Source organism: Brevibacillus fluminis, assembly GCF_052072235.1.
In the GTDB taxonomy this organism is placed as follows: domain Bacteria; phylum Bacillota; class Bacilli; order Brevibacillales; family Brevibacillaceae; genus Brevibacillus_D; species Brevibacillus_D fluminis_A.
In genome coordinates this window covers 5,450,001-5,888,559 of the sequence record NZ_CM125436.1, presented here as the reverse complement: position 1 = coordinate 5,888,559, position 438,559 = coordinate 5,450,001, and the positions used below count along the sequence as shown (strand labels likewise).

The following is a 438,559-nucleotide window of genomic DNA, read 5'->3' as shown; positions in this document are numbered from 1 at the left end:
CAAAAAGCCCCTCCTTTCTTTCGTAATCTAAACAAAAAATATCATTCACACGAAATGTGGATAAATGAATTAAGATGAAAAAGGATAACTAATGAAAGAGAAAAAAAGTAGACGGTTATCCGCAGACGTGTGCATAATGAAATGCACAAGGCATTAGATTCTGTCCACAATTTTATCCACATGCTGTGGATTATTATTAGGAAGCAGAATACTTATCCACTCTTCAAAACATACACATGATAACAAAAAAAATAAGCAATATCAATGGTTTTTTAAGACTTATCCACAAACACTACCACTTGTGTACGACAGATATTCACACCCCTATATTTTGTGTAAAACCTGTAGAAAAACTTGTCGAAACATGAAATGTGGATAAAAAATCTATCCACAACCGGCTGGATAAACTTGTGAATGAGGATGGCTTCCAAACCACTTGACTTTTTGCCTATTTGTTTCTATAATCCAAAAGAATGCCTTTTAGGGACGGAGGTGTAAAAGGTATGAAGCCAAGTTTTAACCCAAATAATCGCAAACGCAAAAAAGACCATGGTTTCCGTAAGCGTATGAGCTCTAAAAACGGTCGCAAGGTCTTGGCTGCACGTCGTCGCAAAGGTAGAAAAGTTCTTTCTGCATAGGCCACAAGTTAAGTGGCCTTTTTCTATACATAAAATTAGGGAAAAAAAGAGTGAAAAATCGTCTATACTGAGTGGATGAGTTCACTTTTTTCCACTATAATGTTGATGTTAGGGGTTGTTCGCCTTGCATCATTCGCATCGGCTGAGAAAAAATGAGGAGTTTCAAGCCATTTTTCAAAAAGGAAAATCGGCCGCGAACAAGCAGTTTATTGTATATTCCTCTTTATCTGGCCAAGCTGGATACCGCATTGGCATCTCTGTCAGCAAAAAGCTCGGAAACGCTGTTGTGCGCAACCGGGTGAAACGACTGATCCGGGAAGCCTGCTCCAGATTGGAAGATAAGATTCAAACAGGGATAGATCTGATTATCATTGCACGACCGGGCACAGAATTGATGGATTTTCAATCATTGTGCAACTCGCTTCAGCATGCCATGAAGCGGGCAAAAGTGTTGAATGCGCAGACGCTGCCCAAAACGCACGAATCACATGAAAAACATGACGCAAAAAGAGGATAAAACGTGATGGCTGCCGTTTTTGTCTGGCTGATCCGATTCTATCAACTCTTCATATCTCCATTAAAGCCTCCGACGTGCCGGTTCATGCCGACTTGTTCGCACTATGCTTTGGAAGCGGTCCAAACGCATGGGGCTGTAAAGGGAGGATGGCTTGCCGTGAAGAGAATCGCCAAGTGCCATCCGTTTCACCCGGGCGGATTCGATCCCGTCCCGTCAGAAAAGAAAAAAGGAGGACCATCTCATTGAAGAAACATCTTTTCCTTATGGTCCTGTTAGGCCTGATCGTATTGGTCTTATCGGGTTGTGGCACGAATGTTGCCAGCCCGCAGCCAATCGGGCCGGATGCTACCGGGATATGGGACAAGTATTTTGTGTATCCGCTTTCCTGGCTGATCAAGGAAAGCTCGATGATTTTGGGCGGAAGCTATGGATTGGGTATCCTGGTTGCCACCATCATCATTCGCTTGATTACGCTTCCTCTGATGGTGAAGCAGATCAAGAGTTCGAAAATGATGCAGGCGATTCAGCCTGAGCTGACCAAGATCCGCGAAAAGCATAAAAACGACCCGCAGAAAGCGCAGCAGGAAACCATGCAACTGTTCCAAAAGAACGGCGTAAACCCGTTGGCCGGATGCTTGCCGATGTTTGTGCAAATGCCGATCTTGATTGCGTTTTACCATGCGATCGTACGCACGCCGGAAATCAAGGCCCATTCGTTCTTGTGGCTTGAGTTGGGTGTGAAAGACCCGTATTACATCTTGCCGATCCTCGCTGCGATTACAACGTACTTCCAGCAAAAGATGATGGGTTCGATGACATCTGCAAACAATCCGCAAATGCAGATGCTGACGGTGATGATGCCGCTGATGATCCTGGCGATTGCCGTGACATTGCCATCCGCATTGTCGCTTTACTGGGTATATGGAAACTGCTTTACGATCGTTCAAAGCTACTTCTTGTATCGCGATCGTACGCCGAAAGTAGGACCTAAGGAGGGAACCGCCAAGTGAAAAAGGTGGTGGCCATTGCAAAGACGGTTGATCTAGCTGTTCAAAAAGCCTTGTCAGAACTGGGTGTTCCACGCGAACGGGTTTCGGTCCGCGTCCTGGAAGAGCCGAGTAAAGGATTGTTCGGTTTGATCGGCGCCCGGGACGCAAAAGTTGAGGTCGAGTTTCAGTATGATCCTCTTGAAGAAGGGCGCCGCTTTCTTGCAGATGTCCTGCAGCAAATGCAGGTTGAGGCCACGATCGAATCACGAAAGGCGGACGATGGCACATTGTTTGATATCCAGGGCAAAAACCTTGGAGTCACCATCGGCCGCCGCGGTCAAACCCTGGATGCACTTCAATATCTCGTAAATGTTGTAGCCAACCGCCATGCTGAGAAACACGTCCGCATCGTCTTGGATGCAGAAAATTATCGGGCGCGCCGGAAGGAAACATTGGAGCAGCTGGCTGACCGGATCGCCAAAAAAGCGCTTCAGATGAAACGAAACGTTCGCCTGGAGCCGATGTCGGCAGCGGAACGCAAAGTGATTCACGCCTTCTTGCAAGCCAGACCGGATGTTGTGACGTTCAGTGAAGGGGAAGAGCCGCACCGCTATATCGTTGTTGCACCAAAAGAAGCCTGATTGATCGGGCTTCTTTTTTTCGTCCCAACGGTTTCATCATATGAGCCTCTCTGGTTCGCCGAACTGCGGCACGATGTTTTTAACCGATTGGTTCGGATCATACTGAGGGTAAATGGAAAGGGGCAGCGGCGGTCGAATCTTTCGCGTGCTGCACATTGTGAATAAGTGGGGCGCGCTTTCGTTGCTGTCTTTTGAACGGATCCTGTGATATTCTAGTTAGTTAGAGGAATTGCATTTTTTCGAGGTGAAAAAAGTGGAAATGGATACTATCGCAGCGGTCGCGACGCCGATGGGTGAAGGTGGGATCGCCGTCATCCGTGTGAGCGGGACCGAGTCGCTGGAGATTGTGGATAAAATTTTCCGGGGCAAACAGCAGTTATCCACTGTGGATACCCATACGATCCATTATGGAAAACTGGTTGAGCCGGATACAAATGAGGTTGTGGAAGAAGTGCTTGTCTCCGTCATGCGTGCGCCGCGTACGTTTACGCGTGAAGATGTCGTGGAGGTCAATTGCCACGGGGGACTTGTTTCTGTGCAGCGCGTGCTGGAGTTGATCTTGTCCAGCGGGGCGAGATTGGCGGAGCCGGGCGAGTTTACGAAACGGGCGTTTTTGCATGGGCGCATCGATTTGTCGCAGGCGGAAGCGGTCATGGACTTGATCCGCTCGAAAACGGATCGGGCGATGAAGGTCGCATTGTCGCAGGTAGAGGGGAAACTGTCCCGCTTGATTCGCGACTTGCGCCAACTGCTGATTGAAGCGATGGCACACATCGAGGTTACGTTGGACTATCCGGAGCACGATGTCGAAGATTTCACGCAAAATCTGCTTCGAAACAAGTGTCTGGAAGTTAAAAAAGAGATTGGCGCGCTGCTGCGAACGGCCAGTCAAGGGAAGATTTTGCGAGAAGGGTTGTCCACAGCGATTGTAGGGCGGCCAAACGTGGGGAAATCGTCACTGTTAAACAGCCTGGTGCAGGAAGAAAAGGCGATCGTCACCGATGTGGCGGGAACGACCCGCGATGTGATTGAGGAATATGTGAATGTGCGAGGCGTGCCGCTGCGTCTGATCGATACCGCAGGGATTCGTGAAACGGAAGACATCGTGGAACGCATCGGGGTAGAGAAGTCGCGCAAGCTGCTGCAGCAAGCCGATCTGATTTTGATCGTGCTGAATTACAATGAACAGCTCCAGGCGGATGATTACGCGATTTTTGAAGCGGCGAAAGGATTGCCGGTCGTTTTGATCATCAATAAATTCGATCTGCCGCAAAAAATCGATTTGGAAGAGGTTAAAAAACACTTCCCTGATCAGCCGTTGGTGATGACCTCCGCGCTTCAGGAGCGAGGGATCGACCTGCTGGAAGAGGCGATCGCGAAAATCTTTTTCAGCGGTCGCGTAGAGCAGGGCGACATGACGTATGTAAGCAATGCGCGGCATATTCATCTCTTGAAACAAGCGGCAGCCGCCATGGACGAGGCGCTTGTCGGAATTGACGACCACATGCCTGTGGATATGGTCCAGATCGACATAAAAAAGGCTTGGGAGCTTTTGGGCGAGGTTATCGGCGAAAGTGTTGGCGACGATTTGATTGACCAGATTTTCTCGCAGTTTTGTCTGGGGAAATAGGAGGAGAGCAAGATGAATACAAACTATGAAGCAGGACATTTTGACGTCATCGTCATCGGTGCGGGCCATGCCGGCTGTGAATCGGCGCTGGCTGCAGCAAGAATGGGCTGCCAAACGCTGTTGTTGACCATTAACCTCGATGCGGTTGCCTATATGCCATGCAATCCATCGGTCGGCGGTCCTGCCAAAGGGCATGTCGTGCGGGAAATTGACGCGCTGGGCGGCGAAATGGGCAAAAACACCGATAAAACGCACATCCAGATGCGCATGCTGAATACCGGAAAAGGCCCTGCGGTCCACGCGCTCCGAGCGCAAGCCGATAAATTCGCGTATCAGCATCAAATGAAGCAGACGATCGAGAATACGCCGAACCTGATTTTGCGTCAGGCGATGGTTGAGGAACTGATTGTGAATGACGGCGTCTGTGAGGGCGTCGTGACGCAAACAGGCGCGCGCTACACAGCAAAAGCGGTTGTTTTGACGACAGGAACGTATTTGCGCGGAAAAATCATCATCGGCGATTTGCAATATGAAAGCGGCCCGAACAACATGCGTCCATCGGTACGTCTGGCTCACCATCTGAAGGAATTGGGCCTGGAGATGGTGCGTTTTAAAACGGGAACACCGCCACGTGTGCATAAAAGCAGTGTGGATTTCTCCAAAATGGAGATCCAGCCAGGTGATGAGGTGCCGCGGGCTTTCTCTTATGAGACAACAGAATTCATTACGGATCAGCTTCCTTGCTGGTTGACGTACACCAATGAAGATACACATGGCTTGATCAACTCCAACCTGCATCGTGCTCCAATGTATTCCGGCGCAATCGAGGGCACTGGCCCACGCTATTGCCCTTCGATTGAAGATAAGGTGGTTCGCTTCAATGACAAGCCACGCCACCAGATCTTCCTTGAACCGGAAGGCCGCAATACGGAAGAGATGTATGTACAAGGCCTCTCTACCAGTTTGCCGGAAGATGTCCAGCTCTCCATGCTTCGCTCGATGGAAGGAATGGAAAACGTCAAAATGATGCGTCCCGGCTATGCGATCGAATACGATGCGGTCGTACCTACACAGCTGTGGCCGTCCCTGGAAACGAAAGTGATCGAAGGGTTGTTCACCGCGGGTCAAATCAATGGAACCTCCGGCTACGAAGAAGCAGCTGGGCAAGGACTGATGGCCGGCATTAACGCCGCACGGAAAGTGCAAGGCAAAGAGCCGATCGTGCTGGGCCGCGAAGAGGCGTACATCGGCGTATTGATCGATGATCTGGTGACGAAAGGGACGAGTGAGCCATACCGTTTGCTGACTTCCCGCGCAGAATATCGCTTGCTGCTTCGTCATGACAATGCGGATCTGCGTTTGACTGACATTGGCCATGAGATCGGTTTGATCAGCGAAGAACGGTACCAGCGCTTCCAGAAAAAACGCGCGTTAATTGAGGCGGAAAAGGAACGTTTGCATACCACTCGCGTGCGTCCTGATCAAGAAGTGGTACAAGCGATTTTGAAGGAAGTCAATTGCCCTGAGCTGACCGAAGTTATCGATTTGGCGCAAATGCTGCGCAGACCGGAGATTTCCTATGAGCATATCCACAGAATGGCACCTGCGCCGGAAGCGCTGCCAGCAGACGTTTGCGAGCAAGTGGAAATTCAAATCAAGTATGATGGCTACATCCGCAAATCACTCCAGCAGGTTGAACGAATGAAAAAAGTGGAAGAGAAACGGATTCCGGCAAACATCGATTATCAGCAAATCTCCGGCATGTCCAAAGAAGCACGCGAAAAAATGGGGAAAATCCGTCCGCTTAACATTGGGCAGGCATCGCGCATCTCCGGGGTGAATCCGGCTGACATTTCCGTGCTGATGGTCTACTTGGACCAATATCACCGCGTGCTTGCCGGCACAGGCACAGATGAATAAGGAGCGTACGGATGGATAGAGAGCAGTTTGTCACAGCCCTTGCGGAAAAGGGAATCAACCTGTCAGCTGAGCAGTCGGAGCAATTCGCCACCTACTATCGCTTGCTGGTTGAATGGAATGAAAAAATGAATTTGACCGCCATAACCGAGGAAAAGGAAGTGTACAACAAGCACTTTTATGATTCGGTTTCCGGAGCGTTTTACTTCCCGTTTGATCAAGTGGAAAGTGTAGCCGATATCGGGGGAGGCGCTGGTTTTCCCAGCGTTCCTCTCAAAATATGTTTTCCACACCTGAAAATGACGGTGATCGATTCACTGAACAAACGGATGAACTTTTTGAATCATGTTGGCAAAGAGCTGGGCTTTACCGACTTTACGCCTACGCATGCGCGAGCGGAGGAAGCTGGTCAAAATCCGAAGCTGCGTGAATCGTTCGATGTCGTAACAGCGCGGGCCGTTGCGCGACTGAATTTGCTAGCCGAGTTCTGCCTTCCTTTCGTTCGCCTGAACGGCACGTTTTTGGTGATGAAAGGAGCAGGCGCATCGATTGAGCTGGCAGAAGCCAAGAAAGCGATCAAGCTGCTCGGCGGAAAAACGCAAAAGGTAGAAACCTTCGAACTCCCGGAAGAGGCAGGAGAACGCAACATTATCATCGTGAAAAAACAGGAAGCAACGCCAAAAACATATCCGCGTAAAGCGGGGATTCCTGCCAAAAAGCCGATTCTTTAACAATAGACGTCACCCTTCAGACTGCAGTTGATGACTGCAGTCTTTTTTTGTACAGTTAAGTGCAACCTCGGCTTAAGCCAAAAACGTGGCGTAGCCAGGTTTTCTAAGTTATTGGCGATTGTGGCGAACAGTGAGATAATCGAGTTGAAAACATACATAACCTCCTGATTTGATGTTTGATTTAGCAAGACCGGCATATACATACTAGAGAAACCACCTAAGGGGTTGTCGAACAAATGAACGTATTGCTATCTACATTTTTCCCTCCAGAACTGCCCATCATTTTGCTCCGGCTTTTTCTCGCCTTCGTAGCCGGAGCGATCATGGGATTGGAGCGGGAACGATTCAACAAAGACGTACATCGAACAAAAGCAGCGGGTTTTCGAACATACAGCCTGGTTTGCTTTGGCTCATGTTTGTTTGGGCTGGCATCGATCTACGGTTTTTCATCCAACGGAACGAACAATGACCCGGGGCGGGTTGCAGCACAAGTCGTCACAGGTATGGGCTTTCTCGGCGCAGGGGCAATTATGAAATACAATGGGGAAGTGAAAGGGCTGACCACAGCTGCCGGCATGTGGGTCGCTTCTGCCATTGGTCTGTTATTCAGTGCGGGGATGTATGTGACAGCAATTATTGCTGCTTTTTTTGCCTATCTGGTTTTGGATTTCCATCGGTTGTTTCCTCATCTTTTTACTTTTCTTAAGGATAAGCATGTTGAGGATGAGCCGGCAGAGGAGCCGGTCAAAAAAGCGAAGCCCGTTCAAGGCGGAGATGAGGACGATTGAGCGGGATGGTTGTGTTTCACGTGAAACGATAGGAGATCGGGTACTCGGTTTGGGGACATCTTGCGGAAGACTGAGATTCCTTTGTTAGTTGGGATCGATGATTGGAACGATGAGGCAGCATCTCATCTGCATGTAGTTGGTTGGTCGTTTATAAGGGCAGCTATGGCTTAAGCCAAAAGCTTGGCGTAGCCAGGTTCTCTAATCGTATAAGAATGTATAAGTGCGCGCGCTTATACATTCTGGAACGCAAGACGGAATACCTCAGCGTTACTTCCAGCATGAGCATCGGTAAAAACCTCCATAGATCGAAGGACCTGCTTCTCGAAAGAGTTTTTGAAAGACGTTTTTCTTATAACACGAAAATGAAACGTTCTCCGTATGAGCCATTCTGAGATGGAAACGGGGGACTTTTTTATTTTTCGATAAGTGTGATTTGAACATGGGAATCATGAGCTTCATAGATGACCTTGATTCCGTGAATGATCGGGCAGCAAGGACGAGGAATGCGACCGTTCAGACATTTACAGAAGGTGGGCAATCAGGAGCGAGCAAAAATCATGCTCTCCAAACTCAGCAGTAGTTCCTTTTTCCTGATTTCATGATGGTCATGCCGACATACGGATAAAAAGTCGCTTTCCGCACTGAAAAACGCGAAAAATCAAGAGAAAATCAGTGTTTTATCGTTGGGGAGAAAGAAGCTTTTCAAAGGGAAATCAGCAGGATTTTCCTGAGCGCATGAAGAATTAAGTAGGCGAGTGGAACGTGTTTAGAATTGGGGGATCTTCGATATGACAGTAAAGGATCAATTTTCAAGGATGTTCGGGTTTTCTGATAAATCGGAGAATGAAGAGGTTCGTCAGATTCCTGTAGATACCATTGTTCCTAATCCCTATCAGCCCCGTACGGTTTTTGATGATGAAAAGATAGACGAGCTTTGTCAAACGATACGAACGCATGGATTGATTCAACCGATCGTAGTGCGCCTGCGTAATAACCAATATGAAATTATTGCGGGCGAACGCAGATGGCGCGCAACCAAAAAGCTGGGTCTGGAGCGTATTCCCGCGATCGTAAAGGACTTGAACGATACACAGACAGCATCTATCGCATTGATTGAGAACTTGCAACGTGAGGGATTAACCGCAATTGAAGAAGCGATTGCTTATCAAAAGCTCATCGAGCTGCATTCATTGACACAAGAAAGCCTCGCGCAGCGGTTGGGTAAGGGACAATCGACCATCGCCAACAAGCTGAGGCTGCTGCACTTGCCACAGAGCGTCCAGGAAGCGCTTATGGCACGCACCGTTACCGAGCGTCATGCGAGAGCGCTGCTGCCGTTAAAAGATGCGGAATGGCAGGAGAAGGTGCTCCAGGAAATCATCGAACGGGAATTAAACGTAAAGCAAACCGAAAATCGCGTAAAACTGCTGCTTGAGGCGATGGAAAACCCCAAGAACGAAAAAGAAAAGAAGCCGCGTTGGAAAGCATTTTCAAGAGACACGCGCATTGCGATCAATACGGTTCGTCAATCGATCGATATGGTCATGCAAACGGGGTTGCCTGTCGAAACGAATGAAGAGGATAATGAAGAGTATTTCCAATTTACCATTCGGATTCCGAAAAAACGAGAGTAGCGGAGGGTTTCCGGCGGAAAGAGGCGGCAGGTTTTCTGGTTGTGGAAGAAACACTTCGAAAAGACTTCTGAAAGAAGTTTTCTTTTTGTTTAGGAACGATCTGATAATCTTTTTGCAGTCCCACATTCAGCTAGGGAACATTGAATTGGAATTTTTCGCAAAGACACCGAGAACATACGTAAAGCAATCGTCCTTATTTGATTGATACCAGAAAGAATCAATTATCAAACATAGCTGCCGATGACAAGAACTTCGAAGAGAAGTTTTTCTTTTTTCGGTCGGAAATATGACTCTCAGACGAGGGAAATCGCGTGTTGAAAAGAAACAGCAGCACAATTGAATGCTGAATCCAGAAACCCACATCCATTTTTACCGGTAGTTACATTCCTCAACAGCTTTTCCTATGATTTCTTCTATTTTTTAGCAATAAAGTACGTTAAGATAAGAAAGTAGAAGTAGATTCGTTAAATGAGGTGGAGAAGGTGGGCAAAGTAATTGCTGTAGCCAATCAAAAAGGAGGCGTTGGGAAGACGACGACAGCCGTCAACCTGAGCGCGTGCCTCGCTTCTCTAGGGAAAAAAGTATTGTTGGTTGATATCGACCCGCAGGGGAACGCAACCAGTGGAATTGGCGTAAATAAAGCAGATGTTCATTACTGTATTTATGATGTGCTGATTAATGATATTAGTCCGGTGGAAACCACTTTGCCAACCGATGTAGAAGGATTAAAGGTGATTCCAGCTACGATTCAACTGGCAGGAGCAGAAATCGAGCTAGTGCCAACCATTTCCCGTGAAGTCCGGCTGAAGAAAGCGCTTGAAGTGGTCAAAGATAAATATGATTATGTGATCATTGATTGTCCGCCATCCCTGGGGATTTTGACGGTTAACTCTTTAACAGCATCCGATTCGGTTTTGATTCCGATCCAATGCGAATACTATGCGCTGGAAGGATTGAGCCAGTTGCTCAATACGATCCGCCTGGTTCAAAAACACCTGAATGCGCAGCTTACCATTGAAGGCGTTCTGTTAACGATGTTGGATGCCCGCACCAATTTGGGAATACAGGTGATTGAGGAAGTAAAGAAATACTTCCAAGACAAGGTGTACCGGACCATCATTCCGCGTAACGTGAGATTGAGTGAAGCTCCGTCTCATGGACAAGCCATCATCACTTACGACCCTAGGTCCAGAGGTGCTGAAGTTTATACCGATCTGGCGAAGGAAGTGGTAGGGATATGAACAAAGGTTTAGGAAAAGGGCTTGGGGCGATTATTTCTTCGAATGTCGAGGCAGAAAGTGATCAGGTGACAGAAGCTCCTGTTGCCAAAATTCGTCCAAATCCGTATCAGCCGCGCCGTGAATTCGACGCGGCTGCGTTGCAGGAATTAGCTGAGTCGATAAAGGAGCACGGCATTATTTCTCCTTTAATCGTGCGGAAAAGCATAAAAGGCTTTGAATTGGTTGCAGGGGAAAGACGTCTGCGTGCAGCGAAGGAAGCAGGTCTGGCCAAGGTACCGATCATTGTCAAAGAGTATACCGATCAGCAACTCATGGAGATCGCTCTCATCGAGAATTTGCAGCGTGAAGACCTGAACCCGTTGGAAGAAGCAGAAGCGTATGAGAAATTGATCCAGCATTACTCCTATACACAGGATGCGTTGGCAAAAAAACTTGGGAAGAGCCGCCCACATGTCTCGAACATTCTCCGTTTGCTCCAATTGCCTGATAAGATCAAGCAATTGGTCACACAAGGAGCTTTGTCGATGGGGCATGCGCGAGCGCTCATTGCGGTTGAAGACCAAGAACTGCAATGGAAGCTGGCGAATGAGACCATCACAAAAGGGTTGAGTGTGAGACAGTTGGAAGAGCTTGTCCAGCAAATGAATGTTTCACGTGAAACAAAGGCGAAAAAGAACGCCAAGAAGGATAAGGCTTTGGTTCAGTTGGAAGAGCGCTTGCGAAATCGACTGGGCACATCGGTCCACATCAAAAAGGGCAATAAAAAAGGAAAAATCGAAATCGAATTCTTTTCACAGGAAGACTTGGAGAGAATTTTAGAATTGCTTCAAGCCGAATAACGCGCACTTCCAAGGAGGAACACATGCGAATTATTTATTTGGATAACGCTGCTTCTACATGGCCGAAACCAGACGGCGTAAAAGAACGGATGGCAGAGGTTATCGAAGGATATGCGGCAAATCCAGGCAGAGGCGGCCATGCGTTGGCAATGAAGGCAAGTAAAGTCCTGTTCCAGACACGATTGCAAGTGTCCCGGTTATTTGGGATTAAAAACCCGAATGACCTCTTTTTTTATATGAACGCGACGCAGGCGCTAAATCAGGCGATTAAAGGATTTGTAAAACCCGGCGATCATGTCATTACCTCGACGGTGGAACACAACTCGGTCCGTCGTCCGTTGGAGTTTTTACGCAAGACGAAGCAGGTGGAGCTTACGTACATAGAGCCTCGAGAGAATCAGCTCTTTGAAGCGCAAGATTTTCTGCAAGCGATTCGCCCTGAGACGAGATTGATTGCGATCAGCCATGCCTCTAATTTGACAGGTGTCATTCTGCCGATCGAGGAAATTGGCAAGATTGCAAAAGAACGTGGCATCGCCTTTCTTGTTGATGCGTCGCAATCCGCTGGCGTATTGCCGATCGACGTGGAGAAAATGGGCATCCACATGCTTGCTTTTCCTGGACATAAAGGCTTGTACGGGCCACAGGGAACAGGTGGCTTGTACGTGCACAGCAGCATTGACCTTGAACCATTGATTCATGGCGGTACCGGGAGCCAGTCTGAGGCCATCGATCAACCGACGACAAGGCCTGACAGATACGAAAGCGGGACGGCAAACACGGTTGGCCTTGCAGGATTGCTTGCTGGCATCCAATTCGTAAATGAAAAGGGAGTCGAACAAATTCACCAGCACGAGTGGGGGTTGGCGAAACAGGCGATCACGCAGCTGCTTGCGATCGATGGTGTGGAGGTATATGGTCCATCCCTTGACGTGGAGAGGGTTGGCGTTATCGCATTTAACGTGAAAGAGGCCGATGCTGCAGAAGTATCGTTTATTCTTGACCAGCAGTTCGGGATCGCTACAAGAGCGGGCTATCATTGCACGCCATTGGGCCATCAAACCGCTGGCACCCAGCAAAGAGGGGCCGTTCGCGCGAGCTTTGGCGTATTCAATACCGAGGCGGACGTAGATGCGCTGGTTGCCGCAATTAAAGAAATCGCCGCAGCATTTTAATAACAGACAGAGACATACACCAGGGGAAGTGTTGACATGGTATTGCTTGGTACGCTGGCAAATGTGGCGGCCATCATCGTGGGGGCTTTAGCAGGAAAAGTATTATCCGGAATACCGGAAGGCATCAAAAAGACAGTGATGCACGGTTTAGGGCTTGCGGTCATTATTCTTGGGTTGAAAATGAGCTTTGAATCGAAAAACTTTTTGTTGATGATCATCAGCCTTGTGGTAGGGACCATTTTAGGCGAACTGATCCAAATTGAGGATCGGCTCAATCAAGTAGGCAAATGGCTGGAGAAAAAGCTGGGCGGAAAAGAGGGTGGCATAGCCAACGGTTTTGTGACTGCGACGCTTGTCTATTGCGTCGGGGCCATGGCTGTACTAGGCTCCCTTGATAGCGGCTTGCGTGGAAATCACGATGTTTTGTACACCAAATCGCTGCTTGATGGCTTTTCAGCCGTCATTTTCACTTCAACGCTCGGAATCGGTGTGCTGTTTTCAGCCATTCCGGTACTGCTTTATCAAGGCTCAATCGCACTGCTTGCGACACAAATCAATCAATTTGCCGGAGAAGACTTGATCAGTGCCATGTTGGTTGAATTGACGGGTGTTGGCGGGCTCTTGATCATTGCGATTGGGATCAATGTGTTAGGCTTGTTGAAAATAAGAGTCGCAAATATGCTGCCATCTTTGTTTATCGCCGCAATCGGGGTACCGGTTGTTACATGGTTGACAAAACTGTTGGGAGCATAGAAATGGGAAAAAAGGCGAGTTCACGGATAATCGTGAACTCGCCTTTTTGTTCAGATAAAAATTTATCAAATTTTTATCCAGTAAAGGGCAACCGCGGCTTAAGCCAAAAGCATGGCGTAGCCAGGCTTTCTAATGCAACGGAGGGGTGGGAAAGCAAAGTATTTTTGAGCGAAGCAAGTCGGTGAAAACGTAAAAATCAGTGCTGAATGGATGACAAAAGACGTGTGCAAAGGTTAGAAGTAGCAGGTCCCGGGTGCTAAGCTCGAATAGAGAAAGAATCGTAGCAAAAGGCTTTATGGTTCACAGCGAAAGCATGGAATAGCCACATAGCAAAAATGGTTGCTGGCAATCAAAGCGAAGTTACGAACGCAGTGCACATGGACAAAAATCAAGAAGGTCATAGCATGTACAGAAAATCGACATAGCAGCATAGCAAATAAAGGAAAAGTAGAGTCCAGCAGCATATTCAGCATTACGAGCAAAGTTTCATACGTTGAAAAAGGAATGAGGGCTTAAAAGAAATGGATCACATAGGAAAATTCAGCAAAAGCTCATCAAGTAACCAGCAGCAGAAACAGAAACATCATAAAACAACCGTTGCCAAGATGGCGGTCAAAACACCAATAAGATAAAAAAATCATTCATCGTTATATACGCCAATTGAGACGGTTTTAGAGGCGGTTGCAACAAAAGGGAAGGGTGGGGTGCCGGGTCACAGAAAAATAGCAAAGTCAACATTGTCGAAAGAGGGAGAAGCGTGGAAGAAGGAATAGAGAGAAAGCGGGCGGAAACAAACGACATTTGTCTAAATGAAACAAGCAAGGGCAAAATGGGGACAGAAAGACCGGAATTTCAACAGAAGTCGATGATGGAAACGGGAAAAAATGAAAAACGAGCGCGAAATGGCGATTGAAACGAAACAAGGTTGAACTCACAACGAAGAGGCTTCCTAGTTTGAAATGAGCTAGCATCATTCCAAAAAATTCAGCCGCAGTTTGTTCACGTCATTTAATCAAGGGAAAACGTATTATAACGCTTTTCTGTTTTGAGCAATTGCGTGTCGGCGTATTTCAATGAGGCCGCGATGACCTCTGCCATGCGCATGACCAGGAACAGCCGGGTGTTTTGCAGCACAAAATACTCCATAAAGCCGCCTACATTTACGATGCCTGTAATATGAAAGCTGCCGACCGATGGAAGCTCTTTTTTTACACCCGCTCCAGGCTTTAACGGTCCATCTGCGACATGAATGGAACCAACATTGCTGTATTGCCCCAAACAAGCATCGATGGCGATGACCAGCGGATTTTGATGAGTATGTGTGATCAGTTCAATCTTTTCAGCCAGATTGACTGCGTGTACAGGCTCTTCCAATGTGCCGTAGACGTGCATTTTATGCAGATATTGATCTTTCAGTTTGGTTCCAACCAAAGGGCCGAGGGCATCACCGGTCGAGCGGTCCGTTCCGATGCACAAAACCACGATGTCTTGGTCATAGGAACGCAATGTCAGGCAATGATAGAGGTGCTGAGCCAGGAGATCCACAGCATTATCATTTCGATGCTCGACTTTTATGGAAGGATAGGAAACCGGATAAGATGGATTCAGATTGCTCATGGCTACCTCCTGTAGAGAGAAGTATTCACAGTATATGGACAGAGCACGAATTTTATACATATTTCGGAAATTTGCCGCCGGATTGGACAGAAAAGAGGGAGAAGTGGTGCTAAGGCTGGAAACCTAAGCAACCAACAAGTAAAATGGTGAGAGGAAAGGGGAGACGAGCAGTGCCAGACGATACGGTTTTGATCGCATTTGATTCCACACAGCAGGCGTTGCGCGCAGAAATGCTGCTGGAGTATGCTGACATCGATATCGATACGCGGCCAACGCCAAAAGAGGTTACGGCTGGCTGCGCGTTATCTATAGAATTTCCACTGACGGATTACCCGACTGCCCGAGAGATCGTTGTTGAACAACAAGTAGAGATCCGCGGATTTTTTCGCAAATTCTCAGATGGCTATGTAGAGATAGATCAGCAGGGAGAGAGAAAAGAATGAATGAAGAATTGAAACAGGTGGACAAAATAACCGATTTTTTGCTTAACCCCGATTTATGGGTGAAGATTGGGAGCGTCTGTATCAAAATTCTCCTGATCATCGTCGTTTCGCGCGTTTTGGTTACTCTTTCGCGAGCTGCGATCAACCGGATCTTCCGCAACCGTGAAGGCGGCAAACTGCAGATTGACCAGCGGCGTTTGGAGACGCTGCGCGTATTGGTGAACAATGTTTCGCGCTGGGTGCTGTTTTTTCTGACCGTTCTGCTCGTGCTCGACCAGCTTGGTTTTGACTTGCGCCCGGTGTTGGTCAGCGCGGGGGTTTTGGGCCTGGCCATCGGCTTTGGCGCCCAAAGTCTTGTGCGGGATGTCATCACTGGATTTTTCATCATTTTCGAAGACCAGTTTGCAGTGGGAGACGCGGTGACGATCAATGCGTTTAGCGGGACGGTGATGGAAATTGGCTTGCGCATCACCAAATTGAAGAGCGCAACCGGTGAAGTCCACATCATTCCGAACGGGACAATCACCCAGGTGACCAACTTTTCTTTGCAAAATACCGTCGCATTGGTTGATGTCGCGGTCGCGTATGAAGAGAATCTGGATCGGGTGCAGGAAATCATCGCCGAAGTCGCTAAAAAGGTGAAAGAAGAAAATGAAAACATTGTGAGCGATCCGCAAGTGCTGGGGGTACAATCGCTCGGTCCGGCTGAGGTTGTCATTCGGGTTACGGCAGAATGCAAACCGAATACGCACTATGGAGTGGCAAGACAGTTGCGTGCGAGCATCAAATCGGAATTCACCGCAAGAGGCATTGAGGTACCATACCCGAGAATGATCGCCATGCCGAATGCGAAAGAGCGCGCTTGAGAAAGGGGTATGGATGTGGAGAGAAAACAGTTTCAATTAGGTGATGTGGTGCAGATGAAAAAAGCGCACCCGTGTGGCACAAATGCATGGAAGGTGATTCGGATGGGGATGGATATCCGGATCAAATGCACAGGATGCGATCATAGCGTCATGATTCCGCGCCTGGAGTTCGAACGCAAAATGAAAAAGGTGCTGCAGTCAACGGAGCCCAAAGAAGAATAAGCCTGAAAAATATTTGCACCCCCTTTTTTTCTTTTCCTATAATTCGGGAACAAGGAAAAAAGGGGGTTTTGTTATGAGGCTGTGGAGTGTGAAGCGGTATCTGCTGGTGGTGGTTGGCATCCTTTTGATCATAATGCAATCGGTATCACCGGTGATGGCAAAAGAAGCGGAGAAAAGCATGGCGACATTCATCCCCGTTCACGGCGCATCAGCTATTTCGGTGAAAGGGGAGATAAGCCTGACGTTCCGCTCCAAGGTAAAGCTTGCAAACGGCGAGGCGCTTACCTCCAAAAAGGCGGAAACCATTGCTGCACTGATCGATGCGCGGACAGGGAAGAAGCTTGAAACCACATACAGTTGGAGCCCTACGAAACGAAAGCTTACGCTAAAACCGGTACAGCAGCTTCCCTATCAAACCGATTTTGCCCTAAAGCTTTTTCCCGGGACGGTAAAAGATGCGGATGGAAAGCTGAATGGTGCGGAGGAGGCACGGTTTACGACCGAGCCGCGGGAGCCGGAGTTCCTCATTGTCACTACACCCTCAAACTTGGCGCAGAATGTAGCAGCCAGCAGCCCCATCACTCTCACCTTCAACAAAGCCATTCAACTGCCGAGCGGCAAGCCGATTACAAAAAGCACGTGGGAAAAGGCGATTGAAATAACCGATAAAGATCAGAAAAAAGTAAAATTCGAGCCGTTTTGGGATGCAAAAAGCATGCGGGTTACGCTCGATCCCGAAGGAAACCTGCAAGCGGGGATGCGCTACACGGTCGTACTGGCAGAAAAATCGCTAATGGATCGTCAAGGCTCAAAAAACGGCCAGTTTTCTTTCTCTTTCACAACAGCAGCACAACAGGATCTCATTCCTCCTGCAGTGACAATTTGGCCGGCGAATGGTTCAAAAAATGTGTCTCTCAATTCGAATGTAACGATTCAATTCGGCGAGAATGTCGTGGCGGCAAATGGTGCCGAGCTTGCCAATGCGGAGGTGATCGGGCTGGCAATCTGGAAAGATGAGCATGGAGGGATGGTATCCTATTCGGCTACATGGAACAAACAATCACGGACGATTACATTGCGGGCGAAAGGAAAACTTGCTCCGTACACGACGTATTCCATATTGTTTCCGAACAGCCTGGTCAAAGATGAAGCGGGCAATCTGAACCGGTCGACACAGATCATGTTTTCCACAGGCGGAAAATAACGAATCGGAAACAACAAAGGATGCAGCACACAATCGGCTGGCATCCTTTGTTTTTAGCGGGGACGAATTAATTAGCGGAACCGACAATAACGAGCAAAATGAACAGGACGAGGATCAAGACAAAGCTATTGTTGTTGTTGTTAAACGGACTCATCGCAAGCACCTCCAACGAACTTTTCACATGCTATCGTATGAGAGGAATAGGCGAACGGCTATGGGCAGGCGCCCATTTTGCAAAAATCGCTTGAGGAGTAGGGAAGCCGGCAAAACGCAGGAGAGAATGAGCAACCTGCCACTTTGTTAACAGTCCATTCGAGGAGGTTAAGTTATGCACAACTAATCCACAAAAAATGTGGATAAAAAAGCAGCTTTTGTGCCCAAACTAAAAGATATCCCCAAGGATAACCGGAGTGGACAATAGTTTTATCCACAAAGTTATCAACAAGCGGGGATAGTTTCTCGATTTGTGATATCTGATTTATAAAAATTTTCTGCTTGGAGCCTGTGGATAGGAGGAACACGCTATGAAAAAGTCAGTATTGTTTGCGGTGACGGCCGCGGTTTTTTCGTTTGCCGTTGTATCAGCACCATTCATTCCATTGAGTCAGGCCGCTGCAGGCAAGCAAGTCCCGCACTATAAGACGAGAACGGAGATTCCGGGAAAGTACAAATGGGATCTTACACATATTTATCCCGATAAAAAATCGTGGGAAGCCGATTACCAAAAAGTAGAGAAGCTGGCCAAAAGCTTTGGGAAAAAACAGGGGACGCTTGCCGCTTCCGCTGCGAATCTGGCATCCGTTCTGCGGGATTATGCCGATTTAATGCGCATGTTTGAAAAGGTTTCTTTATACGCATCGCTGTCTTTTGACGTGAATTCAGCAAATCCGGAGCTGCAAGAAATGAGTGACCGGGTCAGCAATTTGCAGACACTGATCAGCGAGAAGACAGCTTGGGTGACACCTGAGATCGTGGCCGTTCCAACCGCCACAATCCAAGCCTATCTGAAAGAAAAGGAACTGGCTGATTTCCGGGTGTTTGTTGGCAACATGCTGCGCACCAAACAGTATTCACTGCCAAAGGAAATGGAGGAGCTGCTGGCACAATCAGCACCGCTTGCCGGGATGCCCGAAGGCGTGTTCCGAATGCTGTCCAAAGACGTGAAGCTGCCAAAGATCAAAGATGAAAAAGGGCAGGAGGTCCAGCTGACTCCGGCTAACTATGTCTCCTATGTTGAAAGCCAAGACCCGCGGGTAAGAAAAGATGCCTTTATGGCGTATTACCAGACGCTGGCAGGCTTTCAGGATTCTTTCGCCCAAACGTTGGGGGCTCAAGTGAAAGCAGACAACTATTATGCAAAAGCCCGCAAATTCAAATCTGCCCTGGAAGCGAGCCTGATTCCGAACGATATCCCGCCGAAAGTGTACGATGAGCTGATCGAAACGGTCCATGCTCACTTGCCGCTGCTTCATCGGTATATGGGGCTAAAGAAAAAACTGCTCGGGGCAAAAGAATTGCACATGTACGATATTTACACGCCGATCGTCAAGGCGGATACGGCGTACATTCCGTATGAAAAGGCAAAGGAACTGGTATTGGAAGGGCTGCAACCGTTGGGCGATCCGTATGTAAAGGCGCTGCAGGAAGGCTTTGATGGCGGCTGGATCGACGTTTATTCCACAGAAGACAAACGCACAGGGGCCTATCAAATGGGTTCCTATGACGTTCATCCGTATTTGCTGCTGAATTATCAAGGCACCTTCGATGACGTCTCAACGCTTGCCCACGAGTTGGGCCATGCAATGCATTCGTACTATACAAACAAAAAACAACCGTATACGAATGCCGGTTATGCCACCTTTACCGCCGAGGTAGCCTCCACGTTGAATGAAACGCTGCTGTTCAAGAGCATGTATGCCAAAGCCAAAACAAAGCAGGAGAAAATGTACCTGCTGAATCATTACCTGGACACGTTCCGGACCACTTTGTTCAGACAGGCGCAGTTCGCTGAATTCGAAAGGCTGATCCATGAAAAGGAGCAAGCGGGTGAATCGCTGAATGCCGAAGCGCTCAAAGGACTGTATCTCGAGCTGAACAAAAAATATTACGGCAAAAACGTGGTTTCCGATCAGGAGATCGCCATGGAATGGGCGCGCATCCCGCATTTTTATTCCGATTTCTATGTCTATCAATATGCGACGAGCTTCGCTGCATCGCAAGCGTTGGCCAAACAGGTGCTGGATGAAGGCAAGCCGGCGGTGGATCGCATAAGGGAAAACTTTTTGTCTGCTGGCAGCTCGGATTCGCCCATCGCGATTTTGAAGAGAGCGGGTGTGGACATGTCCACCTCAAAGCCGATCGATCAGGCGATGAAAATCTTTGAGGAGACGCTGAATGAGCTGGAAAAGCTCAGTGCGGAAAAATAACGGATCGCGTATTTCCAACTTTTCTTGCACAGGCCTTTGTCTTCTGCGATTGTAATCATAGAAACAAATCTTTATACTAAGAAGGATGTGATTACGGAAATAAGGAGTGTATTATAGATGGGTGCTTCATGCGGTATTGTTGGTTTGCCGAACGTAGGTAAATCGACGTTGTTTAACGCCATTACCCAAGCAGGCGCGGAGTCGGCCAACTATCCGTTCTGTACGATCGATCCAAACGTAGGTATCGTGGAAGTGCCAGATCCGCGTTTAACCAAATTGACCGAGATTGTTGTGCCAAACAAGGTTGTTCCAACTGCGTTTGAATTCGTCGACATCGCCGGTCTGGTTAAAGGGGCAAGCAGAGGGGAAGGATTGGGCAACCAATTTCTCGGACACATTCGTGAAGTGGATGCGATTTGCCAGGTTGTTCGCTGCTTTGAAGATGAGAACATCACACACGTAGCGGGCAAAGTAGACCCGCTCAGCGATATCGAAACGATCAACCTTGAGCTTGTTTTCGCAGACCTGGACTCTGTAGAGCGCCGCATCGAGCGGATCGGCCGCAAAGTAAAAGCCGGCGACAAAGAAGCCAAACAAGAATTGGACGTTTTGGAAAAGCTGAAGGCTGCTTTCGAAGAAGGAAACGCTGCGAGAAGCATAGGGCTTGATGAAGAAGAAACGAAACTGGTTCGCGATCTGCATCTTTTGACGATCAAGCCGATGCTGTATGTATGCAACGTCGCTGAGGACGGAATTCATACGGCTGACAGCAACCCGCACGTGCAAGCGGTTCGTGAGCATGCAGCAAAAGAAGGCGCGCAAGTCGTCATCATCAGTGCAAAAGTAGAATCCGAAATCGCCGAGTTGGAAGGCGAGGACAAAGCAATGTTCCTCGAAGAGCTGGGCCTGCAAGAGTCCGGACTCGACCGTCTCATCCGTGCAGCCTACGAATTGCTTGGTCTGGTGACGTATTTCACGGCTGGCGTACAAGAAGTGCGCGCGTGGACGATCCGCAAAGGAATGAAAGCTCCGCAAGCGGCTGGCGTGATCCATACTGACTTTGAACGCGGCTTTATCCGTGCAGAAGTCGTCGCCTATACGGACCTTGTCGATGCTGGCACGGTAGCCGTTGCACGCGAACGCGGCAAATATCGCCTGGAAGGCAAAGAGTATGTTGTGCAAGATGGAGATGTCATGCATTTCCGTTTCAATGTATAAGAAAAAATCTTGCTTGACTGGGCACGGTTTGATATAATATCGAAATGCGAGTATTTTTTGGGGTGCATAGTTTATGCGTTTCAGCACTCGCTCCTTGCCCGAACAGGGCCGTTTAGTCCAAAAGGAGGTGAACAAGGATGCGTCAATACGAGGTAATGTACGTGTTGCGTCCAGACCTTGAAGAAGAGAAAGTGAAAGCGAACGTTGCGCGTTATAGCGATGTCGTTACTAACTTCGGTGGTGAAATCACCAAGCTTCAAGAAATGGGCAAGCGTCGTCTTGCGTATGAAATCAAGAAGTTCCGTGAAGGCTTCTACGTTTTGATGAACTTCAAAGCTAACGCTGACGCTGTTGCTGAAGCAGAGCGTTTGATGAAAATCAATGACGACGTAATTCGTTTTCTCTTCGTTCGTGAAGACCAGTAATTCGTCGTTTTGAGGGAGAGAGGGACCCGCGGTGAATCGAGTCATTCTTATCGGTAACCTGACAAAAGATCCAGAACTGCGTTATACTCCTAACGGTGTAGCTGTTGCAACCTTTACATTGGCCGTCAGCCGCCCACGTGCAAACCAAGCGGGAGAACGCGAGACTGACTTCATTAATATTGTTGTTTGGCAAAAACTAGCCGACCTGTGCGCATCTTATTTGCGTAAAGGAAGACAAGCTGCCGTAGAAGGTCGTTTGCAGACTAGATCTTATGACAACAAAGAAGGCAGAAAAGTATATGTAACTGAAGTTGTAGCAGAAAACGTCCAATTCCTGGGCGCGCGATCTGGCAATGAAGGCTCCGGTTTTGACCCTGCTTTTGGCGGGGGCGGAGGCGGCGGAGCAAAACCGCCTGCTAAAGGTAATGACTATGATCCGTTTGGTGATCCGTTCGCCGATGCTGGCAAGCCGATCAACATTTCTGATGATGACTTGCCGTTCTAAAACGTAAGATAACTTTCACATTCCTGCAAAGGAGGGACTTACATGGCACGCAAAGGACGTCCGAATAAACGTCGTAAAGTTTGTTACTTCACTGTTAACAAAATCAAGAAAATCGACTATAAAGACATCGATCTCTTGAAAAAATTCATCAGTGAGCGTGGTAAAATTTTGCCACGTCGTGTAACTGGTACTTCTGCGAAGTATCAACGTGCCCTGACAATCGCGATCAAGCGTTCCCGTCAGGTAGCATTGTTACCATATACAGCAGAATAATCGTTGCTCATACGATTGCTCGAAGGCAGTGCAGGGAATCCCTGCCTGCCTTTTTTACATGTAAGAATATATAAGCGTTCGCGCCTGTGAGGAGCATTCTGTTTGGGATTCATCGCCACGGGCGGCAGTTTGCTTTTTTGTCGAGAGATGCTAGAATTATGTAATGCCCAGTACAATGAAACGGGATATTTGGAGAAAAATTTGTTTACCACGTTCGGGAGGAGTAGCGGTCAATGTCTACTCGCAATAAACCAATTGTCGAAAACGTAATCCTGCTGGTCGTTGCACTGGTCTTGTTGTTTATTAGCGTACATACGATTTTAGGAATGTTTGCCTTTTTGCTTGTGCCAGTACCATTTGTTTTGCTGGCATCGCGAAGTACCGGACGAGAGCTGCTTTTGTTTATCGTGCTGTTTGCGATCGTCAGCTATTTCTTTGCCGGGCTTGGCGGTAGTTTGATGGCCATCATGTTTGGCTTCATTGGTGGCATGATGGGAAGGACGTACCAACGGCGACGGTCGGCGCTTCCTGCGATCGTCATCGGTGCGGGAGCATCATTTGTATCCCTTGTTCTCGGGCTTGCGCTCACCAAGTATGTATTCGGGGTCGATCTCATCACCGGGATGGAACGGACAACGGAACAGCTGATCAGCGGTCCGGGCTCGCTGCCGACACCAGGATGGCTGACCAAGGAAGAGTGGAAAAGCGAGATTGACATGCAGCTGAAGCTGTTTGAATTGGTGCTTCCGTCGATCATCGTCGCCACCAGCTTTATCATGAGTACGGTTGTTCACTGGTTCGCAAGGCTCACCTCCAATCTGCTCAAGCGGCCGTTGCCTCGCTTGCAGCCTGTTCGGGATTGGAATTTTCCTCGTTCGCTCATCTATTATTATTTTGGGGCTTTGCTCCTACTCTTGATGTTTGGTAACGCGACCGAGAAAACCTTTCTGTCGAGTGCCTTGAACAACGTCAAGGTGATGCTGGACATGGTGTTTATGCTGCAAGGGCTGTCGTTCTGTTTTTACGTTTTATACCGCAGGGGTTGGAAAAAACTCTCTCCAGTGCTTGTAGTCGTTCTATTTATTTTTCCATTACTAACTTATATACTTAGCTTACTCGGTATTTTGGATTTAGGGGTCGGATTGCGAAAGAGAATGGAAAAGAGAAAGTGAAGAGGGGCTGAAGGAATGCCCAAGTTTCTATTGAAGCGTTGGTATGGGCTGCATATGGTTTTAGCTCTCAGCTTTTGCTTGCTGCTGTTAGCGATTTTGACACTGTTTCATTGGATGTATGGGGCTATCGGCATCGTTTGCCTGATCGGGCTTATTTTATTCGCATTGCAGGCGGAAAAAGGGTTTCAACAAGATTTGCGCCTTTATTTGGCAACCATCTCCCATCGTGTAAAAAAGGCGGGGGACGGCGTCATCCAGGAAATGCCGATCGGGATCGTTCTCTTTAATGAAGAAAAAACGATTGAGTGGACCAATCCGCTGATGCAGGTCATCGCGGACGAAGAGTCCTTGATCGGAAAAAACTTGGCTGACGTGCTGCCTGGACTGGTCTTGAAACCGGATCAAAAACGAATTGAATTTTCATTTAATGATCATGTATACGAAGTGCTCGTTCGTTTGGAGGAGCGCTTGCTCTATTTCCGCGACATCAGCGAGCAAAAAGAATTGCAAGGCCGCTACCAGCGGGAAAAGACCGTGCTCGGCATCATTCATCTGGACAACCTGGACGAGTTGGCACAGGTCATGGACGATCAGAGCCGCACGCTGCTGTCGACGAGTGTCTCCGGCGTCATCAACGAATGGGCGACAAAGCATGGCGTTTATTTGCGCAGGGTGACTGCCGACAAGTTCCTGGCCATGATGGACCGTCAAACGTTGGATAAGCTGGAGGAAACCCGCTTTGACATTCTCGATGTCGTGCGGGAGATGACGGCTGACAACAAGATTCCGATCACGCTCAGCATCGGGATCGGGGCTGGCGTTACCTCCCATATGGAACTAGGCCAAATTGCTCAGTCCAGCCTCGATATTGCGCTTGGCCGCGGCGGCGACCAGGCTGCCGTGAAGTCAGGGAACAAAATCACGTTCTACGGCGGCAAGTCAAATGCTGTCGAAAAGCGCACCCGCGTACGGGCAAGGGTTATCGCTCACGCGCTGCGCGATTTGATTCACGAAGCAGAGCAAGTCATCGTGATGGGACACAAGCAATCCGATATGGACTCGATCGGCGCGTCCTTGGGCGTGTTGAAAACGGTCCAGGTGCATAATAAGCCCGCTTACGTTGTACTTGATGAAATCAATCCTTCCATCGAGCGATTGATGAAGGAGATTAACGGCAGCCCCGAGCTTGCAGAAAGCTTTATCACGCCCGAGCAGGCTTTGCGGTTGATTACAGGGCGCACCTTGCTCGTCGTCGTCGACACGCATCGTCCGTCGCTGGTGATCGAACCGCGTTTGCTGTATGAAACAAGCCGGATCGTGGTGATTGACCATCATCGCCGCTCGGAAGAATTCATTGAAGATCCGGTGCTGATCTATCTCGAGCCGTACGCATCCTCCACTGCGGAGCTTGTCACCGAGCTATTGCAGTACCAAAGCGACCGGATCAATATCGACACACTGATCGCGACCGCGCTTTTGGCCGGGATTGTTGTCGATACGAAGAGCTTTGCTTTCCGCACAGGGTCGCGTACATTTGAGGCTGCTTCCTTCCTGCGGCGAAATGGCGCGGATACCGCTACGGTGCAGCGCTATCTCAAAGAGGATTTGAGCAACTTTGTCAAACGGGCTCGAATCGTGATGAATACGGAAATTTACCATACGAATATGGCGATCGCTGTCGGCAATCCGCAGGAGAGCTACACGCAGGTGCAGGTCGCACAAGCGGCGGAAGTGCTGCTTACGCTATCCGGGATTCAAGCGGCATTTGTCGTCGCAAAACGGTCCGATGATACCGTCATGATCAGCGCCCGATCCCTGGGCGACATCAACGTCCAGTCGATCATGGAGCAGCTTGGCGGCGGAGGACATCTGACTGGGGCAGCGACACAGATTGAGGGCATCAGTCTGAACGAAGCGGTCAGACGGTTAAAAGAAGTCATTGACGCGTTATGATAAAGGAGGTCTTTTGCCATGAAAGTCATTTTCTTAAAAGATGTGAAGGGTCAAGGCAAAAAAGGCGAGCTGAAAGAAATTTCCGAGGGGTATGCACGTAACTTCCTCTTTCCAAAAGGCCTTGCCAAGGAAGCGACAGAAGGCAACATGAAAACGCTGGAAGCGCAGCAAAAGAGCGAGGAAAAGCGCAAAGAGCGCGAAAAACAGGATGCACAGGAATTGGCATTGAAACTGAACGAATTGACTGTTAAGATCAAGGCGAAAGCAGGAGAAGGCGGCCGTTTGTTCGGTGCGATTTCCAGCAAGCAAGTGGCGGAAGCATTGGAGGATCAGTTCAAGATCAAGCTGGACAAACGCAAGCTGGATATGGATTCGATCCGCGCCCTTGGCGTTACCGAAGTCAAAGCAAAGCTGTACCATGATGTGTCGGCTGTTTTGAAAGTCCATGTAGTGGAAGAATAATTGATACGAATGAGGGGTGTGACGTGAGCGACCTGTTTTTGGACCGAGTGCCACCGCAAAACATTGAAGCTGAGCAATCCGTTTTAGGTGCCGTTTTCTTGGCGAAGGAAGCTCTCATCACGGCTATCGAGTTGCTGCGGCCCGAAGACTTTTACAAGCCTTCGCACCAACGCATATTTCAAACGATGCTGGACCTGTATGAAAAAGGAGAGCCTGTCGACCTCGTGACAGTGACTGCCGATCTGCAGGATAGTAAGTTGCTTGATGAAGTTGGCGGCGTCGCGTATCTGACAAGTTTGTCCGGATCGGTGCCGACCGCAGCGAATATCGAGTATTACGCCAAGATTGTTGAAGAAAAGTCGCTTTTGCGGCGATTGATTCATACGGCGACGAAAATTGCGAATGACGGTTATGGCCGTGATGATGAGGTAACGGAAATCATCGCGGATGCCGAAAAATACATCATGGAAATTGCGCAAAACCGCAATAGCGGCGGTTTTGCACCGATTCGGGACGTTTTGCTCGAGACGTATGAGCGCATCGAGTTCATGAGCCAACGAAAGGGCGACATCACCGGGATTCCTTCCGGGTACCCGGATTTGGACAGAATGACTGCAGGCTTCCAACGTTCTGACCTGATTATCCTGGCCGCTCGTCCATCCGTAGGGAAAACGGCCTTCGCCCTCAATGTGGCGCAAAACATCGCGGCTCGCGCGAATGAGACGGTCGCGATCTTTTCGTTGGAGATGGGTGCCTCCCAGCTGGTTCAGCGTATGCTGTGCGCCGAAGGGAACCTGGATGCGTCCAAGATGCGGACAGGGAATCTGGAGGAAGATGACTGGCAAAAGCTGACGATGGCGATCGGGACGCTTGCGAAGGCGCCGATCTACATTGATGATACCCCTGGGGTAACGGTTCAGGACATCCGGGCAAAATGCCGGAGATTGCAGACCGAGCGCGGCTTGGGGATGATTCTGATCGATTACTTGCAGCTGATCCAAGGGCGCGGGAAAGGGGACAACCGGCAACAGGAAGTTTCCGAGATTTCCCGAACGTTGAAAGGGATCGCACGTGAATTGAACGTCCCCGTCATCGCTTTGTCCCAGCTGAGCCGTTCGGTAGAGCAGCGGCAGGACAAACGTCCGATGATGTCTGACATCCGCGAATCCGGTTCGATCGAGCAGGATGCGGATATCGTTGCGTTCTTGTATCGTGACGACTACTATGACAGAGAATCGGAAAGCAAAAACATCATCGAGGTCATTATCGCAAAGCAACGTAACGGCCCGACTGGTACGGTAGAGTTGGCCTTTTTGAAAGAGTTCAACAAGTTCGTCAGCCTGGATCACCGCTATCGGGATCAGGCCAGCTAAATACATCTTGAACGAGAAGAAATGCCGCAATCGGGCGTTTCTTCTTTTTTTCATTTATATTCCGAACCTTAATGCAGAAGTGTATTTTTATTGTTCGGTTTTTTCGTTGACATCGTGGAACGGGTTTAGTACACTAAGATTGTTTGTTTGCCTAGATAAGAAATATGACTAGGAAACTAGGATCAGGAGGTGTTTGTCGATGTCAACAGTTGTTGTCGTCGGAACCCAATGGGGCGATGAAGGTAAAGGTAAGATTACGGATTATCTGGCGGAAAGCGCTGAGGTTGTAGCGCGTTACCAAGGTGGTAACAATGCTGGGCATACCATTATTTTTGGTGGGCAGAAATACAAGCTTCACTTGATTCCGTCCGGTATCTTTTATAAAGACAAAATTTGTGTGATCGGTAATGGTATGGTTATCGATCCAAAAGCGTTTGTAACCGAATTGGAATACCTCCATGGCTTTGGTGTCTCTACGGATAATCTGCGTGTCAGCGATCGCGCTCACGTCATCATGCCGTACCATATCAAATTGGACAGCGTGGAAGAAGACAGCAGAGGCTCGAACAAAATCGGTACGACTCGCAAAGGGATCGGACCTGCATACATGGATAAAGCGGCGCGCATCGGTATTCGTATCGCTGACCTGCTCGATCCGGAAGAGTTCAAAGCCAAGCTGGAACGCAACCTGGCTGAGAAAAACCGTCTGTTTGAAAAAATGTATGACACCACAGGCTTTGATTTGAACGAAGTCCTGGAAGAATACTTGGGTTATGCAGAAATCATTCGTCCCTATGTAACCGATACGTCTGTCGTATTGAACGATAAAATCGACAACGGAAGCCGTGTGCTGTTTGAAGGCGCGCAAGGCGTTCTGCTCGATATCGACCAAGGGACGTACCCATATGTTACATCGTCCAACCCGATTGCCGGCGGCGTAACCATCGGTTCTGGTGTAGGTCCATCCAAGATCCATCAAGTGATCGGGGTAGCGAAAGCGTACACCACTCGTGTAGGCGACGGTCCATTCCCAACTGAGCTGCATGATGAAGTTGGCGACCAAATCCGTGAAGTGGGTGCGGAATACGGTACGACAACAGGCCGTCCGCGCCGCATCGGCTGGTTCGACAGCGTGGTCGTTCGTCATGCTCGTCGCGTCAGTGGCATTACCGGTTTGGCGATCACCAAGCTGGACACGCTGAGCGGGCTTGATACACTGCGGATCTGCACGGCTTACAAATACAACGGTCAAGTGTTGGAGTCCTTCCCGGCAAGCCTGAAGGTGCTGGCTCAATGTGAACCTGTGTACGAAGAATTGCCAGGTTGGCAAGAAGACATCACGAACGTGAAAAACATTAACGATTTGCCAGAGAATGCGCGTCACTACGTGGAGCGTATTACCCAGCTGACTGGCATCCCGCTGTCCATCTTCTCGGTCGGACCAGACCGTGAACAAACAAATGTAGTACGCGGCATTTACGTGTAATTGGTGCCGTTTCTGAACAAAAGCAACCGCTTCGTAGTCCGAGTGGTTGCTTTTTTTTTCTCAAGCACAGTTTTGGGGACAGACACCAGATGCGCCCATCTGGGCATATGGTATCCCATATCAAATGCGAATGGGGTGCTGAATCAATGGGATTCGATCAAAAAGCAATGACACTGGTAGGCAAACAAGTAGAGGTTAAAATGTTCAACGGGCTGGTAATCTCCGGAACAATGTCGCACGTCAGCAAAGGATATGTATGCTTTATTCTCAAACCAAAAGAAGAAGAGCAAAAGAAAACAGCGATCCGCCGGTTGGCTCTCCGCGATATTACTTCAATGGTAGAGGTTTAGTCATCATATGATTGCTCATTCAAAATAGCCACCTTCCTTTTCGCAGAGAAGGTGGCTTTCATTCCTCTTTTTTATTACGCGAAAGAATTTATAAGCGTTCGCGCTTATGAATTCTGGAGAGCAAGAAAACTTTCCTATAAACCGCGGTCGCTCATCCTTGAGAAGTCATCGATAGAAGTTAACTTACACCTCTCCGCCACATGCGCGGATAATTGCCACAGCTTCATCGCCTCTTTCTTCCGGCACGACTGCAATCAGTAAGACGGTTCTGCCGACACCGTCATGGGAGCCGTCAGCCATTCCGCTCGCACTCGGATTTGCCGCTGCCAAAATGCTCGCGTCTTTTGACGAAAAATCACCGGCAAGCGTAAGGGAACCGAGACTGGGAATTTCCCCGGAAATGGGATTCATAATCTTATCCGATCCATCTCCCGGAAACAAACCGATGTGATCTACCTGTACGGTTTCAAAGCCCTTTTGCTTCAGCTGCTTGGCGGCCTTTTCCGCATCTTCCTCCGTAAAAAAACCAGCCAAAATGTTGCGTTCCTCCAATGCTACCCCTCCTGTTGAACTGTTGGATAAAAATATGACCATTTATTGACCATATTATTAAACTTATTCTTTGAGCTTATTCGACAGCATTTTACACTTGATGCAAGCACCTTTTTTATGGTAAATTCGACATAGTTGTTGTCTTTAGGCACATAGTCAGATTTGTTTGACATTTCAAAAGAGGAAAAAAGTACCATTTTACAAATAGCTAGTAGGCACAAAACAATGGGGGTATCTTATTACAGGAGGGGTAAAATGTCGTTTTCCAACTGGATGGAACGGTTGAAGCAGCGAACGAAACCGATGCTTCAATCCATTAATCATCATACGAAAACTATTACAAAGACTGCATCCACATACATAGCTACCAACAAAAAAGCCGCATTATCCGTATCAGCAGGTCTTGTGCTCACCGTTGTCGGAGGAGCAGCCGCAAGCGCATACTATCAGTCGAATGTCATCCCGGTTTACCACGTTTCCGTGAACGGCAAGGAAGTGGGCATTGTAAGCAGCCCTGACGTGGTTCGACAATGGGAGAAAGAAAAACTTCAACAAGAGCAGGAAAAACATAACGGATTGACCCTTAAGCTATCTGACTACATAAGTTTTACAGAAGAGAATTTGTATAAGGGAAAGTTTGACAACGAAGCAACACTCAAAATGTTAGATCAAACGGCAAAAATCCAGGTGCAAGCAACCAAGATTATCGTCAACGGTGACGTAGTCGGGTATGCGGCAAGCCAGGAGCAAGCTGACCTCGTTTTAGCCACCCTCAAAGACAGACTATCCGGCGTGAAACTGAACGCTTCCGGTAAAAAAGCTGTAGCCGCTGCTTCCCTGGAAAGTGTAGCAAAAAACAGCGCCATCAAGCAGGTGAAATTTAAAGAAGAAATCAGTATGGAGGAAGAGTCCGTTCCTGCCGATGAAGTTTTGACTGCGGACAAGCTGGAAGCTTTGCTGAGCAAAGGAACAGCGCAACAGGTCGTCCATACGGTTGAAGAAGGCGACTGCATCACATGCATCGCAAAGCGTTACGGAATTACGTCGAAAGATATTTATGCAAACAATGCCGGCATGAATGAAAATACCGTGCTGCAGTTGGGCCAGAAGATCAATGTTACGGCGATCCGCCCAAAAGTGACCGTTCAGGTTGTAGAAGAAGTGAAACAGGATGAAATGATTGACTATGCGACAGAGACCCGAACGAATGCCAAAGTGCCAAAAGGGGAAACGAAGGTCATTCAGGAAGGGAAAGAAGGAAAGAAACAGGTCACATACAAAGTGACGAGAGAAAACGGCGAAGTGGTTGACCGCGAAATGCTTTCGCAAAAAGTCATCGCACAGCCGGTAACCAAAATCATCGAGCGTGGTTCCAAGGTGATTCCTTCACGCGGGACAGGCCGCATCAGCTGGCCAGCTGGCGGTTATATCAGCAGCGGATTCGGTTCGCGCTGGGGACGCTTGCATGCAGGAATCGACATCGCGGGATCAGGTATCGCGCGTGCAGCCGATAACGGCCGTGTAGTTGAAGCGGGCTGGCATGGCGGATATGGAAACATGATTTTGATCGACCATGGCAATGGTCTGCAAACTTTATATGGTCATTTGAGCAAGATCGAGGTAAGAGTCGGCGAAGTTGTCGAGCAAGGGAAAGAAATCGGTGTAAAAGGTTCTACAGGCGATTCCACAGGCGTCCACCTTCATTTCGAGGTGCGTAAAAACGGTGTTCCGCAAAACCCGATGAGATACTTGAGCCGCTGATCGATCAAACGAACACATGAATACACAAACGTTACGACGTTTTTAATCGAAATAGGTACAAATGGGGGTTCGCTGAATTTGCGAATCACATAAAAAGATGGTAGGGTCATACTCAGAAATGAGGATGGCCCTTTCCTGCTTCTGGGTGCGGATTTGGGCAGGAAAAGCGTTTTTGCAAGTGGAACTGATAGTAGATACATTGGCTGCGCTATTTCTTTTGGTGGAGCCGTAGTTGCATAAAAAGGAGTGTGAAAAGGATTGAAACTCCTGGTAGTCGATGATGAACGGCCCATCGCCGATATTTTAAAATTTACGCTTGAAAAGGAAGGGTACCAAGTCGTCTGCGCGTACGATGGCGACGAGGCAGTCCGATTGGTGGAAATCGAGAAGCCGGATTTGATCTTGCTCGATGTGATGCTGCCGGGACGCGATGGGATGGATGTTTGCCGTGCTGTCCGCCAATCGTTCGACATGCCGATCATCATGCTGACGGCGAAAGACTCGGAGCTGGATAAGGTGCTGGGACTGGAGCTGGGCGCCGACGACTACGTGACGAAGCCTTTTTCCGCGCGTGAGCTGGTTGCTCGCGTGAAGGCGCATCTGCGCCGACAAAAACCGAAACAAACGGACCGTGACGGTCACTTGCTGCGCGTGCATGAGCTGGAAATCGACATGCACTCGTATACGATAGCAAAACTTGGCGAAATTCTCGATCTGACGCATCGTGAATTTGAGCTGCTGGTGTATTTGGTGCGGCACCAGGGCCAGGTCTTGACGCGCGAGCATTTGCTGCAGGCGGTTTGGGGTTTTGATTACTACGGCGATGTACGCACCGTCGACGTCACGATTCGACGTCTGCGCGAAAAGATCGAGGATGATCCCAGCCAGCCGAAATACATTATTACGCGACGCGGATTGGGTTATACGCTGCGTAATCCCGTCGTGGGGGGAACAGCGTAAATGCGGCTTGGCTTTCTTCGAACCATCCAATGGAAAGTCGTCGTCATGTACATGCTGCTGATTTTGCTGGCGATGCAGTTCATCGGCGCTTATTTTGCTCGAGAGGTCGAAAGCTACTATACGAATAACTTTTCGGAGACCTTGAATACGCAGGGCACGCTGCTCGCGGCCAACGTGGAGCGGTATTTCCGCGCAGCGCGGGACGGCAAGGACCAGTCGCAGGAAGACAAGGCAGGAATCGACAATCTGGTCTACAGCCTGGTCAAGACGGGCGATGTGCAAATCATCGACCAAAACGGCAAGGTGATCAGCACCAACCGAAACGATAAGAGCATCATCGGTCAGCGGACGACGCAGTCGGAAGTGACGGTCGCGCTGCTGGGGACGCGCAATGAATCGCTGCGCATCGATCCGCGCACCGGTGAGCGGGTCAAAGTATTGGCTGTACCGGTAAAAGGCGACAATATCATCTATGGGGCGGTCTATATGGTCGCATCGATGGAAGGCATGTATGTGACCATCCGCAAGATCATCAACATTTTGGCCACGGGGACCGGGATCGCCCTGCTGTTTACCGCTGGCCTCGGTGTCGTGCTGGCGCGGACAATCACCACGCCGGTGAAGGAAATGACCAGACAGGCCAAGGCGGTTGCCGAAGGAGATTTTGATCGGGCCGTGAAGGTGTACAGCGGGGATGAAATCGGTCAGCTCGGTGTCGCCTTTAACCATATGACGATTCGGCTGCGTGAGGCGATTTTGCAGCAAGAGGAAGAGCGGGAAAAGCTCGCGGGAATCCTCAGCAACATGAGCGACGGGGTGATCGCCGCCGATCGGCATGGGCAGATCATCTTGATGAACCCTTCTGCCGAGGATATGCTGCAAACCAAAATGACGGATGTGGTGACAGCCGGCAAAACGCTGCATGATGTATTGCGGCTGCCGCCCGAAGATGAGATGCCGCTTTTTGCGGAGGAGCCGTTGCTGATTGAAATGATGCTGGCAAACCGGGAGATCGTCATGCTCAGCGTGAACTTTACTCCGCTGCAGCAAAATAGCGGGAAGAAGGGCGGGATCATCGCGGTGCTGCAGGATGTCACGGAGCAGCAGCGTTTGGAGCAGCAGCGCCGCGAATTCGTCGCCAACGTCTCCCATGAGCTGCGGACGCCGCTTACCACGATCAAAAGCTATGTCGAGGCATTGGTCGATGGGGCTGTGGACGATGCAGAGCTGTCCAATCGTTTCTTGCGCGTCACGATGACGGAGACGGAGCGGATGATCCGGCTGGTCAACGACTTGCTGCAGCTCTCGCGCTTTGACTCGCAAGGGATTCGTTTGCACAAAAAGGAGATCGACATCGGGCGTTTGCTCAAGTATGCAGCTGACCGGTTTGCGATGCAGAGCGAGCAGCAAGGAATTTCCTTTGCGCTGGAGATACCAAAGGAAGTGCCGCACGTGCTGGCTGATCCTGACGCGCTCAATCAAGTGCTCGACAATCTGATCTCCAACGCGATCAAGTATACGCCCGAAGGAGGCGCGATTCAGCTCGGCTTGAGCTTGAATTGGCAGCAAAAGCGGATTTATGTCAGCGTCAGGGATACCGGAATCGGAATTCCCAAGCGCGATTTGAAGCGTATTTTTGAGCGGTTTTACCGGGTGGACAAAGCGCGTTCGCGCAGTCAGGGCGGTACAGGTTTAGGGCTGGCAATCGCCCGTGAGCTGGTTCATGCGCATGGTGGCGAAATCGCGATTGAAAGCGAGTGGAACGAAGGGACGACCGTCACCTTCTGGATATCGTTTGAGAAGCGAGGTGAGGGCCGATGAGGAATTGGCTTGAGTCAGGGAAGACCGTTCTGCTGAATCTGCTGATCCTCACCAGTTTTGTGTTAACCAGCCTCTTGTGGAATAACCAGCCGGAGTTCCAATACATCGAGCCGGTGACCTATACAAAGGCGAAGCAAGTCCAGGAAAAGCAGCTGGAAGAGCTGCTGCGGCCCGATTCCATTGTTTTTCACTATGGTGAGAACAAGCACACGCGGGCACTCGCCAACAACGACTGGTACCGCTATATTACGAAAGAAATGGCCAAGTGGTATTTTTATGATTTCACGCCGCACCCGCTGTCGAAGACGGAGTGGGAGGATTTGACCCAAAACCGAATCGGCCTGGAGATTTTGTACCGCGATTCCGTGCCCATTTCCATCATTAATAAGGTTTTTACATTCCGCGGCGAAGTGTATGATCAACTCAAGCAGATGGATCGGCTGTGGCTGTACTATGATAAAGATAACGACGTCGTGTTTGCCCTGTTCATGTCCAAACGCGATAAGCAGGTCGTCCGCGCGCGGACGGTCGTGAGCGTGAAAGATTTGCAGGAGTCGTATTTGCCCGTGGGCAAACGGCTTCCCGAGCAGATTTTGAAGGTCGTCGCCGACAATACCATGCAGGACAAGGATGTTCCGGTGTATGACCGCCCGAATCCCTATTGGCAAATCTATTATTTGCCGAAAGATCCTTTGACCATGCGACAGTATCGCTACAATTACTTGCCGATCACGGAAACCGAGCTGATGGATGCGTTCTTCCTGGACCGCGCATTGGTCAGGCAGATTGTCGAGCGGGACGGGACAACGATTTATACCGATGGCAGCCGGGCTATTCAGATGGGGCAAAGCGCGCAATCGATCACCTTCACCGATCCGGCTTTCCAGCAAGGGAAATCGGATGTCACCGAAGAGGAGAAGGTGCGGGCAAGCGTATCGTTCATTAACCAGCATTTGGGCTGGACTGATGACTATTTGTTTGAAAAAATCGAGGATGGCGACGGGCAGGGCGATGAGATCACGTTTCGGCTCTTTGTCGGCGCCTATCCGCTGATCGGCATGAACCGCGACCAGATCGATTCGATCCGCGTCACGCTTGAAGATGGACAAGTCGTCAGCATGAAGCGCTCGCTGATGGATTTGGACAAGTATATCGATTATCAGGAATGGACGATTTTGTCAGGCAGCGAGCTGTTCAGCTATTTGCGGACAAAAGACATCGATACGCGGCGGGTCAACAATGCGTATCTGGCATACCAAATCAAGATGTTCCAAGGCTATGTGGAATTAAACCCGGTATGGGTCGTAGAGACGGTCGATGGCAGGCAGTATGTCATCAGCGCCCGTTCGCTGAAAGCGGGGGGGAAAGAACATGGACTGGAGTAGAGCGAAGACGATTTTGATCTGGGCCTTTCTTGTCCTCGATCTCTTCCTCGGGTATCAGGTTTCGGCGACGCGCCACTTGCAGTGGGCCAATCCGGAAGCGGCCAAGGGAGCGGCGGGCGATATTGAGTTTTATGCCAAACAGCAAAACATCATGCTGTTGACCGAGATTCCGCAGGAGACGCCGGAGATGAAGTATTTGAATGTCGAGTACCAAGGCTTTCAAATCCCGATGAACATGATGCCGGGCCAGCGGATCACGCTGCAAAAAACGGCGATTGTCTCTTATTTTAACCAGCCGTATTCAGCGAGTGACGTGAAAAATCTGGACGATTGGCTGCAGATGATGGGCCAGCGCGTCATGTATGCTAGCAGCTACCATCCGGACAGGTTCCTTTCCAACAAGGACCGTCTGTTTTACTGGCAGTACAACGGCAAGTACCCGTTATTTGTCGCGCCATTGGAATTCGTGATAGAAGATAATCTCATCAAGCGCTATCGGCAAACCTATGTCCATATCCGCAATCAAGGGTCGGGACGGCAGGTGATTTCGGCCTATACCGCACTCCGGTCGCTGGTCGAAAACGAGATTATCAAGCAAGGCGAAAAGATTGAGGATGTCACGCTTGGCTACTATGGCTATTACTACGATGCAGATATTCAGGTGCTCGCGCCTGTATGGCGCTTCATCCACGATGGCAGAACCGATTATATCAACGGCTTCACCGGCGCGATCGAGCGTCCGCCGGATGAGAAGCACAGCGTACAGCAATGAGAGAAATGGGAGAAGGCGATGAAGGTTGAGATTTAGCGTACTGGCAAGCGGAAGTACGGGCAATGCCATCTATGTCGGCACCGACCGTACCTCCGTCTTGATCGATGTGGGGATAACAGGCAAGCAGGCAGATGCTTCGCTGAAAGAGGTCGGCGTCGATCCGAAGGAAATTAAAGCGATTTTGGTCACGCATGAGCACGTCGACCATATCAAAGGGATCGGCGTTTTCGCCCGGCGCTACGGCATCCCGATTTATGCTAACCAAAAAACGTGGGGCGCCTTGGACGGACAGATCGGTACGATCGCGCCGGAGCATCAGATGTTTTTTGAGATTGGCGAGAAAAAGGAATTCGAAGACTTGGGGATCGAGTCGTTCGGTATTTCGCACGATGCTGTCGAGCCCATGGGGTTTTGCTTTTATCACGGGCAAAAGAAGCTCAGTGTCGCGACCGATCTGGGGTATGTCAGCAACAAGATCAAGGAGACGATTCGCGGGGCGGATGCCTATGTGTTTGAATCCAATCATGATGTAGAAATGCTGCGGATGTCCCATTACCCGTGGAGTATCAAACGGCGCATCCTGAGCGACGTGGGGCACTTGTCCAACGAGACGGCGGGCGAGGCGCTGACCGATTTGCTGCAGGGCCAAGCAGAACGAGTCTACCTCGCGCATCTGAGCAAAGAGAACAACATGATGGAGCTGGCGCAGCTGACGGTGAAGAACATCCTCGAGGAAAAAGGGCTGAAGGTCGGCGATGATGTTTTTTTGCGTGAAACCTACCCGCACCGCCCTACGAAAATGGAGGAGCTGTAGGCGTCGAGAAAGGCACCACTTTATTGGCAGAAGGCAGTTGTTGACTTAATTGCGTATCGATTTGGCGTGCTGTGGCGAGTAGCTCTTCTCTCGTCAGCACGCCTTTTTGGATGAGCAGCTCGATGATGCCGTGGAGCAAAACGGTATTGTGGTATTCGGTCTCTTGCAAATCAGCCAGCTTGGCCAATACATTGACTTCCTGAAAGGGAGAAAAGGGATTGCTCACGATTGGTCATCCTTTCCATTGCGTTTTACTTCCTAGTATACGCCGGCCCTTGTGGTTCTATGCTTTCAGCAAATCGGCGATTCCACAAGCTTTCCATAATTCTCACGCCACTTTGCCGAAAGTGTTTCGTATACTAAGGGTGTCGAAGGAAGTATAACGAACTGCTGAAGCAGATAAGCTAGTAACGTGTGGAAGGAGAGAAGAATAATGGGATACTATGATGACATGTACGAAAAAACGGAACGACGCAAGCGCAGGGATCTGGGAGTCGGCAAAATGGTCATGACCTCCGTGACCTCCGCTGTCATCGGTGGTATGGTCGTTCTCTTAATGCTCCCGGCTATTTCAAAATCAGGATATATTCCAGCAATTCAATCGGGTGCGTCTGCAATGGCGATGGGCAACTCGATCATGCCAACGGCAGTTTCGCAGCCAATCTCGGTTAATGTCGATACAGCAACAGTCCGCGCAGTAGAAAAAGTTGAAAATGCCGTGGTTGGGATCGTCAACATCCAAAAGCAAACCGACATGTGGTCCAACCAATCGAGCAATGTGGAGACAGGTGAAGGCTCCGGCGTTATTTTTGAAGTGAAAAACGGCAAAGCCCACATCATCACCAACAACCACGTAATCTCTGGCGCGCAAAAGGTAGAAGTGTACCTGGCAAGCGGAGATAAAGTGGATGCGAAAATTTTGGGCGCCGATCCGCTGAGTGACTTGGCGGTGCTTGAGATCGACGGTTCCAAAGTGACCAGCGTCGCTGAACTCGGCGACTCGTCCACATTGAAGGTAGGAGAACCTGCAATCGCGATCGGGAACCCGCTCGGCATGAAATTTTCCCGTACCGTTACACAAGGGATCGTCAGCTCGCTGAACCGCTCGATGCCAGTTGACCTGGATGAAGACGGCCAACCGGAATGGGAGCTGGACGTGCTGCAGACTGACGCAGCGATCAACCCGGGTAACAGTGGTGGCGCTTTGGTGAACATGTACGGACAGGTCATCGGGATCAACACGATGAAAATTTCCAAAGAAGGCGTTGAAGGTCTGGGCTTCGCGATCCCGATCAACGACGTGAAAAAAATCAGCGCCCAGCTGATGAAAGACGGCAAACTGGTTCGCGCTTATATCGGTATCACGCCGCGCGACCTGACCAATATTCCGCGTTACCACTGGACAGAAACGCTTCACCTGCCAGATAACGTCAACACCGGTGTCGTCATCATGAACACCGAGCAATTCTCGCCTGCAGCCAAAGCGGGCTTGAAGGAATACGACGTGATCACCAAACTGGATGACACGGACATCACAAGCAGCGCTCAATTGCGCAAATACCTGACCCTGAACAAAAAACCAGGCGATGATGTTGTGGTAACCTTCTATCGTGACGGCTTCAAAAAGACAGCGACTGTGAAATTGAGCCAGCAGCGAGGCGGCAATAACTAATAAGGTTGGAAGAGGTGCCTGAGGGGTGCCTCTTTCTTTTTTGTGCAATGGTGGCGAATTGGGTAGAATAGGAGCAGAAGAATCGAGGGAAATGAGGACGAATGACATGATGAAACATGAAGATATGAAAGAACGGACACTCCGGATTCAAGGGAAAGACGTAGAGCTGCAGGCGGGATTTCCGGTTGTGGTGAGCTGCATGGAAGACGCGGAAGTCGCGATTGATGAATATGTGGATCAGTATGAAACAGCACCTGATACGTTCCGGCGCTCGGACGTGGAAGATGAGACGGTGCCGCATGTCTGTGGCGAGTGCGGTGGCGCAGGCGAGATTGTGCTGCTGAAAGAGAAGGGGCTGTAAGGAACGTGCAGATTACGATTGTGACGGTTGGGAAGCTGAAGGAGAAGTATTTGAAGGAAGGGATAGAGGAATACAGCAAACGGTTGACGGCGTATTGCAAGCTGCAGGTCGTTGAGGTCGCGGATGAAAAGGCACCGGAAGAGCTGAGTGCGACGGAGATGGAGCAGGTCAAGCGCAAGGAAGGTGAGCGCATTTTGGCCCAGCTGAAGCCGGACCAGCATGTGATTGCGCTGGCGATCGACGGGCAGATGTGGTCGTCGGAGAAGCTGGCGGCGGAGCTGGATCGGCTCGCGACTTATGGGAAGAGTCAGGTGGCGTTTGTGATCGGCGGGTCGCTGGGGTTGTCGGCAGAGGTGTTGAAGCGGGCGGATGCGCAGTTGTCGTTTTCTAAGATGACGTTTCCGCATCAGTTGATGAGGCTTATTTTGGTGGAGCAGGTTTATCGGGGGTTTCGGATTGTTAGGGGGGAGCCGTATCATAAGTGACGGATAATTTTTTTGTTTTTTCAGCCTGGGAGGGAAAAATGAGTAAAAACAAGGATAACGTAAACGAAATTTTCCGTGAAAAAGTTATTACTGAAAAACTGAATAAAGAAACACTGACTCCTAAGGATATTCGGAGTATTTTACGGGTAAGTGAAGACACGTTTGAAAATTGGCTTACACGTTTTTACGAATTGTATAACTTTGTTAAAAGTGACTTTAAACCATCTACACGATATGAATATGATAAAGATTGGCATGGCTTTTTGCTAGTATTGCTTGACTCATTGATATTACATCCAGAGTTTAGTCGTGACAAGGCCAAACAGATATACTCTTTGGACAGGGTAAAGGAATACAACGAAAAATTGTTTCAAAGCATCGAAACATACGTTCCTAATCATTTGCAGACAGCAATAAAAAACCATGCCTCTTATGTTCGTGCTGAAAAGGAAACAGAATTAATTGTGGAGCTTGAAAAAAAGGTAGCCCAAGTAATGGCTGTTATTCAGATGATGCCTGCGTTACTTCGGTTTCAGGTGCTTTTGAGGATGAACAAGGCTCTGGATACTTACCATCTAAATCTATCTAAGCAACTATCAACGTATTACATTAAAAACACACTTGAATTAGGACATTGTGATGAAGAAACTCGAAAACAGCGGGAAATTGAAGAAGAGGAACTGGATAAGCTGATTAGCTACCTGTTAAGAAAATCGATTGATAATCAAAATAAGAAATTGGAACCAAGCAAAGAACATTTAGCAGAAAATAATATCAATGACAAAGATTATGAACGACAAGTAATCGAAGCTCTGTTTGAGCAGGTTGTATTAGGAGAGTTCAAAGAACGGGCTAACAGCAGAATACAGAAGTTGATAGAGGACACGGAAGCGGCTATACTAAGTCATCCATCAAATGAGGAGATCGTTACTAAGGTTATTAACGTGTTGGACAACCCAGACAACCCAAAGGAAAAACTAGTTCGGTCTTGGCTAGAACAGGTGCTAAAAATAATTGCTCTGAGTGATCGAAAAGGAGACAGAAATAATCAGGAAGCAAAACAGATTTTACAACAAATCATGTATGAAAATTTTCTACAGGATTTTAATAATTGACTTCAAAGGTTTAGGGGGAAAGACGCTCAGACGTCTTTCCCTTATTTTGTTTTCGGCATTGTTTTAAATTAAATAACATAATCCGATGAGCGCACATCAATAGAACAGGGTAAGACATGCTCAGTCTACTCATCGGCAGTTTAATTCTACTAGTAGAAAATAGATCGGAGGTGAAATTTATGACGATGTCTATTGTAGGATACAAGGTTACGTTCCATGAAGGCAATGTTCGATTTGAACCGGGTTTGCTCCAACGTGAGGACCCGAAAGTGGTTCAGGAATACATCTATCACAAGATGCTAAAAGATGTGAAAAAACTAAAGCCAAAACCAAATCGAGTGAGCCTGACATTCCGAGGTGTGCAAGCTGAATGGGTATTGCCAAAGCCGATAACGTTTCACACTCAGGATGAGGTAGATCGGTTTGTAAATCAAATCAATAAGGGCTTCAAGAAGAACTGGTTTGCACGACAATTCTCACTCGACTTGATACCAGTGTGTAATTGTTAGCTAGCAAGATCGAATATGGCAAAGGGGTATATCCCTGTTTGCCGCCTGATTGCACTATATGTAATGGGAAATCCGGCCAAGTACGATAAACCACAATCATTAAACGGAAGGAATGAAAAATATATGAAACACAACGTAACTTTCATCGATACTCGCAATGAAGTTAAAGACACTTTCAACTTCATGTATGAGCATGTTCGTTATCAGCAGGGTACTTTTTTGCAAGAAATTCAAGTTGTTATTACAGGCTTCAATGGGATACGTTTTGCTAAAGTTACGGACCCCATTGAAAAAGATTGTATGATGCATCAACTTTTATGGGAACTATTTTACATTACTGACCATTGCACAAGTAATGTTACTATCTCTGATTCTGAAATAATTGTAAGTTGGGCATTACCGCTTCATATCAACATAGGGTGCTTTACTGCTAAAGAGATTAATGAAATAGAAGACAATGTAAAATTGTTCCTAATGCAGATAGACGGAATCATTATTGAAGATTGTAGCTTACTTATGGTTACGGACGCTAGTACTGATGAAGAGTTGGCTTATTTCCGTGACACCGTCTTTTTCCAGAATCAGGTTTGCAAAATGCTTGGGCTTCAAATGTCAATAAAAGTAAATCCTCATGTAACTAGGTAAAATGGCATTAATGGTCGGCAAAGTGGCTTTAGCCACTTTGCCCAAGTCATCGCAAAAAATGCAATAAAGAGGGATAGTAATGCATAACACCGACCTTGTAAACAACTTAGCTGATAATAGTGCAGGAAATTATGCTTCAACTCAAGACAACGATTCATCTATTAAGTCATACGCCGTTTGGTATGCCGAAAACAACTTTCCCATCATCCCACTTTGCCCGCATAACCATGAAGGGATTAGTGAGCATCACCTTGGCGTTTGCAGTAAACCAGGAAAAACGCCACTACTAAAAGGCTGGTCACAGCGGGAAGTTCCTTTCCTAGAAGAGATAGAAAAATGGTACCGATACTGGCCAAAAGCAAACATTGGTCTGATTTTAGGCAGCGTCTCCGGTTTGGTTGCTGTCGATGTAGACGGCGAATTCGGGGAACTTACACTGAAAGATTGGAGTCAAGGTAATTTGCCCCCTACATGGGAGTTTACAACCCCAGGCGGTGGGCGCAGGTTGCTTTATGCTATCCCAGAAGGAGTTACTTTGACTAAACATTTCGAAGCAGATCGCAACAATTATCATGAAGAGTGTGCTTTGCTTGGAGAAGGCCAACAAACGGTCGTCCCGCCCTCCATTCACCAGAACGGAGGTATTTACGAATGGGTGGAAGGCAGAGCTCCGTGGGACCTAGAATGTACCGAAGCACCTGAGTGGATGATTCAGAAGATGACAAAAAAACAAACGACAGCTAATAAACCAATTGGTCAACAGGATCAAGTCAACATTGACGTAATCCAAACCTTGTCAGAAAAGTGTCCCATGTTTCGGCAGGCAGTGCAGGTGCAAAACGGGACAGGCTTGTCTGAAGAAGAGTGGTTTCGCTGGGTGTCGATGCTTGTCAAAGCTGGATATGCTGAACAAGCTCTACATTTTTCAAAAGTATCCACCAAACATGATAGACGTAGTTCCAGTCGGATAGAAGAACTAAAGTGTTCAAGCAATGGGACGTACGGACCGACACGTTGCTCAACAATTGGTTGTGATGAATCCCAGATTCAGCATTGTTTCGGTAAAATTCGTACCAATGAGCAAAATGAAATCACAAACAGTCCAGTTCAATTCATCATGCAAAACTCAAAAAAGCCAGCTTCTCAAGGGATGGAGAAGTGGGTGCAGCTTGTAAAAAATACAAAATATCACATAGATCAGCAAGGTAACCTATGTGGGGTTTCTTACAAGAAGGACGGATTCCCTAAATATACACCATTGGCCAACTTTATGGCGAAAGCGACAAGGATAGTTTGCAAAGATGACGGGGTGGAGCGGCAGATGCACTATCAAATGGAAGGAATCATTATAAAAACACAGCAAGAACTCCACCCCATTCTTGTCCCTGCTGCTGATTTTCCTGGCTTGACTTGGCTACATCAATGGGGATTGGCTCCCAATATAGAACCAGGTCATTTGGCAAAAGATCAGGTTCGGCATGCCATTCAGACGTTTTCTCAGGATCTTCAGAATGAAAATGTGTATACCCACTTAGGTTGGCGTAGGATTGACGGACAATGGTGCTATCTCCATGCTGGAGGATGTGTTGGCCCAAGTAATGTAAAGGTTGAAGTCGACGACCGGCTCCGTAGGTACAAGTTGCCTGAAAATGTGGACGATCCAATCGCAGCCATGAAAGCCAGCCTCAGTTTGTTGGATCTTGCACCTAAGAAGGTCACTTTGCCTTTGTTTGCCTTGATGTTCCTTGCCCCATTGTGTGAATGGCTACGTTCTGTGGATTTAGAACCCGCCTTCATCCTTTGGCTACATGGGGAATCGGGTGCACGAAAATCATCATTGGCGGCACTTTTTCTGTGTCACTTTGGATCGTTTACGCCTAAAACACCTCCGCTTAACTTCAAGGATTCAATGAACTCGATGGAAAAAAGGACGTTTGATTGCAAGGATTCTGTATTGCTGATCGATGACTATCATCCTTCGGCAAACCCACAGGACGCAAAGAAAATGGAGCAGACAGCCCAGCAATTGATGCGTACCTACGGAGATCGGGTCAGTCGAGGGCGAATGAGACAAGACACATCCTTGCGCCGGGACTATCCGCCTCGGGGATTGGCACTTATAACGGGTGAAGACCTAATTAGCGGTCAATCGAGTAACGCCCGTTACGTCAAAACAGAACTTCGACCTGGTGAGTTAGATTTAGTGAAATTAAGCGAAGGTCAGTCTCAATCGAATCTGTTGGGACAGGCTATGCGCGGGTATCTGGAATGGCTGGCGATAACCATGGAAGAAACGCCTAAAAATGAATTATATACTCAATTCCAAGAAAAAAGAGATTCTGCGCTTCCAAGCCAGCAGCATGGAAGATTGGCTGAAGCGGCAGCATGGCTCTTTCTGGGTCTCCACTTTGCTTTAGAGTACGCGAGCAGTATTGGTGCTGTAGAAATAGTAGAGAAAGAACGATTGTTGGACGTGGGGTGGAATGTGTTTCTTTCACTTTCTGAACAACAGGGTGAACGAGTCTCGGATGTCATGCCAAGCACCCGCTTCCTCAGCGTAATCTCTGAACTACTGGCAAACAAATCCATCCATACTCTGCCGACTGAAGCAAGGACTGATGACCTCTCACTCGCACCGACTAATAGCACACTGGTAGGCTGGCATGACAAAGACTACTACTATTTCCTTCCTGATGTGATCTACAATACGGTTTCCAGCTTTCTGGCTAGACAGGGAGAGCATCTCCCAGTAACATCTAGCACTCTCTGGCAACAGTTGGAGCGGCAAGGAATCATACGTGTAGAGGAAGAGGAAACAGATGGAAAGGTGAGAACCCGCCGACTAATCAAAAAAAGGGTGGGGACTAATAATCGTCCTAGATTGCTTTGGATCAAGGCTGAACACATTCGAGGCGAAGAAGCTGGTAGACGAACAGCTAATAAAGGGAGCCAAAGATCCATTCTCAGTCACCAGTCACCTGAAATCCAACAAATCTTCGAAGTGGAATAATGGGGCAATACCCCCTCAGCACTCGGGTCAGGGGGCGCTAACTTCTCTATGGGAGGCAAGGGCTTCTAGCAATTTCGCCCCCAAAGCCCCCAGTAAAATGATAAATACAATAAAAATGCCCTCCCCTCTGACAAAATAATCTCCCTGTCTACAGCAAGGCAGGGGGGGAAATGGGGGCCCAATGGGAGTGTTTGATAAAGCATCAAGGAAAATCTAGTACCAAAACACCAAACAATAGGTGGGTGTCTCCACTTTTTTAGGGGCTGGGTACGGTTCTCCGATCCTGATTCAACTGAGAAAAAGGAAAATGAATTATCGGAAAATTCAAATATTTAATATTTCCTTGAATCTGCTGCTAACACCTGATCAGGAGGGATTTCTTTGAGAATTATCATGACAGCGGCTGACATAGCCACATTGCAACGAGCAAATGCACTTCCACTTGACTACATGAACTACCTGGAAGAAGAGTTTCTCGGACTCTACCACGCTCTCGGATGTGATCAACCATTAGAGGGCTGGTCTCTTGAAAGAGATGGCTACATGGTTGTGATCGAAGCAGGTGACCACAATTTCCAGCCAGTCGGGCTCACGGATGGCTTGCGCCGATCCATGCCAGAGTTTGTGGAACTGGTCACAACAGGGAATCAGCCACTCTACCGGATCGGCGTACTTTACAACAATGACTTTATGATGTTGTTCTACACATTGGTTGGTATCCATGACGCTGAAACGGAAACATGGTTGCGAGAAATGGCAGAACAAAATGGGAGGGGGGAGAAGTCATGATACTTTGCAGAAAGTCCTCCTCTAATTTCTGCTATAGCCAAATGCGAGACGACCAGTTGCTCGCGTCCATTGTTTCCGAAACATCAGCCCAGCACTTGCTTAACAGGTACGGCAATCTAAAGGAAGTGTTTCTCTACACTCATCAGCAGGAACTTGAGCGGATTCCTGGCATCGGGAAGGCTAAGGCGATTCAGCTAAAGGCAATTGCCGAGTTGGTAGCTCGAATTATCCAGGGAGAACAGAAGTCCAAAATATTTGTCCGGTCACCAAGAGACATCATGGACCTTGTGTCAGACATGCAATTGTTGCGGGTGGAACAATTTCGGGTTTTATACTTCAACACCAAAAACAGGCTTATGCATGTAGAAACGATCACGCAAGGGACAGTAGATGCAACGGTAATTACGCCGAGAGAAATTTTTTCTCCCGCTGTTCGGCTCCTAGCAAGTTCCGTTGCCCTCGTTCACAATCATCCATCGGGAGACCCAACCCCTTCCTATGAAGATCGTGAGGTAACCCAGCGAATTGTAGATGCGGGTGCGGCTCTCTGCATTCAGGTGCTTGATCACGTAATTATCGGAGCAGGGACCTATTACAGCTTCAAAGAGCAGGAGGCAGTCATATAACATGTTTTCCTCGAATCGCTACGTTACCAAGGGTGTACATGACGAAGTGGGAACAGATATTCAACAATTGCTATGGAGCATTATCGATGTTCGCAAAAATCGCGGCGATACAATGGATTATTTACAGGTGTTTGAACTGTTCGTTGAAGTACAAGAGGGACGAGCAGTACAAAAAGTGTGTAACCGGCAGGAGCAGCCTTATCACCAAGAAACGATTGCATTCAAGTCCATTGAACGCCCTATACAAACTACCATCTGGGTCATCGACAGCGGTGATTACTGTACGATGCTGTACCCGCATGAGTACTAAGGTGGTGAGAAGATGTTGTGTAAAATTCTCCGCATTGTCTTGATCATTCTGCCCGTTATTATTCAGGTGCTTTGTTCCGACAAGCTCATAACAGATAAACCAGTAACACCAATTGATTAAAGTGCCACGTCCCCCTTCCGAAAGTGGAAGGTACGGAAGGGGGGATTGCTACAGAAAGGAGTTCTTCATATGATCACCCATGCGCAAACTGCGAACCATCGGTATTCACTGATGCTTGATATCCTCTCTGACATGATTTTGAATCATGCCAGCAAACTTGAAGCAAAGGACAAAATGCCAAAGAATCCACGTCCCGATTGGAGTGCCTTTCTCCAGAAGCTGGATCGTGAGGCTGACGACGAAATGGATCGCGAATTGACTGCACAATTGCTTGGCACCTATGACTATAAGATTATCGCCTGATGGAGTGTTGGGACATGCCAGATCAGAACAGTGTTGCCATCTACGTCCGGGTCAGTACGGAAGAACAGGCGGAGTATGGCTATAGTATAGAAGCGCAACTTGAACTCCTTCGGCAATATTGCCAGGCTCATCACAAAACGATTTTCAGAGAGTACGTGGATGGTGGGGTTTCAGGCAAGTCGGTTGACGGCAGAAAAGCATTGCAGAGTCTCCTGCGGGATGCAAAACAGCACCGCTTTCGGGAAGTGCTGATCTGTAAAGTGAATCGCATGGCCCGAAATGTTGTGGATTTGATGGAGATCGTCCAAACCTTGCACGAACATGACTGCACGCTCCATTCCCTTAGCGAAAGCTTTGACAGCCAGACTCCGATCGGCAAATTTATCTTGCAAATGCTAGGTGCGACAGCAGAGTTTGAGAGAAATACGATAATCGAAAACACGAGAATGGGGATGCAGCAACGGGCAAAGGCAGGTATTTATTGCAATACCCCGATCCTGGGTTACGAACTTGTGTCAGATGACACGGGAGAGACTCGTTTTTGTGTACACGAAGAAGAAGCCAATGTAATCCGGCATATTTTTCAGTTGTATGCCCATGGCAATGGATTGAAAGCCATTGTCAATCAGTTGAATAGCGAAGGATTCACTACCAAGAAGGGCAAACACTTTTCGATTGGGATTGTTCGGGATATACTTCTGAATCCCGTGTATATCGGCAAGGTTCGTTACACCTCATTTGATGGACAGAGTGTAGTCGTTGACGGCCAACATGAAGCAATTATTTCGACCGAGTTATGGGAGCAAGTGCAGCAACAATATGCTTCTGCTCCCAGGTCGGTCAAAAAAGTAGTAAAACGCAGCTATCCATTGACAGGCATCTTGAAATGCCCCTCATGCGGAAGTGGAATGATTGCCCATCACATTAAGAACAGGAACAAAAACGGTAGCATTCGCTTGTACCATTACTATATATGCAGTAATTACACCAACAAAGGCGGAACAGTCTGCAAACCAAACAGCATACCGGCTGAAAAAGTGGAGGAAGTAGTCTGGTGCCAGGTTGGACACTTTCTTTCCAACCCTGTGTTGGTTCAGGATATTGTAGAGCACGCAAACAGTAAACAACGGGAACGAATTATTCCATTGCAGCTAGAGTTGGAGCGAATGGAAAAGGACTTGGAACAGCTTCAACAGCGGAGACAAAAGTACCTTGTTTTGTTTGAACAGGATGGCATGGAACAACGTGATTTGGTGGAAAGACTGAGGGAGCTAAAGGATCAGATCCAGGCTCTCATGCAGAAAAAGCAGGGAATCATTGAAGAAATCGAGACACAAGAAAGAGAACTTGTTCCGCTGCCAACCATTCTGACTGCTCTCAATCAATGGAAAAAGGTTCTGAGTGTTGCCTCCCCAGAGCAAAAAAACTCCTTGTTACGTGTATTGGTTGACCAAATTACGATCAATGCACAGAGGGAATTGGAGAGCGTAACCGTAGATTTCGGAGAGGCATTGCGCAAGCAACGTGACGTGTCAGCGTAGAAAGGAGAAGAAAATGGAACACAAAACTGTTCGTGTCGCCATATATGCACGTGTAAGTACAGAGGAACAGGCGGAACACGGTTATAGCATAGATGCTCAATTGGACACCTTGCGAAATTACTGCAAAATGTACGGCAAGACCGTTTATGGCGAGTATGTTGATCGGGGCGTATCCGGTAAGTCCGTTGAAGGACGTTATGAACTGCAACGCTTGCTTCGAGATGTAGAAACAGGTGAAATTGACGAGGTAATCGTGTGGAAGATGAATCGTCTTGCCCGAAAAACCATCGACCTTTTAAAGATGGTGGATCATTTCAGCAAATACAAAGTCGCTTTCCGCAGTTTCACCGAGAACTTTGAAACGGAAACGGCCATGGGCAAGTTTGCCCTACAAATGCTTGCCGCTGTTGGTGAACTGGAGCGCAACACCATTGTGGATAATGTAAAGATGGGCTTGAAGCAAAGGGCGAGAACAGGCAACTACAATGGCGGACTTGTGCTCGGATATAGAAGCCTTGCTACAGGCGATAAGCGAAGCAAAGGAAGTAGCCTGGAGATTGTACCGGAAGAAGCCGCCATAGTCAGAAAGATATTTGAACTGTATGCTTCCGGGAAAGGGTTGCGTGCCATTGCTAACCAACTGAACCATGAAGGCAACAAAACGAAACTGGGCAACCCGTTTAGTACGACCGCTGTTAAAGAAATCGTGACCAATCCGCTCTATGCGGGCATTATAAGATACAACCGATTTGAGAACTGGAATGAAAGACGACGCAAAGGCAAAAATCCTGATCCCATTATCGTAGAAGGCAAACATGAACCAATAATTCCGAAAGAACTGTGGGAAAAGGTTCAGGTGCTTCACAACGAAAAGTCCAAGGTGAATCCCCGTGTGTTTGATGGTCAATACCTTCTTACCGGACTGATCCGCTGCCCTGAGTGCGGAGCGCCAATGGTAGCGAACCGAACCAAGAACAGGCTGAAAAATGGTACGTTTATCATTCGTCGATACTATTCATGCAGCAACTTCCGCAACAAAGGCTCAGCAGTTTGTCATGCCAACAGTGTGGGTGCTGATTATGCCGAACAGTACGTCCTTGACCGAATTCGGGAAGTTATATCAGAGCCTCGGATTTTGCAAGACCTTTTGGAAACGATTAACCACCGGAAGTCAAACACGATTGGTCCGCTCAAGCAGGAATGGCAGTCAATCGAAACGAAACTTGCGGCCATCGATGAGAAGCGCAAGAAATATTTCGCTTTGTATGAAGAGGATGCCATCGACAGAGAGATGTTTGTCACACGAATTGATCAGCTTTCGGATGAATCAGAAGCCTTGCTCCAACGCAAAGCGGAGATCAACCATGAATTAGGAGCTGAAAATGATGAGCCAATCACAGCCGAATACATCCAGGGCGTACTGCAGCAATTTGATTCCTTAATTCAATTGGCTACCCTGGAACAAAAAAAGTCGTTGCTTCGCTTAATGATCAAAGAGATTCACATCAATGAGAAACGAGAGATTACTTCTATTGTGATGACATTCGACGAACAATCGCAAACGCTTTTTTTAGGAGTAGACCCTTCCGCCATGCAAGCGGAAGGGTCGTCATTTTTGTCCAAAGAGAAGGTACATTTGTTTCGTGCACCAAACAGATTTACCATCATTTTGTAACAATTAGCCAAGAACGGAAGGAGGGACGTACTTTTTCATCTGGCAGGAGAGAATAGTTTTTTCGATTCGTGTCTGCAAAAGGTCGCCGCGCAGCTTTCCCTCCATGTTGTGTATGGACTGAATGATCTCACTCATCGTATTTCCACGCAAATCAAGATTTTGTTTGTAGATGTAGTCCAGCAAAAGAGAAAGAATCTCCTCGCAGGTTTGGATGTTACGGATCAATTCATCTTCCTGGCAAACCAAGTGTTCATACTGTTCAGACAGATTTTGCATCGCAGAGCCTCCTTATGTCTAACCGATTTTAGAACATTTGTTCTAGATGTTGATTCACAGGATAGCGGTAGAATCCTACTTCTGCTTTGACAAAAATGAAAAAATCCTCCTTCTTTACTTGCAGAAGGGGGATTTACTTTCGTTTCCGGTCATCCCATGCCAATATGGTTTGGACCAGATGCAGCACCATCGCCTGATCTTCAACCGGTCGCTGGGACAGCAGTTCAACAATTTTGGTTAGACCCGTTTGTCGATGCTTGGGGTCAATAGACTGAAACAGTTCTTCCAAAGAAATGCCTAGTCCTGTTGATACTTTATACAGCGTTTCGATGGTGAGGTTCTTTTCGCCGCGTTCAATTTGTCCAATGTAGTTCGTATGGAGGCCAGAAAGTTCAGCCAATTTGTCTTGACTCCATCCTTTTTCTTTACGCAGAAAACGTAACTGTTCGCCTAGCTTCTGCAAGAGATCGTCCATTGCCGTACCACCTCTTACTCAGCTTAAAGCAGGGAAATAGTGTTTTTAACACACGATAGATGTTATTTGACCATACAACAACATTTATAGATAATATTTAGTAAGAATTTACTATCTATAGTGTTACTTTTTAAAGTAAAGAACTACTATTTATGACTTGACTAACGGAATCGGAAGAAAAAAGGAGTCTGTCAACCATGTGGGATGTTTTGGCGAGTACGGGTTTTTTCGGCTGTATCTTCTGTGTAATAGGGACCGTGATCTTTGCGATTAAACGAAGGCCCCTTTGGAAAAAGTGCTTGGCACTCGGAGGACTATGTTTTGTGATCTTTGTAGTCGCAGTAATGAATATACCTCCAGATCCAGAAAAACGGAAAAAAGAGTTAGCAGCTTCTCAGGCTTCGTTTGCTCAGGGTAGTAAGGCTCTCGAAGCGAAGCATTATGAGGAAGCATTAACAGCGTTTCAACAGGTAGCAAAGGAGGACACGAAAAATTACCAGGAAGCCCAGTCCAAGATTGCGGAACTTTCCCGTCAAGTTGCGCAAATCAAGTTGGAAAAAGCGATCCAGCTTTATGAAGCAGAAAAATACAAAGAGGCACAAGGTCTGCTTGAGCAGGTGGTTGAATTAGACCCAAGCATCGCACGAGCCCATTTGTATCTTGGGCTAGTGAACCTTTATCCCTTGGAATCAAACACGAGCAGTTATGGACAAGTGAATCAGGCTATCGAATCTTCTCCGATACTAACCTACGGTGATCTTGTTCGAAGGGAGGAATCCATTGAAAAAAATGAATCCCTCCACAAACAGGCCAGAGAGTATATCGACTCCATGCAGGATGCCATTGATTCCAGCGAAAAGAGCGTGACAAAAGCCACCGAACTTGACCCAACCTATAAGGAAGCGTTGGGGGCATCGGATGTTCTACGAATGCTGGAGCAATTTCTGGACAAAATTGATCAGTACCATAAGAAATGTATAGAGATTGCGGAGAAGCATCAGGACATTCTCGCTTTGGAGAAGAAGTGGAAAAAAACCTGGGATTCTGGCGATTTTAAAAAGTTGGATGAAATTGACCCGGAAATAAGACAAGAGATTCAGGAAATTCAAGAGGAGTTAGAAAAAACGAAGGCCGAAGCAGCGTCGCTTTCCGAGGAGATTTCCTCTATTCAAAAGCAAGGACAAGCCAAAATGAAACAAATGAAAATAATATTCCCCAATCTTTAATGAAGGTGAATCTGCAACATTTATAAACTCAAACTTCCATGAACGGAGAGAAACATTATGAAAAAGAATCTAGTCGTTTTCTTGTTAATTGTTCTTGTCGCAATAGGCGGATTTATGGGATGGCAACAGTACAGTAAAAATGAATACACCAAGAATCTTAAAAATGCAATGGCTCTGATGATAACTGAAAGTTGGAAAGCCCAAGAAATGGCTGAAACGTATAACCAAGTATGGAGACAAGCCATAGATGGCGGAGTTGAGATTGATGGCCAGACAACGGATGATTTTAACCATGCCTTGAATTTGCAGGCCGAATCTTTCAAGAAACAGGGGAAAATTGATCAAGTGAACAACGGAAAAAAAGAAGTCGATAAGGCAATGCAAGCCGTGAACAATCCACCTTCCGATCTGAAAAAGGCATACGAGACAGCATTTGAGCTCTATGGCACATATTCGGAAATGGTGAAACTAGCCAATTTCCCATCCGGTACGCTACTTGAATTCAACAGGAAAATCGATGACTTGGCGGCTAACATCGACAAGCAAAAGAGCCAATTTAATGTACTGATTCCGATAGATGATATATCAAACGCAAAAGCATCAAATGGCGGCGATAACCACAGTAATCCCGGTTCCGCTAATACGAACCAAACGGAAGCCCCTGCAAAAGAATCTATAGGCGTGAGTCAACCAACAAGTACTACAACATCTAGTGAACCCAGTAGCACAGACTCCAGTTCAAACAATGCTGATACTGATTTGATAAAAGACCTGACACAGTTTAACGGTACTTGGAATGATCAGACTGAAGATGGAGCGGGTGATGCCATCACGATTACTTTTAAGGACGGACGCAATGCTACGATTTCGTTAGGCTCCTCAACAAGTGGTGCGGCTATGTTTACCGATACGGGTGATATTGAGGTAACATTTAATGAAAAAGGTGAAGCGAATTTTAACTTTACAGATAGTTATTCAGGAATCACAGGAAAAGGCACTGTTACACTCGGAGACAAACAAGTTACGGTGACGACGAAACTCGATTCTGAACCACAAGAATTCAGTATCTTTCAAGGAACCAAAACTTTCACTAAAAAGCGGTAGTGGAAACAACATATCACTAAGACCCTTTTCGCATTGATGCAAAAAGGGTCTTCTTTTTGCTGTTTTTCAAAACTTGGCCAAAATCTTATGAATGATAAAGGAGCGAAAAATTCATGAAACAAGTACATGAGCTAATTCTGGATCGACTTAAAGCAGAATTCGAACATAACCATTTGAAACCCGACAGTACTGAATTCGATACGAACGTCTGGGTCTTAGCGGCTGCTATTATTCCTTTTGAAGAGAAAATCGAGAACTCGGCCTATCTGCCTTATACCCTTAAGGGAGCCGAGTATTATGATGAAAATAACGATATTCTGGCAAGAGAATATTATTTATCCCAGGGAACCCCGACACACATCGTTAGAGTCGTTCTTGGCATGAGTTCACCGGCTGGCATTTCGCCATATGTTGATGGAACAGACGTTTACTTGGTTGTAGATGGCGAAAAGCAAACAGTTGATTTTATATGGGAAGAAGTTTGGGCGGAGGGATTACCTAAGTTTCATGGGGGGACTATTCCAGATTCTCTGAAATGGGTAAAGCAGATGAATGAGCCGTTTTGCTTTCAGAAAGATGATCCATTCATAAGGGAGAAGCAATAAATGACCAGGTAAAAAAAACGTAAGGAGTTTTAAAAAGTAATCGTTTCCTCGTTTTTATGAGAAGGAAGTGTTATAAAAAATTGCCATAGTGGAAAATATCTTTCGGATACAGGGCTCTCCCATATTATTCCTTCTCTTTTTTTTATTTAAAATTCTCGTGAGCTGTTAGTAAAAATTTTAATTACCCCGAAAAATAAAATATTTACTTTTTTGAGCAAAGGCAATATAATGCCAATAACAAGTAAAAAATAAACGATTAACTTTTTAAAGTGAGGGATGTACAATGGAAAATAACCATCAACTTAAGAGGCAAACCAAAGAGAGAGTAATACCCCAAAGTACTTTGCAAGCAGTACGTGATCTGATTTATCAGGGAAAAGGCTCTATCGTTCCACAGTTTCGCAAACACTTTGAATGGAATTCATTAATGGTGGCACGGTTTACGGATACCCATGAAGGGGCACCGGATGTGTTAGACCTTATTGCGTTTAAAGACCCGGAAGAAAAACGCTATCTTCTGGAAATGCAATTGGGAAGTAAGGATATCCCGATGGAGTTTGAAAGAAGAATTGTGGATAAAGACATGTTCTTAGTCGTCGCCATCCGGGGGACTTACAACTCATCTAAGCTAGTTTTTCTCACTTGGGTGGATCGCCTAGAAAAACCATCGATTGTTGAGTCCGTGTACGATCGTCACTTGCTCGCCGACCAATTGTTCTTACATACAGAGAAAGGGGAATTGAACTTCCAGCGATGTGTCCGTAGGTGAAAAACGAATAACAAGGAGATGATAGTACAATGAAAGTACAATTCTTCGGTTTGATCGATAAAGTCGTAAGAAACGCTTTACCCATATACCAATATGACCCAGTGGTTATGCCTTTGTCGGCATTACGTTATGCGCACTTACATCAAGAGAAATTAGGCTTGCACTTACCGTTCTCATGGGAAGAATTATCCTATGATCGGTCAGGTGAATTGATTCATCGGGGATTGAATGATCTAGCCCATCAGAAGCCTAATATTAGCCTAGGATTGAGTTTGTTTAACGCAGAGAGTGTTAGAAGTATTTTACCTGAACTAGTCTATCATATTGGAAAAATGGAATTTCCTGAAGATAGTCGTGAGCTTCTGGATGCATATTTTGAAGCTGGAGCAAAGTCTAAAGGTAAGGTCGGAGTTATGATCGAACCTAAAGAACTTAGTGTAATTGGCACAAGAATTCTAGGTATTAAGCCAGGATCATCCGTATACGATTTTTCCTGCGGTTATGGCAGAACTCTCGTAGAGGCCGCACGATTCAATTCCAATGTTTCTGTATATGGCAATGATGTTAATCATGAAGTAGTGGGGATTGGGCAATTATACTGCTTTATGAGCGGGATACAAGAATTTGAGTTGGATCAGCAAGATGTACTTGAGTTGTTAACCTATGAGAAGGTATTAGATCGGAAATTTGATTATGTCATTTCGCATCCCCCTTTTGGGCTTAAACTTGACCAAGAAATTCGCACAAAATATGGGGCAGTAAGAAGAGATGCCACTATCGGGTTTGTTATTCACGCATTGGACTCCCTAAAGGAGGATGGGAAGGCGGTAGTAACGGTAACAAATGGAGTACTATTTCAAGGGGCTGCTACCGGGCAGATAAGAAGAACATTAGTGGAGGATGACCTGATTGAAGCAGTTATTACGTTGCCAGGAGGTATCTTCTCAGGAACTGCTATTCCCGTGACAATGCTCGTACTTAATAAGAAAAAAGAGGCCGATCGTAAAGGAAAGGTCCAAATCATAGATGCTACCTCGCTAGGTGAACGAAAACGAGGGGTGACGGTCATTTCTAGTCATGAGATTGATCAGATTCTGGATTGTTATTCCGAATTGAAGGAGGACAAAAAACTAAGTCGAATCTTGGATGTATTTGAGATTCGGGAAAACGGCTATAATCTGTTACCCAGTTCTTATGTACAGATGGAGGATGCAGAATCGAACATTGGGGACGTACAAATTGATCGTTCTATGTACGAAAAGAGCACACCGACAATACCATTAAAACAACTTGTAACTATTTACAGGGGACTAAATACAGCAAGTAGTATAGATGCTGATGCTATTCAAGCAAAAGTCATACAATTATCGGACGTTAAAGATGGGGTGCTGCACTTAGAAACTGTTGAGAATTACGGAATTAGGGCAACAACGAGAGAAGAAGAAGCTGAGATACAAACTGGGGATGTGCTACTTACGAGCAGGGGAATAGCCATGAAGTTTGCCGTGGTTCCTGATTTGGAGGGGGACGAACCGTTTTATTTGTCAGCTAACTTCATAGGTCTTCGTCCGCTTCCTGGGGTCAATCCATATTTTCTATTAGCGTTCTTTGAGAGCCCTATTGGAGAATCCTACATTCGTGCCTTGCGGAAAGGAGCTTCATTACCAATACTAAACGTGAAGGACATTCAAGATATCCCTATACCTAAACTAAGTGCAGAAGAGATGGTACTGGCGGGGCATAGCTACAAAAAGGCAAAGGATGACTATACCCAAGCTCTAGAAGCCGCTGAACAAATGCGTATTGCCAAATTAGAACAGGTCTATGAGAAAACTGGTCTAAGTAGAGGCTATAAGAAGAAACGATAGGTTAATCACCATTAGAGGGTTTATAATTGATTGTGTGGTTTTAAACCCTCTTTGATAATCGGAAATCAAATTAATTCTATCACATCACATGATGAGAATGTTGTTAATGCATATTGTAATAAGCTGAAGATATGAAAACAAGCAACTTTGCTTTTCGTGTGGAAAGATGGCCGATTCTTGCATCACTCGATCAATTAGTGAAGGAATACCTTCATAAAGACCCTAATACAGCGATGGTCAAGTTTCGTGGGTTTAGGAAAAACGCTGGAGCAGCTGATCGCTAAACTCTCCAATCACGAGAATGTCAGTATGGTCATATTGATAAATGTTTGTATCGCTCTGGGTGTCGACTACGGTCACATTGTGGAATTAGCGCCGGACAAGCAGATAATTAGTTATTATTAGGAAGGAACGAAGTAAACTATGGCAAAAAAAACTGTAGCGAAGGAACAATCGCTTGAGAGCATTTTATGGAATTGCCGGAACGCCCTTAGGGGAACGGTGGGCGGCAACGAAAAAAATCGCGACGCCGTTTTGGGATTGGTTTTTCTGAAATTTGCCGGTGATAAATTTGAAAAAAGGCGCGAGGCAATAAAGGCCCAGTACGGTGATGTACCGGCGTTTCTTGAAAAACCCTCTTTCTACCTCTCTGAAAATGTGTTCTATTTGAGCGAAACTTCACGATGGTCATACATTGTAAAGAACGCGAGCTCCGATGACATTGCAGTTATCATAGACAAGGCGATGGCAGATATTGAAGATAAGAATAAATCCTTAAAAGGTGCGCTACCGCAGAACTTCTATGCGACGCTTGGTGCTAGAAGTGCATCTATAAAAGGGTTGATCGACGAAATAAATAAGATAGACGAGAAGAAATTTCAGGACAAAGACCTCATCGGCAGGGTGTACGAATACTTCTTACAGGTGTTTGCAATTGATGCCGGTCAGGGAGCTGAAAAAGGAGAATTTTATACTCCCGCCAGCATCGTAAACCTAATTACTGAACTCATAGAGCCTTACAGTGGACGGGTCTACGACCCATGCTGCGGAAGCGGCGGTATGTTTGTACAGTCAGTTAAGTTTGTGGAACGGCACAACGGCAACCGACTGAAAATCTCCGTCATCGGGCAGGAATCCAATCCCGACACATGGAGGCTAGCAAAAATGAATCTGGCTATCCGAGGTATTTCCTATGACCTCGGCGACAGGGCAACTTCAACATTTATTGACGACCGCCACAAGGATGTAAAGGTCGACTTCATCATGGCGAATCCTCCTTTCAACCTGAAAAACTGGCGAGGCAAGGATGAACTCACCGACGATTACCGTTGGAAAGGCTATGATGTACCTCCCGTTTCTAACGCTAACTATGCGTGGATTCTGCATATGCTCTCTAAACTAGACGTATCTAATGGTATTGCAGGCTTTCTGCTTGCCAACGGCGCTTTGAACGCAGGAGGCGAGGAATACAAGATTCGCAAACAGCTTATCGAAAACGATAAAGTTGAGGCAATTATTGTCCTTCCTCGTGATATGTTCTATTCGACAGATATCTCGGTTACGTTGTGGATTGTCAATAACAACAAAAGAGCTCGTACGCTGAACGGGCGCGAGTTGCGTGACCGACAGAATGAGGTGTTGTTTATTGATCTGCGTCGATGGAATCAAAATGTCTATGAAAAAAAGTATGTGATGTTCGACGAGAATCAAATTGCCGCCATCAAGAAGATTTACAACGATTGGCAGAGTACAGATAGGTCGGCTTATTCCGATGTGCCGGAACTTTGTAAATCGGCGACGCTAGAGGAAATCCGCTTACGGAACTACTCCCTCGTCCCGAGCAAATATATAGAGTTTATCGACCACGATTTGGAGATTGATTTTGCCGCTGAAATGGCACGGATTCAGGGCGAGATGCGAGAGATCCTGAAAGCAGAGAAAGTCTCGCAGGCCATGTTGGAAACTGCGTTTAAGGGGATTGGCTATGGGATTGAGTAGGCTGGGCGAGTTAATCGAACAAGTAAACAGGAAGAACAGCGCCTTGCAATATGGCATTGACGATGTCCGGGGCGTGATGAACACAAAGGGTATGATGCAGACGAGAGCCAATGTGACTGACCGCTCTTTTGACAAGTTTTACATCATCGAACCCGGCGAATTCGTCTTTAATCGCAGGACTACAAGAAATGGTGAGCGGTTGGGTCTTGCTTTCAATGACACTAACCGCGCTTACATTTTCACAGAAGACTACGTTGCATTTACCATCAAGGATAAAGAGAAACTGTTGCCTGAATACCTTTACATTTTCTTCCAACGAGATGAGTTTGATCGGCTTGTTAGGTACAGCTCTTGGGGAAGCGCAACAGAGTTCTTTAACTGGGAAGACATGTGTGATATCGTAATCGACCTTCCGCCGCTGTCCATCCAGCAGAAGTATGTAGATATTTACAATGCCCTGCTCCAAAATCAAAAGGCATATGAAAGTGGGTTAGAGGATCTTAAATTAGCCTGTGACGCCTATATTGATGAGTTGCGACGGACTTTGCCGCATAAAGCTATTGGTGAGTATATAGAATTATCAGAAGCGAAAAATGAAAATTTACAGTATGGTATTGATGCGTTAAGAGGCGTATCAATCAATAAAGTCTTCATCGAAACGAAAGCTGACATGACCGGCGTTTCTCTAAAACCATATTTACTTGTTGAACCGGATGCTTTTGCTTATGTACCAATCACGTCGCGTAACGGTGAAAAAATTTCGCTTGCTCATAACAGCTCTGACGAAACCTATATTGTTTCGTCGTCTTACATCGTATTTAGGGTAAATCAAAAGGATAAGCTGATCCCCAGTTATCTGAATATTTTTTTCGGTCGCTCAGAATTTGACCGATACGCTCGCTTCAATTCATGGGGCAGCGCACGTGAAGCGTTCGCGTGGGAGGATATGTGCGAGGTAAAAATCCCAATCCCCGACATTAAAGTTCAGCGTTCAATCGTAAATATTTATAACGCTTATATCACGCGCAGGGACATCAATGAGAAATTAAAAGCCCAAATAAAGGACATCTGCCCAATTTTAATAAAAGGATCGCTGGATGAAGCTAAAAATACTGGCTCTTCGAGGTTAGCAGTAATAACTTGAAATTGCTAGGCTTGACTCGGAGTCTTTGCGGGCATGATTACTTGCGAACAATGGCGTAACTGTGTGGCATGATAGGTTAATCGCCCTATCATGCCAACACCCCAAGTAATGTCAAGCTTGGGATTCGATTGTTAATAAGCAAAATACCTAAAGAATGGAGGTCGAACATGGATATTAAATTTATAAGGGGTCAATTTACCGAGGAACAATTGGAAAAAGCCATAATCGAGTTGTTTTTGGCGCAAGGCTATACCCATGTGTTAGGCGATTCCATACACCGTAAATTTGAAGACATTTTGCTTGAGGATGATTTGCGTGCATATCTTGCCAATAGGTATAAAGACGAAAGTCTGACTGAAAATGAAATACAAAAGATTATCAATCGCCTGAAACTTATTCCACCTGAACCACTGTATCAAGGCAACCGTGAGGCGTTTTGGCTTGTAAACGAGGGTTTTGACCTCCTGCGCGACGACGCAGGGAAAGTTGCACTTCACGTGGGTTATATTGATTATGATGTACCTGAGAACAATATCTTTAAGGTTGTCAATCAGTATTCCGTTCAGGGCGAACGCCTGCGCCGCCCCGATATGCTATTGTTCATCAATGGCATACCTGTCGCAATATTTGAGTTCAAATCGGCAATCAAGGAAGATACGACCATCCATGACGCTTGGGAACAGATTCATATCCGCTACTGTCGTGACATCCCCAAGCTGATGAAATACTGCTTCCTCTCCGTCATTACGGACGGTGCAAACACAAAGCTTGCGAGTATCTTCACGCCTTACGAGTATTATTACGCATGGAATAAGGCTAGCGACGAGGAGAAGGTTTCTAACGGCATTAGTGCGCTGTTTACCATGATTAAGGGCGCTTTCGCCAAAGACAGGGTGACGGCTATTCTCCGCGACTTCGTGTATTATCCTGACGAGAGCAAAAGCGAACTCGCAGTCATTACCAGGTACCCGCAGTTTTTCGCGGCGAACAAGATGCTTGCGAATATCAAGGCGCATCTGCGTCCGTACGGCGACGGTAAAGGGGGTACTTATTTTGGTGCGACAGGCTGCGGGAAAACTTATACTATGCTGTTTCTTTCCCGTTTGCTTGCACTTCGGGAACGGGAAACATTCAATAACCCTACTATCGTCATAATAACGGATCGGGAAGATTTGGATACCCAGACTTCCGAGTTGTTCGTCGCGTCCAAACGCTACCTACACGATAAGAATGTGAGAAGCATTGAAAGCCGAAAAGATTTGCAGGAGGCACTTGGTAGTGCAGCAAGCGGTGGCGTTTACATCACAACGATTCAGAAGTTCTGTGAATCGACGGGGCTTCTCTCTGACCGTAGTAATATCATCTGTATCTCGGACGAGGCGCACAGAACACAAACGAATACAGGAGCAAAACTGAAAGTGACCGACAAAGGCGTTACAACCACTTTTGGTTTTGCGAAATACCTTCGTGATTCTTTCCCTAACGCGACCTACTGTGGCTTTACTGGAACGCCGATTGACGAGACCATAGCTGTGTTCGGCGACGTGGTTGACAGTTATACCATGAAAGAATCCAGTGACGACGGCATAACCGTCCGCATTGCCTATGAACCGCGACTTGCGCGGGTTATCCTCTCCGAAGAACAAGCGAAAGAAATCCAGCGATATTACGAAAAATGCACGGAAGAAGGCGCGAATCCAGAGCAGGTCGAGGAGAGCAAGCGTGCTATGAGCGAAATGAAGCGCGTTCTCGGCCATCCCCACCGACTGAAGCGGCTGGCGGCGGACATTGTGTCCCACTACGAAGCGCTATGCGCCGAAAAGCCCGCTATAGTACAAAAAGCCATGATTGTCTGCGCGGACAGAACGCTGGCTTTCAAGCTGTATAAAGAAATCATTGCTATTCGTCCTGATTGGAACATCCCAAGAAAATCAGAAAACGAAGCCTCACTATCCGAGGAAAAGCTGGCCAAGCTGATTCCGCTTGAAAAAATAAAATTGGTGGCAACGCAGGGAGACAACGACGAAAAAGAATTATTCGACCTATGCGGCAACAAAGAATACCGCGCGAAATTGGACAAGCAGTTCAAAAACAACGATTCCAACTTCAAAATTGCAATCGTAGTTGATATGTGGATTACCGGTTTTGACGTGCCGTCTCTTGCCGTGATGTACATCGATAAGCCTATCCAGAAACACACTCTTATTCAGACAATTTCACGTGTCAACCGCGTGTTCGAGGGCAAGGATAAAGGCTTGGTGGTTGACTATATCGGCATCAAGGAAAATATGATGGAAGCCATCAAAATTTACGGTGGCCCGCAGGAAAGCCCGATTGATGAACTGCGGATTTCTCTTTTGGTGTTCCGCAATCATCTGTCTTTGATTGACGCGCTCATGAACGGTTTCAACGCGGATAAATTCTATTCCGGGCAGCCCCTGGAGCGGCTTGTTTGTCTGAATGCGGCCGCCGAATATGTGCAGATAAGCAAAGAAGTCGAAACGCGTTTCATGGATTTATCGCGCAAGCTGAAAGCTGCCTATGAAATTTGCTTCCCGTCAGGCGAGTTGACCGATGAGGAAGTTACAAAAGCGCAATTCTATCTCGCAATTCGCTCTATCATCTATAAGCAGACGAAAGGCGACGCACCGGACGCGGAAATAATGAATCGTGTGGTCGAGAAAATGGTGCAGGAGGCTATCACATGCACCGGAATCGAAAACATTGTCAACGCCAATAAACCGGAAGATGTTTTCGGCAACGAGTTCCAGAAACAATTGGATAAGATTGACCTTCCAATATCGAAGTTTAACGCTTTGCTTAAGCTGCTCAGGAAGGCGATTTCAGGCTACGGGAAAACCAATAAGGTCAAGGCAATTGCCTTTGACGAGCGGTTAAAAAAGGTTGTCGACACCTATAATAACCGCGACAAACTTGTTTTCACCAGCGAGGTCGTGGCGGACTTCATCAATGATCTATCTGACGAACTGATTAAAATACTGACCGATTTACAGGAGGATAAGGCATCCTTTGAGAAACTCGGCATAACTTATGAAGAAAAGGCTTTCTATGATATTCTGGTCAAGGTGCGTGATGAACACCAGTTTAAATACGAAGATGAAAAATGCCTCTTACTTGCCAGGAAAATCAAAGAGTTGGTTGACGATAAAGCTCAATACGCCGACTGGTCAACGCGCGACGATATCAAGAATCAGCTTAACATGGATTTGACGGTTCTGCTTTATGAAAACGGTTATCCGCCGGAGTGGGACGAGGAAGTCTTTGAGCAGGTGCTGGAGCAGGCGGAGAATTTTAAGAAATACGCTTAGTAAAGCATGCCGGGAAGGTAAAGACGGTGGCAAGTACGTTTGAATCAAACGATTAACTTGTATCGGAAACCTTAAAGGAATTAGATATTGGCACGACCAAATACCCCAATGCGTTGTGATGACGGTCGAAACGCATTGGGGTTTATAAAATTTTATGCTACTTGCCAGAATACCGATTAATTTAAGAACTGATTAACGTAGTGATCGTCTTTAGAGAATCCAGGTAGGAAAAGGTTGATTACCTCATCTTTACGATAACGCCAATAATTATCAGCGCAATATTTTTTCGTTTCTCCACAAGCTTGTGCTATTCTCTTTCCTTCTGCAGGATGCATATCACTATAAGCTCTAAGTTGCCGAAGAGTCATATCATCAAACTCAGCTGTTCTTTTTCTGGCCATTTATGTCACCTCGATTTTCTGGATAAGGCTATTTTCCCCTATGTACAAAAAAATACTCGCGATTTGGTAATAAAGGGAACGGCGGAAATTGTTATGGGCGATTTTTGAATACAAGTTCCCTCAGCAATCACTTTTAATACGAACAAACGTTTGGTATAATGTTGGAAACGGATGTTCAGGGGTTATTCTTTACGGTTTAACAAGTAGCTGTGGCACTGTTATAACGTTCTTTCTCGCCAACAGTAAGTCAAATTACAAAATTAAAAGAAAGGAGGAGTGGAAACACCTTACGTTCACCCGATCTCAAGAGTTCAAAGCCGATTACATCGCAGGTAAGCTCGATGACAAGTTATTTTTTCATGCTGCGGTACATTGGTATCAACCAAGATATATTAACGCAGTTGTTCTCAAGTTCAGATATTAAGCAGTTCACCATATCAGGGTGGTGTGGAAATCGTTTTCTAAAGACAGGATGAAGCATTGTCTGTTCTAGGAAACCCATGGTGCCCGAGTTCATTAAAATATGGAGAACTCAGCTTGCAGGGATTATTCTCCTCTTTGTCGAAGAACTGGGCAAAAAGGAGGATGTCGAAAGTGCCAGATAAAAAGAAGAACTTCTATGCGTATCAGATTGACTTGCATTATCTGAAAGGACGTCAACATCAGGTCGATGCTGTTAAGTGGGACGAGAAAATCGTATGCGACCTGTTCGACCATATTAGTCAACTGCCGGATAATCAGAAGACGCAACGGTTTCACGATTCATGGTTGATCTACTTGGATCATTTCTCAATTGAAACTAACTATTTATTTGGGCGATTTGCATATGCTGAGTATGGAACAACAGGGGAATTGATTCATGCCGATAACCTTACTCGTCGTCCTAATCCGAAGCACTTGAGGGAAGGTGAGACGCTATACACTTATTTCTTGATTCGTAAAAGTGATGGCCTCCTCTTGCTCCAGTCACATATGAAGTTAAACAGGCCGCGTGTAGAGGAGTATTTAGAACAGCTTGGGAAACCTGTGATTCGGAATAACCAATTGACTTATATCCAAATCTGCACCCTGTTGGACAATTCATTCTTTGATAATATTCAGGCGTTAAACTCAGTTAATAAAGTCTCGATTGAGGTCACGACCGCCCAGGCTGCCGCTGACGAGAACGCTGCTGTTCAGATGCTTCAATCAGAAGCTGATCGAATGGACGCGACAACAGTTAAGCTAGACTTCTCTGCAAAATTCAGGAGGAGTGGATTAGCTGGCGCAGTACCTTTCATCAGAAGATACAAGGATAAACCGGGGGTTACTAAGATTGTGGTAAAAGGCAAGCTAGCCGGTGCCGAAAAGGTGATTCGCATGGACGAGTCACAAGAAAAATATACACGGAGCGTAGAAGTTGATGGGACTGGGCAACCTACATTACGTTCTGCTGAAGCTGTATTAAGCCAAATTGCCCAAACCAGAGCTCCGTTAAGGAGAGAGGACGAGGATGCGTAAATTAAAAGCGTTCTATAAGGCGAATAACTTCCCTATAGTAACGTTTAAAAGGTATTGGAAAGACGCGTCGACATCCGAACTAATAGTCGACTTGTTTTTTCCGGTTGTGTTAGCAGTAGTCCTGCTATATTTCACCTCGTTTACTGCCGATAAGCTTTCGATGTTGATTGAAAAGTTTCAACAGGTAAGCGGACAGGTTATTGCGGCGATTTCAATATTAGCCGGATTTAATATTGCGAGTATAACAATTCTTTCCACAATAACTGGGGGGCCAACAAGAAAACTTAAAGAAGCAAAGACGGCTGACAACAAGATGAGGCTTTTTGATACCGTAGTGTGTTTCTTTACTTGGGCTGTGATTATACAGCTCATCGTTGTCTTTACAAGCATCATTCTTTTTTACGTTGGCTCGTTTATTCCAGATTCATTGAAGAAATGGCCGATCTATTGGTGGGCTTGGGGCTTGGCTGGTCTTTGGCTATTAATCACGATACATTCGATACTTCTTTCAATTCGGAATATGAAGACCCTCTACTTATATCTAACATACAAAGAAGAGGAAAATAAATCAAATCAGAATACGAGTCCATAAGCAAATCAACGAAGGAGCATGCCGCGGCGGCTCCTTTCGTAATTTTCGTCGTTTCCTCCGTTACGGTGAAAAGAATCACAATTGATTTACATAAAGCTGATATTTATACCATACAATGACTTACGGCAAAATAAGCGAAGAATTATGGTTTAGTATTTCTGAACTCGTTTCTGCGAAAATCTACAGTGATAACCAGAATCATCATTTGATGCATGACGGATTTTTTGTAGAGCCAAAGAGAACGGGATGGTATAATTTAACTAATTTCGTCGCGGGGAGAGGGTTGCATGATAAGTACTACTGCCCTTAATTATCAAGAGTTTAAGGATGAGTGGCTAACAGATGTTATGGATGGTAATCCATCATCTGTAGAACTAGGTAAACGTTTTTCTACTAAATTGGTAACTCAATGGCTAGAATTAGATAGCTATTCAGATGATTTTGTATATTGTGATGGAGCTGGTGACGGTGGTATTGATTTAGCCTACCTTCTTAGAGGTGAAGATAGTTTACAAGATGATGCAGAGGGCGACACATGGTATTTAATACAAAGTAAGTATGGTTCCGCTTTTGCAGGAACAGCAACACTATACGAAGAAGCTGTTAAAGTTATTGATGCCATCGAAGGATTAAGAAGTAGCCTATCCTCTCTTTCTTCAGATTTAATTGACAGATTGAGAACTTTTATTTCTTCATCCTCAGAAAAAGACAAACTTGTGTTGGTTTTTGCTACTGTTGATAATTTAACCGAGGAAGAAAAGAGGGCTGTAGAAGCAATACAGTTAATTGGCAAGAATAGAATAGGCTCTATCTTTAGCGTTGAAACTGTTTGTATCGAGACGATATATCGTAGGGTTTTGGAGGAAACAACATCCTCTAATCAAAGGTTGACAGTAAAATTAAATGGTCAACTTGTTCCATCAGGAGATGAACTATTAGTTGGCTCTATACGACTCGTAGATTTATATGAGTTTCTTAAAAGCTACAAACATAAAACAGGGGACTTGGATTTAATTTACGAAAAAAATGTAAGGAAATTTTTAGGGAATAAACGGAAGGTTAATAAAGGTATTGAGAAAACACTTCTTGAGAAACCTGAGCGTTTTGGTCTCTACAATAATGGTATTACAATTGTTGTGCAGGATTTTGAAAAACATGCTGAAACCGAATACGAGTTGACTGAACCATTCATTGTTAATGGTTGTCAAACTACTAAAACAATTTGGAGTGTTCTCCTTAAAAAGTTAGATAGTGGGGGGACAGGTTCCAATCCGGAATTAGATGATTATAAATATAGACTAGGGAAAGGCATTGTCATCTTAAAAATCGTTAAGGTAGGTTCTCAAGGAGAGGACTTACTAATTGAAACAACAAGGTACACAAATAGCCAAAATGCTGTAACCGAAAAAGACTTTTTAGCACTTGAAAGGGATTTCAGATCGTGGGCAGATCAAATGGGATCCAAGTACAATATTTATCTTGAAATTCAAAGAGGTGGATGGGATTCAAGGAAGGCACAGCAGAAACAGAATCCGTCAATAATCCCATTTTTTACAGAACATGCTAATTGCTTTGACTTATTAAAGGTATATTCTGCGGGCTGGCTTGCTGAAGCGGGATTAGCATTCGGTAAAAATCCCCCCTTTGCACCTGGAGGGAGTATCTTTACGCAAATAGTTAATGACTCTAATTTTGGGCTTAACGATCTTTATGCTGCTTATATTCTAAGTAAAGAAGGTGAAAAGTATAAGTTTGGTAGAGGTGCTGAAAAACCAACCAGGGGCCAAACTAGATATCTGTATTTCTTTGTACTTATGGAACTTCTAAAAGATTGTATATTACAAGCTGGCCAGAATAGCTACTATGAAGATAGATCGTTTTACACTAAATGTATTCTTAAGCTAAATGACATTAATAACAAGGATGCCTTTAATGAATTGCAGGAAAATGCAATTGCAGTAATAGATGAATACATGTTGCCAAGCGGAGACTGTACTTATAATAGAGAACCAAAATTCTCAGGGGATATTAACTCATTCTTGAAGTGGGAACAACTTGGAAAGGGAGACCACACACCAATATTAAAGGAACTTATTGGGCTTTATAAAAGACAACTAAGAAGGCGACCCGAATATAGCTCAATAATCGAAACTATTAAAGAGACAGCATCTGAAATCTAGGCAACTTTCCCAATACCAAAACAGTAATAGACCGACAAATTTTTCTTTTTTCACAGCCATGGATTAGCGAAATGAACCACTGCTATTAATATTTAGGCACCTGAGAGGTGCCTATTAATTTTACTGTTAGAGAGTAAAGTGGAGATTTTTTAACATGTCAAACAGATTTTATTAGTTAGTAAAGAAAAATTGAACCTCAGACCTGTTACGGACAGGCGTATCATAAGTGACGGATTATTTTTTGGTGGGAGAGAAGGACAAAATTGACCGTCCGACCCGTTACGGTGAACCGTATCACAAGTAACGGAAAGTTTTTTGGGAGGGGAGCGGGCAGAAGCCTCTAAAAACGGCTTATGTGTCATGGGTTTACCTTCCTTCACATTTGCAAGAATCCTTTGTTTTAGGGGCAAATTCGGGCGTATTTTATACTAGATTACGAGGGTGTATCGGTAGGGGGGCTTTTGCTTGGGGAAAGCAAAAGCCCCCTCCACCTTATTGGTGGAAGGGGCTAAGGTTAAAAAATACTTTTTGATTCCTTCGTCGAATTCCAGCTCGATTCCCTCTATTTCTTTGCCAGCCTTCTTGATGTGTACTTGCTTGATTACCGTTTGCAGGAGGGTTTTCTGCGTGTTGTGCGGCGAACTCTCCAGCAAGTTGTGGAACTTCGTCATTACGGCACGGACTTCCTTGATGGAAATGGGATTGGACGAATTCGATTCCAATTGCCTTTCAGCCTCTCTCTTGCGCTGGGTAAGCGTGTCGTATTTGCCCTTCAGTTCGTTTAGTCTTTCGAGCAGAAAGTCGTTGTCAATTGTGTCGCTTTCGTACAGCCTGAAGTACTTTTGTTTCTGAGCATCGAGCGTTTTCAGTTCCTTTTCCAAGAACGCAATTTCTTTTTGGAGTGGAGTGACACTTTTCACACGGTCCTTGTTGATCTTATTTACGATGTCGTCGAGTACCTTGGGATGTTGAACTACCTCAGCGATTCGCTCCAGCACGTAGCTTTCAACGAAGTCTGCACGTACGGAATTGGAACTGCAGGCGCGACTCCCGTTGTTCTTGAACTTGTTACACACGTAGTAGCGACGGACGACAACAGTACCATCTTTGAGCGTGTCTTTGACCCGGTGTGCGCCAAGTGTACCGCCACATTGTGGGCATCTCATCAGTCCGGTCAGGAGATAGGTTCCCTCGTACACCCTAGGAGACGTTTTGGACTTTTTGCCGTACAGTTTCTGAACGGCCTCCCACATGTCCAGGTCTATGATGGGCTCGTGTTCTCCGTCTGCTATTATCGGGTCGGGATTGATCCCCTTGCGACGCTTTTCGTTCCAGTTTTCGCGGACATTGTAACGGATTTTGCCAATGTACACAGGGTTATTCAGGATGGTTTTGACCGCAACCGTGCTAAAAGCGTTGCCTGGCTTTGTTTTGTAGCCTTCTTTGTTAAGCTGGTTGGCGATGCTTCTAAGACCTTGGCCAGCGGCGTACATGCGGAAAATTTTACGAACCAGTTCCGCTTCCAGAGGATTTATCATGAGGACGGAATCAGTGCCTTTTCCTGAGGGAACTTCCACGACGTCGTAGCCAAGGACGTTACCGCCATTCCATTTGCCGTCCCGAGCCCTCTGTTTCATGCCCATTTTGACGTTCTCGACAATGCTATTACGTTGGAATTCGGCAATTGCTCCAAACATTTGAAGGTTGAGTTTGCCTGATGCTGTTTTAGTGTCGTATTGCTTTTCCGAGTAGCTGAGAAATTTTACGTTGTGGTGATCCAACTTGTCGAGGATGCTCAACAGATCGGACATTTTACGGCTAATCCGATCCATCCTCCAGACCACAACTTCGTGGATCAGGCCTTGTTCCACATCACGTAACAATTCCTGGATAGCAGGACGTTTATCAATGCTTTTTCCGGAGATCCCAGCATCAATATATTCTTTGAAAACGACCTTTTGTTCGGATTTGCACAATGCCCGTAAAAGTTCTATCTGAGCGGGGATACTGTATCCCTGCTCTGCCTGCTCCTCAGTGCTAACACGGGCGTAGATGGCGACATTTATAGCGATCGGTTTATTTTTTGTCTTTGTGTTGACCATGTAACTCTCTCCTACGTTATGCAATTTGACGGAAATCTCGTGTACCAAGCAGTTGTGCCGTCAGTTCAAAGTCAGCGAATTCATCATCTTCGCGCTCCAACTGAGCGCAGATGTACTGGATTGTTCTTTCATCAACAGAAGCCTTGGCTGACCGCTTGTGTGTGGAAAAGTAGCTGGTGACCATTTCAGCCAAAATTTGTACCATCGCATTGTAGTTATCCTGCGTGGTTGGTTGCATGGCGCATACCTCCTGGGATATTGTTACTATTTTGACTGTAGTCTAGGTGTTTGAGCCAGCACCGCCTGAGATCGTGGAATCTCAGGACAGTGCAGTGCAGTCGAGTTCAGCAGTAGAGCAAAACGGAAAACAGTCTCTCACCTTGCGTTGCTTGGAAAGTACACCAGAGCAGCCAGAGCGTCTAGGAAGCGTCGTTGTTAGGTGAGGAAACAGGTTTGCGCCTTTCAGTTAGACCTTTCGGTACTACTAGTGGTTTAGGAGGCGTTTTCCTCGTTTGCTCAGGCGATTCAACTGGAAATACTTGTTGCGGTTCCGGTTGCAGATCGCTTGTTGGAAGTACATCGTTGTCATCATCATTCTCAAAAAGCTTGGAGACATCATTTTCGACCGAAGGCTCCGAGACGGGTACTTTAACAACTGGAGTTTTCTCTGTTTTCACAGGCTTTGGGCGTTGGTCAGTCCTTTTTACAACGGACTTTGGCCTAGCTTGCTGTGTAGTGCTCACAGTGGTATTGCTAACCAAGTGGGGTGCGTTACTGTCGATGTCATCATCGTCGAAGAGTTTAGAGATATCGTCTTTCGGCTCTTTCGTCAGTACAAGTCCGGGGTAGTATCGCCAACCGTTACTCATTTTTATTTCAGGTATCGGTAGCCCAGCTTCCAAGAGTCCCGTTTTAAAAGCTGCATAAAACAGCTTACGGTTCCTGAAAGCTGTTGCGGCAAACTCCGCTTCGCCAGTTCTTCTGCACCATACTTGAAAAAACTCGAACAGGTCGTTTGTACCAAGCCGATCCTCTGGCCTGCCAGCATGTATGTGATCGGCAACGAAAGGAATGGCCGGATTTTGCTCATTTTTATAGTTAGAGACAGCCTGGTTGATGGCATTCGAAGTGGAAAAACTGAAATCTTGCTCTTTCAGCCGTTTCAGGCCTTCCATTGCGAAATTGAAGATGCCAGGAAGCTCTTCAACTAGCTTTTGAAGAAGATTTTTGTCAACTTCGTTAGCTTTGAACACTCTACGGAACGGAACGATCACTAACCTTCTGTAGAAACCGTGAGACTTGTCAATGGCCACCGGAAGGGCATTGAGACCAAATACCAGTTTGCAAATCGGTTTGTAGCTGAATCCTTTTTCGTGTTTGTTCTCCACCCGAATGTTGTCACCGGATACAATCGTTTTGATTTGTTGTGTGTTAATCCCTTTTTCACTAAATTCATTTTCTGCCGAAACATTGAGGATTTTACCGACCAGTTCAGCACGGGCAAAGGGCTGGTTAAGCTCGTTCATGGCGACGTGCGAAACATTAAGACGTCCAACCAGGTGTTCGATTAATTCGATCAGTACAGATTTACCGTTTGACCCAATTCCCTCGAAAATGAACATTTTATGTGCACGTGTTTCAGAAGTGCAGCAGTACCCCATGATTTCTTGGACAACCTTTATGGTTTGCTCGTCGCCTTGGAAGATTTCCTGGAGAAATTGCAGAAACCTCGGGGCCTGAGCTTGTGGGTCATACGAAATGGGATTCTGGATGCTGGAGAGGTATTTCGGGTCATGTGGTTCGAGCTGAAATGTATCGGTATTGTACATGCCATTGGCTAGATTGATGTAGCTTCGGTTACAATCAAACTCTTCCACAAACGGGGACGCTCTGAGTATGGTAGCCATGTAGCCAGCCTCCCATTTCGGGCTCCAGATGTTTTTTTGTACATTTTCGATCTCTCGATACAGGAGTCGATGCAACTGTTTTTCACGAAATGGCTTCCACACAACATTCTCGTAGTAGAAAAAGCGTTCCCCCGTGGTTAGTCGTAGGTTATACTTGGTAATCATGCGTTTGGCAAAAATACTGGTATTCAAACGAAATTCGCCTTCGTGAGCGTCAAATTCAAAGCCTAGTTTCTCTAGCTCGGCCAATTTTTCAGGTGAATAATGTGGTTGCCCAGCCGACTTGGCAGAAGTATTGTTTTCTGCCTCCACTATTTGCTTCCATGCATCGCTGAGGTCTCGTGAGGAAACTCCAGCACTTGTAAGCTGTGCCTTCATCCGTTGGAATTCGGCTCGATCACTTTCTGCAAGCTGGCCCAGGGCTTTCAATACTGGAAGTTCAAAGGGAGCACCTTTATCGCCTGCCTGCCATTTTTCTAGCACGTCATTAATCAGGGAACGAATGTTGTCCAGTGTTTGTGTTGTTACCACGTTGGTCTCTCCTCTCGTGAAAAAGTAGAATCAGAATACCAATTGGAGATGGAGTTTCGCCAACGACACAGGATGGAGCAATCGGGAGAAAAAATTACACCGCCACAAAACGCCGACACAGGTTTTGCTGTGGAGAACGGGCACAAAAGGTTCGTTAAAAGGGTGAGGTCGGACGAAAAATGACCCTTGAAATTTGTGGAAATCAGCTTTTTTGGCACAAAAGTAGGCAATTTTGGACTTCGTATTTTTGGGAGCGGGTTCGATACTCTTTTTGTGGCGGAAATCCAGCCTGAAACCGATTGTGGTAACAGCGAAAATATTTTTTAAAAAAGTGCCCTTCAACCGTGTGAAGGGCAGGTGCAGAGGGGGAATGTTCAGCTTTTCCCTTTACCAAGTAACACAATGACCTCAGCGACGAGAATCACGATTTTTACAATGGTCGCTGGATTCATAGTTGTTGCTCCAGCCATTGCAGAATCTCTGTATCTCCGGCAACAGCAGCTTCGGGAGCATAGAAAGCCATTGCGTATTCGTTCGAGTAGATCACTACGATTTTGTACCAGCATTCTTCGTACCGTTCCACTTTCTCGACAAACTCGGGCAAACTGCCAAGCAAGCCCCGATCCTCTCTGAATAGTCCGACCACGGACAGGTCACGAAGGTTATCCCCCTTCTCCAGTACGACCATGAAACCATAGTGATCCAGCGCAAACTTTTCGTCCAGGCCGTCAAAATCGAACGCCTCTTTTAGTCCAAGAAACTCCTCCTCCAGGTATGCCTGGAAGCATTGGGAAAAGACTTGTGCTTCTCGTAAGCATCGTACATCTTCCAGCATTTTGATCGTTCTCATATTACATGTCACCTTTCTTCATCTGGTAGGCAAGCAGTGCCTTTTGGATTTTTGTGTCCAGCCATTCCTGCCGAAGCCGTTGCTCGACCTCGTGTATGATGGTCAGGATTTCGTTGTACGTTTGTTGCTTGAGTGGTTGTCCCGTTTGGTAGAGGTTGTCCAGGAGTAGCATTGTGCACAGCTCACAGGTCTGGATGCCGAAAACGATGTTGTCCTCTTGCAAAACAAACTGCTCGTATTGTTCGGCTGGCATTGTCATGCTCGTTCACTCCTTTTTTGACACGAAAAAACACCGCTTCGCTTGGATTTTTGCGAAACGGTGCTTTATGTTACGGTTTATTGACTTACATCTTTCTTTGCTTTACCCAGTCCAGCAATCCACTTGATTATTGCAAATGGTAGTGTGACTACCCGCCAGACAAAACGAAGCAGTCCAAAGAGGAAATCAATAATCATCGAGAGCCATCCCATCAAAGCTCTGAAGAGAAAAGAAAGAATACCCAGTGCGAGGATTATCAGGATGCCGTAAAACAAAATGTCTGTCATGGTACCATGCCTCCATTATTGTAATATGTAAAGAAACACACGGATTTTATGAAAAATGCCCCACACCGATTATTGGGTGTAGGGCTGTTGGTTTGTTCGCTCTGTGCTTTTACTCTGACACGGTATATTCCGATTCTTTACTTCCAAGCCATAGAATTTCCGTAAATGTAGCTTTACCGCCGTATTGACAAGGTTGTTGATCCGATCAATTTCCCCTGATTCGTACAGCTCCTGTACCTTCTCGTACACGTCGTTTTCGAGGTAGGTTGTAACCCGTTTGAACCGTTCCTCAAAGCGAGCCCTCCTTCTTGGAAAATTCCTTTCTACTTCTTGATGTTTACCACGATATTCGTTCTCTAATGCAGTAGTCTGACTAGGACTCTTTACCTTGGTGCTGGCTGGGTACGCTATCACAGTTGATGTAGCCTGTTCTTCTGGTTTTAGTTTCGGTGCAAGAATTCTATTTTCTTGGACTTTATGCCTAGCAAACTTATCGCCTTCTATGGTTTCTTTCTCTGGGGAAGAATCCGAAGGTGTTTTATCAACCTCCCTTACTGTTTTCTTTGCATGCTGATCTGCTATTATTTTTGCAAAACTTATCTTTCTGTTGCTCATTATTCCTTTTCACTCCTACCGAATTTTTCAGATGCATAAACGTGTACAAAACGTAAATGTAATGTTTATGTATTTGTTTGAAGAAAGTGAATCGAAAGTGAGCCTGTTTTTTACCCCCACCCTTCAGGTAATTTCAGGAAAATGATATGTTTATGATTTGAATTGATACATTCACGTGTGAGTGCGTGCAATAGCAGGATAGTAGGGCAATATGATAGAGTGTGAGTAGATGATGGTATTCTGGTGCAGTACAGTTTGCAGTACAGGTGTAGATCAGCTACGATCCCTTGTATGATAGGGAAGGTCAGCAGTGCAGCACCTCCTTAAGGAATTGGTTACATTTAGGACAACATATTTCGTTTAAGAGATATATCTTAGCAAAGATGAATTCTCGGTAGGAAAATTTAGCAGTATAATGAAGATACGAGTGAAAGGGGCTGGAGTGTTTGCTATGAACTACTCAGATTGGACGGAAGTTAGTGTTAATATTTCACAAATATTGCTTGATTATGATAATCCTCGGATTTTTCTAGATGATCCGAATCAGGATAATATATTGAAATTTTTAATGGAGGAAGAAGGTACGATTGAGTTAGCAAAAGAAATCAGTATTAATAGGGGATTGCCTCCAGCAGAAAAGCCTGTTGTCATAATGGAAAACGGGAAATATGTGGTAGTTGAGGGAAATCGGAGAGTATCTGCTTGTAAACTGCTTTATGAACGTTCACTCGCAAAGGACCAAGCCAATAAGGTGCCCATTATTGATGAAAACCTGAGATCTTACCTAGAGAATTTTCCTGTGGTGCTTGCACCAAGTAGAGATTCGGCTGAACCTTATATAACGATGCGCCATTCAGGTGAAAAAGGCATTAAGAGATGGTCAACGATTGCAACTACAAAAAGGTATATAAATAGATTCAGAAAAGGAGAGTCTATTAACCATATATCCAGAGTACTTGGAGAATCAGCAGTTACTGTTAGAAAAGGTATTAGGTTTTTTATATTCCTAGAATTTGTGAGAAATGAGCTTTCTTGGACGGATGAAGAAAAGAAAAACTTAGAGATTTATAAAATGGAAACAACAAAACTAGATAGATTTCTTCCTTTTTCAAAAAAGGCGAAAGAAATATTGCAGATTGACTTTTTAGCCGATCAAAGTATTACAACTAGTTTACCTTTAGAAAAATTTAAGGAAGCACTTAAAATAATTATTAGACGTGTTTACTTAGATAATGAAATAGATACTCGTTCGAGTATAGATGATGTTTTCAACTCCCAGATTATTAATTTGTGTTCGATTACTCCAGAGGAAACTGAAAGTGATGCAGGCACGCAGGGTGGAGCAGGCACGCAGGGTGGAGCAGGCACGCAGGGTGGAGCAGGCACGCAGGGTGGAGCAGGCACACATGGTGGAGCGGGTACACAGGGTGGAGCGGGTACACATGGTGGAGCGGGTACACAGGGTGGAGCGGGTACACAGGGTGGAGCAGGTACACAAGGTGGAGCAGGCACACAGGGTGGAACAGGTACACAGGGTGGAACAGGTACACAGGGTGGAGCAGGTACAGAAGATGGAGCAGGTACAGAAGGTGGAGCAGGCACAGAGGATAGTGGAGGGAATCAAGGTGGACCAGGAGGACGATCTGCTCCTGATGTAGAAAAGTATAGCTATCTAACAGGAGCCTATCCTTTTACAAACAAATACAGAGAAAACAAGAGAATTAATGCCTTACTAAAAGAACTTAAAAACATTAAGTATAAAGAGAATAGAATGGGTTCTATGTATTTGATACGTTCGTTACTTGAAACTTACACACATGAATATATCGATCATTTTACCAAATTTGAGAGAGATATATACAGAATGAAGGGTGTAGCTAGAGAAAGAACAAAACGTAATCAAAAGTTAAGAGAGCTTTTATTAGACCATATTAAAGTCCATATAAAACAACACTTTCCATCTTATGAAGAGGAAATTGAATTGATTGAGATCACTTTCACAGAAAATAACAACACTGCAGCAACGAAAATTATAAACTTTTATATACATTCACAAACTCAGGTACCGGATTATCATGAATTACTTGATGCGTGGAAAAAGGTATCAAAAATAATATTCTGTTTAGACGAGATATTGTATGAAAGGAAAACTCAATAATTTTTTGTATAGAGAAGTTTTGCAAGGAGGAACATCAATTGCCTATTACTCACTCACCGCTTCGTTATCCAGGAGGAAAGACTCAATTATACAAGTTTGTTAGAAATATAATCAAACTGAATAATATTTCCTCACCAATTTATGTAGAGCCTTTTGCTGGAGGAGCTGGGTTAGCAATTGAGTTGCTTCTAAAAGGGGATGTCGATTCAATAGTAATTAACGATTTTGATGAGGCTATATACAAATTTTGGCACAGCGTTCTTTATAACACTGACAACCTAATAGATCTTATCGAAAATACACCTGTTAATATCGAAGAATGGGAAAAACAAAGAGACATCTATAATAATCAAAATAATTATAGTAGTCTCGAAGTTGGTTTTTCTACCTTTTATCTGAATCGGACGAATCGTTCTGGGATAATAAAAGGAGGGCCAATCAGTAGAGATAACAGTGGGAAGTACACCTTAGATTGTCGATTCAATAAAATTGATCTAATAAACAAGATAAGACGTATAGCCGATTTGAAAGATAAAATTAGACTTTATAATTATGACGCAATATATTTAATTCAACATGTTTTGCCCACTTTTCCTACTAGACAGCTTTTTATATTTTTTGATCCGCCTTATTATAAACAAGGGAAAAACCTTTATACTAATTTTTATAGTCATGATGACCATAAAGAACTTTGTTTTATAATTAAGGGGATAACGAAGAGTAATTGGATAACAACTTATGATTATCACGAGAATATTGCTGATCTATATAAAGACGTACCCACAAAAATATACCAAATTAAGTACTCTGCAAATAAAAAAAGGAAAGAGGTAGAATACCTGTTTCATAATCAGAATACTGTTGTTGAGTCATTCGATAAGGTACAGTTTATAGTTCAGAAAGAAGGTTGACCATCGAGAGAGGGTCAACCTTCTTTTTAGAATGATTTTAGGAGATTTGCTACTCCCTATTCCTCACATTCAACGCACTTCGCACCATTTAATGAACCTTTCGGAAATAGCATTCCACAATCAGAACAAAAGTCATAGCGGTCTTTATGATTTTCGCATACACGAAAGCCATCGTTTGTAAAATACTCTGACTTTTTATTGTCACAATGAATGCACTTGGCCATGCGCATCGCCTCCGTCTGGACGTAATGATTTTGTAAATCTATTATATTATGAGTTGTTTCCATTTACCAAGTAAATACAAATGTAGTCACAACTAAAATTTTGAGCGGTAATTTAGTATTTCAAGGCATCATATCCCAAAGAATGGTCTTGAAACTTGCCGTTACAGACTGCGCGGAGAACCGTATCATAAGTGATGTATTTATTTTGTTGGAAAAATTTACAGCATAGTATATATTTAGTTGTGTGAGTCAAAAGTCATGATATTTCTTTGTATTATTTAAGGTGGGATGAAAATGAGAGCAATAGCAATGTTTAATAATAAGGGCGGGGTCGGAAAAACTACCCTTGTTTGCAATTTAGTTAGTTATCTATCTCTAAGATTGGGAAAAAGAATATTAGTTATTGACGCAGATCCTCAATGCAACACAACAATAAATATACTCCCTGAAGAACAATTTGAAAGGTTCTATTACAAAAGAGAGGGTTTTACCATATATGATATTTTGAGACCACTGCACAGGGGACAAGGATACTCAGAAAAAATTAATTTTTACCCCGTTGAGAAGTTTGGTGTAGATTTTCTTATTGGTGACCCCCGCTTGTCCTTAATGGAAGATTTACTATCAAATGATTGGAAGGATGCAACATCTGGTGAGCCAAGAGGGCTAAGAACAACTCTTGTGTTCAGTGACTTATTAAGAAAGTGTGAAGACTACGACTATGTTTTTTTTGATATGGGCCCTTCGCTGGGGTCGTTGAACCGAGCAATACTACTTGCTTGTGACTTCTTCTTAACTCCAATGTCGTTAGATATTTTTAGTTTACTAGCCCTAGAGAATATTGGTCAAACAATGGATGCTTGGAGACGGCGGTTCTCACAGGGGATAGAAAATAACTTGGATCCGGATGCTATTGAAGGGTTAAGGAAAGAATTTAATATTAAATTTGTTGGATACGTGACTCAACAGTACACAGCAAAAACGGTTGACGGTGTCAGGAGGCCTGTCAAGGCATTTGATCAGATATTAGACTCTCTTCCAATTGTTCTTAAACAAGAATTAATAGATAAAGTCAATGGAGATATAAAGGGTATTCAATACGAACTCGGGTCAATTCCTAATTTGCATAGTTTAATTCCAATTTCACAATCTGCCCATAAGCCAATTTTTGATTTAGAATACAAGGATGGAGTTGTAGGTGCTCATTTTTCAAAAGTGGAAGAGTTTAATCAAATTATACATGAAATTTCTATCCATCTCTTGAGGAATATGGAGGAGATGTCATGATTACTTGGCCGAGGGAACTTATTAGAGACATTGCAAGAAGAAGGACTGTTATTTTTATTGGGTCGGGTATCTCGAGCAATTCACAAAATAGGCAGGGTTTACGACCACCAACATGGGAACAGTTCCTTTTAGAGGCCCTAGAAACTTTGCCATCTGGAAAAGAAGACATTAGAAAGTATATTGATGAGAAAGATTATTTAACGGCATGTGAGATTATTTATAATAGAATGGGAAGAACTGCATTTAACGATTTCGCAACGCAAAAGTTTCAACGTCCCGGTTTTGAAAGCCATGAAATTCATGAAGCTATATTTAAATTAGATTCAAGAATAGTGGCTACCCCCAATGTAGACAAGATATATGAAACCTACGCGAATAGTGTCACGCGAGGTACGATTGCAGTAAAAAATTACCATGATTCAGATCTTGCAAATAAAATCAGATCTGAGGATTTTGTAATTATAAAGGTTCACGGTTCAACCGAGAGTCCAGATGGAATGATTTTTACTAGAAAACAATATGCCGAAGCAAGATATAAGCATGCTTCTTTCTATCAAATTATGAGTGCATTAGTAATGACCCATACTTTTGTGTTTTTAGGATGTGGTTTTTCCGACCCTGACATTAGGTTAATTTTGGAAGAATATACTTTTACTCATCCTGGTTGTAGACCTCACTTTTTTGTAACTCCTACTGAAAATATTAATGCTGAATTTAAAAGAATGATTGAAGAAAATTTAAGTTTAAAAGTATTAACCTATAGTTCAGCAAACAGTCATAGGGAATTATCTTTATCATTAGCAAATTTAGTATTGCTGGTTGAGGAAGAGAAGGATGAAGTATTAAAAAATCTGGTTTGGTAGCATAAGTGTTTCTTATAGTTTTTTCAATGAAAAAAATAGGTAAATACTTTTTTAGCTTAAAGGGGCTGTCCAATAAGTCCCTAAAATAAAAAGTTGGGCGGAAAAACGTCATGTTTTCCGTCCAACTTTTTTTGTTCTGTCGCGTTTGCAGTAAAGTAGCTTGGCGGATGCCCGCCACCTTCAGTAGATTGTGGGCCAAAGCCACAATCCCAAACTCGGTGTGAACCTTCTCTAGCCCTCGCAAGGAGAACCGCCGGAACGACCTGTTGCCCTTGATGTGACCGAATACGCTCTCTACCTCCACTTTACGTCGAGCATAGATGGCGGATTTCTCGTCATCCTCAAGAGCTTTTTTGGCCTTTGCTTTTACCTCTTCCCAGATCGTATTCCAGTGTACCTGGCGGTTCCCCTTTGCCTTGGTGCAGCTTGCCTTGAATGGACAATCACTGCAATCTTCACATTCATAAATCTTAAAGCTTTGTTCCAGGCCAGAAGTGTTTTTTTTCGTTTGGTATTTCTTAAAGCGAACGTACCGGCCATTTGGGCAAACAAATTGGTCATCGCGCTCTTCATACATCCAGTTGGAGGCGTGCCGGATGTCTTTCTTGTATCGACGTGTTTTCTCTTTCATGTAGCTGCCGTAAGGAATGAGAAAATCAAAACGCGGCTCTTTTTCTTCGCCCACCGCATACAAATAGTTCTCTTCGCTGCCATAGCCCGCATCGGCAATCACCATTTTCGGCATGGGCAAAGAAGACGCGGCTAATCGCTCCATATGTGGCATAAAGCAACGCGTATCTGTAGGTCGCTGATGAAGGCTGTAAAACAAAATGAATTGGTTTTCCGTGGCCATTTGCACATTGTAGCCCGGCTTCAGTTGGCCATTTTTCATGTGATCTTCCTTCATCCGCATAAACGTGGCGTCCGGGTCTGTTTTGGAATAGCTGTTGCGATCACCAAAGCAGGCTTTCTGCTGCTCATACTTGGCGAATCGGGGAAGAAAATCCTCCCGAATTTGTTTCAGCGGCTGCTTCAAGGCACTGCGCTCTTTGCGTAACTCTTTCCGCTCTTCGCTGCCGTTTGCCTCCGCTATTTGTTCCGTCAATCTTTCCACCTTTTCCTCCAGCACGACTGCTGCTACTTCGAGCTTGGTAGGCAGTTCATCTGGTTCCGCCGCCGCGTATTCGCCAGCTTCTTGCTGCGTGAGCGTATGAATATGTGCAAGGGCAGCCTGTACTTTTTCCTTGAGCTTCTCCTCGAAGCGTAATGTCGATTTCTTCCACACAAACGAATACTTGTTAGCGTCAGCTTCGATCTTCGTACCATCTAAAAAGTACTGCTCCATCGTGATATAGTTGTCTGCGATGAGCGTTCGGATCATCGTTTCAAACAGCTCGTCCATGAGCGTTTTCATGCGCACACCACGAAAGTCGTTCAGGGTACGGAAGTCGGGCTGTTGCATCGCTGCCAGCCACATGGCCGGGAGATTTTCTTGCAGTAGCTTTTCGATGCCACGACAGGAATAAACTTTTTGTGAGTAGCCGTAGAGCATGACTTTGAGCATCATTTTGGGATGGTAGGCACTTCGGCCTCCGCCTGTATAGTGAGCAAACAACTGCTCATCCGGGATGGCTTCAATCATCTCGTCAATCACGCGGGCTACGTGATGGGGAGGAATGTACATCTCCAGATCCAGAATCATCTGAGCCTGTTTGTTGTCATAGTCTTTAAAGGTAGGTGCAAGGTTTCTTTTGGAAACGATCTTTTCTTCCAAATCCCCTAGAGGAAGGGTCAGCCCTGTGGTATACTCTTCTATAGTAGTCATTTGATGAAGCATAAAAACCGTCCTTTTGTAGAGTGTGGGTGTGGTAACTTCCATTCTACAGGAAAAGGCGGTTTTTTTGTGCCTTATTTTAACATGTAACAAAAACGGGGCGTCCAGCGGTCAGTTTTCACTGACTTTCTGGACAGCCCCTTTTCTTTAAAAAGCAAACTACCGATATCCCCCCATCCCTTTACTTAATCTCCCACGTAAAAACCACTGTCACCATCAAAGGCGTCTTCTCTATTCCAAAATATCTCTGGAAACTCATCGATAGCCAAACAAAATCGCAAATTATTGTCTCGGTTTAAATTAAAGCTAGTAGTAAAATAGAGCTCCAATGCCCTGTAAAAAGTAGGCAAACGTAAAAGGAAATGCAAAATTAGGAGTCTTCCAAAAGGAGGCTATGGACAACCCTTCTGTCTTTATCGTCAAACGATGGACAAAGTAAAAAATCTTTTGGCATGGAAAGTTTAATCGATAGATTATTTTGAGGAACGATATCATACCCGTAAACTCGCTACTGGCAATGCACAAATACCTGCAGCACAACAGAGCCATTTCATATGCCCTCGTTCTTTTTGCTATAATGTACCCAAAGCAAAATTAACTACCATAACCCAAGGAGAACCGAATGCCCAACCTACCCAATTGCCCAAAATGCAGCTCCGAATACGTATACGAGGATGGCAGCCTCTTGATTTGCCCGGAATGCAGCCACGAATGGTCGCCTGGCGCAGAGAGTGAGATCGGCGAAGAGAAAAAAGTTGTGAAAGACGCCAATGGAAATGTGCTAAGCGATGGTGATACGGTTACAGTCATCAAAGACCTGAAAGTAAAAGGAAGTTCGTCGGTCATCAAAATCGGCACGCGTGTCAAAAACATTCGTCTGGTGGAGGGCGACCATGACATCGACTGCAAAATCGAAGGTTTCGGAGCGATGCAGCTGAAATCGGAGTTTGTGAAAAAGGTATAGGTGCAATGCGCAGTGCGAACATCGCAAGCTGATGTATGTAAAACTACAGAGATAAAACAGATGCAAACGTGGCCTGCATGCATATAATCAAGGGAGTAGGGATTGTCCTGACCGTTTTGAATGATCAATGACGGTTGGGGCAGTCTTTTTTAATTGTGTAAGAATTGATAACCGCTAGCACATATACATTTTGGAGCGGAAGAAAAACTTCCACAGATTGATGGGCTGACTTCGCTGAAATGACTTCTGACAGAAGGTTTTCCTATCGGTCAGTTTTAGCACGAGTGAACTATCTAGAAACTGTAGTCCCGGGAATGATGCGAAACGCCTTTCAACAACCAGCTGTTAGGTTTACCCGAAAGAATCCCCTCCATCAATAATGTACAGCTATCGCCACCACCCCAACAAATCTACATTTTCCCCCAATTCTTCGCTACACCCTTACAGGAAAATTGCGCCCGGTTGTGTAAGATAGTATACCGTGAGAGTCATAGCATCATTTACCCGTGATCAAGGTGGAAAAACAACATGCGACTAATATCATTGGATCAATGCCAGGCAGGCATTAAACTCGGACGGCCGATTTATAATGAAAATGGCGTCGTTCTTTTGGCTGAGGGTGTCGAGCTTACCGACAAGCTGATCGATAAGCTGAAACAATATAACGTTTCCACCATCTATATCGAGGATGCTGCATCGGAAGGCATCGAGATTGTCGATGCGATTCCTGAGGAGCTGCGGATGGAAGCGATCAATACGATCAAAGTGGGGCTGAGCGATATTGCGCAGCTCAGTGTCGCGCATTCGAATATTCAAAGCATGATGAAATCGGGGCGGGCGATTCGCAGCTTTCAAAAGATTTTTCGCGGTATCATTTCAAACCTGACCGAAAACCGCATGGCGATCAATTTGCTGGCGACGACCAAAATCCAGGAAAGCTATGTCTATACCCACAGCTTGAATGTGGCGATCTATTCGTGCCAGTTGGCGCTTGAAAACGGTTTGCCGCTCAAAGACATCGAGGAAATCGGGCTTGGTGCCATGCTGCATGATTTGGGCAAGCTGTACGTTTCCCGCGATATTTTGCAAAAGCCCGGCAAGCTGACAGACGAGGAGTTTGAGCAGGTCAAACAGCACTGTCAGCTGGGCTTTGATACGATCCGCAAAGTGCACGAGATTCCGTTGCCTGTCGCGCATTGCGCTTTGCAGCATCACGAAAGAATTGACGGTGCCGGCTATCCACGAGGTCTCACGGGGGATGAGATCCATCGGTATGCCAAGATCATCAGCGTTATCGATGTGTTTGATGCGGTGACGAATCCGCGCCCCTATCGGTCGGCGGAGCTACCGCATAAAGGGCTGGAGCTTTTGTACGCTGGAAGCGGAACGCAGTTTGACAGTCGGCAGGTGGACATGTTCAAAAAATGCATTGCGATCTACCCGCCAGGATTGACGGTGAAGCTGAATGACGGCCGCGTGGGCATCGTGTCCGAGTACAATTTCCACGCCGTCGGACGGCCGCAAATCCGGATCATCCAGGATGCTGAGCAACAAAAAGTTAAACCATATGAAATCGATTTGACTTTGCAGGAAAACCTGACGCTGGAGATCGTGGAAGCAGCGGCGTTGCTGCCCTCATAGGCGACTTTTTGCGAAAAGATTGGAGAGGAGCTGTGCCGTATCATGACTGAAAAAAATCTGTTGACGGCGTTTAAACAAACCATGTTCCGTGGGGTTGGCCATGGGCCGCGAACGCTTCACGCGTTGAAAGAGTCTTTGCGCGACCTGGATGATAGTGTGGAAAGCGATATGTACGGGAAAGGCGCGATTATCGAAAATTTTCAACAGAAAATGGCGCAGCTTTTGGGCAAGGAAGCAGCGGTGTTTTTCCCGAGCGGAACGATGGCCCAGCAGATCGCGCTGCGCATTTGGTGCGACCGCAAAGGGCTCAAACGGGTGGCGTACCATCCTCTTTGCCATCTCGAAATTCATGAAGAAGACGGTTTGAAAGAATTGCACCGGATTGAACCGATTTTGCTAGCGGACAAAAACAGCTTGATTCGCCTGGAAGATGTGATGAACATCGGCGAGGATATCGCCTGTCTGCTGCTGGAACTGCCACAGCGCGAAATCGGCGGTCAGCTGCCGGATTACGAAGAGCTTGCCGCGATTTCGGCCTACTGCCGCGAAAAAGGGATTATGTTGCATCTGGACGGTGCTAGACTGTTTGAAATTCTTCCCCACTACCAAAAGACAGCTGAAGAGATTTGCCAACTGTTTGATAGTGTGTATGTCTCCTTTTATAAAGGAATTGGCGGGATTGCGGGCGCTATTCTTGCGGGAGAAGAAAGTTTCCTGAAAGAATCGGTCGTGTGGAAAAGGCGCCATGGCGGCGATTTGATCAGCTTGTACCCGTATATCGTCAGCGCCGATCATTATTTTGAACAGCGTTTGCCGAAGATGGGGCAATACTATGACAATGCAAAAGAGCTGGCTGGATTCTTCAATCAATGCCATGGGGTGGAAACGCGTCCGGCTGAGCCGGTGTCCAACATGTTCCATGTGCATATCTCATCGCCAAAAGAAGTTGTCGAACCGCTCCTGATAACGATTTATGAATCGACGGGAATTGGGCTGACGGGGAATTTGAAGGAAAACGATGGCGGAGGCTGTTATTTCGAGTTGAGTGTGGGCGATCAATACGACCACATCCCGAAAGAGGGATTACAAAAGGTATTTTTGCTTCTCGAAGAAGGGCTGAGGGCAGCATCTTCCTCAAGATAATACGGGGGATTTCCGCAGAGTTGCATAAATGGCGGTTGCGAAGAGAGTCATCCATGATCAAATGACTTGATAGGCAGCCGTCTTTTTTGTATGTGAGTAAAACGGGCCATTCGTTAACGCGCGAAAATTTCCCCGGCAAAAGGGAGGCAAGTTGCGGCTGGGGCTGGCATTTATAACAATCTTACCGGAAGCTGTTCATGGTGAAAAAAGGAGCGATGGAACATGGAGCTTATCGAACAATTCGGCGCGATCGACATTTACCTGTTCGATCAGTTGCTAAAGGGCAGGATTACAAAAGACATGCGCATCCTCGACGCCGGCTGTGGCAGCGGGCGCAATCTTCCTTACTTTTTGCGGAACGGATACAACGTCTATGCGGTAGATCGTTCGGCGGAGGCGATTCAAGCGGTGCAAAAGCTTGCAGCGGAGCTGGCACCGCATTGGTCTGCAGATCAGGCCAGGGGGGAGACGGTCGAGCAGATGAGCTTTGAGGCGGACAGTTTTGATTTTGTGATCAGCAGTGCTGTGCTGCATTTTGCCCAGCATGAGGGGCATTTTCTGCAAATGCTCCATGAGCTGTGGCGCGTGCTATTCATACGCCTGGCGTCTTCCATTGGAATTGAATCGCAGGTGGAGCCGTTGGGGAATGGTCGATACCACCTGCCAGACGGAAGCGATCGTTTCCTCGTGACCGAGGAGATGATGATGCAGCTTACGGATGAGCTGGGCGGAAATCTCATCGAACCGTTGAAAACCGTGCAGGTCGCTGGCCTGCGCAGCATGAGCACATGGGTCTTGCGAAAAGGCAGCCTTCCATCCCTCAATTTAAACGGAGCACGTTCAATCATGTTAAAACGTTGGGAGGAGATCGATGGAGGCAACGCTTGGCGAATGGTTTCGCCCCATACTAGCTAACGGCCGCGATTCTTCTTCCCATCATTGAAAAAAGAGGCAACCCGCGGTCTGATTGGACGTAAGCGAGCTGCCTCTTTTCGTTTTTGGTACCTAAGCTCCGGCCTGTTCAGGCTCTTCTTCTCGTTTCGACAAAATTTCTTTCTTCAAAAACCATGTGACGATAAAGGAGGCGATGACAAAAAACAGCGAGATGAAGAAAATGTGTTGGAACGCTCCCGCAAAAACGCTTTGAATCTTATCCACCAAATCAGGCGCCAAGCCTGCGGGAATTCCGCCTGTGGCAATGTTCTCCACTTTCCCTGCCGGAAGCTCACCAGCTAAACCGGAAACGCCTTCCTTGATGTTTCGCGAAAGCAGGCTGCCGAAAATGCTGAGTCCGATGGTTGCCCCGAGCGATTGGAACAGTTGCACCGTACCGAGCGCGACCCCGCTGTTCTCTTTTTCGACCGATTCTTGCACGATCAGGTTGTCGCCTCCAAATAACGCGCCGATTCCAAGGCCGATGATGAAGAAGGTGATGACGATATAGAGCACGCTGGTGTCGACGCCAATCTGCGACAGCAGGTAGAAGCCGATGATCGGCAGGATGAAGCAGGTGATGAACAGGTTGCGGTAGGGCACTTTTGTGATCAGAAAGCCGTTTACGATGCTGGACGGAATCGCACCCGCCATGAAGGCGAGCGTCAGATAGCCGGCAGCCGTTGGCGTCAGGCCCATGACGTTTTGGGCAAAGAACGGGAAAGTCGCAATGCCGCCCATGATACCGAGCATCAGAATCAGGACGAGAGTCGACAGGACAACGACATTTCGGTTGCGGAACAAGTGCAGCGGAATGATCGGTTCCTTGACTTTGGCTTCGATCCAGATGAACAACGCGATGAACAGTGCAGCCAGTACGAGCATGCCGATGATGATCGGGGACGACCACGACAATCCGTTGTTATCGATGAGCACCGGTGCGAGCAACAGCGAAAGCAGGGCGAAAACCAGGGTGATGGCACCTGCCCAGTCGATGCTGCGCTTCTCCTCGCTGCGCGATTCGCGCATGCCGATCGACAGGACGACAGCAGCCAAAATGCCGACGGGGATGTTGATTAAAAATACCCAGTGCCAGTTCACGTGCCCGACCATGTAACCGCCGATCGTAGGGCCGAGCAGCTGTGGAAGAATCATTAACGGCCCGAAAAGGCTTTGGATTTTGGCCCGCTGCTCCAGTGGATACGTATCCCCAATAATGACTAAGGCGAGCGGCATCAAACCGCCTGCGCCGATCCCTTGTATCCCCCGGCCGACCAGAAGCATGATCATCGAGGTGGCGAGGCCGCTGACGATGGAACCGGTGATGAAAAGCGCCATGCAGCTGAGATAAACGCGTTTGCGGCCATACAGGTCTGCGAGTTTGCCGAGGATCGGCATGAACATGGTCACGGCCAGCATGTAGACGCCAGCGACCCAACCGTACAGCGACAATCCGTGCAATTCGCGGATTATGGTCGGCATGGCCGTCGAAACAACGGTTTCGTCCAGCTCGGCAAAAATCAGGCCGATCAGCAAGCCGGTCAAGACGAGCTTTTTGTTGTTTTCCTTTTGGATGGTCATTACGTACACTCCTATTTCCAAATTTATTCTCAGGCAAGAATAAGCAGTGTTTATGAACTGAATATGAACAAGGAAAAACGCCTGATGACGCGACCAATGAGCAATACCTACCTGATTATAGTGGAAGTGGATGGATTTTCCCTCATCCTCGAGACGGAGTTGTGTGAGATGGCATGCAATCGAAGCTGCACAGCGCATTTTGGGATTACGCTTCTTTCATCCCCAATTCCTGAATGCGCCGAATCCAACCTTCCAATTTTTGTGCGGTCGAGGTTTTCACCATGCCGATCTCTGTAATTCGCACCGGATTGACGCCGCAAAATTGCAGGATACCGCGCTTCATGATGCGATGGCCCGCCCGCTTCAAAAAGAAGCGGTAGTACCAAAGGGGAGAATTGTACGTCCTCCTTGATTTACGCATTTTCTTACTGTGAAGTGACCGATCCTGTGGTTCAATGATAATAAGCACCTGTGATATGGAACATGATGCCAAACGCCGAATTCATGATCATTTGCGCAAAGAAAGGAATGATGCTATGAAAAATCATGGAGTGGCAGCTTCATTCCTGCTTCCTGTCATGAGAACGATTGTGCGCAAAGGGCTTCGGTGGGATTCGTTCTGCATGATGGCAGCGATCGATGCGAATTTGCTCCACCAGGAGGACGCGCGTATTCCTGAGGTTGAATATGAGCGGATCGTTCAGGCGGCAGCCGCTTTTACGGGGGATGACGCTTTTGGCCTGCATCAAGGCCAGGGGATGAATCCATCCGATTTGGGCGTGCCGGGTTATGTCATGCTTCATTCCAAAACGCTCGGTAAAGCGCTGGAAGCTTATCAAACGTACAATCTGATCGTCTGCAGCAACTTTAACGCGACATCTCGCCAAACCGGAGTTGACGGTCGCGGAAATCGCCTATTTGCTTCATTTTTCAGAGCCTAGCGCATTTCATACGGCGTTCAGGAAGTGGACGGGGAGGGCGCCGGGGGAATACCGGCAGCAGCTTCAGGAGGGAAGAGGCATGGAGGACTTCGTTCCTTGGAAATGATTTACCAGCCAGAGGAGATACGGTATTCTTGTTGATAGGTTAACACGGATAGTAGACAACGCAAGGAGGCTCGAAAAGAGGATGAGCTGTTCTTTTTTTGCATGTGCATCCGAGATGGACTTTCAGCATTATCTCGAATTTTTGCTTGAGCATTACCGTGACTTGCACCTTCCTTATCCGTTCCCGGTCTCGCTCAGCTTCATTGGCAGTCCGGTCCTGATGCAGCAGGGCTCGATTCTCTGCTATGACGAACATGAAGACAGCGTTATCGGGGCATTGGGATACATCTTGGGAACCGGGGAAAATCACTATCAGGATACGCATGTCGTCCAAATACAAGCTGTTTGTCTGCATGAGTCATATCGTGGTCGTACCGTCTTTCGCAAAGGGCTCCAATTTTTCACGGACCATCTTGCGCAACAGTACGAGGTAAGCGAGATTCGGTTCTTCGCCCCAGCAGACGACAAGCTGCATCGGCTGCTTACCAAAGTGTCCGAGCAGATTGCCACTCGTGAAACAGACTTCGGGCCACTGAATGAATATCGGGCAGCGTTCTCCGAGTGGCAGGCAAAGGTTGCGAGGTTTTCCCCATGAAACGAACGATGATTTGGACAGGGAGACGCATTTATGCTGAAGGTCATTAAAAATCTGCTGCGCTATTTGCAGCCTTACAAGCTTTCCACAGCACTGTTTTTCTTGACGATGCTGCTTCATTTGGCATTCATTTCACTGGCGCCGCTCAGCTTTCAAATCTTGATCGATAAAGCGATCGAGCCGCATGACAGCGCGTATTTCTTCATGGTGATGAAGGTGCTCGGCATCAGTGGCGTGATTTGCGTTGGCTGCGGAATTGTGAGCGATTATGTGCTGGCACGATTAAATGCCCGCGTGCAGGCTGATCTGCGCCGAAAGATGTTTACCCAGATGCAGCACCTTCCGATCAGCTATTTCCAAAAGGCCCGATCCGGCGACTTGCTCTCCTATTTTTCCACTGATTTGCCGTCCATCGAAAATGCGATGACGGCGATCCTGACCATTGGCATTCAATCGTTCTCCGTCGTGCTGATCAGCACGCTGGTGCTGTTTTATTTACAGTGGAGCATGGCGCTGCTGATCCTGATCGGGGCTGCCCTGATCTTTATCGGCCCTTATTTGCTCGGGCGGCGCGCCCAGGCGGTGAACACGGCGTATCGTGAAAAAATGGCAGCGATGCTTGGTGTCGTGCAGGAGAACATCAAGGCGCAAAAGGTGATCAAAGGCTTTAATCTGCAAACGGACGTGATTGAGTCGTTTGCTGCGAGGCTCAAATTGTTTTCCGTCGCCAATTACGGCAAAAACCTCATGAGCGCGCAGCTCGAACGCATCCCGATGGTTAGCCTGCTGCTCATCAACTTCACGATTATCGGATTCGGCTCCTATTTGGCGCTTGAAGCATACATCACGGTAGGCGCGCTTGTCGCATTTTTCACCATGTACACGTCGATGGGCAATTCAGTCTTCAACCTGACGTATATCCTCCCCGTTTTTACCGATGCGCTCATCAGCATGGAGCGGATCGACCAGCTGTTAAGCCACCCCCGGGAGGCGCAGGGGGGAACTGCCTCTGCCCGTTTGGAGGAGCGGCGCCCGGATATTGAAGTGGATCGCTTGTCGTTCGCCTATGATGACAAGCGGCAGGCGCTGCAGCAAATCAGCATGTGCATTCCGGCGGGAACAACCGCTGCATTCGTAGGCTCCAGCGGTTCGGGGAAAAGTACGATGATGCAGTTGCTGCTCGGCTTTTATGAGCCTGACGAAGGAGAAGTCCGAATTAACGGCACGCCCTTTCAAGACGTGGAGCGCAAAGCGTTTCGCGAACAGATCGGCGTAGTTTTTCAGGAAAACTTCCTGTTCCAAGGAACGCTGCTGGACAACATTCGCGTAAGCAAGCGCGACGCTAGTCTGGATGAGGTGATCGAAGCGGCGAAAAAGGCGGAGATTCATGACCATATTGCCAGTCTTCCCGACGGCTATGAGACGGTTGTGTACGACGACGGAAACAATTTTTCCGGGGGACAGCGGCAGCGGCTGGCAATCGCCCGGGCGATTTTGCGCGATCCGTCCATCTTGTTCTTAGACGAGGCGACCTCGGCGCTCGACCCGATTGCGGAAGCAGCAATTAACCGGACGTTCGCAGAGCTTTCCCGCAACCGGACCGTCATCACCGTTACCCATCGTCTGGCATCGATCAAGGATGTTGATCATATTTTTGTGTTCCATCAAGGGAAGCTGGCGGAAAGCGGGAGCCATCAGCAGCTGTTGGACAAGGGCGGTCTTTATCAAAAGCTGTGGGAGAAGCAGAGCGGACTGTCTATTTCCTCCGGCGGGCAGGAAGCGACCATTGACGAAGAACGGCTGTCACTGCTTCCGTTTTTCCGCGGTGTCGATCGTGACGTTCTCAAAGATGTCGCGCACCTGTTCAACACGGAGACCGTTTCGGCCGGGCAACCGATCATTCAGGAAGGAGATGTGGGCGAAACGTTTTATTTGATCGCTCGCGGCAGAGTGGAGGTCACCAGGAAGACTCCCGATGCGGAGGCCGGCTTCACTCGGCTTGCTGTACTGGAGGACGGAGACCATTTCGGGGAGATTGCGCTTTTGGAAAATGCCCCGCGCAACGCGACCGTGACGGCGTTGACCCCATGTGTGCTGCTGACGCTTCAGCGCAAGGTGCTTCACTATTTGTTGGCAAAGCATCCTGAAATCGACGCCCATGTCAGACAAACGATCAAGGCACGGCGGAACTAGGAGGTGTATTCAATGGCATTGCATTTCAGGCGTTGTTTGACCGATGAGGATCGAGCGAAATACGTGCTCTACTTCATCCGCAACCGCGCTGATTTCCATTCGGGCTGCTCGCTGGCTGATGCACTCATGCACATCCTGCACGCGATTCATGACTCGCATATTATCATGATTGAAGACGATTGTGGGGGCATGGCCGGGTGGGGTCATTATCGGTACATCACAGACAATCCGGAGACAGAGTCGAAAGAAAAGATCGCATTCGTGGAGTCGGTCATGCTGGAAAAGGCGTATCGGAGCAGCCGGCAATTTCTCATCGGTTTCCGTTTCCTCATCAACCAGATCGCTGACGAATCACCTGATGTCGACACGTTCCAGTTTTACGCCCGGGAGGATCATGCCTACCTGAACCGGCTTTATGGCAAATTCGCGCAAGTCATCGGCAAGCGTGAGGGGTACTTTGGAAGCGAAACTCTCTTTTCTGCCAAATTCGCCTGTTTGCGTGAATATCTGAACGGATGAAAATGTGAAATAGGTAACGGAATGAATAATTGACGGTATGTAATTTGGAATGATATATTTTTGTTAATAAGTACCAACGGAGATTTGAGAGAGGAGGATGAACAGGATGGTCTATATACCATGGCCTAAAAAAGATGGCAGAAAACCTTTTCAAGCATCTTTTCTGGACTTGCTGAAGCAAAACGAGCAGTTGCGAGCGGCGGCGACCGCGCCAGTAGTTGCCGCAAAATAATAGCAAATCGGAATCTACTATACGCGGGATGGTAAGCTGTCGTCTGAGGATGCCAGCTTATTTTGTTTTCCGGCAAAAAACGCCTATCATATTTGGCATGTCAAAGGAGGAGTTGTCTTGGAGAAAACGTACGCGTTGGAAGTTGCGGGGATCACTCGTCATTTGCCGATCATCCCGATCACGGAAAACCTTAGCATCGCCAGTTTTGTCATTCTCGGCGATACCGAGCTGGTCACGGCTGCAGCACCGCTGCTCGCCGCAAAGCTGCCTGAGGTCGATCTGTTGATCACCGCGGAGGCAAAGGGGATTCCGCTGATTCATGAGATGTCCCGCGTCATGAACATGAAAAAATATTATGTCGCACGCAAAAGCACCAAGCCGTATATGGAGTCGCCGCTGATCAATGAGGTGGAATCGATCACAACGCAGAAGAAGCAAATTCTTTGTCTCGACGGAGCTGACGCCCGGGAAATCGCTGGCAAGCGCGTGGCGATCATCGATGATGTCATCAGCACGGGCAAATCGTTGCAGGCGATCGAGGATTTGGTCGTCAAAGCGGGCGGAATCGTTGTCGCGCGCGCGGCGATCCTGGCCGAGGGAGATGCTGCAAACCGCAGCGACATCCTCTTTTTGCAGGAGCTACCGCTGTTCTTGCATCCGCAAACCAAATAAATCGCGTGAGTTTTGCATGAAAAAATCCCTTTCTTTCGTCTTTCGTAGAAAGGGATTTTTCCGTTGATGTGCGATTCAAGCGTTAGCCCCCGAGTAACGAACGCGACAGCTTCAATGCATTGATGACGATTTTAAAGCCATTTTCTTTTTGGGTGCGGATGACGGAAACCGCTTTTTCCTCATCCTTTTGGCGCAGGGCTTCCACTAAAGCGTGGTGCTCGGCGTTGGAGGTACGCAGGCGGGCCGGATCATGGTGGAAAATCATCTTGGAATTTTCGCTGCGCATGAACAGATTCTCGATCATCTCGATCAGGATAGGCGAGTGAGAGGCGCGATAGAGCAGCTGATGGAATTGGCGATTCGTCGCGGTGTAAGCAGGAATATCGTCTTTTTCGATGCTGTCGTCCATGCTGTGGACATAGCTCTCCAGCTGCTCCAGCTCCTCAGCTGTCGCAGCGTGTACCGCAAGCCGGGTGGCGAGTGTCTCCAGCTCGACGCGTATCATAAAAATTTCTTCCAGGTTGTCGATGTTGAGCGGTGCGATCCGGGCGCCACTGTGCGACTTCAATTCGAGCAGTCCATCTGACGCCAGCTTTTTGACCGCTTCCCGAACAGGAATATCGCTGACGCCGAGCTGACGCGACACTTCCCGGATCACCAGACGATCCCCGGGCTTGTAGTGGCCCGTCAAAATTTTTTCTTTCAAAAACTCGTAGACTTTATCTGATTTGGTATTTCCTTCGAGATCACCGATCGTCATAATGTGCGCTCCCTTGCATGGAATCAATGTGCCGATGCGAGGTATCGGCCAAAAATAGAAACCAACTAAAATATATCATCAGTAATTGAAATTATATATGATTCAGGCGATTTTGTACATTTTTCAATAAAAAGCGCTTGAAGTTTCGTGACAATTCTTATAATATACACTCATCGAGTTAATTATATATAATATTACTACACATTATATGTTATTGTGAAATGCTTCCAATTCATTCCGACGAGAAGGCGAGTTGATACGATGTATGCAGAACTGCTTGAGGGCGCCTATGACCTCCATGTACACACAGGACCGGATGTAAACGAACGAAAGCTTGATGACCTGGAAATGGCCGAGCGAATTCAACGCATAGGGATGAAAGGGTTCGGGATTAAATCGCATTACTTTTGCACGGCGGAGAGAGCCCGACTGGTGAAAAAGCTGTATCCTGACGTTCATCCGATCGGGGCGATCGCGCTCAATTACCCGGTTGGCGGGATTAATCCAATGGCAGTCGAGATGGCTGCCCGAGATGGCGCAAAGATCGTTTGGATGCCTACCTTTGATGCAGCCAATGAGCTGCGCTATTTATTGGCTCAGGATAGCTACGGCGAGCTGCCGCCTTGGGCAAAGGTGCAGCTGGAATTGAGTCAGCAAGGGAAAACGAAAGCGGGCATTACCATTTTGGCGGATGGCGAGTTGACGGAGGCGGCGCAGGAAGTTTTGGCGATCATCGCACAGCACGACCTCATTCTTGCCACGGGTCATTTGGGCAAAGACGAGATTTATCCGCTCGTGCGTGCCGCCCGTAATCAAGGCGTGAAAAAAGTGGTCGTTACGCATCCGACGTTTTCTTCTGTAAGCCTTTCCAAAGCGGAACAGAAGGAGCTGGCTGATCTCGGTGCCTACATGGAGCAGTGTTTTGGTGTCATCACGCCAACGTACGGAACCGATTGGGATGAACTATTTGAAATGATTCGCTTCGTCGGGCCGGAACGGACCATTCTGTCGAGTGATCTCGGCCAAGTGAACAATCCGTATCCTGACGAGGGAATGGCCACTTTTGTCGCCAATTTGCTGAACAACGGTTTTTCCAAGGAAGAAATCAAGCGAATGACAACGGTGAATACGACCTTTTTGGTTGAGGGCTAGGAATAGGAAAACGACAGGGGACTACCAGGAGGGATATAAATGGGGAACGCAACAATCAAGGCGGCGAACTGGAACACGATGCAGGAAGTGATGGTGCGGGAAGGCGTGACGAGAAAAGCCTTCAGCGGGGAAGGCGCGACGCTCGCCTTGCATGTCCTGCACCCGGGGCATGAGCCTAAGCCGCACCATCACACATATGAGCAGATCGTCTACATTTTGAGCGGCAAGGTCAATTTTCACGTGGGCGATGAGATTGTTTATTTGGAAGCGGGCGGGCTGCTGGTCGTTCCGCCGAATGTGGAGCACTATGCGGAAGTAGTGGGCGACGAGCCGGTCTATAATCTCGACGTTTTCACACCGAAAAGAGCGGAATACGATGCGTAAACAAGCCGGTCACTCATCGTTCAAGCAGTTGTTGGCAGAAGGCAAGCCGCAAGTGGGGACATTCGTCAAAATCTTTTCAGCCGAAATCATCGAGCTGTTGGGCATGGCCGGGTTCGATTTCATCGTGATTGATATGGAGCACACCACCTTGAGCTTTGCACAGGTCGAGCAAATGGTTCGGGTAGCTGATCTGCATGGCATGAGCAGCATGGTGCGGATTCCTGACGCGTCGAGGAGTTCTGTGCTCCGGGCACTCGACCTGGGTGCGACAGGCATCCAGGTTCCGCAGCTGCTGGATGAAGGAGAAGTGCGTGATGTCGTGGACAAAGCCAAATACCCGCCGGATGGGACACGTGGTGTCACCTATGCCCATCGGGCGGCGGGGTTCGGTCACACGCCGAAAAATTATTTGGCACAAGCCAATGAACAAACGACGATCGCCATCCATATCGAAACTGAAAGCGCTTACGAAAAAGTTGATGCGATTTGTCAGACCGCAGGCGTGGATATCGCGTTTATCGGACCGGTTGATCTCGGCATTTCACTCGGGAAGGGACCGGACTATCTGCATGGTGAGCTGGCCCACCCTGTCCGACGCATCCTAGCGGTTTGCCAAAAGAGGGGCGTGCAGGCGGGCATCGCTGTCGCAAACGAGGAGCAGTACCGTTTTGCCATCGAAAACAGGATTCCGTACATCGTCTGGTCATCGGATGTCGCGTTGTTCAAAACAGCGGTCGATGGCGTCGCAAACGTCACAGCTTTGCGTGAAAATGTGTAACACAATTGCATTGAGGGGGGATTGTCCGTGGGAAAAGCAATGACAAACAACATGGCTGTGGCCGAAGAGCGGCCCAATGAAAAATTGAGTGACGAAGGCAAAAAGACGTTACTCGCAGCATTTTTTGGATTCACTGTGGATATGATCGACGTGTATTTGCCGATCATCGCCTTAGCGCCTGCGATGGTCTATTTCCAGCCGGCGGACCTGTCGCCGACCGTATCAACGACTTTGTATTTCCTGGTGTTTGTCCTGTCTCTCATCGGACGTCCCGTCGGCTCGATGATATTCGGTTATTTCGGCGATAAGATCGGCCGCCGGAAAACGACGCTGGTTTCCATTTTGGGCATCGCCGTTTCCACGCTGCTCATTGCACTGCTGCCCGGCTATGCGGCCTGGGGGCTCGGCGGAATCGTCACGATGGCGATTCTGCGCCTTGTGGCCGGGATTTTCATGGGGGGCGAATATACGTCGGCGAATCCGTTGGCGATGGAATATGCGCCCAAGCGGAAACGCGGATTGTTTGGCGGATTCATCAATGCGGGCTTCCCAGCTGGAACGATCGTTGTGTCGGTTGTGACTCTTGCTACCTTAAAGCTTTTCCCGGCGGGTGACGCTACTTCTGCGTATGCGGTCTGGGGCTGGCGGATTCCTTTCGTCATCGGTGCTTTGCTGTCGTTTGCCTTATTCTTATACTCGTACTATAAAGTGCCGGAATCTGAGGTGTGGAAGGAATCGAAAAAGGCGGAGAATCCGCTCAAAGACCTGTTCAGCAAGGCGAATCTGGCCCAGCTCGGCCAAGTGTTTCTCGTGATGAGCGGCGTCTGGTTTGTCACGAATGCGATCATTTCGTCGCTGCCAGGCATGCTGAAAATGCTCAAGGTGGACAGCGCTGTCTCCACGAATGCACAGCTTGTGACCAATATCATCATGTTCGTGCTTTTCATCCTTGCGGGAGCGATCAGCCAAAAGATCGGACGAAAAGCAGTTCTGGTTATATTCGGGATTCTCGGCTTCACCGTCGCACCGCTTCTCTACTATTACTTGCTCAGCAGCGGTTATCAAAATACCGCCACCCTCATCCTGCTGGTCGTGCTGGTGAACTCGCTGGTTATTCCGGTGTTCGGCGTTTTGACCTCCTATATTACGGAACGGTTCCATACCGGAGTGCGGGCATCGGGGTACGGGGTAGGCTACAGCCTGGCGTTGATCGTCCCGGCACTGACGCCATTCTTCATGCTTGGTCTGCAAAACGTGATGCCTTATTTGTATACGCCGATCGTCATCCTCGTCGTTGGCGGACTCTTCATTACGGTAGGCGCACTGCTTGGACCGGAAACCAAAGATGTAGATTTTTAAACACAAGAAACGAACCGATGGCTGTCACCGGTTCGTTTCGTTGTGCTTGCAGGTGATGTCGGGTAGGAAATTTCTTGGTGTTTTGCTGCAAACATTCGTTTTCTCGGCAGCGTTTTGCCCATGATGACCGGACCGAGACCGGCAAGGCCAAAAGACAGGCCGAAAAAACAGACATGCAACGGTGTCGACGTACGGCATCAGAAGCGAGAACGGAGCGGATGCCGGAAAAATATCGGGCAGAAACGCGTTATACAAAGTGGGTTGGGAACCGCGGAAAGCTCCCAACCCACTTTGTTTATCCTTACAAACGAGCCATACCCATCGCACGCTCTACTTTGTGCAGCATGTCATTGGCGACTTTGTTTGCCTTTTCTGCGCCTTCGGAAAGAATGTCATCCAGCTCGCTGGAATGGAAAAGCTGTTCGTAGCGCTCCTGAATCGGGCGGAGCGTCTCGACGACAACCTCAGCCAGTTCGGTTTTGAATGCGCCGTAGCCTTTGCCCTCGTACTGTGCCTCGATCTCATCCAGCGATTTGCCGGAGCAGAGGGAGTAGATGGTCATCAGGTTGGAGATGGCAGGCTTTTCGGTCTTGTCAAAGCGCACGACGCTGTCTGAATCGGTTTGCGCACGCTTCATTTTTTTCACGATTGTGTCGGCATCGTCGAGCATCGAGATGAAGGCACCCTGGTTCGGGTCGGATTTGCTCATCTTTTTGGTGCCATCGGCAAGGGACATGATGCGAGCGCCCACTTCCGGCAGGCGAACTTCCGGAATTGTGAAAATCTCGCCATAACGGTTATTAAAGCGTTCAGCCAGATCGCGTGTCAGCTCCAAATGCTGCTTCTGATCCTCGCCCACCGGTACAAAGTCTGTTCCGTACAGCAAAATGTCCGCAGCCATCAGTGGAGGATAGGCCAACAGACCGCCTGGAATCGATTCGCCGCGACCGTTCGCCTTGTCTTTGAACTGGGTCATGCGCTCGAGTTCGCCGAGGTACGAGCTGCAAAGCATGATCCAGCCGAGCTTGGCATGCGCTGGCACTTCCGATTGGATGAAAAGCGTGACTTTTTTCGGGTCGAGCCCGACTGCGAGATACAGCGCGGCCAATCGGCGAATGTTTTGGCGCAGCGTCTCAGGCTCTTGGGGAACGGTGATCGCATGCTGGTCGACGATGCAGTAATAACAGTTGAATTCTTCTTGCAGCGGTACGAAATGCTTCATGGCCCCGAGGTAGTTGCCCAGGGTCAGGATGCCGCTTGGCTGAATGCCGGAAAAGATCGTTTTCATGAGAATGATGCTCCTTTCAATGCTTTTTTTAGGTCATACAAATACAAAAAGGTCCATCCGCCCTGGACAGGGACGAATGAACCGTGGTGCCACCCTTGTTATTTCACGCATGACAAGTAATTCTTGCACATACGCAAAATCGCTTTAGCCGTACCCGATGATACGGTGTCCTCTGATAACGTACGGACGCAACGCCAAAGCCTACTGCTGTTCCGAGAACAGGTTCGGTTTGGAGCTCGGAAGCCCATTCAACATCCACTCGACACTGATTCGCACCAACCATCAGCTCTCTGGGGTCTCGTAAAATGCCTACTCTTCTTCCTCATCGCATGAAAAATCATACCCTTTGAGCAAACATTTTAACCAGTCATCGAAGAAAATGCAAGAGGCTGGTTCTCCTTACTCCTTGATTTTCTCGAAAGAGGCGTTATTAAGCCGGAACATCGTCTTGTAACCCGATTCATCCTATATTTGGTTAACCGGGTGTAAAAATCGTGAAGCACACTGTGGTGCTAGATCCGGTCTGTATCCGTTTCAAACAAGACTTTAAGCAGACCTGGAAAAAGCGCTTCCAGATCTTCGGTGCGCAGCGAGTAAAAATGCTGCTTGCATTCAATTCGCACTTTGATGACACCCGACTCCCGCAAAACCTTGATATGGTGGGAGAGCGTAGATTTGGCCACATTGACCTGAAACGTTGCACAATACAGTTCATGTTTATTGTACAGGCACTGGGCAATTTTAAACCGCACGGGGTCACTTAAGGCGTGCAGGACAGAAGTCAGCTTAATGCTGTCAATAGACGGTTGGAATGGTGTTCTCATAAAAAAATTGTAGCAAAAGTAACGGTAAACATCAATGTTTGATAAATATCGAACATTAGAACTTGAAAAAAAGAAGTACAACGCCGAGCAAGTCAACCAGCCGCTCGCAAGGCTGGTTTTTTCGCGTTTTTCCAATGTCCGAATTGCGTGTGGGGGGAACACTTTTTAGAAAATTAAAAAGAAAAAATTAATAACACTGTCTTTTTCAGTAGTTTCCGGTAGAGCTGTGGTTACGATATGTCTAGAAAAAGAGACAGAAGGGGGAACTTGGTTGATCAGCTTTCATCAAGTGAATAAACATTACGGGAGCTTCCACGTCCTGAAGAACATTAATCTGCACATCAACCAGGGTGAAGTTGTCGTGGTTATCGGTCCATCAGGTTCCGGCAAAAGCACGCTGGTCCGGTGCATCAATCGGCTGGAGACGATTACAAGCGGAGAACTGGTGGTCGACAACGTCAAGGTTAATGACAAGCAAACCGACATAAACAAGCTCCGGCGCGACATCGGCATGGTGTTCCAGCATTTCAACCTGTATCCGCACAAAACGGTGCTGCAAAACATCACGCTCGCTCCGATCAAGGTGCTGGGCATCCCTGAGAAAGAGGCGATTGAGACAGCGACCTACTATCTCGAAAAGGTAGGGATCCCCGATAAGGCGGAGAAGTTCCCGACCCAGCTGTCAGGCGGACAGCAGCAGCGTGTTGCGATCGCGCGCGGGCTGGCGATGAAGCCCAAAATCATGCTGTTTGATGAGCCGACTTCCGCGCTTGACCCGGAAACGATCGGGGAAGTGCTCGATGTCATGAAGAAGCTGGCCAAGGAAGGCATGACGATGGTCGTCGTCACGCACGAGATGGGCTTTGCCCGCGAAGTTGCGGATCGCATTGTTTTCATGGACCAGGGCCAAATCTTGGAGGAAGCGCATCCGCGGAACTTTTTCGCCAATCCGCGTGAAGAGCGGGCTCGCTTGTTCCTGAGCCGCATCTTGAATCACTGACCGAATGTAAGCGGTCTCATAAAGAGAAAAAACAAAAGAAAAGGGGAAATCAATTTGAAAGCGAATCGGATGTTGAAAAAAGTGGTAGGTTTTGGATTGGCAGCGATGCTTGGCGCGACGATGCTGGCAGGCTGTGGCGCAGGTAAAACAACAGAGGGTGCGGCTCCTGCAGGTCAAGGACAGGCGGCAGCGGCCGGCACGCTGGCGAAAATCAAGGAAAGAGGCAAATTCGTTGTCGGCGTCAAGTATGACCTGAACCTGTTCGGGCTGAAAGATCCTACATCCGGCAACGTCGAAGGGTTCGATATCGATATCGCCAAGGCGATCGCCAAAAAAGTGCTGGGCGATGAAAATAAAATCGAGTTGAAGGAAGTTACCTCCAAGACTCGCATTCCGATGCTCAAAAATGGAGAGATCGATGCGATCATCGCAACGATGACCATTACGGAAGATCGCAAGAAAGAAGTCGATTTCTCTGACGTCTACTTCCTGGCAGGCCAATCCCTCCTGGTGAAAAAAGACAGCCCGATCAACGGCCTGGCTGACATCAAGAAAGGCATGAAAATCCTCACTGCGAAGGGTTCTACCTCCGCTAAAAATATCCGCGAAAAAGCCCCCGATGCAGAGATCCTCGAATTCGAGAACTATGCAGAGGCGTTCACAGCGCTGAAAGCAGGTCAAGGTGACGCTCTGACGACCGATAACGCGCTCTTGTACGGCATGGCCAAACAAGATCCGAACTACCGCGTCACGAGCGAAACGTTCACGGAGGAGCCTTATGGAATCGCGGTAGCCAAAGGCGACTCCGAGTTCACTGCCACCATCAATGATTTGCTGAAAGAAATGAAGCAAAACGGTGAATACGACAAGATTTACGAAAAATGGATTGGCGAAAAGCCAAAGAAATAACCGATTCAGATGAGTTGCCCAGGATGAGCGGTCTCCCTACCGCTCATCCGCTCATTTCCATACATAGACAGGGGGATTCGCAACGCAGATGCTTGATTTTTCCATCCTTTTCGATCACTGGGACTATTTCCTCCAAGGCTTTGGGAATACGCTGAAAGCCAGTTTGCTTTCGCTCGTGGGCAGTTTCTTGCTGGGGACCATCATGGCCATTTTCCGGATCGCCCCGCTGCGCCCTTTGCAATGGGTGGGAACCGTGTATGTTGAATTCATCCGCAATATTCCGTTGATTCTCGTCGTCTTCTTTTTCTTTGTCGGGCTTCCCGCCATCGGTATCCGGCTTGAACCGTTCGTTGCCGGTACGCTTGGTCTGACGGTTTACACAGCGGCTTTCATTGCGGAGACGATCCGTGCCGGCATTCAGGCTGTGCCCAAAGGGCAGACCGAAGCGGCCCGCTCCTCGGGGCTGACTTATGGGCAAACCATGCGCCTGATCGTTTTGCCGCAAGCGATGAAAATCGTCATTCCGCCGATGGGCAACCAGTTTATCAATCTGGTGAAAAACTCATCCGTGCTGGGCGTGATCGCCGGCCTCGACCTGATGTATTTCGGCGATCTGATTTCCGCAGATACGTTTGTCACCTTTGATGTGTACATCTTTGTCGGTATTTTTTATCTGATCTTGACGCTTCCGCTCAGCATGATCGTCGGGTATTTCGAACGGCGACTGGCGAGAAGCCGATAAAAGGGAGGGAAAACCATGGATTTTATCGGCGCATACGCTCCCTCACATCTGACCTTTTTGCTGGAAGGCTTTCTGGTTACACTGGAAGTGGCTTTCTTGTCCATCGTGTTCAGCTTTGCGATCGGCATCATCGTAGGGACGCTTCGTTACGCGAAAATCCCGGTCGTCTCGCGCATTCTCGCGGTCATCGTTGAGCTTGTCCGCAACTTGCCGCTTCTGCTGATCATCTTTTTCACCTACTTTGCGCTTCCAGAAGTGGGACTCAAGCTGGAGAAGTTTTACGCAGCGATTTTGGCGCTGGTCATTTTTGAATCGGCGATGCTGTCGGAAATCGTCCGCAGCGGCTTGAATTCCGTAGAGAAAGGCCAGTTGGAGGCTGCGCGCTCCTCCGGTCTTACCTATAGCCAGACGCTTTGGCACATCGTGCTGCCGCAAGCCTTGCGCCGCATGGTGCCGCCGATCGTCAGCCAGTTTATCTCGCTGCTCAAAGATACGTCGCTGGCCGTCGTCATTGCGCTGCCTGAGCTGATGAACCACGCGCAAATTTTGAATGGACGCAATGTCAATTATGTCATTCCGACCTTTTTGATAGTGGCGGTCATGTATTTTGTCGTAAACTATGCGCTGTCTGTATTCTCAAAGCGTCTGGAAAACAAACATGTATAATCATTCCGGTTTTGCAGATCTCCATTTCCTAGTAATATAGGAATGGGAGATCTTTCATTTTGGGAAAGGGGTATCTATGCGCGATCGCCTGTTTATGCTTGTGATCATCATGCTGGCTACTGCCTTTTTTGGTGAGATGAAAGTGAACCCGTTCGGGGGTTCCTTTCGTTTTTCCCTGGGGATTGCCGCATTCTTTTTTGGGCTGCTATGGTTTCAATCGCTGCCCGTTTTGCTGACCGGTTTTTTGACGGGGACGTTTATTTGCGGCTTTCGGGTTGGGTTGGACATGATGATCAGCCATACCGCCCTGCTTGACAGCTTGCAGGCCCATTTGCCGTCCGCCTTTTACTATTTCAGCTTTTCCCTGCTGATCCATTTGAGCCGGGCGCGGCAATATCTGGAGTTCCCGCTTGGAGTAGGGCTGATCGGAGCCACCGTCGATTTCGCCTCCAACATGGTTGAGCTGTTCGTCCGCCAGCTGTTCGGCGATTTTCCCGACATGACGTTGCAAAGCATTTTGATGCTTCTCTTTTTCGGGGCTCTCCGCAGTTTTTTTGCTGTTGGCCTTTATAATAACTTTATGATTCGCCAGGTCCGGGCTGTCGGCGAGGTGCGGCAGCAGGAACTGGAGAAGCTGCGGATGATCAACACGGAGCTGTACGGGGAAGCGTTTTATTTGCGAAAATCGATGTCCCATCTTGAAGAAATCACCCGAGAAAGCTATCAATTGTATACCCGTTTGCTCATGTCAGAAAATACTGAATCTTACAAGGCGCTTCAAATTGCAGAGCATGTGCATGAAGTGAAGAAGGATTCGCAGCGCATGCTGGCCGGTTTGTCGAAAATCATCAACCAGGAAGGGCTGGATTCAAGGCTTGCGATTACCGATTTGTGCCAGCTCGTGATCAGGGCCAATCAAAAATATGCCGAAATGATCGGGAAGCGGATTCAGTTCATGATGACGTGCGAAGTGGACTTGTCAACCAGCCAAATCTATGAGCTGTTGTCGGTGCTGAACAATCTGGTGGCCAATGCGGTCGAGGCGATTCCGTCGGCGGGCTGGATTGAGCTGGCCGTCGAGCTGAGGCAGCGGGACATCGTGTTTCACGTGCTGGATAATGGACCGGGAATTCCGCGTGAAGAGCGGGAATGGGTATTCGAACCAGGCTACACCACCAAATACGATCAGGCCGGCAATGCCTCGACGGGAATCGGACTTACGCATGCGCGGGGCATTGTCCATAGCCTGCAGGGCAACTTGAGCATTGTGAACGACCACAAGCAATTGACTCATTTCGAGGTAACCATACCTACGGATCAACTGTTGCGGAAGGAGAGTGTGCTATGATTCGTTTCTTCCTGATCGAAGACGATGCGGTTGTGCGCAGAATGCTGGAGCGCATCATCAATGAAAGCGGTTTGGGCGAAATCGTCGGACAAGCGAGCGACGGCATCAGTGTCTCGATCGACCAGCTGTTCGGGGTCGATGTCATCCTGATCGATCTCTTGATGCCTGGTATGGACGGGATTCAAACGATCAAAAAGCTGAAGGGCGAAGGATTTGGCGGCCGTTTCATCATGGTGTCACAGGTGGAAAACAAAGAGATGATCGGTGAAGCGTATTCGCAAGGAATCGATACGTTCATTCAAAAGCCGATCAACCGGCTGGAGGTACTGTCCGTTCTCAAGCGGGTAGCCGACCATCTGTCGCTGGAAGCGTCGCTTCAATCGATCCGCAAATCGCTGCAAATTTTGGACGTGAAGGTGATGGACCAAGCCAGTCACGGCTTCGCGAAAACGCCCACCTATGGCATCGGGGCGTATGAGCAGACGAATCTGGAGCAAAAGGCCCGCCAGCTGATGCTCCAGCTGGGGATTGCAGGCGAGGCGGGGGCGCCTGATCTGCTGTTGCTTGTCCAATGGCTTACACAGGAGGAACGCAGCGAACTGCTGCGCGATCTCCAGCTGAAGGAAGTGTATGCACAAATTTTACATAAGCTTCATGGAGGATTGGACGTTCAGGCAGCTGGAAAAGAAGTCCGGGCGATGGAACAGCGCATCCGCCGGATGGTGCTGCAGGCGTTTAACCACTTGTCATCGCTTGGCTTGACCGATTATGCGAACCCAACCTTTGAGCATTTCGCGCCGCGCCTGTTTGATTTCCAGGAAGTGCGCCAGCGCATGCAGGAGCTGGAGGCGGGGGAAAAAACGACGAAGTGCCGCATCAGCGTGCGCAAGTTTTTGTCTGTCTTTTTACTGGAAGTAAAGGCATAGCAGTACACCGAGAAGGAGCGCGTGGGAACCGGATGTTTCGGGGCCGACGCGCTCTTGTGCTTCAATCTTTTGCAAAACCGCCACAAAGCTCGTTTGGATCAGCCGCTTGCTTTCTATATAATGTGTCTAACGATGAGTGGCAGGAGTAGAGGCAGAATGGAACGAAAACAACGGATCGAGGCAGCTGAACGCTTCATTCAGGCATGCTATAAAGAGCTGGGCAAAACAGACGAAGTGATGGCAGCACGACTGCAAGAAATACGCGAAGCGGTGGCTGAACGCGGCTACTACGAGCATACGAGCGAAGAACTCCAGCATGGGGCAAAAATGGCATGGCGCAACAGCAACCGCTGCATTGGCCGGCTATTTTGGGAATCCTTGCAGGTTCTGGATGCGAGAGAATGCAAGACGGAGGAAGAGATGGCGCAGGCGTTATTTCGCCATATCGCATTCGCTACCAACGGCGGTATCATACGCCCGACCATTACGGTTTTCCGCCCGCACGTCACGGAGGAAACGCAAATACGGATCTGGAATGACCAGCTGATCCGGTACGCAGGGTATGAGACAGAGGACGGAATCATCGGCGATCCCATTTCGGTCCCACTCACAGCTTACTGCCAGCAGCTGGGGTGGCAGGGGGCAGGGACGCATTTTGACATCCTACCGCTCGTGCTGCAGATGGGCAACAGACCGCCGCAGTTTTTCGAGATCCCGCGGGACATCGTGGTGGAAGTGCCGCTGACACATCCGGAAATCCCTGCTTTCGCCGATTTGCAGCTGCAATGGTACGGGCTTCCGGTCGTCTCCGGCATGAGGCTGGAGATTGGGGGAATCGATTACACGGCAGCTCCGTTTAACGGCTGGTACATGGGGACGGAAATCGGTGCGCGCAATCTCGCCGATGCGGACCGCTACAACATGCTGCCCAGAGTAGCCGACATCATGGGGCTGGATCGAAGCCGCGAAGCCACGCTTTGGAAGGACAAGGCGCTGATTGAGCTGAACGTAGCGGTGCTGCACTCTTTTAAGGAGCGCGGCGTCATGATCGTCGATCACCACACCGCAAGCCAGCAGTTCCAACGGTTCGAGGAGCGCGAGCAGCGTCACGGTCGCGGGATCACAGGCGATTGGACCTGGCTCATCCCGCCGATTTCCCCGGCGGCCACCCATATTTTCCACAGTGCGTACGAAGATCGCATCGAGACGCCGAACTTTTTTTATCAGGAAAAGCCATATGAAAAGAAAAACTGAAGATATTAGGTCAGGCGAAAAAGATCATCCGTTCCTCGTTCGGATGATCTTTTTATTTGGGTTGTCGTCAAGCGTTTCACTGTGTATTATATTGATAATGATAATCATTATCTTTATAAAAGGAGCTGGATTGACTATGTTTCGATTTGCAAAAATCGGTGCCCCTGCATTGATGATGGCACTTCTCTGCGTTTTGGCGGCATGCGGCCATTCAGCCGGGAGCAGCACTGCGCAGCCATCAGCGGAACCGGCATTTATCACCTACAAAGCGGCAAACGGCGAGGTCAAGGTTCCGAAAGATCCGAAGCGCGTGGTCGTGATCGCCGACAGTTACACAGGTGATTTCATGGCGCTCGGAATACAGCCGATCGGAACAACCCAGGGGGCACTGGAAAACCCGTATTTCAAAGGGAAGACCGACGGGATGGAGAACATCGGAGAAGGGACATCGATCGAAAAGATTCTCGAGTTGAAGCCGGATCTGATCATTGCTTTCACAGGAACGGAAAATCTCGACCAATTGGAAAAAATCGCACCGACCGTAGCGATTGAGTATGGAAAGCTCAATTACAAAGACCAGCTGCGCGAATTCGGCAAAATGACCGGACGGGAAGCGCAGGCGGAGGCATGGATCAGCGGCTGGGAGAAAAAAATCGCTGCGCTCAAGCCGAAGGTGGAAGCGGCGGTGGGGGACAAGACGGTTTCGATTCTCCAGCCTTATGCAAAAGGCATTTATGCGTTCGGTGACAAATACGCGCGGGGCGGAGAGATCATTTACGGCGAATTCCACCTGAAAGCGCCGAAGGCGGTCCAGAAGGAGACGATCGATAGCGGGACAGGCTGGGCCAATGTGTCGCTGGAGACGCTGCCTGATTTTGCCGGCGATTATATTTTCACCAGCGCCTGGTCAGGCGACGATGCTGATCCCGGCGCCGTCTATGACACCAAAGTGTGGAAGGCATTGCCGGCAGTGAAAAACAACAAGGTTTTCGCGATTGACCGAAAAGGTTCTTTATACAATGATCCGATCTCGCTGGAAGCGCAGCTGGACGATATTGTAGCGAAGCTCACCGAGAAATAAGCGATGCCATCCGGAGCTTTTCCTCTTTGTAACGTGGGAAAGCTCTGTTTGAAAAAAATGGCAAAAAATCAATTCCATTAAAAAATTGTTTTCTATACTGTTTGTGCTGGAGATGATATATAATAGTATTGAAATAGTAAGTCGTATTGTAGGAGACTTTGTGAATTTTGTAACAAAGTCTGCGGCCTTTTCGATTGTACAGATAAGAATTTCATAAAATCCTTATCCGGAATTCGTACAACTAAGGCCCCGCAAAAAGCTTGGCGGAGCCAAGTTTTCGAAATAAGACGCACAGCATCAGACTTTATCACAACGTAAAGGAGTTAAGTTATGTCTGAACAAGCAGTAGTTACCAAAGAAGAGACAGTTGCACGTGTGGATGTACTTGATCAACTGATGAAACCTGAAGTACAGGAATCCTTGACTGTCTTGGTTGACAACCTTCCCAAGCTGGCAGAAATGGTGACCATGCTCACCAAAACGTACGATATTGTACACGGTCTGGCTACCGACAAAGTATTCGTTGAAGATTTGAAAGGCGGCGTGGAGGAGTTCGTGAAACCGATCCAGGAAAAAGCGATGGGAATCGCGGCAGCCGCTTTGGAAGCGAATGAGCGCTCTCAAGAAGCGACAACGACCGTGGGCCTGTTCGGCATCCTGAAAATGCTGAAAGACCCTCAAGTGCAAAAAACACTGCACTTCGCACAAGCATTCCTTGAAGTATTGGGCGAGAAAAACAAACAAAAATAAGAGAAGCGATCTTACAACAACGCTGATGAAATAAGGATGGAGGATTCGTATGTCAAAGCAAGTATTGATCTTGGGCGGCGGATATGGCGGTTTGTTGACCGCATTAACAGCGAGAAAACATCTGTCTGCTGAAGAAGCTACTATCACAGTGGTGAACCGTTTCCCAACTCACCAAATCATTACCGAGCTGCATCGTTTGGCTGTAGGCAACCTGAAAGAGAACAACGTAGCGCTGTCTTTGGACAAGCTGCTGAAAGGCAAAGACGTTAATCTCGTAATCGACACGGTTGAGGCGATCAAGCCAGAGGACAAACGCGTGACATTGGCAAGCGGCGAAACGCTGAGCTACGATGTGCTCGTTATGGCGCTTGGAAGTGAAACGGCTTTCTTCGGAATCCCAGGTCTGCAAGAGCACAGCTTCACGCTCAAATCGGTCAACGATGCAAACAAAGTTCGCCGCCATGTGGAAGAGCGCATCGAGGCGTACAGCAAAACCAAAAACAAAGCGGACGCTACAATCGTTGTCGGCGGCGGCGGATTGACCGGGATCGAGCTGGTTGGCGAATTCGCTGACATGCTGCCAACCTTGTGCCGCAACAAAGGAGTAGATTTCAAAGAAATCTCCCTCTACTGTGTTGAAGCAGGTCCTTCCATTCTGGCTGGCTTCAACCCTGAACTGGTTGAGCGTGCGAAAACCAGCTTGGAAAAACGCGGCGTTACGTTCCTGACCGGCGTTGCGATCACCGAAATGAAGGAAAAATCCGTATCCTTGAAAGATGGAAGCTCCATCGAAACGAGCACGCTCGTATGGACTGGCGGCGTGCAAGGAAATGCTTTGGTTGGCGCTTCCGGCATCGAGTGCAACCGTGGCCGTGCAACCGTTAACGCATTCCTGCAATCCACGTCCCACCCTGATGTGTTCGTAGCTGGCGACAGCGCTGTTGTTTTCCCAACAGGCCAAGAGCGTCCTTATCCTCCTACAGCACAGCTGGCATGGCAAATGGGTGAAACTATCGGATACAACATCTTCGCTTCGTTCAAAGGTGCACCGATGGAAGAATTCAACCCGGTATTCTCCGGAACACTGGCTAGCTTGGGCCGCAAAGATGGTATCGCGACTCTCGGTGCGAGCCAAACTCGCCTGAAAGGCATGCCTGCTTCTTTGATGAAAGAAGCGAGCCATATCCGTTACCTGACTCACATCAACGGCTTGTTCTCGCTGGTTCACTAATACGATTGAAAAACCCGGCTGACCGTTATGGTCTGTCCGGGTTTTTTTGTGTTTGGTTTACTTCAATACATACCGTGCGCGGGAAGCGACAAGCCCTTTGGCATTTGTATCCTTGTCATCGATTTTTCCTTCCACAAAGGGGATGCCCGCCTCTTGCAAGCGAAGCCTGTTGGAGTTGAAATGATGGAAATCGATGAGCACGGTTTTCTTGCTGGCTTTGATGTCGGCAAGCTGCTGTTTGGCTGCCTCATTGACCCAGGACTGGTCGGAGATATGGGAGCTATTGACCATCACCATGTTGATCAGCAGTACGCCAAGCAGCATCCGGCTCGCATTCCGGGAAAAAACGCTTCGCGATTCCAGTCCGGCAATCGCGATCAGCACAGGGATTATCCAAAGCTGCGGCACATAGCGCGCCCACCACGATTCCGGATTGACGAGTACGCTCGCCAAGAGAATGCCGCTGATCAACAGCACCGGTGCTGCCTTGCGCCTGTCTCCGGCGAGCACCGTGACGAGTACGACCAGAAGAAGCAGGAGCGCTCCGCCAAACAGCGGTCCGAATCCGGCAACGCGCACATCAGGCGCATTGAATACTTTTAACTCCGCAGATGTGAGGGTAAAAGGCAATTTCAAGGAGGTTTCGTCTTTTCCCGCGATGTTTTCCGATTTGGCGAACAAAGAAATCGCGAGTTTTTCGATGCTGCTTTTTCCCCTGAAATCATGCGGGCTGTTGTAGGTCATAATGTCGACGGCATGCGGCCCTGCCAGCGGATAAAAGGGATGGCCCTTCGTCAGCGTGTTGGTCACGTACGGATTGTAGCCCACTACCGCGACGGCGAGCACAAAGCTGGCGGCGAAAGCGGCCAGCAGCCTTTTCCAGCGCCTCTGTTTGTCGTAGAAGAGGAACAGGAGAAAGATGCCTCCTCCAAGCAGCACCGCATAGACCAGTGCCGTGAATTTGACCTCGGCCAGCAGCATCAGCGCTGCGCACAATGCGGCCAGCACCCAGCCGTGATAACGCTTGAACAAAAGAACGCCGAGAGCGCAAATGATCAAGATGAGCGACCCGAGCTGACCATCGATATAATACGATGTCGCCTGACAAATCACGACCGGATTGCAGGCGAGCAGCAGCGAAATCAGCACGGCCCGCGTCTTTTTTTCCGGATAGGCGGCAAGCATCGCAGCCACACTGAGCAAAAATGAGGAGAACAGAAGCAGCAGGTTGAACATTTTGCCCAGCTCGATCTGATTCGTCACCTTGTACATGACCGCATCCAGCAGCCACGGCCCTTTGGCGTAATGGTTAATCCACAGATAGAAAGCCGTCAAAATTTCTTTTCCGTCCATTTTCGCGATCTCTTCCTGGCTCGGTGCCAACAAGGGCGGATCGACAACGGGGTTCCAGCCTTGGGCCAACAGCATGATGGCCTCCTGGTGATACGTTTGGCCGTCAAACGACAGGTCGTAGGTTGTGGCGCTGACATACCAGCACAAGCCTGCGATTACCAGCAGACCAGCCAGAGTCCACACCATCCAGCGCCCCCGGAAAACGGGAACAAATGTATAAATGGCTCCCACTAGGCAAATGAGTGCTGCAGTTGCCGATAGCCAGAAGCTGAATGCCGACACCGGGACACCGAACAGGAACAAGACGGAGGTCGAGGTGACGATGGCCGCCATGAACAGCAGCAGGGTGATTCCGAGCAGCAAGGTATAGGTGGCAGTACGGTTTTTCATCGCAGTCACTCCCTCCCGCTATCCCAGCAGCCCTGGGACAAGCTTGGCGAGGGTGTGCAGTACGAAGGCGAGCAATACGCCAAGCACAATTCCTCCGACGATCTCCCATTTCGTATGCCCCATGCTTTCCCGCAACGGTTTGCTTCCCGCCGCTTCCGGGTGTTCCTTTGCCAATTGATTCAGCAGCGCAGCGTGTCTCCCAACCGCTCTGCGCAAGCCGGTTGCATCGATGATGATGATGAACGTCACCGCCACACCCAGTCCGAATACAGGATGCGTAAAGCCTTCTTGCAGGCCGATCAGACAGATGGTCGTCACCATTACGGTCGTATGGGTGCTGGGAAAACCGCCGTTTCCCACACGATGACGCGCTTCTTTTCCGAAACGCAGATAGTTGATGATAAATTTGGTCGTGCCCGAAACGAGCCAGCCGATAAACGGCGCCAACACATATAGCATGAAAAAAACTCCTTCGATTTGATGCTAGGACTGCGAAATCACAACAACGCCGACAACGATGATCGCCAGGCCGGCAATGCGCATCGGTGACATCGGCTCATGGAAAAACCACACCGACATCGCAGCGACCAAGACATATCCCAGAGCAGCCATCGGGTAAGCGTAGGATAGCTGTACTTTTTCGATGGCAGCGATCCAGACAAATGCGGAAATGCCGTACAAGGCCAGCCCAACCATGATCGGGAGGTTGGTCAGGTAGTGCACGAATTTCATTAGCAGCATGTCATTTTTCCCGGAAAGCGAAGAAGCCCCCATTTTCATGGCGACTTGCCCCGATGCGCTGAGTATGACGGAAATGAGGATGAGAAGCAGTGATGGCATAACGGAATCCACAACCTTCTGTGCTGTTATTCAAAAAAGTGAATGATGCCGGCCACGGCGATGACGTACAGCATGATCGTCACGAAAATGGGCTTGTCCTCCAGCAATACCTTTTCGGGGCTGCCTCCCTTGTTGGTGATCGTAATCAGGTAGAGGTAGCGGAAAATGCCAAAGATGACAAACGGGATCGTCCACATCAATTGGACCGTCCGGCCCGAGGTAAAGGTGAACAACGAGTAGCTGATGATGGTGGCCGATGTGACAATCGTATTCAATTGATTCAACAATTCGGGCGAATAGCTCTCCAGCACTTTGCGGTGAGCCCCTTTTTCTGTCTGCAAAAGATGCAGTTCATGCCGCCGTTTGCTGATTGCCAAAAACAGCGCGAGCAGCATGGTGCAGAGCAAAAACCAAGGCGTGAACGGGGTGCCGATCATCAGGCTGCCGCCAATTGCGCGGAGCACGAAGCCAGCGGAAATGATCATGACATCCAGGATTACAACGTGCTTCAGCTTGAACGAATAAGCGACATTGAGCACGAAATAGAATGCCAGTACAGCCCCGAAAAGCCGGTCAAAATAAAATGCGGCCAGCAGCGAACCGATCAAAAGAAATGCGCCAAATGCAATCGCAAGCGCAGGATTCAGCGCGCCAGACGCCATCGGCCGGTGTCGTTTCTCCGGATGGTTCCGGTCATTTTTGATGTCGGCGAAGTCATTTAATATGTAGACACAGCCCGAAACGAAGCAAAACAGGAAGAAGGCGATGACGGACTTGCCGACGACGTGAACGCTCACCTTGTTCAGCGAAAAGAGCAAGGCAGCGAAAACGAGCAAGTTTTTCGTCCATTGATGCGGACGGAGTTGGCGAATCAATAAAAAAACTACGTTTTGCGCAGGTGACTTTACTTTTACTTCTACTGAGTTTGATGTAGCCCCCATAAGTCTCTCCTAATCAAAAGAATAGTGTATCGTAGTAATGACGATTTTTGTAAGAATAACGTTACATGATCGGATACAAATTGGCAAAAATTGTAGAATTGTCATGATTCTAGCAATCCCTGCCCGCTGAACAGATGTGCAGGCCAGGCACGGCAATCATCATACCATACAAGTGCTTGCAAGAGGAGCCACTTTCATTGCGAAAAACGTACCATTTGCAGGGGAAAAGCGTCTATACCGCTTGTTGTCTTCTCTTCACTGATGTAGCATATATTTTCGAGGACAAAAATTGTTCATCGACGTTGTGAGGGCAGGATCGCTTGCAACCACACGATGTCGATTGTTGCATATGCACGTGGAGAAAGCGAGGAAAGGAGGGATCATGATGGAAGAACATCTTCATGGTACATACAACTGGCTGTTGATCACCTTATCGTACGTGATTGCGGTTACGGCTTCTTACTCTGCTCTGGATTTGGCGGGCAGAATCAGCACTTCTGCCGGAAGGGAACGCTTGCTTTGGTTGATCTGCGGTGCGCTGTCGATGGGGATCGGGATCTGGTCCATGCATTTCGTCGGCATGCTCGCCTTTTCTCTTCCCCTGAGGATTTCCTATGACAGCAAAATGGTTATCGTATCGGTATTGCTGGCGATTTGTGTTTCATTCATCGCGCTCATCGTCGTCGGACGCAACGAGCTGAAACGAATGCAGCTGATCATTGGCGGACTTCTGATGGCGGCTGGAATCGTGGGGATGCACTATGTTGGAATGGCCGCAATGAGCGTCGATATTCACTATAAGCCGGTGTTGGTAGGATTGTCGGTCGCGATTGCAGCGACGGCGTCGCTTGCCGCACTTTGGCTGTTGTTTTATTTTCGCAAGGATCAGGCGCGCCACGTCGCATTGTCCAAGCTGATCAGCGGGATGATCATGGGTGCGGCGATTGCAGGCATGCACTACACAGGCATGGCCGCTGCGGAATTTCAGCCGAGCACGGGAGCCGAGCTGACGGCGCAGAACGGCATTAAGCCGGGGATTCTCGCCGTTATCATCGCGGCGAGCACGCTGTTCATGCTCGGTTTAACGATGCTCGGTGTCGTGATCAACAAACGACTGTCGCAAAAGGATCTGGTTATTCGTGAAAATGCGAGATGGTACCGTTCGCTCTATGAAAACAATGAAGACGGGATCATTTCAATCGACACAAAAGGACGCATCTTGAGCTTCAATCCGGCCATGTCGCGCATCACAGGTCTTCAAAAGAAAGCTTACGTTGGCCAGCATATTTCCCGCATCGGCCTCGACCAGGTGATGGCAGGGGAAACAATGCCGGAAGATACGCCAAGCAGGCGCGAAACGAGCATCCTGCATCAAAACGGCGATCCGCTTGCATTGGCCGTCACGCAAATCCCTGTGCGTATCGATGGGAAAGTCGCAGGGTACCATATCATTGCCAAAGACATCACCGAAGAGAAGCGAATCAAAGAATCGATTCAGCATTTGGCTTATCATGATGAGCTGACGGGATTGCCGAACCGCCGCAAGTTCAATAGTCTGATCGAGGAAGCGATCGAACAGAACCGGAAGCAGCGAGCGCCATTCGCGGTGATGGTCGTTGACATCGATCGGTTCAAGATGATCAACGACTCATTGGGGCATGCGTACGGTGATTTGTTTCTGCAGATGGTCAGCGAGCGGATGCAGGCCAGCATGAAGGACCATCAAGCGATTCTCGCCCGAATGGGGGGAGATGAGTTCACATTTCTTTGCTTTCATGATGAGGTGGAGCGTGATGCGGCCGTGTTGGCGAAGCGGATCATCGCGTCCATCCAGGTTCCCTATCATCTGAAGGACAATGACTTTTACGTGACGGCCAGCATCGGGATCGCGATCTATCCCGAGCATGGCACCGATGCCGGCGAATTGCTGAAAAACGCAGATACCGCCATGTATGAAGTGAAGAAAAGAGGCAAGAACGATTACGAGTTTTATTCGGATGAGCTTGATGTGTTCCTTCGCGAAAAGATCGAGCTTGAAGACGATTTGCGCAAAGCCATTGAGCGCAACCAGCTGCATATTCACTATCAGCCGCAAATCAGCACGGTACATAATCGGATCACGGGGGTAGAGGCTTTGGTCCGGTGGAACCACCCGACAAAAGGCGAAATCCAGCCTGGCGTCTTCATTCCGATTGCGGAGGAAGCCGGCATCATTTTCGAGATTGGATCGTGGGTGCTTCGCGAAGCATGCAGCCAAATGCGCAAATGGCACGATGCCGGAGGGCCGCTTATTCCTGTCTCCGTCAACTTGTCGTCACAACAGTTCCACCATTTGAACCTGCCGAAATATATCCGCCAGATTCTTGAGGAAACGGGCTTGAAACCGGAATATCTCAACTTGGAAATCACCGAAAGCATGATGATGGATGCGACGGTATCGACCACCATTTTGCAAGAGCTGGCGGAATACGGGGTCCGATTCAGCCTGGATGATTTCGGAACCGGGTATAGCTCGCTTGGATATTTGCGTAAGTTCCCGATCCACAAGCTCAAAATCGATCGCTCCTTCATCACGGACATAACGATGAACAAGCATGACCAGGCAATCGTGGCGACGATCATTTCCATGGCCAATCATTTACAGCTGGATGTGATCGCCGAAGGGATCGAAACGCAGGACCAGCTCGACATTTTGATGAGCAATGACTGCAAAGAAATCCAAGGCTACTATTTCAGCCGACCGCTTCCGGCAGCAGAGGTGGAGGAACTGCTCTTTGCCCATGCAAAAACAGAACAGACAAGCTGATGTCGTTGATTGCGGCATCGGCTTTTTTCGTTCAGGATGTCACGAAGTGCAGCTGTAAAAAATTTTAACTGGCTTCCTTCAGTAAAATGATTTTTAATTAAAGGTATCAAAATAGATAGCATGACAATTATACAGCAAAGAAGGAATTAACATGCCGTTTTTACGTTTTAAAGGCTTTGACAAAGAAAGGCTCACGGCTGTGGCTCCGCAAATGATCGAACGCTTTGCGGCGATCGCCAACATTCCGGAGGAGATCGTCAAGCTTGAGCTTTTACAGGTGGAGGCGATCAATAAGACGCCGCTCTCGCTGGAAATTTTCATGTTTCAACGCGAGCAGCAAGTACACGATGCGATCGCTGCCATGATGAACCAGCTGCTTGAGGAGCATGGTTTTGCCAACGTGCACATCTTCTTCATCATCTTGAATCCATCGCTTTACTATAAACAGGGACAGCCGCTGAAGGAAGTGCCGCGACTGCCGGTGTCCCATTCATAACAGCGAAAAAACCATTGGGCTCCTATCGTCCAATGGTTTTTTTTACCCCCGTATTCATCGAACGAACAATCATCCGGGCGAACTTGCCAGACATACAGGTAACGACACAAATGATTATTGATTATTCCGGACGACATGATTATAATCATAACTGTCGGTTTATATGATAATGAGAATCATTACCGAATAGAAATTCATTCCTCTGGATGAGGAGAAGTAAGGAAGAGCTATGAAAACAAGATATTTGGTTCCGCTCCTGATTCTTTTATCTCTGATTTCGCTGTTTATCGGTGTGAAGGACATATCCCCGCTCGATTTGTTCAATTTGAGTGAGGATAAGACACAGGTTTTGTGGATCAGTAGAATTCCGCGATTGATCAGCATCGTGATTGCCGGAGTGAGCATGAGCGTGATCGGATTGATCATGCAGCAGCTGACCCGGAACAAATTCGTTTCTCCGACGACAGCCGGAACGATGGATTCGGCCCGCTTCGGGATCTTGATCGCCATGCTGCTTTTCACCAGCGCGACGACGATCCAAAAAATTACCGTCGCCTTTATTTTCGCGCTGTTGGGAACATTCGTATTTATGAAAATCCTCGATCGCATCAAGTTCAAAGACACGATTTTCATTCCGCTGGTCGGGCTGATGTATGGGAATGTCGTCGGTTCCATCACCACTTTTTTTGCTTACAAGTATGACCTGATTCAAAACATGTCTTCCTGGCTGCAGGGCGATTTTTCCATGATTCTCAAGGGGCGCTATGAGCTGCTGTATATCAGCATCCCGCTGCTGGTCATTTCGTATCTGTATGCCGATCGGTTTACGGTGGCCGGGATGGGAGAGGAGTTTTCGGTCAATTTGGGGCTGAACTACAAGCTTGTCGTCAATATCGGCCTTGTGCTGGTCGCGCTCGTCTCTTCTGTCGTCATTTTAACCGTAGGGACGATCCCGTTCCTCGGGCTGATCATTCCGAACATCGTCACGCTGTACCAAGGCGATAACCTGAAAAAAACCCTTTCACATACCGCATTGCTGGGAGCTATCTTCGTCCTCTTTTGCGACATACTGGGCCGCATCATCATTTATCCATACGAGGTCCCGATCGGTCTGACCGTCGGCGTCATCGGAAGCGGCATTTTCATTTTCTTACTCATGAAAAGAAAGGCATATGCGTGATGAAAACGAAGATTTGGATTCTTGTCGGCATTGCCGTGGCTTTGATCGCGACCTTCCTGTTGATCAATGCAAACGGAAACTGGGACTATGTGCTGCCGCGGCGGACGAAGAAAATAGTGGCGATGATTCTTACCGGCGGTGCCATCGCCTTTTCCACCATGGTGTTTCAAACCATTACGAACAACCGGATTTTGACCCCGAGCATCATCGGGCTGGATTCGCTCTATCTCTTTTTCCAGACGTTTGTCATCTTTGTCTTTGGTTCGGCCAGCATCACGATGTACAACAGCCACCTTAATTTCATTTTGTCGGTTGCGCTGATGGTGCTGTTTTCAGGACTTTTGTTCAAAATTTTGTTCCGGCGAGAAGGGCAAAACATTTACTTCCTGCTGTTGATCGGCTTGATTATGGGGACCTTGTTTCAGAGCATGGCGACCTTTATGGAGGTGCTGATCGACCCCAACGAGTTCAGTTCGCTGCAAGGCAAGATGTTCGCCAGCTTCAATAACATCAATACCAACATTTTGGCGATTGCCGCAGTCGGTATGCTGGGCACCACGCTTTACTTCATGCGGTATGCCAAATATCTCGATGTGCTGGCGCTCGGTCGGGAGCAGGCTGTCAATTTGGGGGTCAATTATGACCATGTCGTCAAGCGGCTCTTGATCGTCATCACCATCCTTGTTTCGATCGCGACGGCGCTTGTCGGCCCGATCACATTCCTGGGGCTGCTGGTCGCCAACGTTGCGCATCAACTCCTGAAAACGTATCGGCACAACGCTTTGATTCTCTGTTCCATCCTGGTCAGCATCATCGCTTTGGTTGGAGGGCAGCTGATTGTCGAAAGAGTGTTCACCTTCGCAACAACGCTGAGCGTCATTGTCAATTTTGTAGGCGGTGTTTACTTTATCTACCTTTTGTTAAAGGAGAATCAATCATGGTAGAGGTCAAACATGTTTCCAAAAAATACGGCAGCAAATATGTGATCGAAGATGTGTCGCTCACGATCGCCAAGGGCAAAATTACGTCCTTCATCGGGCCAAACGGTGCGGGGAAAAGCACGCTGCTCTCCATGATCAGCCGTCTGATCACAAAAGACAGCGGCAGCATTCGCTTGGAAGGCCAGGAAATCTCCGCGTGCAAAAGCAGCGAGCTGGCCAAAAAGATTTCCATCCTGAAGCAGTCCAACCACATCACGCTCCGTCTTACCATCCGTGAGCTTGTGCGCTTCGGCCGCTTCCCGTATTCGCAAGGCAAGCTGACGAAAGAGGATACGCGCTATGTCGACGCTGCGATCCGCTACATAGAGCTGGAAGACATTCAGCACAAGTATTTGGACGAATTGAGCGGCGGGCAAAGGCAGCGCGCGTACATTGCGATGGTCATGGCCCAGGATACGGAATATATCCTGCTCGACGAACCGTTGAACAATCTCGACATGAAGCACTCGGTGCAAATCATGAAGGTGCTGCGCCGTCTGGTCGATGAGCTGGGCAAAACGATCGTCATCGTGATTCACGACATCAATTTCGCCTCTTGCTATTCCGACTATATCGTCGCGCTCAAAGACGGCAAGATCGTGCAGGAAGGGCCGACAGAAGAGATCATCGCTTCTCCGGTTTTGAAAGAGGTCTACGATATGGACATCCAGATCGAGGAGATCGACGAAAAAAAGATTTGCGTCTACTTTTCGTAAAGCGTCATGCAAGCCTGGTTGAAGTTAGCAGAGTAGCCGGCTAGCAGGCTGTTCCGCTAATTTTACAACAACAATACTTTTATTGAGGTGAATCAAAGTGAATAAAAAAATGCTCCTATTCATCGTAATGGTTGCTATGGCAATCATCGCGGCAGCATGCGGCTCTGGCACCAATGGCGCACAAGCGCCGGCAGCGCAAACAGAAGCCCCAAAAGAGGCGGCAACACCAGCACCGGAAGAATTGACGATCAAGCATAAATTGGGTGAAGCCAAACTGAAAAAGAACCCGCAAAAAGTCGTTGTATTCGATTACGGTGTTCTCGACTCTCTGGATAAGCTGGGCGTGGAAGTAACAAGCGTCCCGCAAAGCAGCTTGCCAAGCTACCTGGAAAAGTACAAGGACAGCAAGTATGTCAATGCAGGTACATTGTTTGAACCGGATTTTGAGAAATTGAACGAGATCAAGCCGGATGTCATTTTCATCTCCGGCCGTGCACAAGACAAGTATGAAGAGTTGAACAAAATCGCGCCAACCATCTTCCTCGCCGTAGACACGACCAAGTATATGGACTCGTTTGCAGCAAACATGAAAACGCTGGGCGAAATTTTCGGCAAAGAAAAAGAAGTGGATGCGGAACTGGCGAAAATCAACGACGAGATCAAAGCGGTTCACGATAAAGCCGCTGCAAGCGGAAAAGCGCTGGTTGTTCTCGCGAATGAAGGCAAGATCAGCGCGTATGGCGCAGGCTCCCGTTTTGGAATCATCCATGATGTACTCGGATTTGCGCAATCCGATGAAAAAATCGAGGCATCCACGCATGGCCAAAGCGTTACGGCAGAATATATCGCAGAGAAAAACCCGGATTACCTCTTCGTCATCGATCGCGGAGCAGCAGTCAAGTCCGATAAGAGCGCGCCATCCGGCAAGCAAACGATTGAAAACGATTTGACCAAAAAAACAAATGCAGCGAAAAACGGCCGCATCGTCTACCTTGATCCGAACTATTGGTACCTGTCCGGCGGCGGACTGATCTCGGTCGCGGAAATGGTGAAAGAAATTTCTGCAGGTATTAAATAGAAGAAAGGCAAAAAAAAGAACCCTTTTCATGCATGCGAGTGCGATGGGAAGGGTTTTTGCGCCAAAAGTCAGGCTTGACCTAATCGTAGGAAAGCTCTTCGTTGGCAACATTCTTTTTGGCGCTGAATGCAAGCAGTTTGCCAAACTGTGTCTCCAGCTTCTGGCACATCCACAATACAGCGATCAAGCCAGCGAGTGTTACGCTAAGGGAGAGCGGAAAGAGCCACATCATCGTAGGGTGAGCAAAGAAGGGGATGACCGCGACAGCAAGGACGGGGGCAGCCGTAATTTTATAATAAAGGATCAGCGAGATCGTAATCAGGCTGGCAAACAAAAAGGAAAACACGCCTGGATCGATGAAAAAGAAGATGCTTCCGATCAGAGAAGCGGCAATGGCAGCAGCGCTGATGGTGAACAATTCCTTCATTTGATTGACGCGGCTCATGAAAAAGAATGCGATTGCCGCCAAGGTTGGAAAGAAAAACATTTTCAGCATGGGATTTACGGAAGATAGCCAGTAAGCGAGCGCAAGATAAAAACAAACAGCGATAGGTTTCAATGTCATTTGATCGTATTTCCTTCTATTTTGATAGGAGCAATATGTAATGAATCACAGAAGATTTTACAGGGATGCCCGGATGCTGTCAATTGAATTCGTTATCGAATGTTGGAGCGTTTGACAGGAAAATAAACTTGACGAAACAACTTTTGTGTAACTAAAATAGTTACACCATTGATAGAGAGAAGGAAGGGGAGGAAAAACCATGAGCAATCTTGCGGATGGAATCGAGGCCGCATCCGTTGCGACAGCCCGTTCCCGCAGGCTGTGGATGGCGATCATTTTGGGTTCGCTGTCTGCATTCGGACCGCTTTCGCTCGATATGTATTTGCCAGCTTTCCCGGTGATTGCCGACGAGCTGCACACCAGCGCTTCGCTCGTGCAGTTCAGCTTGACGGCATGCTTGCTGGGGCTGGCGCTTGGACAGCTGTTCGCGGGGCCGATCAGCGATGTGCGCGGCCGCCGGAAACCGCTGTTGATCGGACTGATCGTTTACGCCGCTGCATCGCTGCTGTGCGCATTCGCACCGTCGATTTGGAGCCTGATTTTGCTGCGGTTCGTTCAAGGCGCTGCCGGTTCGGCCGGAATCGTCATTTCACGCGCGGTTGTCCGCGACATGTATTCAGGATCGGAATTGACCAAGTTTTTCTCCCTCTTGATGCTGATTAACGGGGCAGCGCCTATTCTGGCCCCGATCGCCGGGGGCCAACTGCTGCGGGTGACCCCGTGGGAGGGCGTATTTTACGTATTGTGCCTGATCGGCCTGCTGATGTTTTTTGTCGTATTGTTTGGGCTGCCGGAAACATTGCCCGCCGCCAGCCGTTCCAAAGGCGGTCTTACCAATACGCTGCGCACGTTCAAAGGCTTGCTCGGCGACCGGCTTTTCATGGGCTATGCATTGTCCCAGGGGCTTGTTTCAGCCGCGATGTTCGCGTATATTTCCGGGTCGCCCTTTGTGCTGCAAGACTATTTCGGCGTATCTGCCCAGACGTTCAGCTTGATGTTCGCCATCAATGGCGTGGGAATCATCATTGCGGGCCAGGTGACGGGACGGTTAGCCGGCCGGATCAGCGAAACCAAGCTCTTGGTCACCGGTCTCACGCTGGCTGCTGTCGGCGGTGTTACGTTGCTCATTACGATCCTGACCGGTGCCAGCCTGGCGGTCTTCTTGCCGCCGCTGTTTGTAGTCGTTTCGTGCGTTGGGATCGTATCGACCACAAGCTTTGCCTTGTCGATGCAAAGCCAGGGTAAAAATGCGGGAAGCGCATCCGCGCTCATTGGCGTGCTTTCCTTTATTTTCGGCGGACTGGTCGCTCCGCTTGTAGGGATCGGCGGAAGCCATACGGCAGTACCGATGGGCGTCGTCATCGCAATCGCCGATGTCGGCGCGATTCTCTGCTACTTCCTTATGGTTCATCGCAAAAAGGCAACTGCCGCCACTCGTGCCCAAGCATAGCGAAAAAGCCGTCAGAGGCTAGGAATCCTTGCCTCTGGCGGCTTTTTGCCGTTACTGTTCGCGAACGTAACATTCGCTCGGAAGCGCTTCAAGAAACGGGCTTATTTGACCCAGCGAGCAGAGATGCAGCTCATGCATGGCGCGCGTGCACGCGGTGTAAAAAAGCTTCCGCTCCTCCTCGCGGCTGTATTGCGCAGCGGATGCGTCATAGATGATCACGGCATCGAATTCCACTCCCTTCGCCAGATAAGCGGGGATGACAAGCGTACCTGGCTCAAAGGACACGGTTTCCTTCTCAATCAATCGGATCGGCAGTTCGCGTGCCAAGAGATCATATGCCGCTTGGCTTTCCTGCGCGGTTTTGCCGATCACCGCGATGGTCCGATGACCGGACTTTTGCAGCGCCAAAATCCGCTCTTTGATTTTGGCCGCATGTTCTTCAGGCGATGCGGTTACAGTCAGCGTCGGCTTTTGACCATCCCGGTTGAATGGCTCAATCGCTTCCCCTCCATCGATCAATCTTCTCGTCAGCTCGACGATCGGGCGGGTAGAGCGGTAGCTTCGCGTCAAAATGATGGTCTCTGTCTCATCGGCGCCAAAGAACGTGGAAAATTGATCGAGGCTGGCATCAGCCCGCACATGCGCATAGATCGCTTGATTCAGATCGCCCAAAACAGTCATTTTCGCGTAAGGAAACAGTTTTTTGAGAAAGGCGAACTGAAAAGGCGAATAATCTTGCGCTTCATCGATGAATACGTGTCTGACCGAGGTGTTGGTATGAAAGCCCTCGATTCTTTCTTTCAAATACAAATAAGGCGTCGCGTCCTCATAGGCGAGCTGGGCTTTGCCCAGTTTTTCTAGCGTGTGTGAACAGATCGCATCCCATTGAACAGGTGCAGCCTCGACAGCCACAGTGGATTGTTCGGACTTGGCAAGCGTAAACAACTGCTGATACACAGCCGGCATGTCAATGAAGCCAAGCCGCTTTACCTCGGTCCCGATCGGCGCAAAATGCTCGTTGATGACAGAGGCCGCAAGCAGCTTCCGTTCCATTTCATAGTCGTCAAACGTTGCGCCGGACATGCGTTTTTTCTTTTGCAGCTGTTTGTAGACACGGTGAAAATCTTCGTTATCCAAAAGCTCAAGCTCATCTTCGACCCATGGCTTATTGCGTTCCCGGCGGGCAATTTCTTTCAATTCGCCAAGCAGCCATTCCGCAAGCAGCCTCATGCGGTTCGGGATCGCAAGCGACGGATCAAGCGAATAGAACCGTTGGGCGATCGTGTCCGCAGCAATCAGCGTGCGATCACGAAAACGAATATCTTTAAATCGCATGTTTGCTTTGCCAAGCGTTTCGAGATAGCGGTCGATCGTCCGCATGAACGGAAGCGAGGCTTTATATTGAATCGCAGTAACGCGTGTTTTGTAATGTGGGTCGTGCATGGCGGTGTGAACATATTCAAGCTGGGTGAAAGGGTCCTCCAGCTCGAACGTACTGCCGAGCCGATGCTCGAGATATTCATGAAACGTCGTCTGCTGCATGTTTTTCTCGCCCAGCTCAGGCAGCACGGTAGAGATATAGCTGTTAAACAGCGGATTGGGTGAGAAAAGGACGATTTGTTCGGCTTGCAGCGTATCCCGGTAACGATACAGCAAATAAGCGACGCGTTGGAGCGCGGCTGATGTTTTGCCGCTGCCTGCCGCTCCCTGCACGATGAGCAGGCGGCTTCGTTCATTGCGGATGATCCGGTTTTGTTCGCGCTGAATGGTTGCGACGATGCTTTTCATCTGGGAATCCGATTGTTTGCCCAGCACTTCCTGCAGCAGCTCATCGCCGATTGTCACACCAGTGTCGAACATGCTGCGAATGTGTCCCTCTCGGATGATAAACTGGCGTTTCAGTTCCATCTTGCCGGAAATGGTGCCGCCGGGCGTCTCGTATTCCACCGGTCCAGGCGAATAATCGTAATAAAGGCTGGCGACAGGTGCACGCCAGTCGTATACAAGAAATTGCTCATCCTGGTCATCGAGAAGCGACGCGATGCCGAGGTAAATCTGTTCGGACGACACCTCGCCATCTTCAAGCAAGTCGATCCGACCGAAATAGGGGGAGAGCTTGAGCCGCTGAAGTGTTTTGAGCTGCTTTTGTGCGTGCCGATGAGTGCGTTCCCGCTCTGAAAGCACTTCCGCTTGCTGCTTCATGCTCGCGTATGTTTCCGCCGCTTCATGTGCGTCATCGAAATTGACGGTCACATCGTCCCAGAAATTCCGGCGGATTTCGACAATATCGGTTTTTATGTCGGTCACATTCTGCTGAAGCGTAATGATTTGATTGTCGATCTCAATCATTACCTGATCAAGCCGCGTCTGTTCCTGACGCAATTCTTGTCCGTCCGTGCTCACGGAATCACTCCTTTTCGTAATCAAAGGGTTTGACAACAGCTCATCCATTGTGGTACAATTATTTTGGATAGATACAGTCTGTTTAGATGGGCTGTAAGCGATCGTTTTCTAATTGTACCATAAGCAGGATGCTAATACTATAGCGTTTTTTTTCGCATGTAATAAAACGGAGCCGTTCATGACGCCTCCGTTTTTTTGTTGCGTAAAAAGGTGGTTGGCTGTGGAATGTGATCTATACAAGCACTGGCGGCCCAGGTGCATGAGTGATGATCACTGTCATCGCCGATGGCAGGCGGGTCGTTGCCTTTTGGCGATCAACTGCATGGGGGAATCCGCGTATGGGCAGCGATGTCTCGTTTCTAAGGATGCCGGATATAATCGAAAACGGAAACTGTGATATAATAAGCCAATCATTTCAAGGAACGTCCAAGCGAGACGGCAAGCCGTCTAAAGAGAGGGATCGCTTTTCATACGATGGATACGTTGAACAAATTTCAAAAGGTAGGGATTCGCACCGAGTTTGTCCATACGCTGCGCGATTATGGCATTCTCGAACCGACGCCGGTTCAGGATCGGACCATTCCGCTTGTTCTTGCCGGGCGCGATGTCATCGCGGAAGCCCAGACGGGGACGGGGAAAACATTGGCCTTTCTTTTGCCGATTCTGGAGAAGGTCGATCCGCAAAGCAAGCGGATTCAAGCGCTGATTGTGTCGCCGACGCGGGAGCTGGCTCTCCAAACCACGGCGGAGGCCAAAAAGCTGGTTGCCGATGTAGCGGACATCCATGTTCTGCCGGTGTATGGAGGCCATGATGTCGAACAGCAAATGAGGCAGTTGGAAGGCAGCGTCCATGTTGTGATCGGGACACCGGGGCGCTTGCTCGATCATTTGCGACGCGGCACGATCACTCTTTCCGATGTGAACATGCTGGTGCTCGACGAGGCGGACCAAATGCTGCACATGGGCTTTTTGGGTGAAGTCGAGCAACTGCTCGAAGCGACGCCCGCCACGCGGCAGACGATGCTGTTTTCCGCTACGCTGCCCGAGCCGATCCGCGAATTGGCGACCAAGTTCATGCGTTCGCCAGAGGAAGTTCAGGTACGGGGCAAAACCGTTACGGTGAAGGATATCAAGCAGGTCGTGGTGGAAACAACGGATCGGGCCAAGCAGTCCGCCTTGTGCAGCTTGATTGACATGTACCGCCCTTATTTGGCGATCATCTTTTGCCGCACGATTCGCCGGGCGAGCAAACTCAACGCAGCCCTGCAGGAGCGTGGGTACCATTCCGACGAGCTGCACGGCGATTTGTCGCAGGCCAAGCGGGAGCAAGTGATGCAGCGCTTCCGTGATGCCGACATCCAGCTGCTGGTCGCAACCGATGTCGCTGCCCGCGGGCTCGATGTCGATGGCGTTACGCACGTTTTCAATTACGACATTCCGCATGACGTGGAAAGCTACATTCACCGCATCGGGCGCACGGGCCGGGCAGGCGGAAAAGGGCTTGCCATCACGCTGGTGGCGCAAAAAGACCAGATGTTTTTGCAGCTGATTGAAGCGGGAATCGGGCAGTCGATCAAACGAAAAATGATGGATGGAATGCAGGAGATAGGCGATAACAAAGCCCGCACAAGCGGCAGATCGGCGGAGGCGGGCAACAAGCGGCAACGGCACGGCGGTCGGTCCGGTGAAGACAACGGACAAACGCGCACAAGCAGCAGACCGTACGGGAGCGACGGCAAAAGTTCTCGTCAAAAAGGCCAACTTTCCCCGCCTTCCAGACAAAGCAGAAATGTTGCTGGGAAACCTAATCAAAAACCAATGCAAGGCAGCGCTCGCCGGCCCGGTCGGAGTTCATCTCCAAAACGGGGACGCTAGCCTGCCAAACGGAAAAACCCGGGCTGCCGATGAGTGACAGCTCGGGTTTTTTATGAATGGCGTTATTCCTACATGGTCTGGTCCTTATCTGTGTGGTTGACCACCGGATTCGCATCGGTCTGTCTGGCATTGCCCGATTTCAGCTGTTTTGCTCCTCGAAGCTTGCCCTAAAATCGACACATTAGGAGAGAATCACACAAATTTCGATAATAATAGAAAAATTATGAAATCAATTACAGAATTTTTGTCGGAACCCATGTAAAATAGTAGGTGACGAGCCGTGTGTTACTAGCAGATACAAAATCCGATGAAATGGGTGACGTACATGCAGGAATGGGCAAAGGCAGAGCAAGTGGTTACGAGAGATGACTTGTGGAAGATCGTACTGGGAGCAGCGTTTTTCGGGAGCGGAGGAGGAGGCTCGATCGACGGAGGCAAACGATTGATCGAAGACATTCTCCAGCAAGGCAAACCGATCTCGATCATTTCGCCTTCACAGGTGAAGCCGCAGCAAATGGGCGCAGGAACTGCAATGTTGGGATCGCCTTCCGCATTAAAAAAAGCGACTGATTTAGGTTCTACCAAACTGGCATTGGATGAGCTTGAAAAAGCGATGCAGGTGACTTTTTCCTTCGTTATGCCGATGGAAGTCGGACCGGTCAACAGTTTGGTGCCGATTGGCGTAGCTGTCCGCAAAAATATACCGGTTGCCGATGTGGATGGGGCGGGCCGCGCTGTGCCTGAGCTGGAAAACACCACGTTTACCGCCGCGAACATTCCCGTTTCACCTACAGCTTTAGTAAACGCACCTTCTGCTGTTAATCCGCAGATCAAAACCATTTTGGAAATCGACACGTCTTCTATCAAAGGAAGCAGTGCGGCAACCAATATGGAAACATTGGCACGGTCGATCGTACAAGCATCCAACTTCGGTGAGATGGGCGGTTTGGCGACGTACCCGCTCAACGGAAGCCAGCTGTCAGGCGCAACGATTGCCAATACGCTGACGCTCGCACATTACGTCGGTGGAATCATCAGCCAAGCGGTCGATAGCCACCAGGACCCTTTGCCGAAAGTGCTTGCTTTCCTGCGCTCAATCGGTATGCCTTCTTACACATTTGGGACAGGCCGGGTCATCGAGGTTAAAAAGCCGTCCGGGCAAGGCGGTTTCGATGTCGGTTATGTCAAGGTGCAGAACCAATCGGGCGATGTGCTCGTCATCAACTATCAAAACGAAAGCTTGTTTGCGTATGTGAATACACCATCAAATATTTGGGCGATGGCACCTGACCTGATTTGTTACATGACGCCGACCGGTCCGCTGACGAATGTCGAGATCGAAGAAGGGCTGGTTGTAACCGTCGTCGGGTTGCCCGCAAATTATAAAATGAGGCAAACCGTGATCGTAGACAGCTTCCTCGACGTGCTCAAAACGCTGTGCGGCTACGATGGCCCGTACATTCCAATCGAAAAGCTGCATGCAACCGGAGTAGAAGAAACGGTAGAAAGCACGCAATAGGATGATAGACAGCAAGCGGCTGGACCAAAGAAAGGTCCGGTCGCTTTTGTTTTCGCAAAAAGGCGAGATTGGGACAAAATTCAAGGGAGTTGCTATTTTTCAAAGACGCTGTCATGTAGTAGGATGGGGAAAAGAGCAAAAGCAAGGGTGATACGATTTTGTTACAGAAAGCGGAGGATGTCCTGAAACGTTATTTTGGCTATCCGTCCTTTCGGGAGGGCCAAAAGAAAATCGTCGGCAGTCTGCTTGCAGGCAAAGACACGATCGGCATCATGCCTACAGGTGGCGGGAAATCGATTTGTTACCAGGTTCCCGCGCTGGTGCTCGACGGGGTTACGATCGTCGTGTCGCCGTTGATTTCGTTGATGAAAGACCAGGTCGACGCGCTGAACGGCATGGGGATTTCGGCTGCGCAGATCAACAGCTCGCTCGATCTGGGAGAAGTGCGGATGCGCCTTGCCAAAGCGCGCCAGGGAGAGTACAAGCTGTTATACATCGCTCCGGAGCGGCTGGAGTCAGACAGCTTCCGCGCCTTGCTCCAAGAGCTGCCGATCTCATTGATCGCGGTTGATGAGGCGCATTGCGTATCGCAGTGGGGCCATGATTTTCGCCCGAGCTATCTCGCTGTTGCGGACGCGATCCGGTCGCTTCCTGTCAGGCCGATTGTGGCGGCGCTGACCGCGACGGCTACACCTGAGGTCACAGAAGATATTCGCAAGCAGCTGTCGCTTATCGACGAGGAAGTATACATTACCGGCTTTGGCCGCGAGAATCTCATTTTGTCCGTGCGTAAAGGCGAAGACAAGCGTTCGTTTGTCCAAGAGTTTTTGGATGCCAACCGGCAGCAGGCGGGCATCATCTACGCCTCGACCCGGAAAGAGGTGGATGCACTGCACGATTTTTTGGCGGGTAGAGGATATTCGGTCACGAAATACCATGCGGGGCTGTCAGAAACCGAGCGCGCGCGCAACCAGGAAGCGTTCCTCTATGATGACATCCGAACGATGATCGCCACCAACGCATTCGGAATGGGGATCGACAAATCGAACGTGCGATATGTGATCCATTACAACATGCCCAAAAACTTGGAGGCTTACTATCAGGAGGCCGGTCGTGCCGGACGGGACGGGGAAATGAGCGAGTGCATCCTGCTTTTCCACCCGCAAGATATCCAAACCCAATCGTTTTTCATCGACCAAAATCAGCAGAGCGAAGATCGAAAGGCTTATGAATACAAAAAGCTGTACGCCATGATCGACTATTGCCGGACGCCAAGATGCCTGCAGCAATCGATCGTCCATTATTTCGGCGACCTGTCAGCCCCTGTCTGCGGCCGATGCGGCAATTGCACGGACACGACAGAGCCGGTCGACATCACCGTTGAGGCGCAAAAAATCTTTTCCTGTGTGAAGCGGATGGGAGAGCGATTCGGGGTCGCATTGATCGCGCAAGTTCTCAAAGCGTCGAAAAACAAAAAGGTGAGCCAGTTTGGCTTTGACAAGCTTCCTACCTATGGCTTAATGAAGGATTTCACCGAAAAGGAAATCGCTGATATGATTCATCTTTTGATCGCGGATGGATATTTGGGCGTAACCGAGAGCAAATTCCCGGTCGTGACCCTTGCACAAAGAGCGATCCCCGTTTTGAAGGGCGAAGAGAAAGTATGGCAAAAGGTCATGCTGAGACCGGTCAAGCAGCAGGTTGAAGACGGTTTGTTCGAGCGTCTGCGCGATCTGCGCAAAACGATTTCGCAGCAGGCCGGTGTTCCGCCTTATGTAATTTTCCACGATAGCACCTTGCGCGAGCTGTGCAATGTGAACCCGCAAGACAAGCGTGCGATGCTTACCGTAAAAGGTGTCGGGGAAGCGAAGTTCGAAAAATACGGACAAGCATTCCTGGAATGTCTGCAAAACTATGCCGAGGAGAAGGCGTCGGCTCCGATCAAGTAATCGATTGGGAGCCGATGGAAGCCGCTCTTCGGCTTCTTTTTTTGGGGGCCAAACTGAATTGTGTTTTAACGTAAGGTGATTTTGTGAATACTTTTAAACAAATAATTGAACAAAATGTGAACATCATCCAAGAAGTGTGGTAATATAGTAAAAGGAAGAAAAATCCATTTTCTGCGAAGGAGTTATTTTACATGCAAAATGACGGGTTGAAAGCCTCCGAGATGCTCCGCTGGTTCGCATGGATCGCGATTGGAATCGGTTCGTTATTGCTCATCGGAAGTGCAAGCGATTTCAGCTCCTCGAATCTTCCTTTCATGGTGTCCATCGGCTTCCTGATCGCTGGTGTGAACATTTTCGTGCTCAGCACCGCCTTCAAATTGCTGATCATCCGGACAGAAGACAACTAAACATTGATCCTTCACAAGTGTTCCACGCAACGTATGGGAAGTCTGCCAAAATATAGGCGGGCTTTTTTATTTTGTACAGTAATCACAAAGTGACAAAACGAACGACCCTTTCACAAATGTGACACAAAGGTAAAAAGTAACAACAGCGCAGCCAATAGGATGTCGAAAGAAATTATGACAAATTTATAATAAAAATTTGAATAAAAATTGAACAACAAGTGAAAATTGTGTTACAATGTGTTCATAAGAAAAAAACGAAAATTTAAGCGGACAAGGGGTCTTGCATGATGAATAACGAAAGAAAAGCAGCAGACATGTTGAAATGGATGGCTTGGACAGTAGGAATCATCGGTGCTTTGTTAATGGCTTTCAGTGTAAGCGATTTCAGATCGAGCAACTTTCCATTGATGGTGTCGATCGGCTTCTTGATCGCAGGCATGAATATCTTCATCTTAAGCACAGTATTCCGTTTGATGACACTCAAACACAAAGAAGTGTAGGGAACAGCATGAAAAACATACGATAGAGCCTCCCGCTGCGCAGCCAAAAATGGGAGGCTCTTTTTATATGGAAGGAACGCTTTGTGACGAATCGACCTGGCATGCACGCACGCATGCCGGGTTTTTTGTTTTGCAGGCAAATCGATCTGGATGTGAACGGAAAGTCCTTTAAAAATAGTTGGGTATTGAAACCAGTAATGGATTCGATTGTTCATCGGAGGAGATTCGTAACAATATTATGATCAACTCGTGACCGACTCGTGAACACTTTGTAACAAAAAAGCTACGAAATAATGAACGTAGCAAAAAAGCGGTTCAAAAAAACTACGGCTCTGATACCATGTAGAGGCGGTAGTAACTCGTGTTTATCTATATTGAAATTACGCCACGGCTTGTAATGCTTTTGCAGTTGTTGGGAAAGAGGAGGGACTAGGAGAATGAGTGGAAGAAAAATGCTGAGACAAATCTCTTTTTGGGTCTTGGCAGTGCTGGCAAGCGTCCTGTTGTCGGGGTGCGGAAGTGAGTATGTTGTCCTGAATCCGAAAGGACCGGTAGCCGAGACACAGTACAATCTGATCGTCATTTCAACGATCTTGTGCGCAATCATCATCATTCCGGTATTTGTCATCACGGCTTTTATCATTTATCGATACCGCGATACAAAGGACAACAAGGCCCCATACAAACCTCAATGGGCGCATAATACAGCGCTCGAGGTAATCTGGTGGAGCATTCCGGTCGTCGTTATTGCGATTTTGGGTTACTTTACAGCTCGCGACACGTACGCTTTGGTCGAGTCGCCAAATAAGGAAGTGAAACCGATCACGATTCAGGTTACTTCGTTGGATTGGAAGTGGATGTTCACTTACCCTGAACAAAACATTGCAACTGTCAACTATTTGGAAATTCCGGCTGGCGTTCCTGTTCAATTTCGTTTGTCCGCAGATGGCCCGATGAACTCGTTCTGGGTACCGGAGCTGGGCGGTCAAATTTATGCGATGTCCGGTATGGCAACCAAAATGTACTTGCAAGCTGACAAACCAGGCGAGTATGAAGGATTGGGCGCCAACTTTACCGGTAAAGATTTTGCCCATATGCAGTTCAAGGTAATTGCCAAGCCGCAAGCAGAATTCGATCAATGGGTGAAGGAAGCGAAAAGCTCCAACAATCCTGTTATGACCAAGCAAGATTATGAACAGCTCAGAAAGCCTGGCTTGTCTGATGTGAAGACATATTCTGCTTTCCCGAAAGGTCTGTTTGAAGAAATCGTGATGAAATATAGCCATGGTCATGATGGCCATATGAGTCAAGAGCAGTCTGCAGGCGATCAAAAAGCTGAAGGCAGTGCAAGTGAAGCCCATCAAATGCCCGGCATGGATATGAGTCAGATGCCTGGTATGGATATGAGTCAGATGCCTGGTATGGACATGAGTAAGTAGTAAGGGGAGGAGGAATACCAAGTGTGGGAGAATATTAAAGAGTTTGCCTCGACGTTCTTTGTAACAGGCGATCCACTGATCTACGGTGCGGATGTTTCCATCGGTCTCACTGTGGTAGCAATCGTTTTCGTTCTCACCAAGTTTAAAAAATGGGGTTGGCTGTGGCGCGAATGGCTGACTACCGTTGACCATAAGCGGATCGGGATCATGTACTTGATCGCCTCGCTTTTGATGCTGTTCCGCGGTGGGGTTGACGCCCTGCTGATGCGTGCGCAGTTGGCATTCCCGAATGTAGAATTTCTGCATTCCGAGCACTATAACGCAATTTTCACCACACACGGAACGATCATGATCTTGTTCATGGCGATGCCGATGATGTTTGCCTTGTTCAATATGGTCGTTCCGCTTCAACTCGGTGCGCGCGACGTTGCGTATCCGTTTTTGAATGCTGTCAGCTTCTGGATGTTTATGCTTGGCGCAATGCTGTTCAACCTGTCGTTCGTTATCGGGGGCTCCCCGGATGCCGGCTGGTTGTCGTATCCGCCGCTGTCAGAAAATGATTTCAGTCCGGGACCGGGTCAAAACTTCTGGATCTGGGGGATTCAGATTTCCGGTATCGGTAGTTTGGCTACGGGGATCAACTTCATCGTAACCATTCTGAAAATGCGTGCCCCTGGCATGAAATTGATGAAAATGCCATTGTTTAGCTGGTCTGTTTTGTCCAGCTGCGTCATGATCATCTTCGCTTTCCCGATTTTGACTGTGACGTTGGCTTTGCTGTTCCTCGACCGTTTTGCCGGCGCTCACTTCTTTACAATGGGCGGCGGAGGAAATCCGATGATGTACCTCAACCTGATCTGGATGTGGGGTCACCCGGAAGTATATATCGTCGTTGTGCCAGCCTTCGGTATTTTCTCTGAAGTCGTGGCTACGTTCTCGAAGAAAACGATTTTCGGTTACAAATCAATGGTCTTCGCCCTGATGGGTATCGCCATTTTCTCCTTCTTTACCTGGGCCCACCACTTCTTCACGATGGGTACAGACGCGAGCGTTATCGTATTCTTTGCGATCTCGACGATGCTGATTGCAATCCCGACCGGGGTGAAAATCTTCAACTGGCTGTTTACGATGTTCCGTGGACGCATATCCTTTAAACAGCCAATGCTGTGGACGATTGCCTTCATCCCTTGCTTCCTCGTAGGGGGAGCGACGGGTGTCATGCTGGCGGTTGCTCCGGCAGACTATCAGTACCACAACAGCTACTTCCTGATTGCCCACTTCCACCAAGTTTTGATCGGTGGGGTTGTGTTCGGTTACCTGGCCGGTATTTACTACTGGTGGCCAAAACTGTTCGGCTTCAAGCTGGATGAGAAATTGGGTCAATGGGGCTTCTGGTTCTGGAATATCGGTTTCTATGTGTGCTTCATGCCGCAATACGCACTTGGCTTCATGGGTATGACTCGTCGTTACTATACGTACGGCTGGGACCGCGGTTGGGCTGACCTCAACCTGATCTCCACAGTCGGCGCATTCTTGATGGGTGCGGGCTTTATCTTCCAGGTATGGCAGATCGCGTACAGCATCAAACATGGCGAGCGCGATACAACAGGCGACCCATGGAATGGTCGCACGCTGGAATGGTCGATTCCTTCTCCAGCACCGTTTTACAACTTTGCCGTCGTTCCTGAAGTGAAGGATGCCGATGATTGGTGGCTGACGAAACAAGAGATGGCAAATGGTACGTACAAGAAAAAACCTGTGCATCTGGAACCAATCCATATGCCGAAAAACTCGGGAATTCCGTTTATCATGTCTTGCTTCTTCTTCCTGGTCGGATTTGGCTTTACGTTTGGTTGGGTATGGATGGCCGTGATTGGATTTATCGGCGTGGCCCTGTCGATGTGGGCGCGTTCCTTCCAATACGATACGGATTATTACGTACCGGTGGATGAAGTGCGGAGCACGGAAGCTTCACTGGGGAGGGTTATATAATGCAACAAGTGGCAAAACATCATGACCATGGTCACGGGCACGACCACGACCATGGCCATGAGGATCATGAACAGCTTAAGGTACTTGGTTTTTGGATCTTTGTCGTAACCGACTGCATTCTGTTCGGCAGCTTGTTTGCCACCTATGCGGTGCTGATGCACAACTACGCAGGTGGACCGACCGGCAAGGAACTGTTTGAATTGCCGGGTGTTATCGCCGAAACCTTTATCCTGTTGACGAGCAGCTTCACCAGCGGTTTGGCTGTGCTGGCAATGAACAAAGGAAATGTGAAACAGCTGATCGGCTGGCTGGTTGTCACAGCGGTGTTGGGCTTGTCCTTCGTCGGTTTGGAGGTAACAGAGTTCGTCAACATGGTGCACGAGGGTGCAACCATCGCGACCAGCGGCTTCTTGTCCGCGTTCTTTACGCTTGTTGGTACGCACGGTCTTCACGTGTCGGTCGGTTTGTTCTGGATGGTGGCGCTGATGATTCAGCTCGGCCGCCGCGGTATCACGCCGGTTACACGCCGCAAAGTGACCAACTTGAGCTTGTACTGGCACTTCCTCGACGTCGTGTGGATTTTCCTCTTCACCGTCGTCTACTTGATGGGGGTGATGTAGGATGACGCAACATGAAAACCATGGAGATCACCACAATCACGGGTCGCTCAAGTCGTATGTAATCGGGTTTGTTCTCTCGATCGTGCTGACGATTATCCCGCTGGTGCTGGTCATGAACCAAATGCTCGACAAAACGGCTACCGTGATCACGATCATGGTCATGGCGGTTCTGCAATTCGTTATCCAGTTGTTCTTCTTCATGCATGTTCGCGAAGGTGAAAAACCGCGCTACAATGTGCAAACGCTGATCCTGGGGCTTGTGATCGTATTTACGATCATCGCGGGTTCGATCTGGATTATGGCGTTCAACAACTTGAAGTAAAAGAAGGCAAATTCATCGATCGAGGCAGGGCACAAGCGAGTGTCTTGCCTCTTTTTTACGTACAATCGTCTGGAAACAGCGTGTACCTTGACTTTGTGACCGCGCTGTAACTATAATGGTTGCATCGAAGGGATGAAGCGTATGAAAATCAGTAGCCGTTTTACCGTAGGTGTGCACATTTTGTCGTTGCTTGCGACTTCAGCGGGCGGCCCCTGCACGTCGGAATGGATTGCGGGCAGCGTCAATACCAATCCGGTCATTATCCGGAGACTGACAGGGCAATTGAAAAAAGCTGGTTTGGTGAATGTACGTCCGGGCACGGGAGGCGCTTATCTCGTAAAGGACGCTTCCGCTATTACCCTGCTCGATGTGTATCGTGCGGTGGAAGTGGTGGAGGAAGGGCAACTGTTTCATTTTCATGAAGAGCCGAATCCGGAGTGTTTGGTTGGGGCGAATATTCAAGCGGTGCTGCGGCTGATATTGCTGCGCGCACAGTCAGCGATGGAGCAGATATTGGCTGATGTCACGCTGGAGGAATTGGTCACCACCATAATCGAAAATAAATCCACTCGTTCGTAAACCCGCTGATTGAGCGGGGTTTGCTTCGTCCAACAAGGAAAAAGGGGCGTCTCCAAGTCGAAAAAACGACTTTTGAGACAGCCCCTTTTTTGCATGCATTCACTATTTCCCCTCCACATGATAACGACGCTGCGAAGGGATGTTGACGAAAAAGCGAAGGTAAATCAGGAACAGCAAGAGTACGATGCCTTGCGCAACGATCGCACCCGTAACAGAGACGCCAAGGTAGACGATGATGTAATAAATGCCGGAGCCGACAACCATCAGCAAGTTTTCGATGAAATTTTGCACGGCGATCGTTTTCCCGGAACCGACCATTTCTTTGCCTTCTTCCTGCAGGACGGTGTTCATCGGTACGATAAACGCGCCGCCTGTAAAACCGATCATCAGCAGGAACAAAATCGCGACAGGCGTGATATGGAACCACGGGAACAAGACGATCAGGAAAAACAAGCCGAATCCATACGAAAGGGAACGGGTGAAACGGTTGAGTGGAATCAGCTTGGGCGCGAGAAACGCACCGTTGACAATCCCGATCGAGGTTGTGGCAAAAATCAGCGAAACGGCAAAGCTTTTCGGGTCAATGGCCAATGAGACGGGAATCCAGGCAAGCGCCGCCACCCGCAATACTGCCGAGCACATCCAGAATGAGCCGGTACCGATCAGCGACAGCTTGGTTTCCGGTTTGCGCATCAACAGGTTTACGTCTGCAAAAAATCGCCGCGCTTCCTTGCCGTAACGGATCGCTTCATTTCCGTGCATCCGTGGAATGAAAAAGGTCATGAGCAACGACGCGCAATACAGCGCCAGGCAAATCAATGATGATAAGGTAGGCGATGTCATGGAAGCGATGGTTCCACCGCCTCCGATCCCTGCCAAAATCGCGATGATCGTATAGGCTTCAATGCGGGCATTGGCTTGGAACAAGGCGGATTCATTGTCCGTCAGCTCAGGCAAGATGCCGTATTTGGCCGGTGAGTACACAACCGCGCCTACGCCCACGGTGAAGTAAGCCAGCATCAAGAACAAAATGTGTGTGTGATCGGTGATCAGCAGCACCACAACCCCGATCCCTTTGATCAAATTCCCGATGATCAGGACGAATGATTTCGGATGTTTGTCGGCAAAAGGTCCGACAAGCGGGGCCAAAAAAAGATAAGGCAAAAAGAATGAAATCGATACGAGTGCAAGCGATGAGGGTGAAAAACCGTTGTCCGTCAGCAAATTGTTGATGACAAACAAGATCATGTTATCGGCAAAGGCGGATAAAAACTGGGTAAAATAAAGGGCTTGCAGCGGTTGTAAACGTGCCTTCATGATTTCACCATTCCTTGTTCGGCGATTTGTTTCAAGGTGACATAGTCGGTTTTTCCACTGCCCAAAAGCGGCAATTTTTCAATCCGTTGGACGGACGCGGGCAGAAGCAGCGGAGAGTATTGCTTCTCTGCCAAAAAGGCACGCAGCTGTTCAAGGCGGACGGTTTCGTCAGAGGTATAGAGCAGCACTCTTTCGCCTTTCCGTGAATCGGTGACGGTGACCGCCGCAAAATCGGAGTGACCGTAGCATTGTGCCGCCAGCTCTTCCACCAGATTGAGGGAGACCATTTCGCCGCCGATTTTGGCAAAACGTTTGATCCTCGATTTGATCGTGAGGTAGCCATCCGCATCCATCTCCACCAAATCCCCCGTTTTGTACCATTCCGGAGCAGGCTGGAATCCGGAGCCGTGAATCAGATACCCTTTCATCACATTCGCTCCTTTTACAAGCAGCTGGCCACCTGTAGCGATTCCTTCCACCGCTTCTAGCTTGCTTTCAATGCCCGGCAAGAGACGGCCTACGGTTCCCGACTTGTTGGCCAAAGGTGTGTTAAGCGACAAGATCGGAGACGTCTCGGTTGCCCCATAGCCTTCAAAAATGCGGATACCGAACTTATCCATCCACATCTGCCGTACATCGGCTTTCAGTTTTTCAGCGCCAGCGAAAACATAGCGCAATGAGTAAAAGTTATACGGATGTGCATATCTTCCGTAGCCGGCCAGGAATGTCGATGTGCCAAACAACATGGTGATATTCTGATCGTAACACAATTCTGAAATCACTTTGTAGTGCAGCGGGCTCGGATACAGAAAGACAGGGAATCCGGCGATGACTGGCAGCAGCGTGCCCGCCGTCAAACCAAAGCTGTGAAACATCGGCAGCGCATTGAAAATGTTATCCTTTGACGTCAGGTCGATAACGCTTCTAACTTGCTGAATGTTGGCAAACAGGTTGGCGTGTGTCAGGATGACACCCTTCGGTTTGCTCTCGCTGCCGGAAGTGAACAAGATCAGCTCGTTGACAGCGGCTTCCGCCTTCTTCCCGCTTGCCACCTGAACGAGCGCGGTGAGTTTATCTGCTGCGGTAGCAGAATTTTTGATGTCTTCCAGGTATAAAAAGGTCACTTGTCCCCGCATACCTTCAATCAAGTGCTCAAGTTTGCCTTTTTCGATGAACTGGCGGGACGTCAGGACCGTATCGATGCCCGCTGTTTCACAGCAATCGAGCAAGGAGCGAATCCCGAGTGAAAAGTTCAGAATCGCTGGTGTCGTTCCGTTGCGGAACAGGGAAAACAGCGTGACGACATGGCCGATGGCATTTGGCAGCAGCACCCCGACGGTTTGCTTTCCGTCCAGCGCCTTTTTCAACTTGTTTCCGAGCAGATGGCTGCCGATAATCAGCGTCCGGTAGGTGATGCTGCTGGCGGTATCTTTGGCGATCTGCGTCTTGCGTCCGTTGAGGCGGGCAGCCTCCAGCATCTCGTTGAAAAGATTGACGTGTTCCTTGTTTCGCGCCAAGAAAAGCTCATGCTGCATCGTTGTGAGGATTTTGTCGCTGGCAGCAGCTTTTTGCTCGCGAATGGAAAGCTCTTCTTGCCTGTGCAAAACAAAGGGCGTTCCGACGGACAACGTGACGCGCGGAAACCAGGAGAGGCGCAGCTTGCCTTTCAAATACGAGAAAATCGAGCGTTCCAGTCCTTGGATGATGATCGGGTATACCGTCGCACCTGTGCGCAGCGCCAAATATCCGACGCCGCTGTACATTTTCATCAGACCGCCCGTCGTGGTAATCCGGCCTTCCGGGAAAATGACCAGCGACTCGCCATTTTTGATCACCCGGATCATTTGGCGAATCGAGTATGGGTTGAGCGGATCGACGGCCAGATGTTTTCGGAAGCGGAGAAAGAACGAAAACTTCTTGGCGATCTCTGTATTGGCGACAAAGGTTGTCTGTTTGGGGAGAGAAAAGGCGAGAAGGATGGCGTCAAGCAGAGAGACATGGTTCGGGATGATGATCGACGGCTTGGAAAAGTCGATTTTGTGCAAGCCAGTCAGGCGGGGGCGGAACCAGGCTGTCAGGATCAACTTGATGAGTGCGTGTATAAGAAACATGAAACAACACACCTTTCCGAATGCGAGTATTGCCTTCATTCTACGGCGTGGGGGGAATAAAAAAAGTACCAACATTCATTGGTACCTGATGCTAATACGAGCCTGCAGCGTTCGGAAATGGCGCTAGAACAGCTTTTTTTGCTTGGCCTTGGCGGCAGCTTCCTTGCTCGTCTTGGCGCCCATTTTTTTCAGGATGCGGTTGATATGGTTTTTGATGGTCCGCTTTGTGATGAACAGCGTTTTTTCGATTTCTGACTGGGTCTGTCCCTTATGGATCAGCTGCAAGATGTCGCGTTCGGCCGGTGAAAGCAGCTTTTTGCTCTCTTCCTGCTTCAGACGCAAAAATTCATTGCGCAATGCGGCGGCGGCAGTCGGATGAATGGCGGATTGACGGTTGTACGCCGCACGAATCGCGTCGGGAATTTCCTTGAAGTCGGTCTTGCTGATATAGTTGACTGCGCCGGCCGCGAATGACTCGACCATGACGTCTTCCGCAGTCAATGAGGTGAGCATGATGATGCGGCAGTCGGGCTGCAGTTCAGTCAGTTCAAGCGCCGTTTCAATCCCGTCCAGATTGTTTTCCGTCAGGTTGATATCCATCAGGACGACATCGGGTCTGTGCTCGGTAAAAACTGCGACGGCTTCCTCTTTGGTCGAGGCTGTTCCTGCTACGGTCATGTCGGTTTCTTTGTTGATATACGAGGTCAGGCCCTCGCGCCAGGTGTCGTCGTCTTCGACGAGCAGCACGTGAATGCGCGTCATGTCAGTTTCCCCTCCTTTTCTGATCGTTTAGTTGGTCACCAATCGTTTACGGGGAAAATAGAGATAAATGGTCGTGCCTTCGCCATGGAAGCTGTAAATTTCCAGGGTGCCCTGGTGTTTTTGCATGACGTTGAAGCAGTAGGATAAACCCAGACCAAAGTTTTGCCCGGTTTTTTTGGTTGAGAAGAACGGGTCCATGACATGGGGCAGATTTTCCTTGGAGATGCCTACCCCGGTGTCTGTAACCGAAATGACCAAATGTTTTTTGGATAAATAGAATCTGAGAATCAGCGTGCCTCCGGCTTCTTTCATCGCTTCAAAGGCATTCATGCACAGGTTGGTCAAAATTTCTCGCAGCTGCACGGGATCGCCGCGCATCGACAGGCCCGCGTCGAGATCGGTCTCAAGGGCTACCGCGTATTTTTCCGCATACGGTTTCAGGTTGCGAAGAACTTCGTCGATCAGTTCGGCCGGGCGAATTACCTCTTCTTTAATCGTGATTTCCTGCAGCTGCCCTTGAATCCGGTTCATCATGTCCAGTATATGCTGGGAAGACTGGATGAGGATATCGATATCTTTTTTCAAGTCCGGCTGATTCGTCTCGATGGCATACGATTGAATGCGGTCGGCGAACAGGGTGATCTTTCCGATTTCGTTTTTGATCGTATGATTGACGATTTGGGCGCCGGATGTCAACGCGCGCAGCGTGCTGTTCAACCGGCGCCTCTCCACCCGGAACTTTACGCCGAGAAAGCCGTATTTGACACTGATAAACAAAATGAGAAGAAACTGAATCCCGACGATCAGGATGTTGTAGCGCCAGGCTTCGTACTGATTTTGCGTCCGCATGATGTAGATGGTCGTGAACACGAACATCAGGGGGACGATGACCAAAATGTTGGTGAACAGGCGGCTCCGGCGCAGCTGCGGGTCTTTTTCCTTGCGGTACAGCACAATCAGAATGACGCTCGCTGCGAGGAAATACGGCAGCGCCCAGCTGACCATCACCCAGTAATTAAACGAAAGCACCGGGTAAATCGGCGTCGTAGCAAGCACGAAAAGAGGCGGGATCAGGGCGAGATACTGGATCAGCTTTTTCGTTTTGCGTGCGATGAAATCGCCGGAATGAATCGCAAACATAAAGAAAGCATAAGGCAGACCCACCTGGCAAATAAAAGAAGAGAGTCTGCTGACAAACATCAAAGCAGGCTCTACGGCCAGTTGCACATTGGCAAAATGATCGAACAGCGGGTATAACGATTCGTCCACAACCGCTGAAAAAAAGCCGCAGCCGCCGATAAAGGCTGTGGCGCTGGCCCAGCGGATGGAGGTTTGCTTCGGGTCGGTGAACAAGACGAGAAAGCCGAGGGTCCAAATGACCAGCCATATGATTACCATCATGTCGGACCCCTCCCAACTAGCGAATATACAAGTATTATAACGCACCGTCCCTGTTCAGGTCTCATCGGATTGACGGGGGCCGAGAAGGGACCAAGGAAAATAGATAAGCATGTGGAAATAGAGTAGTGGAAGATCACGTTTTAAGGAGGCATTCATGAAACCGATCATCGAAATTGCGCAACGAGCAGGGGTTCCGGAAGAGGACCTGGAGCTGTACGGAAAATACAAGGCGAAGCTGGCTCCTGAATTGTGGGACAAAGTCAAGCATCGCCCGAACGGAAAGCTGATTTTGGTAACGGCGATGAATCCGAATCCGGCAGGAGCGGGGAAAACGCTCACGACCATCGGGCTGTCGCAAGCTCTCAATGTGATTGGCAAAAAAGCGATTGCTGCACTTCGCGAACCGTCTCTCGGCCCATGCCTCGGCATGAAAGGCGGAGCGACAGGGAGCGGCAATGCGGAGTTGCTTCCCGCTGATGATATCAACCTGCATTTTACCGGCGACATCCATGCGATCACGACCGCGCATAACCTGCTGGCAGCGATGATCGATAACCATATCCATCACGGCAATGCACGCGGGCTCAACCCGAAAAAGATCGTGTGGAAACGGGCGATGGACATGAATGATCGGGCTTTGCGCACGATTGTCATAGGGCTTGGAGATGGGAACGGGACGACGCGGGAAGACGGCTTCATGATCACGACCGCTTCCGAAATTATGGCGATCCTGTGCTTGAGCGAGAATATGGATGACCTGCGCGAGCGGCTCAACCGGATCATCATCGGCTACGATTTCGTCGATCAGCCTGTCACCGCAAAGGAAATGAATGCGGTGGAAGCAATGTGCGTTTTGCTCAAGGATGCCTTGAAGCCGAATCTGGTGCAGACGACGGAGGGCACTCCGGTCATCGTCCACGGTGGGCCGTTTGCCAACATCGCACACGGCTGCAGCAGCGTCATCGGCACCAAGCTCGCCTTGAAGCTGGGCGATTATGTCGTGACGGAAGCGGGATTCGGCGCTGACCTTGGAGCGGAGAAGTTTTTTAACATCAAGTGCAGGAAAGCGGGTTTGACGCCATCGGCGGCTGTGGTCGTCATCACCGTCCGCGCCTTGAAATACAACGCGGGCATCGCCATTGCCGATCTGCAAGCTGAAAATCAGGCGGCGCTGGAAACAGGATTCGCCAATGTGCTGCGCCATGTGGAAAATTTGCGCGGATTCGGGATACCGGCAGTCGTGGCGATCAACCGGTTTGCCACTGATTTGCCGTCAGAGCTGGATGCGGTCATCGCCATGTGTCAGCACAACGGCATCGAGGTAGCGGTTTCCAATGTTTGGGCAGAAGGGGGAAAAGGCGGCAGGGAGCTGGCGGAAAAAGTGGTTCGCGCGGCAGAATCGAACGCAGACACCTTCCGTCTCCTCTACGAAGACTCCCTATCCGTAAAGGAAAAAATCGAAACGATCGTCAAAAACATCTATCGCGGCTCATCGGTCGTCTATACCGCGGCTGCGGTGAAAACGCTGAAGCGCATTGAAGAGATGGGCTTGTCCCATTTGCCTGTATGTATGGCGAAAACGCCGTATTCGTTTACCGATCAGGCAGATCGGCTGGGCGCGCCCACCGATTTCGAGATTCACGTCAGCGAGATCCGCGTATCGGCGGGAGCCGGGTTTATCGTCGCATTGACGGGAAGCATCATGACGATGCCGGGCTTGCCGAAAAAGCCAGCCGCAGAAACGCTCCGCTTGGAGACAAGTGCGGAAGCCATCAAATAAATAAAAAAAGCCCCTGTTGTGCGGGAAGAGTTGGTTTGACGCTGGTCAAAGCCTATCCTCGCACAACGGGGTTTTTGTTATCGTGTAAGCGTACTATGTCAAATACTTTTTTACTCCGTTTGGGTATAGCAAATACACCTAACGTATTGTTTGTAAAAAAATTACAATCAGCAACTGACAAGGAAGCTGTATGGTATTTGTCAGCCCTTCTTGACACTAAGATGGGTGTAGCCCTCGCTTACAAACCTGCATGGATGCATTCTGGCACGAGTACGGGTTCTTTTCCAACGTACAATTCGCATTTACAGGACGAGGGGGATAAGGCTTATCACCGAGGTCTATGCCTCCAGAATTTGATTCGATCTCCCCTTGGTCCAAGAGGGACTGGCAAATACATTTGTTTTTTTGATGTTAAGAAGCCGTTAAGTGATTCGCTATGCTATGGTATTTCAGTTTCTTGTTCATCTCATCTGCATATTGCTTCTGAACGTTTTGGGACAAAAATGGTTTTTTGTCACGTAGCATGGCAAAGGCGATCTTGAGGAACTTGTTACCCATCGCAATGTGAATCTTTCGTGCGTGCTTTCCTTTTTCCTTCAGTCGTTCGTAGAAGGGGCGAAGGTCAGTGTTGTGTAATGACAAGCTTTTTCCTGCCGTATACACAACAAACCGAAGGTGATCATTTCCTTGTTTGGAGATGGATCCGTAATACCCTTTCCCTCCACCAGATTGGATGACAACAGGATTTGTCCCTGCCTTTTTTATGATCTGATGAGGGTTCTCGTACTGAGAAACATCGCCCATTTCGGCATATGCTTCTGCTGCCGTTACAACGGCGATTCCAGGGATGGAAAGCAGCAGTTTTCCATCGGTTTGAAGCAGGACTGATTCAATTTCACATTCAAGGCGACAGATCTTTTGGTCGTATCGTTCTAAATCCTCCAGCTTCATGGAGAGGAGAAGCAACTCAGCGGCCAGTTCCTCCTTAGGGCGTGACAACGCTTGATTTGCGGCATGAAGCAGCTTTTGGATGGTGGAGGAACGAATTTTAAGATTGTGCTTCCGTGAGCTTTCCCGAATTCCCTGTTCCCCTAACGCCAACACCATAGACGGATGAGGGGAGTATTTCATGAAAAAGAGCGAGGATTTGCCCCACATATCACTGAAGATTTTCGTCTTGATTGGCTTGTGGTGGTCATCGGGGGAGAAGCCTTGAAATTCCCTCCAAATGACGTCCATAATCCCCCTGATTTCCATTCGCAAGGAGGAGCGTTTGCGTACTTCTGACCTTCTTGCCCGCGTAAGGGTAAGAAGCTCACGGTACTTCCCCTCTGGAAGTTTTGTTTCCGTTGCTTTGTTGCCTACAATGGCATGAGCAATGGCGACTAAGTCGAGATCGTCGGTTTTGCACCAATTCAAGGCGCTTGCACGTTCTTCTTTTGTCGTATAGGGGTTGATGATTTGAACGTCATACCCGTGCTGACCAAGAATTCGAACGATGTCCTCATAATAATGTCCTGTCGCTTCGATGCCGAGGAAAATGCGAACCGCGTTGCAATCCTTTTCGGCCTGCTTGATTCTGTCACATAGCGATTGAATCCCGTCCCTATTGACGGAGAAGAAAAAGGGTTTTACAATGATGTCGCCGAAATAATTGCATATGAGGGCCTTTTGGTGGAGCTTTGCGGCGTCAATTGCGACGATGAGCACCTGCTCCAGGTTGACACCTCTAAGATGTTGACTGAACTTGTTCCCTTTACGCCCTTGAATATGTGAGGATTTCCCCATGCGACTCCAACCTCCTATTGTGGTGATAGGTGTGTTTGATTGAAGTTCCCTGTCAGGTACTTCTTTCTTTCGTAGTCGCTGGGGATTTTCCTTTTGTTTAAGGACATTATTTCATACACCAGAATTTATAAGTGCATGCGCTTATAAATTCTGGAGCGGAAGAAAAACTTCCACAGATCGAAGGATCTGCTTCTTGAAAGGACTTCTGAAAGAAGTTTTTCTTATTTTACAGTGATTGTGCCTGTCATGAACGTATGCGGTTTGCAGTAGATTTGATAAACGCCCGGCTTGGAAAAGGTGACAGAGTATGAGTTTCCTTTGCTGATCGGGCCGCTGTCGAAGGAGCCATCCTTGGCGGTCACGGTATGGTTGACATCGTCCGAATTCGTGAAAGTAACCGTTGAACCGGCCTCCACGGTGATTTCCCCCGGCATGAACATGTAGGAATGGATAGCAACGGTATACGTTTTCGCCGCTTGCGCAGGAGCGGGCTGATCCGTTGGAGTCACCATCGTTTGGAAATGGACAACCTGCTTCACTTCAGGGACGATTGGCTTATGGTCATTGCCGACCAACTGGACGGTCAGCGTATGGTTTCCTGGCTGCACGTTATCGAATACAGCCGGTTCTCCCGAGATCATTTTGTAGGCTACCTTTGGATCTTTGGGGTCTGTGTCAAGCCATACGTGGATGTGGCCTTGCCCGGCTGCGGCCTGCATGTGCTGACGGAAGTCAACGAGTTGATGATGGAAGGCAGCGATGCCTACCTTGATTTGAGTGGTATGCAGGACGTCGCCTTCTTTTGGCGAGAGAATGCGGAAGGAGGCGGCATTGTCCGTTTTCACCGCTGCAGTCCGAGTCGCCGCTTGATAGGTTACCCCCATGCCGAGATATTCGCCGAGGAAGCGCAGCGGTATGTAGGGAACCCCGTTCATCATCGTGGCCGACACATCCGTCGAAACCGGAACGCCATTGATCGTGGCGGAATTGCTGTCGATGGGGAACACATAGAGATTGGAGGCCATTTTGAGCGTGATCGTTTTCTTGCCGGCATCGTACTCGTACGTCATCCCCAGGTGGTTCGACATTGCTTCAGCCGGGACGAGCAGGCGGTTTTTGACCAGCACGGGCTGTGCAGTGAAATGGACTTCCTTCCCGGCGACAAGCACTTTTACGGGAACCGTTGAGGCGGCTGCTGCGGGATGCGCTTCGCTCATCGCCCCCAACCCCAGCATCCCTGTGACGATTGCGCCGGAAAGAAGCAGAGACATCATTTTTTTCATGGTTCATTCCTCCTCTTGAGCGTTTGTTACTCAAGATAACGATGGAAAACCGGAAGCGGTTTGATCGATCAGGCTACGTTCCCAAAACTTTTTTTCCGCGCGGTTTGGTACCCGCCGCATCAGGCTCCAGTGTAATGCCGATCGCTTCAAATGCCACTTGGTCTTTTCCCATCTCGTACGTCATGAAGCCATTCCCGTTTTCATCGACGCGGAAAACACCTGCGCTTTTGCGTTTGCCTTCATGGATCAGCCAAACCTGATACGCTTCCGGTCCATCGGTGCACGTCAGCCCTTGCACCTGAAAGACAAGTTTTTTTACTTCTCCCTGCGTGTACAGCCATGCTTTTCCTTGGGCTTGCGGCGGCGTGTCCGCTGTCGGCTTGAGCGCGTATTCCTGCAAGACCTGTGACGGGAGCAGCGATTGCTGCTGCAGCTGGGCAAGCTCGTGGCGAAGACTCATGTTATGGGCGAAGGTGATGATCAGAAAAAGCCCCAGTGCTGCGCTCATCCAGTGCGGATTGAAAGAGAAGGCATGCGCCAGCCGTTTTTTCCAGGATTTTTGTGCGGGGGGATCAGCGGGGAAGATGGAACTCATGACTTCCTGCTTCAAATCAGCTGGAACAGCGACTTCTTCCATATGGTACGGTATCAATTCCCATGCCTCCTGTAGCTCTTTTGCTTCTTGCCGGCAAGCGAAACAAGCGGTCAGGTGGGACTCGACATGTTTTTTCTCTTGATCCGTAAGCTGACCGGCGATATAGGAAACCAGCTCATCAGCTGATAAACAGGTACCGGGTATTCTCATGGGTCATCCCTCCATTTACAGTACGAGATGATGGCGTAAAATTTTCAGTGTTTGATGCAAGCGGCTTTTGATGGTGCCAATCGGTTCGTTTCGCATCTTGGCGATTTCGCTCAACGAATAGCCCTCCCAGTATAAATGCTGGATGAGTTCGATTTGGCTTGTGGAAAGAAAGCGGTATGCTTTTTCCACTTGCTCGCGGATCAGCTTGCGGGAGGTGACCTCTGCAGGATCGTTTGCGGGATGATCGGTAATGGCTTCCCATCGCTCCGGCTCGAGCGGAATGACGTTGTGGTAACGCTTTTCCGCGCGCAGATGATCAATGGTGATATGCCGGGTAATCGTTAAAAGCCAGTTGACGAACTGCCCTTTTTCAGGGTCGTAGCCTTTTTCCGTTGTCCATAACCGTGTAAATACCGCCTGTACGACGGCCTTAGCCTGCTGCTCGTCGCGCGTCGCTTTCAGTGCGAAGGAGTAGACCAATTTGATGTGGCGGTCATACAGCTCCTCTAGTGCTGCCCGCTGTTTTTGCATGACCAGCCGCATGATGTCAGCGTCGCTCAATGTCTTCATGAGACAGCTCCCACCTCTTTTTCCTGATCGCTTCTATTCTCCCTAAGGTAACGTGCAAAAGTCCAGATCGGTTTGACTGTTTTGCACATTGTTTCGGCGTTTCTCTGATATTCCTCTGACGTTTCCCGTTTAGTCTACTAGGTAAAGAACATGCGAGGAGAGGAACGCGATGACAAACATTTTCGATCTTGACCGGTTGTGTGCAATCGACAAAGAAGCTGCATGGAAAGAGGCGTATGAGGAGGAACTGCACAAGCTGGATGAAAGCTTCCGGTTGGTGACGCTGCTGGAATATGAGGCGATCACCCGCAATCAGGAGGATGCCCGTTTGGAGGAGTTGCAGAAGCAGCATTTTGCCCTTTTTAGCGATCCGCGGTTCGCCCAGGTGCTCGGCAAATGGGAGCAACTGCTTGCGGATGGTACGTGGAAACGAAGGCTCAAAGTGCTGCAAAACGCTGCGCGCGAGAAGGAGATCGAGAATCACCCGACGGTAGCAGCGTTGAAAAACAAGCTGCAAACGCACCTGACCAATCAGAAGTTTACCCATCAGGGAGAATCGTACCCGTTTTCGTCGGTGCAGTCGCATTTGATGGCGAATGCAGACCGCGACCTGCGCAAAGCGCTATTTGATCAGGTGAATCACGCAGCCGTCGAGATGGAAGAGGAGTTCCGGGCGCTGATCAAGGCGCGCAACGAGCTGGCGCGGCAAAAAGGCTATCCGACCTATCACCGCTACCTGTTTGAGGGAATTATGCAGCTCGATTTCGAACTGTACCGAGCGGAAGGTTTTCAGATGATGGAGGCGACAAGGGCGATTTCCCGGGAATGGTCACAGCGCTTCCAGGAAAAGTGGGGCTACGCGGGTACGCAATACTACGACGCGTTTTACGCTGCTTTGAACTTTTTGGAGATTCCCCGTTCGCTATTTCCGCAGGATCGGATCAAAGAGGCGCTTCATTTCACCTGCCGCCATTTTGGGCTCGAGCCGGAGCGGATGCCGCTGCAAATCGAGCTGCTTGACATCCCGTTTGGCGGGATGATGAACGCGATCGCGACGGATGACCTGCGCATCGTCTTGAAAAAGCAGGATGGCTTTTCCCGGTATGGCGTGGCGCTGCATGAGCTGGGCCATGCGCTGTACGAATTTTTCTCGGCGCAGCAACCGCCGGAGCTGTTCCGGTTTAAAAACATTATCGGACATGAGGCGATGGCAGAGATCGTGATGACGATCGCTTCGCAGAAGGAATGGCTGCGGGATTTTCTTGGCATGGAAGAAGCGGTGTTGGCACAGACTGCTGAGGCCGAGCATCTTTTTTCACTTACATTGACCAAATTCTATTTCTATCAAAGCATGGTAGAGCACGTCTTGTATGAGAATCCCGATGGCGATCTCCAGGCAATGGCGGACCGGATGTTCCAGGAGATCTTTGGCGGGGACAGCGTGGGCTTGCACCCTGCTGCGGAAATGATGTTTCTTGCATATCCGGTATATGTACAAGATTACATCTACGCGGATGGCGTGCGGGATATGATTCGCGAGCATTTTGCCATCTCCGGCCTGTATGGGCAGGCGGAAGTTTTTGCGGCGATCAGGAATGTATTTATGGAACCGTCCGAGGCGCAGACGTGGCAGGAGAAAGTGGAGAAGCTGTGCGGAAAACGTTTTTCGCTGCAAGCGTTCGCGCAATTTCTCGCAAAAGAAAAGTCGTTTTGATCGGCGGGCAGGTCCTCTACCTTGTCAAAGTGTGCAATGACTGGTATTTTCATTGAAAGACAGTAATTGCACAGCGATGAAGGAGGAGAACCATGCATACGTTTGAACATATCGAGGAAGCACGTGACTATATTTTGCAGCAAACCGACTACCGTCCGACCATCGGGCTGATCCTGGGCTCGGGTCTTGGCGGTCTGGCTGGAGAAATCGAAGAGGCGGTCGTGATTCCGTACGGCAGCATCCCTCATTTTGCCCAATCGACAGTGGAATCCCACGCAGGCCAGCTGGTGATCGGCAAGCTGGAGGGAAAAGTTGTCGTGGCGATGCAAGGCCGCTTCCACTACTACGAGGGGCATTCCCCAGCGGCTGTCACCTTCCCGGTGCGCGTGATGAAGGCGATCGGCGTGCATGATCTGATCATCACCAACGCGTGCGGCGCTATCAATGAAAGCTTCCAGCCAGGCGATTTGATGGTAATTTCCGACCATATCAACATGATGGGCATCAATCCGCTGATCGGACCGAATGATGAGCGGCTGGGCGTGCGTTTCCCGGATATGTCCGCCGCTTATCACCCTGAACTGCGTGCGCTCGCACGGAAAGTTGCGGACAAGCAGCAAATCGACATTCAGGAAGGCGTGTACGTATCGTGGAGCGGTCCGGCATTCGAAACACCAGCGGAAATTCGGATGATGCGGATTGTCGGCGGCGATGCGGTCGGCATGTCGACCGTGCCGGAAGTAATCGTAGCGAACCATGCAGGACTGCGCGTGCTGGCCATCTCCTGCATTTGCAACATGGCTGCAGGAATCTTGCCGCAGCCGATCACGGCGGATGAAGTGTTTGAGGCGGCAGGCAACGCCCGCAACAAGTTTGCCGCGCTCTTGAAAGGCATTTTGCAAGAAGTGTAATTGAAAAAGAAAGCCCACTGATCGGAGCAATCCTTGATCAGTGGGCTTTTTTCATCGTTTAAGCAGCGTTATGGTTTCCAGGCGGTACCTGCTTTTTCATCCGCAGATTGTAGAAGAGATAGCAGAACAGCATGAACGGAATGCCGAGGTACAGCGCGATCCGTTGGTCAGGATCAAACGCCAAGCTGACCAGAACGGTGATGTTCAAAATCAAGGCGATCAGCGGCAAAATCGGGTAAAGCGGTGTAACGAACTTGAGGTCGGCCACTTTTCCGCCTTTGGCCAAATATTGCTTGCGGAACGCGAGCTGGGATGCCGAGATGGAAATCCAGCCGACTTGTGCGCCCAGACCTGCGATCGACAAGAGCCACATGAATACGGTATCTTCCGCGATGACGCCGGAAATGAGCGAGAGAAGCGCGATTGCGAACGTCAGCAGAAGCGCATTCATCGGAATGCCTTTTTTATTGACCATGCCCAGCTTCGGACTGGTCATGCCGTTTTTGGACAAGGAGTACAGCATCCGCGTAGCGGCATAAAGACCGGAGTTTGCTACCGACAAGAGCGCTGTCAGCACGACGAAGTTCATGATGTCAGCTGCATAAGGGATACCGATCTGATCAAAGACAACGACAAACGGGCTTTCGATAACGCCTGCCTGTTCGGTTGGAATCAAACCGGACAGGACGAAGATGGCAAGAACGAAAAAGACCAATGTGCGCCAAACGGTCGTACGGATCGATTTTGGAATGGTTTTTTCCGGCTCTTTGCTCTCGCCAGCCGCAATCCCGATCAACTCGGTTCCCTGGAAGGAGAAGTTAACGGTGATCATGGTAAGAAGGAGCCCGGTAATGCCATGAGGCAAAATCGACGCATTCATAAAATTGCTTAGCATCGGAGCCGGTTGTCCGCCTTTCAGGTGAATCAGGCCGAACATCGCACAGCCGCCCAAGATGATAAACAGGATGATTGTCAAAACTTTGATGCTGGAGAACCAGAATTCAGTCTCACCAAAAGCGCGTGCGGACAATGCATTTAACAGGAAAAGCACAATCCCGAAAATCAGGCACCAGAGCCACACGGGGGAGTTAGGGAACCAGCGCTGCATCGTCAATCCTGACGAGAGCAGTTCCAAGGCAACAGTGACAGCCCAACCAAACCAGTAGATCCAGCCGACGGTAAATCCGGCAGCAGGGTTGATGAACTTCGTGGTGTAGGTTTGAAACGAACCGGAAACAGGCATCGCAACGGAAAGCTCGCCCAAGCAGAGCATGGTTAAATACATGATGAAACCGCCAACCAGATAGGAAATGATCGCGCCAATAGGGCCTGCCTGACCGATCGTATATCCGGAACCGAGGAAAAGACCGGTACCAATAACTCCACCCAGGGAAATCATGAACAGGTGTCTGCTGCTCATGGAACGTTTCAACTCGTGACTTTGATTGTTCAACGCTGTCATGAAACCTCTCCTTTTAATCATTTTCTTTTTCGTTGCAGAGTTTGATGCTTTAATGAATGCGTTTTCAGCGTTTAGTATTGCAGTTTTTGTGCCAAGTCATTTTAACAAATTAAATGCGGGAAAAGCGAAAAAATTTTGTACAAAAGTGCAAAGAAACTTTCCTTCGGTGCAAAGAAACTGTGCAAAGAACCACGGCGCATAAATTACGGTAATTTTTTTGCAGTGGCTGGTTTGTCTTGATCAAAGAGACAAATAATAACTTCCGTGTGCATCGTTACTAGGAACGAGACAAGCATGGGGAGGTAGCCAGTGATGAAAAACGATTCTGCACAAAAATCAACGTTTGTGCCTTATGTACCTGCATCCAAATCGCTCCCGGAGCTAACGGCGGTGGCGATTGTTTTGGGCATTGTGCTGGCGGTCGTTTTTGGAGCGGCCAATGCCTATTTGGGCTTGAAGATCGGCATGACCGTCAGCGCATCGATCCCCGCTGCGGTGATCTCGATGGCCTTGTTGCGCGGGGTATTCCGGCGCCAATCGATTTTGGAGAACAACATCGTCCAGACGATGACGACGGCAGGCGAGGCCGTTGCTGCCGGTGCGATCTTCACGATTCCGGCGCTGTTCCTTTGGAACCTGACCCCGAGTCAGTCTGTCCTGGCGTTTATTGTCCTGACGGGCGGTTTCCTCGGGGTATTGATGATGGTGCCGCTGCGCCGCTTGCTCATCGTCAATGAGCACCATACGCTGCCCTATCCGGAAGGGACGGCATGTGCGGAGGTGCTGATCTCCGGCGAGACAGGCGGCGTGAGCGCGCGCCTCGTCTTTGGCGGGTTTATCGTCGGAGGAATTTTCAAGGCGCTTGGGGACGGCTTCCTCTTGTTCAAGACGGAAATCGAAACCAATGTGGCCCGGTTTAAAAATGCGGTCATCGGGATGGACACCTATCCCGCTTTGCTGGGTGTCGGCTATATCGTCGGTCCGTCCATCGCCGGGCAAATGATTGCGGGCGGGTTATTGGCATGGCTTGTCTTTATTCCCATGATCAGTTTTTTCGGCATGGCGGGAACGACGCCCATTTTGCCTGCGAGCGATCCGATCAGCAAAATGGACGCCTGGGGCGTCTGGGGCTCATACATCCGCTATATCGGCGCGGGCGCCGTCGCAACCAGCGGGTTAATCACGCTGGCGCGGACATTGCCGATGCTGGGGCGCTCGCTGCGCGATACGTTGCAAGGCATTCAGCGCGGCGGGCAAAACGGCGGGGGAATTGCCGAGCGCACGCAGCATGACATTTCCTCCAAGTGGCTGTTCGGAGGCATCGTGGTCTTGTTGCTGGTCATCGCGTTTGCGCCGTTTACGAACGTAGGCATCTTGGGGGCCATTTTTATCGTCATTTTTGGTTTCTTGTTCGTGACCGTGGCATCGCGCATCGTCGGTGTGGTCGGCAGCTCGTCCTCCCCGGTTTCCGGAATGACGATCGCGACGCTTTTGATCGTCACCTTTGTCTTTCAGATGGCTGGTTATACCGGGCAGGACGGCATGGTGGCCGCATTGACGGTCGGGGCGATCATTTGCACGGCGCTGGCCGTGGCGGGGGACATTTCCCAGGACCTTAAAACCGGGTATCTCGTGGGCGGGACGCCGTGGAAGCAGCAGCTGGCGATGTTGATCGGGGTGGCTGTTTCCGGGCTGGTGATCGGGTTCATTCTCGCGGTGCTGCATGCTACATACGGAATGGGCTCTGAGGCGTTGCCCGCACCGAAAGCGGTGCTGATGAAGGTCATTGTGGAAGGGATCATGGCGCACAATCTTCCGTGGGACTTGATCATGATCGGTGCCGCGACTTCCATCGCGCTCGAATTCATGGGCTTGCAGTCGCTCACGATCGCGGTCGGCATCTATTTGCCGATCCATGTAAGCACCCCGATCATTGTCGGCGGGTTCGTGCGCTGGCTGATCGAGGCGTTCACCAAGGATGAAGGGTTGAAAAAGAGCCGGGTGGAAACAGGCACCCTCTTTGCATCGGGTTTGATCGCCGGCGAGTCTTTGCTGGGCGTGATCATCGCGATCATGATTTGGCTCAAGGTGGCGATGCCTGAGCATGTCCTGTTTGCAAACGGGCTGGTCTCGCTCGTCCTCTTCCTCATCGTTACGCTTGTGCTGTGGTGGGTATCGCTGCGGGCGAAGCCATCGGAGGGGCGGTCATGAGAAAGCGGCATAATTTGCTTGCCATGTCACCGGTTTTGACGGCAACGGTGCGACTTGACCGCTCGGAGGATGCCTCCATTCTGCTTGTCGAGCGAAAAAGCTGGCTCGAGCGACTGTCCGTCCGGTTTCTCAAGCAGCCCGCCCACTTCCGCATCCGCCTGGATGATTTGGGGACACAGGTGCTTTCGCAATGCACGGGGAAACAGACGGTCCAGGAAATCGCCGACGAGCTGGGGACGCGGTTCGGCGAAGCGGCAGAGCCTGTTTTGCCCCGTCTGGTCATGTTTTTGCAGATCGTGGAAGAACACGGCTGGATTCGCTGGGAAAAAGAAAAACGGTAAAGGATGGCCGGTCAGCCTGTCGGATTTGATAGGTGCACCGGCTGTTTTTTTGCGGAAATGAAGGTATTTTCCGTTCTATTGTGCCGATTTCGTAGATTTTGGGAATCGGACGGATGGCAGTTCTCTTTTTGGGCATACAGTTGATAAGGGAAAGATAATGTTTATCCGCTGATTAAGTTGAACTCGTGCCGATGAATCAGTATTATTTATAAGAAGAAGTTCGTGTACGATGATTTTTTGCGAATGAAAGGTTGAGCGAAATGGAAAAGACGATTCCATCGAATTTTATCAAAAACATCGTGATTGATGATCTGGAGTCAGGTCGCGTCAATCAGGTTGTCACCCGTTTCCCCCCAGAGCCGAACGGTTATTTGCACATTGGCCACGCCAAATCCATCTGCCTCAATTTTGAGCTGGCGGATGAATTCAAAGGGAAGACCAATCTGCGCTTTGACGATACCAATCCGTTGAAAGAAGACGTGGAGTATGTAGAATCCATCAAGGAAGATGTCAAGTGGCTCGGCTTCGACTGGGACAACTTGTTTTTTGCTTCCGATTACTTTGAAGAAATGTATGAACGGGCTGTGCTATTGATTAAAAAGGGCAAAGCATTCGTTTGCGACCTCTCCGCCGAGGAAATGCGCCAACTGCGCGGAAGTCTGACCGAGCCGGGCAAAGAAAGCCCGTATCGCAATCGGTCGGTGGAAGAGAATCTTGACATGTTCACCCGCATGCGCAATGGCGAGTTCAAAGACGGTGAAAAGGTTCTGCGCGCCAAGATCGATATGAGTTCGCCAAACATTAACCTGCGCGATCCGGTGCTGTACCGTATCTCGCATGCGACCCACCACAACACCGGCGACAAATGGTGCATTTACCCGATGTACGATTTCGCCCATCCGATTGAGGATGCAATCGAGGGTGTTACGCACTCCATCTGTACGATGGAATTCGAGGATCACCGCCCGCTTTACGACTGGGTGATCCAGGAGTGCGAAATGCCGCACGTGCCGCACCAATATGAGTTTGCGCGTCTGAATGTGACCAATACGGTCATGAGCAAGCGCAAATTGAAGCAGCTGGTTGATGAGCAATATGTGGACGGCTGGGATGATCCGCGCATGCCAACCATTTCCGGTCTGCGCCGCAGAGGATTTACACCGGAATCGATCCGCGCTTTTTGCCGTGAGATCGGCGTCGCCCGCAATTACAGCGTGGTCGATGAGAAAATGCTGGAGCATTTCATCCGCGAAGATTTGAAATTAAAAGCGCCGCGGACAATGGGCGTGCTGCGTCCGCTGAAAGTCGTCATCACCAACTATCCGGAAGGGCAAGTAGAATGGCTCGATGCGGAGATCAACTCCGAAAATCCGGAGATGGGCGTACGACAAATTCCGTTTTCCCGCGAGATTTACATCGAGCAAGACGACTTTATGGAAAACCCGCCGAGCAAATATTTCCGCTTGTTCCCAGGCAATGAAGTGCGCCTGAAACATGCCTATTTCATCAAATGCAATGACGTTGTGAAAGATGAAGCGGGCAATGTGGTCGAGCTGCATTGCACCTATGATGTGGAAACCAAGAGCGGAAGCGGCTTTACCGGCCGCAAAGTGAAGGGGACGATCCACTGGGTAGATGCGACCCATGCGTTACCTGCGGAATTCCGCCTGTATGAGCCGTTGATCATGGACCACCAAGCGGAAGAAGGCGAGTCTTTCCTCGATCACGTCAATCCGAATTCCCTGGAGATCGTGAACGGATTCGTGGAGCCAAACATGAAAAATGCGAAAGCCCATGACAAGTTCCAGTTTTTCCGTCACGGTTACTTTAACGTCGATCCGAAAAACACGACCGCAGAGAAGCTTGTGTTCAATCTGATTGTATCCTTGAAAAGCTCGTTCGAGCTGCCGAAATAAATCTGCTTCGCCAAAAACCGCTGATGCCGGATGTGCATCGGCGGTTTTTTTGTTGGACAAAAACTTTTATTTTTCAGACAAAAGCACATTGTTGATTTTTTCTGAGTATTTACACTTGCTGTTTTTGTCTGTTATAATCCGAATATCTTAAGTATCAAATAATGAACCATTGTATCACTATTTGATACACATAGAAAAATGGGGGGAGTAAATGTGAGAAAAAGGTTTGGCTTACCAAAAGTTTTGTCATCCGTTGCCGTACTGTCGATGCTTGCTTTGGCAGGATGCGGCGGTGGACAATCGGCGCCAGCGCCTGATGCTGGCTCTGCGGCTCAATCCAACCAGCAAGCTGCACAACCAAGCGGGCAGCCAAAAGATGGCGGTATTTTGACACTCGCGCTTTCCGCGAATGCGAAAACGCTTGATCCGATCAAGTACACCGCTGTTTACGAATCAAATGTGATGCGCAATATTGCGGACACGCTTGTTGTGTACAACCAAGATTTGTCCAAACTCGAACCGTCTCTGGCAACGGAGTGGAACGTTTCTGACGACATGAAGGTGTATACCTTCAAGCTGAGAGACAACGTATACTTCCAGCCCGGCAAATTCCAGGACGGCCGCAAAATGACGGCGGAAGATGTGAAGTACAGCCTGGAGCGCTCCGCACAGCATTCGGCGATGAACCGTCTGCGCGGTGTCGAAAAAGTGGAAGTAACGGGGCCGAATGAAGTGGCAGTACACCTTACTGCGCCAAACGCTGCAGTCCTCGCTGCATTGACTGACGTAGGTAACGTGATCGTTCCGAAAGAGGAAGTGGAAGGCTGGGGCGATGATTTCGGCAAGCATTTGGTCGGTACCGGTCCTTTCCAATTGGAAAGCTGGGCAAATGATGGCGACGTGAAAGTAAAGCGCTTCGACAAATACTGGGGCGAAAAGCCGCACTTGGACGGCATCACCTTCAAGTTCATCACCGACGGAAACATGATGACAAACGCGCTGCGTTCCGGCGACATCGATATTGCAACCGACATCAAAGGCCAAAACCGCGCGATCGTGCAAAAGGATGACAAGCTGTCCTTGCTCACTACGCCAGGACTTTCGATTTCGTTCCTGGGCATGAACATGAAAGAAGGCCCGACGAAAGACGTGAAAGTGCGCGAAGCGATGGCGATGGGCACAGACGTGCAAGGCTTGATCAAAGCGGTTTACCAATGGGGCGGAGCAGAGCCTTCCATGCTGCCGTTGCCAAAAGGCTCCTGGGGCTATGATGCTTCCGCAGAAGCAAACGTACCGAAGTATGATCCGGCCAAAGCGAAACAGCTGTTGACGGAAGCAGGCTATCCAAACGGATTCAATACCGAGATTTATGTAGCGCAATCCCGCGTGCCGGAAGCAACGATTTTTGCGACACAAATGAAAGAACATTTGGGCATTAATGTGGAGATCAAAACGGTTGAATGGGGTACTTTCAGCGACATCGTCTCCAAAGGAAAAGCGCCGTTGTACATCGCTGGTTGGACCTGGTATCCGGACCCTGACTTCTTCCTCTTCCAAATGTTCCACAGCAAGCAAATCGGCGCGCTCGGAAACGGCTACGGCTTCAACAATCCAAAAGTCGATGAGCTTTTGGATCGCGCAACAAGCGAAACAACCGATGAAGCAAAACGAAAAGAACTGTATTCCCAAGCGTTGAAACTGATCGTTGACGAAAGACCTCGCATCGAGCTTGGTCTGATCGAAATCGTTGCAGGGACTCAAAAACATGTACAAGGCTTCAATGTGAAGGCCGACAACTCCATTGTCATCGCTGGTAATGGCGTAAACGTCTGGTTGGACAAGTAAGTATTAGCCCTCTGAAGATGGGGAGGAGATCAAGTTGCTCAAGTTAGTGTTAAAACGACTGATTGATTTGATTCCCACTTTATTCGTAGTGGCCATTACAGTGTTTATCATTACGCGGTTGATTCCTGGGGATCCGGCAGCAGTCATGCTGGGTCCACAGGCTTCTGTGGAAGATATCAATGCCCTGCGCGAAAAATTGGGATTAAACGAACCGCTTTACCTTCAATTCATTCATTACATCGGTGATTTGCTGACCGGGAATCTGGGCTTCTCGCCTAACTACAACCAGTCGGTTACCTCACTTATTCTTGAGCGTTTTCCAAGCACGCTGATGCTTGCCGGAAGTGCCTTGCTGATTTCGCTTCTGATTGGAATTCCAGCCGGCATCATCTCTGCAACAAAACCGAATTCTTTCTGGGATTACATCGTGATGATTCTTTCCTTGGTCGGTGTATCCATTCCGATTTTCTGGCTGGGCGTCATGCTCGTGTTGTACTTCAGCGTCAATTTGGGCTGGCTGCCGGCGACCGGTATGGGATCGATGGACCAAGGCTTGGGCGATGTGATCAAGCACCTTGTTTTGCCCAGCGTGGCGCTCAGTACCATTCCGATGGCGACGTTCGCGCGCATTACCCGCTCCAGCATGCTGGAGGTCATCAAACAGGATTACATCAAGACAGCCCGTGCCAAAGGGCTTTTGGAATTTTGGGTGGTTTGGAAGCATGCTTTGAAAAATGCGTTAACGCCGATTTTGACCGTGTTGGGGATGCAAATTTCCATGCTGTTGGGCGGCGCTGTTTTGACCGAAACAATCTTCAGCTGGCCAGGAATGGGGCGGTTGGTGGTCGATGCCATCGAAAGCCGCGACTTCATGGTCGTACAAGGAACCGTTTTGTTTATTGCCGTTATCTTTGTCGTCGTCAACCTGTTGGTTGATATTATGTACGCTGTGGTGAACCCGCGCGTCAATCTTTCGAACAAGGGGAGGAGTTAGAACGTGAACAGCAACATGACGTCCGTCTCAACCGCCGACGCTCCGGTTTCCCCGAAAAAGCAAAAAAATGAAAACAGCATCATGAGAAGGTTGCTCAAAAATCGATTGGCATTCATGGGCATGATCATCATCTGCATCATGATCATCTCGGCGTTGTTTGCCCCGCTGATCGCAACGCATGACCCGCTGAAAATGGATTTGACAAACACCCTGACAGAACCGGGCGTAAATGGACACCTGCTTGGTACAGACAACTATGGGCGCGACTTGTTCAGTCGGATTGTATATGGCGCACAAATTTCGTTGGTCGTCGGCGTTTTCGCTGTAGGCCTGGGCGGCATTTTGGGGACGATCCTCGGCTTGCTCGCCGGTTATTACGGCGGCCGCATCGACGCCATCATCATGCGCACCATGGACGGATTGTTCGCCTTTCCGTTCATCCTGCTTTCCATCGCTTTGATGACCGTGCTTGGCTCCGGGCTGTTTAATGTGATTTTGGCAATCGGGATCGCCAACATTCCCGGCTTCGCCCGCATCGTTCGCGGACAGGTGCTTTCCGTCAAGGAGGAAGAGTATATCGAGGTTACGCGTTCGCTTGGCGCCAATCATTCCCGCATCATTTTCAGCCATATTTTGCCGAACTGCATGGCGCCGATCATTGTCTATGCAACGATGAACGTGGCCGGGGCGATCATTTCCGAAGCGGCCCTGAGCTTTTTGGGGCTTGGCGTTCAGCCGCCGACGGCTTCCTGGGGAAGCATTTTGAAGGACGGGAAAGATTTCCTGGTCTTATCTCCGCATATGGCCACCTATTCCGGCTTGGCGATTTTGCTTTCGGTGCTTGGTTTCAATCTGTTCGGCGATGGTTTGCGCGATGCTCTGGACCCGAAAATGAAGGTGTAAATGAGGTGATGAACAAGTGGCACAGCCAAACGTTTTACTTAGCGTAAAAGATTTGGAAGTATATTTTTACTCCTCGGGCGTGGTGAAAGCCGTCAACGGTGTCAGCTTTGACCTGGGGCAAGGGGAGAGCATCGGGATCGTGGGCGAATCCGGCTCGGGGAAAAGCGTGACGGCTACCGCTATTTTGGGATTGATTCCATCACCTCCCGGCAAAATCGAGAACGGTAGCATCGAATTTGAAGGCAAGGACCTCACCAAGCTGTCCAACAAGGAAATGCGGCATATTCGCGGCAACGAAATCTCGATGATTTTCCAAGACCCGATGACGTCGCTCAATCCGGTTTATACCGTGGGCAATCAGATCATGGAAGTGATTCGGCTGCACCAGAAAGTGAACAAGCAGGAAGCGAGAAAACGCGCGGTCGAGATGCTGCAATTGGTCGGCATCCCCGAGCCGGAACGCCGCCTGGATCAATACCCGCATGAGTTTTCCGGGGGCATGCGGCAGCGCGCGATGATCGCGATCGCACTTGCGTGTAACCCCAAGCTGCTGATTGCCGACGAACCGACGACGGCGCTCGATGTGACGGTTCAGGCGCAAATTTTGCAGCTGATGAAAAATTTGCAGGAAAAGCTGAAAACCTCGATCATCATGATTACCCATGACCTTGGCGTCGTCTGGGAAAGCTGCCACAAAGTGCTGGTGATGTATGCGGGCAATACCGTCGAGTACGCCACCGTCGAGGAGCTGTACCGCAATCCGCGCCACCCGTACACATGGGGACTGCTGGATTCGCAGATCAAATCAGACACGAAGGACAAGGGCAAGCTTCCATCCATTCCCGGCAATCCGCCCGATTTGCGCAAAGCCATTTCCGGCTGCCTGTTTGCGCCGCGCTGCCGCTATGCGAAGGACAAATGCTTTGCCGAAAAGCCAGGCTTGGTGGATGTGGGACAAGGCCACATGGTAGCATGCCATTTCCAAACCGCAGCGGAACAGCTCGTCAGGGAAGGAGGAGAATAACATGCGCGAAACCATTTTGCAGGTACAAGATTTGAAAAAACACTTCCCCGTGAAGGATGGCATGCTGTTTTCCAAACCGTCCCGTTTCGTGAAAGCGGTCGATGGCGTCAGCTTTGATGTGTTCAAAGGCGAAACGTTGGGCATCGTGGGCGAATCCGGCTGCGGCAAGTCGACAATGGCCCGGCTGATCACCCAGCTGATCCGTCCGACGGCAGGCTCTGTTCGGTTTAAAGGCAAGGATCTGGTCACTCTTTCCGAGCAAGAGATGAAAAAAGAGCGCAAATCGATCCAGATGATTTTCCAAAATCCGTACGCTTCGCTCGATCCCCGCAAAACCGTCGAGCAGCTGATCATGGAGCCGCTTTTGATCCACGGCGTCGGCACCAGGCCGGAGCAGAAGAAGCGGGTAAAAGAGCTGCTGGAGGTTGTCGGCTTGAGCGAATACCATGCGCAGCGTTATCCGCATGAATTCAGCGGCGGCCAACGCCAGCGCATCAACATCGCCCGGGCGCTGACCCTGAATCCGGACCTCGTGATCTGCGATGAGTCGGTATCCGCTCTGGACGTTTCGATTCAAGCGCAGGTGATCAATCTGCTCAAAGATTTGCAGAGTCAATTTCAACTGACCTACATGTTTATTTCCCACGATTTGAACGTGGTGCGCTATATCAGCGACCGGATTGCCGTCATGTATCTCGGCCGCGTCGTCGAGCTGGGAACCTATGAGGAGATTTACCGTTCCCCGCAGCATCCTTATACGCGCGCTCTCTTGTCCGCGGTGCCAAAAGAAAGTCCATTCGAGGAAAAGCAGCAAATCATTTTGTCGGGAGATGTGCCAAGCCCGATGAACCCGCCGTCCGGCTGCCATTTTCACAAGCGGTGTCCGTATGCGACGGAGGCATGCAAAACCGACAGCCCTGTGCTGCGCGATTACCAAAACGGCCACATGGTGGCGTGCCATTTGGCTGGCGAAATCTAGCCATCTGGCTAAAACGTGGAAGAAAACGGCCCGGTACCCGGTGTCTTGGATAGATTCGAGAGGATGCTCAACACAACACGCGTAACGTCAGGAGGAACAAAACGATGTCTTTGAAACATGTGATGGAAATGTTCGATTTGCTCGACAGCTCGACTGCGAGCGGTGAGGCGATCAAGCAATATTTTGCCGATCGAGGCTTTACGAATGTGGTCGTGCAAACAGTCGAGGGGGATAAAGGCTCGACGGATTTTATCAAGGTGACCGTGCCGGGCAAAAACGGCAAAAGCAACGGCGGAACAGCGCCAACGCTCGGAATCGTCGGTCGTCTCGGCGGTTTGGGCGCTCGCCCGGAGCAAATCGGATTTGTTTCCGATGGCGACGGCGCGCTGGCTTGCCTGGCCGCAGCTGCCAAGCTGGTGGAAATGCAGCAGCGCGGAGACGTTTTGGCGGGCGATGTCATTTTGACCACCCATGTGTGCCCGGATGCGCCGACACAGCCGCATGACCCGGTTCCGTTCATGGATTCGCCGGTCGATATTTTGACCATGAACAAATATGAAGTCGTAAGCGAGATGGACGCGATCCTGTCGATCGATACGACAAAGGGCAACCAGGTCGTGAACCATAACGGATTCGCGCTTTCGCCGACTGTAAAAGAAGGATACATTTTGCGCATCAGCAACGATTTGCTCGATCTGATGAAGCAAACGACAGGCAAGATGCCGGTGACGTTCCCGATAACGACGCAAGATATTACGCCGTATGGCAATGACTTGTATCATATCAACAGCATTTTGCAGCCGTGCGTGGCGACAAACAGCCCGGTCGTCGGCGTGGCGATCACAACGAGCGTGCCGGTGGCGGGTTGTGCGACGGGTGCGACCCATCTGATCGATGTGGAGCAGACCGTTCGTTTTGTCATCGAAGCGGCGAAATGGTATGGCGTGAACAAGTGCTCGTTCTATGACGAACAAGAATTCGAGCGCATCGTTTCTTTGTACGGCACCATGAATCACTTGCAAACCCTCGACGGAAAGGTGAAGGTACAATGAGTGAAGCAATCCGCGTTCTCAAAGACCAAGCAATCGCAGCCGTAGAAGCCAACCAGCAAGAGTTGATCGATCTTTGCTGCAGGCTGATTCAATTCCCAAGCGAAAACCCGCCGGGAAATTCCACCCCGATCAGCACGTATATCGCTGATTATTTGGCGACGCACGGCATTGAAACCGCTTGGCATGAAGCGGCCCCGGACATGTGGAATCTGATCTCGCGTATCGGATCTGGCGACAAAGGGAAAAAATTGATTTATTGCGGTCATACCGATGTCGTTCCAGCCGGTGACAGAAACAGATGGGATTTCGACCCGTTTGCCGGGGAAGTGAAGGATGGCTGGATTTTGGGTCGGGGTGCGAGCGATATGAAGGGCGGCTTGGCAGGAATCATTTTTGCCATGACGATCTTGAAGCGTCTGGGTCTCGAATTGCCAGGTGAGTTGGTGCTGGCGATCGTGCCGGATGAAGAAACGGGCGGCGACCTCGGCGTGCCGTGGCTTTTGGAACGCGGATTGATTCAGGGCGATGGCGCGATGATCGCGGAACCATCGTCTCCGCTGAATCCGACATTGGGTCAAAAAGGTGCCTGCCACTTCCGGCTGACGGTAAAAGGTACGCCTGGCCACGGCTCGCTCGCGCCTCTTGCCGGGAAGAACGCGATCACCGATGCATTCCGCGCGATCGAGGAGATTCGTCAGGTGTGGAATTATCCGGTGAACATTCCTGAGGAAATGAAGCCGATTATTGAGATTTCGAAAGTATATATGAAGGAAAATGAGCGGATCGAGTATAAAGAGATACTTGAGCGTATTTCTTGCAACATTGGTACCATTCAGGGCGGCACGAAATCGAACGTCGTTCCGGACACATGCGTCGTCGAGGTGGACACGCGTCTGCCATTTGGCGTGACGGGCGATGAGGTGCTAGCGTTCGTACGCGACAAGCTCGACCAATTGGGCATCGATTACGACATCGAACCGTTCGGCTTCCGCAGCAATGCGAACTACTCCTCGCCGGAAGACCCGGTCTGCCGGGCGATTGTAGACAACATTTCGTACGTTACCAATGAACATGCGTATGGCGTGCTGCAATGGGCTTGCAGCGATGCGCGCCATTTCCGCAACTATTCCATACCTGTTTTGCAGTATGGGCCTGCCTATCTGCCAAGCATTCATAATTTTAATGAGAAGGTGCTCGTGGAAGATGTGATTCGCTGCGCGAAAGTGTATGTTGCGGCTGCGATCGACTTCCTGCACCAAGGCTAATATCGGAGAAGGGGAGTTTTTCATTGTTAAAAACGCTGGATCTTGCACTTAATATTTTGCTTTGCTTCACAAAAGAGAAAACCTCGTGGGGAGCACGGGAGTTGGCCAAGGAGCTTGGAATCAGCCATGCCAATGTCTATCGTATTCTCAGCACGTTTGAGGCCAATCGATTTCTGGTAAAAGATCCTGAGACAAAGAAATACTCCCTTGGTATCCGCTTCTGGGAGCTGGGGCTGTTAAGCTATGACGCGATGAATGTGGGCAAGCTGCTGCGTCCGGTTTTGCAACGATTGATGGAAGCGACCAGTGAATCGGTCATGGTGACCAGCCTGGATGATAACCAGGGACTGACATTGGAGGTTTTGGAGCCGGACAATGTCGTGCGGTATACCGTAACGGTGGGGAGCAGAGCGCCTTTGTATGTGGGCGCTTCCTACCGCTCCATCCTGGCATTTATGCCGGAGGAAAAAGTCGAGCAGATCATTGCCCAAGGCTTGGTGCAATATACACCGAAGACGATGACGAACCCGGATGTATTGCGTGCCGATCTGGCTACGATTCGTGAGACCGGAATCGCCCGCAGCGAGGGGGAGTACACTCCGGATATCATCGCGCTGGCCGTGCCGATTTTCCATTATAACGGTAAAATCATGGGCTCGCTCACCATCTCGGGACCGACGTATCGGATGACGGACGAGAAGGTGGAGCATTGTATCGACATGCTGAAAAAAGCGAAAGCAGAGATCGACGAGATCGTGACCAAGTACCAGCTCGACTTATCGCATTATTTCATCTCAGAATAGGAGCTGGCGGAGAGAGGAGAATGTTCCGTGCTCGAAACCATGTATGACCAATTGGCGGAGCTGTACCAGGAAATGGTGGAGCTTCGCCGTTATTTTCATATGCATCCGGAACTGTCGTTTGAAGAGGTGGAGACGCCGGCAAAGATTGCGGCATATTTGACTGAGCTGGGAATTGAAGTGAAAACGGGTGTAGGCGGCAATGGAGTGCTTGGTTACATCCGCGGCGGCAAGCCGGGCAAAACGGTCGCCTTGCGAGCCGATTTCGACGCGCTGCCGATCCAGGACGAGAAGGACGTACCGTACAAATCGCAGGTTCCGGGCGTCATGCACGCTTGCGGACATGACGGGCACACGGCCACGCTGCTCGCTGTGGCCAAAGTGCTGCAAGCCAATCGGGAAAAGCTGGCCGGAAATGTCGTGCTGATCCATCAGTTTGCCGAGGAGGTCGCGCCAGGCGGTGCCAAAGCGATGATTGAGGCGGGGTGTCTGGATGGAGTCGACGCCATATTCGGCACACATTTATCCTCCAGCTTCCCTACGGGTGTTGTTGGGTACCGCAGCGGCTCCATCGCGGCCGCTTCCGACCGCTTTTCCATCGTCATTCAAGGCAAGGGCGGGCATGGCGCAGCTCCGCAGGAGTCGATCGACCCGATTGCGGTGGGCGCTGTGCTGATCACGCATCTGCAGCAGATCGTCAGCCGCCGGATCGATCCGCAAAGGCCGGCGGTTTTTACGATCGGGTCCTTTCATTCGGGCGAAGCGTTCAATGTCATTCCCGATACGGCGACCATTCAAGGCACGGTGCGCACCTATCATCCGGAGGTGCAGGAACGAATCATGGGGGAATTGGAACGGATCGTAAAAGGGACGTGCGAAGCCGCCAATGCCAGCTATTCGCTGCACTATACAAAAGGGTATCCGGCGGTGATCAACCATAAGCAAGAGACGCTGCTGCTGGCCGAATGCGCCAAGCAAGTGCTGGGCGAGGAGCATGTCTTTGAAATGGAGCCGTTCATGAGCGGCGAGGATTTCGCCTATTACTTGCAGAAAGTGCCGGGCACATTCTTTTTTACCGGAGCCAGCAATGAAGAGCTGGGCAGCTCGTACCCCCACCATCATCCGCGATTTGACATCGATGAAAAAGCGATGCTGGCGGCAGCCAAAGTCATGGTCACGGCAACGGTGCGCTATCTGGAAAATGCCGCTGCCGGGAAGGATGGAGGGAGTCGGTAATGGGGATGGCAAAACGGAAGGTCACGCCTGAAGATTTGTTTTCGCTGCAGTTCGTCGGCGATGTACAAATTTCACCGGATGGTAAAAAAGCGCTCTACGTCCATACAGCAGTAAACGGGGAGAAGGACGGCTATTTTTCCTCCCTTTGGCTGACCGATTTCACGGACCAGGGAAGCCGCTTCACACATCCACAGCCGGATCGCCTGGTCAAAGACCACAGCCCGAGATGGTCGCCGGATGGACAAAGCATCGCGTTTCTCTCCAATCGTTCAGGAATGGATCAGGTGTGGCTGATTCCGGCTGATGGCGGCGATGCGAAACAGCTGACCGAGTTGCCGACCAATGTACAGTCCATTGCATGGTCGCCTGATGGCAAACGGCTGGCGTGTCTCATCCAAGACGTTGAGGATACGTCAACGACCGATGTGAAGGTGATCACCAAGCTGCGCTACAAACACGATTCCAAAGGGTTCCGCGGACACCATATGAACCACATTTGGGTCGTGGAGGCAGCATCAGGTGAGGCTAGGCAAGTAACATCTGGCGATTGGGAAGATATCGACCCGGTCTGGTCGCCGGACAGCCGCTCGATTATCTTTCTGTCGGACCGCTCGGAAACGCGCGATTTCAACCATGTGCCCGCACTATGGAAGCTGGATGTGGAGACGGGAGAATGCGTGAAGCTGGTTCAATGCGCAGGTTTTACCTTGGCGCCGCGGTTTTCGCCTGACGGCAAGTGGATTGCCTACTTCGATCACCAATACGGGGAAACCAATGCATGCAATGATGAAGTGTGGCTGATTCCCGCTGAGGGCGGCGAAGCACGCAACTTGACAGGGATGCTGGACCGTTCGACCGCCAACTGGGTCGGATCGGATGTGAAATGGGACGCCGGCGTGCACCAGCCGACATGGTCCAAAGATGGCCGCTATCTTTACTTCCTGGTAACCGAAGGCGGAAACTGCTGGATTCACCGGGTGGAAGTCAAAACCGGACTCATTGAGCCTGTCGTTACCGGCGATCGTCTGGTCGTAACTTCCTTCGCGATGCATGATGACGGTGTGGAGCCGTTTTTGGTCTATGTGGTGGCACATCCGCAATCCACCGGCGACCTGTACGTCGAATCGCTGGGAAGAGACAGGGAAAAACGGCAGCTCACCGACTTCAATCAGCAGCTGTTTTCCGAGCTTGCGCTATCAGAGCCGGAACGCATCCGTTTTGAAGGTGCTGATGGCTGGGAAATCGAGGGCTGGCTACTGAAGCCGCCGAATTTTCAGCCTGACGCGAAATATCCTTTGATTTTGCAAATACACGGGGGGCCGCACACGTGCTACGGCTTTTCGCTGAATCACGAGTTCCAGATGCTCGCCTCGGCCGGGTATGTTGTCTTGTACACAAATCCGCGCGGCAGCCAAGGGTACGGCAAAAAGTTTGCCCGGGCTGTTTTGGGCGATTGGGGCGGCAAAGACTATGAAGATTTGATGCGAGCGGTAGATTATGCCTGCACGCTGGATTACGTCGACGCCGATCAGCTTTTCGTGTCCGGCGGCAGCTACGGCGGTTTCATGGTCAACTGGATCGTGGGGCACACCGATCGCTTCAAGGCGGCGGTGACGCAGCGAAGCATTTGCAACCTGTACAGCATGGCCGGGTCGAGCGATATCGGTTTTTATTTCATCGACACGGAATTTGCGGGCGCAGATTTATGGGAGCATGAGGAGTTCATCATGTCGCGTTCCCCGATCCGTTACGCACGCCATGTCAAAACCCCTGTCCTGATCGAGCATAGCGAAAACGACCTGCGCTGCCCGATGGAGCAAGCGGAGCAATGGTTTATCGCATTGAAGCGCCTCGGCGTCGAAACCGTGCTGGTCAGGACGCCGGATGAAGGACATGAGCTTTCACGCTCCGGGAAGCCGAAGCACCGCATTGAGCGGCTCAAGCATATTTTGAACTGGTTCGAAAAGCATCGGAGCCAAGCCTGACAGGCAGTTCAGTTATCATGTTGAAAGAGTGAAGCAAGCGTTTGGCGGCCTTCACTCTTTTTTTATTTTGTTTGACATTATTTCTAACTTTTGGTAAATTAGAAACAGGAACATATGTTTGTTATCGGGAGGATACAAGAATGCCAATTGTCGAAACGAAGGAAAGACTGGTCATCATGGGGATTGCCGCCAGCACGACAAACGAGGCGGAGTGCAAAGGTGACGGGGAAATCCCGAAGCTGTGGCAGCGATTTTTTCAAGAACAGGTAAGCGAGAAGACCCCGGCCAAGGTTGACCAAGCGCTTTATGGACTGTACACCGACTATGAGGCTGACGTGAATGGCCGATACACGATGCTGATTGGACATGCTGTGGAAGAGCACGCCGAAGTACCGGAAGGGTCTGTGAAGAAAGAGGTGCCTGCCGCCAAATATCTCGTTTTCACCTCCCAGGAGGGACCCATTACAGAGGTTGTGCCAAAGCTCTGGCAGCAAATCTGGGATTATTTCGAGCAATCCGATGAAAAGCGGACCTATACGGGTGATTTCGAGCGGTATGACGAACGCTGCATGAATCCTGAGCAAGCCGTCGTCGAAGTGTACGTGGCTATCGCGTAAGGACAATATTCAAGAGGAAAGGAACCCGTAGTATTAGGGTTCTTTTTTTCGTGTAACGGCGGTTGCTTGGCGCAATATGCATCTTCGGCTATGATTAAGACTATAGTTAACCTAATGACAATTAGATAAAGGACGGCTAACATGCGAAATTGGAAGAATATTCTGTGGTTGTCGATTCCGTCCGTTGCTTCGTTCGCAACGGGGACCGTGACAGGAACCGTGAACCTGATCATGGTGGGCCAATTGGGCGTCTTGGCGATCGCCATCGTGGGAGTCTGCAACATTATCATGTATAATGTATGGGGATTTATTTCAGGGATCGGCCATACCGTCAACTATCTGGTTGCCCAAAATTACGGAGCCAACGACAGCAAGAAAGCGGTGGAGCGCACCCATATCGCACTTTATCTTTGTTTGCTCATCGGACTGTTCGTCTTTTTGCTGGGGACGTTCGGCGCAGGGTGGCTGCTGAAGTTGATGGGCGGCTCCCAAGAATTGATCGAGCAAGGCGAAGATTATTTGCGCATCCGCTTCTGGGCGATGATCTTTTCCACGCTGAGTTTTGTCTTCCACGGCTTCATGCGGGGAATCGGTGACACGAAGACGCCGATGGTGTTCTCGATCACGAGCAACGTGCTCATGATCTTCTTCACCTACACGCTCACGTATGGAAAATGGGGCTTGCCAGAACTGGGCTTGCCCGGTGCTGCCTGGTCGATTTTTATCGGCGAGCTGGTCGGGCTGATCGGCTGTATCCTTGTCTATTTCGTCAAGCTGCACCCGCAGTTCCACACGAGAACGGTGATTCCGATCAATCGGCAGGAAGCCAGGCTCATCAGCTGGGAGAGCTTTAAGCTGGGTGGGCAGGAATTGGCGCTGGCGCTTTCCATGTTTATTTTTACGATGTTCGTGACCCGATTGGGCACGGTTCCGTTGGCAGCCAATGAAATCGCGTTGAGCGTCATGGCTTTCGGTTTCATGCCGGCATTTGCCTTCGGGTCGACGGCTACGATTCTGGTCGGTCAATATATCGGCAAGGGCAATGCGCAGATGGCGAGGAGAATGGGGACGGAAACAGCGACGATCGGGAGCCTGTTCATTTTGCTGCTCGGCTTGGTCGAGTTTTTGCTTGCGGAGCCAATCGCCCGCATTTATACGGCTGACCCGGACGTGTACCATCTCGCTGCGTTTTTGATCGAGATTTCCGCGTTTTTGCAAGTGTTCGACGGCTTGCTTAACTTTTACGCAGGAGGTTTGCGCGGAATCGGCGACACCGGCTTTCTGTTCAAAACGTCACTCGTGCTCTGCTTTGTCATGTTTGTCCCGCTAACCTATTTGCTGACATTTGTTTTCGGGTTGAACAGCGTGGGCGCGTGGATTTCCCTGTATACCTTTTTAATGGCATTCGGCATCATCGTCATGATCCGCTTTTACAAGGTGGATTGGGCCAAAGTCATGCCAAAATCAACTGAAGCGTAAGGTGGTTCGTACAATTATGACCAAGCTAAAAAACGACTGGTCTCCCCTGCTGGAAGATGAGTTTACCAAGCCATACTACTTGAAGCTGCGTCAGTTTCTGATGGAAGAATATCGATCGAGACCTGTGTTTCCCGATATGTACGACATTTTCAACGCACTGCACCTGACGCCGTACAACGATGCCAAGGTGGTGATTCTCGGCCAGGACCCTTATCACGGTCCCGGGCAAGCCCACGGCCTCAGCTTTTCGGTCAAACCGGGCGTCAGCACGCCGCCATCGCTGCAAAACATCTATAAAGAGCTGCAGACCGATCTGAACTGCTACATCCCGAACAACGGGTATCTGGTCAAATGGGCGGAGCAAGGCGTACTGCTGCTGAACACCGTGCTGACGGTTCGCGCCGGGCAAGCCAACTCGCACAAAGGAATGGGCTGGGAGCAGTTCACCGACCAAATCATCGCGACGCTCAACCGCCGGGAAAAACCGCTTGTTTTCATCCTATGGGGCCGACATGCGCAAGAGAAACGCGAGTTGATTACCGGCTCGCATCATTACATCATCGAGTCGCCGCATCCAAGCCCCTTTTCCGCCAACCGCGGCTTTTTCGGCAGCAGGCCGTTTTCGCGCGCCAATGCGTTTTTGGAGAAAATCGGCAGCACGCCGATCGATTGGCAAATCCCCAATCTTGATCCTGCCGAGCTTGCGGCAGCGAATGAGCGGGAAAAGGTGAAAACAATCGAATAGTAGACGGATATACGGTGCTGACAAATTCGCCATTCGGGCGGGTACATTGTCAGGCCGTATTTTTTATGTGCAACGATGTCACAGCCATTGACTTGGCGGGGAAACAAAAAAACCATCCGGGACGAATCCCAAATGGTTTGCTTGTGTTGTATGGTGCCGAGGACCGGACTTGAACCGGTACGGGAGAAACTCCCGACAGATTTTAAGTCTGTTGCGTCTGCCTATTCCGCCACCCCGGCAGAAATAGTCAACACAAATTTATCATTTTTTACCTGGACAAGTCAAGAGTTTTTCATCATGTCTAAAAGAATAGAAATACACTAAACACTGCCCATGTTCGCCGTATTCGAAATGCGATACTCTTCCATTTTTCGATAGAGGGTATTGCGTCCAATTTGCAAGAGCTTAGCCGCTTTGCTTACATTCCCGCCACTCGCGGCCAGCGATTTTTGGATCGCGGCAATCTCGGCTTCACGCAGCGATAAAATCGGTTGGCTGTCATCGTAGGCAACGTGATCGGGGAGATCGAGCTGCAGGTGGTGGGCTTCAATCTCACCGCCATCGGCCAAAAAAGATGCTTGCATCAGCACGCTTTGCAGCTCCCGGACGTTGCCGGGCCACTGGTAGGATCGAAGAAGCTTCTGGGCATCCGGCGCGAGGACCGGAACAGGAGCGTCCTCGTCGTTGATCTGGCGCAGCAGATGTTCCGCCAACTCGATCACATCGCTCCGCTCGCGCAGCGGCGGCAGAGTAATCTGGATGCCCTTGAGCCGGTAATAAAGGTCGGCGCGGAAACGACCGGCCTTGATCTCTTCGGGCAGGTTGCGGTGCGTGGCGGCAATCACGCGGGCATGCACTGGTCTTGTGCGGGTGCTGCCGACAGGGGTGACGACTTTTTCTTGAAGCACGCGGAGCAGGGCGGCTTGGGCCCGCAAAGACATGTCGCCGATCTCATCCAAAAAGATCGTGCCCTGCTTGGCGGCCTCGAATTTGCCGATGCTGCCTTCCCGGTTAGCTCCGGTAAAAGCGCCGCTTTCGTAGCCGAACAATTCGCTTTCGACCAGGTTGTCCGGTATCGCGCTGCAATTGACGGCGATAAACGGCTGTGCCGCCCGTGTGCTGGCCTGGTGGATCGATTGCGCCACGACCTCTTTCCCGGTGCCGCTTTCACCGAGCAGAAGCACGGGGTAATGGGTCAGCGCCGCTTTTAAGGCGAGTTCCTTCGTTTGGACGATGCGTTTGCAGGACCCGGCCAGCCGTGAAAAGCTGGTCAGCAACCCGCGCTGATCAGGAGTGTCTGTTTTTTTATGAAGGGCGACAGAGCGCCACATTTTGCTGGTTTGGTCCGAAATCGTTTGGGTCGTATAGCCCTTTTTTCCGACAAATTCTTTTCCCAGGCAATCTTTGCCGAGTATCCCGACGGCAGCGGCGTTTGCGCGGACGATGCGCCGGTCGCGATCAAGCGAGACGAGCGGCGTCTGATGACTGGCAGAAATTTGGTCGAGTTCCTTCAATGTCAGCAGATGCTCATGCCTGGATGTTTCCAGCAGCAGCTTGTTCTGCAGCGAATCAGCTGCCAGACTGGCCAGCGAGAGGATGTACGGATGAAACCCTTCCTTCTGCCCGCTGATGTTGATGACGCCCAGAAATTCGCCTTCTGCGTCGTAAATGGGGGCCGCGGCACATGTGAGGAACTGATTTTCCCTGAAAAAGTGCTGTTCCGCATGAATCCGCACGGGGCGGGCTTCAACCAGGGCGGTGCCGATCGCATTCGTTCCTTTGCGGCTCTCTTCCCAGTTGGCGCCGACTTGAAGCTGCACGCGCTGGGCATGGTCGGCAAAATCAGGGTCGCCGATCGTGTGGATGATGTTTCCCTGGCGGTCGACGAGCATGGCGATATGTCCCATTTGATGGATGAACGGAAAAAGCTTTTCGAAAATCGGCACGGTGTATTGGATCAGCGCCTGATTTTCCTTGATGATTTCTTTGATTCGCTTGCCTGTGATGATTTGATCATTTGCTTGGTCTGTCGGGTGTAGGCCGGTTTGATGACAGCGCTGCCATGAACGGGTAACCAAAGCGGAAGAATCCGCATACTGCAGAAATGCCAAGGAATAACCCTCCCTTACGCACCTAAATGATCTTTGTCATCAGTATAGCATGTTTGTCCGATCACTGTCTGAATAGTCTAAAGTTGTTCGAAAATGGAACAGTTCGGTGTTCGAAAGTGGAGCATTTGGATAGTGTCGCCGTGAAGCGAAAAGCGCAAATTCAGCCATACGGACGTTGGCATAATACGTGCTATTTAAGAAAGCGAAAGAAATTTACATATGGGGAGGGTTTTTTGATGATTTATGCTCAACCTGGACAACCTGGATCAAAAGTGACTTTTAAACCACGTTATGAAAACTACATCGGTGGCAAATGGGTCGCACCGGTTAAAGGCGAGTATTTTGAAAACGTTTCACCGGTGACAGGCAAAGTGTTTTGCGAGATCGCGCGCTCCACGTCTGAAGATATCGAACTGGCGCTGGATGCCGCACATGCCGCAAAAGATGCATGGGGACGCACATCGGTAACGGAAAGAGCCCTCATTTTGAATAAAATCGCAGATCGCATGGAAGCAAATTTGGAAACGCTTGCGGTAGCGGAAACATGGGATAACGGCAAGCCGGTAAGAGAGACGCTGGCTGCGGACATTCCGCTGGCGATCGACCATTTCCGTTATTTTGCCGGCTGCATCCGTTCGCAGGAAGGCGCACTGTCCCAAATCGATGATTCGACAGTGGCTTACCATTTCCATGAGCCATTGGGCGTAGTGGGTCAAATCATTCCTTGGAACTTCCCGATCCTGATGGCGACATGGAAGCTTGCTCCTGCGCTTGCGGCGGGCAACTGCGTCGTCCTGAAACCGGCAGAACAAACGCCTGCATCGATCATGGTACTGTTGGAACTGATCGGCGATCTGCTGCCAGCTGGCGTTGTGAACGTCGTCAACGGTTTCGGTCTGGAGGCAGGCAAACCGCTGGCATCCAGCAACCGGATCTCCAAAATCGCCTTTACGGGTGAAACCACAACCGGCCGCCTGATCATGCAATACGCATCGCAAAACATTATCCCGGTCACATTGGAGCTGGGCGGAAAATCGCCGAACATCTTCTTTGAAGACGTGTTTGCGAAAGACGATGCGTTCTTCGATAAAGCGTTGGAAGGTTTCGTCTTGTTTGCACTGAATCAAGGCGAGGTGTGCACATGCCCATCCCGCGCCCTGATCCAGGAAAGCATTTACGATCAATTCATGGAAAGAGCGATTGCGCGCGTGGCAAAAATCAAGCAAGGCAATCCGCTCGATACGGAAACGATGATCGGTGCTCAAGCATCGACGGAACAGGTAGAAAAAATCCTGTCCTACATCGATATCGGCAAGCAAGAAGGGGCAGAATGCCTCATCGGTGGTCAGCGTCAAGCGCTTGAGGGCGATTTGGCTGGCGGCTACTACATCCAGCCGACCGTCTTCAAAGGCCACAACAAAATGCGCATCTTCCAAGAAGAAATTTTCGGACCGGTCGTTTCGGTTACAACGTTCAAAGATGCCGAAGAAGCACTGTCCATCGCAAACGACACGCTGTACGGTTTGGGCGCAGGCTTGTGGACGCGTGACATCAACACAGCATACAACCTGGGCCGCAGCATTCAGGCAGGTCGCGTATGGACCAACTGCTACCATGCATACCCGGCACATGCTGCGTTCGGCGGCTATAAAGTTTCCGGTATCGGCCGCGAAAACCACAAAATGATGCTGAGCCACTACCAACAAACCAAAAACTTGCTGGTTAGCTACAGCCAAAATGCACTCGGCTTCTTTTAATAGAGGCTGAAGATGGAAACGGTAAAGCGTGTTTTAGCAACCGATACGGCTTTGGCGTTGATTGAAAAGCTGCAAGCCAAGCATGGCCCCCTGTTGTTTCACCAGTCCGGGGGCTGCTGCGACGGCAGTTCGCCGATGTGCTATCCGAAGGGGGATTTCCTGATTGGCGATTATGATGTGCTCCTCGGGGAGATCGGCGGTTGCCCGTTTTATATGAGTCAGGCGCAATTCGAGTATTGGAAGCATACGCAGCTGATCATTGATGTCGTGCCTGGTCGCGGCGGTATGTTTTCCCTCGAAGGACCGGAAGGAGTGCGCTTTTTGACTCGCTCCCGCATCTACACGGACGAAGAGTGGAAGGCGCTCAATCCATAAACAAGACGTTCGTAAATAAAAATGGAATGATTGTCAAAAATGTTAACAACCAGCGATTCTGGTTGTTTTTTTCTTTGTTCGCCTGAAAATTGTCCGGCTTGTAACAAAGTGGACGAATGATAGACGGGGTTTATAGCCCGGTTGGGCCATACGAACCGAACGGGTAATTTGCTATGATCGTAAAGGAAAAAGATGAGACGGATGGGGTGATGGCGATGAAACACATCAGGATGGTTCTCACGTTCGCTATCCTTTTTCTCCTGTGCTTACAGACGCTATGCGTATCGGCACATGCCGGATTGGTGGAAACAAGCCCGAAAAACGGGGAGATTGTCAAAGATGCGCCAACGAAAATAGCGTTGCGTTTCACCGAAACGTTGGAACCGGATTTGGTTTCCATCCGCTTGTACGATTGGAACGCAAATGAAATAAGCATTGAAAAGCCGAAGCTGCAGCGCGGCGATGCATCGACGGTTTACGCCGATCTGCCCAAGCTGGCGCAGGGCTCCTATACGGTTGTATGGTCGGTCGTCTCGGAGGATGGTCATCCGGTCAAAGATACGCTGCTGTTTTCCGTCGGTGCCAAAAGCGCGAGTGTGAAAATGCCGAATGAAAACCCGAATGCGAAATACGCAGCATCGCTGAACAACCTGTTCTTGATTGTGATCCGTTATGTGACGCAAGGATTGATCCTGTTGATGGGCGGTTTGGCTTTTGTCTCATGGCGGGCAGCCAAGCATTCGCTGCCGTCCTTCCGGGAGATACTGGGCAAAAACGTGATGTACAGCTGGTTGCTGCCATTGCTTGGCATGCTTATGCTGTGGCTGCTGTATGAGGCGACATTGCCGGAAGTCAATCTTACGAAAGCGCTGCTGAATGGCGACTGGGGGTTGCTTGGGCAGTCGCCGTTTGCCGTCATGATTCTCGTATCGACGTTGCTCCTGCTGCTTATGGCAATTCCGAAGATGGAAACAGGATGGTACATCACCATGTGGCTGCTGGCCGTGACGGTCCAGGCATTGGGCGGCCATGCGTGGGGAATCGAACCGCTGGCACTATCGATCCTCGCGCGCGTCATGCATGTTTGGACCGTGTCGCTCTGGCTAGGGGCCCTGCTTTACCTGGTGTTGATCAGCGTGCAGGGCAAGCGTGACAATGCGTCGTTCAAAGCGTTTTTCCTGCGCTTGGTGGCGGTTGCCGCTTTCTGCACATTGGCATCCGGTGCGGTGCTGCTTGTGATCCAGACCGATTGTGCCAGCATCATCGGCAGTATTGGAACATGGAGCTGCCTGCTGCTCGGCAAGCTGCTTGTTGTGGCTGCAATGCTTTTCCTCGCTTGGCGCCAGACGAGAAGCTGGCGTGGCGGCGAATCTTTGAAACAGACGCTTTTGCGCGCAGAAACAATCTTGGGGCTGATCGCCCTGCTGGCAGGCGTATGGATGAGCCAAACGCAGTATCCGCTTCCTGCCGCTTCGCACGATCATCAACATGTGGAATACGAACAGGGGGAATCGAAATGAAAGTACAAAGATGGTTGAGCAGTATTCTGTTGTCGGGCGCTATTTTGGCACTGGCCACTACAGCGCAAGCGCACGTGAACGTGTACCCGAAAGAAACGAAGACCGGAGCCTATGAAAAATACACTGTCCGCGTACCGGTTGAAAAAGATGTGAACACCACAAAAGTGCGTCTGGAATTCCCGGACAATGTGAAAGTAAGCACGGTAATGCCGATTGCCGGGTGGGACTATGCTTTCGAGAAAGACTCGGAGGGGCGGAACAAAGCCATCACGTGGACGGCGACAGCGGGTGGTCTGAAGCCGCATGAATTCATGGAGTTCGCGTTCGTGGGCGCCAATCCGAAGGAAACGGGCGAACTGACATGGAAAGCGTATCAAACGTATGCGGACGGGGAAACGGTCGAGTGGACCGGTGACAAAGATTCCAAAACGCCGGCATCGGTAACGACCGTGAATGCAGGTGCGGGCGAGGATGATCACGGGGCTGCGCAAACGGCTGCACCAGCCCAAGCCGCCGCACAAACGGGCGGAAGCAGCAATACGCTGCCGACCGTGCTTGCAGGCTTGGCTCTGCTCGTTGCGATCATTGGTTTTTTTAGAAAGAAAGCATAAGCAAGCATGAAAGAGTTAGCAAATCGACTATAGCTAACAAAAACAAGCAATTGAATACAATGTTAACTATTTTATAAAGGGATGAGAAATGCATGGAGGGTATTACCTCTTTAACATTTCTCATCCCTTTGATCAATTGCCTAATGATGCACCAATATTTTAAACGGAATCAGGAACGCCAATTACGTAATCTTGTATCCACTTGAACCATAGACTTTACTATTTTTGTTAATTGCTCTGGTGTTGTTCGTCCAGTGATAATGTACCACGTTTTTCCGTTATCATAAGACCAGCCAGCATCCGAACAGACGCACTCATTTGTTTCAATGACTGTAATTTGTCCTTTTGTCGCACCAGTAACAGGAGTAGTTCCCTTTGGTATGGTTGCCATAACACGCTTTATGATCGTAAAAGCATTGTTGGTACTCTCTGCCCATACTAAGTATTCCCAGCCATTGGCCTTCCAGATAAATGCCCTCTTGTTAGCGAAGTAATCCATCTCAAACCCGTTGAACGTAATGGTTCCTTCCGGTATCTCAAATGATTCGTATGTGGAGAAAGGCTGTTTTCGATAATTAGGTAAAGTTCCTGCTGACATCGTCATTACATCGAAAGTAAGAGTTCTTGATTGTCCATCAAGGACTCTTTGTCGCGAAATTTGGAACAAATAACGGTCTTTGCTTGCTTCCAACTTGCTCACGAATAAAGGCCCCAGCTGTCGAGAAAATTTAGATGATGCTACATGAGAAGGAATATATACGGGAATATCTACTTTTTTTAGTACGTCGAGAAACTTTCCATCCCATGTAAATGGTTCGACTTCGTCGTCTTGACTAGCGTTAGCAACAGGTACAAAAGCAATGAGCAAAGCTACGAATAACAACATAATTTTCTGCATGAAGCACCTCCATACTTATTTTCTAAGTTGTGGTAGTTTCTATGCAGAACGATCATTCACAATTTAACGCAGAAACCCTCGCGTTTTTAATAAAACTATGCGGGGATGCCTTTTCCTTCTGTCATGGCCATTTTACGGAAGCGGCTGTGGAAGCGGAAGAACAGGAAGATGGCCCGGACATATACATCAAGGGTAATGCCCAGCCATACGCCGGTAATGCCCCAGCCCAAGTGGATTCCGAGTAGATAGATGCAGGCCATCCGCACGAGCCACATGCCGATGAAGGTGCTGTACATCGGTGTCTTCGTATCGCCGGACCCTTGGAGCGAGCTGGTGAGTATCAACAGCATCGCCAATCCAGGCTGATAGGCGGCCATAAAGCGCAGGGCGATCACGACCATGTTGGCAATCACCGGGTCAGTGGTGAAAAAGGAAGCGATCAGGGGGGCGAACACAAAGAGCAGGATGCCCACGATCGTCATCAGACAAGTCGCCAAGCCCATGTTGAGAAAGGCATAGGATCGCGATTCAGAGAACCTTTTTGCGCCCACCAGCTGTCCAACCAGGATGGAGGTGGCCACCTCGAAGCCGACACCAGCCAGCACTACCATCATTTCCATGTTAGAAGCGATCATATGGGCGGCATAGGCGTTGGTGCCGATATTGATGATCAGGCTATAGTAGAGAATGACGCCGAACCGCATCAAGAGTCGCTCGATCATGACCGGCGTGGACAGCTTGAGAATCGGCATGGTAAACGGGCTTCTGGTATACGGAGGGTCACTCGGATGCTTGGAAAAAATAGCGAGATCGGATTTTTTCAGCGAGTACAGCAAGGCGACGCTGCCGATCGCGCGGGCGAGGACTGTCGCACACGCTGCACCGGACACGCCCAGACCGGCGAATTGCCCGATTCCGTAAATGAATATATAATCGAACGGAATGTGGATCAAATTGACCCACAGGCTCACTTTCATCGGCGTTTTGGTATTGCCGCTCGCTCGAATGATGCTGCCGGCGATAATCATGATCGACATGAAAATAGTGGGAATTCCGACGATTCGGAAGTAGGCGGCTCCATCCTTGAGCACGGTGGGTTCTGCCCCCATCAGCTGCAGCAGCGGTTCGGCAAACAGAAACGTGATGATCCCGAACAAAACGCCCAACAGAACAGCCAAAAAGATCGATTGCCGGGCAATCCCGCGCGCCCGCTCATAATCTCCGGCACCGATGCTGCGGGTGATCAGGGAAGAGGCCGATACCCCCATCGCCAGGCTGACGGCCATATAAACCGACATGAACGCGTTGGCGACGCCGGCAGCGGCTACCTCGACGCTGCCCAGCCGGGAAACGAACAAAATATCGACGAAGCCGACCAGTGCCTGCAGGATTTGCTCCGTCATGGCAGGCAATGCTAAAGTGAGAATGATAGAAATTTTGGTGCGGAGGGAAGTTTGCCCCTCCTCCCCCAAAGCGGTTGGCACAACGATCACTTCCTCATGTTTGCTCCCTGAAATCATAACAGAGAAACGCCAAAATAGCTTCTATCGATTGTATTTTTTTTATGAAAAACGTCTCGACGTTTTTCATTAGATTGAATGTGACCGCTTGCGGTCAGCACTTTTGTCCCCCGATGAGAGGGGGAAAACGGTTATGACCGTTTTTGCAAGGCTAAGACGAAGAAGGTGAAAAGCTTCCGATGAGGATCAACAAATTCATTAGCGAAACGGGTGTCTGTTCGAGGCGTGAAGCGGACAAGTGGATCGAAAGCAAGCGGGTGACCATCAACGGGGTCATTGCCGACCTGGGCAGCCAGGCAGAGCCGGGCGACGATGTGCGGGTCGACGGCAAACCGATCGGTGCGAAAAAAGCGCCGGTCTACATCGCCGTGCACAAGCCTGTCGGCATCACCTGTACGACAGAGCAGCACGTTCAGGGCAATATCGTCGATTTCGTCAACCACCGCGAGCGCATTTTCCCGATTGGGCGGCTGGATAAGGATTCGGAAGGTCTGATTTTGATGACCAATGACGGGGACATCGTGAACAAAATTTTGCGCGCCGAGAACAATCATGAAAAAGAGTACATCGTCACGGTAGACAAGCGCATCACGCCCGAGTTTTTGCGTGGCATGGCCTCCGGCGTCAAAATTTTGGGGACGGTCACCAAGCGCTGCAAGGTTCAACAGGTGGATGAGTATGTCTTCCAAATCATCTTGACGCAAGGGTTGAACCGGCAAATCCGGCGCATGTGCGAAGCGTTTGGCTACCAGGTAAAGCGGCTGAAGCGCGTGCGGATCATGAACATCCAGCTGGGCAACCTGAAAAAAGGGACATGGCGCAATCTCGAGCCGAAGGAACTGAAAACGTTGTTTGCCCAAATCGGGTATCGGCAGTAAGTCTACACGTAAAAAAGCATCCCTTTCCACATGACAACGGTGGAGCGGAATGCTTTTTTGCGTATAGAGGGTTAATCGCGGCTTTGGATGACAAGCAGATAGCCGCTGTCGATCTCTACCGTCCCCGTATCGGCAACCAGCACATTGCTGATGCCAAGCGACTGTCCGATGGTGAGAGTCGCCTTGTGCAGCGGGTATTGAAAGCCTGTGAGCGTGATTCCCGTCACATCCATGGTGAGCGGCAGGAGTGAGACGTGGGAGAAGCGGCTTTTGCGAAGCTGCACCGTGCGATCGATCAAAAGCAGCTCGTTGGTTTCGTCGACGATGCGGCACGGAATGCCTTGCTCCAGGGCGATGCGCAGCAGATGCACATTCGCCAGGCTATGGTCGAAGCGGGTGCCAAGCACACCTAGCAGAACGATTTCCCGAGGCCGATGCCTAAGGGCCCAGAAAAAGCCCATCTCCGTATCGGTCAGATCCTTCATGATCGGATCGCAGGCGTCCAGCTCCGGGCAGCTGTTTTTGATTTCCTGCAGCTCTTCTGCGGTAACCGAGTCGAAATCGCCCAAGGCAAAATGGGGGGCAAGGCCGCGCCGGACCAAAAAGAGCGCACCGCGGTCGATTCCCACCAGAACATCGTCTGGCTGAATGTCCGTTACGGCCCAGTCGCCCAGATTGCCGCCGCTAAACAGTAAAATGCGTCGATTGGCATACATGTTGTCGTCCCTCTTTGTTTCTAACGTTCGTGTTGATTTGAAATGATCATACCACGATCGGGGAGAGGGAACAAAGCGCGAATGGGCGATGTGACGTTCTATACGCCCACGTGTCGGATGTACGTATTGATGAACTGATGAATGTTGGTCAGAAACGGCGGAATGTACCATTTTTCAAAGCCGTACGCGAGCAGTTTCTTCGTCTCGATAAAGCGTGCCGTCTCGTCGGATGCACCCATGACGACGGAAATCAGCCGTTTGTTTCCGAGTTTGGCCGTTCCTGCAAAGCAATAGCCGGCTTGGTTGGTATAGCCTGTTTTGAGGCCGTCTACTCCTTCGAATTGAATATCGGGATTGTTGGACGTGAGCATCATGTTGGTGCTGGTCACGCGGATGCCATCGTAATCGAGCTGGGTGGAGGACAGCCGCGTCGTCTCCAGCACTTCCGGGTAATCGTTGATCAAGCGGTAGGCGAGCTGGGCGACGTCATGGGCGGTCATCACGGTCGATTGCGTGCCTTCCAATCCGGTTGCATTCACAAAGTGCGCATCGTCGGACAATCCCAGTTCTTTCGCTTTCTGATTCATCAGCTCCGCGAAATTGGCCTCGCTGCCCGCGATTTTTTCCGCCAGCGTCACCGCTGCATTGTTCGCGGACGAGATGACCATCGCCTGATAAAGATCGCGGATGGTTAAGGTGTCTCCATGATGGACGGCGATTTTGGCTGCTTCCTCTTCAAGCCGTGCATGGGTGATCGGGACGCGGTCATCCCATTTGAGCGACCCGTCATGAATTTTTTCCAGGACGATGTATTCCGTCATCATTTTGGACATGCTGGCAGGCGGCAAGGGAGTGTCGCTATTGAGGGAATAGAGCAGCTTGCCGGTGTTGGCGTCCATAAGAACAGCTGCTTTTGCGACGACGGTAGGTGTATTTTCACGCCAATGGCGAACGGTAACAAACAAGATGACGAGGACCAGGATGAAAAGGAATAAGCGCCGGGTAGAAAATTGCATGCTCTTGAACTCCTTCTTGTAAAAAATCGCTTTGCTCCATACTTGGAACAGTATAGAAGGCAAAGTACAAGAAGGCGGAAAGAAAAAGTAAAGAAAAGCTAAAGATTTTCCTAAAAAAATAAGCCCCTTTTTAAGAAGGGGCGGCTCCATTCAGACTCTTCAATTTGACGGTAAAAATCGTTTTTTCCGAGTCGCTGTAGGCGGTGATGCTGCCTTCATGCAGGTCGATGATGCCTTTGGCGATCGCAAGTCCCAGGCCGGTTCCCCCGGTATACGCCGAACGCGATTTTTCAATACGGTAAAAGCGCTCAAAAATGTGCGGCAGATCGATGCTGGGGATCGGTTCGCCATAATTGGTCACATCGATGACGATATGCTCGTCCTCTTCGCGGGCAGAGACGTCGACATAACCGCCGCTTTTTCCGTAGCGGATGGCGTTTTGCAGCAAATTCTCGAATACGCGCGCCAGCTTGTTGCTGTCCCCAAGCACCATCAGCTTGTCCATGGAGATGTCGGAGCGGCATTCCATCTGCGCCTCTTGCAGCTGCAGGCGGAACTGGACGATCAGCTGGCCCAGCATTTCGGCCATGTTGATCGGAATTTTGGTGATGGCGAGACCGGTATTTTGTACACGGGTGTATTCGAACAAGTCGTTGATCAGCGTGTTTAAACGCGTCACTTTTTGATAGGCGATCTGAATGTAATAACGCAGCTCCAGCTCGTCTTTATAACGGTCTTGCTCGATGAGCCCGAGGTAGCCGATGATCGAGGTCAAAGGCGTGCGCAAATCGTGCGACACGTTGGTGATCAGGTCGTTTTTCGCCTGTTCGGAGCGTCGTTCCTCCTCAACAGCGAGCTTCAGCTGGGCGACAAGTCGATTGATGTCTTTCGCCAATTGCTTGGTATGCTCGTTACCGTACGTGGTGATGCAGACCTGGTGATCGAAATGGCCGTCCGCAATGAAACCGATCTCCGTGATCAACTGCTGCAGGCAGCGCTCCTCGTATTTGCGTTTTTCATAACGGTAAAACAGGTAGAGGTAAAATAAAAAAATGCTGAACAGAAACAAATAATACAGCAAGGTGACGCCGAGCGATTCGGTCAGTTGATAAAATTTTCCCGCGCCGACAAGGCTGATGAAAGCATCAAGCAAACCGCTCAGCGTGATGGAACTGTCGATGAAGCTGAGCACGATGCGGTACATCAGGCTGATGGTCAACGCCGTCAGGCCAATGGAAAGGACCAGCATGCGGATGATACGCCATTTGGGCAGGGAGAGCAGGAAGCCGAGCTGGTTATTTTTCAATTTTGTACCCCACGCCCCAAACGGTTTGAATCAGCTTCTCCCCGTTTGTCGCTTCTTCCAGCTTTTCCCGCAGGTTGCTGATATGAACCATGACCGTTTTGCTCAAGCCCGCGCCGTTTTCTTTCCACACCAGTTCAAAAATTTCATCGGAGCTGTACACCCGGCCAGGATGGCTGGCAAGCAGGTACAAAATATCGAATTCGATCGATGTCAGCTTGATGAACTCGTTTTCCACCTTGACCGTATGATTTTTTTTGCTGATTTCCAACGAATGAATCCGAATGCAATCATCGCTGCTTACCTGTGGCGCACTGCTTTGGAAGGAGGCGCGGCGCAGCAAGGCTTTGACGCGCACCACCAGCTCCAACGGATTAAAAGGCTTGATCATGTAATCGTCGGCGCCTGTCATCAAGCCGATGATCTTGTCCATGTCCTCCGCCTTGGCGCTCAGCATGAGAATCGGGATATTGGAGGTTTTGCGCACCTGCTTGCATACCTCCAGCCCGTTAAGCTTGGGCATCATCACATCCAGCACCATGACGTCGATTCGCTCCGCAGCGAGCTTGGCCAACGCTTCTTCACCATCATAAGCCTTATGAATGTCATAGCCTTCATTCCGCAAGTAAACATCCAGAAGATCCACGATCTCTTTGTCATCGTCAATGATCAAGACACTTTTGTTCATAACAACGTGTTCTCCTAACAGCTTGTCATTTGTCTGCTACTATTTTTATACAGATCAGCCGTGATGACAATGCTTATCCCTGTTGTAAAAAAAAGCAAACAGGGGAGTTGTGTTTTTTGATAATTTGGATTAAAGTGAAATCAATTGATAAAAAATATTTTATCGGAGGGCTGCGAAGTGGTTACGATCAAAAAATTGAGCGAATGCACGTTTCTTCAAGCAGTGGAGGCATGGAACAAAGGCTTTGAAGGCTATTTTTTTGATGCGACGACGACGGTTGACCGATTTATTACCCGTTTTGCGTATGAAGGCTTGTCATCGGATTTATCCATTGTGGCTTTCCAAGACGATCAGCCAGTCGGATTGATCCTGAGCGGTGTCCGCACGATTGACGGGAAAAAAGTAGCGTGGAACGGCGGAACCGGTGTCGCATCGGCATACCGAAAACAAGGTGTCGGACGGGAAATGATGAAAGCGCTGATCGGGCTGTATGAGGAAGCGGGCATCGAGGTGGCGATTCTCGAAGCGTTTCGTCAAAACGAGAAAGCGATCGCGCTGTATCAGCAAATGGGCTATGAGATTATCGATCAGTTGCTTTTCCTGCAACATACAGAAGCGTTCGAGACCAATCCGTTTGCCGGGGCAGAGCAGCTGCCTTTTACGGTGAAGCACGGCATTCCGCAGGATGTGCGTCATCTCGGCTTCTCTGACACGATGTATCCTTGGCAGACCCAATGGCAAGGCGTTCGGGACGGGGAATCGCTGATTGTGCTGGATGCGGCCGGACAAGAGGCTGGCTACGCCATTTACAAGCGGAGTTTTGATGAAGCGGGCAAACTGCTGCAGATCAGCTTGCTTCAGTGCGAAGCGCGGCCGGGACATGAGCAGGCGGACGAAATCGTGCGTCTCGCACTGTCGCACGTGTTTGCCCCGTGGGATGCGGCGTGCAAGCGCACGACATTTAACCTGCCGGCATCGAAGGAGCGCGTTGTCCAGGCACTTGGCTCTGCCGGGTTCACTCCCGCGATGGAGCAGGTCTATATGCGAAAAGAGCTTTAAAAAACAAGCGGATGCGCCTCGGAAAAATCGGGGACACATCCGCTTTTCTTTTTTTGTTATGCCTTGGAATTCGTCCGATAGCGGTCGTACAAGGCGGTTTTGCGGTCGAAATAAGGGGAGACACCGCCATTTTTGCGATTCTCCTGAAGCAAATCCAAATCAAGCGTATGGATGATCACGCTGTTTTTATTGGTTTCCCCGACGGCCAGCGTACCGCTTGCCGGGAAGGGGTGGTCGCTTGGCGCAAAAAAGCCTGCCTGGCAGTAGCCGGCGTCGATTTGCGGAACGTGCGGCAGCTCGCCGACGATGCCGCCCAGCACCACGAACAGCTGGTTTTCGATCGCACGGGCTTGGGAGCAATGGCGCACGCGCCAATAGCCCGCTGCGGTATCCGTATAGGATGGGCACAAAATGATTTCGGCGCCCATGTCGGCGACGATGCGCGAACCTTCCGGAAATTCGATGTCATAGCAAATCTGGATGGCCAGCTTGCCGTGCTCGGTATCATACACGTTGTAGCTGTCACCGGCTGTCAGGAACCATGAACGGCGTTCCTCCGGTGTCGGGTGAATCTTGGTCTGGCGCTCGATCCGGCCGTCCGGGAAGAACAGGAACGCCGTGTTCAGATAGCCGTCATTTTCTTTATGGATATGGGTTCCGCCGAGAATCGTCATACCTGTCTGGCGGCTGATCTCGGTAAATGTCGTCATATATTCGTCTGTGTGTCGATCCAGGTATGCACATGCATCCGGCGTGCTCATCTCCGGCTCCAATGCCAGCAGATGGCCGGTCAGGTACTCGGGGAACATCAGCAGGTTGACGCCGTTCTCTTTTGCCGTTCGCACATGCGCGTTTACCTGGTCCCAGAATGCTTCTTTTGCTTGCAGCGGACCGATTTCATATTGTACGGAACCGATTGTCGTCTTTGCCATCGTAAGCGGCTCACTCCTTTATAGCGGGGTTTCTCCATTCCACCAAAACGGCTTTGTTGAGAGATTCCTCGTCTTCTACATAGTTTTCGAGAATCTGAATCGGGGTCAGGCCCTGTTTGAGCATGAAGCTGAGCACTTGATCGTAAAGCTCGCCTCGGACGACCCGCTCCACATACGCTTGACCGCTCATGTGAGCGGCATGTTGATGATAGCCGGGAATGCGGCATCCCGCGAGAAAACGTTTGAGGCCCAATTGTGTGACCAATTGCTTGCGTGCCTCGTATAAAGCTTTGGCTACGCCTAATTTGCGAAACGCCGGCCGCACGCATACATCGATGCCGTACAAGCTGTCTCCATCAGGCTGGTGACTTTTGCGTATATATCCATTGTCCGCGACTTGTGCCCACGTATGTGGCTTTCCGTCATAGTGAATGATCAGCGAAGTGGACGATCCTGCGATGGTTCCGTCCGGGAGTACAGCAATCATCGCGCCTTCCGGAAAGGTTTCGATATGGGCAGCGATTTGCTCGCGGCTCCACCAAAGCTCTTCGGGGAAGGGCGGAGGAAATGCTTCTCGCTGCACATCCAAAAGACCGTCAAAATCGTTCAGCGTATAAGAACGGATCAGGATGCTCACATGGTTCACTCCCTTTCATGAAAGACTATCATGCATAGTATTGTACCACGCACGGTTTCATTCGGGTATGATAGTCATGGTATAGTGAGTAGTGGGATAACACACCCAAGGACAGGAGTATGGAGTATGCAAAAAGTTGAATTGATTGCCACCGCCACCTTTGGTTTGGAGTCGGTTGTTGCGGAAGAAGTGAAACATTTGGGCTATACGGACGTCAAGGTAGAGAACGGTAAAGTCATGTATACCGCTGACCTGTCCGCGATTGCCCGCTCCAATCTGTGGCTGCGCACGGCAGACCGCGTTCGTGTGAAGATCGGGGAATTCCGCGCGACGACCTTTGACGAGCTGTTCGAGCAGACAAAGGCGTTGCCGTGGTCCGACTGGATTCCGGCGAACGCAACGTTTCCTGTGGAGGGAAAATCGGTCAAATCAACGCTCTTCAGCATTTCAGACTGCCAGGCGATCGTAAAAAAAGCAGTGGTGGAAAGCCTGAAGAAAACGTACAAGCAAGACTGGTTCGAAGAGCAGGGGCCGCTCTTCAAGATTGAAGTGGCGCTTCTGAAAGATATTGCAACATTGACGATCGATACCTCCGGAACAGGCTTACATAAACGGGGATACCGCGAACGGATCGGGACTGCGCCATTGAAGGAAACGATGGCGGCTGCGCTGATTCTGTTGTCGCGCTGGAAACCGGACCGCGTGCTGATCGATCCGTTTTGCGGGTCCGGCACGATTCCGATCGAAGCCGCGCTGATCGGGCAAAATATTGCCCCGGGAATGAACCGTGAGTTCGCCTCGGAGAGTTGGCCGATTATTCCCAAGGATGTATGGCGCCAAGCGCGCGCGGAAACGCATGACTTGGCCCAGTATGACCGCAAGCTCGAGATTGTCGGGACCGACATTGACGAGGAAGTGCTCCGCATCGCCCGTGAAAACGCGCTGGAAGCGGGCGTCGAAGATCAAATCCACTTCCAGCGGATGGCGATGAACGAGCTGCGGACGAAGAAAAAATACGGATATATCATCTGTAACCCGCCATACGGCGAACGGCTGAGCGAACGTCGCGAGGTGGAACGCCTTTACCGCGAAATGGGACAAGTATTCGGCAAGCTGGATACATGGTCACATTACGTCATCACCTCCGACGAGCAGTTTGAACAGTTTTTCGGCCGTCAGGCGAGCAAAAAACGGAAGCTGTACAACGGCAACATCAAGGTGGATTTCTATCAGTTTTTCGGCCCTAAGCCGCCGAGAGTCCAACGGCCTGAAACAAATCAGGACGAAGAGTGATGCATGTACAGCAGGCGCCGCTAAATGAGCGGTGCCCTCCAGTTTTTTACAGATAAGAGGAGGAACCATGAAACGAGGAAAGCATCTCGCCGGTAAACTCGCTGCGCTTGGCTTATGCGCGGCGCTCCTGGCCAATTCGGCCTGGGCAGCAGAGGGCACCACTCCGGTGACGATGAACGGAACACCCAATGCAACGTCTGAGTCGAATGTCACCGCACCTGTGCTTTTTACCGATTTGTCTGGCAGCTATGCCCGCAAAGCGGTGGAACAGCTTGCAGCCAATCAGTTTTTGAGTGGAAAAGGGGATGGGAAATTCAGACCGAACGACCCGATTTCCCGACTGGATGCGGCCACATTGCTGGCAAAAATCGTTGGCTTGCAGCCGAATGCGCAGGCTGAGCCGCAATTCGAGGACGTCCCGCATGAGGGGCTGCAGGGAGCCTATGTCGCGACTTTGGCAGAAGCGGGAATCATCAAAGGAAGAAGTGAAGCAACATTCGGCGCCAGAGACAGCATGACACGCCAAGAGCTGGCCGTGGTGCTTCACCGGTTGATGGAGCTGGCCGGGGAAAAAGCTCCGAAAGGCACAGCGACGGTGGCGTACCAGGATGAGCAGGAAATCGCTGATTATGCCCTGGATGCGGTAGCCGCTGTCACATCGATCAAATGGATGCAGGGGAACAATGGCCTGTTTTCGCCGACTCGTGTCGTTTCACGGGGAGAGGCTGCCGTCATTGCCGACCGTATTTTCGCGGCAAGACAGGCAAAGCTCGCCAAGGTCGATTTTGAAGTGGACAAGTCCAAGCTGACGATGGTAGCAGGGACGAGCGAACAGATTCATGTGACGCCGAAAGACGGCGAAAAGCTGTATTTTTCCCCGATCTTTTCTTTTGACCAGGCGGAGGTTGGCCGGATCTTGTCTGACGGAACGTTTATTGCCGGACCGAAAGCGGGGAAAGGGACGATTACGGTTACCGTCGGGCAAAAAAGTGTCACCATCCCCGTGGAGATTACGCCGGACGGCACCCCGAAAGAAGGGGAGGCAGCGGCATCGACCGAACAAAAGAACACGCTGCCGACGGACTGGTTAGCGGAAGAAGGATTTACGAATTACGGACCTGATAGTTTTACTTCCATTCAGACGACAGGACCTGTTGATACGTTTTTGAGCGATATGGAGAAAAAATACCCCGGACCGGTGGGCGGGTTGACCAAGCCATCGGACGCATGGACAGGCTATTTCCGCCAGATTGGTCGGGAAGTGACGGTGGCCTTGCCTGAGGCGAAGCGAATTTCGCACATTCTGCTCACATTCCGCCAAGAGCGCAAGTCAGGTGTCGAGCTGCCGCCCGGCATGGAGGTCGAGCTGTCCCAGGACGGGAAAGTTTGGTGGTATGCGGGGAGTGTGACTAACGATTTTTCTCCGTCTGACATGACCCCGATGAACCATACCATGATGGTCAGTCTGCCGGAGATGGAGGCGAGCTATGTGCGCGTCCGATTCCCCGTCAAGGTGATCGTGTTCGCGCGCAACTTGCAAATTTGGGGTTCGGATGAGCCGCAATCAACCGGCTCTGCTGCTCTTGCCCCTGTCCTGCTTGGCCCCGCCAAAGAGCGCACATCGCTCGAAGACCAAAAAGCGGGCGACCGACTGCAAAACATGCTGCTGGCGTATTCAGGCGGCTATGCCGAACGCGGGGTGTGGACGAAGGATGACTTCCTCCCGTTTGTCGGGTATATCTCACAGGACGGCAAAGTCTTGGACCAAATGTTTGACAGCATCCTCTTTTTGCCGTATCCCAACCTGCAGACGACGCAAAAAGGCTGGAAAGCGTATCTCGACGACCTGTTCCTGGGGGGCAGACAGCTTGACGCGCTGAATGAAGCGATGCGGGAATACAACGAGCGGCGCGGCACGCTGGTCAACAATCCGACGAAGGAAAAAGTCGTGCTGACACTGCCGTATCCGGCGCCGACGCAAAACGACTTCGGGCAAGTTTACAGCGACATGGTCCCGTTTTCCTTTGCAGCCGACAAAGTGGGCGACGAGCGGGCTTACAAGTTCCGCAAAATGGCGTTGGAATGGTATTTCAACGATATGATGAAGCGCTGGAAGAGCGCGGACTTCAAGTATCTGCAGCTGGAGGGAATCTATTGGTTCCATGAGTTTGTGGATGACGGGGCGCCGCATGAGCGCGAATTGATCCGGGACGCTTCCACGATGGTGCACCAAAATTCGCTGCGCTTTTACTGGATTCCGTACTTTGGCGCTGCCGGGCTGACCGAGTGGAAAACGCTTGGCTTTGACTATGCGTTCCTGCAGCCGAATTTCTACAGCGACAAGGAAATCCCGGTTGACCGGGTGGAAGGTACCTTGGCTGTGGCCAATCAGTACGGGATGGGCATCGAGGTGGAAGGCGACGAGCGGATGGTTCGGGACATGCGCTTCTACCGTACGTATTACAACCAGTTGATTGCCGGGCACAAGCTGGGGATCGATAAGGATAAGGTTCACGCCTACTACTACGGTTCCAAAAGCTTGCTGGAGGCGTTCCGCAGCAAATCGCCGCAAGCGCGCGCCGTTTATGACGATACGTACCAGTGGATGCGCGGGCGTTTTCAGCAAACGGATTATTTGATGCCGGAAGTGGCGCCGGTACCGCCTGCGGATGGTTCGGCGACCACGCCGGGTACGACGACCGCACCTGGCACGCCGTCAACACCAGGCACGCCGCCGCCGGTGGCACCAGCTGCACCGCAAAACAAGTAACGAAAAAGGGTTAGAGGCATACCAATGGCCGCTAACCCTTTTTTGTATAAACATCGATCCGACTAAGCCTACATGCTCGCAGTCGTTCCCTTGTCATGCGTCTCTCCTGTTCCAAACGTCGCGGGAAGCTTGCGGAACATGATGACATACAGATACGCGCTGATAAGACCGCAGAGCAGGATGATGCCAAACACCCCAAGCGGCGGCATCCACTGGGACGCGGTGATCAGCAGCGGGGCAAAAAAACGGCCGATCGAAAATTGCAGCGTGGTCGCACCCATGTATTGCCCCCGCTGGTCTTCCGGCGCATATTTGCTGACGAAGCTTTGCGCGACAGGCGTACGGATCAGCTCACCGAGTGTCAATACGGCGATACAGCCGAACAGCAGCCACACATTTGTCGTCAACCCCATCATTGCCATCCCGAGTCCGAAAATAATCGAAGAGATGATGAAGGCGCGGCGATCATTCCATCTGGCTGTCCAGTTGGTCACAACCAACGTAAACAAAACCACCAGCAGCCCGTTCAGGCCGACCATCCAGCCAAACAGCTTGGTTCCGCCAATCATGAAGGAAAAATCACCCCAGCTGAACAAAGGCTGCACCGGCACATATTCCTTGATGTAGACGGCCATGTAAAGGTCGAGCTGCATCATGATGATTGCGACCAAAATTCCGCTGATGATGTAGAGCGCAAACACTTTGTCGCTGAAGATGACGGAATAACTGCGCCATTGCTCCTTCAGGCCAAACGTAGAACGGGCCGCTTGGTTTTTCACCTCGCCCGGCAGCGACTCCTTGATGATGAACAAAATGGCTAGCGTATAAAGCAAGGTGACCGCTGTACAGACGATCAAAAGCGGCGTGCGATAGTAAATGTAAAAGAACGAGCCGAGGACGGGACCGAATACCACCCCAACGTTCATGGCCGTATAAAACGTGGCGAAGACATGGCGACGATCCTCCTCAGGCGTCAAATCCGCAACCATTGCGGAGCTGGCAGGCCAGTAGAGAGACCCGCCGACACCAAGGCCGATAAACGCGATATAGTCGATCCAGGGGGAACTCGATAGCGTAAACAGGCCAAGCATGACCGTTTGCAGTCCTGCTCCAAGCAGCATCGTGGGGCGTCGCCCCAGGCGATCCGCCATTTGCCCCCCGATCAAGCTCGCATACACACCAAGAAGCGGAGGAAGCATGAGCAGAATGCCTGCTGTATCCTTGCCAAACGCTTCGCTAAAATGAAGGGCCATAAAGGGGAAAAACATCCAATAACAGACGTGGAACAGCGTTTCCCCCAGCAGGCGTACTTTCAGATTGACATCCCATGTTAGCCAGCTCATCATGGCCACCTCCATAACTCATTTAGTTTCAAAACAAAACCGCGCACGAAGGAAAAAAGCGGTCATCAGATACTAGACCCATCCCTTGTGCGCGGTTTAGTCGCATTCCCTTGCCAGGTGTGGCGGAAAACACGAAAGGCGAAAGCTCACCCTGCCATCGAACGATAGCAATCGAGCCGTTCGCCCCCATATCGATTCATATGGAAACGTCGGATGGATCAAGCATCCTGTCAATCAGAACGTCTTGACGGATATTCAGGGAGATCGCAGCTCCCCGAACGGGAACCGCCTACAACATTGATTTGACAGGAATGAACATTGATCCAACCTCCATTTCAACAAATAATTGGCAATTTCGCTTAAGGAGTAGCGTACCTCAACTGTCACATGAAAAGCAAGAAAATTTTGTCTGACAGGAAAATTTCTTTTACAATAAAGAAGCTGGGGTGCTTTGCGGTGGCGAGAGAACCCACCCATGGCTTGCCCTGTGATAGACTAGAAGTAGAATCGAAACGATGGAAGGGGTTATGAGGAATGTTGGACCCACGCATTAGCAAGCTGGCGGAAAATTTGGTCGCTTACTCCGTTGAGTTGAAGGAGAAGGAAAGTCTTTTGATTGAGGTGCGCGGAGAAGGGCACGTCTTGGCCCGCGAGCTGGTCAAGCAAGCCTACGCGGTTGGCGGATACCCGTATGTTCGCTACATTGACGAACAGATTCAGCGGGAAATCTTGCTGGGAACATCCGAAGAGCGCACGGCGAATCTGCGGAAATGGGAAGAGCAAATGATGGCTGACATCGATGCCTATATCGTGATCAACGGCTTCACGAACGACAGCGAAATGGCTGACGTTCCTGTGGAGAAGCGCCGCATTCATCAAGTGGGGATGCGTCCGATCATGGACCCGGTCATCAACAACAAGCGGTGGACTCTGCTCAACTTCCCGACAGCTGCGATGGCGCAAAACGCAGGGAAGCCAACCGCTGCATTCGAGGACTTTTATTTCGATGTATGCTCGCTTGACTACGCCAAAATGGGCAAAGCGTTTGAACCGCTGAAAGCGCTGATGGAACGTACGGACAAAGTGCAGATCAAGGGGCCGGGCACAGACCTGACCTTCTCGATCAAAGGCATTCCGGCGGTCATTTGCGCGGGCGAACGAAACATTCCAGACGGGGAAATCTACACGTCTCCTGTGCGCGACTCGGTGAACGGCACGATCTCCTTCAATGCAGCGACGGTCTATATGGGCACCAAGTTCGAAAACATCCGCCTCACGTTTGAAGCGGGAAAAATCGTGGAAGCGGTCGGCAGCGATACCAAGCGTCTGAACGAAATTTTGGACAGCGACGAAGGCTCCCGCTATATCGGGGAATTCGCGATTGCGGTCAACCCGTACATCCTTCATCCGATGGGCGACATCCTGTTTGATGAAAAGATCGACGGCAGCTTCCATTTCACTCCCGGCCAGGCTTACGAGAGCGCAGACAATGGCAATCGCAGCGTCGTTCATTGGGACATGGTCAATATCCAGCGCGCTGATTACGGCGGCGGGGAAATTTGGTTCGATGACGTGCTGATTCGCAAGGACGGCCTGTTCGTTTTGCCGGAGCTGCTCGCGTTGAACCCGGAAAACCTGAAAAACTAGAGTTTTGCCCCTCAATCCGCTACAATGGGAAAAAATGCGCGGATGTGAGGGGTTTTTTTGTGAGTCAGAGCAGATGGCGGGAATATGTGGCGACGGAAGCGGACACCGAGCTGACGGTCGAGCAGGTGATTCGGGAAAAATTGATGGTGTCTGGCAGAATGCTGCAGCGTTTGACCCGCAGCAAAGGTATCCAGTTGAACAGAAAGACCCCGTTTTTGGGACGGAAAGTAAAAGCGGGCGATCGAATCAGCGTGCGGGTAGTAGACAAACCGGACCCGGCAGCAGGTGCAGGAGCACAGAAGCTGCTGGTGAATCCGGATTTGCCGGCTCCCGACGTCTTGTATGAGGATAACGAATACATCATTATCAACAAACCGGCCGGAATGATGGTTCATCCGGTCGGCGAAGGGCAAAATGAGACGCTTGTGCATGTGCTGACCGCATACTGGGCGGCCAAAGGAGCACCGGCTGTTCCTCATCCGGTCCATCGACTGGACAAGGAAACATCGGGCACCGTGTTGATCGCCAAAAGCAGCTACGCCCACCAGTTGGCAGACCGCCTGCTGCGCGACAACAAAATCAGCCGGGAATATGTGGCGGTTTTGAGCGGGGTCGTGGCTTCTGACGACGGGGCGGTCAACGCCCCGATTGCGCGCGATCCTATGCATAAAGTGCGCCGCCGCGTGCATGACAAAGGCGAGAATGCCGTTACCCACTACAAAGTTTTGGCACGGTCGGAGTCGATGACACTGGTGGAAGCGTGGCTGGAGACGGGACGTACCCACCAGATTCGCGTTCATTTTGCCCATCTCGGCCATCCGCTGCTCGGGGACACCCTCTACGGCGGCGAGCGAAGCAAAGCGACGGGACAGGCGCTTCATGCGCACCGGCTATCGTTTGTTCACCCGGTCACAAACGCTCCGATTGCCGTCGAAGCCAAGCTGCCGGCAGGGCTGGCTGCTTTTATCGAACAGGAATTCAAGCAGAACATCTAACAGCAGGCTGCGGAAGCTGAAGGAATGACTTCAGGCTTTTGCGGCCTGTGTTTTTGTCTTGTGATCGGATTGAAGTGAGCGGCAAAAAAATTTTTTGATGAAAGCGCATGCAAGTGTTTACACGCATAGGGGGCGAAGGTATAATCTGGATGTTGCTAGTCATGAAAGCAAGTAACTACTTGCTTGTGCTGGAGGTTTGAAAGAATGAATGAAGACTATACGGATATACACGAGGGCAAGGGAGCCGAACAGGAAACGCGGCAGCGCATCATCGCCGCCGCCAAGCAGCTCATGGCGGAAAAAGGCTACAAAGGCGCAACCACACGTAAAATCGCTGGGCTAGCGGGCGTAAACGAAGTGACGATTTTCCGCCATTTCAAAAATAAAGAAGGGCTCCTCGATGCAGCACTGGTGGAAATGACCGCGATCCGCGAGCCGCTGGAAGCGTTTCTGAAAGATTTTACCGGCAGCGTTGAGGAACTGCTTGCTGCCTATGCGAGACGCTACTATGAAATTTTGGTCGAACGCAAGGACAGCTTCATCATCTGCATGTTTGAAGCGCGCGACAGGCCGGAGCTGGCCCAGTTGTTTTGCCGCATACCGGAAGCAGCCATCGAGGTTTTGCGAGCCGAGCTGGGGAAATTGGCGAGCCAGGGCATTCTCGACGACCAGAAAGACCACGGCGTTGCTGCCCATATGCTTCTGTCTACGGTTTTAATCGAATTTATTGTTCATCAGCACATTGGATTGGAAACGGCTTGTCCGATGGACGAATACCAGGTCATGCAGCATGCGTCTAACATCTTGTTCACCGGGCTACGAAAATAAAGCGCACGAATGGAGCGAGAGCGAACCATGAAAAACAAATGGCTCACCGTATTGTTACTTTCCGGGCTGGTTGTCACGACGGCCGCATGCAGCCAAAAAGATAACCCGACAGCCCAACAAGCCCCGGTGGATGCAAAGCAAGTTGAGGCGATGCCGGTCAAGCCGGAAAAAGTGGGACGGATCAGTGAACTGTCGGCCACACTGCAGCCTTATGAAGAAGCGACAATATCTTTTGAAGTAGGCGGGCGCATCACCCAGCTTGCAAAAGAAGAAGGGGATGCGGTCAAGGCAGGCGAAGTGCTGGCCAGTCTCGATTCCCAGGATTATTCCCTCCAGCTAGCCTTGGCGGACACGACGGTGAAGCAGTCGGGAGCCGTGCTGAGCAAGGTCAACAACGGAGCGCGCGAGCAGGAACTGCTGCAAGCCAAGCTGCTTGTGGATAAAGCGACCATCGGCTATCAAAAAGCGCTGGACGACTTCAATCGCGTGCAAAAGCTGTTCAAGGAACAGGCTGTTTCGCAAAACGATCTGGACAACGCGAAGGATGCTTTGGACATAGCCCAGAAAGATTTGGAATCAGCCAAACAGTCATACTCGCTGACCACGCAGGGCGCGCGTGTCGAGGACAAAGCGGCGCAGCGCTCCACCTATGATCAGGCGCTGGTTGCCAAGCAGCAGGCGGCACGGACGCTTTCAAAAACGCAGCTGGCTTCCCCGATCCAGGGGACTGTCCTGGCGAAGCTGAATGCGGCCGGTCAGATGGTCAGCCCAGGGGCTCCCGTTTACAAGATCGGCATGATCGACACGTTGAAAACCGTCCTGCCCGTTCCGGACTATGAGATCGGGGCGTGGAAGGTAGGAGATTCGGTTGAGGTGGCTCTCTACGACCAGAAGCGTACGGGCAAGGTAGCGAAAATATACCCGGCGACGAACGAAAGCACAGGCACGATCGGGGTGGAAATCACAATTCCCAACCCTAAGCATGACTGGTTTGCGGGGCAGGTGGTCAAAGCGAGCAAGACGATCGAAGGAAAAACCGGCATTTTTGTCCCTGCCGCAGCCGTCATCAGCCAAGGGGAAGCGCAGCCGTATGTGTTTGTCGTGAACGGCGGGAAAGCGGTCAAAACAAGCGTCACCATCGGCGAGCTTATCCAAAACAAGCTGGAGATCACCTCCGGTCTCAAGGAAGGGGAGCAACTGGTGACCAAAGGGGCTGACCGGCTGTTTGACGGAGATGCCATCGAGCTGACGGGAGGGGCCAAGCAGTGATCGGATATATCGTTAAAAAACGCAAAATCACACTGCTATTCTTTGTCATGGTCGCCATGGTTGGCTTCATGAGCTTTTTCCAGCTTCCCAGGCAAGATTACCCTGACATCATCATAAACGTGGCGACGGTCACGACCGTATTACCCGGTGCGTCGCCGGAAAAAGTGGAGCAGACGGTCACCAAAAAGCTGGAGGAAAAAATCAACGAGCTGCAAGGCATCAAGTCGATTCAATCGACCTCCAGCCTGGGTGTTTCGGTCATCGTGATCGAAACGGAAGGCGATGTCGAGCCCAAGCAAAAGTTCGACGAGCTGCGCAAAAAAGTGCAGGATGCCAAAGCTGATTTGCCGGATGACGCCAAGCAGCCGATCATCAATGATGACCTGAATCGTACCTTTATTCAGTCGATTGCCGTCTATTCCGATTCGCGGGAACAAGTAAACAGCCTGCGCGATTTGCTGAAGACGTGGAAGGATCAGCTTCGCACCATTCCCAATGTCGCCGATGTTACGATCGGCGGGTTGCCGGAGCAAGAGGTGCGTATCGATGTCGATACGCAAAAGCTGCAAAACTACGGGCTTTCCTGGGCACAGGTCATGTCCGCAGTCAAAACGGAAAATGAAAAAATTCCGCTCGGCGATTTGACGGTGAGCGACCGCACGTATCAGCTCAAAATTAATGAGACGCGCAGCGTCGATGAGCTGAACAACATCATCCTTTCCAAAACGCCGGAAGGTTTTCCGGTCTATCTCAAAGACATCGGTAAAGTCACCATGTCGACCGAGCAGGTAAAAACATATTCGTACTACAACGGGAAACCATCTGTCACGCTGAGCATCAACGCAGAGACGGGCAGCGATGTTCCCGATCTGCAAAAACGGGTTGACGCGATGATGGAGACGCTGGGAAAAACGCTGCCTGCCTATGCGCACATGGAGTCGATCTATTCCCAAAACGAGCGGGTTAACGAGCTGTTCAGCGAGCTGGTTCGCGAAATGGGCATTGCGATCGTGTCGGTGCTGCTGGTATGTACGCTCGGCTTGAACGTGATCACCTCGCTTGTCGTGGCCATGGCGATTCCGATTTCGATCGCCGTTGGTCTAATCTTCCTGCCGCCGATGGGCATCACGCTCAATTTTATCTCGATCGGGGCGCTCATCATTGTCTTGGGGATTTTGGTCGATGACGCGGTCGTCGTCAATGACAACATCGAGCGCAGATTGTCCGTACTGCGTGAAAAGCCGTTCGACGCCTCCGTCAAAGGCGCGAAGGAAGTATCCATCTCGATTCTTACCGCGACCCTCGCGACCATGGCATCCTTTGCCCCACTGATGTTCCTGAGCGGAAACACGGGGCAGTTTATCAGACCGATGCCAGCGATCATTTCGTTGACGATGCTAGCATCCATGATTATGTCGCTCACGATCATCCCGATTTTCCGGGAATGGTATGAGAAACGCAGCAGAAAGAGCGTCGATTCCTATCGCAAGCCAGCAGGGCTTTTAGGCGTCCAGATTCATCAGCTCACACAGTGGTATGCCAACCGCTTGATGCCCCGAATGCTGAAGCGGCCGCTTTTGACCGGGATGGTCGGCGTGTTGATCGGGACCGCTGCATACGGTTTGATCCCGCTCACACCGGTTCAATTGTTCCCCAAATCCGACCAAGAGGTGTTTTTGGTCAATATCCGCGTGCCGGTAGGAAGCAGCATTGAAAAGACCGACAAGGTGGTTAGCGACGTTTCCGATTGGATCATGCAGCAAAAAGGCGTTACCGATGTAGCCGCTTATGCAGGGGAAAGCGCCCCGAAAATGTTCAGCGGAGATACCGATAACGGCTCGGGCATCACGGTGGGACAAATTGTCGTTAAATATGACTCGCATCAAATGCATGCTTCCGATATCATTGAACCATGGCGCAGCGAACTGAAAAAACGGTTCCCGGAAGCCAGCGTCATTCCGAAAGAGCTGGATATGGGACCGCCGGTCGGCACGCCGATCGCCGTGCGCATCTACGGACAAAACATCGATACGCTGCGCAGCATTTCCAAAGAGTTGAAGGAGAAAATCTCCAAGGTTCCCGGTACCCTTGATATTCAGGATGACATGGGAATCGAGCGGTACACGCTTCAGTTCGAGGTGAACAAAGACCTGATGCAGCAAAAGCTGGTCAATTACACCGAGCTGTCCCGCACGCTGCGGCTGGTCAGTGAAGGGATCGAGTTCAGCCAGTTCGATACCGGGAACGATCTGATTGACATGAAAGTATATTTGGAAAAAACGGATGAAGATCCGTCGATGATTTTCCAGCGTTTGACCGTCATGAATGCGTTGGGACAACAAATCCCGCTTTCGCAGCTCGCGCAAATCAAACCGACGTTCAGCATTCAGAAAGTGCTGCACCGCAACTTGTCGCGTGAAGTGACCATTTACGGTGACGTGAGCGGACGCACAGCCACCGATGTGATGAAGGATATTTTGCCGATCGTCAAATCGACACAGCTGCCGGAAGGCTATCGCTATGAAATTGGCGGGGAAACATCGGAGCAAACCGACATCTTCCTTGATATGGGCAAGCTGTCGATCATCGTGGTGTTCCTGATCTTGATTTTGATTGCGATGCAATTTTATTCGTTGACCATGCCGGTGCTGGTCATGAGCACGATCTATCTTGCTTTTGCCGGCAGTCTGATCGGGCTGTTCATCACACAGACGCCGCTCGGCTTCATGACGATGATGGGCGTGATCTCGCTGTCCGGGATCGTGGTGCGAAACGGTATCGTGCTGATCGAATTTATCGAAGAGGCGCGCCATGCCGGCACAGAGCTGAAGGAAGCGGTCATCCATGCGGGTGAAGCGCGGTTGCGGCCGATCTTGCTTACCTCCTTTACGGCGGTAGCCGGACTGACGCCGCTTGCCCTGACAGGCGATGTGCTGTTCAAGCCGCTGGCTGTGACGATTATTTTCGGTCTGCTTTTCTCCACGATGCTGACGCTGATCGTCGTGCCTGCTTTCTATATGGTATTGGCGAGAAGGAAGGCAAAAAGGCTCGCGAAAAAAGCCGCAAAACGGCCTGATTTGTATGGAGAGCAGGTCGAAGTATAAAATGAGAGTGGAATGAGCAAGGGGGCCTGGTTACAGGTCCTCTTGATTCCTTTCCAAGAAAAGGATGGTGGAGCATCGTGCTGCAGGAGCCGGAACTGTTACATGAGGAAAAAGTATTCAAAGACCCGGTGCACCGCTACGTCCATGTCCGGGAAAAGCTGATTTGGGACCTGATCGATTCCCCCGAATTCCAGCGTCTCCGCCGCATCCGTCAGCTGGGGACAAGCTATCTCACCTTTCATGGCGGCGAGCATAGCCGCTTCAACCATTCACTGGGCGTCTATGAAATCATGCGCCGCATTTTGGAAACCTTTGAAGGCAGAATTACGCTGACGCGGGAAGAGAAGCTCCTCTGCCTCTGCGCCGCGCTTTTGCATGACGTCGGGCACGGGCCGTTTTCCCATTCGTTTGAAAAGGTGTTCCGCTTCCATCATGAAGAATGGACCAAGGAAATCATCACAGGCGATACCCACATCAATCAAATTTTGCGCAGAGTCAGTCCACAATTCCCGCAAAAAGTGGCGGAGGTCATTGCCAAGACCTACAACAACAAGCTGATCATCAGCCTGGTTTCCAGCCAGATCGATGCTGACCGGATGGATTACTTGCTGCGAGATGCTTATTTCACGGGCGTCAATTACGGCAATTTCGATATCGAGCGCATTTTGCGCGTGATGCGTCCCCATGATGAAGGGATCGTGTTCAAATTCAGCGGCATGCATGCCGTGGAAGACTACATCATGTCCCGCTACCAAATGTATTGGCAAGTCTACTTCCATCCCGTGACGCGCAGTGCGGAGGTTGTCCTGAACAAGATTTTTCAGCGGGCGAAGCATTTGTATCAGCAAGGCTTTGCTTTCCAGCGGGAACCGGTCGATTTGCTGCCGTTTTTCCAGGAAAAGCCGACGCTTGCAGATTATTTGGCGCTCGATGAGTCGGTTGTGTTTTACTTCATGCACCAGTGGAGCCGTGACGCTGACCCTATCTTGTCGGACCTGTGCAACCGCTTTCTTAACAGGAATCTCTTTCAATACGTCGAATATAATCCGAGAGATTTTCGCCGTTTGAGCGAGCTGAAACAGATGCTCACCGACGCCGGAATCGACCCGGCCTATTATCTGGAAGTTGACTCTTCCTCCGATCTTCCTTATGATTTTTATCGCCGCGGAAAAGAAGAGGAGCGCATTCCGATCATGCTCCTCATGCCGAACGGCGAAGTTGCGGAACTGTCGACCAAGTCGGAGATCGTCGAATCGATTAGCGGCAAGCGCCGCTTTGACTATAAACTATTTTTCCCGGCGGACAAGCTGGATGCGTTGCCGCGCAATGTCGCGGATGAGATACGAATACGTCTAGGAGTGATGGAGGATGCTTAACGGTCACGCCAAAATTTTGCGCCTGATAGAAATCGCAGGTGAGGTAAGCGGCCGCAAGAAATTGCACAAGATGGTGTTTATCGCGAAAAAGCTGAATGTAGATTTCGATGACCGTTTTCAATTTCACATGTACGGACCGTATTCGGAAGAGTTGACGCTGCGTGTTGACGAGCTTTGCAATCTGGGCCTGCTTGACGAAGAGATGGAGACAAAGGGCGCGATTCAAAAGTATCGATACATACTCAACGAGGTCGGCAGCGATTTCCTCCGTTTTCACGAGGCGGACCTCGGCTACGGGGAGGCGTTGATTCGCCGGATGAACCAGGAGAATTCCCGGTTTCTTGAGTTGGTTTCTACCATTCTCTATTTCGATACGCTGACGTATGAGGAAATGAAGGAAAAAGTCTTTACGCTAAAAAGCAAGCAAAAATATACAGAGGAAGAGATTTTGAAAGGACTCGCTTTTGTGGACGAGCTTCGTGGATTACAGCACTGATCAGGAATTTATTATGTTGAGCGTGAAGTCGTTTGAAAAGCCACACCTGCTGATTTTTTAGAGCGGGTGTTTTTTGAGTATGCGAATGGGGAAAGCTCTGCTGCACGATGCGGCGGAGCTTTTTTTCTTGCAAGTAACCCGGCTTTTTTTGTCCCAACCCGGGAAGCGATAATGGGTTAAACGTTGGGGGAGGTAACAGGATGAACAAGCTCATGGAAAGGACGGGAACCGTACGGAAATGGGTCATCGTGATTGTGATTTGCGCACTCTCATTTGTCGGCGGGCTATTGGCAAGCAAGGCGGAGGAAGTCGTGGATATCGGCGACCTGTCGCCTCAATCGGATATGCAGTGGGCGATGGAAAAGGGATTTCTCGATTCGGGATTGCAGGAGAAGGACCCGATCACACAGGCGGCTTTCATCAAGATGCTGGTGCTTGCCTATGCCCCGAAAGAAATCGGGCTTATCGTGCCAACGGGCGCGGAAAATCATTGGGCTGCCCCATATTACGCGACAGCCAAAAAGGAAGGCATCATCGGCTGCTCCTGCATCATCAAGCCCGACAGCCCGCTCTCTGTAAAGGAGGCAGCCGATCTCGTCACGCAAGCCGTCACACATGCAAGGAAGGGAGACATCGGTGTCGGTGTAAACGAAATAGCCGGATGGATCAGGAAACAAAATCAGGAGGAAAATCAAATAAATGTAAAGGAATCGGCGGGGCTCATACGGAAAATGGAGGAGACGATTCATGGAACCAGTTGATGGAAAATAGAGATGGACGATGGAGGGGGATTTTTTATGAAAAAAAGCATGCAAATGGTAGTGGCAGTAAGCGTCATTTTGGGGACAACAGCAGCCTATTCGCCGAGTTTGGCCGCAGAAAAACCTGCTGCGGCGGTAGCCCAATCGGATTATGCTGGGCATCCGTTGAAAAATAGCATTGATTACGTACTGAAGAATCGGCTGATGTGGACGTACCCGGATGGAAGTTTTCGGCCGGAGCAGGCGGTGACGCAGGCGGAGTTGGTGTCTGGTCTGGTGACGATCAAAGGCTTGAAAAAAACCGCGCCCGTGCCTGAAATTGCAGCGGGTCACTGGGCAAAGGCGGCATATGAGAAAGCGAAAGCGGATGGCATGCTGGATGGGGTGACGATTCGGTCGTTTGCGGTTTTGACTAGGGAAGAGGCGGCTTTTTTGGTTATTAATGCGATGCAGAGTGTGAGGAATTCTCGGGGGTTAAAAGATAACGAGGATTATTACAAAAATCTCCCCAACATTCAGTTTGTAGTTGGTTATAGGTGGATTCCGAAGAAGGCAGGGAAATTTCCAAATGGGGTATCTACAACAATTTTTGATGGGATGTCCAGCTTTACTCGAGCGGAACAAGCCTATACCTTAAAGGAACTTTCAAATGATATAGACGAAATGAACCTAGCTAATCAACTTGCAGATAAATTTCACGCTTCTTTAAAAATTGAAAAGGGAGCTCTTGTTGGAACAGTTCCATCGGGAGCGAATCGATTTATGATTATGGGTTCAATCATATATACAGACAATTCCTTTAAATTGTTACAGCCCGATTCTGTTTTCAAAGAAGATCTCTCCAGGATTTCAAGAATTGTGTTTACGATAGGTACGTCTTATAGAAAAGGACTTGTAGAGTATCGGTATGATAATTTTAATCCTCCAACAAGGGTTCGAAGGTGGTTTTAATGGTATTCAAACTTTACTCAAAAAGATTGTATTTTTTAATGATAACTATAATATTGCTATGTAATGCAATATTAACTTCAGATTTTTTTGTTAATGCTTCAAGTGGGTCACCTAATTCGCATTCAATAACATCTGGTTATATTAACGTAGACAAATCTGTTACCGGGACCAACGACCTTTCAATACAGATATTGGGAAATATCGATATTGGACCGGGTGATTTTGCAAAATTATTTGTAGCTGATGTTGCTGTAGACGGGTATGTTAGAGGTCGTTCGAATGTTTTTAACATATACACTAGAGGCGGGGAAATCGTCAAAGATGAAAACGGCTACCCCTATGTTGATAGTTCTGAAATATCCGAGTGGGCAAACATTTTAGGCGGGAATCCTAGCTTTATGACCGATGCCAATGGTTTACATTCTTCGACGATTTCGGGTGGTGTAAACCCATCCTTCACCCCCTACAAAGCCTACCTCCTCTCCCGCATCGCATCCATGTCCGGCGGGAAAGGAGAACCCATCACCTACAAACTAAAACCCGGGGCGGACCCAAAAACAAAAGACCGTGACGAAGAAGTCTACTACGCACAGCTAAACTTCAAAACATCCCCCCGCCCCCAAGGCGGCATCGACATCGGCCCCAAAACAAGCGTCAACGTCGGAGAAGCCGTCCCCATCAGCTTTTGGGCCGAAGACTACAGCTACTATGATCGCGGCATCAAAGTTCTCAGCTACTACATTTACAACCTCGACACTGGAAAAGTTGAAGTAGAATTCCGGGATCAGGCAAAAGAATACAACGACCCCAGAGGCGATGGAGCGAATTACGGAGGCACAGCGAGCCCGTACAAACTGGCGATAAGCGGTCAATCGTTCACCCCAACCAAGCCGGGCCGCTATGAGGCGCGTGTGCTAATTACGGACCTGCACGCCCGCAACAGTCAAAACGCACCTGCGGTCGATGGGATAGGTGTCCCTTATGCGAAGCCGTTCACCGTCGGGGGAGGCATTTGTACCCCGATCCAATCAACCATTAAAATTTCCGGCCAATCCGATCAACCGTTAACCTCCGGCGGCACCTACAAACTCCCCCAAGGAAAAAACACAATCAACAGCATCACCTTCCCGGTCGCGGGCACATTGCGGATCGACGGCACGACGATCGGGACAGGCACAACCTTCAGCAGCATTTTGATCGATACGGATCGGTCAGCAACGTTCATTCCAACGGATTCGACAAAATGCGAATGGACCTTCCGATTTCTGAAAGCGGACCCCGTTTCTACAGAGTGTGCGGACTGCAAGGGCGTGCTTGCTGTTCAAACTTATACGGCCAGCGGAAAAGGGGAATTGAACGCGATGATTCCCTCGGGCGGAACCCAGTTTGTCGCCAGTGATGCAGACTACTTGCGGATTGAGACGACAATCCCCGGCAAATGGTATGACGGCAGTGGAAACATGATTCGGATGTCTGCAAATGTGAAGCCAACCAGTTTCACCGATGCTTCCTTCTATCACAGCAGCTTCACGATCAAATTCGTCAGTGACGATGGCAGCTATTGCTGGTGCAAAACATTCGAGCGGAAAGGAGCGGAAGGCAGCGTTTCATGCCCGACTGTTTATCGGGAGGGATACGGCACCGTAGATAATGGCGCAACGATCACGGATATCCCGTTGGGAGGATCGCTGAAACTGTCAGCCACTTATGTAGATGCCAACCGGGACAAGCAGTCGGCAAATCTTTACTGGCAGATCAAGAAGCCGGATGGCACGACTGTGAAACAGGTTTGGACGTCTAATGAGAAAGGCGGATGGGGGCTGTTTCCCAGCAGCTTCTTGAATTTGCCGATTACAAACGGCTATGCACCATCCGACCAAATCATTCAATTCGATAAAAAAGGAACTTATACGATTTCATACAGCTATGAGGGGCTGGTTGGGGAGCCGTATGATTCGTGGCGGGCCAAAAATTGCGTGTGGTCCATCACGGTGACGATTATTGACTCGCAGAATACAGTGTGCAGTGATTATTCCTACGATGTCGAGCTTGATGGGCAAAAAGTGATGCTGACCGGAGCAGGCACGCAAAGCTCGCCATTTGTGTTGAAAGTGCCAAAAGGCGAGCCGAACGAGGCGATTTTCCGATTGCTCTACAAAGGCAAACCACAGCAAGCAGAAGGGTACTTTGAAATCAATTCGACGTATGGCAAGCAAGGAGCATGGGGGACTGCATTCTCCTATGATTTTGGGCCAAACAAGGCGAATGTCCCCGAATTTACGCTGTTTGCCTATCCGCGCGATAAAGAAGACTGCAAAACTTATTTCAAAATCATCTGGGGCGAACCGAATCCATTCGTGTGCAGCGATGTGTACGTAACGGCGAGCGTAAATGGCGCAGAAATGCCGTTGACAGGTACAGGTACACCCGCTGATCCGTACAAAATGGAGCTGCTTGTGAACAAGGATTACACCGTCGATTTTAAAGCATTGCTGCACAAAAACGGCACAGGGACAACCAATGGCATCGAAAGCGTAACGTGGGAGCTGACAAATGGAAAAGGTACGACATCTGTTGGGACCGGCACCACGTATACGCGAGCATTCAAGGAAATTTCAGCAGGAACGTACACGCTCAAAGTCCGCGTGAAAGGGAAAGGACAGCTTGACCCTTGCCCCGATAAGCAGTTGATCATCGAATTCCGCAGCCTGACGTGCAAAGACTTGTTCATCCAATACAAGTTTTCCACCGACAGTCGGTGGTCGTTCGACACGGGGAGCGCTATCACGACAGCGCCCGGCAAAATCCACCCGATTCTGATTGATGCAAACACAGGCATCAAGCTTGCCGTGACCTCTGATAGTCAAACGCCTTCCGCGCAAAATCAGCTGAAGGTGACGTGGACGATGACCGACACGAAGACGGGTAAAACCATTACCAACGATTCGGCGTCTCCCAGTGTGTTTTTTGAGAAAAACAAGCTGGCTGAAACGAATTATCTGGTCAAAGTGAAAGTGACCGATGCCGCCAATCCTGCCTTCACCGGTTGTGAGCTGTACATCAGCTTCGATTTAACCAGCAAAAATTCCGCCTGTGACTCGTTTTTTATCCATGTTTATGCATTTGCCAACAAGAATCAGACGATCGATCAGGCGCAAAGCTTCCACAACTACAATGGCAAAACGATCAAACTGGACAAATCGGCAGCGATGTATTTGATCGCCATCAGCAAAAGTCCGAACGACATCGATGACGGATATTCGGAGTCGATAAATGTCGATTGGACAGTTCCGACGCCATGGATAGATAGTCCGCTGTTCGATGACAAGGAAGTGAACTGGACTGTTTTCCAAAAAAGCCCCGTCCCAGAGGGAACCTACAAGATAACGGGCAAGCTCAATGACAAAAACTTCACGGCAAAGTGTGACTTTGAAGTTACCATTGTCGTGGGCGATAAGACGGCCCCCGAAGAACCGACACCGTGCACGACCTGCAATCCAGGCGGCGGTGTAGACGGCGGAAGCATGAAAATCAAGGTATACGATTCGAGCAATCGGCTGCTGGTCAGCACGGCGGATGGCGTGTGGGAAAGGGAGCCGGCACGTATCGATGTAGAGATCGACCAAAACAAGCTGGATGCTGCTTTTGTCAAAGTGGACAGCGAAATAAAGAAAGCGATAGACGACAAAAAAGCCGAGCTGCTTGCGAAATATGCGGACTCCGCCTATGAAAAAGTGAAAGTGACTCCCAAGCCGGAGTCGTGGGTGGCCAAGACGGATGCCAAAACCGTATGGCCGACCTCCATTCCGCTAACGGTGACAGGTCCTGGAATCAATAAGCAGTTTTCACTTTCACCAAAAGTCGAGAAACAAAGCAGCATGTATGAAGGAACAATCACTCCTACGCTCACGACCTGGAATCAAACGTTGAACAGCGCTGATTATGTTGTCAAAGTCGATCCGTTCGCCATCGATGTCCCTTATCAGGTAGACTTCGCCGTCACCTATGAAAAATGCGAAGAGATTGACGACCCGAATTGGGTGCCAGATCCGGATCATCCGGATGAAACAGCGCCGACCATAAAAAAATGCACGCCAGGCACCGAGTCGGCATCGATCAGCAACCGGTTCGCAATCACTGTTTTGGGGGATCAAACCAGTTTTGAAGTGTACGAGCCAAACGCGACCGGTTCATTGGGGCATACAGCGGAATGGACGGAATACCATGCGCGGGATCGCTACGCGAACAACCAAGCGAATGATTTTTACGCCGGGGAGCGGATATTGACGAAGATTGAACTTTTGCCGAAGCATATGCATCCGTTCAGCAAGCAGTATCCCAAAATCATTGCAGCGCAAGCGTGGATTCTGGAAACGGGAAAACGGAATACGACACTCCAATCCAATCTCAACCTGTTGGCATTCTCACCGACTTTATGGAAAGGTGCACAGCAAACGATCGCGAAGCTCGGTGCACGTGAAACCGGTGTGGATACACCTTTGATGGGAGACAAACAGAAAGGATTTGAAAAAGGGGGCAGTTACGCCGTCTATTTTCACATCCAATTTGCCTATCAGGTAGAGAAGGGCTTCGCGTTTGGCAATAAAGTCGGGATGTCAGGCCATGAACAAACGGACTACAAAAGCGTTTTCCGGATCATTGCCAATGCATGGGAGCGCCAGGGAATCCGTAATCACACAAAGCAGTAAATATTTTTGCGACCTCCTCTGTCTTTTTATACCGTTAAAGGTAGAAACAAGGAGGAGGGGGTCTTTTCATGGCGAAACTGTTGAAATCGATGATATGGATGCTTACTCTCGTGCTCGTCGCCATCCAACCTGTCGCAGCTGCAGCTTTTGCGAAAGCGTTACAAGAAGAAGAGCTGTTTATCAAAGAGAAGGCAGCTTGGATGGAGAATGGGCAGCTTCATGTCCAGGTCGAGCTTGACCGCGAATACCCACGCATCGCGCTTGCAGTCTCAACGGGTGAGGAGACAGAGGAGATCAGTTTTGAGGATACCGACCGCATAGCTGTTTTGGTCGATACGCAAGAGCGTTTCGGTCAGCTCCTCTTTTCAATAAAAGCTTATGAGAAGCAGGAGATGGTCGCCAGTTCGTTACTCCGAATCGCAGACCATGAATTATCGTCAGTAGGAAATTCCTCAGTCCTTCAAGTCGAACAAGCGAATTGGAGTGATCAGGCTGAGCCGGCCGAACCACTTGAACTGGAGTTGCTCACGAGTGCAGCTGCGATACCACAAGCCACGATTAAAAAGCAGGCTGAGCGGTACGAGAAAGACTGGAAAAAAAGTAAGCAGAAAAACGAGCGTATGCCAGGGAAGGCATCCAATCAGGACCGTTATGAAATTGAATCGAACGACACCATGAGCAAAGCGGATTGGATTACGGCGAACCACAATGGTTATGGGAGGATCGGCAAAGCGGGAGACATAGACTATTGGAAGGTAAAGCTCCCTGAGAGCGGGAAGTTCACCGTTTGGCTTGGCGAGATGCCTGCCAACCAAAACTACAATGTCTATGTTTACGATTCCGGTGGGAATGAAATGAAGCGCTCGGAAAACAAGGCAAGCATGGATGAGTGGATTGATGGGCTTTCAGGAGAGAAAAACCAGTTCTTTTATCTTTTGATAAAAGGTGAGGACGACTCTTTTGACAAGTACGTCTATTATCGATTGAAAATCGACTTTGCAGCAGAAGGCGTTGAAAACAAACCGGATGAGCATGAACCAAACGACGATGCAAAACAGGCAACATTGATTCAATCTGACCAAACCGTGCCTGCCACCATCCATACGTTAAAGGATGTTGATTACTATAAACTATCGTTGAACATGCCTTCCACGATTTATCTCGAATTAAGCGATATTTCCGAGGAAATGGATTTGGATTTGTTTTTACTTGATTCGACAAAAAAACAGGTAGGTCGGTCGGAAAATCCCAAAAATAAAAACGAAGCCATCTCATACAGCGGAAATCCCGGTGATTACTACATAAAGGTGGCTGCCTCGCAAAAGTCAAAACCTTCAAGCAAGCCATACAAGCTGTCTGTAGGTGCCAAAACCATCCCCGTTATTCTGATCCCCGGAATCGGTGGCTCACAGTTGGCGGTGGATAACGGGAAGGTGACGTGGATTAACGAAGTGGACGTTGCGAGCAACCAGATCATTGAGCACAACCTCGCCTTGACTCCTGTCTCACCCGGAAGCAATAAGGTTATATCCAAAAATGGCGTAACCATCACCCCTGTTACGGGGGAGTACGGGCTGGCTGGAATCGAGAATCTCACGGTCATGTCGAAGATGGGCATGCAATATCATGATCTGATAAATGATCTGCAGGATGCAGGCTATGAAAAAGGAAAAACGCTCTTTGGTTTCCCGTATGACTGGCGGCTTGATATCCGAGAGCAGCAACCCCTTTTCCAAAGCAAAATCAAGGAAGCCCTGGCTGCATCAGGCGCCGAAAAGGTTCAATTGGTCGCCCACAGCATGGGGGGAATTTTGGTTAAGGACTATCTGTTGGCTGATTCAAAGCGTGCGGCACAAATTCACAATGTCATAACGATTGGTACACCTTACCTTGGCGCTGCTGCTGCTTCCAAAGCTTTGCTTCAAGGATACAACTTCGGAATTCTGCTCCTCATGCCGCTCACAGGATTTAAAATTGCCGAAAATGCACCTGCGGTATATCAATTGGCCCCTGGAGATGAATATGAAAGGCAAATGCTCGCCCAATTCAACCGCACTGTCTACGGGTATATCGATCGGTTTCAAAAATTCAACCCATTGCCTCTTTCCGAATTGAAAAAAGAGTATCCCAACAAACCGCTAACGGCTTTGGCGCAGAGCCGTAGAGCGGTATGGGACAAAAAATATCCCAATGTGAAGCAAGCACATATTGTCGGTGACTCGCAAAATACGATTATCGGAGTAACCCGATGGGGGGAGCTGCCAATCAATCAAAATCCAAGTCTCTATATCGAGTACATTTTTGGCCTCGGTGATGGTACAGTTCCGCTTTTCAGCGCCAATAATCCGGGAAGTGCGAAAGCGAACATTTACTATACAAAAACAGATGGGCACATGGAATTGCTGAAAGAAACGCCTGTCCGGAAACAGGTGATGAGTCTTTTGCAAGGAAATGAAGAAACGGTCGCAGGAATCCAAAAAACGCCGCACAATGTAAAGCAACAGTCGCTAACTGCGTATTCATTCACAGGCGATAAGAGCGATTTCCGCGACTTGCAGCTTCAGATTCGAAATAAGGAAAATGATCAGATAGAACTGGTTCGGTTTACTGCAGAAGGTGATTTGGACCGCGAGCAGTCTACGAAAAATTATCTGCTTGAAGATGCGGTGGGTAGTGGAGACCGTTATAACCTCCAAATTATCGTCGAGACAAAAGCTGAGCTTGAAATCATCGTGGATGACGGCAGAACGAACGGGTTGTCTATTTCTTCCTATGACAGTAAAGATGGCCGAACCGCCAATCAATTGCTTCTGAAACAGGCAGGAATGAAGGCACCACAAAAGATAACGATTGAACATAATCGAAGCCAGCGAAATGTAAAGGCGGACGGAAAGGCACTGAAAGTAATGCCGCTTCAATTCAACTGAAGGGTAAAGGGAGAGGGGAGCAATGACGAAAAGATTGGGTATTTTGGTTATGAATTTAGCCCTTTTGTTTAATGGATTCATTCTTTGGGCGGTCACATCTATCACGATCACGGGAAAGTCGTCTATTGATCCATTGCCGGTTTTTGCTGCCTTCTTTTTCTATGCGATCACGGCGATCGGCGCGAATTACCTGTTATTTCGAATGGCGGGAGCAAAAGCAAGAAAGGACGCCTTCACATTCTCGCTATTTATGGTTGGGGGTGTGGCGTTCATCATGGTCATTACCCACCTCATGTAGATTGTAAGAAACGAACAGAATGAAAACTGCTGCTGCGAGCCACCTTTGTTTCTCGATGCAGCAAATGTGGGGGGAAGTATGAATCGGTCATCAAAACGCATCGCACTGACCGTTGTCGGGTATCTGTTTCTTTCCTTGGTTGGGTATTGGTTTATCGGCGTGTATCAGATCATCCCATTGCAGTTCGGATTTGAGACAAGAGAAGATGTGATCGCGACGTTGGTGACCCATATTCTCTACGCCGACTATGCGTTTTCCTGTTACTTTCTCGGTTGGTTTCTCCTCTGCAGAAAGGACAGCAGGCTGAAGGGATTCGTCTACACGCTGGCGACAATCGTGGTGGTGAGCATGTACATCGTTGCAACAAAGGTATCCGCGTAAACAGGCTGACACCCCGAGGGCGACAGCCTTAATCCACCCACCCCCAACTGCTATCGCCTTCAAACCTGTCTGTTCTACCTAAAAATTGCACATCCTCTGTTCTTCACGGTACAATAGAAGTAATGAAAGATCCGGTACAATACGGGATACCGATAAGGATAGAGGGGTGTGTGAAAAAAGTGGATCTGTTCGATAACAAAAAGAACTCAGGCTTTACGATCCTCAGCGGAAAAACGGATGTCCACGGTGGATTCGGGCAGGGAGTGCTGGATTTGAATGCCGTGTCGTCGGTAATCATTGACGGCGAGGAAGCTTATATCGACATGGGGGCGCTGCATGCAAAAAGCGTCGTAGAAAAAGGAATCAAATGGACAACGAATAAAGAAGAAGTGCCAAACGGCAAGCCGTACTGGCTTATTTGGGTGACAGTTGACCGCAATGAAGCAGGGCCGTATTACGCAGGCGCGACTGCTTGTTACATGGAAATCGATCGGGAAGCACGCCGCGGCTACAAAATTCTCGCCGACCATGTCAATCGCATGGATTACTCGATGAAGCGCCGCATCATGCTGAGCGAACTCGATGAGACCAGCAAGAAAGCGCTGAAGAAACTTTTGATCGATAATAATGAGACGATGTGGCAAAATTCTTCTGACGAATTGAAGGAAGCTCTCGCTTAACAAAAAGTCAAGAATCAAGCCGATTCGTACAATAAAATTGAACGGTATGTGAACAAACGGTGAAATCAATTGTACGAGGCTTCCAACTCAGGTAAACTTATGTTTACAACTGCATACATGTTATACTAGGTCAGCAAACAGGGAAAGAAACCGTCATCTTTCCCTGTTTGTCTTTATTATGGCTGAAAAAGTAAGCGCTTTATATTTGGGTTGAAAGCGGTTTCTGCTGGAAAAAGACTTTCCCGTAATGAGTAAGCGGAGATTACGGCACACTACTTCTGTATGAGCGAATGATGCCTATAAAAAAGGAGTGTCATGCCTTGGAAACGTATAACCAAATTCCGGATCAGGAGCAGTCTACCCAGTCGGCAGGAAACGCTGCAAACGATAACTTTGCGAGACATGGCGGCGTCCATTTCCGCAATAATGCGTCTGCGCAAGAAATCAACAACTACGTACGGAAGCTGCCGGCTGGAAAGCGGGAAAGCCTGTTTGAGGTTCTCGAGCAGTTGGATCAGGCCGGCCTGATTACAGTTCTTAACGACCATGTCTTCATGGATGGCAACGGTGTAGTCGGCGGAGACACGGGGAGCGAAAAAGGCCAAAGCGGACAAGCGTGAAACAACATAGCTGCGAGACGCGCGTCATCGCGGTTCAAGCCAAGCCATATTACCGCAAAAAAACAAAACCGTCAGCTCGATCTGCTGACGGTTTTCACAATCAATGGCGTTGTTCAATGCTTATCCATCAATGACTAGGGGTTCCATAAACCTCTGACGCGCTGCCATACCGATGTTCCTTCCGGGGGTGTGATCGGCTTCGGCTTTTCGTTCGGGTTGGGCAAATGGTCTGTGCAATACTCTTGCGGTTCTGATCCGAGCGCAAAGTATACCAGCTTTGGTGTCGGGCAATGCTCGGTAGCCAGTTTGCCTGTTTCCATGTCCACGTAAACCGAAGTGACCCCGGCGGGTATATCGAAAAGGGCAGGCGGCTGCTCTTTTAAGGCGCTCTCCATGTAATCCGCCCAGATCGGAGCGGCTACGCGCGCATCCTTGATCGGATCGATTTTTTTCCCTTCATCGTACCCGACCCAGACCGTTGTGACCAGCTGCGGCGAAAAGCCGACAAGCCAGGAATCATAATCCGTTGAACCGGTTTTCCCGGCAACCGGACGGTTTAACATGTTGGCGACACGATAAGCAGTGCCTTGCGGTTCGAATACACTCTGCATCATGTGCGTCAAAATAAAGGTGGAAGCGGGATCGACGACCGGGGTCTTGGCCGCAGTCTCTTCGACCAGCACCGTTCCTTGGTTGTCTTCAATTTTCGTGATGGCCGTCAACGGAATCTTTTCGCCGTTATTCGCCAGCACGGTATAGGCAGCTGTCATCTCAAATGGTGAGACGGGCGATGTGCCCAAAGCTAGTGAAGGAACAGCTTGCAATGGGCTTGTAATTCCCAACAGGCGCGCCTCGTCGACGACTTTTTGCGGGGTGATCTGCTCAATGGTTTTCACTGCATAAATATTGTCTGACGTTGCGATTGCTTGCTGCATGGGAATGAAAGCATTGGCATAGTGATCGCCAAAATTGCTCGGAATGTATTCTTTGCCGTTGTCGTACTTGAATACGGTCGGCTCGCTTTTCATCAAGGTCAGCGGTGTGAACCCGTTTTGCAAAGCGGCCAAATACAAAATCGGTTTGAACGAAGAGCCGGGCTGGCGCAGGCTGAACACCCTGTCATACTGGCTTTTTGCATAGTCCCGCCCGCCGACATACGCCTTGATTTTACCGGTAGAAGGTTCTACGGAAAGCAAGGCTGCTTGCAGGTCGGCATTTTCTTTCGGCAAATGCTTGGCGAACGATTCCTCCGCTTTTTTCTGCATGTTGTAATCAAGGGTCGTGTAAATTTTCAAGCCGCCATGTAAAAATTGATCTTCATCAATCCCGTATTTGCTTTTCACCAACTCGGCGATGTAGTCGCGGAAATAAGGTGCACTCAGGACCTGGCGTTGGGCGCTTTTGTCGCGGAACACCAGATTCTCATGGTAAGCGGCTTCCGCCTGTTCGGCGGTGATGACGCCATCTGCCTGCATGGCTTGCAGGATCAGCTTTTGCCGAGATTTGACCTTGTCCATATGTTTGTATGGATTATAAATCGACGGACCTTTTGGGAAGCCCGCCATCGCAGCGCTTTCTGCCAGCGTCAGCTTGTCGGCATCTTTGCCAAAATACGTTTGGGCAGCGGCTTGCGCTCCGTATGCCGATTCTCCGTAATAAATCTGGTTCATGTACATCTCAAGAATTTCTTCCTTGCTGTAGTTCAGTTCCAGCTGTACCGCGAGGATCGCTTCCTTGATTTTCCGTTCCCACGTTTTATCCATGGTCAAATACAGATTGCGGGCAAGCTGCTGCGTGATCGTGCTCGCTCCCTGCACTTTGTCCATGCTGGTAACGTTGATGTAGACGACTTTTGCCAGACGTTTAAGGTCGAAGCCGTAATGTTCGTAAAAGCCTTTGTCCTCGATGGCGATCGTGGCTTGCACCAGGGATGGGGCGATTTTGGACAAAGGCACGACCACCCGGTTTTCTCCTTGGTGAAGCGTATCGAGCACTTCGCCACCTTGGGCGTAAATGGTTGTCGTTTGGTTGATTGTGGCCGCAGGTAGCGGTTGTGAGCGAAGATAGAGAATAAACAGCAATAAGACAAAAGAGGCGCACAAAACCAGAAAAATCCCCAGCTTGATCAGCCGTTTCACTCGGCGGAGCATGCGGAGCAACGAGGACTCGCGAATAACCTCCATAGGTCGTTTTCCCCCTCTCGATGTGGATGGGATCATTTTTTTGTTATGCGTGAGCAACACGCATAACGGACATACTAAGCCGAAAACCTTTTACATAGCAGTATGGGTAAAACTAGCAATTGTTATACTTGTCCGATCACTTCTGACAGGCTTGGGAGACGCATGGCTCCGCCGTTTCTGCAAGCAGAAAATTTACTTGCAATTTGGATGGTAGCCACTATAATTCAATTTGATGTGAAGAAACCCAAAAACCCTAAAGTTCCGGGCAAAACCATCAAAGAATGTTTGGTTTTTATCTAAAGGAGGTTTGGTGTTGTATGAAAATGGAATTGTGGTATACCGAAAAACAAACAGAGGACTTTGGCATTACGGCCAAGATCAGCGAGACCCTATATAGTGAGCAAACTGAATTTCAGCAACTTGATATTATTCAAACAAACCAGTTCGGACGCATGCTGGTGCTCGACGGCTGTGTTATGACGACCGATCTGGATGAGTTCGTGTACCATGAAATGATCACGCACGTAGCGCTCAACACCCATCCAAACCCGAAAAAAGTTTTGGTCGTAGGAGGCGGCGACGGCGGAGCGATTCGTGAGATCGTGAAGCATGCTTCTGTCGAAAAAGCCGTTTTGGCTGAAATCGACGGCGGCGTTATCGAGCACAGCAAAACCTACTTCCCGCAAATCGCTTGCGAACTGACTGGCAATCCGCGCGTTGATGTGCAAGTCATTGACGGCATCAAGCATATCCACGATCACAAAGGCGAATACGACGTGATCATGGTTGACTCCACAGACCCGGTTGGACCGGCAGTCGGCTTGTTTGAAAAAGGTTTCTATCAAGGCATTTACGACGCGCTGAAACCTGATGGCATCCTGGTTGCGCAAACCGAATCTCCTTGGTTCCACAAAGAACTGATCAGCCGCGTGTTCAAAGATCTGAAATCGATCTTTCCAATCACCCGTCTGTACACTGTGAGCATTCCAACTTACCCATCCGGTCTGTGGAGCTTCACCATCGCTTCCAAAAAGCATGATCCATTGGAAGTGGATGCAAGCAAAATCAAAGACCTCGATACGAAATACTACTCGGCTGACATCCATCACTCCGTCTTCAAGCTGCCGAAATTCGTAGCTGATCTGACTCGCGAATAGGAGGAAACCATTCCATGCGCTTTGATGAAGCATACTCTGGCAACGTATTTATTCGCAGTCATGCCAACTATGAAGAAAGCCAAGCGGTAATCTACGGCATGCCGATGGACTGGACCGTCAGCTTTCGTCCGGGCTCCCGTTTCGGCCCTGCCCGCATTCGCGAGGTATCGATCGGTCTGGAAGAATACAGCCCGTATTTGGATCGTCTGCTGGAAGAAGTGAAATATTTTGATGCTGGCGACATTCCATTGCCATTCGGTAACGTGGAAGGCAGCATCGATGCGATCCGTTCGTTTGTAAGCCAAGTGCTGGCTGACGGCAAAATGCCGATCGGCTTGGGCGGGGAGCATCTGGTCACATGGCCGGTCATTCAGGCTGTGTATGAAAAATACAAAGACCTGGTGATCTTCCACTTTGATGCGCATACCGACCTGCGCGACAGCTATGAGGGGTATCCGTACTCGCACTCCACGCCGATCAAGAAAGCGTGCGACCTGATCGGCGGCAAAAACGTCTATTCCTTCGGTATCCGCAGCGGGATGAAGGAAGAATTCGAGTGGGCAAAGGAAAACATGCACCTCTACAAATACGATGTGCTGGAGCCGGTGAAGCAAGTGCTGCCGACAATCGGCAACCGTCCGATCTACTTGACGATCGACATCGATGTGCTTGATCCATCCGCCGCGCCTGGCACGGGAACGACGGAAGCGGGCGGGATCACGTCCCGCGAACTTCTGGACACCATCCATTTCATGGCGCAAAACGGCGCCAATGTGATTGGCTGCGATCTGGTGGAAGTCGCTCCGGTTTATGACAACAGTGAAATGACACAGATCGTTGCATCCAAAATGGTGCGCGAACTGATTCTCGGATTCGTCAAATAATAGCCGTTTTCGCAAAGAACAGCGGTGTGCTTTATAAGAAAATGCTCGGGGAAAAATCCTCGGGCATTTTTTGGGCGATCGTCTTGATCGTCGCGGTGACAATCGGCGTTTCCTAACAAAAATGGCTTTGCAGATAACGGGCTGCGTCAAATTTTTTGGCGTAGCCTTCGCTTTATCGACTGACAAACCGATGGAGGTATGAATGATGCGCACAACGATCGAGCAATTGAAGCCGGCTATTTTTTCCCTCTATGAGCATTTGCATCAACATCCGGAAGTGAGCTGGAAAGAGGAGAAGACGACCGCTTTCATCGCAGACTTGCTGGAGAAGCATCAGTGTCGTGTCACAACTTTTGACGATGTGACCGGCGTGGTAGCCGAATGGGGCGATTTGACACCGGGGAAGCTGACGGTCGGGGTACGCGCAGATATGGATGCCCTCTGGCAAGAGGTGGACGGCGTTTTTCAGGCCAACCATTCGTGCGGACACGATGCCCACATGACAATGGCGCTGGGTGTCCTGATGGTCTTGCAGGCGGAGGGTGTCAAACTGCCGGGACGACTCAAGCTCATCTTCCAGCCGGCAGAGGAAAGCGGGAGCGGGGCTCTAGCGATGGTGAAGAAGCAAGTGGTGGATGACATTGATTTCTTGTACGGGGTCCATTTGCGTCCGGTGCAGGAAATTCCCTGCGGAACAGCCTCCTCTGCCATCATGCACGGTGCGGCGGGCACCATTTTCGGACAAATCAAGGGGGCCGATGCACACGGCGCGCGCCCGCATCTTGGCGTCAATGCCATCGAGGTGGCGGCCACGATCGTCGAGCAGCTCAAAGGCATTCACCTGAACCCGCTTGTACCGTACTCCGTCAAAATGACCCAGCTTTCTGCGGGCAGCAAAAGCAGCAACATCATTCCCGGCTCGGCGCAATTCCACCTGGATTTGCGCGCGCAGACGAATGAAATCATCGACGCCCTGGTTGCCAAAGTCGAGCACATTTTGCAACATGTGGGCCGTTTATACGAGACAGACTTGTCTTACGAAATCACCGAGCGCGTATACGCGGCAGAGGTGAATGAAGAAGCGCGGAAAATCATGGCGGAGGCCATCATCGAGACGTTGGGGGCGGAAAAGCTCGAACCGCCGATTCTGACACCTGGCGCGGAAGATTTCCACTATTACACCAAAGAGCGCCCCGGCCTGCGGGCGACGATGCTCGGGCTGGGCTGCGGCTTGTCGCCTGGGCTGCATCATCCGCACATGACATTTGAAAAAGAAGCGCTGCTCGATGGCATCGAGATTTTGACACGAACGGTACTCAGCACCTTTGAGCACCACGCAGCGAAGTGAACAAATTGCTAGAGATAGAGAGAGTCCTGCAAAAAGCAAAAAGGGCTCTCTTTTTTGACGATGTACGGAAACCCCTCGCTATTTTATAAACATTTTTATTTACAAAGTATAATTTTTCAACTATCATAATGGCAGGAACTTTTTGGATGGGGGAATTACCGTGAAAGAGGTATTCGGCAACCGCAATTTCCGCAAGCTGTTTTTTGCCAATCTGTTTTCCGGCTTCGGCCAGGGAATGAGCATGATCGGAATCTCCTGGTACTTGGTGGAGACGACGGGTTCGGCCCAGCTGTTAGGCTCTACGATGCTGATTTCGGCCGTGCTGATGTTTTTTGTCGGCCCGTATTTGGGGACGCTGATCGATCGGTTTTCACGGAAAAACATCTTGCTGATTGAAAACATCGTCGGCTTCACGGTGCTGATCATGCTTGGCGTCTGGGGATTTTTCGCTCCGTATGGCGAATGGATGCTGATTCTCATCTATATGATGACCGGTCTGATCTTTCAGGTGCATTATCCGGCCCAATCGGCTTTGGTTCAGGAAGGCTTCGCGGCGAAGCATTACAACGACATCAACAGTCTGCTCGAAATCGAATCCCAGACTGCCAGCGTTCTGGCGGGGGGATTTGCCGGAATCATCTTGAGTAAAATGGGCCTGCATTACGTCCTGCTTTTCAATGCGCTGACGTACTTGTTCGCTTACCTGCAATTGGCGCGGATGGCGTACACATTTACGCTTGCCAAACAGGCATCGTCCAACGCAGGCGTTTCCTGGTTTTCGCAATTTGCGCAAAGCTGGGCATTCATCCGGGAGCGAAAAGGCTTCCTGCTCTTCGGGATCACCGCGCAGCTTCCGTTCATCTCGGTCATGGCAGGCAACCTGCTGGCGCCGGTGTTCGTCAACCAGACGCTGAAAGCTGACGTGCTCGTCTACTCTTTGAGCGACATGACCTATGCGGTCGGTGCAGTAGCGGCGGGATTTTTGATCATGTCGATCGCGCGCAGGCTAGGTGATTATGCGGCGATGACAGGAATGGTATTTTTCTTTGCGCTCATTTATTTTCTGATTGTCGCCATTCCGAACGGCTGGGCGTACATCACCCTCTTTACGTTTGTCGGCTGGAGCAACGCTGCGACCCGGCTGATTCGACAATCGGTCTATATGCTGGCGGTGCCGAAGCATTTGATGGGGCGTGTGCTGAGCTTCATGAATTCGCTTGGCATGCTCATGCGGCTGCTCTTGATCGGGTTGTTCACGTGGATGCTGGATTTGACCGGAGCGGCGGCAGGATACCTCATTCTCGGCATTTTGCTGCTGGTTGCGGGTATTGGGATTATGGCTTCGATGCGGAAGGTATCCGGGCAGATTCCTGCCCATGCAGAGGACTTGTCGGCGATTGCTGAGCAAAGCTGAGCTTTTTTTCACCGGTTGATTTCGTTACAATCAAAGGAAGACCGAAAAAAGTGAGGCAGCTGAAGCAAAAATGAAAGAAAACGTAGCGATTCGACTTACCACAATCCACAAACTCGACGGGCAAAAAGAGAAATCGCAATACGAATATGCCGGCTTGGGCGTGAAAAAAGCAGGCGGCTGGTTTTTCTCCTATAAAGAGCAGCTGGATGAAGGCGTAGTCGTACAAACCGTCATTAAAATCAGCGAGAACGACGTAACCTTGCTGCGGCAGGGCGGTGTACAGATGAAGCAAGTTTTCAAAGCGGGCGGGCAGAGCCAAAGCGTCTATCAAAGCCCGTATACGAGCTTTGCGATGGAGACGGGAACGAAAAGCTTGCGGATCAAGCAAGAAAACGAGCGCCCCGCAAACGTCAGCATCCGGTACCGCTTGTGGATGAACGGGCAGGAGACCGGGGAATATGACCTTCAGCTGTCATTTGCGTGGTATGAAAAGTGAAAAGAAAAGGGAATAGGCAAAAAGAAATGAAGGAGGTGTCCCATTCGATGGTCATGTTTTATCTGATCAATGGCTTAGCATCCGGAATGATTTTGGCCGCTTTTCTCGCCTTGTGTGATTCCTTGTTTGCAACAACCGCGTTCCAGGTTTTGATCGATGTCAGCTATGTGCCTCCATTGGCCGGGCTGCCGTCGATTGTGGAGCTGATCATTCATCTGATGATTTCCATTGTTGTTGCAGTCGCACTTCTGGTCTTTTATCCACGCAAAGCGGAACGTTCGCCGATTCGCTATTTGGCGATCTGGCTGGGCGTGTTTTTATTGCTGTATGTTCCGTTCAGCCTGTTGAGCGAGCAGCCGTTGACGATAGCGGGATTTCTCGTATGGGGAGTGGGACACCTTCTCTACGTCGTTTATCTGGCGTACCAAAAGTACAAACACCAATAGCGCCGGAAATTCGGCATATGTGACAAAATGTTGGCAGCGTGGAAGAGGAGGAATGACAGCATGCCGATGTCGGAAACAGTGGAGATGCTCCAAGCGATTTTGGGGACGATCGATGAAGGGATTCATGTCGTAGATGCGAGCGGCATCACGATTTTTTATAACCATGTGGCGGCCTCCCTGGATGGTCTTACACAGGAAGAGGTTCTCGGAAAGCCCCTGCTCGATGTATTTCCCTCACTGGATCAGCAAACGAGCACGCTCTTGCGCGTCATTGAAAACGGCCAACCGATCCTCAATCAGCCGCAAACCTACACAAACTGGCGCGGCGTGCGCGTGGAAACGATCAATACGACACTGCCAGTGCGAGTCGGGAAACGGCTTGTGGGCGCGGTTGAGGTGGCCAAAGACATACGCAAGCTGCGGGAGTTGTCCGAACGCCTCATCGATCTGCAGGCCCAGATTGCGAAGCCGAAGCGGACAAAACAGTCGGAAGCGGACGGCCTTATTTATCATTTCGAGGACATCATTACGGGCAGCGAGCCTATGCACAAGCTGATCGAGCGTGGAAAACGGGCGGCTCGCACCTCATCGCCCGTGCTGGTCTACGGTGAGACAGGGACGGGGAAAGAGCTGTTCGTTCAGTCGATTCACCAGGCATCTGGCCGCAGCGGACGCCCGTTTATCGCGCAAAACTGCGCGGCGCTCCCGGCTTCCCTTTTGGAAAGCATTTTGTTCGGTACAACCAAAGGGAGCTTTACGGGAGCGGACGACCGGCCGGGATTGTTTGAATTGGCGAATGGCGGCACGCTTTTTCTCGACGAGCTGAACAGCATGCCGCTGGAGCTGCAAGCCAAGCTGTTGCGCGTGCTCCAGGATGGGCATATCAGACGAATCGGCAGCGAACGCTCGGTTCAGGTGGATGTCCGGGTGATCGCAGCAGTGAACGAACCGCCGCTTGAGACAGTCAAAAAAGGCGCGATGCGGGCTGACTTGTTCTACCGGCTCAATGTCGTATCGCTGGAGCTGCCGCCATTGCGCGAGCGTCGGGAAGATATCGACCTGCTCGTCGGCCATTTTATCGAAAAATACAACCGGCGTTTCGGCATGCAGGTGCAAGGGATCGATACCGCAGTACAGAAACGGTTCCATTCGTATGGCTGGCCCGGCAACGTGCGGGAGCTGGAGCATGTGATTGAGGCGGCGATGAACATGGTCGACGGCCCAACCATAGCGGCTGAACACATTCCCGCCCATTTATGGGAGCGCACAAGTCTCGACTCGCATAAAGAAGGCATGGCGCAGATTGCATTGCCGCTGCCGCTGCAAGAAGATGGGGCGTGGAAGCTGCCGGAGGTACTGCGCAAAACCGAATCCGTACTGATCGAAAAAGCGATGAGCAGAACGGGGGGCAACATTTTGCAAGCGGCCAAACTATTGGGGATCCCCAGACAGACGCTCCAGTACAAATTGGCGAACTTGGGCGGGCTGCGTCATTGAAAGGTGTTGAAAGGTGCCGGAAATCCGGCACGATCCTTGTAAGCGAATACATGACCGATCGTGAAAAATCGCATTACATCAGTGTTTCGAATTTTTAGATTATGTTGGCATGGCTTTTGCATCTCTTTATCTGGCGTAGAGCGACAAAGAATAACATCGCTACGAACGAGGGGAGATGGCAAACATGGCAGTAAAAATGCGTGATTGGCGCGAAGTGGAATTGTGGAAGGATGTCACCGAAGAACAGTGGAATGACTGGATGTGGCAACTGACACACACCGTTAAAACTGTAGATGATTTGAAAAAAGTAGTAAATCTCACCCCTGAAGAAGAAGAGGGCGTCCGTATTTCCAACCAGACGATCCCATTAAATATTACACCATACTACGCGTTGCTGATGGATAAGGATGATCCAACTGATCCTGTTCGCATGCAGTCCGTACCGCTTTCGCAGGAAATGGTCCGCACCAAATACGACATGGAAGACCCGCTTCATGAAGACGAGGATTCTCCGGTTCCAGGCCTGACTCACCGTTATCCGGACCGCGTGCTCTTTTTGGTAACCAACCAGTGCTCGATGTACTGCCGCTATTGCACGCGCCGCCGTTTCTCCGGCCAAATCGGCATGGGCGTACCTAAGAAACAGCTGGATGCCTGTATCGATTACATCCGCAACACGCCTGAGATCCGCGACGTGCTGATTTCCGGCGGTGACGGACTTTTGATCAATGACCGCGTTCTGGAATACATCCTGAGCAACCTGCGCGCAATCCCGCACGTGGAAATCATCCGTATCGGTACCCGTGCACCTGTCGTATTCCCGCAGCGCATCACGGAAAACCTGTGCGAAATCTTGAAAAAATACCATCCGGTATGGCTCAATACGCACTTTAACCATCCAAAAGAAATCACGGAAGAATCCAAGCGCGCGTGCGAAATGCTGGCGAATGCCGGTGTGCCATTGGGCAACCAAGCGGTTATCTTGGCTGGCATCAACGATTGCGCGAACACCATGAAAAAACTGGTGCACGAGCTGGTCAAAATCCGCGTGCGTCCATACTATATCTATCAATGCGACCTGTCCGAAGGAATCGGCCACTTCCGCGCACCTGTAAGCAAAGGGATCGAAATCATCGAAGCGCTTCGCGGCCATACGTCCGGCTATGCAGTGCCAACCTTCGTGGTGGATGCACCGCACGGCGGCGGTAAAATCCCGGTCATGCCAAACTACATCATCTCGCAATCGTCCGAGAAAACCGTTCTCCGCAACTTCGAGGGTGTCATCACCTCGTACCCGGAACCGAAGCACTACCATGCGCATGATGAAGAGAACTGCGAATATTGCCAAGCAGCAAAAGGCACTCATGTCGGGATTCATGCGCTGATGCGCGATGAAGGCAACAACCTGGAGCCAACCGAATTGAAACGCAACAAGCGCATCAAGGCGACCAAGGTAAAATCGCTGGCAGATGTTCGTACGGAGCAAAAAGAAAAGAAAGAGCACAAAGAAGTTTCCAACACCTAAGCATGTAAATGGAGTTGGCCTACCGCCCTGTGATAGTTAGCAGGGCGGTTTTTCCTTTTGGGAGAAAAATGTGCCACACAGCCAATTTTTCGCAAGCAAATCTAAGCTATGACAAATCGGGGGCCATGTGGTATAGTAGTAAATGAGCGAGCGCTCAGTCTGATACGACCTTATACAAGGCACAATCATTTGAATGAATAGTCATTCATTTATTTTGAGTTTTTTGATAATATAGAGAAAAAAAGCAGGGGGAGTGGGAGGCCGTGGATTTTTTGCCTTTATTGAATCTGATTGCGTTCTTTCTGGTTTTGGCTTATGGGCTCTATCTATTTGCCCACGTCGTGTACAGTCGGTACCTGTTTATCAAGCTTGGCAAAAAAAGCAGCGTGAAGGACGACTTTTCCGCGAGGTTGAATCTGATTCTGGAAAACGTCGTGTTCCAGAAGAAGCTTCTGAAGGACAAAAAGAGCGGCGTCATGCACGTCGTGATGTTTTACGGCTTCATCATCCTGCAGTTCGGTGCACTGGAGCTGATCATCAAAGGGTTGGTTACGGGTTTTGAGCTTCCTTTTGGCAGCGCTCACAAGTATTTCAGCCTGATGCAGGAGATCACGACCTTCCTGATCTTGCTGGCAGTAGCTTTTGCTTACTACCGCCGCTATATCGAGAAGCTGAAGCGTTTGAAGCGCGGTCTGAAATCGGGGCTGGTGCTGATTTTCCTCTCCAGCTTGATGGCGTCTGTTTTGCTGTCTCTGGCATTTGAGCAAGTTTGGCTCGGCCATGCAGCTTCCGGCTTTGCACCGATTTCCTCGCTGATTGCCCTGGCGTTCGCCGGCATCGGCAAAACGGCAGCAGCCGCATTGTTTTACGTGTTCTGGTGGATGCACCTGATCGTTTTGCTCGCGTTCGCCGTATATGTTCCACAGTCCAAGCATGCACACGTTATTTTTGCAGCGTTCAATGTTTGGTTCAAAAAGCTCGACCCGCCCGGAAAGCTCTCCACGATCAACTTCGAGGATGAGACGCAGGAAGTGTTCGGTGTCGGAAAAATTGAGGATTTCACACAAGTGCAGCTGATCGACCTGTACGCCTGTGTGGAGTGCGGACGCTGCACGAGCATGTGTCCGGCATCGGGAACAGGCAAAATGCTCTCGCCGATGGATCTGATCGTCAAAATGCGCGACCATCTGACGGAAAAAGGGGCTGCAGTGACATCCCGCACGCCGTGGATGCCGAGCTTTGCTTTTCCTGATGCAGCAGCAAACAAGCTGGCTTTCCAGGCAACCGAGGCAGCCGCAACAGCGGAAGCGCCGGAAAAACAGGGCGCAGCCTATGAAGTCAATCTGATCGGGGATGTCATCACCGAGCAAGAGCTGTGGGCGTGCACGACCTGCCGCAATTGCGAGGACCAATGCCCGGTTATGAATGAGCATGTCGACAAAATCATCGATCTGCGCCGCTATCTTGTCATGACGGAAGGCAGCATGCCGCAGGAAGCGCAGCGCGCGCTGAACAATATCGAACGCCAGGGAAATCCGTGGGGGATTAACCGGAAAGACCGGATGAAATGGATCGAAGGGCTGCAAGGACAATATGAGGTCCCGACCGTGAAAGATACCGACGAGTTCGAGTACCTGTTCTGGGTCGGCTCGATGGGCTCGTTTGACAACCGCAGCATGAAAATCTCGCATGCGTTTATCAAGCTGATGCATGAGGCGGGCATCAAGTTCGCGATTCTCGGCAATGAGGAGAAAAACTCGGGCGACACGGCGCGCCGGATCGGGAATGAATTTTTGTTCCAGCAGCTCGCACAGGAAAACGTTGCCCTGTTTGAAGCATATGATGTGAAAAAGATCGTCACGTGCGATCCGCATGCATTCAATACGTTTAAAAACGAGTATCCGGAATTCGGACTGAAGGCAGAAGTGTACCACCACTCTGAATTGTTGGCACAGTGGGTCAAGGAAGGGCGCCTGAAGCCGACAAAAGAGGTGAAAGAGCGGATCACTTATCATGATTCGTGCTATCTCGGCCGCTACAACGAAATTTACGACAAGCCGCGCGAAATTCTCGAAGCGATCCCGGGTGTGGAAATTTTGGAGATGAAGCGCAGCGGCTGCGACAGCATGTGCTGCGGTGCAGGCGGCGGCTTGATGTGGATGGAAGAGCACGAGGGAACGCGCGTCAATGTGGCGCGAACCGAACAGGCTCTTGAAGTGAACCCGACAGCCATCGCCAGTGCCTGCCCATATTGCCTGACGATGATGAGCGATGGCGTCAAGATGAAGGAAGCCGAAGACCAGGTAAAAACAAAAGACATCGCGGAAATTTTGGTGGAGGCACTGTAAGCGGGATTCATAGCAAACAGGCGGGTGAGGGAAGCGAGCATTTCGCTTCCCCTGCTTTCGCAATTCAATTGAGCGAGCGATCGATCAGATGGTATAATATAGCATTGATTGCGGAATGTTCTTACTTTCAAACGGCAAGCTATCTGTGAGGGGAGTGGAAGCGAGATGAAAACGGTAATTGTCGGCGCGGCGCGTACACCGATCGGCAAATTGGGCGGTTCCTTGAAGGATATTCCTGCAGTCGACCTGGGGGCGATCGCGATCAAAGAAGCGCTGAATCGCGCTGGCGTGGCTGGTGATCAGGTGGAAGAAGTCATCATGGGGATGGTCGTTCAGGCAGGAGCAGGCCAAATTCCTTCCCGGCAAGCGGCTCGCAAAGCGGGATTGGCGTGGGACGTCGCCTCTGAAACGATCAACAAAGTATGCGCATCCGGAATGCGCGCTGTCACCATGGCGGACCAGATTATCCGTGCAGGCGATGCCCACATCATCGTGGCGGGCGGAATGGAAAGCATGAGCAATGCGCCGTATGCTCTGCCGCAAGCGCGTTACGGTCTGCGGATGGGAGACTCGGCCGTGACGGACCTGATGATGCACGATGGCTTGACGTGCCCGTTTGACTCGGTGCCGATGGCGGTTCACGGCAGCAATGTTGCCGCAGAGTACGGCATCACCCGCGAAGAGCAGGACCGCTGGGCGTACATAAGCCAGCAGCGTACAGCGCAGGCGATCGCGTCCGGCAAACTGGCGGAAGAGATCGTGCCGGTTCCGGTACCGCAGCGAAAAGGCGATCCGCTGCTGGTCAGCACGGATGAGGCGCCGCGTCCGGAAACGACGCCGGAAGGACTCGCCAAGCTTCCCCCAGTTTATAAAAAGGATGGAACGATAACAGCCGGCAACGCACCTGGCATCAACGACGGTGCGGCAGCGCTGGTGCTCATGTCGGACAGCAAAGCGTCCGAGCTTGGCGTAAAGCCGTTGGCTACGATCCTCGGCCACGCCCAGGCAGGGGCAGAGGCACCGTATATCGCAACGACGCCCGGTTTGGCGATTCAGAAGCTTTTGGCAAAAACCGGCGTGTCGCTTGCGCAGATCGATCTGTTCGAGGTGAACGAAGCGTTTGCCGCTGTCGTGCTGACGAGCGGGCAGATTGTCGGTTGGGATGAAAATAAAGTGAACGTGAACGGCGGTGCGATTGCGCTCGGTCATCCGATCGGGGCCAGCGGAGCCCGCATCGTGATGAGCTTGATTTATGAATTGCGACGCAGGGGCGGCGGACTCGGTATCGCAGCGATTTGCAGCGGGGCCGCACAGGGAGATGCGATTCTTTTACAGGTAGAGGGGGCGTAATCAAATGAACGTACAAACATTCATGGTAATCGGTGCCGGCCAGATGGGCAGCGGCATCGCACAAGTAGCCGCACAGGCAGGTCTCGATGTGATCTTGCACGATGTGAAACAGGAATTCGTGGAGCGCGGGCTCGCAACGATCACCAAAAACCTGACACGCAATGTGGAGAAGGGCAAATTGAGCGAAGAAGAAAAAGCCGCGACACTATCGCGCATCCGCTTGTCGACGGATTTGGCAAACGGCGCGGCGGCTGATTTCGTCGTCGAAGCCGTGACGGAAAATATGGCGGTCAAGACCGAGATTTTCAAAACGCTTGATGAAGTGTGCCCGCCGCATACCGTGCTGGCGAGCAACACGTCTTCCTTGCCGATTACCGAGATTGCAGCGGTCACCAAGCGACCGGAAAAAGTCATCGGCATGCATTTCATGAACCCGGTGCCTGTCATGAAGCTGGTCGAGGTTATTCGCGGCTTGCAAACGGCGGACGAGGTGTACCAGCTTGTCGAAGACCTTTCCCGAAAAATGGGCAAGGTACCGGTCACAGTTAATGATTTCCCCGGCTTCATCTCCAACCGGATCTTGATGCCGATGATCAATGAAGCGATCTATTGCGTGTACGAGGGTGTCGCAACGCCTGAGGCGATCGACGACATCATGAAGATGGGGATGAACCATCCGATGGGCCCGCTGACGTTGGCTGATTTCATCGGTTTGGACACATGCCTCTATATCATGGAAGTGCTGCATGAGGGATTGGGCGATTCGAAATACAGACCGTGCCCTCTGCTGCGAAAATATGTGAAAGCAGGCTGGTTAGGCCGCAAAACAGGCCGCGGCTTCTATTCATACGAATAGGCTTTTTACGCGAATCAAATTGAACGGAAGAAAAAGCTTGGAGGGGTAGGGCAGCGATGAATCTGCACATGACCGAAGAACAATTGATGATGCGCAAAATGGTTCAGGATTTTGCCAGAAAAGAGATTGCGCCTTTTGTCGCGACGATGGAGGAGACCGAGCAGTTTCCACGCCATCTGATCAAGAAAATGGGAGAAGCCGGTTTGATGGGCATACCGATTCCGGAAGAGTGGGGAGGAGTCGGGGCCGATTTCACCTCATACATTCTCGCCATTCATGAAATCTCCAAAGTGAGCGCGACTGTCGGGGTCATTCTATCGGTTCATACATCGGTAGGAACCAACCCGATTCTGTATTTCGGCACGGACGAGCAGAAGCGGACGTACCTCCCCAAGCTGGCTTCCGGTCAGTTTCTCGGCGCATTCGCTTTGACAGAGCCTGGGGCGGGTTCGGATGCGAGCAGAATCCGCACATCAGCCGTCCGGCAGGGAGATGAGTACGTTTTAAACGGCAGCAAGGTGTTTATTACCAACGGCGGCGAGGCTGACATTTACATTACGTTTGCCGTTACCGACCCGTCTGCCGGAACGAAAGGAATCTCCGCCTTTATCGTAGAAAAAGGAACACCAGGTTTTTCGATCGGCAAAAAGGAAAAGAAGATGGGACTGTATGGTTCCAGCACGACGGAATTGATCTTTGATCAGGCGCGTGTTCCTGCTGCCAATCGTTTGGGAGAAGAAGGCGAAGGATTCAAAATTGCACTGGCCAACCTGGATCGGGGGCGTATCGGGATTGCGGCGCAAGCGCTTGGAATCGCGGAGGCAGCTTTCGAACTGGCGACGAGCTATGCGAAAGAGCGGAAGCAATTCGGCAAACCGATCGCATCCCATCAGGCAATCGGCTTCAAGCTGGCTGACATGGCAGCAGAGGTCGAAGCCGCGCGCTTGTTAGTCTACCGCGCAGCCTGGCTGCAAAGCGAGGGCCTGCCATGCGGGCAGGAAGCAGCGATGGCGAAGCGGTTTGCTTCTGACACAGCGATGAAAACGGCGACGGAAGCGGTGCAGGTTTACGGCGGCTACGGCTATACCCGGGAATATCCGGTGGAGCGGCTGTTCCGCGATGCCAAGGTCACCCAAATTTATGAAGGAACCAACGAAATACAGCGTCTCGTAATTGCAAAACATCTGCTTTCCTAACACAAAAGGATACATGAGGGGGAGACCGGCATGGATTTTCGTTTAACAGAAGAGCAAGAAATGATTCGCAAAATGGTTCGGGAGTTCTCGGAAAACCAGGTGGCGCCGACCGCGACGGAGCGCGATGAGGAAGAGCGGTTTGACCGCGACATTTTTGAGCAGATGGCGGAGCTGGGCTTGACCGGCATTCCATGGCCGGAGGAGTACGGCGGTGCAGGCGCCGACTACCAAAGCTACGTGATCGCGGTAGAAGAGCTGTCCCGCGTCGACGCCTCGATCGGGGTCACGCTTTCGGCTCATGTCTCGCTGGCAAGCTGGCCGATCTATAAGTTCGGTACGGAGGAGCAGAAGCAAAAATTTCTGCGCCCGCTGGCGGAAGGCAAAAAAATGGGGGCGTATTGCCTGACAGAGCCAGGCTCCGGTTCCGACTCCGCAGGAATGCGTACCACAGCGGTGAAGGACGGAGACGATTACATTTTAAACGGCAGCAAAATTTTCATCACCAATGCCGGAGAGGCGGAAACGTACATTGTCTTCGCCGTTACCGATCCGGCAGCGAAGCATAAAGGCATCAGCGCCTTCATCGTGGAGAAAGGCATGCCCGGGTTCACGATGGGGAAAAAGGAGAAGAAGCTGGGGATTCGCTCTTCCTTGACGCTGGCCGTTCATTTTGACAATGTGCGCGTGCCGAAAGAAAACTTGCTCGGCGAAGAAGGCCAAGGCTTCAAGATCGCCATGATGACGCTTGACGGCGGCCGCAACGGAATCGCTGCCCAGGCGTTGGGGATTGCGCAGGGAGCTTATGAGGCTGCGCTCAACTACGCCAAGGAGCGCGTGCAGTTCGGCAAACCGATCAGTGCGCTGCAAGCGATCCAGTTCAAGCTGGCTGACATGGCGACCAAGATCGAAGCGGCCCGCCTGCTGACCTACCAAGCGGCATGGCTGGAAGACCAAGGACTCCCTTATGGCAAAGCTTCGGCGATTTCCAAAGTGTTCGCCGGCGACACCGCGATGGAAGTTACGACCGAAGCGGTGCAAGTGTTTGGCGGCTACGGCTATACCCGCGATTATCCGGTCGAGCGCTTCATGCGCGATGCCAAAATTACGCAAATTTACGAAGGTACGAACGAAATACAGCGCGTCGTCATCAGCAATATGCTGCTCAAAGAGTAGCTGGCGGACGGTGGCATGCCGATCGGGGAAAGGCATGCCACCAATTCCACCCCGAAAACAAGAATGGGGATTGTGGCTTCCTTTCCACTCATCGTATAATGATAGGAAGCGAGAGTGATTGGTCGCACTATTTTAAAATTTCTGACCAAACGCTCAGTCAGTATGAAAGGTGGGCCCATTGTGTCAGAACGTAAGAAAACGATCCCTTCTTTGGTGAAGGACCCGAAACTCATTGAAAAGCGTCGCGAGCAGATTATCGAGGCAGCTGTCGACCTTTTCATCCATAAAGGCTTTTACAAAACAACGACCCGTGAGATCGCCCGCGCTTCGGGCTTTAGCATCGGGACGCTGTACGAATACATCGAGTCCAAGGAAGATGTGCTGTACCTTGTGTGCGACGCGATCCATGCCGAGGTGGAAAATCGTCTGCGCGAGGCGATCAACTTCAATGGCAGCGGGATGAAAATTTTGAAGCTGGCGCTGCGCAGCTTTTTCCGCGTGATGGATCAAATGAGCGATCGCGTGCTTTTGATTTATCAGGAAGCCAAATCGCTGCCGAAGGAAACGCTGCGCTACGTTCTCGGACGCGAGGAAGCGATCAGCGGGATTTTCGAGGAGATTTTGCGGAAAGGAATTGCCGACAGCTCGATCCATATCGATGAGAAGCATGTCAAGCTGATGGCTGACAACATCATGGTGCTGGGGGAAATGTGGGTATTCCGCCGCTGGGCTCTGCACAAGCATTATTCGTTGGATGAATTCATCGAGAAGCAAACGGCGCTTTTATTAGGCGAAATGAGCAGCGAGAAATAGCTTACACAACTGTGCGCCGTCAACAAAGAGCAATTGAGAGAAGCGAGGGGAAACTGCGATGGAAACGCAAAGCTATCGTCCTGTCAATAAAATCAGATTTGTGACGGCTGCCAGCCTCTATGACGGGCATGACGCCTCAATCAACATCATGCGGAGAATCCTGCAATCGTCCGGCGCTGAGGTGATTCACCTCGGCCATAACCGTTCCGTCGACGAGGTGGTAACGGCCGCGATCCAGGAAGATGTGCAAGGAATTGCCATCAGCTCGTATCAAGGCGGACATGTGGAGTATTTCAAATATATGATCGACCTGCTTCGCGAGCGCGGGGCCGGGCATATTCGCGTATTTGGCGGCGGGGGCGGCGTCATCGTCCCCCGCGAAATCCGCGAGCTGGAAGAGTACGGGGTAGCCAAAATTTATTCGCCTGACGATGGGCGCAAGCTTGGCTTGCAAGGAATGATCGACGACATGCTGCGCCAGACCGATTTCCCAACGGTCAAGCAGCTGCAAAACGAGTGCGAGCTTGTCAAGGAGCAAAAGCACGACGCGGTGGCCCGCCTGATTTCCGTAGCGGAATATGCCGTGAGCAACCCGGGCGCTTTCGCGGAAGTGGAAGAGAAGCTCGCGACGGATTCAGGCAGAACCATTCCTGTGATGGGGATTACCGGTACGGGCGGCGCGGGAAAAAGCTCGCTGACAGATGAACTGGTACGGCGTTTCCTTTATCAATATAAAGACAAAACGATCGCGATCCTTTCCGTCGACCCATCCAAGCAAAAGACAGGCGGCGCGCTGCTGGGCGACCGGATTCGCATGAACGCGATCAACAGCCCGCGCGTTTACATGCGTTCGTTGGCAACGCGCAAATCGGGCTCGGAGCTGTCGGCTGCGGTAACCGATGCGATTAAGGTGGCAAAAGCTGCGGATTTTGATCTGATTATTGTGGAAACGAGCGGGATTGGCCAAGGTGATGCGCAAATCACCGATGTCTGCGACGTCTCCGTGTATGTCATGACGTCCGAGTTCGGTGCGCCGTCCCAGCTGGAGAAGATCGACATGCTTGATTTTGCCGATTTGATCGCGATCAACAAGTTTGACCGCAAAGGGTCGGAGGATGCGCTGCGCGAGGTTCGCAAGCAGTACCGCCGCAACCACAATGCCTTTGAGCTTGCGGATGAAGAAATTCCTGTCTACGGCACGATTGCCAGCCAGTTCAACGATGCGGGCACGAATGTCTTTTTTGCGGCCGCCATGCGAGCGCTCGTTCGGAAAACGGGTGTCGATTGGGACGTCTCTTCGCTCGACATCACACCGGTGGAAATCTACAAAAAATCGCTGATTCCAGCCGACCGTGTGAACTACTTGCAGGAAATTGCCCAAACCGTGCGCGATTACGGCGCGTTTGTCGAGCAGCAATCGGGTCTGGCGCGCAAGCTGTTCCAGCTTCACGGCGCGAAAGAGACGCTGCTCGCTTCCGGCGAGGCGTTGTCCGGTGAGCTTGTGGCCTTGCTTGACCAGCAGATCAGCCATTTCGAAGAGCAGCTTCATCCCGAATGCCGCAAGCTGCTTGCCAAGTGGCCGGCGCAAAAGGCTGCCTATCAACAAGATCAGCTGGTTACGAAGGTGCGCGATAAGGAACTGGTCACCAAGCTGTTTACCACCTCCTTGTCCGGCACGCGGATTCCGAAAGTTAGCGTTCCGCAGTTTGTCGATTGGGGCGAAATTTTGAAGTGGCTGCTGCGCGAAAACGTGCCGGGCGAGTTCCCGTATACGGCAGGCGTGTTTCCGTTCAAGCGGGAAGGCGAGGACCCGAAACGCCAGTTCGCGGGCGAGGGGACACCGGAGAGAACGAATCGCCGCTTCCACTTCCTGTCGCAAAACGACGAGGCGAAGCGACTCAGCACGGCATTCGACAGCGTTACCTTGTACGGGGAGGACCCTGACTATCGCCCGGACATTTACGGCAAGATCGGTACGAGCGGCGTCAGCGTTTGCACGCTTGATGATATGAAGAAGCTGTACGCGGGCTTTGATCTGTGTGCGCCGAGCACGTCTGTGTCCATGACCATCAATGGTCCGGCTCCGATAATTTTGGCGATGTTCATGAATGCTGCGATCGAACAGCAAATCGACAAGTTTGTGGCAAGGGAAGGACGCCAGCCGAACGAAGAGGAAGCTGCGCAAATCAAAGCGTACACGCTCGCCAACGTTCGCGGCACGGTGCAGGCGGATATTTTGAAAGAAGACCAGGGACAAAATACGTGCATTTTCTCGACGGAGTTCGCTTTGCGGATGATGGGGGATATTCAGCAGTATTTCATCGACCATAAAGTGCGCAACTACTACTCGGTATCCATCTCCGGCTACCATATCGCAGAGGCGGGCGCCAACCCGATCACACAGCTGGCGTTTACGCTGGCGAACGGATTTACGTACCTGGAGTATTACTTGAGCCGCGGCATGAATATCGATGATTTTGCGCCGAATCTGTCATTCTTCTTCTCCAATGGACTCGATCCGGAATACACCGTGATCGGCCGCGTCGCGCGCCGTATTTGGGCAACGACGCTGAAAAACAAATATGGGGCGAATGAGCGCAGCCAAAAGCTGAAGTACCATATCCAGACGTCCGGACGTTCCTTGCATGCGCAGGAAATGGACTTCAACGATATCCGTACGACGCTGCAAGCGCTGGTCGCTATCTATGACAACTGCAACTCGCTGCACACCAACGCATATGACGAGGCGATCACGACACCGACGGAAAACTCCGTACGTCGCGCAATGGCCATTCAGATGATCATCAACAAGGAACTCGGTTTGGCGAAAAACGAGAACCCGCTGCAAGGCTCGTTCATCATCGAAGAGTTGACCGATCTGGTGGAAGAGGCCGTTCTCCAGGAATTCGAGCGTCTCGGTTCCCGCGGCGGCGTGCTCGGCGCCATGGAGACGCAATACCAACGCGGCAAAATCCAGGATGAATCGATGTACTATGAGATGAAAAAGCATACGGGCGAGCTGCCGATTATCGGCGTCAACACATTCCTGAATCCGAACGCTTCCGAGGACGATTACGAGATCGAATTGGCGCGTGCTTCCGAGGAGGAGAAGGAACAGCAGATTCTCAATCTGCGTGCCTTCCAGGAGAAGCACAGGGACGTCGCGGGGCAAGCCTTACATCGTTTGCAGCAGACGGCGATTTCGGGCGGCAACATTTTTGCCGAGCTGATGGAGACGGTGAAGGTGGCGTCCCTTGGGCAAATCAGTGCAGCGCTTTACGAGGTTGGCGGCCAATACCGGCGGAATATGTAGCATTGGACGTTTTTCACGCAAATAGGGTTGAAAACCTTGCATTATCGGCTAAAATAAGGAATACTGTAAGTTAGCCAAGTTATTGTTGTGAAAGGACGTGCCAAGGTTGAGCCAATTACTCAAGCATATTGAAGCGGAACGACTAAGCGAGATGGCGATGGTGGACATCGCATATGAGATACTGAGAGAAACCAATCGTCCATTCAACTTTCGCGAAATAATGGATGAGATTTCCGCCATGCGTGGTTTGACAACTGAGCAGACGATGTCCATTATCGCACAAGTGTATACAGAGGTTAACATCGATGGACGCTTTATCTGCATCGGTGACAATACCTGGGGATTGAAACGCTGGTATCCGACCGAAACGATCGAAGAAACCCAAGAGGGTGGCGGCAAGAAGAAGAAAGTTGTGCTTGACGACGACTTCGATGATTACGATATAGAAGATGAAGTTGAGGCAGAATTCGAAGAAGAAGACACTACCTTCGACGAAACGGAAGATGATTTCCTCGACGACGAGTTCGAAGAAGAAGTCGATGAGGACGACGAAGAGATTATCGACGACGAAGAGGCCTTTGAAGATGAGGAAGAGGCGGAAGAGGATGAACTCGATGAGAGCGATGAAGACGAGGAAGAAGATCGCTAACTTGTCTTGACTTCCGCACTCCCGCATTATAAAATACTTTTTGGGCTTCACATGAAGATCGGTTAAATAAGGAAAACTATAAAACAAAAGTGCCCCTACCCGTCACACACGGGATAGGTATTGCTTTTGTTTTTTCTTTTGTGTTGCTTTCCACCACATAACGACAGCACTTATTCATGATCGATATCGGAATAGGGAAAGAGAGGACGCACGCAATGGCGAAGTACATTTTTGTTACGGGCGGGGTTGTATCCTCACTCGGTAAAGGTATCACAGCAGCATCTCTCGGTAGACTTCTGAAAAACAGAGGATTGAAAGTAACGATCCAAAAGTTCGATCCTTACATCAACGTCGACCCGGGCACTATGAGTCCATATCAGCACGGTGAGGTATTCGTTACCGACGATGGAGCGGAAACTGACTTGGACTTGGGACACTACGAGCGTTTTATCGACATTAACCTGAGCGCCAACTCCAATGTGACAACCGGTAAAATTTACTCGTCGGTCATTTCCAAAGAGCGCCGCGGCGACTACTTGGGCGGTACGGTTCAGGTTATCCCGCACATCACCAATGAGATCAAAGAGCGCGTTTACCGCGCGGGCAAGGAAACGGGAGCGGATGTTGTCATCACTGAGGTCGGCGGTACTGTCGGCGACATCGAGAGCTTGCCGTTCCTCGAAGCGATTCGTCAGGTGAAAAGCGACATCGGCCGCGAAAACGTGATGTACATCCACGTGACGCTGGTTCCTTACATCCGCGCTGCAGGCGAAATGAAAACCAAGCCGACACAGCATAGCGTAAAAGAGCTGCGCAGCTTGGGCATTCAGCCAAACGTGATCGTGACGCGCACCGAGTTCCCGCTTCAGGCGGACATGAAAGAAAAGCTTGCTCTCTTCTGCGATATCGACAAAAATGCGGTAATCGAATGTGTTGATGCCGAGACACTGTATGAAGTTCCGCTGCTGCTGCAAGAGCAAGGGCTGGACGACTATGTGTGCCGCCATCTGGGCCTTGAGTGCAAGCAAGCTGACATGACTGAGTGGAAAGCATTGGTTGATAAAATCAAAAACTTGAAACATACGACGCGCATTGCAATCGTCGGTAAGTATGTCGAACTGCACGATGCGTACCTGTCCGTAGCAGAAGCGTTGTATCACGGCGGATACTTCAACGACACGGACATTGACATCAAATGGGTCAGCGCTGAAGACGTTACCCATGAAAACGCAGCTGAGCTGCTCGGCGATGTCGATGGCATTTTGGTACCGGGCGGATTCGGTGATCGCGGTATCGAAGGAAAAATTGCCGCGACTCGCTATGCACGTGAAAACAAAATCCCGTTCCTGGGCATCTGCCTGGGTATGCAAGTGTCTGTCATCGAGTTCGCACGCCATGTAGCGGGTCTCGACGGCGCGAACAGCTCCGAGATCAATCCGGAAACCAAATATCCGGTCATCGACCTGTTGCCTGAACAAAAAGAGGTTGAGGACAAAGGCGGCACCATGCGTTTGGGTCTGGATCCAACGAAGGTTGCCCCAGGCAGCCTGACAGAAAAAGCGTACGGCAATTCGCTCGTATACGAACGCCATCGCCATCGCTATGAAGTGAACAACGAATACCGCGAGCAGTTGGAGCAGCTGGGCATGAAATTTGCCGGTACGTCTCCTGACGGACGTTTGGTTGAGATCGTTGAAATTCCGGATCATCCTTGGTATCTGGCTACCCAGTTCCATCCGGAGTTCACTTCCCGTCCAAATCGCCCGCAGCCATTGTTCCGCGATTTTGTAAAAGCATCGCTTAGCAACAAATTGAAGTAATTCCACGTCTATCCTCTTTGACAAGGTCTGCGAGTGCCGGCCAATGTCAGGAGGATAGATTTTTTTCTATCAATAAATCGAGAAATCAAGCGAATTTTTATAAGAATAGGGAGGATTTTCCTGAACGTTGGGCGAACTCTAGTCAATTAATAAAATCGTGGAGATCAGGGGGACGTGTTACGATGCGGGAGAAGAAAATTTTAATCGTAGATGATCAATATGGCATTCGCATCCTGTTGTTCGAGGTACTCGGAAAAGAGGGCTACACGACGTTCCAAGCAGCGAACGGTAAAAAGGCGCTGGAAATCGTTGAGAAGGAATCTCCGGATCTTGTTATTCTCGATATGAAAATTCCTGGCATGGATGGCATCGAAATTTTAAAGCATATTAAAAAAATCAATAAAGATATCAAGGTGATCATGATGACCGCCTACGGTGAATTGGACATGATTAAGGAAGCGACCCAGCTCGGGGCGTCCACTCATTTCACCAAGCCGTTCGATATTGATGAACTGCGACTGGCTGTCAGCAAACAATTGGTAAGTTAAACGCAACTGTTAACCCTACATAGCTTGTGGTATAATAAGCCAAGCAAAATCACCTGAACCACAAGAGGGAGGATTTTTTTCACATGCCACTTGTACCGATGACCGCGTTTCTGGAAGATGCTAAAAAGAATAAATATGCCGTAGGTCAGTTCAACATCAACAACTTAGAGTTCGTTCAAGCGATCACACAGGCTGCGATCGAGGAAAAGTCCCCGGTAATCTTCGGCGTGTCCGAAGGCGCTATGCGCTACATGGGTCTTGAGTACACCGTAGCAATGGCTAAGGCTGCTTCCGAAATGGCTGGCGTGCCAATTGCTTTGCACTTGGATCATGGCAGCAGTTTTGAGGTTGTCATGAAATGCATCCGTGCAGGATTTTCTTCCGTCATGTTTGATGGTTCCCATCATTCTTTTGAAGATAATATCCGCTTGACCAAGCAAGTAGTTGAAGCAGCTCATGCTGTCGGCGTTTCTGTCGAAGGTGAGCTTGGAACAATCGGCGGTGTTGAAGACGACGTGAACGTGGATGAAGACGCTGCAACGTTGGCGAAGCCTGCTGAAGCGATCCGCTTCTGGGAAGAAACCAAGGTTGACTATTTGGCGATCGCTGTAGGTACAGCGCATGGCATGTACAAAGGTGAGCCAAAAATCCACTTTGATATTATTGAAGAAGTAGCGAAAAACATCGGTGCGCCTATCGTATTGCATGGCGGTTCCGGCGTTCCTGATGAGGCGATCAAAAAAGCGATCAGCTGCGGTGTAGGCAAAATCAACGTGAACACCGAGAACCAGGTTGCTTGCACAGCGGTAATCCGCGAAGTGCTTGCTGCGAAACCAAACGAAATCGATCCACGCAAATATCTGACGCCTGCTCGAGATGCAATCAAGGAAGTTGTAAAAGGTAAGATTCGTCTTTTCGGCAGCAACAACCGCGCGTAAGCAGGAGGATAACCATGCGATTTTTAATTGATACAGCAAATGTGGAAGAAATCCGCGATATTCACGAATGGGGCGTTTTGGCTGGCGTTACGACCAATCCTTCGCTCGTTGCCAAGGAAGGGCGCGATTTCATTGACACGCTGAACGAAATCATCGACACCATCGATGGTCCAATCAGCGCGGAAGTGATCAGCGTCGACGCCAAAGGCATGATCGAAGAGGGCGAAAAGCTGGCTGCCCTGTCCAAAAACATCGTGGTGAAAGTGCCGATGACCGAAGAAGGTTTGAAGGCAGTCAAAGTGTTCGCCAAGAAAAAAATCAAAACAAACGTAACCTTGATCTTTAACGCAAACCAAGCGCTGCTTGCTGCGCGTGCGGGCGCTACGTATGTGTCCCCGTTCCTCGGACGTCTTGACGACATCGGCCAAGACGGCTTGCAGCTGATTTCCGACATTGCGGAAATTTTCGAGGTTCATGGTTTGGATACAGAAATCATTGCAGCGAGCATTCGCCACCCGATCCATGTGACGGAAGCGGCTAAGCGCGGCGCGCATTTTGCGACGATCCCTTACAAGGTTTTCAAACAGCTTCTGCAACACCCGCTGACCGACAGCGGACTGCAAAAGTTCCTGGCCGACTGGGCCAACATGCAAAAGTAAAAGCTGATCATCAGCGGTTCGCGAGCACCTTTTCCGTCGGAGAAGGTGCTTCTTTCAAGAAAAGCTTCTCTATCAGCCGCTTAGGAAAAACCGTTTTCCTTTGAAGGAGGAAGCTTTTCTTGTGTTTAGCAAAGGATCAATGCCCATACAAGAGTCAGATTCTTCACGATCAACGATCAAGTAGATAAAGATATGCCTGAGGAGAGCGGTTTATGGATAAGCTTATCATTAGCGGGGGACGTGCGCTCAATGGGTCTGTCACCGTGAGCGGCGCAAAAAATAGTGCGGTTGCGCTGATTCCCGCTGCTTTGTTGGCCGATGGCCCGGTTGTCATTGAAAACTTGCCGAGGATTCAAGATGTTCAAATCTATTTCGACCTGTTGCGCGAGATGGGTGCGGATGTTCTGTTTGAAGAAGATTGGATGGAAATTGACGGACGACCGCTGAAGCCTATGTATTTGCCGAATGGACGCGTAAAAAAATTGCGGGCATCCTACTATTTGTGGGGAGCCATGCTAGGGAAGTTTGGCGAAGCGCATGTCGGGTTGCCAGGGGGCTGCGATTTGGGCCCACGGCCGATCGATTTGCATATCAAAGGGTTTGAAGCACTCGGCGCCACAGTCGAAAATCAAAACGGTGTCTTAACGATCAAAGCCAAGCAGCTAAAAGGGGCACGGATTTATCTGGACCTGGTCAGCGTCGGGGCCACAATCAATATCATGCTGGCTGCAGCAAAGGCTGAAGGTGTCACTGTCATCGAGAATGCTGCGAGGGAACCGGAGATCGTGGATGTGGCCACGCTGCTGAACAATATGGGGGCCAATATCAAAGGGGCAGGTACCGATAAAATCCGGATCGAAGGCGTCAAGCGATTGAGCGGATGCCGCCATACGATCATTCCCGACCGGATTGAAGCGGGAACGTACATGATTGCGGCCGCAGCGACAAGAGGGACTGTGACATTGGAAAATGTGATTCCGAAACATTTGGAATCGGTAACGGCCAAATTGCGAGAGATTGGCGTAAACGTGGAGGTAGATGGGGATTCTATCACCGTGTATGGACAAGAGAAATATCGCGCCATCGATGTGAAGACCAATCCGTACCCAGGGTTTCCAACCGATTTGCAGCAGCCGATCACAGCTCTGTTGACCCAAGCCAAAGGCGTCAGCATTGTCACCGATAACATTTATGGTGCGCGCTTCCGCCATGTGGATGAATTGCGCCGGATGGGCGCCTCCATTAAAGTAGAGGGGCGTTCGGCCTTGATTGAAGGCGGAAAGCAGCTGATGGGCGCGAAAGTCATCGCATCCGATTTGCGGGCTGGCGCCGCGTTGGTGATCAGCGGTCTTGCTACCAACGGAATTACCGAAGTAGATGGTCTGGAGCATATTGATCGCGGCTACGAGAACCTGGTCGAGAAGCTGCAAAAGCTGGGTGCGTCTATCATAAGAAGAAAATCACCAGAATCGGCACGAGAGCGATAGAATAGCCGACAGGGAGGAACAAAATCATGGAACGCAGTTTAACACTCGAATTGGTTCGCGTGACGGAGGCGGCAGCGCTCGCTTCGGCGCGTTGGATGGGATTGGGTAAAAAGGACGAGGCGGACGGAGCGGCGACCACCGCGATGCGCGATGAGTTCAACAACATCCCGATGGACGGCATTGTTGTCATCGGTGAAGGGGAAATGGACGAAGCGCCGATGCTGTACATCGGTGAAAAGCTGGGGCAAGGCGTAGCGCCTTTTGTAGACGTTGCGGTTGACCCTTTGGAAGGGACCAACATCGTGGCGAAAGGGACGTGGAATGCCATCTCGGTCATTGCAATTGCGGACCGCGGCAATTTGCTGCACGCTCCCGACATGTACATGGAAAAAATCGCGGTCGGGCCGAAGGCAGTCGGAAAAGTCGACATCGATGCCCCGATTATCGATAACCTGAAAGCGGTGGCGCAGGCGAACGGCAAAGACGTAAGCGATCTGGTCGCGATCGTTTTGGACCGCGATCGCCATAGCCGCATCATTCATGAAGTTCGTGCAGCAGGCGCGCGGATCAAGCTCATTCCGGACGGCGATGTGGCTGCGGCGATCAACACCGCGTTTGAAAATACGGGCGTTGACATTTTGTTCGGATCTGGCGGCGCTCCGGAAGGGGTGCTGGCTGCTGTTGCATTGAAATGCTTGGGTGGAGAAATTCAGGGGAAATTGCTGCCACAGGATGCGGCCGAGCTGGAACGCTGCAAACAAATGGGGCTGGTAAACCCGCACCAGGTGCTGCGCATGGAAGATATGGTCAAAGGCGACGACGCGATTTTTGCGGCGACAGGCGTTACAGATGGGGAGCTTTTGCGCGGTGTTCGCTTCCAAGGGATGCGCGCGACCACACATTCTGTCGTCATGCGTGCGAAGACGGGAACCGTCCGTTTTATTGAAGGCAACCATCGGTTGGAGCGTAAACCGCGCTTGGGTCTATAGGAGGAGGATTATCTAGGTGCTTCTATCGGAATTGGAAGAAAAGAAATTAACGGAGCTGTACAAGCTGGCCAAGGAGTTTCAGATTCCGTACTATTCGCAAATGAAGAAGAAAGAGCTGATATTTGCGATTTTGCGGGCACGTGCTGAACGTGACGGCTTGATGTTTATGGAAGGCGTTTTGGAGATTTTGTCGGAAGGGTATGGCTTCCTGCGCCCGATCAATTATCTCCCGAGCTCCGAAGATATTTACATTTCCCAATCGCAGATCCGCAGATTTGATCTGCGGATGGGCGATGTGGTATCGGGAAAAGCTCGTCCGCCAAAAGAAAACGAACGGTATTTCGGGCTTTTGCAAGTGGAAGCCGTCAACGGAGAAGACCCTGAACAGGCATCCGAGCGTCTGCACTTCCCCGCCTTAACACCGCTTTATCCTCAGAAAAAACTTGTTCTCGAAACGGCACCTTCCAAGCTTTCCGTTCGCTTGATGGATCTGATCGCGCCTGTCGGCTTAGGGCAGCGCGGACTGATCGTAGCGCCTCCGAAAGCGGGAAAAACCATGCTGCTCAAAGAAATCGCCAACAGCATTACGGAAAACCATCCCGATATTCATTTGTTCGTTCTCCTGATCGATGAACGGCCAGAAGAAGTGACCGATATGCAGCGCTCCGTAAAAGGTGAGGTCGTCGCTTCGACCTTCGATGAACTTCCGGAAAACCATATCAAGGTGGCGGAATTGGTGTTGGAGCGGGCAAAACGTTTGGTTGAGCACAAAAAGGACGTCGTCATCCTGCTTGATTCCATTACCCGCCTTGCGCGTGCGTATAACCTGGTGATCCCTCCAAGCGGACGGACGCTGTCTGGCGGTATTGATCCGGCTGCGTTCCATCGTCCCAAACGCTTCTTCGGTTCGGCCCGCAACATTGAAGAGGGCGGCAGCCTGACGATTTTGGCGACGGCTCTGGTCGAAACCGGCTCGCGGATGGACGACGTGATTTATGAAGAGTTCAAGGGAACGGGTAACATGGAACTCCATTTGGATCGCAAGCTGGCAGAGCGCCGTATTTTCCCGGCGATCGATATTCGCCGTTCGGGAACGCGTCGCGAGGAACTGCTTTTGTCCAAAGAAGAACTGGAAAAGCTGTGGGCGATTCGTAAAAACATGAACGAAAGCCACGACTTCATCGATCATTTCCTCAAAAAGCTGGGAGATACCAAGACGAACGCAGAGTTCTTGCAAACGCTGGAAGCTGCGCCGGCGAGATCGACGGCGAGACAGTCTGGCAACCCGACGGTGAGTTAACGCTCACCGTCATTTTTTTTATCCGGACGAATAAACTGATAGAGTAGATTCGATCAGGGGGGTTGCTAAATGGGTGGCGTTGGGATCGCTGCGGATATGCCGAATTGGACCGACCAGGGGGAAGCGAAGCGCTTCGTCATTGAGCAGACGCTCGCACAAGCGCTCAATCCGTTTTCATCCTGGCAGAATGGAAATAAGCCGGATCAACAGCAAAAACCGACCGTGCTGATGTATGCGGTGCAGTCGGGGGACACCCTTTCCTCGATCGCGGAGACATACGGGATGACGCTCAGTGAGCTGATGGCCCAAAATAAAATCGACAATCCGAATCTGGTCAGCGTCGGGATGCGGCTTACGATTCGCAAAGACGGGATCGTGCACATGGTAAGTCAGGGGGAGACGCTGGAACGTATCGCACAGCGCTACGGAACCACTGCGGAAGAGATCGTTGCGCGCAACCCGCTCGTGAAAATATTGGACAGCCAGCTGTATGTCGGTCAAAAAATTTACATACCGTCGCCTATGGCTGAGGCTCCTTCCGTACAGGTCGGGAGCTTTCAAGCGAGGCGAGAGATGGCGGAAGCGGCCAACCGTTTGGCCATGCGCGGCCTGCGGATGAAGTGGCCGGTTGCCGAACCGACGATTACAAGCGGATTTGGCGCGCGGTGGGGGAAGATGCACAAGGGCATTGACCTGTGGAATGAAAAAGAGGAAAACACGCCGATTACGGCGGCGCGGGCAGGGATTGTCGTCGAGGCGGGCGTTCATAGCGATTACGGCGATTTGGTCATCATCGACCATGGCAACGGTTTGCAGAGCTACTATGCGCATATGGGAAAAATCGACGTCTCCGTCGGGCAGGCCGTGCTGGCGGGAGATGTTCTGGGCTATATGGGACGAACCGGGGATGCCACAGGCTATCATCTTCATTTTGAAATTCGGCAGGATAACATCCCGGTCAATCCGCTGCCGTTTTTACCGCGCTAGGAAAGGCTTGGTAAGGAAAATCGTACATGCACCGCCTCAGTTTACTTTGCCTGCCCATTACGTTACAATGGCGGAAGCAAAGAAGCGAGGCGATTTTTCATGTATTTGGTATATGCGGATCAGAACGGACAAGTGTATGACCATCCCGGTTTGTGGGCGATCGCGCGAAACGGAGATATATTGACAGAAGTTTTGGAGGACGAGCTGATTCCGCTTCCGGAAGGCTCGACGCTGGTGAGTTTGCCCGATACTGTTCCGGTAGGGATGGACCCGGAAACCGGAGAGATGACCAAACTGGACGGCTGCAGTGCAGTCGGCGCTTTGGTGCCGCAAGGGTTTACCCGTCTTCTCCTGCCCGGTTATATCAAAACGTCCAAGGAATCGAAGCTGCCCCTGTTCGGCTATACGGCAGTTGTGTGGAAAGACGGCGGTTTTTGGGTGGCTGCCCGCAAAAGCGATGAACCGCACAAATGGAACCCGATGAATTTCCCGATGGACGAGCTGCGTTCCCGTGTGGAAAGCACGCTCAAGCAATTTCCGGAAAACCGGATTTTGAACCATCTTTCCCATTGTGCGCTTGAATATGAGTGCTTGACGGCATCCAATAACTTTTTCCACCGCTGGGAAGGCAGCTTGCCGGTATCGTATACCTGTAACGCGGGCTGCTACGGATGCATTTCCGAACAGCCGGATGACAGCGGCTTCCCGTCGCCGCAGACGCGCATGAATTTCAAGCCGACGGAAGATGAGCTGGTGGAAGTCATGCTTCATCACCTTCAGACGCCGGAGAGCATCATCAGCTTCGGCCAAGGCTGCGAGGGCGAGCCGTCCACGATGGCGTCCATCATTGTGCCAGCCATGCGGCGCGTGCGTGCCCAGACTGACATGGGCTTTATCAACATCAACACGAATGCAGGATTGACCGATCATATCAAAGGGATCGTAGATGCCGGGCTTGATCTGATGCGCATCAGTATTATTAGCGCAATCGACGAGCATTATAATGCGTATTACCGGCCGCGCGGCTATACGCTAGAGAATATCGCGCGATCGGCCGAGTACGCCGCGTCAAAAGGGGTGTACACCTCGATCAACTATCTCTGCTTCCCGGGCGTCTTCGACCGCGAAGAAGAGATGGAAGCGATGATCAACTTCATCAAACGGACAGGCATCAAGCTGATCCAGATGCGCAATCTGAACATCGATCCGGAGAGCTATCTGGCGATGATCCCGAAAGCGCAGGGCGAAGTGTTCGGAATGAAGCAAGCGATCGAAATCTACCAGGAAGAATTGCCGGATGTCATCATCGGCTCCTTCACCCACATTCCTCCTTCCGAATTGCAGAGAAGGAAAAACATGGTGTAGCAAAAGCTGGCTCTTGCATTCGGCCATTTTGCATGTTAGTATTCTTTTATTGTGTAAATTAACTCTGTTTCGGGAAACGATTCAGGGCGGAAAGAGGCGAGAAGAATGAAACAAGGTATTCATCCTAAGTACAATCTCGTAAAAGTAACGTGTGCATGCGGAAACGAATTCGAATCCGGTTCCGTTAAGCAAGCTCTCCGCGTAGAGATTTGCTCCAACTGCCACCCGTTCTTTACCGGTAAACAAAAATTCGTTGATGCTGGTGGACGTGTAGACCGCTTCAAACGCAAATACAACCTTTCCTAATCGGCAACGACGGGAAAGCGAACAAGGCCAGATAGTGAAAGCTATCTGGTCTTGTTTTTTCGATCAGAGCGAACAACTTGTATCAGAACAACGATGTTGGAGGGAAATCCATGGCTGTAATCGTCTGGTTTCGCCGGGACTTGCGCGTGCATGACCATGCAGCCCTTTATCATGCAGTAGAAACAGGCGAGGAGATTTTGCCGGTTTTTGTTCTCGATGTGCGGCAAGAGAAAGATGGGCAGTCGGGGAGAAAGAGTCAAGCGCTGTTCTCCGCGCTTCGCTCCTTGCAAGGAAATCTCGCCGATCTGGGTGCACGCCTTGTGATCAAACGCGGTGAACCAGCAGAGGTACTGGCAGAGCTGGCGAAACACTTTGGAGCCGACAAACTGTTTTTCAATCGGGAGTATGCACCGAAAGCCATCAGCCGAGACGAGCAAGTGGCGGCGGAGCTACAGCGTAACGGTATTTTTACGCAAACGTTCAAAGATATGGTTCTGCATGAAGAGGGAGAATTGCTGAACAAGCAAGGTAAACCGTACGTCGTTTTTACGCCGTACAAACGGGCGTGGCTGACTTTGCCCAAAGACAAGCCGTTTCCAATGCCAAAAAAACTGCGTGCGGCAACGGGTCTTGAGAGCTATCCTTCCGATCTGATTCCAGCGCTTGGCGGGCAAGGCTCGGCGAAGGAGCAAGTGAGGGAAGAGGAGCTATACGGGGAGCGGGCAGCACGCAGACGGCTGGGTCAGTTTCTTGATACGCAGCTCGCTGGGTATAAATTGCAGCGCGATCTGCCCGCGGTGGATGGTACGTCGCGATTATCTTTTGCCTTGCGGACAGGCACGCTTTCGATTCGCACCGTCTATCATTCGGTCCTGGAACGGATGCATCAGATGTCGGGACCTCAATCGGAGGCTGCAGAGACATTTGTCTCGGAACTCATCTGGCGCGATTTTTACCAGCAAGTGCTGTTTCATTTTCCGCATACGGTCGAACAAGCATTTTTGGCGGATTATGAGCAGGTGGAATGGGATGACAACGAGGAACTTTTTCGCAAATGGTGCACAGGTCAAACGGGTTACCCGATGGTGGATGCGGGAATGCGACAATTGAACCAGACGGGGTGGATACACAATCGCGTGCGGATGATCACGGCCTCTTTTTTGGTCAAGGATTTGTTGATCGACTGGCGCAAGGGCATGAACTATTTTGCCGAACAGCTGATTGACCATGACGAGGCCGCCAATTGCGGCGGTTGGCAGTGGTGTGCCTCGACGGGTACTGATGCACAGCCATACTTCCGTATTTTTAACCCGGTTTCACAAGGGGAAAAATTTGATCCGGATGGCACGTACGTGAAGCAGTACGTACCGGAATTGGCACATGTTCCAGCGAAATATGTCCACAAGCCATGGACAATGCCAGAGCTGCTCCAAAAGGAGTCTGCCTGTATGATTGGCCTGGATTATCCGCCGCCTTGTGTCGATCATGCGATAAGCCGACTGATTGCGATCGAACGTTTTTCACAAGCAAAAAAGTTGGGAAATAAATAGTTCGGACGATTGGCGAATCGGACGCGAGATGCTATGATGGACAAGCGATCATGAGCATTCTTGAATACTTTGTAAATAATTGGTGATGATTCCATGTACTTTATGAAACAGAACGGTTGGATTGAAGTCATCTGCGGCTGCATGTTTTCCGGCAAAAGCGAGGAGCTGATTCGCCGGATTCGGCGCGCCAAAATCGCGAAGCTGCGGGTGCAAGTATTTAAACCGCGCATTGATGATCGGTACCATGCGATGGCGGTCGTGTCCCACAATGGTGTCATGGAAGATGCGGTAGCGGTCAGTTCCGCACGGGACGTGCTGGAGCTTGTGAAGCCGGACACCGATGTCGTGGCGTTTGATGAAGTACAGTTTTTTGACGACGAGATCATTGAAGTGTGCCAGTATCTGGCGGACAGAGGCGTCCGTGTCATCTGTGCCGGGCTTGACCAGGATTTCCGCGGCGAGCCGTTCGGGGTGACGCCGATTCTTCTTGCTGTAGCCGAGTATACGACAAAGCTGGAAGCGATCTGCGCCGTTTGCGGCAGCCCCGCTACGCGCACGCAGCGCCTCCTGAACAATGAGCCGGCTGATTACCACGACCCGATCATTTTGGTTGGGACGGCGGAGAGCTATGAAGCCAGATGCCGTCATTGCCACCAAATTCCGGGGAAACCGGGGTTCGTCAAGGAATCGGCGAAACAAGCCTGATTCAGCGTGTGCCAGCCAAAAAGCCACTTTTCTTTTTTGCATGGGTGTGTTCTTCATTGCGCACACTAGGCAAAACAGGAGGTGGCTTTTTGCATGGGTACAAATTCCCGCCTGCATAAAAGTACAGTCTTACTTCTAACCGCCGTGCTGTCCCTGACCGTGCTTGGCGGCTGCAATACGTATCGGGCCCAGCAAAACGAACAGTCGGCGACACCCGGGGCCAATCGTGAAACATTGATGGGGCGCAACCAAAACCCGAACATTCTGGTTGGGAAGCATAGCGTCCGCAATTATTCCGTCGATGAAAAAAGCCTGGAGATGTCGGCAAAGAGCGTGCCGGGTGTTGAAGGCGCGCGTATTTCAATCAGCGGCGGAAACGCCTATGTGACGCTGGATCTCGCCCCGAACATTACGGCGCAGCATGCCCGCGACATCGAGCGGCAAGTCATTGCGAACCTCGTCCAAAAAGCGCCGCGTTACGACTATCATTTGACCTCCAACGACGGTGTTCATACGACACCGTAGCGCACGCAATCCGAGTTGTTGATGCCTTGGCATTGACAGCTTTTTTCTTTGACTTTTCAAGGGTTTTTTCCTATAATTTTAATGTTAACCATCATTCATCTTATATGGGGTGAAGTGCAGTGTTTGATCGCTTATCAGCAGTTGAAGAGCGTTATGAAGAAGTGAATAACTTATTGTGTGACCCCGATGTCATCAGCGATACAAAGCGTTTGCGTGAATTATCGATTGAACAGCGTTCCTTGGAAGAAACGGTTACCGTTTATCGTGAATATAAATCTGTCACAGAGCAGTTGGATGGCGCTAAAATGATGCTGGACGACAAGCTGGACGATGAAATGCGCGAAATGGTGAAGGCCGAGATCGCTGATTTGACCAAGCAGAAAGAACAGCTGGAGCACAAACTGAAAATTCTGCTGCTTCCAAAAGACCCGAACGACGACAAGAACGTGATCGTTGAGGTTCGCGGGGCAGCCGGCGGCGATGAAGCCGCGCTGTTTGCCTCCGATCTGTACCGCATGTACACCCGCTATGCTGAGCGTCAGGGCTTTAAAGTGGAAGTGATCGAAGCCAACGAGACAGAGCTTGGCGGCTACAAGGAGATCATTTTCTCGGTCAGCGGACAAGGCGCTTACAGCAAGCTGAAATTTGAAAGCGGCGCGCACCGTGTACAGCGTATTCCGGCTACGGAATCGGGCGGACGCATCCATACGTCTACCTCTACCGTACTGGTGTTGCCTGAGGCGGAAGAAGTGGAAGTGGAACTGAACGAAAAAGATATCCGTATCGATACGTTCTGTTCCAGCGGTGCCGGCGGACAGAGCGTCAATACGACCAAGTCTGCTGTTCGTGTGACACACATCCCGACGGGGATCGTCGTATCCTGCCAGGATGAGAAATCGCAGCACTCCAACAAGGATAAAGCGTTGCGCGTACTGCGCGCGCGCCTGTTCGACTTCCATCAGCAGCAAGCGATGGCCGAGCAGGACGCGACACGCAAAAGCTTGGTGGGGACAGGTGACCGTTCGGAACGGATTCGCACCTATAACTTCCCGCAAAGCCGCGTGACCGATCACCGCATCGGCATGACGCTCCACCGTCTGGAAAGCATTTTGTCCGGCGAGCTGGATGAAGTGATCGACAACTTGATCATGCATGAGCAAACCGAGCTTTTGCAAAGCCAAGGTGTCGTGTAATATGGTACAGCCAACAACGATTCGAGAAGCCCTGCTCCGGGCTTCTTCCTTTTTACAGGAGCATGGCTGCAAGGACCCGCGGTTTGAGGCCGAGCTGCTGCTGCGCCATGTGCTCGGTATGGAGCGGGCAAAATTTCTCGCCTCATTGCCTGATCCGATGCCGGATGGAGCGGCTGAGCGGTTTCAAGCGCTTTGTGAGCGCCGGGCAGCGCAAGAGCCGCTGCAGTATGTAATCGGAACCCAAGAGTTTTTCGGGCGTGAGTTTGTCGTGCGTCCCGGTGTGCTGATCCCGCGGCCGGAAACGGAAATCCTCATCGAGCAAGTGCTTCAGTACGCGGACAGGCTGTGGACAAAGGAAAGCGAGCTTGCGGTTGTGGATATCGGCACGGGGAGCGGCGCGATCGCATTGACGCTGGCAAGCGAGCGACCGCATTGGGCGGTTTCAACCGTCGACTTGTCCACAGATGCGATCGAGATTGCCCGCGACAACGCCAAGCGGCTTGGGCTTGTGGATAAGGTGAGATTTTTGCAAGGCGACTTGCTGGAGCCGCTCCTTTTGCAGGGGGAACGGGTCGATGTGCTTGTCTCCAATCCGCCGTACATCCCGAGCAGCGATGTATTGGAGCTGGATCGTGAAGTAAAGGAGTTCGAGCCGTTGCTTGCGTTAGACGGCGGTGAAGACGGCCTGAATTGCTATCGGCGCTTATGTGAGGCGCTGCCTCGCGTGCTGAAGGAGCAGGCGTTGGTCGCATTTGAGGTGGGGATTCACCAAGCCCAGGACGTTGCCAGGCTGATGCTGGCAAGCGGTGTGATCGGCGAAACGGCGATCGTTCCTGACCTGGCGGGCATCGACCGCATTGTAGTGGGTGTGCGAACACAAAAAAGTTGAAACTGTGTGTATATTTCTTCCATTGCCCGTCCATACTGACGACTAGAGAGATACAAAAGAAACAAAAACAAGCGTCGGTATTCGAGGGGAGACGATGAAAGATGAAACGGTTCTTACTTGTAGTGTTTTCGTTGGTAATCGCCATGATGTGCTGGGAGCAGCAGCGTTCGTCAGCCAATGTGCTGGATAACGGGCCAATCCCGCAGGAATCTATCCGTTTACGCATCATTGCCAATAGTGATTCTGTCACAGACCAATGGTTGAAACGTGAGGTAAGAGACGCGATCGTCGCCCAGATGAACACCTGGGTCAAAGAAATCGGCTCCTATGATGAAGCGCGCCAAGTGGTGGCCAAGCGTCTGCCGGAACTGCAAAAGCTTGTGGATAAAACCATCGAAGCCCGCGGATTTTCCTACCCGGCTGTGGTTGATTTCGGCCAAGTGCCGTTCCCGACCAAGCTGTACGGTTCCTATGTGTATCCCGCTGGCAATTATGAAGCGCTCCGTGTGCGAATTGGTGAAGCGAAAGGCCAAAACTGGTGGTGTGTGCTGTTTCCGCCGCTGTGCTTCATCGATATGGCCAATGGCGACGCGGTCGCACATGCCGAAGAGCAGACGGGGGCAAAATCCCCACAACCGGCATCTTCAAACGAGCCTTCGTCTTTCGAACAGAAGGCAGGCCTGGAAAAAATGGATGACACGTATCAAAGCATAGATGAAGAGCGCTCGCTATTGCGGGCAGAGCGTTGGATGCAGCCAGCTGAACTTGTCCACAGCGAAGGTGAAACGAAAGCGGAAACGACACCGGAGACAAGCGAGCGTGCAGCAAAACTTGAGCTGGAGGCAAAAACCGAACCGATTGCAGCAGCGACGACGGTCGAGCAACCAGCGCCAAAGGTGGAAGTGCGGTTTTTCCTCTGGGACAAACTGGCCGCCTTGTTTTAACGCAGTACCTAACGATGCTCCCCCTCCCCTACCTTTCGAGGTAGGTTTTTTTTCGTGAGTTTATCCACAAGTTACCCACAGGTTGTTGAAAACTTCTTGGGGAGCTTTTATACTAGGGGCACAAACTGTATTTAGACAGTGGCCGGAAAGGATTTTTAACAATGTTACTACCGATGGTTACAAAGATGTGGATTGTGGATAAAGGTGTGGAAGACCTAAAGACTTGTGCACAGATTGTGGATGCAGCCCGATTGATCCAGCAGGGAGAGGTTGTTGCGTTCCCGACGGAGACCGTTTACGGACTCGGCGCGGATGCATTGTCCAATCAAGCTGTGGAAAAAATATTTGTGGCCAAGGGGAGGCCGAGCGACAATCCGCTGATCGTGCATATCGGCAGTATCGGGCAGCTGGCTACGGTTGTCTCGCAGGTGACAGACGATGCCCAGCGACTGATTGAAGCCTTTTGGCCCGGGCCGCTGACACTGATTTTGCCGAAGCAGGATACGGTTGCCGACCTGGTGACGGCAGGCTTGGAAACGGTTGGCGTGCGGATGCCGGATCATCCGGTCGCCTTGGCGTTGATCAACGCAGCAGGCGTGCCGATTGCCGCTCCGAGCGCCAATCTTTCAGGCAAGCCAAGTCCGACAACCGCTCAGCATGTGCGCCAAGACCTGGAGGGACGGATCGCGGCGATTGTGGACGGCGGAGCGACTGGCGTCGGTGTGGAATCGACCGTGATCGACATGACCGTGAAGCCGGCGATGATCTTGCGTCCGGGTGGCGTCACGTTTGAACAGTTGCAGACGGTTTTGGGAACAGTAGAGATAGATCCGGCCTTTTTGCTGGGAGCGGAGGAAAGTCCGCGTTCCCCAGGCATGAAATATACGCACTATGCGCCGGAGGGTGAGCTGTGGCTCGTAAACGGCGAGCGGGAGGCTGTCCGCAAACGGATGGAGAGCATGCTGCGCGAAGCCCGTCAGATGGGCTGCAAGACAGGGGTACTCGTCACTGTGGAGAACGCGGCGGAATGGGAAGGCAGCGATTGTGCCGACGCGGTTCTTTCCTGTGGTTCCTTGTCCGATTTGGGCAGCGTCGCCCGCGATTTGTACGGGGTGTTGCGCCAGTTTGACAGCCTTGGGGTGCAGTTCATGGTGGCGCCGGTCTTCCCGCGAAAAGGCATGGGGCTTGCCGTCATGAACCGGTTGGAGAAAGCGGCAGGCGGGCGCGTGGTAACCGCCTAAGATGAATGTTTCCCCTCTTGTCCGCATATGGTGAAGAGACAGGAGGGGGAGGAAACGTGGATATCTCATTGTTTCAATGGGGGCAGTTTATTACCTTGCTGCTGATTTCGCTAGCGCTCGGGATGGATGCCTTTTCTTTGGGAATCGGCGTCGGAATGGGTAAACTGCGACTGCGTGAAGTGCTCTCCATCAGCACAACGATCGGTCTGTTTCATGTAGCCATGCCGCTTTTGGGGATCTGGATTGGGCATACCCTCTCCAGCGTCGTTGGGGATATAGCCGTATTGATCGGCGGCGGGGTCCTGATCGCGCTCGGCATACATATGTTATGGAGTGGTTTCACACAGGAAGAAAAGCAGAGCCAGCTTTACACCAAAGGCTTCGGCTTGATCCTGTTTGCGGTTAGTGTCAGCCTGGACGCGCTTTCGGTCGGCTTTTCCTTCGGCTTGATCGAGGTGAACCAGCTTCTGGCGGTCACGCTCTTTGGCGTCACGGGCGGTTTGATGGCCGGCTGCGGTCTGATGATCGGGCGCAGTTTCGGGGGATGGCTCGGCGACTACAGCGAAATCATTGGGGGCGTCATCCTGATCCTGTTCGGGTGCAAATTCCTCTGGTAAGTCCCTTGGAAACGTGCGTATAATAGGACAAACCATATTGTGAAAAAGGAGGGTAACAGATGAAGGTGCTGTTTGTTTGTACCGGAAACACCTGCCGCAGCCCCATGGCGGAAGCGTTGTTTCGGGACAAGACGGAAGGCAGATTCGAGGTCAAATCAGCTGGCGTCTCTGCTTATGCGGGGCAACGTGCATCGGAACACGCCAGAAAGGTTCTGGAGCTTCGCGGCATCGCACACGATCATGCTGCGCAGCGTGTTGACGATCATCTGATTGCCTGGGCCGATCTGATTTTGACTATGACCCATGGACATAAAGCCATGATCCAGCAGTATTTTCCCGGCGTGGCGCATAAACTGTATACGCTGAAGGAATTCATTGGTGAAGCCGGGGAGATCGCCGATCCGTATGGCGGGGATTTCACGCTTTATCAGCAATGTGCTGCCGAATTGGAGCAATCGCTCGACAAGCTGCATGAGAAATTGCGGGGCTGGTTATAAACCAGTCCCTTTTTAAGGCTCGTCCGGATTTCGCCAAAAAATAGGCGTTAACCGAACGTTTTCTGGTTTTTTAACAGTAATGTAACAGGTTTTGCCCCAGTTCTAACAAAATACAGTGACATATCTTCGGGATTAGCGGTATAATAAGCATGAATTACGAAAAAGCGAGGGAACTCACATGAAAGTTGCATTGGCTGCCGATCACGGCGGATTTAAGCTGAAACAAGAGATTAAATCGCTTCTGGAGTCGATGAATATCAGCTATGAAGACTTTGGCTGCGAGTGTGAAACGTCGGTCGATTATCCGGATTACGCGCTGCCGGTGGCTGAAAAAGTGGCATCCGGCGAGTTTGATCGGGGTATTCTGGTTTGCGGCACAGGGATCGGCATGTCGATTGCTGCCAACAAGGTTCGCGGCATTCGCTGCGCGCTGGTGCATGACACGTTTTCGGCAAAAGCAACACGTGAGCACAACGATTCAAACGTATTGGCGATGGGCGAGCGAGTCATCGGACCAGGCCTTGCTTTGGACATCGTGAAAATTTGGCTGGAGACTGAATTTTTAGGCGGTCGCCATGAACGCCGTGTGGACAAAATCAAGGAGATTGAAGCCAAGCACGCGGGAGTGAAGTAAGATGGACCTGGACGTATTGAAGCAACAGGTCAAGACCATCGTGGCAGAAGTGCAGCAAAGCGCCAAACTGGGAGCCGGACGCCTGCTGGTTATCGGCTGCAGCACCAGTGAAGTGCTGGGCAAGCAGATCGGCAAAGCGGGCAGTGCAGAGGTAGCAGCCGCGCTTTACAGCGGCATTCGCGAAGTGCAGGAGGCGCACGGCTTTGATGTGGCCTTTCAGTGCTGCGAGCATCTGAACCGCGCGCTGGTCATCGAGCGGACAAGCATGGAGCGGTTTGGTCTGGACGAGGTGACGGTCGTCCCTGTTCCGACAGCCGGCGGAGCGATGGCAGCTTATGCGTACCGACAATTGAAAGATCCCGTCATGGTCGAGCATATTCAAGCGCATGCAGGAATCGATATTGGCGATACCTTTATCGGCATGCATTTGCGACATGTGGCGGTGCCGATTCGGCCAAGCTTGCGGCAGATTGGGGAAGCGCATGTGACGGCAGCGCAAACCAGGCCGAAGCTGATTGGCGGCGCACGAGCCGTCTACGAGCTGACGGATGCAAATAACAGCTGTTCATAACTACTATATAGAAAAAAGAAGCGATAGGAGGCTATCAAGCCATGTTTGAATTCTTGAAAGAGCAAGACCCGCAAGTAATGGCAGCAATGCGCCAGGAATTGGGAAGACAACGCGACAAAATCGAGTTGATCGCATCCGAGAACTTCGTTAGCCGCGCTGTTATGGAAGCAATGGGAACCGTTTTGACCAACAAGTATGCGGAAGGCTATCCAGGTCGTCGCTACTACGGCGGCTGTGAATATGTCGACATCGTTGAGGATATCGCTCGCGATCGCCTGAAAGAAATTTTTGGCGCTGAGCATGCCAACGTACAGCCGCACTCCGGTGCACAGGCGAACATGGGCGTTTACTTCACCATTCTCCAACCTGGCGATACGGTACTCGGGATGAATCTGTCCCATGGCGGTCACTTGACGCATGGTAGCCCTGTTAACTTCTCTGGAACCTTGTACAATTTCGTAGAATACGGCGTGGATGAAACCACTCACCGCATCGACTATGATGTTGTTCGCGCCAAAGCGCTGGAACATAAACCGAAGCTGATCGTTGCAGGCGCGAGTGCCTATCCGCGCGAAATCGATTTTGCCAAATTCCGTGAAATCGCAGATGAAGTCGGCGCTTACTTCATGGTAGACATGGCGCACATCGCCGGTCTGGTTGCGGCAGGCTTGCATCCGAACCCGGTGCCGCATGCACACTTTGTCACTTCCACTACGCATAAAACATTGCGCGGTCCTCGCGGCGGGATCATCCTCTGCAAAGAAGAGTTTGCCAAAGCGATCGACAAGTCCATGTTCCCGGGCGTACAAGGCGGTCCTTTGATGCACGTGATCGCTGCCAAAGCAGTCGCTTTCGGCGAAGTGCTGAAACCGGAATTCAAAGACTACGCAAGCCGTATCGTGAAAAACGCGAAAGCATTTGCAGAAGCGTTGACGGCTGAAGGTTTGACACTCGTATCCGGCGGTACGGACAACCATCTCGTGCTGGTTGATGTACGCAGCACAGGTTTGTCCGGTAAAGAAGCGGAGCATCTGCTGGATGAAGTTTCAATTACAACGAACAAAAACACGATTCCTTACGATCCGGCCAGCCCGTTCGTCACGAGCGGAGTGCGCATGGGTACGCCAGCGGTGACAAGCCGCGGCTTTGATGAAGAAGCGATGAAAGAGGTTGCCGCAATCATCGCACTGACATTGAAAAACCCGCAGGATGCAGCGAAGCATGAAGAAGCCCGCGCCCGCGTGGCCGCACTTTGCGCCCGCTTCCCGCTCTACGAAGGCTTGCAATACTAAAAGAACCAAACAGGCCCAACGGCGTCATGCCGTAGGCCTGTTTTCGCGTTTTCAGCCGAAATTGACGGTTGCGGTCGCAAACGCTATTATAAGTAGGATGTCCGCAAAGCAGAAACGGAGGAACATACATGAGTCGTGTATATGTGTTCGACCACCCCTTAATCCAGCATAAATTGACGTTTATTCGTGACAAAAATACGGGAACGAAAGAATTCCGCGAATTGGTAGATGAAGTTGCGACTTTGATGGCGTACGAGATTACCCGCGATATGCCATTGCAAGAAACCGAAATCGAGACGCCGGTCACCACAGCTAAATCCAAGGTGCTCGCCGGTAAAAAAATCGGCTTGATTCCAATCCTGCGCGCCGGCCTCGGCATGGTTGACGGCGTACTGAAGCTGATCCCTGCCGCAAAAGTGGGCCATATCGGCTTGTACCGCGATCCGGAAACATTGAAGCCTGTTGAATATTATGCCAAGCTGCCGACCGACATCGAGGAGCGTGAGCTGATCGTGATCGATCCGATGCTCGCGACCGGCGGTTCCGCATCCGTCGCGATTGCGGCTTTGAAAAAGCGCGGTGCGAAAAACATGAAGCTGATGTGCCTGATCGCCGCTCCTGAAGGAATCAAAGTGGTGCAGGAAGATCATCCGGACGTAGACATTTTTGTTGCTGCAGTCGATGAGCAGTTGAATGACCATGGATATATCGTACCAGGGTTGGGCGACGCAGGTGACCGTCTCTACGGAACGAAGTAGGTGCGATGATGAGCGAAAACCGTAAGCAACTCAAAGTGATGACCGTATTCGGGACAAGACCGGAAGCCATCAAGATGGCGCCGCTTGTCCACGAACTCGGCAAGCATCCCGAGCAGATCCAATCGATTGTCTGTGTGACTGCACAGCATCGGCAAATGCTGGATCAGGTGCTGGAAATTTTCAGCATCACCCCGGATATTGATTTGAACATCATGAAAGATCGCCAGACCCTCCTGCAAATTACGACCCGTGCGCTGGAAGCGTTGGATGAGGTCATCAAGGAGCAGAAGCCGGACATCGTGCTCGTGCATGGCGATACGACGACGACGTTTGTGGCGAGTCTCGCCGCATTTTACAATCAAGTGGCGATCGGCCATGTCGAGGCAGGCCTGCGTACATGGGACAAATACTCGCCATTCCCTGAAGAGATGAACCGCCAGCTGACAGGCGTGATGGCAGACCTGCATTTTTCGCCGACCGATGGTGCAGCTGACAACCTCCGCCGCGAAAACAAGCCGGAGGAAGCGATCTTCGTCACAGGCAACACGGCGATCGATGCGCTGCAAACAACGGTGCGCGCTGACTATACGCATCCGGTTTTAAGCAAAACGGCAGGCAAAAAGATGGTGCTCATGACCGCTCACCGCCGCGAAAATCTGGGTGAGCCGATGCGCCGCATTTTCCGTGCTGTCCGCCGTCTGGTCGACGAGCATCAGGATATTGCCGTGGTGTATCCGGTGCACTTGAATCCGGCTGTGCAGGAAGTGGCCCAGGAAATTTTGGGGAGCCACGAGCGCATCCATCTGATCGAACCGCTGGATGCATTTGACTTCCACAACTTTGCGCGTCGCGCCCACCTGATTTTGACCGATTCCGGCGGTGTACAAGAAGAAGCGCCTTCGCTTGGCGTGCCTGTCCTCGTTCTGCGTGATACGACAGAGCGTCCGGAAGGCATCGAAGCGGGCACGTTGAAGCTTGCCGGGACCGATGAAGATCAAGTGTACCGTCTGGCGGACGAGCTGCTCCGCGATGCTGCAGCCTATGAAAAAATGGCGAAAGCAGCCAACCCGTATGGCGACGGCAAAGCCTCCGAGCGCATCGTGGAAGCGATTCTCTACCATTTTGGATACAAGAGCGAGCGTCCGGCGCCATTTCAGCCAGGCCACGCAAAATAAAAGGATGAGGCGTTTGATGACGCCTCTTTTTCCTTTCGCAGCTACATAGAGACTTTTCGTGATTGTCGAAATTTACCAGAAAAAATCGACGGAATCGATGAAACCAAACAGCCAAAATCCGCGTCAAACGAATATGGATAATTTTGCACGCGAGACGGCTTATTCTTATAAAAAGAGAGATAGTTTTTTCCTGAGGAGAGGAGTTTGCACCGTGAAAAAGCATAAGGTCTTGTCGCTCGTCACGGCTGGCGTCATCGCGTGGGGAGCGATTTTTCCGTTGGCGGCAAACGTGGCGGAAGCGCGAGTTGTGACCAGCCCGCTGTCGATCATGTGGCAGCAGACGATTGGTGAAGGAGCCACGCTGATAAAATATACCAAATCTTTCGGCGATCAACAGGTGACGGTCTTTGTCACCAAAGCGGACCTCAACAATCAGTATCTTGAAGTGAAGCCGGTGTACGGCACAGGCGGCTTGCTGACGCAAAAGCAAACCGTCACCCAGATGGCCCGCGAAACAGGAGCCATCTCGGCGATCAATGCCGACTTTTTCAACATGACAAAACGCGGTGCGCCGTTTGGGCAGGTGCTCAAGGATGGCGAGATCATCTCGTCAATGGGGCAGATCGATTACTGGTACAGCCTCGGAATCACCGACGACAAAACGGCGGCGATCGAACATTTCACGTTTTCCGGCAAGGTGACGGCTCCAAGCGGCGTGACGTTCCCGCTGCGCGGAATCAACAAGGAAGAGTACAACACGACAAAAGGCAAAAGCCATCTAGATCAATTGAACATGTACACGCCCAAATTCGGCAAGACAAGCCTTGGGCCAATATCCGGCTACCAAAACATCGTGGAAGTAGTCTTTGACAACAACGTGGCGAAAGAAGTGCGAATCAATCAGCCGGCCGCGACGATTCCGCCAAACGGTTATGTGCTTTGGGGACAAGGAGCAGCTGCCAACTTTTTGCTGCAGCAGTTCCCTGTGGGCTCGACAGCGCAGATTGATTACCAGAATGCCCCGACCGACCGGAACTGGATGCAGGCGGTAGGCGGTCAGCTGCTGCTGGTCAACCAGGGCAAGGCGATCACGTCCTTTAATGTGGACAGCTCGGTCAAAGGCTTGAATGCGCGGACGGCGGTAGGGGTTTCCCAGGATGGCAAAACCATGTACATGGTGGCGGTCGACACGGCCAGCAGCTCCGGTCTAAGTCTCGAAGAGCTGGCACAGATCATGGTGGAGATCGGTGCGTACAAAGCGGTCAATTTCGACGGCGGCGGGTCCACCACAATGTCCGCGCGGATGCTGGGCGAGACGGATGTGCGGGCGATCAACACGCCTAAAGGCGGAGCGGAGCGTCGCGTGCCGACGGGACTTGCCATCTACAATACGGCGCCTCCGGGCGATTTGCTCGGTTTTCAGATCAATGGCCCGACAGAGGTGTTGATCGGACAAGCTGCCGAATTTACAACCAAGGCATACGATACGCATTATTTGCCTTATACGATCAAGCCTGACCAGATTAACTGGCAGGTCGGAGCGGATGCGGGAACATTCGAGCAAAACAAGTTTATCCCGAGTCGTTCCGGCACGACAACGATTACGGCAACAGTCGGCAATGTGTCGCAAAAACGCGATGTGAGTGTCATAACAGGTAAGGACATCGAACAGATCATCGTCGGACCGAATCCGATCAATATCGCGCCTGGTCAAACGCTTGGGCTTGATATCAAGCTGAAAACCAAAAAAGGCCAGATGATTGCGGCAACACCGAAAAGCGTAACCATTTCGGTTGATTCACCGTCGGCTTCGGTCGACGACAATCTCCAGCTCATTGCGGGCGACCAGGTCGGGAAAGCCAACCTCAAGGTTACATACGACGGGCTCAGCACGACGGTGCCAGTAAATATCGGCGCATTTGAGCAGCCGTGGCTGACATTCGACAACCAGCCGTCCATGTACCATACCGCTTATCCGGATTCGCTCAGCTCGCACGGTTCCTTCGCGGCAGTGAGTGCCGGCGGAAACGATCCGGTATTCCGTACGAAAAAAGCAGCGAAACTGACGTACAATTTTGCCGGCGCGCCGGAAAGCGATTCCCGGATCGCGTATGGCCGACTTGGCTCCAAGCCGGAAGACATCCCGGGCAAGCCGTTCGGTATGGGCCTGTGGGTATATGGCGACAGCAGCAATCACTGGCTGCGCGCAGAAGTGCTCGACGCAAAAGGGAAAGTCTATTACGTCGATCTGGCCAAGCGCATCGATTGGACAGGATGGCAGCAGGTGAAAGGATACTTCCCGGCAGCAGCGGTGTATCCATTGCAACTGCGCAGCATCTATGTCGTCGACCCTGCAGAAAACAATGAGATCCTGCCGGAGAGCGGCACGGTTTATTTTGACGAAGCGTCCCTGCTCTATCCAGCGGAGAGCGCTGTGAAGCCTAGCGGCAAAACGGTGCAAACCAACACGCCAGGAACCCTCTCGTTGGGCGCGGAACTCGACATGAGCTATTCGTTTGCAGCCACGTCGAGCTTCCTGGATACCGTCTCGCTTGGTGTGAATTCGATCATCAACCAGCAGCTGCCTGGCTACGTACCGGCCGACTATGCGTTTACCGTGAAGCCGGGAGCGCTGAAGGCGGGCAAGCAGGACCAATTCGGCAATACGACATCCACAGTGAAGCTGGCCGCGAAAAACTGGATCAAAGGAAAAGGAATCGGTTTGCTCTATGTGAATGAGGCGAACCAGACATTTGATCCATTGATCGGCCAGGTCGATGAACAAGGGAAGTGGGTCTATCCGATCAACGCATATGGAACCTACATCCCGTATTATCTCGATAAGCCGGCCGATGTGCCGTTTGTCGACATCATCAACCATCCGGCCAAGGATGAGATCACCTATATGGCCCAGAAAGGGTTGGTCAAAGGGATTACCAACGAATTGTTCGGACCGGAAAATTCGTTGACAAGAGCGCAGTTTGTCACGCTGTTGGCCCGCGTCTTCGCGTGGGAGCTTCCGGCCAAGCCAAAGCTCTCCTTTAAGGACACCATTCCCGACTATGCGCAAGGACCTGTGCAAGTCGCGTTGACCAAAGGCTTGGTAAAAGGCTACACCGATAAAACGTTCAGACCCGACCAGGCTGTGACCAGGGCGGAAGCGGCCGTCATTCTCGACCGCATTCTGCAAAAGAAAGCCCAGCCTGCCCAAGCACCAGCCGATAGGAAAGCGTGGCCGCAATGGGCGTCCGCTGCAATCAACAACGTAGCGGGCCAAGGGCTGATGGACAGCCAGAACGGCAAGTTCGAGCCGAACAAACCGACTACACGGTCTGTGACAGCAGTAGCGCTCTATCGAATCTTGCAGCAGAAGAAATAGGGAAGCCCCTGTGAAAGCCGCATCCACCTCCTATGAGGCAGGATGCGGCTTTTTTTTAAAAGAGGTTACGTGTAAGCCCAGGTTTTCGAACTGCAAAGAGCCATAACTTAACGTTTTTTTAATCATTTTTGTAACCTGCTCCTCTTATAATGGAAGGATGCCACAGTGTGGCTACGCCGATATAAACAAGCGAGGAGTGGAAGCGATGAGTAAAAAGGAAGTTGTGATTGTCAGCGCAGTGCGTACCGCAATCGGGAGCTTTCAAGGGGGACTAGCCGGTGTGTCCGCTACCAAACTGGGCGCTTTGGTGCTGGAGGCAGCGCTTGAGAAGGCTGGAGTAGGGAAAGAGCAAGTCGGTGAGGTCATTTTGGGCAATGTGCTCCAAGCGGGCCTGGGCCAAAATCCTGCGCGTCAGGCAGCGATTCAGGCTGGCCTCGAGCACGCGGTTCCTGCCATGACCATCAACAAAGTGTGCGGTTCCGGTCTGAAAGCCGTCCATCTTGCTGTCCAGTCCATCCTCGCAGGAGATACAGACGTCATTCTCGCAGGCGGTATGGAAAACATGAGCCAAGCGCCTTATCTGCTGGAGGGCGCGCGCAACGGCTATCGAATGGGCGATCAAAAAGTAGTGGATTCGATGATTCGCGATGGACTGTGGTGCGCATTCAACGATTACCATATGGGGATTACTGCGGAGAATTTGGGTGAAAAGTATCAGATCACCCGTGAGGAACAGGATGAATTCGCAGCGTGGAGCCAGGAGAAGGCAGTGGCCGCGATCGCAGCGGGACGCTTTGCAGATGAGATCGTTCCGGTGCCGATTCCGCAGAAAAAAGGAGACCCGGTTCTGTTCGCAACCGACGAATTCCCGCGCGCAGGCGTCACCGCAGAATCGCTCGGCAAGCTGCGCCCTGCATTCAAAAAAGACGGTTGCGTAACGGCCGGCAACGCTTCGGGTATTAATGACGGCGCAGCAGCGCTGCTGATCATGTCCCGGGAAAAAGCCGATGAATTGGGCCTTAAGCCGCTGGCCCGGATCGTTGCAAACGCCAGCGCTGGTGTTGACCCGAGCATCATGGGGATCGGTCCGGTTCCTGCGACCAAACGCGCGCTGGAAAAAGCCGGCCTGTCACTGGAAGACATCGATCTGATTGAAGCGAATGAGGCATTCGCGGTTCAATCCCTTTCGGTTGGCAAAGAGCTGGGATTCGACAAGGAAAAACTGAACGTAAACGGCGGCGCGATCGCGCTCGGACATCCGATCGGCGCGAGCGGCGCACGCATTCTCGTCACGCTTGTCCATGAGCTGCAAAAGCGCGACGGCAAATACGGCTTGGCGACGCTGTGCATCGGCGGCGGTCAAGGTGTTGCAACGATAATTGAGAAGATTTGAACCAATTGTGAACGGTTTGTGTACAGTATGACTGGAAGTTGACAAAGCGGATAAATCTTCGTTAATATGGATGAGGGCAAAGGGTATGACCACATGCCCTCTCCTTATGTCGAAAGGGGATCAGATGCATGTCGAAGCTGGATAATCCTTGGCAAGCCATCGTTTTTGTCAGCTTTATCGGGATTGATTTGGCGATTTGTGTCATGGCGGGCGTATGGCTCGGACAATATCTGGATCGACAATTTGCAACAAGTCCCGTATGTATGATCATCGGGTTGTTTTTGGGTTTAGGGGTCGGTATTTATAGTGTGTATCGATTGATCCGTTCGTATTTGTAAGGAGATAGTTAGGAGATTGAGCATGCAAGAGTTTACGACAGCAATGCGCCAAACATTCCGCTTCGCCTTCTTTTTTATGGCTGCTTCTGTGATACTCTGGGCACTGTTGCCTGAACACAAGGTCTTTCTCCAGAGCATCTTCGCAGGTATGTTTGCTAACACCATCAACAATGCCGTACTGTTCAGCAAAGCGTGGAAAACGACGAAACCGGGCAGCCGCCCCAGAGGAACGGGGATGTTGCAGCGATTCGTGATGGTTGCGTTTCTCGCATATCTGACGGTGCGATTCCCCGAAATATTCGTCATATCTGGTGCACTTATAGGATTTTTCCTCATTCAAGTGGTCAGCCTTCTATTCGTTTATCGCTCCTTTAAATAGATACAGTTGTTTTACACATGCACTTAACAAGGAATCTTTACAAATCTTAATTTTGTCGATAGAAAGGGGTGAAATACATGCATTTATCTCCGCGCTTTGAATGGTTGGGTTTGGTATTCGACATTCCTACCATGATCATGATGGTGGTAACCGCTCTGGTAGTATTTTTACTTGTGGTTGGATTGACACGAAATATGTCGTCTGGCGTGCCTCGCGGAGCTCAAAATTTCATCGAATGGGTGATCGACTTCATTCGTGGAATCTCCGGCAACTTTTTGGACAAGAAGTACGCGTCCCGAGTGGTTGCGCTTGGCTTGACCATTTTCCTGTATATCTTCATCGGGAACCAGCTGGGCTTGGTTCTGAATATCACCACCTCTTACCATGGGCAAATCAGTGAAAGCTTCATGAAACAACTGACGCTGTCCGGTACACCGGAAGCTGCTCATGCAAAAGAAGAAATGATTAAAGAAGAGTTGGCAAGCGAACACGGTTTGCCAGTATCCTGGTGGAAATCGCCGACAGCGACTCCTTCTGTAACATTTGCACTGGCGTTTGCCGTTCTCCTTTACTCGCACTATCTCGGTCTGCGTAAAGGTGCAGGCAAATACTTCAAGCATTATGTGGAACCGCATCCATTGATGCTCTTGCTGCACATTATGGAGGATTTCATCATCAAGCCGCTGACGCTCCCATTGCGTTTGTTCGGTAACATTTTTGCCGGTGAGGTCTTGATCTCCGTACTGTTGGGCACAGGTGTCCTGGTAGCGACGCTGCCATTGATTGTATGGCTGGGTTACTCCGTATTCGTCGGTTCCGTACAAGCGTACATCTTCACAACGCTGACGATGGTGTACATCTCGCAAAAAGTTAACGAAGATCACTAGGTTTTCCTTGGAAAGAACCGTTTTACAACAAAAACTAATTCACGAACATTTTAAGGAGGTATTTTGTAATGACTGGTTTGTTTGCTGCTGGTATCATGTTTGGTCTCGCTGCTGTAGGTGCAGCTATCGGAAACTCTTTGGTTATTAAGAGCACAATTGAAGGTGTTGCTCGTCAACCTGAAGCACGTGGTAACCTGATGGGTCTCATGTTCTTGGGTCTGGGTCTTGTAGAGGCGTTGCCAATCATCGCTGTTGCTATGGCCTTCGTATTCATGAATAGATAAGCTTGTGCAAACAAGCTGAAGTGGCGGGGGCTAGACCTTCGCCTCTCTTATGTGGAGAATGTGTGAAACGTTTTCCTCTTGAAAACAAGGCGGTCACGGCCGTTTTGTACAGGCTTCCTGAATGTTTTTCTATGCGACTAGGATTCTCCTGTTAGACCGGAAGGAGTGAAATTGAAATGGTAGACTTGGGGACTGTATCTCTCGAGTGGGGAACGCTGATATTCCAGATCATCATTTTCTTGGTGTTACTGGCACTCGTTCGTAAATTCGCGTTGGGCCCGGCGCTTGGCGTTATGGAAAAACGCCGCCAACATATTGAAGCAGAGATTACCGGTGCGGAGCAAAGCCGCCAAGAAGCTGAAAAGCTGTTGGCAGAGCAACGCCGTCTGCTTGATGAAGCACGCCAAGAATCCAAAGCGATTCTGGATCGCGCTGCGAAACAAGCAAGCGATGAAGCTGCTCGCATTGTTGAAGAAGCAAAAACATCTGCTGAGCGTTTGAAAGCGGATGCCAGCGCTGATCTGGCGCGTGAAGTGGAAAAAGCAAAAGCGGAGCTGCGCGATCAAATGGCAGGCTTGTCCGTAATGCTGGCTTCCAAAATCATCGAGAAGGAATTGGATGAAGCCGCTCAAAAGAGCACGATTGACCAATTCCTGAAACAAGCGGGAGATCGCCTATGAGTAGCGGTGTTGCAAAACGCTACGCACGCGCACTGTTCGAAGTAGCGAAAGAGCGCGGGCTGATCGAGCAAATTGAGTCTGAATTAAAAGATATCGTTGCCGCTGTTGAGTCAAATCAAGAGTTGGGCAAAATCTTGAGCCACAATCAAATCTCCAGAGAGTCGAAAGAGCAATTGCTCAAAGATCTCTTTGGCGCGCATGTTGCGGCGGAGACGCTGAACTTTTTGAGCGTTTTGATTGACAATGGTCGTGAACTCGAACTGGGTGAAATCGCAACTGCCTATGTCGCGATGGCGAATGAAGCGCGCGGCGTTGCTGATGCGGTTGTAACGACTGCCAAACCGTTGGGCGAAGAAGAAGTGAACGAGCTTGCCGTACAATTCGGCAAGAAAGTAAACAAGACGCTTCGCGTGCAAACGGTTGTTGATCCAGCAATTCTCGGTGGCGTGGTTGTACGAATTGGCGACCGTCTGTATGACGGTAGCATCAAGCGCAAATTGGAACAGTTCGCGCACCAATAATAAAACGTTTCTGATGAATGGGGTGACATTTACGTGAGTGCAATCAGACCGGAAGAAATTAGCTCGCTCTTGAAAGAGCGCATTGCTAACTATAAAGCTGAAATTGAAGTAGTTGACGTCGGTACGGTTATCCAAATCGGTGACGGTATTGCTCGCGTGCACGGTTTGGAGAAGGTAATGGCTGGGGAACTGGTCGAATTCCAAAACGGCGTAATGGGAATGGTGCAAAACCTGGAAGAAGGCAACGTAGGTGTCGTTATTCTCGGTCCATTCCGCGGCATTAAAGAAGGCGACAGCGTAAAACGTACAGGCCGCATCATGGAAGTGCCTGTAGGCGAAGCGTTGCTCGGTCGTGTCGTTAACCCGCTCGGTCAACCGATCGATGGTTTGGGTCCTGTAAACACAACTGAATTCCGTCCGATCGAAAGCCCTGCGCCTGGCGTAATGGCTCGTAAATCGGTACATGAACCGTTGCAAACTGGTATCAAAGCGATTGACTCGATGATTCCAATCGGCCGTGGTCAGCGTGAGTTGATCATCGGTGACCGTCAAACAGGTAAAACATCCGTTGCGCTCGATACGATCATCAACCAAAAAGGCAACGGCATGATTTGTATCTACGTTGCGATCGGCCAAAAGCAATCCACTGTTGCAGGCGTAGTGGAAACACTGCGTAAGCACGGTGCGCTGGATTACACAATCGTTGTATCCGCGACTGCTTCCGACCCGGCACCACTCTTGTACCTGGCGCCTTACACAGGCGTATCCATGGGTGAGTATTTCATGTACAAAGGACAACACGTTCTTTGCGTATACGATGACTTGTCCAAACAAGCGGCTGCATACCGCGAAATGTCCCTGTTGCTCCGCCGTCCTCCAGGTCGCGAAGCGTACCCAGGTGACGTATTCTACTTGCACTCCCGTTTGCTGGAGCGCGCTGCGAAGCTGTCCGATGACTTGGGCGCAGGTTCCTTGACTGCATTGCCGTTCATCGAAACACAAGCAGGTGACGTATCCGCATACATCCCAACCAACGTAATCTCCATTACGGATGGTCAGATCTTCCTTGAGACCGACTTGTTCAACGCAGGTCAACGCCCAGCGGTGAACGCGGGTATCTCCGTATCCCGCGTAGGTAGTGCGGCACAGATCAAAGCGATGAAAAAAGTTGCGGGTCCATTGAAGCTTGAATTGGCACAATTCCGCGAGCTGGCTGCGTTCGCGCAGTTCGGTTCCGATTTGGATAAAGCAACGCTGGCGCGTTTGACTCGCGGTCAACGCCTGGTAGAAGTGATGAAACAAGGCAACAACGATCCAATGCCTGTTGAAAAGCAAGTCATTGCGATTTACATGGCGACAAAAGGCTATGTTGACGATATTCCGGTAGGCGACGTAACTCGTTTCGAGAAAGAGTTGCTGGCGTTCATCGAATCCAACAAGCCACAGCTGTTGGAACACATCCGTTCCACAAAAGATTTGCCTGCTGAAGCTGATTTGAATGCAGCGATCGAAGAGTTCAAGAAGGGCTTTGCTGTAAGCCGTTAATTTTGCTCTCAACAGACATCTTATGCATGCCGGGCGGTCCTTCCTCCCGGTATGCGTCCCCAAGGTGGTGAAAACGAGTGGCTCTAGGTTTGAAAGAGATTAAGCGCCGTATCAATAGCTTTAAAAGCATGCGCCAAATTACCAAGGCACTGAAAATGATGTCTGTAGCGAAACTTCGCCGTGCACAGGATAAGGCGGAAGCGGCACGTCCGTATACACGCAAAATCCAAGAAGTTATCGCAAGCATTGCCAGCGGTACATCCGGCTCCAAGCACCCGATGCTGCAGGTTCGCCCGGTGAAAAAGACCGGCTATATCGTCATCACTTCTGACCGTGGTCAGGCTGGTGGCTATAACGGGAACATGATTCGCAAGGTGCTGCAATCGATCAACGAGAAGCACAAGTCGCAAGATGAGTACGTACTCTTCGTGATCGGTCGCAAGGGGCGCGATTTCTTTAAGAAACGCAATTATCCTGTGATTGAAGAAGTCGTTGGCTTGCCGGAAAACCCGAATTTTGCCGACATCAAAAAAATTGCCAGCGCAGCCGTCTCACTCTTTGCTGAAGAGAAGATTGACGAGCTTTACCTGTGCTATAACCGTTTCCAAAGCGCAATTTCCCAGATTCCGACTGTGGACAAATTGTTGCCGTTGGAGCCGGTTGAAAGTGCCGCACAGGGTGCGAACTATGAATACGAGCCTTCTTCCGAAGAAGTGCTGGCAGTTCTGCTGCCACAGTATGCAGAAACATTGGTGTATAGCGCGCTGCTGGATGCGAAAGCTTCCGAGCATGGTGCACGTATGACAGCGATGGGTAACGCGACTGACAATGCGACGGATATGATCAACAAGCAAACGCTGTTCTACAACCGTGCGCGTCAAGCGGCGATCACGCAGGAGATTTCCGAGATCGTTGCAGGTGCGAACGCACAGGCGTAATAGATTTGGATAACGTAACTTCCAATTAAGCTTCTAGGAGGGAAGAGAGAAGATGGCGAAAGGGCGCGTGGTTCAGGTAATGGGACCGGTCGTCGACATTGAATTCGACCGTGGCTCGTTGCCTGCCATCTATAATGCGATTAAGATTGAACATAAAGCAACAGCAGCTGGTGAGCGCGAAATCAACCTGACTGTTGAAGCAGCGACTCACTTGGGCGACAACATCGTTCGTTGTGTAGCGATGTCTTCTACAGACGGTTTGGTACGCGGCATGGAAGCGACAGACCTGGGCGGACCAATTTCCGTTCCAGTAGGTGCGGTAACGCTTGGACGCGTATTTAACGTACTGGGTGAACCGATTGACCTGCAAGAAATGGGCGATGTACCTCGTCGTGACCCAATCCACCGTAAAGCTCCTGAGTTCGCTGAACAAGCGACAACCGTTGAAATTCTGGAAACAGGTATCAAAGTTATCGACTTGCTCGCTCCTTACATCAAGGGTGGTAAGATCGGTCTGTTCGGTGGTGCCGGTGTAGGTAAAACCGTTACAATCCAGGAATTGATCAACAACATCGCACAAGAGCACGGCGGTATCTCCGTATTCGCTGGTGTAGGTGAGCGTACCCGTGAAGGTAACGACCTGTACCACGAGATGAAAGATGCTGGCGTATTGCCAAAAACAGCGATGGTATTCGGTCAAATGAACGAACCACCAGGTGCGCGTCTTCGCGTAGCGTTGACCGGTTTGACCATGGCGGAATATTTCCGTGATGAAGAAGGCCGCGACGTTTTGCTGTTCATCGACAACATTTTCCGCTTTACCCAAGCTGGTTCTGAAGTATCCGCTCTCTTGGGCCGTATGCCGTCCGCGGTAGGTTACCAACCAACATTGGCAACCGAGATGGGCCAATTGCAAGAGCGTATCACTTCCACCAAAAAAGGTTCTGTAACATCCATCCAGGCGATCTACGTTCCTGCGGATGACTACACGGACCCGGCTCCTGCGACTACGTTCGCTCACTTGGACGCAACAACCAACCTGGACCGCGATATCGCCGCTTTGGGTATCTTCCCGGCGGTTGACCCGTTGGCTTCCACTTCCCGTGCACTGACTCCGGCAGTTGTCGGGCAAGAACACTATGATGTAGCGCGCGGCGTACAAAAAATTCTGCAACGCTACAAAGAATTGCAAGATATCATCGCAATCCTTGGTATGGACGAGTTGTCCGATGAAGATAAATTGACGGTAGCACGTGCACGCCGTATTCAGCGTTTCCTGTCCCAGTCGTTCCACGTTGCTGAACAGTTCACTGGTAACCCAGGTCAATACGTTCCACTGAAAGAAACCGTTCGCAGCTTCAAAGAGATCCTCGATGGCAAACACGACACTCTGCCTGAAGCAGCGTTCCTCTATGTTGGTACGATTGAAGAAGCAGTAGAAAAAGCGAAGAAAATGGCGTAAGACAACCCTTGAAGGGGGAGACTGAAAGTGAGCAAATTGACAATTGAAGTCGTTACTCCTGAACGGGTTGTCTATAGCGGTGAAGCAACAATGGTAATCGCGCGCGGCGTTGAGGGTGATGTCGGTATCATGCCGAACCACATGCCGCTCGTTACCCCGCTGAAAATTGCGCCTGTTCGGATTAAAACGGTAGGCGACAAAGAGACGGTAATCGCTGTAAGCGGCGGTTTCATGGAAGTTCGCGGTACACAAGTGGCTATTTTGGCCGAGTCCGCTGAACTGCCTGAGGATATTGATGTCGAACGTGCGAAGCAGGCAAAAAACCGCGCTGAGCAACGTTTGAACGAAAAACATCCTGACCTCGATATTCGTCGCGCTGAGCGCGCGCTGCAACGTGCGATTTCGCGACTCGAAGCCACCAAAAACATCTAAAGTCAAAAATCCCCGCAGCTGGCAAGGCGCGGGGATTTTTTCTACTGGTTTGGAATCTGGGGCTGTAAGGTCAACTTTTTTCCAGGGAAATGAACTTGACCGTTTTTGTTTGGAAAGATTCCCTTGTTTATGTATATAATAAGGCTGAAGGGGAGTGAGCTCATGCAAACGATTCGACTAATGCGCACACACAATGGAGAAACGGTTATACCCGGCGGATACCGTGCCAATGGCTGGTCCAGTGTACTGCCGCATGAAATGAACGTGTTGTTTCATGCTTTATGCTACCTGGTAGCAAAGTATGACAGCAAGGAAGAGATGATTCAGGGATTCCGTGAAATCAATGCCTTGAACGGAACCTTTGATACGCTGGATAAAGCAAAATTCAAATCAGAAGAGTCCTATGAAAATTACATAAACCTGTTGGAAACCCATAAGGAATTTCTGAAGCGCTCCAACTACGAGTACCCGAAAACGAAAGAAGAAGCGATTGAGCTGATGATCAAGTGGGGTCTCGTGCTGGATCAAGGCGACGTTTGGGACGTGCCTGTACATCCGTTCCCGGAAGCGCAGGATATTTTTGTCCTGAATGAACGCGAGAAATTCGCGTTGGATCACCTGAAACTGGAGTCGCTGATTCATCCGATTTTCAGCAAGCTGATTCTGCATCTTCATGAGCAGGAAGACAATCATTTCAGCATGACAAAAGCGGAAATGAAAAAGCTGCTGGATATTGAAGACGCGCTGCTCATGGAAGTTTTGGTGAAATTGATTCCATACTTGAAGGAACCAATCGAAAATCTCCAGGACCTCTCCGATACAGACCCGATGGAATTCACGGTCGAGTGGGAGAAAGTATACGAGGATTTCCTCGGCGGCACCTACCAACAAAACGTACAATAAAGACAACCGTGCAACCATGCGAAATTGACAGCTTAGAGAAGACTTCTCTAGGCTTTTTCCTTTGTCAATCGTTAGACACATATTTACCAATTTGTTATAATGGTGAAGGTATTTTCCTGTGTCGAATTTGACATAATTCGACTTTGTGCCACATAACTTCAGCTTAATGGAGGTAACGGTGATGAGTGCAATCTACACGAACAATTACGTGATTGTGGCCATCTTCATCCTGCTCGGTGTCCTGCTCCCGGTTGCGACCGTAAGCATCATCGGGCCACTCGTACGCCCCAGTAACCCTTCCGCTGAGAAGACGACCACTTATGAGAGCGGTAACATTCCGGTCGGGGATAGCTGGGTTCGATTCAATGTCAAGTATTACATCTTTGCCCTGTTATTCGTTATTTTTGATGTAGAAACCTTGTTCCTTTACCCATGGGCCGTTGCCTATAACCAGCTCGGCCTCTTTGCGCTGGTTGAAATGGTTATTTTCATTGTTTTGCTGGTTATCGGTCTTGTCTATGCATGGAGAAAGAAGGTGCTGGAATGGAACTAGATCTCAGAAACGTTGCGCCTGATTTGCAAGAAGAGCTGAATCGAAATGTCATGTTCACCACGCTTGAGACCGTGAAAGGCTGGGTGCGCAGCAACTCGCTTTGGCCGCTGACGTTTGGCTTGGCCTGTTGCGCCATTGAAATGATGGGCACCGGTGGAGCCAACTATGACCTTGACCGCTTCGGCGTGATTTTCCGTGCATCGCCTCGTCAATCTGACGTGATGATTGTGGCTGGGACTGTAACGAAAAAAATGGCCCCGCTGCTCCGACGCCTTTATGACCAAATGGCAGAGCCGAAATGGGTGATCGCCATGGGCTCATGTGCGACTGCAGGCGGACCTTATGTGAAATCGTACAGTGTCGTAAAGGGTGTAGACCAAATCGTACCGGTCGACGTTTACATTCCAGGCTGTCCGCCGAATCCTGCGGCACTCATCTATGGAATCAACAAGCTGCAGGAAAAAATCCGGTATGAAGCGAAGACTGGAAAGCGGGTGACCAGTCAATGAGCGATGAAAAACGCAAACCGACGCCGGAAGAGAAGGCGGCAGCCGCAGCGGCAGCTCGTGCGAAAGCAGAGGAAGCGCGCCGGCTAAAAGAGCAGAAGGAGCTTGAGGCGGCAAAGCAAGCGGAAGAGGCGCCAGCGCCAGTCGTCGAGACGCCAGAAAACAACGAATCAAACGATTCCATCCAAAATAACGTGGAAGAGGCAAAAGAGGCTCCGCCACAAGACGATCTTGCGCTGGCGAAGGCAAAAGCGGCAGCCGCAGCCAAAGCGAAAGCCGCGGCAGCAGCGGCGGCAAAGGCTAAGGCTGCGAAAGAGGCTGAGAGTGCAAAAGCCGAACCGAACGCCGTGGAAGCCGATAACGAGGCAAAGGCAGTGCCGGCAGATGATGATCTCGCGCTGGCCAAAGCAAAAGCGGCAGCAGCTGCAAAAGCCAAGGCGGCAGCGGCAGCAGCGGCAAAAGCCAAAGCAGCACAAGAAGCGGGCGCGGGGGAAGTGGCGACGCCAGCGGCAGAAGGCGCCGATGCAGACGCAAAAGCAGCGGCAGCTGCAGCAGCCAAGGCGAAAGCGGCTGGAGGTGCAGCGGACGCAGGAGCAGCCGAGCCGGAAGCACCGAAAGAGCCATCGAAAAACCAACCGTACCTCGATAAATATGTCAAAGCAATCGCCGACAAGTTTGGCGCCGAAGTAATTGAGGCGTCGTACATCAACGAATTAGCGAAAGACGTACCTACCTTAACGATTCAAAATGAACGCTGGCATGAAGTAGCCCAATTTTTAAAGGCGGACGAGCAGCTTCATTTTGACTACCTGTCCAATTTGCATGGCGTCGACTATGAAGATCGGATGGAAGTCTACTATCATTTTTACTCCTATAAAAATCGTCAAAGCCTCGCAGTGAAAGTGAAAACAAACCGAGAGCAGCCGACTGTTCAATCCGTAATGGACTTGTGGAAAGGCGCAGACTGGAACGAACGGGAGACCTACGACCTGCTGGGTATCCGGTTCCCGGGCCATACCAACCTGACGCGCATCCTTTTGCCAGACGACTGGGTCGGGTATCCGCTCCGCAAAGACTATGTACAGTACGATGAGGAGGTGTAGGGTATGAGCTTGGAAGTCACGTCAACCAATTCATATACCTCCCCGGATACGGGCATTCGCACAGAAGAAATGCTGCTCAATGTCGGACCGCAGCATCCGAGCACACACGGTGTGTTCCGTTTGGTAGTGAAGATTGATGGCGAGACCGTGACGGAAGCGATTCCGGTTATGGGCTACCTGCATCGCGGCACCGAAAAATTGGCGGAAAACTTAAACTACACGCAAATCATCCCGTATACGGACCGCCTTGATTATGTCTCTGCGATGACGAACAACTATGTGCTTTGCCACGCAGTTGAAACCATGCTGGGCTTGCAAATTCCCGAGCGGGCCGAATTCATCCGTCTGATCGCGATGGAGCTGAACCGCGTCGCCAGCCACCTTGTCTGGTGGGGGACGTATCTGCTCGACATCGGGGCGATGGGGCCGTTCCTGTATGCGTTCCGCGACCGCGAGAAAATCCTCGACTTCTTCAACGAGCTGTGCGGTGCCCGGATGACGTTCAACTACATGCGTGTGGGCGGCGTTAAATGGGACGTCCCGCCAGGCTGGATCGATCGCGTGAAAGAGTTCGTCCAATACATGAAAAAGGAACTGAAAAACTACCACAATCTTGTGACCGGCAATGAAATTTTCATCAGCCGTCTCAAGGGAATCGGCAAGTTTGACGCGAAGACGGCGCTCGACTATTCGCTTTCCGGCGTCATGCTGCGGAGTACAGGCATCAAGTGGGATTTGCGCAAGGATGAGCCGTATTCGATTTATGACCGATTCGAGTTTGATGTGCCGGTTGCTACTGAGGGAGACTGCATGTCCCGCTATCATCTGCGGATGGCAGAGATCGAACAATCGCTCCGCATTTTGGAGCAAGCGCTCGAGCAATTCCCGAGCGAGGGCGAGATTTTGGGCAAGGTGCCACGGGTCATTCGTCCGCCAGTCGGCGAAACATACGTGCGAATCGAAGCACCGCGCGGCGAGATCGGCGTGTACATCGCAAGCCAAGGCAAAGATAAGCCGTGGCGCCTGAAGCTGCGCCGCCCATCGTTTAACAACCTGCAAATTTTGCCCAAGCTGCTTGAAGGCGAAAACATCGCCAACATGGTGGCGATATTGGGCAGTATCGATATCGTGCTCGGGGAGGTTGACGCGTAGTGAGAGAATTGCTGCAACAGACGACATCCCTCTGGAACGTTTCGCTGTTTGTGATTGCCGCTGTCGTTTTGCTTATGATCGTGTTGGGCTTCGTGACGTATGCCATCTATTTCGAACGTAAAGTCATCGGATGGATGCAGCTGCGGATCGGTCCAAACCGCGTCGGCCCGCTTGGCCTTTTGCAAACGGTCGCGGACGTATCCAAGCTTTTGCTGAAAGAGGACACGCGTCCCAAGCATGCTGACAAAGCCTTGTTCGCTTTGGCTCCTGTCCTCGCCTATGCACCTTCTTTTGCTGTCCTGGCGATCATGCCGTTCACCGACAAAATCCAGTTTGCAGACATCGGAATCGGTGTTTTGTACTATGTAGCCTTGTCGGGGATTACGGTGCTTGGCGTCATCACGGCAGGCTGGGCCTCCAATAACAAATACTCGCTGATCGGTGGCTTGCGCGCCGCAGCGCAAATGATCAGCTATGAAGTGCCGCTCGTCATGTCGATCGTCGGCGTCGTGCTTTTGACCGGCAGCATGAATTTGCGCGAGATTGTCGAAGCACAGACCGACATGTGGAACATCATTCCGCAGTTCCTCGGATTCGTCGTCTTCATCATCGCTGCGCAAGCCGAGTTGAACCGTTCGCCATTTGACTTGCCGGAGGCCGAATCCGAGCTCGTCGCAGGCTACCATGTCGAGTATTCGGGTTTCCGTTTTGCCATGTTCATGCTCGCTGAGTATGTCTATATGTTCGGCATGGGGTCCTTGGTGACGATTTTGTTCCTTGGCGGCTGGCTGCCGATTCATCCGGCGCTCGGGTTCATCCCTGGCATCGTTTGGTTTATTCTCAAATTTTCACTCTACATCTTCTTTCAATTCTGGGTTCGTGCAACAATGCCACGTCTGCGTGTCGACCAACTGATGTCGTTCGCCTGGAAATGCTTGTTGCCGCTGGCGCTTTTCAACATTTTGCTGACCGCCGTCGTGATCTCGTACCAGCACGGCATGTTTCAGTAATCGCGCCTGAGCAAAACCAACGACTACCAAAGGGGTGAAACATATGCTAGGTTTGGCAAAAGGATTGGGCTTTACCTTCAAAAAGCTCACGGAGAAAAAAGTGACCCACTTCTATCCGGATGTGCCGTTCCCAATGCCGCCGCGTTTTCGCGGAATCCAGCACTTTTCTCCGGAGAAATGCATTGTGTGCAACCAGTGTGCGCGCATCTGTCCGACCGAATGCATTCAGCTGACGGGCAGACCCCATCCAGACCCGGAGAAAAAAGGTAAAATTATCGATACGTACGACATTAACTTCGAGATTTGCATTCTGTGCGATCTCTGTACAGAGGTATGCCCGACAGAGGCGATCGTCATGACCAACAATTTCGAGCTGGCGACTTACAGCCGCGACGAGCTGTACAAGAACCTGAAATGGTTGGATGACAACAATACGAACGTCAGGGAGGAGAACTAGCGATGAGCGGTTCGTTTGTTGCATTTTTTATCCTGTCTCTCCTGACGATCGGGGGAGCGGTCTTCATGATCAGCTTTAACCGTGTCGTACATATGGTCATCTCGCTCGGGATCACCTTTCTTTCCATCGCAGGTCTGTTTATCCTGCTGGGGGCCGAGTTCGTTGCGGTATCGCAAATTCTCGTCTACTCCGGTGCGATTTCGATCCTGATGCTGTTCGGGATCATGCTCACCAAGCATGATGACAAGGAAGAGGGCTCCCGCAGCTTGAAAAAGAGACAGTATGTCAGCTTGTTGTTCGTAGCGGTCTTTTTCATCATCGTTTTCTGGGGCATCCAAAATACGGTGTGGCCGAATGTGCCGCAGGAAGCTGCGACTGACGTGAGCAACGTCAAGCAGATCGGTTTGGCGGTCTTCACCAATTATGTGATTCCGTTCGAGCTGTTGTCTGTGCTGCTGCTTGTCGCATTGGTGGGCGCGATTATCATGGCCAAGAAAGAGGGGGGCAAAGAATGATGGCTGTACCGGTTTCCTCCTATTTGCTTGTGGCTTTGATCCTCTTTTGCGTCGGCATGTATGGCGCCTTGACGAAGCGCAACGCCGTTATCGTGCTGCTGTCCATCGAGCTGATGCTCAATGCCGTCAATATCAACCTGGTCGCGTTCGCCAAAATGGGACTTCATCCTGCGCTGACCGGCCAAATTTTCACCCTGTTTACCATGACGGTCGCTGCGGCTGAGGTTGCCGTCGGTTTGGCGGTGCTGATCGCCCTGTACCGTAATCGCGATACGGTCAATGTCGATGAGATGGATTCGATGAAACGCTAGAGGAAAGGGAAAGGTGAACATATGGATACAATCATGCAATACGCTTGGCTCGTCCCTCTTTTCCCGCTGTTGGCGTTCATTTTGATTGTCTCGTTCGGCAAACAATTGAAAGAGGGAGCAGCCTGGGTCGGAATCATCGCGGTAAGCGCTTCGTTCGTGCTGGCGCTCATGACCTTCATGGCCCGGTTTCAAGAGGGCGCAGTCGATGTAAAATATCCGATCGAATGGCTGCACATGGGCGACATCATCGTCCGTATGGGCTTTGAGGTTAACCAGCTCAATGTGATGATGCTGTTGATCGTCACATTTGTCAGCTTGCTGGTGCAAATTTATTCCCGCGGCTATATGCATGGGGACGAACGGTTCCCTGTCTTTTATCAGTATTTGTCGCTGTTTACGTTTTCGATGCTGGGTTTGGTTATTTCGCCGAACCTGCTGCAGGTCTACATCTTCTGGGAACTGGTAGGGGTTTGTTCGTTCCTGCTCGTCGGCTACTACTATTTCAAGCCGGAAGCCAAAGCGGCTGCCAAAAAGGCATTCATCGTCACCCGGATCGGGGATGTGGGGCTGTTCATCGGGATTGCGCTTCTCTTCTGGTGGACGGGCAGCTTTGAATATACGGAGATTTTCAACGCCATTTCTCTTGGCAAGCTGGAGCCTTGGATGATCACCTTGGCAGCCATTCTGATTTTTATCGGTGCGATGGGGAAATCCGGTCAGTTTCCGCTGCACACGTGGTTGCCTGACGCGATGGAAGGCCCGACTCCGGTTTCCGCTTTGATCCATGCGGCGACGATGGTAGCGGCTGGCGTGTACTTGGTCGCTGCCGCTTATCCATTGTTTATCGCTTCCACGGCGGCGCTCACTGTCGTCGCCTATGTCGGCGGCTTCACAGCGATTTTTGCCGCCTCCATCGGATTGACCCAGCGCGACATCAAGCGCGTGTTGGCATACTCGACCGTCAGTCAGCTCGGCTACATGATGCTTGCTTTGGGCGTAGCGGGCGCTGCCGGTTATGTAGCAGGCACGTTCCATCTGATGACACATGCATTTTTCAAGGCGCTGCTTTTCCTTGCGGCGGGCAGCGTGATCCATGCCGCGCATACGCAAGACATTTTCGAAATGGGCGGCTTGTGGAAAAAAATGAAGGTGACCGGCTGGGTTTTCTTGATCGGCTGTCTGGCGATTGCCGGGATTCCGCCATTTGCCGGCTTCTGGTCGAAAGAAGCGATTTTGGGCGCAGTCGCATCTGCCCATCGCTATGATTTGCTGGCGCTCGCGCTGATCGCGGCGTTTTTCACCGCGTTTTACATGTTCCGTCTTTTCTTCCTTACCTTTGTCGGCAAGTCGAATGTGAAGGAGAGCGTGCATGTGCATGAATCGCCTGGCACCATGACGCTGCCGATGATCCTGCTGTCGATTCTCGCGATTGTCGCCGGGTTTATCAATACGCCGTTTGGGCCGGTGCTGCAGGAATGGATGATGAGCGGAACAACGGGAGAAGCGATCAAAGGCGTATTCGGCGATGCAGAAGGCCATGCCGCGGCATGGGTGCAAATCGTCGCGATTCTGGTCTCGCTCTTGGGTATCTGGCTCGCTTACCTGATGTATGCGAAAAAGTCGGTGTCTCCTGCAAGCATCAAGAACGCGTTTCCTTGGGCGTATCAAATGTCCTATCGCAAATACTACATCGATGAATTTTATCATTTCGTGTTTGTTCGCCCGCTCGCAGGGCTTGGATATGTGCTTGATGCGTTTGACCGCTATATCGTTGACGGCTTGGTGGGCTTGGTCGCAAAAATCGCGCAGGCAATCGGTGCGGTTCATGCGCGCCTGCAAAGCGGACAGATGCAAACGTACGGACTCATCGTCTTGGTGGGCATCGTGCTGCTCCTGATTGGCTTCACGGTAAAAGGAGGTGTTCCGCTTGGGAAATAATATGCTGCTATCGTTGATTACGTTTTCGCCGCTTCTGGCGATTATCGTCCTGGCGTTCATTCCGAAGCAGCAGGGCGGCGTAATCAAACAGATTGGGATTCTCGGAACGCTTTTGCCGCTTATCATGTCGATGATGCTGTTTGCCAATTTTCATTATCAGCAGTCAGGCATGCAGTTTGCGGAGCACCATGACTGGATTTCCATTCCGGTCGGCACGGATCAGGCGGGGCAAGTGTTCGAGTTCAAGATCGGGTATGAGATGGGAGTCGACGGGTTGTCGATGCCGCTGATCGTCCTGACGGCAGTTATCGCGACGCTTTCCGCTGTGGCTTCCTGGAGCATGAAGAAGCGCCTCAAGGAATACTTCATTTTGTTCAATGTGCTGTTGATCGGGATGTTTGGCGTATTCGCTTCGCAAAACCTGTTCCAGTTTTTCATCTTCTTTGAGCTGACGCTTGTGCCGATGTTCTTTTTGATCGGTATTTGGGGATATGGCGAACGCGAAAAAGCGGCGAACAAATTCCTGATTTATAACGGGGTCGGATCGGCCATCATGCTGATCGCGTTCCTGATTATCTATCTGACCATTCCGGGAGTCGATGGCAACCCGACGATGAATATGAGCCAGTTGACGGAAGCGCTCACGTCTCCGAACAATCAGATGCTGGCACAGCTACCGGAAAGTTTTAAATTCGGGCTGTTCCTTGCACTTTTCATCGCTTTTGGCATCAAGCTTCCGATCTTCCCGTTCCATACGTGGATGCTCAAGGTTCACGTGCAGGCTCCGCCAGCGATCGTGATGATCCACTCCGGGATCTTGCTGAAAATGGGCGCGTACGGTTTGCTGCGCATGGGAATCGGTTTCTTTCCGGAACAAGCCTATCAATTCGCGACGTGGATGGCTGTGCTGGGTGTGATCAACATTTTGTACGGCGCTGTGCTCGCTTTTGTACAGAAGGACATGAAAATGGTCATGGCCTACTCCAGTATCAGCCACATGGGGATCGTCCTGCTCGGGTTCGCGGCGATGAATACAATCGGCTTCCAGGGAGCGATCTTCCAGGTTGTCTCGCACGGTTTCATCTCTGCGCTGATGTTCTTCCTCATCGGGGTGATCTGGGAGCGGGTCGGCACCTCGACGATCAGCGAGCTGGGCGGCATGGCCAAATCAATGCCATTTGCCAGCGGTATCTTTTTGACGGTCGCGATGGCGTCGCTGGGCTTGCCAGGCATGTCCGGCTTCATCAGCGAATTCCTTGCTTTCCTCGGCTTGTTCGGTTCGATGCCGGTCATCGCGGCAATCGGAGCGCTGGGGATTATTTTGACGGCAGTCTACCTGCTGCGCGCTGTGCTCAAAACCACTTTCGGACCGACGGCAGAACGGTTGAAAGGCGCTGCTGATGCACAGCCGATGGAAGTCATTCCGATGGTCATCCTGCTCGGCTTCATCCTTCTGATCGGGATTTACCCGGCTGTGCTGGCAGACCCGCTGCAGCAAACGTTGAAAACAATTGTCCCAATCGTCACCGGGATAGGGGGGTAAGCGATGGGCGCGAATACGATTTTTTCATATAACTGGAGCTACCTTCTGCCTGAATTCACGGTGCTCGGCTTTGCGACAGTGCTGTCGCTGCTGGATCTCTTTTTAGGGAAGCATGTCAAACGGTCGTTGATCGGCTGGCTGTCTCTCATCGGCGTTTTGCTTGCCGGATATTTTGTCATCCATAATGTGATGACGGTCAAAGATCCGGTGTCTTACATGGCCGACATGCTCCTCATTGATCATTTCGGCAATGCTTTCAAGCTCATCTTTTTGGGCGGTATGGCGTTCACCTTGCTGCTCTCGCTTGCCAATAATCGGGACAACGATGAGGTCAGCCATCAGAGCGAATATTACTACTTGCTGCTGACAGGCTTGCTCGGGGCGATGGTGATGGCGTCTTCCGCTGACATGATCACGTTGTTCGTCGGGCTCGAATTGCTCTCGCTGTCGTCCTACGTCCTGGTCGGTTTGCGGAAGAAGTCGATTCAAAGCAACGAATCGGCGATGAAATATGTCGTTTCCGGCGGGATCGCCACCGCTGTCACGCTGTTCGGGATGTCGTACCTGTACGGTTTGACAGGGGCGACCAACCTGGTTGAGATCTCGAAGCGGGTAACGGAGGCGTATGCATCGGGCTACAGCTTCCTGGTCATTCTTTCGTTTGTCTTCATCGTGGCCGGCCTGGCATTCAAAATTTCCGTCGTGCCGAACCATCTGTGGACGCCTGACGTGTATCAAGGCGCTCCGACGCCGGTGACCGCATTCCTGGCGGTTGTCTCCAAAGCAGCCGGGTTTGCCCTGGTGTTCCGTTTCTTGTTCACGGCTTACATCGGTTTGGTCGGTCCGAATGGCGAGCGCGTCTTTTTGTCGGAGATGAGCTGGTATCTGTCGATTATCGCCGGACTCTCCATGATCATCGGGAATACGATGGCGCTGCGCCAGACGAACGTGAAGCGAATGATGGCTTACTCGGGCGTGGCGCAAGCCGGCTATCTTCTGGTTCCGTTTGTGACGCTGACACAGCTTTTCTTTGAGCAAAGCCTGTTCTATCTCTTTGCTTATCTTTTGGTCAGCTTTGGGGCATTCGCCGTGATCATGATTGTGTCGAAAGACCAGAAGACAGAGGACATCAAGGCGTTTGCCGGTCTGTACCATCGCGCGCCGTTCGTGGCGATTGCGATGACCTTCTTCCTCTTGTCGCTGGCGGGGATTCCGATCAGCATCGGATTTTTCGGCAAATTTTATCTGTTCATGAGCGCGATTTTCCACAGCAGCTACGTGCTTTCGGGTATCATGATCGCGACCAGTGTGATATCGTATTTTTATTACTTTGGGTTCATCCGCCAAATGTACATGCGCCCAGGCTTGACGGAAGCCAAGCTGAAGGTGCCGGGTACCGCAGGCGTGGTCATCGTGATCGCTGTCCTGGCGACCATCGTTTTTGGGATCGTTCCTGGCGTGGCGCTTGATTTCTTGCATACGCACTTCAATCCGAATTTTAATTTCGGCGGGTTGCAGATGCCAAGCAAATAAGCGAATGGCGGAAAAAATGAAAAGAAGGTTGCGGAAAAAAGAAAAGGGATGGCGCAGACGCCTCCCTTTTTTCTTCGCAGGAACCAACGTAAAAAGGAGGTGGAATCATGGGTTCTCTCGCAACGACTGGTCTGCTCAACATCATCGTCTCCATTATCTGCATCGCGGCGAGCTGGTGGGCTTTGCAGTCTTTTCGCTTTGATCTGTTTGTGAAAAAAGCGAACAGCGCACAGGCCAAGCTGCTCCAGATCCTGCTCTCCATCGTGATCGGCAGCGGTGTGGCGCGGTTTCTGATGGAATATCTCGCTTCATCCCTTTTGCTGCGGGACTTGTTCTAAAAACGACAGGTTAAATTTGGTATATCCCTCCAGTATTTTGTGCAAACTATGCTTACATAGAAAAAGCGTGTTGAAATGGGGAGGTACCAAATGAGGAGAGGTTGGCGGACGTACGGCTTGCTGTTTGTTTGTCTGGTTTCGGCGGTGGCTTATTACGGAAACGTTTCTGCGAAGACGCAGGAAGCGGAGGCAGTTGCAAGCATCACGGAAAAACTTGAGCAAAACAGCATCGCAGTGACGGACGCGACTGTCCGCATGTCGGTAACCTTGCCAAAACTCACTGGTGCCAAAGCACTAGCGGAGCAAAATGAAGCGTGGGCGGCTGCCTTGCAGATTTCGCCCGACCCAGCAGTAGAAAAGGAAAACGGTGTGTTTGTTTACCAGAATACCGCGGTTTTTGCGGCCCAGGAGCTGCAATATCGGCTGGTGGGTGTTCCCAATACTGGGAAGCTGGACGCATATCTTGTGGTGACAGTCAAGGGAAAACGCAACCATTTACAAGATATAGTGAACAAACAGCAAAACGTCATCAAACTGTTGCAAAGACAAGCCTTGATTCCGCAAATTAGCACTTGTATTGCCGGAATATACAATGATACACTGAGTGTTGATCAGCAGGAGGAACGGATATTTTCCATATTCCGCTCCCTCCAGGCAAGCGAGATCGAGCGTCTCAAAGACGAAACGGTAGTCAGTATTTCCGGTTATACTCGCTTGTGGGATCAAGCAATTCTTTCTCATAATCAAAAAATGAATCTGCAGGTGGCTGCCCATCGTGACGTCGAGCAAAAACTGACTCGATTCACGGTCGGGACCCCCATTATTACAGCGGAATATTAAGCATTGGCACGCGGAGGGGTACACATTGGATAAAATCGTTGTCCGCGGTGGTAGGGCATTAGCGGGAAATGTGAAAGTATCGGGCGCAAAAAACGCAGTTCTTCCCATTATTGCGGCATCGATATTGGCTGAAGAGGGCACATGCCTGATTCATGAAGTTCCTGGTTTGGATGATGTCCATACCATATGTGAATTGTTACGATCACTACAGGTAAACGTTACATATGATAATGAAACGTTGACAGTTGACGCGACCGGTTTGAAGGGCATTGAAGCCTCCTATGATCTGGTTCGCAAGATGCGCGCATCGTTTTTGGTCATGGGACCACTGCTTGCCCGAAAAGGCAGAGCGCGGGTGGCATTGCCTGGAGGTTGTGCAATTGGAACACGCCCGATTGACCAGCACCTGAAAGGGTTCGAGGCAATGGGCGCCAAGATCGAGATCGGACAGGGCTTTATTGAGGCGACGGTAGATGGCCGTCTGAAGGGCGCCAAAATCTATTTGGACATTCCAAGTGTAGGCGCTACGGAAAACATCATGATGGCCGCTGCATTGGCGGATGGAACGACCGTAATTGAAAACGCTGCGGAAGAGCCGGAGATTGTGGATCTGGCGAATTTCCTCAACGGCATGGGTGCCAAAATTCGCGGCGCAGGGACAGGCTCCATTCGGATCGAAGGCGTGGAGCGCATGCGCGGCTGTGTTCACTACGTGATTCCTGACCGGATCGAAGCGGGAACGTTCATGATTGCCGCTGCGATTACAGGCGGCGACGTGTTCATTGAAGGCGCAATTTGTGACCATGTGAAATCCGTTTCGGCCAAGCTGCGCGAAATGGGCGTCGGTATCGATGAGCAGGAAAACGGCATTCGCGTTTGGCGCAAAGGGCCGCTGAAGACGGTGGACGTCAAAACGCTGCCGCACCCGGGTTTCCCGACGGATATGCAATCGCAGATGATGGCGTTGCTGTTGGCCTCGGAAGGGACAAGCATCGTGACGGAAACGGTTTTTGAAAACCGCTTTATGCACGTGGAAGAATTCCGCCGCATGAGCGCCAATATCAAAATCGAGGGCCGCAGTGCGATTGTGGAAGGCGGCGTGAAGCTGACGGGAAGCAAAGTAACGGCAACCGATTTGCGCGCAGGTGCGGCATTGGTCCTCGCTGGCTTAATCGCGGAAGGAGACACGGAGGTTTTCGGTCTGCACCATCTGGACCGTGGCTATGTCAACTTTACGGAGAAGCTTCAAAAGCTGGGGGCGGACGTGGAGCGAATCAACGTCGAAAAGCAGTCGGCATTGGAAATGGAAGCGAAGCATCAGCCCATAAAAGTAAATCTATCACCGAATTTTGCCTAAGACTTCCACCCAGGAAGTCTTTTTCTTTTTTAGAATCGGTGTGGTATCATGGGGGAGAAAATGAAGGGAGTGGGGCTTGTGAACAGAGAGAAACAAAGAGAGCTCCTGCGTTTGTTAGAGGAAGACAGCCGTCTGACCAACGAACAAATGGGGACGCTATTGGGCGTTGCAGCGGAAGAGGTAGCGGACGAAATCAAGCGGTTGATCGACGAGAAGATCATCGTCAAATTTCCGGCCCTGGTAAACTGGGAACGCGTCAATGACAATCCGTTTGTAACGGCAATGATCGATGTAAAAGTAGCGCCGAAGCGCGAAGTGGGCTTTAACGAAGTGGCGGAGCGAATCTCCCGTTTTCCCGAGGTGGAGGCGGTCTATCTGATGTCTGGCGCCAATTACGACTTGTCTGTCGTGATGGAAGGCAAATCGATGCGCGAAGTAGCGGATTTCGTTTCGCAGAAACTGGCTACTTTTGAAGGGGTCATTTCCACAGCCACACACTTTATTTTAAAACGATACAAACATGATGGCATCTCGTTCGAGGAGCGCGATGACGACCATCGGATGGTGGTGACCCCGTGATGAAGCAAGCGACAGCAACCAATACAAGACTAGCAAAGACAGTCGCCGAACTGAAGCCGTCGGGAATCCGCCGTTTTTTTGATTTGGCGGCTTCGATGGAAGGGGTAATTTCCCTCGGTGTGGGCGAACCGGATTTCGTCACGCCGTGGCGTTTCCGCGAAGCATCCATCTCCTCGCTGGAGCGCGGCCATACGGCATACACATCAAACGCCGGCCTGCTCGAGCTTCGCAGAGAAATCAACACGTATCTCGAAACGCGTTATCAAGTGTCCTATCATCCGGAAACGGAGATTTTGGTCACGGTAGGCGCTTCGGAAGCGATCGACATCGCCTTGCGCGCGGTGCTGAATCCTGGCGATGAGGTGCTGATCGTCGAGCCGTGCTATGTCTCCTATGAACCGATCGTGAGACTGGCGGGCGGCGTCCCTGTCTTTTTGACGACAACAGCGGAAAACAGCTTCAAGCTGACTCCGGAAGAGCTGTCGGCCAAAATCACTTCCCGCACCAAAGCCGTGATTTTCTGCTATCCGAATAACCCGACCGGCAGTACGATGAGCAAGGACGAATGGCTCAAAATTACGCCGATCCTGGAAAAACATGATCTTCTTGTCATTTCCGACGAGATTTATGCGGAGCTTACGTATGACAGCTCCCACTATAGCTTTGCTGCCCTGCCGGGGATGAAGGACCGCACAATTCTGATTTCCGGATTCTCCAAGGCGTTTGCGATGACCGGCTGGCGCCTGGGCTATGTCTGTGCCTCGCCTGACCTGCTGGCAGGAATGCTCAAAATCCACCAGTACACCATGCTGTGTGCGCCGACAATGGCACAGATGGCTGCGCTTGAAGCCATGAAAAACGGCCAAGGCGAAGTGGACCGGATGGTAGAGAGCTATCGCCAGCGCCGCAACTATATCGTGCATGCGTTCAAGCAAGTGGGTCTTGCCTGCCACGAACCGGAGGGCGCTTTCTATGCATTCCCTTCCGTCAAATCGACGGGCCTGTCTGCCGCTGATTTCGCCGAGCAACTGCTGATGGAGGAGAAAGTGGCGGTTGTGCCGGGTGATGTATTCGGTGAAAGCGGCTATGGTCATATCCGCTGCTCGTATGCGACCTCGCTTGAACAGCTGGAGAGAGCGATGGAGCGGATCGGCCGCTTTGTCTCTCGCCTCTCTTAATTTGCAAACATAGCAATTCGTTTCTATCGTTCTATCCTCCCCGACGCGGACATAGACTGTAATCGTCTAAGTTGTCCAGTACGCACCGGGGAGGATTTTTGCATATGCGCATGCGAAACTATCTGATTGTTCTTCTAGTTGCGATTCCGCTTGTGATCGTCGCCCTTCCGGCCCTTCTCGTCAAGTACGCCCCTTCATTTGCACCCACGCCCAAGACTGCCAATCCGCAGGCGACTCCGCTTGCGATCAACGCAGCATCCCAGATTCCCATCAACGTATACCGAACTGCGACCAAAACGATCGAAACGCTTCCCATCGAATCGTATATCGAAGGCGTGGTGGCGGCCGAAATGCCGGCGGAATTCGAGCTGGAAGCATTGAAGGCACAGGCGCTTGCCGCACGGACCTACATCGTCAGACGTCTGCAGGAAGGAGCGTTCAACGATGTGCCGAAGGGGGCGGTGGTGTTGGATACCGTTCAGCATCAAGCCTTTATCGACGATAAACAGCAGCGGGAGCGCTGGGGAGAGCAATACGCCTGGAAAAGCAAAAAGATTCAGCAGGCTGTGCTGGCGACAGCGGGAGAAGTGCTGACCTATGACGGCAAGCCGATCGACGCGACGTTTTTTTCGACGAGCAATGGTTTTACCGAAAATGCGGATGAATACTGGGCGGAGAAAATTCCTTACCTCAAAAGCGTGCCGAGTCCTTGGGACAGTGAATCGCCGCGATATTTGCAAAAAACGACGATTCCGCTGGCGGATTTCGAACAAAAGCTCGGGGTGCGGCTCGATACGCCAGCGATGCAAGGAAATGGCGGCAGGTGGTACACCGTTCTCAGCGAGACGACGGGCAAACGCGTAGGGAAAGTGCGTGTCGGCGACAAGGAGTTTACCGGGCGGGAATTAAGGGAGCGACTGGGGCTGAACTCAACCGCATTTACCATGCAGCTGAAAAGCAATGGCGTGGAAATCACCACGAGCGGCTATGGTCACGGCGTAGGGATGAGCCAGTGGGGGGCGAACGGAATGGCCAAGGCGGGCAAGAGCGCCGAGCAGATCGTGAAATACTTCTATCAAGGGGTTGCGTTAGAAAACTACGGAAAAATGCTCAAAAGTTAACAAATTTTTACTTTTCCCCATTCCATCAGGTTTATGCACCGAAAAAGTGGTGATACTGGTGGATGAGGTGATAAAAAATGGAAGATCAAAAAAATCCAAATCAACCGATTCCTTTGAAGAAGTCAAAATCCTGGAAAACCTTTCTGGGGAAGAAGTGGGCGTTTCCCGCAATCTACATCGGCTTAGCAGCAATCATCCTCGCATTCGTGATGTGGTATCAGGGCAACGTGTTTCATGCAGTAAGCGATGAGCTTAGCAAGCAGCCGACGCCAGTCGCACAGAACCAACCGGAAACAACGGCACCAAACACAGAAGTTTCGCAAGATGATGCAGTACCAGTCAGCAAGGCAACACAACCGCTCGCATGGCCAGTGGCAGCAAGCGTGAGCTACTCCAAAGCCATGGATTTCTTCAATGATGCAGCCGCGAAAGAAGAGCAAGCCAAAGCGTTGGTCAAGTACAACAACTCGTACATCCCGCACACAGGGATCGACATTGTCTCCACGGATAAAAAAGGATTTGATGTCGCCGCTGCCCTCGATGGCAAGGTGAAAAAAGTGGAAAATGATCCGTTGGTAGGCAATCTGGTTGAAATCGAGCACAGCGGCAACATGGTCACCGTGTATCAAAGCCTGGACAAAGTGACGGTTAAGCCTGGCGATGAAGTGAAGCAAGGACAAGTGCTTGGCGCAGCTGGCCGCAGCACATTTGAAAAAGACGCCGGCATCCACCTGCACTTTGAAGTGCGCGTTGATGGCAAGTCGGTCAACCCTGAGCAATACTTGAATCACACTGAGCAACAATAACAGGCGAAAGGCCCGTGCGAGAAGCGCGGGCTTTTTGGTATGAAAACCCGCATGACCGCGCACTTGCAGCCGCTCTTCCAGGCGCGTTCGGTACACGCTATAGAAAAAAGTTATCCACTTCCCGGCTTGTCAGGCTTGGAAACGGAGAATATGTGTCCCTGCCTACCCATATATTGTATCAGACAATTTCGATGCAGGGAGGCGAGTAACGTGCACGATTACATCAAGGAGCGAACCATCAAAATCGGCCGATATATCGTGGAGACAAGAAATACGGTTCGCATGATCGCCAAAGAATTCGGAGTATCCAAAAGCACAGTGCATAAAGACCTGACCGAACGACTGCCTGAGATAAATCCTGAACTTGCCAATCAGGTGAAAGAAATTTTGGAATATCACAAGGCAATTCGTCACTTGCGGGGAGGAGAAGCGACCAAAATCAAGTACAAGCGGAAAAGCAAAAAAATCAGAGTGGAGCAGGAAGAAAGTGTCTAAGAAAGACTTGTCCTCTCTCCCATTACATCCTATGATAGAAGGATAGCAATGTACACGGTACAGGGAGGCCCTCGCATGTTTAGCAAGGATATTGGGATTGATTTAGGAACAGCCAATGTGTGTGTTTATGTAAAAGGAAAAGGCATTGTGCTGAATGAACCCTCGGTGGTAGCCATCGATAATCAGACGAAAAAAGTTTTGGCTGTTGGGAATGAAGCACACAGAATGGTCGGCCGCACCCCTGGGAACATTGTTGCGATCCGCCCGCTACGTGATGGCGTGATCGCGGATTTTGAAATTACCGAAGCCATGCTGCGCCATTTTCTGAACAAGATTGGCGGAAAAAGCTTGTTTACCAGACCACGCATTCTTATTTGTTGTCCAACGAATATTACATCTGTCGAACAAAAAGCGATTCGCGAAGCTGCAGAGCGCTCAGGCGGAGCTCGCGAGGTATATATTGAAGAAGAACCGAAGGTAGCAGCCGTAGGAGCAGGGATGGACATTTTCCAGCCTTCCGGCAACATGGTGGTCGATATAGGCGGTGGTACCACGGACGTAGCGGTATTGTCAATGGGTGATATCGTCACCGCCTCTTCTATAAAGATTGCCGGCGACAAATTCGATATGGCAATCATGCGCTATATCAAGAACAAATACAAACTGCTGATCGGGGAACGGACAGCAGAGGATATCAAAGTGCAGATTGGGACCGTTTACGGTGGACGCCAGGACGAAATGGACATTCGCGGACGAGATATGGTTTCCGGATTGCCGCAAACCATCACGATTCGTTCCGAGGAAGTTCAAGATGCCCTGGCTGAATCAGTTAGCTCGATTGTACAAGCCTCAAAAAATGTTTTAGAACGAACACCTCCGGAGCTTTCTGCCGATATTATTGATAAAGGGGTTTTCCTCACGGGTGGAGGCGCGCTGATCCACGGGCTGGATCAATTGCTCGCCGACGAATTGAAGGTACCGGTACTGGTAGCGGATGACCCGATGATGTGCGTTGCCAAAGGGACAGGCCTCATGCTTGACTATTTGGACAAGGCCCCTGTTCAGCGCAAGAACAAACTGTTTGGATAGAAACAGGAGGGGTGTTACGTGATTCGAGGTTTGTATACCGCAGCCTCCGGAATGCTGGCGATGCAGCGCCGCCAAGAAGCGCTTTCCAACAATCTGGCCAATATCAACACGCCGGGCTACAAGGAAGATGTGGGCGTGATCCGCTCATTCCCTGAACAGCTGCTCGCAAGAATCAATGATCAGAATGGGCCGACTGTGGAGGGCATGCCTTCCATGACGGGCCAACCTGTGCCGATCGGCAAATTGCATACGGGTGTCTATCTGTCAGAGACGCTCCCTACATTTACGCAAGGGGATATTGCGCAAACGGACAGCCCATATGACGTGGCGTTGACGGACAACCTTCCGCCCGAGCAGGTAAACGGGAAAGCGGTCAAACGGACCATGTTTTTCAGTGTGGCACGAATCCCCGATACGACCCAGCCGGCAGCTGCCGACCAGATCCGCTACACGCGAAACGGGAGCTGGAGCGTGGATGACAGAGGTTTCCTGGTGACGCCGGATGGTTACTATGTGCTGGATAGCGAAAATCGGGCGATCCAGGTCAATGGTTTTACGGATGCGAACGGAAACACGGTGAGCGCCGGACAAGACCTCAAGATCACCTCGACAGGCGAGCTGCAAGTGCGCAAGCCGGACCCGAATGCGAGCGATACATACGAACCGATTGGAGCAGACCCGAATAATCCTGTGCGCATCGGCTTGCGGGTGGTGACCGATCCGAACCAGCTGGTGCGGGAAGGCAATAATTTGTACCGCTGGGATGGGCAGAACGCGCCGGTTGATGCTTCAACCGATCCGAACCTGAACGGATTTTATGCAATCCGGCAAGGCTGGGTCGAGCGGGCGAATGTGAATCCGGCGCAGACGATGACGGAAATGATGACAGCGCTGCGTTCCTACGAAGCCAACCAGCGCGTCCTGTCTACGCTTGATTCGACATTGGACAAGGCGGTCAATGAGATCGGCCGCGTTAACGGCTAACATCAGGTAGACGAAGGGAGGTAGGTTTTCAATGCAATCGTTGCAAATTTCGACAGCAGCCCTGCGCGGCGTCCAACAAGCGCTGGATACAGCGAGCAATAATATCGCAAACCTCGATACCGTCGGGTTCAAGCGGCGCGGAGCCTCGTTTTCCGAGCTTTTGAACGATTCGATGGACAGCCAGCCGTCGACAGACAAAGCCCGCACTTCGCCAGCGGGCCTGCGTATCGGAAGCGGGGTGAAGGTGGGCCTGACACCGCTCGACATGACCCAAGGCAGTGCGAAGCAGACCGATGTTCCGACCGATCTGATGATCGAAGGGGAAGGCATGTTTTTGGTGAGCCGCTACAAGGGGATGGATGCGCAAGGCAATGTGCAGGAAGAGTACCGCTTGACCCGAAACGGCGCCTTTCATCTGTCGATGGACAACCAGGGCAGCAACACGGTCTACAATTTGGTGACGGCATCAGGCGATGTGTTGCTGGATGAGAAAGGCTTGCCGATTGAACTGCCGACGGATGGGGAAATTACAGTTAGACCGGATGGACAAGTCCTGCACAATGGTGAGGAACTGTCAGCTGTCAAAATCCCGGTGTTCAAGCTGGATAATCCGGACAAGTTCAAGCAAGCGGGAGAGAACGAATTTCTTTGGCAGGACCCCAATGGAGACAGTCCGTGGAACGTGTTGAATCAATCAGATGCGACACTGCGCCAAGGCTTTCTTGAAATGTCCAATGTGGATTTGAACAAAGAGATGTCGCAAGTGATCCTGGCACAGCGTGCTTACCAGCTGAATTCCCGCGCTATCGAAATTTCCGATCAAATGATGGGGATCGCCAACTCCATCCGCAGTCGTTAAAACCTAAACGGAGGACAACCCATGAATCGTGTGAATGAAAGAAGCTTTCCGCGCGAAAGGCCGGAAACAGAACAACAAAGGCCGAGGCGTGTAAAAGGATGGGGACGGGTGGCTGCCAAACTCCTGATCGTTCCGTTCCTGCTTTTCTTTTCATTGATGATTGGGCTGGTCATCGGATACAGTGTTCTCGGAAAATTGCCTGCCTCGGAAGTGTTTCAGATCAGCACGTACAAGCATATGTACGATCTGATCTTCTCGGGCACGTAAACAAAAAAACCCTCAGAGAAGCGTAGCTGAGGGTTTTTTGCGTATGTATCCATTTACAGCAAGGCTTCCAGAGCGCCTTTGTCTTTTAGCAAAATGAACTTTTTATCAATGCTGATCAAAAACTTGTCCTGCAGCTCCAAAAGAACCTTTGTCACGGTCTCGCGAACCGTCCCCACCATGTCGGCGATTTGCTGGTGAGTCAGCTTCATGTTGATCAACAATCCGTTCTCTTGAGCAACACCATGGTCGTTGCCGAGCATAAGCAACGTTTTGATGATCCGGGAGCGGGCATCAAGGAAGGTCAAATCCTCAATTTGCTCGTTGGCCCGGCGCAGTCTGTCCATCAGGCTGTCGACCAGGTTGAGCGTCAGCTTGGGGTTGTTCGCGAGCAGCATTTGGAAATCTTTGCGTTTCATCGCGTACAAGACAGTCGGCTCCAACGCTTGCGCACTGGCGGAACGAACCTGGTTTGTTTGCAGAACCGCCATCTCGCCAAAATAATCGCCATCACGGAAAAGGGCCAAAATCACTTCGCGCGACCGGTCAAACCGGAAAATCTTGACCAAGCCGCTTTTTACGATAAACAATTCTTCACCAGTGTCGCCTTCGAAAAAAATCGGCGCCCCTTTTTTGTAGCAGCGCTCAACAAACAGCTTTCTGACCTGCGCCAGTTCTTCAATAGAAAAGTCGCAAAAAAACGGCACTTCTTTTAAAAAGTGCGACGTAGACAACGTCCTTCATCCTTTCCCAAAAACACCTTTCTCTTACTAATAATAGGAAGAATCAAATTATTTCACAAGGGGAAGCGCCTCTTTTGTTACGCAACACACAGATTCAGGCTGAAAAATACGCAATAATAGAGAGGGATCAATATGAATGTCCAGGTAAAATGTTGATTGTTCGAGGTGGATATGCAGAATAAACGCGGGTTTTATCGATTGGAGCCGAAACGGCCATTTTGTGCAAATATGGAGATTATTCGGATTAGAAAGAATGTAATTCAAACGGGAAATGCCCAAGTCTGTATCGATGATATCGCTGCGGGCGGGCTCCGATTTGTTTCCGATCTACGCATGATTGTGGAAGAGGAGATTGTCCTGCAGTTTGAATTGACGATGCTGAATCAGCAGCTCAAGCTACAGGGCAACATCGTGCGAAAAGTTGAATTGCCGGACGGTTTGTTCGAATACGGCGTCAAGTTCGCGATGGATGAGACGACGATTGCCAAGCTGTCTTATCAGGTCAATCAGCTTGACCTGCTGTTCAGGCGTAACCCCTTGCCCGCTCATTGTTATTTCTGCTCGCAAGAAGAGAAGCGCGGTTGCTTTAAGGAGAAGTCAGACCCAAATGACCACCGGTTTTTGGGACATGCCTGATACTCGTCAGGCCATCGATCGATGTCAGAATAAAGGAGTGTTTCATGATAAAGCAAACAAGAGCAGTGCTGACCGCATTGCTGATTACGCTTGTCGTGGGCTGGCTGTATCATAATGATGCCCTTTACAACGTGGAAGTCAATTTCGTCGACCGGATGACAAAGGAAATCCGCACGGTCGACAGCCGAATCGTCATCGTCGGGATTGACGATGACAGTCTGAGCAATCTCGGTCAGTGGCCGTGGCCTCGCTCCATTCATGCCGGGCTGATCAAGCGGATCGAGCAGGCGGGGGCGAAGGCGATCGGCCTCGACTTGATTCTTTCCGAGCCTTCCCAAGACCCGGCCGACGATGCAGCGATGCAGGACGTGCTGACGCAATCGCCCAACGTGATCCTGGCGAATACGTTCATCTTCCCCAGCAAACAGGAAGACGCGGGGTCGCTCAAGTACGACAAGCTGCTGAAGCCGGTGTACGACGTAGGTGAACAACAGCAAGCGCACATCAACGTCTTTGCGGATCGCGGTGACATCGTGCGGCAAATTTTGCTCGGCGTCCCGACGAAAGACGGCAACATGCTGCCGGCGCTCAGCGTTCGACTGGCCAACTACTTGTTGCCGCCAACCAAACAGATCACATACGAGAATGGCATGTGGAAGCAAGGAGCCAGTACGCTTTTTACCAATCAAAAGAACCAGCTGTATTTCGCGTTTGCACAGCCACCGGGCGGCTATACGATGATTCCGTATTTTGACGCGCTGAATATGGACCCGGAAACAATGGAGGGCGCGTTCAAAGACGCGATCGTTCTGATTGGGCCATATTCCGTCGGGCTGGGTGACCAATACCTGACGCCGACCAGCAATGCCACAAAAATGTTCGGTGTCGAAATTCACGCCAACATGGTGCAGAGCCTTCAAGACAGCCGCTATTACCAAACCATTACCGGCAGCTCGGAATGGATCGGATGGGCCTTGTTGTTTATCCTTTCGCTCCTGACGTATTGGCTTACGCGCCGAGCGAGGCCGTGGCTTGCCTTTGTCCTCTTCCTTGTCTTCTTTATCGGTTATGCCGTTATCGCCATTTTGGCAAACGTCTTGCTCAATTTGTTGCTGCCGTTCACGTATCCGATTTTGGCCATCATCATTTCCTACGTCATTTCGATCGTGAACCGGTACTTGGCAGAACGCAAGGAACGAAACCGGGTGACATCCCTGTTCAGCCGCTACGTCTCCCAACAGGTTGTAGACGAAATCCTAAGCTCGCAGGAAGCGCAAAACCTCGGGGGCACGCGCAAAAATGTGACGCTGATGTTCGTGGATATTCGCGGCTTTACCCCGCTGTCGGAGCGGATTGAGCCGGAAGAAGTCATTCAGGTGTTGAATGAATATCTCGATTTGTGCACACAGGCGGTTTTTGCCTATGAGGGAACATTGGATAAATTCATCGGTGACGGGGTCATGGCGATCTTCGGTGCGCCGATTCCGCTTGATGACCACCCGGTGCGGGCCGTGCGCGCTGCGCTGCAAATGAAAAAAGGATCGGCCGCTTTAGCGGAACGATTGACCGAAAAGTATGGATACTCCGTGTCTTTTGGCATCGGCTTGAATTCAGGGGATGCGGTTATCGGGAACATTGGCGCCAAAAACCGGCTCGACTATACGGCGATCGGCGATACCGTCAACATGGCGGCGCGTCTGGAGTCGAATGCCAAGCCTGGCCAGATTCTCATCAGCCAGTCCACCTACGACTTGGTAAAGGAGCTGTTCGAGATCGAACCGCTCGGCGAGATCAAGGTTAAAGGCAAAGAAAAGCCTGTCGCGGTCTACCAGGTCATGGGAGAGAAAGAAAAATAACAGGGGGGTTGCAGCATCATGCGAATCGCATCGAAAAAAACAGCGTTACTTGGACTCGTGGCGGCTGCCCTGATCGCACCAGCTACAGGCGCTTTTGCAGAAACGGTCGCCCGCGTGGAAACAGCGTTTATCCCGCAAGGAAGCATGTATGGAACGGCGCTCGCCGGCAAGACGCTCTATGTCAGCGAATTGGACACGGGTTTAATCAAGGCATTCCACACGACGGACGAACAGGAAGCGACAATCGTAGCCCAGTCACTGCTTGCGCCAAAAGGCATGGCAGTGGCACCCGATGGTACGCTCTATATCGCCGACAGCGGCCATCACCGCATCGTACGCGTGACGCCTGCCGGGGAAATGAAAACAGTGGCAGGTTCCGGTGAAGCGGGGTACAAAGACGGGCGTGCCAGCGAGGCCCAATTTTATGAACCGTCCGATGTGGCGATTGCGCCGGACGGTTCGCTGTATGTCGCCGATACGCTCAATCATCGGGTCCGTAAAATCGCTGCGGACGGAGCCGTCACGACGGTGGCGGGCAGCGGAACGGAAAAAGATGCCGATGGCTGGCTGATCGGCGGCCTGCATGACGGAACGGCAGCCGAAGCCCGGTTCAATGAGCCGTCTTCGATCGCGCTTGATCCGAACGGCAACCTGTTTATTGCCGATACGGGCAACCAACGGATCAGAGAGCTGACGACCGCAGGTACGGTGAAGACGGTAGCGGGCGGCGGCGAGGAGCGGGTGGAAAACCGGTACATAAAAGGCGGATACGCCGATGGGCAGGCGGCCAACGCGCGTTTTTATGCTCCGACAGGGCTGGCGTTTGCCCCGGATGGCGGACTCTACATCGCTGATACGATGAATCATGCGGTTCGTCTACTGTCCGCTGACGGTACCGTGAGCACGGTAGCGGGCGGAGACTTGCACGGTTACGGCAACGGTTGGGGAGTAGAGGCCCAGTTGGACGGCCCGGCAGACATCGCCGTTGATGGAAAAGGGACGCTATGGGTCGCAGACCGTTGGAATCGCACCATCCGTACAATTGACAGAATCGCGCTTCCGGAACGAAAGCAGCCTGCGGATGTGCGGTTCGTCTGCAACGGAAAAGCGCTACAGTTGAAAACAAAGGCGGTCGTTCGCCAGGGCGCCACCTATGCGCCGCTGCGAGAACTGGCAGAAGCTCTTGGCTTTACGGTCACTTACCAGGCTGCTTCCAAACAAGTGACCCTCACCAACCGAAGCGGGGCAAAGCAGCTCGATTTACGCACAGCAATCGTCATCAATGGCAGTACGATGGCGCCTGTTCGAGAGCTGGGGAATGTGCTTGGTGTCCAGGTTGCGTGGAGCCCTGCGTACAGACTGGTTGATCTGACTTCATCTGTGAAGTAGGGGAGGCTGACAGATGACACTGTTTGAAGTGCTGCTGGTGGCCCATTTTGTTGGCGATTATTTGTTTCAAACGTCATGGATGGCGATGAATAAAGCAAAGAACTGGGCCGCGCTGCTGGTCCATTGCGCTGTGTACACACTGGTTCTGTACGTCGCGGCGAATCTCATCTGGGCCAAGCAGCCGCTGTCGTGGCCGGCGCTCGCCGTCATTTTTTTCGGCCATGTCATTTTGGACCGACGGACATTTGTCGCATGGTGGGTGCGCAAGATCATGATGGCGCCGGAGAGCAGCTGGCTTGGCATCATGGCTGACCAGATTTTTCACTTGTTGCTCATTGCATGGGCGATTTACTTGTCATAGTCGGGAATAACACAAATCGAGTAGGGGAGTGAATAGCGTTGGGGGGTACGATTCAGCGATACATGATGTGCTTGCTGCTTTTCATCGTAGTGGCAGGCTCGGTCTTGCCATCGTTTGCTGCTGAGAAGCTGGAGCGTGTAGCCAAGCTGTCCCACATTGTAGGGGATGTCCAGGTTAAAAAGGCAGGCGGTGCGAAACCGTTCAAAGCTTTTAACAACATGGCGCTAACCCGTGGTGACCAGATTACAACAGGGAAAAACAGCAGTGCACAGCTCGATCTCGACGATGGCAGCAAGCTGGTTGTCGGCAGCAATACGCAGAGCATGATCAGCGATTTGGTCAAAAATGCGCAGGGCGGCAACCAGACGGCGGTCAAAGTCGTGTCAGGCCAAGTCTGGTCCAAACTGCAAAGCTTGTCGAATAGTAATGACTCATTCAAATATGAAACACCGACCGCAGTCATGGGCATACGGGGAACGATGCTTTTGGTCACCGGCAACAGCCTTTTTGTGACAGAGGGAGTCGTTTCGCTTTTGGGGAAAGGCTCGCAAGCGGAGACCGCACTGGTCAAGTCGAATGAGTGGGGAGAAGCCTCGGGGACAGGCAGGCTCGACGGCGGTCTCATCAATACGAAAACGTTGGTAGATGCGATGGATAGCCAGGTGCTTCACATCGCGACAGAGGACATCATCCATGCTGTGTATGAAGCGTACAGCAACCCTGAGCTTGTGAAACCGGGCAAAGGGATGTCCAATGAGTTTTTGCAGCACGCTGCCGAATTTGTAGCTGCGGCAAAGGAGAAGGACCCGACGATTCAAGTACCGTCAGACTTTTCCCAGGTGGTGCAAGAGGTTGCGAAGCAGATTGCCGACAACCTGAACAGTCCGATGAATCCGAATCCGGTGGATACGATCTCCGCAGGCAAAAAGAAGTCGAGTGACGACCAACAGTCACCGACATTGCCGGACCAAAATCCAACCTTGCCAGGTTCGCCTGGCAGTAATGGCGGCTCTTCCACTCCTCCGACTTCAGGTAACAGCGGTGGAGGCGGGGGCAGCGGAGGTAGCGGTGGCTCTGGCGGAGGCGGTGGAGGTGGGGGCAGTTCCCAATCCATTATTGACACCGTAACGGCAGCGCCGATCGGGGATGGCAGTTACAGCCGCGTGACGGTAAAAGGAACGAACACGACTTTCAAAACCAAACCGCTTATCGTAAATATTGATGAAAAGCAATGGGGCGATGTACCGTTCTCCGTTGGCACGGTCAATACCATATCGGATACAGAGCTGAATTTTGAAGTGAGCACGCCGGACGATGGCCGATACAAGCTGGAATTCCTGTATGAGGGCAAACCGTACAGCTATCAAGTATCGTTCCTGAATGGTCCGTCCCGGATTGAGAGCATGAACGTGACGACAGACGCATCCTTCAAGCGGATCGGGACCATACGCGGACGCAATCTTTCTTTGTCGTCAAGCGGGTTGGCCTTGTCCATGGAAGGCGGCAATGACAATGTGAAGCAAAGCATTCAGGTCAAAGAAAAGCAAAGCATTCCGCTTGTAAATTTCCAGGTTGTCAGCAATAACACCATAAACTTCACGATTCCAGAGAGCACCACAGAAGGCACGTACGCGATTACGCTGAAAATCAACGGCAAAACGTATACGTTCCCTTCATTCACCGTACCGCTCCGCGTGGTTAAAGTAGATGCGGTGCTGGTAGAGACGACAGATGCGGGACGATCCATCACTGTCAACGGCAAAGACGCCCATTTCAAGCAAAACGAAACCACGATCAGCGTGTTGAATCAAGCGGGACAGGTCGTGTACCAGCTTGCCGGCAGTCAGCTTACCGTCATCAGTGAGACAGAGCTGCGCTTCCAGCTGCCGCCATCTGTAGTAGGGGACGTCACGTTCAAAATCGTCAGCAAGCATGAAGAAGGCCGCGGCACACTGGGATTGCCCAAAGTGGCCGAACTGGAGCTGGGCGCACAGAGCGAGCCGCTTTATGTCGGCCAAACGGTACCATTCAAAGCCAGCGCCAAGCTGACCGACAAGACAGTGACAGACGTCACGGAAAAAGCGGTTTGGACAGCAACGCCCAATGACCTCGCCGCCATTTCCAAAACAGGAGAGTTCACCGCGAAAAAAGCGGGGAACGTCACAGTGACAGCTGCATTTGAAGGAAAAACGGCAGCGCATACCTACGCGATCCAAAGCAATATCAAAGAGCTGAAGATCACGCCGAGCCAGGCAAATGTCAGTGCAGGGAAAACGTTCTCTTTCCGTGCGATGGCAACGCTTCTGGATGGAAAAACGCAGGATGTCACCGATTTGGCGGCATGGACCATTGCAGACTCCAGCATTGCGACAATTTCCGGCCATACAGTAACGGGCGTCAAGCTGGGTACAACAACGGTGACCGCGACGATCGACAAATACCAGGCAACTGCGCAAGTAACCGTGAAACCAGCGGTGACAGCCCTCGCGATTACACCGCCGCAGGCCAGCATCAATGTCGGACAGACGACCAGCTTCAAGTTGACCGCGACTTATGCGGACAACAAAACGGAGGACGTAACCTCCCAGGTTGAGTGGAGCACATCGGATGCAGGAGTGGCCCAAGTCACGTCCGGGATCGTGACCGGCGTAAAAGCAGGGAATGCGACAGTGACGGCCAGCTATCAAGAGCAGACGGCGCAGGCTGGGGTGACGGTGAGTGATGTGGTTGTGCCGCAGCCGCCGGCAGGGCCGGTTGTGGAGGTAAGCGGGGCAGGCGAGACATCCCGCCATGAGCTTTTCCTATCAGGCAGAGCTGTTGGGGCAGATTACGTTCTAGTCACCTTGGTTAGCCCAAATCATGTACCTTCTTCCCCGCATACTGTCTCTGTGTCAACAGACGGTTCGTTCACATTTACGTCCGGTCAGCTGAGCGAAGGGGTTTGGAAGTACAAAGTAGAGGCGGTTAAAGCGGGCGTTTCCAACCCCGCCACTGCAAAAACGGGAACGGTAACCATCACAGTTTCTCCTTCTGACGTTTTACCTGAACTGAAAGTAATCGCTGGTCAGGAAAGTATTGTCTCTGAAATTGCAGGTAACGTGGTCAAAGTAGCTGCTGGCAAAACGGTAGGTGACTTGCGTTCCGCCTTGGAGGTAGCAGGAAACGGCACGTTTGTTATTACAGGTTCTGGTGGCAGCCTTCCAGCAAATGGCACGTTGGTGACCAACGGCATGATGATCGCAACCAAATACAGCAATGGAAGAAGCGGCTTCCTCTATACGATCAGTGTTGTGGGAACAACCGATACGGAGCCGCCTGTGCCGCTCTCGGTCAATTTGATTCAAAATAGTAATGATACGACCACGATTGAGATTTTGTTTAATGAAGCGCTTGATTTTCAGTCGGTACCGTCAATTGATGATTTCACAGTCAAATCTACGTGTGGTTTTGATTGTGGCGGGCAATACTTCGAAACCGAAGCCGTTGCCAGCGTGACGGTAGAAGGGAACGCTGTCCATCTCCTAGTTGAAAGTCCGCAGTATATTTCAAGAGATGGTTCAAGCGCGAAAGTATCCTATAGTGGCACGGCCATCAAGGACCAGGCAGGGAATGCTGCTGAAACATTCAGCGATCTGCTGACAAATCAACAGCCGGTTGTAGGAACCATCGTGCTGGAAGGACTTCCGGCGGTCGGGCAGCAAGTATCGAGCAGCTACTATACCGTTCATGATCCGGACGGAGATAGCTTGGCCGATCCGCAGGTTGAATGGAGAATAGGCGACAGCTCGCATTTTGAAAGTGCCACTCCGATTGCGGGGGCGGATACAGGCTCCTATACAATTCAACCGGAGGATGTCGGCAAGTACCTCTTTTTCGTGGTGAAGCCGCTCGCGCTCAGCGGCACGAAAATCGGTGAGCCGGCAGGGCGTCCCGTGGGACCGATCGTTGCCAATGTCAGTGAGTTGGCTCCGAAAATGTCGACATTCACAATCGAGCCGGCTACAAACGAAGGAATCAAGATCAGTGATATTTCGTTTGACGATCCAGGTGCAACCATCATGTACAGCATCTATCCGAATCTGGATGAACCTTTACCGGGTTTGCCAGGTCTCCCGCCAATACGTGGCGAAAGGGAATTTGCACCGCTTGCCGCAAAAGTAAATGAGCCGTTGGAATCCTCATACCGATACGATGAGTGGACGGTGCCACGGGATGACATCATGATTTCGGCGTATTCAGAGATCACAGCGGTTGCCATCAAGAATGGTAACGTGGTCGCCTTCGAGCGCAAGACCATTACGCCGGATATGCTGACGGGGATGGCAGATGAAGAAGCGGTTGAGCTGGACAAAAACGCATTGGAAATCGTGTTTGACGGTCAGGACAATGAAAACAGCGTCACTACGGATGTCATGCTGCCGAAATATGGGGAACATGGTTCGATGATTGCCTGGACCTCTAGTGACGATTCGGTTATAACGATCACCGCTGATGTTCCGTTCGGAATGGTTGGGGAAGTCACGCGCCCGGACACTGATACGACGGTTACTTTGACCGCAACCATTTCCAGAAATGGAGTTCAGGCTACAAGAGAGTTTTCGCTGAAGGTGAAAGGAACGTCCGAGTCACCGTCGCAGACAGAGCCTAAGATGGTGAAAACGAATGTAAGCTATGACTTGCAAAATCAGATCATCACCATCCCGTACGATCAGCCGTTAATCGATGCAACGGAAGGGCATTTGGCTGAAAGAGTCAGTCTTTCAACGGAAGGGATCTCCACAAGTTCAATAGCAGAACGGAATGGCGGCGGTAGTGTTTCGGTTGACGGTAACAACCTGGTCATTACTCTTGGGAATCCATTGATTGGGAACCAGAATTATGTTGTTGTACCGAGCATGGCTGTTAAGGGAGAGCTTGGGTCCATGTACAACGTGATGGAGCAAACGGACAAAATCGCCGGGCTGATTACGGTGGAAGCTCCAATCAATGTATCCTTTATCGCACCAGATGATTCAATAACAATAACGTTTTCAAAGCCAATAAAGGCTGAGTACAAAGCGGTTGTAGAGACTGCTCTATCCAATGGCATGACGGACAGCCAATTTACTTTTGTGTGGTCGGCGGACAACCAAAAACTCACATTCACACAAGACGGTGCCGCAAATGGATCAGCGATTGTTACGGGTATCATTAATGCAGTGATGATTGCTGGGGAAGATGATCCTGTCACAAGAAATGTGCTGCTGGTATTCCCAACAATCAATTAAATCCCCCCTCCCCTCGAGGGGGATTTCTGTTTTAATTGCCGACCCCACGTCTGTAGCGTTATAATGTTGGCATATTATATAGAAAGAGAGCCCACATCCAAAATCTGCGCAACCGAGGGGAGACTCTTGCGGAGGGGTAATTGGTGAACATTCCGAATCTGCTTACCTTTTTTCGTATTTTGCTCATCCCTGTCTACCTGCTGGTCTTTTTCTCATCAGGCCCATATCATGTGGGGATAGCATTGGCAATTTTGATCTTGGCGGGCTTGACCGATATCATTGATGGCTACATCGCACGTACATACAACCAGGTAACCTCCTTTGGCACCATGATGGACCCTTTGGCGGACAAATTAATGATGCTCGCTGTTGTCTGTTCCTTGTTTTTAACAGAGCGGATTAGTGTATGGACCGCCCTGTTTTTCTTTGCCCGTGATCTGGGCATGATTGTAGCATCAGCCATCTTTCATTTTCGCGGGAAAAAAACCGTGCCTGCCAACGTGTTTGGCAAAGTGACCACGGTGCTGTTTTATATGACCTTCCCGCTGCTGATGTATCGGTACGTCTACGCTGAAGAAATCCTTTGGGCGGTGATGGTCTTCTCATTTGTGACCAGCGCGCTCTATATCGGCAAATATCGCATCTTAAACAAAAATAGCTCGCACCAATAAAGGAGAACAACAAACGTATGGAAAACAAACCGCTTCTCGATATCAATCAAATTCAAGAAATCATCCCGCACCGCTATCCGTTTCTGCTCGTAGATCAAATTTTCGAGCTGGAAAGCGGAAAGCGCGCAGTCGGCCGCAAAAACGTGACGATCAATGAGCCGTTTTTCCAAGGTCATTTTCCAGGCTACCCGGTCATGCCGGGCGTCCTCATTGTCGAAGCGCTTGCGCAAGTAGGGGCAGTGGCTGTGCTCAGCATGGAAGAGAACAAAGGGAAGCTGGCGTTTTTTGCCGGAATCGACGAATTCCGCTTCAAGGATCAGGTGAAGCCGGGAGACACCCTCGAGTTGACCGTGGAGCTGACCCGATTGCGCGGCACGATCGGCAAGGGGCACGGCACCGCAACCGTAAACGGCAAGGTTGTCGCGGAGGGCGGCTTAATTTTCGCGCTCTCCCAAAAGTAGGGAATGCACCTGAATAAGCTTGTACTATCAACAAAATTCGAGTAGAATGGCGTAGATGTAACTTTTCTGTAACATTCACGTCAAACGAGATAACTGGCTGGAGGCAATTCGTCATGAAAGAGGCCAAAATACTTGGGGTGTCCTTCTCCACCCTCGGATTCAACGCGACCGTTTCCGATCTCGTTGCCCGGGTAGAGGCCAGACAGCGGACGCATGTCGTCACCGCAAACCCTGAAGTGGTCATGATCGCCAAAGAAAATGCTGGTTTTCAATCGATTTTGGACCAAGCTTATGTCGTGCCGGATGGCATCGGAATCGTCTACGCAGCCAAAATGCTTGATAAGCCTTTGCACGAGCGGGTCACTGGCGTTGAACTGGTGGATGCCCTCATGAAAGAAGCTGACAGGCAGGGCTGGAAAGTCTTTTTGCTCGGCGCCTCACCCGATGTCAACCGAATGGCGGCAGCCCGATTGGAGAAAGACTTCCCGGGGGCCAAAATCGTGGGTCGTCGCGACGGATATTTTTCCGCGGACGAAGAACAGCTTTTGATAAACGAAATCAACGCAGCATCGCCAGACTTATTATTTGTCGCAATGGGCGTTCCCAGACAGGAACTCTGGATTGCGAAGCATTGGTCCCAGCTAAACACGCCAATCGTCATCGGAATCGGCGGTGTTTTTGATGTATTGGCAGGTACGGTCAAACGCGCGCCTGTCTTGTGGCAAAAGCTGCACCTCGAATGGCTGTACCGTCTGCTCAGGCAGCCATCTCGCTGGAAACGACAGCTGGCCATTCCGCGTTTTGTTGGCGCGGTTCTGATGGAAAAATGGGGAAAACGATAATTTCAGGTTAAGATAATGATTTGACGTGTGCGTAAGAAAAAAAGTTTTTCTCAAATGAGAGAGGAGATCTTTTACGATGTCTAGCTATGTCTTCGGACTCTTGACCTCGCTGCTTGTCGCTTTATTGGCTACACCCTATGTGAAAAAGTTTGCTGTCAAAATCGGAGCCGTGGATGCGCCTGACCAACGTAAGGTGCATACACGGATTATGCCGCGTATGGGGGGCCTGGGGATTTACCTGGGGTATGTGGTTGCATTCTTTCTGTTTGTTCCGCTGACCAAGGAGATGATCGGGATCTTCATCGGCGGCTCCATCATCCTGATTGTCGGAATGCTCGATGACAAATTCCAGCTTTCGCCCAAGCTCAAGATGCTGGGTCAGCTGATCGGCACGATCATTGTCGTCATTCCGTTCGGTCTCAAGATCGGGGTCGTCAATCTTCCATTCGGCGGAGCGACCATCGACTTTTCGAGCGGCTGGATGATTTTGCTCGCGATACCAATCACGATGCTCTGGATCGTTGGGGTGACCAATGCGGTGAACCTGATCGACGGACTGGACGGTCTGTCCGCTGGGGTTTCTGCGATCGCGACAGCGACGATGGCCGTGATGGCATTGATAAAAGAACAGCCGGACCCGGTCGTTGCCACATACTGCTTCGTGCTCTTGGGTGCGATTCTCGGATTCTTGTTCTTCAACTTCCACCCGGCTCGCATCTTCATGGGCGACACCGGTTCCTTGTTCCTCGGCTTCAACCTGGCGGCACTGTCGATCATGGGCTTTAAGGAAGCGCTGTTTGTTTCCTTCATCATCCCGATTGTCGTGCTGGGTGTGCCGCTGTGGGATACGTTCTTTGCGATCGTGCGCAGAATCGTCAACAAAAAGCCGATTTCCGCACCGGACAAAGGGCATTTGCACCACTGTCTGCTCAAGATGGGCCTGTCCCATCGCGCAAGCGTCCTGGTGATTTACGCGATCAGCATCTTTTTTGGGACAACTGCGATCGTGTTGACCAAAGCAGCATTGTGGATTTCCATCATTATTATGGCGCTGCTGCTCTTCATCATCCATATGGCGACGGAAGTCGTGGGGCTGGTCAGCCGCAAGCACCGTCCCGTCATCAATGCGTTCCGCCGTATCAAACTGAAATACGCGGGCCGTCGCAGCCACTAAAACATGAATCCCTTTTCTCCAAGAGGACAAGCTCTTGAGGAAAAGGGATTTGTTTGTTTCTTCTATATAATATAGAAGAGATACTGTTGGCATGCTCGTTTAATCTTCCGCGTCGGTGTCGCCTACAGCATCGATCGGCACCTCGATATACAGCTTCTCGCCACGGCTGATCTCGGCTTGTCCATTGGTGAGATCGGTCATGCGCAAAACGAAAGCGTCCTCTTCCCCATGCAGCACGTGAATCAAAACCGTGACTTTATCCGTATAAATAGTATCGGCCACCCGGCTGTTCAGAAGACGCAATTCATTTTCGACTTTTCCCCACCAATGATAATCGACAGTGACCGATATTTCCTGATGAAGGAGGTGGGCGACGATGCCTGCCGCTTGCAAGCCGGTGACGGTTCCCGCTGTATAAGCGCGAACAAGGCCGCCGGCGCCCAGCTTGATTCCGCCAAAATAACGAGTAACGACGACGACCGTATCCTTCAGGCCGTTCTTTTTGATGCATTCGAGGATCGGCTTGCCCGCCGTGCCGCTTGGCTCGCCATCGTCGCTTGACCGTTGGATCTGATCATTTTCACCGATCACGAACGCAGAGCAGTTGTGCGTCGCGTCCCAGTGCTTCTTTTTGATCATGTTGATGAAGGCGACGGCTTCTTCTTCCGTTGTCGCCCGTTGCGCATACCCGATGAACCGGGAACGTTCGATGACGATCTCGTCTTCGCCGTAACCGGCCACGGTTTTATATTGATCTAACATGCAATCACCTCATGCTATAAGGATAGCCAAAAAACCATTGCGATGGCAACGGTGTAGAAATTGTGGAAAATGCTTAAATGAATGAACAATTTCCGGAACATGTGCTATAGTGGAAGAGGATATAAAGCAAAGAATTTTTTTGACCAATAAAGGAGTGACAATTCATGAATTACCCATATTCGAAAAAAGGCTGGATGGCTCTGACGCTGGCAGCTGTCATGTTAACGTCCGTAGGAGTTGCCCAAGCGGATAGTGATAAATCGTCTGCTAAAGACGCACAGCAAACGACCGCGAGCAATCCGTTTGCAAGCACGGAGCAAAAAGCAACAACCGACACGGCGGCAAAACCGGCAGCAACACCAGCTGCTACACCAGCAACAACACCGTCTGCAACAACAAAAGCTCCAAAAGAAGTAGCGGCTAACACACCGGCAACAACACCTGCGGCAACGCCAGCAACAAAACCAGCGACTCAATCGCCGGCAGCAGCCGAGCAACTGTCGATCCAATCGGCGATGGACCAGGCGCTCGCGACCAACACAACGCTGAAATCGCTGCGGATCGATATTGATACGGCAGACATCAACGCACGCCTGGTGCATGAGTCCACGAATGCGATCAAAGTCGACTTCATCGATTCCGTTGGCACCGCGCAAAACAAATACGTGAGCGATGCCAAATCCCAGCTCGCGAAAAAGCTGAATGCACTGTCCTATACAGCGACAGAAAGCAAAATCAAGCTGAGCGTGCAAAAAGCCTACTACGATCTGGTGAATGCACAATCCCAGCTCGAGTTGAAAAAGCAAAGCTTGACCCGCGCGCAAACGCAGCTGAAAGTAGCCAATGCATCCGTTGCAGTTGGAACCCGCGCGAAAACAGATGTATTGCAGGCAGAAATGGGCGTATCGGGCGCACAGGCAGCATTGGTTTCCGCCGAGAATGCGGTTGAAGTGGCACGCTTGACCTTGAACCAAACGATGGGTGTTGATTTGAGCAAGCAGTGGGTACTCACCGATAAAGACAAAATCGGGACTGTAAGCGAATTGCCGCTTGATCAGGCGACAGCCAAAGCGATCAAAGACCGTGTAGAAATGGCACAGCGCCAAGGTGACGTAGACGTAGCGCAACTCAACTACGATCTGATCGCCAAATACTCGGCTGCTTCCACCTATTCCGGACAAATTGCCAAAAATGACATCGAAAAAGCCAAACTCGCTTTGGAAGACCAAAAAACCAAAATTACAATGGAAGTAACGCAAAATTACTTTAACCTGAACGCAGCGAAAAAAGCTGTAGAGTTCAACCAAAAAGCCAAGGAATCGGCTGCAGAAAGCTACCGCTTGACCAACTTGCGCTTCGAGAACGGACTTGCTACTACCCTGGAAGTGATCCAGGCGGAAGAGGAATTGACGACAAAAGAGAACCAGTACCAGGATGCGCTGCATCAGTACCATCTGGCCGCGATGAATTACCAGACATCGATTGGCGAGTAATGTCGAAAAATAGTTTACTGGAAAAAGGTTGCGGGTGACTTTCGCTAGGGTGTTCAATATAATACAAGTTGTAGCGGTGATTAGAAAGTCATGAGAAAATAATTAAAAAAAACTTTGGTTTGCACCGCAACTTTTTGAAACCTGAGGCGTTTAATAGAATGTCAAAGTAATTCGGGGAATTGTGCAAGAAATGATTCACGTAGTCTAGTAACTATGTTACACTAATGAATGTCCCATTTTCGATCTAACAAAAAACGCTAAATATTTCTAATCATTTACAAATTGCGATCCTGCGAAAGGAGGTGAAACGCGCTTGCAGGATTCGGGCGTTAATAAGAAAGATAAAGTAAAGAGAATGTTTCCCCAAGAACAATCTGATTATACTAGAGGAGGAGAATGTAAGGTTATGAAAAAGGTTGTTAATAGCGTATTGGCAAGTGCCCTCGCTCTTACTGTAGCACCTATGGTAGTAGGCGCTGAAGAAGCTACTCAAGCTCCACAAATGGATCCAGGTCTCCAGAAGACCGTTAAACGTCTGTCCGCTTTGGGTCTGATCCAAGGTTATGGCAACGGTGACTACGGTACAGACCGCAGCATCACTCGCGCTGAGTTCGCTACTCTGGTAGTACGCGCTCGCGGTTTGGAAGAAGGCGCTAAACTGGCTCAATTCCAATCCAACTTCACTGACGTGAAACCTTCTGACTGGTTCTCCGGTTATGTAAACGTAGCGTCCGGTCAAGAAATCGTTAAAGGTTACACTGACCAAACTTTCAAAGCTGGCAACAACGTAACGTATGCTGAAGCAGTTGCTATGATCATCCGTTCCCTCGGTTACGATCCAGCTGTTAAAGGCGTATGGCCAAACAACTACATCGCGAAAGCTTCCGAGCTGGGTATCTCCAAAGGTGTTAAAGTTACTCCGGACAAACCAGCTACTCGCGGTGATGTATTCATCATGCTCGACAACTCCTTGAACGTAGGTTTGATGAAACAAGTTGAGTATGGTACAGACGTTCGTTTCGAAATCTACGATGGTAAAAACGGCAACCAAAAGAAAACACTGTTGTCCGAGTACCTGAACGTAGACGTATACGACCAAGACTGGGCTAACAAAAACGGCAACAAGTCCCAAGACTTGCCATTCGTTAGCAACGTACCAGTAATGGGTCTGGGCACGCTGAAAGCAAACGAAGTTTCCTTCACAGGTTCCGCTTTGAAAGGTACTTACAAAGTAGCTGACGGCATCAACGTTAACGGTTTCGTTGGTCAACACGTACAAGTGTGGGTAAAAGACGACCGTGAAGATTATGTTGTTTGGATGGAAAACTCCGATGACGAAGATGTACTGAACCTGCGTACTGACACCGTCTATCTGAAAAGCAAAATCCAAAATGACGGAAAAAACATCTCGAAAGACAACCTCGATGACGTCGAGTTGAAATTCGACAACGACAAAACTTACTCTTTGGCGAAAAACGACAAAGGTAACATTGACGTTAAAGTTGTTTACAACTTCAAAACATACAGCCGCGCAGAAGAAGGCTTGAAAGCGATCGCTGACATCAACGGTAAAGTTGCTGCTTCCGCGAAAGTGGTTCTCAACTCCGATGGCGACATTTCTTACATCAACGTATTTGACGATGCTACTGCTGACCAAGCAAACACTGGCGTGAAATACGGTTCTGAAGTGATCGAGAAAATCGACGCTACAAAACAAAAAATCACTAACCTGGAAGATGGCTCCTTCGATCTGAAAGACAAGGAAGAAGGCAAAGATTTCTTGGTTTACATCAACGGTGAACTGAAGAAATTGGCTGATCTCCAACCAATGGACGTATACAGCGTATACTATCCAGAAGGTAAAAAAGACAAGTACATCATCATGGCTACTCGCCAAGTTGTTGAAGGTAAAGTTGACAAAGTTGACGCTCGTAAAGATGGCGACAACCGTCTGGTTATCGGTGACAAAACATACCGTATCCGTAGCGGCGTAAGCTACACTGACAACGCTGGCAAAGACATCAAAAAACCAACTGACGCTGACCTGCGTGACAAACTGCGCGACCTGGATGGCGTAGCTGTTAAAGTTTACCTGGGTGCAGATGGACGCATCCGTCACATCGAAACCAAAGACAACGTTAACGACCGTCGCTTCAAAGCAATCGTTACAAAAGACGTTGCTTACGACAACAGCACCGACAAATACACGTTTGTAGCGTACACTGAAAAAGGTACAAAACAAACAGTTAGCGTTGACGCTGAAGACATCGAATGGTCCAAAAACGGTGAAGAATTGACAGATGCAGAGATCATGAAAAACCTGGTAACTGTCGATGCTAACAAATCCAAAGGCAGCTTGCACCTGGTTGAAATCACTTTGAACTCCAAAGGCGATGTTGACAAGGTTAAAGTTCTGGATGACGTAGTAGTAAATGAATTGTCCGGTCAAGCATGGGACGACGCAGCTGACGAAGACGACTTGGTACTGAACGTTAAAGACGAGAATGGCAAAAAACATTCTTACGATGTAACTGACAGCACTGTTGTATTCGACATGACTGGTGAAGTGAAAACTTCCGGTAACAACCGCCATGAACTGAAAGACCCACGTCTGGCTAAGTTCAAAGCTGTTGCGAAAGATAACAAGAAAACCGTTTACTACACAACTGATGACAACGAACTCGAATATGTGTTCGTAGTTGCTGGTGGTTCCGTATCCGATAACAACGAATACGGCTATGTAAAAACATTCACAGTTTCCGGTGGCGATGACGCAGTAGTTCTGTTGACTCGTGAAAACGGCGAACTGAAAGAAGTAACGTACAAACTCGACGGTAGCGTGAAAGACGCTCAAAAACGTTTCAACCGTTGGGACTTCATTGAATACGGTCTGAACGGTGACAACGAAGTTGTTATCAAAGACGCTGTGAAAATCGTTGACGGTAACTTCGATGACGATGCTTCCCAAGTGAAAGTGCTCAGCAACCCAGATGCTGCTGACCTGGATGACATCCGCACAGGTAAAGTAACGAAAGTTGACGGCAAGAAAATCACTTTCGAATACCTGGATGAAAAAGGGAAACCACAAACAGATACTCTGTTTACAACAGCTAGTACTGCATTCTTCAACACTGATTTTGAAGACATCACTAGCGTAAACGAAGACGATTACGTTGTTCTGATCGACACTGACGACGACGGTAGCAACCTCGACTACGTCATTGTTGTAACTGATCAAGACGAAGTTGATGAAAACGATTGGGATATGAAAGCATTCTTGGGTAGCAAAGCTACGCCAGAACCTTCAACTGACCTGGTTGACTTCAGCAAAGTAACTCCAACCGTTTACAACCAAGCAGGTGTGAAAGCATACCAAGTTGCTGGTGCAAAAGGTGCGGTTGACACTACTAAAGTTAAGTCGCTGCAAGTGAAAATCGGAACCAAAACTTACGATGTAGAAATCAATGCTGATGGTTCCTTCGACACTGGCAAAAAATTGGTGTTCGGCGATGTTACTTCCTACACTTTGATCGTAACTGACAAAGACGGCAAAGTAACTGAAACGAAAAAGAACTTCTAATTAATGTTAGAAGGGTGCTCCTCACCTAGGTGAAGAGAACAGATTGACTTGGGACTTTGATAGATCGGTAGTCAGAGGGTCTCGTACCCTCTGATTGCCTACATAAGAGAACAGGTCGATCACTACACAGTTTACCCAATTGGACTGCAACACATACAACCAAGAAATTCGCATCACGGCAGTCCGAGTTTAATAAAAAGAGTCCTATCAAACATTTAGTTGGAGGGGTAGTACGTGAAAAACAAGAAGTTGGCACTGTCTGTCTTGTCTACAGCTGTTGTAGCTAGCATGGCTTCTTCTGCATTCGCAGCAGAGCAAGGTTTCTACATTGGCGGCGACGTTAAACATTATTATTCTCTGGATTCTTTCTTCTCCTCGAAAAACAGCTCCAAAATCGAAGACGAAGCTAACAAAGTTGGTCTTGATCAAGTTGTTTACGTGGATGACGAAGGTAATGCAGCTACGCTTGATGACCTGTTGGCTGATGGCGAAGATGCACTTACCGACGACCTGGAAGCAGTGTTTGGCGATTCCTTGCATGACAACTTCAAATCCGTTGACCAAGACGGTAAAGAAGGTTCTGTAGTACAACCTGAGCCAGCAGATGGCCCTGTTGCTGCTGATCTGAATGCAGCAGTAGATGGTAACAAAGTAACCATCACCGGTACTACTAAAAACGCGAAAAAAGTTGAAGTAACAATTGTTGACAAAGACAACAAAGACGTTGCCACTAAAACTGTAGACGTAGTAAGCGACAAATTCACAGCTGAATTCGCTGATCTGGCTGCTGGCGATTACACTTATGAAGTAGTTGCAAGCAACGATGATGAAGATGGCGATGTTCAAAAAGGTAGCAAGTTTACTGTTGCTGCTACTGAGTTACAGGTTAATAGTGTAACTGCGGTTTCCACTAAGTCTTTCAAAGTTGAATTCAACAACGCTGTTGATACAACAAAAGCTCAGTTTGCTATTAAAAAAGACAATGTAACACTTAACCTTTCCGAAGTGAAATTTGCAGATGACAAAAAATCCGCTACACTTTCACTCTCGACTAAGCTTACTAAAGGTGACTACGCTGTTACAGTTTCTGGACTCACTACTGATGCGGTAACAAAAACAGTATCTGTAGAGGACGAGAAACTTGCTAAAGTTGAGTTGAGCGATGTTGCAGTTTTAACTTCGTATAATCCAACAACTGGTAGCACTTTTGACGTAAACTACAAAGCCTACAACCAGTATAACGAAGAGATTACGAAGTCTCTCCTGGATGATAACATTAGCTGGAACTACCCACTTGGTGTTCAACAAACAGCTATTGACAAATCTAAAGGTATCATTTCGCTTAAAGCTCAAGCGAAGTCTGGTGACAAATTTAAGATTACAGCTGTTGATGCTGAATCCGGATTGGTTCTGCAAAAAGATATTACTATCGGTGATGCAGCAACAATCGGAGATGCAACCAACTTTGCACTCTACAATGCTGACAAAAAGCAAATTGATACTTCTAACGTAAGTGATTTTGCTGTTGTATTTGAAGCGAAAGACCAATACGGTAACCCTGTAAAGGCTGCTGCTTTTAACAACGAAATGGTTGTTACATCGAGCAATCCTTTGGTTGCTGGTTTGAATGCAACTCCTGTTGCAGATGGAACTGGCGATAATGAGGGTAAGTTGGTTGTTGCACTTAATAAACCAACTCCAACAAACATCGCTGGTACAACTTCTATCCGTATGATCTCCAAGGTAACTGGTAAACAGTTTAAGTATGATGTTACCGTTAAGGATGTCGCTGCTGTTGATACGTTCACAATTAGCGCTCCACAAGTACTTGTTGCTGCTGGTGAAACAGTAGAGATTCCTTTCACTGCTGCTGACCAATACGGCACTGCAATTACTTCTTTCGCTGATTTGGATGGAAAAATCAACTTTGTAGCTCCAAACGGTTCCATTAAGTTTGAGAACGATTATGTAAATAAGAAAGCTGTTCTTAAATACACGGCACCAACAACTGCTGGTAAATATCTGATTTCCGCTTCCACTGCGAACGGAAAACAATCTACAATTTTTGTAGATGTTAAAGCTTCTGCAACTGCTTCCGTTGTTTCCAAAGCGAAAGATATTACTAATTCTTTGGCAGTTGGTGCGAATGTAAAAGTTGCTGCGAAGAATTTTGAAGTAGTTGACCAATATGGTCGAGCAGTGAAATTGGATTCTAATTTCTTCGGCACTTACTATCTCAATGTTGAAGCGTCTGACGGTACTGCTGATACAGTAACACTTAGTGCTACTAAGATCACTAACACAACGGATGTTTTGACACTTGCTGCGGCTAAGAAAGGTACTGAGAAGTTTAAAGTATCTATCGTTAAGAAAGCCGGCGATGTACCTGTAGCTGGTAGCGAGATCGAATTCAATGTTTCTGTTGTTGATGGTGCTGATGTTACACAATATGTCGCGGATGATGTTGCAACAATTTATGATGATCAAAACACTGGCTACCAAGTTGACCTGAAAGTTTACGGTAAAAAACAAGATGGTACAAAAGTTGCTGTTCCTTCCTCGAAAGTTACTGTAGTATCTTCTGACAGCAAGGTTACTTATGATCCTTCAACTGGAAAATTAGATGCTAATAAAGTCGTTTTCGATACAAACCAAACAGAAAAAGTTGTAGTTCTTACAATCATTGTTGACACTGCAAATGGACCTGTTGAAATCACCAAAAACGTAACTGTAACGAAGAAAGCTCCTTCCTTGGTGAGCATTTCGTCTGTATCGACAGAAGATGTTTCTGTATCCGGTGGCGTTGCATCCATTGCAGCAAACCATCTGACTGCAGCTACATTGGTTGAAGCTTTCGAAGGTACTGATAGCTACGGTGAAACAGTAGCCTTCAGTGATGGTTCCGTTATTGCACCTGGAGTATACATCACATTTACTGGTGCAAAAGATGCTAAACCAATGGTTGACGGTGGCCTTGCTGATCTTACACTCACTAATGGTGACGCAGCAAATGCAGCAATTACTGGCGCAGAAGCTGGCGACTCCTTTAATGTTACTGTTGTAAAAGAAGGTAAAACTTCTACACTTAAAGTAATCGTTGGTGCACCTACTGCCCCTTAATAAAACTACGAAACGTTACTTCCTAAACTCAATTGAGTAAAAGAAGTGGAGAATCCCCCAACCAGTTTGGTTGGGGATCTCTCTAACTACCTTGTTCAGAAGATTGGTGAAATTCCAATCCGTGAGAACAGCCCATAACTTACGAGCCTAATCCTCCTGCCCACCTTTTTGTCCTAACCAGACATGGCGTGTGAAGTCAGGTGAAGTCGTACTTGCTGAAATGCAAGGCGGGGCTCCTTAAAAGCAGACTATGGTCAGGCGACGAATCCATGTTGACCCAATCGAAGATAGCTGTTGCCAGGTAAGATGCTAGGGGTTTGGCAACAGTCGATGTACCCGTAATGGTACAGACGAAGCAGGCACAATTCAGGCTGTTAAACCTGCTTTTCTCCGGTTGTAAAGTGGGGACCTAAGGTCTTGCAAAAAAAAGGGATAGACAAGGTGGAACGTTTGAAGTCTTGCCGGAAGAGGCGGGTTAGCGCCAGTGAGGCCGGTAGGATGGCGGCGGGTTCGTAGTAGTGTAGATCGCATGCCGTTTGAACCTGTAGTGGTAACACAGGCAGGGAGGAGAAAACTTGCGGGAGCGAAGGGACCCAGTCAGTTGTAGAATCTCAATCACATGACTTATTTCCCCAAAAAGTAAGTCTAACATGGAAAACGGTAGTCAATGTAGATGAATGTCTCGTTGGCTACCGTTTTTGTGTGAACAATTGAATGCTGACCGTTCAGAATTTGTTTAGTATGGGTTGGTATCATGAAGTTGGGGAAATAAGGAGTTAGTGAACTGATTTTAAAGGTTACAGAGGATTACTACAATTGATGGCACGCCGTGTGCGATGAAAGTCGCCCGCACGGTGTAGGCTTGGCGAAAATCTTTGATAAACGAAGAGTAGCCAAGAAAAGCAAACAGGGAATGACCGAACATGTGCCTGTGGATAGCGATGTTGATTCAATGAATGTCATGTATAATCCCGACACTGACTCATTCGAGTTCATGTAAACAATTTCAGTTTAACTAAGTATGCGGTGTTGAACATTTTTATGTTTTAGGGGATTCTGTTTAAGAATCCCTTTCTTTCTTTCTTTAAAGATCACTCAGGGAACAGGGTGTTTGCATTGTATGAATTACTAACGATTACGGAGCTTACCGTAAAGAAATTCATCACTCTTGCTTCTGGAAAAGCGAAAGTGTACATTCAAAAACCGGATGCTCACTGGATTGGTTTTGGTATCGAATTTCATGATGAACCTGTGGGTCTGGTAGTTGCTGCCGTTGGCTCCTCTGGCAGGGGGCCAACCATTTTATGTTTACATGTTGTAGAGGAACATCGGAATCGGGGGCTTGAGCAGCGGCTCCTCGATCAGATAGAACATGCTTTGTTGTCACGTGGGCATAATCAAATAAAAATGGAATACTTGAAAGTGCTTGTTTCCCCTTCCGGATCAGCGGGAAATGAATTTGATAGTGAGTCTGTTTTTTTGCAAAATGGCTGGTCTCCCTTTACATCAAAAGTAGAAATGTATACACTTTCTGGAGAACATTTGGAAGATTGTAACTGGATTCCTTCCATCCGCTTGCCGTCCGGTTTTTCGGTTTCTCCCTGGGAAGAGCTTTCTGTTGAGGAACGTCAGGTTATCCAGAATGGAAAAGAGAATTGGTATCCTGCTGATCTGTGCCCCTTTTTTGAAGAGGATAAGAACGATCCACATTTTAGTTTGCTTCTTCGGTACAAGGAAAATATTATTGGATGGTTAATTGCACAGCGAGTTGCGCGAAACATGATTTATTACAAAGTTTTATTTGTTCGTCAGCAATATCGGCAATTGGGAAGAGGAATCAGCCTTCTGGGGATAGGCTTAAAAAGGGCTTCAGAGGGAGGATTCGCGTACGCTATGTTTTCGATTGATCGAGAAAATATCGCGATGTCCGACTTTGTTAGAAAACGCTTAGCCCATCTTGTTATTGGGAAAAAAGTGTTACGTGTTTCCGAGAAAGTTTACTAGTATGAGGATGGAAATGGTATATCATTTGATGGGTCTGCCTTGTCGGGGTAGGCTTTTTTGTCGTAGATATAGAAGTTTGAAAATTGGTTTCTTGTAAACGTCAGGTGCCGAATTGCTAAAAATGCTGAAACTATAAGCATTCTCCATTTGTGATATACTGGGGTTGGGGAAATAGGAAATGTTTCTACAATTGATGGCACGCCGTGTGCGATGAAAGTCGCCCGCACGGTGTAGACCTGCCAAAATCTCGATGCTCTGTCGGAGGAAATTGCAGATTAGGCAGGAATAGCAGTTCAGCACCAACCAAAGCATCGATTGCGATTACAGACAATGCTGCTGGCGATGATACCCTGGACATCGCAAACGTCCCTGCCAATGCTGTTATAAATGTTTACGATGCACCAACAAACGGAAACATCATTGCTACCGCTACCCAAGGAAGTGCCGTAGGGCCTGTCTCGATCACGGTCACAAATGGTTTTGGCAGTGTAACGGATGTCTACCTTACCAGTAAGGAGCCGAACAAAGGCGAGAGTGTGAGAGTCCGGTTGCCTGTCATGGATTTGGCCCCGACCTCTACGTTAGATCGGATGTCCATCTCGTGGAGTAATTCTGCCGGGTACCAGGACGTCCATGTCTATTTGGATGATGTTGATCAGGGGAGGATCGGAAGCAACGCTACTTCTTATGAGTTTACCGGATTAACGTTGGGCACGATGTACGAGGTTCGTTTGGAACTGAAGAACCCGACTCAAGATGCGCCGACGATCACGGTTACGCGAAATATTCCTACGCAAAGCGAGTTATAGTTGGAACGAACTCCATAGTTGGAAAGCTCTGCTTCAGCCTGCGACCATGTATTGCGGGTTTTTTTTGAGAAAGGTTCCACAAAAAAACGATTGTTCAGTATTTGTTTAGTGCCTCGGTAGTATGATCGTATTGGGGAAATAAGATACATCATGAACGGAGGACAAGAATTCTACCATTGACGGAACGCCGTATGCGCTGAAAGGCGCCCGTACGGTGTAGGCTCGACTCGAAAGCCGAAATTCAAGCGGTATAAGGCGAGAATAGCAATTTAGGACCTTTGACGGTTGTGGATGCTTACTTGTTTGATGTGCGGAATCAAGCTCTCTCCAATGGAGACGGAGCCTCTGCACATGCAGGACAGGATGGGAACATTGATGAGGTAGTCTTGAAATTCAACCATGCTGTGAAAGATTCGACTGTCAGAGCGGCGATCGCAAGTGGAAAAATCAAGATTGGCGATACCGCAGCTGATATTGTGGATGCGGTGACAAGTGCAGGCCAAAGCGGGTCGAGCTTTACCGTCGCGAATGAAATTGATCCGCGAGTAGCGAACGACGAATATGTTACGATTGCAGTGAAAGCAGGGGTTGAAGGAACAAGCGCGGTTGCGGGTGACATTACGGTATCGGGAGTCGATGCGAACTCGATTACGGACATCGTGGGTACGCCGTTGGGAGCTGTAGCGACTGCTGACCTGGCAGAGACGGATAAAGCGGCACCCGTTGTGGTATATGGGTATACTGGAAGCGCAACAACCATGTTTGTTCGATTCAGTGAACCAATCGGCGTCGCACCTGGTTACAACTGGCCAAACCTGGCAGGAGGTATTAACGGGACCGGTTTGACGGTGAATAGCGCGGCAGCGGTGTCGGACTATCCTGCGTATATTCGTCTGGGGATTGCAGCAGTAGCAGATAACTACACGACCAACGATATGGAGATCGCTGGCGGTTTGGTGGCAGATGCCGCCGGGAATACGAATGGCCAGCAATCGAATATTCCCGTGAAAGATCGTTTTGTTAGTGGGGCAACCAATCCTTACGTGAACGTTGCGGGTCAACTTGAGGACGTTGAATTTGGATTTGATCAGGTAAACAATGATACCGCCCTCGGCATCGCGGCATACTATATTGGATTCCTTCCTGCTAACCAAAATTATAGAGGAGTATACAATGCTCTCGATAATGTCAGCGGGGATACGTATGAGCAGAGACTGGAAACATTAATTAGTGATGGCAAGGTGAAGAAAGTCGAGATGACCCCAAGTGACGATGGGGTAGCGACTGCGATTGGTACATCTCTTACAAAAACGGTAGATGGAAACGCTCTGGAAACTGACGTGCAATACGTTCCATTTGTACTGACATTGGACACCGAGGATAATGCTTATTGCTTCAGTGGTGCAAAAACTGTGATTGTATCGTCGGGTAACTAATAAAAGCTAGATTTGCAAAAAGAGCCTGTTTTGTTGGAAACAGGCTCTTTTCCATGTGCTACATCCCCTCCACCTTCCCCAATCCCTGCCCACCCCCATCATAAAAACTGTTAATTACCAAAGAAAATAGTTGTTGTTCCCGAGAGCCGAGAGCGAAACGAAACTGGAGGAATTGGCGATGAGCGAACCGACGATTCGCAAGGCGGTTAATGTGCTGGAGTTTTTGAGCCAGGAAAGGAGGTTCTCGTGGAAAGTGTCTGAACAGCATTCCGGTGGTATAATGGAAGTACAGACCACGAACGGGTAAGGGAGAGTGATGGCGTGGCCAAGCGGATGAATCCAATTGTCGATTTCGTGTTCAAACGGATTTTTGGCACCGAGGAAAACAAAGATCTGTTGTTGTCTTTCCTCAACGCGACGTTAAAGCCAGAGGAAGGAAATCAGCTAAAGGAGATCATGCTGGTTGACCCGCACATCAACGCAGATCAGGTGGGAGACAAAGCATCCATCCTCGATGTAAGGGCGAAAACGAAAACCGGCGAACAGATCAACATCGAAGTACAGCTGCACAACAAGTACGACATAGAGAAACGCTCCCTGTACTACTGGGCGAAGATGTTCGAAGGGCAACTATCAGAAGGTGAACCATACCGGAACCTCAAAAAGACGATCACGATCAGCATTATGGATTTCTCCTATCTGCCATCCAAGAGCTATCACAGTGTTTTTCGTCTGAGGGAAGATACAGAGAACTTTGTCTTGACTGACAATCTGGAAATTCATTTTCTTGAGCTGCCGAAGCTTGGATTCGAGCATCAGGAAACCAGTGATCTGCTGGTGAAGTGGCTGTTGTTCCTGAAAGCTGAAAGCGAAGCAAAACTGGAGGAATTGGCGATGAGCGAACCGACGATTCGTAAGGCGGTCAATGTGCTTGAGTTTTTGAATCAGGATGCCGAGGCTCGCAGGCTGTACGAAATGCGGGAGAAAGCGTTGAAAGATGAGGCTAACATGATCCAAGGAGCAAAGGAAGAGAAAGCAATGGAAATCGCTAGAGAGATGCTTGCTGAAGGCGACAGTGCAGCACGAGTTGCCAAACTAACCAAACTTCCCTTAGAAGAAATCGAGAAACTGAAAAAGCAGCTTCACTAACTAAAGCTCAACTAGAATCACAAACGGCCCTGTCTCCAATCAATGGATGCAGGGCATTTTTGCTTTCAAAAATAGTCAAAGGAGTGGGTGTACATGCTTTTCCCGACCCTACCCACCAAAACAATAGGAGACAGCTTTTTCTGGGACACATTGGACAGGAGAAATGGCTGGAAACTTCAAAAGAACATCATCACCGAGCACTACCGCATCCTTGACCCTGAGAATGTCCGTCAGGCATGGAGTAACGATGAGGTCGAGATGTGTCATGCCTTTCGGAAGTTCATGTCTGGAAGTAGTGAGTAACACCGCCCTGCGTACATCAAATGGCTGCGGGGCATCTTTGCGTTTCAGGGGGAAAAGGAAAATATATACGGGGAGGCATCCAATGAATCTAACTAACAAGCTGCTCTTGAACATGATGAAATTAGGGACTACGATGAAGGCAGGCGAAGATTCGTATCAGGATCTGTGGATCTTGGCTTTTTCTGTTCAATCGTTTGCTGATATTGAAAAAAGTTCTCCAATGCTTTCTTACAAGGAAGACGACGAGAGTAGGCGGTCTTACGGGGAAGTAGGTTTGCCAACACACATTGTAAGAATGGTTTTGAAAAGGAAGCAGTCAGGTCTGGTCAATGGCATTGATATCTACGTAAACCTCCCGCAAGAGACAGGAACCGTTGATTTGGTCTGGGAGGATGTGTGGGAAGATGAGGGGCCGGGAGAGATTCAAGCAGCTCTCGGATGGGTCAGTCAGTTGGCTGAGCCTTTTTACGTTCAATTGGATAATCCATTCCGATCAGCCAAGATACCCTGAACAAGAAAACGACTGAAAGTAGCGTAAAGTGTACCGAAAAAATCATTAGGAGGTCAGGTTTTTTGGAACCCCTCTGACAGAAGAAACGGCTGGAAACTGCTGCATAACACGTTGAAGTTCGCATGAAGCTGTCCCACCTGTCTTATCGGCGCACGCTAAACGAGTTTGACTTCTCCTTTTAACCGGGAATTGATGAGCGACTGATACGTGAATTGAAGGCGCTGACGTTCGTTGGGAGGCAAGAAAATGTGCTGTTTCTCGGTCCTCCTGGCGTGGGCAAAACGCATTTAGCGGTTGCCATTGCCATGGAGGCCATTGGACAAGGATTACCTGTCTATTTTGTCTCACTCGCACAGCTCGTGGGCGATTTGCGGAAAGCTTACGAAGAGAATCGCCTGGATAAGCGATTGAGGGTATATCTCCGTCCACGCATCCTCATCGTGGATGAGGTGGGCTACCTCCCCCTCGATCCACTTGCCGCGAACCTGTTTTTTCAGTTGGTTTGTGTACGCTACGAGAAAGGAAGCATGCTTCTGACTAGCAATAAGAGCTTCAGTGAGTGGGGCGAACTCATGGGTGATCCCGTTCTTGCAACAGCTATTCTGGATCGCTTATTACATCACTCCCACGTCGTGAACATCCGAGGGAACAGCTACCGACTCAAAGAAAAACTAAAAACCGGAATCTATTCGACGCCAAGCGCACAGGTGGGTCAAAAAAATCCCGGCGCTGACATTAATAACGGAATATACGTTTTTATTCAAATTTCAATACTATATTATCGATAGGAATATGTCAGAAAGGAGGTTCTCAAGGAAAGTGTCTGAACAGCATTCCGGTGGTATAATAATAAGTAAATAATGTTGTACGGGGAAAATGGGGTGATGGTGTGACCAGGTACATGGACTTGAAAGTAGACTTTGCTTTCAAACAGTTGTTCGGCACGGAAGGCAACGAGCCGATTCTTCGAGCACTCCTCAACGCGGTTCTCAAGCTGCCGAAGGATGAGCAAATTGCCTCACTGACCATCTTGAACTCAGAGCATGCGGAGGCCCGAACTGAAAAAGACGGTGACGATCAACATCCTTGATTTTGATTTAATCAAGGAGACAGATAACTATCATTCCACGTTTCGGCTGTTCGAGAACGAGGAGAAGTTTCTCCTGACTGACGTGATGGAAGTCCATTTTGTAGAGATGCGCAAACTGGTGAGGCTATGGGAGCAACGAGCCGTCAATCTCCAGAAGAATGAAAAGGAAAGATGGCTGCTGATGCTGGAGGCAGATGATCGGGGAGACATTCGTAGGGAATTGGAGGCGATTGCGATGAAAGATCCGGTAATGAAGAAAGCGTTTGATCAGTGGGAAGATCTGAGCCGAGATGACAAGAAATGGGTGGAGTACGAGACTCGGAAGAAAGCGATTCAGGATGAGCTGTCGGTTGCGAAAGAGGCTGAATTGCGACAGATGAAGGCTCGGGAGGAAGGATTGGCAGAAGGAAAAGCAGAAGGAAAAGCAGAAACAGCTCGAAACCTTCTGACACTAGGTGTGGATGTTGACACCATCGCCAAAGCAACTGGCTTGTCTTTAGGAGAAATCGAAAAACTAAAACAAAAACTTCACTAGCTCGACCCGTCATGTTCCGTAAGTACCGCCAGAGCGTGACGCAATCGCCACCATTGACACTACACGAAAGTAAATCGCTGAAAGTAAGCCCTACGTCCATTCAAAGGATATAGGGCCATTTTGTGTTCTCAAAATAACCAAAAGGAGTTGTTGTACATGCTTTTCCCCAACGAAACAGGTCCTTTTCCATTTTCTACATCCCTTCCACCTTCCTGAATCCCCGCCCATCCCCTATAATAAAAACTGCTAATTACCAAATAAAATGGCTGTTGTTCCTGAAAGCTGAAAGCGAGACGAAACTGGAGGAACTAGCGATGAGCGAGCCGACGATTCGTAAGGCGGTTAACGTGCTGGAGTTTTTGAGCCAGGATGCGGAAGCTCGCAGACTGTATGAAATGCGGGAGAAGGCGCTCAAGGATGAATTGAACATGATTGAAGGAGCTAAGGCGGAAGGTAGGGCAGAAGGTCGAACAGAAGGCGAGCGGCAAAAAGCTCTGGAAATTGCCAGAGAGATGCTTGCAGAAGGTGACAGTCCTGAACGTGTTGCCAAGCTGACCAAGCTGCCACAAGAAGAAATAAATAAACTGAACCAGCAACTTCACTAAACTGAGGTTCAGTTTGAAATCAGTCCTGTGTCCAACGAATGGATGCAGGGCTTTTTGCCGCCACACAATTCCTTGGATGGAACCCTTCGACTTCCCGTAAAAGTCGGATATGCTGCTGTTGTGGCACTCCCAACATTACTCTCATTATTTACTGGAATAAGCCTGAAAGAAGGTTCTCGTGGAAAGTGTCTGAACAACATTCCTTTGGTATAATGGAAGTACAGACAATGAACGGGTAAGGGAGAGTGATGGCGTGGCCAAGCGGATGAATCCAATTGTCGATTTCGTGTTCAAACGGATTTTTGGTACCGAGGAAAACAAAGATCTGTTGTTGTCTTTCCTCAACGCGACGTTAAAGCCAGAGGAAGGAAATCAGCTAAAGGAGATCATGCTGGTTGACCCGCACATCAATGCAGATCAGGTGGGAGACAAAGCATCCATCCTCGATGTAAGGGCGAAAACGAAAACAGGCGAACAGATCAATATCGAAGTACAGCTGCACAACAAGTACGACATAGAGAAACGCTCCCTGTACTACTGGGCGAAGATGTTCGAGGGGCAACTTTCAGAAGGTGAACCGTACCGGAACCTCAAAAAGACGATCACGATCAGCATTATGGATTTCTGCTACCTGCCATCCAAGAGCTATCACAGTGTTTTTCGTCTGAGGGAAGATACAGAGAACTTTGTCTTGACTGACAATCTGGAAATTCATTTTCTTGAGCTGCCGAAGCTTGAATTCGAGCATCAGGAAACCAGTGACCTGCAGGTAAAATGGCTGTTGTTCCTGAAAGCCGATAGCGAAACGAAACTGGAGGAACTAGCGATGAGTGAACCGACGATACGTAAAGCTGTCAATGTGCTGGAGTTTTTGAGCCAGGATGCCGAAGCCCGTAGACTGTATGAAATGCGGGAGAAGGCGCTCAAGGATGAATTGAACATGATTGAAGGAGCTAAGGCGGAAGGTAGGGCAGAGGGTCGGGCAGAAGGTCGAACAGAAGGCGAGCGGCAAAAAGCTCTGGAAATCGCCAGAGAGATGCTTGCAGAGGGTGACAGTCCTGAACGTGTTGCCAAGCTGACCAAGCTGCCACAGGAAGAAATAAATAAACTGAAACAGCAACTTCACTAAACTGAGGTTCAGTTTGAATCACAATAAGTCCTGTGTCCAACGAATGGATGCAGGGCTTTTTGCCGCCACACAATTTCTTGGATGGAACCCTTCGACTTCCCGTAAAAGTCGGATATGCTGCTGTTGTGGCACTCCCAACATTACTCTCATTATTTACTGGAGTAAGCCTGAAAGAAGGTTCGCGTGGAAAGTGTCTGAACAACATTCCTTTGGTATAATGGAAATACAGACAACGAACGGGTAAGGGAGAGTGATGGCGTGAACAAGCGGATGAATCCAATTGTCGATTTCGTGTTCAAACGGATTTTTGGTACCGAGGAAAACAAGGATCTGTTGTTGTCTTTCCTCAACGCGACGTTAAAGCCAGAGGAAGGAAATCAGCTAAAGGAGATCATGCTGGTTGACCCGCACATCAATGCAGATCAGGTGGGAGACAAAGCATCCATCCTCGATGTAAGGGCGAAAACGAAAACAGGCGAACAGATCAATATCGAAGTACAGCTGCACAACAAGTACGACATAGAGAAACGCTCGCTGTACTACTGGGCGAAGATGTTCGAAGGGCAACTTTCAGAAGGTGAACCGTACCGGAACCTCAAAAAGACGATCACGATCAGCATTATGGATTTCTCCTACCTGTCATCCAAGAGCTATCACAGTGTTTTTCGTCTGAGGGAAGATACAGAGAACTTTGTCTTGACTGACAATCTGGAAATTCATTTTCTTGAGCTGCCGAAGCTTGGATTCGAGCATCAGGAAACCAGTGACCTACAGGTAAAATGGTTGTTGTTCCTGAAAGCCGATAGCGAAACGAAACTGGAGGAACTAGCGATGAGTGAACCGACGATACGTAAAGCTGTCAATGTGCTGGAGTTTTTGAGCCAGGATGCCGAAGCCCGCAGGCTGTATGAAATGCGAGAGAAGGCGCTCAAGGATGAACTGAACATGATTGAAGGAGCTAAGGCGGAAGGTCGGGCAGAGGGGCGAACAGAAGGCGAGCGGCAAAAAGCTCTGGAAATCGCCAGAGAGATGCTTGCAGAAGGTGACAGTCCTGAGCGTGTTGCCAAGCTGACCAAGCTGCCACAAGAAGAAATAAATAAACTGAAACAGCAACTTCACTAAACTGAGGTTTAGTTTGGAATCACAACCAGTGACCTGCAGGTAAAATGGTTGTTGTTCCTGAAAGCCGAAAGCGAGACGAAACTGGAGGAATTGGCGATGAGCGAACCGACGATACGTAAAGCTGTCAATGTGCTGGAGTTTTTGAGCCAGGATGCCGAAGCCCGCAGACTGTATGAGATGCGGGAGAAGGCGCTCAAGGATGAACTCAACATGATTGAAGGAGCTAAGGCGGAAGGTCGGGCAGAGGGGCGAGCAGAAGGCCGGGCGGAAGGTCGAACAGAAGGCGAGCGGCAAAAGGCTCTGGAAATCGCCAGAGAGATGCTTGCGGAAGGTGACAGCCCTGAACGTGTTGCCAAGCTGACCAAGCTGCCACAAGAAGAAATCAATAAACTGAAACAGCAACTTCACTAAACTGAGGTTCAATTTGAATCGCAACCAGTGACCTGCAGGTAAAATGGTTGTTGTTCCTGAAAGCCGATAGCGAAACGAAACTGGAGGAATTGGCGATGAGCGAACCGACGATTCGTAAGGCGGTTAACGTGCTGGAGTTTTTGAGCCAGGATGCCGAGGCTCGCAGGTTGTACGAAATGCGGGAAAAGGCGTTGAAGGATGAAGTAAGCATGATTGAGGGGGCAAAGGAAGAAGGTAAAGCAGAAGTGGCTAGAAAAATGATTGCTAAAGAAATGGATATTTCCTTGATCGTTGAATTGACGGGACTTTCTGTAGAAGAAATCGAAAAACTGAAACAGCAACCGCACTAACATTACCTCCATGTTACACATACAGCATCAGTACCGAAAAAGAGACGCATCTGTCACAAATGACGCTACACGAGGGGCAAAGCGGTGTTGATGAGGTGCAAAAGATTGCAATAATAGGTAGCCCTGCGTCCACCGAACGGAAGCAGGTTTTTTTTGTACGATGGATTGTAGTACGAAGTGCGACACCTTTAACCAGATCCGGTTTATCAATCCGGTGCGCTCTCCACCTTCCCAAATCCCCGCCCATCCCCTATAATAAAAACTGCTAATTACCAAATATTTGGAGTTGATAGAATGTCCTTGCTTCACAAACCTGCCAAAACGGCTTTATTCATCTTCACCATGCTGGCTGTCATGCTGGTTGGCATCTTGCCTGCCTTTGCAGCCAACGCTGTGCTTCTCGACAAAACAACCATCACCGCGGAGCTTCAGTCAACCTCCAAAGCCGATACGTATAAACTGAAAGTGTCTGGGGTAGCGAAAACCGCTGACATCAGCAAAATCTATGTAAAAGTCAGCGACAAATCGTACAAGGCCACGTTCAAAAGCAGCAGCAAATCGTTTTCTCTCAGCAAGGACATCACGCTCAAGGGCACGAAGCCGACATCGATCTCCATCGAAGCGACTGCCAAAAACGGCGATACGGAAACGTTGTCTGTCTCCCTTGCCGCAAACGCAGACCTGATCGACCGCTCGTCGCTCAAGGTAACCAAAGCCAAATTCATGACGCGCTACGCTTACACGGTCTCGGGCAAACTGGCTGCGGATAACGTGACATCGGTAGAAGTGACCATCGGGGATCGCGTGAAAGAAGTGATCCCGGAGAACAAAGCCTTTTACATCGAGGTTATTGCCAAAAACGCGACTAGCGTAACCATTAAGGCAGTCGATAAAACCGGCAAAACCGATACGTATACTTACACGATCAAATGAGCGAAAAACTCCCGCTGCTTTTCTTGGATAAGCAACGGGAGTTTTTACTTTGAACGGATAGTGACTAAGCTTTCTCTTTTTTCTTGCCCTGCCCCCGAGCCGGTTTGCTCTGCGACTCCAGCACATGCAGCTTGAGCAGCTCATCCGCAATATCGTGTAACAGCTCGACTTTTTCAGGCGGAAGTGCGCTCGCTTTGCTGGCAAGCGAAGCGGCCAGAGCGGCAGATTCAGCGGAATGTACCACAGGATGGGCAGTAGATTCCCGTTCGCGGACCAAAAAAGAAGCGGGATCGGTCCCGGCCGCCAACGTCAAATCTTCTTGCCCTTTCAGAATCCAGTCAGTAGAAACGCCGAAAAATGTCGACAGCGCGATCAGTGAATTCCCTCCCGGCACGCTGCCTTTTTCCCATTTGTTCACACTGCCGCGCGAGGCGCCGATCTGATCTTCCAGCTCATTCATGGAAATATCCCGCTCCTGCCGCAATGCACGTATTCGATCTCCGATGGAACTCATGAACCTACACCTCACAAAAACAGACTGAAAAACAAAGGAATATGAATAATGTTCATAGAAAATAATCAGTAATAACAATTGACGAAACTGAAAATAATCAGTAATATGAAAAATATGGGAAGTAGCTTCCCAATGAAATTATATCAGTTTCTCTAAAGGCTTGGCTACGCAAGACATGTGAGCGGAGGTGAATTTATGGTGAGAAAGCGGCCCATTTCTGAGTTGGGTTGGGCCATTAAAAAGAGGCTGGCAGAATTGCAGATGGACCAGCGCGAGTTTTGCCGGCGCTATCATATTCCGGAAAATCGACTCGGCGACATCATGACAAACGCGCGGAAGGCAACGAAACATCGTAACCGGATCGTGGAAATCTTGGACCTTGAACGGAACAGAGACAGTTAGGAGGACAGGCTATGCGTGCCTTTGACCCGGATTCATGGGATGATTGCTTGTGGTGGTTTGAAGATTCGCCTGAAACGATAGAAGTGATGGGGAAACAAAAGAGAGACATTCTGGAGTGGGCGCAGCAAAAAGGAAAAACTGTGCGCGAAAGCATCGAATGGTTCCTGCAGCTTGAAAAAGCGCGCAAATGGAACCGGGAGAAAGGGGAAAAGGATTTCCTCGCGACACGAAGAGCTGCGATTCTGGACATTCAGGAGCGGGAGAACAAGGTGAAAGCGTGGTTGGCTGAAAAAGGCAAGCGGTTGGAAAACGATCCGGTCTATGCCGATTACTTCAATTATCAGAAGGAGCAGATTGTACTCGAACTGCTCAAGGCGAAAATTTCGATACCCGCTATCATTCGCTGCACGGAAATCGCGCCGGAGGAAATTTTGCAGATACGAACGAAAAGTGAAGAAGAGAAACTTGCGCTTGGAACATAAAGCGGACGATAGGCCTCTCCCTGGTTGCAGCTCGGCAAAGGGACGGGGCGTTTATTTTTTTCGTACGGAAGTATGTGATGGCTTATCCGAAATATGGTAAATTGGTAGTGTGATTCAATTAGTAATTTTAGGAATTATGCAATCGAATGAGAGAAGGGAGAGGAGCTTTTTGTATTTACGCACGATGAGATACTTGCTGATCGTCGCTCTTGTCGTTGGCATGGCGCTGCCGACAGCAGGTTTTGCCCAGTCCGTCGAGACGACGCTGGAGCAGCCAGCCGCGAATGCAGAGCAGCCAACCGAACAACCGGCCGCACATACAGAGGAGCCGCAGCAGGCTTTGGCTCCAATCATACGCGTGACAGACGCGAATCAGAAAGAGTACAAGACCGGTGATACGGCAGATACCGATGTCGAAGTCACGATTTCCCATACCGCTTCTTTTCAGTATACGGTGCAAGCCGATACTGCGGATGAGTCCTCTGAGGGTAGCTCCGATGAGCCTGTCACCGTAAAACTGGCGGGAAAAGCGGATGGCTTGCCACACGCCTATGTGATTACCGCAACGGACAAAGCAAATGGCGAGTTGAAAAGCACCTTTGAATTGACGATCACCAAACCTGCTGCTGACGAACCTGCTGTTGTGCAGCCTAAGCCGCGAAAGCCACGGGTGAAATCGCAGCCGCAGGTGCAGACACAAGTGAATAATGCGCAGGTGACGTTTTCCGCGATCTCGGGGACAGGCACGATTGCCGATGGCGGGAAGGCAACCGATGACGTGCAGATCACGATTACGCCCGCAACAGCAGGTTTGGGCTATAAGTATTCGGTAGCCGCACCGGATGCCCAGCCTGACGATCCGGCTGAATTGACGGGAAGTACGGATCAGGATGTCGTGAATGATGGTAGCAAGTTTACCCTCAAAGGAAAAGCCGATGGCACAGCAGTCAAATACGTGATCACGGTAAAAGGCGCCACGCCGGAAGTCTCATCCACGTTTACCGTGACGATCGAACAACGCCAAATGACCATCACCAGTCCGCAAGCAGGAACGACGGTCCAACCAGGCGACAGCATCGTGCTCAATTTCGACAAGCCGTTGAAATATTGGGAAAACAAGCCGGATGTAATAACAGGCACGGATGTAACCACCAACTTTACCCCAATTGCTTCGATTAAAAAGCAAGGGGATCAAACAGGCATTACCTACACGGCCACTTGGGACGGAAATGCCAAAATCACACTGAAGCCGAACGCAGCGCTTACTTACGGTGCCAAGTATGACGTCACCGTGCAAGAGAAAAAGATCAGAGATGCCAACTATCGTTTCAATAAAGCATTCACAGGCACGTTTACGGTCGATACGCAGCCTGGCGCAACGTTTTATCCCACCCACAACGCGACAGGCGTCTCGCCTTTAATTCAGCCGACCGTCACCTTCACCAAGCCGGTGTTTCTGGCAGGCAGCAAACAGCCGATTACAAGCGCCAACGCGGCGAGCCTGATCGATTTTAATGGCGGCGCGTTTACCGCCAGCTACAGCGGCCAGGTGATCACCGTCACCCCGACCAATCCGCTGATCAATCGCCAAAGCTATACGCTCAAATTGAAAGCAGGCGTGGTTGTGGATGCGAATAACAATCCGAATGCGGAAGCGTCCGCTGTTTTTATGGTCGAAGATAATGCGCCGCCATACGCTACGATCACACCTGCACATGGTGCGACGTACGTGTCCAACACGGCAGCCTTGCGGGTGAAATTCAGCAAGAAAATGTATTTGGCAGGCAACGGGTTTGTCGAGCTGAATTCTGCCAACGTGGGCAGCGTCAACATTTTCAGCCTGCTCGACGAATCCAACTATCCGGTGGCGACGACCAGAACCTATGATGTCGTCAATAACGAGCTGTACATTACGCCGGTGGCTCCGCTTGCCTACAGCAAGACTTACCGTCTGCAAGTAAATGCTGGCGTGCTGCGCGATGCTGCGGGCAACTACAACACAGCGGCGTACTCGCAGTTTACGACGACGCCTGACTTTTTCCCGCCGTATCTGGTGTTCACCCCGTCTACAGGCACCTCGGGCGTCCAGCTGAATGCCAGCGTGGTCATCAAGTTCACGGAGCCTGTGACATTGCAGACGTCCGCTTTGACCGATTATGTCACGATCAAGGACATCAACGCCAACAGCTTGATCGCGTTCCGTCCTGCTTGGGACGCTTTTACGCAAACGTTGACGCTGACACCATCCGCCTATTTGCAGCCGAACAAAGGCTACATCGTGACCGTGCTGCCGAATCTGGTGCGCGATGTCAGCGGGCTGGGCAATCAGCTCTCTACAAGTATTTTTTACACGCAGTATGACTTGACTCCGCCGACCTTCACCTCCGTTCCGCTCAATGGCGCATCGAATGTGGCTGTCAACGACACGTTTTATGTGACGGTGAGCGAACCTGTGAAACGCTCGAATGGGGAAGAGCTTACGAACAGCAATGCGGGAAAAGTCGTGTATCTCTACGATTCCCTGAACAAAGCCGTGGCGACGAAGGTGACGTGGGATGCTGCCGCCAACAAGTTCGCGATTACGCCGACCTATCCGCTGCGCTCCGGCGCGAGCTACCGCTTGGCGATTGCGGCTGGCGAGCTGCGCGACCTGGGCGGCAACCCGAACAATTTGTTCTATAGCGACTTCCGCACGGTCGTGCAGTGGGGAGCGCCGATCATCTCGGCAAGCATTGCGAATGGACAGACCAACGTGCCGCTCGATGGCCAACTGCTGATCTTCTTTGACAAGCCTGTCTCCTATGCGGACGGGACTGCGCTTTCCAACAGCAACATTGCCAAGCTTCTGACATTCCGTGATGAACGAAACGTAAACGTGCCGTTCACCGCAAGCTGGGACGCAGACAATCTGAGGGTGACGGTCACGAGCAAGTCGAAACTGCAGACCAGCCAAAAATATACCGTGGCGATTGATGCAGGCAAAGTCATGGATGGATTAGGCAATCGGAACAATGCGTTTGGTATCCTCTTCACCACGGTTTCCGCCGCCGATCTGCCGACGGTCATTTCCGCGCCGGTCAACGGGGATTACGACATACCGGTTGATACGGACATCAATCTGCAGTTCAACAAGCCGGTGCGCTTGGCGGATGGCAGTCCGATTACTGCCTCTGCCATCGAGTCTTTGATTTCGTTGAAAACGAGCCGACGCGATTCGGTAGCATTCCAGGCCGAGTGGAGCCCATCCGAGCTGGTGATGACGCTCGTTCCCAAAAAGCGTTTGTCCAAAAACGAATCGTACACGCTTTATTTGCCGGCAAACGCATTTACCGACATGAGCAACAATCCGGTTCCGGCCTATATCGCAAGCTTTTCGACACAATACGACGCCAATTTGCCAAAAATCGCGTCTGTGCCGATGAACGATGATACGAATGTGCCGGTGGATAAAAAAATCGAGGTTGTCTTCTCGGAAGACGTGACGCTGAAAAGTGGCGCAAAGCCAACCGCAACAACCCTGAAGCGGCTTGTCGCCGTCTATGACGAGAATTTCAGGACCGTCGCAGCCTCGTACTCGTGGAACAGCACGACGAGAACCTTGACGATCAAGCCGACGCAGCTGCTCCGAATCAATACCGCCTATACGATTTCGGTCGGCCCTGATTCGGTCTTCAACAAGTCGAAAAAAGGAAACGGCGGATACATCGCTACCTTTAAAACGACCGCGACGGCAGATCCAATCAAAATCACCACCACGCCGAAGAACCTGGCAACAAACGTGTCCATTCGCGACGACCTCAAAGTGACGTTCAGCGATGCGGTGACGCTGGCGAACGGCTCCACGATTACCAGCAGCAATCTCACAGGGCTTGTACAGCTGCTTACCGTAGACGGCAAGTCGGTTCCGGCCAAGCTCACATGGGACAGCTCCAAACGGACGATTACTGTCGATCCCAAGCTTTATCTGGAACAGAAGAGCTACTATACGCTGTATATTCCCGCTGGCAGCTTCAGCAACCAGGCAGGAGCGGTCAATGATGAACTGAAAGTCACCTTTATGACAGGTAAGTAATGTATGGGGCCTTGCTTTTCGGAGTAAGGCCTTTCCTTTTGCATAAGGATTCGTAGCCGTTTGGGATGGTAAATCCGTACATTGGTGCGGCCGGTTTTTTTGCTTGTGGGGGTTAAGATATGCTATAGTGAAGGTCAAATAGTGCTTGACTAATGAGCAGACGGGAGCGTACCATACATGTTTTCCTTCTTGAAAAATTGGCGTAAAAACGATGCCGGGCAAACAGCGGGAACGCAAGAAACTGTCAAAGAAGAGTCAGTGATGCCAGCCGGCGAAGCTGGTGTAAAAACGCCTGTTCCGGCAGCAGTTCCCGAGCAAACCGAACAGGATACATCGCTATCGTTGCACCCTTCCTGGGAGAAAGAAATGAACGCCCAGCAAAAGTATGCGATGTCCTTCATGGCGAACGACTTGCCTGCGATTCAGGTCGGACACGTTGCCTTGGCGGGTATCCATTTGCATCCCCACGAAGAAGGGGTGGAAGTGACTGCATTTGTGCGTAATGGCTTGCCGCAGCCCGTGCGTCTCGGCAAGATGAATTTATTGATATTGATCGGAGACAACGAGCTGTTCGCTCGTCAGGAATTCGACCTTGCAGAGCTGGATGACATTCCGGCGTTTTCGGCGCGTCCGTGGAGCTTTATTTTCCGGCGCGAGAATTTCCTGTTAAAAGACGTGATGCTCCTGAACTGGAAGCTTGCGTTTGAGCTGGCACAGAAGAAACTGGTGCTGCCACAGCAGCTGGAACTCGAAGAATCGTGGATCAAGGCACTGAACGATACGCAGAAAAATAGCCTGATCGAGCTTGCCCGCAACTTGCCTCCGCTTCAGCCGAATGAAGTGAACGTGCAGAGCGTTCAGTTGAGTCAGGACAATGAAGGTGCGTTGCGCGCATTGCTGCTGATCCGCAACGGCTCGGAGCAAGCGCTGACGATTGAAAAACTCCCGTTGGCGCTGCATGATGCAACAGGAGAGATTGTCGCGCAAGGGTTGTTTGAATTGGGCAGCTTCACGGTCAATCCGCATACAAGCAAGCCATGGCTCTTCATTTTTCCAAAAGAGAGCTTGTTGAAGCAAGACCCGGATCTTTCACGGTGGAAGACCTCACTGATCCAATAAGAAAGGGGAGTTACGAATGTTTTCATTCTTTAAAAACTGGTTCCAAAAGGATCAGACAAGTCTGCGCCCGCTCGACGAAATCAAAAATGATTTGGCGGAAGATGCAAAAGGAACAGGACAGGAAGGGCAGCCGGGTTATGTGCAGAGCGCCCAAATCCAAAAGGTTGACACCGAGCTTTCCCTTCATCCAGGATGGGAAGAGCGCCTGGATGGCGAAAAGAAATACGCACTGCGCTTTTTGCAGGCTGAATTGCCGAAAATGCCGGTTGGGACTGTCGGCGTTACAGGCTTCAGCTTGATTCCCGAAGAGGAAGGGATTACAGTCGCTTTGTTTTTCCGCAATACGACCGAGCATCCTGCGCGCTTTGAAAATCTGACGCTCTCCGTTTTCCTGGATGACCGTCTGTTTGCCAAGCATCAGTGCGATCTGACCAATATGGGGGCGGTTCCCTCCGGAACGAGCCGTCCGTGGGAAGTCTTTTTCCCGAAAGAAAGTTTCGTGGATGACAACTTCTCCTTCGCTCGCTGGAAGGTTATGATGGATGTAGGCAGCCGGAAGCATGTATGGCCGACGCACCTGGACCTGGACCCTGCCATGGAAGCTCGCATGACGGAGCGTCAGAAGGATAAACTGGAGTATATGGTCAACAACCTCCCGTCCTTGGAGCCTGATCAGGTTGAGATCGTAGGCTTTGACCTTGGAAAAACAAAAGATGGCTCTATCGTGATCGGTGCGTTGATCCGCAATGCGACCGTGCACGAATATGCACCGGAGACGCTTAAGGTGAATATAACGGATGCTGTCGGCGACGTTGTGGTAAAAGGCACGATGGACATGAGCAAGGTCCGCGTGAAGCCACATACCAGCCGCCCGTGGATTGTGGTATTCCCGGCCAATATCGTACGGAAGCCGAACGCGGATCTGCGTGAATGGCATCTTCACCTGATCGATTAATAAATAGTGATGAGAAATGCTGGCGGTCTTCCTTTGTGTTGACCGCTTTTGGAACGAGGGGGCAATAAAGATGAGTTGGTTATTGGAAAACTGGTTTGGTTCCAGTGAAAGCTTGGAGGACGTCAAAGACGAGATCCAGAATCATTTGCACCGGGAGTCGTATATCGGCATTTCCGGCATTGAAAATCCAGAGCAATCTGCTACGCGCATTCCGGCAAAAGAGCTGTCGCTCATGCTTGTCGGTCCATGGGGGCAAAATCTGGATGATGCCGAATCCGAGCTGATGCAGCTGATTCATGATGAAATGCCGTCCGTTGTGCGCGATGAATTTGGCATCCTTCCGTTTTTCACCAACGTCTTGAAGGAAGGCTATCTGGTTTTGAGTTTTATTCGCAACGCGAGCAATCGCGAAATGCTACTGAATAAATTGCCGTTGGCTCTCGTTACCATGGACGGAACGATCGTTGCCACGAAAACGTTTGATATGCTGCAATTTGGCCCGGTCGCCGACATGAGCAGCCGCCCTTGCGAGTTCATGTTTCGCTGGAGCGAATTCAACTTCATTCCGGAAGAGGAAGTGCCGCTTTCCCTCGTGTTTTTGCCTAGGCAGAAGAAGGGCCAAAGAAGCGCAGAGCAGCTTCAGCAGGCGAGCAGCTTGACTGCGGATGAACAGGAGAAGTACGAACAGCTGGCGATGACCGAGCATCCGGTCAAAGACGGCCAGGTGAAACTGCGCGTATTGGAAATCATGCCGGGCGAAGAGGGCGGTCTGAAGATCATCGTCCTGTTTAGCAATGGTTTGGATAAACGCTTGGAATTCACCGAAGTGCCGATTCATGTCCGCGACCGCCAGGGAAATGAAGTCGCTTCCATGCACTATGGCATGAAAAACTTGCGCGTTGATGCGATGAGCACGCGAATTTGGGCTTTTTATGTGCCTGTCGAGTCTTTGAAAACGACGGAATTTGCTCCGGAAGATTTGACTGCCAGCATTCCTGAAGCGAAACCGGAAAAAGAATTGTTGGATGATGAACCCAAGGGATTGATTCAGTAACCACACAGAAACCTCCACCACGTTGGGATTAACGTCTGGAGGTTTCTTTTGTGTGAGAATCGCGTGGATCATTTTGGGAATGATGGAAACGGTTTGTGGCATCTTGTGATTGTTTTGCAGCAGTGTGCTTGCTATGCTAGACCAAAGGCCAGATGATTTGCAAATGCTTAACAATGGGACGAAAAAAAGTCGAAAATGAAAAAGGAAGCCTCATAACAAGTAGATGAAGGACATGAAAGTTGAATTTTTCCAAGGGGAGGAGAGAACAAGAAAATGAAGAAAACCATGAAGTGTATATGTGTCGTGACCATTTTCGGCATGTTCTTCTCGACTCTCGATCATCCACATGTTGTACAAGCCTCTACGTTTACCAATGATCCGCATTTTCAAAAACAGACGCATCTGAAGCAAATCAAAGTAGATGGGGCTTGGGATAAATATACGGGGAATACGGCGATCACGATTGCTGTATTGGATACCGGGGTCGATACGGATCATCCGGATCTGAAGGGGAACCTGGTTCCAGGAGTCAATCTGGTCAGTCCGCAAAAGACGCCGGAGGACGACAGCACGAACGGCCACGGTACGCAGGTTGCAGGCATTTTGGCCGCTCGCGGTAACAATAGCATCGGCGTGTCCGGCGTTTTGTGGAACGCGAAGGTCATGCCCATCAAAATCCTCGATCGGCAAGGGCAAGGGACAGTGGAGCTTTTGGCAAGCGGAATCAACGCTGCAATCGATCGCGGTGCCAAAATCATCGTCACTTCTTTAAGCAGCATCAGCACCTCAAAATCGTTGGAAAATGCGGTGAACAGGGCGGAAGCAAATGGGGTCATCATCGTCTCGGCAGCGGGGAACGAGGCCAATCGCGTCACCTATCCGGCTGCCTATCCGACCGTGATCGCTGTCGGCGCCGTTCAGGCCAACAACAAACCGCTTTATCAATCCAACATCGGGCCGGAGTTAAATCTGATGGCACCGGGGTGGAATGTGTATACGACGGTAAAGGGCGGCGGCTATGGCCCGATGTCTGGAACTTCTGCTGCCGCACCGCAGGTTGCAGGGGCAGCGGCTTTGATTTTGGCGAAATATCCGTACATGACGCCGCTTGATGTTCGGCAATTGCTTTACCAATCGGCGACCAATCTCGATGCGGACGGATGGGATCGCAAGACCGGTTACGGACTTTTGAATGTAGCGAATGCACTGAAGGTTCGACCTTCCCTTGATTTTCTGGAACCGAACAACAGCATGTCGAACGCCAAGCCGTTTCCGATCGAGTCGCAGATACGTGCGCAGCTCGGCAGTACAGATACGGTGGACTGGTATTATATCGATGTGCCTTATTCCGGCAAGGTATCCTTCACCTCGCTCGTCACATCCAAAATCTCGACCCCGATGGCGGCCACCTTTTATGTGGAGGACCGGCAGCCGGTGACGTACTACCTCGGAAATGGCGATACGTTATCGATTCCGTCAAAGGCTGGGCGGGTTTATGTCAAACTGGAACGAAGCGGCGGGGTCGAATCGTTTACCTATACGCTGACCAGCTCGTTTGCCATCGGATCGGACCGCTATGAGCCAAACGATAACCAGACACAGGCGCGGCCGCTTCCGCCAGGCAATCACGTCTCCATCATCGGGAATTACGACAAGCCGGGCGACCGCGACTGGTTTTCGTTCTATGCCCGCGATTACGGCAGGCTGGAAGTCGAGCTAACACCTGACAACGAACGGATGGACCCTGCGCTGAATATCGGCAAGGAAGGCAGCCAAATGTATGAGTACGTCGGGGGAGACCGTGACAATCCGGGCGTGAAAGCTTCGCTTGACGTTTCGCCAGGCAAATACTATATCCGCACCTATGATTACTCGGGCAGTCCGGTCAACGGGGAATACAGCCTCACAGTCGACTACACGCCGGTACGCAAAGACACCAATGAGCCGAATGATACATATCGACAGGCGACAAAGCTTGGCAGCGGCAGCTTGATGACAGGCACGCTTGCAACCAGGAACGATTACGACTGGTTCCAGTTTACAGTCGATTATGAATCGTACGTTACGATAAAAGCACCGAACATTCCGGTTCAGTCTGGCGTCACTCTCGATCTGTACAATGCCAATAACCTGAACTTCGCCCAGTTTTCGGAGACCGAGGTCGCCCAGCTGGCGGATCAAGGAAAAAGCATCATGAGCATGAAGCTGAACCCGGGAACGTATTACATTCGCCTGCACAGCTACGTGCCGTTCCAGTACGACGCCTATCGGCTGACTTTGACGAAAGAGCGGATGGTTGCCGGTTACCGCGACATCACCACGCATTGGGCGCGGGCGGACATCGCCCGTTTGAGCCTGAAACAAGTGGTGAACGGTTTTCCGGACTACACCTTCCGGCCAAATGCGGCTGTGACGCGGGCGCAATTCGCGGCCATGCTCATGCAGGCGATGAAAAAAAGCGGTCTCTCGGTTCCAACTGTGTACCGCAGCAATCCGTACTCCGATTTGACACATAGCCATTGGGCGTATCAGCCGCTCATGCAGGCATACCAGTTAGGAATTATGAAAGGGTACGCCAACGGCACCATTCAGCCGAATAAATCGCTGACCCGGGCAGAGATGGCCCAGATGGTGGCGCGCGCCAAAGGCTACTATTTGTACCAGCACAGCTATTCCAGCTATCGGGATGTATCAAGCAGCAACTGGGCTTCTCCCGCTATCGAAGCATTGTCGTTGCGCGGGTTGATCAACGGATACAGCGGTAACTTTTTTAAACCAGGTGCTTATGCAAGCCGTGCCGAAATGGTAGTGCTGTTGGGAAAAGCATACGATCTGTAAGCAGGGAAAAAGGAGGCAGCTAGAGATGAACAAACGCACAAGAAACAAATGGCTCATCGGCCTGGGGTTCGTTGGGCTCACCATTTTTGCCACCCAAGCGTGGGCAGACGGAGCGGGATCGAGCGGCATGCCTGGTTCCGCAGATGATCCGGTCGTGACCAAAAGCTACGTGGATCAGCAAATCCAGCAAATTGCAGGCGGCGGCAACCGGTTGGTGGTCGAGGAGCTGCGTGCTGGACAAACCTTGTATGGCTACGAAGGGACCGAATTCATCGTACGCACCGGAAAAGTGGTTGCGGTAGCGGGAATGAATGGCGATGGATTGACGGATATTACCGCTGGCGCAGACTTGCGCGGCGGCGCTGCGGTGCAGTCCAACCACTTATTGCTAATCGCCCGTTCGGACTCGCGCGGCCTGCGTTTAGCGCCAGGGAATAATGGGGTAGCCTATGTAATGATTCGCGGCAACTACGAAATAAAATAAGTGGTTGACACCCCGATAAAAAATGATTATTATCAAATGCGTAATGGATACTCTTATCCAGAGCAGGCGGAGGGACTGGCCCAATGAAGCCCGGCAACCGATAACGACGGTGCTAACCAGCAGGATGGATGACCATTCTGGCCGATAAGAGGTTAGGGAACGCATACAAAAAGCACCTTTTCCTCACAATTAGGGAAAAGGTTTTATTTTTGTGGAGTACAACGAACCTGATTCGCTGATTCGGCTTATCCCCCAGCTTTACAGAATAAAGGAGGAAGAATCATGTCTTTACAAAAAGGTCGTCGCTTGTTTACTTCAGAGTCCGTTACGGAAGGTCATCCTGATAAGATTTGCGACCAAATTTCCGATGCAGTATTGGACGCTATTCTGGCAAAAGATCCGAATGCTCGCGTGGCTTGCGAAACATCCGTGACCACTGGTTTGGTGTTGGTAGCAGGTGAAATTACAACGAGCACATATGTAGATATTCAAAAGCTGGTTCGCGATACCATCCGTGGTATCGGCTATGACCGCGCGAAATACGGCTTCGATGCTGACACGTGCGGCGTCATCTTGGCAATCGGCGAGCAATCCGCTGACATCGCCCTCGGTGTAGACCAGGCGCTGGAAGCAAGAGAAGGCAAAATGACCGATGCGGAAATCGAAGCGATCGGTGCGGGCGACCAAGGTTTGATGTTTGGTTTTGCTTGCAACGAAACACCTGAACTGATGCCATTGCCAATCAGCATGGCTCACCAGTTGGCACGTCGTTTGACTGAAGTGCGCAAAGACGGCACACTGTCCTACCTGCGCCCGGACGGTAAAACGCAAGTAACCGTTGAGTATGACGGGGACAAGCCTGTTCGCATCGACACGATCGTCATTTCCACCCAACATGCGCCTGAGACCACTTTGGAGCAAATCAAAGCGGATCTGACTGAGCATGTCATCAAAAAAGTGGTTCCAGTGAACTTGCTGGATGACCAAACCAAATACTTCATCAACCCGACAGGCCGTTTCGTAATCGGCGGACCTCAAGGGGATGCTGGCTTGACTGGCCGTAAAATCATCGTTGATACGTACGGTGGCTATGCACGCCACGGCGGCGGTGCGTTCTCCGGTAAGGACCCAACAAAAGTTGACCGTTCCGGCGCATATGCTGCACGCTATGTTGCGAAAAACATCGTTGCTGCTGGCCTCGCTGAAAAATGCGAAGTGCAGGTTGCGTATGCAATCGGTGTAGCACAACCTGTATCCATCAGCGTCGATACGTTTGGCACAGGCAAAATCAGTGAAGAAGCATTGGTGCAATTGACTCGCAAACATTTCGACCTGCGTCCTGCCGGCATCATCAAGCAACTGGACCTGCGTCGTCCAATCTTCAAACAAACCGCTGCTTACGGTCACTTTGGCCGCAACGACCTGAATGTTCCTTGGGAGCAAACAGACAAAGCGGAAGATCTGAAAAAAGATGCAGCTGAACTGGTAAAGTAAGCTCGCTATCGATAAAACAAGGGAAATGCCTAGCCACCGCGCTAGGCATTTTTTCAATTCGCCAAAACTCTACATCATTGGCAGGACATACATAAAGGAATTCCTGCTTTTTTGTCGAACATGATAAAATGAAAAAGGAGGAGTCTGCGTGTTTAAAAGGATATCCTTCTTGATTACGTTCCTGATTGTACTGGTGACAGTCGTAGCGGGCGGTTTCTGGTCGGGCGGGGCGACTGACTCTGTACAGCCAGCCGTTGCACCGGGGGCCGTGGAGGCGCAGACTGCGAATGAACCCGCTGAGGCAGCTGTTTCGAAAGAGGCAGACTGGCAAAAACAGCCCGAGCAACAATCACAGCCGGTAAAAAAACAGAAGTGGTACGATAATCAAGTGGTCGTGTTGACATACCACCATGTGTCCGATAAGACGGATCGACAATATGAGATTAGCCCATCTGAATTGAAGGCGCATCTGGATTTTCTGCGCGAAAATGACTTCCATCCGATTTCATTGACGGAGTTCCTCCGTTTTGTGGATACGGGCGTATTGGCGACGGAGAACGCCGTACTGCTCACGTTTGATGATGGGTATGAAAGCTACTATACCGAAGCATTTCCGTTGTTACAGCAATACGGGTACCCTTCCGTCAACTTTTTGATTGCAGGGCGGCTGCGTGATTCGGTAGACCGCAAGCGACCGAACATGACCACGCCGCTATCGGAGCAAGAGGTGAATGAGCTGTTGGCATCAGGGTTGTCCGATATCGGCTCCCATACCTACAGCCTGCATGAACAAGCGGAAAAAAACGAATGGGGAGATTTGACGCCGCAGACGGCTCCTGTTTATCTGGAGGACTTGTCCCGTCTGGAAAACGAGCAGGAGTACAAAAATCGGCTGTACGTTGATTTCATGATGTCGCGAGTCGCGCTTTCCCAAATCGCGAAAAAGGAGATTCGGGTGATTTCCTACCCGTTCGGTTTCAGCAATGAGACGGTGACGGAAACCGCCAAGCAAGCCGGTTATCAATATGCGTTTAATTCGCGTCCCGATGTCGTCAAGGCCGGAACGAACCGTTTCGAGCTGCCTCGCTATGACGTCGGCATGCATACATTTGATACACAGAAGCTGTTGGAACTATTTACGAAGGTGAAAACGGGTTTTTGAGAGGAGCAGTCATGAGCCAAAAGGTTGATGTCAATCTGCTGGACGGCGTCTTCAAAAAAACAGTGAAGACCGTGGAGGCCAGCAGAAAACAGATTTTTGAGATTTCGGAAAACGCCCGCCGTGAAAGTGGCACGATGAAGCTGGAGATCATGGAGATTCGCAATGAGATCGGCAAAGTGATCGATCGTGTGGACAAGCTGGAATTGGCGTACCGAAAAGCAAAGTCCCGTTTGGCTCAGGTAAGCAGACATTTTCATAGCTATACCGAAGAGGACATACGAGTCGCCTACGAGGAGGCTCACAATATCCAGATTGAGCTGACCGTAAACCGGGAGCGCGAGGCCAACCTTCGCCGCCGCAGGGATGAATTGGAGCGGCGTCTGCGCAGCCTCGAGGAAACGATCGCAAAAGCGGAGAACCTGATGTCCCACATTGGCGTCGTGCTGAATTACCTGACAGGCGATCTGAGCAAGGTGGGAGAAGCGCTGGAGACGGCCAAGCACCATCAGATGCTGGGCCTGCGGATCATCCAGGCGCAGGAAGAAGAACGCAAGCGCGTTTCCAGAGAAATTCACGACGGTCCTGCGCAGTCGATGGCAAATGTCGTCCTGCGCACGGAGATTGTCGAGAAAATGCTGAAGAACGATCGAATGGTGGAAGCCCAAATGGAGCTGCACGAATTGAAGGACATGGTGCGTTTCAGCCTGTCCGATGTGCGGCGGATCATTTTCGATCTGCGCCCGATGGCGTTGGATGATCTCGGGCTCATTCCTACCATTCAGAAATATTGCCAAACGTTTGAAGAACGCACCAATTTGCATATCAATGTAGCTGTTTTTGGCAAAGAGCAGCATTTGGATAGTTCGGTGAAAGCCGCGCTGTTCCGTTTGATACAGGAGTGCCTGAACAATACGCTCAAGCATGCCCGCGCGAAAAAAGTGCAGGTAAAAGTAGAATTTCAATACGAGCAGGTGATCATCGTCGTCAAGGACGATGGAGTCGGGTTCGTCGTATCGGAAAAAAGCTCGGATGGAGAGTCCTTTGGCATTTTGGGCATGAAAGAGCGGACGCAGCTGTTGGAAGGCACGATGGAGATTCATTCGCAGCCAGGCCAAGGGACGAGAGTACAGTTCCATATTCCGATCAAAAGATAGAGACTAGAATGCATTCGCGGAAGGTGAGAAAATGGAGAAACAGAAGGAAAAAATCAGTATCGTCTTGGTAGATGATCATCAATTGTTCCGTGAAGGAGTAAAACGAATTCTGGAGATGGAAGAGGACTTCTGTGTAGTTGGGGAAGGCTCCGACGGCTCCGAGGCGGTTGAATTGGTCGAAAAGCACAAGCCGCAGGTACTCCTGATGGATATTAACATGCCAAATGTGAACGGTGTGGTCGCATCCGAAGAAGTTGTGACCGTCAGCCCGAAGACTCGCGTGATCATTTTGTCGATCCATGACGACGAGGGTTATGTGTACCGGACGCTCCGTTCCGGTGCTTCCGGCTATTTGCTGAAGGAGATGGGCACCAGCGAGCTGGTTGAAGCGGTACGCGTCGTTGCGCGCGGAGGCGCCTACATTCACCCGAAAGTGACGGGCAAGCTGATTGACGAATTCCGTCGACTGAGCGAACAAGAAGAGACGCTGGAACAAACCGCGGCTTATGAGACGGCTGTAACGGTCGATCCGCACATTATCGAGTCTTTGACCCGCCGTGAGCTGGAAGTATTGCAACTGATGGCTGAGGGGAAAAGCAACCGTGCGATCGGTGAGTATTTGTTCATCAGCGAAAAAACGGTAAAAAACCATGTCAGCAGCATTTTGCAAAAGCTCAATGTACAAGACCGCACGCAGGCCGTCGTCAACTCGATCAAAAATGGCTGGGTGCGCCTGTAGGCAAAGTTGCGATAGCACGGAGTGCAAGATGAGCATACCCTGTCAGTAGGGAGGGATGCTCATGCTGTACGAGTTGTTTACGTGGCTTTTGGTATCGTATAGCTGCGCGGGTTTGATTGCGTTGATTGCCGCTCCCATTGTTGGCCGAATCCCGACTGTTTCAGGAAAAACGCCAATTTTGGTGAAACTTCATCTATATCAATCTGCCGAGCAGCTGGAAGCAGTGGTTCGCCGGTTGCATTTTGCATCGCGTAAAAACGGTACGCCGGTTCGGATTTTGCTTGCCGATCACGGTTCGACCGATGATACGCCAGCGATCATCAAGATATTGGAACGCAATAAACTGCTGTTCACTACGGAGGAGAGCGCGTCAGCGCCTGCTTACGTTTTGGATCTGCGCGACCCTTCAACAAGTGAGAGCTGATCAGCTCTCTTTTTTATTTGCGCACCCCCTCTGTCTTTTTCCACAATAAAGGAAAGGGAGGGGAACACACATGCGGAATTATCTCGTCTACATCAAGGCGGAAGTGAGCGGGCGCATGCCTGCAAGAGCACGGCTGCAATCTCCGCAAGCATATGTCACACCGTGCTTTTCGGTGGACAAGCTGTTTTGGGAAGAGCAGGAGTCGAGGAGGCTGTTTGTGATCGGGAGCAGTACCTCGTTGGCCCTGGCTTTTGCCATTCGCGAGCAAATCAACCGCCATGTGAGCAAACGCGGCGTATTCAGCGAAGCGGTGGTAGACGAGTTGCGCGGCATGGTCTCCAGAATGGTCAAACAGACCAATCGGTTGTACGGGCAGCGTGTGGCAGACGCACCAAGCCCACCTGCGGCTGAGGCGTATTTTTCCGTGTCAACCTGGAAGCAACCCCCAAACGAGCCTTCCGAGGCAAGTGCATACCCATCCCACCTGTCAAATCCGCTCACCATGACACACAACCAACTCATAAAAGAAGCAGCACATTTATACGGCCAAATTTCGGGACGGGCCTTATTCCTCGATGAGATAGAACGATTATCGGAAAAACAAGGTCAGCCGATTCGCTTTATGCAGGAGGCGCTGCAGTGGCTTGTTCTGCAAGAAAAGACGGAGATCTATCCAGGAATCAGCCTGAAGCTGCATAAAGGAATCGTGCGTCATTCACTCACCTTCCGCTGCCAACGTTGCGGTAGCGCGCGGCATATTCTTTTATGCACCTGTCATACATGCGGCCAGGGGTGCGCCTATTGCACCGCCTGTCTGGACATGGGGCGGAGCAAATGCTGCACGCCTTATGTATGTACGCCAATGCCACAGTGTGAAAGTGGGGCAGTAAAAGAACCAACTGCCAGTCCGCTGCAATGGTCTGGTCAATTTTCGCCCGCCCAATCATTCGCGGCAGAACATGCACGGCGCTTTGTGGCCTCGGGCAACCAAGCGGGAGGGTTTTTGATCTGGGCCGTCTGCGGCGCGGGCAAGACAGAGCTGATCTTTCCTGCCATCAATGAAATCGTGGCAAAAGGAGGGCAGGTGCTGGTGGCCACCCCGCGCAAGGATGTCGTGCTGGAGCTGGCACCGAGGCTGGCTCGTGTTTTTCCGACGACCAAGGTTATTGCCGTCCACGGCTCCAGCCTGGAAAAATGGCAGGATGCGCAGTTGGTCATTTCGACCACACATCAGGTGATGCGGTATTACCGACGGTTTGCGCTGGTCATCGTCGACGAGGTCGATGCCTTCCCGTTTCGAGGGGATGAGATGCTGTACCGAGCGGTTGAACGAGCGGCTGCGGATGGGGGGAAGCGCTTGTTTCTCAGTGCTACGCCACCGCGCGAGTTGACCCGCAAGCTGGTAAGGAAGAAGTTTTTTCAGATTGCGCCGTCTTCGGCTACACATGTCATGTTGCCGCTGCGCTACCACGGTCATTTGCTGCCGGTGCCTCAAGTGGTGCTGGAACGCCAGCTTGAACGGAAACTGCGCACAGGGGTGCCGATGGAGAGCCTGCTGGGGGCGGTCGCCCACACGCTCGACGCAGATCGACAGCTGTTTCTTTTCGTGCCCCGGATCGAATGGATCGAACACGTCGTGCGCTATATCGGTCGTTTTTTACCTGCTACCGATGGACTGGTGGCGGGCGTGCACGCAGCTGACCCCGAACGCGAGAAGAAGGTCACCCTGTTTCGGGAAAAACGGTTGCGGCTGATTGTAACCACGACCATATTGGAACGCGGCGTGACGATTCCGCGGTCGGATGTCATCGTGTTAGGGGCCGATGCCGGTGTTTTTGATGAAGCGTCATTGGTGCAAATCGCAGGGAGGGTAGGGCGGTCCGCAGATGCTCCGGATGGGATGGTGCGCTTCATTACGGCAGGCAGCTCGCGGGTGCCGCACACAGCCGTAAAGCAGATCAAGCGAATGAATCGTTTGGGGATGAGCGTGCGAAAGGAGCAGGTGAACCATGGGTGACAAGATGTGTTTGGCTTGCAATCGGAGCCTGGTACAAAAGCGGTTGGAGGAAACATGGACAGTGCTGGCCCGGAGCCTTGTCCCCAGCAGCGTTTATCCGCGACTGTACCGGTTATTCGGTCAATTGCCGCTATGCGCAGGCTGTCTCAGTGAGCTTGTCATTTTGCAGGGCGTACATTGCCTTCGTTGCGGTCGCAGTTTGCAGAGCTGGGTGGGACAAGGCGAGCTGTGCGGCGATTGCGCGCATATCGCGCATGATCCGCTTTGCTGCAACCGGAGCCTGCTTCGCTATGACGGGTGGATCAAGGAACGGATCGGCACCTTCAAATACCGTGGCGACGAGCGATGGGCGCACTGCTTTGCCGTGCTGATGGCGATCGGCTACGTCCGTTATTTTCGGGATGCCGGCATTTCGCTGATCAGCTACGTCCCCCTTCATGAAAATCGGCAATGGGAGCGTGGTTTTAATCAAGCCGAGCTGCTTGCCGTCCAGCTCGGGCGTATCTTGCGTTTGCCTGTAAAATCGCTTTTGCTGCGGACAAAAGAAACGGACAAGCAGAGCAAGCAAGTCGGGCGCCTGGCCCGCCAGGAAAGCATGCGGGACGCATTCGCGATGCTACCTATACCGCTTACTAGAGTCAAAAAACTATTGATCGTCGACGATATTTATACGACCGGCTCTACGCTACGCTCCTGTGCCACGGCAATCCATGCTGCCGCTTTACCGACTGCTGCGAACAAAATCGATGTTTGCAGTCTCACATTATGCCGTTGACTATGGAAAACTACATAAAACGGTCATAGTCGTTTTTGTCGAAATACGTTATAGTGAAAGTAAGGATTTTCCCGATGGGATAGTCGGTGTAAGGGGAGAGAATTGCCATGAGTTTGGGAAAGTTGGCTAATTGCACAAGCTGTGATGCGTTGTTCGTCCAATCGACGCGAGATGTTTGCCCTAAGTGCTATCAAGCCATCGAGAAGGATTATGAAAAGTGTGCACAGTTCTTGCGCAAACGCGAAAATCGCGGGTCTACGCTACAACAAGTGAGCGAGGCTACCGGCGTTTCGGCCAAGCAGATCACGCGGTTTATTCGGGAAGGCAGAATTTCTATCGCGAATACGCCGAATTTGGGATATCCATGTGAAAATTGCGGCACGACGATTCAAAAAGGCACATTTTGCGATAACTGCGCTCATGATCTAAAGCGAGAGATCAACCAACAGCTTGATGTGGATCAGCGCTTGGCTGACTTTGAAAAAGAACGTAATGCACAAGGCTATAAACGCAAAGACCACATTATTGAATAGGAAAACTAATCATTTTTGTGAAAAATGCCGATGATACTACTGAACAGGTAGTCATCGGCATTTTGTTTTGTAGATAAGGGGATGAAAAAAATATGCGAATCAACGAAACGAATCGCACTGGAATGATAAATGCGTACAATAACACCGCGAAAGCAGCCGCATCCAAGGAAGGCAAGCACAAGATGGGCAAAGATGAGGTGCAAATCTCAAGCGAAGCACTCGAAATGCTGCGCATGGGTGAGGACACGGAGGAAACGCCGCAAGTTCGCAAGCAGCGTGTCCAGTCCATCAAGCAGGCGATCGAGGATGGAACCTATCAGGTGCCGACCGAGAAAGTGGCGGAAAAGTTCCTCTCGTTTTGGAAAAAGCCCTAAAAGCAAAGGGGTAAAGGCAAATGGACTTCATGAACAAGCTGTATGAGCTGCTCGGCAACTTGCGCGACCTGCATGCTGCCTTGCTGACGTTAGCGGTTGAAAAAAAGGAAGTGCTCATCGCCGGAAATACGGATGGGCTTGTACGGATCATGCAGAAAGAGCAAAAACTGGTGAAAGCGATTGAAGCGGTGGAGGCTGCGCGCATTCAGTGCATCGAAAAGTTGCTGAGTGAGCGCAGTTATCCCATTACGGTCAAAACCTTGGATGATTTGATCAAAATGACCACAAGTGCAGAGGAAAAGTCTCAACTGACCGCACATCGGGAGGAGCTTCTGCGAATCGTATCGGAACTCCGTGCGGCAAACGATTTGAATCAGCAGCTATTGGCGCAATCGCTCTCCTTTGTGGAAATGTCGCTCGATTTCATTACCGCTCCGCCAGAGGACGATTACATCTATCACAAACCGAATGGGCAACTGTCCGGCGGATACACGCAATACCAGTCGTACCTTAACAAGAAAGCATAGAGAGGTGTTACGATGCGTTCAACGTTTCATGGGATTGAAGTGAGCAAGCGGGGCTTGTTTGCCCAGCAATCCGCGCTTGATACGACGAGTCATAATATTGCAAATGCGAATACGGAAGGCTATACGCGCCAGCGCGCGAATATGCAGGCGACACCAGGACTGCCTGCACCGGGGATTAACAACAGTACGGCACCTGGTCAAATTGGGACGGGTGTTCAAGTAACAGACTTGCAGCGCATCCGTGAGAGTTTTCTCGATACACAAGTGCGCAACGAAAATAAGCATCTTGGTTATTGGGATGCAGTACAATCCGGGTTGGGCAAACTGGAAGCGATCATGAATGAGCCGTCTGACACAGGTTTGCAAACCGTTATGGACTCTCTGTGGGAGTCGTGGCAGGATTTGGCGAAAGAACCGAATAGCCTTTCTGCGCGCGCGGTCGTGTCTCAGCGTGCGACTGCATTGACAGAGACTTTTTCCAGCATCATGACTTCGATGACGGAACTGCAAACAGACTTGGACAATACGATTGCCACGAACGTGCTGGATATCAATTCGATGGCGAAACAAATCGCAGACCTGAACAAACAGATCGCCGATGTTGTGCCGCATGGCTACCAGCCGAATGATCTATATGATCAGCGAGATGTCTTGCTCGACAAGCTGTCAAAGATGGCCGATATCAAAGTGACGGAAGCCGAAAGCGGCATGGTCAACGTGACGATTGAAGGAAAAGAATTGGTGACCGGCCGGGCATCGGTTGAAATGGCGACGGTGAAAAACGCGATTACAGGCTTCAATGACATTACATTGGGCGGAGCAGAATTCAAGCCGACAAGCCAAGGGACGTTGAGCGGGAATCTGAAGGTGCGCGGTGAGGCGACCGTGACGACTGTGAACGGCCAGCCGGTTGTCACCAAAACGGGGTATATCGCAGACTTGACCTCCCGCTTAAACAAACTGGCCGTAAGCATGTCGACGGAAATCAACAAATTGCACCAAACTGGCGCGAATATTTTTGACATTGAAAACCGGAAAACAAACCCGAATGCCCCTTTGCAAGGGCTCATGTTCTTTGTAGATAGCACGGATCCGACAAAACCGCCAACAGACGCTTCGAAGATGGCGTTGAACCCGGCGATCGTAGCGAATCTGAATGCCATTGCGGCAGCACAGACAAAAGCGTCGGAGGGCAACGAAGCGGGGACGTCTTTCGAAGGGGACGGGCGCAATGCGCGCGACATCGCATCGATCAAATTCCACGTGTTTACGTCAACAGAAGGTCTGGGTGAATCGACGACTCTGGACGACTACTACCGTTACTCCATCGCGAAATTGGGTGTAGACAGCCAGGAAGCGCAGCGGATGGACAAAAACTCGGAGATTTTGGTTGGGCAAGTGGAGAATCAGCGCTCCTCGATCTCAGGAGTATCTCTCGATGAGGAGATGTCCGACATGATCAAATACCAGCACGCCTATAGCGCAGCAGCTCGTGTGATGACAAGTATGGACGAATTGCTCGACAAAGTGATCAATGGCATGGGCAGAGTTGGCCTCTAATCATAAGTCACGAAGGATAGGAACGGAAAGGGGTAAGCACGAATGGCAATTCGCGTTACACAAAATATGCTGAATAGCCACATGCTGCGCAATCTGTCCAACTCGATGGGCAGCATGGACAAGTATCAGGAGCAGCTCTCCTCAGGGAAAAAAATAGCAAGACCATCTGACGACCCGGTCGTGGCGACAAGAGGGATGTTTTATCGGTCTTCTTTGGTGGAGAATGCTCAATTTCAGCGCAATGTCAACGAAGCGACATCTTGGATGGAGTTAGCTGACAAGGCGATGGATGAGCAAACGAGCATTATGAAACGTGTAAATGAACTGGCTGTCTATTCAGGCAACGTCTCATTGAACAGCGACTCTTTGAAGGCAATTGCGGAAGAGATTGACCAGATCAAAGAACAGATGGGTAATATTGCCAATCAGACGGTTGGCGGACGCTATATTTTTGCCGGAACCGATACACAAAATCCGCCTTACAGCTATGAGCAAGGCGATTTTGTCAGCACGAATAACGCGGAAATCCGATTGGAAATGAATAAAAATGTTTTTTTGCCGATCAATGTAAGCGGACAGGCTCTTTTTAATTATCCATCCAACGACAAAAACGTTTTCAAGCTTCTTGATACCATCTCTGCCCAATTAAAAGAGGGTAAGGATGTGACGAGTTACATCACAGACATCCAGCAGCAAGAGGACAACCTGAACGCCCAGCGTGCCTCGCTGGGGGCGCGGGTGAACCGGATTGAATTGATCAGCGATCGGTTGCAGAATGAGGAAGTCAACGTGAACAAGCTGATGTCGGATAACGAGGATGCAGATATAGCGAGCGTTATTACCAACCTGAAAACGCAGGAGAACGTGCACAGTGCGGCTTTGGGAGCTGGGGCTCGTATCATCCAACCGAGCTTGATGGACTTTCTGAGATAGCGGCGGCTTGAGGGGAGAGTACGCATATGCTTGCGCAAATCCGCATGGAACAAACCTATGCCCAAATCGGTCTGCAAACAGATCGAGGCGTACAGGAGATCAAGCAGCCGCAGGCCGAGCTGAACATGCATCAGGAGCCTGCTGAACTCCATATCAAACAGTCCCTGGGTGTTCTCAAAATCGATACAACAGAGGCTAGGGCGCAGCTGGATTTGAAGGGGATTTTAAGGCGTAACCGTGAGTATGCTTCACTCGGCCGTCAAAAAGCGCTGCAAGCAATCGCCAAGATAAGCCAGGAAGGCGATCAGATGCGGCATATTGAGAAAAAAGGGAACAAGATTGCCCAGATTGCAGCGCAAAACGACGGAATTTATACAAACACCAATGTGCTTCAGGCAGATTGGACATCAGATGGGATCACAATTTCCTATCAAAAAGCTGAGCCTCAAATAAACTGGAAAGTGAATGGTGTGAAGATGAATCCGGAGATCCACAAGCCGGAGATAAACTATACACCAGGCAAGGTTGATGTCTATGTTCGGCAAAAAAATAGCCTGACCATCGATGTGGTTGGCGGGAATCTCGACCAAGGATTATAAAGGCAGCATTCAAAATGATGACACCCATAGAGGTGTCTTTTTTCTTACTTGAAAACCTTTTTATGCCGATATAACAAATAGTGAATGAATGCACGGCTCTGAAGTGTTTGGGAGGTCAAAACATGAAAGTAAACAATTCCTCAAATCCGAATCAGGTACAGCGCAATGATCAACCGGCCGACTTGCAAGAAGGAGAAGTTGTAAAAGCCACGGTCAAGGAAAAACTGCCGAATAATGAAGCGATCGTACAAATAAAAGGAAAAAGCATGCAGGTGAAAGTTGATGGCAACGTATCCAAAGGAGATAACGTTACCCTGCAAGTAACCGACACAGATGGGAAGCTGCCGAGTGTCAAGGTAATGCCTGACTCCTCTGGAAATGGCGGAGCGCAGTCGCAATCACCAGATGCCGCCAGAGTGATAAGAGGCTTGGGGGAAACCCCCACAAACGATTTAAAAATGGCGGTCTCACTGGTCATGGGACAAGGACTGCCAATCGATAAATCGATTTTGGGGCAGCTGAAGCTGTTTATGGAAAAAGGTGCAGGTACGGTTGGGCAAAAGCTGGATGCCATACAGGCATTACTGAATAAACAGGCCCCCATTACGATGACGACATTGCAGGCCGTAAATGAGGCGTTGAACGGTGCGGGGCTGAAAAGCTTGCTTCAACAATTGCAGCCTTCCGGAGACAGCGTAAAATCGCAAGATACCCAAACGCCCGGAACTCTCATGGATGCGCTTGAAAGCACCCAATTATCTACCACCAATACGAGTACAAATTCAACGAAGCAAACGCTGGCTGATCTCAATACATTCAAACAACTTGTCACGAGAGAGCCTAATCTCAATAAAGCGATTGTCCAGGTGAAAAAAAGTATTGCCACCCTTCCAAATTTGGGAGAGGAGATCAAAAGACCACTACAAAAGGCAATTGTAGAAGCAGAGCAGTTCCAAGAGATGGGGCGCTCGCATATTGGTAGAAATGTGCTGGCAAAGGCTCTCGATACGGCAATCGACAAACTTTCAGCAGAATCCGACCCTGTACCTACTAAGGCCAAAGTAGAACAAGACAACGCCATAGACGACACTACGCCTTCCCAAAGCCAAAACTATTTGCAGAACGAAGCTATGCAAGCTGTTGGGGCAAACAGCAAAGACATACTCATCACGCAAATCACCCGGCGATTAGGCGAGGCAGCAGAAGATTTCAAGGCCGTAAAGCGTGAGATCGTCCGCAACCTCGACAATTTGGAGAAAAGCATCCCGACAGCCCGCATCAACGTTTTGCCACAGGTAAAACCGCTGCTTGAATCGACGATCGACATGCTGGACCGCACCATTTTAAAAAGCGATATCACCATGTTTACCGATATGAGCATGGAAAAAACGCTGATGGGTGCGAGTGGTCAGTTGAGCCAGGCCCGCAAGCTACTGGCACAAGGGGATAACGAACAGGCAGCACAGCTGGTTAATGATGTGAAGCAAAGTTTGGATAAGCTGAATTTCAAGCCGACGATCACACGCGTCCAGCATTTCCTAACGGCAGACAGCATTTTTCAAGGCGGTGTGTCAGATGGGCAGAAGCTCTCGTTGCAAACGGAGCAACTGACACGTGCCTTTTCCCCAGAGCACGCTTCAGCACGATCTACGTTTGAATTCATGCGGTCGCTGGGGCTAAATCATGAAAGTGAGGTTGCGCAGGCGGTTGTCCTGAATAAAGATCAGGTCGAACCGCAGGAGTTGCAAAAAAACCTCAAGGCAACAATGCTGCAAATCATGAAGCAGCAAGGCGACATCGCTTCCCAACGAATCGGCGATCAGCCGATCGATAAAGCGTTTATGAACCTGACCGGCCAGCAAATATTGAATAAAAATGATACACAGTCAAGCATGCAGTCTCTCTTCTTTAATCTCCCTGTGATGCTCGGAGCCAAGGTTGAGGATGTCAAAGTGTTTGTCAACGGCCGTAAAGAGGGAGAAAAGATCGACTGGGAAAACTGCAGCTGCTACTTTTTGCTCGACACGAAAAAACTCGGTGAAACGGGCATCATGCTGACCGCGGTCAGCCGCAATCTGTCTGTATCCATTCGGAATGATTCACCGAATTTCAAGGAAACGATGCAGCCTTTGGTTGATAAATGCCGAGATCGTTTGAAAGAGATCGGCTATAACATCACGAATGTGCAATTTGACAAGCTGACACAGGAGTCAGCGAAGCCAAGTGTCGAGGAGAAGCCGGCCGAAAAATCAGGCACCGATATTGCGCGATTCGTGACGGGACAGAAAGGATTTGATTTCAAGGCATGAATCACAAGTTTTTTAACCAGAAGCGAAAAAACGAGCTAAACGGTCCTTCTGCAGCCGTCATCCGTTATGACTCCGCAACCGATCGGGCACCTACCGTTGTTGCGCAGGGACGCGGCGCTATCGCGGACAAGATCATTTCCATGGCCAGACAGCATGACATACCGCTGCAGCAAGATTCTTCGTTGATCGGGGCATTGATCGATATGGATTTGGGTGACAACGTCCCGCCCCAACTCTACTCGGTCATCGCCGAAATTCTCCTTATGCTGGAGGAAATGGAAAACCATCGATATTGATGTAAAGGCAGGCATAGCTTTGCCCGATATAAGAAAGAGAAGGAAGTAGCAGGGGGGAAAACCGTGAGCAATCCGATTACAGAAGAAAGCCTGTATCAAATGACATCGCAGGAGCTGACCCTGCTATTGTATGAGGCGTTGCAGAAGAACCTGGTACGCGCCTCTGATGCGATCCATGGAGAGCGGCTGACAGACGCCAACCTGTTCTTGCAGCGCTGCAATGATATCCTGCATCGGCTTGGTGTGGGCATTAATTACGAGGCAGGAATCATTGCCGATCAATTGGAGCACATCTACAATTACATGGCGGACCGGATCATCGAAGCGAACATGCAGAAAGACGTTGCGAAAATCGAAGAGGTCCAGCAACTGCTTAAGCAAATTATAGATGCCTGGAAGGAAGCGATGCACAAAGCGCAAGCGCAGCCTGCGGCAGCAAATACAGTGAAACGGAGAATCAATGCTTATGACCAAGATCTCTTTGATTTGGAGCTGAGCGTTGATCGGAAAGAATAGAAACATTCGCAATCGCGGAGGAGGTTTACCAGAAGATGAGGATTAACCATAATATCGCTGCCTTGAATACATATCGCCAGCTATCGCAAAACCAGAACAATGTGTCGAAAAGCCTAGAGCGGCTCTCGTCTGGATTGAGAATCAACCGTGCTTCCGATGACGCGGCTGGTTTGGCTGTTTCGGAAAAAATGCGGACGCAGATCCGTGGGTTAGCGATGGCCCAACGGAATGCGATGGACGGGGTTTCCCTAATCCAAACAGCAGAGGGCGCCCTCGATACCGTGCATTCCATGCTTCAACGTATGCGTGAGCTGGCTGTACAGGCAGCCAATGGAAGCAATACCGATGATGACCGCAATTCCATTCAGGCGGAAATCAATGCTTTGACCACTGAGGTTAACCGGATTGGGAATACGCTTGAGTTTAATACCAAAAAATTGCTTAACGGTTCTGTATCGATCAATACGATTACGAACGTTGGAAACTTGAAAGAAGGTACTGAGGCAATCACTGGATCTTTGGCATCGGGTAACTTGACCATAGGTACTAGTTTATTGACGATTGATTCTCGAGATAAGAGCACCCAATTGAATGGATATAAGATTCAATTTGGCGTAGATAACAATTCACCTGGAGCGAAGGCGAGTGTGACCGGAACGATTGGTGCTAGTACAGGGGATCTGACGATTACATCTGCTTATGAAGGCATGCAATTGAACAATTACAAAGTTAAATTTGTCGACAGCGATTCGTCACTTTCCGTTATTGTGACAGGGGATGAAATCGTGGTATCGGGGGACTGGAATGCAAGCGTCACAACAGCACCTGCGGCACTTACTGATGTCGAGAACGCAATCAACACAGCGTTGCAAGCAAAAGGATTAGATGACATTAAGTTGAGTATTGACCCTGCAAAAACATACACTCCTGCTGAGTTCGATGGGAAGAGTTTTACGTTAACAGGCGGCCAAGATAAGGTGACTGCATCTCTTTCTGGCCGTACTATTACGGTAACAGGTGACTGGGATAATTTAACTGCTACTCCAACCCCCCTCGATGTCCAAAATGCAATTAATCAAGTATTGAAGAGTGAAGGGCTTGGTCCAATCGACATTTCGTTCACGGGGACTTTGACTTCTGCAGACCTCGCCAACGCTGGATCTATCACATTGGCAGGTGGTGTGGCAGAGGTTGCAGCTAAAAAAGCGGAGCGAACCGTGACGATTGCCACCACTCCTCACCAGGATGACGTTCTTACAATCGATGGCAAAAAAATCGGTTTTTGGGACAGTAAAGATGACAAATATGCAGATGCAGCGACAGCAAAAGCGGCGTTAGGTGCCGATGAAGTCATCGATATTTATGATGGGGTAGGATATAAAGATACTTCCGCCATCGCTTCCAATATCGTGGCGCTCTCCTCTCTAAACAGCAACAATTTTTATCCAAATGTCGATATGACCGTCTCCGATGGCGGCAGTGAACTGATCATTACAGCTAAAGCTGCTGGTGCGACGGGCAATACCTTTGCAACCTCTTTTAAAGGAAGCCCAGATTCCGGACTCGCCATGCAGATTGGAACGAACACCGGGCAGCAATTGGTCATCGATATCCCGAACATTCGCTCGCAAGCGATGCGCATCTCAGGGATTACCTCAGGCGGAACAATTTTGTCACAGGATGGAAAAGTTCAGGCAAAACTATCTTTGAATAAAAACGTATCGGATGGAGTCAATAATGCGGTTTCCGAATACAGCATCGACGTATCGACACAAGAAAATGCGACAGCGGCGATCACCATTTACGACGAGGCCATCGGCTTCGTTTCCAACGCTCGCGCCAAGCTGGGTGCATACCAAAACCGATTGGAATATACCGAGAGTAACCTGAGTGTCTCTGAAGAAAACCTGACTGCAGCAGAATCGCGGATTCGCGACGCAGACATGGCACTAGAGATGACCAACTTTACGAAAAACAACATCATTAATCAGGCAGCGACCGCCATGCTGGCCCAGGCCAATCAATTGCCGCAGGGCGTGCTCCAACTCTTGCAGTAGAGACCTACTAGGAAAGTATGATAAGCTGTTGCTAAACCAAAGCCCTTCCCTTGCGCAAGGGCTTTTCTTTTTACTTACCACGTGAAACGGGTGAACGCGCATGGACGTCAATAAGATAGGTATGATGGGGCTAGACAAGCTCCGCCCAAAACAAGAAAAGCCCCTTGAGAGCATCAGCTTTCAAGAACTGATGGCCAAAGGCCGTGAAAAAATCAATCAGGAAAAGTTCCAGAGGCTGTTACAGGATATTGATGAGCAGGGGAAAATACTGGCCGAGTCACGCACCGTAGAAGATTTGCGGCGCTACAAGCAATTGGTGAAAGAACTGATGAATGATGTTGTCAAATATGGCATTTCCCTGGAAGAAAGACGCGGCTTTAACAGGCGTGGGCGAACCAAAATTTATAAAATTTTGTCGGAAGTAGATAAGAAGCTGCTGCAGGTAACAGATGAAGTGTTGAAGAAGGAAAGCCGCGGATTGAGTATTCTCGATCTGGTCGGGGAAATCAAGGGCTTGCTCATTAATATTTTTGCATAGACAGGTGGTCGCTTTCCATGAGAATTCAAACGCCTTTATTTGGAGAAATTGAGATTGAAGAGAAACAGATTGTCACGTTTTCCCATGGAATTCCGGGGTTTGAGGAGGAGACCGAATACGTATTTCTGCCTTTAGATGACTCCCAATTTGTCATCATGCAATCGGTTCGGTCCGCCCTCTATTTTATCGTTGTGAATCCGTTCCCTATTTATGTAGATTACCATTTTGAAATTCCACGTGCCGAACTTACACAGCTTCAGTTAGAGAGTGAGAAAGATGTAGTTGTTTATAATATTGTCGTGCTCAGAGATGAATTGGAAGAATCAACTGTCAACATGCAGGCGCCCTTGATCGTAAACATTCGCTCGATGAAGGGAAAACAAATTGTACTGAATCAATTTCAGGTGAAACAGCCGTTGTTTCCAAACGGCATCCATGTCACGAACGGTTAGGGGCTATTCAGATGCTGGTGCTATCACGCAAAAAGAACGAGTCAATCATGATAGGTGACAACATCGAAATAAAGATCATAGGCATAGATGGAGATACGATTCGAATCGGTATCGATGCACCGCGAAATGTGGATGTACACCGCAAGGAAGTCTATCTCACAATCAAGGAAGAAAATAAGCTAGCATCTCAATCAAAACTCGATTTGTCAAAGCTAAAAGGACTGGTTGTGAACAAAAAAGAATCTTCTGATGTCGAAAATAGAAAAAAATTGTAATCAGGACTAAATAACCAGGAACACTCTTCCGATATAATGAATGTAAGGATAGAGCAGGCCAAGCGCGCGATTGATTTGCCTGTCCAAAACAGTTTTCCTCTACAAGGACGTGGGGGAACAAATTCAGGGAGGAATTTTCCTATGATTATTAACCACAATCTACAGGCGTTGAACACGTACCGCCAATTGGGCATCAACTCCGCTAACGGAGCAAAAACGACTGAAAAACTCTCCTCCGGTCTGCGTATCAACCGTGCAGGCGATGACGCAGCAGGTTTGGCGATCTCTGAAAAAATGAGAGCGCAAATCCGCGGTCTTGACCAAGCTTCCCGCAATGCTCAAGACGGTATCTCTATGATCCAAACAACAGAGGGTGCTTTGGCTGAAACGCATAGCATTTTGCAACGTATGCGCGAACTGGCTACTCAAGCTGCCAACGATACTAACGTAAACGTTGACCGCGATGAGCTGCAAAAAGAAATGAACCAACTTTCTTCCGAGATCAATCGTATCGGTAACACCACCGAATTCAATACGCAGAAAACACTGAATGGTGGCGGCGTTGAGAAGACTTTGGATGTAAAAACGCTGAAAACGGGTGCGGCTCAAGGGAATATGGGCAGCACGACTGCATTGGGTACTAATACAGGTGCAGCAGCAACTCTTACAGCTACAATTGGAAACGTCCTTGCAGCCGCTGGTGACAGCAAAACGTTGGAGTTTAACGGAGTTAAAATTAAACTAACGCGTGGTGAGGATCAAACTACCGTTAATGCTAATGGAGCAATTACTTCATCTGTAATTGATGCTGATTCCAAAACGATTGAAATCAACTACAGAGATAAAAACGGTACCGGTACTGCAATTACCGTTAATGATCTCGCACAAGCAATTCGTGACGGATTAACAGCATACAAAAATGATGCAAATACTTCCGAATTGAAAGATTTCACAATTAGTGGAGCTACTGACAAAGTTATCATTACTGCTGCAGGTCCAACTGGCTCAAATGGTGCAGCTGGTAAGGTTGACTACTACAACAGCTTAAAGCTTAAAGGCGATGGCGGTACATTAACTGCTGACGTGAACTGGACCACTTCGGGTTCTTATGATCGCACTGATGCGAATTCAACTGCTGCAAAAGTAACTCCTGTTAAAAACAGCACAGCAGCGGTAGCGGCTGAATGGGAGGCTGCAGTAAGCACAATCGCAGCTGGTAAATCCGCATCTGTTACCTTTAACGGAGTAACAGTAACACTGAACAGTGCTGCAACAGCAGTAGCTGCGTCCGCAACTAATGGGCGTACAGCTTCTGTTACTGTTGTGGATGGTTCCAACGAGGAGACTGTAGCAAATGCACTGAAATCTGCGTTTGAAGCTGCAAAATCTTACGGTGGTAGTGAACTGAAAGATTTTGACTTCTCCGTACGTGGTGGAGGAGCAAACTCTTCTTTCGTTATCAAGGATAAGGCGACAAACGGCGATGCTAACAACAGCTTAAAAATTGACGTTGATGCTCAGGCAGGTAGCAGCTTTACACTCGCGGGTACTACTTCTGTCGGTTCTTCTACAGCTGGCGTTGATGAAGTTCGCGGGGAGTATACCTACGATATCGGCAAAGCATTTGAAGCTGCGGGCACAACAGTTACGATTGCAGGTAAAACTTTCTCTGCTGTTGAGAAAGATGCCGTTGCATTGGACGGCGAGTTTAACATTGGTTCCGATGCAAAACAACAAGCGATCAGCCTTGCAAAAGCAATGAATGCTGATAAAGATATCAGCGCACGTTTTGACGTTATCGCTGATGGTTCTAAAATCAAGCTGATTGAAAAAGTCGGTAAAGCAGCTGGTACAGATCTCACTGATGGTATCGTTCAAAATAACAACTCTTCAAACGGTAAATTCTCGGTTAGCCTTGATGAATCCGTTAAAGTTGGCGGCAAATACTCTATCGGTGGCGTAGATATCCGCGTAACTGACGATATCAATGATGCTGATCTGGCTACTGGTAAAGCTGTATTGTACGATCCAACCCTGAATGGACAGGCGCTGAAACTGCGTGATGCACTCACAGCTAACTCCGCAATTAGCGAAAAATTCGATGTTACTGCTTCCGGCAGCAACTTGATCCTGGAGCAAAAAGACAACCATGAATCCTTGAATGGTATTGAAGCTGAAACAAACACCGCTGCATCCGGTAAATTCCAAGCTTCTTTCCAAATCGGTGCAAACTCCGGTCAAAGCATGACGATCGAAGTAGAAGACATGCGTTCCAATGCTTTGCACATTACTGGTGACGGTAAATCCAACCAAGTAACTGCGAAAAACGGCCAAGTGGCAACTTACTCTGCAGTAGCGAACGTATCCAACGGTACTGACAACAAATCGGTTGAATTCGCACTCGACGTAACAACTAGCGCGAAAGCAACTGCTGCAATCAGCGTAATCAACGACGCGATTGAAAAAGTTTCCGCACAACGTTCCAACCTGGGTGCTTTCCAAAATCGTTTGGAGCACACAATCAACAACCTGAACACCTCTTCCGAAAACCTGACTGCAGCTGAATCCCGTGTACGCGACGTGGACATGGCGAAAACAGTTATGGAAAACACGAAGAACAGCATCTTGGCTCAGGCTGCACAAGCAATGCTTGCTCAAGCAAACCAAGCGCCACAACAAGTACTGCAATTGCTCCGTTAATTCAACTAACGGAAAAAGAGACTCCAGATATTTGGGGTCTCTTTTCTTTTCTGGACTATTCATCTGCGTCACGAATTCGCCGATACATTAAAAGAGAGAATCATGGATTTTACTCATCGCAAACGGGGAAGGGAAGTTTAAACGATGGAAAAATATATAGATGTGATAAAGCAAACGCTTGAGTTATCCGAGACAGGATTAGAGGGGTTGCAACACATGCAGGCACAAATTGAAGAGGGCTTTTTTGAACAATCATTAACGCTATTTACAGATGTACTTGCTGCTCATTTTGAAATTGAAAAATCTGTCGCTCTCTTTTCTGAAAATCTCCCTGAAAATAAACTTTCTGTAATTTCCCAACAATTAAATGAAGCTGCAGTTGAATTGGCAGAAACCTATGAAAAAGGGGAAAGAAGTGCTTTGGGCGATGTATTGGGAATAAAGGTCATCCCACAGTATACTGAATGGAAAGAAGAACTCTATCGTTGTTTGCATCCTTACGTTGTAGCGTAAACGATATGATTGCCGTTCATCTAAAATTATTGGTATAGGTAAATATTCAAACAGCAAATATTGTTACCCCGACTCATTGTTACCAGAGAGTCGGGGTATTTTCTCATAACCGTCATCGAACCTAAATCTTTCCTCTCAATTATCCGATAACATAAATGTGAAGAAGTGCTTGTCAAGCATACGGAAGATATGAATTGTAGGAGGAATAACCTTGGTAACTCGAATAAACACAGGGGTCTCAGGACTGGATATAGACAGCTTGGTCAAACAATTAATGACAGCCGAGCGAGCACCTTTAGACAAGCTTAAACAGCAAAAACAACAACTAGATTGGCAACGAACGGATTATCGGGACATGAACACATTGCTTTCTGGATTGCGTGATGCGGCCTCGAAGATGCGGTTGCAATCGACCTATCTGAGTAAGAAAGCTACAAGCTCCGATGATACAAGTGTAACAGCTACGGGTTCGCCTAATGCTGCAGATGGAACCTACAAATTAAAAATTAAATCACTGGCTACCGGCGCATCACTTACATCCGATGATGTTACAGCGACAAGCGCAACCAATCCTACGGGAAAAGGCGATTTATCTGCCAAGATGGGTGTTTCGACAACACTCACTATTACCGGCGATAAGGGAAATGCCACCATTAAAATTGATAAGGATGATTCGTTAGCAACTGTTATTGCGAATATCAATGCAAAAACGAATGCGACTGGCGTACGTCTCAACTACGATGTGAACGTAGACAGGTTGATGTTTGTTTCCACAAATACCGGAAAAGATGCAAAAATCCAAATTACATCCACTGATTCTACCTTCTTAACCAGTAAAATGAAATTGAACACTGCGGCAACTGCAAGCGAAAAGGCGCAAACCATCATTGGCTCACAAACCTTTTCCATTACCTCAAAGGATAAAGAAGGAAATGACGTTACGACGATCACAAGCGATGCTTTTGTTAATAGTAAACTTGAAGCTGAACAAAAATTAACGGTCAAATATGGCACAGATTCATACGATTTCACAGTTACAAATCGCACTACACTTCGTCAATTAATGGACCAGGTAAATTCATCAGCTCTCGGAAAACTTGGTGTTTCTTTTACGATGGATGACAATGGGAAAATCAACATTTTTAATCCGGATCAGACAAAAACAGTTTCATTTGAAGATGGTACTAGTGATGACGTTGATATTGTAAGTAACCTTGGTTTGAAATCTTCCAGTGTAACAGTGAAGGGTGATATTACTTATACCAAGGTAGCTGGTCAAGCAGGCAAGGATGCAGAAGTTACGTACAATGGAATCGATACAACGTTCTCAAACAATACATTCTCCTTAGACGGAATTACGTTCCGAGCATTAAAAGCTGACCCTGCCAAAGAGCTATCTGTAACCATTACCCAGGATGTAGACACCGTATTTGATGCGATTAAGTCATTCATCGATAAATACAATGAAGCGATCGAAAAAATCGATACGAAAACAACAGAAAAAAAATACCGCGATTTCCTTCCTCTAACCGAAGATCAGCGTAAAGCTATGAGTGACGACGATATCAAGTTGTGGGAAGAAAAAGCGAAGAGTGGAATGCTGCGCGGAGATATGGTGCTCACAAGTGCACTGAGCAACATGAGAAGCGATTTTTACAACACAGTAAGTGGGTTAGGCAGTGGACAGATTAACCAACTGACACAAATCGGCATTCAAACCGGTGACTACACTGAACGTGGAAAACTCACGATCAAAGATGAGGATGCCTTGCGCAGTGCCATTGCTTCTAATCCGGACCAAGTTATGCGACTCTTTACACAGGATGATACAACGGCAAAGATGTCATCAGGTGATGGTATTGCCAGAAGGATCTACGATCGTCTTGATGATGTCATGAAAACCATTACCAAAAAAGCTGGTTCTGCCAAAGATCTTGCAGACGATAGCACATTAACCAAATCAATGGCGGATCTCGATAGTCGTATATACGATATGACCCAATTAATGACTGACAAAGAAAATGCTTACTACAAGAAATTTAGCGCAATGGAAACGGCATTGAGCAAATTAAACGCACAAAGCTCATCCTTGTTGCAAGCCTTGACACAAAACCAATCCAATTAAATAAATAATCAATTCTGAGGAACGAAGGTGAATAAAGTGGAAATTCGTAATGATCAGGTGTATGCAAAACTGGCTTCCTCACATCAAGGTGGCACAGTGAAGGATTTTCCTAACGATGCGGATAAACCGCAAGAAAGCGAGGCTGATAAGCAATACACTTCCAAAGAAATAGGCAAAGCTGTAGATAACCTGAACAAATTATTAGAATCCAATCAAACCCACCTAAAATTCAGAATGCATGATAAACTGAAAGAGTATTATGTGGAAATCATCAATGACGTCACCGATGAAGTCATCAAAGAAATTCCATCAAAGAAACTGATGGATGTCGCAGCAAAGATTCAAGAGATGGTAGGCTTATTGGTCGACGAAAAAATGTAAAGAGCTAGACTCCGTTATCTGTTAACGTGGAGAGGATGAACGTCATGCAGCACAATGCACTGAATACGTACCAGTCTAATGCAGTAACAACAGCGACACCGGGTGAACTTACACTAAAGTTATACAATGGGGCAATCAAATTTATTAAGCAAGCAAAGGTCTCGATCGAAGAGAAAAATTTTTCGAAAGCGCATGAATTCAACATTCGCGTACAAGACATCATTGGCGAGCTGATCATCACCATGAATCGCGACATTCCCATTTCAGCCCAACTGCTTACCATGTACGACTACCTGTTACACCGCTTGGTAGAAGCCAATCTAAAGAAAGAGATCGCTGTCCTTGATGAAGTGGAAGACTTCCTCACCCAATTCCGTGATACGTGGAAGGAAGCCATGCAGTTGGCCAAGGCTGCTAAATAGATAGCTCGATGACAGCGAGCCACAACGATATGGAAGAACGATTGAACCGGTTGCTGAAACTGACGGAAACGTTGCAGGAGCATGTTTTACACAAGCGTGATGAGCCAGATCTTTGGGTCCAGATCCTAGATGAGCGGGAACAGGTGGTTCAGGAGCTGCAAGCTTATAGCCAATTCGGTCATTCACTGCATGAATCTCATCAGCAGATGATTGGAAAAGTCCTGAAAATTGATGAGCAACTAAGACCAGTAATAGAGGCAGCAAAAAAAGAGGTTGGGGACCAGATTAATCGGATGGAACGCAGCAAGCTGGCGAAAAAACAATACGCGGAAGCCGACCATTATGGTGGCTACGACGATTATGGCTACAGCCACTTCTTCGACCAAAAAAAATAACATTATGTTCCCATTTCTTGCCCCATCACTCCTTGCTATACTAGAACGAAAGGAAGGATGTGATCGGATGCAAGACGAGATTTTTTCATTGCTGCGTGCCATACGGGAAAGTCAGGAAGTCACCAATTCCAAATTAGAGGCACTTACTTTTGACGTAAGACGACTTGAGGGGGAAGTAATCGGTCTCAAGCAAGAAGTAGCCTGTCTCAAGCAAGAAGTAGTCTGTCTCAAGCAAGAAGTATCCGAACTCAAACAAGAACAAATTCAATTCAGTAACCGATTGGACCGTTTTGAACAACGTTTCGACAACATGGAAGCAGACTTCAAAGTCCTGTACCAGGACTACCGCTTCATAAAGCGCGACATCCAAAAAGTGAAAGACGCTCAAGGGCTATTATAAGCACACTATAAGCATGAACACGAAAAAACGGTCGAACACTCGACCGTTTTTCCTCTGTCCGAATGAATCTTAAACAGCCAAGGATGATGCTAGATGCTTACGTCCAGTCGTTGCCCCAACGTCGGATGAGGCGCAGCTGCACTCGCCTGTACCCCGGCCGTAGCAGTCGCCATATCCTGAATCATGGCCGTCGCCTGTGCGACCTGCGTAGCCTGCTGCGTCTTCAAAAGATTGATCCCCATTGTTTGGCGAAGTTGAAACAGCGGGCTGTCAATCACGCTTACGTCCATATCGGTTGCTCCTTCCCATTGTCAAAGTCTTACAATATTAGTATCGGACTCGCCTCTGCTATAATTGAGGGGTCTGTATTTTCGAAGGATTCGGATGGTGAACCACACGATGAAGTTTTCAACCAAACGCCGCTCGCTGCTTCTGATCGCGATCGTGGCGCTCATTTTGATCCACGCGGTATACCTCAACGGCAGCATAAAAGACTTGTTCAACGTAACAGCGATTGAGCTTGTTCTTCTCTCCGTTGTCATTTCCTATGCGATCAAGCGCAAGCATTTGCAAATCAAACCGTTGCTCCATCTGCTGATCCACGGCAAAGAAACCAACCTGGAATTGACCATCAAGCGCTTCTATTATTATGCGCTGGTCCAAAAAGAACAGGGTCACATCGAGCTGGAGCATGAGCTGGAGAAAGAGGAAAATTCTTTTGTCCGCCGCGGCAGCTTGCTGGCCATCGAAGGGGTGCCGGAGGATGAGCTGCGCCTGATCCTGGAGAATGAGCTGAAAGGGGAGCAGTACCGTTATCAGCAGATGGGGGGCTTCTTCCGCCTTGTCGCCTTGCTGGCCCCGGGGATGGGGCTTGTCGGGACGCTTTTGGGGATGACAGGGGTGCTCAAGACGCTGTCCGACTTTTCCCACACGGGCTACAGCCTCAGCTCCGCCGTCGTAGCTACGCTGTACGGGGCCTTGCTGGCCAATATGTTCGCGCTTCCGTGCTACTACCGGTTAATGGATATTTACGACCGCGAGATGTTCGAGAAGCGGCTGTACATTGAGGGTTGCATCGGTTTGCAGCGCAGGGAGATTCCGCGCGTCCTGTTTGAAAAGCTGAATTCGTTCCTGCCGTCAGACCAGAAGCTGGTGCTGGTGAAGGAGCCTGGCAGCAGCAAAGGAACGATTGAAAGGCAGGAGCAAAGCTATGCAGGATGACCGTCTGTACGACGAAAAGGAGCTGGAGAAAAGCTGGCTCCTCAGCTACAGTGACTTGATTACGCTGCTTTTTGTCATTGTGGTGGTGATTGCGGCGGTATCGTCTGTCCAAATGAAAGAAAAGATGGAGCAGGTCAAGCAAGCGCAGGACAAGCAGGAGCAGCAGGCAAAAGACATGTCGAACGAAATCGGCATTTTTGAAGCCAAAAAGAAAAAGCTGGAGCAGGAAATCACCGCCCTGCAAGCCTCTCGGGACCAGCTGGCGGCGACGACGAAGCCGGTCAAGACGGAAGTCGAGCACCATGAGAAGAGCATGGAGACGATGAAAACCCAGCTGTCCGGGGCGCTCCACGAGTTCAACATCGATTTCGCGGAGACGGATGCGGGCCTTGTGATCCGTTTGCCGGAAAAAGTTTTGTTCAAAAGCGGCTCTGCTGACCTTGAAGAGGATGGAAAAAAAGCGGTGGGGGCGATCGCTTCCATTTTGCAGAAGTTCCCGAACTTGCTGCGCATCGAGGGGTATTCCGATAATACGCCGATTGTCCACAGCCCGTATCGGACCAACTGGGAGTTATCCTCAGCCCGGGCGCTTTCGGTCATGCGGGAAATGGTCGATACATATACGCTGCCGCCGACCCGGTTTGTCATTGCTGGATGGGGAGAGCAGCACCCGCTGACGCCCAATCTGACACCGGAGCAGCAGGCGGAAAACCGCCGTGTCGAAATTGTGATTCTCCCTGAAAAAGAAGAGTGAAATATTTGGAGTTTTCTAATAAAATAATAATGAAAAAATTCAGTTACCCAAAGGAGTGATGCCCAGCTTGTGCACAACTATCTGTGGATAATGTGAACAACTCTGTGGAGAAGGCAAAAATAGCGAACTGGATATGTGGACATCTTGGGGAAACTTTACATAAGTTTTACACAATGCGAGTTGGTTCGACAAACTCAGTTTATCAATACGCCGGAATATGGGCAAAATGTGGGAGAACGAAGAGAGTGTTTTAGGGGGCAATTCAATGACCGGAAAAAAGAGAGGTTCTCTCCTTCCCCTGGCAGTAGGTTTGGGTTTGTTGCTGGCAAGCTGTGTAAGCGGGTGTTCTCCCCAATCTGGCAATGCGTCCGAGAAGGTTTATGTGGTGGGGACGGACGCGGCTTATCCACCATTTGAATCCGCCGAGGGCGACGGTTTTGCCGGATTTGACATCGATGTCATGAATGAAGTCGCGAAAGCAGCCGGATTTCAGCTGGAATGGAAAAATACCGGATGGCCCTCGTTAATCACTGACCTGTATGAGGGGAAGGTGGATATCGGTATGTCGGCTATTTCCATCACGGACAAGAGAAGGGAAGCCTTTGATTTTTCCGATCCGTATTTCGAGGCCAACCAGTTGATTCTGGTGACAGAGGATTCTCCCATTAGCAAGCTGGCTGATCTGCAGGGAAAGCAGATCGGTGTACAAGCGATGACAACCGGTGAAGATATTGCAAAAAAAGCGTTTGGCGACTCTTATGCAGGCATCAGGAGCTACAAGGAAATGCCATCCGCCGTCAATGATTTTTTAAGTGGGCGGCTCGATGCAGTCATTGGTGATAACGGCGTTATTATTTATTATGCGACCAAAATCAAAGATAAAAAGTTTAAGCTGATCAAAGACGAAGCTTTTCCAAAGGAAAGGTACGGCATCATGGTGAAAAAGGGAAACCTTGAGTTGGTGCAAAAGATCAATCAAGGATTGCATACGATAAGAACCAATGGCACGCTGCAAAAGCTTTACGATCGTTATTTCCAGCAGCAATAGTGTCGAATCATGCCGACGGGTCGGGTGCTTTTCGACAAGCTCCCGACTTATGTCGAGCCAGGGGTGACGGTATCCGGGAATCGACAAAATACCGTATAATCCTTGAAAATCAAGGCTCGCAAGCGCTGATCTTGTCATTTGACTTGGGCGCGAGGCTAGTGATATATTCGACTCATGAGACGGACATCCAGTCTCACACAAGTTTGTAAACAGAAAGGAATGTATTGCATGCTAGGGAAAGTGAAATGGTTTAACGCTGAAAAGGGTTACGGTTTCATTGAACGTGAAGATGGCGGCGATGTATTCGTGCATTTCTCGGCCATTAAAGCAGAAGGTTTCAAATCTCTTGATGAAGGACAAACTGTTGAATTCGACATCGTTGAAGGGGATCGCGGCCCACAGGCGTCCAACGTTTTGAAGCGCTAAGTGTAACCGCTTACTCGACTGATAAAAAGCCCTCCGGTACAAAACGCCGGGGGGCTTTTGTATGTAGCACAAAGAGGGATGAACTCACTGAATTGGTAGAAAAACCACAATAATTTTCGCAGAAAAAAACAGAATCAAGCAGGATTTTTCCTCCGTCCGCCGAATACATATACCATAGACGGAAGGAGGTTTGATCCCATGAACTTCAATATTCGTGGTGAAAACATTCAGGTTACTGACGCACTTCGTGATTACGTCGAAAAGAAAGTCGGCCGTCTTGACCGCTATTTCGACACTAGCGATAGCATCGAGGTAAATGTAACCATGCACGTCCTCCGAGGAGAAGGCACCATCGAGGTCACCATGCCGATGACCGGCGTTATCATTCGCGCCGAGGAAACGGATGCTGATATGTATGCTGCCATCGATTTTGTTGTGGAGAAGCTGGAACGCCAAATCCGCAAGCATAAAACCAAACTGAATCGTAAGCTGCGTCTCGTGGCAAACAGCAGAGTTTGGGTACCAGATGCCGAAGCAGCGGCAACGCTGGCAGAAGAGGAAGATGTCGATATCGACATCGTTCGCACGAAGCGCTTCAACTTGAAGCCGATGGATGCAGAAGAAGCGGTCATGCAAATGGATATGCTGGGCCATAGCTTCTTTGTCTTCCAAAACAGTGAAACAAACGATGTGAATGTAGTATATCGCCGACACGATGGCAAGTATGGTTTAATTGAACCGAAATAACCAAATAACCGATCAACCAACAGGGAGTTGCGACTGGCAACTCCCTTTACTTGTTGTAGGGTTTTTATTTTGTTAAAATATTGACTTAGGATTAGTCAGAGAGGGGCGACCCTAATGTTAGGGCTTGTAAAGAAGATATTCGGTGATAGCAACGAACGTGAAGTCAAGAAGATGTTCAGACGTGTTGAGAAAATAAATCAAATGGAACCAGAGTATGCCGCGATGACCGATGACCAGCTCCGCGAGAAGACGGCGGAGTTCAAGGCGCGCTTGGCAAACGGGGAAGACCTGGACAAGATTTTGAACGAGGCGTTCGCTGTCGTGCGCGAGGGCTCCAAGCGCGTGCTGGGTATGCGCCACTTTGACGTGCAGCTGATCGGTGGTATGGTGCTTCAGGAGGGCCGCATCGCCGAGATGAAGACAGGGGAAGGGAAAACCCTCGTTGCGACGCTCGCAACGTACCTGAACGCCTTGCTGGGCAAAGGCGTCCACATTATCACAGTCAACGATTACTTGGCGGAGCGCGACTCCTCGATCATGGGGCAGCTGTACAACTTCCTCGGTTTGACCGTCGGGTTGAACAAGCACGGCTTGACGCCGGAAGAAAAACGCGCGGCTTACAACTGCGACATCACATACGGTACCAACAATGAGTTCGGTTTTGACTACTTGCGCGACAACATGGTGCTGTACAAAGAGCAGATGGTGCAACGCCCGCTGTTCTTTGCGATCATTGACGAGGTGGACAGCATCCTGATCGACGAGGCGCGGACGCCGCTGATTATTTCCGGTGCCGCCAATCGTTCCAATGAGCTGTACTACATTTCCTCGCATTTCGTGAAGCGTCTGGAAGCAGAGACGGACTATACAATCGATGAAAAGCTGAAAATCGTCTCCTTGACCGACGAAGGCGTAAGCAAGGTAGAAAAAGCATTCAATATCGATAACTTGTACGATACGGCGCATATGACGCTGAACCACCACATCATGTCTGCGTTGAAAGCCCAGGTGCTGTTCAAACGCGATGTCGATTACGTGGTGCAGGACGGCGAGGTTATCATCGTAGACGAGTTTACCGGCCGTCTGATGGTCGGCCGCCGCTACAGCGAAGGGCTGCATCAGGCGATCGAGGCAAAAGAAGGACTGAAGGTGCAAAGCGAGAGCATGACGCTTGCGACCATCACCTTGCAAAACTATTTCCGTATGTACCAAAAGCTGTCCGGCATGACCGGTACCGCCAAAACGGAAGAAGAAGAGTTCAAAAAAATCTACGGCCTGGATGTGGTGGTCATTCCGACCAACCGTCCGATCCAGCGTCAAGATTTGCCTGACCTGATCTTTAAAACGGAAGCGGCCAAGTATCGCGCGGTCGTGAACGAAATCGTGGAGCGCCACAAAAAAGGACAACCTGTCCTTGTCGGTACGATCTCCATCGAAAACTCCGAGCGGCTGTCCGTGATGCTCCGCCAAAAAGGCGTGCCGCATAACGTGCTGAACGCCAAGCAGCATGCTCGCGAGGCAGAAATCATCGCACGCGCCGGCCAATACGGTGCGGTTACGATCGCAACCAACATGGCGGGCCGCGGTACCGACATCCAGCTGGGGGAAGGCGTCGCTGAACTCGGCGGTCTGCATATTTTGGGGACGGAGCGCCATGAGAGCCGCCGGATCGACAACCAGCTGCGCGGTCGTGCGGGTCGTCAAGGTGATAAAGGTTCCTCCCAGTTCTTCTTGTCGTTGCAGGATGAATTGATGCGCCGGTTCGGTGCTGAAAATATCATGAACATGATGGACCGTCTCGGCATGGAAGAAGATATGCCGATCGAAAGCCGCCTCGTTTCCCGTGCCGTAGAATCGGCACAGAAGCGCGTGGAGGGCAGCAACTTTGACGCGCGTAAAGTGGTTCTGCAATACGACGATGTCATGAACCAACAGCGCGAGGTCATCTACAAGCAGCGCCGCGATATTTTGGAGAAGGAGAATCTGCGCGATGTCGTGCTGGGCATGATCAACAGCGTGATCGAACGCAACGTGGAAGCGTACTGCCCGAAAGAAGAAGTGCCGGAAGACTGGAAGCTCGACGAGTTGGTGGAAGCTGCAAACAATGGCTTCCTGCGCGAGGAGACAGTGACGCTCAAAGATCTGAAAGGCAAGGAAGCGGAAGAAATCACGGAATTCCTCAAAGCGGAAGCGGAGCGCCAGTACAATGCGCGTGAAGCCGAAATTCCTGAAATGATCCGCGAGTTCGAGAAAGTGGTCGTGCTGCGTGCAGTCGACAGCAAATGGATGGATCATATCGATGCGATGGAACAATTGCGTCAAGGGATTCATCTGCGCGCTTACGCACAAAACGACCCGCTGCGTGAATACCAGTTCGAAGGATTTGAGATGTTCCAGGCGATGGTGGCGAGCGTCGAGGAAGAAGTGGCGATGTACATCATGAAAGCGGAAGTCAGCCAAAACCTCGAGCGTCAGGAAGTCATCAAAGGCCAGGCGGGAGGTCAGGAAAGCCTGAAAACAAGCGGGCCATCCGAGCAGCCGCCGGTCGGTGACAACGACGAAGAAGATCATAAGAACCGTGCGCAGCGCCGCGCAGCCGATCAGGAAAAGAAGCGTAACCTAAAGCGAATTCGTTAATGCAGCATAGCATAGAGAGTGAGCGGTAGTTTGAGGAGAAGGTGGTTTTGCCCATGGCTTTGATTGATGTAGCAGACGTAAAGCAAGAGATGGCCAGCATGGCTAAGCGATTAGCGGATATTAGGGGGTCTCTTTGACCTCCCTGCCAAGCAGGAGCGAATCGGTGAGCTGGAAGACAAAATGCTGTCCCCGGATTTCTGGGATGACAACGATGCTGCCCAGAAGACGATCAGCGAGCTGAATGTCCTGAAATCACTGGTTGAAACGATGCAAAAGCTCGACTCTTCCTATGATGATCTGCAGATGATGCTGGAGCTGGCGGTGGAGGAAGGCGATACGTCCCTGATTCCGGACCTGTACCAGAGCGCGCAGGATTTGAAAAAGGAATTTGAAGGCTTTGAGCTGGAGCTTTTGCTCAGTGACCGATACGATAAAAACAATGCGATTTTGGAGCTTCACCCGGGTGCGGGCGGCACCGAGTCGCAGGACTGGGCCTCGATGCTGCTGCGCATGTATACGCGCTGGGCAGAGGCCAAAGGGTTCAAGGTGGAGACGCTTGACTATCTGCCTGGGGATGAAGCGGGCGTGAAGAGCGTAACCCTCTTGATCAAGGGGTACAATGCGTACGGATACCTCAAATCGGAAAAAGGCGTCCATCGTTTGGTGCGCATTTCTCCATTTGACTCGTCCGGCCGACGCCACACGTCGTTTGTTTCGTGCAATGTCCTGCCGGAAATCGAGAACGACAACGAAGTGGAGATCCGGTCGGAGGATTTGAAGATCGACGTATACCGTGCGAGCGGTGCGGGCGGTCAGCATATCAACACGACCGACTCCGCCGTGCGGATTACCCACTTGCCGACCAACATCGTGGTGACGTGCCAAACCGAGCGCTCCCAGATCAAAAACCGCGAGCGGGCGATGAAGATGCTGGCTGCGCGACTTTTTGAGAAGAAGCGCGAGGAGCAGGAGAAAGAACTGGCGGCGATCCAGGGCGAGCAGAAAGACATCGCGTGGGGAAGCCAGATTCGCTCGTACGTTTTCCATCCGTACAGCATGGTGAAAGACCACCGCACAAGCGCGGAGACAGGCAACGTGCAGGCGGTCATGGACGGCGACCTGGATATGTTCATCGACGCTTACCTCCGTTCTCAAATGAACCATGGGTAAATAAAATAAAGTGACGCCGAGAAGCTGCCTTATGACGAATAGGGCGGCTTCTTTTTGTTGGCAAACCGGGAAAGGATGAACGATATGAAACGAATACCTATCGTACTTGCACATCGCGGTGCATCAGCGAATGCGCCGGAGAACACGCTGGCCGCATTTCGGGAAGGGCTTGCCCAAGGAGCGCAAGGCGTCGAGCTGGATGTGCATCTGACGGCAGATGGCAAGCTGTGCGTAATCCACGATCATGAGCTGGGACGGACGACGACAGGGAGCGGGCTTGTGCACGAAAAAACGATGGAGCAGCTGAAGCAAGAGGATGCAGGGGGCTGGTTTGGTCCGGCATTTGCGGGCGAACGAGTTCCCGAGCTGGATGAGGTGCTGGCCGTGTTTCCGGAAGGGCATCTGATCAATATCGAGATCAAAAGCGGTCCGGTGCGCTATCCCGGCATTGGGCGGAGGGTGGCAGAAGCGATCGGGGACTGGAAAGAGAAGCATCGGTTACTCATCTCCTCATTCGATCATCAGGTGTTAGAAGAGGTGTATCAGACGGAGCCGGCGCTTCCTCTCGGCCTTTTGTTTGAAGCCCGCCTTTACCGATTGGAGAGCTATATCCAGAGCTTGCCGTATCCTGTCCATGCCGTGCACGTCTGGCATCATCTGGTGGATCACGAGCTTGTGGAAGAGGCGCATAAGTTGGGCCTGCTTGTTTTACCCTATACCGTAGATCATGAGCACGATGTGGCCCGGCTTGCTGAGGCTGGGGTGGATGGCTTGATCAGCAACGGACCCGGCCGAGTTCTTTCTCTCCTTACATAAGCGGGAAGTTCACTAGAATGTGACACCCAAACCAGACAGTTAGTGTTATACTGAACACGAATGATATGCAACATTTACCAATCACCCAGTCAAGTTCTGCAAGGTGGAAACGGAGGCGTAGTCATGTTGTATGTAGCAAATTTGCCAATCGTGGATCAAGAGTTGAACGCCAAGGTGCGTCCTGCTCACCTCGACTATATCAATGACCTGTTTTTGAAAGGGCAAGTGGTGATGGCTGGCCCATTCACCGACAAGCTCGGGGGAATGGTGATTTACAAAGCCGATTCGTTCGAAGAAGCCAAACGCTTGGCAGAAGCAGATCCTGTTATTGTCGAGAAGGCACGTACGCTGGAATTGCGCGAGTGGAACGCACTTGACTTGCCGCTCAAGTAACCGGTTTATCGGCAGGGTGTTCGTATATCTTTTGCCATGAGAGGGATACTGATACCGTCATCTGTTTATCCGTATGACGATAAGAGGGGGAAGACGATGAAACGTGTAATGGGACTTGCACTGGCAGGGCTGTTGGCGATTTCGCTCAGCGCTTGCGGCGGCAATCAAGCGGCACAACCGCCAGCAGAGCAAAAGCCTGCGGAAACACCAGCAGCAGGCGGAACAAGCAATGCAAGCGTAGACGCTGCAAAAGCGGAAGCGACTTTTAAAAACACCTGTGCCGGCTGCCATGGCCAAAACCTTGAAGGGATTGTCGGTCCGAATCTGCAAAAAATCGGTGGACAGCTGTCGAAAGACCAAATCCTTGAAATCCTGAAAAACGGGAAAGGCGGCATGCCGCCAAACCTCGTTTCAGGTGCAGATGCCGATAACATCGCGGCGTGGCTGGCTGAAAAAAAATAGGCGAAACCAAAAAAACGTCCATTCCCGACAATTGTCGTGCGAATGGGCGTTTTTTTGTCTTTTGCACGGACAAGTTTTCAAATAGCGGAAAAGTGATTGAATCTATGTTGCATTTTTATTATCATAGTTGTATAAAAATACAACGAATGGAGACGTGCTGTATGTTGCGTGCAGGAATTATCGGCGCCACCGGTTATGGAGGCGTTGAATTGATCAGGCTGTTGTCGATGCATCCGGAGGTGGGCAGCCCGCGTGTTTATTCCAGTTCCTCGGAAGGAACGGCTCTCGCTTCTCTCTTTCCCCATCTTCATCAGGTGGAGCTGCCTCTTTTGGAAGCAATTGATGTCCCATCGATCGCTGAAAATAACGATGTGGTGTTTTTGGCGACACCTGCCGGGGTAAGCGTACAGCTGACGCCGCAGCTGCTGCAAACGAATGTCAAAGTGATCGATTTGTCCGGCGATTTGCGGCTGAATTCGGCCGAACAATACCAAACCTGGTATAAAAAGCAGCCTGCCGATGCCCAGACGGTAGAGCAGGCGGTGTACGGCTTGCCCGAGTATAACCGTGAGCTGGTCAAGCAAGCGCAAGTCATCGCCAATCCGGGCTGCTATCCGACTGCCACGCTGCTGGGCTTGCTTCCGCTGGCAAAAACCGACTGGGTGGCCCCTGAAACATGGATTATCGATGCCAAATCGGGCGTTTCCGGAGCTGGCCGCGGTGTTTCGCTTGGCGTTCATTACAGCGAGCTGACCGAATCGATCAATGCTTATAAAGTCGGCCAGCATCAGCACACGCCAGAGATCGAGCAAGTGATTCAAGAGCAGACCGGCAAAGCGCTCTTTGTTCAATTCACGCCCCATCTGGTGCCGATGACGCGGGGCATACTGGCGACGATCTATGTGAAGCTGAAAAAACAGGTAAGCGCGGCTGAACTGCAAGAATATTACGAATCCGTCTATGCGGATGAACCGTTCGTGCGCATTCGACCGTTCGGCGGCCACCCTCGCACCAAAGAGGTGTCCGGCTCCAACTTCTGCGACATTGCACTTCATCTCGACGAACGGACCGGCCGTGTCATCATCCTCTCTGTCATTGACAATTTGATCAAAGGGGCAGCGGGGCAGGCCATCCAAAATATGAACATCATGTGCGGATTTGAGGAGACTGCGGGTCTTCCCAAGGTGCCGCTTTACCCATAGGAGACAGGAGGGTGCTTCATGGCATCGCTGATTGTAGTAAAATGCGGCGGCAGTACGATGCAAGAGCTGCCGGATGAGTTTTTTGCCACCATTGCCAAACTGAAGCAGGACGGCAAGCAAGTGGTGATTGTGCACGGCGGAGGCCCTGCGATCAATCATCTGTTAAAGAAGCTGGCGATTGAACCCCAATTCATCGATGGGCTGCGCGTGACGTGTGAGGACACCATGCGGGCGGTCGAGATGGTTTTGGCCGGGTCAATCAACAAATTCCTCGTTCGCCGTGTCCAGCAAGCAGGCGGGAAGGCATGGGGAATGAGCGGCCAGGACGCCGGCGTCATCATCGCGAAGAAGACAGCGAAGCCGCTGGGGCTGGTCGGCGAGATCGAGCAGGTGAACAAAGAGCCGATTCTGGCGGTGCTTGCGGCAGGTTGCATTCCGGTGATTGCGCCATTGGGGATCGCAGCGGATGGATCGGCGGTTTTTAACATCAACGCCGATGTGGCGGCCGGGGCAATTGCCGCAGCCCTGTCAGCCGACAAGCTGATGATGATCACGGACGTTCCCGGAATCCTCGAAACGCAGGAGGACGGCACCAAAACGGTCAAGGCGGAAGCCGATTCCGAGGAGATTAAACAGATGATTAACAGCGGCGTCATCTATGGCGGCATGATTCCGAAAGTCACATCGGCGCTTGATGCGCTCGGCCAGGGCGTGAAAGAGGTCGTGATTTGCAAAGGAACCGCTGAAGATTTGCTAAAAGCTTTTGCGAATGAAAAAACAGGCACATCGATAAAAGGAGCGTGAGTCCATGGATACGGCGGAATCAGTATGCAATTTGATGAATAACTATGCGAGATGGTCCATCCGTTTGGTGAAAGGCAAGGGTAATGCGGTTTGGGACGAGGCGGGCAAAGAGTATCTGGACTTCACCTCCGGAATCGCCGTGGCGTCACTCGGGCACGTACCCGATTCGGTCGCAAAGGCGCTGCATGAACAGGTGGATGCGCTGTGGCATTGCTCCAATCTGTTTGAAATTCCGGTTCAGGAAAAGCTTGCAGCCAAGCTCGCAGACTTGTCCGGCCTGGACGGTGTTTTCTTTTGCAACAGCGGCGCGGAAGCGAATGAAGCGGCAATCAAAATCGCCCGCCGCTACGCGCAAAAGGTGAAGCAAACGGATCGCTACGAGGTGATCACGTTCGAGCAGTCGTTCCACGGCAGAACGCTGGCGACGTTGACTGCAACCGGTCAAGCCAAAGTAAAGGAAGGATTTGCGCCGCTGCCAGAAGGGTTCGTCACGGTGCCATATAACGACAGCGAGGCATTGAAGGCGGCGATCACGGACAAAACTTGCGCCATCATGCTCGAGTTGGTTCAAGGGGAAGGCGGTGTCCATCCGGCGGAACAGGCGTGGGTCAATGAGATTCGCGAGCTGTGCGACGCTCATGATCTGGTTCTGATCGTCGATGAGGTGCAAACGGGCATCGGCCGCACAGGCACATGGTTCGCCTTCCAGCAGTACGGCATCAAGCCGGATGTCGTATCACTGGCGAAAGCGCTGGGAAGCGGCTTTCCCGTCGGGGCCATCATGGCGGTGGGGAAAGTCGCCGAAGCGTTCGCGCCCGGCTCGCATGGCTCCACATTTGGCGGCAATCCGCTGGCGATGGCAGCGGGCCTTGCAACCGTAACGGAGATCGAGGAGCAAGGATATTTGCAAAAAGTGAATCAATTGCATGACGTATTAGTCGGAGAGTTGAAGCAGCTGCAAAGCCTGTATGCAGACAAGGTGATTGATGTGCGCGGGCTGGGGCTTTTGCTGGGACTGGAGCTTAGCGTGCCGGTCGCCGACATTCTCGCGTACATGAGGGAAAAAGGCGTGATCTTGCTGCAGGCGGGACCGCAAGTAATCCGCATGCTCCCGTCATTTGTGACGACGGAAGCGGAAATCAAGCAGGTGATCGCGCTGTTAAAAGAAGCGATCGAACAAACCGCATAGCGATAGACGAATGCAACGAATTGGCGCACTTGCAAAAATTCGTTGCATTTTTATTAATCAAACTGTATAATCATTCATAACAAAGCATATGTATGCAACGTGATGAATATATATAGATCGAAAGGGAGCAAGGAGAGGAGATGGCCATGGTGGATTCACATTCTAAATCATACGGGCCCGGATACCTGACGTTGGAGACAGGGGACGTATTTGCAGGTCAATTGTACGGTGCGCCGTTGGAGACGAGCGGCGAGGTTGTGTTTATTACAGGGATGACCGGTTATCAGGAAGTGATGACCGACCTGTCGTTCGCAGGACAGATCGTGACATTCACATACCCGCTGATCGGAAATTACGGAATAAACGATTTGGACAACGAAGCGCAAAAACCTGCTCTGTCCGGCATGATTGTAAGCGAACTGTGTGAAGAACCGAGCCATTTCCGCTCCAAGCACTCGCTGGCGGAAGCCGCTTTGCATTACGGGTTCCCGATTCTATCCGGAATCGATACGCGCACGATTACCAAAATGGTGCGGGCGACCGGTGATTTGTTCGGGATCATTTCCGATAAACCGCTGACAGTCGAAGAAGTAGCAGCAGCGCGCAACAAACATGCGAAAAAGTCGCTGGTAGCCGATGTTTCCTGCCAAAAGCAGGAGCATTATCCTGGCAAAGGCGAGCATGTCGTTCTGATCGATCTGGGCATGAAGAAATCGATTCTCGACTCGCTTCTCGCTCTGGGCTGCAGCGTGACCGTCGTGCCGTTCGATACGACATTCGCCCAGATTCAAGCCTTGAAGCCGGATGGCCTGGTTTTTTCCAACGGTCCTGGCGACCCTGCCCACCTCACCGCCTATTGCGCGGAGTGGCGAAAAATGGCGGAAGCGTATCCTACGCTCGGCATTTGCCTCGGCCATCAGATGATCGCGCTGATGTATGGCGCGAAAACGGGACGCCTTGCCTACGGCCACCGCGGCAGCAACCATCCGGTGCGCGAGCTTGCGACCGGCAAAGTGTATCTCACTTCACAAAATCACGGATACGTCGTCAAGGACGATACCATTGATAAAAAACAGCTCGCCATCACGTATGTGAACGTCAATGATGGCTCTGTCGAAGGCGTGCGCCATTTGCAGCATCAGATCATGAGCGTGCAGTTCCATCCGGAAGCGCATCCTGGACCGTCTGACACCGGGCATATTTTCAACCAATTCATACAATCCATGCAAGTGATAGGAGCCAAGCATTATGCCTAAGATCGAACACATCAAGAAAGTGCTAGTCATCGGCTCTGGCCCGATTGTGATCGGTCAGGCGGCTGAATTCGACTACGCTGGAGCACAAGCCTGCCTTTCTTTGAAAGAAGAGGGCGTGCAGGTCGTTCTCGTAAACAACAACCCGGCTACCATCATGACAGATGAGCAGGTGGCCGATAAAGTTTATCTCGAACCGCTGACGGTTGAATCGTTGACAGCCATCATCGCCAAGGAGCGTCCGGACGGCTTGCTCCCGACGCTTGGCGGCCAAACGGGCTTGAATCTGGCTGTCTCGCTGTCAGAGGCGGGCGTTTTGGAAAAATACCAGGTAAACCTGCTGGGAACGCCGCTTTCCACTATTCAAAACGGGGAAGACCGCGAGTTGTTCAAGCAGCTGATGAAAAAAATCGGCGAGCCTGTACCGGAGAGTGAAACGGTAGAGTCTGTGGAGGATGCGGTCCGTTTCGCTACTTCCATCGGTTATCCGGTCATCGTGCGCCCTGCTTTCACATTGGGCGGCGCGGGCGGCGGAATTGCCGACAACGAGGCACAACTGCTGGAAGTAGCTACCCGTGGCCTCGACGCGAGCCCGATCAACCAAGTGCTGATCGAACGCAGCGTCAAAGGCTGGAAGGAGATCGAGTACGAGGTCATGCGCGACGACAATGATACGTGCATCATCGTCTGCAACATGGAAAACCTCGATCCGGTCGGCATTCACACCGGCGACAGCATCGTCGTGGCGCCATCGCAAACATTGACGGATCAGCAGTACCAAATGCTTCGCAGCGTTTCGACCAAGGTGATTCGCGCGCTGGGCGTTGTGGGCGGCTGCAACATTCAATTCGCATTGGACCCGTATTCGGATCAATATTATTTGATCGAAGTGAACCCACGGGTAAGCCGCTCAAGCGCGCTGGCTTCCAAAGCGACCGGCTATCCGATCGCACGGATTGCGGCGAAATTGGCGTTAGGCTACCGTCTGGATGAAGTGCTGAACCCGATCACCGGATACACGTATGCCAGCTTTGAGCCGGCTTTGGACTATGTGGTAGTCAAAATCCCGCGCTGGCCATTCGACAAGTTCCCGTTGGCAGACCGCTTGCTCGGTACGCAAATGAAAGCGACCGGTGAAGTGATGGCGATTGCCCGCAATCTCGATGCAGGCTTGTTGAAGGCCGTGCGCTCCTTGGAGCTTGGCTGCATTCATCTGGAGCGTGCAGACGTGGCCGCTCTGTCCAAGGATGAACTGACCCTGGCGCTGAAAGACGCGTCTGATCTGCGCCTGTTCGCGCTTGCGGAAGCGATGCGGAAAGGCTTTACCGAAGAAGAGATCCAACAAATAACCGGTGTCGATCCGTTCTTCCTGCGCTGCATCGCCCGGATCGTTCGCACCGAGCAGCAGCTTGCCGCAGCAGGATGGGACAACATCTCGGCGGAAACGCTGGCAGCAGCCAAAAAGCAAGGCTTCGCCGACCAGACGATCGCCCAACTGACAGGCGTCGACGCCGCGACCGTACGAGCGAAGCGCAAGGAGTTCGGACTTACGCCAAGCTATAAAATCGTAGATACGTGCGCAGCTGAATTCGATGCGCAAACGCCTTACTACTACTCAACCTGGCAAGGCGCAGACGAAGTGGCTGACATTGACGGGCAAAAAGTGATGGTGCTTGGCTCGGGGCCGATTCGGATCGGGCAAGGGATCGAGTTCGACTACTGCTCGGTTCATGCAGCCAAGTCGCTGCAAGCCAAAGACATCGCGGCGATCGTCGTGAACAACAATCCGGAGACGGTCAGCACGGACTACGAAACAGCGGATCACCTTTATTTTGAACCGCTTACGGTAGAAGATGTCTTGCATGTGGCCGAACGCGAAGGCGTAAAAGGCGTCATGGTCCAGTTCGGCGGGCAGACCGCGATCAATCTGGCACAACCGTTGGCAGAAGCCGGAATGACGATCATGGGCACGTCCCTCGCTTCCATTGACATGGTGGAAGACCGCGAGCTGTTTTACCAAATGCTGCGCGATCTGGACATCCCGCACATTCCTGGCCGCGGTGTGGAATCGCTCGCGGGAGCGCTTGAAACAGCTGAGGAGATCGGCTATCCGGTCTTGCTGCGCCCCTCTTACGTAATCGGCGGTCAAGGCATGATCGTCGTTCAGGACAAAGTGGAATTGACGACAGCCGTAGAAGGCTGGCTCAACAATCAATTGATGAAGAGCTTTTTCCCGCTCTTGGTAGATAAATATATTCCTGGCATGGAAGTCGAAGTGGACGCTGTCTGCGACGGTACCGATGTGCTGGTTCCAGGCATTTTCCAACACGTCGAAAAAGCAGGCGTGCACTCCGGCGACAGCATGGCGCTCTTCCCGGCGCCGAATTTGACAGAAGGGCAAAAGACGACACTGGTCGATTACGCCAAACGGATCGCTGAGAAAATGCAGGCGGTGGGGCTGATCAATATCCAGTTCGTCGTGGCGGGCGACATGATTTACGTGCTTGAAGTGAACCCGCGCGCGTCCCGAACCGTGCCGATCGTAAGCAAAGTGACAAAGGTGCCGATGGTCGAGCTGGCTGTTCGGGCACAATTGGGGGAAAAACTCGCAGCGATGGGTTACGGAACAGGGCTTTTGCCCGAGATTTCGTTTGCCGTCGTCAAAGCGCCAGTCTTCTCCACGATCAAGCTGAACGGCGTCGATCCGGTGCTCGGACCGGAAATGAAATCGACCGGCGAAATTCTCGGCTTGGGGCGCACGTTTGAAGAAGCGGCGGCCAAAGCGTTCCGGTTCAAGGACTCATCGTATCCGAAGCTTGTGCCAAACGATACGCTGTTCATTTCGCTCGCTGACGATGATAAAGCGAAGCTGGTGGCATCTGTAACCGAACTGCACAAGCGAGGCATCCGCTTTGCCGCAACCAAAGGCACGGCGTCATGGCTGCAAAACGCAGGCGTGGCTGTCACAGCCATCGTTGAAAATGAGCAAGATTTTGGCCAATTGATCCAATCGGGCGGCCTGACGCTCGCTTTCATTACCGCAACAAAAGGAAACCGGCACGGACGTACAGGGTTCCGGCTCCGCGGTTTGGCGGTGCAAAAAGGAATCCCGCTGTTCACGGCTGTTGAGACATTCGAGCTGTATGTGGCTTCACTGACGAAAAAGGAGGGTGACAATCATGATGAATGTGAAGATATTGGAACATTATCAAAAATTGCAATCGCAAAGCCTTAAAGGAAAAGATGTGCTGCGCGTCGACGAGTTTACCGGAGAGGAACTGTCGTACCTGCTCCAATCTGCGTTGCAGTTAAAAGAGATGCAGAAGAACGGCCATCTGTATCAACCGCTCAAAGGAAAAACGCTGGGGATGATTTTTGACAAGGCTTCTACCCGCACGCGCGTTTCTTTTGAAGTCGGCATGTACCAGCTGGGCGGTTTGGCGATGTTCATGAGCGGAAAAGAGTTGCAACTTGGGCGCGGCGAGCCGATCAGCGATACCGCGAAAGTGCTGTCCCGCTATGTCGATGCCATCATGATCCGTACCTATTCCCATGCTGATGTGGAACTGCTGGCGGAGCATGCATCGATTCCGATCATCAATGGTTTGACCGACCGCTTCCATCCATGCCAGGCGCTCGCCGACATGCTGACCATCCTGGAGCACAAAGGCAAGCTGGAAGGCGTCAAGATGGCGTATCTGGGAGACGGCAACAATGTGGCTGCCTCGCTGGTGCTTGCTGCCGCTGCTTTGGGCGTGGAGGTCCGCGTGGCGACGCCGAAAGGCTATGAGCTGGAGGCCGAGGTAGCGGAACAGACCAAGCTGCTGGCTGCGAAGAGCGGCGCCAAGGTCATTTTGACCAACGACCCGCAAGAAGCATCTTCCGGTGCCGACGTCTTGTACACCGATGTTTGGACCAGCATGGGCTTTGAAGCGGAAAACGAGATTCGCCTGAAAGCTTTTGCGGATTACCAAGTGAATGAGCAAATTGCCAAACTGGCTGACCCGGATCATCTGTTCATGCATTGCTTGCCTGCCCACCGTGGCGAGGAAGTGACAGCAGGCGTGATCGATGGACCGAACTCGGTTGTATTTGATCAGGCTGAAAATAGACTGCATGCGCAGAAAGCGATTTTGGCGGCAGTTATGTAAGGAAATTGAAGCGGTTCCCTCCCATTTGGACGGAACCGCTTTTCTTCGGGAAATTTGGATAATATAGGTCTAGTGAACTATTATCCTATTACCTAATTCTTTGTAAGATGAAGATACAACAAGATTTGCAATTATCATCTTTGTAAAGAAAGCGTTTTCGAATTCTTGTCGTATGGGAGGAGAGCCGTATGAAAAAAGTATTTTTCGCTGTACTGGTTGTTGCGGGCATCGTAGCAGCGACTTCCGCTGGCTGGAGCGCTTACCCCTAAACCGAGCAGCAAATAATTGGAAGGCAGCCGCTTCTTGAAGAGGTTGCTTTTTCGGCAGATGGGAAAGCGCAACGAAGGCTCCGCCAAAGGCTTGGCGGAGCCAAGTTTCTATAACAGATAAGTATGTGCAATAATCAAGGTTCCGCCAAAGAATCGGTGTAACCTGGTTTTTCATACAGATAGATAGATGAAAAAAAGAGGAGGAACATCCATAAATGTTGGACGTGGTAGTCGTTTCGTTTGTGATCGCCTTCCTTAGAGGGGGCCGGATTCGGGAGATGCCCCAGTTTCGCAGCTTGTGGGCGCTCGGAATCAGCATCCTTTTGCAAATAGGCTCCGCGTTTGTCGGCGAGTATGCCGGAGTGCTGGTCTCGATCTCGTACGTATTTACGCTATTGTTCTTCTATGGTAACCGCGAGCATGAGGACATGCGCATTTTTATGATCGGGTGGCTCCTGAATGCGTTGGTGATCTGGGCGAATTACGGCAGGATGCCTGTCGATCTGGAGCAGGCGACGAAAGTGCCTTTCCCATTGGAAACACTGATTGCCGGTACTGATTTCAAGCATGTGCTGCTCAATGAAGAAACGAATCTCCCGTTTCTCGCAGATTTCATTTACAAGCCTTTTTACTTTAAACGCGTCATCAGCATTGGCGATCTTTTTGTAATCTTGGGTACCTTCCTGCTCGTGCAACGCATCATGAATAAACCGCTATCTTTAATCCGCCTGCGAGAAGGTAAACACTATGCGCCAAAACATTAGCTTGCGACTTAAAGGAATATTTGTTACCGTCGGATTCCCGATTTTGGCGCTGCTCATTTTGCTCTATGTGATGCAAGACTGGGAGTCCAAAGAGAACCTGCAGATTTTGTTCATTTATACGCTTCTGACGGTAATCGTCTGTTTTGCTCCCATTCGTACCTATCATGCGGTACTAACCTTAAACAGCGCAATCATTCTCTCCGGCATTTTGCTGGAGGGAACGTGGTTGGGAACATGGTCAGCCATCCTGGAAAATATATTGCTGGCCTTTTTGTTCAAGGCGCATAAGAAAATGCTGCCGAATATCGGCCAATGGCTGGTCACGATCTGGATCGTCGGCTGTCTGAAAACGTGGCTGGATTCCTACAACATCCCCTGGATGATTGCCGACGTGCTGCTCATGTTCGTTTTCTTTGTGGCGAACACGGGACTATGCGCGATTCTCATCTCTCACTATGTCAACGTGTCGTGGTGGACCAAAGTCAAGGAAATGGTGCGGGGCGGCACAAGCGTCTACTTTTTGCTCATGATCATGGGGGATATCGGCGCAAGGCTGGTTGCGCATTTCGGCTGGCTGGCGATTTTGCCGGTTTCCATCGCTTTCTTGACGATCAACGTCGTGTTTCGCCAATATTTCAACGGGTTGATCAAGCTTGAAGAGAAAGTCGCTGAAGTGAACTCGCTCAATCATTCCTTCCTGACGGCGTTGGCGCACTCCGTCGATGCGAGAGATCCATACACGCATGGGCATTCGCATCGCGTAGCCTCCTTTGGGCGCGAGATTGCCAAAGAGCTGCACGCCTCGCAAAGATTTGTGGATGATGTGTATTTTGGCGGGATTTTGCATGATATTGGAAAGATCGGGATCGAGGACTATATTCTGAAAAAAGAAGGCAAGCTGACGGACGAGGAATATGAACGAATCAAGGAGCACCCTGTCATCGGCTATCAAATCCTGAAGCAGTCAGGCGTGTTCGAAGAGCTTTTGCCCGCGATCCGTTCCCATCATGAGCGGATTGACGGAAAAGGGTATCCCGATGGGTTGAAAGGGGAGCAAATTCCGCTGATCGCTCGCATATTGGCCGTAGCCGATGCGTTTGACGCGATGGTGTCTGATCGCCCTTATCGGAAAGGGATGCCGGTGGATGAAGCGCTCAATCGTATCGACGCTGGTGCTGGCACGCAATTCGATGTAGAGTTGGCCCGGGTGTTCGTCCAATACATAAAAAAATTGCCCCCTGATAAACTGGAGGCAATGATCCGTTCGGAGGGCCGCATGGCTACGCAAAACGAAGCGACATTGGAAGAGGTACTCGTGTAGGGGTACCTTTTTTGTTTTTCAAGCCCACATGCGCTCGATCTGCGTCCCGTCCGATGAAAAGCGCAAGACGTAGACATCGGGATTGGTGAGTGCTTTCCACTCGGCAAATCCATACCGGTCGTCGAAATGCTTGAGCAGCAAGGTCATCAGGCCGCCGTGGGTCACTACTGCGGTTGCCTCGGCATGGTGCGCAAGGATGTCTCGGATAGCTGCAGCGCCGCGCTGCATGGCGGTGCGGTTTGATTCGCCGCCTTCAAGGCACAAGTCCAAATCGTCGAATGATTGGGACAAAGGCGTAAGCCAATCATCGAGGGGAACGGACGATAGAACGCGTTCTGTCAACCGTGAGTCTGTCTCAACAGAGAGAGCTTTCCGCTGGGCGAACGGTTCGATGGTCTGGCATGCCCGCAAAAAGGGGCTGGAGACAATGCGCTCGATTGCCAATGGTTCCAGGAAGGAGGCGAGCTGTACCGCCTGGTCTTGTCCGGTCGCCGTCAAGGGCGCGTCGGGTTCTTGGCCGTGTGCCTGGCAATGTCTGATCAAATAAATACGTTTCATGTCGTTCCGTCTCCTCTTTGCCTTTTTCTTCCTGCTTGTCTGTATGTATGGCAGATGCGATACTACAAGTATATGACAAGATAAGGGAGGAAAAAAAGCATGGTGGTCCCTACTTTCCAGGACGCAGAAATCATCCTGCGCCTGTATGACCAATTCGAATCGGAACGCATTCGCGCGGCGCGGCGCTGGTTGAGCCAAGAAGTGACGGATGGAACCTATGAGCAGTTTCTGGAGAGATTCCCGGTCGGAAGTGACGGGTACATGAACTTTCAAACGCTGTATGGCTTTTTCGAAATGGTAGGCGTTCTGTTCAAAAACAGGCTTGTTCATCCCGACCTTTTGTTTGACATGTGGTACATCAATGGCATTTTCAGCAAACTGTATCCGATTATCGCAGGAATTCGTGAAGGCGGAGACGTGCATGTAGCGGAGAACTTTGAGAGTCTGGCGCTTGCCGAGCTGGAATGGATCGGCAGGGTGAAAGGAACCGAATACGTCCCCAACCTTCCGTATGCCAAATGAGTACATAGCGGTATCAACACCCGGATGATGGCCAAGAGGCTGCTTCCGGGTGTTTTTGTGTCTGAAATGCGGAAAGGGAGAGGATAGAAAAAGGGGATATACAAGTGAAAGGAAAGAGCATATAATGAGTTCAAAAAAGCGAGTGATTACTCACTTTTAATCTGGAGGGGGAATTATCATGATGCGACGGACCTTTTGGATCGGGGGGATTGCGGCCGCCTTGCTGGCACTGACAACAGGCTGCTCGTTTTCCCATCATGATGCGGCTGCCTTATCGGGGACGTTGGAAGCAGAAGAGCTGCCGGTGGTTGCGGAGGTAGGCGGCACTCTGCTGAAACTGGATGTGGATGAAGGAGCAGCGGTCAAAAAGAATGACGTCCTCGCCGTCATCGATGATAGAAGCTATGCGCTGGCCGTCAAAGAAGCCGAGGCTGCCTTGATGCAGGCCACCGCCCGATTGGAAGAAGCCAAAGCCGGGTCCCGCAACCAGACGCTGAAAAAAGGAGCGGCACAAGTCCAGCAAGCCGCATCCGCAGTGACAGTGGCACAAGCGCGCGTCAGACAGGCCAAGGCGAATCTGGATCGTGTGCAAGACCAGATGAATCAGGCGCAAAGCCAGCTGGAAGGCGCCAAGCAGACGCTCGCGTACCAGCAATCCCGCTTGCAGGATACAAATCGGCTGTTCGCAAGCGGTGCGGTTTCCAAGCGGGACCTGGACGCACAGGCCGAGGTTGTCAATCAGGCGCAAACCCAGGTGAACCAATTGAGAGCGCAGCTCTCCTCAACGCAGGCCCAGTATGCCGCGGCAAAGGAAGACTGGGAAGCGGCGCAGGCTACCGTCGGCACGTCAAAAGCGCAGATGGACAGCGCGCAGGCCGATCTGGCCTTGTTGCAGGAAGGAAGCACGGATTACAATCTGAAAGCGCTCTTGGCCGCACAGCTGCAAGCCCAGGCAAAGCTGGACGAAGCCAGGCTGCAGGAGGAAAAGACACAGGTGCTTGCCTCGGCTGACGGCTCCATCCTGCGCAAAAACGTTACGCAAGGCGAGCTGGCAAAAGCGGGTTCCACCTTGTTCACCATGATGAAAAAGGATCAGCTCAAAGTGAAGGTATATATACCGGAAGCTGAACTTGGCCAAGTGCATGTCGGGCAGAAAGTGACGGTAAAAGTCGATGCTTACCCGAATGAGCAGTTCCCCGGTGTCATTCGTTCGATAGCCGACAAAGCGGAGTTCACGCCCAAAAACGTACAGACCACAGCGGAGCGAACCAAAATGGTGTTCGCCGTCACCGTCGCCATGGAAAGCGGCTTCGACAAGCTCCGCCCCGGAATGCCTGCGGACGTATACGTGACAGAACAGGTGGGAGCGAAATGAGCGAGGTCGTGATTCGGTGCGAAAACTTGACGAAGGTGTTCCAGGAGCGGATCGCTGTCAATAACGTCTCCATCGAGATTGAAAAAGGGACGATTTACGGATTTTTGGGGCCGAATGGCTCGGGTAAGTCGACGACGATCCGCATGTTGTGCGGCCTTTTGGTGCCGACCTCCGGGAAGGGGGAGGTACTTGGGTTCGATGTGATGACCGAGAGTGAGGAAATCAAGCAGCGGATCGGCTACATGTCACAAAAATTCAGCCTGTATGAAGATTTGACGGTTGAGGAGAACCTTGATTTTTATGCCGGTGTGTACGGAATTTCCGGTGCCGAACTGGTGAAGAGGAAAGCCGAGCTGATCGAGATGGCGGGTTTGACCGGGCGGGAAAAACAGCTGGCAGGATCGCTGTCTGGCGGCTGGAAGCAGCGGCTCGCCCTCTCGTGTGCGCTCTTGCACCAGCCAGAGCTTTTGATTCTCGACGAGCCGACAGCGGGTGTCGATCCGGTGTCGCGCCGGATTTTCTGGGATGTGATCCATAAGCTGGCACGTGCAGGCATGACGATTCTGGTCAGCACGCATTACATGGATGAGGCCCAAACGTGCGATGCCATCGGGTTTATCTTTTTCGGCACGCTGCTGGCCCAAGGGACACCGCAGCAGTTGATCGAGCAAATGGGTGCGCACAATCTGGAGGACGTGTTCATCGGGCTTGTCGAGCAGGAGGAAGCAAAGCGGAAGGCGGCGAGAAACGCAGGCACAGCCAAGGAAAGGGAGGGGAGGGCATGAAGCATTTCAGTTGGTCGCGCTATCGTTCGATTGTCAAAAAGGAAGCGATCCAGATTCGCCGTGACCGTGCCAGCCTCGGCATTGCGCTGGTTATGCCGATCATGCTCCTGTTTTTGTTTGGGTATGCCGTCAATACCGATGTCGAGCACATCGCGACAGGCGTCTGGGATCAGAGCCACTCGGCGGACAGCCGCGAATTGGCACAAAACCTGGCCAACACGAACATTTTCGCGATCGCGACGTATGTGCAGAGCGATGACGAACTGGAGCAGCTGATCGATCAGGGCAAAATTGACGCAGGGCTGGTGATACCCGCCGATTTTGCCACGAAACGCGATCGCAATGAGCCGGTGGCCGTTCAGTTGCTGGTCAATGGCTCCGATCCCAACATCGCCAGGACAGCGGTGTCGAATGCGCAGCTGATCGTACAGAACAAAGCGATCTCCATTCAGGAGGCCAACATGCAAAAACAAGGCATGGGCAAGCTGGAGCTGCCGCTTTCCCTGGAATCGCGGGTGTTGTTCAATCCCAACATGGAAAGCATCGTGTTCAACATTCCCGGCTTGATCGGCCTGATCATGCAAAACGTGACCATGATCCTCACCGCTTTTTCGCTGGTCCGGGAGAAGGAGCGCGGCACGATGGAGCAGCTGATCGTCACGCCGATCCGCCCCCTGGAACTGCTCCTTGGCAAAATTACACCCTACGTCGCGATCGGCCTCTTTTCCTTTTGTATCGTGCTCTTTCTCGGAACGTACTGGTTCGGTGTTCCGGTAAAGGGAAGCATCCTGCTGCTCGTGCTGTTATCGCTGCTCTTTCTCATCACGACGCTTGTGCTGGGCATTTTCATTTCGACGATCGCCAAAACGCAGCTGCAGGCGATGCAGGTGGCTTTTGCCTTCATCCTGCCGAGCGTGCTTCTCTCCGGCTTTATGTTTCCGCGCGATACGATGCCGCTCGTGATACAATGGTTGGGTGGGCTCGTCCCGCTTACTTATTTTTTGGAAATCTTGCGCGGCATTTTTCTCAAAGGCGTGGATTTATCCGCGCTTTGGTTGGATACACTTGGCATGACGGCATTTTGCGTTGTGATGATCGTGATTGCCATGCTTCGTTTCCGCAAGCAAATCGACTAGGGAATATGGTCGAATGGGAGTTAAGGAGGATGCGAACGTGAGTGGGGATGCATTTGAAGAAAATATTCAAGTGTTTTTGAATGAGCTGAAAGATGAAGATGTCATGACAGCCAAGCAAAAAAGCATTTTGCAGGCGGCCATCAAGCTGTTTGCGGAGAAAGGGTTCCATGCCAGCTCGACGGCAGAAATCGCCAAGGAAGCGGGCGTGGCAGAAGGGACGATCTTTCGCCACTACAAATCAAAAAAGGACATCCTGATCGCAGCGGTAGCACCGATGGTCGTCAAAAGCGCGGCACCGTTTCTGCTGAAGGATGTCCGTACCATATTGCAGCCGCAGAAGGAGCAGCCGCTCGGCGAGGTGTTCACCAGCTTGTACAAAAACCGGCTGGCACTGCTGGAGGCCAATCGCGATCACGCCCGCATCCTTTTTCAGGAGGCGTTTTTCCATGAAGAGCTGCGCGATGCGATCATCAATCATGTCGGAAAGGTAGCCAAAAATCTGGCGCAGCAATTCATTGAAAGCAGAATCGCATCCGGCGAGCTGCGGCCGCTCCCGTCAGACATGATCGTGCGCGCATTCATCTCGATGCTGGCAGGCATGGTCATTTTCAAATCGGTCGACGTGTTTGACGACATCCCGATGCGTTCGGATGATGAGCTGATCGCGATGACCGTCGATATTTTGCTTAACGGGATTGCCAATCGTCCTGTTCAGTCGTGATTTCCCCCGTGACAGGGTTCATGTAGGTAGATTGGCTCGGGATCGCAGGGAGGTACACCAGTTTTGGCGACTCTTTCGGGTCAAGAGGCACGACGTAAAACAGCTCAAGCTTCAATTGTTTCAGATACATCGCTTTCGCCGTTTCCAGTGGAACGGCGTTTTTGTTTGCCGGAACTGTCGGTTGCTTGGTCTGCGGATCGTATTCAAAGCGTGAGATTTTGCCGCTGAACTTGTTTGCGATGATGCGAAGGAAACCGCTGCTGTCATTGAGAATGCCGTCTTTGGAAACAGGCTGCATCTCGATTTCGGTTTCATTGTCAGAACAGCTACGCAGCTTGATGGAGATCGACTCCACATCGGCAGGAAGATACTGCTGGGCAAATCGAATCCCGGCCGGAAGCGCTCGATCTGCCGCGCCGGATTCATCAGCGGGAGCGGACGCTTGATGGCGTCTGAGGGCAACGCTTTTGATCAGCCCGGTTTTGGGCACCGTGCGCACCTCGACCGATTGCACGTCTGTCGTGACGGCAGGGCCCCACGTGTACAGCTTGACGGTTTCGGCGCCATCCTTCTCGATGCTTTCCTTCAGTGGAAGCGTGCCAGGCTCAAAATCAAATGACGATGTGAGCAAGGTCATGGCCTCTGTCACGGTCTGTACGGTCAACGGTTTTGCAGCGGTGGATACAGGTTGTATGCCGACGAACCGATCTTGATGTGGATCAGCTGGCTCAGCGGCACCGGATACAGCATTGATTGCGTTTTTATACATAATTTTGTATGTATATTCGTTGTTTTTGGAAGCGGGGATGACTTCAACCTCTTTGGCAAACGCTTCTCTCGCTGTTTCCGGAGTAATGACCTTGAAGCGATTGGGGAAAGTGTCCTCTTTCGGCAGCTTGATGTCGCTCTGTTGGTAAGAGACAACATGACCTTCCCAGTCGACCCAAATGGTTGACCAGCCGTTTTGCAGCGGGATTCCATTCACTTTTTGATACACCTTTACCCCGAGCAAATTCTCCTTGTTGGTTTTCGGTTCTCCAACGATCAATTCGTCCGATATGGCATAGCTGCCTGGCAGCAACGAATCCGAGAAAGCGGCGGCAGCTTTTTTCGCCAGCGCTGCAGTGGGTGGGGCGGGCGACTGCCAATCAAGCGTTTTATACTCATATTGAACAATATCTCCACTTTTCTGCTCGAATACGATGTGAGCGGTAGCGGTCAGCTTTTGTCCCGAATCGGCTGCCAAATGGACGCTCCAGAGAGCAGGTCTGCTACCGGTATCCTCTTGAGCATTCACGTAGTTCAGTTGCAGTTTTTTCAACTCAGGCAAAGCATTTTTCAGATCATCGACACGGTCCAGCACACTTTGCGGCGTCTGCTCCGACAATGCGCTTATCCCGCCGGAAGCATCGGCGAATGCGCTCGCTGGCGCAAATGCCAGCATGTTTAGCACCATCGTACTCGCGACTACTTTCTCCCACTTCAAAATAAAACGCCTCCTTACCCAGTTAATTTGGAAGTATCAGGTAACGGTTACAAAAACAGTACGTTTTATCGGTAAAAAAGTAACAATTTTTCCTGTTGTATTTTTATTAACTCGAATGTATAATTACTCATATACATTCGAACGAAGTGAGGAGAAAACAAAAATGAGCAAAGAAAAAATCGTATTGGCCTATTCCGGCGGTTTAGATACATCTGTAGCAATCAAATGGTTGCAAGACACATACAATTTCGACGTTATCGCGGTAGCGTTGGACGTAGGTGAAGGGAAAGACCTGGATTTCGTACAGGAAAAAGCGTTGAAAGTAGGCGCCATCAAATCCATCGTGGTTGATGCGAAAGAAACGTTTGCACAAGAACTGGTTTTGCCTGCATTGAAAGCAAACGCGATGTACGAAGGCAAATATCCGCTCGTTTCCGCGCTGTCCCGTTACCTGATCTCCCGCGTATTGGTGGAAATCGCAGAGAAAGAAGGGGCGGTTGCAGTAGCGCACGGTTGCACGGGCAAAGGGAATGACCAAGTGCGCTTCGACTTGTCCTTTACCGCTTTGAATCCGAACCTCAAAATCGTTGCGCCTGTCCGTGAGTGGGGCTGGACGCGCGATGAAGAGATCGAATATGCAAAACAAAACAACATTCCAATTCCGATCGACCTCGACAACCCGTACAGCATCGACCAAAACCTGTGGGGTAGAAGCTGCGAGTGCGGCGTGCTGGAAGATCCATGGGCAGCTCCGCCAGAAGGCGCATACGATTTGACCAAATCCATCGCGGATGCTCCGGATGAAGCGGAAGAGATTGAAATCACGTTTGTAAAAGGCGTGCCAACCGCGCTGAACGGCGAGGAAATGCTGCTGTCCGATCTGATCCTGAAGCTGAACAAAATCGCAGGCAACCACGGTGTAGGTCGCATCGACCACGTAGAAAACCGTTTGGTAGGGATCAAATCGCGCGAAGTGTATGAGACACCGGCGGCTACAACGTTGATCCTGGCACACCGTGAGCTGGAATTTTTGACACAGCCTCGCGAAGTGGCGCAATTCAAGCCAATCATCGAGCAAAAACTGTCCCAAATCATTTATGAAGGCCTCTGGTATTCGCCAATCCGCAATGCGGTAGAAGCGTTCATCGAGGAAACCCAGCAGCATGTAACAGGCGTCGTGCGCGTGAAGCTGCACAAAGGCCATGCGATCGTGGTAGGCCGCAAATCCGAGCACACCTTGTACAGCCACGAACTGGCTACGTATGCAAAAGGCGATACGTTTGACCATAAAGCAGCGATCGGCTTCATCAAACTGTGGGGCTTGCCAACGAAAGTTCATGCGCAAGTGAACGAAGGCTACCTGCAAAAATCGTTCAAAACCAACATCAACATTGTTAAAGAAAAGGATGCGATTACCCAATGAAACTATGGGGAGGACGCTTCACAAAACCGACCAATCAATTGGTAGATGAATATACAGCCTCGATTACATTTGATCAGCAGATGTGGCGCCAGGATATTGTCGGCAGCCTCGCTCATGTCGCCATGCTCGGCAAGTGCGGCATCCTTCCTATGGACGAAGTGAAGCAAATCATCAGCGGCTTGAAAAAGGTGAAAGAAAAGATCGAGCGCGGCCAGGTGACATTCACGGTGGCGAACGAAGACGTCCATATGAATATCGAGAAGCTGCTCATCGATGAAATCGGCCCTGTCGGCGGCAAGCTGCACACCGGCAGAAGCCGCAATGACCAGGTGGCGCTGGATATGCACTTGTATCTGCGCGAAAAAATGATGGAAATCATCCAACTGGCCATGTACCTGCAAAAAGCGCTGGTGAACCAGGCGGAAAATCATCTGGATACCGTCATGCCCGGCTATACGCACCTTCAGCGTGCGCAGCCGGTGCTGCTCGGCTATCATTTGACCGCCTATGTATCGATGCTGCAGCGTGACATCGAGCGCTTGCAGGAGAGCTGGAAGCGCGTCAATGTGCTGCCGCTCGGAGCAGGTGCGCTGGCTGGGACGACATTCCCGATCGATCGCGAATTCGTTGCGGAAATGCTCGCTTTTGACGGGATTTACGTGAACAGCATGGACGCGGTGAGCGATCGTGATTTTATCGTGGAGTTCCTTTCCGCATCCGCGCTGCTGATGACGCATCTCTCCCGCTTGTGCGAGGAGCTGATCATCTGGAGCAGCCAGGAATTCAATTTTATCGAGCTGGATGATGCATTCTGCACAGGCTCGTCCATCATGCCGCAGAAGAAAAATCCGGACGTCGCCGAACTCGTGCGCGGCAAAACGGGCCGTGTCTACGGGAATCTGTTTGGTCTGTTGACCGTCCTGAAAGGCTTGCCGCTGGCGTACAACAAAGACATGCAGGAAGACAAGGAAGGCATGTTCGACACGGTCGCAACGCTGCACGGCGCATTGGCCCTCCTGACACCGATGATGGAAACCATGCAGGTACGCAAAGAGCGTATGCGCCAAGCCGTAACGAACGATTTCGCCAACGCGACCGATCTGGCCGACTATCTGGCTTCCAAAGGCTTGCCATTCCGCCAGGCGCATGAAGTCGTAGGCAAAGCGGTGCTGTACTGCATCCAAAACGGCAAATATTTGCTGGATTGCTCCCTGGAAGAATTCAAATCGTTCTCCCCGCTCGTCGAGGAAGACATTTACAACAGACTTGATGTCGACACAGTCGTCAACGCACGCAATGTACTGGGCGGCACCGCCCGCAACCAGGTCGAAAAACAAATCGCCACATTCCGCGAGAAGCTGGTCGTTACACAAGCATGGATCGATGCCAACAGTCAAAAAGTGATGATCGAATCGCTGATTGATGTAGGGTCGCCGGTATAAATAAGTAATAGGAAACCCCTTTCTGATAGAAGGAAAGGGGTTTTTGATGCTTTTTTCTCCATCCCCTTCAAGTGTTTTTTGTGGCCAGAGCAGCGGATTTTTGCAAAAAAGCGCGGCGCAGCCTTTGCCATGCCCGTCCCCACAGCCCCCAGCAGGCATGGCAACGGCGGAGCGGCGCTTTTTTGCAAAAATCCCCGATCGGCCACAAAAATCATCCCCTCCCCACTACTTTTTCGACAAAAAGATGAGAGATTTAGGGGATAACATTGACCTTTTTACGGTGGTATAATGGGAAGAACGGGCGCCAATTTGCGGAAAATGTCTGTTGTTTGCAACAAAAAGACGATGGGAAATGTCGAAAAGATTGCGATACATAGGAGAAATCTGAGTAGTTGGGAAGTGATTAGTTTGATCGAGATGTTTGATGTGTGGAAAACCTATCCCAACGGAACGAACGCGTTAAAAGGGATCAACGTCCGCATCGAAAAAGGGGAGTTTGTCTACGTCGTCGGTCCGAGCGGCGCAGGGAAATCGACCTTTATCAAGTTAATGTATCGGGAAGAAAAGCCAAGCAAAGGACAAATTTTTCTTGGCGGATTTAACGTAAGTCGAATCAAGGAACGACAAATACCGTCGGTTCGACGCAGCATTGGTGTCGTGTTTCAGGATTTCAAATTGTTGCCGAATTTAAGCGTGTTGGAAAATGTCGCCTTTGCGATGGAAGTCATCGAAGCGCCGCAAAAGATCATCAAGCCGCGGGTGATGGAAGTGCTTGGTCTGGTCAAGCTCAAACACAAGGCCAAAATGCTGCCGAACGAGCTGTCCGGCGGGGAGCAGCAGCGTGTCGCACTGGCGCGGGCTCTGGTCAATAATCCCGGCATCATCATCGCCGACGAGCCGACCGGTAACCTGGACCCGGAAACCTCCTGGGACATCATGAACCTGTTCGAAGAAATCAATAACCGTGGGACGACCATCGTGATGGCGACGCATAACCGCGAAATCGTCAACACCATGCGCAAACGGGTTATTGCCATCGAAGCGGGCGAAATCGTGCGCGACCAGCAGAGAGGGGAATACGGTTATGAAGATTAGAACGCTGGGGCGTCACGTGCGCGAGGGGATGAAGAATCTGGGCCGCAACGGCTGGATGACATTCGCCTCGATCAGCGCGGTGACCATCACCCTGTTTATTCTCGGAGTGTTCTTACTCCTGGCGTTCAACGTCAACTATATTGCGCAAACGATCGAGAAGCAGGTGGAAATCCGCGTGTTCGTCGATCTCTTGGCGGATAAGCCGGCTATTGAGCAGCTTGAAGCAAAATTAAAGGCATTGCCAAAAGTGGAAAGCGTCCAATACGTGTCCAAAGAGCAAGGCTTGGTCAACTTCAGGAAAAGCATGGGGGAAAAAGGATATTTGCTGGACGGCATGGAGAAGGAGAATCCGTTTCCCGATTCATTCGTCGTCAAAACCAAACAGCCGCAGGATACGGCGGAAGTCGCGCAGGCGATTAAAAAAATCCCGTCCATCACCGATGTGAATTACGGGGAGGGCACGGTCGAGAAGCTGTTTGTCACGACCCGAACGGTGCGCGACATCGGGATCGTCTTCATCGTCGGACTGGCGTTTACCGCGATGTTCCTGATTGCCAACACGATCAAGCTGACGATCGTGGCGCGCCGCCGCGAGATTGAAATCATGAAGCTGGTCGGTGCGACCAACTGGTTTATTCGTTGGCCTTTCTTTGTCGAAGGACTGATGATGGGCATGGTTGGCGCGCTCATTCCGATCCTGGTTCTGGGCTTCGGTTATCATTACCTTTTGAGTCTGGTCACCAATGGAAGTGTGATTCCGTTCTTCAAGCTGTTGCCGCTGTTCCCGCTGGGCTATCAGGTAGCGCTGTTGCTGCTGGCGATCGGTGCCTTCATCGGGATCTGGGGCAGTATGGTTTCCGTACGTCGCTTCTTGCGTGTGTAAACAAGTACGAAATAGCAGGTTTGTGAGACTGAACCTTTGGGGAGGAAGAGCATGAACAAGAAGGGGATCCTTTTGGCGGTTCTATCCAGCGCCATCGTGTGGAGCAGCTATCCGGCTTCGGTCGGGTATGCAAGCAAATCTTTGGACAAGATCAATCAGGAAATCAATGAAATAAAAAAGAAGAAACGATCGCAGCAGTCCGAAATCAACAAAATCTCCGGACAAATCAATGAAATCCAAAAGAAACAAGTAAATCTGAACAATGAGCTGATGGCGATCGATTTGCGTCGCAATGAGACGCAAGGACGGCTCGACAAGCTGGACAAGCAGATTGAGGAAACCACGGCCAAAGCGGTTCAGGCGCAAGAGCAGCTCGATGAAGCGGAGGAGCGCGTCGCGAAGCGCGAAACGATGCTCAAGACGCGCCTGCGCTCCATGTACGAGCGTGGCAACTCCACCTACCTGGAAGTGCTGCTCGGCTCCTCGGACATCGGCGACTTCCTCACCCGCCTGCAGGGTGTCCAGCTGATCGTCGAATCGGACACGCGCATTTTGGAAGACAATCTGAAAGACAAGCAGACGGTCGAAGCGAAAAAAGCCGAGGTCGAGAAGCATCTGAAAAACTACGAGAATATGTTTGCCGAGGCGGAAAATCTCAAAGCCGAATTGGACAAGCAGTACAAACAGAGCACGGTGATCAAGGCGGAGCTGCAAAAGCAGGAAAAAGATTTGCATGAAATTCAGGCAGAGGAAGAAGAAAAGCTGCTGGCTTATGCCAGAGAGGAAGCATCCAAATTGGCGGAGCGCTCCAAACTGCTTGCGGCAAGCAGCTACAGAGGCGGAGCACTGGGACTTCCGTTGCCACCAGGCAGCTTCCGTTTCTCGTCCGGGTTCGGGATGCGTACCGACCCCTTTACCGGAAAGTCGGCTGGGCACAACGGTCTCGACATGGCCGCGCCAAAAGGGACAAGCATTTTCGCGGCTGAAGACGGCATCGTGATCGTCGCCAGCTATGTGAACGGCTTTGGGAACTGCGTCATGATCAAGCATAACGAACATATCACCACATTGTACGGGCATATTCGTGAGGGCGGAATCAAAGTAAGTGCGGGACAAGCTGTGAAAAAAGGCCAAAAAATCGCGGAGGTCGGCTCTACAGGCCGTTCCACCGGTAACCACCTGCATTTTACAGTCTATAAGGATGACGTTGCGGTAGACCCGAGACCATATTTACAGTAATATGGGTAACACAAATATTGTGAACCGGGATTGCATAGAATAACTGCATATGTTTTTCACCCGGATTACAAAGGATGGTGTCAAAGAGCATGCGATGGACCGGACGTCAAGTTTTCGTGATGATTCTGCTCTCCATGGTCGTGAGCAGTTTGTTAACCTTCACACTCATCAGCAGCGGACAAGCCAGCCCGACAATGCCGGTTGCCGCACAAGCGAATGGTAACGGTACGCTGCCGAAAGCAGCAGCCAAGCTGAACGAAGCGTACCAGATCGTCAAAGGCAAGTTTATCGATCAGGTGTCCGATGACAAGCTGATCGAAGGGGCCATCAAAGGGATGATCGGTTCCCTGGATGACCCGTATACGGACTACATGGACCCGGAGTCGGCGCAGCAGCTGCAATCGATGCTCAATTCCACCTTCCAGGGAATCGGTGCGGAAGTGACGCTGAAAAACAATCGCGTCACGATCGTGTCGCCGTATAAAGGATCGCCTGCGGAGAAAGCGGGCTTGCTGCCGAATGACCAGATTCTCAGTGTAAACGGGGAGTCGCTGGATGGCCTCGATCTGAACAAAGCGGTGCAGAAGATTCGCGGTCCAAAAGGGACGAAGGCTGTCCTGAAAGTCATGCGCCCTGGCGTATCGGAGCCTTTCACAGTCGAGTGCATTCGTGACGACATTCCGATCGAAACGGTGTACAGCAAAACGATTGAAAAAGACGGCAAAAAGCTTGGTGTGTTGGAAATCGCGCAGTTCTCGGCAGAGACGGCCGATCATTTCGGCAAGGAGCTGAAAAAGCTGGAAGATCAACACATCGACGGCTTGATCGTCGACGTGCGCGGCAACCCTGGCGGTTATGTCGAAGCGGTCAGACAAATCGGCGAGATGCTGATTCCGAACAAAGGCGTCATCGTTCGCGTTGCCTACGGCGACAAGAGCAAGCCGGAAGAAGTCATCAAGTCGACGCTGGATAAACCGAAGCCGTATCCGATCGATGTGCTGATTGACGGCGGAAGCGCCAGCGCCTCGGAGATTTTGGCCGGAGCGATGCGGGAGAGCGGCGGCTACAAGCTTGTCGGGGAAAACTCCTTCGGGAAAGGAACCGTGCAAGCGACCGTTGAAATGCAGGACAAGAGCCTGATCAAGCTGACGATCGCCAAATGGCTGACACCGAAAGGCACATGGATTCATAAAAAAGGAATCGCGCCGGACGAAACGGTGAAGGAGCCAGACTACTTCAAGGTGACGCAGCTTCCGCAAGACCAGGTGCTGAAACGGGATATGAACAGTGCAGACGTGAAAAACCTGCAAATGATTTTGACCGGCTTGAAGCTGGGGCCTGTGCGTACGGACGGTTATTTCGATGAGAAGACGGAAGCGGCGATCAAGTCCTTCCAGGCATCGAAAAAGCTGACCCCGACCGGTCAAGTGGACAAAGCGACAGCCAATGCGCTGCAAGAAGCGATTGTCGCTGTGCTGAAAGATCCGGCAAACGACGTGCAGCTGCAAAAAGCGGCTGACGTGCTGGTGCAGCAATTGAAAAAGTAAATCCAATTTCTGCTAGAAGGGAATTGCTTTTCCGGTGTAGAAATGGTAACCGCGGGACGAATCGGACCGCGGTTTTTCTTTTGCGTATGGCGTTTCCGATTTTTTGAATACAGACAGGGGGTGAACGGATGAATGGTTTGGTAAGCTTTTTTCTGAATCCTGGGTTGTACCTGTTTATCCTTTTTATATATTTGCATTATCGCAAGCAGATGGCGTTTGAAAGGCAGCTTTTCTCCGCGCGAATCCAGACGCCGCTGATTCAAACGATGCGTTCGATCGGGATGGGCATCGTGGGCGGGCTGTTCGTGTCCGTCGTCTCGGTTGGTCTCGGTCTGGTCGTACGAGTGCAGGATATGTGGCTGCTGTCGGTGATTGCGCTGATTTTGGCGATGGTCCGGATTCGTTTTTTGTGTCTGGCCTACGCTTCCGGTGTACTGGGCTTGCTGCATATCATTGCCGGCTGGCTGCCGGAGCTTGTCCATGTGCAAGGGTTTGGAGCGGTTTGGCAGGTGCTGCTTGATGCAAAGCCGCTGCCGCTTTTGGCGCTGGCTGCGATCCTTCATTTGGCGGAGGCGTTCCTGGTGCGCTGGAATGGCGGAAAAGATGCGTCTCCTTTGTTCATGGAGGGGAAGCGGGGGCGGATTGTCGGTGTCTATGAGCTGCATTCCTTCTGGTTTACCCCGCTGGTGCTGCTCGTTGACGTTCCGACCGGCTGGAACGTAGGGCATTCGGCGTTGTTTCCCGGGTGGCCGCTGTTTTCGCCTGATGCGGCATCGTGGAGCCTTTTGCTGCTGCCGGCTGTCACGGGTTATTCCGATTTGACCAAAGCGATGCCCCCCAAGCAGAAGGCAGGCGAGATCGCTTCCCAGCTCGGCCTGTACTCCTTGCTTTTATTGGCATTGGTGTACGGCGCAAGCTGGCTGCCCGGTTTGCTTTTTCTCGCCGCCTTGTTTGCGCTGTTTGGGCACGAGGGCATGGTGTTTTACAGCAGATGGCGTGAAAATAAACTGCCTCCGTATTACATCCAATCGTCGCGCGGCATTAAAGTGATGGCGGTTCTTCCGAATACGCCCGCAGCGGAAATGGGGATTTTGCCGGGCGAGATTATCGTGAAGGTGAACGGCGTCGCCGTCAAGGAAAAGGCGCAGCTGTATCCGGCGCTGCAAGTGAATCCGGCGTTTTGCAAGCTGGAGGCGCTGACCCATGATGGCGAGATCAAATTTTTGCAGTGTGCGATTTATGCGGGCAGCCATCACCAGTTGGGGATCATCGTGGTGCCCGACGCGGCGACGCAATATTTTATCGATGTGCGCAAAAGCAGCGTGCTGCAGCTGATCAAGCAAAAGATGCAGAAAACCGACATCGGCGCATAGTCCGGGTGATCGGCGGGATTACGGAGGAGCAGCAGGCGTATTTATGCGTGGTCCGAACCGCCGTTTACGCTTGGCTGGCTGATCGAGGACGATGTCGTACATATGGAGCATCATCTCGAGCAAATTTTTGGGGAATGAGCAAACAAAAAGGACCGTGCAGGATGACTCCTGGCGGTCCTTTTGCATGTGAAGAAGACTACGCTTTTTCCACGTCGCGGTATGCTGCATGGTAAGTCGGGCCAACATATTGGTTAAGCGGGAAGGAGTGGCGGATCGCTTCGGTGATGAAAGCTTTCGCTGTCAAAATCGCGTCGCGTACCGGTCTGCCTTTTGCCAGCTCGGCCGTGATCGCTGCGGAATACGTACAGCCTGCACCGTGCGTGTAAGCTTTTTCGATGCGGTCGCTTTCCAGCAGTTCGAAAGTCGTGCCATCGTACAGAACGTCGACAGCGCGCTCATGCTGCAGCTTGCCGCCGCCTTTGACGAGTACGTACTTCGCGCCCAGTTCATGGATGATCGCCGCTGCCTCTTTCATTTCATCAAGCGTTTTTGGCGTGCCTTTTTGGCTCAATTGACCTGCTTCAAACAGGTTCGGGGTGACAACGGTCGCTTTCGGGATCAGCACATCGCGATAGCTGATCGCGGTTTCCGGATGGAGAGCTTCGTCAGCGCCTTTGCAAACCATGACAGGGTCGATGACGAGGTTTGGCATGTTCAGCTCTTCCATTTTGCGAGCGACGAGTTCGATCAGCTCGCTGGAACCAAGCATCCCTGTTTTGAAGGAATCGATGCCGATGCCGGAGACAACGGTTTCAATTTGCGCTTCAACCAGCTTTGTATCGATCGGGAATACATTATGAAACCAGCCGTTTGCCGGATCTTGTGCGACGATGACGGTCAAGGCGGTCATACCGAACACTTTGCGTTCTTGGAATGTTTTCAGGTCCGCCTGAATACCCGCGCCTCCGCTAGTATCGGAACCTGCGATTGTCAGGGCTTTATAGATTTTCATGTTAAACCTCCCTCAGATAGCCTGTCTACGCTAACAGATTATCGCAAAAAGCGTGAAAAGTAAATTCCCTGTGCAGAAAATTCTACTAAATAGATAGGAAATAGATTGGGGTTACTTTTTGGGCGATGAACAGGTTACTATAGAGAGAGAAGAATTGGGGGAGGGATCAGGATGGAGTTGACTTCTGTTCCTGTTATTGTCCAAGCTTTTAGCGAAATGTTGCCGCAACGCGTCTCGATCGCGATAACGGATCAATCCAAATATATCTATTACCAACCGAGTGAAAGCATCGACCTCAAAATCAAGCCGGGCGACCTGCTGCGGCAGGGGACCGTTTCGCTGCAGGCGCTGACCGAACGGAAAAAAGTCGCGCAATATGTGGATCGGGACGTGTTTGGCGTGCCGTATTACGGCATGTCCATTCCTCTTGTGATGCGTGGCGAGCTGGAAGGGTGCGTCACGGCGATTTTCCCGAAAATCATGCCGTGGGAAGAGGTCAAGCTGCCCAAGCACCGCTTTTTGATCGGCAAGGCGGAAGATCGCTGGGTGCCGTTTTCCTTTGAGCAGATCGCCTATATTTCCGCAGATGAGAAGAAAACATGGCTGCATACCAAAGACGGTCAGTATCGGAACAAATACAGCCTGGCTGAGCTGGATTTGATTTTGCCGCAAGACCAGTTCGTGCGGTGCCATCGTTCCTTTTTCGTCAACGTGAACGAAATCGCTGAAATTCAGCCGGATTTTCACTCTACTTTTATGCTGGTGATGAAGGATAACGCGCAAAGCCGTATTCCTGTCAGCCAGACGTACGCCAGCCAGTTTCGGGCGCGGTTAGGGTTTTAATCCGTTTTTATGCTGGCTCGTCGCCGATTTCGCTGGCTCGTCATCTTCAGCGCTGTTTTGTCGGCTTTGCGGTACTCCTGGGCAGAAGCTGTGTTATTTTTGTCAAAAGTACAAAAATGCGAATGGCAGGTGTGGGTAAATGTTATGTGAGCGCTTACGTGATCAACGTTACCAAGAGAGAATCGTGTCCGCCGAGGAGGCAGCAAGCTGGATTCACGACGGAATGACAGTTGGCCTAAGTGGGTTTACCCGGGCCGGAGATGCCAAAGCAGTGACAATGGCATTGGCAGAGCGTGCCAAACGGGAAAACAAGCCTTTTAAAATAAATGTATATACCGGTGCTTCCCTTGGGTCCGATGTGGACAAGGTGATGGCGGAAGCCGGGATTGTTCATAAACGATTGCCGTTTCAGGCGGATTCGGTCATGAGAAACAAAATCAACCAGGGAGAGATGTTGTTCGTCGATCAGCATCTGTCGCATACGGCGGAAGCGGTTCGGGCCCATGTGCTTGACCCGATCGATTTTGCCATCGTGGAAGCGATTGCAATTACCGAGGACGGGATGATCATCCCGTCCACGTCCGTCGGCAATTCCAGCGTTTTTGTGGAACAGGCCAAGGCGGTGATCGTGGAGCTGAATATGGCGCAGCCGCTCGCTCTTGAAGGCGTGCACGATATTTACGATTTGGAGGAGCAGGGCCAACGGGAACCGATTCCGTTGACTGCGGTGGATCAGCGCATCGGCCTGCCGGGCATTGAGGTCGATCTGGACAAGATCAAAGGCATCGTCATCACGAACCAAAAAGACTCCCCTTCGACGATCGTCCAGCCGGATCAGGAGACACAGCAGATCGCCAACCACTTGATCGCATTTCTGAAAGATGAAGTGAAGAAGGGGCGCCTGACCAACTCGCTCGCGCCGCTGCAATCGGGGATCGGCTCGGTCGCCAATGCCGTGTTCAACGGCTTCCTCGACTCAGACTTCACCGATTTGCAGGTATACTCCGAGGTGTTGCAGGATGCGGTGTTTGAACTGATTGATGCAGGGAAAATCACGTTTGCATCCGGCTGTTCGATCACCCTGTCGCCTGCCAAAATGGAAGAGGTGCTGGGGAATTTCGACCAATACAAAGACAAGATCGTGCTGCGTCCGCAGGAGATTTCCAACCATCCGGAGATCATCCGCAGGCTGGGACTGATCGCGATCAATACGGCGCTTGAAGTCGATATTTACGGCAATGTCAATTCCACGAACGTACTCGGCACACATATGATGAACGGCATCGGCGGCTCCGGCGATTTCGCCCGCAATTCGCGGCTCGCGGTATTCGTCACCAAGTCGATCGCCAAAGGGGGCCGCATCTCCAGCGTCGTGCCGTTCGTGTCACACGTCGACCATACCGAGCATGATGTGGACATCATCGTCACGGAGCAAGGATATGCTGACCTGCGTGGGCTGGCGCCGCGCGAACGGGCGATGCTCGTGATCGAAAACTGCGCGCATCCGTCGTACCGCCAGCAGCTGCGCGAGTATTACGAGGAAGCGCTGTCCCGTGGCGGACATACGCCGCATGTGCTGGAAAAAGCGTTTTCCTTCCACACCCGCTATCGGGAGGAAGGAACGATGCAGGAGCATGCGCTCGCGACCCCGGCAAGATAAGCAAACATGCACACAGAAACCTCTGCGATTTAAGCGGAGGTTTTTCTTTTTTGGGGCAAAGACGGTCGGGCGATAAAAAGTTTGGTAAAGCCAAGTTTTTCTCCCACTAGATTCAGTATGCATAAACATACATAATAGGAGCATGAGAGAAAAGAGAGTGGCGGGTGAATGAGATGAATGCGGGTGTTGGAAAAGTAAGGGAGCTGCTTGCCCATTTGACTGAACCGCTTCCGTTTGACGTACATGTCGTGGAGTCGCCTTTTTCGGCGGGTGCGAAGGAGAGCTGGCCGACGTTGTCGCTGCCGCAGGACTGTCTGATCGTGGAGCGGGTGTTTGTTTCCGGTGTCTTGTTTGCGGTGAGGGAAAAGAAAAGCCATGCCATCTGCATGAATTGTCATCAGCAGCAGGAGTGCCCGGTTACGACGGCGATTTTTTCTCCCGTCCTGACACAGTCCGTCTCCAGTCTGGCGATGATCAGCGTACCCAAAACAGAGGCGCAGCAATCGTGGTTTCAGGAGCGGCTGGAGCAGATGACCGAGCACAGCTATGCGCTTGGCGAGCTGTTGGTCAGCAAACTCGGTGTTGGACGCAGTACCAAAGAGACGGAACAGTTAAAAAAAGAGATTAGCGCCTTGCTGTCGCTCACGTCGGAAGCGGTGCTGGTGGTGGATGCGGAAGGACAGATTCTCGAATTGAACCAGCCGATGTGCACCTTGATGCAGCAGTCGCGCCTGCAGCTATTGGGCGCGAGCCTTTTGCCGCATATCGGGGAGCAAGGATGGAAGCAGCTGAAGCGCGGCAGAGATTTCGATACGGTCGTCCTGACGCCGGCTGCGCTGCCAGGCAAGAAGGAAAATGTCTGGAAGGTACGGAGCAAATCCATTTACGAGACGGATAAATTGACGACGATGATGCTGCACATTACGGAGGGACCGGCTCCTTCCAAAAAGAAGCTGCAGCAGAAGCGCACGATCTATACATTTGACGATATAAAAGGAAACAGCTCATCCGTCCGGGCGGTAAAAGAACAGGCACGCCGGATTGCGTCCGGGGAGACGACGATCATGATCCGGGGCGAAAGCGGAACGGGCAAGGAAGTGTTCGCACAGGCGATCCATTGCGGGAGCCAGCGGCACGCCGGACCATTTGTCGCGATCAACTGTGCTGCCATTCCCGAATCGCTCTTGGAAAGCGAGCTGTTCGGCTATGAGGGCGGGGCGTTTACCGGAGCCAAAGGTGAGGGAAAAGCAGGGCGATTCGAGTTGGCGCACGGCGGGACGATTTTTCTCGACGAGATCGGGGACATGTCGCTGCATTTGCAGGCCAAGCTGCTGCGCGTCGTGCAGGAGCGAAAGGTCGAGCGTGTCGGCGGAACCCATTCGCTCGATGTGGATGTGCGGATCATCGCGGCAACGCATCGCAATCTGGAGAAGATGGTGGCGGAGGAAAAATTTCGCGAAGACCTGTATTACCGGCTGAATGTGATCCCGCTCAACATCCCGCCGCTGCGGGAGCGGAAGGACGATATTCCGATTTTGGTCGAGTATTTCATGAAAAAGCTCTCGCTTGATCTGGGACGCACGCCGAAACGACTGTCCCAGCAGGTGCTGGAGCGGCTGCTTGCGTATCGTTGGCCGGGGAACATCCGGGAGCTGGAGAATGTGGTCGAGCATTTCGTCCAGCTGGAGATCGGCGATCTGGTCACGTTGCAGAGCATTCCTCTGCAGCTGCGTGAGCAATCGATGGGGCACGCGGAAGCAGAAAGGCGGGTGCCGCGCCGGCACAGCAGTGAATCGGAGGAAAAGGAATCGCTTTTGCAGCTGTTGGATCAGTATGGGCGAGACACGGAAGGGAAACGGCAGGTCGCAGAGACGCTTGGCGTCAGCTTGCCGACGCTTTATCGCAAGTTGAAAAAATGGCGTTTAAAATAATGATAAAACGCGCAAAAACGTGAAAAAACGAGAGTAATCACCAGTGTAAACACAAATTTTGACGTAATTTGCATGATAGAAAATGAGAAAAGCGATGAGAAAGGAAATTCAATAAAAATTTTTTGTATAAACATTCACTGCTTTTACCTGCTTATTCATTGATTGGCATGGTAGTTGCTTATATAGGGATGCACCGAAAGGGGTTACAAAATGGCGTGGAAAATCACCAAAAAGGATATTCCTTATTTCGCGCTCGGCGCCAAGTTTCTTGGCTCTGGCGGAGGAGGAGATCCGTTTACGCTCAGTTCGCTGGTGCAATCGATTATGAGCGATTCGCAGGAGATTGAAATTTTGCCTTTTACCGAAATCGCGCCTAACGATCATATTGTCTGTCTCTCCAGCATCGGCTCGTCTGTGATTTGCGACGAAAAGATGTCTACGGGAGAAGAGGGGCTGCTTGCGCTGGATTGCTATGAAGCAGCGCGTGCAGCGAAAGCCACGGCATTGATCGCCCTCAATGTGGGGGGAGCCAATGCGATGGTCCCTTTCATCGTCGCAGCACAGCGCAACCTGCCGATTGTAGATGGTGACGGTACAGGCCGCACGTTTCCGGAAATACACATGTCCTCCTTTCATTTGATGGGAGTGCAGGCTGGTCCGCTTGCCATGAGCAACCAGCATCGTGAAACACGTTTGTTTGATGAAGCCGATAATTACCGGATCGTCCGTGAAGCCAGGCAGCAGGTTCACCCGATGGGGGGAATCGTGTATATCGCCGGATTCGGGATGGACGGAAGGCAGATGAGCACCGTGATTTTGCCCAGTACGCTGCAATTGATTTATGAGTTGGGGCGGATTTTTCTCGAAACGCCCAGCCGGGCAGCGTGCCTGCAGGAAATGTATGCGGTGCTGACCAACTCGATCTTTGGCGCGCCGCACTGTCTGATCCAGGGGAAAATTCGCGGGATCAGCCGCAGTTTTCGGAACGGCTTGATCGAGGGACGCTTTGAGATTTTGGGTACGGAGCGATGGGACGGCCAGGTCGTGGAGGTCGGATTCGGCAACGAGTACAACTATGCGCGTAAAAACGACCGCTACTTGTGCCTGACGCCGGACTTGCTGCTGGTGCTCGATGAGGAAACGTTTCAACCTTGCATGACGGAAGATTTGCAAGAAGGACGCTTGGTTACGATGTACGGTATCCCTGCCCCCAACGTGCTGCGTACCAGCGATATGCTGGAGTTCGTTGGACCGCGCGCGTTCGGAATTGACACCGAGTTCATCCCTGTAGAATTTGCTAGCGAGGCTGGTGTTTGAGATGAAGCTGGGAATTGATGTAGGCGGGACCAATACAGATGCCGTGATTTTGTCCAAGGAAGGGCGCTTGCTCGGCCAGGCAAAGCAGGCGACAACACCGGATATTTTGACCGGCATCCGGCAGACCGCAGCGGGTGTGCTTGTGGAAACAGGCTATTCGCCCGAGCGGATCCAGGGCATTTTTGTCGGCACGACGCAAATGCTCAACGCCCTGTATCAAGGGCGGGGCCTAACCGATACCGCGCTGGTGCGGATTTGCCCCAATCCTTCGCGGATGAAGCCGGGAATCGGCTGGCCGGAAGGAATCGCCCGGCACATCAAGCTGGTCGAGCATTTGGCCGGCGGGGTGGAGCTGGACGGGTCCCGGCGAAATAAGATTGATTTTTCTGGAAAAATTGGCAATCTGATCGAACGGCTGAAAGAGAGCGGCTGCGGGGCGGTTGCCATCGTCAGCACGTTTTCCTCCCTTCACCATGAGGAAGAGAGTGAGCTGGCGGCATTGATCAACCGGGCTCTCCCGGAGATGTCGGTAACGCTTTCCCATTCAGTCGGCAGCATCGGCTTTTTGCAGCGGGAAAATGCAGCGTTGCTCAACGCGATGCTCTCCAATGTGATGGAAAAAGCCATCGGCGGGCTTTCCGCGCTGTTCTCCGAGCTGGGCTTCCGCTGTCCGTACTGGTTCGTGCAAAATGACGGATCGCTCATGTCGCTGGAGAAGGCGCGGGCTTACCCGATCATGACGATTGGGTCCGGCGTCGCCAACAGCTTGCGTGGCGCTTCGTTTTTGACCGGGCTCGACGATTGTGTCGTCGTCGACATGGGGGGAAGTACCACCGAGGTCGGGCTGGTACTGGGCGGCGAGCCGCAGGAGTTGACGCGCAATTCAAAACTGCTCGGCATCCATGTGAATGTTCGCTTGCCGAAGGCCACCTCGCTTGCGTTTGGCGGTGAAAGCCCGATCTACACGATCGACGGGCTGCCGCAGCGGGAGCACAGGCTGACGGATGTGTTTTTACAACTTTACCCGCACACGTATTTGCCCCGCCGCCAGCCGGGAGCGGACGTTCCGCAGCTGGAGCGGGAGGAAGCGGAGCACGTGATCAAGCATGTGATCGATACGCTGCGGGAGACCATTGACCGGGTCCAGCCGGTGAAGGAGCGGCTGCCGATTGTGCTGGTCGGCGGGGGCAGCCCGCTTTTGGTCGATCGGCTGTTTTACAAGTACGGGGAGACGATCCATCCGCCCGGCTTTCAAATTTGCAATGCGGTCGGGGCGTGCATGGCGCCGGTCAGCTGGCAGATTGACCGGATCTATTGGCTGAACGACCGGACCAAGGAAGAGATCGTCGATGAATTGACGCGGGAAGCGTTGGTCGAGGTGGAGCGAAGCGGGGGCGTGAAGGATTCGATCCGGCTGGTGCAAGTAGAGGAAATCCCGTTCGACTACTACAAAGGCGAGGTCATCCGTCTGCGCGTCAAGGCGACGGGCGAGCTTCAGCTATAAAAGTGAGATTGGTATACATTCAGGAGGGATGGCTGTGCGCATGATCGACATGCACAATTTGGAAAATATCGCGATGGGAGCGGCCGTGCTGGGAACAGGCGGCGGGGGCGACCCATACGTAGGCAAGCTGATGGCGATGGCAGCGATCGAAAAATACGGACCGGTGACACTGCTGTCCCCCGATGAGGTAGGAGATGACGATTGGACGGTTGCGGCGTCGATGATGGGAGCGCCATCGGTCATGATCGAAAAAATCCCGAGCGGCACCGAGGTGATCCGCGCATTTGAAGCGATCCGCGATTACAGCCAGAAAGAGATCAAAGCGCTTTATCCGATCGAGGTCGGAGGCGTCAACTCGGTTGTTCCGATCGTGCTCGGCGCGATGACCGGATTGCCGGTCGTGGACATCGACGGGATGGGACGGGCTTTTCCGGAAGCGCAGATGGTGACTTTCCATCTGGCAGGCAAGCAGTCCGCGCCGATGTCGATTGCGGATGAAAAAGGCAACACGCTGATCGTAAACGGCATAGAGAGCATCTGGAACGAGCGAATCGGCCGCGCGGCGCTGATCGCGATGGGCGGTTCGGTAATGACCTGCGATTACTTGATGCAAGGCCGCGATTTGAAAGCGTCCGGCATCCACAACACGCTGACGCTCGCGGAAAACATCGGCGAGAAGGTGCACAGCCTGCGCCGTCAAAACCAGAATCCGATCACGGCGCTGCTCGATGTGCTGGGCGGAAAGCTGCTGTTTGAAGGCAAGATCAGCAATCTGCTGCGCCGCAATACGGGCGGCTTCACCAAAGGGGAAGCGTATTTTGAAGGAATCAATTCCTACCAGGGCAAACGGGCGATGATCGGCTTTCAAAACGAATTCCTGGTGGCAAAAGTCGACGACGAGATCGTGACGACGACCCCGGATTTGATCACCGCGCTCGATCTGGAGACAGGCTTCCCGATTACCACGGAGGTGCTGCGCTATGGCAGCCGCGTGGCGTTGATCGCCATTCCGTGCGATCCGAAATGGCGGACGGAAAAAGGGATTCAGGTAGCTGGCCCGCGCTATTTCGGCTATGACATAGACTACACCCCGCTATCGGTATAAGGAGGACTTAGTGATGACGTATCGGATTGGAATCGACGTCGGAGGGACTCATACCGACGCCGTGATTTTGGATCAAAACAGCAACATGGTGGCGAAGACCAAATCAGCGACGACCCCTGACATCGGGACAGGCATCCAAAAGGCGATTGCCGCCTGCATGCAGCAAAGCGGCATCGACCCGGCGCAGGTCACGCATGCGATGCTTGGCACCACGCATTGCACCAACGCGATTGTCGAGCGGCACGGCTTGTCCCGCATCGGGGTCGTGCGGATCGGCGCGCCGGCTACGCTGGCGATTCCGCCATTTACCGGCTGGCCGGACGATTTGAAAAACACCGTGTTTGTCGGCAGCGTCATTGTCAGCGGCGGACATGAATTCGACGGTCAGCGGATTGCTGCGCTGGACGAAGCGGAAATACGCCGCGCCGGTCGCGAGTGGAAAGGGAAAGTGGCGGCGGTAGCCATTACTGCGGTGAACTCGCCGGTCGATACGGAAGATGAGCTGCGCGCCAAGGAAATCCTCGCAGAAGAGCTGGGCGAAGGCGTCCATTTCTCGCTCTCCTACGAAATCGGCAGCATCGGTCTGTTGGAGCGCGAAAACGCGACGATTCTCAACGCATCGCTGGTAGAAGCGGCGAAGCGAATGGTCGACGGGTTTGAAAGCTCGCTTGCGGAGAACGGCATCGAGCATGCGCAAATTTTCCTCAGCCAAAACGACGGCACGCTGATGCGCTCGTCATATGCGCTGCGCTTCCCGGTGCTGACCATCGCATCCGGTCCGACCAACAGCATTCGCGGCGCGTCCTATTTGACCAATGAGCAAAACGCGCTGGTCATCGACGTCGGGGGCACGACGACAGACATCGGCGTGCTGGTGCAAGGCTTCCCGCGCGAGTCGTCACTGGTGGCGGAAATCGGCGGCGTGCGCACCAACTTCCGCATGCCGGACTTGCTCTCATTTGGCTTAGGCGGCGGCACGCGCATTCGCGAGCTGGGCAAAGATGTGCAAGTAGGGCCGGACAGCGTAGGCTATCAGCTGCCGCAAAAAGGGCTGATTTTCGGCGGGGACACCTTGACTGCCACGGATATCGCCGTCGCTGCCGGACAAGCGTCGCTCGGCGATGCCGCCAAGGTGGACCATTTGCCGAAGCAGGATGTAGACGCGGCGTACAAACGGATGATCGAGCTGGTGGAAGAAGCGATCGACAAGATGAAAACTTCCGCTGACCCTGTTCCGGCGATTCTCGTCGGCGGCGGCAGCATCCTGTTGCCGGATGAGATGGCCGGGGTGTCCAGGGTGATCCGCCCTGCCAACTTTGATGTCGCCAATGCGATCGGCGTCACGATCGCCCAGGTGAGCGGACAGATCGAAAAAATTTACTCGCTGACCGATTGGGGCCGTGACAACGCGCTGGCGGACGCGAAAGAAACCGCGATCCGCGAAGCAGTCGCAGCCGGCGCGGGCGAACAGAGCGTAGAGATCGTGGATGTGGAGGAAGTGCCGCTTGCATACTTGCCTGGCAATGCCGTGCGCATTCGGGTGAAGGCTGTGGGCGAGCTTTCGGTATAGACAATAAAGAAAAAAGGGGAGCAATCAGATGAAAAAGGTACTAAAAACCGGCCTGATGATCGGTCTGATCGCAGCGTTGACGGCTTGCAGCAGCCAAAAGGCACCTCAAACAGAAGGCGGCCAAAACGGATCGGCCGCACCTGCGGAAAACGGGGCTGCAGCAGGTGGGGAACCGAAGGGCGGCATCGCCGTCTATGGCTACCACGACGATACGATGACGTTCTGGGACCCGAGCGACAGCTATTCCAACGAAATTATCGCGATGAACAATATGTACGAAACGCTCTTGCGCTACAATCCGAAAACAAAAGCGTTCGACAAAGAGTTGGCTGAGAACTACACCGTTTCCAAGGACGGTCTGACCTGGACCTTTGATTTGCGCAAAAACGTGAAATTCCACACAGGCGCGCCGATGACGGCCGAAAGCGTGAAAAAATCAATCGAGCGCACGATCAAACGCGGCAAAGGGGCTGCCTTCATCTGGGATTCCGTGGACAAAATCAATGTCGTGGATGAAGATACCGTCGAGTTCAAGCTGAAATATTCCGCTCCGCTGGATACCGTTGTTTCCTCCGGGTATGCCGCCTTCATCTTTGATGCCGACGCATTGGATAAAAACGGCGAACAATGGGTCAACGAAGGGCATGACGTGGGCTCCGGTCCGTATACGGTGCAAAAATGGACAAAAGGCAGCGAGCTGATTTTGACCGACTATCCTGAATATTGGAAAGGCTGGAAGACGAACAACTTCCAGAAAGTCGTTTTCAAGACCACGCCGGAAGCCAATACGCGCCAACAAATGATGGAAGCGGGCAAAATGGACTTCACCGACCAAATGCCGATTGAAATGGTCGAGTCCATGAAGCTGAACGGTGACATCGCCGTCGATCAGACGAGCAGCTTCCAGCAGCTGATCATGCAATTCAACACGCAAAAAGCGCCGCTCAACAATCCGAAGGTACGCCAGGCGCTGGCTTACGCGATTCCGTATGATTCTATCGTCAAAGACATCCTCGTGGGCACGGGCGAGCAATCGCGCGGAAACATTCCGAAAGGTCTGTGGGGCTATGACGCTTCTTTGAAGCAATACAAGTATGATCCCGAGAAAGCCAAGGCGCTGTTGAAGGAAGCGGGTGTCACCGGCGGCAAGCTGACCTTGACCTATCTGTCCGGCGACGAGTTCGAGCGCCGCATCTCCGAGCTTTTGAAGGTGGAGCTGGGCAAAATCGGCTTTGATGTGGAACTGAAAAGCATGCTGTGGGAGGCGCAATGGGATCTCGCGAAGGCGCAAGACCCGGCGAAGCGCCAAGACATCCTGTTGATGTACTGGTGGGCTGACTATGCCGACCCATACAGCTTCATGAAAAACCTGTACGGCTCTGAAAAAGACATCGTGTTCAACCTGGCATATTACAACAACCCGGACTACGACAAGCTGATTGAGGAAGCGAAGAAAGTAGCTGGTGTAGACCGTAACAAAGCCATCGCGCTGTACAAGCAAGCACAGGAAATTTTGATTGACCAAGTGCCTGGACTCTCTGTCTACGATGTCGAGTATGTGCGCGTGCGTTCCGCCAAGTTCAAAGGTTATATCGACAACCCTGCCTATCCGAACGTCGTGTTCTTCTACGATACCTATCGAGAATAAAGGTGTGATCGCTGATGGTTCGCTTCATCATCCGACGCCTCCTGCTGGGACTTCTGGTCCTGGTGGGGGTGTCCCTGATAACGTTTTTTATCGCTCGCGTCATTCCGTCAGAGCCGGCTGCACGCTGGGTGGGAGCACATGCGACAGCAGAACAAATCCAGGCGGCGAAAATCGAGCTTGGTTTGGATCAACCGCTTTACGTGCAATACGCAACGTACATGAAAGGCTTGGTGACGGGGGATTGGGGCAAGTCTATCCGCACGCACCAGCCGATTTTGGATGAACTGCTCACGTTTCTTCCCTCCAGCCTGGAGCTGATTTTTGCCGGGATGCTGATCGCGATTATCGTGGGCATTCCGCTCGGAGTGATTTCCGCCGTCAAAAAGGAATCATGGGTCGATCATTTGAGCCGCGGCTTCAGCATCGGCGGCGTCTCGATTCCGACGTTCTGGCTCGCCTTGATTTTGCAGCTCGTGTTCTTCAAAACGCTGGGCTGGCTGCCGCTTGGCGAACGCGTCAGCACGGATGTGGCGCTGCTGTACCCGATCGAGGAGAAAACCGGGTCGTATCTGCTTGACTCCTTGCTACAGGGTAATTGGGACTTTTTCACCGACGCCTTGCTTCATTTGATCTTGCCCGCGATTGCGATGGCCGCGTACCCGATTGGTCTTGTTACCCGGATGATTCGTTCATCGATGGTCGAGGTCATGGGAGAGGAATATATGCGCGTGCTGCAAGCTTACGGGGTGTCGCGCCGGAAACGCGTGTTTCTTTATGCGCTGAAAAATGCGATGTCGCCGACCGTCACGTCCTTGGGTCTGACGTTTGCCTATGCGCTGACAAGTACGTTTCTAATCGAAGCGGTGTTCAGCTGGCCGGGACTCGGCATGTACGCATCCCAGGCGATCCTTTCATCGGATTATCCGGCGGTGATGGGCATTACGCTGCTCGTTACCATTTCGTATATTTTGGTCAATTTGCTCGTCGACATCTTGCTGGTTCTGCTCGATCCACGGATCAAGCTGGGCGAGACAGCGTAAGGAGGGATCTGGATGATAACGTTTCTGAAAACGAACAAACTGGCGCTGACCGGCGTCGTGATCATTGCGATCCTGCTGGTTGTCGCGCTCATCGGTCCGCTCCTGCTGCCGTATCCGCAAGATATTCAACAGGAAGTCCATCTTGAGCAAAAGCTGCTCGCGCCATCGGGGGACCATTTCTTCGGAACCGATGAGATGGGCCGGGACATTTTTTCACGCGTCATGTACGGCACGCGGATTTCATTTGAGATCGGGCTGCTCGCGATTTCGCTGTCCATGCTGATCGGTGTGCCGCTCGGGCTGATCGCCGGTTATTTCGGGCGCTGGGTCGACGAGGTCATCATGCGTGTCTGCGATATTTTTCTCAGCTTCCCGTCGCTTTTGCTGGCGATTGCGATTGTGGCGCTGCTCGGGCCATCCATCTCGAACATGATGATCGCCATCGCGCTGTCGTGGTGGCCATGGTATACGCGTCTGATTCGCAGCCAGGCGATCTCGGTGAAGGAGCGCGGGTTCGTCGAAGCGGCGAAATCGATGGGCGTGTCGCCTGTGCGCATCATTTTGCGCCACGTGCTGCCGAACAGCCTGTCGCCGATTATCGTGCAGGCATCGATGGATTTTGGCGCCATCATTTTGACCGCTGCCTCGCTCAGCTTTTTGGGCCTTGGTGCGCAGGCGCCAACACCGGAATGGGGATTGATGATCAGCACCGGGCGCAACTTTTTCCTGACCAGCTGGTGGTATGTCACCTTCCCGGGCTTGTTCATTTTGGTGACGGTCATGGCATTTAACTTTTTGGGTGACGGATTGCGGGATTATCTCGATCCGAAAACCAGAGACCAGTGAGGAGGGGGAGGACGAAATGAAGCAATTGCTGAACATGAAAGACGTCCAGGTGCGCATCAAGACGCACACCCAGGAGATCACGGCTCTGGACTTGGAGCATCTGACGCTTCATGAGGGCGAGTTGGTTGCGCTGGTCGGGGAGACCGGCTCGGGCAAATCGATGACGGCCTCGTCGATCATGCAGCTGTTTCCGACGCAAAAGGCGTACATCGGCAGCGGCAGCATCACGTTCGAAGGGATCGATCTGTTGACATGCTCGCGCAAGCAGCTTGACCACCTTCGCGGAAAAGAGATCACGATGATTTTCCAGGACCCGATGAGTTCGCTCAACCCGGTGTTCCGTATCGGCGCCCCGATTATCGATGTGATCCGCACGCATACCGGCGTTTCGGCGAAAGAAGCACGCGAACGCGCGATTCAGGCGCTGAAATTCGTCGGGCTGCCCGATCCGGCCCGGATGCTGAACCGCTATCCGCATGAGCTGAGCGGCGGGCAACGGCAGCGCGTCATGATCGCGATGGCGATGGTGTGCGAGCCGAAGCTGCTGATCGCCGACGAGCCGACGACCGCTTTGGACGTAACGATTCAATCGCAGATTTTGTTTTTGATCGATAAGTTGAAAAAAGAAAAAGGCACATCCGTGCTGTTCATCACGCACAATCTGGGCGTCGTCGCCAAGATGGCAGATCGGATCGCCGTGATGTATGCGGGCCGGATCGTGGAGACGGGTCGGACGCAGGACGTATTCCGCTCGCCGCGTCATCCGTACACGCGCATGCTGCTGGACGCGATTCCGCGCATCAGTGAAGAACGCGACCGACTGCCGGTAATCGGCGGACGGGTGCTGAGCCCGGCGGAAGTAGGGGGCGGGTGCCGCTTTGCCAACCGTTGCCCGCGCGTGACCGACCAATGCCGTCAAGCGGTGCCGCCGCTTGCAGCCGTCGGCGATTGGCATGAAGCAGCTTGTTTTGAACCGCTGGAAGAGGCGAGGTGAAAGGAAACCGATGACGACACCGATTTTGGAAGTGGAGCAACTGAGCAAGTTTTTTACCGTTCGCACAGGCTGGCTGGGCGACAAGCAGACGGTGCATGCCGTCGATGATGTCAGTTTCTCGCTGCAACCCGGCGAATGCTTCGGGCTGGTCGGCGAGTCGGGCTGCGGCAAGAGCACCTTGTCCCGCACGCTGCTGCAGTTGTACCGCCCAACCGCAGGGACGGTTCGCTTTGAAGGGCAGGACCTGTTTGCGATGGGCAAGCGGGAAGCTCGTGAAAACAGCAAGCATATCCAGATGGTGTTCCAGGACCCGTTCTGGTCGATCAACCCGAAGATGAAGATCGGCGCCATCATAGAGGAGCCGCTCGTCACTCATACCAAGCTGACAAAGACGGAGCGCGAGGCGAAGGCCCGCGAACTGCTTGAGCAGGTGGGGTTGCCGGGCGATTTTGCCAAACGGTTCCCGCACCAGCTGAGCGGCGGGCAGCGGCAGCGTGTCGGCATCGCGCGGGCGATCGCGCTTGATCCGCGGATGGTCATTCTCGATGAGCCGACATCGGCGCTCGACATGTCCGTGCAGGCGCAGATTCTCAATCTGCTGAAAGACTTGCAGGAGCAAAAAAACCTGACGTATTTGCTTGTGTCCCATGATTTAAGCGTGATTAAACACATGTGCACCCGGATGGCCGTTATGTATCTGGGGCAAATCGTCGAAATGGGCGATGCGGCATCGATTTTCAAAAATCCGCTGCACCCTTATACGCAGCTGCTGCTACAGTCGCTGCCGAGCATTGATGAAACCGAGTTTGCGCTCTCCTTTTTCGAAGGGGAGATGCCCAAGGCGGTGAATCCGCCAGCAGGCTGCCGTTTTGCTACGCGTTGTCCACAGAGGATGGACACTTGTCAAACGACACCGCAGCAGCTGCTGGAAGTGAAGCCGGGACATTGGGTTCGCTGTCAGGTCGCCTGCGGATAAAAGGGGGACCACATAACGATGAGAACAATCACTCTGCAAGAGTTGGAAGATATGCTGCACGGCGCGTGCATTTACGGTACAGGCGGAGGCGGAAGCCTGACGGAAGCGCTTGAAGTTGTCCGCAACATGTACGCGCAAGGGAAAAAAGTCGAGCTTGTTTCGCTCGATGAGGTCGGCGACGACTGGATGGTCGCGTCGCCGTATTACGTCGGCTCGGTATCGCCGCGGGCGGAGGAGATCGTCAAGCGCTTCGCCCATTTGCCGGTCATGCCGGAGGAAGTGCCGACATTGGCTTATCGGGCCTTGGAAAAATACCTCGGCAAACCGATCCAGGCCGTGATGGCGACAGAGCTGGGAGGCAATACGGCTTGCGCGATGGAAACGGCGGCAAGCATCGGCATTCCGCTGGTGGATGCCGATCCGGCCGGTCGCGCCGTGCCTGATCTGGCGCATACGACGTTCAATGTGTTCGGCGTATCGATTGCGCCATTCGCCTTGTCCAACCGCTATGGCGATACGATGATCGTCACCAATGTCGTGGATCACTCGCACGCCGAAATGATCGCGCGCGGATTCGCCATCCAGTGCGGCAATCTCGCAGGTGTCTGCGATCATCCAGTCGATGGAAAACGATTGAAGCAATCGGTCATCAAAGGCACGCTAACCCAAGCTGAACGGGTCGGACGCGCGATGCGCCTCGCCAATGAAGAAGGGCGCGACCCGATCGAAGCGATCGTCGCAGCTGGCGGCGGACAGCTTTTGATGAAAGGGATCGTCCGTGAAGCGGATTGGCAGGACGTGAAAGGCTTTACCGAAGGGAACGTGCTGATCGATCCGCAAGCTGGGGTAGCTGACCAGGAACCGCTTGCGCTCTGGTATCGCAACGAGCATATGACCGCCAAGCGCGGCGGCAAGCTGCTCTCCATCATCCCCGAGCTGATTGCGATCGTCGACGGCAAGACCGGCATGCCGATCCTGAATCCTGATTGCCAGCCAGGCATGGAGGTGGCGGTCATTACCTTCCCGGCGCCCGCCGCATGGGAAAGCGACCGCGGCCTGTCCATCTTTGGTCCGGAATATATCGGGATGCCACGTCACACGTACGCAGACGTGAAGGGGAGGTAAGCGGATATGAGAGTAGCAGTAGATATTGGCGGAACGTTTACCGATCTTGTCTATCTGGATGAAAAAACCGGCCAGGTCGGCATGGTCAAATCAGACACGACCCCGCCACATTTTGAGCAAGGTGTGCTTACTGTCATCAAAAAGGCGGGCATCAGCGGCGAGGAGATCGACTTTTTCGTACACGGTTCCACCGTGGTGATCAACGCGTTGACCGAGCGCAAAGGCGCGGTGACCGGCCTGATTACGACCAAAGGCTTCCGCGACGTGCTGGAGATCGGCCGTGGCAATCGCCCGGACTTGTTCAATCTTTCCTTTAAAAAGCCGGTGCCATTCGTACCGCGCCATCTGCGTCTGGAAGTCCACGAACGTTTGAACCATAAAGGAGAAGTGCTGCAAGAGCTGAATATCGCGGAGCTGGATGCGATCATCGCGCATTTTCGTGCGCAAAACGTGACGGCGATTGCGATCTGCCTGATTCATGCGTACAAAAATCCCATCCATGAGCAAGCGATCGCAAGCTACATCAAGCAGGTCTGGCCGGAAGCGGCCGTGACGGCTTCGCACGAAATCACCAAGGAGTGGCGCGAGTACGAGCGGACCAATACGGCGATTTTGAACAGCTACGTGATGCCGCTCACCGCCAATTATTTGGACAAGCTTGAAAAGCATCTGATTGAAAACGGGGCGACCGGACGCAAAACGATCATGCAGTCAAACGGCGGGATCACCACGTTTGCACATGCCAAGCAAGCGCCGATCAATCTGGTCGAATCCGGCCCGGTTGCCGGGATGTACGGAGCGGCGGTATTGGGCAGCCTGCTGGGCTATGAAAATGTCATTGCGCTCGACATCGGCGGCACGACGGCGAAATGCTCGCTGATTCAATCGGGCGAAATCTCGATTACGACCGACTACAAAATCGAATGGGACCACCGCTCCGCAGGCTATCCGATCAAAGTGCCGGTCGTCGACATCGTCGAAATCGGCAACGGCGGCGGTTCCATCGCCTGGCTCGATGAAGGCGGCGCACTGCACGTCGGACCGAAAAGCGCTGGCTCGATGCCGGGACCGGCTTGCTACGGCCGTGGGGGCACCAATGCGACAACTACCGACGCTAACCTTGTCATCGGTCGCCTGAATGCGGCGAATTTCCTCGGGGGCGAAATCAAAGCCGACATCGAAGCGGCGCGCCAAGCTGTGAAGCCGATTGCAGACGCGTACGGTACCAGCATCGAAGAGGCGGCGCTCGGCATCGTGCGCAAGGCAAACGCCAACATGGTCAATGCGCTCAAGCTGATTTCCATCCGTCGCGGTCATGACCCGCGCGAGTATACGATGGTGGCGATGGGCGGCGGCGGACCGATGCACGCGATGGCGCTGGCCCGCGAGCTGCAAATCAGCCGTATCATCGTGCCGGTCGCATCCGCTGTATTTTCCGCCTGGGGCATGCTGCTGTCCGATTTGCGCAAAGACTGGCTGCGTACGTACAACTGCCGTTTGGGCGAACTGTCCCCGGATGCGTGGAATGCCGAATGGGCGCAAATGAAGCAGGAAGCGCATGCAACTTTTACCGAGCAAGGCATAGCGGATGAGCAAATCGCGCTCTCGCTGTATGTCGACATGCGTTATTCCGGCCAGGAGCATACCGTCAAGGTTTCCGTACCGGAAAACGCTGATTGGGACGAGCTGCTGAGTCAGCTGCGCGAACGTTTCCACTTGCTGCATGAGCAGCACTATTCCTACCGTTTGCCGGATTCCGAGATGGAAATCGTCAATCTGCACATGACCGGTTTCGGCCGTCTGGAAAAACCGCAGATCGCCGAATGGACAGGCGGCGGTACAGTCGAGCAGGCGATTGTCGAGAACAGACGCGTTCATTTGGACGAGTTCGGCTGGCAGCAAATTCCGGTGTATCAGCGTGACCTGCTGGCAGCGGGCGAGCGTTTTGCCGGTCCGGCGATCGTCGAGGAGCCTTCCTCATCATCTGTCATTTACCCGGATCAGCGCTGCTGGGTAGATCGGTATGGCAACCTGATTGTGGAAGGAGCGGAATAGACATGACGCGTACGGTCACAGACCTGTTTACACTGGAAATTGTCAAAGACAAGCTGATCGCGATCAGCGATGAAATGTTTTACGCACTGCAGCGCACGAGCAAAAGCCCGATCATTTATGAGGTGCTTGATTACGCGACCGGGCTGACCAATGCGCAAGGCGATCTGCTGACGCAGGGAAACGGCATCACCGGCTTTTTGGGCAACCTGACGTTCGCGGTGAAGGATACGCTGGAAAAGTTCCGGGATAACCTGCATCCCGGCGATTTGATCATGACGAATACGCCGTACAGCGGCGGCGGCTCTCATTTGAGCGACGTCGCGCTGGTGATGCCGATTTTTTACGAAGGCCAACTGGTTGCCTTCTCGGCGAACAAAGCGCACTGGACCGAGATCGGCGGCATGGCGCCGGGCAGCTGGACCCCGCTTGCGACGGAGATTTATCAGGAAGGGCTGCAGCTGCCTTGCATCAAGCTGTTTGATCGCGGCGTGCTGAACCAGGCGCTGGTCGACATCATCGAGGTGAACGTGCGGACGCCGGATTTGTCCATCGGCGATATGTGGGCACAGGTGTCGGCACTGCGCACCGGGGAAAAGCGGATCAAGGAAATTTGCCACAAATATGGCGCGCAAACCGTGCTGGACAGTATGAACCGCCTGCTTGACCAAGGGGAGGAAATCGCCCGCGCCGCTCTGCGCAAAATGCCAAACGGCGTCTATGAAGCGGAAGACTGGATCGATGATGACGGGATGGGCAGCGGACCGCTTCGGGTACATGTCAAAGTGGAGATTACGGACGATGAATTCATCTGCGACTTCCGTGGCAATCCGCCGCAGGTGCAAGGGCCGATCAACAGCACGTATACCGGACTGGTCTCGGCGATCCGGACGGTTTTCGTCGCCGTCACCAATCCGGCCCAATCGATCAACGACGGGGCGTTCCGGCCGATCCGCGTGCTGACCGACCGCAAGACGATTTTCACCGCCGAGCGGCCAGCGCCCGTCTCGATCTATTGGGAAAGCAATGAGTACGTCAGCGAGCTGATCTGGAAAGCGTTGATGCCGATTGCGGCGGACAAGCTGACGGCAGGCCATTTTCTCAGCGTCTGCTCGCTGATCATCAGCGGGAACCATCCGGAGACCGACGAGCTGTTCCTCCTGGTTGAGCCGAGCGCGGGCGGATGGGGAGCCGGCATGGCGCAAGACGGGCAATCCGGCCAGTTTTGCATCGGTGACGGGGAAACGTATGTGATCCCGATCGAGGTGGCGGAAGCCCGCTACGGCATCATCGTCGACCAGTTCGCCTTGAATACGGACGGTGGCGGTGCAGGTGAACGCCGTGGCGGAAGCGGCTTGATCCGCGATTACCGCGTCGTCGGCGACGAGGTGCAGGTGAGCGCCTCCTTTGGCCGCCACCAGTTCGTCCCGTGGGGGGCAAATGGCGGGCACAGCGGCACGCGCAACGCGATTCAGCTGTTCAAGGATGGCGTATGGCACGAGCCGACAGGAAAAGTCGGCGGCATCACTTTGAAAAAAGGCGATATCGCCCGATTCATCACCGGCTCTGGCGGCGGCTACGGCGACCCGCTGCAACGCGAACCGCAGCGCGTGGCGGATGATGTGAAAAACGGCTACATTACGCGCGAGGAAGCGGAGCGGACGTACGGCGTTCGGGTAACGGACGATTACGGATACGAACTGACTGCGATGCGCCAGGCATAACTTGAAACGAATGCGAAAAGCCAACGAATGACAGAGGGGATGCCTCTGATTCGTTGGCTTTTTTTTGAGGGAAAAAGCTCTACAGGGTTCAAACAGAGTGAAACTACGCTTGTGGAACCGACGGGCTCAAACTGTATCCGGTGATTTGGGACGGCTTCACTTTTTTGCCGTCTGCCAGGACGAATTCGACCAACCCGTTTTTCATGCTGACCGCCTTGATCGTGGAGGTCGCCTCGTTGGTGGAGGAGGAGCCGTCCGTATTCGTGATGACATCTTGGTAGGTGACGCCATAGCCGATCATCTGTGCATACTTCAAATTGTTGTCGACGGCATTCACGTCACCCTGGACATTCATTCCCGTCACCTTGTCCATGGGCAGCTTTTTGTTGTCGTCCAACGTCAGCTCGACCTGGTTGTCCTTCAGGGAAATCCCGCTTACGACGCCTGTTTTCTCCACATCGGTGGTCGTGGTTTGGCCGTTCACTGTCGTTGATTGCGATTCCTTATACGTCACCTGTTTGCCGATCAGTTGAGAATACTTCAGCGTATTGTCCAGCAAGCTGCCGCTTGTCACCGACTTCGATTCGATGCCTGTGATTTTGTCGCGCGTCACCCAGTTGCCGTCGATCTGGAACTGCACCTTGCCATCGACCATTTTGACTGCGGAGATCGCACCCGTTTTGGTCTGCTTGGTCAGTTCGCCATCGACTTCCTGCTCCCACGAATAGGTCGCATCCTTGCCGATCAAGCCCTCGTATTCCTTGACGTTCAGCAAGCTGCTGTTGGACTCTTCCATCAGCTCTTCCATTTTCGTCAGCCGCTCTACCATCGCCATCAGCGATGTTTGCTGCACGAACTGCTGGTTATCCATCGGCGAGAGAGGGTCCTGGTTTTTCAGCTGTTCGATCAACAGCTTCATGAAAGAGTTGGAGTCAAAATTCAAGCCGCTCGCATCGGCTTCTTTTTTGTTTTTATAGCTATATTGTTCAGGTACATATGTTGTATTGGTAACGGAATCCGCCATGGATGCTCCCCTTTTCATAGACACTCGCTCATGTTTGTATTATCGGAAGAACCCTATTGCACACTTAGACAAACGTTTGTTCGAATAAATGGCTTAAATTTGTATTTTTTGTGCTATAATGGTGAATGAGACGATACAAGGAGAGGAACGGAACATGGAACGTTTTCAATTGGTTTCCGAGTATCAGCCGTCCGGTGACCAACCGACGGCGATTGCCGAACTGGTTGCCGGCGTGAATGCCGGCAAGCGCCATCAGACGCTGTTGGGCGCAACAGGGACGGGCAAAACCTTTACGGCAGCACAGGTGATCGCGCAGGTGAACAAGCCGACGCTGGTCATCGCCCACAACAAGACGCTGGCCGCGCAGCTATGCGCAGAGTTCAAGGAATTTTTCCCCAACAATGCGGTGGAATACTTTGTCAGCTACTACGACTACTATCAACCTGAAGCATATATTCCCCAGTCAGACACCTTTATTGAAAAAGATTCGAGCGTCAATGACGAGATCGACAAACTGCGCCATGCGGCAACAAGCGCATTGTTCGACCGCAGGGATGTCATCATCGTCGCATCGGTTTCCTGCATCTATGGCTTGGGTTCGCCGGAAGAGTACCGCAATCTGCTTCTGTCACTCCGCGTCGGCATGGAAAAAAGCCGTGAAGAAGTGCTTCACCGGCTGATCGACATCCAATATGACCGCAACGACATCAATTTCGTTCGCGGTACATTTCGCGTGCGCGGCGATGTGGTGGAAATTTTCCCGGCCTCCCATAGCGAGCAGGCGATTCGCGTCGAGTTTTTCGGCGATGAAATCGAGCGGATCACCGAGATCGACGTGCTGACAGGCGAGCTGCTGGGGCAGCGCGAGCATGTCGCGATCTTTCCGGCCTCCCACTATGTAACCGGGGAAGAAAAAATGAAACGCGCGATCGAGAGCATCCAGGCGGAGCTGGAGGAGCGTCTCGCGGAGTTCCGTGCAGCAGGCAAGCTGCTGGAAGCGCAGCGTTTGGAGCAGCGCACCCGCTATGACCTTGAGATGATGATGGAGATGGGCTTTTGCTCCGGAATCGAAAACTATTCCCGCCATCTGACCGGATTGCCTGCAGGCCATGCGCCTTATACGCTGCTCGATTACTTCCCGAAAGACTTCCTCATCATGATCGACGAGTCGCATATGACCTTGCCGCAGATCAGGGGAATGTACAACGGAGACCGTGCGCGCAAGGACGTGCTTGTCGAACACGGCTTCCGTCTGCCATCGGCGAAGGACAACCGTCCGCTGCAATTCCAGGAGTTCGAAGAAAAGGCGAACCAGCTGATTTACATTTCCGCGACCCCGGGGCCATACGAAATGGAGCATTCCCCTGAAATGGTCCAGCAGGTCATCCGTCCGACCGGTCTGGTCGACCCGACGATCACGGTGCGCCCGATCAAGGGACAGATCGACGATTTGATCGGAGAAATTCAGGCGACCATCGCCAAAAACGAGCGCGTCCTCGTCACGACGCTGACCAAGAAGATGTCGGAGGACCTGACGGATTACTTGAAGGAAATCGGCATCAAGGTGCGTTATTTGCACTCGGACATCAAAACGATCGAGCGGATGCAGATTTTGCGCTCGCTGCGATTGGGCGAATTCGATGTGCTGATCGGGATCAACCTGCTGCGGGAAGGCTTGGACTTGCCGGAAGTATCGTTGGTCGCGATTCTCGATGCGGATAAAGAAGGCTTTTTGCGCAACGAGCGGTCGCTGATTCAGACGATCGGCCGCGCCGCGCGCAACGCCGAAGGCCGCGTCATCATGTACGCTGACAAAATGACCGATTCGATGGCCGCTGCCATACGCGAGACAGAGCGTCGCCGCGCCATTCAGACCGCATACAACGAAGCGCACGGCATTACGCCGCAGACCGTCAAGAAAGCGGTGCGCGAGGTGATCGAGGCGACCCGCGTCGCCGAGGAAAAGGCCGATTACCTGCCGCATGCCGATTTCAAAAAAATGCCGAAAAAAGATCGCCTAGAGGTGATCGCGCGAATGGAAGAAGAAATGAAAGAAGCAGCGCGCAGCCTGTTGTTCGAACGGGCAGCCGAGCTTCGTGACCTGATTTTGGAACTAAAAGCTGATCTTTAAGGAGTGAGAACTACTTCATGCCGCTAGAGCATATCGTCGTAAAAGGAGCACGTGCACACAATCTGAAAAATGTAGATGTGGTGATTCCGCGCGACAAGTTCGTCGTTTTGACCGGCTTGTCCGGTTCCGGTAAATCATCGCTCGCTTTCGATACCATTTATGCCGAGGGGCAACGGCGGTACGTAGAATCTCTCTCCGCTTATGCGAGGCAGTTCCTCGGTCAAATGGATAAGCCGGATGTCGATTCGATCGAGGGATTGTCTCCGGCGATTTCCATCGACCAAAAAACGACAAGCCGCAACCCGCGCTCGACCGTCGGGACCGTCACGGAGATTTATGACTACCTGCGCTTGATGTATGCGCGGATCGGAAAAGCGGTCTGCCCGGAGCACGGCATCGAAATCCAGTCGCAAACCGTCGAGCAGATGGTGGACCGAATCATGGAATTCCCCGAAAAGACCCGCATGCAAATCCTCGCCCCGCTTGTCCAAGGGCGCAAGGGGGAGCATGTCAAACTGCTGGAAGACATCCGCAAGCAAGGGTTCGTGCGCGTGCGCGTGGATGGCGAAGTGCGGGACTTGTCAGAGGAAATCAAGCTGGAGAAAAACAAAAAGCACAGCATCGAGGTTGTAATCGACCGGATCGTGGTGAAGCCGGATGCCCATGCGCGGGTGGCTGACTCCTTGGAAACCGCGATTCGTCTGGCCGATGGCAAAGTCATCGTGGACGTGATCGATCAGGAGGAGCTGCTGTTCAGCGAAAAACACGCTTGCCCGATCTGCGGCTTTTCGATCGGCGAGCTGGAACCGCGTATTTTCTCCTTCAACAGCCCGTATGGCGCGTGCCCGGAATGCGACGGGCTGGGTGTGAAGCTGGAGGTTGACCCCGATATGGTCGTGCCCGATATGACCAAATCGATGGAAGAAGGGGCGATCGAGGCTTGGGAGCCGAAGTCCTCGACGTATTATCAGCAGCTGCTGGAGTCGGCTTGCCGCCATTTCAACATTCGCATGGATGTTCCGATGGAGGAGCTTCCGCCTGAGCATGTGCAGATCATTCTGTACGGTTCCGAGGGGGAAAAGATTCATTTCCGTTATGAAAATGAATTCGGCCAGGTGCGCGAAGCGGTCGTTCCGTTCGAAGGGGTCATCCCCAACCTGCAGCGCCGCCATTTGGAAACCAGCTCAGACTTCATCCGCGAACAGATCGAAGGCTTCATGAGCCAAAAGCCGTGCCCCGTGTGCAAAGGGCAGCGCTTGCGGCAGGAAAGCCTTGCTGTCAAAGTAGGGGAGCGCAACATTTCCGAGCTGACCGACCTGTCGATCGCGGATGCCCATCAGTTTGCGAGCGGCCTTGATCTGAATGAGAAGGACGCCAAAATCGCCAATTTGATTATCAAGGAAATCAAAGCCCGCTTGCAGTTTCTGGTCGATGTCGGCCTGGATTACCTGACATTAAGCCGAGCAGCCGGCACGCTGTCCGGGGGAGAGGCACAGCGCATCCGCTTGGCAACCCAGATCGGGTCCAGCCTGATGGGGGTTCTCTATATTCTGGATGAGCCGAGCATCGGTCTGCATCAGCGGGACAACGCACGCCTGATCAAGACGCTCGAACACATGACCAGCCTCGGCAACACGCTCATCGTCGTCGAGCATGACGAGGATACGATGATGGCGTGCGATTATATCATCGACATCGGACCGGGAGCGGGCATCCATGGCGGACAAGTGATTGCGGAAGGAACGCCGCAGGAAGTGATGGAAAACCCGAATTCGCTGACCGGTGCCTATTTGAGCGGCCGCAAGTTCATCGCCGTACCTCCCGAGCGCCGCAAGCCAAATGGCAAAAAGCTGCGCATCGAAGGGGCGAAGGAAAACAACCTGAACAACGTCAGCGTCGATATTCCGTTGGGGATCTTCGTCGCGGTCACAGGCGTATCCGGTTCCGGGAAAAGTACACTCATAAACGAGATTTTGCATAAAGCGCTGGCGCGCGAGCTGAACAAGGCCAAAGCGAAGCCGGGTGAATACCGCAAGCTGACCGGACTTGAGCATCTCGACAAGGTGATCGATATCGACCAGTCGCCAATCGGCCGTACGCCGCGTTCCAATCCGGCTACCTACACCGGCGTATTCGATGATATTCGCGACCTGTTCGCATCCACGAATGAGGCAAAGGTACGCGGCTACAAAAAAGGCAGATTCAGCTTCAATGTCAAAGGCGGACGATGCGAGGCTTGCAGCGGCGACGGCATCATCAAGATCGAGATGCACTTCCTCCCTGACGTTTACGTACCGTGCGAGGTTTGCCACGGCAAGCGCTACAATCGGGAAACGCTCGATGTGAAATACAAAGGCAAGAGCATTGCCGACGTCCTGGAGATGACGGTGGAGGATTCCTTGGAGTATTTCAAGAACTTGCCGCGCATCGAGCGCAAAATTCAGACACTGTTGGATGTTGGTCTGGGCTACATGAAGCTGGGTCAGCCCGCTACCACACTGTCCGGCGGGGAGGCGCAGCGGGTGAAGCTCGCTTCTGAGCTGTATCGCAGAAGCACAGGGCGCACCTTGTATATTTTGGATGAACCGACGACAGGGCTTCATACCGACGACATCGATCGTTTGCTCAAAGTGCTGCAGCGCCTTGTCGACAACGGCGATACCGTGTTGGTCATCGAACACAATCTCGACGTGATCAAGACAGTCGACTATATAATTGACCTGGGCCCGGAAGGCGGTACCCGAGGCGGACACATCGTTGCGACGGGCACGCCGGAAGAAGTGGTTAAGGTGAAAGGCTCTTACACCGGTCAATTTTTGGAACCGATACTCGAGCGTGACCGCAAGCGGACGCAACAACGAATCGAGCAGCTTGTCACGGGGTGATAACAAATGTTTCGCTGGATCATCCGCCTGCTCCTGAACGGAGCAGCGCTTCTTTTCATCAGCTGGCTTTTCCAAAGCATTCAGGTGACAGGGTACGGCGTTGCCGTCCTGGCTGCGTTTATCCTGGGCATCGTAAACACGCTGATTCGCCCGATCTTACACTTCTTCACCACGCCATTCCGCTGGCTGACGCTCGGCCTGTTCTGGTTCGTCGTCAATGCGATTACGTTCGCATTGACGGCCTACCTGATCGAAGGCTTCGAAGTCGGCCCTTGGCCAGACTCCTTCATCACAACCGTCCTGGCCGCAGCGCTGATGAGTTTGTTCGGCTGGTGCATCGAGCAGATTACGAGCAAGTCTGAATAAATGGATGACAGGAAAAATACAAAAAGCGTTCTGCCGATGGGGCAGGACGCTTTTTGTTTGAATGACTGTTTATTCACCTCTAAGATGAGGTGGCTTTGGTTCGTAGATATATGAAACACATAAAATCCCCGCTAAATTCATGGCAGACAACGTTGCAAAAAAACTGCAAGACAGTACCGCTAACTTCTTAAACATTACCGTTCAACCCCTTCTCGTAAAAAAGTTTTTTCGAAACGTTTTACAAGATGAAAAGAAAGAGGATGCAGAAGTAAAGCTTGTAAAAGGACGGCAAAGCTATAAGCATAAGCGAGGTTGTAATAGTTAAAATATAGCAGGAAATACGCCAATGGACAACCTAAAATTAGGAAAGTAGTGACAATTCTCTTGCTTTTTCTTTTTGCTTCGTCACTAATCTGCACATAGGTATGATTTGCGGGAGCATACCGCCAGTTGACGACAAACGAAAATACGACAGCGACCATGATCGTAATCGAAGCGAAAAGAAAATTGGTCGTTGGCATGTGCTTGACAGCCAAACCAAGCGATAGAGCCAAAATATTGCCTACGATAAAGCAAGAGTGTGGGTTGCTTAAATGTACACCTCCCGTAAAGTTACGGAAAAGAAAATAGAAAAAGGAAAGAACGATTGTTTCCGAAAAGGAGTTGAGAAACCATGAGCAAACAGCGAGGGACAGGACTGTAAGCAAGTACAAGAGAAAAATTTCAATTCCATGCGAGACTTGTCCGACAGTATGAGAGGCATCTGTATTAGAAACAAGTTTTTTGGCAATTCGAATCGATAGCTTTTCACTCCAACTCATCGTATCCCATCCTCCAATTATTTCTGCAGCGTGATAAGAAATTTGGTGACGCCATTTTTTGAGTCTAAGGAAATGGTTGCATTGTACCTGTCGATAATATTTTTCACCACGGCCAACCCAACGCCACCTTCACCAGATGGTTTTGTTGTAACACCCAGGTCATAGATATGGGCTTGTTTTTCAAGTGGAATTGTCGGGCCGCTGTTCTCGATCAACAGGAATTGCTCTTTGTCGGTTTCACCCCATTTCAGGAGAATATATCGATCATCGTTATTTTCTCCTTGTAATGTTGCGCGAATCGAATTATCTAATAAATTCCCTAAAACGGCAGTTACATCCTTTGACTTCATTTTCTCGAACTGCAGGATGCTGTCGATTTCAAGTCGGAAATTGATGTGATTTGCAACGCAGATTGCCATTTTAGAGTGGAGTAATGCGGACACTGCCGGGTTTTTTACACCTTCGACAACTTGAACAAGGTCAGTTGCTTCTTTCAATAAGTGCTTTACGTACTCGGCTGCCAGATCATATCTTTCTACCTTTAAAAACCCATCCAACGCTGTATAATGGTTTATCCCATCGTGCTTGATAGAACGGATTGCCGTTACGAGATCTTGGATATTTTGCAAATATGGCTTTTCTGTTTCCTCTTCCACACGGTTAATTGCGAGTGTAAGGTATTTCCAAAACAGAAGAACAAGAATAATGTAAAGGACCAAGATAATGACAAGATACACTGTCATCTGTAACGAGATGAATTGAGTAAGATCGTCAACGTTGCTTTTTTTAACGAGATAGGTTGTACTTAGTGACATTATTAACAAAAATTCTATTCCACCAGTCCATAAGACCAACACCAAAAAACGGTGGTGTTTGCTTTTGGGAATGATTTTCCGTATATCAAATTTTAATTTCCGCAAAAGAATCGTCAGCAACACAAGTAGCAGCAAATAGAACCAGACTGCCCCGATTAGTAAATAAGGCTGATGTAGAAGCTGATCTAAATTGACTTTAAAACTTTGAAATAGCATTAATACGAAAAATTCTGATGTAATCGAAAAAATAAAAGCACTTGTACAGACACCGATAGTCAGCCAAATCGTCAAGCGGAAAAGAAAAAAGACCAGAACATTCATCCACAAAAAGAGCGAAAGTATTTTAATTAAGTAAGGCAATTCGATGTTTGACAAAATAGTGGTCATTACTGAAAAAAGAATGCCGAAAATCGCCCATTTTCGTAAATTAGGCAAAAGTGCCTGATTAAATACAGCGAAACCTACCATGAGAAAAATAAAAGCTTCCGGTAAGTCTATAAATAGGTAATTAGAAAATACGTTCAATTTCTGGCCTCCTTTCCAGGCACTAGTCAGTTATTTTATCAACAAGTATGGAATAATTCGGATAGTCGTCAATTTAATCTTAGGCGAAAATTCTGGTTATGTAAACGATATCCATTTTCGCTGAAAATCAGGTAGTTGTAGCTAGGGCTACCATTTCGCTACAATATACATAATAAAAAGTGGAGCCTGCATCGCATGCGATACCGCTAGACGAGGAAACGCATGCTGCACGCAAGTGGCCTTATCCACGTGAACGAAAAACGTCGAGTCGTTTTTCTCGAAAAAAGGGGAAAAAGAGATGCGCAAAACCAAGGTAAGCAATCTGGTCGAACATTTTCATATGAAAGTTTTGAGTGGTGAGGAAGGACTGGGTCGCGAAATTACCGTGACCGACCTCAGCCGTCCGGGCCTGCAATTGGCCGGTTACTTTCCGCACTACGCTTCTGAGCGAATCCAGCTGATGGGAATCTCGGAAATCGAGTTTTTCTCCACATTGAGCAGGGAAGTGCGCTTGGAACGAATGCGCTTGCTGATGCAGGACAATACGCCTTGTCTGTGCGTATCCCGCAATCAAGACGTGGCGCCTGAGATGATTGAGGTGTCCAATGAGCGGAACATCCCGATTCTCCAATCGCCTTTGGCAACGACCAGTTTGGTCAGCAAGTTAACGAACTTTTTAGAGAATAAGCTGGCGCCGACGTCAACGGTACATGGCGTGTTGACGGATATTTACGGTGTCGGCGTCTTGATCATGGGCTCAAGCGGTATCGGGAAAAGCGAAACAGCGCTTGAGCTGGTCAAGCGCGGGCACAGGCTGGTGGCGGACGATGCGGTCGAGATCCGGCAGACCCAACAGGGACAGCTTATCGGCAGCGCGCCCGAGCTGATTCAGCATTTGCTGGAGATTCGCGGCGTCGGCATCATCAACGTTATGACGATGTTCGGAGCGGGGGCCGTGCGCAACGCCAAAAACATCGCGATGGTCGTGCGCCTGGAGCTGTGGGAAGAGCACAAAATGTACGAGCGGCTGGGGCTGGATGAGGAACGTTTCAAGCTGATCGATACCGAGATTCCGATTCTTACCGTGCCGGTTCGCCCGGGCCGTAACTTGGCGGTCATCATCGAGGTGGCGGCGATGAACTTCAGGCTGAAACGGATGGGCTACAACGCAGCGATGACGTTCTCCAAACGGCTGACCGATACTATCGAGGATGTGGATTCCGACATCTATTGAGAGCGAAGGAGCAAAGTGATCTATGCCTCGTAACACGGAACGCTACACGGTGAACGGTGCCAACCCGCTGTGGCAGCTATACAAGACAGTGAGCTTTTGGAAAGTGATGAAAAACTTTACCGTCATACAGATGGCCCGCTATTGTCCCATTCTTTCTTGGAAAAATTGGCTGTACCGGACCTTTCTACACATGGAGATCGGGAGCCAATCGGCGGTCGCGCTGATGGTCATGATGGACATCATGTTCCCGGAGCGAATCAAGATCGGCAACGATTGCGTGATCGGCTACAACACGACCATTTTGGCCCATGAATATTTGGTTGACGAGTATCGGTTAGGGGATGTCCGGATCGGGAGCAAGGTGCTGATCGGAGCGAACTGCACGATTCTCCCGGGGGTGACCATTGGCGATGGAGCGATTGTGGCGGCGGGAACCGTCGTGCATAAAGACGTCCCGGCTCGTACGTTTGTCGGCGGCAATCCGATGCAAATTATCAAAGAACTGTAAATAAGAAGGGGGAGAAGAGATTCTCTCCTTTTTATCTTGCCAGCAAAAGTCAATTTTTCAGTCTCATGTTGACTGCATTCTGATAACGTGATAAAGTGTTCCTAACACAAAGCGCTTTATCTTGTTAGAGAAGTAAAGCATTCGGAGGGGAAGTTTTCAATGTCTAAGCCGTTGGTATTCGAAAAACCGCTGGGCATGCGGGACATATTGCCTGAGTCGTTGGCGAAGCAACGGCATCTGGAAGCGGCATTGAAGCATTGTATCGAGCGGTGGGGCTATGAAGAAATTGCCACTCCATCATTGGAGTATTACGACACCGTCGGGTTGGCCAGCGCGACATTGGCTGACCGGATGTTTAAATTGCTGGACAAACAAGGGCATACCGTCGTTCTCCGGCCGGATATGACGACACCGATCGCACGCGTCGTATCTTCCTTATATAAAGATGTGCCGCTGCCGATCCGCTTGTTCTACCAGGCGAATGTGTTCCGTGCGCAGGAAAAAGAAGCGGGACGCAATGCGGAATTTTTCCAGACGGGCGTAGAGCTGATCGGTGACGCATCGGTGGATGCTGACGCGGAGGCGATCGCGATCGCCATCTATTGTCTGCAAGCTGCGAACGTTTCGCCGATCAAGATCGCGATCGGTCATGTCGATTTTCTTGACGGGCTTTTGGACGAAATCATTACCGATCCGATCATTCATGAGAAGTTCCGCCGCTTTTTGCATGACAACGACTATGTCAGCTATCGCCATTTGGCAGACACGGTGGAAATTGGCGATCAGGATCGCAAACGGCTGCATGCCATCTTGAATTTGCGCGGCGGCAAGGCAAAAATCGCGGAGGCGCGGGAGCTGACCATCAACGGCAAGGCGCGCAAAGCGGTTCAAACGATCGAATCGCTCTGGCAGGCGCTTGAAGCTTACGGTGTCACCGAGCACGTTTTGCTGGATTTCAACCTGATCAGCAACCTCAACTATTACACCGGCGTCGTGTTCGAAGGATATGCGGCAGACCTCGGTTCTCCGTTGGTTACCGGCGGGCGCTACGACAAATTGCTCGACCAGTTTGGACGACCGGCTCCGGCAACAGGTTTTGCCATCAAAATGGATCGGCTGATGCAGGTGACATCCTTCGAACAAGGCGTGGAAAAAAAGACAACCGTCATAGGGTACGCCGCTGCCAATCGTGAGCAGGCCGTGACGATGGCACAGCAGCTGCGCAAGGAAGGAAAAGTGGTCATCACCCACTTGCTGGCAGATGGCGAAACGCTTGCAGCATTTGCACAGCGCGGAAATTGCGAGACGATCTGCTTGGTGGCACAGGAGGGAAATTCATGACACGGGGAATCAATGACCAAAAGCTGACGATCGCGATGCCGAAAGGTCGCATTTTCGAGGAGTCGCTCGTCTTTTTACAGCAATCGGGGTTGAATGTGACCGCTGATTTGAAGGAATCCCGCAAGCTGATCATCCCTGTCGAAGGGGCGCAGCTCGAATTTATTTTAGCCAAGCCGACGGACGTTCCGACGTATGTGGAATACGGTGTCGCAGACGTTGGGGTGGTTGGCAAGGACGTACTGTTGGAAGAGGAACGGGATGTATACGAGCTGCTTGATTTGCAGATCGGCTACTGCCGGATGATGGTTGCGGGTATGCCAGACTGGAAGCCGGTTGAGGCGCCGCGCGTCGCGACGAAATATCCGCGCATCGCCAGCCGTTATTTCCGTGAGCAGGGCCAGCAGGTGGAAGTCATCAAGCTGAACGGCTCGGTTGAACTCGCCCCGCTGATCGGATTGGCGGATCGGATCGTGGATATTGTTTCCACGGGTCAAACGCTGCGGGAGAACGGACTCACCGAGATGGAGCATATTTGCGAAATCACCACACGCTTTATCGCAAACCGCGCCAGCTACCGGATGAAAAGCGAAGCGGTCGATGACATCGCCAACAAATTTTTGCAAGTAATTCCAAAGCGGAAGTAGGAGTGGGGACGACGTGATTACAATTGTCAGCTCAACCGATTTCGATACGAGACGCAGCATCGACAGCGGCACGGAAACGCAGGTGCGTGCGGTGCAAGAAATTCTGTCGCGCGTAAAGGAAGAAGGGGACGAGGCGGTACGGGCGTATACGGAGCGTTTTGACCGGGTCAGACTGGAGCAGTTTCGGGTAACCGAAGAGGAAATCGCGCAAGCGGCAGGTCAGCTTGATCCGCTGGTGCTGGAAGCGCTGACCGAAGCGGCGCAAAATATCCGCGATTTCCACGCCAGACAAGTTCGGCAATCATGGTTCACGACCAAAGAGAGCGGCACGATGCTCGGTCAAATCATCCGGCCGCTGAAGCGAGTCGGACTGTACGTTCCAGGCGGCTCTGCTGCGTATCCTTCTTCCGTCTTGATGAATGCCATTCCAGCCCAAATCGCCGGCGTAAGAGAGATCATTATCGTGACGCCGCCTGGTCAGGACGGAACGATCAATCCAGCGATCCTGGCGGCGGCGCAAATTGCGGGCGTGAAGCAGATTTACAAAATGGGCGGGGCGCAAGCGATCGGGGCGCTCACATACGGGACAAAGCAAGTTCCCGCCGTCGACAAAATCGTTGGGCCTGGCAACATTTATGTGGCGCTGGCCAAGCGGGAAGTGTATGGACTGGTCGATATCGACATGGTTGCAGGGCCAAGCGAGATCGTCGTTTTGGCCGATGAAACAGCAGAGCCGCGCTATGTGGCTGCTGATATGCTGTCGCAGGCCGAGCATGATCCGATGGCTTCCGCCGTCTTGGTCACGAACTCGAAAAAGCTGGCAGAGCAAGTCGCGACCGAGCTTGAGCGCCAGGTTGCCCTGCTGCCAAGACGCGAAATTGCCGAGGCTTCCATTCGGAATCACGGAGCGATTTGTCTGGTCGACAATCTTGACGCCGGCTTCGATGTCGTAAATCGACTGGCACCTGAACATTTGGAATTGTTGATCGAAAATCCATTTGAACAATTGGGCAAAGTGGAGAATGCAGGAGCCATTTTCCTCGGAGAATACAGTTCAGAACCGGTAGGCGACTATTTTGCCGGAACGAATCACGTGCTTCCGACCAATGGCGCAGCGCGGTTCGCATCCGGCTTGTCTGTGGATGAATTTATCAAAAAATCGAGCGTCGTCTCTTACAGCAAACAGGATTTGGCGCGCAATGGCAAAAAAATCATGGCGCTGGCCGAGCAGGAAGGGTTGTCGGCCCATGCGCGTGCGATAGAAGAACGATTAAAAGACCTATAGAAAAAACAGGAGTGAGAACAATCATGGAAGCAGTCAATCGATCCGCCCGCATCAGCCGCAAAACAAATGAGACAGACATTACGCTTGGCTTTGGCATTGATGGCGAAGGGAAAAACCGCCTGGAGACGGACGTTCCGTTTCTGAATCACATGCTGGATTTGTTCGCCAAGCACGGACAGTTTAATTTGGATGTTGTGGCAAAAGGGGATATCGAAATCGACTACCACCACACGGTCGAGGATATTGGCATTTGCTTGGGGAAGGCGCTGCGGGAAGCGCTTGGCGACAAAAAAGGAATCAAGCGGTATGGCAACGCGTTTGTTCCGATGGATGACTCGCTGGCACAGGTGGTCATCGATTTGAGCAACCGCCCGCATCTGGAATACCGCGCAGCCTACCCATCCACGCAGGTGGGCCAATTTCCGACCGAGCTGGTCCATGAATTTTTGTGGAAGCTCGCGCTGGAAGCGAGAATGAATTTGCACGTGATCCTGCACTACGGTCAAAATACGCACCACATGATTGAAGCGATCTTTAAAGCGTTGGGCCGCGCTCTGGATGAGGCCACTTCCATTGATCCGCGCGTCAAGGGCGTGCCGTCAACCAAAGGGGTTTTGTAACATGATCGGGATCGTTGACTATGGAATGGGCAATCTGTTCAGCATCAGCAAGGCGTTGGAGCGTCTTGGCTATGACTACGAATTTGTCACCGATGCTGGAAAGCTGTCCGCCTATGATGGACTTTTGCTTCCGGGAGTAGGGGCATTTGGAGATGCGATGCGCAACATTCGCGAGCTTTCCTTGGATCGGGCGCTTCGAGACTATGCGGCGAGCGGCAAACCGATTCTGGGCATTTGCTTGGGCATGCAGCTTTTGTTCTCGCGCAGCGAAGAGCATGGCTCACATGAAGGGCTTGGCCTGCTTTCCGGGGAAGTGGTCCGTTTTCAAGGCGATTATAAAATCCCGCACATGGGCTGGAACCGGCTGTCGTTGAAAAAAGGCGCGAGTCCGCTTCTTGATGGGGTAAAGGATGGCGATTATGTCTATTTTGTTCACTCGTTCCATGTGCGTGTACAAAGTGACGACGTGTTGCTGGCAACAGCTGATTATTATCAGGATGTAACGGCCATCGTAGGCCGCGGAAATGTATATGGCATGCAGTTCCACCCGGAGAAGAGCGGGGATACGGGCATGCGCCTGCTGGACAACTTTGCGAAACAATGTGAGGGGGTTACAACGTGAGTTTTACCATCTATCCAGCCATCGATATTCGTGGCGGAAAATGCGTGCGGCTGTTCCAGGGAGACTACGCACAAGAAACGGTATACGGGGAGTCGCCGCTCGATGTGGCCAAGCAGTGGGTTGCGCAAGGGGCGAAATGGCTTCACCTGGTCGATTTGGACGGTGCGAAAGCAGGACAGCCTGTGCATGCCGAGCTGGTGCTATCGATCGCCCGTTCTGTCGATGTGCCGGTGCAGATCGGCGGAGGAATCCGGACGCTTGAAGATGTGGCCGCCTATTTGGAAGGTGGCGTCGCTCGCGTCATTATCGGCACCGCTGCGCTGGAGAACCGGGCCTTCATGGAACAAGCGCTGTCCCGGTACGGCAATCAGATCGCCATTGGCCTGGATTGC

General features: G+C 50.6%; 396 protein-coding genes, 1 tRNA gene, 2 pseudogenes, 1 riboswitch and 1 other annotated feature (1 of these 401 running past the window's edge). Of the genes and pseudogenes, 340 read left to right on the top strand and 59 right to left on the bottom strand.

Annotated elements, in window-relative coordinates:
* The first annotated feature begins 503 nt into the window (after positions 1-503).
* From rpmH to ACTID9_RS28570, 14 genes are all read left to right on the top strand, one after another.
* Positions 504-638 (top strand): 50S ribosomal protein L34, encoded by a 135-nt coding sequence (gene rpmH, locus ACTID9_RS28635; protein WP_122920171.1) that lies wholly within the window; start codon positions 504-506, stop codon positions 636-638.
* A gap of 124 nt (positions 639-762) precedes the next feature.
* Complete coding sequence (gene rnpA / locus ACTID9_RS28630; RefSeq protein ID WP_441069065.1) at positions 763-1,155, top strand: ribonuclease P protein component; 393 nt, start codon at positions 763-765, stop codon at positions 1,153-1,155.
* Positions 1,156-1,161: 6 nt separating this feature from the next.
* On the top strand, positions 1,162-1,401 hold the full coding sequence (gene yidD, locus ACTID9_RS28625; protein ID WP_441072764.1) for a membrane protein insertion efficiency factor YidD: 240 nt from the start codon (positions 1,162-1,164) through the stop codon (positions 1,399-1,401).
* Between the two features lie 17 nt (positions 1,402-1,418).
* Positions 1,419-2,165: a membrane protein insertase YidC gene (gene yidC, locus ACTID9_RS28620; protein WP_441072762.1), complete on the top strand. Its 747-nt coding sequence runs from the start codon at positions 1,419-1,421 to the stop codon at positions 2,163-2,165.
* Entirely contained in the window at positions 2,162-2,785 is a 624-nt protein-coding gene (gene jag, locus ACTID9_RS28615; RefSeq protein ID WP_441069063.1) for an RNA-binding cell elongation regulator Jag/EloR, read from the top strand. The genes yidC and jag overlap by 4 nt, the downstream gene beginning before the upstream one ends.
* A gap of 253 nt (positions 2,786-3,038) precedes the next feature.
* Complete coding sequence (mnmE, locus tag ACTID9_RS28610) at positions 3,039-4,415, top strand: tRNA uridine-5-carboxymethylaminomethyl(34) synthesis GTPase MnmE (protein ID WP_441069061.1); 1,377 nt, start codon at positions 3,039-3,041, stop codon at positions 4,413-4,415.
* 12 nt (positions 4,416-4,427) lie between these two features.
* Positions 4,428-6,335, top strand: a complete 1,908-nt coding sequence (gene mnmG / locus ACTID9_RS28605; protein WP_441069059.1) for a tRNA uridine-5-carboxymethylaminomethyl(34) synthesis enzyme MnmG — start codon at positions 4,428-4,430, stop codon at positions 6,333-6,335.
* Positions 6,336-6,346: 11 nt separating this feature from the next.
* Entirely contained in the window at positions 6,347-7,063 is a 717-nt protein-coding gene (rsmG, locus tag ACTID9_RS28600; RefSeq protein ID WP_122920166.1) for a 16S rRNA (guanine(527)-N(7))-methyltransferase RsmG, read from the top strand.
* 236 nt (positions 7,064-7,299) lie between these two features.
* Positions 7,300-7,851, top strand: coding sequence for an MgtC/SapB family protein (locus tag ACTID9_RS28595; protein WP_441069057.1), 552 nt, complete (start codon positions 7,300-7,302; stop codon positions 7,849-7,851).
* 788 nt (positions 7,852-8,639) lie between these two features.
* The gene (gene noc / locus ACTID9_RS28590) at positions 8,640-9,485 is read left to right on the top strand and encodes a nucleoid occlusion protein (RefSeq protein WP_441069055.1); all 846 of its coding nucleotides are present in this window, start codon (positions 8,640-8,642) and stop codon (positions 9,483-9,485) included.
* A 482-nt stretch (positions 9,486-9,967) separates the two neighbouring features.
* Complete coding sequence (locus ACTID9_RS28585) at positions 9,968-10,726, top strand: ParA family protein (protein WP_122920163.1); 759 nt, start codon at positions 9,968-9,970, stop codon at positions 10,724-10,726.
* Positions 10,723-11,565, top strand: coding sequence for a ParB/RepB/Spo0J family partition protein (locus tag ACTID9_RS28580; protein ID WP_441069052.1), 843 nt, complete (start codon positions 10,723-10,725; stop codon positions 11,563-11,565). Before ACTID9_RS28585 ends, ACTID9_RS28580 begins: the two co-directional genes overlap by 4 nt.
* A gap of 23 nt (positions 11,566-11,588) precedes the next feature.
* Positions 11,589-12,740: an aminotransferase class V-fold PLP-dependent enzyme gene (locus ACTID9_RS28575; RefSeq protein WP_441069050.1), complete on the top strand. Its 1,152-nt coding sequence runs from the start codon at positions 11,589-11,591 to the stop codon at positions 12,738-12,740.
* A gap of 36 nt (positions 12,741-12,776) precedes the next feature.
* Positions 12,777-13,493, top strand: coding sequence for a DUF554 domain-containing protein (locus ACTID9_RS28570; protein WP_441069048.1), 717 nt, complete (start codon positions 12,777-12,779; stop codon positions 13,491-13,493).
* A 1,008-nt stretch (positions 13,494-14,501) separates the two neighbouring features.
* On the opposite strand, the gene yyaC is transcribed toward ACTID9_RS28570, so the two are convergent.
* Complete coding sequence (gene yyaC / locus ACTID9_RS28565) at positions 14,502-15,110, bottom strand: spore protease YyaC (protein WP_441069046.1); 609 nt, start codon at positions 15,108-15,110, stop codon at positions 14,502-14,504.
* A 170-nt stretch (positions 15,111-15,280) separates the two neighbouring features.
* Between yyaC and ACTID9_RS28560 the strand changes: the two genes are divergently transcribed.
* The 4 genes from ACTID9_RS28560 to ACTID9_RS28545 all read left to right on the top strand — a co-directional run bounded on the left by ACTID9_RS28560 (position 15,281) and on the right by ACTID9_RS28545 (position 17,845).
* Positions 15,281-15,553 (top strand): DUF3343 domain-containing protein, encoded by a 273-nt coding sequence (locus ACTID9_RS28560; protein WP_441069044.1) that lies wholly within the window; start codon positions 15,281-15,283, stop codon positions 15,551-15,553.
* Positions 15,550-16,419 (top strand): mechanosensitive ion channel family protein, encoded by an 870-nt coding sequence (locus ACTID9_RS28555; RefSeq protein WP_441069042.1) that lies wholly within the window; start codon positions 15,550-15,552, stop codon positions 16,417-16,419. Before ACTID9_RS28560 ends, ACTID9_RS28555 begins: the two co-directional genes overlap by 4 nt.
* A gap of 15 nt (positions 16,420-16,434) precedes the next feature.
* A complete protein-coding gene (locus tag ACTID9_RS28550) occupies positions 16,435-16,641 on the top strand; it encodes a DUF951 domain-containing protein (protein ID WP_441069040.1) in 207 nt (68 codons plus the stop codon).
* A 73-nt stretch (positions 16,642-16,714) separates the two neighbouring features.
* Positions 16,715-17,845 (top strand): Ig-like domain-containing protein, encoded by a 1,131-nt coding sequence (locus tag ACTID9_RS28545; protein WP_441069038.1) that lies wholly within the window; start codon positions 16,715-16,717, stop codon positions 17,843-17,845.
* A gap of 67 nt (positions 17,846-17,912) precedes the next feature.
* On the opposite strand, the gene ACTID9_RS28540 is transcribed toward ACTID9_RS28545, so the two are convergent.
* Positions 17,913-17,999, bottom strand: a complete 87-nt coding sequence (locus tag ACTID9_RS28540; RefSeq protein ID WP_441072761.1) for a YjcZ family sporulation protein — start codon at positions 17,997-17,999, stop codon at positions 17,913-17,915.
* 370 nt (positions 18,000-18,369) lie between these two features.
* Here ACTID9_RS28540 and pepF point away from each other — a divergent pair, with 370 nt between their 5' ends.
* From pepF to ACTID9_RS28485, 11 genes are all read left to right on the top strand, one after another.
* Positions 18,370-20,271: an oligoendopeptidase F gene (gene pepF / locus ACTID9_RS28535; RefSeq protein ID WP_441069036.1), complete on the top strand. Its 1,902-nt coding sequence runs from the start codon at positions 18,370-18,372 to the stop codon at positions 20,269-20,271.
* Between the two features lie 117 nt (positions 20,272-20,388).
* On the top strand, positions 20,389-21,489 hold the full coding sequence (gene ychF / locus ACTID9_RS28530; RefSeq protein ID WP_441069034.1) for a redox-regulated ATPase YchF: 1,101 nt from the start codon (positions 20,389-20,391) through the stop codon (positions 21,487-21,489).
* A 137-nt stretch (positions 21,490-21,626) separates the two neighbouring features.
* Positions 21,627-21,914, top strand: coding sequence for a 30S ribosomal protein S6 (rpsF, locus tag ACTID9_RS28525; RefSeq protein ID WP_441069032.1), 288 nt, complete (start codon positions 21,627-21,629; stop codon positions 21,912-21,914).
* 31 nt (positions 21,915-21,945) lie between these two features.
* The gene (locus ACTID9_RS28520) at positions 21,946-22,419 is read left to right on the top strand and encodes a single-stranded DNA-binding protein (RefSeq protein WP_441069030.1); all 474 of its coding nucleotides are present in this window, start codon (positions 21,946-21,948) and stop codon (positions 22,417-22,419) included.
* A gap of 42 nt (positions 22,420-22,461) precedes the next feature.
* The gene (gene rpsR / locus ACTID9_RS28515; protein WP_441069028.1) at positions 22,462-22,692 is read left to right on the top strand and encodes a 30S ribosomal protein S18; all 231 of its coding nucleotides are present in this window, start codon (positions 22,462-22,464) and stop codon (positions 22,690-22,692) included.
* Between the two features lie 233 nt (positions 22,693-22,925).
* Complete coding sequence (locus ACTID9_RS28510; protein WP_441069026.1) at positions 22,926-23,864, top strand: YybS family protein; 939 nt, start codon at positions 22,926-22,928, stop codon at positions 23,862-23,864.
* Between the two features lie 15 nt (positions 23,865-23,879).
* The gene (locus tag ACTID9_RS28505; RefSeq protein ID WP_441069024.1) at positions 23,880-25,817 is read left to right on the top strand and encodes a DHH family phosphoesterase; all 1,938 of its coding nucleotides are present in this window, start codon (positions 23,880-23,882) and stop codon (positions 25,815-25,817) included.
* A gap of 18 nt (positions 25,818-25,835) precedes the next feature.
* On the top strand, positions 25,836-26,279 hold the full coding sequence (rplI, locus tag ACTID9_RS28500) for a 50S ribosomal protein L9 (RefSeq protein ID WP_441069022.1): 444 nt from the start codon (positions 25,836-25,838) through the stop codon (positions 26,277-26,279).
* A gap of 23 nt (positions 26,280-26,302) precedes the next feature.
* Positions 26,303-27,652 (top strand): replicative DNA helicase, encoded by a 1,350-nt coding sequence (dnaB, locus tag ACTID9_RS28495; protein WP_441069020.1) that lies wholly within the window; start codon positions 26,303-26,305, stop codon positions 27,650-27,652.
* A gap of 199 nt (positions 27,653-27,851) precedes the next feature.
* Positions 27,852-29,138, top strand: a complete 1,287-nt coding sequence (locus ACTID9_RS28490; RefSeq protein WP_441069018.1) for an adenylosuccinate synthase — start codon at positions 27,852-27,854, stop codon at positions 29,136-29,138.
* A gap of 146 nt (positions 29,139-29,284) precedes the next feature.
* Positions 29,285-29,488: a hypothetical protein gene (locus tag ACTID9_RS28485; protein ID WP_122920144.1), complete on the top strand. Its 204-nt coding sequence runs from the start codon at positions 29,285-29,287 to the stop codon at positions 29,486-29,488.
* Between the two features lie 183 nt (positions 29,489-29,671).
* On the opposite strand, the gene ACTID9_RS28480 is transcribed toward ACTID9_RS28485, so the two are convergent.
* Positions 29,672-30,040: a hypothetical protein gene (locus tag ACTID9_RS28480; protein WP_441069016.1), complete on the bottom strand. Its 369-nt coding sequence runs from the start codon at positions 30,038-30,040 to the stop codon at positions 29,672-29,674.
* Between the two features lie 255 nt (positions 30,041-30,295).
* Between ACTID9_RS28480 and ACTID9_RS28475 the strand changes: the two genes are divergently transcribed.
* The 6 genes from ACTID9_RS28475 (at position 30,296) to ACTID9_RS28450 (ending at position 37,553) form a co-directional block, all read left to right on the top strand.
* On the top strand, positions 30,296-31,801 hold the full coding sequence (locus ACTID9_RS28475; RefSeq protein ID WP_441069014.1) for a peptidoglycan DD-metalloendopeptidase family protein: 1,506 nt from the start codon (positions 30,296-30,298) through the stop codon (positions 31,799-31,801).
* 258 nt (positions 31,802-32,059) lie between these two features.
* The gene (gene yycF / locus ACTID9_RS28470; RefSeq protein ID WP_441069012.1) at positions 32,060-32,761 is read left to right on the top strand and encodes a response regulator YycF; all 702 of its coding nucleotides are present in this window, start codon (positions 32,060-32,062) and stop codon (positions 32,759-32,761) included.
* Positions 32,762-34,582: a cell wall metabolism sensor histidine kinase WalK gene (gene walK / locus ACTID9_RS28465; RefSeq protein WP_441069010.1), complete on the top strand. Its 1,821-nt coding sequence runs from the start codon at positions 32,762-32,764 to the stop codon at positions 34,580-34,582.
* The gene (locus ACTID9_RS28460; protein ID WP_441069008.1) at positions 34,579-35,967 is read left to right on the top strand and encodes a YycH family regulatory protein; all 1,389 of its coding nucleotides are present in this window, start codon (positions 34,579-34,581) and stop codon (positions 35,965-35,967) included. The genes walK and ACTID9_RS28460 overlap by 4 nt, the downstream gene beginning before the upstream one ends.
* Positions 35,954-36,739, top strand: coding sequence for a two-component system regulatory protein YycI (locus ACTID9_RS28455; protein WP_441069006.1), 786 nt, complete (start codon positions 35,954-35,956; stop codon positions 36,737-36,739). Before ACTID9_RS28460 ends, ACTID9_RS28455 begins: the two co-directional genes overlap by 14 nt.
* 25 nt (positions 36,740-36,764) lie before the next feature.
* Positions 36,765-37,553, top strand: coding sequence for an MBL fold metallo-hydrolase (locus ACTID9_RS28450; protein WP_441069004.1), 789 nt, complete (start codon positions 36,765-36,767; stop codon positions 37,551-37,553).
* Here ACTID9_RS28450 and ACTID9_RS28445 read toward each other — a convergent pair.
* Entirely contained in the window at positions 37,531-37,779 is a 249-nt protein-coding gene (locus tag ACTID9_RS28445; protein WP_441069002.1) for a hypothetical protein, read from the bottom strand. The two genes, ACTID9_RS28450 and ACTID9_RS28445, sit on opposite strands and share 23 nt — an antisense overlap.
* 207 nt (positions 37,780-37,986) lie before the next feature.
* Here ACTID9_RS28445 and ACTID9_RS28440 point away from each other — a divergent pair, with 207 nt between their 5' ends.
* The 13 genes from ACTID9_RS28440 (at position 37,987) to ACTID9_RS28380 (ending at position 50,714) form a co-directional block, all read left to right on the top strand.
* Positions 37,987-39,225: a S1C family serine protease gene (locus ACTID9_RS28440; RefSeq protein WP_441069000.1), complete on the top strand. Its 1,239-nt coding sequence runs from the start codon at positions 37,987-37,989 to the stop codon at positions 39,223-39,225.
* Between the two features lie 106 nt (positions 39,226-39,331).
* Positions 39,332-39,586 carry a CxxH/CxxC protein gene (locus ACTID9_RS28435; RefSeq protein WP_441068998.1) on the top strand — a complete coding sequence of 85 codons (255 nt, stop codon included), beginning with the start codon at positions 39,332-39,334 and terminating at the stop codon, positions 39,584-39,586.
* Positions 39,587-39,591: 5 nt separating this feature from the next.
* Positions 39,592-40,071: a 23S rRNA (pseudouridine(1915)-N(3))-methyltransferase RlmH gene (rlmH, locus tag ACTID9_RS28430; RefSeq protein ID WP_441068996.1), complete on the top strand. Its 480-nt coding sequence runs from the start codon at positions 39,592-39,594 to the stop codon at positions 40,069-40,071.
* 38 nt (positions 40,072-40,109) lie between these two features.
* The gene (locus ACTID9_RS28425) at positions 40,110-41,186 is read left to right on the top strand and encodes a hypothetical protein (protein WP_441068994.1); all 1,077 of its coding nucleotides are present in this window, start codon (positions 40,110-40,112) and stop codon (positions 41,184-41,186) included.
* A gap of 179 nt (positions 41,187-41,365) precedes the next feature.
* Positions 41,366-41,695 (top strand): hypothetical protein, encoded by a 330-nt coding sequence (locus ACTID9_RS28420; RefSeq protein ID WP_441068992.1) that lies wholly within the window; start codon positions 41,366-41,368, stop codon positions 41,693-41,695.
* Between the two features lie 15 nt (positions 41,696-41,710).
* The gene (locus ACTID9_RS28415) at positions 41,711-42,340 is read left to right on the top strand and encodes a hypothetical protein (protein WP_441068990.1); all 630 of its coding nucleotides are present in this window, start codon (positions 41,711-41,713) and stop codon (positions 42,338-42,340) included.
* A 79-nt stretch (positions 42,341-42,419) separates the two neighbouring features.
* Positions 42,420-45,350: a bifunctional DNA primase/polymerase gene (locus ACTID9_RS28410; protein ID WP_441068988.1), complete on the top strand. Its 2,931-nt coding sequence runs from the start codon at positions 42,420-42,422 to the stop codon at positions 45,348-45,350.
* Between the two features lie 381 nt (positions 45,351-45,731).
* Positions 45,732-46,139 carry a hypothetical protein gene (locus ACTID9_RS28405; protein WP_441068986.1) on the top strand — a complete coding sequence of 136 codons (408 nt, stop codon included), beginning with the start codon at positions 45,732-45,734 and terminating at the stop codon, positions 46,137-46,139.
* Positions 46,136-46,765, top strand: coding sequence for a RadC family protein (radC, locus tag ACTID9_RS28400; protein WP_441068984.1), 630 nt, complete (start codon positions 46,136-46,138; stop codon positions 46,763-46,765). The genes ACTID9_RS28405 and radC overlap by 4 nt, the downstream gene beginning before the upstream one ends.
* A gap of 1 nt (position 46,766) precedes the next feature.
* Positions 46,767-47,075 (top strand): DUF960 family protein, encoded by a 309-nt coding sequence (locus tag ACTID9_RS28395; RefSeq protein ID WP_441068982.1) that lies wholly within the window; start codon positions 46,767-46,769, stop codon positions 47,073-47,075.
* A 189-nt stretch (positions 47,076-47,264) separates the two neighbouring features.
* Complete coding sequence (locus tag ACTID9_RS28390) at positions 47,265-47,498, top strand: hypothetical protein (RefSeq protein ID WP_441068980.1); 234 nt, start codon at positions 47,265-47,267, stop codon at positions 47,496-47,498.
* 14 nt (positions 47,499-47,512) lie between these two features.
* The gene (locus tag ACTID9_RS28385) at positions 47,513-49,039 is read left to right on the top strand and encodes a recombinase family protein (RefSeq protein WP_441068978.1); all 1,527 of its coding nucleotides are present in this window, start codon (positions 47,513-47,515) and stop codon (positions 49,037-49,039) included.
* A gap of 13 nt (positions 49,040-49,052) precedes the next feature.
* Positions 49,053-50,714: a recombinase family protein gene (locus ACTID9_RS28380; RefSeq protein ID WP_441068976.1), complete on the top strand. Its 1,662-nt coding sequence runs from the start codon at positions 49,053-49,055 to the stop codon at positions 50,712-50,714.
* A gap of 3 nt (positions 50,715-50,717) precedes the next feature.
* Here ACTID9_RS28380 and ACTID9_RS28375 read toward each other — a convergent pair whose 3' ends face one another.
* The gene (locus ACTID9_RS28375; protein ID WP_441068974.1) at positions 50,718-50,990 is read right to left on the bottom strand and encodes a hypothetical protein; all 273 of its coding nucleotides are present in this window, start codon (positions 50,988-50,990) and stop codon (positions 50,718-50,720) included.
* 133 nt (positions 50,991-51,123) lie between these two features.
* The gene (locus ACTID9_RS28370; protein WP_441068972.1) at positions 51,124-51,465 is read right to left on the bottom strand and encodes a helix-turn-helix domain-containing protein; all 342 of its coding nucleotides are present in this window, start codon (positions 51,463-51,465) and stop codon (positions 51,124-51,126) included.
* 323 nt (positions 51,466-51,788) lie between these two features.
* Here ACTID9_RS28370 and ACTID9_RS28365 point away from each other — a divergent pair, with 323 nt between their 5' ends.
* From ACTID9_RS28365 to ACTID9_RS28330, 8 genes are all read left to right on the top strand, one after another.
* Complete coding sequence (locus tag ACTID9_RS28365; protein ID WP_441068970.1) at positions 51,789-52,691, top strand: tetratricopeptide repeat protein; 903 nt, start codon at positions 51,789-51,791, stop codon at positions 52,689-52,691.
* A 57-nt stretch (positions 52,692-52,748) separates the two neighbouring features.
* Positions 52,749-53,795 (top strand): hypothetical protein, encoded by a 1,047-nt coding sequence (locus ACTID9_RS28360; RefSeq protein WP_441068968.1) that lies wholly within the window; start codon positions 52,749-52,751, stop codon positions 53,793-53,795.
* A 113-nt stretch (positions 53,796-53,908) separates the two neighbouring features.
* Positions 53,909-54,400, top strand: a complete 492-nt coding sequence (locus ACTID9_RS28355) for a hypothetical protein (RefSeq protein ID WP_441068966.1) — start codon at positions 53,909-53,911, stop codon at positions 54,398-54,400.
* A 283-nt stretch (positions 54,401-54,683) separates the two neighbouring features.
* A complete protein-coding gene (locus tag ACTID9_RS28350) occupies positions 54,684-55,169 on the top strand; it encodes a hypothetical protein (protein WP_441068964.1) in 486 nt (161 codons plus the stop codon).
* Positions 55,170-55,198: 29 nt separating this feature from the next.
* Positions 55,199-57,037 (top strand): N-6 DNA methylase, encoded by a 1,839-nt coding sequence (locus tag ACTID9_RS28345; RefSeq protein WP_441068962.1) that lies wholly within the window; start codon positions 55,199-55,201, stop codon positions 57,035-57,037.
* Positions 57,038-57,460: 423 nt separating this feature from the next.
* A complete protein-coding gene (locus ACTID9_RS28340; RefSeq protein ID WP_441068960.1) occupies positions 57,461-59,035 on the top strand; it encodes an N-6 DNA methylase in 1,575 nt (524 codons plus the stop codon).
* Positions 59,022-60,179, top strand: coding sequence for a restriction endonuclease subunit S (locus tag ACTID9_RS28335; RefSeq protein ID WP_441068958.1), 1,158 nt, complete (start codon positions 59,022-59,024; stop codon positions 60,177-60,179). Before ACTID9_RS28340 ends, ACTID9_RS28335 begins: the two co-directional genes overlap by 14 nt.
* A 167-nt stretch (positions 60,180-60,346) precedes the next feature.
* A complete protein-coding gene (locus ACTID9_RS28330; protein ID WP_441068956.1) occupies positions 60,347-63,508 on the top strand; it encodes a type I restriction endonuclease subunit R in 3,162 nt (1,053 codons plus the stop codon).
* A 176-nt stretch (positions 63,509-63,684) separates the two neighbouring features.
* Here the strand turns inward: ACTID9_RS28330 and ACTID9_RS28325 are convergent, their stop codons facing one another.
* On the bottom strand, positions 63,685-63,909 hold the full coding sequence (locus ACTID9_RS28325; protein ID WP_441068954.1) for a hypothetical protein: 225 nt from the start codon (positions 63,907-63,909) through the stop codon (positions 63,685-63,687).
* Between the two features lie 594 nt (positions 63,910-64,503).
* Between ACTID9_RS28325 and ACTID9_RS28320 the strand changes: the two genes are divergently transcribed.
* The 3 genes from ACTID9_RS28320 to ACTID9_RS28310 all read left to right on the top strand — a co-directional run bounded on the left by ACTID9_RS28320 (position 64,504) and on the right by ACTID9_RS28310 (position 68,181).
* Positions 64,504-65,409, top strand: a complete 906-nt coding sequence (locus tag ACTID9_RS28320; RefSeq protein WP_441068952.1) for a hypothetical protein — start codon at positions 64,504-64,506, stop codon at positions 65,407-65,409.
* On the top strand, positions 65,402-66,001 hold the full coding sequence (locus ACTID9_RS28315) for a hypothetical protein (RefSeq protein WP_441068950.1): 600 nt from the start codon (positions 65,402-65,404) through the stop codon (positions 65,999-66,001). The genes ACTID9_RS28320 and ACTID9_RS28315 overlap by 8 nt, the downstream gene beginning before the upstream one ends.
* 287 nt (positions 66,002-66,288) lie before the next feature.
* The gene (locus tag ACTID9_RS28310) at positions 66,289-68,181 is read left to right on the top strand and encodes an AIPR family protein (RefSeq protein WP_441068948.1); all 1,893 of its coding nucleotides are present in this window, start codon (positions 66,289-66,291) and stop codon (positions 68,179-68,181) included.
* A gap of 428 nt (positions 68,182-68,609) precedes the next feature.
* Here the strand turns inward: ACTID9_RS28310 and ACTID9_RS28305 are convergent, their stop codons facing one another.
* The 7 genes from ACTID9_RS28305 to ACTID9_RS28275 all read right to left on the bottom strand — a co-directional run bounded on the left by ACTID9_RS28305 (position 68,610) and on the right by ACTID9_RS28275 (position 74,732).
* On the bottom strand, positions 68,610-70,283 hold the full coding sequence (locus tag ACTID9_RS28305) for a recombinase family protein (protein WP_441068946.1): 1,674 nt from the start codon (positions 70,281-70,283) through the stop codon (positions 68,610-68,612).
* A gap of 16 nt (positions 70,284-70,299) precedes the next feature.
* Positions 70,300-70,521, bottom strand: coding sequence for a hypothetical protein (locus tag ACTID9_RS28300; RefSeq protein ID WP_441068944.1), 222 nt, complete (start codon positions 70,519-70,521; stop codon positions 70,300-70,302).
* A gap of 181 nt (positions 70,522-70,702) precedes the next feature.
* Entirely contained in the window at positions 70,703-72,721 is a 2,019-nt protein-coding gene (locus tag ACTID9_RS28295; protein WP_441068942.1) for a phage/plasmid primase, P4 family, read from the bottom strand.
* Positions 72,722-73,169: 448 nt separating this feature from the next.
* Positions 73,170-73,571, bottom strand: a complete 402-nt coding sequence (locus ACTID9_RS28290) for a hypothetical protein (protein WP_441068940.1) — start codon at positions 73,569-73,571, stop codon at positions 73,170-73,172.
* A 1-nt stretch (position 73,572) separates the two neighbouring features.
* Entirely contained in the window at positions 73,573-73,830 is a 258-nt protein-coding gene (locus ACTID9_RS28285) for a hypothetical protein (RefSeq protein ID WP_441068938.1), read from the bottom strand.
* 77 nt (positions 73,831-73,907) lie between these two features.
* Positions 73,908-74,117 (bottom strand): hypothetical protein, encoded by a 210-nt coding sequence (locus ACTID9_RS28280; protein WP_441068936.1) that lies wholly within the window; start codon positions 74,115-74,117, stop codon positions 73,908-73,910.
* 69 nt (positions 74,118-74,186) lie between these two features.
* The gene (locus ACTID9_RS28275) at positions 74,187-74,732 is read right to left on the bottom strand and encodes a hypothetical protein (protein WP_441068934.1); all 546 of its coding nucleotides are present in this window, start codon (positions 74,730-74,732) and stop codon (positions 74,187-74,189) included.
* Between the two features lie 451 nt (positions 74,733-75,183).
* Between ACTID9_RS28275 and ACTID9_RS28270 the strand changes: the two genes are divergently transcribed.
* The 4 genes and pseudogenes from ACTID9_RS28270 to ACTID9_RS28255 all read left to right on the top strand — a co-directional run.
* Positions 75,184-76,890 carry a ParB/Srx family N-terminal domain-containing protein gene (locus ACTID9_RS28270; protein ID WP_441068932.1) on the top strand — a complete coding sequence of 569 codons (1,707 nt, stop codon included), beginning with the start codon at positions 75,184-75,186 and terminating at the stop codon, positions 76,888-76,890.
* A gap of 38 nt (positions 76,891-76,928) precedes the next feature.
* Positions 76,929-77,801, top strand: coding sequence for a DNA adenine methylase (locus tag ACTID9_RS28265; protein ID WP_441068930.1), 873 nt, complete (start codon positions 76,929-76,931; stop codon positions 77,799-77,801).
* A gap of 518 nt (positions 77,802-78,319) precedes the next feature.
* On the top strand, positions 78,320-79,312 hold the full coding sequence (locus ACTID9_RS28260; RefSeq protein ID WP_441068928.1) for a ParA family protein: 993 nt from the start codon (positions 78,320-78,322) through the stop codon (positions 79,310-79,312).
* Positions 79,309-80,001, top strand: a pseudogene (locus ACTID9_RS28255) (SIR2 family protein); the annotation flags it as partial. The gene ACTID9_RS28260 and the pseudogene ACTID9_RS28255, both read left to right, overlap by 4 nt.
* A gap of 25 nt (positions 80,002-80,026) precedes the next feature.
* On the opposite strand, the gene ACTID9_RS28250 reads toward ACTID9_RS28255, so the two are convergent.
* On the bottom strand, positions 80,027-82,012 hold the full coding sequence (locus ACTID9_RS28250; RefSeq protein WP_441068926.1) for an IS1182 family transposase: 1,986 nt from the start codon (positions 82,010-82,012) through the stop codon (positions 80,027-80,029).
* Positions 82,013-82,631: 619 nt separating this feature from the next.
* Between ACTID9_RS28250 and ACTID9_RS28245 the strand changes: the two genes are divergently transcribed.
* The 4 genes from ACTID9_RS28245 (at position 82,632) to ACTID9_RS28230 (ending at position 86,672) form a co-directional block, all read left to right on the top strand.
* Entirely contained in the window at positions 82,632-82,973 is a 342-nt protein-coding gene (locus ACTID9_RS28245; protein WP_441068924.1) for a zinc ribbon domain-containing protein YjdM, read from the top strand.
* Between the two features lie 528 nt (positions 82,974-83,501).
* The gene (locus ACTID9_RS28240; RefSeq protein WP_441068922.1) at positions 83,502-84,614 is read left to right on the top strand and encodes an HD-GYP domain-containing protein; all 1,113 of its coding nucleotides are present in this window, start codon (positions 83,502-83,504) and stop codon (positions 84,612-84,614) included.
* A 42-nt stretch (positions 84,615-84,656) separates the two neighbouring features.
* Positions 84,657-85,757: a threonine aldolase family protein gene (locus ACTID9_RS28235; RefSeq protein ID WP_441068920.1), complete on the top strand. Its 1,101-nt coding sequence runs from the start codon at positions 84,657-84,659 to the stop codon at positions 85,755-85,757.
* 222 nt (positions 85,758-85,979) lie between these two features.
* The gene (locus ACTID9_RS28230) at positions 85,980-86,672 is read left to right on the top strand and encodes a class I SAM-dependent methyltransferase (RefSeq protein ID WP_441068918.1); all 693 of its coding nucleotides are present in this window, start codon (positions 85,980-85,982) and stop codon (positions 86,670-86,672) included.
* A 90-nt stretch (positions 86,673-86,762) separates the two neighbouring features.
* On the opposite strand, the gene ACTID9_RS28225 is transcribed toward ACTID9_RS28230, so the two are convergent.
* Positions 86,763-88,271: an MDR family MFS transporter gene (locus ACTID9_RS28225; RefSeq protein WP_441068916.1), complete on the bottom strand. Its 1,509-nt coding sequence runs from the start codon at positions 88,269-88,271 to the stop codon at positions 86,763-86,765.
* A gap of 205 nt (positions 88,272-88,476) precedes the next feature.
* A complete protein-coding gene (locus tag ACTID9_RS28220; RefSeq protein ID WP_441068914.1) occupies positions 88,477-88,614 on the bottom strand; it encodes a hypothetical protein in 138 nt (45 codons plus the stop codon).
* 193 nt (positions 88,615-88,807) lie between these two features.
* Here ACTID9_RS28220 and ACTID9_RS28215 point away from each other — a divergent pair, with 193 nt between their 5' ends.
* The 7 genes from ACTID9_RS28215 to ACTID9_RS28185 all read left to right on the top strand — a co-directional run bounded on the left by ACTID9_RS28215 (position 88,808) and on the right by ACTID9_RS28185 (position 93,528).
* Positions 88,808-89,212, top strand: a complete 405-nt coding sequence (locus ACTID9_RS28215) for an AraC family transcriptional regulator ligand-binding domain-containing protein (protein WP_441068912.1) — start codon at positions 88,808-88,810, stop codon at positions 89,210-89,212.
* Complete coding sequence (locus ACTID9_RS28210; protein ID WP_441068910.1) at positions 89,166-89,318, top strand: helix-turn-helix domain-containing protein; 153 nt, start codon at positions 89,166-89,168, stop codon at positions 89,316-89,318. The genes ACTID9_RS28215 and ACTID9_RS28210 overlap by 47 nt, the downstream gene beginning before the upstream one ends.
* An 81-nt stretch (positions 89,319-89,399) precedes the next feature.
* On the top strand, positions 89,400-89,912 hold the full coding sequence (locus ACTID9_RS28205; RefSeq protein WP_441068908.1) for a GNAT family N-acetyltransferase: 513 nt from the start codon (positions 89,400-89,402) through the stop codon (positions 89,910-89,912).
* A gap of 33 nt (positions 89,913-89,945) precedes the next feature.
* Positions 89,946-92,105 (top strand): ABC transporter transmembrane domain-containing protein, encoded by a 2,160-nt coding sequence (locus ACTID9_RS28200; protein ID WP_441068906.1) that lies wholly within the window; start codon positions 89,946-89,948, stop codon positions 92,103-92,105.
* Between the two features lie 12 nt (positions 92,106-92,117).
* Positions 92,118-92,624, top strand: coding sequence for a GNAT family N-acetyltransferase (locus ACTID9_RS28195; RefSeq protein WP_441068904.1), 507 nt, complete (start codon positions 92,118-92,120; stop codon positions 92,622-92,624).
* A gap of 106 nt (positions 92,625-92,730) precedes the next feature.
* Positions 92,731-92,856, top strand: coding sequence for a hypothetical protein (locus ACTID9_RS28190; RefSeq protein ID WP_441068902.1), 126 nt, complete (start codon positions 92,731-92,733; stop codon positions 92,854-92,856).
* Between the two features lie 117 nt (positions 92,857-92,973).
* The gene (locus ACTID9_RS28185) at positions 92,974-93,528 is read left to right on the top strand and encodes a phosphoribosyltransferase family protein (protein WP_441068900.1); all 555 of its coding nucleotides are present in this window, start codon (positions 92,974-92,976) and stop codon (positions 93,526-93,528) included.
* Between the two features lie 82 nt (positions 93,529-93,610).
* Here the strand turns inward: ACTID9_RS28185 and ACTID9_RS28180 are convergent, their stop codons facing one another.
* The gene (locus ACTID9_RS28180) at positions 93,611-94,288 is read right to left on the bottom strand and encodes a GntR family transcriptional regulator (protein WP_441068898.1); all 678 of its coding nucleotides are present in this window, start codon (positions 94,286-94,288) and stop codon (positions 93,611-93,613) included.
* 261 nt (positions 94,289-94,549) lie between these two features.
* Here ACTID9_RS28180 and ACTID9_RS28175 point away from each other — a divergent pair, with 261 nt between their 5' ends.
* The 4 genes from ACTID9_RS28175 to ACTID9_RS28160 are packed head-to-tail and all read left to right on the top strand — an operon-like array spanning position 94,550 to position 97,961.
* Positions 94,550-95,440: a DUF6282 family protein gene (locus ACTID9_RS28175; protein ID WP_441068896.1), complete on the top strand. Its 891-nt coding sequence runs from the start codon at positions 94,550-94,552 to the stop codon at positions 95,438-95,440.
* Between the two features lie 39 nt (positions 95,441-95,479).
* Positions 95,480-95,824: a cupin domain-containing protein gene (locus ACTID9_RS28170; protein WP_441068894.1), complete on the top strand. Its 345-nt coding sequence runs from the start codon at positions 95,480-95,482 to the stop codon at positions 95,822-95,824.
* Positions 95,817-96,602 carry an HpcH/HpaI aldolase family protein gene (locus ACTID9_RS28165; protein ID WP_441068892.1) on the top strand — a complete coding sequence of 262 codons (786 nt, stop codon included), beginning with the start codon at positions 95,817-95,819 and terminating at the stop codon, positions 96,600-96,602. The genes ACTID9_RS28170 and ACTID9_RS28165 overlap by 8 nt, the downstream gene beginning before the upstream one ends.
* Before the next feature lie 27 nt (positions 96,603-96,629).
* Positions 96,630-97,961 carry an MFS transporter gene (locus ACTID9_RS28160; RefSeq protein WP_441068890.1) on the top strand — a complete coding sequence of 444 codons (1,332 nt, stop codon included), beginning with the start codon at positions 96,630-96,632 and terminating at the stop codon, positions 97,959-97,961.
* Between the two features lie 301 nt (positions 97,962-98,262).
* Here ACTID9_RS28160 and trpS read toward each other — a convergent pair whose 3' ends face one another.
* On the bottom strand, positions 98,263-99,249 hold the full coding sequence (trpS, locus tag ACTID9_RS28155) for a tryptophan--tRNA ligase (RefSeq protein ID WP_441068888.1): 987 nt from the start codon (positions 99,247-99,249) through the stop codon (positions 98,263-98,265).
* A 65-nt stretch (positions 99,250-99,314) separates the two neighbouring features.
* Positions 99,315-99,584 (bottom strand) — a binding site (T-box leader).
* A 177-nt stretch (positions 99,585-99,761) separates the two neighbouring features.
* Positions 99,762-100,073 carry an ArsR/SmtB family transcription factor gene (locus ACTID9_RS28150; RefSeq protein ID WP_441068886.1) on the bottom strand — a complete coding sequence of 104 codons (312 nt, stop codon included), beginning with the start codon at positions 100,071-100,073 and terminating at the stop codon, positions 99,762-99,764.
* Positions 100,074-100,344: 271 nt separating this feature from the next.
* Between ACTID9_RS28150 and ACTID9_RS28145 the strand changes: the two genes are divergently transcribed.
* The 10 genes from ACTID9_RS28145 (at position 100,345) to ACTID9_RS28100 (ending at position 109,980) form a co-directional block, all read left to right on the top strand.
* Entirely contained in the window at positions 100,345-101,073 is a 729-nt protein-coding gene (locus ACTID9_RS28145; protein WP_441068884.1) for an amino acid ABC transporter ATP-binding protein, read from the top strand.
* 54 nt (positions 101,074-101,127) lie between these two features.
* Complete coding sequence (locus ACTID9_RS28140; protein ID WP_441068882.1) at positions 101,128-101,982, top strand: transporter substrate-binding domain-containing protein; 855 nt, start codon at positions 101,128-101,130, stop codon at positions 101,980-101,982.
* An 88-nt stretch (positions 101,983-102,070) separates the two neighbouring features.
* A complete protein-coding gene (locus tag ACTID9_RS28135) occupies positions 102,071-102,724 on the top strand; it encodes an amino acid ABC transporter permease (RefSeq protein ID WP_441068880.1) in 654 nt (217 codons plus the stop codon).
* 15 nt (positions 102,725-102,739) lie between these two features.
* Positions 102,740-103,390, top strand: coding sequence for an amino acid ABC transporter permease (locus tag ACTID9_RS28130; protein ID WP_441068878.1), 651 nt, complete (start codon positions 102,740-102,742; stop codon positions 103,388-103,390).
* Between the two features lie 76 nt (positions 103,391-103,466).
* Positions 103,467-104,738 carry a sensor histidine kinase gene (locus tag ACTID9_RS28125; protein WP_441068876.1) on the top strand — a complete coding sequence of 424 codons (1,272 nt, stop codon included), beginning with the start codon at positions 103,467-103,469 and terminating at the stop codon, positions 104,736-104,738.
* Positions 104,735-105,664, top strand: a complete 930-nt coding sequence (locus ACTID9_RS28120; RefSeq protein WP_441068874.1) for a response regulator — start codon at positions 104,735-104,737, stop codon at positions 105,662-105,664. Before ACTID9_RS28125 ends, ACTID9_RS28120 begins: the two co-directional genes overlap by 4 nt.
* A gap of 156 nt (positions 105,665-105,820) precedes the next feature.
* A complete protein-coding gene (locus tag ACTID9_RS28115; RefSeq protein ID WP_441068872.1) occupies positions 105,821-106,918 on the top strand; it encodes a nitric oxide synthase oxygenase in 1,098 nt (365 codons plus the stop codon).
* Between the two features lie 136 nt (positions 106,919-107,054).
* A complete protein-coding gene (locus ACTID9_RS28110) occupies positions 107,055-107,999 on the top strand; it encodes an iron-hydroxamate ABC transporter substrate-binding protein (RefSeq protein WP_441068870.1) in 945 nt (314 codons plus the stop codon).
* A 330-nt stretch (positions 108,000-108,329) separates the two neighbouring features.
* Positions 108,330-108,749: a DUF1641 domain-containing protein gene (locus ACTID9_RS28105; RefSeq protein WP_441068868.1), complete on the top strand. Its 420-nt coding sequence runs from the start codon at positions 108,330-108,332 to the stop codon at positions 108,747-108,749.
* Between the two features lie 49 nt (positions 108,750-108,798).
* Positions 108,799-109,980 carry an NAD(P)/FAD-dependent oxidoreductase gene (locus ACTID9_RS28100; RefSeq protein WP_441068866.1) on the top strand — a complete coding sequence of 394 codons (1,182 nt, stop codon included), beginning with the start codon at positions 108,799-108,801 and terminating at the stop codon, positions 109,978-109,980.
* Between the two features lie 57 nt (positions 109,981-110,037).
* Here the strand turns inward: ACTID9_RS28100 and ACTID9_RS28095 are convergent, their stop codons facing one another.
* From ACTID9_RS28095 to ACTID9_RS28080, 4 genes are read right to left on the bottom strand one after another with little or no spacing between them, the layout of a single operon-like run.
* Complete coding sequence (locus ACTID9_RS28095) at positions 110,038-111,723, bottom strand: hypothetical protein (RefSeq protein WP_441068864.1); 1,686 nt, start codon at positions 111,721-111,723, stop codon at positions 110,038-110,040.
* 18 nt (positions 111,724-111,741) lie between these two features.
* On the bottom strand, positions 111,742-112,182 hold the full coding sequence (locus ACTID9_RS28090) for a divergent PAP2 family protein (RefSeq protein WP_441068862.1): 441 nt from the start codon (positions 112,180-112,182) through the stop codon (positions 111,742-111,744).
* A 24-nt stretch (positions 112,183-112,206) separates the two neighbouring features.
* Positions 112,207-112,563 carry an SMR family transporter gene (locus ACTID9_RS28085; RefSeq protein WP_441068860.1) on the bottom strand — a complete coding sequence of 119 codons (357 nt, stop codon included), beginning with the start codon at positions 112,561-112,563 and terminating at the stop codon, positions 112,207-112,209.
* A gap of 26 nt (positions 112,564-112,589) precedes the next feature.
* A complete protein-coding gene (locus ACTID9_RS28080; protein ID WP_441068858.1) occupies positions 112,590-113,504 on the bottom strand; it encodes a decaprenyl-phosphate phosphoribosyltransferase in 915 nt (304 codons plus the stop codon).
* Positions 113,505-113,886: 382 nt separating this feature from the next.
* Between ACTID9_RS28080 and ACTID9_RS28075 the strand changes: the two genes are divergently transcribed.
* The 6 genes from ACTID9_RS28075 (at position 113,887) to ACTID9_RS28050 (ending at position 120,760) form a co-directional block, all read left to right on the top strand.
* Positions 113,887-116,310 (top strand): EAL domain-containing protein, encoded by a 2,424-nt coding sequence (locus ACTID9_RS28075; RefSeq protein WP_441068856.1) that lies wholly within the window; start codon positions 113,887-113,889, stop codon positions 116,308-116,310.
* A 151-nt stretch (positions 116,311-116,461) separates the two neighbouring features.
* The gene (locus ACTID9_RS28070) at positions 116,462-116,806 is read left to right on the top strand and encodes a DUF1904 family protein (protein ID WP_441068854.1); all 345 of its coding nucleotides are present in this window, start codon (positions 116,462-116,464) and stop codon (positions 116,804-116,806) included.
* Between the two features lie 229 nt (positions 116,807-117,035).
* Positions 117,036-117,986: an ABC transporter permease gene (locus tag ACTID9_RS28065; RefSeq protein ID WP_441068852.1), complete on the top strand. Its 951-nt coding sequence runs from the start codon at positions 117,036-117,038 to the stop codon at positions 117,984-117,986.
* Entirely contained in the window at positions 117,986-118,930 is a 945-nt protein-coding gene (locus ACTID9_RS28060) for an iron chelate uptake ABC transporter family permease subunit (RefSeq protein WP_441068850.1), read from the top strand. The genes ACTID9_RS28065 and ACTID9_RS28060 overlap by 1 nt, the downstream gene beginning before the upstream one ends.
* Positions 118,924-119,682: an iron ABC transporter ATP-binding protein gene (locus ACTID9_RS28055; protein WP_441068848.1), complete on the top strand. Its 759-nt coding sequence runs from the start codon at positions 118,924-118,926 to the stop codon at positions 119,680-119,682. The genes ACTID9_RS28060 and ACTID9_RS28055 overlap by 7 nt, the downstream gene beginning before the upstream one ends.
* Before the next feature lie 97 nt (positions 119,683-119,779).
* Complete coding sequence (locus ACTID9_RS28050) at positions 119,780-120,760, top strand: siderophore ABC transporter substrate-binding protein (RefSeq protein WP_441068846.1); 981 nt, start codon at positions 119,780-119,782, stop codon at positions 120,758-120,760.
* A gap of 79 nt (positions 120,761-120,839) precedes the next feature.
* Here the strand turns inward: ACTID9_RS28050 and ACTID9_RS28045 are convergent, their stop codons facing one another.
* Positions 120,840-121,325: a hypothetical protein gene (locus tag ACTID9_RS28045; RefSeq protein ID WP_441068844.1), complete on the bottom strand. Its 486-nt coding sequence runs from the start codon at positions 121,323-121,325 to the stop codon at positions 120,840-120,842.
* A 199-nt stretch (positions 121,326-121,524) separates the two neighbouring features.
* Here ACTID9_RS28045 and ACTID9_RS28040 point away from each other — a divergent pair, with 199 nt between their 5' ends.
* Positions 121,525-122,775, top strand: a complete 1,251-nt coding sequence (locus tag ACTID9_RS28040) for a multidrug effflux MFS transporter (protein ID WP_441068842.1) — start codon at positions 121,525-121,527, stop codon at positions 122,773-122,775.
* A 51-nt stretch (positions 122,776-122,826) separates the two neighbouring features.
* On the opposite strand, the gene helD is transcribed toward ACTID9_RS28040, so the two are convergent.
* Entirely contained in the window at positions 122,827-125,178 is a 2,352-nt protein-coding gene (helD, locus tag ACTID9_RS28035; protein WP_441068840.1) for an RNA polymerase recycling motor HelD, read from the bottom strand.
* 483 nt (positions 125,179-125,661) lie between these two features.
* Between helD and ACTID9_RS28030 the strand changes: the two genes are divergently transcribed.
* The 4 genes from ACTID9_RS28030 to ACTID9_RS28015 all read left to right on the top strand — a co-directional run bounded on the left by ACTID9_RS28030 (position 125,662) and on the right by ACTID9_RS28015 (position 130,928).
* Positions 125,662-127,053, top strand: a complete 1,392-nt coding sequence (locus ACTID9_RS28030) for a DEAD/DEAH box helicase (RefSeq protein WP_441068838.1) — start codon at positions 125,662-125,664, stop codon at positions 127,051-127,053.
* 307 nt (positions 127,054-127,360) lie between these two features.
* Positions 127,361-128,572, top strand: a complete 1,212-nt coding sequence (locus ACTID9_RS28025; RefSeq protein ID WP_441068836.1) for a DUF917 domain-containing protein — start codon at positions 127,361-127,363, stop codon at positions 128,570-128,572.
* A gap of 158 nt (positions 128,573-128,730) precedes the next feature.
* Positions 128,731-130,521 (top strand): DNA helicase RecQ, encoded by a 1,791-nt coding sequence (gene recQ / locus ACTID9_RS28020; protein ID WP_441068834.1) that lies wholly within the window; start codon positions 128,731-128,733, stop codon positions 130,519-130,521.
* A gap of 191 nt (positions 130,522-130,712) precedes the next feature.
* Positions 130,713-130,928 (top strand): hypothetical protein, encoded by a 216-nt coding sequence (locus ACTID9_RS28015; RefSeq protein WP_441068832.1) that lies wholly within the window; start codon positions 130,713-130,715, stop codon positions 130,926-130,928.
* Between the two features lie 262 nt (positions 130,929-131,190).
* Here ACTID9_RS28015 and ACTID9_RS28010 read toward each other — a convergent pair whose 3' ends face one another.
* A complete protein-coding gene (locus ACTID9_RS28010; protein ID WP_441068830.1) occupies positions 131,191-131,367 on the bottom strand; it encodes a hypothetical protein in 177 nt (58 codons plus the stop codon).
* Between the two features lie 498 nt (positions 131,368-131,865).
* Here ACTID9_RS28010 and qoxA point away from each other — a divergent pair, with 498 nt between their 5' ends.
* The 5 genes from qoxA to ACTID9_RS27985 all read left to right on the top strand — a co-directional run bounded on the left by qoxA (position 131,866) and on the right by ACTID9_RS27985 (position 136,380).
* Positions 131,866-132,867 (top strand): cytochrome aa3 quinol oxidase subunit II, encoded by a 1,002-nt coding sequence (gene qoxA / locus ACTID9_RS28005; RefSeq protein ID WP_441068828.1) that lies wholly within the window; start codon positions 131,866-131,868, stop codon positions 132,865-132,867.
* 21 nt (positions 132,868-132,888) lie between these two features.
* On the top strand, positions 132,889-134,859 hold the full coding sequence (locus tag ACTID9_RS28000; RefSeq protein WP_441068825.1) for a cbb3-type cytochrome c oxidase subunit I: 1,971 nt from the start codon (positions 132,889-132,891) through the stop codon (positions 134,857-134,859).
* Positions 134,859-135,479, top strand: a complete 621-nt coding sequence (gene cyoC, locus ACTID9_RS27995) for a cytochrome o ubiquinol oxidase subunit III (protein WP_441068823.1) — start codon at positions 134,859-134,861, stop codon at positions 135,477-135,479. The genes ACTID9_RS28000 and cyoC overlap by 1 nt, the downstream gene beginning before the upstream one ends.
* Before the next feature lies 1 nt (position 135,480).
* Positions 135,481-135,801: a cytochrome o ubiquinol oxidase subunit IV gene (gene cyoD / locus ACTID9_RS27990; RefSeq protein ID WP_441068821.1), complete on the top strand. Its 321-nt coding sequence runs from the start codon at positions 135,481-135,483 to the stop codon at positions 135,799-135,801.
* Between the two features lie 141 nt (positions 135,802-135,942).
* A complete protein-coding gene (locus ACTID9_RS27985; RefSeq protein ID WP_441068819.1) occupies positions 135,943-136,380 on the top strand; it encodes an Rrf2 family transcriptional regulator in 438 nt (145 codons plus the stop codon).
* A 102-nt stretch (positions 136,381-136,482) separates the two neighbouring features.
* On the opposite strand, the gene lplT is transcribed toward ACTID9_RS27985, so the two are convergent.
* From lplT to ACTID9_RS27965, 4 genes are all read right to left on the bottom strand, one after another.
* A complete protein-coding gene (gene lplT / locus ACTID9_RS27980; RefSeq protein WP_441068817.1) occupies positions 136,483-137,697 on the bottom strand; it encodes a lysophospholipid transporter LplT in 1,215 nt (404 codons plus the stop codon).
* Positions 137,694-139,808 carry an AMP-binding protein gene (locus tag ACTID9_RS27975; protein WP_441068815.1) on the bottom strand — a complete coding sequence of 705 codons (2,115 nt, stop codon included), beginning with the start codon at positions 139,806-139,808 and terminating at the stop codon, positions 137,694-137,696. The genes lplT and ACTID9_RS27975 overlap by 4 nt, the downstream gene beginning before the upstream one ends.
* A gap of 123 nt (positions 139,809-139,931) precedes the next feature.
* Positions 139,932-140,570, bottom strand: coding sequence for a response regulator (locus ACTID9_RS27970; protein WP_441068813.1), 639 nt, complete (start codon positions 140,568-140,570; stop codon positions 139,932-139,934).
* Positions 140,571-140,597: 27 nt separating this feature from the next.
* Positions 140,598-141,971, bottom strand: a complete 1,374-nt coding sequence (locus ACTID9_RS27965; RefSeq protein WP_441068811.1) for a sensor histidine kinase — start codon at positions 141,969-141,971, stop codon at positions 140,598-140,600.
* Between the two features lie 154 nt (positions 141,972-142,125).
* Between ACTID9_RS27965 and ACTID9_RS27960 the strand changes: the two genes are divergently transcribed.
* Entirely contained in the window at positions 142,126-143,751 is a 1,626-nt protein-coding gene (locus ACTID9_RS27960) for a formate--tetrahydrofolate ligase (protein WP_441068809.1), read from the top strand.
* 411 nt (positions 143,752-144,162) lie between these two features.
* Here the strand turns inward: ACTID9_RS27960 and ACTID9_RS27955 are convergent, their stop codons facing one another.
* From ACTID9_RS27955 to ACTID9_RS27940, 4 genes are all read right to left on the bottom strand, one after another.
* Complete coding sequence (locus ACTID9_RS27955) at positions 144,163-145,539, bottom strand: IS110 family transposase (protein WP_441068807.1); 1,377 nt, start codon at positions 145,537-145,539, stop codon at positions 144,163-144,165.
* A gap of 221 nt (positions 145,540-145,760) precedes the next feature.
* Positions 145,761-146,822 (bottom strand): stalk domain-containing protein, encoded by a 1,062-nt coding sequence (locus tag ACTID9_RS27950; RefSeq protein WP_441068805.1) that lies wholly within the window; start codon positions 146,820-146,822, stop codon positions 145,761-145,763.
* A 73-nt stretch (positions 146,823-146,895) separates the two neighbouring features.
* Positions 146,896-147,627, bottom strand: a complete 732-nt coding sequence (locus ACTID9_RS27945) for an anti-sigma factor domain-containing protein (RefSeq protein WP_441068803.1) — start codon at positions 147,625-147,627, stop codon at positions 146,896-146,898.
* Positions 147,628-147,642: 15 nt separating this feature from the next.
* Positions 147,643-148,197, bottom strand: coding sequence for a sigma-70 family RNA polymerase sigma factor (locus ACTID9_RS27940; protein ID WP_441068801.1), 555 nt, complete (start codon positions 148,195-148,197; stop codon positions 147,643-147,645).
* A gap of 169 nt (positions 148,198-148,366) precedes the next feature.
* Between ACTID9_RS27940 and ACTID9_RS27935 the strand changes: the two genes are divergently transcribed.
* Complete coding sequence (locus ACTID9_RS27935; RefSeq protein ID WP_441068799.1) at positions 148,367-149,911, top strand: hypothetical protein; 1,545 nt, start codon at positions 148,367-148,369, stop codon at positions 149,909-149,911.
* Positions 149,912-150,003: 92 nt separating this feature from the next.
* Positions 150,004-150,822, top strand: a complete 819-nt coding sequence (locus ACTID9_RS27930) for a purine-nucleoside phosphorylase (RefSeq protein WP_441068797.1) — start codon at positions 150,004-150,006, stop codon at positions 150,820-150,822.
* A 58-nt stretch (positions 150,823-150,880) separates the two neighbouring features.
* Here the strand turns inward: ACTID9_RS27930 and ACTID9_RS27925 are convergent, their stop codons facing one another.
* Positions 150,881-152,284 carry an amino acid permease gene (locus tag ACTID9_RS27925; RefSeq protein ID WP_441068795.1) on the bottom strand — a complete coding sequence of 468 codons (1,404 nt, stop codon included), beginning with the start codon at positions 152,282-152,284 and terminating at the stop codon, positions 150,881-150,883.
* 312 nt (positions 152,285-152,596) lie between these two features.
* Between ACTID9_RS27925 and ACTID9_RS27920 the strand changes: the two genes are divergently transcribed.
* The 16 genes from ACTID9_RS27920 to ACTID9_RS27845 all read left to right on the top strand — a co-directional run bounded on the left by ACTID9_RS27920 (position 152,597) and on the right by ACTID9_RS27845 (position 171,676).
* Positions 152,597-154,495: an OPT family oligopeptide transporter gene (locus ACTID9_RS27920; protein WP_441068793.1), complete on the top strand. Its 1,899-nt coding sequence runs from the start codon at positions 152,597-152,599 to the stop codon at positions 154,493-154,495.
* Complete coding sequence (locus tag ACTID9_RS27915) at positions 154,492-154,836, top strand: PqqD family protein (protein ID WP_441068791.1); 345 nt, start codon at positions 154,492-154,494, stop codon at positions 154,834-154,836. Before ACTID9_RS27920 ends, ACTID9_RS27915 begins: the two co-directional genes overlap by 4 nt.
* A 260-nt stretch (positions 154,837-155,096) precedes the next feature.
* Positions 155,097-156,752, top strand: coding sequence for a glutamine--tRNA ligase/YqeY domain fusion protein (locus tag ACTID9_RS27910; RefSeq protein WP_441068789.1), 1,656 nt, complete (start codon positions 155,097-155,099; stop codon positions 156,750-156,752).
* 198 nt (positions 156,753-156,950) lie between these two features.
* Positions 156,951-158,597, top strand: a complete 1,647-nt coding sequence (locus ACTID9_RS27905; protein WP_441068787.1) for an ABC transporter substrate-binding protein — start codon at positions 156,951-156,953, stop codon at positions 158,595-158,597.
* A gap of 34 nt (positions 158,598-158,631) precedes the next feature.
* Positions 158,632-159,591, top strand: coding sequence for an ABC transporter permease (locus ACTID9_RS27900; RefSeq protein ID WP_441068785.1), 960 nt, complete (start codon positions 158,632-158,634; stop codon positions 159,589-159,591).
* 81 nt (positions 159,592-159,672) lie between these two features.
* Entirely contained in the window at positions 159,673-160,494 is an 822-nt protein-coding gene (locus tag ACTID9_RS27895; RefSeq protein WP_441072759.1) for an ABC transporter permease, read from the top strand.
* A 16-nt stretch (positions 160,495-160,510) separates the two neighbouring features.
* On the top strand, positions 160,511-161,518 hold the full coding sequence (locus tag ACTID9_RS27890; RefSeq protein ID WP_441068783.1) for an ABC transporter ATP-binding protein: 1,008 nt from the start codon (positions 160,511-160,513) through the stop codon (positions 161,516-161,518).
* A gap of 1 nt (position 161,519) precedes the next feature.
* Complete coding sequence (locus ACTID9_RS27885; protein WP_441068781.1) at positions 161,520-162,497, top strand: ABC transporter ATP-binding protein; 978 nt, start codon at positions 161,520-161,522, stop codon at positions 162,495-162,497.
* Positions 162,498-162,601: 104 nt separating this feature from the next.
* A complete protein-coding gene (locus tag ACTID9_RS27880) occupies positions 162,602-163,549 on the top strand; it encodes a DUF1177 domain-containing protein (protein WP_441068779.1) in 948 nt (315 codons plus the stop codon).
* A complete protein-coding gene (locus ACTID9_RS27875) occupies positions 163,546-164,814 on the top strand; it encodes a M20 family metallopeptidase (protein ID WP_441068777.1) in 1,269 nt (422 codons plus the stop codon). Before ACTID9_RS27880 ends, ACTID9_RS27875 begins: the two co-directional genes overlap by 4 nt.
* Before the next feature lie 23 nt (positions 164,815-164,837).
* Positions 164,838-165,617, top strand: coding sequence for an IclR family transcriptional regulator (locus ACTID9_RS27870; protein WP_441068775.1), 780 nt, complete (start codon positions 164,838-164,840; stop codon positions 165,615-165,617).
* A gap of 27 nt (positions 165,618-165,644) precedes the next feature.
* Positions 165,645-166,850 (top strand): M20 metallopeptidase family protein, encoded by a 1,206-nt coding sequence (locus ACTID9_RS27865; RefSeq protein WP_441068773.1) that lies wholly within the window; start codon positions 165,645-165,647, stop codon positions 166,848-166,850.
* A 5-nt stretch (positions 166,851-166,855) separates the two neighbouring features.
* A complete protein-coding gene (locus ACTID9_RS27860) occupies positions 166,856-168,835 on the top strand; it encodes a S9 family peptidase (protein WP_441068771.1) in 1,980 nt (659 codons plus the stop codon).
* 140 nt (positions 168,836-168,975) lie between these two features.
* Positions 168,976-169,452 (top strand): GyrI-like domain-containing protein, encoded by a 477-nt coding sequence (locus ACTID9_RS27855; RefSeq protein WP_441068769.1) that lies wholly within the window; start codon positions 168,976-168,978, stop codon positions 169,450-169,452.
* A 141-nt stretch (positions 169,453-169,593) separates the two neighbouring features.
* Positions 169,594-170,931: an MATE family efflux transporter gene (locus tag ACTID9_RS27850; RefSeq protein ID WP_441068766.1), complete on the top strand. Its 1,338-nt coding sequence runs from the start codon at positions 169,594-169,596 to the stop codon at positions 170,929-170,931.
* A 16-nt stretch (positions 170,932-170,947) separates the two neighbouring features.
* Complete coding sequence (locus ACTID9_RS27845) at positions 170,948-171,676, top strand: uracil-DNA glycosylase (protein ID WP_441068764.1); 729 nt, start codon at positions 170,948-170,950, stop codon at positions 171,674-171,676.
* Positions 171,677-171,827: 151 nt separating this feature from the next.
* Here ACTID9_RS27845 and ACTID9_RS27840 read toward each other — a convergent pair.
* Positions 171,828-171,915: transfer RNA gene (locus ACTID9_RS27840), tRNA-Leu, on the bottom strand.
* 81 nt (positions 171,916-171,996) lie between these two features.
* On the bottom strand, positions 171,997-173,787 hold the full coding sequence (locus ACTID9_RS27835) for a sigma-54-dependent Fis family transcriptional regulator (protein ID WP_441068762.1): 1,791 nt from the start codon (positions 173,785-173,787) through the stop codon (positions 171,997-171,999).
* Between the two features lie 236 nt (positions 173,788-174,023).
* On the opposite strand from ACTID9_RS27835, the gene adh reads away from it, so the two are divergent.
* From adh to ACTID9_RS27815, 4 genes are all read left to right on the top strand, one after another.
* Positions 174,024-175,544, top strand: a complete 1,521-nt coding sequence (gene adh, locus ACTID9_RS27830; protein ID WP_441068760.1) for an aldehyde dehydrogenase — start codon at positions 174,024-174,026, stop codon at positions 175,542-175,544.
* A gap of 12 nt (positions 175,545-175,556) precedes the next feature.
* Positions 175,557-175,919 carry a DUF779 domain-containing protein gene (locus ACTID9_RS27825; RefSeq protein ID WP_441068758.1) on the top strand — a complete coding sequence of 121 codons (363 nt, stop codon included), beginning with the start codon at positions 175,557-175,559 and terminating at the stop codon, positions 175,917-175,919.
* A 173-nt stretch (positions 175,920-176,092) separates the two neighbouring features.
* Positions 176,093-177,439, top strand: coding sequence for a copper resistance CopC/CopD family protein (locus ACTID9_RS27820; RefSeq protein WP_441068756.1), 1,347 nt, complete (start codon positions 176,093-176,095; stop codon positions 177,437-177,439).
* Complete coding sequence (locus ACTID9_RS27815; protein WP_441068754.1) at positions 177,436-178,050, top strand: YcnI family copper-binding membrane protein; 615 nt, start codon at positions 177,436-177,438, stop codon at positions 178,048-178,050. The genes ACTID9_RS27820 and ACTID9_RS27815 overlap by 4 nt, the downstream gene beginning before the upstream one ends.
* A 169-nt stretch (positions 178,051-178,219) precedes the next feature.
* Here ACTID9_RS27815 and ACTID9_RS27810 read toward each other — a convergent pair whose 3' ends face one another.
* Positions 178,220-178,948 carry a hypothetical protein gene (locus ACTID9_RS27810; RefSeq protein WP_441068752.1) on the bottom strand — a complete coding sequence of 243 codons (729 nt, stop codon included), beginning with the start codon at positions 178,946-178,948 and terminating at the stop codon, positions 178,220-178,222.
* Positions 178,949-179,043: 95 nt separating this feature from the next.
* Positions 179,044-180,351, bottom strand: a complete 1,308-nt coding sequence (locus ACTID9_RS27805) for an MATE family efflux transporter (protein ID WP_441068750.1) — start codon at positions 180,349-180,351, stop codon at positions 179,044-179,046.
* A 296-nt stretch (positions 180,352-180,647) separates the two neighbouring features.
* Between ACTID9_RS27805 and rluF the strand changes: the two genes are divergently transcribed.
* A complete protein-coding gene (rluF, locus tag ACTID9_RS27800) occupies positions 180,648-181,346 on the top strand; it encodes a 23S rRNA pseudouridine(2604) synthase RluF (protein ID WP_441068748.1) in 699 nt (232 codons plus the stop codon).
* Between the two features lie 71 nt (positions 181,347-181,417).
* Here the strand turns inward: rluF and ACTID9_RS27795 are convergent, their stop codons facing one another.
* The 4 genes from ACTID9_RS27795 to ACTID9_RS27780 all read right to left on the bottom strand — a co-directional run bounded on the left by ACTID9_RS27795 (position 181,418) and on the right by ACTID9_RS27780 (position 185,069).
* Entirely contained in the window at positions 181,418-182,062 is a 645-nt protein-coding gene (locus tag ACTID9_RS27795) for a thiamine diphosphokinase (RefSeq protein ID WP_441068746.1), read from the bottom strand.
* A gap of 98 nt (positions 182,063-182,160) precedes the next feature.
* On the bottom strand, positions 182,161-183,078 hold the full coding sequence (locus ACTID9_RS27790; RefSeq protein WP_441068744.1) for a D-alanyl-D-alanine carboxypeptidase family protein: 918 nt from the start codon (positions 183,076-183,078) through the stop codon (positions 182,161-182,163).
* 130 nt (positions 183,079-183,208) lie between these two features.
* Complete coding sequence (locus ACTID9_RS27785) at positions 183,209-184,384, bottom strand: sensor histidine kinase (protein WP_441068742.1); 1,176 nt, start codon at positions 184,382-184,384, stop codon at positions 183,209-183,211.
* Positions 184,374-185,069, bottom strand: coding sequence for a response regulator transcription factor (locus tag ACTID9_RS27780; RefSeq protein WP_441068740.1), 696 nt, complete (start codon positions 185,067-185,069; stop codon positions 184,374-184,376). The genes ACTID9_RS27785 and ACTID9_RS27780 overlap by 11 nt, the downstream gene beginning before the upstream one ends.
* A 177-nt stretch (positions 185,070-185,246) precedes the next feature.
* On the opposite strand from ACTID9_RS27780, the gene ACTID9_RS27775 reads away from it, so the two are divergent.
* Entirely contained in the window at positions 185,247-186,128 is an 882-nt protein-coding gene (locus tag ACTID9_RS27775) for an N-acetyltransferase family protein (RefSeq protein ID WP_441068738.1), read from the top strand.
* A 56-nt stretch (positions 186,129-186,184) separates the two neighbouring features.
* On the opposite strand, the gene ACTID9_RS27770 is transcribed toward ACTID9_RS27775, so the two are convergent.
* Positions 186,185-187,060, bottom strand: a complete 876-nt coding sequence (locus ACTID9_RS27770) for a carbon-nitrogen hydrolase family protein (protein ID WP_441068736.1) — start codon at positions 187,058-187,060, stop codon at positions 186,185-186,187.
* Positions 187,061-187,070: 10 nt separating this feature from the next.
* Positions 187,071-187,697, bottom strand: coding sequence for a GNAT family N-acetyltransferase (locus ACTID9_RS27765; RefSeq protein ID WP_441068734.1), 627 nt, complete (start codon positions 187,695-187,697; stop codon positions 187,071-187,073).
* Between the two features lie 126 nt (positions 187,698-187,823).
* Between ACTID9_RS27765 and ACTID9_RS27760 the strand changes: the two genes are divergently transcribed.
* Positions 187,824-188,990 (top strand): THUMP domain-containing class I SAM-dependent RNA methyltransferase, encoded by a 1,167-nt coding sequence (locus ACTID9_RS27760; protein ID WP_441068732.1) that lies wholly within the window; start codon positions 187,824-187,826, stop codon positions 188,988-188,990.
* Positions 188,991-189,057: 67 nt separating this feature from the next.
* Positions 189,058-191,760, top strand: coding sequence for a DUF4855 domain-containing protein (locus tag ACTID9_RS27755; protein ID WP_441068730.1), 2,703 nt, complete (start codon positions 189,058-189,060; stop codon positions 191,758-191,760).
* A 68-nt stretch (positions 191,761-191,828) separates the two neighbouring features.
* On the opposite strand, the gene ACTID9_RS27750 is transcribed toward ACTID9_RS27755, so the two are convergent.
* On the bottom strand, positions 191,829-193,103 hold the full coding sequence (locus ACTID9_RS27750) for an MDR family MFS transporter (protein ID WP_441072757.1): 1,275 nt from the start codon (positions 193,101-193,103) through the stop codon (positions 191,829-191,831).
* 534 nt (positions 193,104-193,637) lie between these two features.
* Here ACTID9_RS27750 and ACTID9_RS27745 point away from each other — a divergent pair.
* From ACTID9_RS27745 to ACTID9_RS27675, 15 genes are all read left to right on the top strand, one after another.
* Positions 193,638-194,750, top strand: coding sequence for an aminopeptidase (locus tag ACTID9_RS27745; protein WP_441068728.1), 1,113 nt, complete (start codon positions 193,638-193,640; stop codon positions 194,748-194,750).
* A gap of 59 nt (positions 194,751-194,809) precedes the next feature.
* Positions 194,810-195,745, top strand: coding sequence for an RluA family pseudouridine synthase (locus ACTID9_RS27740; RefSeq protein WP_441068726.1), 936 nt, complete (start codon positions 194,810-194,812; stop codon positions 195,743-195,745).
* 204 nt (positions 195,746-195,949) lie between these two features.
* Entirely contained in the window at positions 195,950-196,573 is a 624-nt protein-coding gene (locus ACTID9_RS27735) for a TetR/AcrR family transcriptional regulator (RefSeq protein ID WP_441068724.1), read from the top strand.
* A 27-nt stretch (positions 196,574-196,600) separates the two neighbouring features.
* Positions 196,601-197,842, top strand: coding sequence for an efflux RND transporter periplasmic adaptor subunit (locus ACTID9_RS27730; protein WP_441068722.1), 1,242 nt, complete (start codon positions 196,601-196,603; stop codon positions 197,840-197,842).
* Positions 197,839-200,946: an efflux RND transporter permease subunit gene (locus ACTID9_RS27725; protein ID WP_441068720.1), complete on the top strand. Its 3,108-nt coding sequence runs from the start codon at positions 197,839-197,841 to the stop codon at positions 200,944-200,946. Before ACTID9_RS27730 ends, ACTID9_RS27725 begins: the two co-directional genes overlap by 4 nt.
* Positions 200,947-201,026: 80 nt before the next feature.
* A complete protein-coding gene (locus ACTID9_RS27720) occupies positions 201,027-202,322 on the top strand; it encodes an HD domain-containing protein (protein WP_441072755.1) in 1,296 nt (431 codons plus the stop codon).
* Positions 202,315-202,818, top strand: coding sequence for a YwgA family protein (locus tag ACTID9_RS27715; RefSeq protein ID WP_441068718.1), 504 nt, complete (start codon positions 202,315-202,317; stop codon positions 202,816-202,818). Before ACTID9_RS27720 ends, ACTID9_RS27715 begins: the two co-directional genes overlap by 8 nt.
* A 200-nt stretch (positions 202,819-203,018) precedes the next feature.
* Positions 203,019-203,579, top strand: a complete 561-nt coding sequence (locus ACTID9_RS27710) for a hypothetical protein (RefSeq protein WP_441068716.1) — start codon at positions 203,019-203,021, stop codon at positions 203,577-203,579.
* A 36-nt stretch (positions 203,580-203,615) separates the two neighbouring features.
* The gene (locus ACTID9_RS27705; protein ID WP_441068714.1) at positions 203,616-204,530 is read left to right on the top strand and encodes an S-layer homology domain-containing protein; all 915 of its coding nucleotides are present in this window, start codon (positions 203,616-203,618) and stop codon (positions 204,528-204,530) included.
* 398 nt (positions 204,531-204,928) lie between these two features.
* Positions 204,929-209,239 carry a hypothetical protein gene (locus tag ACTID9_RS27700; RefSeq protein WP_441068712.1) on the top strand — a complete coding sequence of 1,437 codons (4,311 nt, stop codon included), beginning with the start codon at positions 204,929-204,931 and terminating at the stop codon, positions 209,237-209,239.
* Between the two features lie 68 nt (positions 209,240-209,307).
* Positions 209,308-212,166, top strand: coding sequence for a lipase/acyltransferase domain-containing protein (locus ACTID9_RS27695; RefSeq protein WP_441068710.1), 2,859 nt, complete (start codon positions 209,308-209,310; stop codon positions 212,164-212,166).
* A 22-nt stretch (positions 212,167-212,188) separates the two neighbouring features.
* The gene (locus tag ACTID9_RS27690) at positions 212,189-212,464 is read left to right on the top strand and encodes a hypothetical protein (protein ID WP_441068708.1); all 276 of its coding nucleotides are present in this window, start codon (positions 212,189-212,191) and stop codon (positions 212,462-212,464) included.
* Between the two features lie 78 nt (positions 212,465-212,542).
* Entirely contained in the window at positions 212,543-212,845 is a 303-nt protein-coding gene (locus tag ACTID9_RS27685; protein ID WP_441068706.1) for a hypothetical protein, read from the top strand.
* Positions 212,846-213,024: 179 nt separating this feature from the next.
* Positions 213,025-213,525, top strand: a complete 501-nt coding sequence (locus tag ACTID9_RS27680; RefSeq protein ID WP_441072754.1) for a YwhD family protein — start codon at positions 213,025-213,027, stop codon at positions 213,523-213,525.
* Positions 213,526-213,863: 338 nt separating this feature from the next.
* Entirely contained in the window at positions 213,864-214,145 is a 282-nt protein-coding gene (locus tag ACTID9_RS27675) for a hypothetical protein (protein ID WP_441072753.1), read from the top strand.
* Between the two features lie 134 nt (positions 214,146-214,279).
* Here the strand turns inward: ACTID9_RS27675 and ACTID9_RS27670 are convergent, their stop codons facing one another.
* Positions 214,280-216,328, bottom strand: coding sequence for a transglycosylase domain-containing protein (locus tag ACTID9_RS27670; protein ID WP_441068704.1), 2,049 nt, complete (start codon positions 216,326-216,328; stop codon positions 214,280-214,282).
* Positions 216,329-216,651: 323 nt separating this feature from the next.
* Between ACTID9_RS27670 and speE the strand changes: the two genes are divergently transcribed.
* The 76 genes from speE (at position 216,652) to ACTID9_RS27290 (ending at position 293,458) form a co-directional block, all read left to right on the top strand.
* Positions 216,652-217,485 (top strand): polyamine aminopropyltransferase, encoded by an 834-nt coding sequence (gene speE / locus ACTID9_RS27665; protein WP_122920622.1) that lies wholly within the window; start codon positions 216,652-216,654, stop codon positions 217,483-217,485.
* Positions 217,486-217,499: 14 nt separating this feature from the next.
* Complete coding sequence (gene speB, locus ACTID9_RS27660) at positions 217,500-218,369, top strand: agmatinase (RefSeq protein WP_441068702.1); 870 nt, start codon at positions 217,500-217,502, stop codon at positions 218,367-218,369.
* Positions 218,370-218,574: 205 nt separating this feature from the next.
* On the top strand, positions 218,575-219,717 hold the full coding sequence (locus ACTID9_RS27655) for a M20 peptidase aminoacylase family protein (protein WP_441072751.1): 1,143 nt from the start codon (positions 218,575-218,577) through the stop codon (positions 219,715-219,717).
* A 160-nt stretch (positions 219,718-219,877) separates the two neighbouring features.
* Positions 219,878-221,131 (top strand): MFS transporter, encoded by a 1,254-nt coding sequence (locus tag ACTID9_RS27650; protein WP_441068700.1) that lies wholly within the window; start codon positions 219,878-219,880, stop codon positions 221,129-221,131.
* 70 nt (positions 221,132-221,201) lie between these two features.
* A complete protein-coding gene (locus ACTID9_RS27645) occupies positions 221,202-221,627 on the top strand; it encodes a DUF1934 domain-containing protein (RefSeq protein WP_441068698.1) in 426 nt (141 codons plus the stop codon).
* 47 nt (positions 221,628-221,674) lie between these two features.
* Complete coding sequence (locus tag ACTID9_RS27640; protein ID WP_441068697.1) at positions 221,675-222,073, top strand: hypothetical protein; 399 nt, start codon at positions 221,675-221,677, stop codon at positions 222,071-222,073.
* 60 nt (positions 222,074-222,133) lie between these two features.
* The gene (locus ACTID9_RS27635) at positions 222,134-223,570 is read left to right on the top strand and encodes a sigma-54 interaction domain-containing protein (protein ID WP_441068695.1); all 1,437 of its coding nucleotides are present in this window, start codon (positions 222,134-222,136) and stop codon (positions 223,568-223,570) included.
* Positions 223,571-223,754: 184 nt separating this feature from the next.
* On the top strand, positions 223,755-225,095 hold the full coding sequence (ablA, locus tag ACTID9_RS27630; protein ID WP_441068693.1) for a lysine 2,3-aminomutase: 1,341 nt from the start codon (positions 223,755-223,757) through the stop codon (positions 225,093-225,095).
* A 263-nt stretch (positions 225,096-225,358) separates the two neighbouring features.
* On the top strand, positions 225,359-227,443 hold the full coding sequence (locus ACTID9_RS27625) for a heterodisulfide reductase-related iron-sulfur binding cluster (protein ID WP_441068691.1): 2,085 nt from the start codon (positions 225,359-225,361) through the stop codon (positions 227,441-227,443).
* 165 nt (positions 227,444-227,608) lie between these two features.
* A complete protein-coding gene (locus tag ACTID9_RS27620) occupies positions 227,609-228,793 on the top strand; it encodes an acetyl-CoA C-acetyltransferase (protein ID WP_441068689.1) in 1,185 nt (394 codons plus the stop codon).
* Between the two features lie 4 nt (positions 228,794-228,797).
* A complete protein-coding gene (locus ACTID9_RS27615) occupies positions 228,798-229,649 on the top strand; it encodes a 3-hydroxybutyryl-CoA dehydrogenase (protein ID WP_441068688.1) in 852 nt (283 codons plus the stop codon).
* A gap of 56 nt (positions 229,650-229,705) precedes the next feature.
* Positions 229,706-230,845, top strand: a complete 1,140-nt coding sequence (locus ACTID9_RS27610) for an acyl-CoA dehydrogenase (RefSeq protein WP_441068686.1) — start codon at positions 229,706-229,708, stop codon at positions 230,843-230,845.
* Positions 230,846-230,875: 30 nt separating this feature from the next.
* Positions 230,876-232,018 (top strand): acyl-CoA dehydrogenase, encoded by a 1,143-nt coding sequence (locus ACTID9_RS27605; protein ID WP_441068684.1) that lies wholly within the window; start codon positions 230,876-230,878, stop codon positions 232,016-232,018.
* A gap of 180 nt (positions 232,019-232,198) precedes the next feature.
* Positions 232,199-232,831, top strand: coding sequence for a TetR/AcrR family transcriptional regulator (locus ACTID9_RS27600; RefSeq protein WP_441068682.1), 633 nt, complete (start codon positions 232,199-232,201; stop codon positions 232,829-232,831).
* A gap of 58 nt (positions 232,832-232,889) precedes the next feature.
* Complete coding sequence (gene icmF, locus ACTID9_RS27595; protein WP_441068680.1) at positions 232,890-236,144, top strand: fused isobutyryl-CoA mutase/GTPase IcmF; 3,255 nt, start codon at positions 232,890-232,892, stop codon at positions 236,142-236,144.
* Between the two features lie 106 nt (positions 236,145-236,250).
* Entirely contained in the window at positions 236,251-236,793 is a 543-nt protein-coding gene (rpoE, locus tag ACTID9_RS27590; protein ID WP_441068678.1) for a DNA-directed RNA polymerase subunit delta, read from the top strand.
* A 215-nt stretch (positions 236,794-237,008) separates the two neighbouring features.
* Positions 237,009-238,613: a CTP synthase gene (locus ACTID9_RS27585; RefSeq protein WP_441068676.1), complete on the top strand. Its 1,605-nt coding sequence runs from the start codon at positions 237,009-237,011 to the stop codon at positions 238,611-238,613.
* 182 nt (positions 238,614-238,795) lie between these two features.
* Positions 238,796-239,161: a response regulator gene (locus ACTID9_RS27580; RefSeq protein WP_122920549.1), complete on the top strand. Its 366-nt coding sequence runs from the start codon at positions 238,796-238,798 to the stop codon at positions 239,159-239,161.
* Between the two features lie 83 nt (positions 239,162-239,244).
* Positions 239,245-240,099: a class II fructose-1,6-bisphosphate aldolase gene (fba, locus tag ACTID9_RS27575; RefSeq protein WP_441068674.1), complete on the top strand. Its 855-nt coding sequence runs from the start codon at positions 239,245-239,247 to the stop codon at positions 240,097-240,099.
* A 14-nt stretch (positions 240,100-240,113) separates the two neighbouring features.
* The gene (fsa, locus tag ACTID9_RS27570; protein WP_441068672.1) at positions 240,114-240,758 is read left to right on the top strand and encodes a fructose-6-phosphate aldolase; all 645 of its coding nucleotides are present in this window, start codon (positions 240,114-240,116) and stop codon (positions 240,756-240,758) included.
* A gap of 212 nt (positions 240,759-240,970) precedes the next feature.
* Entirely contained in the window at positions 240,971-242,245 is a 1,275-nt protein-coding gene (locus ACTID9_RS27565; RefSeq protein ID WP_441068670.1) for a UDP-N-acetylglucosamine 1-carboxyvinyltransferase, read from the top strand.
* A 26-nt stretch (positions 242,246-242,271) separates the two neighbouring features.
* The gene (gene glpX / locus ACTID9_RS27560) at positions 242,272-243,234 is read left to right on the top strand and encodes a class II fructose-bisphosphatase (RefSeq protein ID WP_441068668.1); all 963 of its coding nucleotides are present in this window, start codon (positions 242,272-242,274) and stop codon (positions 243,232-243,234) included.
* A gap of 16 nt (positions 243,235-243,250) precedes the next feature.
* Positions 243,251-244,534, top strand: coding sequence for a transcription termination factor Rho (gene rho, locus ACTID9_RS27555; RefSeq protein ID WP_441068666.1), 1,284 nt, complete (start codon positions 243,251-243,253; stop codon positions 244,532-244,534).
* Positions 244,535-244,603: 69 nt separating this feature from the next.
* Positions 244,604-245,521 (top strand): peptidoglycan DD-metalloendopeptidase family protein, encoded by a 918-nt coding sequence (locus tag ACTID9_RS27550; protein WP_441068664.1) that lies wholly within the window; start codon positions 244,604-244,606, stop codon positions 245,519-245,521.
* A gap of 99 nt (positions 245,522-245,620) precedes the next feature.
* The gene (locus ACTID9_RS27545; protein WP_441068662.1) at positions 245,621-246,886 is read left to right on the top strand and encodes a radical SAM protein; all 1,266 of its coding nucleotides are present in this window, start codon (positions 245,621-245,623) and stop codon (positions 246,884-246,886) included.
* 105 nt (positions 246,887-246,991) lie between these two features.
* Entirely contained in the window at positions 246,992-247,192 is a 201-nt protein-coding gene (rpmE, locus tag ACTID9_RS27540; RefSeq protein WP_122920557.1) for a 50S ribosomal protein L31, read from the top strand.
* A 110-nt stretch (positions 247,193-247,302) separates the two neighbouring features.
* A complete protein-coding gene (locus ACTID9_RS27535; protein WP_441068659.1) occupies positions 247,303-248,742 on the top strand; it encodes a cryptochrome/photolyase family protein in 1,440 nt (479 codons plus the stop codon).
* A 93-nt stretch (positions 248,743-248,835) separates the two neighbouring features.
* Positions 248,836-249,447, top strand: a complete 612-nt coding sequence (locus ACTID9_RS27530; protein WP_441068657.1) for a thymidine kinase — start codon at positions 248,836-248,838, stop codon at positions 249,445-249,447.
* Positions 249,448-249,540: 93 nt separating this feature from the next.
* On the top strand, positions 249,541-249,972 hold the full coding sequence (locus tag ACTID9_RS27525) for a sporulation protein (protein WP_441068655.1): 432 nt from the start codon (positions 249,541-249,543) through the stop codon (positions 249,970-249,972).
* A gap of 119 nt (positions 249,973-250,091) precedes the next feature.
* Positions 250,092-251,165 (top strand): peptide chain release factor 1, encoded by a 1,074-nt coding sequence (gene prfA / locus ACTID9_RS27520; protein WP_441068654.1) that lies wholly within the window; start codon positions 250,092-250,094, stop codon positions 251,163-251,165.
* Position 251,166: 1 nt separating this feature from the next.
* Positions 251,167-252,054 (top strand): peptide chain release factor N(5)-glutamine methyltransferase, encoded by an 888-nt coding sequence (prmC, locus tag ACTID9_RS27515; protein ID WP_441068653.1) that lies wholly within the window; start codon positions 251,167-251,169, stop codon positions 252,052-252,054.
* A 101-nt stretch (positions 252,055-252,155) separates the two neighbouring features.
* Entirely contained in the window at positions 252,156-252,998 is an 843-nt protein-coding gene (gene spoIIR / locus ACTID9_RS27510; protein WP_441068651.1) for a stage II sporulation protein R, read from the top strand.
* 161 nt (positions 252,999-253,159) lie between these two features.
* Positions 253,160-254,239: an L-threonylcarbamoyladenylate synthase gene (locus ACTID9_RS27505; protein ID WP_441068649.1), complete on the top strand. Its 1,080-nt coding sequence runs from the start codon at positions 253,160-253,162 to the stop codon at positions 254,237-254,239.
* 56 nt (positions 254,240-254,295) lie between these two features.
* Positions 254,296-254,856, top strand: a complete 561-nt coding sequence (locus ACTID9_RS27500; protein WP_441068647.1) for a manganese efflux pump MntP — start codon at positions 254,296-254,298, stop codon at positions 254,854-254,856.
* Positions 254,857-254,915: 59 nt separating this feature from the next.
* Complete coding sequence (locus ACTID9_RS27495; RefSeq protein ID WP_441068645.1) at positions 254,916-255,353, top strand: low molecular weight protein arginine phosphatase; 438 nt, start codon at positions 254,916-254,918, stop codon at positions 255,351-255,353.
* Positions 255,354-255,531: 178 nt separating this feature from the next.
* On the top strand, positions 255,532-255,987 hold the full coding sequence (gene rpiB, locus ACTID9_RS27490; protein ID WP_122920566.1) for a ribose 5-phosphate isomerase B: 456 nt from the start codon (positions 255,532-255,534) through the stop codon (positions 255,985-255,987).
* 1 nt (position 255,988) lies between these two features.
* Positions 255,989-256,558: a TIGR01440 family protein gene (locus ACTID9_RS27485; RefSeq protein ID WP_441068643.1), complete on the top strand. Its 570-nt coding sequence runs from the start codon at positions 255,989-255,991 to the stop codon at positions 256,556-256,558.
* A gap of 41 nt (positions 256,559-256,599) precedes the next feature.
* Positions 256,600-257,850, top strand: a complete 1,251-nt coding sequence (gene glyA, locus ACTID9_RS27480) for a serine hydroxymethyltransferase (protein ID WP_441068641.1) — start codon at positions 256,600-256,602, stop codon at positions 257,848-257,850.
* Positions 257,851-257,978: 128 nt separating this feature from the next.
* Positions 257,979-258,608: a uracil phosphoribosyltransferase gene (upp, locus tag ACTID9_RS27475; protein ID WP_441068639.1), complete on the top strand. Its 630-nt coding sequence runs from the start codon at positions 257,979-257,981 to the stop codon at positions 258,606-258,608.
* A gap of 8 nt (positions 258,609-258,616) precedes the next feature.
* A complete protein-coding gene (gene wecB, locus ACTID9_RS27470; protein WP_441072750.1) occupies positions 258,617-259,783 on the top strand; it encodes a non-hydrolyzing UDP-N-acetylglucosamine 2-epimerase in 1,167 nt (388 codons plus the stop codon).
* A gap of 211 nt (positions 259,784-259,994) precedes the next feature.
* Positions 259,995-263,162 (top strand): phosphodiester glycosidase family protein, encoded by a 3,168-nt coding sequence (locus tag ACTID9_RS27465; protein WP_441068637.1) that lies wholly within the window; start codon positions 259,995-259,997, stop codon positions 263,160-263,162.
* 205 nt (positions 263,163-263,367) lie between these two features.
* On the top strand, positions 263,368-264,555 hold the full coding sequence (locus ACTID9_RS27460) for an acetyl-CoA C-acetyltransferase (protein ID WP_441068635.1): 1,188 nt from the start codon (positions 263,368-263,370) through the stop codon (positions 264,553-264,555).
* Between the two features lie 128 nt (positions 264,556-264,683).
* On the top strand, positions 264,684-264,893 hold the full coding sequence (locus ACTID9_RS27455; RefSeq protein ID WP_441068633.1) for an AtpZ/AtpI family protein: 210 nt from the start codon (positions 264,684-264,686) through the stop codon (positions 264,891-264,893).
* Between the two features lie 22 nt (positions 264,894-264,915).
* Positions 264,916-265,272 (top strand): ATP synthase subunit I, encoded by a 357-nt coding sequence (locus ACTID9_RS27450; protein WP_441068631.1) that lies wholly within the window; start codon positions 264,916-264,918, stop codon positions 265,270-265,272.
* 77 nt (positions 265,273-265,349) lie between these two features.
* Complete coding sequence (gene atpB / locus ACTID9_RS27445) at positions 265,350-266,159, top strand: F0F1 ATP synthase subunit A (protein WP_441068629.1); 810 nt, start codon at positions 265,350-265,352, stop codon at positions 266,157-266,159.
* Positions 266,160-266,227: 68 nt separating this feature from the next.
* Positions 266,228-266,443: a F0F1 ATP synthase subunit C gene (gene atpE / locus ACTID9_RS27440; RefSeq protein WP_441068627.1), complete on the top strand. Its 216-nt coding sequence runs from the start codon at positions 266,228-266,230 to the stop codon at positions 266,441-266,443.
* 176 nt (positions 266,444-266,619) lie between these two features.
* Positions 266,620-267,123, top strand: a complete 504-nt coding sequence (gene atpF, locus ACTID9_RS27435; RefSeq protein WP_441068625.1) for a F0F1 ATP synthase subunit B — start codon at positions 266,620-266,622, stop codon at positions 267,121-267,123.
* On the top strand, positions 267,120-267,644 hold the full coding sequence (locus ACTID9_RS27430) for a F0F1 ATP synthase subunit delta (RefSeq protein WP_441068623.1): 525 nt from the start codon (positions 267,120-267,122) through the stop codon (positions 267,642-267,644). Before atpF ends, ACTID9_RS27430 begins: the two co-directional genes overlap by 4 nt.
* Positions 267,645-267,677: 33 nt before the next feature.
* On the top strand, positions 267,678-269,189 hold the full coding sequence (gene atpA / locus ACTID9_RS27425; RefSeq protein WP_441068621.1) for a F0F1 ATP synthase subunit alpha: 1,512 nt from the start codon (positions 267,678-267,680) through the stop codon (positions 269,187-269,189).
* A gap of 77 nt (positions 269,190-269,266) precedes the next feature.
* Complete coding sequence (atpG, locus tag ACTID9_RS27420; protein WP_441068619.1) at positions 269,267-270,127, top strand: ATP synthase F1 subunit gamma; 861 nt, start codon at positions 269,267-269,269, stop codon at positions 270,125-270,127.
* A gap of 52 nt (positions 270,128-270,179) precedes the next feature.
* Positions 270,180-271,589, top strand: a complete 1,410-nt coding sequence (gene atpD, locus ACTID9_RS27415) for a F0F1 ATP synthase subunit beta (RefSeq protein ID WP_441068617.1) — start codon at positions 270,180-270,182, stop codon at positions 271,587-271,589.
* 27 nt (positions 271,590-271,616) lie between these two features.
* Positions 271,617-272,021, top strand: coding sequence for a F0F1 ATP synthase subunit epsilon (locus ACTID9_RS27410; protein ID WP_441068615.1), 405 nt, complete (start codon positions 271,617-271,619; stop codon positions 272,019-272,021).
* A gap of 162 nt (positions 272,022-272,183) precedes the next feature.
* A complete protein-coding gene (locus ACTID9_RS27405; RefSeq protein ID WP_441068613.1) occupies positions 272,184-272,924 on the top strand; it encodes a DUF6042 family protein in 741 nt (246 codons plus the stop codon).
* Between the two features lie 181 nt (positions 272,925-273,105).
* Positions 273,106-273,477, top strand: a complete 372-nt coding sequence (locus ACTID9_RS27400) for an NADH-quinone oxidoreductase subunit A (RefSeq protein ID WP_122920584.1) — start codon at positions 273,106-273,108, stop codon at positions 273,475-273,477.
* Entirely contained in the window at positions 273,468-273,986 is a 519-nt protein-coding gene (locus tag ACTID9_RS27395) for a NuoB/complex I 20 kDa subunit family protein (protein WP_122920585.1), read from the top strand. Before ACTID9_RS27400 ends, ACTID9_RS27395 begins: the two co-directional genes overlap by 10 nt.
* On the top strand, positions 273,983-275,086 hold the full coding sequence (locus ACTID9_RS27390; RefSeq protein ID WP_441068611.1) for an NADH-quinone oxidoreductase subunit C: 1,104 nt from the start codon (positions 273,983-273,985) through the stop codon (positions 275,084-275,086). Before ACTID9_RS27395 ends, ACTID9_RS27390 begins: the two co-directional genes overlap by 4 nt.
* Before the next feature lie 3 nt (positions 275,087-275,089).
* A complete protein-coding gene (locus tag ACTID9_RS27385; RefSeq protein WP_441068609.1) occupies positions 275,090-276,238 on the top strand; it encodes an NADH-quinone oxidoreductase subunit D in 1,149 nt (382 codons plus the stop codon).
* Positions 276,238-277,248, top strand: a complete 1,011-nt coding sequence (gene nuoH / locus ACTID9_RS27380; RefSeq protein ID WP_441068607.1) for an NADH-quinone oxidoreductase subunit NuoH — start codon at positions 276,238-276,240, stop codon at positions 277,246-277,248. Before ACTID9_RS27385 ends, nuoH begins: the two co-directional genes overlap by 1 nt.
* Positions 277,249-277,291: 43 nt before the next feature.
* Complete coding sequence (gene nuoI / locus ACTID9_RS27375) at positions 277,292-277,705, top strand: NADH-quinone oxidoreductase subunit NuoI (RefSeq protein WP_122920589.1); 414 nt, start codon at positions 277,292-277,294, stop codon at positions 277,703-277,705.
* 2 nt (positions 277,706-277,707) lie between these two features.
* Positions 277,708-278,220 (top strand): NADH-quinone oxidoreductase subunit J, encoded by a 513-nt coding sequence (locus tag ACTID9_RS27370; RefSeq protein ID WP_441068606.1) that lies wholly within the window; start codon positions 277,708-277,710, stop codon positions 278,218-278,220.
* The gene (gene nuoK / locus ACTID9_RS27365) at positions 278,220-278,531 is read left to right on the top strand and encodes an NADH-quinone oxidoreductase subunit NuoK (protein ID WP_441072748.1); all 312 of its coding nucleotides are present in this window, start codon (positions 278,220-278,222) and stop codon (positions 278,529-278,531) included. Before ACTID9_RS27370 ends, nuoK begins: the two co-directional genes overlap by 1 nt.
* A 21-nt stretch (positions 278,532-278,552) precedes the next feature.
* The gene (gene nuoL, locus ACTID9_RS27360; RefSeq protein WP_441068604.1) at positions 278,553-280,469 is read left to right on the top strand and encodes an NADH-quinone oxidoreductase subunit L; all 1,917 of its coding nucleotides are present in this window, start codon (positions 278,553-278,555) and stop codon (positions 280,467-280,469) included.
* Position 280,470: 1 nt separating this feature from the next.
* Entirely contained in the window at positions 280,471-282,012 is a 1,542-nt protein-coding gene (locus tag ACTID9_RS27355; RefSeq protein ID WP_441072746.1) for a complex I subunit 4 family protein, read from the top strand.
* Positions 282,013-282,015: 3 nt separating this feature from the next.
* Positions 282,016-283,545 carry an NADH-quinone oxidoreductase subunit NuoN gene (gene nuoN, locus ACTID9_RS27350; RefSeq protein ID WP_441068602.1) on the top strand — a complete coding sequence of 510 codons (1,530 nt, stop codon included), beginning with the start codon at positions 282,016-282,018 and terminating at the stop codon, positions 283,543-283,545.
* A 107-nt stretch (positions 283,546-283,652) separates the two neighbouring features.
* Positions 283,653-283,883, top strand: coding sequence for a DUF1146 family protein (locus tag ACTID9_RS27345; RefSeq protein WP_441068600.1), 231 nt, complete (start codon positions 283,653-283,655; stop codon positions 283,881-283,883).
* Between the two features lie 90 nt (positions 283,884-283,973).
* Complete coding sequence (locus ACTID9_RS27340; protein WP_441068598.1) at positions 283,974-284,723, top strand: YwmB family TATA-box binding protein; 750 nt, start codon at positions 283,974-283,976, stop codon at positions 284,721-284,723.
* A gap of 25 nt (positions 284,724-284,748) precedes the next feature.
* Positions 284,749-286,080: a UDP-N-acetylglucosamine 1-carboxyvinyltransferase gene (gene murA / locus ACTID9_RS27335; RefSeq protein WP_441068596.1), complete on the top strand. Its 1,332-nt coding sequence runs from the start codon at positions 284,749-284,751 to the stop codon at positions 286,078-286,080.
* A gap of 78 nt (positions 286,081-286,158) precedes the next feature.
* On the top strand, positions 286,159-286,659 hold the full coding sequence (locus ACTID9_RS27330; RefSeq protein ID WP_441068594.1) for an Lrp/AsnC family transcriptional regulator: 501 nt from the start codon (positions 286,159-286,161) through the stop codon (positions 286,657-286,659).
* Positions 286,659-287,837, top strand: a complete 1,179-nt coding sequence (locus ACTID9_RS27325) for an aminotransferase (protein WP_441068592.1) — start codon at positions 286,659-286,661, stop codon at positions 287,835-287,837. The genes ACTID9_RS27330 and ACTID9_RS27325 overlap by 1 nt, the downstream gene beginning before the upstream one ends.
* Positions 287,838-287,947: 110 nt before the next feature.
* Positions 287,948-288,958: a stage II sporulation protein D gene (gene spoIID, locus ACTID9_RS27320; RefSeq protein WP_441072745.1), complete on the top strand. Its 1,011-nt coding sequence runs from the start codon at positions 287,948-287,950 to the stop codon at positions 288,956-288,958.
* A gap of 77 nt (positions 288,959-289,035) precedes the next feature.
* A complete protein-coding gene (locus ACTID9_RS27315; protein ID WP_441068591.1) occupies positions 289,036-289,764 on the top strand; it encodes a peptidoglycan DD-metalloendopeptidase family protein in 729 nt (242 codons plus the stop codon).
* A gap of 210 nt (positions 289,765-289,974) precedes the next feature.
* Positions 289,975-290,259 carry a sporulation transcriptional regulator SpoIIID gene (gene spoIIID / locus ACTID9_RS27310; RefSeq protein WP_122920598.1) on the top strand — a complete coding sequence of 95 codons (285 nt, stop codon included), beginning with the start codon at positions 289,975-289,977 and terminating at the stop codon, positions 290,257-290,259.
* A gap of 75 nt (positions 290,260-290,334) precedes the next feature.
* The gene (locus tag ACTID9_RS27305) at positions 290,335-291,348 is read left to right on the top strand and encodes a rod shape-determining protein (RefSeq protein ID WP_122920599.1); all 1,014 of its coding nucleotides are present in this window, start codon (positions 290,335-290,337) and stop codon (positions 291,346-291,348) included.
* A gap of 18 nt (positions 291,349-291,366) precedes the next feature.
* Positions 291,367-292,332 carry a flagellar hook-basal body protein gene (locus tag ACTID9_RS27300; protein ID WP_441068588.1) on the top strand — a complete coding sequence of 322 codons (966 nt, stop codon included), beginning with the start codon at positions 291,367-291,369 and terminating at the stop codon, positions 292,330-292,332.
* 31 nt (positions 292,333-292,363) lie between these two features.
* Positions 292,364-293,191 carry a flagellar hook-basal body protein gene (locus ACTID9_RS27295; RefSeq protein WP_441068586.1) on the top strand — a complete coding sequence of 276 codons (828 nt, stop codon included), beginning with the start codon at positions 292,364-292,366 and terminating at the stop codon, positions 293,189-293,191.
* A 108-nt stretch (positions 293,192-293,299) separates the two neighbouring features.
* Positions 293,300-293,458, top strand: coding sequence for a DNA-directed RNA polymerase subunit beta (locus ACTID9_RS27290; protein ID WP_441068584.1), 159 nt, complete (start codon positions 293,300-293,302; stop codon positions 293,456-293,458).
* A gap of 53 nt (positions 293,459-293,511) precedes the next feature.
* On the opposite strand, the gene ACTID9_RS27285 is transcribed toward ACTID9_RS27290, so the two are convergent.
* Positions 293,512-294,189 (bottom strand): Crp/Fnr family transcriptional regulator, encoded by a 678-nt coding sequence (locus ACTID9_RS27285; RefSeq protein WP_441068582.1) that lies wholly within the window; start codon positions 294,187-294,189, stop codon positions 293,512-293,514.
* A gap of 180 nt (positions 294,190-294,369) precedes the next feature.
* Between ACTID9_RS27285 and ACTID9_RS27280 the strand changes: the two genes are divergently transcribed.
* The 9 genes from ACTID9_RS27280 (at position 294,370) to ACTID9_RS27240 (ending at position 306,855) form a co-directional block, all read left to right on the top strand.
* Positions 294,370-294,834: a PilZ domain-containing protein gene (locus tag ACTID9_RS27280; protein ID WP_441068580.1), complete on the top strand. Its 465-nt coding sequence runs from the start codon at positions 294,370-294,372 to the stop codon at positions 294,832-294,834.
* A 44-nt stretch (positions 294,835-294,878) separates the two neighbouring features.
* Complete coding sequence (locus tag ACTID9_RS27275; RefSeq protein WP_441068578.1) at positions 294,879-296,690, top strand: CHASE2 domain-containing protein; 1,812 nt, start codon at positions 294,879-294,881, stop codon at positions 296,688-296,690.
* Positions 296,691-296,708: 18 nt separating this feature from the next.
* Positions 296,709-298,079 (top strand): NHL domain-containing protein, encoded by a 1,371-nt coding sequence (locus tag ACTID9_RS27270; RefSeq protein ID WP_441068576.1) that lies wholly within the window; start codon positions 296,709-296,711, stop codon positions 298,077-298,079.
* Between the two features lie 13 nt (positions 298,080-298,092).
* The gene (locus ACTID9_RS27265) at positions 298,093-298,440 is read left to right on the top strand and encodes a DUF3307 domain-containing protein (RefSeq protein ID WP_441068574.1); all 348 of its coding nucleotides are present in this window, start codon (positions 298,093-298,095) and stop codon (positions 298,438-298,440) included.
* A 38-nt stretch (positions 298,441-298,478) separates the two neighbouring features.
* On the top strand, positions 298,479-303,707 hold the full coding sequence (locus ACTID9_RS27260; RefSeq protein ID WP_441068573.1) for an immunoglobulin-like domain-containing protein: 5,229 nt from the start codon (positions 298,479-298,481) through the stop codon (positions 303,705-303,707).
* Between the two features lie 143 nt (positions 303,708-303,850).
* Entirely contained in the window at positions 303,851-304,378 is a 528-nt protein-coding gene (locus tag ACTID9_RS27255; protein ID WP_441068571.1) for a CDP-alcohol phosphatidyltransferase family protein, read from the top strand.
* A 17-nt stretch (positions 304,379-304,395) separates the two neighbouring features.
* Positions 304,396-304,839 (top strand): 3-hydroxyacyl-ACP dehydratase FabZ, encoded by a 444-nt coding sequence (fabZ, locus tag ACTID9_RS27250; protein WP_441068569.1) that lies wholly within the window; start codon positions 304,396-304,398, stop codon positions 304,837-304,839.
* A 113-nt stretch (positions 304,840-304,952) separates the two neighbouring features.
* The gene (locus ACTID9_RS27245) at positions 304,953-305,681 is read left to right on the top strand and encodes a WecB/TagA/CpsF family glycosyltransferase (RefSeq protein WP_441068567.1); all 729 of its coding nucleotides are present in this window, start codon (positions 304,953-304,955) and stop codon (positions 305,679-305,681) included.
* A 76-nt stretch (positions 305,682-305,757) separates the two neighbouring features.
* A complete protein-coding gene (locus ACTID9_RS27240; protein ID WP_441068565.1) occupies positions 305,758-306,855 on the top strand; it encodes a glycosyltransferase family 4 protein in 1,098 nt (365 codons plus the stop codon).
* A 99-nt stretch (positions 306,856-306,954) separates the two neighbouring features.
* Here the strand turns inward: ACTID9_RS27240 and ACTID9_RS27235 are convergent, their stop codons facing one another.
* The gene (locus ACTID9_RS27235) at positions 306,955-307,617 is read right to left on the bottom strand and encodes a YigZ family protein (RefSeq protein WP_441068563.1); all 663 of its coding nucleotides are present in this window, start codon (positions 307,615-307,617) and stop codon (positions 306,955-306,957) included.
* Positions 307,618-307,781: 164 nt separating this feature from the next.
* On the opposite strand from ACTID9_RS27235, the gene ACTID9_RS27230 reads away from it, so the two are divergent.
* The 18 genes and pseudogenes from ACTID9_RS27230 (at position 307,782) to ACTID9_RS27145 (ending at position 328,197) form a co-directional block, all read left to right on the top strand.
* A complete protein-coding gene (locus ACTID9_RS27230; protein WP_441068561.1) occupies positions 307,782-309,110 on the top strand; it encodes a TolC family protein in 1,329 nt (442 codons plus the stop codon).
* Positions 309,111-309,423: 313 nt separating this feature from the next.
* Positions 309,424-312,690 carry an S-layer homology domain-containing protein gene (locus tag ACTID9_RS27225; RefSeq protein ID WP_441068559.1) on the top strand — a complete coding sequence of 1,089 codons (3,267 nt, stop codon included), beginning with the start codon at positions 309,424-309,426 and terminating at the stop codon, positions 312,688-312,690.
* A gap of 234 nt (positions 312,691-312,924) precedes the next feature.
* A complete protein-coding gene (locus ACTID9_RS27220) occupies positions 312,925-315,810 on the top strand; it encodes a hypothetical protein (RefSeq protein ID WP_441068557.1) in 2,886 nt (961 codons plus the stop codon).
* 1,116 nt (positions 315,811-316,926) lie between these two features.
* A complete protein-coding gene (locus ACTID9_RS27215) occupies positions 316,927-317,814 on the top strand; it encodes a GNAT family N-acetyltransferase (RefSeq protein WP_441068555.1) in 888 nt (295 codons plus the stop codon).
* Between the two features lie 536 nt (positions 317,815-318,350).
* Positions 318,351-318,623, top strand: coding sequence for a hypothetical protein (locus ACTID9_RS27210; RefSeq protein WP_441068553.1), 273 nt, complete (start codon positions 318,351-318,353; stop codon positions 318,621-318,623).
* Between the two features lie 386 nt (positions 318,624-319,009).
* The gene (locus ACTID9_RS27205) at positions 319,010-320,059 is read left to right on the top strand and encodes a hypothetical protein (RefSeq protein ID WP_441068551.1); all 1,050 of its coding nucleotides are present in this window, start codon (positions 319,010-319,012) and stop codon (positions 320,057-320,059) included.
* A 178-nt stretch (positions 320,060-320,237) separates the two neighbouring features.
* Entirely contained in the window at positions 320,238-320,366 is a 129-nt protein-coding gene (locus ACTID9_RS27200; protein ID WP_441068549.1) for a hypothetical protein, read from the top strand.
* A 14-nt stretch (positions 320,367-320,380) separates the two neighbouring features.
* A complete protein-coding gene (locus tag ACTID9_RS27195; protein WP_441068547.1) occupies positions 320,381-321,208 on the top strand; it encodes an Rpn family recombination-promoting nuclease/putative transposase in 828 nt (275 codons plus the stop codon).
* A gap of 385 nt (positions 321,209-321,593) precedes the next feature.
* The gene (locus ACTID9_RS27190; RefSeq protein ID WP_441068545.1) at positions 321,594-322,022 is read left to right on the top strand and encodes a hypothetical protein; all 429 of its coding nucleotides are present in this window, start codon (positions 321,594-321,596) and stop codon (positions 322,020-322,022) included.
* Between the two features lie 107 nt (positions 322,023-322,129).
* Positions 322,130-322,810 (top strand): annotated as a pseudogene (gene istB / locus ACTID9_RS27185) (IS21-like element helper ATPase IstB); the annotation flags it as partial.
* A 113-nt stretch (positions 322,811-322,923) separates the two neighbouring features.
* Complete coding sequence (locus tag ACTID9_RS27180; RefSeq protein WP_441068543.1) at positions 322,924-323,112, top strand: PD-(D/E)XK nuclease family transposase; 189 nt, start codon at positions 322,924-322,926, stop codon at positions 323,110-323,112.
* Positions 323,093-323,647, top strand: coding sequence for an Rpn family recombination-promoting nuclease/putative transposase (locus ACTID9_RS27175; RefSeq protein ID WP_441068541.1), 555 nt, complete (start codon positions 323,093-323,095; stop codon positions 323,645-323,647). The genes ACTID9_RS27180 and ACTID9_RS27175 overlap by 20 nt, the downstream gene beginning before the upstream one ends.
* A 269-nt stretch (positions 323,648-323,916) precedes the next feature.
* Positions 323,917-324,252: an Rpn family recombination-promoting nuclease/putative transposase gene (locus ACTID9_RS27170; protein ID WP_441068539.1), complete on the top strand. Its 336-nt coding sequence runs from the start codon at positions 323,917-323,919 to the stop codon at positions 324,250-324,252.
* 253 nt (positions 324,253-324,505) lie between these two features.
* Complete coding sequence (locus ACTID9_RS27165; protein ID WP_441068537.1) at positions 324,506-325,381, top strand: Rpn family recombination-promoting nuclease/putative transposase; 876 nt, start codon at positions 324,506-324,508, stop codon at positions 325,379-325,381.
* A 258-nt stretch (positions 325,382-325,639) separates the two neighbouring features.
* Complete coding sequence (locus tag ACTID9_RS27160; RefSeq protein ID WP_441068535.1) at positions 325,640-326,503, top strand: Rpn family recombination-promoting nuclease/putative transposase; 864 nt, start codon at positions 325,640-325,642, stop codon at positions 326,501-326,503.
* Between the two features lie 18 nt (positions 326,504-326,521).
* Positions 326,522-326,914, top strand: coding sequence for an Rpn family recombination-promoting nuclease/putative transposase (locus ACTID9_RS27155; RefSeq protein ID WP_441072744.1), 393 nt, complete (start codon positions 326,522-326,524; stop codon positions 326,912-326,914).
* A 17-nt stretch (positions 326,915-326,931) separates the two neighbouring features.
* Entirely contained in the window at positions 326,932-327,264 is a 333-nt protein-coding gene (locus ACTID9_RS27150; protein WP_441072743.1) for an Rpn family recombination-promoting nuclease/putative transposase, read from the top strand.
* A gap of 294 nt (positions 327,265-327,558) precedes the next feature.
* Entirely contained in the window at positions 327,559-328,197 is a 639-nt protein-coding gene (locus tag ACTID9_RS27145; protein ID WP_441068533.1) for a hypothetical protein, read from the top strand.
* Between the two features lie 64 nt (positions 328,198-328,261).
* Here the strand turns inward: ACTID9_RS27145 and ACTID9_RS27140 are convergent, their stop codons facing one another.
* The gene (locus tag ACTID9_RS27140) at positions 328,262-328,711 is read right to left on the bottom strand and encodes a helix-turn-helix domain-containing protein (RefSeq protein ID WP_441068531.1); all 450 of its coding nucleotides are present in this window, start codon (positions 328,709-328,711) and stop codon (positions 328,262-328,264) included.
* A gap of 195 nt (positions 328,712-328,906) precedes the next feature.
* Here ACTID9_RS27140 and ACTID9_RS27135 point away from each other — a divergent pair, with 195 nt between their 5' ends.
* The 35 genes from ACTID9_RS27135 to ACTID9_RS26965 all read left to right on the top strand — a co-directional run bounded on the left by ACTID9_RS27135 (position 328,907) and on the right by ACTID9_RS26965 (position 365,787).
* Positions 328,907-329,113, top strand: coding sequence for an XRE family transcriptional regulator (locus tag ACTID9_RS27135; protein ID WP_441068529.1), 207 nt, complete (start codon positions 328,907-328,909; stop codon positions 329,111-329,113).
* Between the two features lie 11 nt (positions 329,114-329,124).
* The gene (locus ACTID9_RS27130) at positions 329,125-329,595 is read left to right on the top strand and encodes a hypothetical protein (RefSeq protein ID WP_441068527.1); all 471 of its coding nucleotides are present in this window, start codon (positions 329,125-329,127) and stop codon (positions 329,593-329,595) included.
* Between the two features lie 169 nt (positions 329,596-329,764).
* Complete coding sequence (locus ACTID9_RS27125; RefSeq protein ID WP_441068525.1) at positions 329,765-333,667, top strand: Ig-like domain-containing protein; 3,903 nt, start codon at positions 329,765-329,767, stop codon at positions 333,665-333,667.
* A 177-nt stretch (positions 333,668-333,844) separates the two neighbouring features.
* Positions 333,845-334,786: an accessory Sec system S-layer assembly protein gene (locus ACTID9_RS27120; protein WP_441068523.1), complete on the top strand. Its 942-nt coding sequence runs from the start codon at positions 333,845-333,847 to the stop codon at positions 334,784-334,786.
* 16 nt (positions 334,787-334,802) lie between these two features.
* The gene (locus tag ACTID9_RS27115; RefSeq protein WP_441068522.1) at positions 334,803-335,741 is read left to right on the top strand and encodes an SLAP domain-containing protein; all 939 of its coding nucleotides are present in this window, start codon (positions 334,803-334,805) and stop codon (positions 335,739-335,741) included.
* A gap of 70 nt (positions 335,742-335,811) precedes the next feature.
* A complete protein-coding gene (locus tag ACTID9_RS27110; RefSeq protein WP_441068520.1) occupies positions 335,812-336,795 on the top strand; it encodes an SLAP domain-containing protein in 984 nt (327 codons plus the stop codon).
* A 273-nt stretch (positions 336,796-337,068) separates the two neighbouring features.
* Positions 337,069-339,633 carry a S8 family peptidase gene (locus tag ACTID9_RS27105; protein WP_441068518.1) on the top strand — a complete coding sequence of 855 codons (2,565 nt, stop codon included), beginning with the start codon at positions 337,069-337,071 and terminating at the stop codon, positions 339,631-339,633.
* A gap of 25 nt (positions 339,634-339,658) precedes the next feature.
* Positions 339,659-340,117, top strand: coding sequence for a hypothetical protein (locus tag ACTID9_RS27100; protein ID WP_441068516.1), 459 nt, complete (start codon positions 339,659-339,661; stop codon positions 340,115-340,117).
* 50 nt (positions 340,118-340,167) lie between these two features.
* Positions 340,168-340,268: riboswitch (SAM riboswitch) on the top strand.
* 131 nt (positions 340,269-340,399) lie between these two features.
* Positions 340,400-341,611 (top strand): methionine adenosyltransferase, encoded by a 1,212-nt coding sequence (gene metK, locus ACTID9_RS27095; RefSeq protein ID WP_441068514.1) that lies wholly within the window; start codon positions 340,400-340,402, stop codon positions 341,609-341,611.
* A gap of 148 nt (positions 341,612-341,759) precedes the next feature.
* On the top strand, positions 341,760-342,773 hold the full coding sequence (locus ACTID9_RS27090; RefSeq protein ID WP_441068512.1) for a polysaccharide deacetylase family protein: 1,014 nt from the start codon (positions 341,760-341,762) through the stop codon (positions 342,771-342,773).
* 11 nt (positions 342,774-342,784) lie between these two features.
* A complete protein-coding gene (locus ACTID9_RS27085) occupies positions 342,785-343,927 on the top strand; it encodes a sensor histidine kinase (protein WP_441068510.1) in 1,143 nt (380 codons plus the stop codon).
* A 31-nt stretch (positions 343,928-343,958) separates the two neighbouring features.
* Positions 343,959-344,666, top strand: coding sequence for a response regulator (locus tag ACTID9_RS27080; protein ID WP_441068508.1), 708 nt, complete (start codon positions 343,959-343,961; stop codon positions 344,664-344,666).
* A gap of 61 nt (positions 344,667-344,727) precedes the next feature.
* Positions 344,728-345,090: a hypothetical protein gene (locus ACTID9_RS27075; protein WP_441068506.1), complete on the top strand. Its 363-nt coding sequence runs from the start codon at positions 344,728-344,730 to the stop codon at positions 345,088-345,090.
* 70 nt (positions 345,091-345,160) lie between these two features.
* On the top strand, positions 345,161-347,107 hold the full coding sequence (locus ACTID9_RS27070) for a DEAD/DEAH box helicase (protein ID WP_441068504.1): 1,947 nt from the start codon (positions 345,161-345,163) through the stop codon (positions 347,105-347,107).
* Complete coding sequence (locus ACTID9_RS27065; RefSeq protein WP_441068502.1) at positions 347,100-347,882, top strand: ComF family protein; 783 nt, start codon at positions 347,100-347,102, stop codon at positions 347,880-347,882. The genes ACTID9_RS27070 and ACTID9_RS27065 overlap by 8 nt, the downstream gene beginning before the upstream one ends.
* A 107-nt stretch (positions 347,883-347,989) precedes the next feature.
* The gene (locus ACTID9_RS27060; RefSeq protein WP_441068500.1) at positions 347,990-348,415 is read left to right on the top strand and encodes a TIGR03826 family flagellar region protein; all 426 of its coding nucleotides are present in this window, start codon (positions 347,990-347,992) and stop codon (positions 348,413-348,415) included.
* Between the two features lie 92 nt (positions 348,416-348,507).
* The gene (gene flgM / locus ACTID9_RS27055; protein ID WP_441068498.1) at positions 348,508-348,789 is read left to right on the top strand and encodes a flagellar biosynthesis anti-sigma factor FlgM; all 282 of its coding nucleotides are present in this window, start codon (positions 348,508-348,510) and stop codon (positions 348,787-348,789) included.
* 20 nt (positions 348,790-348,809) lie between these two features.
* Positions 348,810-349,316: a flagellar protein FlgN gene (locus ACTID9_RS27050; RefSeq protein ID WP_441068496.1), complete on the top strand. Its 507-nt coding sequence runs from the start codon at positions 348,810-348,812 to the stop codon at positions 349,314-349,316.
* 12 nt (positions 349,317-349,328) lie between these two features.
* Positions 349,329-350,876 (top strand): flagellar hook-associated protein FlgK, encoded by a 1,548-nt coding sequence (gene flgK, locus ACTID9_RS27045; protein ID WP_441068494.1) that lies wholly within the window; start codon positions 349,329-349,331, stop codon positions 350,874-350,876.
* 42 nt (positions 350,877-350,918) lie between these two features.
* The gene (flgL, locus tag ACTID9_RS27040; RefSeq protein WP_441068492.1) at positions 350,919-351,809 is read left to right on the top strand and encodes a flagellar hook-associated protein FlgL; all 891 of its coding nucleotides are present in this window, start codon (positions 350,919-350,921) and stop codon (positions 351,807-351,809) included.
* Between the two features lie 26 nt (positions 351,810-351,835).
* Positions 351,836-352,408 (top strand): DUF6470 family protein, encoded by a 573-nt coding sequence (locus ACTID9_RS27035; RefSeq protein WP_441068490.1) that lies wholly within the window; start codon positions 351,836-351,838, stop codon positions 352,406-352,408.
* A gap of 80 nt (positions 352,409-352,488) precedes the next feature.
* Positions 352,489-354,717, top strand: coding sequence for a hypothetical protein (locus ACTID9_RS27030; RefSeq protein ID WP_441068488.1), 2,229 nt, complete (start codon positions 352,489-352,491; stop codon positions 354,715-354,717).
* Positions 354,714-355,013, top strand: coding sequence for an EscU/YscU/HrcU family type III secretion system export apparatus switch protein (locus ACTID9_RS27025; RefSeq protein WP_441068486.1), 300 nt, complete (start codon positions 354,714-354,716; stop codon positions 355,011-355,013). Before ACTID9_RS27030 ends, ACTID9_RS27025 begins: the two co-directional genes overlap by 4 nt.
* Positions 355,014-355,076: 63 nt before the next feature.
* Positions 355,077-355,529: a flagellar export chaperone FliS gene (fliS, locus tag ACTID9_RS27020; RefSeq protein WP_441068484.1), complete on the top strand. Its 453-nt coding sequence runs from the start codon at positions 355,077-355,079 to the stop codon at positions 355,527-355,529.
* A gap of 35 nt (positions 355,530-355,564) precedes the next feature.
* The gene (locus ACTID9_RS27015; protein ID WP_441068482.1) at positions 355,565-357,586 is read left to right on the top strand and encodes a flagellin N-terminal helical domain-containing protein; all 2,022 of its coding nucleotides are present in this window, start codon (positions 355,565-355,567) and stop codon (positions 357,584-357,586) included.
* 100 nt (positions 357,587-357,686) lie between these two features.
* Positions 357,687-358,124 carry a YaaR family protein gene (locus ACTID9_RS27010; RefSeq protein ID WP_441068480.1) on the top strand — a complete coding sequence of 146 codons (438 nt, stop codon included), beginning with the start codon at positions 357,687-357,689 and terminating at the stop codon, positions 358,122-358,124.
* Positions 358,125-358,141: 17 nt separating this feature from the next.
* On the top strand, positions 358,142-358,576 hold the full coding sequence (gene fliW, locus ACTID9_RS27005; RefSeq protein ID WP_441068478.1) for a flagellar assembly protein FliW: 435 nt from the start codon (positions 358,142-358,144) through the stop codon (positions 358,574-358,576).
* 11 nt (positions 358,577-358,587) lie between these two features.
* Positions 358,588-358,851 carry a carbon storage regulator CsrA gene (gene csrA, locus ACTID9_RS27000; RefSeq protein WP_441068476.1) on the top strand — a complete coding sequence of 88 codons (264 nt, stop codon included), beginning with the start codon at positions 358,588-358,590 and terminating at the stop codon, positions 358,849-358,851.
* A gap of 141 nt (positions 358,852-358,992) precedes the next feature.
* Positions 358,993-361,551: a flagellin N-terminal helical domain-containing protein gene (locus ACTID9_RS26995; protein ID WP_441068474.1), complete on the top strand. Its 2,559-nt coding sequence runs from the start codon at positions 358,993-358,995 to the stop codon at positions 361,549-361,551.
* Positions 361,552-361,695: 144 nt separating this feature from the next.
* Positions 361,696-362,064 carry a hypothetical protein gene (locus tag ACTID9_RS26990; protein WP_441068472.1) on the top strand — a complete coding sequence of 123 codons (369 nt, stop codon included), beginning with the start codon at positions 361,696-361,698 and terminating at the stop codon, positions 362,062-362,064.
* A gap of 211 nt (positions 362,065-362,275) precedes the next feature.
* Positions 362,276-364,189, top strand: coding sequence for a flagellar filament capping protein FliD (fliD, locus tag ACTID9_RS26985; protein WP_441068470.1), 1,914 nt, complete (start codon positions 362,276-362,278; stop codon positions 364,187-364,189).
* 27 nt (positions 364,190-364,216) lie between these two features.
* Positions 364,217-364,570: a flagellar protein FlaG gene (gene flaG / locus ACTID9_RS26980; protein WP_441068468.1), complete on the top strand. Its 354-nt coding sequence runs from the start codon at positions 364,217-364,219 to the stop codon at positions 364,568-364,570.
* A 44-nt stretch (positions 364,571-364,614) separates the two neighbouring features.
* Positions 364,615-364,992 (top strand): flagellar export chaperone FliS, encoded by a 378-nt coding sequence (gene fliS / locus ACTID9_RS26975; RefSeq protein ID WP_441068466.1) that lies wholly within the window; start codon positions 364,615-364,617, stop codon positions 364,990-364,992.
* A gap of 29 nt (positions 364,993-365,021) precedes the next feature.
* A complete protein-coding gene (gene fliT / locus ACTID9_RS26970; protein WP_441068464.1) occupies positions 365,022-365,387 on the top strand; it encodes a flagellar protein FliT in 366 nt (121 codons plus the stop codon).
* 67 nt (positions 365,388-365,454) lie between these two features.
* Positions 365,455-365,787 carry a hypothetical protein gene (locus ACTID9_RS26965; protein WP_441068462.1) on the top strand — a complete coding sequence of 111 codons (333 nt, stop codon included), beginning with the start codon at positions 365,455-365,457 and terminating at the stop codon, positions 365,785-365,787.
* An 89-nt stretch (positions 365,788-365,876) separates the two neighbouring features.
* Here the strand turns inward: ACTID9_RS26965 and ACTID9_RS26960 are convergent, their stop codons facing one another.
* Positions 365,877-366,077 carry a polyribonucleotide nucleotidyltransferase gene (locus ACTID9_RS26960; RefSeq protein ID WP_441068460.1) on the bottom strand — a complete coding sequence of 67 codons (201 nt, stop codon included), beginning with the start codon at positions 366,075-366,077 and terminating at the stop codon, positions 365,877-365,879.
* A 109-nt stretch (positions 366,078-366,186) separates the two neighbouring features.
* Here ACTID9_RS26960 and ACTID9_RS26955 point away from each other — a divergent pair, with 109 nt between their 5' ends.
* From ACTID9_RS26955 to ACTID9_RS26870, 18 genes are all read left to right on the top strand, one after another.
* Positions 366,187-367,008, top strand: a complete 822-nt coding sequence (locus tag ACTID9_RS26955) for a motility protein A (RefSeq protein WP_441068458.1) — start codon at positions 366,187-366,189, stop codon at positions 367,006-367,008.
* Positions 366,998-367,762, top strand: coding sequence for an OmpA family protein (locus ACTID9_RS26950; protein WP_441068456.1), 765 nt, complete (start codon positions 366,998-367,000; stop codon positions 367,760-367,762). The genes ACTID9_RS26955 and ACTID9_RS26950 overlap by 11 nt, the downstream gene beginning before the upstream one ends.
* Positions 367,763-368,027: 265 nt before the next feature.
* Complete coding sequence (locus ACTID9_RS26945; protein ID WP_441068454.1) at positions 368,028-368,810, top strand: basic amino acid ABC transporter substrate-binding protein; 783 nt, start codon at positions 368,028-368,030, stop codon at positions 368,808-368,810.
* A 228-nt stretch (positions 368,811-369,038) separates the two neighbouring features.
* A complete protein-coding gene (locus ACTID9_RS26940) occupies positions 369,039-369,236 on the top strand; it encodes a cold-shock protein (RefSeq protein WP_441068452.1) in 198 nt (65 codons plus the stop codon).
* Between the two features lie 198 nt (positions 369,237-369,434).
* On the top strand, positions 369,435-369,983 hold the full coding sequence (gene hpf, locus ACTID9_RS26935; RefSeq protein ID WP_441068451.1) for a ribosome hibernation-promoting factor, HPF/YfiA family: 549 nt from the start codon (positions 369,435-369,437) through the stop codon (positions 369,981-369,983).
* 114 nt (positions 369,984-370,097) lie between these two features.
* A complete protein-coding gene (gene secA2, locus ACTID9_RS26930) occupies positions 370,098-372,620 on the top strand; it encodes an accessory Sec system translocase SecA2 (RefSeq protein ID WP_441068449.1) in 2,523 nt (840 codons plus the stop codon).
* Between the two features lie 53 nt (positions 372,621-372,673).
* Positions 372,674-373,790, top strand: a protein-coding gene (prfB, locus tag ACTID9_RS26925; protein ID WP_441068447.1) for a peptide chain release factor 2 whose coding sequence is annotated in 2 segments (ribosomal slippage) — positions 372,674-372,754 and positions 372,756-373,790 — 1,116 coding nt in all. Because the reading frame shifts where the segments join, the coding sequence is not laid out codon by codon here.
* Positions 373,791-373,874: 84 nt separating this feature from the next.
* Complete coding sequence (locus ACTID9_RS26920; protein ID WP_441068445.1) at positions 373,875-374,606, top strand: glycerophosphodiester phosphodiesterase; 732 nt, start codon at positions 373,875-373,877, stop codon at positions 374,604-374,606.
* A gap of 123 nt (positions 374,607-374,729) precedes the next feature.
* Positions 374,730-374,999, top strand: a complete 270-nt coding sequence (locus tag ACTID9_RS26915) for a YciI family protein (RefSeq protein ID WP_441068443.1) — start codon at positions 374,730-374,732, stop codon at positions 374,997-374,999.
* A 96-nt stretch (positions 375,000-375,095) separates the two neighbouring features.
* Positions 375,096-375,461 (top strand): cytochrome c551, encoded by a 366-nt coding sequence (gene cccB / locus ACTID9_RS26910; RefSeq protein WP_441068441.1) that lies wholly within the window; start codon positions 375,096-375,098, stop codon positions 375,459-375,461.
* Positions 375,462-375,622: 161 nt separating this feature from the next.
* Entirely contained in the window at positions 375,623-376,663 is a 1,041-nt protein-coding gene (argC, locus tag ACTID9_RS26905) for an N-acetyl-gamma-glutamyl-phosphate reductase (protein ID WP_441068439.1), read from the top strand.
* Positions 376,664-376,681: 18 nt separating this feature from the next.
* Positions 376,682-377,467, top strand: coding sequence for an acetylglutamate kinase (argB, locus tag ACTID9_RS26900; protein WP_441068437.1), 786 nt, complete (start codon positions 376,682-376,684; stop codon positions 377,465-377,467).
* 4 nt (positions 377,468-377,471) lie between these two features.
* On the top strand, positions 377,472-378,656 hold the full coding sequence (locus ACTID9_RS26895; protein WP_441068435.1) for an acetylornithine transaminase: 1,185 nt from the start codon (positions 377,472-377,474) through the stop codon (positions 378,654-378,656).
* A gap of 146 nt (positions 378,657-378,802) precedes the next feature.
* Complete coding sequence (locus ACTID9_RS26890) at positions 378,803-379,912, top strand: carbamoyl phosphate synthase small subunit (protein ID WP_441068433.1); 1,110 nt, start codon at positions 378,803-378,805, stop codon at positions 379,910-379,912.
* Positions 379,905-383,144: a carbamoyl phosphate synthase large subunit gene (locus tag ACTID9_RS26885; RefSeq protein WP_441068431.1), complete on the top strand. Its 3,240-nt coding sequence runs from the start codon at positions 379,905-379,907 to the stop codon at positions 383,142-383,144. Before ACTID9_RS26890 ends, ACTID9_RS26885 begins: the two co-directional genes overlap by 8 nt.
* A complete protein-coding gene (gene argF / locus ACTID9_RS26880) occupies positions 383,089-384,060 on the top strand; it encodes an ornithine carbamoyltransferase (RefSeq protein WP_441068429.1) in 972 nt (323 codons plus the stop codon). The genes ACTID9_RS26885 and argF overlap by 56 nt, the downstream gene beginning before the upstream one ends.
* A 484-nt stretch (positions 384,061-384,544) precedes the next feature.
* Positions 384,545-385,093, top strand: coding sequence for a DUF5317 domain-containing protein (locus ACTID9_RS26875; RefSeq protein WP_441068427.1), 549 nt, complete (start codon positions 384,545-384,547; stop codon positions 385,091-385,093).
* Entirely contained in the window at positions 385,077-386,414 is a 1,338-nt protein-coding gene (locus ACTID9_RS26870; protein WP_441068425.1) for an HD-GYP domain-containing protein, read from the top strand. Before ACTID9_RS26875 ends, ACTID9_RS26870 begins: the two co-directional genes overlap by 17 nt.
* Positions 386,415-386,432: 18 nt before the next feature.
* Here ACTID9_RS26870 and ACTID9_RS26865 read toward each other — a convergent pair whose 3' ends face one another.
* Positions 386,433-386,972, bottom strand: coding sequence for a histidine phosphatase family protein (locus tag ACTID9_RS26865; protein WP_441068424.1), 540 nt, complete (start codon positions 386,970-386,972; stop codon positions 386,433-386,435).
* A 99-nt stretch (positions 386,973-387,071) separates the two neighbouring features.
* Between ACTID9_RS26865 and ACTID9_RS26860 the strand changes: the two genes are divergently transcribed.
* The 5 genes from ACTID9_RS26860 to ACTID9_RS26840 all read left to right on the top strand — a co-directional run bounded on the left by ACTID9_RS26860 (position 387,072) and on the right by ACTID9_RS26840 (position 391,511).
* On the top strand, positions 387,072-387,494 hold the full coding sequence (locus tag ACTID9_RS26860; protein ID WP_441068422.1) for a DUF4760 domain-containing protein: 423 nt from the start codon (positions 387,072-387,074) through the stop codon (positions 387,492-387,494).
* 178 nt (positions 387,495-387,672) lie between these two features.
* Positions 387,673-388,869 (top strand): HlyD family secretion protein, encoded by a 1,197-nt coding sequence (locus ACTID9_RS26855; protein WP_441068420.1) that lies wholly within the window; start codon positions 387,673-387,675, stop codon positions 388,867-388,869.
* Positions 388,866-389,654, top strand: a complete 789-nt coding sequence (locus tag ACTID9_RS26850; RefSeq protein ID WP_441068418.1) for an ABC transporter ATP-binding protein — start codon at positions 388,866-388,868, stop codon at positions 389,652-389,654. Before ACTID9_RS26855 ends, ACTID9_RS26850 begins: the two co-directional genes overlap by 4 nt.
* Positions 389,651-390,790, top strand: coding sequence for an ABC transporter permease (locus tag ACTID9_RS26845; protein WP_441068416.1), 1,140 nt, complete (start codon positions 389,651-389,653; stop codon positions 390,788-390,790). Before ACTID9_RS26850 ends, ACTID9_RS26845 begins: the two co-directional genes overlap by 4 nt.
* 37 nt (positions 390,791-390,827) lie before the next feature.
* Positions 390,828-391,511 carry a TetR/AcrR family transcriptional regulator gene (locus ACTID9_RS26840; protein WP_441068414.1) on the top strand — a complete coding sequence of 228 codons (684 nt, stop codon included), beginning with the start codon at positions 390,828-390,830 and terminating at the stop codon, positions 391,509-391,511.
* On the opposite strand, the gene ACTID9_RS26835 is transcribed toward ACTID9_RS26840, so the two are convergent.
* Positions 391,477-392,997, bottom strand: coding sequence for a hypothetical protein (locus ACTID9_RS26835; protein ID WP_441068412.1), 1,521 nt, complete (start codon positions 392,995-392,997; stop codon positions 391,477-391,479). The genes ACTID9_RS26840 and ACTID9_RS26835 overlap by 35 nt on opposite strands.
* 163 nt (positions 392,998-393,160) lie before the next feature.
* Here ACTID9_RS26835 and ACTID9_RS26830 point away from each other — a divergent pair, with 163 nt between their 5' ends.
* Entirely contained in the window at positions 393,161-394,420 is a 1,260-nt protein-coding gene (locus ACTID9_RS26830; protein ID WP_441068410.1) for an argininosuccinate synthase, read from the top strand.
* Complete coding sequence (gene argH / locus ACTID9_RS26825) at positions 394,417-395,862, top strand: argininosuccinate lyase (RefSeq protein WP_441068408.1); 1,446 nt, start codon at positions 394,417-394,419, stop codon at positions 395,860-395,862. Before ACTID9_RS26830 ends, argH begins: the two co-directional genes overlap by 4 nt.
* Here the strand turns inward: argH and ACTID9_RS26820 are convergent.
* Positions 395,814-396,077, bottom strand: coding sequence for a hypothetical protein (locus ACTID9_RS26820; protein WP_441068405.1), 264 nt, complete (start codon positions 396,075-396,077; stop codon positions 395,814-395,816). The genes argH and ACTID9_RS26820 overlap by 49 nt on opposite strands.
* Before the next feature lie 193 nt (positions 396,078-396,270).
* Here ACTID9_RS26820 and ftsE point away from each other — a divergent pair, with 193 nt between their 5' ends.
* The 5 genes from ftsE to ACTID9_RS26795 all read left to right on the top strand — a co-directional run bounded on the left by ftsE (position 396,271) and on the right by ACTID9_RS26795 (position 401,999).
* Positions 396,271-396,957: a cell division ATP-binding protein FtsE gene (gene ftsE, locus ACTID9_RS26815; RefSeq protein WP_441068403.1), complete on the top strand. Its 687-nt coding sequence runs from the start codon at positions 396,271-396,273 to the stop codon at positions 396,955-396,957.
* Positions 396,947-397,840 carry a permease-like cell division protein FtsX gene (gene ftsX, locus ACTID9_RS26810; RefSeq protein WP_441068401.1) on the top strand — a complete coding sequence of 298 codons (894 nt, stop codon included), beginning with the start codon at positions 396,947-396,949 and terminating at the stop codon, positions 397,838-397,840. The genes ftsE and ftsX overlap by 11 nt, the downstream gene beginning before the upstream one ends.
* Positions 397,841-397,891: 51 nt before the next feature.
* Positions 397,892-399,079, top strand: coding sequence for a murein hydrolase activator EnvC family protein (locus tag ACTID9_RS26805; protein WP_441068399.1), 1,188 nt, complete (start codon positions 397,892-397,894; stop codon positions 399,077-399,079).
* A gap of 89 nt (positions 399,080-399,168) precedes the next feature.
* Entirely contained in the window at positions 399,169-400,626 is a 1,458-nt protein-coding gene (locus tag ACTID9_RS26800; protein WP_441068397.1) for a S41 family peptidase, read from the top strand.
* Positions 400,627-400,754: 128 nt separating this feature from the next.
* Entirely contained in the window at positions 400,755-401,999 is a 1,245-nt protein-coding gene (locus ACTID9_RS26795) for a PDZ domain-containing protein (RefSeq protein WP_441068395.1), read from the top strand.
* Positions 402,000-402,195: 196 nt separating this feature from the next.
* Here ACTID9_RS26795 and pdxK read toward each other — a convergent pair whose 3' ends face one another.
* On the bottom strand, positions 402,196-403,011 hold the full coding sequence (pdxK, locus tag ACTID9_RS26790; RefSeq protein ID WP_441068393.1) for a pyridoxine/pyridoxal/pyridoxamine kinase: 816 nt from the start codon (positions 403,009-403,011) through the stop codon (positions 402,196-402,198).
* A 171-nt stretch (positions 403,012-403,182) separates the two neighbouring features.
* On the opposite strand from pdxK, the gene ACTID9_RS26785 reads away from it, so the two are divergent.
* The 15 genes from ACTID9_RS26785 (at position 403,183) to ACTID9_RS26715 (ending at position 423,346) form a co-directional block, all read left to right on the top strand.
* Complete coding sequence (locus tag ACTID9_RS26785; protein ID WP_441068391.1) at positions 403,183-403,854, top strand: LytTR family DNA-binding domain-containing protein; 672 nt, start codon at positions 403,183-403,185, stop codon at positions 403,852-403,854.
* A 139-nt stretch (positions 403,855-403,993) separates the two neighbouring features.
* Positions 403,994-405,514 carry an acetyl-CoA hydrolase/transferase family protein gene (locus ACTID9_RS26780; protein WP_441068389.1) on the top strand — a complete coding sequence of 507 codons (1,521 nt, stop codon included), beginning with the start codon at positions 403,994-403,996 and terminating at the stop codon, positions 405,512-405,514.
* A 173-nt stretch (positions 405,515-405,687) separates the two neighbouring features.
* Positions 405,688-407,445, top strand: a complete 1,758-nt coding sequence (locus tag ACTID9_RS26775) for a sigma-54 interaction domain-containing protein (protein ID WP_441072742.1) — start codon at positions 405,688-405,690, stop codon at positions 407,443-407,445.
* Between the two features lie 210 nt (positions 407,446-407,655).
* Positions 407,656-408,762: a DUF917 domain-containing protein gene (locus tag ACTID9_RS26770; RefSeq protein ID WP_441068387.1), complete on the top strand. Its 1,107-nt coding sequence runs from the start codon at positions 407,656-407,658 to the stop codon at positions 408,760-408,762.
* 1 nt (position 408,763) lies between these two features.
* Positions 408,764-410,266 (top strand): hydantoinase/oxoprolinase N-terminal domain-containing protein, encoded by a 1,503-nt coding sequence (locus tag ACTID9_RS26765; protein WP_441068385.1) that lies wholly within the window; start codon positions 408,764-408,766, stop codon positions 410,264-410,266.
* A gap of 40 nt (positions 410,267-410,306) precedes the next feature.
* Positions 410,307-411,371: a DUF917 domain-containing protein gene (locus ACTID9_RS26760; protein WP_441072741.1), complete on the top strand. Its 1,065-nt coding sequence runs from the start codon at positions 410,307-410,309 to the stop codon at positions 411,369-411,371.
* Positions 411,372-411,384: 13 nt separating this feature from the next.
* Positions 411,385-412,941, top strand: coding sequence for a hydantoinase/oxoprolinase N-terminal domain-containing protein (locus ACTID9_RS26755; protein WP_441068383.1), 1,557 nt, complete (start codon positions 411,385-411,387; stop codon positions 412,939-412,941).
* Between the two features lie 28 nt (positions 412,942-412,969).
* The gene (locus tag ACTID9_RS26750; RefSeq protein WP_441068381.1) at positions 412,970-414,589 is read left to right on the top strand and encodes an ABC transporter substrate-binding protein; all 1,620 of its coding nucleotides are present in this window, start codon (positions 412,970-412,972) and stop codon (positions 414,587-414,589) included.
* Positions 414,590-414,603: 14 nt separating this feature from the next.
* Positions 414,604-415,629 (top strand): ABC transporter permease, encoded by a 1,026-nt coding sequence (locus tag ACTID9_RS26745; protein ID WP_441068379.1) that lies wholly within the window; start codon positions 414,604-414,606, stop codon positions 415,627-415,629.
* 12 nt (positions 415,630-415,641) lie between these two features.
* Entirely contained in the window at positions 415,642-416,475 is an 834-nt protein-coding gene (gene nikC, locus ACTID9_RS26740) for a nickel transporter permease (protein WP_354094520.1), read from the top strand.
* A gap of 16 nt (positions 416,476-416,491) precedes the next feature.
* A complete protein-coding gene (locus ACTID9_RS26735) occupies positions 416,492-417,469 on the top strand; it encodes an ABC transporter ATP-binding protein (protein ID WP_441068377.1) in 978 nt (325 codons plus the stop codon).
* A 10-nt stretch (positions 417,470-417,479) separates the two neighbouring features.
* Entirely contained in the window at positions 417,480-418,445 is a 966-nt protein-coding gene (locus ACTID9_RS26730; protein WP_441068375.1) for an ABC transporter ATP-binding protein, read from the top strand.
* Positions 418,446-418,463: 18 nt separating this feature from the next.
* On the top strand, positions 418,464-419,570 hold the full coding sequence (locus ACTID9_RS26725) for a DUF917 domain-containing protein (protein WP_441068373.1): 1,107 nt from the start codon (positions 418,464-418,466) through the stop codon (positions 419,568-419,570).
* A gap of 6 nt (positions 419,571-419,576) precedes the next feature.
* Positions 419,577-421,625, top strand: coding sequence for a hydantoinase/oxoprolinase family protein (locus ACTID9_RS26720; RefSeq protein ID WP_441068371.1), 2,049 nt, complete (start codon positions 419,577-419,579; stop codon positions 421,623-421,625).
* A gap of 2 nt (positions 421,626-421,627) precedes the next feature.
* Positions 421,628-423,346, top strand: coding sequence for a hydantoinase B/oxoprolinase family protein (locus tag ACTID9_RS26715; RefSeq protein WP_441068369.1), 1,719 nt, complete (start codon positions 421,628-421,630; stop codon positions 423,344-423,346).
* Positions 423,347-423,449: 103 nt separating this feature from the next.
* Here ACTID9_RS26715 and ACTID9_RS26710 read toward each other — a convergent pair whose 3' ends face one another.
* Positions 423,450-424,370 (bottom strand): flagellar hook assembly protein FlgD, encoded by a 921-nt coding sequence (locus ACTID9_RS26710; RefSeq protein WP_441068367.1) that lies wholly within the window; start codon positions 424,368-424,370, stop codon positions 423,450-423,452.
* 154 nt (positions 424,371-424,524) lie between these two features.
* Here ACTID9_RS26710 and uvrB point away from each other — a divergent pair, with 154 nt between their 5' ends.
* The 3 genes from uvrB to ACTID9_RS26695 are packed head-to-tail and all read left to right on the top strand — an operon-like array spanning position 424,525 to position 429,752.
* Positions 424,525-426,501, top strand: coding sequence for an excinuclease ABC subunit UvrB (gene uvrB, locus ACTID9_RS26705; protein WP_441068365.1), 1,977 nt, complete (start codon positions 424,525-424,527; stop codon positions 426,499-426,501).
* 17 nt (positions 426,502-426,518) lie between these two features.
* The gene (gene uvrA / locus ACTID9_RS26700; RefSeq protein ID WP_441068363.1) at positions 426,519-429,386 is read left to right on the top strand and encodes an excinuclease ABC subunit UvrA; all 2,868 of its coding nucleotides are present in this window, start codon (positions 426,519-426,521) and stop codon (positions 429,384-429,386) included.
* A gap of 6 nt (positions 429,387-429,392) precedes the next feature.
* Positions 429,393-429,752, top strand: coding sequence for a phage holin family protein (locus ACTID9_RS26695; protein WP_441068361.1), 360 nt, complete (start codon positions 429,393-429,395; stop codon positions 429,750-429,752).
* Between the two features lie 194 nt (positions 429,753-429,946).
* On the opposite strand, the gene ACTID9_RS26690 is transcribed toward ACTID9_RS26695, so the two are convergent.
* Both ACTID9_RS26690 and ACTID9_RS26685 read right to left on the bottom strand, forming a co-directional pair.
* Positions 429,947-430,573, bottom strand: coding sequence for an accessory gene regulator ArgB-like protein (locus ACTID9_RS26690; protein WP_441068359.1), 627 nt, complete (start codon positions 430,571-430,573; stop codon positions 429,947-429,949).
* Positions 430,574-430,590: 17 nt separating this feature from the next.
* Positions 430,591-431,913 carry a sensor histidine kinase gene (locus tag ACTID9_RS26685; RefSeq protein ID WP_441068357.1) on the bottom strand — a complete coding sequence of 441 codons (1,323 nt, stop codon included), beginning with the start codon at positions 431,911-431,913 and terminating at the stop codon, positions 430,591-430,593.
* Between the two features lie 298 nt (positions 431,914-432,211).
* Between ACTID9_RS26685 and hprK the strand changes: the two genes are divergently transcribed.
* From hprK to hisA, 8 genes are all read left to right on the top strand, one after another.
* Positions 432,212-433,147, top strand: a complete 936-nt coding sequence (gene hprK / locus ACTID9_RS26680; RefSeq protein WP_441068355.1) for an HPr(Ser) kinase/phosphatase — start codon at positions 432,212-432,214, stop codon at positions 433,145-433,147.
* 22 nt (positions 433,148-433,169) lie between these two features.
* Positions 433,170-433,655 carry an acyltransferase gene (locus ACTID9_RS26675; RefSeq protein WP_441068353.1) on the top strand — a complete coding sequence of 162 codons (486 nt, stop codon included), beginning with the start codon at positions 433,170-433,172 and terminating at the stop codon, positions 433,653-433,655.
* 159 nt (positions 433,656-433,814) lie between these two features.
* On the top strand, positions 433,815-434,996 hold the full coding sequence (locus ACTID9_RS26670; RefSeq protein ID WP_441068351.1) for an ATP phosphoribosyltransferase regulatory subunit: 1,182 nt from the start codon (positions 433,815-433,817) through the stop codon (positions 434,994-434,996).
* Entirely contained in the window at positions 434,993-435,640 is a 648-nt protein-coding gene (hisG, locus tag ACTID9_RS26665; RefSeq protein ID WP_441068348.1) for an ATP phosphoribosyltransferase, read from the top strand. Before ACTID9_RS26670 ends, hisG begins: the two co-directional genes overlap by 4 nt.
* 16 nt (positions 435,641-435,656) lie before the next feature.
* A complete protein-coding gene (gene hisD, locus ACTID9_RS26660) occupies positions 435,657-436,925 on the top strand; it encodes a histidinol dehydrogenase (protein ID WP_441072740.1) in 1,269 nt (422 codons plus the stop codon).
* Between the two features lie 23 nt (positions 436,926-436,948).
* Positions 436,949-437,545 carry an imidazoleglycerol-phosphate dehydratase HisB gene (gene hisB, locus ACTID9_RS26655; protein ID WP_441068346.1) on the top strand — a complete coding sequence of 199 codons (597 nt, stop codon included), beginning with the start codon at positions 436,949-436,951 and terminating at the stop codon, positions 437,543-437,545.
* A gap of 1 nt (position 437,546) precedes the next feature.
* Positions 437,547-438,167: an imidazole glycerol phosphate synthase subunit HisH gene (gene hisH / locus ACTID9_RS26650; protein WP_441068344.1), complete on the top strand. Its 621-nt coding sequence runs from the start codon at positions 437,547-437,549 to the stop codon at positions 438,165-438,167.
* A protein-coding gene (hisA, locus tag ACTID9_RS26645) for a 1-(5-phosphoribosyl)-5-[(5-phosphoribosylamino)methylideneamino]imidazole-4-carboxamide isomerase (protein WP_441068342.1) crosses the window boundary here: on the top strand, positions 438,164-438,559 show its 5' portion. It continues 342 nt past the right edge of the window; the window shows 396 of its 738 coding nt (coding positions 1-396); it begins with the start codon at positions 438,164-438,166; its stop codon lies off the right edge, out of view. The genes hisH and hisA overlap by 4 nt, the downstream gene beginning before the upstream one ends.

What these genes read in the sequence shown, in the direction of transcription:
- rpmH (WP_122920171.1), top strand. Translation starts at nt 504, where the DNA reads ATGAAGCCAAGTTTTAACCCAAATAATCGCAAACGCAAAAAAGACCAT.
- yidD (WP_441072764.1), top strand. Translation starts at nt 1,162, where the DNA reads ATGGCTGCCGTTTTTGTCTGGCTGATCCGATTCTATCAACTCTTCATA.
- yidC (WP_441072762.1), top strand. Translation starts at nt 1,419, where the DNA reads ATGGTCCTGTTAGGCCTGATCGTATTGGTCTTATCGGGTTGTGGCACG.
- mnmG (WP_441069059.1), top strand. Translation starts at nt 4,428, where the DNA reads ATGAATACAAACTATGAAGCAGGACATTTTGACGTCATCGTCATCGGT.
- rsmG (WP_122920166.1), top strand. Translation starts at nt 6,347, where the DNA reads ATGGATAGAGAGCAGTTTGTCACAGCCCTTGCGGAAAAGGGAATCAAC.
- ACTID9_RS28595 (WP_441069057.1), top strand. Translation starts at nt 7,300, where the DNA reads ATGAACGTATTGCTATCTACATTTTTCCCTCCAGAACTGCCCATCATT.
- noc (WP_441069055.1), top strand. Translation starts at nt 8,640, where the DNA reads ATGACAGTAAAGGATCAATTTTCAAGGATGTTCGGGTTTTCTGATAAA.
- ACTID9_RS28580 (WP_441069052.1), top strand. Translation starts at nt 10,723, where the DNA reads ATGAACAAAGGTTTAGGAAAAGGGCTTGGGGCGATTATTTCTTCGAAT.
- ACTID9_RS28575 (WP_441069050.1), top strand. Translation starts at nt 11,589, where the DNA reads ATGCGAATTATTTATTTGGATAACGCTGCTTCTACATGGCCGAAACCA.
- ACTID9_RS28570 (WP_441069048.1), top strand. Translation starts at nt 12,777, where the DNA reads ATGGTATTGCTTGGTACGCTGGCAAATGTGGCGGCCATCATCGTGGGG.
- yyaC (WP_441069046.1), bottom strand. Translation starts at nt 15,110, where the DNA reads ATGAGCAATCTGAATCCATCTTATCCGGTTTCCTATCCTTCCATAAAA.
- ACTID9_RS28555 (WP_441069042.1), top strand. Translation starts at nt 15,550, where the DNA reads ATGAATGAAGAATTGAAACAGGTGGACAAAATAACCGATTTTTTGCTT.
- ACTID9_RS28545 (WP_441069038.1), top strand. Translation starts at nt 16,715, where the DNA reads ATGAGGCTGTGGAGTGTGAAGCGGTATCTGCTGGTGGTGGTTGGCATC.
- ACTID9_RS28540 (WP_441072761.1), bottom strand. Translation starts at nt 17,999, where the DNA reads ATGAGTCCGTTTAACAACAACAACAATAGCTTTGTCTTGATCCTCGTC.
- pepF (WP_441069036.1), top strand. Translation starts at nt 18,370, where the DNA reads ATGAAAAAGTCAGTATTGTTTGCGGTGACGGCCGCGGTTTTTTCGTTT.
- ychF (WP_441069034.1), top strand. Translation starts at nt 20,389, where the DNA reads ATGGGTGCTTCATGCGGTATTGTTGGTTTGCCGAACGTAGGTAAATCG.
- rpsF (WP_441069032.1), top strand. Translation starts at nt 21,627, where the DNA reads ATGCGTCAATACGAGGTAATGTACGTGTTGCGTCCAGACCTTGAAGAA.
- rpsR (WP_441069028.1), top strand. Translation starts at nt 22,462, where the DNA reads ATGGCACGCAAAGGACGTCCGAATAAACGTCGTAAAGTTTGTTACTTC.
- ACTID9_RS28510 (WP_441069026.1), top strand. Translation starts at nt 22,926, where the DNA reads ATGTCTACTCGCAATAAACCAATTGTCGAAAACGTAATCCTGCTGGTC.
- ACTID9_RS28505 (WP_441069024.1), top strand. Translation starts at nt 23,880, where the DNA reads ATGCCCAAGTTTCTATTGAAGCGTTGGTATGGGCTGCATATGGTTTTA.
- rplI (WP_441069022.1), top strand. Translation starts at nt 25,836, where the DNA reads ATGAAAGTCATTTTCTTAAAAGATGTGAAGGGTCAAGGCAAAAAAGGC.
- ACTID9_RS28490 (WP_441069018.1), top strand. Translation starts at nt 27,852, where the DNA reads ATGTCAACAGTTGTTGTCGTCGGAACCCAATGGGGCGATGAAGGTAAA.
- ACTID9_RS28485 (WP_122920144.1), top strand. Translation starts at nt 29,285, where the DNA reads ATGGGATTCGATCAAAAAGCAATGACACTGGTAGGCAAACAAGTAGAG.
- ACTID9_RS28475 (WP_441069014.1), top strand. Translation starts at nt 30,296, where the DNA reads ATGTCGTTTTCCAACTGGATGGAACGGTTGAAGCAGCGAACGAAACCG.
- walK (WP_441069010.1), top strand. Translation starts at nt 32,762, where the DNA reads ATGCGGCTTGGCTTTCTTCGAACCATCCAATGGAAAGTCGTCGTCATG.
- ACTID9_RS28460 (WP_441069008.1), top strand. Translation starts at nt 34,579, where the DNA reads ATGAGGAATTGGCTTGAGTCAGGGAAGACCGTTCTGCTGAATCTGCTG.
- ACTID9_RS28455 (WP_441069006.1), top strand. Translation starts at nt 35,954, where the DNA reads ATGGACTGGAGTAGAGCGAAGACGATTTTGATCTGGGCCTTTCTTGTC.
- ACTID9_RS28440 (WP_441069000.1), top strand. Translation starts at nt 37,987, where the DNA reads ATGGGATACTATGATGACATGTACGAAAAAACGGAACGACGCAAGCGC.
- ACTID9_RS28435 (WP_441068998.1), top strand. Translation starts at nt 39,332, where the DNA reads ATGATGAAACATGAAGATATGAAAGAACGGACACTCCGGATTCAAGGG.
- ACTID9_RS28425 (WP_441068994.1), top strand. Translation starts at nt 40,110, where the DNA reads ATGAGTAAAAACAAGGATAACGTAAACGAAATTTTCCGTGAAAAAGTT.
- ACTID9_RS28420 (WP_441068992.1), top strand. Translation starts at nt 41,366, where the DNA reads ATGACGATGTCTATTGTAGGATACAAGGTTACGTTCCATGAAGGCAAT.
- ACTID9_RS28415 (WP_441068990.1), top strand. Translation starts at nt 41,711, where the DNA reads ATGGCAAAGGGGTATATCCCTGTTTGCCGCCTGATTGCACTATATGTA.
- ACTID9_RS28410 (WP_441068988.1), top strand. Translation starts at nt 42,420, where the DNA reads ATGCATAACACCGACCTTGTAAACAACTTAGCTGATAATAGTGCAGGA.
- radC (WP_441068984.1), top strand. Translation starts at nt 46,136, where the DNA reads ATGATACTTTGCAGAAAGTCCTCCTCTAATTTCTGCTATAGCCAAATG.
- ACTID9_RS28395 (WP_441068982.1), top strand. Translation starts at nt 46,767, where the DNA reads ATGTTTTCCTCGAATCGCTACGTTACCAAGGGTGTACATGACGAAGTG.
- ACTID9_RS28390 (WP_441068980.1), top strand. Translation starts at nt 47,265, where the DNA reads ATGATCACCCATGCGCAAACTGCGAACCATCGGTATTCACTGATGCTT.
- ACTID9_RS28385 (WP_441068978.1), top strand. Translation starts at nt 47,513, where the DNA reads ATGCCAGATCAGAACAGTGTTGCCATCTACGTCCGGGTCAGTACGGAA.
- ACTID9_RS28380 (WP_441068976.1), top strand. Translation starts at nt 49,053, where the DNA reads ATGGAACACAAAACTGTTCGTGTCGCCATATATGCACGTGTAAGTACA.
- ACTID9_RS28375 (WP_441068974.1), bottom strand. Translation starts at nt 50,990, where the DNA reads ATGCAAAATCTGTCTGAACAGTATGAACACTTGGTTTGCCAGGAAGAT.
- ACTID9_RS28370 (WP_441068972.1), bottom strand. Translation starts at nt 51,465, where the DNA reads ATGGACGATCTCTTGCAGAAGCTAGGCGAACAGTTACGTTTTCTGCGT.
- ACTID9_RS28360 (WP_441068968.1), top strand. Translation starts at nt 52,749, where the DNA reads ATGAAAAAGAATCTAGTCGTTTTCTTGTTAATTGTTCTTGTCGCAATA.
- ACTID9_RS28355 (WP_441068966.1), top strand. Translation starts at nt 53,909, where the DNA reads ATGAAACAAGTACATGAGCTAATTCTGGATCGACTTAAAGCAGAATTC.
- ACTID9_RS28350 (WP_441068964.1), top strand. Translation starts at nt 54,684, where the DNA reads ATGGAAAATAACCATCAACTTAAGAGGCAAACCAAAGAGAGAGTAATA.
- ACTID9_RS28345 (WP_441068962.1), top strand. Translation starts at nt 55,199, where the DNA reads ATGAAAGTACAATTCTTCGGTTTGATCGATAAAGTCGTAAGAAACGCT.
- ACTID9_RS28340 (WP_441068960.1), top strand. Translation starts at nt 57,461, where the DNA reads ATGGCAAAAAAAACTGTAGCGAAGGAACAATCGCTTGAGAGCATTTTA.
- ACTID9_RS28335 (WP_441068958.1), top strand. Translation starts at nt 59,022, where the DNA reads ATGGGATTGAGTAGGCTGGGCGAGTTAATCGAACAAGTAAACAGGAAG.
- ACTID9_RS28330 (WP_441068956.1), top strand. Translation starts at nt 60,347, where the DNA reads ATGGATATTAAATTTATAAGGGGTCAATTTACCGAGGAACAATTGGAA.
- ACTID9_RS28325 (WP_441068954.1), bottom strand. Translation starts at nt 63,909, where the DNA reads ATGGCCAGAAAAAGAACAGCTGAGTTTGATGATATGACTCTTCGGCAA.
- ACTID9_RS28315 (WP_441068950.1), top strand. Translation starts at nt 65,402, where the DNA reads ATGCGTAAATTAAAAGCGTTCTATAAGGCGAATAACTTCCCTATAGTA.
- ACTID9_RS28310 (WP_441068948.1), top strand. Translation starts at nt 66,289, where the DNA reads ATGATAAGTACTACTGCCCTTAATTATCAAGAGTTTAAGGATGAGTGG.
- ACTID9_RS28305 (WP_441068946.1), bottom strand. Translation starts at nt 70,283, where the DNA reads ATGGTCAACACAAAGACAAAAAATAAACCGATCGCTATAAATGTCGCC.
- ACTID9_RS28300 (WP_441068944.1), bottom strand. Translation starts at nt 70,521, where the DNA reads ATGCAACCAACCACGCAGGATAACTACAATGCGATGGTACAAATTTTG.
- ACTID9_RS28290 (WP_441068940.1), bottom strand. Translation starts at nt 73,571, where the DNA reads ATGAGAACGATCAAAATGCTGGAAGATGTACGATGCTTACGAGAAGCA.
- ACTID9_RS28285 (WP_441068938.1), bottom strand. Translation starts at nt 73,830, where the DNA reads ATGACAATGCCAGCCGAACAATACGAGCAGTTTGTTTTGCAAGAGGAC.
- ACTID9_RS28280 (WP_441068936.1), bottom strand. Translation starts at nt 74,117, where the DNA reads ATGACAGACATTTTGTTTTACGGCATCCTGATAATCCTCGCACTGGGT.
- ACTID9_RS28275 (WP_441068934.1), bottom strand. Translation starts at nt 74,732, where the DNA reads ATGAGCAACAGAAAGATAAGTTTTGCAAAAATAATAGCAGATCAGCAT.
- ACTID9_RS28270 (WP_441068932.1), top strand. Translation starts at nt 75,184, where the DNA reads ATGAACTACTCAGATTGGACGGAAGTTAGTGTTAATATTTCACAAATA.
- ACTID9_RS28260 (WP_441068928.1), top strand. Translation starts at nt 78,320, where the DNA reads ATGAGAGCAATAGCAATGTTTAATAATAAGGGCGGGGTCGGAAAAACT.
- ACTID9_RS28250 (WP_441068926.1), bottom strand. Translation starts at nt 82,012, where the DNA reads ATGCTTCATCAAATGACTACTATAGAAGAGTATACCACAGGGCTGACC.
- ACTID9_RS28245 (WP_441068924.1), top strand. Translation starts at nt 82,632, where the DNA reads ATGCCCAACCTACCCAATTGCCCAAAATGCAGCTCCGAATACGTATAC.
- ACTID9_RS28240 (WP_441068922.1), top strand. Translation starts at nt 83,502, where the DNA reads ATGCGACTAATATCATTGGATCAATGCCAGGCAGGCATTAAACTCGGA.
- ACTID9_RS28235 (WP_441068920.1), top strand. Translation starts at nt 84,657, where the DNA reads ATGACTGAAAAAAATCTGTTGACGGCGTTTAAACAAACCATGTTCCGT.
- ACTID9_RS28230 (WP_441068918.1), top strand. Translation starts at nt 85,980, where the DNA reads ATGGAGCTTATCGAACAATTCGGCGCGATCGACATTTACCTGTTCGAT.
- ACTID9_RS28225 (WP_441068916.1), bottom strand. Translation starts at nt 88,271, where the DNA reads ATGACCATCCAAAAGGAAAACAACAAAAAGCTCGTCTTGACCGGCTTG.
- ACTID9_RS28220 (WP_441068914.1), bottom strand. Translation starts at nt 88,614, where the DNA reads ATGAAGCGCGGTATCCTGCAATTTTGCGGCGTCAATCCGGTGCGAATT.
- ACTID9_RS28215 (WP_441068912.1), top strand. Translation starts at nt 88,808, where the DNA reads ATGAAAAATCATGGAGTGGCAGCTTCATTCCTGCTTCCTGTCATGAGA.
- ACTID9_RS28205 (WP_441068908.1), top strand. Translation starts at nt 89,400, where the DNA reads ATGAGCTGTTCTTTTTTTGCATGTGCATCCGAGATGGACTTTCAGCAT.
- ACTID9_RS28200 (WP_441068906.1), top strand. Translation starts at nt 89,946, where the DNA reads ATGCTGAAGGTCATTAAAAATCTGCTGCGCTATTTGCAGCCTTACAAG.
- ACTID9_RS28195 (WP_441068904.1), top strand. Translation starts at nt 92,118, where the DNA reads ATGGCATTGCATTTCAGGCGTTGTTTGACCGATGAGGATCGAGCGAAA.
- ACTID9_RS28190 (WP_441068902.1), top strand. Translation starts at nt 92,731, where the DNA reads ATGGTCTATATACCATGGCCTAAAAAAGATGGCAGAAAACCTTTTCAA.
- ACTID9_RS28180 (WP_441068898.1), bottom strand. Translation starts at nt 94,288, where the DNA reads ATGACGATCGGTGATCTCGAAGGAAATACCAAATCAGATAAAGTCTAC.
- ACTID9_RS28175 (WP_441068896.1), top strand. Translation starts at nt 94,550, where the DNA reads ATGTATGCAGAACTGCTTGAGGGCGCCTATGACCTCCATGTACACACA.
- ACTID9_RS28170 (WP_441068894.1), top strand. Translation starts at nt 95,480, where the DNA reads ATGGGGAACGCAACAATCAAGGCGGCGAACTGGAACACGATGCAGGAA.
- ACTID9_RS28165 (WP_441068892.1), top strand. Translation starts at nt 95,817, where the DNA reads ATGCGTAAACAAGCCGGTCACTCATCGTTCAAGCAGTTGTTGGCAGAA.
- trpS (WP_441068888.1), bottom strand. Translation starts at nt 99,249, where the DNA reads ATGAAAACGATCTTTTCCGGCATTCAGCCAAGCGGCATCCTGACCCTG.
- ACTID9_RS28150 (WP_441068886.1), bottom strand. Translation starts at nt 100,073, where the DNA reads ATGAGAACACCATTCCAACCGTCTATTGACAGCATTAAGCTGACTTCT.
- ACTID9_RS28135 (WP_441068880.1), top strand. Translation starts at nt 102,071, where the DNA reads ATGCTTGATTTTTCCATCCTTTTCGATCACTGGGACTATTTCCTCCAA.
- ACTID9_RS28130 (WP_441068878.1), top strand. Translation starts at nt 102,740, where the DNA reads ATGGATTTTATCGGCGCATACGCTCCCTCACATCTGACCTTTTTGCTG.
- ACTID9_RS28125 (WP_441068876.1), top strand. Translation starts at nt 103,467, where the DNA reads ATGCGCGATCGCCTGTTTATGCTTGTGATCATCATGCTGGCTACTGCC.
- ACTID9_RS28120 (WP_441068874.1), top strand. Translation starts at nt 104,735, where the DNA reads ATGATTCGTTTCTTCCTGATCGAAGACGATGCGGTTGTGCGCAGAATG.
- ACTID9_RS28115 (WP_441068872.1), top strand. Translation starts at nt 105,821, where the DNA reads ATGGAACGAAAACAACGGATCGAGGCAGCTGAACGCTTCATTCAGGCA.
- ACTID9_RS28110 (WP_441068870.1), top strand. Translation starts at nt 107,055, where the DNA reads ATGTTTCGATTTGCAAAAATCGGTGCCCCTGCATTGATGATGGCACTT.
- ACTID9_RS28105 (WP_441068868.1), top strand. Translation starts at nt 108,330, where the DNA reads ATGTCTGAACAAGCAGTAGTTACCAAAGAAGAGACAGTTGCACGTGTG.
- ACTID9_RS28100 (WP_441068866.1), top strand. Translation starts at nt 108,799, where the DNA reads ATGTCAAAGCAAGTATTGATCTTGGGCGGCGGATATGGCGGTTTGTTG.
- ACTID9_RS28095 (WP_441068864.1), bottom strand. Translation starts at nt 111,723, where the DNA reads ATGAAAAACCGTACTGCCACCTATACCTTGCTGCTCGGAATCACCCTG.
- ACTID9_RS28090 (WP_441068862.1), bottom strand. Translation starts at nt 112,182, where the DNA reads ATGCTATATGTGTTGGCGCCGTTTATCGGCTGGCTCGTTTCGGGCACG.
- ACTID9_RS28085 (WP_441068860.1), bottom strand. Translation starts at nt 112,563, where the DNA reads ATGCCATCACTGCTTCTCATCCTCATTTCCGTCATACTCAGCGCATCG.
- ACTID9_RS28080 (WP_441068858.1), bottom strand. Translation starts at nt 113,504, where the DNA reads ATGGGGGCTACATCAAACTCAGTAGAAGTAAAAGTAAAGTCACCTGCG.
- ACTID9_RS28075 (WP_441068856.1), top strand. Translation starts at nt 113,887, where the DNA reads ATGATGGAAGAACATCTTCATGGTACATACAACTGGCTGTTGATCACC.
- ACTID9_RS28070 (WP_441068854.1), top strand. Translation starts at nt 116,462, where the DNA reads ATGCCGTTTTTACGTTTTAAAGGCTTTGACAAAGAAAGGCTCACGGCT.
- ACTID9_RS28065 (WP_441068852.1), top strand. Translation starts at nt 117,036, where the DNA reads ATGAAAACAAGATATTTGGTTCCGCTCCTGATTCTTTTATCTCTGATT.
- ACTID9_RS28060 (WP_441068850.1), top strand. Translation starts at nt 117,986, where the DNA reads ATGAAAACGAAGATTTGGATTCTTGTCGGCATTGCCGTGGCTTTGATC.
- ACTID9_RS28055 (WP_441068848.1), top strand. Translation starts at nt 118,924, where the DNA reads ATGGTAGAGGTCAAACATGTTTCCAAAAAATACGGCAGCAAATATGTG.
- ACTID9_RS28045 (WP_441068844.1), bottom strand. Translation starts at nt 121,325, where the DNA reads ATGACATTGAAACCTATCGCTGTTTGTTTTTATCTTGCGCTCGCTTAC.
- ACTID9_RS28040 (WP_441068842.1), top strand. Translation starts at nt 121,525, where the DNA reads ATGAGCAATCTTGCGGATGGAATCGAGGCCGCATCCGTTGCGACAGCC.
- ACTID9_RS28025 (WP_441068836.1), top strand. Translation starts at nt 127,361, where the DNA reads ATGAAATGGGTGACGTACATGCAGGAATGGGCAAAGGCAGAGCAAGTG.
- ACTID9_RS28015 (WP_441068832.1), top strand. Translation starts at nt 130,713, where the DNA reads ATGCAAAATGACGGGTTGAAAGCCTCCGAGATGCTCCGCTGGTTCGCA.
- ACTID9_RS28010 (WP_441068830.1), bottom strand. Translation starts at nt 131,367, where the DNA reads ATGCCTGCGATCAAGAAGCCGATCGACACCATCAATGGAAAGTTGCTC.
- qoxA (WP_441068828.1), top strand. Translation starts at nt 131,866, where the DNA reads ATGAGTGGAAGAAAAATGCTGAGACAAATCTCTTTTTGGGTCTTGGCA.
- cyoC (WP_441068823.1), top strand. Translation starts at nt 134,859, where the DNA reads ATGCAACAAGTGGCAAAACATCATGACCATGGTCACGGGCACGACCAC.
- cyoD (WP_441068821.1), top strand. Translation starts at nt 135,481, where the DNA reads ATGACGCAACATGAAAACCATGGAGATCACCACAATCACGGGTCGCTC.
- ACTID9_RS27985 (WP_441068819.1), top strand. Translation starts at nt 135,943, where the DNA reads ATGAAAATCAGTAGCCGTTTTACCGTAGGTGTGCACATTTTGTCGTTG.
- lplT (WP_441068817.1), bottom strand. Translation starts at nt 137,697, where the DNA reads ATGAAGGCACGTTTACAACCGCTGCAAGCCCTTTATTTTACCCAGTTT.
- ACTID9_RS27975 (WP_441068815.1), bottom strand. Translation starts at nt 139,808, where the DNA reads ATGTTTCTTATACACGCACTCATCAAGTTGATCCTGACAGCCTGGTTC.
- ACTID9_RS27970 (WP_441068813.1), bottom strand. Translation starts at nt 140,570, where the DNA reads ATGACGCGCATTCACGTGCTGCTCGTCGAAGACGACGACACCTGGCGC.
- ACTID9_RS27965 (WP_441068811.1), bottom strand. Translation starts at nt 141,971, where the DNA reads ATGATGGTAATCATATGGCTGGTCATTTGGACCCTCGGCTTTCTCGTC.
- ACTID9_RS27960 (WP_441068809.1), top strand. Translation starts at nt 142,126, where the DNA reads ATGAAACCGATCATCGAAATTGCGCAACGAGCAGGGGTTCCGGAAGAG.
- ACTID9_RS27955 (WP_441068807.1), bottom strand. Translation starts at nt 145,539, where the DNA reads ATGGGGAAATCCTCACATATTCAAGGGCGTAAAGGGAACAAGTTCAGT.
- ACTID9_RS27950 (WP_441068805.1), bottom strand. Translation starts at nt 146,822, where the DNA reads ATGAAAAAAATGATGTCTCTGCTTCTTTCCGGCGCAATCGTCACAGGG.
- ACTID9_RS27945 (WP_441068803.1), bottom strand. Translation starts at nt 147,627, where the DNA reads ATGAGAATACCCGGTACCTGTTTATCAGCTGATGAGCTGGTTTCCTAT.
- ACTID9_RS27940 (WP_441068801.1), bottom strand. Translation starts at nt 148,197, where the DNA reads ATGAAGACATTGAGCGACGCTGACATCATGCGGCTGGTCATGCAAAAA.
- ACTID9_RS27935 (WP_441068799.1), top strand. Translation starts at nt 148,367, where the DNA reads ATGACAAACATTTTCGATCTTGACCGGTTGTGTGCAATCGACAAAGAA.
- ACTID9_RS27930 (WP_441068797.1), top strand. Translation starts at nt 150,004, where the DNA reads ATGCATACGTTTGAACATATCGAGGAAGCACGTGACTATATTTTGCAG.
- ACTID9_RS27925 (WP_441068795.1), bottom strand. Translation starts at nt 152,284, where the DNA reads ATGACAGCGTTGAACAATCAAAGTCACGAGTTGAAACGTTCCATGAGC.
- ACTID9_RS27920 (WP_441068793.1), top strand. Translation starts at nt 152,597, where the DNA reads ATGAAAAACGATTCTGCACAAAAATCAACGTTTGTGCCTTATGTACCT.
- ACTID9_RS27915 (WP_441068791.1), top strand. Translation starts at nt 154,492, where the DNA reads ATGAGAAAGCGGCATAATTTGCTTGCCATGTCACCGGTTTTGACGGCA.
- ACTID9_RS27910 (WP_441068789.1), top strand. Translation starts at nt 155,097, where the DNA reads ATGGAAAAGACGATTCCATCGAATTTTATCAAAAACATCGTGATTGAT.
- ACTID9_RS27905 (WP_441068787.1), top strand. Translation starts at nt 156,951, where the DNA reads ATGGGGGGAGTAAATGTGAGAAAAAGGTTTGGCTTACCAAAAGTTTTG.
- ACTID9_RS27895 (WP_441072759.1), top strand. Translation starts at nt 159,673, where the DNA reads ATGAGAAGGTTGCTCAAAAATCGATTGGCATTCATGGGCATGATCATC.
- ACTID9_RS27885 (WP_441068781.1), top strand. Translation starts at nt 161,520, where the DNA reads ATGCGCGAAACCATTTTGCAGGTACAAGATTTGAAAAAACACTTCCCC.
- ACTID9_RS27880 (WP_441068779.1), top strand. Translation starts at nt 162,602, where the DNA reads ATGTCTTTGAAACATGTGATGGAAATGTTCGATTTGCTCGACAGCTCG.
- ACTID9_RS27875 (WP_441068777.1), top strand. Translation starts at nt 163,546, where the DNA reads ATGAGTGAAGCAATCCGCGTTCTCAAAGACCAAGCAATCGCAGCCGTA.
- ACTID9_RS27860 (WP_441068771.1), top strand. Translation starts at nt 166,856, where the DNA reads ATGGCAAAACGGAAGGTCACGCCTGAAGATTTGTTTTCGCTGCAGTTC.
- ACTID9_RS27855 (WP_441068769.1), top strand. Translation starts at nt 168,976, where the DNA reads ATGCCAATTGTCGAAACGAAGGAAAGACTGGTCATCATGGGGATTGCC.
- ACTID9_RS27850 (WP_441068766.1), top strand. Translation starts at nt 169,594, where the DNA reads ATGCGAAATTGGAAGAATATTCTGTGGTTGTCGATTCCGTCCGTTGCT.
- ACTID9_RS27845 (WP_441068764.1), top strand. Translation starts at nt 170,948, where the DNA reads ATGACCAAGCTAAAAAACGACTGGTCTCCCCTGCTGGAAGATGAGTTT.
- adh (WP_441068760.1), top strand. Translation starts at nt 174,024, where the DNA reads ATGATTTATGCTCAACCTGGACAACCTGGATCAAAAGTGACTTTTAAA.
- ACTID9_RS27825 (WP_441068758.1), top strand. Translation starts at nt 175,557, where the DNA reads ATGGAAACGGTAAAGCGTGTTTTAGCAACCGATACGGCTTTGGCGTTG.
- ACTID9_RS27820 (WP_441068756.1), top strand. Translation starts at nt 176,093, where the DNA reads ATGATCGTAAAGGAAAAAGATGAGACGGATGGGGTGATGGCGATGAAA.
- ACTID9_RS27815 (WP_441068754.1), top strand. Translation starts at nt 177,436, where the DNA reads ATGAAAGTACAAAGATGGTTGAGCAGTATTCTGTTGTCGGGCGCTATT.
- ACTID9_RS27810 (WP_441068752.1), bottom strand. Translation starts at nt 178,948, where the DNA reads ATGCAGAAAATTATGTTGTTATTCGTAGCTTTGCTCATTGCTTTTGTA.
- ACTID9_RS27805 (WP_441068750.1), bottom strand. Translation starts at nt 180,351, where the DNA reads ATGACGGAGCAAATCCTGCAGGCACTGGTCGGCTTCGTCGATATTTTG.
- rluF (WP_441068748.1), top strand. Translation starts at nt 180,648, where the DNA reads ATGAGGATCAACAAATTCATTAGCGAAACGGGTGTCTGTTCGAGGCGT.
- ACTID9_RS27795 (WP_441068746.1), bottom strand. Translation starts at nt 182,062, where the DNA reads ATGTATGCCAATCGACGCATTTTACTGTTTAGCGGCGGCAATCTGGGC.
- ACTID9_RS27790 (WP_441068744.1), bottom strand. Translation starts at nt 183,078, where the DNA reads ATGCAATTTTCTACCCGGCGCTTATTCCTTTTCATCCTGGTCCTCGTC.
- ACTID9_RS27780 (WP_441068740.1), bottom strand. Translation starts at nt 185,069, where the DNA reads ATGAACAAAAGTGTCTTGATCATTGACGATGACAAAGAGATCGTGGAT.
- ACTID9_RS27770 (WP_441068736.1), bottom strand. Translation starts at nt 187,060, where the DNA reads ATGGCAAAGACGACAATCGGTTCCGTACAATATGAAATCGGTCCGCTG.
- ACTID9_RS27760 (WP_441068732.1), top strand. Translation starts at nt 187,824, where the DNA reads ATGCAAAAAGTTGAATTGATTGCCACCGCCACCTTTGGTTTGGAGTCG.
- ACTID9_RS27755 (WP_441068730.1), top strand. Translation starts at nt 189,058, where the DNA reads ATGAAACGAGGAAAGCATCTCGCCGGTAAACTCGCTGCGCTTGGCTTA.
- ACTID9_RS27750 (WP_441072757.1), bottom strand. Translation starts at nt 193,103, where the DNA reads ATGAGCTGGCTAACATGGGATGTCAATCTGAAAGTACGCCTGCTGGGG.
- ACTID9_RS27745 (WP_441068728.1), top strand. Translation starts at nt 193,638, where the DNA reads ATGTTGGACCCACGCATTAGCAAGCTGGCGGAAAATTTGGTCGCTTAC.
- ACTID9_RS27735 (WP_441068724.1), top strand. Translation starts at nt 195,950, where the DNA reads ATGAATGAAGACTATACGGATATACACGAGGGCAAGGGAGCCGAACAG.
- ACTID9_RS27730 (WP_441068722.1), top strand. Translation starts at nt 196,601, where the DNA reads ATGAAAAACAAATGGCTCACCGTATTGTTACTTTCCGGGCTGGTTGTC.
- ACTID9_RS27715 (WP_441068718.1), top strand. Translation starts at nt 202,315, where the DNA reads ATGCTTAACGGTCACGCCAAAATTTTGCGCCTGATAGAAATCGCAGGT.
- ACTID9_RS27710 (WP_441068716.1), top strand. Translation starts at nt 203,019, where the DNA reads ATGAACAAGCTCATGGAAAGGACGGGAACCGTACGGAAATGGGTCATC.
- ACTID9_RS27705 (WP_441068714.1), top strand. Translation starts at nt 203,616, where the DNA reads ATGAAAAAAAGCATGCAAATGGTAGTGGCAGTAAGCGTCATTTTGGGG.
- ACTID9_RS27700 (WP_441068712.1), top strand. Translation starts at nt 204,929, where the DNA reads ATGACCGATGCCAATGGTTTACATTCTTCGACGATTTCGGGTGGTGTA.
- ACTID9_RS27695 (WP_441068710.1), top strand. Translation starts at nt 209,308, where the DNA reads ATGGCGAAACTGTTGAAATCGATGATATGGATGCTTACTCTCGTGCTC.
- ACTID9_RS27690 (WP_441068708.1), top strand. Translation starts at nt 212,189, where the DNA reads ATGACGAAAAGATTGGGTATTTTGGTTATGAATTTAGCCCTTTTGTTT.
- ACTID9_RS27685 (WP_441068706.1), top strand. Translation starts at nt 212,543, where the DNA reads ATGAATCGGTCATCAAAACGCATCGCACTGACCGTTGTCGGGTATCTG.
- ACTID9_RS27670 (WP_441068704.1), bottom strand. Translation starts at nt 216,328, where the DNA reads ATGGAGGTTATTCGCGAGTCCTCGTTGCTCCGCATGCTCCGCCGAGTG.
- speE (WP_122920622.1), top strand. Translation starts at nt 216,652, where the DNA reads ATGGAATTGTGGTATACCGAAAAACAAACAGAGGACTTTGGCATTACG.
- speB (WP_441068702.1), top strand. Translation starts at nt 217,500, where the DNA reads ATGCGCTTTGATGAAGCATACTCTGGCAACGTATTTATTCGCAGTCAT.
- ACTID9_RS27655 (WP_441072751.1), top strand. Translation starts at nt 218,575, where the DNA reads ATGCGCACAACGATCGAGCAATTGAAGCCGGCTATTTTTTCCCTCTAT.
- ACTID9_RS27645 (WP_441068698.1), top strand. Translation starts at nt 221,202, where the DNA reads ATGAAAGAAAACGTAGCGATTCGACTTACCACAATCCACAAACTCGAC.
- ACTID9_RS27640 (WP_441068697.1), top strand. Translation starts at nt 221,675, where the DNA reads ATGGTCATGTTTTATCTGATCAATGGCTTAGCATCCGGAATGATTTTG.
- ACTID9_RS27635 (WP_441068695.1), top strand. Translation starts at nt 222,134, where the DNA reads ATGCCGATGTCGGAAACAGTGGAGATGCTCCAAGCGATTTTGGGGACG.
- ablA (WP_441068693.1), top strand. Translation starts at nt 223,755, where the DNA reads ATGGCAGTAAAAATGCGTGATTGGCGCGAAGTGGAATTGTGGAAGGAT.
- ACTID9_RS27620 (WP_441068689.1), top strand. Translation starts at nt 227,609, where the DNA reads ATGAAAACGGTAATTGTCGGCGCGGCGCGTACACCGATCGGCAAATTG.
- ACTID9_RS27615 (WP_441068688.1), top strand. Translation starts at nt 228,798, where the DNA reads ATGAACGTACAAACATTCATGGTAATCGGTGCCGGCCAGATGGGCAGC.
- ACTID9_RS27610 (WP_441068686.1), top strand. Translation starts at nt 229,706, where the DNA reads ATGAATCTGCACATGACCGAAGAACAATTGATGATGCGCAAAATGGTT.
- ACTID9_RS27605 (WP_441068684.1), top strand. Translation starts at nt 230,876, where the DNA reads ATGGATTTTCGTTTAACAGAAGAGCAAGAAATGATTCGCAAAATGGTT.
- icmF (WP_441068680.1), top strand. Translation starts at nt 232,890, where the DNA reads ATGGAAACGCAAAGCTATCGTCCTGTCAATAAAATCAGATTTGTGACG.
- ACTID9_RS27585 (WP_441068676.1), top strand. Translation starts at nt 237,009, where the DNA reads ATGGCGAAGTACATTTTTGTTACGGGCGGGGTTGTATCCTCACTCGGT.
- ACTID9_RS27580 (WP_122920549.1), top strand. Translation starts at nt 238,796, where the DNA reads ATGCGGGAGAAGAAAATTTTAATCGTAGATGATCAATATGGCATTCGC.
- fba (WP_441068674.1), top strand. Translation starts at nt 239,245, where the DNA reads ATGCCACTTGTACCGATGACCGCGTTTCTGGAAGATGCTAAAAAGAAT.
- fsa (WP_441068672.1), top strand. Translation starts at nt 240,114, where the DNA reads ATGCGATTTTTAATTGATACAGCAAATGTGGAAGAAATCCGCGATATT.
- ACTID9_RS27565 (WP_441068670.1), top strand. Translation starts at nt 240,971, where the DNA reads ATGGATAAGCTTATCATTAGCGGGGGACGTGCGCTCAATGGGTCTGTC.
- glpX (WP_441068668.1), top strand. Translation starts at nt 242,272, where the DNA reads ATGGAACGCAGTTTAACACTCGAATTGGTTCGCGTGACGGAGGCGGCA.
- ACTID9_RS27550 (WP_441068664.1), top strand. Translation starts at nt 244,604, where the DNA reads ATGGGTGGCGTTGGGATCGCTGCGGATATGCCGAATTGGACCGACCAG.
- ACTID9_RS27545 (WP_441068662.1), top strand. Translation starts at nt 245,621, where the DNA reads ATGTATTTGGTATATGCGGATCAGAACGGACAAGTGTATGACCATCCC.
- rpmE (WP_122920557.1), top strand. Translation starts at nt 246,992, where the DNA reads ATGAAACAAGGTATTCATCCTAAGTACAATCTCGTAAAAGTAACGTGT.
- ACTID9_RS27535 (WP_441068659.1), top strand. Translation starts at nt 247,303, where the DNA reads ATGGCTGTAATCGTCTGGTTTCGCCGGGACTTGCGCGTGCATGACCAT.
- ACTID9_RS27530 (WP_441068657.1), top strand. Translation starts at nt 248,836, where the DNA reads ATGTACTTTATGAAACAGAACGGTTGGATTGAAGTCATCTGCGGCTGC.
- ACTID9_RS27525 (WP_441068655.1), top strand. Translation starts at nt 249,541, where the DNA reads ATGGGTACAAATTCCCGCCTGCATAAAAGTACAGTCTTACTTCTAACC.
- prmC (WP_441068653.1), top strand. Translation starts at nt 251,167, where the DNA reads ATGGTACAGCCAACAACGATTCGAGAAGCCCTGCTCCGGGCTTCTTCC.
- spoIIR (WP_441068651.1), top strand. Translation starts at nt 252,156, where the DNA reads ATGAAACGGTTCTTACTTGTAGTGTTTTCGTTGGTAATCGCCATGATG.
- ACTID9_RS27505 (WP_441068649.1), top strand. Translation starts at nt 253,160, where the DNA reads ATGTTACTACCGATGGTTACAAAGATGTGGATTGTGGATAAAGGTGTG.
- ACTID9_RS27495 (WP_441068645.1), top strand. Translation starts at nt 254,916, where the DNA reads ATGAAGGTGCTGTTTGTTTGTACCGGAAACACCTGCCGCAGCCCCATG.
- rpiB (WP_122920566.1), top strand. Translation starts at nt 255,532, where the DNA reads ATGAAAGTTGCATTGGCTGCCGATCACGGCGGATTTAAGCTGAAACAA.
- ACTID9_RS27485 (WP_441068643.1), top strand. Translation starts at nt 255,989, where the DNA reads ATGGACCTGGACGTATTGAAGCAACAGGTCAAGACCATCGTGGCAGAA.
- glyA (WP_441068641.1), top strand. Translation starts at nt 256,600, where the DNA reads ATGTTTGAATTCTTGAAAGAGCAAGACCCGCAAGTAATGGCAGCAATG.
- upp (WP_441068639.1), top strand. Translation starts at nt 257,979, where the DNA reads ATGAGTCGTGTATATGTGTTCGACCACCCCTTAATCCAGCATAAATTG.
- wecB (WP_441072750.1), top strand. Translation starts at nt 258,617, where the DNA reads ATGAGCGAAAACCGTAAGCAACTCAAAGTGATGACCGTATTCGGGACA.
- ACTID9_RS27460 (WP_441068635.1), top strand. Translation starts at nt 263,368, where the DNA reads ATGAGTAAAAAGGAAGTTGTGATTGTCAGCGCAGTGCGTACCGCAATC.
- ACTID9_RS27455 (WP_441068633.1), top strand. Translation starts at nt 264,684, where the DNA reads ATGTCGAAGCTGGATAATCCTTGGCAAGCCATCGTTTTTGTCAGCTTT.
- ACTID9_RS27450 (WP_441068631.1), top strand. Translation starts at nt 264,916, where the DNA reads ATGCAAGAGTTTACGACAGCAATGCGCCAAACATTCCGCTTCGCCTTC.
- atpB (WP_441068629.1), top strand. Translation starts at nt 265,350, where the DNA reads ATGCATTTATCTCCGCGCTTTGAATGGTTGGGTTTGGTATTCGACATT.
- atpE (WP_441068627.1), top strand. Translation starts at nt 266,228, where the DNA reads ATGACTGGTTTGTTTGCTGCTGGTATCATGTTTGGTCTCGCTGCTGTA.
- atpF (WP_441068625.1), top strand. Translation starts at nt 266,620, where the DNA reads ATGGTAGACTTGGGGACTGTATCTCTCGAGTGGGGAACGCTGATATTC.
- ACTID9_RS27430 (WP_441068623.1), top strand. Translation starts at nt 267,120, where the DNA reads ATGAGTAGCGGTGTTGCAAAACGCTACGCACGCGCACTGTTCGAAGTA.
- atpD (WP_441068617.1), top strand. Translation starts at nt 270,180, where the DNA reads ATGGCGAAAGGGCGCGTGGTTCAGGTAATGGGACCGGTCGTCGACATT.
- ACTID9_RS27405 (WP_441068613.1), top strand. Translation starts at nt 272,184, where the DNA reads ATGCAAACGATTCGACTAATGCGCACACACAATGGAGAAACGGTTATA.
- ACTID9_RS27400 (WP_122920584.1), top strand. Translation starts at nt 273,106, where the DNA reads ATGAGTGCAATCTACACGAACAATTACGTGATTGTGGCCATCTTCATC.
- ACTID9_RS27395 (WP_122920585.1), top strand. Translation starts at nt 273,468, where the DNA reads ATGGAACTAGATCTCAGAAACGTTGCGCCTGATTTGCAAGAAGAGCTG.
- ACTID9_RS27390 (WP_441068611.1), top strand. Translation starts at nt 273,983, where the DNA reads ATGAGCGATGAAAAACGCAAACCGACGCCGGAAGAGAAGGCGGCAGCC.
- ACTID9_RS27385 (WP_441068609.1), top strand. Translation starts at nt 275,090, where the DNA reads ATGAGCTTGGAAGTCACGTCAACCAATTCATATACCTCCCCGGATACG.
- nuoI (WP_122920589.1), top strand. Translation starts at nt 277,292, where the DNA reads ATGCTAGGTTTGGCAAAAGGATTGGGCTTTACCTTCAAAAAGCTCACG.
- ACTID9_RS27370 (WP_441068606.1), top strand. Translation starts at nt 277,708, where the DNA reads ATGAGCGGTTCGTTTGTTGCATTTTTTATCCTGTCTCTCCTGACGATC.
- nuoK (WP_441072748.1), top strand. Translation starts at nt 278,220, where the DNA reads ATGGCTGTACCGGTTTCCTCCTATTTGCTTGTGGCTTTGATCCTCTTT.
- nuoL (WP_441068604.1), top strand. Translation starts at nt 278,553, where the DNA reads ATGGATACAATCATGCAATACGCTTGGCTCGTCCCTCTTTTCCCGCTG.
- ACTID9_RS27355 (WP_441072746.1), top strand. Translation starts at nt 280,471, where the DNA reads ATGCTGCTATCGTTGATTACGTTTTCGCCGCTTCTGGCGATTATCGTC.
- nuoN (WP_441068602.1), top strand. Translation starts at nt 282,016, where the DNA reads ATGGGCGCGAATACGATTTTTTCATATAACTGGAGCTACCTTCTGCCT.
- ACTID9_RS27345 (WP_441068600.1), top strand. Translation starts at nt 283,653, where the DNA reads ATGGGTTCTCTCGCAACGACTGGTCTGCTCAACATCATCGTCTCCATT.
- ACTID9_RS27340 (WP_441068598.1), top strand. Translation starts at nt 283,974, where the DNA reads ATGAGGAGAGGTTGGCGGACGTACGGCTTGCTGTTTGTTTGTCTGGTT.
- ACTID9_RS27325 (WP_441068592.1), top strand. Translation starts at nt 286,659, where the DNA reads ATGAAGCAAGCGACAGCAACCAATACAAGACTAGCAAAGACAGTCGCC.
- spoIID (WP_441072745.1), top strand. Translation starts at nt 287,948, where the DNA reads ATGCGAAACTATCTGATTGTTCTTCTAGTTGCGATTCCGCTTGTGATC.
- ACTID9_RS27315 (WP_441068591.1), top strand. Translation starts at nt 289,036, where the DNA reads ATGGAAGATCAAAAAAATCCAAATCAACCGATTCCTTTGAAGAAGTCA.
- ACTID9_RS27305 (WP_122920599.1), top strand. Translation starts at nt 290,335, where the DNA reads ATGTTTAGCAAGGATATTGGGATTGATTTAGGAACAGCCAATGTGTGT.
- ACTID9_RS27295 (WP_441068586.1), top strand. Translation starts at nt 292,364, where the DNA reads ATGCAATCGTTGCAAATTTCGACAGCAGCCCTGCGCGGCGTCCAACAA.
- ACTID9_RS27280 (WP_441068580.1), top strand. Translation starts at nt 294,370, where the DNA reads ATGCAGAATAAACGCGGGTTTTATCGATTGGAGCCGAAACGGCCATTT.
- ACTID9_RS27275 (WP_441068578.1), top strand. Translation starts at nt 294,879, where the DNA reads ATGATAAAGCAAACAAGAGCAGTGCTGACCGCATTGCTGATTACGCTT.
- ACTID9_RS27270 (WP_441068576.1), top strand. Translation starts at nt 296,709, where the DNA reads ATGCGAATCGCATCGAAAAAAACAGCGTTACTTGGACTCGTGGCGGCT.
- ACTID9_RS27265 (WP_441068574.1), top strand. Translation starts at nt 298,093, where the DNA reads ATGACACTGTTTGAAGTGCTGCTGGTGGCCCATTTTGTTGGCGATTAT.
- fabZ (WP_441068569.1), top strand. Translation starts at nt 304,396, where the DNA reads ATGGAAAACAAACCGCTTCTCGATATCAATCAAATTCAAGAAATCATC.
- ACTID9_RS27245 (WP_441068567.1), top strand. Translation starts at nt 304,953, where the DNA reads ATGAAAGAGGCCAAAATACTTGGGGTGTCCTTCTCCACCCTCGGATTC.
- ACTID9_RS27240 (WP_441068565.1), top strand. Translation starts at nt 305,758, where the DNA reads ATGTCTAGCTATGTCTTCGGACTCTTGACCTCGCTGCTTGTCGCTTTA.
- ACTID9_RS27235 (WP_441068563.1), bottom strand. Translation starts at nt 307,617, where the DNA reads ATGTTAGATCAATATAAAACCGTGGCCGGTTACGGCGAAGACGAGATC.
- ACTID9_RS27230 (WP_441068561.1), top strand. Translation starts at nt 307,782, where the DNA reads ATGAATTACCCATATTCGAAAAAAGGCTGGATGGCTCTGACGCTGGCA.
- ACTID9_RS27200 (WP_441068549.1), top strand. Translation starts at nt 320,238, where the DNA reads ATGAGCGAACCGACGATTCGCAAGGCGGTTAATGTGCTGGAGTTTTTG.
- ACTID9_RS27190 (WP_441068545.1), top strand. Translation starts at nt 321,594, where the DNA reads ATGAATCTAACTAACAAGCTGCTCTTGAACATGATGAAATTAGGGACT.
- ACTID9_RS27180 (WP_441068543.1), top strand. Translation starts at nt 322,924, where the DNA reads ATGGACTTGAAAGTAGACTTTGCTTTCAAACAGTTGTTCGGCACGGAA.
- ACTID9_RS27145 (WP_441068533.1), top strand. Translation starts at nt 327,559, where the DNA reads ATGTCCTTGCTTCACAAACCTGCCAAAACGGCTTTATTCATCTTCACC.
- ACTID9_RS27140 (WP_441068531.1), bottom strand. Translation starts at nt 328,711, where the DNA reads ATGAGTTCCATCGGAGATCGAATACGTGCATTGCGGCAGGAGCGGGAT.
- ACTID9_RS27135 (WP_441068529.1), top strand. Translation starts at nt 328,907, where the DNA reads ATGGTGAGAAAGCGGCCCATTTCTGAGTTGGGTTGGGCCATTAAAAAG.
- ACTID9_RS27130 (WP_441068527.1), top strand. Translation starts at nt 329,125, where the DNA reads ATGCGTGCCTTTGACCCGGATTCATGGGATGATTGCTTGTGGTGGTTT.
- ACTID9_RS27120 (WP_441068523.1), top strand. Translation starts at nt 333,845, where the DNA reads ATGTTTTCCTTCTTGAAAAATTGGCGTAAAAACGATGCCGGGCAAACA.
- ACTID9_RS27115 (WP_441068522.1), top strand. Translation starts at nt 334,803, where the DNA reads ATGTTTTCATTCTTTAAAAACTGGTTCCAAAAGGATCAGACAAGTCTG.
- ACTID9_RS27110 (WP_441068520.1), top strand. Translation starts at nt 335,812, where the DNA reads ATGAGTTGGTTATTGGAAAACTGGTTTGGTTCCAGTGAAAGCTTGGAG.
- ACTID9_RS27105 (WP_441068518.1), top strand. Translation starts at nt 337,069, where the DNA reads ATGAAGAAAACCATGAAGTGTATATGTGTCGTGACCATTTTCGGCATG.
- ACTID9_RS27100 (WP_441068516.1), top strand. Translation starts at nt 339,659, where the DNA reads ATGAACAAACGCACAAGAAACAAATGGCTCATCGGCCTGGGGTTCGTT.
- metK (WP_441068514.1), top strand. Translation starts at nt 340,400, where the DNA reads ATGTCTTTACAAAAAGGTCGTCGCTTGTTTACTTCAGAGTCCGTTACG.
- ACTID9_RS27085 (WP_441068510.1), top strand. Translation starts at nt 342,785, where the DNA reads ATGAGCCAAAAGGTTGATGTCAATCTGCTGGACGGCGTCTTCAAAAAA.
- ACTID9_RS27080 (WP_441068508.1), top strand. Translation starts at nt 343,959, where the DNA reads ATGGAGAAACAGAAGGAAAAAATCAGTATCGTCTTGGTAGATGATCAT.
- ACTID9_RS27075 (WP_441068506.1), top strand. Translation starts at nt 344,728, where the DNA reads ATGCTGTACGAGTTGTTTACGTGGCTTTTGGTATCGTATAGCTGCGCG.
- ACTID9_RS27070 (WP_441068504.1), top strand. Translation starts at nt 345,161, where the DNA reads ATGCGGAATTATCTCGTCTACATCAAGGCGGAAGTGAGCGGGCGCATG.
- ACTID9_RS27065 (WP_441068502.1), top strand. Translation starts at nt 347,100, where the DNA reads ATGGGTGACAAGATGTGTTTGGCTTGCAATCGGAGCCTGGTACAAAAG.
- ACTID9_RS27060 (WP_441068500.1), top strand. Translation starts at nt 347,990, where the DNA reads ATGAGTTTGGGAAAGTTGGCTAATTGCACAAGCTGTGATGCGTTGTTC.
- flgM (WP_441068498.1), top strand. Translation starts at nt 348,508, where the DNA reads ATGCGAATCAACGAAACGAATCGCACTGGAATGATAAATGCGTACAAT.
- ACTID9_RS27050 (WP_441068496.1), top strand. Translation starts at nt 348,810, where the DNA reads ATGGACTTCATGAACAAGCTGTATGAGCTGCTCGGCAACTTGCGCGAC.
- flgK (WP_441068494.1), top strand. Translation starts at nt 349,329, where the DNA reads ATGCGTTCAACGTTTCATGGGATTGAAGTGAGCAAGCGGGGCTTGTTT.
- flgL (WP_441068492.1), top strand. Translation starts at nt 350,919, where the DNA reads ATGGCAATTCGCGTTACACAAAATATGCTGAATAGCCACATGCTGCGC.
- ACTID9_RS27035 (WP_441068490.1), top strand. Translation starts at nt 351,836, where the DNA reads ATGCTTGCGCAAATCCGCATGGAACAAACCTATGCCCAAATCGGTCTG.
- ACTID9_RS27025 (WP_441068486.1), top strand. Translation starts at nt 354,714, where the DNA reads ATGAATCACAAGTTTTTTAACCAGAAGCGAAAAAACGAGCTAAACGGT.
- ACTID9_RS27015 (WP_441068482.1), top strand. Translation starts at nt 355,565, where the DNA reads ATGAGGATTAACCATAATATCGCTGCCTTGAATACATATCGCCAGCTA.
- ACTID9_RS27010 (WP_441068480.1), top strand. Translation starts at nt 357,687, where the DNA reads ATGGACGTCAATAAGATAGGTATGATGGGGCTAGACAAGCTCCGCCCA.
- fliW (WP_441068478.1), top strand. Translation starts at nt 358,142, where the DNA reads ATGAGAATTCAAACGCCTTTATTTGGAGAAATTGAGATTGAAGAGAAA.
- csrA (WP_441068476.1), top strand. Translation starts at nt 358,588, where the DNA reads ATGCTGGTGCTATCACGCAAAAAGAACGAGTCAATCATGATAGGTGAC.
- ACTID9_RS26995 (WP_441068474.1), top strand. Translation starts at nt 358,993, where the DNA reads ATGATTATTAACCACAATCTACAGGCGTTGAACACGTACCGCCAATTG.
- ACTID9_RS26990 (WP_441068472.1), top strand. Translation starts at nt 361,696, where the DNA reads ATGGAAAAATATATAGATGTGATAAAGCAAACGCTTGAGTTATCCGAG.
- fliS (WP_441068466.1), top strand. Translation starts at nt 364,615, where the DNA reads ATGCAGCACAATGCACTGAATACGTACCAGTCTAATGCAGTAACAACA.
- fliT (WP_441068464.1), top strand. Translation starts at nt 365,022, where the DNA reads ATGGAAGAACGATTGAACCGGTTGCTGAAACTGACGGAAACGTTGCAG.
- ACTID9_RS26965 (WP_441068462.1), top strand. Translation starts at nt 365,455, where the DNA reads ATGCAAGACGAGATTTTTTCATTGCTGCGTGCCATACGGGAAAGTCAG.
- ACTID9_RS26960 (WP_441068460.1), bottom strand. Translation starts at nt 366,077, where the DNA reads ATGGACGTAAGCGTGATTGACAGCCCGCTGTTTCAACTTCGCCAAACA.
- ACTID9_RS26955 (WP_441068458.1), top strand. Translation starts at nt 366,187, where the DNA reads ATGAAGTTTTCAACCAAACGCCGCTCGCTGCTTCTGATCGCGATCGTG.
- ACTID9_RS26950 (WP_441068456.1), top strand. Translation starts at nt 366,998, where the DNA reads ATGCAGGATGACCGTCTGTACGACGAAAAGGAGCTGGAGAAAAGCTGG.
- ACTID9_RS26945 (WP_441068454.1), top strand. Translation starts at nt 368,028, where the DNA reads ATGACCGGAAAAAAGAGAGGTTCTCTCCTTCCCCTGGCAGTAGGTTTG.
- ACTID9_RS26940 (WP_441068452.1), top strand. Translation starts at nt 369,039, where the DNA reads ATGCTAGGGAAAGTGAAATGGTTTAACGCTGAAAAGGGTTACGGTTTC.
- hpf (WP_441068451.1), top strand. Translation starts at nt 369,435, where the DNA reads ATGAACTTCAATATTCGTGGTGAAAACATTCAGGTTACTGACGCACTT.
- secA2 (WP_441068449.1), top strand. Translation starts at nt 370,098, where the DNA reads ATGTTAGGGCTTGTAAAGAAGATATTCGGTGATAGCAACGAACGTGAA.
- ACTID9_RS26920 (WP_441068445.1), top strand. Translation starts at nt 373,875, where the DNA reads ATGAAACGAATACCTATCGTACTTGCACATCGCGGTGCATCAGCGAAT.
- ACTID9_RS26915 (WP_441068443.1), top strand. Translation starts at nt 374,730, where the DNA reads ATGTTGTATGTAGCAAATTTGCCAATCGTGGATCAAGAGTTGAACGCC.
- cccB (WP_441068441.1), top strand. Translation starts at nt 375,096, where the DNA reads ATGAAACGTGTAATGGGACTTGCACTGGCAGGGCTGTTGGCGATTTCG.
- argC (WP_441068439.1), top strand. Translation starts at nt 375,623, where the DNA reads ATGTTGCGTGCAGGAATTATCGGCGCCACCGGTTATGGAGGCGTTGAA.
- argB (WP_441068437.1), top strand. Translation starts at nt 376,682, where the DNA reads ATGGCATCGCTGATTGTAGTAAAATGCGGCGGCAGTACGATGCAAGAG.
- ACTID9_RS26895 (WP_441068435.1), top strand. Translation starts at nt 377,472, where the DNA reads ATGGATACGGCGGAATCAGTATGCAATTTGATGAATAACTATGCGAGA.
- ACTID9_RS26890 (WP_441068433.1), top strand. Translation starts at nt 378,803, where the DNA reads ATGGTGGATTCACATTCTAAATCATACGGGCCCGGATACCTGACGTTG.
- ACTID9_RS26885 (WP_441068431.1), top strand. Translation starts at nt 379,905, where the DNA reads ATGCCTAAGATCGAACACATCAAGAAAGTGCTAGTCATCGGCTCTGGC.
- argF (WP_441068429.1), top strand. Translation starts at nt 383,089, where the DNA reads ATGATGAATGTGAAGATATTGGAACATTATCAAAAATTGCAATCGCAA.
- ACTID9_RS26875 (WP_441068427.1), top strand. Translation starts at nt 384,545, where the DNA reads ATGTTGGACGTGGTAGTCGTTTCGTTTGTGATCGCCTTCCTTAGAGGG.
- ACTID9_RS26870 (WP_441068425.1), top strand. Translation starts at nt 385,077, where the DNA reads ATGCGCCAAAACATTAGCTTGCGACTTAAAGGAATATTTGTTACCGTC.
- ACTID9_RS26865 (WP_441068424.1), bottom strand. Translation starts at nt 386,972, where the DNA reads ATGAAACGTATTTATTTGATCAGACATTGCCAGGCACACGGCCAAGAA.
- ACTID9_RS26860 (WP_441068422.1), top strand. Translation starts at nt 387,072, where the DNA reads ATGGTGGTCCCTACTTTCCAGGACGCAGAAATCATCCTGCGCCTGTAT.
- ACTID9_RS26855 (WP_441068420.1), top strand. Translation starts at nt 387,673, where the DNA reads ATGATGCGACGGACCTTTTGGATCGGGGGGATTGCGGCCGCCTTGCTG.
- ACTID9_RS26850 (WP_441068418.1), top strand. Translation starts at nt 388,866, where the DNA reads ATGAGCGAGGTCGTGATTCGGTGCGAAAACTTGACGAAGGTGTTCCAG.
- ACTID9_RS26845 (WP_441068416.1), top strand. Translation starts at nt 389,651, where the DNA reads ATGAAGCATTTCAGTTGGTCGCGCTATCGTTCGATTGTCAAAAAGGAA.
- ACTID9_RS26830 (WP_441068410.1), top strand. Translation starts at nt 393,161, where the DNA reads ATGAGCAAAGAAAAAATCGTATTGGCCTATTCCGGCGGTTTAGATACA.
- argH (WP_441068408.1), top strand. Translation starts at nt 394,417, where the DNA reads ATGAAACTATGGGGAGGACGCTTCACAAAACCGACCAATCAATTGGTA.
- ACTID9_RS26820 (WP_441068405.1), bottom strand. Translation starts at nt 396,077, where the DNA reads ATGATTTTTGTGGCCGATCGGGGATTTTTGCAAAAAAGCGCCGCTCCG.
- ftsX (WP_441068401.1), top strand. Translation starts at nt 396,947, where the DNA reads ATGAAGATTAGAACGCTGGGGCGTCACGTGCGCGAGGGGATGAAGAAT.
- ACTID9_RS26805 (WP_441068399.1), top strand. Translation starts at nt 397,892, where the DNA reads ATGAACAAGAAGGGGATCCTTTTGGCGGTTCTATCCAGCGCCATCGTG.
- ACTID9_RS26800 (WP_441068397.1), top strand. Translation starts at nt 399,169, where the DNA reads ATGCGATGGACCGGACGTCAAGTTTTCGTGATGATTCTGCTCTCCATG.
- ACTID9_RS26795 (WP_441068395.1), top strand. Translation starts at nt 400,755, where the DNA reads ATGAATGGTTTGGTAAGCTTTTTTCTGAATCCTGGGTTGTACCTGTTT.
- pdxK (WP_441068393.1), bottom strand. Translation starts at nt 403,011, where the DNA reads ATGAAAATCTATAAAGCCCTGACAATCGCAGGTTCCGATACTAGCGGA.
- ACTID9_RS26785 (WP_441068391.1), top strand. Translation starts at nt 403,183, where the DNA reads ATGGAGTTGACTTCTGTTCCTGTTATTGTCCAAGCTTTTAGCGAAATG.
- ACTID9_RS26780 (WP_441068389.1), top strand. Translation starts at nt 403,994, where the DNA reads ATGTTATGTGAGCGCTTACGTGATCAACGTTACCAAGAGAGAATCGTG.
- ACTID9_RS26775 (WP_441072742.1), top strand. Translation starts at nt 405,688, where the DNA reads ATGAATGCGGGTGTTGGAAAAGTAAGGGAGCTGCTTGCCCATTTGACT.
- ACTID9_RS26770 (WP_441068387.1), top strand. Translation starts at nt 407,656, where the DNA reads ATGGCGTGGAAAATCACCAAAAAGGATATTCCTTATTTCGCGCTCGGC.
- ACTID9_RS26765 (WP_441068385.1), top strand. Translation starts at nt 408,764, where the DNA reads ATGAAGCTGGGAATTGATGTAGGCGGGACCAATACAGATGCCGTGATT.
- ACTID9_RS26760 (WP_441072741.1), top strand. Translation starts at nt 410,307, where the DNA reads ATGATCGACATGCACAATTTGGAAAATATCGCGATGGGAGCGGCCGTG.
- ACTID9_RS26755 (WP_441068383.1), top strand. Translation starts at nt 411,385, where the DNA reads ATGACGTATCGGATTGGAATCGACGTCGGAGGGACTCATACCGACGCC.
- ACTID9_RS26750 (WP_441068381.1), top strand. Translation starts at nt 412,970, where the DNA reads ATGAAAAAGGTACTAAAAACCGGCCTGATGATCGGTCTGATCGCAGCG.
- ACTID9_RS26745 (WP_441068379.1), top strand. Translation starts at nt 414,604, where the DNA reads ATGGTTCGCTTCATCATCCGACGCCTCCTGCTGGGACTTCTGGTCCTG.
- nikC (WP_354094520.1), top strand. Translation starts at nt 415,642, where the DNA reads ATGATAACGTTTCTGAAAACGAACAAACTGGCGCTGACCGGCGTCGTG.
- ACTID9_RS26735 (WP_441068377.1), top strand. Translation starts at nt 416,492, where the DNA reads ATGAAGCAATTGCTGAACATGAAAGACGTCCAGGTGCGCATCAAGACG.
- ACTID9_RS26730 (WP_441068375.1), top strand. Translation starts at nt 417,480, where the DNA reads ATGACGACACCGATTTTGGAAGTGGAGCAACTGAGCAAGTTTTTTACC.
- ACTID9_RS26725 (WP_441068373.1), top strand. Translation starts at nt 418,464, where the DNA reads ATGAGAACAATCACTCTGCAAGAGTTGGAAGATATGCTGCACGGCGCG.
- ACTID9_RS26720 (WP_441068371.1), top strand. Translation starts at nt 419,577, where the DNA reads ATGAGAGTAGCAGTAGATATTGGCGGAACGTTTACCGATCTTGTCTAT.
- ACTID9_RS26715 (WP_441068369.1), top strand. Translation starts at nt 421,628, where the DNA reads ATGACGCGTACGGTCACAGACCTGTTTACACTGGAAATTGTCAAAGAC.
- ACTID9_RS26710 (WP_441068367.1), bottom strand. Translation starts at nt 424,370, where the DNA reads ATGGCGGATTCCGTTACCAATACAACATATGTACCTGAACAATATAGC.
- uvrB (WP_441068365.1), top strand. Translation starts at nt 424,525, where the DNA reads ATGGAACGTTTTCAATTGGTTTCCGAGTATCAGCCGTCCGGTGACCAA.
- uvrA (WP_441068363.1), top strand. Translation starts at nt 426,519, where the DNA reads ATGCCGCTAGAGCATATCGTCGTAAAAGGAGCACGTGCACACAATCTG.
- ACTID9_RS26695 (WP_441068361.1), top strand. Translation starts at nt 429,393, where the DNA reads ATGTTTCGCTGGATCATCCGCCTGCTCCTGAACGGAGCAGCGCTTCTT.
- ACTID9_RS26690 (WP_441068359.1), bottom strand. Translation starts at nt 430,573, where the DNA reads ATGAGTTGGAGTGAAAAGCTATCGATTCGAATTGCCAAAAAACTTGTT.
- hprK (WP_441068355.1), top strand. Translation starts at nt 432,212, where the DNA reads ATGCGCAAAACCAAGGTAAGCAATCTGGTCGAACATTTTCATATGAAA.
- ACTID9_RS26675 (WP_441068353.1), top strand. Translation starts at nt 433,170, where the DNA reads ATGCCTCGTAACACGGAACGCTACACGGTGAACGGTGCCAACCCGCTG.
- ACTID9_RS26670 (WP_441068351.1), top strand. Translation starts at nt 433,815, where the DNA reads ATGTCTAAGCCGTTGGTATTCGAAAAACCGCTGGGCATGCGGGACATA.
- hisG (WP_441068348.1), top strand. Translation starts at nt 434,993, where the DNA reads ATGACACGGGGAATCAATGACCAAAAGCTGACGATCGCGATGCCGAAA.
- hisB (WP_441068346.1), top strand. Translation starts at nt 436,949, where the DNA reads ATGGAAGCAGTCAATCGATCCGCCCGCATCAGCCGCAAAACAAATGAG.
- hisH (WP_441068344.1), top strand. Translation starts at nt 437,547, where the DNA reads ATGATCGGGATCGTTGACTATGGAATGGGCAATCTGTTCAGCATCAGC.